This is a genomic window from Ignatzschineria sp. F8392 (assembly GCF_002252045.1).
GTDB lineage: Bacteria > Pseudomonadota > Gammaproteobacteria > Cardiobacteriales > Wohlfahrtiimonadaceae > Ignatzschineria.
Map to the genome: position 1 here is coordinate 346,028 of NZ_NEFF01000001.1, position 461,373 is coordinate 807,400.

General features: G+C 41.6%; 377 protein-coding genes, 7 tRNA genes, 4 pseudogenes and 1 CRISPR repeat array (2 of these 389 only partly in view). Of the genes and pseudogenes, 255 read left to right on the forward strand and 133 right to left on the reverse strand.

Annotation, left to right across the window (positions count from 1 at the left end; genetic code table 11):
* From lpxD to recO, 7 genes are all read left to right on the forward strand, one after another.
* Window positions 1–138 carry the final stretch of a UDP-3-O-(3-hydroxymyristoyl)glucosamine N-acyltransferase gene (gene lpxD, locus B9T19_RS01500; protein ID WP_094566845.1) on the forward strand. 921 nt of this gene lie to the left of the window's left edge, so 138 of the gene's 1,059 nt are visible here — the last part of the coding sequence; its start codon lies beyond the left edge, outside the window; its stop codon occupies window positions 136–138.
* Between the two features lie 166 nt (window positions 139–304).
* Window positions 305–769: a 3-hydroxyacyl-ACP dehydratase FabZ gene (gene fabZ, locus B9T19_RS01505; protein ID WP_369828055.1), complete on the forward strand. Its 465-nt coding sequence runs from the start codon at window positions 305–307 to the stop codon at window positions 767–769.
* The gene (gene lpxA, locus B9T19_RS01510; RefSeq protein WP_094566847.1) at window positions 769–1,557 is read left to right on the forward strand and encodes an acyl-ACP--UDP-N-acetylglucosamine O-acyltransferase; all 789 of its coding nucleotides are present in this window, start codon (window positions 769–771) and stop codon (window positions 1,555–1,557) included. The genes fabZ and lpxA overlap by 1 nt, the downstream gene beginning before the upstream one ends.
* A 471-nt stretch (window positions 1,558–2,028) precedes the next feature.
* The gene (gene lpxB / locus B9T19_RS01515) at window positions 2,029–3,258 is read left to right on the forward strand and encodes a lipid-A-disaccharide synthase (RefSeq protein WP_094566848.1); all 1,230 of its coding nucleotides are present in this window, start codon (window positions 2,029–2,031) and stop codon (window positions 3,256–3,258) included.
* Window positions 3,255–3,887, forward strand: coding sequence for a ribonuclease HII (gene rnhB, locus B9T19_RS01520; RefSeq protein ID WP_094566849.1), 633 nt, complete (start codon window positions 3,255–3,257; stop codon window positions 3,885–3,887). Before lpxB ends, rnhB begins: the two co-directional genes overlap by 4 nt.
* Window positions 3,888–3,949: 62 nt before the next feature.
* On the forward strand, window positions 3,950–4,501 hold the full coding sequence (mlaD, locus tag B9T19_RS01525) for an outer membrane lipid asymmetry maintenance protein MlaD (protein WP_094566850.1): 552 nt from the start codon (window positions 3,950–3,952) through the stop codon (window positions 4,499–4,501).
* A 190-nt stretch (window positions 4,502–4,691) separates the two neighbouring features.
* Window positions 4,692–5,408, forward strand: a complete 717-nt coding sequence (gene recO, locus B9T19_RS01530; RefSeq protein ID WP_158214325.1) for a DNA repair protein RecO — start codon at window positions 4,692–4,694, stop codon at window positions 5,406–5,408.
* Window positions 5,409–5,456: 48 nt separating this feature from the next.
* Here recO and B9T19_RS01535 read toward each other — a convergent pair whose 3' ends face one another.
* From B9T19_RS01535 to B9T19_RS01585, 11 genes are all read right to left on the reverse strand, one after another.
* On the reverse strand, window positions 5,457–6,284 hold the full coding sequence (locus B9T19_RS01535; protein ID WP_094566852.1) for an ABC transporter permease: 828 nt from the start codon (window positions 6,282–6,284) through the stop codon (window positions 5,457–5,459).
* Between the two features lie 8 nt (window positions 6,285–6,292).
* The gene (locus B9T19_RS01540; RefSeq protein ID WP_094566853.1) at window positions 6,293–7,312 is read right to left on the reverse strand and encodes an ABC transporter permease subunit; all 1,020 of its coding nucleotides are present in this window, start codon (window positions 7,310–7,312) and stop codon (window positions 6,293–6,295) included.
* 24 nt (window positions 7,313–7,336) lie between these two features.
* Window positions 7,337–8,476, reverse strand: coding sequence for an ABC transporter ATP-binding protein (locus tag B9T19_RS01545; RefSeq protein WP_094567351.1), 1,140 nt, complete (start codon window positions 8,474–8,476; stop codon window positions 7,337–7,339).
* 449 nt (window positions 8,477–8,925) lie between these two features.
* Window positions 8,926–9,573, reverse strand: a complete 648-nt coding sequence (nfsB, locus tag B9T19_RS01550; protein WP_094566854.1) for an oxygen-insensitive NAD(P)H nitroreductase — start codon at window positions 9,571–9,573, stop codon at window positions 8,926–8,928.
* A gap of 95 nt (window positions 9,574–9,668) precedes the next feature.
* Complete coding sequence (rimO, locus tag B9T19_RS01555) at window positions 9,669–10,991, reverse strand: 30S ribosomal protein S12 methylthiotransferase RimO (protein WP_094566855.1); 1,323 nt, start codon at window positions 10,989–10,991, stop codon at window positions 9,669–9,671.
* 98 nt (window positions 10,992–11,089) lie between these two features.
* Window positions 11,090–11,935, reverse strand: coding sequence for a DNA polymerase III subunit epsilon (gene dnaQ / locus B9T19_RS01560; RefSeq protein WP_198959036.1), 846 nt, complete (start codon window positions 11,933–11,935; stop codon window positions 11,090–11,092).
* Window positions 11,929–12,402 (reverse strand): ribonuclease HI, encoded by a 474-nt coding sequence (gene rnhA, locus B9T19_RS01565; protein ID WP_094566857.1) that lies wholly within the window; start codon window positions 12,400–12,402, stop codon window positions 11,929–11,931. The genes dnaQ and rnhA overlap by 7 nt, the downstream gene beginning before the upstream one ends.
* Window positions 12,403–12,564: 162 nt before the next feature.
* Window positions 12,565–13,359, reverse strand: a complete 795-nt coding sequence (locus B9T19_RS01570; protein WP_094566858.1) for a thymidylate synthase — start codon at window positions 13,357–13,359, stop codon at window positions 12,565–12,567.
* The gene (gene lgt, locus B9T19_RS01575; RefSeq protein ID WP_094566859.1) at window positions 13,360–14,175 is read right to left on the reverse strand and encodes a prolipoprotein diacylglyceryl transferase; all 816 of its coding nucleotides are present in this window, start codon (window positions 14,173–14,175) and stop codon (window positions 13,360–13,362) included.
* Between the two features lie 94 nt (window positions 14,176–14,269).
* Entirely contained in the window at window positions 14,270–14,992 is a 723-nt protein-coding gene (locus B9T19_RS01580) for a thiol:disulfide interchange protein DsbA/DsbL (protein WP_158214326.1), read from the reverse strand.
* 86 nt (window positions 14,993–15,078) lie between these two features.
* The gene (locus B9T19_RS01585; protein WP_094566861.1) at window positions 15,079–15,720 is read right to left on the reverse strand and encodes a cytochrome c; all 642 of its coding nucleotides are present in this window, start codon (window positions 15,718–15,720) and stop codon (window positions 15,079–15,081) included.
* Between the two features lie 339 nt (window positions 15,721–16,059).
* Here B9T19_RS01585 and thrS point away from each other — a divergent pair, with 339 nt between their 5' ends.
* The 8 genes from thrS to murJ all read left to right on the forward strand — a co-directional run bounded on the left by thrS (window position 16,060) and on the right by murJ (window position 25,834).
* Complete coding sequence (thrS, locus tag B9T19_RS01590; RefSeq protein ID WP_094566862.1) at window positions 16,060–17,979, forward strand: threonine--tRNA ligase; 1,920 nt, start codon at window positions 16,060–16,062, stop codon at window positions 17,977–17,979.
* A 737-nt stretch (window positions 17,980–18,716) separates the two neighbouring features.
* A complete protein-coding gene (infC, locus tag B9T19_RS01595; protein WP_094566863.1) occupies window positions 18,717–19,253 on the forward strand; it encodes a translation initiation factor IF-3 in 537 nt (178 codons plus the stop codon).
* A gap of 42 nt (window positions 19,254–19,295) precedes the next feature.
* Window positions 19,296–19,493 (forward strand): 50S ribosomal protein L35, encoded by a 198-nt coding sequence (rpmI, locus tag B9T19_RS01600; protein WP_094566864.1) that lies wholly within the window; start codon window positions 19,296–19,298, stop codon window positions 19,491–19,493.
* A 25-nt stretch (window positions 19,494–19,518) separates the two neighbouring features.
* On the forward strand, window positions 19,519–19,875 hold the full coding sequence (gene rplT / locus B9T19_RS01605; protein ID WP_094566865.1) for a 50S ribosomal protein L20: 357 nt from the start codon (window positions 19,519–19,521) through the stop codon (window positions 19,873–19,875).
* Window positions 19,876–19,977: 102 nt separating this feature from the next.
* A complete protein-coding gene (gene pheS, locus B9T19_RS01610; RefSeq protein ID WP_094566866.1) occupies window positions 19,978–20,991 on the forward strand; it encodes a phenylalanine--tRNA ligase subunit alpha in 1,014 nt (337 codons plus the stop codon).
* 23 nt (window positions 20,992–21,014) lie between these two features.
* Entirely contained in the window at window positions 21,015–23,396 is a 2,382-nt protein-coding gene (gene pheT, locus B9T19_RS01615; RefSeq protein ID WP_094566867.1) for a phenylalanine--tRNA ligase subunit beta, read from the forward strand.
* A gap of 73 nt (window positions 23,397–23,469) precedes the next feature.
* Window positions 23,470–23,775, forward strand: coding sequence for an integration host factor subunit alpha (locus B9T19_RS01620; RefSeq protein ID WP_094566868.1), 306 nt, complete (start codon window positions 23,470–23,472; stop codon window positions 23,773–23,775).
* A 481-nt stretch (window positions 23,776–24,256) separates the two neighbouring features.
* A complete protein-coding gene (gene murJ, locus B9T19_RS01625) occupies window positions 24,257–25,834 on the forward strand; it encodes a murein biosynthesis integral membrane protein MurJ (RefSeq protein WP_094566869.1) in 1,578 nt (525 codons plus the stop codon).
* A 156-nt stretch (window positions 25,835–25,990) separates the two neighbouring features.
* Here murJ and rarD read toward each other — a convergent pair whose 3' ends face one another.
* Window positions 25,991–26,950 carry an EamA family transporter RarD gene (gene rarD, locus B9T19_RS01630; protein WP_094566870.1) on the reverse strand — a complete coding sequence of 320 codons (960 nt, stop codon included), beginning with the start codon at window positions 26,948–26,950 and terminating at the stop codon, window positions 25,991–25,993.
* Between the two features lie 346 nt (window positions 26,951–27,296).
* Between rarD and kdsA the strand changes: the two genes are divergently transcribed.
* Both kdsA and B9T19_RS01640 read left to right on the forward strand, forming a co-directional pair.
* Window positions 27,297–28,136 carry a 3-deoxy-8-phosphooctulonate synthase gene (gene kdsA / locus B9T19_RS01635; RefSeq protein WP_304441064.1) on the forward strand — a complete coding sequence of 280 codons (840 nt, stop codon included), beginning with the start codon at window positions 27,297–27,299 and terminating at the stop codon, window positions 28,134–28,136.
* A gap of 8 nt (window positions 28,137–28,144) precedes the next feature.
* Window positions 28,145–28,582 (forward strand): hypothetical protein, encoded by a 438-nt coding sequence (locus B9T19_RS01640; protein ID WP_094566872.1) that lies wholly within the window; start codon window positions 28,145–28,147, stop codon window positions 28,580–28,582.
* A gap of 190 nt (window positions 28,583–28,772) precedes the next feature.
* Here the strand turns inward: B9T19_RS01640 and B9T19_RS01645 are convergent, their stop codons facing one another.
* The gene (locus B9T19_RS01645; protein WP_094566873.1) at window positions 28,773–30,587 is read right to left on the reverse strand and encodes an aminopeptidase P family protein; all 1,815 of its coding nucleotides are present in this window, start codon (window positions 30,585–30,587) and stop codon (window positions 28,773–28,775) included.
* Between the two features lie 522 nt (window positions 30,588–31,109).
* On the opposite strand from B9T19_RS01645, the gene thrC reads away from it, so the two are divergent.
* The 3 genes from thrC (at window position 31,110) to B9T19_RS01660 (ending at window position 34,593) form a co-directional block, all read left to right on the forward strand.
* Window positions 31,110–32,513, forward strand: coding sequence for a threonine synthase (gene thrC / locus B9T19_RS01650; RefSeq protein ID WP_094566874.1), 1,404 nt, complete (start codon window positions 31,110–31,112; stop codon window positions 32,511–32,513).
* Window positions 32,514–32,529: 16 nt separating this feature from the next.
* On the forward strand, window positions 32,530–33,765 hold the full coding sequence (gene serA / locus B9T19_RS01655; protein WP_094566875.1) for a phosphoglycerate dehydrogenase: 1,236 nt from the start codon (window positions 32,530–32,532) through the stop codon (window positions 33,763–33,765).
* 222 nt (window positions 33,766–33,987) lie between these two features.
* A complete protein-coding gene (locus B9T19_RS01660; RefSeq protein ID WP_094566876.1) occupies window positions 33,988–34,593 on the forward strand; it encodes a DUF2058 family protein in 606 nt (201 codons plus the stop codon).
* 282 nt (window positions 34,594–34,875) lie between these two features.
* Here B9T19_RS01660 and B9T19_RS10460 read toward each other — a convergent pair whose 3' ends face one another.
* From B9T19_RS10460 to B9T19_RS01670, 3 genes are all read right to left on the reverse strand, one after another.
* Entirely contained in the window at window positions 34,876–35,022 is a 147-nt protein-coding gene (locus tag B9T19_RS10460; protein ID WP_109235908.1) for a DUF3149 domain-containing protein, read from the reverse strand.
* Window positions 35,023–35,383: 361 nt separating this feature from the next.
* Window positions 35,384–35,459: transfer RNA gene (locus tag B9T19_RS01665), tRNA-Phe, on the reverse strand.
* Window positions 35,460–35,709: 250 nt separating this feature from the next.
* Window positions 35,710–35,785, reverse strand: a tRNA-Phe gene (locus tag B9T19_RS01670).
* Window positions 35,786–36,075: 290 nt separating this feature from the next.
* Here B9T19_RS01670 and B9T19_RS01675 point away from each other — a divergent pair.
* On the forward strand, window positions 36,076–37,278 hold the full coding sequence (locus B9T19_RS01675) for a serine hydrolase (RefSeq protein WP_094566877.1): 1,203 nt from the start codon (window positions 36,076–36,078) through the stop codon (window positions 37,276–37,278).
* A 185-nt stretch (window positions 37,279–37,463) separates the two neighbouring features.
* Window positions 37,464–39,050 (forward strand): apolipoprotein N-acyltransferase, encoded by a 1,587-nt coding sequence (gene lnt / locus B9T19_RS01680; RefSeq protein WP_158214327.1) that lies wholly within the window; start codon window positions 37,464–37,466, stop codon window positions 39,048–39,050.
* A 143-nt stretch (window positions 39,051–39,193) separates the two neighbouring features.
* Here lnt and B9T19_RS01685 read toward each other — a convergent pair whose 3' ends face one another.
* Complete coding sequence (locus B9T19_RS01685; RefSeq protein ID WP_094566879.1) at window positions 39,194–39,547, reverse strand: DUF2069 domain-containing protein; 354 nt, start codon at window positions 39,545–39,547, stop codon at window positions 39,194–39,196.
* Between the two features lie 147 nt (window positions 39,548–39,694).
* On the opposite strand from B9T19_RS01685, the gene mutM reads away from it, so the two are divergent.
* From mutM to trmD, 14 genes are all read left to right on the forward strand, one after another.
* Window positions 39,695–40,504, forward strand: coding sequence for a bifunctional DNA-formamidopyrimidine glycosylase/DNA-(apurinic or apyrimidinic site) lyase (mutM, locus tag B9T19_RS01690; protein ID WP_094566880.1), 810 nt, complete (start codon window positions 39,695–39,697; stop codon window positions 40,502–40,504).
* Between the two features lie 291 nt (window positions 40,505–40,795).
* Window positions 40,796–41,131, forward strand: a complete 336-nt coding sequence (hpf, locus tag B9T19_RS01695) for a ribosome hibernation-promoting factor, HPF/YfiA family (protein ID WP_094566881.1) — start codon at window positions 40,796–40,798, stop codon at window positions 41,129–41,131.
* A 404-nt stretch (window positions 41,132–41,535) separates the two neighbouring features.
* On the forward strand, window positions 41,536–42,912 hold the full coding sequence (gene murD, locus B9T19_RS01700; protein WP_094566882.1) for a UDP-N-acetylmuramoyl-L-alanine--D-glutamate ligase: 1,377 nt from the start codon (window positions 41,536–41,538) through the stop codon (window positions 42,910–42,912).
* An 83-nt stretch (window positions 42,913–42,995) separates the two neighbouring features.
* Complete coding sequence (gene ftsW, locus B9T19_RS01705) at window positions 42,996–44,198, forward strand: putative lipid II flippase FtsW (protein WP_229821575.1); 1,203 nt, start codon at window positions 42,996–42,998, stop codon at window positions 44,196–44,198.
* On the forward strand, window positions 44,195–45,265 hold the full coding sequence (gene murG, locus B9T19_RS01710; RefSeq protein WP_094566884.1) for an undecaprenyldiphospho-muramoylpentapeptide beta-N-acetylglucosaminyltransferase: 1,071 nt from the start codon (window positions 44,195–44,197) through the stop codon (window positions 45,263–45,265). The genes ftsW and murG overlap by 4 nt, the downstream gene beginning before the upstream one ends.
* Complete coding sequence (gene murC / locus B9T19_RS01715; protein ID WP_094566885.1) at window positions 45,262–46,680, forward strand: UDP-N-acetylmuramate--L-alanine ligase; 1,419 nt, start codon at window positions 45,262–45,264, stop codon at window positions 46,678–46,680. The genes murG and murC overlap by 4 nt, the downstream gene beginning before the upstream one ends.
* Complete coding sequence (locus B9T19_RS01720; RefSeq protein ID WP_094566886.1) at window positions 46,680–47,621, forward strand: D-alanine--D-alanine ligase; 942 nt, start codon at window positions 46,680–46,682, stop codon at window positions 47,619–47,621. Before murC ends, B9T19_RS01720 begins: the two co-directional genes overlap by 1 nt.
* A gap of 76 nt (window positions 47,622–47,697) precedes the next feature.
* A complete protein-coding gene (locus B9T19_RS01725) occupies window positions 47,698–48,513 on the forward strand; it encodes a cell division protein FtsQ/DivIB (RefSeq protein ID WP_143436842.1) in 816 nt (271 codons plus the stop codon).
* Between the two features lie 11 nt (window positions 48,514–48,524).
* Entirely contained in the window at window positions 48,525–49,769 is a 1,245-nt protein-coding gene (gene ftsA, locus B9T19_RS01730; RefSeq protein WP_094566888.1) for a cell division protein FtsA, read from the forward strand.
* A gap of 41 nt (window positions 49,770–49,810) precedes the next feature.
* Complete coding sequence (gene ftsZ, locus B9T19_RS01735) at window positions 49,811–50,944, forward strand: cell division protein FtsZ (protein ID WP_198959038.1); 1,134 nt, start codon at window positions 49,811–49,813, stop codon at window positions 50,942–50,944.
* Between the two features lie 81 nt (window positions 50,945–51,025).
* Window positions 51,026–51,940 carry a UDP-3-O-acyl-N-acetylglucosamine deacetylase gene (lpxC, locus tag B9T19_RS01740; protein WP_094566890.1) on the forward strand — a complete coding sequence of 305 codons (915 nt, stop codon included), beginning with the start codon at window positions 51,026–51,028 and terminating at the stop codon, window positions 51,938–51,940.
* 180 nt (window positions 51,941–52,120) lie between these two features.
* Window positions 52,121–52,381, forward strand: a complete 261-nt coding sequence (gene rpsP / locus B9T19_RS01745; protein ID WP_094566891.1) for a 30S ribosomal protein S16 — start codon at window positions 52,121–52,123, stop codon at window positions 52,379–52,381.
* A 77-nt stretch (window positions 52,382–52,458) separates the two neighbouring features.
* Window positions 52,459–52,959 (forward strand): ribosome maturation factor RimM, encoded by a 501-nt coding sequence (rimM, locus tag B9T19_RS01750; RefSeq protein ID WP_094566892.1) that lies wholly within the window; start codon window positions 52,459–52,461, stop codon window positions 52,957–52,959.
* A gap of 2 nt (window positions 52,960–52,961) precedes the next feature.
* Window positions 52,962–53,663, forward strand: coding sequence for a tRNA (guanosine(37)-N1)-methyltransferase TrmD (gene trmD / locus B9T19_RS01755; protein ID WP_094566893.1), 702 nt, complete (start codon window positions 52,962–52,964; stop codon window positions 53,661–53,663).
* 214 nt (window positions 53,664–53,877) lie between these two features.
* Here the strand turns inward: trmD and glnA are convergent, their stop codons facing one another.
* On the reverse strand, window positions 53,878–55,290 hold the full coding sequence (gene glnA, locus B9T19_RS01760; protein WP_094566894.1) for a type I glutamate--ammonia ligase: 1,413 nt from the start codon (window positions 55,288–55,290) through the stop codon (window positions 53,878–53,880).
* Between the two features lie 423 nt (window positions 55,291–55,713).
* On the opposite strand from glnA, the gene xth reads away from it, so the two are divergent.
* From xth to B9T19_RS01900, 28 genes are all read left to right on the forward strand, one after another.
* Window positions 55,714–56,511, forward strand: coding sequence for an exodeoxyribonuclease III (gene xth / locus B9T19_RS01765; RefSeq protein ID WP_094566895.1), 798 nt, complete (start codon window positions 55,714–55,716; stop codon window positions 56,509–56,511).
* 170 nt (window positions 56,512–56,681) lie between these two features.
* On the forward strand, window positions 56,682–57,554 hold the full coding sequence (gene dapA, locus B9T19_RS01770) for a 4-hydroxy-tetrahydrodipicolinate synthase (RefSeq protein WP_094566896.1): 873 nt from the start codon (window positions 56,682–56,684) through the stop codon (window positions 57,552–57,554).
* A 251-nt stretch (window positions 57,555–57,805) separates the two neighbouring features.
* Window positions 57,806–58,732, forward strand: a complete 927-nt coding sequence (gene bamC / locus B9T19_RS01775; RefSeq protein WP_158214328.1) for an outer membrane protein assembly factor BamC — start codon at window positions 57,806–57,808, stop codon at window positions 58,730–58,732.
* Between the two features lie 113 nt (window positions 58,733–58,845).
* On the forward strand, window positions 58,846–60,801 hold the full coding sequence (gene mutL, locus B9T19_RS01780) for a DNA mismatch repair endonuclease MutL (RefSeq protein ID WP_094566898.1): 1,956 nt from the start codon (window positions 58,846–58,848) through the stop codon (window positions 60,799–60,801).
* A 3-nt stretch (window positions 60,802–60,804) separates the two neighbouring features.
* Complete coding sequence (gene aroE, locus B9T19_RS01785) at window positions 60,805–61,635, forward strand: shikimate dehydrogenase (RefSeq protein WP_094566899.1); 831 nt, start codon at window positions 60,805–60,807, stop codon at window positions 61,633–61,635.
* A 119-nt stretch (window positions 61,636–61,754) separates the two neighbouring features.
* Window positions 61,755–62,501, forward strand: coding sequence for a bifunctional demethylmenaquinone methyltransferase/2-methoxy-6-polyprenyl-1,4-benzoquinol methylase UbiE (ubiE, locus tag B9T19_RS01790; protein WP_094566900.1), 747 nt, complete (start codon window positions 61,755–61,757; stop codon window positions 62,499–62,501).
* A 122-nt stretch (window positions 62,502–62,623) separates the two neighbouring features.
* Entirely contained in the window at window positions 62,624–64,258 is a 1,635-nt protein-coding gene (gene ubiB / locus B9T19_RS01795; protein WP_094566901.1) for a ubiquinone biosynthesis regulatory protein kinase UbiB, read from the forward strand.
* Between the two features lie 326 nt (window positions 64,259–64,584).
* Window positions 64,585–65,019 carry a cytochrome c gene (locus B9T19_RS01800; RefSeq protein WP_094566902.1) on the forward strand — a complete coding sequence of 145 codons (435 nt, stop codon included), beginning with the start codon at window positions 64,585–64,587 and terminating at the stop codon, window positions 65,017–65,019.
* 137 nt (window positions 65,020–65,156) lie between these two features.
* Window positions 65,157–66,245 (forward strand): polyamine ABC transporter substrate-binding protein, encoded by a 1,089-nt coding sequence (locus B9T19_RS01805; RefSeq protein WP_233146761.1) that lies wholly within the window; start codon window positions 65,157–65,159, stop codon window positions 66,243–66,245.
* A 524-nt stretch (window positions 66,246–66,769) separates the two neighbouring features.
* A complete protein-coding gene (gene trxB, locus B9T19_RS01810; RefSeq protein ID WP_094566904.1) occupies window positions 66,770–67,717 on the forward strand; it encodes a thioredoxin-disulfide reductase in 948 nt (315 codons plus the stop codon).
* 207 nt (window positions 67,718–67,924) lie between these two features.
* Complete coding sequence (locus B9T19_RS01815) at window positions 67,925–69,100, forward strand: phosphoglycerate kinase (RefSeq protein ID WP_094566905.1); 1,176 nt, start codon at window positions 67,925–67,927, stop codon at window positions 69,098–69,100.
* A gap of 2 nt (window positions 69,101–69,102) precedes the next feature.
* The gene (rng, locus tag B9T19_RS01820; RefSeq protein WP_094566906.1) at window positions 69,103–70,626 is read left to right on the forward strand and encodes a ribonuclease G; all 1,524 of its coding nucleotides are present in this window, start codon (window positions 69,103–69,105) and stop codon (window positions 70,624–70,626) included.
* A 223-nt stretch (window positions 70,627–70,849) separates the two neighbouring features.
* Entirely contained in the window at window positions 70,850–72,085 is a 1,236-nt protein-coding gene (gene coaBC / locus B9T19_RS01825) for a bifunctional phosphopantothenoylcysteine decarboxylase/phosphopantothenate--cysteine ligase CoaBC (RefSeq protein WP_094566907.1), read from the forward strand.
* Window positions 72,086–72,167: 82 nt separating this feature from the next.
* A complete protein-coding gene (locus B9T19_RS01830) occupies window positions 72,168–72,599 on the forward strand; it encodes a YqaA family protein (protein WP_094566908.1) in 432 nt (143 codons plus the stop codon).
* Between the two features lie 93 nt (window positions 72,600–72,692).
* The gene (locus tag B9T19_RS01835) at window positions 72,693–73,622 is read left to right on the forward strand and encodes an AEC family transporter (RefSeq protein ID WP_094566909.1); all 930 of its coding nucleotides are present in this window, start codon (window positions 72,693–72,695) and stop codon (window positions 73,620–73,622) included.
* 56 nt (window positions 73,623–73,678) lie between these two features.
* Window positions 73,679–74,530, forward strand: coding sequence for a DMT family transporter (locus B9T19_RS01840; protein ID WP_094566910.1), 852 nt, complete (start codon window positions 73,679–73,681; stop codon window positions 74,528–74,530).
* A gap of 536 nt (window positions 74,531–75,066) precedes the next feature.
* Complete coding sequence (locus B9T19_RS01845; RefSeq protein WP_094566911.1) at window positions 75,067–77,352, forward strand: FdhF/YdeP family oxidoreductase; 2,286 nt, start codon at window positions 75,067–75,069, stop codon at window positions 77,350–77,352.
* Between the two features lie 257 nt (window positions 77,353–77,609).
* Complete coding sequence (gene guaA / locus B9T19_RS01850; RefSeq protein ID WP_094566912.1) at window positions 77,610–79,139, forward strand: glutamine-hydrolyzing GMP synthase; 1,530 nt, start codon at window positions 77,610–77,612, stop codon at window positions 79,137–79,139.
* Between the two features lie 304 nt (window positions 79,140–79,443).
* Complete coding sequence (locus tag B9T19_RS01855) at window positions 79,444–80,646, forward strand: site-specific integrase (protein WP_000954590.1); 1,203 nt, start codon at window positions 79,444–79,446, stop codon at window positions 80,644–80,646.
* 147 nt (window positions 80,647–80,793) lie between these two features.
* Window positions 80,794–81,015, forward strand: coding sequence for an AlpA family transcriptional regulator (locus tag B9T19_RS01860; RefSeq protein ID WP_001179606.1), 222 nt, complete (start codon window positions 80,794–80,796; stop codon window positions 81,013–81,015).
* A 4-nt stretch (window positions 81,016–81,019) separates the two neighbouring features.
* The gene (locus B9T19_RS01865) at window positions 81,020–81,847 is read left to right on the forward strand and encodes a helicase RepA family protein (protein WP_001162384.1); all 828 of its coding nucleotides are present in this window, start codon (window positions 81,020–81,022) and stop codon (window positions 81,845–81,847) included.
* Window positions 81,834–82,715: a replication protein C, IncQ-type gene (gene repC / locus B9T19_RS01870; RefSeq protein ID WP_000743064.1), complete on the forward strand. Its 882-nt coding sequence runs from the start codon at window positions 81,834–81,836 to the stop codon at window positions 82,713–82,715. The genes B9T19_RS01865 and repC overlap by 14 nt, the downstream gene beginning before the upstream one ends.
* Window positions 82,716–83,747: 1,032 nt before the next feature.
* Entirely contained in the window at window positions 83,748–83,936 is a 189-nt protein-coding gene (locus tag B9T19_RS01875; RefSeq protein ID WP_000024442.1) for a stabilization protein, read from the forward strand.
* Window positions 83,937–84,076: 140 nt separating this feature from the next.
* Entirely contained in the window at window positions 84,077–84,856 is a 780-nt protein-coding gene (trbJ, locus tag B9T19_RS01880) for a P-type conjugative transfer protein TrbJ (protein WP_000836966.1), read from the forward strand.
* Window positions 84,857–84,868: 12 nt separating this feature from the next.
* Window positions 84,869–85,105 (forward strand): entry exclusion lipoprotein TrbK, encoded by a 237-nt coding sequence (gene trbK, locus B9T19_RS01885; RefSeq protein WP_000718002.1) that lies wholly within the window; start codon window positions 84,869–84,871, stop codon window positions 85,103–85,105.
* A gap of 10 nt (window positions 85,106–85,115) precedes the next feature.
* Window positions 85,116–86,543 (forward strand): P-type conjugative transfer protein TrbL, encoded by a 1,428-nt coding sequence (gene trbL, locus B9T19_RS01890; RefSeq protein WP_001405816.1) that lies wholly within the window; start codon window positions 85,116–85,118, stop codon window positions 86,541–86,543.
* Between the two features lie 4 nt (window positions 86,544–86,547).
* Complete coding sequence (locus tag B9T19_RS01895) at window positions 86,548–86,796, forward strand: hypothetical protein (protein ID WP_000213809.1); 249 nt, start codon at window positions 86,548–86,550, stop codon at window positions 86,794–86,796.
* Window positions 86,797–86,859: 63 nt separating this feature from the next.
* Window positions 86,860–87,084, forward strand: coding sequence for a type I toxin-antitoxin system ptaRNA1 family toxin (locus B9T19_RS01900; protein ID WP_000211355.1), 225 nt, complete (start codon window positions 86,860–86,862; stop codon window positions 87,082–87,084).
* A gap of 36 nt (window positions 87,085–87,120) precedes the next feature.
* Here B9T19_RS01900 and B9T19_RS01905 read toward each other — a convergent pair whose 3' ends face one another.
* The 5 genes from B9T19_RS01905 to B9T19_RS01925 all read right to left on the reverse strand — a co-directional run bounded on the left by B9T19_RS01905 (window position 87,121) and on the right by B9T19_RS01925 (window position 90,102).
* The gene (locus B9T19_RS01905) at window positions 87,121–87,324 is read right to left on the reverse strand and encodes a hypothetical protein (protein ID WP_000131871.1); all 204 of its coding nucleotides are present in this window, start codon (window positions 87,322–87,324) and stop codon (window positions 87,121–87,123) included.
* Between the two features lie 114 nt (window positions 87,325–87,438).
* On the reverse strand, window positions 87,439–88,506 hold the full coding sequence (arsB, locus tag B9T19_RS01910; RefSeq protein ID WP_001272375.1) for an ACR3 family arsenite efflux transporter: 1,068 nt from the start codon (window positions 88,504–88,506) through the stop codon (window positions 87,439–87,441).
* Window positions 88,503–89,009 carry an arsenate reductase ArsC gene (locus B9T19_RS01915; protein WP_000140066.1) on the reverse strand — a complete coding sequence of 169 codons (507 nt, stop codon included), beginning with the start codon at window positions 89,007–89,009 and terminating at the stop codon, window positions 88,503–88,505. Before B9T19_RS01915 ends, arsB begins: the two co-directional genes overlap by 4 nt.
* Window positions 89,006–89,773 (reverse strand): arsenical resistance protein ArsH, encoded by a 768-nt coding sequence (gene arsH / locus B9T19_RS01920; RefSeq protein ID WP_001239389.1) that lies wholly within the window; start codon window positions 89,771–89,773, stop codon window positions 89,006–89,008. The genes B9T19_RS01915 and arsH overlap by 4 nt, the downstream gene beginning before the upstream one ends.
* The gene (locus B9T19_RS01925; RefSeq protein ID WP_000447876.1) at window positions 89,770–90,102 is read right to left on the reverse strand and encodes a helix-turn-helix transcriptional regulator; all 333 of its coding nucleotides are present in this window, start codon (window positions 90,100–90,102) and stop codon (window positions 89,770–89,772) included. Before B9T19_RS01925 ends, arsH begins: the two co-directional genes overlap by 4 nt.
* A 147-nt stretch (window positions 90,103–90,249) precedes the next feature.
* On the opposite strand from B9T19_RS01925, the gene B9T19_RS01930 reads away from it, so the two are divergent.
* From B9T19_RS01930 to B9T19_RS01940, 3 genes and pseudogenes are all read left to right on the forward strand, one after another.
* Entirely contained in the window at window positions 90,250–90,987 is a 738-nt protein-coding gene (locus tag B9T19_RS01930; RefSeq protein WP_001366550.1) for a recombinase family protein, read from the forward strand.
* Window positions 90,984–91,208: a hypothetical protein gene (locus tag B9T19_RS01935; protein WP_000743213.1), complete on the forward strand. Its 225-nt coding sequence runs from the start codon at window positions 90,984–90,986 to the stop codon at window positions 91,206–91,208. Before B9T19_RS01930 ends, B9T19_RS01935 begins: the two co-directional genes overlap by 4 nt.
* A 210-nt stretch (window positions 91,209–91,418) precedes the next feature.
* A pseudogene (locus B9T19_RS01940) lies at window positions 91,419–91,823 on the forward strand (IS91 family transposase); the annotation flags it as partial.
* A gap of 106 nt (window positions 91,824–91,929) precedes the next feature.
* Here B9T19_RS01940 and B9T19_RS01945 read toward each other — a convergent pair.
* From B9T19_RS01945 to hemL, 10 genes are all read right to left on the reverse strand, one after another.
* The gene (locus B9T19_RS01945) at window positions 91,930–92,766 is read right to left on the reverse strand and encodes an aminoglycoside O-phosphotransferase APH(6)-Id (RefSeq protein ID WP_000480968.1); all 837 of its coding nucleotides are present in this window, start codon (window positions 92,764–92,766) and stop codon (window positions 91,930–91,932) included.
* Window positions 92,766–93,569 (reverse strand): aminoglycoside O-phosphotransferase APH(3'')-Ib, encoded by an 804-nt coding sequence (aph(3'')-Ib, locus tag B9T19_RS01950; RefSeq protein ID WP_001082319.1) that lies wholly within the window; start codon window positions 93,567–93,569, stop codon window positions 92,766–92,768. The genes B9T19_RS01945 and aph(3'')-Ib overlap by 1 nt, the downstream gene beginning before the upstream one ends.
* 60 nt (window positions 93,570–93,629) lie before the next feature.
* The gene (gene sul2 / locus B9T19_RS01955; protein WP_001043260.1) at window positions 93,630–94,445 is read right to left on the reverse strand and encodes a sulfonamide-resistant dihydropteroate synthase Sul2; all 816 of its coding nucleotides are present in this window, start codon (window positions 94,443–94,445) and stop codon (window positions 93,630–93,632) included.
* A gap of 504 nt (window positions 94,446–94,949) precedes the next feature.
* On the reverse strand, window positions 94,950–96,359 hold the full coding sequence (locus B9T19_RS01965; RefSeq protein ID WP_094566913.1) for a sodium:alanine symporter family protein: 1,410 nt from the start codon (window positions 96,357–96,359) through the stop codon (window positions 94,950–94,952).
* A gap of 372 nt (window positions 96,360–96,731) precedes the next feature.
* Window positions 96,732–99,491 carry a valine--tRNA ligase gene (locus tag B9T19_RS01970; protein ID WP_094566914.1) on the reverse strand — a complete coding sequence of 920 codons (2,760 nt, stop codon included), beginning with the start codon at window positions 99,489–99,491 and terminating at the stop codon, window positions 96,732–96,734.
* Window positions 99,492–99,668: 177 nt separating this feature from the next.
* Entirely contained in the window at window positions 99,669–99,824 is a 156-nt protein-coding gene (gene rpmG, locus B9T19_RS01975) for a 50S ribosomal protein L33 (protein ID WP_026879695.1), read from the reverse strand.
* A 10-nt stretch (window positions 99,825–99,834) separates the two neighbouring features.
* Complete coding sequence (rpmB, locus tag B9T19_RS01980) at window positions 99,835–100,071, reverse strand: 50S ribosomal protein L28 (RefSeq protein ID WP_094566915.1); 237 nt, start codon at window positions 100,069–100,071, stop codon at window positions 99,835–99,837.
* 144 nt (window positions 100,072–100,215) lie between these two features.
* Window positions 100,216–101,265, reverse strand: coding sequence for a type IV pilus twitching motility protein PilT (locus B9T19_RS01985; protein ID WP_094566916.1), 1,050 nt, complete (start codon window positions 101,263–101,265; stop codon window positions 100,216–100,218).
* A gap of 224 nt (window positions 101,266–101,489) precedes the next feature.
* Complete coding sequence (gene rpe / locus B9T19_RS01990) at window positions 101,490–102,158, reverse strand: ribulose-phosphate 3-epimerase (RefSeq protein WP_094566917.1); 669 nt, start codon at window positions 102,156–102,158, stop codon at window positions 101,490–101,492.
* 242 nt (window positions 102,159–102,400) lie between these two features.
* Window positions 102,401–103,684 (reverse strand): glutamate-1-semialdehyde 2,1-aminomutase, encoded by a 1,284-nt coding sequence (gene hemL / locus B9T19_RS01995; RefSeq protein WP_094566918.1) that lies wholly within the window; start codon window positions 103,682–103,684, stop codon window positions 102,401–102,403.
* Window positions 103,685–103,813: 129 nt separating this feature from the next.
* Between hemL and rsfS the strand changes: the two genes are divergently transcribed.
* From rsfS to B9T19_RS02030, 7 genes are all read left to right on the forward strand, one after another.
* On the forward strand, window positions 103,814–104,143 hold the full coding sequence (gene rsfS / locus B9T19_RS02000) for a ribosome silencing factor (protein WP_094566919.1): 330 nt from the start codon (window positions 103,814–103,816) through the stop codon (window positions 104,141–104,143).
* 29 nt (window positions 104,144–104,172) lie between these two features.
* Window positions 104,173–104,643 (forward strand): 23S rRNA (pseudouridine(1915)-N(3))-methyltransferase RlmH, encoded by a 471-nt coding sequence (gene rlmH, locus B9T19_RS02005; protein ID WP_094566920.1) that lies wholly within the window; start codon window positions 104,173–104,175, stop codon window positions 104,641–104,643.
* A 1,044-nt stretch (window positions 104,644–105,687) separates the two neighbouring features.
* Window positions 105,688–106,332 (forward strand): c-type cytochrome, encoded by a 645-nt coding sequence (locus B9T19_RS02010; protein ID WP_094566921.1) that lies wholly within the window; start codon window positions 105,688–105,690, stop codon window positions 106,330–106,332.
* A 3-nt stretch (window positions 106,333–106,335) separates the two neighbouring features.
* On the forward strand, window positions 106,336–107,262 hold the full coding sequence (locus tag B9T19_RS02015; protein ID WP_094566922.1) for a c-type cytochrome: 927 nt from the start codon (window positions 106,336–106,338) through the stop codon (window positions 107,260–107,262).
* Between the two features lie 494 nt (window positions 107,263–107,756).
* Entirely contained in the window at window positions 107,757–108,605 is an 849-nt protein-coding gene (locus B9T19_RS02020; RefSeq protein WP_094566923.1) for an MIP/aquaporin family protein, read from the forward strand.
* A 228-nt stretch (window positions 108,606–108,833) separates the two neighbouring features.
* Window positions 108,834–110,339 (forward strand): glycerol kinase GlpK, encoded by a 1,506-nt coding sequence (glpK, locus tag B9T19_RS02025; RefSeq protein WP_094566924.1) that lies wholly within the window; start codon window positions 108,834–108,836, stop codon window positions 110,337–110,339.
* A 100-nt stretch (window positions 110,340–110,439) separates the two neighbouring features.
* Complete coding sequence (locus B9T19_RS02030) at window positions 110,440–112,104, forward strand: glycerol-3-phosphate dehydrogenase/oxidase (protein ID WP_094566925.1); 1,665 nt, start codon at window positions 110,440–110,442, stop codon at window positions 112,102–112,104.
* 392 nt (window positions 112,105–112,496) lie between these two features.
* Here B9T19_RS02030 and fabB read toward each other — a convergent pair whose 3' ends face one another.
* The 3 genes from fabB to lpxL all read right to left on the reverse strand — a co-directional run bounded on the left by fabB (window position 112,497) and on the right by lpxL (window position 115,628).
* On the reverse strand, window positions 112,497–113,717 hold the full coding sequence (gene fabB, locus B9T19_RS02035; protein WP_094566926.1) for a beta-ketoacyl-ACP synthase I: 1,221 nt from the start codon (window positions 113,715–113,717) through the stop codon (window positions 112,497–112,499).
* A 21-nt stretch (window positions 113,718–113,738) separates the two neighbouring features.
* On the reverse strand, window positions 113,739–114,254 hold the full coding sequence (fabA, locus tag B9T19_RS02040) for a 3-hydroxyacyl-[acyl-carrier-protein] dehydratase FabA (RefSeq protein WP_094567352.1): 516 nt from the start codon (window positions 114,252–114,254) through the stop codon (window positions 113,739–113,741).
* A 462-nt stretch (window positions 114,255–114,716) separates the two neighbouring features.
* Complete coding sequence (lpxL, locus tag B9T19_RS02045) at window positions 114,717–115,628, reverse strand: LpxL/LpxP family Kdo(2)-lipid IV(A) lauroyl/palmitoleoyl acyltransferase (protein WP_094566927.1); 912 nt, start codon at window positions 115,626–115,628, stop codon at window positions 114,717–114,719.
* A gap of 312 nt (window positions 115,629–115,940) precedes the next feature.
* On the opposite strand from lpxL, the gene lptE reads away from it, so the two are divergent.
* The 5 genes from lptE (at window position 115,941) to nagZ (ending at window position 120,603) form a co-directional block, all read left to right on the forward strand.
* On the forward strand, window positions 115,941–116,456 hold the full coding sequence (lptE, locus tag B9T19_RS02050) for an LPS assembly lipoprotein LptE (protein WP_094566928.1): 516 nt from the start codon (window positions 115,941–115,943) through the stop codon (window positions 116,454–116,456).
* Between the two features lie 9 nt (window positions 116,457–116,465).
* Window positions 116,466–117,281 (forward strand): GTP cyclohydrolase FolE2, encoded by an 816-nt coding sequence (folE2, locus tag B9T19_RS02055; protein WP_094566929.1) that lies wholly within the window; start codon window positions 116,466–116,468, stop codon window positions 117,279–117,281.
* Window positions 117,282–117,534: 253 nt separating this feature from the next.
* Window positions 117,535–118,569: a Holliday junction branch migration DNA helicase RuvB gene (ruvB, locus tag B9T19_RS02060; protein ID WP_094566930.1), complete on the forward strand. Its 1,035-nt coding sequence runs from the start codon at window positions 117,535–117,537 to the stop codon at window positions 118,567–118,569.
* Window positions 118,570–118,725: 156 nt separating this feature from the next.
* The gene (locus B9T19_RS02065) at window positions 118,726–119,532 is read left to right on the forward strand and encodes a ferritin-like domain-containing protein (protein WP_094566931.1); all 807 of its coding nucleotides are present in this window, start codon (window positions 118,726–118,728) and stop codon (window positions 119,530–119,532) included.
* 72 nt (window positions 119,533–119,604) lie between these two features.
* Complete coding sequence (nagZ, locus tag B9T19_RS02070) at window positions 119,605–120,603, forward strand: beta-N-acetylhexosaminidase (RefSeq protein ID WP_233146762.1); 999 nt, start codon at window positions 119,605–119,607, stop codon at window positions 120,601–120,603.
* Between the two features lie 641 nt (window positions 120,604–121,244).
* On the opposite strand, the gene typA is transcribed toward nagZ, so the two are convergent.
* A complete protein-coding gene (typA, locus tag B9T19_RS02075) occupies window positions 121,245–123,068 on the reverse strand; it encodes a translational GTPase TypA (RefSeq protein WP_094566932.1) in 1,824 nt (607 codons plus the stop codon).
* Window positions 123,069–123,494: 426 nt separating this feature from the next.
* Between typA and B9T19_RS02080 the strand changes: the two genes are divergently transcribed.
* Complete coding sequence (locus B9T19_RS02080; RefSeq protein WP_094566933.1) at window positions 123,495–124,703, forward strand: aminotransferase class I/II-fold pyridoxal phosphate-dependent enzyme; 1,209 nt, start codon at window positions 123,495–123,497, stop codon at window positions 124,701–124,703.
* 391 nt (window positions 124,704–125,094) lie between these two features.
* A complete protein-coding gene (gene fbaA, locus B9T19_RS02085; RefSeq protein WP_094566934.1) occupies window positions 125,095–126,180 on the forward strand; it encodes a class II fructose-bisphosphate aldolase in 1,086 nt (361 codons plus the stop codon).
* A gap of 1,120 nt (window positions 126,181–127,300) precedes the next feature.
* Here fbaA and B9T19_RS02090 read toward each other — a convergent pair.
* Entirely contained in the window at window positions 127,301–128,317 is a 1,017-nt protein-coding gene (locus B9T19_RS02090; RefSeq protein WP_094566935.1) for a cytochrome d ubiquinol oxidase subunit II, read from the reverse strand.
* A gap of 2 nt (window positions 128,318–128,319) precedes the next feature.
* Complete coding sequence (locus tag B9T19_RS02095; protein WP_094566936.1) at window positions 128,320–129,648, reverse strand: cytochrome ubiquinol oxidase subunit I; 1,329 nt, start codon at window positions 129,646–129,648, stop codon at window positions 128,320–128,322.
* A 773-nt stretch (window positions 129,649–130,421) separates the two neighbouring features.
* Here B9T19_RS02095 and rlmB point away from each other — a divergent pair.
* Window positions 130,422–131,159 carry a 23S rRNA (guanosine(2251)-2'-O)-methyltransferase RlmB gene (gene rlmB, locus B9T19_RS02100; RefSeq protein ID WP_094566937.1) on the forward strand — a complete coding sequence of 246 codons (738 nt, stop codon included), beginning with the start codon at window positions 130,422–130,424 and terminating at the stop codon, window positions 131,157–131,159.
* Between the two features lie 124 nt (window positions 131,160–131,283).
* Here rlmB and B9T19_RS02105 read toward each other — a convergent pair whose 3' ends face one another.
* From B9T19_RS02105 to mscL, 3 genes are all read right to left on the reverse strand, one after another.
* The gene (locus B9T19_RS02105; protein ID WP_094566938.1) at window positions 131,284–131,541 is read right to left on the reverse strand and encodes a hypothetical protein; all 258 of its coding nucleotides are present in this window, start codon (window positions 131,539–131,541) and stop codon (window positions 131,284–131,286) included.
* 173 nt (window positions 131,542–131,714) lie between these two features.
* Complete coding sequence (locus tag B9T19_RS02110) at window positions 131,715–132,653, reverse strand: glyoxylate/hydroxypyruvate reductase A (RefSeq protein WP_094566939.1); 939 nt, start codon at window positions 132,651–132,653, stop codon at window positions 131,715–131,717.
* Window positions 132,654–132,908: 255 nt separating this feature from the next.
* Window positions 132,909–133,343, reverse strand: coding sequence for a large-conductance mechanosensitive channel protein MscL (gene mscL / locus B9T19_RS02115; protein ID WP_094567354.1), 435 nt, complete (start codon window positions 133,341–133,343; stop codon window positions 132,909–132,911).
* A gap of 375 nt (window positions 133,344–133,718) precedes the next feature.
* On the opposite strand from mscL, the gene arcC reads away from it, so the two are divergent.
* From arcC to B9T19_RS02150, 7 genes are all read left to right on the forward strand, one after another.
* The gene (arcC, locus tag B9T19_RS02120) at window positions 133,719–134,645 is read left to right on the forward strand and encodes a carbamate kinase (RefSeq protein WP_094566940.1); all 927 of its coding nucleotides are present in this window, start codon (window positions 133,719–133,721) and stop codon (window positions 134,643–134,645) included.
* 381 nt (window positions 134,646–135,026) lie between these two features.
* Window positions 135,027–135,635 carry a tellurite resistance methyltransferase TehB gene (gene tehB / locus B9T19_RS02125; RefSeq protein ID WP_094566941.1) on the forward strand — a complete coding sequence of 203 codons (609 nt, stop codon included), beginning with the start codon at window positions 135,027–135,029 and terminating at the stop codon, window positions 135,633–135,635.
* A gap of 24 nt (window positions 135,636–135,659) precedes the next feature.
* Window positions 135,660–136,202, forward strand: coding sequence for a Smr/MutS family protein (locus B9T19_RS02130; protein WP_094566942.1), 543 nt, complete (start codon window positions 135,660–135,662; stop codon window positions 136,200–136,202).
* A 231-nt stretch (window positions 136,203–136,433) separates the two neighbouring features.
* The gene (recB, locus tag B9T19_RS02135) at window positions 136,434–140,264 is read left to right on the forward strand and encodes an exodeoxyribonuclease V subunit beta (RefSeq protein ID WP_094566943.1); all 3,831 of its coding nucleotides are present in this window, start codon (window positions 136,434–136,436) and stop codon (window positions 140,262–140,264) included.
* A 2-nt stretch (window positions 140,265–140,266) separates the two neighbouring features.
* On the forward strand, window positions 140,267–142,501 hold the full coding sequence (gene recD / locus B9T19_RS02140) for an exodeoxyribonuclease V subunit alpha (RefSeq protein ID WP_094566944.1): 2,235 nt from the start codon (window positions 140,267–140,269) through the stop codon (window positions 142,499–142,501).
* Window positions 142,502–142,663: 162 nt separating this feature from the next.
* Entirely contained in the window at window positions 142,664–144,064 is a 1,401-nt protein-coding gene (locus tag B9T19_RS02145) for an MATE family efflux transporter (protein WP_094566945.1), read from the forward strand.
* Window positions 144,051–144,560 carry a hypothetical protein gene (locus tag B9T19_RS02150; protein WP_094566946.1) on the forward strand — a complete coding sequence of 170 codons (510 nt, stop codon included), beginning with the start codon at window positions 144,051–144,053 and terminating at the stop codon, window positions 144,558–144,560. Before B9T19_RS02145 ends, B9T19_RS02150 begins: the two co-directional genes overlap by 14 nt.
* A 153-nt stretch (window positions 144,561–144,713) precedes the next feature.
* On the opposite strand, the gene B9T19_RS02155 is transcribed toward B9T19_RS02150, so the two are convergent.
* From B9T19_RS02155 to modA, 4 genes are all read right to left on the reverse strand, one after another.
* A complete protein-coding gene (locus tag B9T19_RS02155; protein WP_094566947.1) occupies window positions 144,714–145,244 on the reverse strand; it encodes a hypothetical protein in 531 nt (176 codons plus the stop codon).
* A gap of 270 nt (window positions 145,245–145,514) precedes the next feature.
* Window positions 145,515–146,189 carry a molybdenum ABC transporter ATP-binding protein gene (locus B9T19_RS02160; RefSeq protein WP_094566948.1) on the reverse strand — a complete coding sequence of 225 codons (675 nt, stop codon included), beginning with the start codon at window positions 146,187–146,189 and terminating at the stop codon, window positions 145,515–145,517.
* A 48-nt stretch (window positions 146,190–146,237) separates the two neighbouring features.
* Window positions 146,238–146,930, reverse strand: a complete 693-nt coding sequence (gene modB / locus B9T19_RS02165) for a molybdate ABC transporter permease subunit (protein WP_094566949.1) — start codon at window positions 146,928–146,930, stop codon at window positions 146,238–146,240.
* Between the two features lie 376 nt (window positions 146,931–147,306).
* Window positions 147,307–148,083, reverse strand: a complete 777-nt coding sequence (gene modA, locus B9T19_RS02170) for a molybdate ABC transporter substrate-binding protein (protein ID WP_233146763.1) — start codon at window positions 148,081–148,083, stop codon at window positions 147,307–147,309.
* 569 nt (window positions 148,084–148,652) lie between these two features.
* Between modA and B9T19_RS02175 the strand changes: the two genes are divergently transcribed.
* The 8 genes from B9T19_RS02175 (at window position 148,653) to dnaG (ending at window position 160,988) form a co-directional block, all read left to right on the forward strand.
* Entirely contained in the window at window positions 148,653–150,092 is a 1,440-nt protein-coding gene (locus B9T19_RS02175) for an aminoacyl-histidine dipeptidase (protein WP_094566951.1), read from the forward strand.
* A 154-nt stretch (window positions 150,093–150,246) separates the two neighbouring features.
* Entirely contained in the window at window positions 150,247–151,416 is a 1,170-nt protein-coding gene (locus B9T19_RS02180) for a MalY/PatB family protein (protein WP_094566952.1), read from the forward strand.
* Between the two features lie 958 nt (window positions 151,417–152,374).
* A complete protein-coding gene (locus tag B9T19_RS02185; protein ID WP_094566953.1) occupies window positions 152,375–153,370 on the forward strand; it encodes an RNA polymerase sigma factor RpoD/SigA in 996 nt (331 codons plus the stop codon).
* A 318-nt stretch (window positions 153,371–153,688) separates the two neighbouring features.
* Window positions 153,689–155,509: an RNA polymerase sigma factor RpoD gene (gene rpoD / locus B9T19_RS02190; RefSeq protein ID WP_094566954.1), complete on the forward strand. Its 1,821-nt coding sequence runs from the start codon at window positions 153,689–153,691 to the stop codon at window positions 155,507–155,509.
* 309 nt (window positions 155,510–155,818) lie between these two features.
* Window positions 155,819–156,781: a tRNA dihydrouridine(20/20a) synthase DusA gene (gene dusA, locus B9T19_RS02195; RefSeq protein ID WP_094566955.1), complete on the forward strand. Its 963-nt coding sequence runs from the start codon at window positions 155,819–155,821 to the stop codon at window positions 156,779–156,781.
* A gap of 262 nt (window positions 156,782–157,043) precedes the next feature.
* Window positions 157,044–158,537 (forward strand): hypothetical protein, encoded by a 1,494-nt coding sequence (locus tag B9T19_RS02200; RefSeq protein WP_094566956.1) that lies wholly within the window; start codon window positions 157,044–157,046, stop codon window positions 158,535–158,537.
* Window positions 158,538–158,610: 73 nt separating this feature from the next.
* Window positions 158,611–159,051 (forward strand): GatB/YqeY domain-containing protein, encoded by a 441-nt coding sequence (locus B9T19_RS02205; protein WP_094566957.1) that lies wholly within the window; start codon window positions 158,611–158,613, stop codon window positions 159,049–159,051.
* Window positions 159,052–159,245: 194 nt separating this feature from the next.
* Window positions 159,246–160,988 (forward strand): DNA primase, encoded by a 1,743-nt coding sequence (dnaG, locus tag B9T19_RS02210; protein ID WP_094566958.1) that lies wholly within the window; start codon window positions 159,246–159,248, stop codon window positions 160,986–160,988.
* Window positions 160,989–161,104: 116 nt separating this feature from the next.
* On the opposite strand, the gene B9T19_RS02215 is transcribed toward dnaG, so the two are convergent.
* The 5 genes from B9T19_RS02215 to B9T19_RS02235 form a co-directional block, all read right to left on the reverse strand.
* Window positions 161,105–161,455: a helix-turn-helix domain-containing protein gene (locus B9T19_RS02215; RefSeq protein WP_094566959.1), complete on the reverse strand. Its 351-nt coding sequence runs from the start codon at window positions 161,453–161,455 to the stop codon at window positions 161,105–161,107.
* A gap of 717 nt (window positions 161,456–162,172) precedes the next feature.
* Complete coding sequence (locus tag B9T19_RS02220; RefSeq protein WP_275663936.1) at window positions 162,173–162,874, reverse strand: ABC transporter permease; 702 nt, start codon at window positions 162,872–162,874, stop codon at window positions 162,173–162,175.
* Complete coding sequence (locus tag B9T19_RS02225) at window positions 162,871–163,566, reverse strand: ABC transporter permease (protein ID WP_233146764.1); 696 nt, start codon at window positions 163,564–163,566, stop codon at window positions 162,871–162,873. Before B9T19_RS02225 ends, B9T19_RS02220 begins: the two co-directional genes overlap by 4 nt.
* Before the next feature lie 2 nt (window positions 163,567–163,568).
* A complete protein-coding gene (locus B9T19_RS02230) occupies window positions 163,569–165,215 on the reverse strand; it encodes a glutamine--tRNA ligase/YqeY domain fusion protein (protein WP_094566961.1) in 1,647 nt (548 codons plus the stop codon).
* 91 nt (window positions 165,216–165,306) lie between these two features.
* Window positions 165,307–166,302, reverse strand: a complete 996-nt coding sequence (locus B9T19_RS02235; protein ID WP_094566962.1) for a metal ABC transporter substrate-binding protein — start codon at window positions 166,300–166,302, stop codon at window positions 165,307–165,309.
* A 292-nt stretch (window positions 166,303–166,594) separates the two neighbouring features.
* On the opposite strand from B9T19_RS02235, the gene B9T19_RS02240 reads away from it, so the two are divergent.
* The gene (locus B9T19_RS02240; RefSeq protein ID WP_233146765.1) at window positions 166,595–167,476 is read left to right on the forward strand and encodes a MetQ/NlpA family ABC transporter substrate-binding protein; all 882 of its coding nucleotides are present in this window, start codon (window positions 166,595–166,597) and stop codon (window positions 167,474–167,476) included.
* 34 nt (window positions 167,477–167,510) lie between these two features.
* Here the strand turns inward: B9T19_RS02240 and tilS are convergent, their stop codons facing one another.
* The 4 genes from tilS to B9T19_RS02260 all read right to left on the reverse strand — a co-directional run bounded on the left by tilS (window position 167,511) and on the right by B9T19_RS02260 (window position 173,925).
* Window positions 167,511–168,893: a tRNA lysidine(34) synthetase TilS gene (tilS, locus tag B9T19_RS02245; protein ID WP_094566963.1), complete on the reverse strand. Its 1,383-nt coding sequence runs from the start codon at window positions 168,891–168,893 to the stop codon at window positions 167,511–167,513.
* Between the two features lie 15 nt (window positions 168,894–168,908).
* Window positions 168,909–170,690: an autotransporter assembly complex family protein gene (locus B9T19_RS02250; RefSeq protein WP_094566964.1), complete on the reverse strand. Its 1,782-nt coding sequence runs from the start codon at window positions 170,688–170,690 to the stop codon at window positions 168,909–168,911.
* Window positions 170,691–171,128: 438 nt separating this feature from the next.
* Window positions 171,129–172,349, reverse strand: coding sequence for an aspartate kinase (locus tag B9T19_RS02255; protein ID WP_094566965.1), 1,221 nt, complete (start codon window positions 172,347–172,349; stop codon window positions 171,129–171,131).
* A 157-nt stretch (window positions 172,350–172,506) separates the two neighbouring features.
* Complete coding sequence (locus B9T19_RS02260; RefSeq protein ID WP_094566966.1) at window positions 172,507–173,925, reverse strand: sodium:proton antiporter; 1,419 nt, start codon at window positions 173,923–173,925, stop codon at window positions 172,507–172,509.
* Window positions 173,926–174,794: 869 nt separating this feature from the next.
* On the opposite strand from B9T19_RS02260, the gene B9T19_RS02265 reads away from it, so the two are divergent.
* The 3 genes from B9T19_RS02265 (at window position 174,795) to B9T19_RS02270 (ending at window position 177,184) form a co-directional block, all read left to right on the forward strand.
* Complete coding sequence (locus B9T19_RS02265; protein ID WP_094566967.1) at window positions 174,795–175,667, forward strand: NAD(+)/NADH kinase; 873 nt, start codon at window positions 174,795–174,797, stop codon at window positions 175,665–175,667.
* Window positions 175,668–175,790: 123 nt separating this feature from the next.
* Window positions 175,791–175,952, forward strand: a complete 162-nt coding sequence (locus B9T19_RS10535; RefSeq protein WP_157957399.1) for a hypothetical protein — start codon at window positions 175,791–175,793, stop codon at window positions 175,950–175,952.
* Between the two features lie 194 nt (window positions 175,953–176,146).
* On the forward strand, window positions 176,147–177,184 hold the full coding sequence (locus tag B9T19_RS02270) for an amidohydrolase family protein (protein ID WP_094566968.1): 1,038 nt from the start codon (window positions 176,147–176,149) through the stop codon (window positions 177,182–177,184).
* A 209-nt stretch (window positions 177,185–177,393) separates the two neighbouring features.
* On the opposite strand, the gene B9T19_RS10540 is transcribed toward B9T19_RS02270, so the two are convergent.
* The 6 genes from B9T19_RS10540 to recC all read right to left on the reverse strand — a co-directional run bounded on the left by B9T19_RS10540 (window position 177,394) and on the right by recC (window position 184,246).
* Window positions 177,394–177,549 carry a hypothetical protein gene (locus tag B9T19_RS10540; RefSeq protein ID WP_158214329.1) on the reverse strand — a complete coding sequence of 52 codons (156 nt, stop codon included), beginning with the start codon at window positions 177,547–177,549 and terminating at the stop codon, window positions 177,394–177,396.
* 3 nt (window positions 177,550–177,552) lie between these two features.
* Complete coding sequence (locus tag B9T19_RS02275; RefSeq protein ID WP_094566969.1) at window positions 177,553–177,735, reverse strand: hypothetical protein; 183 nt, start codon at window positions 177,733–177,735, stop codon at window positions 177,553–177,555.
* Window positions 177,736–177,856: 121 nt separating this feature from the next.
* Complete coding sequence (gene folD / locus B9T19_RS02280; protein ID WP_094566970.1) at window positions 177,857–178,750, reverse strand: bifunctional methylenetetrahydrofolate dehydrogenase/methenyltetrahydrofolate cyclohydrolase FolD; 894 nt, start codon at window positions 178,748–178,750, stop codon at window positions 177,857–177,859.
* Window positions 178,751–178,850: 100 nt separating this feature from the next.
* A complete protein-coding gene (gene rapZ, locus B9T19_RS02285) occupies window positions 178,851–179,708 on the reverse strand; it encodes an RNase adapter RapZ (protein ID WP_094566971.1) in 858 nt (285 codons plus the stop codon).
* Window positions 179,709–179,853: 145 nt separating this feature from the next.
* On the reverse strand, window positions 179,854–180,399 hold the full coding sequence (locus tag B9T19_RS02290) for a hypothetical protein (protein ID WP_094566972.1): 546 nt from the start codon (window positions 180,397–180,399) through the stop codon (window positions 179,854–179,856).
* Window positions 180,389–184,246 (reverse strand): exodeoxyribonuclease V subunit gamma, encoded by a 3,858-nt coding sequence (gene recC / locus B9T19_RS02295; RefSeq protein WP_094566973.1) that lies wholly within the window; start codon window positions 184,244–184,246, stop codon window positions 180,389–180,391. The genes B9T19_RS02290 and recC overlap by 11 nt, the downstream gene beginning before the upstream one ends.
* Before the next feature lie 488 nt (window positions 184,247–184,734).
* Here recC and B9T19_RS02300 point away from each other — a divergent pair, with 488 nt between their 5' ends.
* A complete protein-coding gene (locus tag B9T19_RS02300; protein ID WP_094566974.1) occupies window positions 184,735–185,952 on the forward strand; it encodes a PLP-dependent aminotransferase family protein in 1,218 nt (405 codons plus the stop codon).
* Window positions 185,953–186,229: 277 nt separating this feature from the next.
* Here B9T19_RS02300 and B9T19_RS10545 read toward each other — a convergent pair whose 3' ends face one another.
* A complete protein-coding gene (locus B9T19_RS10545) occupies window positions 186,230–186,367 on the reverse strand; it encodes a hypothetical protein (RefSeq protein ID WP_158214330.1) in 138 nt (45 codons plus the stop codon).
* Between the two features lie 366 nt (window positions 186,368–186,733).
* On the opposite strand from B9T19_RS10545, the gene B9T19_RS02305 reads away from it, so the two are divergent.
* The gene (locus B9T19_RS02305) at window positions 186,734–187,345 is read left to right on the forward strand and encodes a YigZ family protein (protein ID WP_094567357.1); all 612 of its coding nucleotides are present in this window, start codon (window positions 186,734–186,736) and stop codon (window positions 187,343–187,345) included.
* Between the two features lie 91 nt (window positions 187,346–187,436).
* On the opposite strand, the gene B9T19_RS02310 is transcribed toward B9T19_RS02305, so the two are convergent.
* Window positions 187,437–188,231 (reverse strand): endonuclease/exonuclease/phosphatase family protein, encoded by a 795-nt coding sequence (locus B9T19_RS02310; RefSeq protein WP_094566975.1) that lies wholly within the window; start codon window positions 188,229–188,231, stop codon window positions 187,437–187,439.
* A 746-nt stretch (window positions 188,232–188,977) separates the two neighbouring features.
* Between B9T19_RS02310 and B9T19_RS02315 the strand changes: the two genes are divergently transcribed.
* A complete protein-coding gene (locus B9T19_RS02315; protein WP_094566976.1) occupies window positions 188,978–192,448 on the forward strand; it encodes a pyruvate carboxylase in 3,471 nt (1,156 codons plus the stop codon).
* Between the two features lie 426 nt (window positions 192,449–192,874).
* Window positions 192,875–193,285: a hypothetical protein gene (locus tag B9T19_RS02320; RefSeq protein WP_233146766.1), complete on the forward strand. Its 411-nt coding sequence runs from the start codon at window positions 192,875–192,877 to the stop codon at window positions 193,283–193,285.
* 268 nt (window positions 193,286–193,553) lie between these two features.
* On the opposite strand, the gene B9T19_RS02325 is transcribed toward B9T19_RS02320, so the two are convergent.
* The 5 genes from B9T19_RS02325 to B9T19_RS02345 all read right to left on the reverse strand — a co-directional run bounded on the left by B9T19_RS02325 (window position 193,554) and on the right by B9T19_RS02345 (window position 195,788).
* Window positions 193,554–194,060: a hypothetical protein gene (locus tag B9T19_RS02325; RefSeq protein WP_094566977.1), complete on the reverse strand. Its 507-nt coding sequence runs from the start codon at window positions 194,058–194,060 to the stop codon at window positions 193,554–193,556.
* A 156-nt stretch (window positions 194,061–194,216) separates the two neighbouring features.
* On the reverse strand, window positions 194,217–195,023 hold the full coding sequence (mepA, locus tag B9T19_RS02330; RefSeq protein ID WP_158214332.1) for a penicillin-insensitive murein endopeptidase: 807 nt from the start codon (window positions 195,021–195,023) through the stop codon (window positions 194,217–194,219).
* A 252-nt stretch (window positions 195,024–195,275) separates the two neighbouring features.
* A tRNA-Asp gene (locus B9T19_RS02335) sits at window positions 195,276–195,352 on the reverse strand.
* A gap of 84 nt (window positions 195,353–195,436) precedes the next feature.
* Window positions 195,437–195,513: transfer RNA gene (locus B9T19_RS02340), tRNA-Asp, on the reverse strand.
* Between the two features lie 198 nt (window positions 195,514–195,711).
* Window positions 195,712–195,788, reverse strand: a tRNA-Asp gene (locus B9T19_RS02345).
* Window positions 195,789–196,026: 238 nt separating this feature from the next.
* On the opposite strand from B9T19_RS02345, the gene B9T19_RS02350 reads away from it, so the two are divergent.
* Window positions 196,027–196,767 carry a DUF4377 domain-containing protein gene (locus B9T19_RS02350; RefSeq protein ID WP_094566979.1) on the forward strand — a complete coding sequence of 247 codons (741 nt, stop codon included), beginning with the start codon at window positions 196,027–196,029 and terminating at the stop codon, window positions 196,765–196,767.
* Between the two features lie 154 nt (window positions 196,768–196,921).
* On the opposite strand, the gene corA is transcribed toward B9T19_RS02350, so the two are convergent.
* Entirely contained in the window at window positions 196,922–197,956 is a 1,035-nt protein-coding gene (gene corA / locus B9T19_RS02355; protein ID WP_094566980.1) for a magnesium/cobalt transporter CorA, read from the reverse strand.
* 721 nt (window positions 197,957–198,677) lie between these two features.
* Between corA and B9T19_RS02360 the strand changes: the two genes are divergently transcribed.
* The 12 genes from B9T19_RS02360 to B9T19_RS02415 all read left to right on the forward strand — a co-directional run bounded on the left by B9T19_RS02360 (window position 198,678) and on the right by B9T19_RS02415 (window position 210,523).
* On the forward strand, window positions 198,678–198,893 hold the full coding sequence (locus tag B9T19_RS02360) for a PA3496 family putative envelope integrity protein (RefSeq protein ID WP_094566981.1): 216 nt from the start codon (window positions 198,678–198,680) through the stop codon (window positions 198,891–198,893).
* Between the two features lie 196 nt (window positions 198,894–199,089).
* Window positions 199,090–199,653, forward strand: a complete 564-nt coding sequence (gene grpE, locus B9T19_RS02365) for a nucleotide exchange factor GrpE (protein WP_094566982.1) — start codon at window positions 199,090–199,092, stop codon at window positions 199,651–199,653.
* A gap of 114 nt (window positions 199,654–199,767) precedes the next feature.
* Window positions 199,768–200,412 (forward strand): cytochrome c5 family protein, encoded by a 645-nt coding sequence (locus tag B9T19_RS02370; RefSeq protein WP_158214333.1) that lies wholly within the window; start codon window positions 199,768–199,770, stop codon window positions 200,410–200,412.
* A 123-nt stretch (window positions 200,413–200,535) separates the two neighbouring features.
* A complete protein-coding gene (locus B9T19_RS02375) occupies window positions 200,536–200,955 on the forward strand; it encodes a VOC family protein (RefSeq protein ID WP_094566984.1) in 420 nt (139 codons plus the stop codon).
* 103 nt (window positions 200,956–201,058) lie between these two features.
* Window positions 201,059–201,535 carry a transcription elongation factor GreA gene (gene greA, locus B9T19_RS02380; RefSeq protein ID WP_094566985.1) on the forward strand — a complete coding sequence of 159 codons (477 nt, stop codon included), beginning with the start codon at window positions 201,059–201,061 and terminating at the stop codon, window positions 201,533–201,535.
* 174 nt (window positions 201,536–201,709) lie between these two features.
* Window positions 201,710–202,792, forward strand: coding sequence for an AI-2E family transporter (locus B9T19_RS02385; RefSeq protein ID WP_094566986.1), 1,083 nt, complete (start codon window positions 201,710–201,712; stop codon window positions 202,790–202,792).
* 471 nt (window positions 202,793–203,263) lie between these two features.
* Window positions 203,264–204,421: an efflux RND transporter periplasmic adaptor subunit gene (locus B9T19_RS02390; protein ID WP_094566987.1), complete on the forward strand. Its 1,158-nt coding sequence runs from the start codon at window positions 203,264–203,266 to the stop codon at window positions 204,419–204,421.
* 4 nt (window positions 204,422–204,425) lie between these two features.
* Window positions 204,426–207,530 carry an efflux RND transporter permease subunit gene (locus B9T19_RS02395; RefSeq protein ID WP_094566988.1) on the forward strand — a complete coding sequence of 1,035 codons (3,105 nt, stop codon included), beginning with the start codon at window positions 204,426–204,428 and terminating at the stop codon, window positions 207,528–207,530.
* Window positions 207,531–207,564: 34 nt separating this feature from the next.
* Window positions 207,565–208,203: a lipoyl(octanoyl) transferase LipB gene (gene lipB / locus B9T19_RS02400; RefSeq protein ID WP_094566989.1), complete on the forward strand. Its 639-nt coding sequence runs from the start codon at window positions 207,565–207,567 to the stop codon at window positions 208,201–208,203.
* A 234-nt stretch (window positions 208,204–208,437) separates the two neighbouring features.
* Window positions 208,438–209,136 carry an AzlC family ABC transporter permease gene (locus B9T19_RS02405; protein WP_233146767.1) on the forward strand — a complete coding sequence of 233 codons (699 nt, stop codon included), beginning with the start codon at window positions 208,438–208,440 and terminating at the stop codon, window positions 209,134–209,136.
* The gene (locus B9T19_RS02410) at window positions 209,136–209,477 is read left to right on the forward strand and encodes an AzlD domain-containing protein (protein WP_233146768.1); all 342 of its coding nucleotides are present in this window, start codon (window positions 209,136–209,138) and stop codon (window positions 209,475–209,477) included. Before B9T19_RS02405 ends, B9T19_RS02410 begins: the two co-directional genes overlap by 1 nt.
* Window positions 209,478–209,989: 512 nt before the next feature.
* Window positions 209,990–210,523: a VanZ family protein gene (locus B9T19_RS02415; protein ID WP_143436845.1), complete on the forward strand. Its 534-nt coding sequence runs from the start codon at window positions 209,990–209,992 to the stop codon at window positions 210,521–210,523.
* 49 nt (window positions 210,524–210,572) lie between these two features.
* On the opposite strand, the gene waaC is transcribed toward B9T19_RS02415, so the two are convergent.
* Window positions 210,573–211,562: a lipopolysaccharide heptosyltransferase I gene (waaC, locus tag B9T19_RS02420; RefSeq protein WP_094566991.1), complete on the reverse strand. Its 990-nt coding sequence runs from the start codon at window positions 211,560–211,562 to the stop codon at window positions 210,573–210,575.
* Window positions 211,563–211,985: 423 nt separating this feature from the next.
* Between waaC and argC the strand changes: the two genes are divergently transcribed.
* The 4 genes from argC (at window position 211,986) to B9T19_RS02440 (ending at window position 217,029) form a co-directional block, all read left to right on the forward strand.
* Complete coding sequence (gene argC / locus B9T19_RS02425) at window positions 211,986–213,032, forward strand: N-acetyl-gamma-glutamyl-phosphate reductase (protein ID WP_094566992.1); 1,047 nt, start codon at window positions 211,986–211,988, stop codon at window positions 213,030–213,032.
* Between the two features lie 383 nt (window positions 213,033–213,415).
* Window positions 213,416–214,636, forward strand: coding sequence for a bifunctional glutamate N-acetyltransferase/amino-acid acetyltransferase ArgJ (argJ, locus tag B9T19_RS02430; protein ID WP_304441065.1), 1,221 nt, complete (start codon window positions 213,416–213,418; stop codon window positions 214,634–214,636).
* Window positions 214,637–214,785: 149 nt separating this feature from the next.
* Window positions 214,786–215,661 carry an acetylglutamate kinase gene (gene argB, locus B9T19_RS02435; protein WP_094566993.1) on the forward strand — a complete coding sequence of 292 codons (876 nt, stop codon included), beginning with the start codon at window positions 214,786–214,788 and terminating at the stop codon, window positions 215,659–215,661.
* 201 nt (window positions 215,662–215,862) lie between these two features.
* Window positions 215,863–217,029 (forward strand): aspartate aminotransferase family protein, encoded by a 1,167-nt coding sequence (locus tag B9T19_RS02440; RefSeq protein ID WP_094566994.1) that lies wholly within the window; start codon window positions 215,863–215,865, stop codon window positions 217,027–217,029.
* A gap of 1,404 nt (window positions 217,030–218,433) precedes the next feature.
* On the opposite strand, the gene B9T19_RS02445 is transcribed toward B9T19_RS02440, so the two are convergent.
* A complete protein-coding gene (locus tag B9T19_RS02445) occupies window positions 218,434–218,619 on the reverse strand; it encodes a DUF2892 domain-containing protein (RefSeq protein ID WP_094566995.1) in 186 nt (61 codons plus the stop codon).
* Between the two features lie 446 nt (window positions 218,620–219,065).
* On the opposite strand from B9T19_RS02445, the gene B9T19_RS02450 reads away from it, so the two are divergent.
* The 3 genes from B9T19_RS02450 (at window position 219,066) to B9T19_RS02460 (ending at window position 222,407) form a co-directional block, all read left to right on the forward strand.
* A complete protein-coding gene (locus tag B9T19_RS02450) occupies window positions 219,066–220,022 on the forward strand; it encodes a nucleoside hydrolase (protein ID WP_094566996.1) in 957 nt (318 codons plus the stop codon).
* Window positions 220,009–221,430 (forward strand): MFS transporter, encoded by a 1,422-nt coding sequence (locus B9T19_RS02455; protein ID WP_094566997.1) that lies wholly within the window; start codon window positions 220,009–220,011, stop codon window positions 221,428–221,430. The genes B9T19_RS02450 and B9T19_RS02455 overlap by 14 nt, the downstream gene beginning before the upstream one ends.
* A 185-nt stretch (window positions 221,431–221,615) precedes the next feature.
* On the forward strand, window positions 221,616–222,407 hold the full coding sequence (locus B9T19_RS02460) for a hypothetical protein (RefSeq protein ID WP_094566998.1): 792 nt from the start codon (window positions 221,616–221,618) through the stop codon (window positions 222,405–222,407).
* Window positions 222,408–223,374: 967 nt separating this feature from the next.
* On the opposite strand, the gene B9T19_RS02465 is transcribed toward B9T19_RS02460, so the two are convergent.
* Window positions 223,375–224,277 carry a lysine exporter LysO family protein gene (locus tag B9T19_RS02465; protein WP_233146769.1) on the reverse strand — a complete coding sequence of 301 codons (903 nt, stop codon included), beginning with the start codon at window positions 224,275–224,277 and terminating at the stop codon, window positions 223,375–223,377.
* Window positions 224,278–224,574: 297 nt separating this feature from the next.
* On the opposite strand from B9T19_RS02465, the gene B9T19_RS02470 reads away from it, so the two are divergent.
* Genes B9T19_RS02470 through ruvA form a run of 3 tightly spaced genes read left to right on the forward strand, consistent with a single transcriptional unit; the run spans window position 224,575 to window position 226,444 of the window.
* Entirely contained in the window at window positions 224,575–225,327 is a 753-nt protein-coding gene (locus B9T19_RS02470) for a YebC/PmpR family DNA-binding transcriptional regulator (protein ID WP_094566999.1), read from the forward strand.
* A 29-nt stretch (window positions 225,328–225,356) separates the two neighbouring features.
* A complete protein-coding gene (gene ruvC, locus B9T19_RS02475; protein ID WP_094567000.1) occupies window positions 225,357–225,839 on the forward strand; it encodes a crossover junction endodeoxyribonuclease RuvC in 483 nt (160 codons plus the stop codon).
* Window positions 225,836–226,444, forward strand: a complete 609-nt coding sequence (gene ruvA / locus B9T19_RS02480; protein ID WP_094567001.1) for a Holliday junction branch migration protein RuvA — start codon at window positions 225,836–225,838, stop codon at window positions 226,442–226,444. Before ruvC ends, ruvA begins: the two co-directional genes overlap by 4 nt.
* A gap of 94 nt (window positions 226,445–226,538) precedes the next feature.
* Here ruvA and mutT read toward each other — a convergent pair whose 3' ends face one another.
* The 9 genes from mutT to B9T19_RS02525 form a co-directional block, all read right to left on the reverse strand.
* Window positions 226,539–226,952: an 8-oxo-dGTP diphosphatase MutT gene (gene mutT, locus B9T19_RS02485; protein ID WP_094567002.1), complete on the reverse strand. Its 414-nt coding sequence runs from the start codon at window positions 226,950–226,952 to the stop codon at window positions 226,539–226,541.
* 377 nt (window positions 226,953–227,329) lie between these two features.
* A complete protein-coding gene (locus B9T19_RS02490; protein WP_094567003.1) occupies window positions 227,330–228,529 on the reverse strand; it encodes a CinA family nicotinamide mononucleotide deamidase-related protein in 1,200 nt (399 codons plus the stop codon).
* Window positions 228,530–228,673: 144 nt separating this feature from the next.
* Complete coding sequence (locus B9T19_RS02495) at window positions 228,674–228,949, reverse strand: GIY-YIG nuclease family protein (protein ID WP_094567004.1); 276 nt, start codon at window positions 228,947–228,949, stop codon at window positions 228,674–228,676.
* 50 nt (window positions 228,950–228,999) lie between these two features.
* A complete protein-coding gene (locus B9T19_RS02500; protein ID WP_094567005.1) occupies window positions 229,000–229,545 on the reverse strand; it encodes a DUF2726 domain-containing protein in 546 nt (181 codons plus the stop codon).
* 6 nt (window positions 229,546–229,551) lie between these two features.
* The gene (locus B9T19_RS02505; RefSeq protein ID WP_094567006.1) at window positions 229,552–231,495 is read right to left on the reverse strand and encodes a lytic transglycosylase domain-containing protein; all 1,944 of its coding nucleotides are present in this window, start codon (window positions 231,493–231,495) and stop codon (window positions 229,552–229,554) included.
* A gap of 374 nt (window positions 231,496–231,869) precedes the next feature.
* Window positions 231,870–232,502 (reverse strand): uracil phosphoribosyltransferase, encoded by a 633-nt coding sequence (gene upp, locus B9T19_RS02510; RefSeq protein WP_094567007.1) that lies wholly within the window; start codon window positions 232,500–232,502, stop codon window positions 231,870–231,872.
* Between the two features lie 82 nt (window positions 232,503–232,584).
* Window positions 232,585–232,920, reverse strand: a complete 336-nt coding sequence (gene grxD, locus B9T19_RS02515) for a Grx4 family monothiol glutaredoxin (protein WP_094567008.1) — start codon at window positions 232,918–232,920, stop codon at window positions 232,585–232,587.
* 277 nt (window positions 232,921–233,197) lie between these two features.
* Window positions 233,198–234,460 (reverse strand): glutamate-5-semialdehyde dehydrogenase, encoded by a 1,263-nt coding sequence (locus tag B9T19_RS02520; RefSeq protein WP_094567009.1) that lies wholly within the window; start codon window positions 234,458–234,460, stop codon window positions 233,198–233,200.
* A 243-nt stretch (window positions 234,461–234,703) separates the two neighbouring features.
* Window positions 234,704–235,231, reverse strand: a complete 528-nt coding sequence (locus tag B9T19_RS02525; RefSeq protein WP_094567010.1) for a carboxymuconolactone decarboxylase family protein — start codon at window positions 235,229–235,231, stop codon at window positions 234,704–234,706.
* 627 nt (window positions 235,232–235,858) lie between these two features.
* Between B9T19_RS02525 and B9T19_RS02530 the strand changes: the two genes are divergently transcribed.
* The 8 genes from B9T19_RS02530 (at window position 235,859) to B9T19_RS10825 (ending at window position 255,442) form a co-directional block, all read left to right on the forward strand.
* Window positions 235,859–236,413, forward strand: coding sequence for a YiiD C-terminal domain-containing protein (locus B9T19_RS02530; RefSeq protein ID WP_094567011.1), 555 nt, complete (start codon window positions 235,859–235,861; stop codon window positions 236,411–236,413).
* A gap of 339 nt (window positions 236,414–236,752) precedes the next feature.
* Entirely contained in the window at window positions 236,753–238,507 is a 1,755-nt protein-coding gene (locus tag B9T19_RS02535; protein ID WP_094567012.1) for a glycerol-3-phosphate dehydrogenase/oxidase, read from the forward strand.
* 193 nt (window positions 238,508–238,700) lie between these two features.
* On the forward strand, window positions 238,701–239,033 hold the full coding sequence (locus B9T19_RS02540) for a YerC/YecD family TrpR-related protein (protein ID WP_094567013.1): 333 nt from the start codon (window positions 238,701–238,703) through the stop codon (window positions 239,031–239,033).
* 695 nt (window positions 239,034–239,728) lie between these two features.
* Window positions 239,729–251,557, forward strand: coding sequence for an autotransporter outer membrane beta-barrel domain-containing protein (locus tag B9T19_RS02545; RefSeq protein WP_158214334.1), 11,829 nt, complete (start codon window positions 239,729–239,731; stop codon window positions 251,555–251,557).
* A 560-nt stretch (window positions 251,558–252,117) separates the two neighbouring features.
* On the forward strand, window positions 252,118–253,110 hold the full coding sequence (locus tag B9T19_RS02550; RefSeq protein ID WP_094567015.1) for an ABC transporter substrate-binding protein: 993 nt from the start codon (window positions 252,118–252,120) through the stop codon (window positions 253,108–253,110).
* A gap of 29 nt (window positions 253,111–253,139) precedes the next feature.
* Window positions 253,140–253,964 carry an ABC transporter permease gene (locus B9T19_RS02555; protein WP_233146770.1) on the forward strand — a complete coding sequence of 275 codons (825 nt, stop codon included), beginning with the start codon at window positions 253,140–253,142 and terminating at the stop codon, window positions 253,962–253,964.
* The gene (locus B9T19_RS02560) at window positions 253,958–254,713 is read left to right on the forward strand and encodes an ABC transporter ATP-binding protein (RefSeq protein ID WP_094567017.1); all 756 of its coding nucleotides are present in this window, start codon (window positions 253,958–253,960) and stop codon (window positions 254,711–254,713) included. Before B9T19_RS02555 ends, B9T19_RS02560 begins: the two co-directional genes overlap by 7 nt.
* A gap of 246 nt (window positions 254,714–254,959) precedes the next feature.
* Window positions 254,960–255,442 (forward strand): SprT family zinc-dependent metalloprotease, encoded by a 483-nt coding sequence (locus B9T19_RS10825; RefSeq protein WP_094567363.1) that lies wholly within the window; start codon window positions 254,960–254,962, stop codon window positions 255,440–255,442.
* On the opposite strand, the gene B9T19_RS10550 is transcribed toward B9T19_RS10825, so the two are convergent.
* Window positions 255,439–255,603, reverse strand: coding sequence for a hypothetical protein (locus B9T19_RS10550; RefSeq protein WP_158214335.1), 165 nt, complete (start codon window positions 255,601–255,603; stop codon window positions 255,439–255,441). The two genes, B9T19_RS10825 and B9T19_RS10550, sit on opposite strands and share 4 nt — an antisense overlap.
* Before the next feature lie 199 nt (window positions 255,604–255,802).
* The gene (locus B9T19_RS10555) at window positions 255,803–255,970 is read right to left on the reverse strand and encodes a hypothetical protein (RefSeq protein WP_158214336.1); all 168 of its coding nucleotides are present in this window, start codon (window positions 255,968–255,970) and stop codon (window positions 255,803–255,805) included.
* 351 nt (window positions 255,971–256,321) lie between these two features.
* Here B9T19_RS10555 and ttcA point away from each other — a divergent pair, with 351 nt between their 5' ends.
* The gene (ttcA, locus tag B9T19_RS02570; protein WP_094567018.1) at window positions 256,322–257,179 is read left to right on the forward strand and encodes a tRNA 2-thiocytidine(32) synthetase TtcA; all 858 of its coding nucleotides are present in this window, start codon (window positions 256,322–256,324) and stop codon (window positions 257,177–257,179) included.
* Window positions 257,180–257,363: 184 nt separating this feature from the next.
* Here ttcA and B9T19_RS02575 read toward each other — a convergent pair whose 3' ends face one another.
* A complete protein-coding gene (locus tag B9T19_RS02575) occupies window positions 257,364–258,641 on the reverse strand; it encodes a 5-bromo-4-chloroindolyl phosphate hydrolysis family protein (RefSeq protein WP_094567019.1) in 1,278 nt (425 codons plus the stop codon).
* A 155-nt stretch (window positions 258,642–258,796) separates the two neighbouring features.
* On the reverse strand, window positions 258,797–259,933 hold the full coding sequence (locus B9T19_RS02580; protein WP_233146771.1) for a toxic anion resistance protein: 1,137 nt from the start codon (window positions 259,931–259,933) through the stop codon (window positions 258,797–258,799).
* A gap of 531 nt (window positions 259,934–260,464) precedes the next feature.
* Here B9T19_RS02580 and B9T19_RS02585 point away from each other — a divergent pair.
* The 3 genes from B9T19_RS02585 (at window position 260,465) to B9T19_RS02595 (ending at window position 262,792) form a co-directional block, all read left to right on the forward strand.
* The gene (locus B9T19_RS02585) at window positions 260,465–261,370 is read left to right on the forward strand and encodes a glycerophosphodiester phosphodiesterase family protein (protein WP_094567020.1); all 906 of its coding nucleotides are present in this window, start codon (window positions 260,465–260,467) and stop codon (window positions 261,368–261,370) included.
* 268 nt (window positions 261,371–261,638) lie between these two features.
* Window positions 261,639–262,397 (forward strand): hypothetical protein, encoded by a 759-nt coding sequence (locus B9T19_RS02590; protein ID WP_094567021.1) that lies wholly within the window; start codon window positions 261,639–261,641, stop codon window positions 262,395–262,397.
* 14 nt (window positions 262,398–262,411) lie between these two features.
* On the forward strand, window positions 262,412–262,792 hold the full coding sequence (locus tag B9T19_RS02595) for a hypothetical protein (RefSeq protein ID WP_094567022.1): 381 nt from the start codon (window positions 262,412–262,414) through the stop codon (window positions 262,790–262,792).
* Between the two features lie 1,074 nt (window positions 262,793–263,866).
* Here the strand turns inward: B9T19_RS02595 and B9T19_RS02600 are convergent.
* Window positions 263,867–264,793 carry an Abi family protein gene (locus B9T19_RS02600; protein ID WP_094567023.1) on the reverse strand — a complete coding sequence of 309 codons (927 nt, stop codon included), beginning with the start codon at window positions 264,791–264,793 and terminating at the stop codon, window positions 263,867–263,869.
* A gap of 560 nt (window positions 264,794–265,353) precedes the next feature.
* Between B9T19_RS02600 and B9T19_RS02605 the strand changes: the two genes are divergently transcribed.
* Together B9T19_RS02605 and B9T19_RS02610 are read left to right on the forward strand one after the other, a co-directional pair.
* A complete protein-coding gene (locus B9T19_RS02605) occupies window positions 265,354–266,085 on the forward strand; it encodes a M15 family metallopeptidase (RefSeq protein WP_094567024.1) in 732 nt (243 codons plus the stop codon).
* A 175-nt stretch (window positions 266,086–266,260) separates the two neighbouring features.
* Window positions 266,261–267,478, forward strand: a complete 1,218-nt coding sequence (locus B9T19_RS02610; protein ID WP_094567025.1) for a DUF819 domain-containing protein — start codon at window positions 266,261–266,263, stop codon at window positions 267,476–267,478.
* Between the two features lie 188 nt (window positions 267,479–267,666).
* Here the strand turns inward: B9T19_RS02610 and lipA are convergent, their stop codons facing one another.
* On the reverse strand, window positions 267,667–268,605 hold the full coding sequence (lipA, locus tag B9T19_RS02615) for a lipoyl synthase (protein WP_094567026.1): 939 nt from the start codon (window positions 268,603–268,605) through the stop codon (window positions 267,667–267,669).
* A gap of 229 nt (window positions 268,606–268,834) precedes the next feature.
* Here lipA and B9T19_RS02620 point away from each other — a divergent pair, with 229 nt between their 5' ends.
* A complete protein-coding gene (locus tag B9T19_RS02620; RefSeq protein WP_094567027.1) occupies window positions 268,835–269,068 on the forward strand; it encodes a DUF3079 domain-containing protein in 234 nt (77 codons plus the stop codon).
* Window positions 269,069–269,072: 4 nt separating this feature from the next.
* Here B9T19_RS02620 and B9T19_RS02625 read toward each other — a convergent pair whose 3' ends face one another.
* Window positions 269,073–270,116 carry a PfkB family carbohydrate kinase gene (locus B9T19_RS02625; RefSeq protein WP_158214337.1) on the reverse strand — a complete coding sequence of 348 codons (1,044 nt, stop codon included), beginning with the start codon at window positions 270,114–270,116 and terminating at the stop codon, window positions 269,073–269,075.
* 730 nt (window positions 270,117–270,846) lie between these two features.
* On the opposite strand from B9T19_RS02625, the gene B9T19_RS02630 reads away from it, so the two are divergent.
* A complete protein-coding gene (locus B9T19_RS02630; protein ID WP_094567029.1) occupies window positions 270,847–271,365 on the forward strand; it encodes an adenine phosphoribosyltransferase in 519 nt (172 codons plus the stop codon).
* Window positions 271,366–271,773: 408 nt separating this feature from the next.
* Window positions 271,774–272,076: a DUF2335 domain-containing protein gene (locus tag B9T19_RS02635; RefSeq protein ID WP_094567030.1), complete on the forward strand. Its 303-nt coding sequence runs from the start codon at window positions 271,774–271,776 to the stop codon at window positions 272,074–272,076.
* A 41-nt stretch (window positions 272,077–272,117) separates the two neighbouring features.
* Here the strand turns inward: B9T19_RS02635 and B9T19_RS02640 are convergent, their stop codons facing one another.
* The 3 genes from B9T19_RS02640 to dnaE all read right to left on the reverse strand — a co-directional run bounded on the left by B9T19_RS02640 (window position 272,118) and on the right by dnaE (window position 277,702).
* The gene (locus tag B9T19_RS02640; RefSeq protein WP_094567031.1) at window positions 272,118–273,209 is read right to left on the reverse strand and encodes a Fic family protein; all 1,092 of its coding nucleotides are present in this window, start codon (window positions 273,207–273,209) and stop codon (window positions 272,118–272,120) included.
* Window positions 273,210–273,446: 237 nt separating this feature from the next.
* Complete coding sequence (gene sfsA, locus B9T19_RS02645) at window positions 273,447–274,154, reverse strand: DNA/RNA nuclease SfsA (protein ID WP_094567032.1); 708 nt, start codon at window positions 274,152–274,154, stop codon at window positions 273,447–273,449.
* Between the two features lie 56 nt (window positions 274,155–274,210).
* On the reverse strand, window positions 274,211–277,702 hold the full coding sequence (dnaE, locus tag B9T19_RS02650) for a DNA polymerase III subunit alpha (protein WP_094567033.1): 3,492 nt from the start codon (window positions 277,700–277,702) through the stop codon (window positions 274,211–274,213).
* A 442-nt stretch (window positions 277,703–278,144) separates the two neighbouring features.
* Between dnaE and B9T19_RS02655 the strand changes: the two genes are divergently transcribed.
* The 12 genes and pseudogenes from B9T19_RS02655 (at window position 278,145) to B9T19_RS02710 (ending at window position 296,062) form a co-directional block, all read left to right on the forward strand.
* On the forward strand, window positions 278,145–279,479 hold the full coding sequence (locus tag B9T19_RS02655; RefSeq protein WP_158214338.1) for a capsular biosynthesis protein: 1,335 nt from the start codon (window positions 278,145–278,147) through the stop codon (window positions 279,477–279,479).
* A 153-nt stretch (window positions 279,480–279,632) separates the two neighbouring features.
* Complete coding sequence (locus B9T19_RS02660; protein WP_094567035.1) at window positions 279,633–280,748, forward strand: hypothetical protein; 1,116 nt, start codon at window positions 279,633–279,635, stop codon at window positions 280,746–280,748.
* A gap of 175 nt (window positions 280,749–280,923) precedes the next feature.
* Entirely contained in the window at window positions 280,924–282,078 is a 1,155-nt protein-coding gene (locus B9T19_RS02665; RefSeq protein ID WP_233146772.1) for a polysaccharide biosynthesis/export family protein, read from the forward strand.
* A 513-nt stretch (window positions 282,079–282,591) separates the two neighbouring features.
* Window positions 282,592–283,386 carry an ABC transporter permease gene (locus tag B9T19_RS02670; RefSeq protein WP_233146773.1) on the forward strand — a complete coding sequence of 265 codons (795 nt, stop codon included), beginning with the start codon at window positions 282,592–282,594 and terminating at the stop codon, window positions 283,384–283,386.
* Window positions 283,383–284,042 carry an ABC transporter ATP-binding protein gene (locus B9T19_RS02675; protein ID WP_094567036.1) on the forward strand — a complete coding sequence of 220 codons (660 nt, stop codon included), beginning with the start codon at window positions 283,383–283,385 and terminating at the stop codon, window positions 284,040–284,042. Before B9T19_RS02670 ends, B9T19_RS02675 begins: the two co-directional genes overlap by 4 nt.
* A 57-nt stretch (window positions 284,043–284,099) precedes the next feature.
* Entirely contained in the window at window positions 284,100–285,215 is a 1,116-nt protein-coding gene (gene wecB / locus B9T19_RS02680; protein ID WP_094567037.1) for a non-hydrolyzing UDP-N-acetylglucosamine 2-epimerase, read from the forward strand.
* Window positions 285,216–285,391: 176 nt separating this feature from the next.
* Window positions 285,392–286,651 (forward strand): UDP-N-acetyl-D-mannosamine dehydrogenase, encoded by a 1,260-nt coding sequence (gene wecC, locus B9T19_RS02685; RefSeq protein ID WP_094567038.1) that lies wholly within the window; start codon window positions 285,392–285,394, stop codon window positions 286,649–286,651.
* Window positions 286,652–286,774: 123 nt separating this feature from the next.
* Window positions 286,775–291,154 (forward strand): glycosyltransferase, encoded by a 4,380-nt coding sequence (locus B9T19_RS02690; RefSeq protein WP_094567039.1) that lies wholly within the window; start codon window positions 286,775–286,777, stop codon window positions 291,152–291,154.
* Between the two features lie 14 nt (window positions 291,155–291,168).
* Window positions 291,169–293,160 (forward strand): hypothetical protein, encoded by a 1,992-nt coding sequence (locus B9T19_RS02695; RefSeq protein ID WP_094567040.1) that lies wholly within the window; start codon window positions 291,169–291,171, stop codon window positions 293,158–293,160.
* 10 nt (window positions 293,161–293,170) lie between these two features.
* Window positions 293,171–293,878 carry a DUF6270 domain-containing protein gene (locus B9T19_RS02700; RefSeq protein ID WP_094567041.1) on the forward strand — a complete coding sequence of 236 codons (708 nt, stop codon included), beginning with the start codon at window positions 293,171–293,173 and terminating at the stop codon, window positions 293,876–293,878.
* 127 nt (window positions 293,879–294,005) lie between these two features.
* A pseudogene (locus B9T19_RS02705) lies at window positions 294,006–295,046 on the forward strand (IS3 family transposase).
* A gap of 131 nt (window positions 295,047–295,177) precedes the next feature.
* Window positions 295,178–296,062 carry an ATP-grasp fold amidoligase family protein gene (locus B9T19_RS02710; protein ID WP_094567042.1) on the forward strand — a complete coding sequence of 295 codons (885 nt, stop codon included), beginning with the start codon at window positions 295,178–295,180 and terminating at the stop codon, window positions 296,060–296,062.
* 20 nt (window positions 296,063–296,082) lie between these two features.
* On the opposite strand, the pseudogene B9T19_RS10715 reads toward B9T19_RS02710, so the two are convergent.
* Window positions 296,083–296,325, reverse strand: a pseudogene (locus B9T19_RS10715) (transposase); the annotation flags it as partial.
* 111 nt (window positions 296,326–296,436) lie between these two features.
* Between B9T19_RS10715 and B9T19_RS02720 the strand changes: the two are divergent.
* The 10 genes from B9T19_RS02720 to B9T19_RS02765 all read left to right on the forward strand — a co-directional run bounded on the left by B9T19_RS02720 (window position 296,437) and on the right by B9T19_RS02765 (window position 311,709).
* Window positions 296,437–297,399, forward strand: a complete 963-nt coding sequence (locus B9T19_RS02720) for a glycosyltransferase (protein ID WP_094567367.1) — start codon at window positions 296,437–296,439, stop codon at window positions 297,397–297,399.
* Window positions 297,400–297,402: 3 nt separating this feature from the next.
* On the forward strand, window positions 297,403–299,562 hold the full coding sequence (locus B9T19_RS02725; protein ID WP_198959026.1) for a capsular polysaccharide biosynthesis protein: 2,160 nt from the start codon (window positions 297,403–297,405) through the stop codon (window positions 299,560–299,562).
* Between the two features lie 257 nt (window positions 299,563–299,819).
* Window positions 299,820–302,930 (forward strand): glycosyltransferase, encoded by a 3,111-nt coding sequence (locus B9T19_RS02730; protein WP_094567044.1) that lies wholly within the window; start codon window positions 299,820–299,822, stop codon window positions 302,928–302,930.
* Window positions 302,931–302,936: 6 nt separating this feature from the next.
* Window positions 302,937–304,088, forward strand: a complete 1,152-nt coding sequence (locus B9T19_RS02735) for a hypothetical protein (protein ID WP_094567045.1) — start codon at window positions 302,937–302,939, stop codon at window positions 304,086–304,088.
* Between the two features lie 20 nt (window positions 304,089–304,108).
* On the forward strand, window positions 304,109–306,307 hold the full coding sequence (locus B9T19_RS02740) for a hypothetical protein (protein WP_094567046.1): 2,199 nt from the start codon (window positions 304,109–304,111) through the stop codon (window positions 306,305–306,307).
* Window positions 306,308–306,325: 18 nt separating this feature from the next.
* Complete coding sequence (locus tag B9T19_RS02745; RefSeq protein ID WP_369828043.1) at window positions 306,326–307,237, forward strand: glycosyltransferase; 912 nt, start codon at window positions 306,326–306,328, stop codon at window positions 307,235–307,237.
* A 6-nt stretch (window positions 307,238–307,243) separates the two neighbouring features.
* Window positions 307,244–309,346, forward strand: coding sequence for a capsular polysaccharide biosynthesis protein (locus B9T19_RS02750; protein WP_094567048.1), 2,103 nt, complete (start codon window positions 307,244–307,246; stop codon window positions 309,344–309,346).
* A 289-nt stretch (window positions 309,347–309,635) separates the two neighbouring features.
* Window positions 309,636–309,818: a hypothetical protein gene (locus B9T19_RS02755; RefSeq protein ID WP_094567049.1), complete on the forward strand. Its 183-nt coding sequence runs from the start codon at window positions 309,636–309,638 to the stop codon at window positions 309,816–309,818.
* A gap of 24 nt (window positions 309,819–309,842) precedes the next feature.
* Window positions 309,843–310,256 carry a hypothetical protein gene (locus B9T19_RS02760; RefSeq protein WP_094567050.1) on the forward strand — a complete coding sequence of 138 codons (414 nt, stop codon included), beginning with the start codon at window positions 309,843–309,845 and terminating at the stop codon, window positions 310,254–310,256.
* Between the two features lie 326 nt (window positions 310,257–310,582).
* Window positions 310,583–311,709, forward strand: a protein-coding gene (locus B9T19_RS02765) for an IS3 family transposase (protein WP_369828044.1) whose coding sequence is annotated in 2 segments (ribosomal slippage) — window positions 310,583–310,841 and window positions 310,841–311,709 — 1,128 coding nt in all. Because the reading frame shifts where the segments join, the coding sequence is not laid out codon by codon here.
* Here B9T19_RS02765 and B9T19_RS02770 read toward each other — a convergent pair.
* Entirely contained in the window at window positions 311,671–312,180 is a 510-nt protein-coding gene (locus B9T19_RS02770; RefSeq protein WP_094567051.1) for a DUF3800 domain-containing protein, read from the reverse strand. The genes B9T19_RS02765 and B9T19_RS02770 overlap by 39 nt on opposite strands.
* A 134-nt stretch (window positions 312,181–312,314) precedes the next feature.
* Here B9T19_RS02770 and B9T19_RS02775 point away from each other — a divergent pair, with 134 nt between their 5' ends.
* From B9T19_RS02775 to B9T19_RS02830, 12 genes and pseudogenes are all read left to right on the forward strand, one after another.
* Entirely contained in the window at window positions 312,315–313,682 is a 1,368-nt protein-coding gene (locus tag B9T19_RS02775) for an ATP/GTP-binding protein (RefSeq protein WP_094567052.1), read from the forward strand.
* Window positions 313,683–313,784: 102 nt separating this feature from the next.
* Entirely contained in the window at window positions 313,785–314,447 is a 663-nt protein-coding gene (locus B9T19_RS02780) for an RloB family protein (RefSeq protein WP_094567053.1), read from the forward strand.
* A 300-nt stretch (window positions 314,448–314,747) separates the two neighbouring features.
* A pseudogene (locus B9T19_RS10890) lies at window positions 314,748–315,711 on the forward strand (glycosyltransferase).
* A gap of 3 nt (window positions 315,712–315,714) precedes the next feature.
* On the forward strand, window positions 315,715–317,817 hold the full coding sequence (locus B9T19_RS02790) for a capsular polysaccharide biosynthesis protein (protein ID WP_198959028.1): 2,103 nt from the start codon (window positions 315,715–315,717) through the stop codon (window positions 317,815–317,817).
* Window positions 317,818–318,024: 207 nt separating this feature from the next.
* Window positions 318,025–319,488: an AAA family ATPase gene (locus B9T19_RS02795; protein WP_094567054.1), complete on the forward strand. Its 1,464-nt coding sequence runs from the start codon at window positions 318,025–318,027 to the stop codon at window positions 319,486–319,488.
* A 2-nt stretch (window positions 319,489–319,490) separates the two neighbouring features.
* Window positions 319,491–320,120, forward strand: coding sequence for a hypothetical protein (locus B9T19_RS02800; RefSeq protein ID WP_143436846.1), 630 nt, complete (start codon window positions 319,491–319,493; stop codon window positions 320,118–320,120).
* Between the two features lie 239 nt (window positions 320,121–320,359).
* Window positions 320,360–320,590, forward strand: a complete 231-nt coding sequence (locus B9T19_RS02805; protein WP_094567056.1) for a hypothetical protein — start codon at window positions 320,360–320,362, stop codon at window positions 320,588–320,590.
* Window positions 320,580–321,200, forward strand: coding sequence for a hypothetical protein (locus B9T19_RS02810; RefSeq protein WP_094567057.1), 621 nt, complete (start codon window positions 320,580–320,582; stop codon window positions 321,198–321,200). Before B9T19_RS02805 ends, B9T19_RS02810 begins: the two co-directional genes overlap by 11 nt.
* A gap of 38 nt (window positions 321,201–321,238) precedes the next feature.
* On the forward strand, window positions 321,239–321,745 hold the full coding sequence (locus tag B9T19_RS02815) for a hypothetical protein (protein ID WP_094567058.1): 507 nt from the start codon (window positions 321,239–321,241) through the stop codon (window positions 321,743–321,745).
* A gap of 20 nt (window positions 321,746–321,765) precedes the next feature.
* Window positions 321,766–321,999: a hypothetical protein gene (locus B9T19_RS02820; RefSeq protein WP_094567059.1), complete on the forward strand. Its 234-nt coding sequence runs from the start codon at window positions 321,766–321,768 to the stop codon at window positions 321,997–321,999.
* Between the two features lie 130 nt (window positions 322,000–322,129).
* Window positions 322,130–323,641 carry an AAA family ATPase gene (locus B9T19_RS02825; protein WP_094567060.1) on the forward strand — a complete coding sequence of 504 codons (1,512 nt, stop codon included), beginning with the start codon at window positions 322,130–322,132 and terminating at the stop codon, window positions 323,639–323,641.
* A gap of 77 nt (window positions 323,642–323,718) precedes the next feature.
* Window positions 323,719–324,225, forward strand: coding sequence for a hypothetical protein (locus tag B9T19_RS02830; RefSeq protein WP_094567061.1), 507 nt, complete (start codon window positions 323,719–323,721; stop codon window positions 324,223–324,225).
* A gap of 157 nt (window positions 324,226–324,382) precedes the next feature.
* Here the strand turns inward: B9T19_RS02830 and B9T19_RS02835 are convergent, their stop codons facing one another.
* Both B9T19_RS02835 and B9T19_RS02840 read right to left on the reverse strand, forming a co-directional pair.
* Window positions 324,383–325,411, reverse strand: a complete 1,029-nt coding sequence (locus B9T19_RS02835) for a macro domain-containing protein (RefSeq protein ID WP_094567062.1) — start codon at window positions 325,409–325,411, stop codon at window positions 324,383–324,385.
* A gap of 2 nt (window positions 325,412–325,413) precedes the next feature.
* Window positions 325,414–326,046 (reverse strand): DUF4433 domain-containing protein, encoded by a 633-nt coding sequence (locus tag B9T19_RS02840; RefSeq protein ID WP_094567063.1) that lies wholly within the window; start codon window positions 326,044–326,046, stop codon window positions 325,414–325,416.
* A 362-nt stretch (window positions 326,047–326,408) separates the two neighbouring features.
* Between B9T19_RS02840 and B9T19_RS02845 the strand changes: the two genes are divergently transcribed.
* Window positions 326,409–326,861 carry a hypothetical protein gene (locus B9T19_RS02845; protein WP_094567064.1) on the forward strand — a complete coding sequence of 151 codons (453 nt, stop codon included), beginning with the start codon at window positions 326,409–326,411 and terminating at the stop codon, window positions 326,859–326,861.
* A 77-nt stretch (window positions 326,862–326,938) separates the two neighbouring features.
* Here B9T19_RS02845 and B9T19_RS02850 read toward each other — a convergent pair whose 3' ends face one another.
* The gene (locus B9T19_RS02850) at window positions 326,939–327,634 is read right to left on the reverse strand and encodes a type II CAAX prenyl endopeptidase Rce1 family protein (RefSeq protein ID WP_094567065.1); all 696 of its coding nucleotides are present in this window, start codon (window positions 327,632–327,634) and stop codon (window positions 326,939–326,941) included.
* 321 nt (window positions 327,635–327,955) lie between these two features.
* Between B9T19_RS02850 and B9T19_RS02860 the strand changes: the two genes are divergently transcribed.
* The 10 genes from B9T19_RS02860 (at window position 327,956) to B9T19_RS02905 (ending at window position 337,736) form a co-directional block, all read left to right on the forward strand.
* Window positions 327,956–328,777 carry a hypothetical protein gene (locus B9T19_RS02860; protein ID WP_094567067.1) on the forward strand — a complete coding sequence of 274 codons (822 nt, stop codon included), beginning with the start codon at window positions 327,956–327,958 and terminating at the stop codon, window positions 328,775–328,777.
* A gap of 1,220 nt (window positions 328,778–329,997) precedes the next feature.
* A complete protein-coding gene (locus tag B9T19_RS02870; protein ID WP_094567069.1) occupies window positions 329,998–330,786 on the forward strand; it encodes a hypothetical protein in 789 nt (262 codons plus the stop codon).
* Between the two features lie 14 nt (window positions 330,787–330,800).
* Window positions 330,801–331,241, forward strand: coding sequence for a hypothetical protein (locus B9T19_RS02875; protein WP_094567070.1), 441 nt, complete (start codon window positions 330,801–330,803; stop codon window positions 331,239–331,241).
* 222 nt (window positions 331,242–331,463) lie between these two features.
* Window positions 331,464–332,351, forward strand: coding sequence for a UTP--glucose-1-phosphate uridylyltransferase GalU (galU, locus tag B9T19_RS02880; RefSeq protein ID WP_094567071.1), 888 nt, complete (start codon window positions 331,464–331,466; stop codon window positions 332,349–332,351).
* Window positions 332,348–333,652, forward strand: coding sequence for a nucleotide sugar dehydrogenase (locus B9T19_RS02885; RefSeq protein ID WP_094567072.1), 1,305 nt, complete (start codon window positions 332,348–332,350; stop codon window positions 333,650–333,652). The genes galU and B9T19_RS02885 overlap by 4 nt, the downstream gene beginning before the upstream one ends.
* A gap of 16 nt (window positions 333,653–333,668) precedes the next feature.
* Complete coding sequence (pgi, locus tag B9T19_RS02890; RefSeq protein WP_094567073.1) at window positions 333,669–335,420, forward strand: glucose-6-phosphate isomerase; 1,752 nt, start codon at window positions 333,669–333,671, stop codon at window positions 335,418–335,420.
* Window positions 335,417–336,433, forward strand: coding sequence for a UDP-glucose 4-epimerase GalE (gene galE / locus B9T19_RS02895; protein ID WP_094567074.1), 1,017 nt, complete (start codon window positions 335,417–335,419; stop codon window positions 336,431–336,433). The genes pgi and galE overlap by 4 nt, the downstream gene beginning before the upstream one ends.
* 252 nt (window positions 336,434–336,685) lie before the next feature.
* A complete protein-coding gene (locus tag B9T19_RS10770) occupies window positions 336,686–336,814 on the forward strand; it encodes a hypothetical protein (protein ID WP_255406336.1) in 129 nt (42 codons plus the stop codon).
* A 191-nt stretch (window positions 336,815–337,005) separates the two neighbouring features.
* On the forward strand, window positions 337,006–337,545 hold the full coding sequence (locus B9T19_RS02900; RefSeq protein ID WP_094567075.1) for a hypothetical protein: 540 nt from the start codon (window positions 337,006–337,008) through the stop codon (window positions 337,543–337,545).
* Window positions 337,546–337,547: 2 nt separating this feature from the next.
* A complete protein-coding gene (locus B9T19_RS02905) occupies window positions 337,548–337,736 on the forward strand; it encodes a hypothetical protein (protein WP_094567076.1) in 189 nt (62 codons plus the stop codon).
* A 102-nt stretch (window positions 337,737–337,838) separates the two neighbouring features.
* Here B9T19_RS02905 and B9T19_RS02910 read toward each other — a convergent pair whose 3' ends face one another.
* Window positions 337,839–339,209: a phosphomannomutase CpsG gene (locus B9T19_RS02910; protein ID WP_094567077.1), complete on the reverse strand. Its 1,371-nt coding sequence runs from the start codon at window positions 339,207–339,209 to the stop codon at window positions 337,839–337,841.
* 381 nt (window positions 339,210–339,590) lie between these two features.
* Between B9T19_RS02910 and B9T19_RS02915 the strand changes: the two genes are divergently transcribed.
* The 3 genes from B9T19_RS02915 to B9T19_RS02925 all read left to right on the forward strand — a co-directional run bounded on the left by B9T19_RS02915 (window position 339,591) and on the right by B9T19_RS02925 (window position 342,622).
* The gene (locus tag B9T19_RS02915; RefSeq protein WP_094567078.1) at window positions 339,591–339,908 is read left to right on the forward strand and encodes a DUF3870 domain-containing protein; all 318 of its coding nucleotides are present in this window, start codon (window positions 339,591–339,593) and stop codon (window positions 339,906–339,908) included.
* A 549-nt stretch (window positions 339,909–340,457) separates the two neighbouring features.
* Window positions 340,458–341,375, forward strand: coding sequence for a glutarate dioxygenase GlaH (gene glaH / locus B9T19_RS02920; RefSeq protein ID WP_094567079.1), 918 nt, complete (start codon window positions 340,458–340,460; stop codon window positions 341,373–341,375).
* 518 nt (window positions 341,376–341,893) lie between these two features.
* The gene (locus B9T19_RS02925) at window positions 341,894–342,622 is read left to right on the forward strand and encodes a hypothetical protein (protein WP_094567080.1); all 729 of its coding nucleotides are present in this window, start codon (window positions 341,894–341,896) and stop codon (window positions 342,620–342,622) included.
* A 216-nt stretch (window positions 342,623–342,838) separates the two neighbouring features.
* Here the strand turns inward: B9T19_RS02925 and B9T19_RS02930 are convergent, their stop codons facing one another.
* Both B9T19_RS02930 and B9T19_RS02935 read right to left on the reverse strand, forming a co-directional pair.
* Window positions 342,839–344,305, reverse strand: coding sequence for a YfcC family protein (locus tag B9T19_RS02930; RefSeq protein ID WP_233146775.1), 1,467 nt, complete (start codon window positions 344,303–344,305; stop codon window positions 342,839–342,841).
* 9 nt (window positions 344,306–344,314) lie between these two features.
* A complete protein-coding gene (locus tag B9T19_RS02935) occupies window positions 344,315–345,448 on the reverse strand; it encodes a M20 family metallopeptidase (protein WP_094567371.1) in 1,134 nt (377 codons plus the stop codon).
* A gap of 1,085 nt (window positions 345,449–346,533) precedes the next feature.
* Here B9T19_RS02935 and B9T19_RS02940 point away from each other — a divergent pair.
* Entirely contained in the window at window positions 346,534–347,874 is a 1,341-nt protein-coding gene (locus B9T19_RS02940) for a cytochrome c (RefSeq protein WP_094567081.1), read from the forward strand.
* Window positions 347,875–347,882: 8 nt separating this feature from the next.
* Window positions 347,883–348,953, forward strand: coding sequence for a c-type cytochrome (locus B9T19_RS02945; RefSeq protein ID WP_233146776.1), 1,071 nt, complete (start codon window positions 347,883–347,885; stop codon window positions 348,951–348,953).
* 407 nt (window positions 348,954–349,360) lie between these two features.
* On the opposite strand, the gene B9T19_RS02950 is transcribed toward B9T19_RS02945, so the two are convergent.
* The gene (locus tag B9T19_RS02950) at window positions 349,361–351,046 is read right to left on the reverse strand and encodes a Na+/H+ antiporter (protein WP_094567082.1); all 1,686 of its coding nucleotides are present in this window, start codon (window positions 351,044–351,046) and stop codon (window positions 349,361–349,363) included.
* A 57-nt stretch (window positions 351,047–351,103) separates the two neighbouring features.
* The gene (locus B9T19_RS02955; RefSeq protein ID WP_094567083.1) at window positions 351,104–351,373 is read right to left on the reverse strand and encodes a rhodanese-like domain-containing protein; all 270 of its coding nucleotides are present in this window, start codon (window positions 351,371–351,373) and stop codon (window positions 351,104–351,106) included.
* A gap of 337 nt (window positions 351,374–351,710) precedes the next feature.
* On the opposite strand from B9T19_RS02955, the gene msrB reads away from it, so the two are divergent.
* The 11 genes from msrB to B9T19_RS03010 all read left to right on the forward strand — a co-directional run bounded on the left by msrB (window position 351,711) and on the right by B9T19_RS03010 (window position 362,540).
* Complete coding sequence (gene msrB / locus B9T19_RS02960) at window positions 351,711–352,196, forward strand: peptide-methionine (R)-S-oxide reductase MsrB (protein ID WP_094567084.1); 486 nt, start codon at window positions 351,711–351,713, stop codon at window positions 352,194–352,196.
* A gap of 459 nt (window positions 352,197–352,655) precedes the next feature.
* Window positions 352,656–352,964 (forward strand): helix-turn-helix transcriptional regulator, encoded by a 309-nt coding sequence (locus tag B9T19_RS02965; RefSeq protein WP_094567085.1) that lies wholly within the window; start codon window positions 352,656–352,658, stop codon window positions 352,962–352,964.
* Window positions 352,965–352,972: 8 nt separating this feature from the next.
* Window positions 352,973–353,395 carry a YeeE/YedE family protein gene (locus B9T19_RS02970; RefSeq protein ID WP_094567086.1) on the forward strand — a complete coding sequence of 141 codons (423 nt, stop codon included), beginning with the start codon at window positions 352,973–352,975 and terminating at the stop codon, window positions 353,393–353,395.
* A 1-nt stretch (window position 353,396) separates the two neighbouring features.
* On the forward strand, window positions 353,397–353,804 hold the full coding sequence (locus B9T19_RS02975) for a DUF6691 family protein (protein WP_094567087.1): 408 nt from the start codon (window positions 353,397–353,399) through the stop codon (window positions 353,802–353,804).
* Window positions 353,805–354,746: 942 nt separating this feature from the next.
* The gene (locus tag B9T19_RS02980) at window positions 354,747–355,301 is read left to right on the forward strand and encodes a fimbrial protein (protein WP_094567088.1); all 555 of its coding nucleotides are present in this window, start codon (window positions 354,747–354,749) and stop codon (window positions 355,299–355,301) included.
* A gap of 323 nt (window positions 355,302–355,624) precedes the next feature.
* Window positions 355,625–358,126 (forward strand): fimbria/pilus outer membrane usher protein, encoded by a 2,502-nt coding sequence (locus tag B9T19_RS02985; protein WP_094567089.1) that lies wholly within the window; start codon window positions 355,625–355,627, stop codon window positions 358,124–358,126.
* A gap of 12 nt (window positions 358,127–358,138) precedes the next feature.
* Window positions 358,139–358,837: a molecular chaperone gene (locus B9T19_RS02990; protein ID WP_094567090.1), complete on the forward strand. Its 699-nt coding sequence runs from the start codon at window positions 358,139–358,141 to the stop codon at window positions 358,835–358,837.
* 21 nt (window positions 358,838–358,858) lie between these two features.
* Window positions 358,859–360,019 carry a hypothetical protein gene (locus tag B9T19_RS02995; RefSeq protein ID WP_094567091.1) on the forward strand — a complete coding sequence of 387 codons (1,161 nt, stop codon included), beginning with the start codon at window positions 358,859–358,861 and terminating at the stop codon, window positions 360,017–360,019.
* Window positions 360,020–360,214: 195 nt separating this feature from the next.
* Window positions 360,215–360,709, forward strand: coding sequence for a hypothetical protein (locus B9T19_RS03000; RefSeq protein ID WP_094567092.1), 495 nt, complete (start codon window positions 360,215–360,217; stop codon window positions 360,707–360,709).
* Complete coding sequence (locus B9T19_RS03005) at window positions 360,700–361,269, forward strand: hypothetical protein (protein ID WP_094567093.1); 570 nt, start codon at window positions 360,700–360,702, stop codon at window positions 361,267–361,269. Before B9T19_RS03000 ends, B9T19_RS03005 begins: the two co-directional genes overlap by 10 nt.
* Before the next feature lie 206 nt (window positions 361,270–361,475).
* Window positions 361,476–362,540: a hypothetical protein gene (locus B9T19_RS03010; protein WP_094567094.1), complete on the forward strand. Its 1,065-nt coding sequence runs from the start codon at window positions 361,476–361,478 to the stop codon at window positions 362,538–362,540.
* Window positions 362,541–362,795: 255 nt separating this feature from the next.
* On the opposite strand, the gene ppa is transcribed toward B9T19_RS03010, so the two are convergent.
* Window positions 362,796–363,338 (reverse strand): inorganic diphosphatase, encoded by a 543-nt coding sequence (gene ppa / locus B9T19_RS03015; RefSeq protein WP_094567095.1) that lies wholly within the window; start codon window positions 363,336–363,338, stop codon window positions 362,796–362,798.
* A gap of 228 nt (window positions 363,339–363,566) precedes the next feature.
* Here ppa and B9T19_RS03020 point away from each other — a divergent pair, with 228 nt between their 5' ends.
* The 6 genes from B9T19_RS03020 to B9T19_RS03045 all read left to right on the forward strand — a co-directional run bounded on the left by B9T19_RS03020 (window position 363,567) and on the right by B9T19_RS03045 (window position 369,407).
* On the forward strand, window positions 363,567–365,384 hold the full coding sequence (locus tag B9T19_RS03020; RefSeq protein WP_158214339.1) for a GNAT family N-acetyltransferase: 1,818 nt from the start codon (window positions 363,567–363,569) through the stop codon (window positions 365,382–365,384).
* Complete coding sequence (locus tag B9T19_RS03025) at window positions 365,384–366,073, forward strand: thiamine diphosphokinase (protein ID WP_094567097.1); 690 nt, start codon at window positions 365,384–365,386, stop codon at window positions 366,071–366,073. The genes B9T19_RS03020 and B9T19_RS03025 overlap by 1 nt, the downstream gene beginning before the upstream one ends.
* A 143-nt stretch (window positions 366,074–366,216) precedes the next feature.
* Complete coding sequence (locus B9T19_RS03030) at window positions 366,217–366,579, forward strand: ArsC/Spx/MgsR family protein (protein ID WP_094567098.1); 363 nt, start codon at window positions 366,217–366,219, stop codon at window positions 366,577–366,579.
* A gap of 98 nt (window positions 366,580–366,677) precedes the next feature.
* The gene (locus B9T19_RS03035) at window positions 366,678–367,106 is read left to right on the forward strand and encodes a DUF423 domain-containing protein (protein ID WP_233146777.1); all 429 of its coding nucleotides are present in this window, start codon (window positions 366,678–366,680) and stop codon (window positions 367,104–367,106) included.
* 21 nt (window positions 367,107–367,127) lie between these two features.
* Window positions 367,128–368,498: an adenylosuccinate lyase gene (gene purB / locus B9T19_RS03040; protein ID WP_094567099.1), complete on the forward strand. Its 1,371-nt coding sequence runs from the start codon at window positions 367,128–367,130 to the stop codon at window positions 368,496–368,498.
* A gap of 270 nt (window positions 368,499–368,768) precedes the next feature.
* The gene (locus tag B9T19_RS03045; protein ID WP_158214340.1) at window positions 368,769–369,407 is read left to right on the forward strand and encodes a LysE/ArgO family amino acid transporter; all 639 of its coding nucleotides are present in this window, start codon (window positions 368,769–368,771) and stop codon (window positions 369,405–369,407) included.
* A 225-nt stretch (window positions 369,408–369,632) separates the two neighbouring features.
* On the opposite strand, the gene B9T19_RS03050 is transcribed toward B9T19_RS03045, so the two are convergent.
* The 5 genes from B9T19_RS03050 to B9T19_RS03075 form a co-directional block, all read right to left on the reverse strand.
* A complete protein-coding gene (locus B9T19_RS03050; protein ID WP_286480270.1) occupies window positions 369,633–369,977 on the reverse strand; it encodes a multidrug efflux SMR transporter in 345 nt (114 codons plus the stop codon).
* On the reverse strand, window positions 369,977–370,315 hold the full coding sequence (locus B9T19_RS03055; RefSeq protein WP_198959030.1) for a multidrug efflux SMR transporter: 339 nt from the start codon (window positions 370,313–370,315) through the stop codon (window positions 369,977–369,979). The genes B9T19_RS03050 and B9T19_RS03055 overlap by 1 nt, the downstream gene beginning before the upstream one ends.
* A 385-nt stretch (window positions 370,316–370,700) precedes the next feature.
* Complete coding sequence (locus tag B9T19_RS03065; RefSeq protein WP_094567103.1) at window positions 370,701–370,916, reverse strand: hypothetical protein; 216 nt, start codon at window positions 370,914–370,916, stop codon at window positions 370,701–370,703.
* Between the two features lie 2 nt (window positions 370,917–370,918).
* Complete coding sequence (gene rhtA, locus B9T19_RS03070; RefSeq protein ID WP_094567104.1) at window positions 370,919–371,791, reverse strand: threonine/homoserine exporter RhtA; 873 nt, start codon at window positions 371,789–371,791, stop codon at window positions 370,919–370,921.
* Window positions 371,792–371,921: 130 nt separating this feature from the next.
* Entirely contained in the window at window positions 371,922–372,854 is a 933-nt protein-coding gene (locus B9T19_RS03075) for a DMT family transporter (RefSeq protein ID WP_233146778.1), read from the reverse strand.
* Between the two features lie 513 nt (window positions 372,855–373,367).
* Here B9T19_RS03075 and B9T19_RS03080 point away from each other — a divergent pair.
* The 6 genes from B9T19_RS03080 to bioB all read left to right on the forward strand — a co-directional run bounded on the left by B9T19_RS03080 (window position 373,368) and on the right by bioB (window position 380,581).
* Window positions 373,368–373,916 carry an elongation factor P hydroxylase gene (locus B9T19_RS03080; protein WP_094567105.1) on the forward strand — a complete coding sequence of 183 codons (549 nt, stop codon included), beginning with the start codon at window positions 373,368–373,370 and terminating at the stop codon, window positions 373,914–373,916.
* Window positions 373,917–374,008: 92 nt separating this feature from the next.
* The gene (locus B9T19_RS03085) at window positions 374,009–374,596 is read left to right on the forward strand and encodes a YfcE family phosphodiesterase (protein ID WP_094567106.1); all 588 of its coding nucleotides are present in this window, start codon (window positions 374,009–374,011) and stop codon (window positions 374,594–374,596) included.
* A gap of 342 nt (window positions 374,597–374,938) precedes the next feature.
* Window positions 374,939–377,182 carry a ribonucleoside-diphosphate reductase subunit alpha gene (locus B9T19_RS03090; protein ID WP_094567107.1) on the forward strand — a complete coding sequence of 748 codons (2,244 nt, stop codon included), beginning with the start codon at window positions 374,939–374,941 and terminating at the stop codon, window positions 377,180–377,182.
* A 52-nt stretch (window positions 377,183–377,234) separates the two neighbouring features.
* Window positions 377,235–378,332, forward strand: a complete 1,098-nt coding sequence (locus tag B9T19_RS03095; protein WP_094567108.1) for a ribonucleotide-diphosphate reductase subunit beta — start codon at window positions 377,235–377,237, stop codon at window positions 378,330–378,332.
* A 363-nt stretch (window positions 378,333–378,695) separates the two neighbouring features.
* Window positions 378,696–379,313 (forward strand): hypothetical protein, encoded by a 618-nt coding sequence (locus tag B9T19_RS03100; RefSeq protein ID WP_094567109.1) that lies wholly within the window; start codon window positions 378,696–378,698, stop codon window positions 379,311–379,313.
* A gap of 239 nt (window positions 379,314–379,552) precedes the next feature.
* The gene (gene bioB / locus B9T19_RS03105) at window positions 379,553–380,581 is read left to right on the forward strand and encodes a biotin synthase BioB (RefSeq protein WP_094567110.1); all 1,029 of its coding nucleotides are present in this window, start codon (window positions 379,553–379,555) and stop codon (window positions 380,579–380,581) included.
* Between the two features lie 171 nt (window positions 380,582–380,752).
* Here bioB and B9T19_RS03110 read toward each other — a convergent pair whose 3' ends face one another.
* The 5 genes from B9T19_RS03110 to cysS form a co-directional block, all read right to left on the reverse strand.
* Window positions 380,753–382,156 carry an NAD(P)-binding domain-containing protein gene (locus tag B9T19_RS03110; protein WP_094567111.1) on the reverse strand — a complete coding sequence of 468 codons (1,404 nt, stop codon included), beginning with the start codon at window positions 382,154–382,156 and terminating at the stop codon, window positions 380,753–380,755.
* 664 nt (window positions 382,157–382,820) lie between these two features.
* Complete coding sequence (locus tag B9T19_RS03115) at window positions 382,821–384,497, reverse strand: hypothetical protein (RefSeq protein WP_094567112.1); 1,677 nt, start codon at window positions 384,495–384,497, stop codon at window positions 382,821–382,823.
* 204 nt (window positions 384,498–384,701) lie between these two features.
* A CRISPR array of direct repeats spans window positions 384,702–386,887; the repeat unit is 28 nt; unit sequence TTTCTAAGCTGCCTATACGGCAGTTAAC.
* A 287-nt stretch (window positions 386,888–387,174) separates the two neighbouring features.
* Window positions 387,175–388,242, reverse strand: a complete 1,068-nt coding sequence (gene aroC, locus B9T19_RS03120) for a chorismate synthase (RefSeq protein WP_094567113.1) — start codon at window positions 388,240–388,242, stop codon at window positions 387,175–387,177.
* 368 nt (window positions 388,243–388,610) lie between these two features.
* Window positions 388,611–388,886 carry a DUF493 domain-containing protein gene (locus B9T19_RS03125; RefSeq protein WP_094567114.1) on the reverse strand — a complete coding sequence of 92 codons (276 nt, stop codon included), beginning with the start codon at window positions 388,884–388,886 and terminating at the stop codon, window positions 388,611–388,613.
* A complete protein-coding gene (gene cysS, locus B9T19_RS03130) occupies window positions 388,883–390,247 on the reverse strand; it encodes a cysteine--tRNA ligase (RefSeq protein WP_094567115.1) in 1,365 nt (454 codons plus the stop codon). Before cysS ends, B9T19_RS03125 begins: the two co-directional genes overlap by 4 nt.
* Window positions 390,248–390,630: 383 nt before the next feature.
* On the opposite strand from cysS, the gene B9T19_RS03135 reads away from it, so the two are divergent.
* On the forward strand, window positions 390,631–391,869 hold the full coding sequence (locus tag B9T19_RS03135) for a multidrug effflux MFS transporter (RefSeq protein WP_094567116.1): 1,239 nt from the start codon (window positions 390,631–390,633) through the stop codon (window positions 391,867–391,869).
* Window positions 391,870–392,022: 153 nt separating this feature from the next.
* Here B9T19_RS03135 and dnaJ read toward each other — a convergent pair whose 3' ends face one another.
* The 5 genes from dnaJ to B9T19_RS03160 all read right to left on the reverse strand — a co-directional run bounded on the left by dnaJ (window position 392,023) and on the right by B9T19_RS03160 (window position 401,198).
* On the reverse strand, window positions 392,023–393,165 hold the full coding sequence (dnaJ, locus tag B9T19_RS03140) for a molecular chaperone DnaJ (protein WP_094567117.1): 1,143 nt from the start codon (window positions 393,163–393,165) through the stop codon (window positions 392,023–392,025).
* Window positions 393,166–393,807: 642 nt separating this feature from the next.
* A complete protein-coding gene (gene dnaK, locus B9T19_RS03145; RefSeq protein ID WP_094567118.1) occupies window positions 393,808–395,721 on the reverse strand; it encodes a molecular chaperone DnaK in 1,914 nt (637 codons plus the stop codon).
* Between the two features lie 525 nt (window positions 395,722–396,246).
* Window positions 396,247–396,999, reverse strand: coding sequence for a YggS family pyridoxal phosphate-dependent enzyme (locus B9T19_RS03150; RefSeq protein WP_094567119.1), 753 nt, complete (start codon window positions 396,997–396,999; stop codon window positions 396,247–396,249).
* Window positions 397,000–397,035: 36 nt separating this feature from the next.
* Complete coding sequence (locus tag B9T19_RS03155) at window positions 397,036–398,415, reverse strand: sigma-54 dependent transcriptional regulator (RefSeq protein ID WP_094567120.1); 1,380 nt, start codon at window positions 398,413–398,415, stop codon at window positions 397,036–397,038.
* 251 nt (window positions 398,416–398,666) lie between these two features.
* Window positions 398,667–401,198 (reverse strand): DNA topoisomerase I, encoded by a 2,532-nt coding sequence (locus B9T19_RS03160; RefSeq protein ID WP_094567121.1) that lies wholly within the window; start codon window positions 401,196–401,198, stop codon window positions 398,667–398,669.
* Window positions 401,199–401,689: 491 nt separating this feature from the next.
* Here B9T19_RS03160 and B9T19_RS03165 point away from each other — a divergent pair, with 491 nt between their 5' ends.
* The 15 genes from B9T19_RS03165 to B9T19_RS03235 all read left to right on the forward strand — a co-directional run bounded on the left by B9T19_RS03165 (window position 401,690) and on the right by B9T19_RS03235 (window position 419,340).
* Complete coding sequence (locus B9T19_RS03165; protein WP_094567376.1) at window positions 401,690–402,052, forward strand: diacylglycerol kinase; 363 nt, start codon at window positions 401,690–401,692, stop codon at window positions 402,050–402,052.
* Between the two features lie 66 nt (window positions 402,053–402,118).
* On the forward strand, window positions 402,119–403,138 hold the full coding sequence (gene tsaD, locus B9T19_RS03170) for a tRNA (adenosine(37)-N6)-threonylcarbamoyltransferase complex transferase subunit TsaD (RefSeq protein ID WP_094567122.1): 1,020 nt from the start codon (window positions 402,119–402,121) through the stop codon (window positions 403,136–403,138).
* Window positions 403,139–403,142: 4 nt separating this feature from the next.
* Window positions 403,143–404,501 (forward strand): deoxyguanosinetriphosphate triphosphohydrolase, encoded by a 1,359-nt coding sequence (locus B9T19_RS03175; protein WP_094567123.1) that lies wholly within the window; start codon window positions 403,143–403,145, stop codon window positions 404,499–404,501.
* Window positions 404,502–404,671: 170 nt separating this feature from the next.
* Entirely contained in the window at window positions 404,672–406,129 is a 1,458-nt protein-coding gene (gene ccoN / locus B9T19_RS03180) for a cytochrome-c oxidase, cbb3-type subunit I (RefSeq protein ID WP_094567124.1), read from the forward strand.
* Between the two features lie 19 nt (window positions 406,130–406,148).
* On the forward strand, window positions 406,149–406,973 hold the full coding sequence (gene ccoO, locus B9T19_RS03185; protein WP_369828056.1) for a cytochrome-c oxidase, cbb3-type subunit II: 825 nt from the start codon (window positions 406,149–406,151) through the stop codon (window positions 406,971–406,973).
* Between the two features lie 18 nt (window positions 406,974–406,991).
* A complete protein-coding gene (locus B9T19_RS03190; protein ID WP_094567126.1) occupies window positions 406,992–407,222 on the forward strand; it encodes a CcoQ/FixQ family Cbb3-type cytochrome c oxidase assembly chaperone in 231 nt (76 codons plus the stop codon).
* Window positions 407,223–407,265: 43 nt separating this feature from the next.
* Window positions 407,266–408,303: a cbb3-type cytochrome c oxidase N-terminal domain-containing protein gene (locus B9T19_RS03195; RefSeq protein WP_094567127.1), complete on the forward strand. Its 1,038-nt coding sequence runs from the start codon at window positions 407,266–407,268 to the stop codon at window positions 408,301–408,303.
* A gap of 212 nt (window positions 408,304–408,515) precedes the next feature.
* Window positions 408,516–409,949: a cytochrome c oxidase accessory protein CcoG gene (ccoG, locus tag B9T19_RS03200; protein ID WP_233146779.1), complete on the forward strand. Its 1,434-nt coding sequence runs from the start codon at window positions 408,516–408,518 to the stop codon at window positions 409,947–409,949.
* A 20-nt stretch (window positions 409,950–409,969) separates the two neighbouring features.
* The gene (locus B9T19_RS03205; protein ID WP_094567129.1) at window positions 409,970–410,803 is read left to right on the forward strand and encodes a FixH family protein; all 834 of its coding nucleotides are present in this window, start codon (window positions 409,970–409,972) and stop codon (window positions 410,801–410,803) included.
* Window positions 410,804–411,222: 419 nt separating this feature from the next.
* Window positions 411,223–413,688 (forward strand): heavy metal translocating P-type ATPase, encoded by a 2,466-nt coding sequence (locus B9T19_RS03210; RefSeq protein WP_094567130.1) that lies wholly within the window; start codon window positions 411,223–411,225, stop codon window positions 413,686–413,688.
* Window positions 413,685–413,969 carry a cbb3-type cytochrome oxidase assembly protein CcoS gene (gene ccoS / locus B9T19_RS03215; RefSeq protein WP_094567131.1) on the forward strand — a complete coding sequence of 95 codons (285 nt, stop codon included), beginning with the start codon at window positions 413,685–413,687 and terminating at the stop codon, window positions 413,967–413,969. The genes B9T19_RS03210 and ccoS overlap by 4 nt, the downstream gene beginning before the upstream one ends.
* Window positions 413,956–414,243 carry an Asp-tRNA(Asn)/Glu-tRNA(Gln) amidotransferase subunit GatC gene (gene gatC / locus B9T19_RS03220; RefSeq protein WP_094567132.1) on the forward strand — a complete coding sequence of 96 codons (288 nt, stop codon included), beginning with the start codon at window positions 413,956–413,958 and terminating at the stop codon, window positions 414,241–414,243. The genes ccoS and gatC overlap by 14 nt, the downstream gene beginning before the upstream one ends.
* A gap of 12 nt (window positions 414,244–414,255) precedes the next feature.
* On the forward strand, window positions 414,256–415,707 hold the full coding sequence (gatA, locus tag B9T19_RS03225) for an Asp-tRNA(Asn)/Glu-tRNA(Gln) amidotransferase subunit GatA (RefSeq protein ID WP_094567133.1): 1,452 nt from the start codon (window positions 414,256–414,258) through the stop codon (window positions 415,705–415,707).
* Between the two features lie 184 nt (window positions 415,708–415,891).
* Window positions 415,892–417,316, forward strand: a complete 1,425-nt coding sequence (gene gatB / locus B9T19_RS03230; protein ID WP_094567134.1) for an Asp-tRNA(Asn)/Glu-tRNA(Gln) amidotransferase subunit GatB — start codon at window positions 415,892–415,894, stop codon at window positions 417,314–417,316.
* Between the two features lie 1,244 nt (window positions 417,317–418,560).
* A complete protein-coding gene (locus B9T19_RS03235; RefSeq protein WP_094567135.1) occupies window positions 418,561–419,340 on the forward strand; it encodes a DeoR/GlpR family DNA-binding transcription regulator in 780 nt (259 codons plus the stop codon).
* Window positions 419,341–419,444: 104 nt separating this feature from the next.
* Here B9T19_RS03235 and B9T19_RS03240 read toward each other — a convergent pair whose 3' ends face one another.
* Window positions 419,445–422,099, reverse strand: a complete 2,655-nt coding sequence (locus B9T19_RS03240) for a ComEC/Rec2 family competence protein (RefSeq protein WP_094567136.1) — start codon at window positions 422,097–422,099, stop codon at window positions 419,445–419,447.
* A 224-nt stretch (window positions 422,100–422,323) separates the two neighbouring features.
* On the opposite strand from B9T19_RS03240, the gene B9T19_RS03245 reads away from it, so the two are divergent.
* The 14 genes from B9T19_RS03245 (at window position 422,324) to B9T19_RS03310 (ending at window position 438,566) form a co-directional block, all read left to right on the forward strand.
* Complete coding sequence (locus B9T19_RS03245; protein WP_094567137.1) at window positions 422,324–422,770, forward strand: YchJ family protein; 447 nt, start codon at window positions 422,324–422,326, stop codon at window positions 422,768–422,770.
* A 572-nt stretch (window positions 422,771–423,342) separates the two neighbouring features.
* On the forward strand, window positions 423,343–425,196 hold the full coding sequence (gene ilvD / locus B9T19_RS03250; protein ID WP_094567138.1) for a dihydroxy-acid dehydratase: 1,854 nt from the start codon (window positions 423,343–423,345) through the stop codon (window positions 425,194–425,196).
* A 144-nt stretch (window positions 425,197–425,340) separates the two neighbouring features.
* Window positions 425,341–425,417: transfer RNA gene (locus B9T19_RS03255), tRNA-Asn, on the forward strand.
* A 345-nt stretch (window positions 425,418–425,762) separates the two neighbouring features.
* Window positions 425,763–425,839 (forward strand) — tRNA-Asn (locus B9T19_RS03260).
* Window positions 425,840–426,145: 306 nt separating this feature from the next.
* A complete protein-coding gene (locus B9T19_RS03265) occupies window positions 426,146–427,255 on the forward strand; it encodes a nicotinate phosphoribosyltransferase (protein WP_094567377.1) in 1,110 nt (369 codons plus the stop codon).
* A 169-nt stretch (window positions 427,256–427,424) separates the two neighbouring features.
* Window positions 427,425–428,174 (forward strand): NAD(+) synthase, encoded by a 750-nt coding sequence (gene nadE, locus B9T19_RS03270; protein WP_094567139.1) that lies wholly within the window; start codon window positions 427,425–427,427, stop codon window positions 428,172–428,174.
* A gap of 14 nt (window positions 428,175–428,188) precedes the next feature.
* On the forward strand, window positions 428,189–429,406 hold the full coding sequence (locus B9T19_RS03275; RefSeq protein WP_094567140.1) for a metallophosphoesterase: 1,218 nt from the start codon (window positions 428,189–428,191) through the stop codon (window positions 429,404–429,406).
* 576 nt (window positions 429,407–429,982) lie between these two features.
* Complete coding sequence (gene trpD / locus B9T19_RS03280) at window positions 429,983–431,059, forward strand: anthranilate phosphoribosyltransferase (RefSeq protein ID WP_094567141.1); 1,077 nt, start codon at window positions 429,983–429,985, stop codon at window positions 431,057–431,059.
* Between the two features lie 188 nt (window positions 431,060–431,247).
* Entirely contained in the window at window positions 431,248–432,669 is a 1,422-nt protein-coding gene (gene trpCF / locus B9T19_RS03285; RefSeq protein ID WP_094567142.1) for a bifunctional indole-3-glycerol-phosphate synthase TrpC/phosphoribosylanthranilate isomerase TrpF, read from the forward strand.
* A gap of 244 nt (window positions 432,670–432,913) precedes the next feature.
* Entirely contained in the window at window positions 432,914–434,098 is a 1,185-nt protein-coding gene (gene trpB, locus B9T19_RS03290; RefSeq protein WP_094567143.1) for a tryptophan synthase subunit beta, read from the forward strand.
* A 1-nt stretch (window position 434,099) separates the two neighbouring features.
* Window positions 434,100–434,936 (forward strand): tryptophan synthase subunit alpha, encoded by an 837-nt coding sequence (gene trpA / locus B9T19_RS03295; protein ID WP_094567144.1) that lies wholly within the window; start codon window positions 434,100–434,102, stop codon window positions 434,934–434,936.
* A 154-nt stretch (window positions 434,937–435,090) separates the two neighbouring features.
* Entirely contained in the window at window positions 435,091–435,360 is a 270-nt protein-coding gene (locus B9T19_RS03300; RefSeq protein ID WP_094567145.1) for a hypothetical protein, read from the forward strand.
* 339 nt (window positions 435,361–435,699) lie between these two features.
* The gene (locus tag B9T19_RS03305) at window positions 435,700–436,245 is read left to right on the forward strand and encodes an isochorismatase family protein (RefSeq protein ID WP_094567146.1); all 546 of its coding nucleotides are present in this window, start codon (window positions 435,700–435,702) and stop codon (window positions 436,243–436,245) included.
* Between the two features lie 485 nt (window positions 436,246–436,730).
* Entirely contained in the window at window positions 436,731–438,566 is a 1,836-nt protein-coding gene (locus B9T19_RS03310; protein ID WP_094567147.1) for an SLC13 family permease, read from the forward strand.
* Between the two features lie 52 nt (window positions 438,567–438,618).
* On the opposite strand, the gene B9T19_RS03315 is transcribed toward B9T19_RS03310, so the two are convergent.
* Together B9T19_RS03315 and msrA are read right to left on the reverse strand one after the other, a co-directional pair.
* Window positions 438,619–439,224 carry a hypothetical protein gene (locus tag B9T19_RS03315; protein ID WP_143436848.1) on the reverse strand — a complete coding sequence of 202 codons (606 nt, stop codon included), beginning with the start codon at window positions 439,222–439,224 and terminating at the stop codon, window positions 438,619–438,621.
* Between the two features lie 422 nt (window positions 439,225–439,646).
* Window positions 439,647–440,159 carry a peptide-methionine (S)-S-oxide reductase MsrA gene (gene msrA, locus B9T19_RS03320; RefSeq protein WP_094567149.1) on the reverse strand — a complete coding sequence of 171 codons (513 nt, stop codon included), beginning with the start codon at window positions 440,157–440,159 and terminating at the stop codon, window positions 439,647–439,649.
* A 212-nt stretch (window positions 440,160–440,371) separates the two neighbouring features.
* On the opposite strand from msrA, the gene B9T19_RS10560 reads away from it, so the two are divergent.
* Window positions 440,372–440,515 (forward strand): hypothetical protein, encoded by a 144-nt coding sequence (locus B9T19_RS10560; protein WP_157953459.1) that lies wholly within the window; start codon window positions 440,372–440,374, stop codon window positions 440,513–440,515.
* A gap of 319 nt (window positions 440,516–440,834) precedes the next feature.
* On the forward strand, window positions 440,835–441,719 hold the full coding sequence (locus B9T19_RS03325; RefSeq protein ID WP_094567150.1) for a LysR substrate-binding domain-containing protein: 885 nt from the start codon (window positions 440,835–440,837) through the stop codon (window positions 441,717–441,719).
* A gap of 115 nt (window positions 441,720–441,834) precedes the next feature.
* Here B9T19_RS03325 and dinB read toward each other — a convergent pair whose 3' ends face one another.
* From dinB to B9T19_RS03360, 7 genes are all read right to left on the reverse strand, one after another.
* Window positions 441,835–442,929 carry a DNA polymerase IV gene (gene dinB / locus B9T19_RS03330; protein WP_094567151.1) on the reverse strand — a complete coding sequence of 365 codons (1,095 nt, stop codon included), beginning with the start codon at window positions 442,927–442,929 and terminating at the stop codon, window positions 441,835–441,837.
* Window positions 442,930–443,026: 97 nt separating this feature from the next.
* Window positions 443,027–445,411, reverse strand: coding sequence for a ribonuclease R (gene rnr / locus B9T19_RS03335; RefSeq protein ID WP_094567152.1), 2,385 nt, complete (start codon window positions 445,409–445,411; stop codon window positions 443,027–443,029).
* Window positions 445,412–445,424: 13 nt separating this feature from the next.
* Complete coding sequence (locus B9T19_RS03340; protein ID WP_094567153.1) at window positions 445,425–445,730, reverse strand: DUF2218 domain-containing protein; 306 nt, start codon at window positions 445,728–445,730, stop codon at window positions 445,425–445,427.
* A 448-nt stretch (window positions 445,731–446,178) separates the two neighbouring features.
* On the reverse strand, window positions 446,179–447,282 hold the full coding sequence (gene lpxK / locus B9T19_RS03345) for a tetraacyldisaccharide 4'-kinase (RefSeq protein ID WP_094567154.1): 1,104 nt from the start codon (window positions 447,280–447,282) through the stop codon (window positions 446,179–446,181).
* 15 nt (window positions 447,283–447,297) lie between these two features.
* The gene (locus B9T19_RS03350) at window positions 447,298–448,125 is read right to left on the reverse strand and encodes a type III pantothenate kinase (protein ID WP_158214341.1); all 828 of its coding nucleotides are present in this window, start codon (window positions 448,123–448,125) and stop codon (window positions 447,298–447,300) included.
* Window positions 448,126–448,229: 104 nt separating this feature from the next.
* Window positions 448,230–448,670: a hypothetical protein gene (locus tag B9T19_RS03355; RefSeq protein ID WP_094567156.1), complete on the reverse strand. Its 441-nt coding sequence runs from the start codon at window positions 448,668–448,670 to the stop codon at window positions 448,230–448,232.
* Between the two features lie 200 nt (window positions 448,671–448,870).
* The gene (locus B9T19_RS03360; RefSeq protein ID WP_094567157.1) at window positions 448,871–449,479 is read right to left on the reverse strand and encodes an HAD family hydrolase; all 609 of its coding nucleotides are present in this window, start codon (window positions 449,477–449,479) and stop codon (window positions 448,871–448,873) included.
* Window positions 449,480–449,628: 149 nt separating this feature from the next.
* On the opposite strand from B9T19_RS03360, the gene dtd reads away from it, so the two are divergent.
* On the forward strand, window positions 449,629–450,084 hold the full coding sequence (dtd, locus tag B9T19_RS03365; protein WP_094567158.1) for a D-aminoacyl-tRNA deacylase: 456 nt from the start codon (window positions 449,629–449,631) through the stop codon (window positions 450,082–450,084).
* 45 nt (window positions 450,085–450,129) lie between these two features.
* Here the strand turns inward: dtd and B9T19_RS03370 are convergent, their stop codons facing one another.
* From B9T19_RS03370 to B9T19_RS03385, 4 genes are all read right to left on the reverse strand, one after another.
* Window positions 450,130–451,122, reverse strand: coding sequence for an LLM class flavin-dependent oxidoreductase (locus B9T19_RS03370; protein ID WP_094567159.1), 993 nt, complete (start codon window positions 451,120–451,122; stop codon window positions 450,130–450,132).
* 152 nt (window positions 451,123–451,274) lie between these two features.
* Complete coding sequence (locus B9T19_RS03375) at window positions 451,275–451,610, reverse strand: hypothetical protein (protein ID WP_094567160.1); 336 nt, start codon at window positions 451,608–451,610, stop codon at window positions 451,275–451,277.
* 238 nt (window positions 451,611–451,848) lie between these two features.
* Window positions 451,849–453,255, reverse strand: coding sequence for an APC family permease (locus B9T19_RS03380; RefSeq protein WP_094567161.1), 1,407 nt, complete (start codon window positions 453,253–453,255; stop codon window positions 451,849–451,851).
* Window positions 453,256–453,635: 380 nt separating this feature from the next.
* Window positions 453,636–455,936, reverse strand: a complete 2,301-nt coding sequence (locus B9T19_RS03385; protein ID WP_143436849.1) for an LPS-assembly protein LptD — start codon at window positions 455,934–455,936, stop codon at window positions 453,636–453,638.
* A gap of 445 nt (window positions 455,937–456,381) precedes the next feature.
* Between B9T19_RS03385 and B9T19_RS03390 the strand changes: the two genes are divergently transcribed.
* Both B9T19_RS03390 and B9T19_RS03395 read left to right on the forward strand, forming a co-directional pair.
* Window positions 456,382–457,071 (forward strand): Bax inhibitor-1 family protein, encoded by a 690-nt coding sequence (locus B9T19_RS03390; protein ID WP_094567163.1) that lies wholly within the window; start codon window positions 456,382–456,384, stop codon window positions 457,069–457,071.
* A 262-nt stretch (window positions 457,072–457,333) separates the two neighbouring features.
* A complete protein-coding gene (locus B9T19_RS03395; protein WP_094567164.1) occupies window positions 457,334–458,062 on the forward strand; it encodes a hypothetical protein in 729 nt (242 codons plus the stop codon).
* 26 nt (window positions 458,063–458,088) lie between these two features.
* Here B9T19_RS03395 and dprA read toward each other — a convergent pair whose 3' ends face one another.
* Window positions 458,089–459,264, reverse strand: a complete 1,176-nt coding sequence (gene dprA / locus B9T19_RS03400; protein WP_094567165.1) for a DNA-processing protein DprA — start codon at window positions 459,262–459,264, stop codon at window positions 458,089–458,091.
* A 201-nt stretch (window positions 459,265–459,465) separates the two neighbouring features.
* On the opposite strand from dprA, the gene B9T19_RS03405 reads away from it, so the two are divergent.
* Window positions 459,466–459,936 (forward strand): peroxiredoxin, encoded by a 471-nt coding sequence (locus B9T19_RS03405; RefSeq protein ID WP_094567166.1) that lies wholly within the window; start codon window positions 459,466–459,468, stop codon window positions 459,934–459,936.
* A gap of 102 nt (window positions 459,937–460,038) precedes the next feature.
* Here the strand turns inward: B9T19_RS03405 and hemJ are convergent, their stop codons facing one another.
* A complete protein-coding gene (gene hemJ / locus B9T19_RS03410) occupies window positions 460,039–460,476 on the reverse strand; it encodes a protoporphyrinogen oxidase HemJ (protein WP_094567167.1) in 438 nt (145 codons plus the stop codon).
* Window positions 460,477–460,829: 353 nt separating this feature from the next.
* Here hemJ and ispG point away from each other — a divergent pair, with 353 nt between their 5' ends.
* On the forward strand, window positions 460,830–461,373 hold the start of the coding sequence (ispG, locus tag B9T19_RS03415) for a flavodoxin-dependent (E)-4-hydroxy-3-methylbut-2-enyl-diphosphate synthase (protein WP_094567168.1). The gene runs 680 nt beyond the window's last position; the window shows 544 of its 1,224 coding nt (coding positions 1–544); it begins with the start codon at window positions 460,830–460,832; the stop codon falls past the right edge of the window.

Sequence of the window (461,373 nt, forward strand, 5' to 3'; positions counted from 1 at the left end):
CCTGTTTTGGAAAATCGCGAGTGGCGCTATAATAGTGCCCGCATTAAACGTTTGGGAGATCTCTTTGATCGGGTCAAAAAGCTAGAGGCTCAGTTAGGGCAGTTAGCAGCATTAGATCAGCCAAATAGAGAGAAGTAGAGGGTAAGCGGAGAGTAATAAGGAAGTAAAAAAGCGTTAGATTAAAAGCGTTAAAGTGTCACTAAAAAATTAGTGAAGAATCAGTGAAGAATTAGTGAAAACATTAAGTTAGATATCAGTTTAGATATTAGTTTAGATATTAAATAGAAGAGAATAGAGAATAATAATTATGAGCGATAACAAAGTAATCGATATCAATGAGATCATGACATATTTACCCCATCGATACCCTTTTTTAATGATTGATCGTGTACTTGACTTTACGCCAAATGAGACGTTACACGCTCGTAAAAATGTCACCTATAATGAGCCCTTTTTCCAAGGCCATTTTCCCGTTAAACCGATTATGCCTGGAGTGCTTATTTTAGAAGCATTAGCCCAAGCGACCGGCATATTGAGTTTTAAATCGGTTGAAGATTATGACTCTACTGATCAATCGATCTATTACTTTGTGGGTATTGATAAAGCTCGATTCCGTAGACCTGTTGAGCCGGGTGATGTATTAGATCTTAAAGTACAATTTCTTCGCGCAAAAAGAGGAATTTGGGCTTTTGAAGGGAAGGCATATGTTGATGGCAAATTAGTATGCCAAGCTGAATTGATGTGTACTCGCCGTGAGGCATTTGAATAATGAAAAAAGTATTAATACATCCAACCGCAGTGATCGATCCTTCTGCAAAATTGCATGAGAGTGTGGAAGTTGGACCTTATTGCGTTATTGGACCTGATGTAACGATTGGTAAAGATACCGTTTTGACTTCTCATGTTGTGATTCAAGGGCCCACAACGATTGGTGAGGGGAATACCTTCTATCAGTTCTGCTCGATTGGTGAAGTGCCACAGGACAAGAAGTTTAAAGCGGGAGATAAGGTCTTTCTAGAGATCGGTGATCGCAATACGATACGGGAATATGTCAGTATCAGTCGCGGAACGATCCAAGATAATGCTGTGACAAAGATCGGTGATGATAACTGGATTATGGCAACATGTCATATTGCTCATGATTGCATCGTGGGAAGTCGTACTATCTTTGCAAATGGTGCCTCTTTAGCAGGTCATGCCGTGATAGAAGATGATGTCATTCTCGGTGGCTATTCGATGATCTATCAACGCTGCCGTATTGGTGAAGGTGCAATTACAGGGTTCTCTTCCGGTATTCATCGGAATGTTCCTCCTTTTGTAACTGCCGCAGGATATCGTGCAGTTCCATCAGGAATTAACTCAGAAGGCTTGCGTCGAAGAGGGTTCTCGCCTGAAGCGATTAAGGCAACGAAAGATGCTTATAAAGCGCTCTACCGGCAAGATCTCTCTCTTCAAGATGCGATCTTAAAGATTAAAGAGTTAGCAGTAGATGCCCCTCATCTTGAGAAGATGGTGAAGTTCTTAGAAGAGACGGAAGATCGCGGTATTATCCGTTAGTTGCTGACAAGAGATATCAGTTCAGAGAGTAGATTAAAAGAGGCTTAGTTCTCTTACTTTAATGACCTTTTGGGTACTTAATGAATGATGTTTAATAATTAATAATTAATAATTAATAATTAATAATGACACTTAATAGAGGAGAAGCGAAAGAGAGATCTTGTAGCTATTTCGATATCTATTAGGTGTTTTTCTTTTTCTTGTTTCTCGATTTCTTATTTCTCTATTTTTTTAATAAGATCGATAGCATCAAAATTGATAGTGGTAGATAGAATTTATAGCGATTGTAGATTTTTTAGAGTGCTTGAGGTTTGTAAAATATATCGAGCGTATCGAAGTTGTAGCATAAAATTGTGAAGTAGATAAAGTTGTAAACTATTGCAAGCTATAACGATGAAAACTAGTGATAAGGTAGGCCTAAACTGAGAGAAGTAATGAGAGTCGGTAGAGAGATAAATCGAGGAGATAGAGATGAGTAGAGTAGATGATCGTGAACCAGAAGTACTTGGTCGAACTTCGATAGAAGTTAATTTAGAGGAGCAAACACCTCTGTTTATGCTCGTTGCCGGTGAACTATCAGGAGATCTCTTAGGCGGTGGACTGATAACATCACTCAAAGAGAGCTACCCCAATGCGCATTTTTTCGGTATTGGGGGACCGATGATGATTGAAGCGGGTTTAGAATCGATTGTCCCTATAGAATCACTCTCTATCATGGGACTTGTAGAGGTTCTCAAAGAGTTACCTAAACTCCTTAAGATTAAAGCGGAATTGGTCACTGTGGCAAAAGAGCGCCGACCTCTCTGTTTTATTGGTATCGATGCTCCTGATTTTAATCTTCGTTTGGCAAAGTCTCTCAAAGCGCTTGATATTACTACATTTCAATATGTCTCACCTTCGGTTTGGGTTTGGCGAGAAGGGCGTGTTAAACAGATTCGGAAATATATCGATCGTGTATTAACCCTCTTTCCTTTTGAGGTGGAGTTCTATCAAAAACATCAAGTGGATAGTATCTGTGTTGGTCATCGTCTAGGGGGTGAGATTCCTTTGGAGATCGATCGTGCTTCTGCAAAAGTAGCATTAGATCTTCCTCAAGAAAGGGAGTATTTAGCAATATTGCCGGGAAGCCGTCGAGGAGAGATTAATCGATTATTACCCCTCTTTTTAGAGAGTCTCCCCTTGATTTTAAAGCGTTCCCCTACATTAGAGTTTCTAATACCGGCAGCAACTCCAAAAATTTATCAGATGATTCAGAGTGCCCTATGGGAGCTTCCCTTCGAATTACGGGAGAAGGTGCATCTATTTCAGGGGCGTTCACGTGAGATTATGAGTGCTTCAAAGGGAGTTCTATTAGCTTCGGGAACCGCTGCTTTAGAGGCGATGTTGTTGAAGCGATTGATGGTTGTCTGTTATCGGTTTAATGCTATTACTGCATGGTTAGCACCTAAAATCGTAAAAATTTCCCATTTTTCACTTCCCAATATATTAGCAAAAGAGCCCCTTGTAACGGAGCTTTTCCAACAGGAGGTCACGCCAGAGAGGATTGCTTTAGAAGTTGGGGAAATCTTGAAAGAGAGTCCTGAAAATAGTGAGAAATTAGCACAATTTAACGAGATGCATCTCTCATTACGCCTCGATTCTGATCAAGTGGCAAAAGAGGCTGTTATCTCCCTTTTAAAAGAGCGAGGGCTTCTCTTATGATAAAGTCAGAAGATCAGCAACTAGGACTCTTTCCGGAAGAGGATTTTGTAGGTTTAGTTGCCGGTGTTGATGAGGCGGGCAGAGGGCCACTCTGTGGTGATGTTTATGCTGCTGCAGTGATATTAGACCCTGATTGTCCTATTAAGGGGCTTGATGATTCTAAGAAGTTGAGTGAGAAGCGCCGGGCTATTTTAGCTTCCGAGATCAAAGAGAAAGCATTAGCATGGGCCATTGCCAGTAGCTCCGTTGCAGAAATTGATGAGATCAATATTCTACAAGCAACACTATTAGCGATGCGTCGTGCTGTAACTGCACTCTCTATTCAGCCTCAGTTACTTCGAGTTGATGGGAATCAAGATCCGAAAAGTGATGTGCCGGCAATTACGATCATCAAGGGGGACGCTCTCTTTGCAGAGATTAGTGCGGCCTCTATTTTAGCAAAAGATGCGCGTGATCAATCGATGTATGAAGCGGATCAAGACTATCCGCAATATGGGTTTGGTCAACATAAAGGGTATGGGACAAAGGCGCACTTAGCAGCTTTAGCGCAATATGGGGTAACACCGCTCCATCGCACCTCTTTTGTCCCAATTAAACGCTTGATTGAGAAAGCGGAAGTTAGGGATTGATAAAAGACAACCCTTGGAAAACATAGTAGAATAGTGAAGAGTTATTGAGAGAAAGGTCAAAAATGAAAAACGCTAAATGGATCGATTTTGTTGTAGGACTATTTGTCATAAGTGGCATTGTGGCATTTGCTTGGCTCGCTTTTAATGCCAGTAATGCGACAACAGGTTTAAGAGGAGGGAAACCGATCTATGTTACTGCCTCATTTACCAATATTGGCTCATTAAAGGTGAAAGCACCGGTGATGATCTCAGGTGTTCGTGTTGGGCAGGTGAATGGAATTGCATTGGACCCTCACAATTATGAGGCGGTTGTCACTTTAGCATTAGATAGCTCAGTGCCCATTCCGCAAGATACCATAGCCGCAATTAATACTTCAGGTTTAGTCGGAGAGCAATATATTGCATTAGATCCGGGTGGATCTGAGAAAGATCTCACCAATGGTGATCGTATTCGTATGACCCAAGATGCATTTGTTATGGAGCGGTTGATCGGGCAGTTAATGGCCTCTTTTGGCGGAAGTAAAGGAGATACTTCAGAGGTTACGCCGGAAGAGAGCTCTAATAGTAATAGTGGTAATAGTGGTGGTTTTAAGCCCGGATCACTTTTAGATTAAGATCTTAAATATGATTGAACGATTGAACGATTGGAAAGGGCGGGAAAATTATCCCGCCTTTATGCTGATAGTCCGTTGATTGTCTATTGGTTGTCTATTGGTTATCTACCTAAAAGTGATGATTCGATCTCCCCATTTCAGTAGGCTTAATGGACTCAATGGACTCAATAGAGGAAACTCAAGTGATCAAATGTTAGAGAGAAGAGAAGAGTTAGGTCGAACCTTAGCCGTTGTCCTCAATAAGCGCTCATTTAAAGAGTCTGGTTTTTTGGTGGATCTCTTTACTCTTGAGTATGGACGAATTACATTACTCACACGAGGAAGAGCGAATCCAAAGCGCCCTTTGCACCATTTAGAGCTCTTCTCTTATAGCGATTGGCATCTCAAAGAGGGGCGCGTTTTTCATTTTGCGCATGAGGTGGATCTTCTTTATACCTTCTCGTTGAAGGGGCGTGAAATATGGACTGCTTACTATCTCAATGAGTTACTATTGCGATTGATGCCAAAGCATCAACCTGCGCCGGAGTTATTTCAGGTCTATCAAGAAGTTCTCGCTGCCTTAGCGGAGGATGTTGAGGATATCTCTCCCTATCTGCGCCATTTTGAGCGCTCTCTTTTAGCCTATTTAGGAATCCTCCCCGATCTCTTTTATGACGCTGCCGGCGATCCGATCAATTCTCAGAAAAGCTATTATCTCTCCCATGAGGAGGGGGTATTGCCTATTGAATTTCCTGGAACTTTTAAGATTTCAGGCTCCGTGATTCTGAAGATTGCAGAAGAGGAGACGTTAGTCGGGGAGGAAGCTCTGATCTATCGTAATATGATGCGCTATCTTTTAGCCCCCCTCATTGGCGATAAGCCCCTGCAATCGCGAATTTGGATGCAGAGGCTCTATCGAAAGCGCTAATCGAGTAAGGCTATCTCTCTATATGATTGCATACATCTATAAGCGATGTTAAGAAAGAGCCTCTTTTGCCGCATTTTTCTCATCCTCTTCTCGCCGTTTAGTGAGATAGAGATTGATGAGTGTTACCAAAAATACAATGGTGGCAACGATGCCTATCATAAGAGTCGAGAGAGCATTGATATTAGGGCTTACGCCGAGGCGCGCTTTTGAATAGATCCAGATAGGAAGCGTTGTTCCGCCCGGACCTGTTGTAAAGGTAGCAATCACTAAATCATCGAGTGAGAGGGTAAAAGAGAGTAACCATCCCGATATAATTGCAGGAAAGATCATCGGGAGCGTGATATAGAAAAAGGTTCTAATACCATCTGCACCAAGATCCATAGCGGCCTCTTCAATGTGGCGATCAAATCCTGTTAGGCGAGATTGAACAACAACAACGACATAACACATTGTAAAGGTGATATGGGCAATCATCATTGTGAAAAAGCCAGTACTAAATTTAAGTGCGACAAAGGTTAATCCAAGAGAGCTACCCATAATAATTTCAGGCATCACCATAGGGGCATAGGTAATGCCGGAGAAGAGTGTTTTACCTTTAAAGCGTCTAAACTTAACGAGTGCAAAAGCCGCCATCGTTCCAAGTACCACCGCAAAAGTGGAGGTTGATACTGCTAATAATAGGCTCGTTTTAGTCGCGGACCAGATCCCTTCTTGCTCAAAGAGATCGCTATACCATTTTGTCGAAAATCCGGACCAGACGGTGACTAATTTCGATTCATTAAAGCTATAGACGATCACCAAAATAATGGGGGTATAGAGGAATATGAGTCCCAATATGAGTGCAGTCCAGTTCAGGGCAGTCATCTTTTTTCTCATAACAGCTCCTAATTAAATTGTTTCGCTTGAATGCGATTAAAGATATAGATGGGAATAATCACAATGAGTAGCAAAATAACAGAGATTGCAGAGACTAAGGGGAGATTCATCCCTTGGAGATAGGTATCATAAAGCACCTTTCCTATCATTGTGACATTTGAGCCACCTAAGAGATCGGGAATGACAAACTCGCCGATTGCAGGAATAAAGACTAAGAAACAGCCGGCAAGAACCCCGGGAAGGGAGAGGCGAAAGGTGATCTGCCAAAATGTTTTGAGAGGGGGGGAACCGAGGTCAAGCGCCGCCTCCACTAATGTATTATCAATTTTGATGAGTGTAGCAAAGAGCGGAAGAATCATAAAAGGGAGATAGCCATAGACAATTCCGATATAGACCGCTAAATCTGTGTGAAGAATATGGAGAGTCACTGGGGAAGTAGGATCGATGAGTCCAATCCCCATTCCAACCCAATTGATAAAATTATTGAGCACTCCCGTCGGTGATAAGATTGTGATCCAAGCGTAGATACGAATCAAAAAAGAGGTCCAAAAGGGGAGAATTACCAACATTACCAAGAAGAGCTGCCATTTTTTAGAAGCGCGAGACATCGCAAGCGCAATAGGGTAACCAATGAGCAATGTCAGAAGTGTTGAGAAAAAGGCGATCTTCACGCTATTGAGATAGGCGTGAATATAGATCTTATCTTCCCACAATTCGAGATAATTTTGAAAATTGATAGTAATTTGCAGTAAGCCATCATCGATCCATTCCATTAGATCGGAGAAGGGCGGGGAGGCGATCTCTGCTTCTGTAAAGCTGATTCGTAGAATAATCAGAAAGGGAATTAAGAAGAAGAGAATAAGCCATAAAAATGGCGTACCAATTAAGAATCGATGGCTATGACCTAAACCAACGATAAAGCGATAAGGGGGAAAGCGGAGCAAGCGGCGATGGGTAAAATTGAGCCGGGAGACGATCTCCGCCATGATGCCGGTAAAAGTTCCGACCTCTTGTTGACGATGGGGCATTGTCCAACCTCCATAAGTTAAAGATTAAGAGATGAGTACAATTCCTGAATCTTCAGTAAAACTCACATAGACACGATCTTCATGGGTAATTCTCTGTTCAATAATGCGCGTATCATTCATCTGTGAGACAGTGATCATTTTCTCATTATCGAGTTTGACATGATAGATTGAGACATTTCCCATATAACCAATATCCCATACCTCTCCTTGAAGACAGTTATAATGCGCCTTTTCTGGAGGTGTTAATGAGATATCGAGCTTTTCAGGACGAACAGCAACCCATGCTTGAGATCCTACCGTAGCACCCACCCCTTGCGCACAGATAAGCGGGGTTGGAGCTTCAAAGCTCTCAACAGTTGTTTCAGTCGATGAGATCTCTGAGATAACCCCTTCAAAGATATTGACATCACCAATAAACTCCGCAACATAACGGGAGTTCGGGAATTCATAGATCTCTGCAGGTGTTGCAACTTGTGCTAAGCAGCCTGAATCCATTACCGCAATACGGCTAGAGACAGTCATCGCTTCTTCTTGATCATGTGTGACGATAATAAAGGTGATGCCGAGCTCTTCCTGAATAGTCATCAGCTCAAATTGGGTCTGCTCTCGTAATCGTTTATCGAGTGCGCCTAATGGCTCATCTAGGAGCAGCAACTTTGGTTTTTTAACAATACTTCTTGCAAGCGCTACACGTTGTCTCTGTCCGCCAGAGAGCTGATGCGGTTTCCGTTTAGCAAAGCGTTCCATCTGTACAAGCTCTAACATCTGTTGTACTCGCTTGCGAATCTCGGGTTTTTTAACTTTATCCTGCTTTAAACCAAAAGCGATATTATCTTCCACCGTCATGTGTGGAAAGAGCGCGTAGCTTTGGAACATCATATTAACAGGGCGTTCATAAGGAGGAATTTTAGACATATCCTCGCCTTCTAAGAGAATCTTTCCTGATGTAGGCGTTTCAAAGCCGGCAAGCATCCTCAGAAGCGTTGTCTTCCCACAGCCAGATGGTCCCAATAGGGAGAAAAATTCCCCTTTATAGATATCGAGCGAAATATGATCAACCGCAAGGTGATCATCATAACGTTTAACGATATCGGTAATTTCAACATGGGGAACAGAGTTGGGATCACGCCAAGGTTCATTCTTGTGTAAACGGCTTTGTTGCATAAGCGCCTCCGGCATTTTATTAAAGAGAGATTCCCTTTAAAAATGGTGAATAGGAAAAGGACAATAAAGGCTTCTTATCTCGCGGGGAGCGAAGGCTGAATTCTAGAGCGTTTTATAGAGCGGATCAAGCCTTTTTAAAATTAAAGCAGTCGGAGCATTCCGATTCTCTACTGATCCTGCACTCTAATCTGCTTAAAGAGATCATTTTAACATGCTTAACAGAGGGTTAGGGGATAAATCCTAAGGAGATGATCAAATTGTTTTTCCACCGCTATTTTTCACCTCGATTTTTTCACTTCTATCACTTCTATTGTTCTATCTCTATCTTTTACCTATCTACTATTTGTTTAGTTTATCTTTTCGATCAGATGGTTTGTTGTTTTATAAAAAAATCTCCCCATTTGGGGAGATTAGTCATACGTAATTTAGTATAAGTTGTGATTTGAAATTTAGAGAACAGTGAATAACTCTTTGAAAGGAAGGCGAGATTTAGGAAGCTTGGCATTGAAATCATCCGGGCTGCGATATCCTAAGGAGGCGATCACGACACTTCTAAAACCTTTCTCTTTTAAGTTGAAGATCTCATCGAGCTTTTTCGGATCAAATCCCTCAATAGGCGTTGAATCGATTTCGATTGCCGCCGCGGCAAAGAGTAGATTACCTAAAGCAATATAGACTTGACGATCCTGCCACTGATGGAGCATCTCTGCGCTATCGCTATTGAGATCGACAAAGTATTGGCGTCCCTTATCATTAGCCTCTTTCATCCCCTCTTCAGGAAATCTCTGATCGCTCTCTTCTTGATCGACGATCTTAGTTAAGTAGCTTCGGGGCATCTCGTTGCGCGCAAGAAAGATCACAACATGGGAAGCATCTTTAACGCGAGGTTGGTTGAACTCAAAAATCGCAGGTAATGCACGCTCTTTCGCCTCATCAGATTCTAGGACTAGAAAGTGCCAAGGTTGGGAGTTAACTGATGAGGGGGAGTTACGAAGCACTGAGTAGAGATGCTCCATCGCCTCTTTAGGAATTTTTTTATGAGGATCGTAAGCTTTACAGGTATAGCGATTTTCAGAAATTTCTGCAACAAACTTCATTTTTGACTCCTTTTAAGTGATATCTGTTATTAAGACTGTCCTGGTGAAGAGGGCAACTCAGTCGTAGTGGTAGCAGTGATGGTCACTCTATCTGATTATTGAGTATAGAGGGTACCGAAAAGGTCGTAAGTTGTCGCCTCATCGATTAAGACTTTTACTTTTTGCCCGACTAAATCACTTGAGGCATCATCAATATAGACATGTCCGTCAATCTCGGGAGCATCTGCTTTTGAACGAGCGATTGCGATTCCTTCTTCCGCATCAAAATCATCCACTAATACTTCTAGAACGGTTCCTACTTTCGCTGCCAATTTTTCGGCAGAGATCTCTGCTTGTAAGGCCATAAATCGCTCTAAACGTTCCTCTTGAATCTCAAGGGGGATAGGCTCTGCTATCTCATTCGCCGCGGCACCTTCAACCGGTGAGTAGATAAAGGCACCTACACGATCGAGTCGCGCTTCTCTGATAAAGTCGAGTAGTTCTTGAAATTCCTCTTCTGTTTCGCCGGGGAAGCCGACAATAAAGGTGGAGCGGATCGTAATTTCAGGGCAAATTTCACGCCATTTCTGAATTCGTTTTAACATATTTTCGCTATTTGCCGGACGTTTCATCGCTTTGAGAATGCGAGGAGAGGCATGTTGCATCGGTACATCTAAGTAGGGAAGAATTTTTCCTTCCGCCATCAGGGGAATAAGATGATCAACATGGGGGTAGGGGTAGATATAGTGTAATCTTACCCAGACATCAAGTTTTCCTAGCTCTTCACAGAGATTTTGAATATGGCTACGAACCGGTTTTCCATCCCAGAAACCTGTCTGATATTTGACATCAACGCCATAGGCACTCGTATCTTGTGCAACAACTAAAAGTTCTTTAACCCCTGTTTCAACTAACTTTTTCGCTTGTGATAGCACATCACCGACAGGGTAAGATTGATGTTTTCCTCGCATTGAGGGGATGATGCAGAAGGTGCAACTATGATTACAGCCTTCAGCAATTTTAAGATAGGCGTAGTGACGTGGGGTTAACTTAATGCCGGCAGGAGGTACAAGATCGGTAAAAGGATCGTGAGGACGCGGAAGATGGTGGTGTATTGCGGCCATTACCTCTTGGAAAGCATGGGGACCTGTAACGCTTAAAACATTGGGATATTGCTCTAAGATCTTATCTGCATTCGCGCCTAAGCAACCTGTAACGATCACTTTACCATTCTCATCAAGCGCTTCACCGATCGCATTAAGGCTCTCTTGAATCGCAGAGTCGATAAAGCCACAGGTATTAACTACAACAAGATCTGCTTCATCATATTGGGGGACAATTTCATACCCTTCGGTACGAAGTTGGGTCAAAATATATTCGGAGTCAACTAATGCCTTCGGGCAGCCAAGGGATACAAAACCAATTCTAGGAGTCACAATTTTACCTTCAAATATCTGTTAATAGTGGATCGTTGTGAGGCGATCATCTTCTGTTGTTGTGTCATATTGTAAAAATTTTATGAAGCGCTTGCAGAGATTTATGATTTTAATGCTTGCATAATCTCCTCATGAGCTGCTATATCACGACTATTTGCTCTAATAATGCGGCGGCGATGGGAGGATGTTACAAGGTTTGAGGATGCCGGCATACTCTCTTTATCAGCATCTGTATCTAAATCTTTGCTTGTCTTTAGTTGAGCTGTTTCATCAATACCCCTTTCATCACTCTTATCACGCTTGTCACTCTCTTCATTACTCTTTTGAGCACTCTTTTCTGCTTCAATTCGAACTTGTGGTGCTCGAATAACAGAGTTCACCGGTGGTGGCGGAGCTGTCTCTTCTTCGAGTAGATCGAAGAAGGATTTTTGTCCGCCTGTCATATTGAGATAGACTTGTGCTAAGAGCTCTGAGTCGAGTAATGCGCCATGTAGCTCACGACGGGAGTTATCCACGCCTAAGCGACGACAGAGAGCATCGAGTGTATTTCTTTGGGAGGGATATTTCTCCCGAGCCATTTGAAGGGTATCAATGACGCTAGAGTGTTCCGTGACTTTGGGAAGCCCCATTCGCTCTAGTTCAAAATTGAGGAAGGGAATGTCAAATCCGGCATTGTGGATAATAAGTTCAGCACCATCAACATAGTCGAGAAAACGTTGACCAATCTCTGCAAAAACGGGTTGAGTTTTAAGAAAATCATCCCCTAATCCATGAACATTAAAGGCCTCAATAGGCATTGATCGCTCAGGATTGATATAGACATGGAAATGGTTATCAGTGATCTCCCGGTCAATCAGCTCAATACAGCCGATCTCAACAATACGATCACCTTTTTTAAAGTCAAAACCTGTTGTTTCAGTATCTAATACTATCTGTCTACTCATAATGATTCTGTTGTCTCTTTCGCTTTTTTAATGGCATCGGTTGCTAATTTATCTGCGATCTCATTTTCACGATGGCCGGCATGACCTTTTACCCAACACCAGTCGATAGAGAGGTGGCGATCTCGCTCGATAAGTAGGAGGCGCCAGAGATCTTGGTTGAGAACGGGTTTATTATTGGCGGTTTTCCAATCGCGCCGAATCCAGCCATCGATCCACTGTGTAACACCCTGTTGCACATAACGGGAATCGGTTGTTAACACAACATGGCAGGGGCGCTTTAGAGCTTGTAGTGCTTTAATTGCCGCGGTCAATTCCATACGGTTATTGGTTGTTTCTGCTTCATATCCGGAGAGTGTCTTCTCATGTCCACGGTAGGAGAGAAGAACTCCCCATCCGCCAGGACCCGGGTTACCACTGCAGGCCCCATCGGTATAGGCATAGACAAGTTGCTCTTCTGAAGGCGGTGTCATATATGACCTCTCTCTTTTATGTTAGGTAAGGCTTTTAAATAAGGCTTTTAAATAAAGTTTTTTAGATAAGACTTTTGCCAATATTTTTAACGTCGGTCTTCAATTCATTCGCGATCAATTTTATTGTGCTTGGCTTGATACAACTGATACGGTTTATGCAGTTTATACTGCGACCACTGCTCTAATCGTCGGATGTGATTGATAATCGATAATCTCAAAGTCATCAAAGTCAAAATCAAAGATACTTTCACGTTGATGACGAATCTTGAGCTGTGGCAATGGTAATGGATCACGGCTCAGTTGTAGATCGGTCTGTTCAAGATGATTGGCATAGAGATGACAATCTCCCCCTGTCCAGATAAAGTCCCCCACTTCTAATTGGCAAACATGAGCGATCATATGGGTTAAGAGTGCATAGCTGGCAATATTGAAGGGAACACCTAAAAAGATATCTGCTGATCTTTGATAGAGTTGGCATGAGAGTTTTCCGTCGCAGACATAAAATTGGAAGAGAAGGTGGCAGGGGGGGAGTGCCATTTTATCCAATTCGCCAACATTCCAGGCGCTAACAATCAGGCGACGTGAATCGGGATTCTCTTTGATATCGTTAATAAGTTGGGAGATCTGATCAACCGTTGTGCCATCCTCTTTGGGCCAGCTTCGCCATTGCGCACCATAAACAGGGCCTAAATTGCCATTTTCATCCGCCCATTCATTCCAGATACGAACGCCATTTTCTTGAAGATAGGCAATATTGGTATCCCCTTTTAGGAACCAGAGCAACTCATAGATGATGGAACGCAGATGAAGTTTTTTGGTGGTGACAAGCGGAAATCCCTCTTGAAGGTTAAAACGCATCTGGTGACCGAAGATAGAGTAGGTTCCAGTGCCGGTACGATCTTCCTTAAAATGACCTTCAGTGCGAACCATTTTCATAAGATTGAGGTATTGCTGCATCTATTTGCTCCTACGGTAAGCTGAGATAAGAATAATAACGCCAATGATAATCATCGGGATGCAAAGAAGCATGCCTTGTGTTAGCCAGCCTCCGGCGATATAGCCAAGATGGGCATCAGGCTCTCTAAAGAATTCTACCAAGAAACGGAAAGCGCCATAACCTAGGAGAAAGAGTCCCGAGGCGGCAGCTCTAGGGCGTGGCTTGGCGGTGTAGACCCAAAGGATGATAAAGAGTAGTAATCCCTCGGTGAACGCTTCATAGAGTTGTGATGGATGGCGGTAGATATAGTCGATTGAAGAGGGGGCATGTTGAAAGAGAAATCCCCAAGTCTGATCGGTATATTTACCCCAAAGTTCACCATTGATAAAGTTACCTATTCGTCCAAAAAAGAGACCTAATGGAATTAAGGGGGCAATAAAATCGGTAAATTCCCAAAAGCTCTTCTTATAACGTTTTGCAACAAAATAGCTGGCGACTAAGACGCCGATCAATCCACCATGGAAGCTCATTCCAGCCCATTCTATGCTTGAACCTGTCCAGCCGATAATTGAGGCGGGATTTTGTATAAAATTCCCAAAATCATAAAAGAGTGTGTAACCAATTCTTCCCCCTAAAATCGCACCAATAAAGAGGTAGAAAGCCATGTCGCTCACTTGGGCAGGCGTCCATCCTGAATTGGGCTTTTTGGCGCGATAGCTACCGAGGAGAACGGCTAACCCTAAAGCGATAATATACATCAAAGCATACCATCTTAAGGCAACAGGACCGACTGAGAAGATGATAGGATCGATCTGCGGTGAAAAGTAGAGTGACATTTATAAAGCTCCCAATAAGCGCTCGCTGTAAGAGGATAGAAAAAAGGGCTACAACAAGTGTGCCCTTTTTAGTAATTAAAGGAGAGAAACAATTCTACTGTTCTTCTGGCTCACGTTCAAGATCATTCTCGGCATTCTCGGCGTTTGACGTTTCTGATGCTTTCTTGGCATCTCTCTCATCTCTTACTTTCTGGACAACCTCATCAATTGTGATAACTAATTTTTCGTAAGGATTTTGATTGCCCGGGCGATTAGCTGCTTCATTAGCGCTTAAGAGATAACGACCATCGATCACAACCGCAGGAGTGAAGGGGATCTTATATTGCTCATTGATTAAGTTTGCACCTCTGTTGAGTGCGCTCACAGTCGAAAAGCTATCCCATGTTTTGAGAAATTGATCCTTATCGATACCTTGTGTCGCCATAAAGTCTGCGATCTGCTCTTTATTGATGAAGCGTTTTCTCTCTTTATGAATCGCATTAAAAAATGCTTGATGTCCTTTATCGAGGGCATTCATTGAGTCTAAGGTGTAAAAAGCATGAGCGTAAAGCGTCCAAACGCCTTGTCCCGGTGCCGCAAGAGGGATAACGGCAACATCTTCAACGCCTTCTTGCGCTTTTGCCCACTTGGAGAAGTAGGGTTCAAATGTACTACAAGCCGGACAGGCGTAAGAGAAGATCTCTACAACCTCGATCTCCTCTGGATTGTAGATTGCCGGAACAGCTGGAGTGATCTCAGAATAGTAATTTTCAGCTATGGCAAAGCCAAAAGTTGTTGCGAGTAGAAGTGTACTTGTTGCAATAATTTTATTTAACATAGGATAAATTCTCCTTGTGTGGAATGATTGCCTTGAAATGAAAAAAGTGAGCATGAAGCTCACTTTGATCGAAAATAGTTCACCGATTAAGGCTGAAGACCTTGGATATAAGAGGAGACCTCTTTAATCTCTGCTTCAGTCATGCGTTGTGCAATATCTCGCATGATTCGAGCTGGGTCATTTTTACGCTCTTCAGTCTTAAAGCGGTTCAATTGCTTTTCAGTATAGTAGGCATGTTGACCTGCTAATGCCGGATAGTTTGCAGCAGCATTACCTTGACCTGTTGGGCTATGGCATGCAGCACATGCAGGAATACCGCGTGCGATATCACCACCACGATAAATCTGCTCACCACGGATCGCTAATTTTTCATCAGCAACACCATAGCTTGTCTTCTGCTTTGAGAGATAGAGCGCAACATCTGCAATATCTTGATCAGTTAATTTATCCGCTTCAACACTCATCTCCGAGTCAAAACGCAAACCATTATCTGGATCACTATATGAACGTTTCATTTCATAGAGCTGAGTGCGGATATATTTCTGATGCTGTCCTGCGAGTTTTGGATAGAGATCATTTGTACTGATACCATCCTTACCATGACAAGATACACAGGTTTCAGCGATCGCCTTACCTGCTTCATAATTTGGTGTGATTTCTGCAGCATTAATGTTTGTTAACATCAATGAAACACCAATTCCAATTAGGGCTTTGTAATTAAAACGCACAGCAGTTTACTCTCCTAAATCTGGGTTGTTCTATTATTAGTTGATATGCTCAAGGTCAATAAGCGCTACCGAATGATCTCAGTTTCTGCCAATTTTGATAGTGCTATCGACTAACTCTTTTAAAATCCTTATGTAAATATTGCCTTATTCTATTCTATTTTGAAAAAAATATGTAGTAGAAGAGTGAAAGAAGTTTGCCTAAGTCAAACAACCACCCATTAATTGAACAGAATGAAGGGGACTTATCCTGCAATAATTTATGATATAGGGGGAAAAGTTAGTCTATAATAGCTCATTTAGATCGATTATATGTTGTTTTTTGAAGGAGTGTAAAAGTCAATGCCCGTGATCACTTTGCCTGATGGCAGTAAAAGAGAGTACCAAGGCGATGTTACTGGATTTGATATTGTTAATGATATTGGACCAGGACTTGCTAAGGCAGCAGTCGGAATTGTAGTAGATGGAGAAGAGCGAGACCTTAGCTATACCATCACCAGAGATGTCGACTTTAAGGTGCTAACGATAAAGGATGAAGCTGGGCTTGATATTGCGCGACACACTCTTGCTGCGCAGGTTTTAGCTCGAGCAGTTAAAGATCTCTATCCTGATGCGCTATTAGCTATTGGTCCGACTATTCAAAATGGTTTCTACTATGATGTCGACTTTAAGACGGCAATCGACCCTGAAGCATTACCGGCTATTGATGCTAGAATGCGAGAGATTTTGAAAGAGAATCTCGATGTGACGCGTGAGATGTGGCCTCGTGATAAAGCGATCCAATATTTCTTAGATAAAGGGGAGATCTATAAGGCGGATATTATCAATCGTGCGCCGGAAGATCAGCAGGAGATCTCTCTCTATCGACAGGGTAATAATGGGGAAGATATCTTTATGGATCTCTGTCGAGGTCCTCACACGCCAACGACTAATCGTGGCAAGTTAGCATTTGCATTAACGAATATTGCCGGCGCTTATTGGCGTGGTGACTCCAACAATAAGATGTTAACGCGTATCTATGCTGTTGCCTTCCCAACAGAGAAGGAGTTGCAGGCCCATCTTGAGCGTGTGAAAGAGGCTGAAAAGCGCGATCATCGTCGTATTGGGCGGGCGCAAAATCTCTTCCATCTTCAAGAGGAAGCGCCAGGAATGGTCTTCTGGCACCCTAAGGGTTGGACCATCTGGCAGGCTGTTGAGCAATATATGAGAAAGCGTCAGCAGGAAGAGGGATACCAAGAGATTCGTACTCCAATGGTGGTTGATCGTTCTCTTTGGGAGCGTTCAGGGCATTGGGAGAACTACAAAGAGAATATGTTCACAACTGCTTCTGAAAACCGTGATTATGCGGTCAAGCCGATGAACTGTCCTTGCCATATTGAAGTCTTTAATCATGGCTTACACTCTTATCGCGATCTACCGATGCGTCTTGCAGAATTTGGCTCTTGCCATCGTAATGAGCCATCGGGTGCGCTACATGGCATTATGCGTGTTCGTGGATTTGTTCAAGATGATGCGCATATCTTCTGTCGTCCTGATCAAGTGATCTCAGAGGTAGAGCGATTCCATAAATTTGCAATGAGCGTTTATGATCATTTTGGCTTTAACGATGTCAGTGTAAAACTCTCTTTACGTCCTGATCAACGTGCAGGCGATGATCATGTTTGGGATATGGCTGAGTCAGGTCTTCGTACTGCGCTTAATGCTGCAGGTATTGTTTGGGAAGAGCTCCCAGGCGAGGGTGCGTTCTATGGTCCTAAAGTGGAATATCATATTAAGGATGCTATCGGTAGATCATGGCAGGTCGGAACAATTCAGTTAGACTTCGTTCTTCCTGAACGCTTAGGGGCTGAATATGTTGATGAGGATAATACGCGTAAGACACCTGTGATGTTGCACCGTGCCATTTTAGGTTCTTTTGAGCGCTTTATTGGTATTTTGATAGAGCATCATGCCGGTTCATTCCCACTTTGGTTGGCACCAGAGCAGGTTGCGGTATTGACAATCACTGATCAGCAGAGCGAATATGCCGAAAAAGTAGCGCAGAGGTTAAGAGCTCACGGAATTCGTACAACGGTAGATCAACGCAATGAGAAGATCGGCTATAAGATCCGTGAAGCGACCATTTCCCGTATCCCCTATATTCTTGTTTTAGGAAAACGAGAGATGGAGATGGGGCTAGTCGCAGTCCGAACTCGAGAAGGTGTTGATATGAGTGCAATGACGCTTGAAGATTTTGTTGAGCTTTTAAAGAAAGAGCTCTAATTGCTGGTGCTGTTACAGTTTAATCTTTTAAGTTTTAAGTTTTAAGTTTTAAGTTTTAAGTTTTAAGTTTTTAACCATTTTTCGTTAAATGAATAAGAAACTATTTAAGCTTAGATGAGTAACAGCACTAAAATTGGATGAATATCTGTTGCGCGATCTGTATAATAAGAGAGATAGCGCAACTTAAATTTAATTTTTAAATCTGTTTTTAAATCTGATCTTTAAGGGAAAATAAAGAGGAATTAAAGAAGAATGAAAGTGAAATTGTGACTCAGCACTTATGAGTCAACTCTTTTAAGAGTTGAATTAAGTGGTGATTAGCGGTTGCATTTTAGATAGAAGATTTATATAAAGAGTAATTAAATCATCATTAAACGATCATCAATGTTATTCGTTTATTCGTCAATGTTATTAATTATTAAAACAATTAAAACATTATTGATGGTGTGATTTAGATGAATAACGATTATTCAGTAAAACAACCCATAAGAAGATTGAATAGGTGGCAGTAAAAATAGTGAATATAGAATAGCGAGCTTAAATGATGAACTTTAATGGCAGAATTTAAATAGTGAGTTTAAAGAGATGCTATTTTGGAAATTATTTATATTTTTGCTAAATTATTTTTTGCGAAGTATTTTTGCGAGATATTGTGATAAATCAATATGGCTATAGGTAATAGGCAATAAAGCAATAGTCACCTTTCAATACTATTTGACTAATTAACAGTAGGAGATATAACTATTAGTAATCAATATGAGCACCGAATAAATGAGAAGATCTCGGCGAAAGAAGTGCGATTAATTTTAGCAGATGGGGAGCAAAAAGGTGTTGTCCCTCTTGATGAAGCGTTAGAATTAGCATACAATGACTCGCTTGACTTAGTAGAAGTCTCGCCAACAGCTAAACCGCCAGTATGTCGTATCATGAATTACGGTAAATACCGTTATGAATTGCGTAAAAAAGCGGATGAAGCGAAAAAGAGACAGAAACAGGTTCAAGTAAAAGAGATCAAATTTCGTCCGGCAACGGATGAGGGGGATTATCAGGTAAAACTACGCAACCTGATACGTTTCCTTAAAGATGGAGATAAGGGCAAAGTCACACTTCGTTTTAGAGGTCGTGAAATGGCCCATCAAGATCTCGGTATGGATCTACTTCTTCGTGTAGAGCAGGATTTAAAAGAGTATGGTGTTGTCGAACAGCGTCCAAAGATGGAAGGCCGTCAAATGACGATGGTCGTAGCGCCACTTAAAACTGCAACTAAAGAGTAGATTATTTATTAATAAATCATTTAGAAATGCGAGTGGATTAAAATGCCAAAAATGAAAACCCATAGCGGCGCTAAAAAGCGTTTCCGCAAAAGTGCAAGTGGTAGCTTCAAGCGCCAATGTGCATTCCGTAGTCATATTCTTACTAAGAAATCTACTAAGCGTAAAAGACACTTACGTGGTGAGGCTGTGATCTCGAAAGCAGATCATAAGCAAGTAGCTCAATTGTTACCTTACGCATAAGTATATAGATTAGGAGAATTTAGAAATGGCAAGAGTTAAACGTGGGACGATTACAAAAGCGCGTCACAAAAAAATCTTAAAAAAAGCAAAAGGTTACTACGGTGCGCGTTCACGCTCAATCCGTACAGCAACCCAAGCAGTTTATAAAGCGGGTCAATACGCTTATCGTGACCGCCGTCAACGTAAGAGAGATTTCCGCTCTCTTTGGATCGTTCGTATCAACGCAGCTGCACGTGAGTTTGGTCTTTCTTATAGCCGTTTTATCAACGGTTTGAAAAAAGCTGAGATCCAAATTGACCGTAAAGTGCTAGCAGATATGGCAGTTCATGATATTAGTGCGTTTGGCGCATTAGCAGATCGTGCTAAATCAGCATTAGCATAAATATCTCTTAAATAAAAGAGTTTACACAAAAGGAAAAGCAGCTATCGATGCTCTTTTCCTTTTTTTATTTGATAATCAAAAGATATGTAGGTAGATGAACTAATGAGTCTAGAGACAATTCTTCAAACCGCTTTAGAGGCTATTTCTAAGGCTGATAATTTACAGGCTATCGATGATGTACGAGTTGCCTATTTTGGTAAGAAAGGTCAAATTAGTGGCCTAATGGCATCGCTTGGAAAGTTAGATCCTGAAGAGCGTAAAGCGCGAGGCGCGGAAATTAATCAGGTTCGTAGTGAAGTGATGAAGGCGCTTGAAGCAAAGAGAGAGGCGCTAGAGACAGCAGAACTTCATCGCCAATTGATGACTGAAACCGTTGATGTAACGCAACCAGGACGTAACAGCGATATCGGGACACTTCATCCGATTACGAGAACAATGATGCGTATTCATCAACTCTTTGCATCTTTAGGTTTTGATATTGTTGAAGGTCCTGAGATTGAGAGTGACTTTTATAACTTTGAGGCACTCAATATTCCAGAACATCATCCTGCTAGAGCCATGTTTGATACCTTCTATTTTGATGATCATATGTTATTGCGTACCCATACCTCTAATACACAGATCCATGTGATGCAACAGGAGAAGCCGCCGATTCAGATGATCGGTTATGGGCGTGTTTATCGAAGTGACTCTGATGTGACGCATAGTCCTATGTTCCATCAAGTGGAAGGTTTAGTGGTCAATGAGAGTGTGACTTTTGCAGATCTGAAGGGAATCCTTACAGAGTTTATGCAAAAATTCTTTGAAAAAGATCTCAAGCTTCGTTTCCGCCCCTCATTCTTCCCATTTACAGAGCCTTCCGCGGAGGTTGATATTGAGTGTGTGATCTGTGAAGGTGATGGTTGCCGTGTTTGTAAGAACACTGGTTGGTTAGAGGTTCTAGGCTGTGGAATGGTTCATCCAAATGTATTAAAAGCTGTCAATATTGATCCAGAGAAGTTTCAAGGATATGCGTTTGGAATGGGAGTAGAGCGTTTAGCAATGTTACGTTACAGCGTCAACGATCTCCGCTTATTCTATGAAAATGATATGAATTTCTTAACGCAATTTAGATAAACAAATACTGGGTAAAAGTTATTATGAAAATTTCAGTTTCTTGGTTAAAAGAGTGGATTGAGAAGATCCCAAGCGATTTAGCAGATCGATTAACGATGGCAGGTCTTGAAGTGGAAGGGGTTGAGCTTGCGGCTCCTCACTTTACCAATGTTGTGGTAGGGGAAGTTGTAGAGCTGACTCCCCATCCTGATGCTGACCGTCTTCGTGTTGCACAGGTTAATGTTGGTGATGAAAAATTATTACAGATAGTTTGTGGTGCGCCGAATGTTGCGGTGGGTATCAAAGTTCCTACGGCATTAGTGGGTGCGACATTGCCGGGTAATTTTAAGATTAAAGATGCGAAATTACGCGGTGTTGCTTCTTCGGGTATGCTCTGTTCTGCAAAAGAGTTGGGCGTGAATGAAGATGCATCAGGTTTGATGATTCTTGATCCTCAAACAGAAGTTGGTACTGATTTTAGAACGCTCTTTGATCTCGATGATGAGATTGTTGAGATCGATCTTACGCCTAATCGTGGTGATTGTTTAAGTATTTTAGGCGTTGCGCGTGATCTTGCTGCTATTACCGGTATCGATGCGAAGAGCTTTACTGCAGAGTCGGTTCCTGTTCAGAGCAGTATGGTGAAAGGTGTTGAGATTGAAGAGAGCGCAGATTGCCCGAAATATCTCGGTCGCGTTATCTCTGGTGTTAATCCGAAAGCATCAACGCCACTTTGGATGGAGGAGCGTCTTCGTCGAAGCGGTATTCGTCCTCATGGAATTTTAGTGGATATTACAAACTATATCCTTTTAGAGGTTGGGCAACCACTCCACGCTTTTGATTATGCAAAAGTGGCAGGAGATATTTTAGTCCGTAGAGCAAAAGAGGGAGAGAAGCTCGCCCTTATTAATGGTGATACGGTGACTTTAAAGCCTGATACCTTAGTGATTGCAGATCAAGAGAAGGTCTTGGCAATGGCTGGTATTATGGGAGGAGAAGAGAGTGCTTGTGGGGATGATACAACAGATATCTTCTTAGAATCTGCTTGGTTCAATCCTATTACCATTGCAGGAAAAGCGCGGAACTATGGTCTACATACCGATTCTTCACATCGCTATGAACGTGGTGTTGATTTTGAGTTGGCAGAGAGAGCGCTAGAGTATGCAACGCGTCTCATTTTACAATATGCTGGCGGAGAAGCGGGTGCGATTACAACAAAGGTTGCGCCAGAAAAATTACCTGAAAGAAATGCTGTAAAAGTCAGATTTTGTAAAATAAATCAAATAATTGGACAAGAATTTACAAGTTGTGCTATAAAAGAGCTCATAGGCCGTATCGGTGATATTCAAGAGGTGAATGACGATTATCTAGTTGTGATTCCGCCTTCATACCGTTTTGATCTACAGATTGAAGAAGACTTTATTGAGGAAGTTGTCAGATTAAATGGTTATGACCAAGTGCCTGTCTCCTTTGAAATGCTTTCAAAAGTCTCTATGCCGATAGTGGCAGAGTCTTATGTTTCACTCAATGATTTTAAATCTCTCCTAGTAGGTCGAGGCTATCATGAAGTGATTGAGATGAGCTTTGTTAGCCCCAAATGGCAGGAGATTTTAGATCCCACTAATGTTGCTATTAAGTTGAAGAATCCGTTATCAAGCGATCTTTCAGTAATGCGTACGACATTATTGCCGGGTGTTTTAGGGGCGATGGAGCACAACCTTAAGCGTCAGCAGAGTCGTTTACGATTCTTTGAGTCAGGTCGAACCTACAATGGTACTTTAGAGAATGTGGCACAAGTTCTTTATATTGCAGGTGCTATCTGTGGGACTGCAGAGCCTCTTCAATGGGGTGTTAAAGCACGTAATGTCGATTTTTACGATCTCAAAGGTGATGTTGAAGCCTTACTAAAGAGAACGGGCCGTGATGATTTCCGCTTTGTTCCGACAGAGAGAGAGATCCTTCATCCAGGTCAAAGTGCTGATATCAAACTCTTAAGTGGAGACGTTATCGGTTACTTAGGTAAGTTGCATCCAATGGTATCGAAAGCATTAGATCTCAACCGTGATGTCTTTGTTTTTGAACTCAATTATGATCTTTTAGCGGGATCGATGACACCGAAATTTAAGGAGTTATCTAGATTCCCTTCATCAAAACGAGACTTAGCGCTAGTAGTTCCTGTTGAGGTGACTACTCAGCAGTTATTGGATGTGATGAAAGCTTCGGGTAAACGTCGTTATTTAACGAAAGTGAACCTCTTTGATATCTATGTTCCAGAAAGAGAGCAGAGTGAAACGGCTACAAAGAATATGGCATTTAGTCTAACTTTCCAAAATCCAGAAGAGAGTCTAAAGGATGTGGAAGTTGAGGCCATTGTAGAAGAGATCTTACAGGATTTAGCTGCCATTGATGTATCATTGCGTCAATAGTTAAAACTTTGTAGATCTAACTTTGCAATAATAATAGTTTAAATTGAGACAATACTAGGGAAAGGAGTTATAGATGTCTACTTTAACTAAAGCAGCGATTACGGAGAATCTGTATCACAGTACAAATATCTCACGTGAGGATACAAAACAATTTGTAGAAGACTTTTTTACAGAGATTAGTGATGCGTTAGCTACAGGTCGCGCGGTCAAGCTTTCAGGTTTTGGCAGTTTTGAATTGCGTGATAAAGCAGAGCGACCCGGAAGAAACCCTAAAACAGGGGAAGAGATTCCGATTAGTGCTCGCCGTGTCGTTACCTTCCGTATTGGTCAAAATTTACGCTTAAGTATGAATGAGCTCAGTGAGAAAGCAGAAGGATAAGTAGAGGGTTAAGTAGGGTCAAGATTAAATCTTGCTGTGATACTTAGCGTTGATACTTAAAGTGTCTTAATTAAACGTTTTAATAAACGCGTTTCATAAACATGTTTAATAGATGCTTTACTCGAGAGCTACAGTCAAAATCTATAATTGAAATCTATAATCGAGAACTTTGACTCGAATTAGAAAATAAACCCCATATAACTTGATGGTTGTATGGGGTTTTGTTTTATCTATTATTGGGTCGATTTTAGATGCTGAAAAGATGATATTTCCCCTGAGTGAAGAGATTTCAGTATAATTATCTATTCTTTAGCATCTATTCCTTAATATCTATTCCTTAACAATAGAAGGTGTAGTTGTTGAATGCTATATGCCGATATTTATCGTATCGGTTATTTTGATTCTCTACTCTGTTTCCTATTTTTATTACTCATTATTAATCAACCATTAACCATCAATTATTAATCGATCTTAGGATATTATGAAATCATCGCTTTTCCGTTCACTCTTTACAGTAAGTGGATTTACCTTACTCTCAAGAATTATGGGGCTGTTGCGAGACATCGTCTTTGCAAGTTACTTCGGTGCCGGCGCAGCGATGGATGCATTTAGTGTCGCTTTTAGAATCCCTAATCTATTCCGTCGTTTTTTTGGGGAAGGGGCTTTTAACCAAGCATTTGTTCCTGTCTTTAGTGAGATTCGTTTAGAGCGTAGTCGCGATGAGTTAAAGCGATTTTTAGCAGAAATTAGTGGCACATTAGGTCTTGTTCTGCTCTTAATTACCGTTGTGGGGGTCACTTTTTCATCAGAGATGGTCTTACTCTTTGCCGCTGGGTTTGTAGATGATACCGGCAAGTTTCTTTTAACAGAAGAGTTACTACAACTGATGTTGCCTTACCTCTTTTTTATCTGTATGACAGCGATGTATAGCAGTGTGATGAATGCACTCAATAAGTTTGCGATTCCTGCTGCCGTGCCGATTCTACTCAATCTCTTTCTGATTGCCGGCGCAGTTGTCAGTGTCTATCTTGAAGAGCCAATTAAAGCGTTGGGCTATGCGGTCTTCTTTGCTGGAATTTGTCAAATGATGATCCTATTTTGGGCAGTAAAGCGGGAGGGATTAATCGCGAGTCCAACGGTGCAATTTCGCTCTCCTGAAGTTAAGCGGGTGATGTTTTTAATGGTGCCGGCATTGATCGGCTCATCAAGTAGTCAGATCAATATCTTAATTAATACACAATTGGCATCACGACTGGAGACCGGGAGTATTACCTGGCTCTACTATTCAGATCGTTTGGTTGAGTTTGCGATTGGGACATTTGCTGTCGCATTGGGAACGGTCATATTACCGAAATTATCAGAGCTTAATACGAAAGGGGATCAGGTCAATTTGGGTAAGACGATCGATTGGGGAATTGAGTTGGCGCTTATTATTGGTATCCCTTCGATGTTAGGATTGATCTTTTTGGCAGAACCTCTATTAGCGATTCTCTTTATGCGTGGTGAATTTTATGAGTCGGATGTCATTATGGCGGCGAAGAGTTTGATGACTTATGCGCTCTCGATCCCCGCCTTTTTTATGATCCGTATTTTAGCGCCGGTCTATTTTGCTCGGCAGAATACGAAAACGCCGATGTATTTTAGTCTGATTGCGATTGCTGTAAATATCTTTTTGCAATTTATTTTGGTGAAATATTATCAACATGCAGGACTTGCGCTCTCCTCTTCATTAGCGGCCTGGGTCAATGCGCTGCTTTTAGCTTTTGGGCTTGTCTTCCTCAATATTCATCACTTTAACAATCTCTTTACTCGGCGCATATTGGCGCTTTTGCCGGCAAATCTTCTTTTAGTCGCTATTCTCTATTGGCTACAAGGTTATTCGCTCTTCTGGTTTGAGGGAGCTTTTATTCTTAAGTTTCCGGCAATATTGGCGGTGATTGTGGGTAGTGTGGTGCTCTATTTTATAACGCTGCATCTATCAGGTTTCTCTCTTCGTAGAATGAAGGGCCCTTTAGTCGCTATGGAGCGGCAAGCTAAGAAGGAGAATCTCGATCAATAGAGTAAAGATCCTATTACTGTCAGTTACTTATCATCGGCATCGGATACTTGCACCATCGGGCATTTGCTGATGATGACTCGTGGTGTAGAGGGTGAGAGGGCAGAGAAATGTTTGTGATTAGCCTTCTCTGCTTACCTTTCCCCATTTAGCTTTTTTCTACTTTGCAATCTGATCACTTAATTGCGCTACTCTTTTCACTTCCATCTCTTCACGCTTTTTTTGCCCATTTTTTGCACGATGAACTTCGCTACTGATATAGGTGATAACGGAGATCCAGACAATCACAAAGCCGATCAGTCGAAGAGGGGGGAGAGACTCATGAAAGAGAAAGAGCCCTGTTAATAGCTGTAGTGTTGGCGAGACATATTGCAATATTCCTACTAAAGAGAGGGGAATATATTTAGCGCCCTTAGCAAAGAGGAGAAGGGGAATTGTAGTCGCTGCTCCCGAGAGAATGAGCAAAATAAGCGGTAAATTCTCCAGCTCTAAGAAGATGAGATCACCATTTTGGTAGATAACGATGAGGTAGATAATGGTAAAGGGCATCATAAAGAGTGTTTCGAGAAAGAGCCCCGGCAATGGTGGGAGAGCAACAATCTTTTTCATCGCACTATAAAAACCGAAGGAGAAAGCGAGTAGCAGGGCGATATAAGGGATTGTGCCGGCGAGAAAGGCAAGCCATAAGACCCCAATTGCAGCAAGTGTAATAGCGCTATATTGTACCTTCGTCAAAGCCTCTTTAAAGAAGACACGCCCTAAAAAGATCGATACCAATGGATTGATATAGTAGCCTAAACTCGCCTCTAAAACTTGATGAGATGAGATCGCATAGAGATAGATAGACCAATTCATAAAGAGGAAGAAGGAGGAGGCCATAAAGGTGACTATAATCCGCCGATTAAAGAAGGCGTCTTTGAGAAGCAGGCGATCCTCTCTTTTAAAGCAGAGAAGAATAATAATAAAAGCGAGCGACCAACCGATCCGTTGCGCCATTAGTTGCAAGGGATCAACGCCGGAAAGCGGGAACCAATAGATCGGAAAAAATCCCCAGATAATGTAGCAGGAGAGAGTAAGAAGCACACCTTTTTTATAGTTGTTAGTGGAAGATTGTTCCATATATGCCATCTCGAGTGGTTAGTTATTAATTGATCAGAGGATCACAAAGAGTAAGTGTGTTGAGCGGTTACAAGATATTATTATCGATTATTGCCGGTTGGTAGAGAGTTTAGAAAATCTCTTATTAGAAGAGTAGTGTAGCAGTATTTTATGGGTTGCTAGTCGCTTTATTTTTTAAGGGAGAGAGTTCAATACAAAGTGGTGTTATTCAGGTAAAATGGGCTAAAGATATTGAGTAAGCCTGAGTAATCCTGGGTAAAACTGAGAAAAACTGTATACGATCAAACAGGATCGAACAAAATTGAATATAGATAGCGTAAAAATAGATTAGATGAGGTAGTGTATTGTGATTAAAATTCAAGATATTGAAGTAGCTAATCGAAAGCCTTTTATCCTCTTTGGTGGGATAAATGTTTTGGAGTCTCTCGATTCTACATTAAGAGCGTGTGAAGCTTATGTGAAGGTGACTGATCTTTTAGAGATCCCGCTTGTCTTTAAGGGTTCATTTGATAAGGCGAATCGATCCTCGATCCACTCTTACCGAGGAGTGGGTTTAGAAGAGGGGTTAGAGATCTTTTCTGCTGTTAAAAAAGAGTTTAATGTCCCCGTTATTACCGATATCCATGAACCGTTTCAAGCAGCGCCAGTTGCGGAAGTGGTTGATGTTTTACAACTGCCGGCATTTTTAGCAAGACAGACTGATCTTGTGGTAGCGATGGCAAAGACGGGTCGCCCCATCAATGTGAAGAAGCCTCAATTTTTAAGCCCCACACAGATGCTCAATATTGTTGAGAAATTCCGTGAGGCGGGAAATGATCAGGTTATGCTTTGTGAGCGTGGTAGCTGTTTCGGGTATGACAATCTTGTGGTGGATCTATTAGGATTTGGAGTGATGAAGAAGGTGTGTGATGATGCGCCTATCATCTTTGATGTTACCCACTCTTTACAGCAGAGAAACCCATTGGAAAAAGCTTCCGGAGGACGTCGCGAGCAGGTATTAGAGCTTGCTTTAGCGGGTATGGCAACGGGTATTGCCGGACTCTTTTTGGAATCGCATGAAGATCCCGACCAAGCAAAATGTGATGGACCAAGCGCCTTGCCACTAGTGCTTCTTAAACCCTTCTTAGAGCGTGTGAAAGCAGTGGATGATTTAGTGAAATCTTTTGAACCATTAGAGATTAAATAGGAGTTATCATGAGTGAAGTGATGACCTATACCGTCCCGGGGAAGAGTCGCTCTAAGTTAGGGTTTATTCTTTCAGCGCTTATCGTTTTAGGGAGTGCATTGGAGATCCTATTGACAAAAACAGCGCCTCTTGGGCTCTTTGTTCTCTTTGGTCTCTTCTTCTATTTTACTTCTATTTCGACAGCAACTTTGACAGATGATCAATTATCGGTAAAGCCGATTTTAGGTCGAGTGCGAACTTTTCCGCTTAAAACAGGGATCTTTACACTTAAGAAGAGCGAGAGTTGGGCGACGAAGTTATCGACCTTGAAATCATCAGCTGATACTTTGATCTATACTCCTGCGGGAGGAGATCCTGTAATGGTGATCAATGGTCTCTATGATTCAGCCGATATAGAGAAGCTCTATCAAGAGATTGAGAATCGGCAGTCAGCACTACTCTCTTAAGTTTGCCCTTTTAAGGTTATCTTTTTATTTTTCTTAAATCTTACTCCCTTAAGATCGGAGAGGGCGGGTTAAAGAAGAGAAAAGATAAAAAGGAAAAGAGGAAAAGAGGAAAAGAGGAAAGAGACAAAGGTCTAAGTTGATACTTAGACCTTTTTTATGATGGCGATTTGACTATCGCTGATCGTTTCTCTTAAATCGCGGCGGTGCGCGCTTTTAACCACTCTAAAACAGCGGCATCTTCAATGCGAGGAGAGAGTTTTTCATAGACTGTCTTATGATATTGATTCACCCATTCAATCTCCTCAGTAGTGAGAAGTGTTGGTTCCATTAGGCGCGTATCGATAGGAAATAGCGTCAATGTCTCAAACAGCATAAAGTTGCCAAAATCTCGCTCTTTAGGATCTTTGACCGGTTGAGAGGTGACTAAGTTTTCGATACGAACACCCCATTTACCTTCTCGATAGATCCCTGGCTCAATAGAGGTTACCATCCCTTTTTTAACACGCATTTGAGGATTGGGTGTCGCATGATATGAGAGCACTTGAGGCCCTTCATGAACATTGAGGAAGTAACCAACGCCATGACCTGTTCCATGACCATAGTCGAGTTGATGCTGCCAAAGTGGTTTTCGAGCAATTGCATCAAGTAGTGGCATTGCGATATTTTCAGGATAAATAGTGCTACTCATCGCAATTAATGATTTAAGAACAAAGGTGAAATCCTGCTTTTGTGCAGTAGAGGGCTGACCAATTGGAATAACGCGGGTAATATCGGTTGTTCCATTTTTATATTGCGCTCCTGAATCGATAAGTAGAAGCCCATCGCCTTCAATGACGGCATGATCTTTCTCTGTTGCACGATAGTGGGGAAGTGCACCGTTAGGATTAAACCCGGCAATTGTATCGAAGCTGAGGTCAATAAAGAGAGGGCGTTTAGCTCTTTCTGCAGCTAGACCATCGGCAACATCAAGCTCGGTTAATCTCTCTCCATTGGCGAGTTTTGCTTCAAACTGAGTATAGAAGTGTGCCATCGCAACACCATCTTCAATCATCGCCTCTTGGATATGAGCAAGATCTTCATCACTTTTTTGCGCTTTAAAGAGCGTGCTAGGATTGGGGAGATAGAGAATTTCACACGCTTCATCAATTGCCTCTAATGCGGCATAAGTTGTTCGTTTCTCATCAAGCATGACGATTTTATCTGCCGGAATATTTCCCAACTCATCGTAGAAAGCATCGTAAGGGAAGACTGTCACTTTATGTTCTGTGAGATACTTTTTCACTTCAGGCGTCAGTTTTTCTTCATCAATAAAGAGCGTGACTGAGGAGGGGGTGATCATTATAAATGCTAAAAAGACCGGGTTATAGGTGACATCTTGACCACGGAGATTGGTGAGCCAAGCGATATCATCGAGCGTGGAGATAATATGAACATCAGCCGCTTCATCTTTCATTACTTGACGGATACGGCGTACCTTTTCACTCAATGATTCAGAGAGAAATTGAGCTTCATGAAGATAGAGTTTTTCCGCAGGAAGCGGTGCGCGATTCTTTATTAATCGATCAAAAGGATCATGTTGTGTGGTGAGTGTGATATCAAAATCATCAAGTGCCTCATAGCTTTCAACAAAATTCTCTACTGACATTGTATCGGGGAGTATTGCCACTTCCGCGCCGGGCTTAAGTTGAGATTGAAGATATTGAATATAAGAGGGGGTATTGGGCGCGCCAAGTTTCATCAGTTCAACAGTTGTTCCTTGTAACTCTTTCGCCGCCTGAACCCAGTATCGACTATCGGCCCAGATGTAGGCGCTCTTTTGAAGAACGACTAATGTTCCGGCAGAGCCGGTAAAGCCGGAGAACCACTCTCTCAACTTCCAATGATCAGGAAGATATTCGGAAAGGTGGGGGTCAGCACTTAAAATAATCCAAGCATCGATCTTATCTTTGATCATCTGCTTCTGTAGAGCGGCAATACGTGCATTAATTTCGCTATTTTTACTCATATTTTATCCTTCAGAATGGTTCTATATTGGGAGGTTGATCATTTATCTGATCTCTGTTTCTCTTGTAGCATTCTACCCCTCTTTCATCGCAATCTCTAAAGATTCTACACCTTCTGATGGGAAAGTTAGCAGTTAAAACCTATCAGTAGGAGAGATTTAGCGAAGGGGAGAGATCTGATTTTTGATGAGGGTGTTTAATATCGATTGGCAATAGAAAAAAGCTGTAGAGAAAAGCAGTGGAGAAAAAGATGGAAAAATGAGCGAAAATAGGGGAAATTACCTAATGTTATTCCCAATGCCATCATTTTCTATATATTCTATAGGTCTCTACAGTTTTAGAGTTCTTATTGAGACTCATATAGAGACTCATATAGAGACTCATATAGAGACTCATATAGAGACTTATATAGGGAAGTTTTAGAAAGTGGTTCTGATTCTAAGAGAAAAAGGCTCGGGGATCGGGTATTATTAAGAGAGTATTAACAACCATGTCCATTTCTTTTTTGTAGGCTTGATTAAATAATGAAATATGTGAGTACGCGAGGGGGAGATCTCCCAAAATCTTTTTGTGAGGTTGTATTAGAGGGGTTATGTCGAGATGGGGGGTTATCGATGCCGGAATCGATCCCTAAGGTTTCAAAAGAGACTTTAGATACATGGCGAAAACTACCGCGATATAGTGATTTAGCGCTAGAAGTAATGTCTCTTTATGCAACAGATATTCCAAGGGAAGATCTCAAAAAGTTAGTAGAAGGCGCTTATAATAGCGATAATTTTGCCGTTGAATCAATTATCTCTGAGCGTACGATTAGTAATCAGGTGAAGGTGCTAGGTCTCTCTGAAGGTCCTACTTACGCTTTTAAAGATATGGCGATGCAGTTTCTTGGCGAGCTCTTTCCTTACGTATTAGAGAAGCAGGATAAGAAGCTCAATATCGTCGGAGCAACATCGGGAGATACGGGATCGAGTGCCATTCATGCAATGAAGGGAAAACCTCGAATCGAGGTGGTGATGTTAAGTCCTCATAATCGTATGAGTGCTTTCCAGACGGCGCAGATGTATTCGGTTCAAGATGATAATATTCACAATATCGCTATTGAGGGGGTTTTTGATGATTGCCAAGATCTCGTTAAAGCACTCAATAATGATATTGAATTTAAAGAGAAGCACCATCTTGGTGCTGTCAACTCCATTAACTTTGCGCGTATTTTGGCACAAGTCGTCTACTACTTTAAGGGTTACTTTATGACGACAGAGAGCAATGATGAAAAAATTGATGTCGTGATTCCCTCTGGTAACTTTGGGAATATTTTTGCCGGCATTATCGCCCGTGAGATGGGATTACCCATTCATAAGTTGATCTTAGCAACGAATGAGAACAATGTGCTTGATGAGTTCTTTAAAACAGGGATCTACCGTCCTCGTGCGTCAAAAGATGTTCATCTCACTTCTAGTCCTTCGATGGATATCGCTAAAGCGAGTAATTTTGAGCGCTTTATCTACCTCATTGCCGGCAGTGAGAAGACAAAAGCACTCTGGGAGCAGATTGAAGAGCAAGGATATTTTGATCTGACAGGTGATCCTCTCTGGAAAGAGCGAGCAAGTTGGAATATTGAATCTGGTGAAAGCTCTCATCAGAATCGATTAGAGACGATTGAGAAGGTCTACCGTGAGTCAGGGGCGTTGATCGACCCTCATACTGCTGATGGGGTCTTTGTGGGAAGCCAATATCTTGATGGCGATCTACAGCTCTGTTTAGAAACTGCCAAACCGATCAAATTCTATGAGACAATTAAGCAAGCGGTGAGTGACGCGCCGTTTGATTTAACTGAGGTCAAGGCGATTGAATCCTTACCACAGAAGAGAGAGGTGATGGCGAATGATGTCACCTTATTACGTCAATTTATTGAATCCGCTTTAAACTAAGGAACACTGTAATACCATGAAAAAAACATCATTTCCAAAAGATGAGATGAAAGTTCTCCTCCTAGAGGGTATTCATCAGGATGCGATCGATTACTTTAAACGTGCGGGCTATAACAATCTTGAGATCCATTCGACGGCTCTCGAGGGGGAAGCTCTTATTGAAGCTCTTAAGGATGCTCACATTGTGGGGATCCGCTCCCGTACGCAGTTAACTGAAGAGGTATTGAGTCAAGCCTCGAGATTGATGGCAATTGGATGTTTCTGTATTGGGACAAATCAGGTTGATTTAGAAGCGGCAAAAGCGCGTGCAATCCCAGTCTTTAATGCACCTTATTCTAACACCCGATCGGTGGCAGAGTTGGTCATTGCTGAGATGATTATGCTAAAACGTGGTATCGCTTATAAAAACTATGTTTGTCATCAAGGTGGTTGGGTGAAGTCTGCTGCAGGCTCTTATGAGGTGAGAGGTAAGACTTTAGGAATTATCGGTTATGGTCATATCGGTACTCAAGTAGGTATCTTAGCTGAGAGTTTGGGGATGCGCGTTATCTTCTATGATATTGAAAATAAGCTTGTCTTAGGAAATGCGCAACAAGTTGAGACGATTGATGAGCTTTTAGCAGTATCTGATGTGGTAACACTCCATGTGCCGGAAGATGATTCTACAAAGAATCTTATGAGTCGCGAGCGTATTGAGTCGATGAAGAAAGGATCGGTCTTAATCAATGCTGCGCGTGGCACAATCGTTGATCTTGATGCTTTAGCAGATAATATCAAAAATGAGCATCTTTTAGGTGCCGCAATTGATGTTTTCCCAGTAGAGCCAAAATCGAATAAAGAGGAGTTTAAATCTCCTCTAAGAGAGCTACAAAATGTTATTTTGACGCCACATATTGGGGGCTCCACAATGGAAGCGCAACAAAATATCGGTGTTGAGGTTGCCTCTAAATTAGTGCTCTATTCTGATAATGGTTCAACGATTTCAGCGGTTAACTTCCCAGAAGTGATGTTGCCGAAACAGCCAGGAAGTCATCGTATTCTTCATATCCATGAAAATACACCGGGTATTTTACGTGCGGTGAATGAGATGGTTTCAGATCTTGATCTCAATATCAATGCGCAATATCTGCAAACTCTAGGTGAGATCGGTTATGTTGTGCTTGATGTCTCTGGTAAAGAGGAGAATGCCATCAAATTACAACATGATATGAAAGAGATTAAAGGGACACTTAAGTGCCGAATTCTCTATTAAACTTTTATTAATTGATTTAATTTAAATATAATGGACTTATGGTATGGCTATAAGTCCATTTTTTAACTCTATCAATTTTCTGTCAGTATTTTATAAATTGTCTATAAACTATCTATAAATTATCTGTAAATTTTTTTATAAAATTCCTATTAATTTTTCAATTCTATAAATTCTATACAAAAATCCTATATCGATTTGTTATAAGCACATAAGAGAGAAGAAATGTCATTAAGAGATCAGTTGGTAAAAGCAGGTTTAGTATCGAAAGATCGTGCGCAGAAGGCTCAAAAAGAGAAAGCTAGAAAGCAGCATCAAGCACATCGCGATAAGCAACTTAAGAGTGAGCTTGAAGCAGAAAAGCAGCGTAAAGCTGCGGAGAGACGCGCCTTTGATGAGGCTAAAAAAGCGATGGATCTAGAGAAGAATCAAGAAATTATCGCTGCACAAGAGAAGAATCGTGCCCGAAGTGAGATGCGAGATCTGATTGATCGTGAGCGAGTCAATAAAGAGAAGGGCGAGACCCGGTTTAACTTTAGCCATGATGGAAAGAAGATTCGCTCCGTTTTTGTGACAGATAAACAGCATAAAGATCTAAGTGATGGGAAGTTGATGATCTGCCGGAATGATCGTGATGGTTTTGATTATCCTGTTTTGCCGGTGACTTTTAAGGAACGTATTCATCATTTAGAGGAGAAGTTAGGTGAGAAGATCTTCTACTATCTCTCTGAAGCGATGACAGAGGGGGATGCAGAGGATGAGTGGGCAGCTTGGGATGCCTATGAAGCATCGCTTAAAGCTGAGAAGAAGTCTGGTGGATCTCATAACTAGGAGATAGGTTGAATCTGATGCTGCTGAGTTGTTTATCAATAGAGGAATCGAGAGGTCTCGTTGATCATAGCAAACTCTTATAAAAGAGTTGTAAGAGCAGTATAAAATAGTGAAAGAGCAGCAACAGAGTCGTGGCAGAGTCGCAGTAGAGTAGCAGTAGAATGGTGAATGGTAAAAAAAGAGCCCTTGATAAAGGGCTCTTTTCTATTGATAGGGTGTAATTGATATCGACTCTTTCATAATTATTTTAGAACGAGATGATGAGTCGTGTTGATGAGTAAATTACGCTTGTTTGTCTTTATTTTCTCTCTCTTCTTTCGCTTTCTTCATAAAGAACCATGTTAACCAACCTAACATGACAATCATAAAAACAACACCAAACCCAACGATACCAACAAAATAGGGATCTGCGCCAATTAACTTCATCATAGAACCTTCTCCTTAATAAGGTAGAAATTTAAATCTATTCAATAAGATCTATCTAATATGATCTATCTAATATATATAATGATACTATCCCACAAAAATGGGGAGGAATCCACGAACTGTAAAGAAGTATCAAGTTTGCTTGATAGATATCAATATTTGAGCTTTTAGGGGCTATTTTGGCGCTTTAATGCAGATGAAATATTATGAGAGATAGGGGCGCTATAAGAGGAGGGCAGTAGAAGGTTATAAGAGATGAATATTAGATGAAATGAGGGGGAGGTAAAGGGTACTCGGCATGAATAAGAAGCATAAAATAAGAAGCATAAAAAAACCACTCAATTGATTGAGTGGTCTCTTAATATGGTGGCTCGAGGCAGAATCGAACTGCCGACACGCGGATTTTCAATCCGCTGCTCTACCAACTGAGCTATCAAGCCATGTCGTGCTAACGAAGTGACATTAAACAGGATTTAGATTCTTTCGTCAAGTATTAATTGAGATTAGCCTGAAAATAGAGCAGGTGGTCGATTTTTTGGTTAATTTCGACGCTCTTCCCAGGTGAATTAGGGGTATAAAGGTAAAGGAATGGAGAAGGTTAGCCTACGGGAGAGGTTAGAGAAATTGAGAATTAGAAGAATTAATTAGAAGAATTAAAAAACCCTACTTCGAAAAGTAGGGTTTTAAAGATGGTGGCTCGAGGCAGAATCGAACTGCCGACACGCGGATTTTCAATCCGCTGCTCTACCAACTGAGCTATCAAGCCGTCTTGATAAGGTGGTATTAAACAGCATTCTCTGAGAAGAGTCAAGAAACTTTTCTGCTATATTATTGCTCATAATCTGTTGGGCTATGATATTGGCGGTAATATAACGAATCTTTCATCTATCTTTGGAGAGTACTTTTGGTAAATACTTTGAGTGAGTATGTATTAAGAGTCTATCACTCGAGCTTTACTGTTGGATTATAGAGAGAGTAGTAGGTAATGAGTAGTGGCAGTGGACAGAGGATAAAGGATAATAGGTTTGGAAAGATCGAAATCGATAGGAGGCGGAGATGGAAAGCATTACAGATCTTATTGAACAATCGTTAGAGAGAGGATTTCCCGGTGGACAGCTTCTCGTTGAGTATCAAGGGGAGGTAATATATGACTTTGCCTTCGGATCAACCATATTGCATCAAGTTATCCTCGATTCTGGTGAGATGAAAGTAACGCGTGGCGAAGCTGTGACTAAAAAGACCCTTTTTGATATCGCCTCATTAACAAAGATTTTTGCAACGACCTATCTTTTTCAATACTACTATCAACAGATGCCAGATCTCTTAGAGCGTCGAGTTGCAGATTTTTTTCCTTATTCCCAATCAGCTGCTTCAGAAATAACCTATCCTGCACTTGTTGGTGAAATTCCGTTAAAGGCACTACTCTCACATCATGCCGGTTTTGAGCCTAATCCTCTCTTCTATGATCCACGTTATAGTGAATCGCTCTATTCTCAAGATCGTGCTCAATTTGTGCAAAAGTTATTGCAAGCCCCCCTTGTGAATATTCCGGAGCAGCAGGGGCTCTATTCCGATGTTGATTTTATGTTACTCACCTTTATTTTAGAAAAAATAGGTGGAAAGTCGATCGATAAGCAGTTAGAGACACTTTTTTGGAATCCATTAAATCTTTCTTATATTGGATTTAACCCAAGAGAGAGGGGAGTATCACAAGCAGAGATTGCCGCGACAGAGCGTTATGGGAATAGTCGGGATCATACTATTGATTTTCCTAATATACGTCGCTATATGCTTCAAGGAGAAGTACAAGATGAAAAGGCATTTCATTGTATGGCAGGGGTTTCAGGTCATGCCGGGCTCTTTAGTAATAGTCATGATCTCTACCAACTTTTTCGATTGATGAGAGAAGATAATGAGGTTTTCAGTGCGGAAACACAGCAATATTTTTTAACGCCTCCCTATGAAGACGCTACCTTTGCTTTGGGGTATCGTTTAAATGGAGAGGGGATGGATTATATGTTTAGTGATTATGCTGGGAAAACCTCGAAGCCAGCCTTTGGGCATACTGGCTGGACTGGGGCACTAGCAACTTATGATCCATTACATGAGTTGATGATTATCTATCTGACAAATCGTAAGAATACTCCCGTTGTTGATCCTCTCCACAATCCTCATCTCTTTTATGGAGATCGATTGCCGGCAGGACGGTATCGCGATCTGATTGGTGCGATCTATAGCGATTTAGGGATAAGAGGATAGAAGTATGTATCAAAATAGTCGCGTCGAAAAATAGGAAAACGATAGGATAATGATAGGGACATGATAGGGAAAATAGCGAATAAAACGGATAAGAGAATGAGTGATTCACTAGAGAAGGGCAGTGGTGGAATATGGTAGATAATAGGCTTAAAAAAGAGTGTAGAGCCACAAAGAGTAAGCATTTTATGACTAAGAGAGCACTCTATTTCTGGGGTTCGATCATCATCGCGATTCTTTTAGGGAGCTTAATGCCTTTAAGTTTTTCCCCTTTTGGTTATGGCTTTTTAGCGCCGATTCTACTGGCTTTTTGGCTACTGCTCATATTGCCGGGAAGTTGCAAGCGTGCTTTTTGGTTAAGTCTTCTCTTTGGCGTTTCATTTTTTACTGTAGGCGTCTGGTGGATTCGTATTAGTCTATTGGAGTTTGGCGGGGCGCCTCTGTTACTAGGCGTTTTTTTAACGCTACTTTTAGCCCTCTATTTAGGGCTCTATTATGCGCTATTAGGCTATTTTACATTGAAGACTCAGCTTTCACTGCCATTTCGATTAGGCATTCTCTTTCCTGTTATGGGGGTGCTTTTTGAATATATTCGCGCTCAACTCTTAACTGGTTTTCCTTGGCTCTCGCTGGGTTATACTTTGACTGATTATCCCTTAGCGCTCTGGCTTTTTCCTGAGATGGGCGCATTGATGGCAAGTTTTTGGGTCTATTGGTTGGCGGGGCTTCTTACGTTGTTGCTTCTGCAAATTATGGCTTATAGGGGGAAAGAGCCTGGAAATGCTTCTCAAAAAAAATTGAAAGCCTATCTGCCGGCACTCTTTATGGCAATGATGCTGATATTAATTATTGCGGGAACGAGTACTTTGCTGAGCGATAAGATCTCCCCTAAAGGTGAGCCGCTTAAAGTGGCATTAATCCAGGGAAATATTGCACAGGAGTTAAAGTTTAGTGAGGCACAATATTACGAAATTTTAGCAACCTACTACCAATTGACCGCGCAAGTGGCCTCGAATGTTGATCTTATTATTTGGCCAGAGACGGCAATTCCTGCGCTCTATGAGCAGGAGGTTACACTGGGTGAGGCATTACGTAAGATCTCGCAAGAGGAGAGGGCGACGGTGATGACGGGGATCTTTTCAGGGCAAGGATCAGTGATACGAAATTCAGTCGTGGCTTATAGCGACCAGTTGAGAAGCCGTGATCAGCGTTACGATAAAGTTCATCTTGTTCCTTTTGGCGAGTTTCTACCTTTTCGTTCTCTTTTAGATCTCTTAAGTGGCATGATTGAGATCCCCTTTTCAGATCTTACTGCTGGTAGAGAGGAGCAATCGCCTTTCCTTATCCATTATGAGGTAGATGGCGTACCTGCGATAACGCAACTCTCTACCTTTATCTGTTACGAGGCTGTTTTTGGTGATGAATTACGCTATCTTGGGAAGCAATCAGATTTTTTAGTGAATGTGAGTAATGATGCTTGGTTTGGAGATTCAATTGGACCTTGGCAACACTTTCAAATTACGCGAGCACGCGCGATTGAGCTACAAAGAGAGATGGTTCGTGCTACTAATAATGGGATTACAGCGCTTATTGATAGACGGGGAGAGGTAAAGGCGATCCTACCTCAATTTGAACAAGGTGTTCTAGAAGTTGAGGTAATGCCTTATGAAGGAACGACGACTTATAGCCGCGTAGGAGATCTCTCCTGGCTATTGCTCTTGTGGGTTGTTGCTGGGCTTGGAGCGCTCTTTTTTAGAAGGGAATTAAAGAAGTGAGTAGAAAGAAGTGAGTAGACTCTGCCGGCATTTTGGCCATCTCTACTCACCTCTATTTAATGTTCAATGCTTGCTATTTCTACTCTTTTGTCCTTTTTATCCTGGTTCAGGATGCTCGTTAAGGTTCTTTTCGGAGCGATTTTTTATTCTCTGAAAGGGAGCGGACTATAGCGAGCGTAGAGAATCGTGCTGACAAAAAGAATAATGGTCAAAAGAAAATAGATACTGCCAATGCCGGGATATCCTGATACCCAAATATCGGTTGCAGCGATCAGGTAGAAGAGGGAGAGGAAACTTGTCCAGGCATGTGTAAATCGCTTTGCACGAAGCAATCCGCGCGCAGGGAACACGAGGGGCATTAGAAGTCCGATAATCAGAAATATTCTCGGTTGTTCTGGATAGATTGCATTGGTCACAATACAGAAGATAGTAAAGAAGAAGAGTGCAAGATAGGAAGCAAGTGCACTGATTCTTGAAATTGAGACAATCGGACGCATATTGAGATAGAGCTCCTTTTTTAATTGAGCAGAAGAAGGTGATCAAGCCGAAATAGCGCGATAAACTTATCGAAGTTTAGATAAGCTCAATATTCATGCTATAAAAATGGAGTCTATTTTATCATGAAACAGAAGAGTTAAAAGTATATGCCTGAATTACCAGAAGTTGAGACCGTCCGTGCAGGAATAGCGCCCCATATTGAAGGAGCAACAATTCGTGGTGTTGAGGTCTACCATCGCCAGTTACGTTATCCGATCCCTGAGGCGATTGAGACACTTTACAATGCAACAATTGAGAAGGTGGAGAGGCGAGCGAAGTATCTGATCCTGACCACGACTCGAGGAAGAGTTTTAATCCATTTAGGAATGTCCGGCGCCATTCGAATTTTGCCTGATGATTTTGAGCATAAAAAGCATGATCATTTTGTCTTACGGCTCTCAGGTAATCGGGCGTTGATCTACAATGACCCTCGTCGCTTTGGCTTTATTCTCCTCTATGGTAAGGATGAATCGATCCCTTTTTTAGAGAAATTAGCACCAGAACCACTCACGGATCAATTTACGGCAGCCTATCTCCACCCTAAGTTGAAAGGAAGAACGCGGCCGATTAAATCGATCTTAATGGATCAAGCCTTTGTTGTAGGTGCCGGTAATATCTATGCGAATGAGTCGCTCTTTATGGCGGGAATAGATCCGCAACGCCCGGCAAATAATCTCTCATTGGAAGAGGTTGAACGCCTTGTTCAGGAGGTTAAGAAGGTGTTAGCGCGAGCAATCGAGCAGGGTGGAACGACCCTAAAAGATTTTACGACACCCGATGGTAGTCCCGGCTATTTTGCCCAAGAGCTCTTAGTGTATGGACAAAAAGGTCAACCTTGTCCTCTTTGCGGGCAAGAGATTGAGCGTATTGTCATAGGGAATCGGGCAACTTACTTCTGTTCTCAATGTCAGAAATAGCGATAAAAGTCACTTTTCTCTATTTTTTAGCTCACTTTTCTGCTTTTTGCTATCGCTTCTTGAGGAAAAATGGTAGTGTGAAAGTATGTCAATAAGAATCAATAAAGTTTCAACAAAGCTTCAATAAAAGCTTGGAAATAGCGATAAATAGCGATAAATAACGATGAGTAGCGATGATAGAGATCTAGATCTGTGTCTAAATCTAGTGTTTAAATAGCTCTATAAAATTATTTTTTTAATGACTCACCACTTTAGTATCTACATTTAGTATCGATAAAGAAGGAGATAAGTATGAATCTTAATTTAACAGGTCAAGGCTTAGAATTAACAGATGGGCTTCGTAGTAGAGTAGAAGAGAAATTCTCACGTTTAGATCGTTATAGTGAGCATATTACAAGTGCGCATGTGGTATTAACCATTAAAGATAAGCGCCAAATTGCCGAGATCACTGTGACTGTTGCAAAGGGAAAAGATCTTCATGCAGAAGCCACCACAGAAGATATGTACCTCTCGATTGATGAGTTGTCTGGAAAAATTGAGCGTCAACTTCTCAAGCAGAAAGATAAAGCGATAACCGCAGAGCGAAAACAAGGACATGAGATTCGTCATGAAGAGGGGAAAGAGTAATATTCCCTATAGATACTCGATATTGATGATATTTTTTTAGAGAGGCCCCGTTTAAGCGGGGCTTTTTCTTTGATCAACTGTTTTTTATCTAAGGTAGAAAGCGTATGATAGGGGAGAAATTATCGTGAAATTGTCATGATATTAAAGGATCGCTTTATCACTAGTTTTTAGATCTTTTAGATCATTTTTTTAGATAAATTAAAAGAGCCGATTGCGCTATAATCAATTGTTATTATTTGCTGTCATTTGTCGTTTTTTGTTATGAGAGATGGTTTTGTTGATCTTTTTTGACATAGCTTGCTCTCCACACCTTCAATCTTGACTTCAGGTAGTGGTAAATAGTGCCTTACGGATATTGATGCTTATTTCAGAGCTTATTTTTTGATAGTTAGAAGGTTTTCTCCATGTTTGCAACAGACTCAAAGCACTTAATTGTCGGTTTTGGTATTACAGGGCTCTCCATTGCAAAAGCCCTTACTCATTTAGGGGTGGAGAAGATCTGTGCTATCGACTCGAGGGATAAGCCACCGCATGAAGCGGAGATGGCACAACTTTGTCAAAAGGTGGCAATCGGTAGCTTTAAAGATAGCACTGCAAGTGATCTATTAGAGAGTTGTGATTATCTCTGGATCAGCCCCGGAGTTCCCCTTGCAACGCCAGAGTTGGCCTCTACTATTGCACGGTTGCCGGCAGAACATGTTGGGGGAGATATTGAGCTTTTTGCCCGTCTAGTTAAAGAGAATATTATTGCTATCACCGGCACAAATGGGAAGAGTACTGTCACAACCCTTTTAGGTTCTATCTTTGCGCAACTTCCTTATGATCTCTATGTCGGCGGTAATTTAGGGCAGCCAGCTTTAGAGCTTTGGATGGCTTCAGAGGATCGCAAAGAGAAGGTGCAAGAGCCCCTTTTTATCCTTGAACTCTCCAGTTTTCAGCTAGAGACCACCTACTCATTACAGGCTGATATTGGGGCGTTACTCAATCTTTCGCGAGATCATCTCGATCGATATCGAGATTATGAGCATTATGTTGCTGCGAAATTAGCACTGATTAAACAATCATCTGAGATTATTATTCCCGCAGATGAACCGCTGATAGAGACCTTTTTAGCGGCGGAACTTCCGCATCGTGGCGAGGAGGAGATTGTGCGTTTCTCTCTCTTTGATAATGCGAAGACCGATTATTATGCCTCATTAGAACGTCAAGAAGTTGTGAGCCGTACCGGGGAGCAGGTCAGTTATGCAAAGACACTCTTAAGAGGACAGCATAATCTTCTCAATATTGTTGCAGCTGTAGCAATTGCAGAACGATTTGGTGTTTCATTAAGAGCGATAGAGGCGGGCATTGCCAATTATCAGCCGTTATCACATCGTTCTGTCAAGGTCCGGGAAATTGACGGGGTGACCTACTATAACGACTCAAAGGCGACAAATCTCTCTTCAACAGAAGCGGCTATTTTGGGTTTCCCCGAGCGAAAATGGTTGATTTTAGGGGGCGTTACTAAAGAGCAAGATTTTTCACCGCTTAGAGAACTTCTACAAAAAAATATCGCAGGAGTTGCGCTGATTGGAAAGGATTATTCCGCGATACTGCCTCACATTCCAGAGAGCGTTCCCTATTTTGAGTGTGGGACTCTTGAAACCGCATTGGTTCAATTAAAAGCGTTAGCTTTGCCAGGGGAGATTGTTCTTTTTTCTCCTGCTTGTGCAAGTTTTGATCAATTTAAAGGGTTTGAAGAGCGAGGTCGTATCTTTGAGGCATTAGTTCATGCGCTATAAGCGTGATTGTATGCTCAATATTGAGCCTGTTTGTGGTACAATTTTTTCTCTTTAACGAATAGATTAGGTGTAATTTGAAGAATATGTCTAAACGCATTCCTCGTGGTGTTCATCTTGATCCTTGGTTGCTGATCACTTCTTCGCTCTTTCTACTGATTGGGCTCTTGATGGTGACCACGGCATCGGGATATGTTGCAGAGTATTATGGTCTCTCTCCTTACCACTATGGGATTAGACAAGGACTCTATATTGCTATCGGGCTCACTTTCGCCATATTTGCTTTTAAGATTAAACTTAATATCTGGTATAAGCTGACACCGATATTGATGCTCTTCTCTTTTGTTGCACTTGTCTTGGTGTTGATTCCCGGCATCGGTCGAGAAGTTAATGGTGCTTTGCGCTGGATCCCCATCTCATTTTTTAACTTTCAGCCAGCCGAGATGGCAAAGTTTGCGGCACTAACCTATATCGCCTCCTATCTTCATCGACAGAAAGATCGGATTGGGTCTAAGATTTCAGCACTGATTATTCCGCTCTTTGTGATGGGAGTTTTAGGTGTTCTGCTCCTTTTAGAGCCTGATTTTGGTTCTACGGCTATCATCTTTGTGGTTGGTTTGGGGTTGCTCTTTATTGCCGGCGTCTGTCTTTGGCGCTTTGCGATTGTGTTGGCGCCGACGCTAATTGTAATGGCCGTTATCCTCTATACTTCCCCCTATCGTCGTGCCCGGTTATCAGGCTTTTTACGCCCATGGGAAGATGCTTATAATCAGGGGTATCAGCTAGTTAACTCCCTGATCGCAATTGGCCGAGGGAAGCTCTCTGGGGTTGGAATTGGTGAGAGTATGTCCAAGCTAGGTTATCTGCCTGAGGCGCATACCGACTTTATTTTTGCGATCTATGCGGAAGAGTTTGGCTTTTTTGGTGTGATTTTCCTCGTTCTCATCTATATGATCTTCCTCTATCGTACTTTCAATATTGGAAGAAGAGCAGAGCAGCTCGATCTCAATTTTGCAGCTTATATCTCTTATGGCATCGGTTTATGGCTAGGAACGCAAGCATTGATTCATATGTGTGTTGCTTCAGGGTTATTGCCAACAAAGGGTTTAACATTACCGCTGATGAGTTATGGGGGATCGAGTATTATCACGATGATGGTGGGTTTAGGGTTGCTCTTTCGGGTTGATCGAGTTGTGCAGTTACGAGAGTTGCAAAACTATCAAGATGAGCAAGAGCTAGCGGCTCAGCGGGAGATTGCAGAGAGCAAGATAAGGGTGGCGATGAAATGAATAGCATGCGTGGAACGATTGTTATTATGGCCGGCGGTACGGGAGGGCATATATTCCCCGGGATTGCTGTTGCCGAGGCGCTGCAAGAGCAGGGTTATAAAATTGAGTGGCTCGGTGCAAATGGGTTGGAACTTAAACTTGTACCGCAGCATGGCTTTCCCCTCTATTCATTAGAGATTGCCGGCATTCGAGGTAATGGCTTGAAGGGGTGGTTAAGGCTTCCATGGCGTTTAACAAAAGCGGTCTTAGATGCGCGTCGCTTCTTTAAGAGAGTCTCACCTCTTTGTGTTGTGGGGTTTGGAGGCTTCGCTGCAGGTCCTGGAGGATTAGCTGCCAAATCGTTAGGGATTCCGATTATTATTCATGAGCAAAATGCCGTGCCCGGTTTGGTTAATAGAGTCTTATCGCGACTCAGTCGTGTTAATTTAGCGGCATTTAATGCCGAGTTACCTCATGCGAAAGTGGTGGGGAATCCTGTTAGAGAGGGATTGTTAACGCTAGCCCCTTATGAGCAACGATATGGCGCACGAAGTGGAAGACCATTACAGATTCTTGTTGTGGGAGGTTCGCAAGGAGCTCGAATCTTAAATCAGGTGATGCATGCTTTTGCTCAAACAGAGATGGCTGGCGCTTATCAAATCTGGCATCAAACAGGGGAGGCTTTCTATCAGGCTCATAAAGATGAGCCCTCTTTTCAGGGCGAGCATTATCGCTTAACCCCCTTCATCGATGATATGGTAGAAGCGTATGGATGGGCAGATCTTGTGATCTGTCGTGCCGGCGCTTTGACTGTTTCCGAAATATTAGTAGCAAATGTTGCAAGTTGCTTTATCCCTTTTGCAAAAGCCGTTGATGATCATCAAACCAAAAATGCCGAAGCATTAGCAGAGATTGGAGCTGCGTATCTCTATCCTGAGAGCGACTTTAATCTAGCAACACTTCAAGAGATGTTAACTCATTTTACAAGAGAAAAAGCCATCGAAATGGCGAGTAAAACCAAAATTTTAGCGAAACCTGAAGCGACAGCTGAGATTGTTTCAGTAATTGAAAAGGTCATAGAATCATGAATCAAAAAAGTTATATTTGTCCCTCTGAAATGCGCCGTATTGAGAGAATTCACTTTGTTGGAATTGGGGGTTCGGGGATGTGTGGTATCGCCGAGGTGCTTCTCAATTTGGGGTATGAGGTGACAGGATCAGATATTGCCGCTTCACCCGTTGTTGATCGCTTGATTGATCTGGGCGCTTTAGTGTGGATTGGCCATCAAAAAGAGCATGTGATCGGTGCTGATGTTGTGGTGATCTCTACCGCTGTCAAAGAGGATAATCCGGAGGTGATTAGCGCTAAAGCGGAGCGTATTCCTATTATTCAGCGAGCGCAGATGCTTGGTGAGTTGATGCGTTTTCGTTTTGGGATTGCTGTTGCCGGCACTCACGGGAAGACGACAACAACCAGTCTTTTAGCCTCTATTTTAGATGAGGCAGGGCTTGATCCAACCTATGTTATCGGTGGACGTTTAAATAGCTCTAATGTGAATGCGCGTTTAGGTTTAGGGCAATACCTTGTTGCAGAAGCGGATGAGTCTGATGCATCGTTTCTTCATCTTCATCCTATGTCTGCCATTATTACCAATATCGACCAAGATCATATGAGCACTTATGGGGGGGATATTGAAAATTTACGTCAAACATTTGTCGATTTTCTTCATCTGCTTCCTTTTTACGGCTTGGCGGTTCTCTGTATCGATAATGAAGAGGTTGCATCACTTATACCACGAATTCATCGTCCAATAATCACCTATGGTGAGAGTGAAGGGGCAGATTATCAGCTTCTCAATTATGAGTCGCGTGGTATGCAGACCCGTTTTGAAGTCAAAATGCCACATGGAGTGAGTGAATTTACCGTTGCTCTTCCAGGAAAATATAGCGTTCTTAATAGCTTAGCTGCAATCGCAATTGCCAATGATTTGGGGGTTCCTCATCCCGCTATCCGTCGTGCTTTACGCCGTTTTAAAGGTATTGGCCGTCGCTTCCAATTCCACCCTTCTGTTCCATTACAGAGAGGGGGAAGTGTAGAGGTGATGGAAGATTATGGGCATCATCCGACAGAGATTAAGGCCGTCTATGAGGCTTTAACGACAGCTTATCCTGAAAAGCGAATTGTTGTTGCATTTCAACCTCATCGAAATTCAAGAACAGCTGAACTCTATGATGAGTTTATTGCGGTCTTATCAGAGATCGATACGGTATTGATCACTGATATCTATTCGGTAAGAGAGGCTGAAATTCCCGGGATTTCAGGTGAGAAGCTAGCAGAAGATGTGGCGAAGAAAGGAGGGAGAAATACCCTCTATGTGGGATCGATCGATGAGATTAGAAGTGCTTATGCCAAAATCGCCCAAGATGGTGATCTCATAGTGATGATGGGGGCGGGTAATATCGGTGGCATTGCTGCCAATTTCTATAAGGGAGGGGCGCTCTAATGGTTTCAGCATTAAATCGATTTGAAGACCCGAAGGTTTTCGGTAAAGTTGCCGTTGTCTACGGTGGTCACTCATCGGAGCGAGAAGTCTCGCTCTGGTCGGGAGAGGCGGTTTTAGCGGCGCTTAAAGCACAAGGGATCGATGCTCATGGGATCGATACTGCCGAGGTAGAGCTGCTTTCTCATCTAGTAGCAGAATCTTTCGATCGCGTCTTTATTGTCCTTCATGGTCGTGGTGGGGAAGATGGTGTTTTACAAGGTGCGCTCGAGTATCTCAATATTCCTTACACCGGGAGTGGAGTATTAGCTTCTAGTGTAGGCATGGATAAGTTAAAGAGTAAGCAGATTTGGCAAGCTCTAGGGCTTCCCGTATTGGAGTCTTATCTTCTCAATTCAGAAGAGGATGTTGCTCGGTTAGCGCCGATCTTAAAATACCCGGTAGCAGTTAAGCCAGCAGAAGAGGGATCGAGCATTGGTGTTAGTCGTGTTGAGAGTGCGGATGATCTGCTAGCTGCATGGAAGGCTGCAGGAGGCTATAATTCTCCTATATTTGCAGAGAATTGGATTGTGGGTAATGGTGAATATACCTGTGCGATCTTAAATGGTACGGCGCTCCCCATTATTCGTATGGAGACCGATTTAGCATTTTATGATTATGAGGCAAAATATCTCCGTGAAGATACGCGTTATTTCTGTCCATCGGGATTGAGTCAATCTGATGAGATGCGGTTTAGAAAGCTCTGTGAAGAGGCTTTTCATGCATTAGGAGCAGACGGTTGGGGGCGCGTTGATTTTGTCTTAGATCGTGATAATAATCCCTGGTTATTGGAGATCAATACCGTTCCAGGAATGACAAATCATTCGCTTGTTCCTTTAGCGGCAAATCGTGCCGGCATCTCCTTTGAGCGCCTCTGTTGGTTGATCTTAGAAGGCTCTTTGTGACCTTCTTTAGGGATATTTCAGAACCATTACATTGATGTATAATAGGCTATAGTTAATCTTGAGTAGATCATATATTTTGTTGCAATCGAATTATCGTACCTCTCGACCCAAACGTCGTCAGCGGTCAGGTGTCGTCCAGAAAAAGCCCTTTGATTGGCGACAATTTGGAAGATTTCTCTATCGCTTATTACGCTATCTTCTCTTAATCGCACTTCTTGTTGCGATCTTTGTCGGCCCCTATTGGGGATGGCAATATTTAAAAGAGAATAATCTCTTTTTTAAAATAGAGACGGTTTCTGTCTATGGAGAGATTGAGCATCTTCCAGAAGAGCGAGTCAATGAGTTGGTAAAAGATGCGATTGGGCAAAATCTGATCGGATTAGATATGAAAGGTTATCAAGATGAGATCCTTTCTGAGAGCTGGATTAAGAGTGTCTCTCTTAAACGAAATTGGTTTCATGAGTTAGAGGTGCATATTGAAGAGCAAGCACCGGTGGCGATCTGGAATGGTGTTGAGATGATCGATGCATCAGGAGAGCGATTTACCCCCTCTTTTTATCCTCAAGGAGAGTGGGTCTTTCTTGCAGGACCTGATAGTCGTGCGCTAGATCTCTTAGAGGTTTATAACCGGACTAAAGAGCGCTTAGAGGGAACCGGGTTTCAACTGAGTCATCTCTCATTAGATGAGAGTGATTCCTGGAGTCTTGTTTTAGATGATCAGCTCTTGCTCATTATGGGGTCTGAAAATTTCGATCAACGCTTAGAGCGATTTCTACGGCAATTTTCAGATCGAGAGGTTCTTGATAGAATTCAACATATCGACTTTAGATATAAAAATGGATTCTCTGTAAAGTGGAAAGAGAATTCAGATAGTATAAAGAATAAATTATAAGGTGCAGAAAGATGACGGATACCTCAGTTTCATCAGTAGGAGTTTGCATAGATATAGGAACGAACAGAGTCGTTGGTATGATGGCAGAAATTCGGGATGATGGGTCTATTGAGATTATTCGAATTATCTCAAAACCCTCTCGAGGCATTAAGCAGGGGAGTATTGCCAATATAGCGCCAATCTCCAACATTGTTCGGGATATTATTGCGGAATTTGAGCGTGAAGAGAATGTAAAGGTTCTTTCTGTCTCAACCTCTATTACGGGCACCCATATTCGGAGTCGTCAGAATAATGGTGTTGTGACGATTTCAGGGGATCGTTTTACCGAAAAGGATAATGATCGAATCTTACAGGAAGCGGGTAAGATTAAACTTGATGCCGGAGAGAGCGTTCTCCATGTATTGCCACAAAAATATATTATCGATGGGGGAAGTCCTGTTGAAAATGCCATTGGACTCTCAGGGGTTAAGTTTACTCTTGATGCTCATCTCGTAACAGCATCGACCAATGCGATCAATGATATTACTAACTGTATTACAGAGAGCAATGTAGAGATCGATAATATTATCTACGAAGGTGTTGCTGCTGCGATTAGTGTTTTAACTGAGGATGAGATGCAACGTGGTGTCACCCTAATCAATATTGGTGCGGGAATAACTGATGTTGTTGTCTATAAAGGTGGGGCGGTTGTCTATCACTCTCCTATACCATTAGGTGGCAATGATGTGACAACCGATATCGCTAAAATTAAGCGTTATTCCACCCAAGTTGCTGAGAGTATAAAGCTAGAGCACGGTAGTTGTCTTGGCTATAGTAGCTATGATGATAGTTTTAAATTACCGGTGATTACCAATCAGACTGAAAATAGAACAATGTCTCGTCGAGAACTCTCTTCTATTATTGAAGCGCGCTATCGTGAAATTTTTGAGATTATCCGAATGAATCTTGAAGATGCCAATGTCTATCTACCTCATGATGCCGGCGTGGTATTGACGGGAGGCGGGAGTATGATCCCGGGATGTGCTGATCTAGCGCAAGAAATTATGGAAAAACCGTGCCGTATTGGAACTCCGTTAAATGTCATATATGATAAGGGTGAAGGATTGACGCCGGAACATGCAACAGTTGTTGGGCTTTTAGCCTCTCATAAGTATGACAATATCTGGCAAAAAGAGTTACAAAAAACAATGCCAAGTGGTAACTTTTTTAGTAACATATATAAGAAAATCACTGGAATGTGTCGAAACTACTTCTAGTGTTGTTAAGAATACGAATAAAATGAGGATTTATAATGTCCATATTTGAGTTGCAGCAAGATATTAACGAACATGGCCCTGTTATAAAAGTAATAGGTGTGGGTGGCGCTGGTGGTAATGCGATTACTCATATGGTTGATTCCGGATTAACGGGAGTAACGTTTATTGCCGCAAATACAGATGCTCAAGATCTAAGAGAGGCGAAAGCAGATATTCGCATTCAATTAGGAGAAGCATTAACTCGTGGTTTAGGTGCGGGTGCAAATCCAGAGATTGGACGTCAAGCTGCAGAAGAGACTAAAGATCACATTAAAGCAGAATTAAATGGTGCTGATATGGTCTTTATCGCTGCAGGAATGGGTGGTGGAACAGGAACCGGTGCAGCGCCTATAGTTGCTGAAATTGCAAAAGAATTGGGCATCTTAACGGTTGCGGTTGTTTCAAGACCTTTCTCGATGGAGGGTAAGAAGCGTGATCAAGCCGCAAATCAAGGATTAAAACAGTTAGCACAACAAGTTGACTCGCTTATTACAATTCCTAATGACCGTTTAATGAGCGTTCTTGGGAAAGGGGTGAGTCTCTATGATGCTTTCAGTGCGGCGAATAATGTTCTCTTCAATGCGGTACAAGGGATTACTGATAGCATTATCAAGCCAGGAATGATCAATCTCGATTTCAATGACGTTAAGACAGTTATGAAACAACAGGGATTGGCAATGATGGGGGTAGGGCTCTCATCAGGCGATAATGCGGCAAGAGAGGCGATTCAACAAGCGATCTCTTCACCACTATTAGAAGAGGTGAGCTTGAAAGGCGCGAAAGGTCTGCTTGTCAATATTTCAGGTGGTCCTAAGTTGAGTATCGGTGATCTTCATGAGATTGGTGCAATTATTAGTGATTATGCTAATGAAGAGACAACCGTTGTCTTTGGTGCCGTGATTGATGAAGAGATGGGGGAAGATATTCGGGTAACGTTGGTAGCAACAGGATTAGGTGAATATCAAGCTCCGATCGAGCGCGGTAGTATTGCAGATCAACTATTAGGTAGAACTATAAAGCCTGCGGCAGCAACAATTCCGACGGAACCTGCGGTAAAAGAGCAACCTAAAGCCTCGCCATCATCACAATCTTCAGGATATCTCGATATCCCTGCTTTTTTAAGAAAAAATTCTTAATCGCTTCAGCTGATACTCTTAATTTTAGGAGGTAGCGTTGAAGAGAAGATTAATGAATAGAGGAATCTCTAAGTAAATAATATGCTAAAACAGAGAACAATAAAGAGTTTAGTCCAAACAACAGGTATCGGCCTTCATTCTGGGAAGAAGGTCTATTTAACCTTGCGCCCAGCAGGCATAGATCAGGGAATTATCTTTAGAAGAACAGATGTTGATTCGCCCGATATTAAAATTCAGGCTGATTCTGTTGTTAGTACGCAACTTGCAACCAAGATTGCATCCCCTTTAGCGCCAGATGTTACTATCTCGACGATAGAGCACTTAATGTCTGCGTTGTGTGGTTTGGGGATTGATAATATTATTATTGAAGTAAGCGCGCCAGAGATTCCGATTATGGATGGTAGTTCGGCGCCTTTTGTTTATCTTATTCAATCGGCAGGCATTCAAGAGCAGAATGCGGCGAAGAAATTTATTAAAATTAAAAAGCCGGTCGTTTATAAACATGAAGATAAATTAGCAAAGCTTCTTCCATATGATGGATTTAGACTCGATTTTACAATCAAATTTGATCATGCTGTCTTAGATAAGACCAATCCTCAGCATCGTTGTGAGTTTTCAAGCCAATATTATATTGAAGAGATTGCTCGTGCGAGAACGTTTGGTTTTATGAAAGATCTAGAGCTAATGCGAGAATTAAACTTAGCGCTAGGTGGCAGTATGGATAATGCTATTGTTGTGGATGATTACCGTATTCTCAATAGCGATGGATTGCGTTATGAAGATGAATTTGTTCGCCATAAAGTTTTAGATGCGGTAGGAGATCTTTATGTATTAGGTCATCCTATTATTGGAGAATTTGTTGGCTATAAAGCGGGGCATATGATGAATAATATGTTGATCCGTGAGCTAGTAAAAGATCCATCTGCATATGAGTTTGTGGTCTATGAAGAGGCAGAGACATCACCTGTTACATTTAAGGTGCCGGCCTGGAATTAAATTTAGTAATAAAAGTGAGTAGTAAAAGTTAGTAATAATTTAGTTATTTTCACTAATGGCTCTTTTAATTTCTTTGAAAGTAGCGTATAGTTTGTGGTTTACGATTTTATATTGAATAACGTGTCTCTATATAATATAAAAAAGTTTTGGATTATAGTTGAATATAGGATATAAATTTTTATGGTTACAATTCGTCTAGCTCGTGGAGGCTCTAAAAAGCGTCCTTTCTACCAAATCGTTGTTGCGGATCAAAGAAACTCTGTAACTGGTAAATACATTGAGCGTCTTGGCTTTTTTAATCCCATCGCTAAAGGTGGAGAGAAACGTTTAGAACTTGCCCAAGATCGTGTAGATTACTGGGTAGGAGTGGGAGCACAACCTTCTGAGCGTGTTGCATCTTTAATCAGAGAAGCTAAAAGAGCTGCTGCTAAAGAAGCTTAATAGCTTATAAAGTAGAGTTTTAGAGCCATCTTACAATTTCAGTAAGGTGGCTTTTTTGTGTCAAATAAGGAGAGATCATGAGTGATGAAAAGATCATTGTAGGGAAAATCAATGGTTTTCATGGCGTTAGAGGCTTTATAAAAGTCTTTTCTGAAACAAGACCGAGAGAGGGAATTTTAGAGTATTCTCGCTTTTTTATGAAGCAAGGTAATGAATGGATTACTTTAGAGGTTGATGGTCGGCAGAAGCATAATAAGCACGTTCTCTTAAAGTTTGAAGGATATGATTCCCGGGATGCTGTAGAACCACTATTGGGACAAGAACTCTATATTTCACGTGAAGATATGCCGGAGTTAGAAGATGGTGTTTACTGGCTTGATCTTTATGGTTTAAAGGTGATCAATCATGAAGGGGTGGAGTTAGGAGAGATTGTTGATATCTTTGAAACAGGTGCTAATGATGTGATTACTGTTAAAGGTGCTAAAGGTGAGATGATGATTCCTTTTTCGATGGAGTATATCGTTATGGAGATCAATCTCGAAGAGGGTTATGTTCAGGTTGATTGGGATGAAGAGTAGAGATGAAGGGTAAGTTGATCATCGATGTTATCGCTTTAATTCCCGAGTTAATAGCACCTATTATCGAAGATGGGGTTGTCAGTCGCGCTCATAACAATGAGCTCTTTGAGCTCCGTTTTTGGAACCCTCGCGATTACTCTACAGATAATCATCATACAGTGGATGCCCGTCCTTATGGTGGGGGGCCGGGAATGGTGATGATGTATGAGCCGCTGAAGAAGACTTTTGATGCTATTGAGAGCTTTAGAGGGGGTAGAGGTTTACGTCTCTATATGTCTCCACAGGGAGATCTTCTGAAGCAGCAACGCGTCAGAGAGCTTAGTAAAGAGCAACATCTTATTATTCTTTGTGGTAGATATGAGGGGGTTGATCAACGTATTATCGACACAGAGATTGATGGTGAGATCTCTGTTGGTGACTATGTGCTCTCAGGTGGGGAGTTAGCGGCTGCCATCTTAATTGATGCGATTGTCCGAATTCTTCCCGATGCGATCTCAAATGAGGCGTCTCATCTTCATGATTCTTTTAGTATTGGAGATCAGCTTGATCATCCTCATTATACTCGTCCGCGGGAGATTAATGGCTTAAAGGTGCCGGAAGTACTCTTTTCTGGCGATCATGCAAAAATTGCCCAATGGCGTGACGCAGAGGCAAAAGCAAGAACGGAAGCGAGACGAGTGCGTTTACGGCAAGAAGAGTTGTAGTATCGTTAAGCAGAGAGTAGAAAGTAGGAGAGGAAAAAGGGAAGCTAATTATTAAGCTTCCCTTTTTCTATTTTGTCATCTATTAGTTCTATTATCTCTAACTTGTCTTTAATTTGTCTCTAATTTTAACCCTATATTCTTGGCTAGAATGATTCTGACTCAGAACTGATTCAGAATTGATTTAGAACTCAATTAGTTCTTAATGACTTTTAGATTAGATCGAGTAGTAGAGCTTATATTCCATAGGATTAGGTGTTTCTGCTACTTGATTGATCTCTTTCTGTTTCAGTGCAATGTAAGAATCGATAATACTATTGCTAAAAACCCCACCTTTAAGGAGAAATTCACGATCCTGATCGAGCGCCTCTAATGCCTCATCAAGATTACGGCAAACTTTAGGGATATTGTTGAGTAATTCGCTTGAAAGATCATAGAGATTCTCATCAGCGGCAGGTCCTGGATGGATTTTATTCTCAATACCATCTAAGCCTGCCATAAGAAGCGCCGAAAATGCTAAGTAGGGGTTTGCTGTCGCATCAGGGAAGCGTACTTCAATACGGCGAGCCTTCTCATTAGCCACATAAGGGATGCGGATAGACGCGGTTCTATTTTTGGCTGAATAAGCTAAAAGTACGGGAGCCTCAAAGTGAGGAACAAGGCGCTTATAGCTATTAGTTGAGGCATTTGTAAATGCATTGAGTGCGCGCGCATGTCGGATGATGCCACCAATAAAGTAGAGGGCATCTAATGAGAGATTGCTATATTGATCTCCGCAGAAGATATTGTCGCTCTCTTTAAAGAGAGAGATATGGACATGCATTCCAGATCCGCTCTCACCATGATAGGGTTTAGGAAGGAATGTTGCGCTTTTACCATGAAGATCGGCTGTTGTTTTTGTAACATATTTGAGACGTTGTACCTCGTCTGCTTTTTTAAGAAGCGTATTGTAACGAACGCCAATTTCACATTGTCCTGCAGAGGCGACTTCGCGATGATGAATCTCTACTTCAAGCCCCATCTTTTCTGCATTTAAGACAATCTCATTACGAAGGTTATGTAGCTTATCGACAGGTTGAAGTGGCGAGTAGCCCCCCTGTTTTTCAGCATAATGTCCAGAATAGGAGTTTTCATCATTTGATGACCAGTAGGAGGTATCTGATTGTAACTGATAGCTCATATGATCTGGTGCAATATTGTAACGGACGCTATCGAAGATAAAAAACTCATTTTCGGGGCCAAAAAAAGCTTGATCGGCAATATTGAGGTTTGATAGATGCTCTTCTGCACGACGAGCAAGCGCTCTCGGATCTCTCTCATAATAATCCATTGTATCGGGCTCTAGAACATCACAAATTAAGACTAGGGTCGGATGTTGAGCAAGATGATCGACGAAAGCAGTCTCAGGACGAGGTAAGAGAATCATATCTGAGCACTCTGTCTTCTTCCATCCTTTAAAGCTTGAGCCATCAAAAAACTTACCCTGAGTGAAGAGGTCTTGGTTCGCTTGTCGTGCTGGAATAGTAAAATGATGTTCTTGTCCGATCATATCGGTTAAACGAAGATCGATGAATAAAATCCCATTTTCTTTAATAAACTCTAAAATGGAACGAATACTATCAGCCGGCATGCTCACTCCTTAAATTTTTCCATGTGGTGTAAATCGGTATTCTACACTAATTTTTAGGAAAAATGCTCAATAAAGTAGTAGTAACAATAAAGAAAACGATAAAGAAAACGATAAAGAAAATAATTGCGTAAAGGGTGACAAAGGGATCGAAAAAGAGATTGTTGAAAACCAACTGAGAATTTGTCCAAGAGACTTACGAAGATATTTGCTCCAAATTTGTTAAGAATTTGCTAAAAACTTGCCAAGAATGTGCTCGTGCTATTGACTGAGGCATTTATCCAAATATTTTTTGTAAAACTGTAATAGCTAAGAAGCTTGTTTAAAAAGAGGAACCCTTTTTTATCCCTTTCGCTTTTAGGGAGAGTTACGTAGAATGCTCTACAATATAACTTATGTTTAAAGAGATAGAGAATAAATAATAGAATGAAAATAACTACTTGGAATGTTAACTCAGTCAATGTTCGTTTAGCCCATTTAGAGCAGTTTTTAAAAGAGGTCTCTCCTACCGTGGTGGGGCTACAGGAGCTCAAATCAGTTTCAGAAAAATTCCCCTTAGAAGCTTGTGAAGCATTGGGTTATCACGCTGCAGTTAATGGGCAGCCCACCTATAATGGTGTGGCGCTATTATCTCGCTTTCCGATGAGTGATATTCTCTTTGATCTTCCAGGATTTGAGGATAGTGAGAAGCGTGTCATTAGCGCAACGATCAATGGCGTTCGAGTGATTAATGCCTATGTTCCTAATGGACAGAGCCCCGATTCTGATAAATATCAATATAAGTTAAATTGGTTACAACATTTTAAGGTATTTATTGAGGCGCAGCTTCAGATCTATCCGGAACTTATCGTGATAGGGGATTTCAATATTGCCCCTACCGATGATGATGTTCATGATCCTAAGAGCTGGAAAGGAAAGGTGCTCTGCACCGACGCGGAGCGAGAAGCTTTCTTTCAACTTCTCGATTTAGGGTTAATCGATGCTTTGAGAATGGAAGCGCAACCGGCGGGCCTCTTTACTTGGTGGGATTATCGTCAGAATGGATTTGAGAAAAACAGTGGTATTCGGATTGATCATCTATTATTATCAACAGTAGTGAGTCGACGATTTGTGACCTCTAAAGTTCATTTGGAGTATCGAGCGATGGAACGCCCTTCAGATCATGCGCCGGTCTCTGTTCTGTTGAAGGATCGTGAAAAAGATACGGATAGAGTATCGAAATAGAGTAGAGATAGCCTACTATTACTAGATGTCGATAGAAGTCGATAGATAAAGTAGCAGATCGTAAAAGTAGAAATAGCTGCATAACGCAATCTATGTAATAGTTAAGAGAAGGACGAGATGGAGGGAGCTCATTGAAAAGCCCCTGTATTAAATTTGATAAGGAGAGAATTATGTTTGGTGGTAGTATTGTCGCGATAGTCACCCCGATGTTTCCGGATGGTCGTATTGATTATGATTCATTTGAAAAATTGGTTGAATTTCATATTGAAAATAAGACAGATGCGATTGTTGCGGTAGGTACAACAGGAGAGTCTGCGACAATTAACTTCGATGAGCATCGTGAGGTTGTCAAACGAGTTGTTGGTTATGTTCGTGGGAGGGTTCCTGTGATTGCAGGAACAGGTGGCAATTCTACAGAAGAGGCGATTCGCTTAACCCATTGGGCGGCTGAAGATGGTGCCGATGCTTGTCTCTTAGTTGCGCCTTACTACAATAAGCCACCACAAGAGGGACTCTATCAACACTTTAAGTTGATTGCCGAGACTGTAGATATTCCACAAATTCTCTACAATGTACCGGGGCGTACAGCATCTGATATTTTGCCAGATACTGTTGAAAAATTAGCAAATCTTAAAAATATTGTTGCAATTAAAGAGGCGAGTACTTTCGAGCGTGTAGAGCAATTAGTTCGTCGCGTAGGTGATAAGATCGATATCTTAACAGGAGAGGATGGTATCGCTGCTAAGTGTGTATTAGCCGGGGCAAAAGGGGTAATCTCTGTTACGGCAAATATTGTGCCATTGATGATGCATGAGATGATGGAAGCTGCTTTAGCAGGGGATGAGAAGCGTGCTTATGAGATCAACGATAAGATCAAAGAGCTTCATCATGTCCTCTTTTTGGAGGCAAATCCTATTCCAGTTAAATGGGCGCTTCAGCAGATGAATCGTATTCATGCCGGAATTCGTCTCCCATTAGTTCCGCTCGATAAACAGTATCATTTAACAGTACGTGAAGCGATGAAGGGTGCAGGACTTCTCTAATTTATTGTATGATTAGTGATTTATGAATAGAATTAAGTAGAAGAGAAAAGGGCAGCACACTTTTTTTTCGGTTATAATTCAAGGAATAGGTATAGGCGATCGTTTATAATTACGATACGATGGCAAGAATTTTATTCAGTAAAGGTTGGTTCATGTACACAAAAAAAATAGTGTTCGCAGTAGTGCTATCAGGCTTGGTTATTAGCGGGTGTTCTACGCAGAATGTGCAGTCGAGAGATAATTTGCGTTATTTGAAATCATCGCAAGTTAATCCTTTAGAGTATCCTCCTAGTTTAGTGAAGCAGACAGAAACCAATGTTGAAGCTGCAACGACCCTCAAGGAATATCGTAATTATCAGAAGCAAGCAGCCTCGAAGGTATTGCCTACTGCTGGAGAGAGTATTACATTCATTGAGGCAGAAAATGGTCGCCGCTGGATCAATACAGGTCACACTCCTGATTTTGTTTGGCAGCAGGTACATCAACTCTTAAGACAGTTAGGGTTAGAGATAGAATCTCAAAGTCCTGAAGCGGGTCTTATTGAGACAAAATGGGCTGAAAATCAAGCGGATGTCCCAGAAGGATTTATCCGTGGCTTAATTAAACGTGTTGCAAGTAATCTCTTAGGTTCATCATCGAGAGATAAATTTAAGATTCGTTTAGAGCGTGATGGTGATCGAACGCTAATTTTTGTGACACACTATGCGATGAAGGATGAAGCAACCGGAAATGATGACCAATTCCATCGATGGGTAGATGCTCCTAAAGATCCTGAACTGGAGGCGGAGTTTATTGCACGCCTTGCGGCAAGATTAGGAGGTGATGGCAGTAGTGCCATGGGAAAGCAGGGTCTTCCCGTCACTGATCGGGAAGGGACACGACTCATTATTAAAAATCGTTCACAGGATGCCGTCTGGGAACAGGTTGCTGATATTTTAAATGATGGAGTTAAATATAATGTATTAGAGCAGTATGCTGATATCAATACATTACGTGTTGGACGGACAGTTAAAAAACGTCGCTTCTGGTTCTTTAGTAAAGATGATCCCGAAGGGGAGGTTTACTACATACGGATCAACCCTATCGGTGAAGATAGAACGCAGATTGATGTCTTGCCAGTATTGACGCTTAATCATCTTGAAGAGATGATGGAGAAGGTACAGACAGGATTGAGGTAAGCTCCCTATAATCTGATAAAATAGAGACGCCTGGTTATTATTTAGCCAGGCGTTTCTTCTTATTTGGGAGAAGATGAGAGAGCATGAGTGAATATGAGCGAAGGAGAGATTTTATGAGTCGACGTATTGCTAAATTAGCACCTCACGTCATCAATCAGATCGCCGCCGGAGAGGTGGTTGAGAGACCTGCTTCTATTGTGAAGGAGTTGGTCGAAAATAGTATTGATGCTGGAGCAACCGAGATTACCATCGATATTAAGGGTGGCGGAATCGATCATATTATTGTGCAAGATAATGGTCATGGCATTGCGAAAGATGACCTTAATTTGGCACTGTCGAGTCATTCCACAAGTAAAATTCGCTCGCCGGAAGATCTGGTAGAGGTTTCAACCTTAGGGTTTAGAGGGGAGGCGCTTCCTAGTATTGCGGCAGTCTCACGCTTGACTTTAATCTCTCGAGAGCGGGGGGCAGAGTATGCCTACCGTGTTGATGGGAAGGGGGATGATTTAGGGGAGGAGCCGATGCCGGCCTCTCTCTTAGAGGGGACGAGAATAGAGGTGAGAGATCTCTTTTTTAATGTGCCGGCAAGACGTAAATTTCTTCGAACTGAACGGACAGAATATAGCCATATTGAGACCTTAGTGAAGCGTTTAGCACTCATTCGTTATGATATTGCATTCACCTTAATCCATAATGGTCGTGAGCAATTCTCGCTACCTCGAGCTGAGACTTTGGAAGAGCAGCAGAATCGCATTGCTGCGGTATTTAATCAGGAGTTTTTGGCAGAGAGCTTTCACTTTAGTCATACGAAGAAGATCCCGCTTGATGATTATGATACCACCCGCACCTTAACGATTGAGGGATGGTTAGCAAAACCGACATTTTTTCGCAATAACAATGATTGGCAATATGTTTATGTGAATGGACGTATGGTGAAAGATCGTCTGGTAGCGCATGCTATTCGACAAGCTTATCGTGATGTGATGTATAGCGATAAGCATCCAGTATTTGTCATCTATTTAACGCTCGATGCTGTGGCTGTGGATGTGAACGCTCATCCTCAAAAGCATGAGGTGAGGTTTCGTGAATCAAGAATGGTTCATGACTTTCTCTTTAGTACGCTCAATCATGTTATCTCACAACCTGAAGTTCTAGAGGGGCATGAGAGTCTCCCTGTCGTTGCCACGTTAGAGGATGAGGACTCAAAGGGGCTCTCGTCATCAGCATCATCAGCGTCATCAATAGCTTCTAGCGGTCAGAAAGGTTTCTCTTTTGGCGCACCTCCGGCAAAGAGTTATAAACCGGTCAATCTTTATGAGGCGATCGGCGCATCTACAGAGCGTTTAACGCCCTTATCGGGAGGTGTGGAAGAGCATTATAGTGTCACTGCCGGCAGTCATGGTGAATTGCAATCAGGAGGCTTTAATTTAGCAAAACTGAACTCCTCTCAGGAAGATCAAGCAACTGAGCTCGATCCTGATGAAGCCCCTTTAGGTTACGCTTTAGGGCAACTACATGAAGCCTATATCTTGGCAGAAAATCGACAAGGTCTTGTCCTCGTTGATATGCATGCAGCGCATGAACGAATTATCTATGAGCGATTTAAGAATGCGATTGCTACAGAAGAGGGGATTATTCGTCAAGCACTCTTGATTCCAAAGCCGATCGATGTCTCAAGTCATGAGATTGCGTTAGTTGAAGAGTTTCAAAAAGAGCTACAAGATTTAGGGTTAATCATTGAGGTTTTAAGCCATAATAGTATCGTGGTGCGAGAAGTGCCGGCGAGCCTGATTCGTGCGGATATTGAAAAGTTGGTGATAGAGGTTCTTCACGATTTCGATCAATATGGATCGAGTCAAAAAATTACAGAGCATCTCAATGAGATCCTCTCTACGATGGCTTGTCATAGCGCTATTCGCCATCATCGGCGTTTAACATTGCCGGAGATGAATGCATTGCTACGTGATATGGAGCGTACTGAGCGCGCAGGTCAATGCAATCATGGAAGACCGACATGGCGTACCTTAGCTTTAACAGATCTTGATAAACTCTTTTTTAGAGGGGAGTAACATATGCAAAATAGTCAGAAGAAGTTGGCAGTTATTTTTGGTAATCCCGTTGCACAATCAAAATCACCAGAGATGCAGATGCAGTTTGCGAAAAATGTAGGAGTTGAGCTCAATTATTTAAAAGTATTAACGACACTCCCACAATTTGAGACCAGCCTTAAAGAGTGGATCGAGAAGGGAATTGTGGGTGCCAATATTACTGTTCCCTTTAAAGAGGTTGTCATGCCCTATTGTGATCAATTAACGATTGAGGCGGAAGAAGCAAAGGCAGTTAATACGATTCGCATCGAAAAAGATGGTTCGATTACAGGTCATAATAGTGATGGGATCGGACTGCTAAGAGATATTACAGAGATCAAAGGGATCGATATTACCGGTAAGCGCATCTTGGTATTAGGTGCCGGCGGGGCAGTTAGAGGGATTTTAGGGCCTCTTTTAAGTCACAAGCCCGCATCACTCATCATCACGAATCGCACTTTTTCTAAAGCGAAAATGTTAGCAGAAGAGTTTTCCCGCTTAGGGGAGATTAAGGCCGTAGAGCGAGATGATTTGACGGGAAGTTTTGACCTGATTATTAATGGGACAAGTGCCTCTTTACAAAATGAGTTCCCGCCACTACCTGCCGGCGTGATCAGCTCTCACACTATCGGTTATGATCTTGTTTATGGTGATCAGCCAACCATTTTTATGGAGTATCTTCTCTCGGAAGGGGGAAGAGCGGCTTATGATGGGTTAGGGATGCTCATTGAGCAGGGGGTTTACGCATTTGAGTTTTGGTTTGGTAAGCGTCCAAGCATTGAAGGGGTATTAGAGATTTTTGGGCGCACCTCTTAATGCTCTTTATGAACCTCCCTTATGAACCCCTTTTTATGATCAATAGATCTGCCTTTTATCAGACAGAGAAAGTGAGATTTTGGTATCATTTCAGAATCATTATTTTAGGATAGAGAGATATGTCGGAAGAAAAAACCCATTTTGGTTATCAAACCGTAGATCGTGATGAGAAAGAGGCTAAGGTGGCGGAGGTTTTCCACTCAGTTGCTAGCCGTTACGATGTGATGAATGATGTGATGAGCTTTGGTATTCACCGTTTATGGAAAAATAGTGCGCTCTCATTATCAGGTGCTCGTAGAGGGCAGAAAGTTCTCGACCTTGCCGGAGGAACAGGCGATTTAACAAAACGTTTGAGTAAGCGTGTTGGTTCGGAGGGATTAGTTGTTCTCTCTGATATTAATGAGTCAATGTTGGAAGAGGGACGCAAGCGTCTTATCAATGAAGGGATTGTTGGGAATGTTGAATTTAAACAGATCAACGCCGAAGAGATCCCCTTCGAAGATGCTACCTTTGATCTTGTGACGATCGGTTTTGGTCTTCGCAATGTGACCGATAAGATGAAAGCTTTAAAAGAGATGCGCCGGGTACTAAAGCCGGGCGGGCGCCTCTTAGTCTTAGAGTTTTCTAAACCGGTTGTTCCCGGATTAGCGACAGTTTATGATTTTTACTCATTTCAGATTATTCCTAGAATGGGGCAATTAATCGCTAGTGATGGTGATAGTTACCGCTATCTTTCTGAATCAATTCGTATGCATCCCCCGCAAGAGGAGTTGCGCGATATGATGTTAGAGGCAGGTTTTGATGAGGTTGATTATAAAAACTTAACCGGCGGTATCGTTGCTATTCATCGCGGATTTGTCTATTAGAGCAAAATTGAGAAGAGAGGGCTCCATTGATTATCTTGGGGACCCCATTGATCATTCAATTGGTCGCCTGCCTCTTCGATATCGCGTAATACTTGTTACATTTATAAAATAAGGATGCTTTGATGATTGCTCGTAGTTTGCGAATGATTCAGATTTGGTGGATCTTTTTACGCTTTGGCCTCTATGATCTTGCCTTTATGATGCCGGGATTGCGTCATTTGCGCTTTCTTAAGCCTCTACTCTCCCTCTTTAATGCACATAAGGGAACAGCGTTACCGGTTCGCATTCGTTTAGCATTAGAGCAGTTAGGGCCCACCTTTATTAAGTTAGGTCAAGCTCTCTCAACACGCTACGATCTGCTCGATCGGGAGATTGTTGTCGAGCTTGTAAAGCTACAGGATCAGGTTAAGCCTTTTTCGACAGATATCTTAATCGATATTATTGAGCGCTCTTTTGATAAGCCTTTAATGGAGATCTTTAAAGAGTTTGATGAAGTGCCGATGGCCGCCGCTTCTATTGCACAAGTCCATAGTGCGCGATTGCATAATGGGCAAGAAGTGGTGGTAAAAGTTGTTCGTCCCGATATTCAGAAGGTGATCAAACGTGATATTGCGATCATGGAGGTATTAGCCTTTATGATTGAGCGTTACTATCCTGATGGTAAGCGTCTGCGTCCTGTTGAGATTGTTGAGGAGCATGCAAAAACAATTCTCAATGAGCTCGATCTAACGATTGAAGCGGCTAATGGGGCGCAATTGAGGGAGAACTTTCGGGATTCAAAGATTCTCTATGTGCCGGAGATCTATCTCGACTATGTGCGTAAAAATGTCTTGGTTATGGAGCGCATTTCAGGTGTGCCTGTTGGTGATATTGCAACGTTAAAAGAGCTTGGTGTTAATATTCCACTTCTAGCGCAGCGTAGTGTCGATATCTTCTTCACCCAAGTCTTTGAGCATAGCTTTTTTCATGCGGATATGCATCCTGGCAATATCTTTGTCGATGTGAGTAATCCTGCTGATCCAACCTATATCGCGCTCGATTTTGGTATTATCGGCACTTTAAATGAAGAGGATCAGCACTACTTAGCAAGTAACTTTTTAGCTTTCTTTAATCGAGATTATCTAAAGGTTGCTGAGCTGCATGTTGAATCGGGCTGGGTTCCTCCCGATACCTCTGTGGGAGATTTTGAGGCCGTGATTCGCTCTCTTTGTGAGCCGATCTTCAATAAGCCCTTAAAAGATATCTCATTTGGGGCTTTTCTTCTCTCCCTTTTTCAAACGGCGCGTCGCTTTAAGATGGAGATGCAGCCTCAATTGATGTTATTGCAAAAGACCCTCTTTGCAATCGAGGGATTAGGGCGAGAACTCTATCCTGAGCTCGATTTATGGGCAACAGCCAAACCTTATTTAGTGGAGTTTGTGAAGAAGAAGCGGGGGCCCAAAGCGATTGTATCCCGTTATCGTCGAGATATCCCGATCTGGATAGAGCAATTGCCTGACCTGATGCAAAATGGTCAGCTGACGTTACAGCAAGCGGCAAAAGGGAAGTTGAAGGTCAATTTAGCAGATAATGAGTGGACTCGTTTGGCTAAATTAGAGCATGATTCAACTGTCCGGAGAATCTATGGCGGTATCGGTGCGGTCTTTCTTTTAGCACTTTTATTAAAATTTGAGGAGGGTTCGCTCTGGATGATTCTCTCATTGGGGGGCGCATCATTACTCTTTCTCTATTTAGCATTGAAGAAGAGAAACCATTAGCGTCGTTAAAGATTCTTAAACTACTCGGATTAACTTAGATTGCTTGAATCACTATTACAGAAAGAGCGATGTAGAAATAGATGTAAAGAGTGGTAAAAATTAGAGACGGTTATATCAAGAAAATAATAAACTAGAGATTATTATAAAGAGGTTGTCTTAGCGCTTGTTAATATAATAGAAAATCATATAATGAATACTATATTAAATATTTATTTACGATATAATAGGGATGCCGGATCTTATTGAGATCTATCATTGATAGATGTTTGATTTGGATGATTGATCTGAAAGAGATGCCGGAAAATTATTAATAAGGAGAGAAGTCAATGAAAAAATTAGCACTTGCTGCGATCTTAGCAGTATCAACGATGGGCGTTTCTATGGCAGATGTCGATAGCGAAAAAGTGATCGATTATCGTCAAGCTGCATTTAAAGTTGCAGGTTGGAATATGGGCATTCTCGGTGGAATGTTAAAAGGTGAGATTGAGTATAATCCAGAAGAGGCAGTTGCAGCAGCTAAGCGTATCAATGAGATGGCAAAAGCAGTTGGTGCGACCTTTGTTGATGGAACTTATGAAGGCTCAAATGCTAGCCCAAAAATTGTTGAAGAGCGCGCAGATTTTGATAAAAAATTAGCAGCATTTATTCAAGAGAGTGATGTGATGATTGAAGCAGCTGGAGAGAAGAAGACTTTAGCGGCACAAATGGGTAAATTAGGTGGTACCTGTAAATCATGTCACGATAGTTACAAAGTCGATTAATGATTCAATGGGGGCGGTAGAGTTATCGTGAGCAATAGGTAGCCTTTTCCCTCAAGTATGATATAAGTTAAGAGCGGTTGAGTGATAATCAACCGCTTCTTTTATGTCTACCCACTTTATAGGAGATCAATAAAGTGATGAAAAAACTTAAGCTTGCAACTCTTTTATCCTTAGGGTTCTTATTTGGTAGTCATACCGTTAATGCGCAGGAGGTTCGTGTCTATAACTGGACAGATTATATCGATCCTGAGCTGATTACTGAATTTACAGATAAGACCGGCATCAAGGTGATTTATGACACTTTCGATAGTAATGAAGTGCTTTTGGCAAAAACGTTAACGGGAAACTCAGGTTACGATATTGTGGTACCTTCTGATTACACTTTAATCTATATGGTACAAGCAGATGCAGTTCAGAAGATTGATCGTGATAAACTTAAAAATATCGACAATATCTGGCCCTTTGTGGAAGAGCGATTAGATGAGCTTCCCGGTGCGATAGAGTATTCAGTTCCCTACATGTGGGGAACAACGGGGATAGCCTACAACGTCAATAAAGTTAAAGAGTTAGTGCCAGATGCACCATTAGATTCAATGGAGCTTCTCTTTAACCCAGAATATGCTTCAAAATTGGCAAGTTGCGGCATCTATATTGTTGACTCCCCGAGTGAGTTCTACCCGATGGTGATGCGCTATTTAGGGCTACCGGCAGAGAGTACATCTGATGCAGACTTGGCTAAAGCGAATGAGGTATTACAGGCTATTCGTCCTTATATCACTAAGTTTCACTCCTCTGAATATATCAATGCGATGGCCAATGGCGATGCTTGCTTATCACTCGGTTGGTCAGGAGATCTCTATCTAGCAAAAGCAAGAGCAAAAGAGGCGAATGCCGGTGTTGAGATCGAGTATTTTATTCCTAAAGAGGGTGGGCTTCTTTGGTTTGATCAGCTTGCAATCTTAAAAGATGCTAAAAATGTTGATGAGGCATATGCTTTTATCGACTATCTTTTAGATGCGAAAGTGAATGCACGCGCGGCAGATTATGTGGAGTATGCCACTTCTAATGAGGCGGCCTTTGAGTTTGTTGATCAGGATCTGCTTAACGATCCGACGCTCTATCCTTCAAAGGAGCAATTGGAGCTTCTCAATGTGAAGCAACCTTACACTCAACGGGAACAGAAAAAGTTGATGCGCGATTGGTTAAGAATTAAAGCGCAACGTTAAAAAATAACGCCGGTATGAGTCCGTTATAAGATTTATTATAAGATTCAGATCGATATGAAGATGGAGAAGAGTATCTAGCTGTTTTAGATACTCTTTTTTTATTTTTCTTGCTCCCCGGCTCTTTTATCATCTGTTATCCCTTTCATAAGATTTCATCAAACCTCATCGAACCTCATCGAGCCTCATCGAACTTCATTAACTCCTATTATTTCTCACGATCCCTTGTTGATGAGAGAGATATCAATATTTAATCGGTGTTACCGCCGAACGACAGCTCTTGAGTGGAACTTTTAATGTATAATGCAGTGTTAAGCATTCGATAGGACACCTAGTGAAAACTAGGTGTAAGAGTTCGATAAAGTTAGATAAAAAGTTAGATAAAAATGGGGAGCGGGAGAGTATTAATGTGATCTCGTTACTGCTAAAGTTATCGATAACCTCTATCGATAGAAAATATTGATAAGCACTGTTTTATAAGAATTGTTTTATTAGATAATTGTAACTTGTTACAACAAGGAAATGATATGAGTAGACAACACCATCCTTTAGTGATTTTAGGATCTGGACCGGCAGGCTACACCTCTGCACTCTATGCTGCACGTGCTAACCTTAAACCTGTGGTGATTACTGGTATGCAGATGGGCGGGCAGTTGACGACCACTACCGATATTGATAATTGGCCAGGTGGCGCTGAGGGGTTAACGGGTCCTCAATTGATGGATCAGATGCGGGAACATTGTGAGCGCTTTGGTACAGAGATCCTCTTCGATCATATTCAACAGGTTGATCTTTCTCAACGTCCTTTTCTCTTAGAGGGGGATAATGGTAGCTATAGTTGTGATGCATTGATTATCGCAACGGGAGCATCCGCTAAATATTTAGGACTTCCCTCTGAAGCGCAATATCTTGGGCGCGGCGTTTCTGCTTGTGCAACTTGTGATGGCTTTTTCTATCGAGATCAAGAAGTTGTGGTTGTCGGTGGTGGAAATACCGCTGTTGAAGAGGCGCTCTACTTAAGTCAGATTGCGGCAAAAGTTCATCTTGTTCATCGTCGCGATACCTTCCGTGCTGAAAAGATCTTAATTGATCGCCTTTACCGTAATGTCGAAGCGGGGAAAATAGAGTTACATCTTGATCAGACGCTAGAAGAGGTTAAGGGTGATGATGCTGGCGTGACAGGAGTCGTTCTAAAATCAACGAAAGATGAATCGACCAAAGAGCTTGCGGTACCGGGGGTCTTTATCGCTATTGGACATGCGCCTAACACCGAAATCTTTGCAGGGCAGTTGGAGATGAGAAATGGCTATATCATCGTTAAATCAGGAATTGATGGTGATGCGACAAGCACTTCTGTTGCCGGTGTTTTTGCTGCTGGGGATGTGATGGATTCCAATTATCGTCAAGCGATTACCTCAGCAGGAACGGGCTGTATGGCTGCACTCGATGCTGAACGTTATCTCGATTCACTCTAAGTTGTGTTCATTAAACGAAACGTGAGGGAATTGAGTCACTTGTGAGATTCACATTGTTGAATACTGTTGAATGTTGTTGAAATATTTAGGTTAGCTGATTATTGAGAGACGTGACTTTTTTAGAGATGTCACCCATTGAGATATCACCCATTTAAAAGTGTTAATAAAAAGTGTTAATACAGTAGTGTTAATAAGAAGGATAGAGATATGAAATTTAATACCTTAGAGAGTTTAGATTTAGCGGGTAAGCGTGTGTTAGTTCGTGAAGATCTTAATGTTCCCATCCATAATGGGGAGATTACCTCTGATGCTCGTTTAGTGGCAGCCCTTCCAACGATTGAGGCGATTTTAGAGAAGGGGGGTGCTGTCATGGTGATGTCTCACCTTGGTCGACCCACTGAAGGGGAAGAGAATGAGGAGTTTTCATTAGCGCCGGCTGCCGTTTGGTTATCTGAACGTCTCGGTAAGCCGGTAACGCTTGTTAAAAATTGGATCAATGGCGTAGAGATTCAACCGGGTGAAGTGAAGTTATTGGAAAATGTTCGCTTCCTCAAAGGTGAAAAAGCGAATGATGAGGCGCTCTCTCAGAAGATGGCTAATCTTTGTGATGTCTATGTGATGGATGCTTTTGCAACTGCTCATCGTAAGGCCGCTTCAACCTATGGTGTGGGAATGCTTGCAAAAGAGAGTGCTGCCGGATTGCTCTTAGAGAAAGAGTTAACAGCATTAACGAAAGCGATTAGCCATCCAGAGAGCCCGATGGTAGCGATTGTGGGTGGTGCAAAAGTATCCACCAAATTAACCGTTTTAAATGCACTCTTAGATAAGGTTGATCAATTGATTACCGGTGGGGGTATTACTAATACGCTACTTTTAGCGAAAGGCTATAAAGTTGGAAAAAGCTTAGTAGAGAAGGATCTTGTGCCAGAGGCAAAAAAGCTTCTTAAACGTGCAGAAGAAGAGGGGAAAGAGATCCCATTACCTATCGATGTTGTTGTAGGAACAGAGTTCTCTGCAGAAGCAAAAGCAGAGGTAAAAGGCATTGATGAGGTAGGTCCAGATGATATGATTATGGATATTGGCCCCAAAACAAGTGAGCTCTACCAGCAAATTTTAATGAAAGCGAAGACAATTGTCTGGAATGGTCCTGTAGGTGTATTTGAGTTTGAAAACTTTGCCGATGGAACAAAATCTTTAGGAGAAGCAATTGCGAAGAGCGATGCTTTCTCAATTGCCGGCGGTGGTGATACGGTTGCAGCAATTGAGACGTTTGGATTGACCGATCAGATCTCCTATATCTCCACTGGTGGGGGTGCTTTCCTTGAGTTATTAGAAGGGGAAGTCCTACCTGCGATTGAAATGTTAGAAAAGCGAGCAAAATAACAATGAATAATAACGAAATCTTAATTAATATTACGCCAAATGAGACAAGAGCGGCGGTGATCAGTAACGCGATGGTCCAGGAAGTATTAATTGAGCGAGATGAGAAGCGAGGCCTTGTTGGCAATATTTATAAAGGGGTCGTTATTCGTGTTTTACCAGGTCTTGAAGCAGCTTTTGTCGATATTGGTCTCGATCGCGCTGCCTTTCTTCACGTAAGTGATATTCAGACAAGCTGTAGTGAGTATCAACCAGATGCTTGTGATGATAATAGAGAAGGTGACGGAAATCAGCGCGTTCCAACGAAACGTAATCCTGAAGCGATCGATATCACTAAGTTGCTACATCAAGGTCAAGAGTTGATTGTTCAAGTGATTCGTGATCCCCTTGGGACCAAAGGGGCACGAATTACAACGCAGATCTCAATTCCCTCCTGCTATCTTGTCTATTTAGCAGATTCAGATGTGATCGGTGTTTCGGTGCGTATTGAAGATGAGGAGGAGCGTGACCGTCTAAAGAGTATTCTTTTAGGTTATCAGCCGGAGATCCCGGGCGCGTATATTGCCAGAACCGCAGCTGAAGGCGCTGATCCTTGGGTTCTGCGCGCAGATATGCAGTTTCTGAATCGTCTTTGGAAAGATGTTAAAGAGCGAATTCCTGCGGCAAAAGTGGGGGAGTTAATTTATGGGAACTTTCCACTAGAGCTCCGTATTTTACGGGATTATATCTCAAAAGATATTCAGCGAGTACGCATCGATTGCATGGAAGGTTATAAGAGCATGATGGATTTTACTACGCGCTTTTTACCAGAGATGACCGAGCGAATTGAGTACTATGTCGGACCACGTGCGATTATGGATCTCTTCAATACAGAGCGAGAGATTAATTTAGCCCTTGAGAAACGAGTCGATCTCAAATCAGGTGGCTACTTGATGATTGAGCAGACTGAAGCGATGACAACCATCGATATCAATACAGGTGGATTTGTCGGATATCGCAATTTAGAAGAGACAATCTATAAGACCAATTTGGAAGCGGCACAAGCATTAGCGCGCCAGGTAAGATTGCGAAATCTTGGCGGAATCATTATTATCGATTTTATCGATATGCAGAGCGAAGAGCATCGACAAGGTGTTTTAGAGGAGCTATCGGAGCATCTCTCCCACGATTATGCCCGTACCTCCATTAGTGAAGTGACCTCACTGGGTCTAGTGCAGATGACGCGTAAGCGAACACGTGAGAGCTTAGTGCAATTACTCTGTGAGCCATGCCCTAAATGTCAGGGCAATGGTTATGTGAAGACGAGCGCTACAGTCTGTTTTGAGATCTTTCGAGAGCTGATCCGAGATGGTAAGCGTTTCCCAAGTCTTAAAGAGTTTCTAGTATTAGCAGCACCGGAGGTGATAGAACGCCTTCTCGATGAAGAGGCGCATAGTGTTGCAGATCTTCAAAATCAGATCGATGCCAATATTCGTCTGCAACCAGAAGAGCTCTATCCTGTTGAGCAGTTTGATATTGTGCCGATGTAGTCGGGCGATATAGAATAGAGATTAAATTTGTCAAATATGTCAAATTTGTCAAATATGATCGATTGAAAAGTTGAGGTTGGATCTGGATTAACTTGAAATAAGTTAAAGCTGAACCAACCTCAAATCAGGTTTGAATCTCATTGAGAGAAAATAGAGGCAAGATCATTGAAGTATCTTGCCTCTTTCTTTAAAGATCAGAGATAAGTGAGAGGGAAGGAGAGATATGAATATTGTTTTAGGCGTTAGTGGGAGTATTGCAGCGTATAAATCCCCTGATTTAGTTCGTCGTTTAAGAGAGGCTGGGCATGAGGTTCGTGTCGTTATGAGTCGCGGTGGAATGAGTTTTGTGACGCCGTTAACCTTACAAGCGGTATCGGGCTATCCTGTTGTTTATGATCTTTTAGATCCTGCGCATGAGGCGGGAATGGGACATATTGAGTTAGCACGTTGGGCCGATCTTATTCTGATTGCTCCGGCAAGTGCAAATTTAATCTCACGATTAGCCGCAGGATCGGCTGAAGATCTTCTCTCCGCTATTGTATTGGCGACGGAAAAACCGGTGATGTTAGCGCCGGGAATGAATCGTTTGATGTGGGCGAATCCCTTTGTACAACGAAATATCGCCGCGCTCTCTGCTGAAAATATCGATATTCTAACCCCCGGAAGTGGTGCACAAGCCTGTGGTGAGGTGGGATTAGGTCGAATGCCTGAGCCTTTAGAGATTCGTGATCATATTACCGCTTTTTTCCAAGATTTGGAGAATCATGCCGGAAAAATTGATGAAGATAGAGGTCCACTCTTTGGGAAAAAAGTAGTGATTACAGCGGGACCGACAGTAGAAGAGATCGATCCTGTCCGTTATATCAGTAATTACTCAAGTGGCAAGATGGGATATGCATTAGCAAATGTTGCTAAAAACTTAGGGGCCGAAGTTCAATTGGTCTCCGGTCCTGTTACGCTCCCACCCCCTGCTGATGTGAATCTTATTGCGGTTAAGAGTGCTGAAGAGATGATGCAAGCGGTTGAAAGGGCGTGTCAAGGGGCGGATCTCTTTATTGCCGCCGCCGCTGTGGCCGACTATCGGGTTGCAGATCGCGCTTTAGAGAAGATTAAAAAGAGTGATGATCAGGATGAGTTAATTCTGAAATTGACCAAAAACCCCGATATCTTAGCAACGATAGCTAAAGGGGAGGCACGACCAACACTCTGTGTCGGTTTTGCTGCGGAGACCAATAATATTGAAGAGAATGCAAAGTCGAAGTTACGACGAAAAAATGTCGATATGATCTGCCTTAATGATGTTTCTGGTGGAAAGGTCTTTGGCGCCGCCGAGAATGAGATGCTACTCTTTAAGCGCGATGGTTCCGTAACACCGATTGCAAAAGCGGATAAAGCGATTGTTGCTGAGAAGATCTTTGAGGAGATTATCAATCTATTTCCAGCGCAATTTTGGTGTTAAAGGTTGGTGTTAGAGAGTTATTGTCAAAAATTGGCGTTAAAAAGTCTCTGGAGAGGAGTCTGATGAGCATGGATAGTAGGTAATGGAACCGATCAGTGGTGCGATAGGGGGACTGCTTTTATTGGCACTCTCTGCATTTAGTTCGGCGACCATATTGCCGGGAAGTTCCGAAGTGGCACTACTCGGATATCTTCATCTCTATCCCGAATGGCTCACTGCGGCCTTTGTCGTTGCCACAATTTTTAATACTTTGGGAAGTATCTCAATGTATTGGGCCGGGCGCATTATTCCAGAGCGAAAAGAGTCTTCTGCTAAGGTAGATCGTTTAATCGCACGCTTTGGTCTCTTCTCACTCCTATTTTCTAGTCTTCCGATTATCGGTGATTTTATTCCCATTGCGGCTGGTTGGTTTCGACTCAATTTTTGGTACTCTTCGCTCCTAATTTTGATCGGTAAAGCAGTGCGCTACCTGCTTCTTTTAGGGGCGTTTCATACACTTTTACAGCTCTTTTAGAGATTACTCATAGAGAAATAGGGGGAATCACTTGCACTTCTCTCTAACTCAATTACTCTAAGAGAGTTGCCAAAATTTTGATGGAATTGCGCCGTGTTAACCTTCTTCTGGATTCTCCTTCCGATCTTCTCCATTTTTGTTGTGGGTTTTATCTCGCAGAAGATCCTTCATTTCGATATCCCCAATCTCTCTAAGATGTCGATCTATGTTTTATCCCCTTTTTTAGCCTTTAAAACTTTCTACTCTTATCAGATATCGATCGACTATCTCTACTACTTTGGTTATATCTATCTTCTCTGTTTTGCACTGGTGCTACTGGTCTCTATTGCCGCGAAGATTTTCCACTATGATGAGCAGACACGCTGTGGAATGATATTAGGTTCCTGTTTTATGAATAATGGGAATTATGGAACGCCTGTTGTTTTAGCCTTTTTCGGTGCTGCCGGTTTCGATCTTGCCATTATTATGTTGGTTTTACAGCAGGTAGTCATGAATACGGTAGGGACTTATTACGCTGCAAAAGGTTCTTCACGCAAAATTATTGGGAGTTCCGTCCGGCATGCGCTTTATCAGGTTCTAAAGATGCCAACGGCTCATGGTGCGCTTTTAGGGGTGCTTTTTCAACTACTTCATATCCCTCTAAGTGAATCACTCTACCGTTCTATCTCGATGGTAGGTGATGCCTCCATTGTTGTTATTATGGTGATTTTAGGGATGCAGTTGGCTAATATTCGTATTACAAAAATTGCGTATGGAAAACTATCGATCAATTTAACTATTAAGATGCTTCTTTCACCGCTGATCGCCTTCTTTTTAGTAGAGTGGTTGCCGATCGATCACGCCTCAAAACAGATCTTGATCCTACTTGCAGCAATGCCGGCAGCAGCCAATACAACATTGTTAGCCGTTCACTTCGATACAAAGCCAGAATTAGTTTCAAGTGCAACGCTAATTAGTACTTTAATGAGTCTTATGACACTACCAATTGTTTTGCTCTTTTTAGGGGTTGAGTTACCTGCATAGTAAACCAACACAATAAACCAACACAATAATTAATATAAGCATTAGGGGAGGGAGATATGGGGAGAAGAGGGGCGTTGGGTATGGCGCATATTGCAGCATTACTCTTTGGGCTGACGGGGATTTTTGGGGTACTGATTACCACTAGCGTGGAGATGATCACTTTAGGGCGAGCCGCTTTTGCCGTTTTAGGTTTATGGTTGCTCCTCTTATGGCAAGGGCGATCTATTAAGTGGCAATTTACTCTTAAAGAGTGGGGGGTCCTCCTTCTCTCTGGCATCTTTTTAACGATTCACTGGTTAACTTTTTTTATTGCAGTCAAGATTGGAGGTGTCGCGGTTGCAACCTTAGGATTTGCGACTTTCCCCGCCTTTATTACTCTGATCGATTATCTACTTTTTAAAGAGCAAGTGACTCTTCGGGAGTGGTGGTTGTTACTTTTGACCACAATCGGGCTCATTTTAGTAACTCCTAGTTTCTCTTTTGCAAGTGATGGAACGATCGGTCTCTTATGGGGGATCTTATCAGGCTTTGCTTTTGCGCTATTGGTGGTGACGAATAAGCGAGGCACAGAGGGAATCGATGCTGTTCAGATCGCTCTTTGGCAAAATGGTATTGTTGTTCTGCTTCTTCTCCCTTTTACCCTCATGCAATTTCAGGAGATGACGCTCTTAAATGGATTCTACCTCGCTTTATTAGGTATTTTCTGTACAGGGGTTTCCCACTATCTATTGGTAAAAAGTTTAGCTGTTTTAGAGGCGCGTATTGCCGGTATGATCATAGCGCTTGAACCTGTTTACGCAATCTTAACAGCTTGGTGGCTCTTCGGTTCACAGCCGACTTTAGCGATGTTAGCTGGTGCGACTCTCATTATTGGTGCCATTTTTCTAGTCTCTCAAAAGAAGAATTAGCATCAGGATGAGTGCTGTATGCTTCAAGATTTATATTCATTGATGATTTCGATTATCAATATGTTTCATTAATATATTTTCCTTGTTTCTATTTTTATTTTTGATATTGGGTTATCTTAGTGCATTGTCTTTAATTGTTATTCTCCTCTATTATTGATTTAAATTATTAAATCCTGTTATTTTCATTCATGTCATTAGTTTTATCTCTATTTTATTTAATTTTTTTATAATGATGTTGTAAATAGTTGATTTGAGTTATCTATTTAATTAGATATTTTGTAGAAATTATGAAAAACATTAAAATTTAGTGAGGATTTTTCTCTTTTTTGCTATATTGATCAATAAGGTAGCTACTATCAATACGATATAGAGAATAGTCTTCATATTATATTAAATTTGTTGTGTTCTGTTCTGTTCTGTTGTGTTGATGGAGTGCTTTTGATTCATATTTTGTGTTCTATAGATCACTATTGATCAGTCACCTCCGGGTATTGCTGATGAAAGAGATATAGAGATGGGAGCAATAAGGGAAAAGTATGAAAAAGAAAATCGAAGAGTATAAAGGTCCAGCAGGTGGTTGGGGTGCATTAAAAGCGGTTGCGGAGATTCTTGCAGAGCAAGAGAGAGAAGGCGCAGATGCAAAAGCACTCTTTAAGATGAATAAACATGATGGGTTTGATTGTCCAGGTTGTGCTTGGCCAAATCCAGAGAGAACCCCCATCTTTGATGTTTGTGAAAATGGGGCGAAGGCTGTTGCTTGGGAGGCAACCCGTAAAAAGTTAACGCCAGAGATGCTCTCTAAAATGACGGTAACAGAGCTCTCAAAATTGAGTGCCCATGAATTAGAGGATTTAGGTCGTTTAACCTATCCAATGAAGTATGATGCCGCAACTGATACCTATCAGCCGATTGAATGGGATGTGGCATTTAAAGAGATTGGAGAGATCCTCCAAAGCTATGATGATCCCACAACACTAGAGCTCTATACCTCTGGTAGAACCTCAAATGAGGCAGCATTTCTCTATCAGCTCTTTGGGCGTGAATATGGAACGAATAACTATCCTGATTGCTCTAATATGTGTCATGAGCCAACAAGTGTTGGATTAGGCGCTTCGATCGGTGTTGGGAAATCGACAGTTACATTTGATGATTTCGAGAGTGTCGATCTAGTGATCGATATCGGTCATAACCCAGGTACGAATCACCCAAGAATCTTGAGCACTTATCGCGCACTTTCAAAAAGAGGTGCAACTTTGGTTGCTGTAAACCCGCTTAAAGAGCGAGGACTTGAGCGTTTTATCTACCCACAAAATCCGGTAGAGATGTTAACGGATCATGCTACAAAATTGGCATCGCACTACTATAATGTTCGCGTCGGTGGTGATGTGGCATTGATGAAAGGTTTGATGCGTATCGTGATTGAGCGTCATGAGGATGCTGTCGCTAAAGGTGAGCCGGCGATTTTAGACCTCGACTTTATTGAGAATGAAACGGTGGGTTATGATGCGGTTCGTGAAGATGTGCTCAATACTTCTTGGGAAGATATTACGCGGGTTTCGGGATTAACAAAAGAGGCGATCGAGGAGTTTGCGGAGCTCTATATCAAGGCCGAGCGTACGATTATCTGCTACGGCATGGGGATTACACAGCATGAGCATGGGACTCAAAATATCCAGCAGCTCGTCAATCTTCTGCTCTTAAAAGGAAATATGGGGCGTCCCGGCGCTGGTATTTTACCTTTAAGAGGGCACTCAAATGTGCAAGGAGATCGAACAGTCGGTATTACAGAGAAGCCGAGTCAAGCGATGCTCGATAAGTTAGAGGCACGTTATGGCTTTACACCCCCTTCAAAGTGGGGGCATGCGGTCGTTGCAAGTGTTGAAGCGATGTACTCAGGAGAGTCAAAAGCTTTTATCGGCATGGGCGGAAATTTCGCTGAAGCGATGCCTGATCATGATAAGACCTATCAAGCGATGAAAAATCTTGATCTTGCGGTCCATATCGCAACGAAGATGAATCGTTCCCATCTTTTAACCTCTAAAAATACCTATCTATTGCCTGTTTTAGGGCGTACAGAGATCGATATGCAGGAGACAGGTCGTCAAGTTGTAACGATCGAGGATTCGATGAACTTTGTAACAGCCTCTTGCGGTATCCTTAAGCCGATTAGTCCAGATCTGCTCTCAGAGTGTGCGGTGGTTGCCGGTATTGCGAAAGCGGCTATTCCTAACACTAAAGTGAAGTGGGATGAATTAGTGGCAGATTATAGTAAGATTCGTGATGATATTGAGTTTGTCTATCCTGACTTTAAAGATTACAACGAACGTATTAAAGCGCCGGCGGGCTTCCATCTTCAAAACCCCGCATCCATTCGTAAGTGGGTTACTAAGAGTGGTAAAGCTAACTTCTTTAAGACTTCTGACGGTATTATTGAAGATCCCGATTCACTCTTAAATGCAGAGTTAACTTTAACGACCTTAAGAAGTCATGATCAGTACAATACGACTATTTATGGTCTTAATGATCGCTATCGTGGCGTCTTTGGTCAGCGTGATGTTCTCTTTATTAGTGAGGCAGAGGCGCAGAAGCAGGGTGTGAAAGCGGATGATCGAGTGAATATTATTGCGCTTGATCGAGATAAAAAACCAACGGAGCGCCGTTTAGATAATCTGCGTGTGGTGATCTATGATATTGCCGATCGTTCAGTGGCAACCTATTTCCCTGAGGCGAATAACTTGGTCGCTTTAGAAAGTATGGATCAGCAGTCAGGTATACCGGTTTATAAAAATATTCCGATAGCGATTGAGTTAGCGAGTAGTTAATTAATATTTATAGTTCAATATTTATAACTTAATATTTGCAACTGAGTGAGCAACTGTTGACTAAATCAATAGATCTAGTCATTGATCTAGTCATTGATAGAGGCGATCTTTAGAGATCGTCTCTTATTTTTTGTCTCTATCTTTATCTTTTTTTATCTCAAAATGAAAGGCCTTTAAAAATTTTTATAAACTATGGTGCCTCTCGTTTCGTTATAATATAAACTACTATTTTAACCGGTGCTTTAAGGAGCAATTTGATGGAAAAGATCATCGTATTAGATTATGGCAGTCAATATAATCAACTCATTACTCGACGCATTCGTGATATTGGGGTCTTTTCGGAGTTGATTTCGCATAAGATCTCAGCAAAAGAGCTCAAAGAGATGGCGCCGGCAGGAATTATCCTCTCAGGAGGCCCTAATAGCGTCTATGCAGACAATGCATTTTCAATCGATCCTGAGATCTTTCACCTCGGTATCCCTGTATTGGGGATCTGCTATGGGATGCAGTTGATGACCCATACTTTAGGGGGCAAGGTAGAAAAAGCGGCTAATCGCGAATATGGTTTAGCCTATCTTCATGTCGATCTTAAAGAGACAATGCTCTTTGATGGCTTGCCGGAGACACAATCTGTCTGGATGAGCCATGGCGATCTGGTGACAGAAGTACCAAAAGGATTTACTGTCACCGCTGAGAGTAGCGATTGTCCTATTGCGGCAATGGAGTATCCTGAAAAGCGCCTCTACGGCGTACAATTTCATCCTGAAGTGAAACACTCTGTCTTTGGGACCGATCTTCTAAGAAACTTTGCTTACGATATTTGTGGTTGTTCTGATCGCTGGCATATGGATTACTTTATTGAGCAAGAGATCGAAAAAGTACGCAAACTTGTGGGGGATAAAAAAGTTCTTTTAGCCCTTTCAGGTGGCGTTGATTCAAGTGTTGTCGGTGTTCTTCTACAGCGCGCGATTGGAGATCAATTAACCTGTATCTTTGTTGATCATGGGCTTCTTCGTAAAGGGGAAGGGGATCAGGTGATGGAGAGTCTTGGTGGTAAGTTTGGACTCAATATTATTCGTGTTGATGCTAAAGATCGCTTCCTTGAGAAGTTAAAAGGGGTCTCAGATCCTGAAGAGAAGCGGAAGATTATTGGTAATGAATTTATCTATCTCTTCGATGATGAGGCGAAAAAGCTTCAAGATATCGATTTTCTTGCACAGGGAACACTCTATACCGATATTATTGAGAGTGGTACCGATACAGCAGAAACAATCAAATCGCATCACAATGTCGGCGGATTGCCAGAAGATATGAAGTTCCAATTGATCGAACCTTTAAAGACACTCTTTAAGGATGAGGTGCGAGCCTTAGGATTGGAGTTGGGAATGCCCCATGAGCTTGTTTGGCGCCAACCTTTCCCCGGTCCTGGTTTAGGGATTCGTATCTTAGGTGAGATCACTGAAGAGAAATTAGAGATCGTTCGTGAAAGCGATGCGATTTTACGAGAAGAGATTAAACTTGCCGGCCTTGAAGGGGATATTTGGCAATACTTCACGGTTCTCACAGGATTAAAGAGTGTCGGCGTGATGGGCGATTCTCGAACTTATGATTATACAATTGCTATTCGTGCAATTACCTCAATCGATGGAATGACGGCAGACTTTGCGCGAATTCCGTGGGATGTTTTGCAGAAGATCTCTGTACGTATGATCAATGAGGTGAAGCATATTAATCGGGTTGTTTACGATATTACTAGTAAGCCACCTGCAACTGTCGAGTGGGAATGATTCCGCGTCTGGCACAGCCAGGCACCTGATGGCATGAAATGCCGCTAAGCCCGCGTAATTGCGGGCTTTTTTTTGTTTGTGTTTGGCACGATCTGGCAACGGGAGGAAGCGCCAAGCACCGTTTGAGCATGGCATTAAAGCTGGTATTATGGTTTGGCGATGCCATGATTGATGCCGATACCATGCTGCGTTCTTTTGTGTGTTCATGGTATTAATATTCTATAAGTTACTGTTTCGTAAGAAAAAATACGATAAATTCGAGATTTTTTCAGCATGGTATCGGAGACGAAGAAGGACAAGGTACATGCTGACCGATACCAAGCTGCGCAATCTCAAGCCCAGGGACAAACTCTACAAAGTGAATGACCGGGAAGGTCTCTATGTGGCAGTGACTCCAGCCGGCTCCATCTCGTTCCGTTACAACTACTCAATCAACGGTCGGCAGGAGACCATCACCTTTGGGCGTTATGGTGTCGGTGGCATCACCCTGGCCGAAGCCCGCGAGCTGTTGGGTGACGCCAAGAAGATGGTTGCGGCGGGCAAGTCGCCGGCCAAGGAGAAAGCCCGAGACAAGGCGCGGGTGAAAGATGCAGAGACGTTCGGTGCCTGGGCGGAGAAGTGGCTGCGTGGCTACCAGATGGCCGACTCCACCCGCGATATGCGCCGCTCGGTTTATGAGCGTGAGCTGAAGCCGAAATTCAGCAATCAGAAGCTGGTGGAGATCACCCACGAAGACTTGCGGGCGCTGGCTGATGCCATTGTTGAGCGAGGCGCACCGGCCACCGCCGTTCATGTGCGTGAAATCGTGTTGCAGGTATTTCGCTGGGCCATCGAGCGTGGGCAGAAGGTCGAAAACCCGGCAGAACTGGTGCGCCCAACAAGCATCGCTCGATTCGAGCCACGTGACCGAGCGTTGACGCCAGAAGAAATTGGGCTGATGTACCAGTACATGGAGCGAGTGGGCACAAGCCCAACAAACCGTGCGGCGGCCAAGCTGTTATTGCTGACGATGGTGCGCAAGAGCGAGCTGACCAATGCGACCTGGAGCGAGATCAATTTCAGCGAAGCGTTGTGGACGATTCCAAAGGAGCGGATGAAACGCCGTAACCCGCACCTGGTATTTCTGTCCCAGCAGGCTCTGGATATTTTCATTGCCATGAAAACCTTTGCCGGTGGTTCCGACTTCGTTTTGCCATCACGGTACGACTCGGATGCGCCGATGAGCGCTGCCACACTTAACCAGGTGCTGACGCTGACTTACAAGGCGGCGCAGAAAGATGGGAAGTCACTTACCAAGTTCGGACCGCATGATTTGCGGCGCACAGCCAGCACGCTGTTGCATGAGGCCGGCTACAACACCGACTGGATCGAGAAGTGCCTGGCGCACGAGCAGAAGGGCGTGAGGGCTGTCTACAACAAGGCTGAGTACCGCGAGCAGCGGGCGGCGATGTTGCAGGATTGGGCCGATATGATTGATGAGTGGACTTCGGGAGGCAGTAAGGGTTGATGTTTTTGCTATCTTTGATAGCATTGAAGTTGATGCCGTGAATTTATAAATAAGGCCGCCATTGGCATCGGGCAGGTCAATTACCGATTAGCTGCTTCGCGCAGCTACTCGATGAATAGCAACTATTCATTTGAGAGGTATTGACCCATGCAAAATATAAAGACCCTCATCAACAGGAAGAAGCTCCTGGAGATGATCCCGCTTTCGACACGAACAATTTATAACCTGGAGCAGCGAGGGGATTTTCCACGCCGTATCGCGTTAACCAGTAGAAATGTCGCCTGGGATTTGTCAGAGGTCGAAGAGTGGATTGAGGCACGTAAATCATCGGGTGATCAAGCTGCGCGACCTGGCCCTATAGAGGGCTAGTTATATGGCTCTTGATCTTATGGCGGCTTTCACGGAATTGCCGCCACCCATTGATTATGTTCTGCCTAATATGGTTGCTGGCACTGTTGGTGCTCTTGTGTCGCCTGGTGGGGCTGGTAAATCCATGTTGGCCCTTCAATTGGCTGCACAGATTGCAGGCGGGCCTGATTTACTTGAAATAGGCGAGTTTCCCACCGGGCAAGTGGTCTATCTGCCTGCTGAAGATCCACCGGCCGCTATTCACCATCGTCTGCACGCCCTTGGGGCACACCTCAGCGCAGCGGAACGGCAAGCCGTGGCTGATGGTTTGCTCATTGAACCCTTGATCGGTAAATGCCCAAACATCATGGCTGCTAGCTGGTTCGATGCTCTCAAACGAGCCGCTGAAGGTCGTCGCTTGATGATCTTGGACACTTTGCGGCGCTTCCACATTGAGGAGGAGAACGCTAGCGGGCCGATGGCGCAGGTTGTTGGGCACATGGAGGCCATAGCCGCTGATACAGGCTGCTCCATTGTGTTTCTGCACCACGCGAGTAAAAGCGCAGCCATGATGGGGTCGGGCGATCAACAGCAGGCCAGTCGTGGATCGTCCGTACTGGTTGATAACATCCGTTGGCAATCGTACCTATCCGGCATGACGCAAGGCGAGGCCGAGATACTGGGGGTCGATGATTGTCAGCGTGGGTATTTTGTCCGCTTTGGCGTCAGCAAGGCCAACTATGGCGCACCTTTTCAAGAACTCTGGTTTAGACGGCACGACGGCGGCGTGTTGAAGCCTGCTGTACTGGAGCGGCAGTGCAAGGTGAAAAGGAGACAGCGTGAAGAAGCCTAAGCATGACCTGACCCACGTCCGACATGATCCCGCGCACTGTTTGGCACCTGGCCTGTTCCGCAGCCTCAAGCGTGGCGATCGCAAACGCTGCAAGCTGGACGTGACCTACACCTTTGGCGAGGACGAATCCATGCGTTTCGTCGGATTCGAACCTCTCGGGGCCGATGATATGCGTCTTTTGCAAGGCATCGTGGCCCTTGGCGGCCCGAACGGCATCTTGCTAACCCCGGAACCGACCAGTGAGACGGGGCGACAGCTACGGCTATTCCTTGAACCCCGTTTCGAAGCCATTGAGCAAGACGGCTTGGTGGTTCGTGAGAGCCTGACCAAACTGCTCTCAGAAACGGGCATGACGGATAGCGGCGACAACATCAAGGCGCTCAAAGCCAGCCTGCTGCGCATGTCGAACGTCACCATCCTTGTGACGAAGGGACGGCGGCAAGCCGCGTTCCACCTGATGAGTCATGCTTTTGACGAGACGGACGGCAGGCTATGGGTTGCCCTGAATCCGCGTATTGCCGAAGCGATCCTGGGGCATCGTCCATATGCCCGTATCGACATGGCGGAAGTGCGGGTGCTACAGACTGATCCGGCACGGCTGATGCACCAACGGCTATGCGGCTGGATCGACCCCGGCAAATCCGGGCGCGTGGAACTGGACACGCTTTGCGGCTATGTCTGGCCAGATGAAGCCAATGCCGAAGCTATGAAAAAACGCCGTCAGACTGCCCGGAAGGCACTGGCCGAACTTGCCGCCGTGGGTTGGGTAGTGAACGAATACGCCAAGGGAAAATGGGAGATCAAGAGGCCTGGCCCCACGGCAACTGCACCCGTTTACCGTCGTAACGTTCCCTTGTTACCGTCGTAACGCTCCCCTTCTGCCGTCGTAACGTTCCCCGTCCCAATTTGGAAAACCCAGACGGTGCGCTGCTTTGCGGGCAGTTTGGGAAATCCATCCAAGATTATCTAAAGATAATCCATCATGCGCGGTGCAGCTCGCGCCTTGAGGGCGCGTTCTGACCTTGCCAATAAAGCCCTGGCGGGCTTTATCAATCGGCCATAGGCCGATGGTTTAACGCCAAGAAGAGAAGGCGGCTTCAGTGGCCGCTGAAACGCCTTGTGAGAGGGGAAAACAACCCGGAGTCCCTTATTCCATGAGCTGAAGCAGAATCTGCGTCTAACGGTGCTGGAGGGCCGCTGTGTGCACTTGTAGTTATCTGTACTGAAACCTTGGCTCGAAACGTGAAATGGCTAAGCAGTGCCCATTCGTTCGGTAAGAATAATAAGAAGATTATTATTCTTATTATTACCAAGCAGGAATGAGCCGTGTGTGTTGGACGCCCATAACCAGTAACCTGCGTGAAGGTGTCAACATCAGGAAAGGTTGCCCCTCAAGTATCAATACGTCGCCTTAGTGGTATGACGGGAGGGGAGGCAAATTTCTTGTGTTCATTGACACTTGAGGGGCGGGTTATGCCCTTCTTTTTTGGCGTCCAACTCGCCCCATCGGGGCGAATGGTTTGTGTCGATTGTTGGCATTTTAGGTTCCGATTTAAAGCCGATTGAGCAGCGATTTTGAAGCGACTATGTCGATTGCAGGCCGATTTGGTGACGATTACGGTTATGTTGCCAAGAATCGGTGTTTGTTTGACGATAAAACGCTTTACGTTCGATATGCGCTAGATTTTCAATAGTGGGTGAAATGCGGGCAGGATGGGTGAAGTTAGCTAACCGGCAAGCCGGTTATCTATCTTCACTGTCCCTTATTCGCGCCGGGGGCACTCAACGGGAATCCTGCCCTGCGGGGCTGATCGGCTACCGCCGGTTGCAAGAGTATAGGTCTTGCTATTTTTAATATCTTTGATAGCATGGTTGTCGGGTACACCAAAAGGGTATTGATATGGCAAATGTGCTTATCAGGAATTTACCCGCCGAGGTGCACCGTGCGTTGAAAGTTCGAGCAGCGCTCAACGATAGGAGCACCGACGCGGAAATACGCGAAATACTGACGGCGGCAGTACAGCCGCTAGAGCTTGAAGAGATTGGCCGGGAAGTTGGCTTGTCCGAAAGCGATAAAAAAACAGAGTAGTTTTACGTTTGTAAGTCCGGGCCTCAGCGCCAAGGGCAATACCGATCAGCTAGTGGCGTAGCTCTTCGATGAAACGTTGCCGAGAACAAGCACAACGCTTGGTCAAGGCAATGCCTTCTTTTCATCGACGGAGTACGACCATGAAGTCCAAAATTTTAGCGGCTAAAAAAACCGCTCTAGCCGTTGCACTCGCAACCGGCTTTATCACCACTACCACCGCCCCTGTGCAAGCTGGTATCCCCGTCATCGACGGCGGCAACCTGGCCCAGAACATCATGACGGCCATCGAGTCGGTGGCGCAGACGCTCAAGCAGATTGAGCAGTACCAGACCCAGTTGCAGCAGTACGAAAATCAGCTCCAGAACACGATGGCCCCAGCCGCGTATATCTGGGATCAGGCGCAGACTACGATCAACCGGCTGATTGCCGCGCAAAACACGCTGGCCTATTACGAGAACCAGCTAGGCAGCCTGGATCGTTACCTGGCCAAGTTTCAGGACGTGGCCTATTACCGCAGCTCGCCATGCTTCAACGGCAGCGGCGGATGCACGCCGGCCGAAAAGGCAGCGATGGAAGAGAACCGCCGCCTGGCGTCAGAGTCGCAAAAGAAGGCCAACGATGCCCTGTTCCAGACCGTTGCCGACCAGCAAAAGGCTTTGAAGGATGACGCCCGTACCCTGGAGCGGCTGCAAGGCGCGGCCCAGGGTGCAACTGGCCAGCTACAGGCCATCGGCTACGCCAACCAGCTCGCCAGCCAGCAGGCCAATCAGCTCTTGCAGATTCGCACCATGTTGACCGCCCAACACAACGCGGAGGCAGCCCGGATTGCAGCAGAACTCGATGCCGAGGCGCGAGGTGATGCCAGGGCCGAGCAAATGCGTACCTGGACGTTTCGCCCGAGTCCGGCAGACAACTACTAGGGAGGCGGTGAGATGAAAAAAATCTTTTTTACTACCGCGGCTACGTTGCTGTTGTTGGCTGGATGTGAACAGGAAAGGATGCCCGAACCAAATGCGGCGACGTGTGCCCCCGATGCGTTCCAGGCAGCACTGAATGAAATGCGCAGCGAAGCGAACCGAGAGGCCTTTACCGAGGAATGCAGAGCATTCCAGAAGGCCAAGCAGATGCGTCAGTGGGAGTTCAAGCCCAGCCCTAAAGATGATTATTGAGGTGGTCGCCATGAGAAAGAAAATTGCTCTAGGTGGCTTGATGATGGTCGCCACAATGGTGCTGGCTGAACCTGCAATGGCGCAGGAGCTAAGTAGCAGCGGTGTTATGAATGATGTGCTCAAGCGTTTTCATGATGCTGCCGCAACATGGGGGCCAGCTATTGAGTCCGCTGCATCGCGTTTGTTCTGGACGCTGGTTGTGATTTCGATGGTCTGGACATTCGGCATGATGGCTTTGCGCAAGGCCGACATTGGCGAGTTCTTCGCGGAGTTCGTTCGCTTCACGATCTTCACCGGCTTTTTCTGGTGGTTGCTGACGAATGCGAACCAGGGCATGAATATCGCCGGTACGATTGTTCAGTCATTGCAAACTCTGGGCGCGCAGGCGGGGGGACTTTCCAATAGCAATCTTGGGCCCTCCAGCATCCTTGATCTTGGTTTCGAGTTATACAACCGCACAGTACAGGCCACCTCGGAGCTGGGATGGCGGCAGATGGCAACTGCTCTGGTCATGGAGCTAATGGCCCTGGCTGTTTTGTTTGTCCTGGCGTTGATTGCGGTCAACCTGTTGCTGTTGCTCGCATCAGCCTGGATTCTGTTGTATGCCGGTGTGTTCTTCCTTGGCTTTGGTGGAAGTCGTTGGACTTCCGACATGGCGATCAATTACTACAAGACCGTGCTGGGCCTGGCCGCACAGCTTATGGCAATGGTGCTTCTGGTTGCGATTGGCAAAGAGTTCATCAATCACTACTACACGCAAATCAGCGAGAACATGGCATCCCAGGAACTGGCCGTGATGTTGGTTATATCGGTCATCTTGCTTTTCTTGGTCAACAAAGTTCCGCCGATGATTTCTGGTCTTGTGTCTGGTGGTGGTATTGGCGCAGCCGGTGGAATTGGAAACTTCGGTGCGGGTGCGGCAGTTGGGGCGGCGGTGACGGCGGCCAGTATGGCAACTGGCGGCGCTGCCCTGGCAGGTAAAGCGGTTATGGGTGCCGCAGCCGGTGCAGCCGGAGGTGCAAGTGCACTCCAAGCGGCTTTTCAGAAAGCATCAGCGAGTATGGAAACCGGCGGTGACATGTCCAGCATGGGGTCAGTTGTCAGCAGTGGCGGAAACGGTGGTGGTGAAGCGGGTACTGCTGGCAGTAGCCCATTCGCCCAAGCGGCTGGCTTTGGTGACAGCGGCAGTAGCTCAAGCGGTGGCGGCTTTGCCAAGGCCGCGAAGCTGGCCACAGGCACGGCCTCCGAGTTAGCCAAGGGTGTCGGCTCTCAAGTGAAGCAGGGATTCCAGGAGCGAGTGAGCGAAACCACAGGCGGAAAACTGGCTGCTTCGATACGCGAAAGCATGGAGCCGAAAGAAGCAAGCCAATCTGGCCAGTTCGAGGGCAATAGCTTGGGCGCCGATTCTGGCCCAGATAGTAACGAAGTCAGGAGTTAGCACGATGACGACATCAACATACATGGCCGCATTGGCGGCCCTGGATGAAGCGCCAAGGGAAGAAGTCAGCCAGGTATTTATTTCGCCGCTGGGTGATCAATCGACCGAGGTCGATGCAGAGACAGAAACAGCCGCTTTTGTATCACGGCCAGACCCTATGAGAGAGAGCGAAACTAAGCCGATAAGTATTGAGGTTAATGGCGGCAGGAATGAGCGGTCAGCATTCGCGGAGGCGGCGGGGCTGTACCTGTAGGCGCACCGGGCTGGCCACAACCAGCCCGGCACTTTCAATCAACACCTACTGGAGAGGTGAATTATGACAACACAACATATTATCGAACCAGGGCAAGCAGTGCATCAAGCAGCGGCTATTCTTTCTTCTTTGGAGTACATCAACCAAGCGGAAGCGCGGAGCCTTGGGCCATTGGCCGAAGCCGTCGCTAATGCTTTTATGGTGGTGTACTACCAAGCTGAAACGGGCCGGGCGACACAGGCTGATTTTCAAGAAGCAATGAACGCCTTGCGCCAAGCGTGCAGCTAATGACGAAAGGGCGGCCACTCGAACTGGCCGCCTTTTTCAATCTTCACTGTTTGGCCATTCCCGACCCACAGACGGCGCATCCATCCATTCGCGTTCCTCCGGCGGCAGCGGGTAAGCCCCGGATGCTTCCGCGTCGGCCAGTAGTTCGGCCAGTGTGTAGCGCACCCGACCAGTGGAAACGGCGCGGGCCGGGTCGGCCTTCTCATGCAGCCTGTTCTCTAGGTTCTTTGGGTCTGTCATCGGGCGACCTCAGCAAGCATGGATACTAGGTGTTCCAGGTCAGTGATCGAATGCGCCAGGAAGCGGCCGGCGCGGCAATCTGCAATCATTTCCTCAGTTTTTTCCTACTCATGTTCAACCTCGTTCGTACCAGCTCTTCGAGCGATTCACCACGCGCACGACCAGCAGCATCACCGGCACTTCGACCAGGACGCCGACCACGGTTGCCAATGCAGCGCCGGAGTGCAGACCGAACAAGCTGATGGCGGCCGCCACGGCCAGCTCGAAGAAGTTGCTGGCACCGATCAGGGCCGAAGGACAGGCGACAGAGTGCTTTTCCCCCGCCCGCTTGTTCAGCCAGTAGGCTAACCCGGAATTGAAGAACACTTGAATCAAGATCGGCACGGCTAGCATGGCGATCACTAACGGCTGCCGGATGATGGCCTCGCCCTGGAAGGCGAACAGTAGAACCAACGTCAGCAGCAGCGCGGCCATCGACCACGGCCCGATCTTCTGCATGGCCCGTTCAAAGGCGGCCTGTCCTTGCTTGAGCAGATGCCGCCGCAAGAGCTGCGCCAGGATCACCGGCACGATGATGTAGAGCACGACCGAAATCAGCAGCGTGTCCCAAGGCACCGAGATCGAGGACATGCCCAGCAGCAGGCCGACGATGGGCGCGAAGGCCACGATCATGATGGCGTCGTTCAGAGCCACTTGCGAGAGCGTGAAAAGCGGGTCGCCGTTGGTAAGGCGGCTCCACACGAACACCATTGCCGTGCAGGGCGCGGCGGCCAGCAAGATCAAGCCCGCGATGTAGCTGTCCAGTTGATCGGCCGGCAGGAACGGAGCGAACACTTGTCGGATGAACAGCCACCCCAGCAGGGCCATCGAGAATGGCTTGACGGCCCAATTCACGAACAGCGTGACGCCGATGCCGCGCCAATGCTCTTTGACCTGGTGCAGCGCCCCGAAGTCGATCTTGACCAGCATCGGGACGATCATTACCCAAATCAGCAGGCCCACCGGCAAATTGACCTGGGCCACTTCCATGCGGCCTATGGCCTGGAACACGTCAGGAAGGCCCTGGCCGAGCGCAACACCGGCGACGATGCACAGGGCCACCCACAGCGTCAGGTAACGCTCGAAGCCGCTCATCGGGGCCTGGCGCGGCTTCGCGGCGATGGCCTGTGCGCCGGCGCTCATGCTTCCTGCTCGGTCTTGCCGATGTTCGCCAGCTCGCGCTTGATGGCCGTCTGGTCAAGCATTTTGAGAGGCAGATTCACGAACAGGCGGACGCGGTTCATCATGTGCCGGAAGGTTTGTTCGAAGGCCCGGCGCTTCTCGGCGTCAGTGCCTTCGACGGCGGCCGGGTCTTCAAATCCCCAATGCGCCGAGATCGGCTGACCAGGCCACACCGGACACATTTCGCCGGCGGCGTTGTCGCAGACGGTGATGATGAAGTCCATCTTCGGTGCGTCGGGCGTGGCGTACTCGTCCCAGCTCTTGCTGCGCAGATTCTCGGTCGGGTAATTCACCGACTCCACCTTTTCGACGGCGAAGGGATTGACCTTGCCGGTTGGGTGACTGCCGGCGCTGTAGGCGCGGAAGCGCCCTTGCCCCATCGTGTTGATGAGAGCTTCGGCCATGATGCTGCGCGCCGAATTGCCGGTGCAGAGGATGAGGACGTTATAGATTCTTTCGGTCATGATGTTTCGCTTTCTGGTAGTGGCTGGGGAGCAATGGCGATGGATGAAAGATCGGTGGCCTCGTCGATGACGTGGCCGGCCGCTTTCCGTTCGGAATAGCGGTCTGTCAGTGCTTCACGGTGCGGCCGTACCAGCGCCGTGAAGCGCACCAGTTCTTCCATCACATCGGCTATTCGGTCGTAGTACGGCGAGGGCTTCATGCGGCCCGCCGCGTCGAACTCTTGGAACGCTTTGGCGATACTCGACTGGTTCGGAATGGTGAACATTCGCATCCAGCGGCCGAGCAGACGCAAGGTGTTCACGGCGTTGAAGCTCTGCGAGCCGCCGGATACCTGCATCACGGCCAGGGTGCGGCCTTGGGTCGGCCGGATGCCGGCCATTTCAAGCGGCAGATGGTCAATCTGCGCCTTCATGACACTGGTAATCTGACCGTGGCGTTCCGGGCTGCACCAGACTTGTCCCTCTGACCACTCGGACAGGGCGCGCAGCTCCTTGACGGCCGGGTGATCGTCGCTTTGCACTTGATCGGGCAACGGCAAATCGGACGGGTCGAAGATGCGTGTTTCTGCGCCAAAGAATTGCAGCAGCCGGGCCGCTTCCTCGACGGCCAGCCGTGAGAACGAGCGGGCGCGCAGCGAGCCATACAGCAGCAGGATACGCACCGGCGGGGCGTCGGGTGCCAGCCCGAGCGCCGGGCGCTCGATGGCAAAGGATTTGTCCAAAGCGGGCAAAGAATCGGGGTCGGAAAGATGGCGAAGTCTCATGCCAACACCTTCCCGGCTTCCGTGGTGCAAGACAGGTTGCACACCTGGCCGCCGCAGCAGTTTTCCGTGAGAAAGGCCACCAGGTTAGTGGCCGTCGAAAAGTTCGCCTCGTAGATCACAAATCGGCCTTCTTGCCGCGACGTGACCATGCCGGCGTGTGCCAGCTCTTTCAGGTGGAAGGATAGCGAAGACGGCGGGATGCCGGCCGCTTCGCTGATTTTTCCGGCGGCCATGCCGGCGGGGCCGGCCTGGACGAGAAGCCGGAACACCGCGAGGCGCGATTCTTGAGCGATGGCCGCCAGGGCGGCTACAGCATTTATCGTTTCCATGTTTCAATAATAGTCGAAATATGGAGTGTGCTCAATAGCTCATTTAAGCTGTAAAAATGAGCTAGGCGCATTTAGATCGATATGTGATAAATTGGCCTGCCAGTTTAAGATGGGTGCATTTGAGTATGCCCAAAGGAGCCCGCAAGTATGCGCAGGACGAAGCCAGTAGCCGCGCCGATGGTGGCGCGGGTCTATCTGCGCGTCAGCACCGACGCGCAGGACTTGGAACGCCAAGAGGCGATCACTACGGCCGCGAAGGCCGCCGGCTACTACGTCGCCGGCATCTACCGTGAGAAGGCATCCGGCGCACGCGCCGACCGGCCTGAGCTGCTGCGCATGATCGGCGACCTACAGCCCGGCGAGGTGGTCATTGCCGAGAAGATCGACCGCATCAGCCGCCTACCTTTGCCCGAGGCCGAGCGCCTGGTGGCCTCGATACAGGCCAAAGGCGCACGCCTGGCCGTCCCTGGCGTGGTCGATCTATCCGACCTGGCGGCCGAGGCCCAGGGCGTCGCCAAGATCGTGCTGGAAGCCGTGCAGATCATGCTTTTTCGCCTGGCCTTGCAGATGGCCCGCGACGACTACGAGGACAGGCGCGAACGCCAGCGCCAAGGCATTGAGTTGGCCCGCCAGGCCGGGCGGTACAAGGGCCGCCGTGCTGATCCGAAGCGCCGCGCCCAAGTTGTCGCGCTGCGCAAGTCCGGCTACAGCATCAACAAGACCGCCGAGCTGGCCGGGTACAGTGCGGCCCAGGTGAAACGGATATGGGCCGAGGTCAGCCAGGCCGAAGCGAAGCAGCACGGCGCGTTCGTGGAGGACGCATTGACGGAAGCCGATGCCCTGGCCGCTGTCGGCCAGGATGAGCGCCAGGAGGAAAGGGCATGAAGAAGCCGAACCAAGACGACGAGCCGTTTTTCATCACCGAGGAGATTGCGGCCGAAATGATCGCCGGCGGCTATGAGTTCGAGCTGCCGCCCATTCCTTGCACCATCCGCCTACGCGACGTGCTGGAGCGCATGACCGATGCTGAGCTAGCATTGCAGCCGGGCGAGATCGCCGACCAGGAGCGTGAACGCTGCCGGCGCAAGCCGTGTTCAACCTCATGATCTGGTCATGGTATTTTTCATGGCACTGAGCCTGATAGTTCTTGCAAATTGTTGTCACTAAAGGGTTTTGTGTGCTTGTTTACAATCGAGTGGGAGTGACGGGCACTGGCTGGCAATGTCTAGCAACGGCAGGCATTTCGGCTGAGGGTAAAAGAACTTTCCGCTAAGCGATAGACTGTATGTAAACACAGTATTGCAAGGACGCGGAACATGCCTCATGTGGCGGCCAGGACGGCCAGCCGGGATCGGGATACTGGTCGTTACCAGAGCCACCGACCCGAGCAAACCCTTCTCTATCAGATCGTTGACGAGTATTACCCGGCATTCGCTGCGCTTATGGCAGAGCAGGGAAAGGAATTGCCGGGCTATGTGCAACGGGAATTTGAAGAATTTCTCCAATGCGGGCGGCTGGAGCATGGCTTTCTACGGGTTCGCTGCGAGTCTTGCCACGCCGAGCACCTGGTCGCTTTCAGCTGTAAGCGTCGCGGTTTCTGCCCGAGCTGTGGGGCGCGGCGGATGGCCGAAAGTGCCGCCTTGCTGGTTGATGAAGTACTGCCTGAACAACCCATGCGTCAGTGGGTGTTGAGCTTCCCGTTTCAGCTGCGTTTCCTGTTTGGGGTCGTTTGCGGGAAGGGGCGGAATCCTACGCTAAGGCTTTGGCCAGCGATATTCTCCGGTGAGATTGATGTGTTCCCAGGGGATAGGAGAAGTCGCTTGATATCTAGTATGACGTCTGTCGCACCTGCTTGATCGCGGCCGCGATAGCTAGATCGCGTTGCTCCTCTTCTCCATCCGCGTTCCAAGCTGCGGAAAGGCACCCATAAGCGTACGCCTGGTCGAGCAGGCGACGCGGATCGACGTCCAGCGCACGAGAGAATGCGTCCGCCATCTGTGCAATGCGTCTAGGATCGAGACAAAGGTCGTCTCTGTCAGCCGGATCGTAGAACATATTGGCGGCGCCAAAGCCCACTTCACCGACCAGACCGACGGGATCTATCACCAGCCAGCCGCGACTGGAGAACATGATGTTTTCATGATGCAGATCGCCATGTAGCCCACGCAGTTCCGAGGCATTGCTCATCATTTGATCGGCTATAATCGCCGCGTGGACGTAGTCAGTTTGACAACCTGCGTTTTGATCATCGCGCGCCCGCTGAAACAAAGCTGCAAAGCGATCCCGGATCGGGAGAAGGGCAGAAGGCAGGGGTTCCTCAGATGCGGCATACAGCTTCGCCATTAGTTCCGCTGCAATTTCGGTCGCCTGGTAGTCGCCGTGCTCGGCAACGATGTGAGAGAGCATTCGCTCCCCGGCATATTCGAGCAACATCAGATTGTTCTCACGACCGAGCAACCGGACTGCTCCCCTCCCATTGCGCCATACCAGATAGTCGGCCCCGCGCAGTTCATCAGCAATGTCTTCTATAGGTTTCAATCCCTTGACGATTGCAGGAGTCCCGTCTGGCAATGAAACTTTCCAAACGAGGCTGGAAAAGGTGTCCGCAATGAGAACAGGTTGCGAAACGTGCCAATGAGCAGGAAAAACAGGCGGCATGAACATCAACCCCAAGTCAGAGGGTCCAATCGCAGATAGAAGGCAAGGCGTTCGCGGTCGGGGGCTTCGATCCCCAATACATTGAATAGGACAGCGAAGGCGCGCTCTGCTTCATCTGGCGCTGCCCAGTTCTCTTCGGCGTTAGCAATCATGAGTGCCAAATCGGCATAGCGATCTGCTGTTCCGAGCCGCCCAAGGTCGATCAGACCCGTGCATTGAAGAGTTTTAGGGTCCACCATGAAGTTCGGCATGCAGGGATCACCATGGCAAACAACCATATCGGTGCGCTCTTGGTCGAGCCGCACCGGTAGCTCTCGTTCGACACGAGCCAAAAGATCGAGCTGCGGCGTACTCTTGTCCTCGTCCGGTAAGAAGTCGGGATTGACGGCATTGCGGGACACCACATCAACGGCGCGTCCGAACATTCGCGACAGCCTGCGCTCAAACGGACATTGATCAACCGATAGGCTGTGAACAGCGCCAAGTTGCTGCCCCATTGACGGCCACGCTTTGAGCAAATCCGCTCCAGACAGATCAGCCGCCGGTACTCCCGGAATTGCCGTTATCACCAAGCATGCACCCTCCTGTTCCTCCTGCCAGTTGATGACCTCGGGGCAAGCCACACCTCGACCTTTGAGCCAAATGAGGCGGTCACGCTCTCCAGCGAGCTCACCGCGGCGGGAAGCAGGTGCGATTTTCGCGAAGGCATGCCCGTCACCACGTCGAAAAACAAAATCACCAGATTCTCCGCCTCTGACAGGCAACCAGTCAGAATGCGATTCACCAAAAAAAATATTAGTTCGATTCAATGGAGGTTCCTTCAGTTTTCTGATGAAGCGCGAATATAGAGAAATATCCCGAATGTGCAGTTAACGAATTCTTGCGGTTTCTTTCAGCGCCGCCAATACCGCCAGCCCGTCGCGCAAGGGGCGCGGCTCGTGTGTGCGGATGAAGTCAGCTCCACCTGCGGCGGCGGCAAGCTCTGCAGCGAGTGTCGCGGCCCCGACATCCCCCGGACCACGGCCTGTGAGCGCGCGCAGAAAGGATTTGCGCGAAACAGACAGAAGCACCGGCAAATCGAAGCGCAGCCGCAATTCATCGAACCGCGCCAGCACCGAGAGCGAGGTTTCGGGAGCAGCCCCCAGAAAAAACCCCATGCCGGGATCAAGGACAAGGCGGTTGCGTTTGATACCGGCACCCGTCAGCGCCGCGATGCGCGCGTCAAAGAACGCCGCAATGTGATCCATGATGTCGCCAGCGGGTGCCTCGCGCCGATCTGCCTGCCCGTCTTGCACCGAATGCATAACGACGAGTTTGGCAGATGATTTCGCCAATTGCGGATAGAACGCAGCGTCTGGAAAACCGCGAATATCATTGAGATAGGCCACACCACGCGACAAGGCATAGGCTTGCGTCGCGGGTTGATAACTGTCGAGCGAGACGGGAATGCCATCTGCCTTGAGCGCGTCCAGCACCGGCGCGATACGCGCGATTTCTGTGTCGGACGAAACAGGCGCGGCGTCGGGATTGCTGGATGCCGGACCGAGGTCGATCACATCTGCCCCCTCGGCCATCAGCTTACGCGCCTGCGCAATGGCTGCGTCTGGCGCCAGATACCGGCCTCCATCGGAGAAACTGTCCGAGGTTATGTTGACGATGCCGAAAATGATGAGCGATTTATTCATGGGGGCTTCTATAATAATAATAATCGAGCATGAGTCTCATACGGATGCTCGGGTCGAAAGGGAATCCCCAGGCGAGTAACCTGTTTGCGGTGATCCATTAGCTGCAGGAGCAGAATAGCATACATCTGGAAGCAAAGCCAGGAAAGCGGCCTATGGAGCTGTGCGGCAGCGCTCAGTAGGCAATTTTTCAAAATATTGTTAAGCCTTTTCTGAGCATGGTATTTTTCATGGTATTACCAATTAGCAGGAAAATAAGCCATTGAATATAAAAGATAAAAATGTCTTGTTTACAATAGAGTGGGAGTAGAATGATGGATGATGAAGAGTAGTCAATACTAGATAGAATAAGTGCTAAAATCAGCGCTAAGAGATCTATAAAGAGCAGAAGATCTTATAGATCTCATAAGATAAAAAGAGAGGAAGTGATCATTCACTTCCTCTTTTTGTGTTGCTTGAATATGTACCAATTTAAATATGTACAGATTTAATATTGGGTTTTAATGATTATTTTTGCTCTTCCATAGAGGATTCCCAACACTCAGCACCTTTCAGCCCGGGAATATCTTCTGCTCGGAATGTGGGGTTTTTCTTCTCTTTTAATTGGCGGTAATAATCATTAGCGACCTGGAATGCAACTTTGCCGAGAATGGAGATCACCACAAGGTTAATAATGGTCATGGCACCCATAAAGAGATCCGCTAAGCTCCAGACAACGCCCATGCTCATCACAGCACCAAACATCACCATCACTAATACTAAGAGACGATAGAAGAGTAGAGCGGTGGAACTATTTTTGATAAATTCAATATTGGTCTCTCCGTAGTAGTAGTTACCAATAATAGAGCTAAAGGCAAAGAAGAGGATTGCGAGTGCTACAAAGTATTGCGCCCATTCGCCCACCTGTTGCGCGAGGGAGTTTTGTGTTAATACGACACCATTTCCCCCATTTTCTCCAATATAGAGGCCTGAGAGGAGGATAATAAAGGCGGTGGCAGAACAGACAATAATCGTATCGAAGAAGACACCAAGGCTCTGTACTAATCCCTGTTTTGCAGGGTGGGAGACATTTGCGGTTGCCGCTGCATTAGGGACAGAACCCATACCCGCTTCATTTGAGAAGAGCCCGCGACGAGCGCCCTGCATAATCGCAACGCCTAAACCACCCCCGGCAAACTCTTTGAGTCCAAAGGCGCTATTGATGATTAACATAAACATCTCTGGCACATGCTCAATATTAGTGATAACGACATAGAGGGCAATTCCGACATAAAAGAGTGCCATAATAGGAACACAGATCTGTGTGAAATGGACAACGCGACGGATCCCACCAAAGATAATTGCTCCGGTAGCGATTACTAAGAGTGCGCCAATGGCAATAGTATCGATACCAAAAACGGCACTAAATGATTGTGCAATAGTATTTGATTGAACAGAGTTAAAGATAAAACCAAAAGTAACGGTTAGAAGAATAGCGAAGATAACCCCTAGTTTTTCCCAACCCAGCGCCTTCTTCATGTAATAGGCTGGTCCTCCACGAAAGTTATCACCATCTTTAACTTTATAGACCTGTGCTAAGGTGGATTCGATAAATGCAGTAGACATACCGATAAGCGCAATGATCCACATCCAGAAGACGGCACCCGGTCCACCGATGGCAATAGCTAAAGCAACGCCGGCAATATTGCCTGTTCCAACGCGACTTGCCGCACTGATTGTGAAGGCTTGGAATGCAGAAACGCCATTATTTCCAGGATTCTTTTCCACCGTTAATCGAAACATCTCTTTAAAGAGGCGAATCTGGATAAAGCGGGTTTTGATGGTGAAGTAGATCCCAAGGATCAGAAGAAAGGCGACTAAAACATAGGACCAGATAAAATCATTTAATGGACCGATTAGCCAGTTAATAAAGCTCATGGTTCCTCCTTACGCTTTATATATTGATGGCAAAAAGACTCTCTAGAATATTATTTTTAGGATGATGAGTCTAGAAAAAATTGCGCTTCAAAGGGAGTGGTGAATTGATCTTAACGTTAAGTCAATCCTATTTTAATTCTGTTTAAATTCTATTGAATCCTTATTTAAGCTCTATTTAAGCCCTATTTGAGCAGGGGTTAAATACTCTTTAAATATTCTTTAAAGAGTATTTAAAGAGTGTTTAAAGAGATTTTAGAGTAGATGATCCATAAAAAAAGAGCAACCTTAATCGGTTGCTCTTCTCCTTTATGCTCGGCTAATCACGACTTCAATAGAGCACTCAATATAGAGTGATCGATAGATGAGTGATGATTAGAGTGCTTTAATCTTTTCTAATTGTGCTTTGAGCTCTTGTAATTGATTTTCGGCATCGAGTAATTTAGCACGCTCCCCTTCGACAACAGTAGCGGGAGCTTTCTCTGTAAAGCCAGGGTTGGCTAATTTTTTGCTCAGCGCCGTGATTAAGGGCTCAATTTTGCCAATCTCTCTATTGAGGCGATTGAGCTCTTGCTCTTTATCAATTAATCCAGCAAGTGGAATCAGCAGGCGCATTTTTCCAATGACGGCAATTGCCGATTCTGGTGCATCACCCTCTACCTGTGTCATGCTAGAGAGGCGTCCCATTCGCTCAAAGAAGGGCATATTTTTCTTAATATTGGCAATATCTTGTTCAGAGGCATTCTCATAGAGAACATCTAATGCTTTACTTGGAGAGATATTCATCTCGCCTCGAATTCGGCGAACCGCTAAGAGAACATTTTGTAACCACTCAATTTCTGCTTCAAGCTTAAGATCACGCTCTTTTGCCTCTGGGAATGGCATTACGGAGATGCTCACTTTCTCTTTGAAGCTCGGCTCAATCTCTGTCAATTTCTGCCAGATCTCTTCACTAATATAGGGCATAAAGGGATGAAGCGTCTTGAGAAGTGCATCTAATACAGAGAGTAGGTTATAGCGAGTTGCTGCTTTCTCTTCATTGCTGTAGTGATCACCATTGAGAATCGGTTTTGTCAATTCAAGGTACCAGTCACAGAATTCATGCCATGTAAAATCGTAGATCGCTTGTGTTGCCAAATCGAAACGATATCCTTCAATATGGCGTCTTACCTCACTAATCATCGCGCTTAAACGAGAGTTGATCCAGTGGTCGATATGGGAGAGTTTGCTCTCATCTTTGCGGACCTCTTCTCCTTCTGCATTCATAAAGACGAAGCGAGAAGCATTCCAGATCTTGTTACAGAAGTTTGAATATCCTTCAATACGGCCAACATCAAAGATGATATCGCGACCATTGGTTGCAAGTGAGGTAAAGGTGAAGCGAAGCGCATCGGTCCCAAAGGCTTTAATACCATTGGGGAAGTGGCGACGAGTATCTTCTTCAATTCTTGGCGCCATCTGTGGTTGCATAAGACCCGTTGTGCGTTTAGCAACCAGAGATTCAAGATCAATACCATCAATTAAGTCGATCGGGTCGAGGACATTTCCGCGAGATTTACTCATCTTTTGACCATCTTGGTCACGGACTAAACCATGGAAGTAGACCTCTTTAAAGGGGATCTCTTTCATAAAGTGGAGCCCAAACATGATCATTCGAGCAACCCAGAAGAAGATAATATCAAAACCCGTTACAAGAACAGAGGTGGGGTAGAAAGTTTTGAGCTCTTCAGTCTGATCGGGCCATCCTAATGTAGAGAAGGGCCAGAGTGCAGAGGAGAACCAAGTATCTAACACATCTTCATCTTGGCGTAGTTGAACCGACTGATCGAGTTGATACTCTTCACGGATAGTCGCTTCATCTTTACCGACATAGATATTACCGGCATCATCATACCAAGCAGGGATACGATGCCCCCACCAGAGTTGACGCGAGATACACCAATCTTGAATATTATTCATCCATTCAAAGTAGGTGTTTTCCCAGTTTTGAGGAATAAATTTAATATCCTTATTTTTAACAGCTTCAATGGCAGGTTTTGCTAATGTTTTGGCATCGACAAACCATTGGTCAGTTAGGTAGGGCTCAACAATCTGATTGGTCCGATCACAGCGAGGGATCATCAGCTTATGGGGTTCAATTTTTTCTAAGAGTCCTGCCTCTTCAAAATCAGCAACAATCTTTTTACGAGCATCGAAGCGATCTAGCCCGCGATAAGCTTTCGGCATATCATCATTAATTGCTGCATCATCGGTGAAGATATTGATCATCGGTAATTGATGACGAACCCCCATCTCATAGTCATTAAAGTCGTGTGCCGGGGTAATTTTGACACATCCTGTACCAAATTCAGGATCAACATAATCATCGGCAATAATCGGAATTTGACGATCACAGAAGGGGAGATCGATCATTTTACCGATATATTTTGCATAACGCTCATCTTCAGGATGAACAGCAACAGCGCTATCGCCTAACATTGTCTCAGGGCGAGTGGTTGCAACAACGATATATTCGTCAGTGCCAGCAATAGGGTAGCGAAGATGCCACATTGAGCTCTCTTCCTCTTTCGACTCCACTTCGATATCAGAAACGGCCGTTTTGAGGATAGGATCCCAGTTGACAAGACGCTTACCGCGATAGATCAATCCCTCTTTATAGAGCTCAATAAAGACCTTCTGTACTGCATCAGAGAGCCCTTCATCCATAGTAAAACGCTCACGGCTCCAATCAGGGCTTGCTCCCATGCGGCGAAGTTGTTGGGTGATATTGCCACCTGATTCCTCTTTCCATTGCCAGATCTTCTCAATAAAAGCATCACGACCAAGATCGTGGCGTGTTTGTCCTTGACCATTTAATTGGCGTTCAACCACCATCTGAGTAGCGATCCCGGCATGATCCGTTCCCGGCTGCCAAAGGGTGTTTTTGCCAAGCATTCGGTTATAACGGATCAGAAGATCCATGATCGTATCTTGGAATGCATGCCCCATATGGAGGCTGCCGGTAATATTCGGTGGGGGAATGACAATACAGTAGGGATCTTTCGTCTGATCGCCATTTGCTTTAAAGAGGTTGTTCTCTTCCCAAAATTGGTACCATTTTTTTTCAATCTGTTCTGGTTGATAGCTCTGTTTCATCTACTGTTTCCAAAGTTTTTTAAAGTTTTCTAAAGAGGTTGATAAGCGTATAAAATTACTCAAAATTATAGCATTAACTTCACCTATAGTCGCCTCTAACTGAGGGAATACCTTTTCTTTAAAGCAAAAAAAACTAGCTCGAAAGCTAGTTTTTTGCTGAGACCGGTTAATACTGGATTATTTTAAGCGGGCTTCAGTGTATAGAACGTGTTTACGAACTACTGGATCGTACTTTTTGAACTCTAACTTTTCAGTTGTAGTACGTTTGTTTTTTGTGGTCGTATAGAAATGACCTGTACCTGCTGAAGATACTAATTTAACTTTTTCTCTCATGACCTACTCCTTAGATTTTTTCGCCTTTAGCGCGAAGGTCTGCTAATACTGCGTCAATCCCTTTTTTGTCGATGGTACGAAGACCAGCTGGAGAGATACGAAGAGATACAAAGCGATTCTCGCTCTCAACCCAAAGGCGATGTACCTGAAGGTTAGGGAGGAAACGACGACGTGTTTTATTGTTTGCGTGGGAAACGTTATTACCAGACATTGGCCCTTTCCCAGTTACTTGACATACTTTGCTCATGCTTAATAACCTTGATCTTAATTGTAATATTAACCCCGGCCGCCAGCTAGAAAAACTTTGTGCGGACTGAACCCACGAATTATAGAGGAAAGCGGAGCCAATTGCAATAATTGGAGTGATCTTTCACTCATAGAAATATCGGGATTAAAGTAAATTGTGTGCCTTTTTGGCTAACAAGTCGGAAATTATACCACTTTTTTGTAAGAATTCTAGATGTTGACGGTAAGTTTGCATTCCACTTTCACGCCCCGTCTCGATATTACTAGTGATTTGCGCTAATTTATTTTCTCGAATAAGGTGTGAAATCGCGGAATTGATCACCATCACCTCGTAAAGAGCAAAGATATTTTGTTCAATGTTGATTAATTGTTGCGCAATAACAGCAAGAAGTGTCTCTGAGAGTTGAATACGGACCATCTCCCGTTCCGACTCTTGATAGTAACTTAAGAGGCGATCGATCGCTTTCGGCGCGCTATTGGTGTGAAGCGTAGAGAGGACAAGATGACCCGTTTCTGCTGCCTGTAGCGCTAGATGAACGGAGGCTTTATCCCGTAATTCGCCGATAAGTATAATATCGGGATCTGCTCGCAGTGCATTTTTTAAAGCATTTTCAAAATTGGGGGTATGACGATGTAACTCACGCTGCTCAATGAGTGATTTTTGAGGTCGGTAGAGCTGTTCGATAGGATCTTCGATAGTGATAATATGTCTCTCCATCGATCGATTCACCGCTTCAATCATCGCGGCAAGTGTCGTGGATTTTCCCGAGCCTGTTGCGCCAGTAATAAGAATTAAACCACTCTTTTGTTGCAGTAGTTGCTTACAGATAGGCGGGGCATAGATCTCTTGAAGCGTTCGAATTTTATCGGGAATTAAGCGAAAGATCGCAGTTAATCCACCAAGATTTTGAAAGTAGTGTCCTCTGAGGCGGTAAGGAGAGCTTCTATTCTTATCACTCTTTTTGTCAGGATAAAAGGTATAAGCAAAATCGATAGCCCCGGTGCGTTGTAGTATCTCTTTCTCTCTCTCTGATAGGATTACGAGAAGCGCCGAAGTTAAGGCTTCTTTGGAGATCTTCTTCTCCGTTAAGGGGAGGAGCTTTCCGCCTTTTCGAAGGTAAGCGGGCCGATTAGCAGAGAGATGTAGGTCGGAAGCTTCTTGTTGAAATGCAGTAATAAGCAGTTGTTTAAGCATAATAATACCCCCTCAAAAGATTCAGATAACGCTGATATTGAGGGGGTAAAGATAGCGATTCCTCATACATTTTGGGAATGCTTAATGGCGCGCTTGCTAGTATGCTATTGTTGGGCTATCGATGAACTACTGATAAATAGTAAAGCAGTATTCAGAAGTAATATTCAATAGCAAAAATAAAACAGTCGCTAGACATTTTGAGAGTTCTTAAGTTTTTAAAAGCTCTACTTTAACTGCGCTTTCATTTTACCAATAATATCTTGATAGCTTGTACCGCTATTAAAGATTGCACTGCCGGCAACAAAGGTATCTGCACCTGCTTCTGAGATCTCTTTAATATTATGCAAGTTGACGCCTCCATCAACTTCAAGCCGGATATCGAGGCCTTTGTCATCAATAATTGCGCGTAAAGTCTTTAATTTTTCTAAGCTCGAAGGGATAAATTTCTGTCCCCCAAATCCAGGATTGACACTCATCACTAACACCATATCGAGATACTCCCAAACATGATCGAGAAGTGAGATGGGTGTTGCCGGATTGAGGACTAAACCTGCTTTGCATCCCAATGATTTGATAAGTTGTAGTGAGCGATCGACATGTAGAGATGCTTCAGGGTGAAAAGTGATATAGGTTGCGCCTGCTTTTGCAAATGCCTCAATCATACGATCTACAGGGGAGACCATTAGATGAACATCGATAGGCGCTGTCACTCCATAATCTCGAAGAGCCTGACAGATCATCGGTCCGAAAGTTAAGTTTTCGACATAATGATTATCCATCACATCAAAATGGATGATATCAGCGCCCGCAGCTAAAACCGCATCGACCTCTTCGCCTAATTTAGCAAAGTTGGCGGAGAGGATAGAGGGGGCGATCCAGTTAGGTTGTTTCATAAAGTATGCCTCTGAGCAATAGGGGATAGATATTGGTTGAATAGGTGTTTTTAAATAGATACTTGTTTAAATGCTTGATACTTGTTAGAGAGGTATCGCGATCGAGATAGAATCGATCTTTCATACGTCCCATTTTATGGGAAGAGATAGAAAGAGGAGCGATAGCTAATAGTAGCGTCGCTCCTTTACTCTATCTCTATTTAAGTGCTTGTCACACAATCGATATGATTATTGATGCACGATTATTGATCCATTTTCGTCAGAACGCGATCCATTGCCGCAATTGTCTCATCAAGATCTTCATAGCTATGTGCGCTAGAGAGGAATCCCGCTTCAAATGCGCTAGGTGCTAGATAGATCCCCTCTTCAAGAAGTCCGTGGTAGAACTTCTGGAAAAAGTCGATATCCGATTTTGTGGCATCAGCATAGCTCTTGACTTCATCATTGGTGAAGAAGAGGCCAAACATTCCGCAGACATGATTTGTCGAGAGTGGGCGTTGATGTTTAGCGAAAACGGCTTTGATGCCATCGATGAGATAATCGGTCTTCGCTTTGAGATCTTCATAGAAGCCCTCTTTTGAGATCAACTCTAAGGTTTTAATACCTGCTGCCATCGCAACGGGGTTTCCAGAGAGCGTTCCTGCTTGATAGACAGCTCCATTAGGGGAGAGATGATCCATAATCTCTTTTTTACCACCAAAAGCGCCGACCGGCATGCCACCACCAATCACCTTCCCAAAAGTAGAGAGATCGGGGGTGACACCATAGAGACCTTGCGCCGAATGTTTATCGACACGAAAACCGGTCATCACTTCATCGATAATAAAGAGCGCGCCATGTTGGTCGCAACACTCACGAATGGTCTCTAAAAAACCTGGTTGTGGTGGAATACAGTTCATATTGCCGGCAATGGGCTCTACGATAACGCAAGCAATTTCGTCACCATACTTTGCAAAAGCCTCTTTTACTGCTTCTGGGTTATTATATTCAATGACGATGGTATGTTGTGTTAAGTCAGCAGGAACACCAGGAGAAGAGGGCTCTCCAAATGTAAGAAGGCCAGAACCTGCTTTGACCAATAGAGAGTCAGAATGTCCGTGGTAGCAACCTTCAAATTTTACGATTTTATCGCGGCCGGTATAGCCTCTTGCTAGGCGAATAGCGCTCATGGTCGCTTCAGTTCCTGAGCTGACCATTCGAACCTGATCCATCGAAGGAACAAGCTCTAATACCTTTTTAGCAAGTACTGTCTCTGAAACAGTAGGGGCTCCAAATGAGAGTCCATTTTTTGCCGTCTCCATGACAGCTTCAATCACTTCAGGATGTGCATGACCTACAATCATCGGCCCCCATGAGCCGACATAGTCAATATATTTTTTTCCTACCTCATCATAGACATAAGCACCTTCCCCTTTCTTGAAGAAGACGGGGGCGCCTCCAACCTGTTTAAAAGCGCGAACGGGGGAGTTGACGCCACCAGGAATATATTTCTGTGCGTCGCGATATAATTCGTCAAATTGACTCATAAGTTGATGTCCCTTTAGTAGATTAGATGTGACAAATAAGCGAGTCTTTATTATGGAACTAAATTCCTATTTGTTCAACAGGCGGAAATTCACTACAATAGCGGAAGTTATTAATCAGAAGGAATAAGTATGATCGCTGAAGTGAAAGATAAATTAGTGACAGGATTAGATGAGATTAAAGCAATTAATCCTGTGGCATTTGATGTAGAGGGTCTTGTGAGTTATGCCGATTGGGTTGTGATCGCCTCTGCAAACTCAGGGCCACACCTTAAAGCTTTAGTGCGTAAGGCAGAAGAGGTAATGCTCAAAGAGGGAATTAAACCGATCGGTGTAGAGGGTATCAATGCCGCTTCTGATTGGGTATTAATCGATTTTGGAGATATCGTTCTTCATCTCTTAACAGAAGAGAAACGTGATTTTTATAATCTCGAAAAGATCTTTATGCGTGCTGATGCATAGAGATGGATCTGTAAATAGGAATCGAAAGAATGATTGTCTATCTTATTGCTGTAGGTAGCAATATGCCCAACTGGGTCAAGATGGGATTTGAAGAGTATGCCGGGCGCCTTCGACATGATGTTGAATTGAAACTGATCGAAGTGCCGGCACTCGTGCGTAAAAAGAATGCTGATGTCAAACGTATCCTTAAAGAGGAAGGGGAGAAGCTCTTAAAGGCGATCCCTAAAAATACCTTGATCGTCGGTCTTGATGTTGTCGGTCGTGAGATGACAACAATGGATCTGAGTAAGCGCTTGGAGTCCTGGATGCAATCGGGGCAAGATGTGGCACTTTTAGTGGGAGGACCTGAAGGCTTCTCACCAGAGATTAAGGCGCTTTTTCAACAATCGATCTCACTCTCTAAATTAACGCTACCCCATCCTATGGTGCGGGTTTTAGTGGCAGAGCAACTCTTTAGAGCTTGGAGCATTATTAATAATCATCCTTACCATCGAGAGTAGTTGATGTAAGTTTTAAGACTCAGCCTAACATTTTGAGTGTCGCGAAGGGCGATTACAAAGAACGATTACAAAGAACAATTAAAGAGTAATAGAAGTAGACAAAGATCGATGATACTCGATGAAAAGTGTTGGAAAGCAATTATTTAATTGATGGATCGATTCAATTGTCAATTCTCTTAAATTTTTGACAAAACATTGAGCTGTAAAACAGCTAGTTACATTCTATTTCAAAAGGATAGCCTGTTTGACATTAGATCATTCAGGCTTTTTTATCTTTTTTTGATATGATTGAGATCAGGATTGTGACAAATATATTATATCTTTTCTGATTTACGATCGATCTTCATGATTGATCCTCATATTTTAGTAAAAGAGCATATTTGTAAAAGCATTCCTATCAGTAATATTAGGGAATTCTGTTGTGATATAGAGAGCAACAGAGAGAACTATAATGATAAAAAAGATCGCTGCAATTTTAGATGCAGAAAGTGTTTATTAGGTATTGAGCTAGTATTGGATTGGCATTGAGTTGGTATTGAGTTGGTATTGAGATATCTATTCGTTAAATTGTGGGTTGATATTGTTCACTGATAGATTCAAGTTGCAAGAATTCAATCTTAAAGATATCCGGTTGATATCACTACAGTATCTTCACAACCATATCTATAACAACACTAGATAATAGCACTAGATGACAGCACTCGTTTATATATAGCAACACTATTTATAGCGATATCTCATAGATAGGTAACCTGTAAGTAGGTGGTTTCTAAACAAGTAGTTAATAAACCAGTAGTTAATAAATAAGTAGTTAATAAATAAAAAACTTATCAATCAATTATAAAAACTCATAAAAAAGAGATAAAAAGAGGTGATAACGGATTCTTATACCTTTTAGGGGTTTCTGTTGCTTTTACCTTTTCGCGATCAACTTTAACATCGAGTGTTGAAAGTTAGATGGTCGATAGAGGTAAAAGTGCCGGAAAAATAGAGGTGAAATCTGTTATATCGATCATTTTATAGAGCAAAAATAGAAGAGGGAATATGAAGTTTATAAAGAAGATGACTTATCTCTCTCTCTTAAGTCTGTTGCCGTTTGTCAGCAATGCAGATGAAGGGGAGAAGATCTATATGAAGGGGGGTGAAAACCCAATGGCCATCGCTTGTATGACATGCCATGGCATGAATGGTGAAGGGTTAGCTGCGGCAGGATATCCAAGTGTTGCCGGAAAATCAGCGGTCTATCTTGCAAAGCAGGTCAATGATTTTAAAGAAGGGAACCGCACACATCCTGTTATGGATGGTGTTGCAAAAGCGCTTTCTGAAGATGAGATTACAGAAGTGGCGCTCTATATGCAGAACTTACCGGCACCTAATGTTCCTAATATTCCTCGCTCAACACAACCGACAGATGTTGGGAGCCAATTAGCACTTCGTGGAGATTGGAGCCGCAATATTCCTGAATGTATTGCTTGTCACGGCCCTGCCGGTGTCGGTGTTGGCGATGCTTTCCCTAAATTAGCAGGTCAGAGTCAGCTCTACATTATTAACCAGATGAATGCATGGAAAAATGGAACGCGTAAGAATGATGAGAATGATCTTATGGGGCATATTGCGCGTTCTCTCAATGAAGATGAGATTCAAGCAGTTGCGACCTATTTTTCAAATTTAGGAACGGTGGGGAAATAAGATATGAAAAAGATTTTGATAGCATCGACGCTGGCACTTCTCTTTTCACCAGCGCTCTTAGCACAGACAGCACCTGTCTCAATGGAAGATCAATCACAGCTTCCTCAAGCACCTAAAAAAGCAGAGGGTGAAACATATCATCAGCCGCCTAGTGATAGTGAAATTCCTAACAATGCTTTTGGTGACATGATTCGTAAAGGGCAGGCGATCTTTATCGATACAAAACGTCAAGTTCCTGAATATGTAGGCAATGGTATGAATTGTGTTAACTGCCACATGGATCAGGGAAAGATGCCCAATGCTGCGCCATTATGGGGTGCTTATACGATGTATCCCGCTTATCGTAGTAAGAATGATAAGGTCAACACTTATGCGGAGCGAATTCAAGGATGCTTTGAATTTAGTATGAATGGAACACCGCCGGCAGCCGATAGTGAAGCAATGACTGCATTGATCACCTACTCCTATTGGTTAGCAAAAGGGGCGCCAACAGGGGTATCGCTACCAGGCCGTGGTTACCCAGAAGTACCACAACCTAAAGATGGCTATAGCATTGAGCGAGGCGAAATTGTCTATAAAGAGAATTGCGCAATCTGCCATGGCAATGATGGATTAGGCCAGAAAGTGGATGATCACTATGTCTTCCCACCACTTTGGGGTCCTGACTCTTTCAACTGGGGTGCGGGAATGCATCGTATCAACACAGCTGCGGACTTTATCAAGGCAAATATGCCATTAGGTAAAGGGGGATCATTAACTGATCAAGAAGCATGGGATGTAGCGGCATTTATGAATAGTCATGAACGCCCCCAAGATCCTCGAATCATTGATGGTTCAGTAGAGAAGACTCGTGAGAAGTATCATGCTAATGATGGTGTGAACCTCTACGGTGTTGAGGTGAATGGTAAGATTTTAGGTCAAGGTATCTAATTTCTCTTCTCACCTATACGTTTCATCTTATGTTGATATGACGATGAGAGCAGATCTAAAGAGTAGATCTGAAGAGTGGATCGAAAGCGGTGAGTTAGAAGTGATCTAGATATATCTTAGATAAATTTAATAGATAAAATTTAATAGATAAATATAAAATTGTAGAAAGATCCTAAGGTCAATTGAGGCTTTAGGATCTTTTTTTGTCTTATTTCTCTGGTGGTGCCATTTATTGGAGTTATTTTGCGCACATCAAAGTAACTAGTTGATTGTTTTTACTTGTGGTTGTTATCAATCATTTTTATTGAGGTGTTTTAGTAAGTTTTCTGTTAACAAAAGATAAATAGAATGAATTTTTGGCTCTATTTTTGAAATAGATCATGGTGAAATTGCGCTTTTTTGCTATCGTAAGCAGATCATTAGATAGTAATGTTGAGTGATCTTTAGGGGCGTTGGAAAACGGTAAGATCCTACGACAGATAAAAGGAGAGAATATGCCAAGTTATATAGCAGAGCTGATAGGAACCGCAGTGATGATTCTTTTTGGAGGAGGTGTTGTTGCAAACGTCGTCCTCAATCGGTCAAAAGCGGCTGGTGGTGGTTGGATTGTGATTATTATGGGGTGGGGATTTGCCGTAATGCTCGCAATCTATGCGGTTGGGAAATATAGTGGTGGGCATTTTAATCCTGCAGTAACGGTGGGATTAGCGATTGCCGGAAAGTTTCCTTGGGTTCATGTTATCGGCTATATCATCGGACAGATGTTAGGAGCGATGTTAGGGGCATACCTTGTTTGGCGCCACTTTAAGCCACACTTTGCGGTGACAGAAAATGCGATTGCAAAGCGAGATATCTTCTGTACAACGCCGGCAATTGAGGATTATCCCAATAACGTTATTTCTGAGATTATTGGTACTGCCATTTTAATGTTTGCCATTCTTTTTGTTGGTATTAATGAGTTTACCGGTGGATTGCAACCTGTCGTTGTTGGTTTCCTAATTATGGCGATTGGTCTTAGTTTAGGGGGAACAACAGGATATGCGATTAACCCCGCTCGTGATTTAGGGCCTCGAATTATGCATGCATTACTACCTATTCCCGGGAAGACAGATTCAAACTGGGGGTATGCATTTGTACCTGTATTAGGGCCAATGGTGGGGACAATTTTAGGAGCAGGGCTCTATGGACTCTTCTATCGAGAAGGGGCCGGTAATACGATGGGGATTTTTGAGAGTCTCATTTGGCTTATGATTGGGGTGGGCGCTATGTGGGCGCTTCTTCGTTATGCTCGAAAAAGAGGGGAAAAAGCAGACTCTTTAGAGGTTAGTCCTGATCAATATTAATGGTATTAGGCGATACTTTACCGACACTAGTGAGAGTGAGTGATAGTGATCGGTATCGAGAGAGAATAGAAGTGAAAGTGAAAACAAAAAGAAGCAAAAAAGAAGCAGAAAGAAGTATAAGAGAAGTAAAAGAAGTAATGAGTAGAGTGATGAGGATTGCTCTTTAACGCCGCAATAATATTGGCTTGAGATCTCATCATGATAATAGAATCGATAAAAGGAGCCGCTATGCAAAAGTATGTAATGGCAATTGACCAAGGAACCACAAGTACCCGCGCAATTATCTTCGATAAAATGGGAAATATCAAAGGGACATCTCAGAAAGAGTTTCGGCAAATATTCCCTCAGCCAGGTTGGGTCGAGCATGATCCAACAGAGATTTGGGCCTCTGTCTTATCGGTAATTACTGAAGTTTTAGCGGAAAATAGTATCAGTCCTAAGCAGATTGCAACTATCGGTATTACCAATCAGCGAGAGACCACCGTTATCTGGGATAAAGTAACGGGGCTACCGATCTATAATGCGCTTGTATGGCAATCGAGACAGACAGAAAAGATCTGTGATTCATTGCGAAAATCAGGGCATGAAGAGACCTTTAGAGCAAAGACGGGCTTATTGATTGATCCCTATTTCTCCGGAACAAAAGCTGCTTGGATTTTAGATCGAGTCGAGGGCGCACGTAAGCGTGCTGAACGTGGGGAGTTACTCTTTGGAACGATCGATACTTGGATTATCTGGAAATTGACAGGAGGGGCGGCGCATGTGACCGATTACTCCAATGCAAGTCGTACCTTGATGTATAACATCTATGATCTGAAGTGGGATGAAGAGTTACTTGAGCTTCTCAATGTGCCGGCATCTATTTTGCCAAAAGTCTGCTCCTCCTCAGAAATTTATGGAACAACATCACCGCAACACTTTTTTGGGGAAGAGGTGACAATCTCGGGAGCTGCTGGGGATCAGCAAGCAGCACTTTTTGGGCAAGCCTGTTTTAAAGAGGGAATGGCTAAAAATACCTATGGAACGGGCTGTTTTATGTTGATGAATACAGGAGAGAAGCAGGTTCGTTCCGATAATGGGCTATTGACGACATTAGCATGGGGAATCGATGGTAAAGTCCAATATGCGCTAGAAGGATCGATCTTCGTTGCAGGATCGGCGGTACAATGGCTTAGAGATGGGTTGCGAATGTTTCAACGGGCAGATCTCTCTGAAGGATATGCAAATCGTGTCGATTCCACCAATGGTGTCTATGTTGTGCCGGCATTTGTGGGCTTAGGAACCCCTTATTGGGATCCCGATGCGCGTGGAGCGATCTTTGGTATTACCCGAGGAACAGAGAAGGAGCACTTTATCCGTGCGACATTGGAGTCGATCGCTTATCAAGCGTGTGATGTTCTAAAAGCGATGGAGCAAGATGCTGGGCTTGAGCTTAGCTCATTACGGGTCGATGGTGGCGCTTCCCTCAATAACTTTTTGATGCAGTTCCAGAGTGATATTTTAGGGGTAGAGGTTGATCGACCTAAGATTAGTGAAACAACGGCGCTTGGTGCCGCTTATCTTGCTGGGCTTGCTGTCGGTTATTGGGAATCCATAGATGAGATTGATCAGATCTGGGCTTTAGATCAGAAATATCAACCTGTTATGGATGATGAGACTCGCCAAGGGCTCTATCGCGGCTGGAAGTGTGCAATTAAAGCAACCCAAGCTTTTAAAGTTGATTCGTGCGAGTGATCAGAGTGCGATAAAATAGATCTTTGAGAAGTGGTAGAAGATCTACTGCTTCTCTCATTTTGAATATCGATACATTGTGATGTATCAAAAGGAGTAACTTATGAGGTTTTCAGCTTTAGATCGACAAGAAATTATTGAGAAGCTCGAAGCGGAAACATATGATGTTGTGGTCATTGGTGGCGGAATTACAGGTGCCGGAATTGCGTTAGATGCATCACAGAGAGGGATGAAGGTCGCTCTAGTAGAGATGCAAGATTTTGCTGCCGGGACAAGTAGCCGTTCTACCAAACTGATTCATGGCGGCTTACGTTACTTAAAGCAGTTACAGATCTCTGTAGTCCGTAATTCTGGACGAGAACGAGCGGTTGTCTATGAGAATGGACCCCATGTAACGACGCCGGAGTGGATGTTATTACCGCTCCACAAAGGGGGAACATTCGGTCCATTTTCCACCTCTATCGGTCTGATGATGTATGACTTTTTAGCAGGTGTAAAACGGGATGAGCGCCGAACGATGTTGAGTCGAGAAGAGACCATTAAAAAAGCACCTCTTGTAAAGCAGGAGGGTTTAATTGGTGCTGGTTACTATGTTGAGTATCGTACAGATGATGCGCGCTTAACGATTGAGGTGATGAAGAAAGCGATAGAGTTGGGTGCTACAGTACTCAATTATGCAAAAGCGACAAGCTTTCTCTATGATGAGCAGAATCGAGTTAGTGGTATTGAGGCAACTGATCTTGTGACAGATCACACATTTACAATTAAGGCGAAAAAGGTAATCAATGCGACAGGCCCTTGGGTTGATGAGATGCGGAAGCTCGATCGTGGTAAGGCCAATAATAAGCATCTACGTTTAACAAAAGGGATCCATTTAGTGGTGGATCAAGCACACTTTCCTCTTAAGCAAGCGGTCTATTTTGACACAGAGAATGATAAACGGATGATTTTTGCAGTTCCGCGTGATGGTAAAACCTATATCGGAACAACGGATACAGTCTATGAGGCCGATAAAGCGCATCCTATTGCAACAGAAGCAGATCGGGATTACATCTTGGATGCAGTGAACTATATGTTCCCAACTATCAAACTAGGTAAAGAGCATATTGAATCTTCATGGGCTGGAATTCGCCCGCTTATTTGGGAAGAAGGGAAAAATCCATCGGAGATCTCGCGAAAAGATGAGATTTGGGAATCTGATACCGGTCTTTTAACGATTGCCGGTGGTAAATTAACGGGCTATCGTCATATGGCTGAGGAGATCGTCGATCGTTTAAGTGATGTTTTAAAGCGAGATTACAACTTAAGTTTTGCCGGCTGCCGAACAAAGCATCTGCCTGTGTCAGGGGGTGATGTGGGAGGATCGGCACAATTTCCTGCTTATGTTAAAGCGCAGACTCAATATGGAATCGATGCGGGTTTAAATGAGGTCGAGAGCCACTTTATTGCGCGCTATTATGGGACAAATTCTAAGATTCTTTTTGATCACTTTAAAGAAAATCCCTACCAAGATATGCCTGAATTATCGCGGCTTACGGCACTTCGACTCTGGTATGCGCTCAATTATGAAGGCATTCTCTATCCTGATGATTTCTTGATTCGTCGAACAGGGAATCTCTTTTTCAATATCGATGCTGTTAAGCGAGAAAAGCATGCAGTTATTGCGAAGATGGCAGAAGCTTTCGCTTGGGATGAAGAGCAGAAGCAGGCGATGGAAGAGCGAATGGATCAATATATAGAGGATACAGGGGCTTATCCTATACTCTAGTTGAATTCCTAGGTGTCATTTTTGGTTGAACTTTTAGATGATTTACCGATTATGGACAGTATCGGAATCGGAATCGGAATCGGATTGAGATTGATATAGATATAGAGATATAGAGATATAGAAGATATAGAAGATATTGATGTTGTGATTAAGATCGCTAAAAGTAGAAAAAAGAGAGCCCATCTTTAATAGATGGGCTCTTCTTTTGTAACGTGAGAGAATTTTCAAGAAGTAGAGCATTTTTATCAATCGCTCCTTAAATTTTTCTTATCAATCAATCTCTTCTCATCAAATTTATATATCAACTTTTACATATCAACTTCTATATATCAGTTTTTATATATCAGGTTCGACGCATCAATCGTTACCTATTGATGCCTACCGAATGATCTCTAACCTTTATAGCGGCTCAATACGAGAGAGGAGTTTGTTCCTCCAAAGCCGAAACCATTATTGAGGATATGATCAATTTTCGCATCATCAATACGCTTACGAACAATCGGGAAGTCCACTAGTGCAGGATCAACTTCATCGATATGTGCGCTCTCTGTGATGAAGTTATTCTGCATCATTAAGAGACAGTAGATCGTCTCATTAACGCCGGCAGCACCGAGTGCGTGACCTGTTAATGATTTTGTTGAGCTGATAGAGGGAATCTTATCGCCAAAGACATTTGCAATCGCTTTCATTTCAGGAATGTCGCCTGCGGGTGTAGAGGTTCCGTGTGTATTGATGTAGTCAATTTCACCATCGACCGTTTCTAGCGCCATACGCATACAACGTTCAGCACCTTCACCACTTGGAGCAACCATATCGTAACCATCAGAAGTTGCACCATAGCCTGTAATTTCAGCATAGATCTTAGCACCACGCTTAAGCGCATGTTCTAACTCTTCAACAACAACGATACCGCCACCGCCAGAGATCACAAAGCCATCACGATCTTTATCATAAGCACGCGATGCCACAGAAGGGCGATCATTATATTTTGAAGAGAGTGCGCCCATTGCATCAAACATTGCGCTCATGTAAGGATGGAGCTCTTCACCGCCTCCGGCAAAAACAACATCCTGTTTCCCCATCTGAATCTGCTCATAAGCATTACCGATACAGTGGATGGAAGTTGCACATGCTGAACTGATGGAGTAGTTCAAACCTTTGATCTTAAATGGTGTCGCTAAACAAGCAGAAACGGTTGATCCCATGGTTCTTGTTACCATATAGGGGCCGATACGCTTTGTAGCGCCATTTTTGCGTAAAATATCGATACTATCGATCTGGTTCTTAGTTGATGCTCCGCCAGAGCCAACAATCAAACCTGTACGCGGATTTGAGACCTCTTCCTCAGTTAAGCCTGAGTCTTCGATCGCCTCTTTCATTGCAATATAAGCATAAGCCGCTGCATCTGCCATAAAGCGGAAGTGACGACGATCGATCTGAGATGCTAAATCAATATTGATCGCTCCATGAACATGCGAGCGAAAACCAAGTTCAGCCATCTCTTCTGAGAACTTGATTCCAGATTGTGTATTGAGGAGCGATTGTAAGACCTCATCTTTATTGTTGCCGATGCTCGACACAATACCAAGGCCTGTTATAACAACACGTTTCATGAATAAGATTCCTCCAAAAAATTAAAAGTTGTCTGTCTGCGTGAAAAGGCCAACTTTTAGATCTTCTCCTACGTAGATTTCTTTGCCGTCAACTTCCATCGTTGCATCAGCAATACCCATGGTTAAAGATCTTAAAATAACACGCTTCATATGGATGTTGTAAGTGATTTTCTTCGCAGATGGAAGAACTTGTCCTGTGAATTTCACATTTCCCGCTCCAAGTGCGCGTCCACGACCTTTTCCGCCCATCCAGCCAAGATAAAATCCAACAAGTTGCCACATCGCATCTAATCCTAAGCAACCCGGCATAACGCTATCACCAATAAAATGACAAGGGAAGAACCAGAGGTCAGGACTAAGGTCAAGTTCAGCAGTGATGGAGCCTTTACCATATTTACCACCATCTTCAGTGATGGAGACAATGCGACTGATCATCAGCATCGGTGGCATCGGAAGTTGTGCATTTCCTTCTCCAAAAAGGTTGCCTTTTGCGCATTCGATAAGCTCATCATAAGTGAAGCTTGATTGTGTTGTAATTCTTGTCACGTCTAATTAAATCCTATGAAATTGTACAGAGTTAGAGTTATCGCCCAACATGGGAGTTTCTATTTTGAAGTCCCATTTAGCGATCGTGCTGCAATCGCAAATAGCGTTGAGCTAAAATAATTTCTAAGTTGCGATTATACCTAAAAAAAGGATGAAGAGTTAGCCTGATTCCATATCAGTGATACTTTATCCTCTATTTTTAATAATATTCTTACGACATTTTTGCGATATTCCTACGATCCTTTCATGATCTTTTCACAATATTCCCACGATACTACAGTGATATGGGGATGAGATATTGACCTATCACAGGTTCTACTAATATCGATCTTATTGGTCGATCTTATCGGCTGATTTCAGAGCGTTCTTCTCTGAAGATCAATTGCTGAAGGTCAATTGGGTTGTTCTTATCTCTATATCTCTACTCTAGAGCGCTTCAATAGATCTTATTCTCTAGAGATCTTTATAGAGATCAGGCTCCCCTTTAGGGCGAGTCTTAAAACGGCGATGAGCCCAGAGATATTGTTCCGGCGCTTCTAAAATCCAAGATTCAAACATCTGATTGATTCGAAGCGTATCTGTTTTAAGATCTTTGGTTGGAAAGTTCTCAAGCATGGGTAAAATTTTGATGTGGTATCGATTACCTTTACGGATCACATAGTAAGGAAGGGCCACTGCTTTTCCTAAACGGCAGAGGGTTGAAGTTGCGGTAATAGTGAGCGCTTTAACGCCAAAGAAGGGGATAAAGACATGATCGGTACTACCATAATTTTGATCAGGAGCGTACCAGATCAGATCGCCACTTCGAAGGAGTTTAATCATTCTACGGGTCTCATCTCGGGTGATCGGCTCTAAACCAGATTGATCAAAACGTCCCTTATATTGTACATACTCATAATACTCATTTTCATGCGGACGATACATGCCACGAACTTTTGTTTTAAAGGAGATCGCTCGACCGCCTAGCTCTAAAGGTGTCATATGAAGCGTAAGGAGAAGCGCACCCTTGCCACTCTTTTCAAAAGCTTCTAAATTCTCTAATCCTTCATAAACTAGATGTTTTTCAAGCTGTTTTTTGGGCATATACCATGCAATAATCACCTCAAAAATCGCCATTCCCATAGAGAGAAAGTTCTCTTTGACTAACTTTTTTTGTGCAGCATGATCGAGCTCAGGAAAGCAGAGTTCAACATTTCGTTGAATGATTTTACGTCGACTTTTAGCAATATAGTAGGAGCATCTGCCGGCTATTCTTCCTAGAAAGAGGAGAAAAGGGAGGGGGAGATGCGCAATCATTTTTGCAAGAAAGATACCTGTTGCTAATAACTTGTGGTCAGAAGCTTTCGGTATGGTGTGTTTATCCATAGTTCTAATAATAGCCTATATGAAAGAGGGTAGATTATAACAGTTTTGTCAAAGGCTGTTATAGGAACGACTTAAGAATTGGCTAAATTTATTGAGAGAGATCTCCTTCTCGATCCGCTATAATACGCAGAGCTTCCTTTTTAAAAAGAGGAGGAGATCACCACTTTTTGAGGAGATGATTGCGTCGTTGATGGAGTCTCACTTTTATCTCACTCAATGTCGCGGTAAAGATGGGTAAAAATTGAGCGGTAAAAAACAGGTAAACTTTGATTTTAATCAAGTTGTTTTATACCCTATAGCAGGTAACGGATAATGAGATCAGAGATAGGTAGAAGAGCCCTTCTAATATTGGGGTTTATGATGGTATTAGCAGGATGTGGTTTCCATTTGCGAGGAAATGTCTCATTTCCAGAAGCGTATCGGACTGCATTTGTAGAGAATAATGGTCCTGCATACTCTCGGGATAGTGTGGAGTTTTATCTTAAGCGACAACTCGGTTCTGAGTTACGATTTGTGAATAATCGGGAAGATGCCGATCTCATTATTGATATTGATGAGGGATATGATACACGGGTAACAGCAAGTAGCTTAAATGGTGAGCGACGAAGTTATACAACCGATATCTTCGCACAAATTAAGGTGACAGATTCACAAGGAGGCATCATTCTTCCCGCGAGTCGATTCACCCGTTCACGAGACTTCTCCATCGATGAGAAGGAGCCACTTGCAAAGACAACAGCAGAGGCCGCGATTAGACGCGATCTTGCAGATGACTTAAGTCGAGTATTTATTAGAAGATTAATTGCAGTGATGAAAGCTAAGCAATAGGGAGATTTTGTGACAAACGGAGATGTAACTGCTATTAAAGATGTGCAGGCCTATGAAGATGAGCGCAATGTAGAGATTTCACAAGTGGGAATCAGTGGCTTGCGCCTTCCCATTGAGTTTAGTAATGGGGGGCAATCTCAACATAGTGTAATGGAAGCGGCCTTTACAGTAACATTGCAAAAAGAGCGAAAAGGGACCCATATGTCTCGCTTTATTGAGGTGTGGGATCGTTTAGAGAAGCCTTTTTCACTTGAACGTGTAACGACCTTATTAAATTCTTTAGAAGAGAAATTAGATGCAGAGAAAGCGCAGATAGAGTTGAAATTTCCGCTCTTCTTTACTCGAACTGCACCCGTTTCTCAGGCAAAGAGCCTAATGGATTTCAATTGTGAAATTGTAGCTGAATCGAACCATTCAGATCCCGGAAAATCGCACTATGAATTACGTCTTATGGCGCCGGTAACCAGTCTTTGCCCCTGTTCTAAAGAGATCTCAGAGTTTAGTGCTCACTCTCAGCGTTCACACTTAACGATTGCGCTACAATTTCGTGACCGAGCAGGTTTTGAAGCGATCGATATAGATCAATTATTGATGGAGATGGAGTCAGTTGGCTCATCGAGACTCTATCCACTATTGAAGCGTCCTGATGAGAAGTATGTGACAGAGATGGCTTATAAGACGCCTCGATTTGTAGAAGATCTGGTGCGTGATCTTGTTGTACTCCTAAGAGAGCGTCAGGATCTAATAGCATTTTCTGTACAATCAGAGAACTTTGAATCGATCCATAATCATCAAGCTTACGCAAAGGTGAATTATACCTTTTAGCATTTGTAACTTTCGGTGAGAGATGCTCGAGTGCCGGCTGAGTGATTGTCGGGTAATTATTAAAAGAGATGAGATGTGTGAATATGGTAACGCACTCATCTCTTTTTTATTACCTCTTCAGATGCGCCTTTTTGTTAGAATAGGCGCTTAGTGGAGCATTCTATCTCTTTCGACATGAAGAGCTCAATAGAGTCGAAGAGAGAGTCGAGTAGATGCATGAATAGATATGATGATCGTAGAGAAAGAGGTATAGATGTTAGAGTCAGATCGGTTAATAGTGAGTGATCAACCCTTAGCAGAAGAGAAGGTGATAGATCGTGCGATTCGTCCTAAAAAATTGGCAGACTATACCGGACAAGCACCGATTCGCAAGCAGTTGAGTATCTTTATTCAGGCAGCAGTTAAGCGTGAAGAGGCGCTCGATCACGTCTTGCTCTTTGGTCCTCCAGGTTTAGGAAAGACAACGCTCGCCCATATTATTGCTCATGAGATGGGCGTTGGTTTAAAGCAGACTTCAGGTCCTATTTTAGAAAAAGCGGGTGATCTTGCCGCAATTTTAACGAGTTTAGAGGATAACGATATTCTCTTTATCGATGAGATCCATCGCCTCAATCCTGCGGTAGAAGAGGTGCTCTATCCGGCAATGGAGGATTATCAGCTCGATATCATGATTGGTGAGGGACCGGCGGCGCGTTCGGTTAAGATCGATCTTCCCGCATTTACGCTTATTGGTGCTACAACGCGAGCAGGACTTCTCTCCTCACCACTGCGTGATCGATTTGGGATTGTATCTCGTTTAATGTTCTATACCCATCAAGAGTTAACAGAGATTGTAAAACGATCAGCGCGTTTATTGGGGGCTGCCATTACTGAGGAGGGCGCCTATGAGATTGGACGTCGCTCTCGTGGAACACCGAGAATTGCCAATCGCCTCTTACGTCGCGTACGCGATGTGGCAGAGGTTGAAGCAGATGGTGATATTACCATTGAGATCGCCCGATCAGCATTAGCAATGCTCGATATCGATAATGCCGGGTTAGATGAGCATGACCGTAATTTTCTTCGCCTGATTGTGGAAAAATTTGATGGTGGGCCTGTAGGTATCGATACTTTAGCGGCGGCCTTAGGTGAAGAGAAGGGGACATTAGAAGATATGATTGAACCCTTCTTGATTCAGGAAGGGTTTATTATGCGTACGCCTCGAGGGCGTGTTGCCACACAGCTCTGCCATCAATATTTTGGTCTTGCGGTGGATCTGCCGGAAGAGGATATTGGCGATATCTCATAAGGGATAGGATTGGCATTATGGAAGATTAGATGCAGATATGGAAAAGGTCTCTAGAGAGCATCTAGAAATTATTTGCAATATAGCAATATAGGAATATAGCTATGTTAGTCATGAAGCAATATTGTGAGTTAGCAGGATAAGCGAGTTAAATGAGTGATGGTAAAGAGAGATTTTTATGCGGTTGTAGAGGATGCGCTCTATACAACAGATGCTGAAGAAAAGTGTGAAAAGGTTGATCATCTCTATGATCAGTTATTAAGTGGAGAGATAGAGCCTTATCCCGATCAAGATGTTATGGGAGTGATTCCTGCGGGACGACCGGAGCTTCCTCGTTTAGTTTCGCCTCAAGAGGTGCCACGCCGGCGCTTAGGTTCTAAAGCAGGTGTTTTAGCGCTCGTTCATGCTATCTGTCATATCGAGTTTAATGCGATTAATCTTGGGCTTGATGCCGCTTACCGTTTTCGGCAGATGCCGGCGCAGTTTTATCATGATTGGTTGTTGGTCGCGAAAGATGAAGTGCGCCATTTTCGGATGTTAGCGCAATATTTAGAGTCAGAAGGCTCTTTTTATGGTGCTTATGAGGCACATAATGGACTCTGGGATTCTGCAGAAAGAACGGCGCATGATCCCCTTATTCGGATGGCATTAGTGCCGCGAGTTTTAGAGGCGAGAGGATTAGATGTTACGCCGGGAATTATTGAGCGTCTTACACTCAATGGTCAAGATGAGGTTGTTGCTCTGCTAAAAATTATCCTCCAAGAGGAGGAGTCCCATGTCTTGGTGGGAAATCATTGGTATCGTTATCTCTGTAAAGATCGAGACTTACCGCCCAAAGAGACCTTTTTCTCCTTGATTGAAGAGTATGGACAGACTTTAAAGCCCCCCTTTAATATTGAGGCACGTCTCCGTTCAGGATTTATACAAGAGGAGATCGATTATCTTGTAGAGTCGATCGAACTTTAGATTGCGGTGAGTGCAGGCAGGGTTGTGATTAGACGAGATATCAAAAAAACTTGAAAAAGGGTGGGAGAGAAGATGAGAGAAGAGAGTGTGAAAAAGAGCATGGGAAAGGAGAAGACAGTAGCAGATAGAGAGGATCCGGCGTTGAAAGGAGAGATTGTCTCTTCGATAAGATCAAGGCTGTTAGCATTAAAAAAGAGCCTCTTTATCGGACTCTCAGGTCTTAAATTGACAACAGAGGAGAGGAGATGGCTAGCGCATAAAGATGTTTCCGGCGTAATACTCTTTAGCCGTAATTATCAAGATAAGCCGCAACTGACAGCATTAACAGCTGAGATACGGGAGATTAATCCTGAGCTGTTGATCTCTGTTGATCATGAGGGAGGACGTGTCCAACGTTTTCGTGATGGCTTTACTCAACTGCCCCCTATGCGAGAGTTAGGGAGGCTTTATGATCAATCAAGAGAAGCCGCACTTTCTGAAGCTTATCAACTGGGATCGATCATGGCATCAGAGCTTATCGCGGTAGGTGTTGACTTTAGTTATGCCCCTGTTTGTGATATCGATTATGGCGTTAATCCTGCCATTGGTGATCGTGCTTTTCATGATGATCCTACTGTTGTGACTGAGCTTGTTCTCGCTTTTTATCGAGGAGTGAGAGCGGCAGGATCGGTTGGTGTTGCCAAACACTTTCCAGGGCATGGTTTTGTCAATATCGATACTCATGTAGCCATTGCGCAAGATGATCGACCTTTAACGCTCTTAGAAGAGCGAGATCTTAAACCTTTTCGGGCGCTGATTGATGCTGGCATAGAGGCATTGATGCCGGCACATATTATCTTTACGGCACTCGATGCTGATAATAGCGTTATCTCTTCAGAGAAATGGCTCCGATATCTCCGTGAGGAGCTCGCTTTTCAGGGCGCCATTATTAGTGATGATCTCGATATGGGAGGAGCGAGCCATTTAGGATCTGTAAAAGAGAAGGTTGATCGTTGTTTTTCTGCCGGTATCGATATTGTACTTCTCTGTAATGATTTTCAAGCGATTCGGGAGTTATTAACCGCTGATTGACCAGAGTGGCTCTCTATCTAATAGAGCGGAAAAGAGAGATGAAGAGCAGCAAAAAGGTAAAAAAGATAAAAGAGGTAAAAAAGAGGGCAATAAAACTCTTTTGGGATAAGTTGTGGGATATGCACATTTTCTGTGGATAACTATAAGGACAACTTGATCATAGCTGTGGGATAAAGTCGATAACTCTCAAAAGCATTGGAAATAGAGGGTTTTGAGCCTGTGATTAATTTGCTTATGTTTGCTTAAAAAATAAGCAAAACCTAATTTGGGTTTTTCTGATCTCAACTCTAAACTTTTAAAATATGAATCTCTTGCTAAGATGAGTTATCCCTTTTTTTGGGGAGATATGCACATTTTCTGTGGATAACTATTAGGACAACTTGATTATAGTTGTGGGATAAGCGGGATTAAAAATAAACTCTAACTTAACCCATTGAAAGTATTGATATTTTTAGGTGAGGCTTATCCGCATGATGAAATGGAAAAACCGCTCAATGAATGAGCGGTTTTGATTTGCTTTCTGATCTATTTTTTGATTTTTCAAAGTTGAAATATGGTCATTAGAGATCAGCTTTTAATGAGAGCCCGTTATCTTTTATATCGCTTTTCTAGCCCTCTTCTAGCCTTTTTCTAGATATCCTTTAGATATCTTTTGTTGCGCGTTGATGCTTACGGCGATCCGCTTCTGTAAGGTAACGCTTGCGGATACGGATCGATTTTGGCGTTACTTCTACTAACTCATCATCATCGATAAATTCAATAGCGCGCTCTAAGGTCAATTTAACAGGCGTTGTTAATGTTAAAGCTTCATCTGTTCCTGCTGCACGAATATTGGTCAGTTGCTTTGCTCTTAAAGCATTGACAACGAGGTCATTATCGCGACTATGGATACCGATCACTTGGCCTTCATAGATCTCATCACCATGGCTTGCAAAGAGGCGTCCTCGCTCCTGGAGGTTAAAGAGCGCATAAGCAAGAGCTTTACCTTGACCATTAGAGATTAAGACCCCATTTTTTCTCTGACCGACAGATCCTTTTTTAAGTGGACCATAATGATCGAAGTTATGGAACATAAGACCTGTACCACTTGTTAAGGTCATAAACTCTGTTTGGAAACCAATCAATCCGCGTGAAGGAATCATATATTCAAGACGGATACGACCTTTGCCATCGGGAACCATATTTTGCAATTCAGCAAAACGATTACCCATCTGTTCCATAATGTCACCTTGATGTTTTTCTTCAATATCAAACATCAATGTCTCATAAGGTTCCATCTTGACGCCATCTTCTTCACGAATAATGACTTGAGGACGACCGACCGCCATCTCATAACCTTCGCGACGCATATTTTCAATCAATACTGAGAGATGAAGTTCTCCACGGCCTGATACTTTGAAGACATCGGCGTTATCCGTCGCTTCAACACGAAGTGCAACGTTATGAATAAGCTCCTCTTCAAGGCGCTCTTTGATTTGACGTGAGGTGACAAACTTACCCTCTTTGCCCGCAAAAGGTGAGGTGTTCACTTGAATCATCATCGAAACCGTTGGCTCATCAACAGCGAGCGGTGGTAATGCTTCAACATGTTGAGGATCACAGATAGTATCGGAGATGAAGAGAGGATCAAGACCGGTAAAGCTGATAATGTCACCTGCTTGTGCTGATTCAAACTCAATCTTATTAAGACCATGGAAGCCTAAGATCTGTTGAATCTTACCATTACGTTTTTTGCCTTCACGATCGATGACGGTAACGTTCATATTTTTATGCACTTTACCTCGCTTAATACGGCCAACTCCGATCACCCCAACGTAGGAGTTGTAATCGAGAGAGGAGACCTGTAATTGAAAAGGTGCATCAACCTCAACATCAGGTGCAGGTACATGATCAATAATTGCTTGGAAAAGAGGCTCAAAGTCACCACTACGAACATCATCGGTAAGGCCTGCATAGCCATTAATTCCTGATGCATAGACAACCGGGAAGTCGAGTTGCTCATCTGTAGCACCAAGATTATCGAAGAGTTCAAATGTTTGATCTAATACCCAATCAGGACGTGCGCCAGGTCGGTCAATTTTATTGATGACAACGATCGGTTTAAAACCCATCGCAAACGCTTTTTGTGTTACAAAGCGGGTTTGAGGCATGGGGCCCTCTACTGAGTCAACAAGGAGTAATACCGAGTCAACCATCGAGAGAACACGCTCAACTTCGCCACCAAAATCCGCATGTCCTGGAGTATCTACGATATTGATACGGTATCCATTCCAGTTGATAGCGGTATTTTTAGAGAGGATCGTAATTCCTCGCTCTTTTTCGATTTGGTTCGAATCCATGACGCGATCCGCAACCTCTTCACGCTCACCAAAAGTTCCTGAACTTCTGAGGAGTTGGTCAACCAGGGTTGTTTTACCATGGTCAACGTGGGCGATGATGGCTATGTTTCTTAATTTATCTATCATTTTCACTTTCTTTTATCATTGATGCCCAGCGAAGCCTCAAATATGATCTTGAGGGTAGGGCGATTCTATTGAGATTATCTATCTTTCGAGGGCTGTATTATAACGCACTTTTTGATTATTTTTTGAGTTAATTTATTTTATGAAGCGGGGCGTTTGATTCTTTTGGCAATCGTTAAATATCGTTAAAAATCAACTTTTATTCCACTTTTCTCCCACCCAATTGAGAGCGAATCTATTTACAAAATAAATTGTCTTTGTCAGATGATTGACAACTTCGATAATCACTAGTAATTTGCGATAGAGCGTCGCTTATTTAGCCGGCATCATTTTCTATAAGCTTTTTTCTGTAAGTTTTTATAAAAGCTTTTATGAAAGCTTTTATCACACCATTATAATAATCACCTGTTTTTATTGATGAGGAATATCATGTCAAAGCAACCTTCTACTGAGTTCAAGCGTCTTGAACTACTCCCTCCTTATGTCTTTAGTGTGATTGATGAGCTAAAGGCAGAAGCTGCGGCAGCAGGAAAAGATGTTATTGATTTTGGGATGGGAAATCCCGATCAGCCAACCCCTGCGCATATTGTTGATGCATTAACAGCAGCGGCAAAAGAAGGAGCCAATCATCGATATTCAGCCTCAAAAGGAATTGCTCCCGTTAGAGAAGCGATCTGTGATTGGTATGAGAGAAAGTACCAGGTCAAATTAGATCCTAATAGTGAAGCGATCTATACTATCGGTTCTAAAGAAGGGCTCGCGGATCTGACCTTAGCAGTATTAGATAAAGGGGACGTTGTTTTAGTCCCTGATCCTGCCTATCCTATCCATCCCTATGGTCCGATTATTGCCGGCGCTACTGTGATTCATGTTCCTGCGGGTCCTGAAGATGATTTTGAAACTAATCTTCGAGCTGCAATTGAGAATAGTCCGGTTAAGCCGAAGATGCTCTTTCTCAATTACCCATCAAATCCAACATCTGAGTGTGTCGATCTTGCCTTCTTTGAGCGGATGGTCGCTTTAGCAAAAGAGCATGGTATCTGGATTGTGCATGATTTAGCGTACGCTGATCTCTCTTTTGATGATTATCAAGCCCCCTCTATCTTACAGGTAGAAGGTGCTATCGATATTGCTGTTGAATCTTATACGCTCTCTAAAAGTTACAATATGGCAGGTTGGCGTGTAGGATTTATGGTGGGTAATCCAACCTTGATTGGTGCTTTGACAAAGATTAAATCATATCTCGATTATGGCTCTTTTGCACCGATTCAACATGCAGCTGTTGCAGCGCTCACCGGTCCGCAAGAGTGTGTTGAAGAGGTTCGTCTACGCTATCAGGCACGACGTGACCTGTTGTGTGATGGACTCTCATCGATCGGCTGGGATGTTAAAAAGCCTAAAGCATCGATGTTTCTTTGGGCTAAGATTCCTGATGCTTATCGTGACATGGGATCGATGAAGTTTGCAGAAAAGCTGATTAAAGAGGCATCTGTTGCGGTAGCGCCCGGCATCGGTTTTGGTAAGGGGGGCGAAGGATATGTGCGTTTTGGTCTTATTGTCGATGATGAGAGAACAGCACAAGCGATAGAGAATCTACGGCAGATGTTTATTAAAGATGGCTTGGTAGTGGCACCGTAGTTTGAAGCGCAAAAGTAGTTAGATGATCCCTTCTATCGAAGTGATAAAAGTAAGGTAGATGCGGGATAAAAGCGAGATAAAATAAAGATGAGCTGTAGCGTTATAGTAACTTTCTACAGCTCATTTTTTTATCTATCGATTCAGCACTGATCGATATTCGGTATCGATTTTGAGTCCGACTTTAATGCTTGCTTTCGGCAGGAGATTGAGTGTAGATTCAAGATCTATTTTTTGATCTATCTTTTGATCTATTTTGAGATCTGTTTTCTGAACTCTTTTGGAAAATAGAGGATTCTCTTTAGGGAAAATTAAGCATTAGGATAGGTAGATTTAGAAGCTTAGACGGGGTAGAATAAGGCTGTTTTTAAACTATTTGTAGGAGAATTGTAGTATGGCTAAAGTCCTTGATGTGGTGAAACCAGGCGTACTTTTTGGTGATGATGTCCGAAAGGTATTTGCAATTGCTAAAGAGAATAATTTCGCATTGCCGGCGATTAATGTTGTCAATACAGAATCAATTAATGGGGTTTTAGAGGCGGCGGCTAAAGCTAACTCTCCTGTGATTATCCAGTTCTCCAATGGTGGAGCACAATTTTATGCCGGTCGTGGATTGAAGCTTCCAGGATATGGTGGTCATGAGGCTGCTGTTTTAGGGGCTGTATCAGGTGCGAAACATGTTCACACAATGGCAGAAGCTTATGGTGTACCGGTCATTCTTCATACCGACCACGCGGCAAGAAAATTGCTCCCATGGATTGATGGTCTTCTTGAAGCAGGTGAAAAATTCTTTGAAGAGACAGGTAAGCCACTCTTCTCCTCACATATGATTGATTTATCAGAAGAGTCATTAGAAGATAATATTGCAACTTGTGTGGAGTATCTTAAGCGTCTCGATAAATTAGGAATGACCCTTGAGATCGAGTTAGGTATTACCGGTGGTGAAGAGGATGGCGTTGATAACACTTCAGTGGATAATGCGCTGCTCTATACTCAACCAGAACATGTTGCTTATGCTTATGAAGAGTTGAGCAAAGTGAGTCCACACTTCACAATTGCGGCATCATTCGGTAACGTTCATGGTGTTTATAAGCCAGGAAATGTTGAGTTAAAACCAGAAATCTTAGATAACTCACAAAAATATGTCTCTGAGAAGTTCAATCTTCCGGCAAAACATCTCGATTTTGTTTTCCATGGTGGATCAGGTTCAAGTTTAGAAGACATTCGTGAAGCGATTAGCTATGGTGTCATTAAGATGAATATCGATACGGATACTCAATGGGCAACGTGGGAAGGCGTTCTTGACTACTATAAAGCGAATGAAGGCTATCTCCAAAGTCAGTTAGGAAACCCTGAAGATCCATTTGGTCCTAACAAATCTTACTATGATCCACGTGCTTGGTTACGTAAAGGTCAAGAGAGTCTCGTGAAGCGTGTTTTAGTTGCTTATGAAGATCTTAACGCGATGAATCGTAACTAATCTGTATTTAACTTCTATTTAATCATGGTTTAATCTTAATTTATTAAGAGTGAAATAGAAGGAATCAGCTACAGATTCAGCAATAGATCATTCAGCATGATCAGAAAAATTGTAATCAAAATGATAAAAGAGCGATATGTCTTTGGATATATCGCTTTTTTGATAGCGCGACATTCACCAGTAAAAGAATAAAGTTCAACAGTTTCTGCTTATTTCTTTATTTTATATTTGATTCTATAAGAGGGTTCTTGGAGGGGCGGGAGCTTACCATTTCATTCTTTTCACCGGTGCATGCCCGCAGTTTGGCATTTTTAATGCCGAGAAAATCATTAAACATGATTTAAATAACTTTTAAATAGTTATTAAACAGCTGTTAAACAATAGGTGCCGGCGATAGAAGATCGCCAACTGCCGGCGCGTGGCCTTTGGAATTTCGCGATAGTGAGATCCGGCAGCGTTCAGTCTTGGCTATTTTGATGAATCATTCTTAAGAGGGGTGTTGGAGGGGCGGGAGCTTACCATTTCATTCTTTTCACCGGTGCATGCCCGCTATTCGGCATTTTCAATGCCGAGAAAATAATTAAACATGATTTAAATAACTTTTAAATAGTCATTAAATAGCCGTTAAACAATAGGTGCCGGTGATAGAAGATCGGCAACTGCCGGCGCGTGATCTTTGGAATTGCGTGATAGTGATATCCGGCAGCGTTCAGTCTTGGCTATTTTGAATGAATCATTCTTAAGAGGGGTATTGGAGGGGCGGAGGCCCACCATCTTGTTCTTTTCACTGGTGCATGCCCGCAGTTTGGCATTTTCAATGCCGAGAAAATCATTAAACATGATTTAAATAACTTTTAAATAGTCATTAAATAGCCGTTAAACAATAGGTGCCGGCGATAGAAGATCGCCAACTGCCGGCGCGTGGCCTTTGGAATTGCGTGATAGTGATATCCGGCAGCGTTCAGCCTTTGCTATTTTGACAGATCTTTTAAGAAAATAAGTGGTATTGCATTGTGCGAGGAGAATTTGTTCTGTTTTTTCGATAAAAAAAGAGGAGATCATCTGATCCCCTCTTCTATAGATGTTGATATATCGATCTATTCTTATCTACTTTCGTGAATTAGTAGCCAGTCTGCTCATCGTGAAGGATTTTCCCACCGAAGATCTTATGCACATAGAATGTGTAGAGAAGAATCAGTGGTAGAACAATCGCAACTCCCCAGAGGGTGAACTCTAGTGATTTAGGTGCAGCACTTGCTTCCCAGATATTGAGTTTTCCAATAATAATGTCCGGGAAGATACTGTAACCAAAGCCGATAAAGGTACACAATACAATCAATACCGCAAGGAAATAGGGTACCCAGTCACGCTTATAGGTTGTATCTTGCTCGATAAATTTAAGACTTCTAAAGATAATGAAGGCAAAAATGACACAGAGCAGTGGGATTGGCGCTAAATAGTAGAGGTTTGGAATAGTAAACCACTTCTTAAAGATCACATCGCTGGTATATGGCATCGCTAATGAGACTAAAACGATCGCTAAGAAAGCCAACACGATGGAGTGACGAATCGCTTTTGCGGCAAAGAGGCGAACGTGACCATCTGATTTAAAGATCAGCCATGCTGAACCTAAAAGCGCATAACCAAAGCAGAGTGCGATACCGACACAGACCGCAAAGATCCAGTTAACCATGGTATGCTCAAGCCCTGTTGCATAGAGGCCGATCATAATGCCTTGCGACATAGTTGCAAGATAGGCCCCAAAACAGAAGAGCGCATCCCACATCGGTTGACGATGTTTAGGTGCTGTATTTCTAAAGTCAAAGGCAGCTCCACGGAGGATTAATCCACCTAACATCAAGACAGTAGGGATATAGAGCGATACTAAGATATCACCATACGCTTTCGGGAAGGCGATAAAGATCACTCCAATTCCAAGAACGATCCAGGTCTCATTCGCATCCCAGAAAGGGTCGACTGTTGCCACCATCTTATCGCGATCACTACGCTCTCTCATAAAAGGGAAGAGCAGACCAACGCCGAGATCATAACCATCGAAGATGATATAGAAGAAGACCGCGGCAGCCATTAGGCCCGCAAAGATAACGGGAAGTATTGTTGCAGCATCCATAACCATAATTATGCTCCTTGTGTTTCTGCAGCGATATTGTTTTTAACAGTCTTGTTTGTGAGATAGAAGAGCACTGCAAGATAGCTCACAAGAACGAAGATGTAGATTAAACAATAGATGAGTAAGGATGAGATCATCACAGTAGGACCATGTGGCGCTGCGGCATCTGCTGTCTTAATTAGGTTGTAAACAATCCAAGGCTGACGACCAATCTCGGTAGTATACCAACCAAAGAGAACCGCAACCCAACCGGAGAAGGTCATACCAATAAAGACTTTGAGCATCTTAGGTCCAATTTTTTTGCGACGCATCAACTGTACCGCACCAATCCATGATGTGAGTAACATTAAGAGACCAACGCCGACCATGATTCTAAAGCTCCAGAATACAATCGCAACAGGAGGATGCTCTTTAAACTCATTGAGCCCTAACACTTTTCCATCAAGAGAGTGGGTCAAAATAATACTACCTAAATGGGGGATCTGAAGTGCAAAATCGTTACTACGGGTCTCCTCATTAGGGAAGGCAATAACGTTGAATGCCATCGGAGATTCAGTCTCCCAAACAGCTTCGATCGCTGCAAGTTTGTCAGGTTGATGCTTTAAGACTAAAAGTCCTGATTGGTCACCGACAAAGATCTGAATCGGAATTAAGATCGCCGCAATAATGACACCTGCATTGAGTGAGCGACGGCTCGACTTAGAAGGATCTCCCTTAACAATCTTATAAGCTGAGATTCCCGCAATTAAGAAAGCTGCTGTTAAGCCTGAAGCGAGTAACATATGAGCTAAACGCGTCAGGAATGAGGGGTTAAAGATTGCATCCCACCAGCTTGTCACATGCGCAACACCATCGATCATCTCATAGCCGGCAGGGGTCTGCATCCATGAGTTAAGAGCGATAATCCAGAAGGCGGAGAAGGTCGTCCCCACCGCAACTAAGAAGGTTGCTAAGTTGTGAATAAAGGGAGAGACTCTTTTTTGGCCAAAAAGCATGACACCTAAGAAGGTGGCTTCTAAGAAGAATGCTGTTAATACCTCATAACCTAAGAGTGGACCTGCGATATTCCCGACATGCTCCATAAATCCTGGCCAGTTGGTACCAAATTGGAAACTCATTGTTACACCGGTAACAACACCAATGGCAAAACTTAATGCAAATATCTTCACCCAGAAGTTATATGCATCTAACCAAGATTGATCATTGGTCTTTTCAAATCGCAGTTTAAAGAAGAGGAGTACCCAAGCAAGTGCAATATTGATACTTGGAAAGATAATATGAAAGGAGATATTGATTGCGAACTGTATTCGCGCTAACACTATCGGATCTAGTTCCATAGGGGGCCCTTTTTGTTAGTGAGTGTAGTTATGATGAGATTAACACTTAACGGTTAATATCACGACCTATAGGCAATATTTATTTCTGCGTTAACAATTAATCTTATTTCATAATCTCTTTTAATCATTTTAATAAGATCTTATAGTGACAATTTTCCGATAGTGATTTTTAAAAGATTCCCCTAGTGCTTCTTAACTACTCAGGTATTCGATCAGTTAAGTTTTAAAAATCAATGGGGTGCCGGGAGAAGATCAGTGGAGGCTTTTGAACTAATGCCTCTTTCTCTCTCTGCTAAAAAAGCGGGCGACCGATAAAATTGCTCCTAATAAGGTTAATTAAAATGGTTAATGTCGATTACGGTTGAAATAAGATCTACTGTTAGCGAGTTGTATCATAAGATCTCTGCATTGTAGCGCTTTCTCTTTAGATACTTTAATAATCTATTGCCCGTAAGGTTTTTAAATGTGTAAAAAACAGAAATAGAATTATCAATGAGCCGGCAATCAAACCTTCCTCCGTAGAGAGGAAACAGTGATGCCCTCTACATTTGCTCATCATTTTACAATAATTGATACTTATTATGAAGTGTTGAAGAACTCTTTTCTTAAAGTAAATAGACGATAGAGGAGTGATAGAGAGTAGAGCGCATCGGGACGAATTTTCTCAGGAGATTTTTTACTTGCCTCAATCACTCATTAAAGAGCAATGCAGTGGGATAGAAAACATGCGATAATTGGGAACTATTTTATTCAAACAGGATAAGTGTAAAGAAATGGCTGAAGAGTGGATTTATGGCTTTCATGCAGTGGAAGCCGCAATCAGAGAAGATCGAGTAATTAAGGTGGCGATCGATCCATCGCGTAAAGATAAGAGAATGCAAGGGATGATCGCATTATTGGAGGGGCTTAAAATTAGGCCTGAACATCTAACGAGTATTCAATTAGAAGAGTTAGTGCGCGAGAGTCGTCATCAAGGGGTTATTGCTAAGATTGCCGTACGTCCTCCTGAGAGTGAAAACTTTCTCTATCAGCTTCTAGATCAGCTCGATCATCCTCCATTTCTCTTGATTCTGGATGAGGTTCAAGATCCGCATAATGTGGGAGCTTGTCTACGTAGTGCGGAAGCCTTTGGTGTTGATGCCGTGATTGTTCCTAAAGATAATGCTTGTTCATTAACGCCGGTGGTGCGTAAGGTTTCAAGTGGTAGCTCAGAGCGAGTCCCTTTTATTGAGGTGACCAATCTTGCGCGTGTTTTAGAGAAACTGAAAGCGAGAGGAATTTGGATATCGGGCTTAGCCGGTGGCGGGGAAAGTACTATTTTCTCTGCTGACTTTAGAGGACCACATGCCATTGTAATGGGCTCAGAAGGTTCCGGTATGCGCCGTTTAACCGAGAAGAATTGTGACTTTATTGTCAAAATCCCGATGGAAGGGGAGATTGAGAGTCTCAATGTCTCTGTAGCTGCCGGAGTGACCTTGGCAGAAGCATATCGTCAGCGGCATCAGTTATAAAAAAACGCCGTACTTGGCGTTTTTAGTTTGAACATTGATAAATAATTGAGAGCGAGATAGGTTTATCTCGCTCTTTCTATTTCTAATATCTGTTTCTAATATTTATTTCTAATATTCTATAGATCTAGTCGGGTACTTGGCGCTGATAGCGTTGAGCGGCATCATGCGCGCGATCATCCTTCTCTCTAAGAGAGTTAGGACGTAAAAAGGTATAAGCTACAAAGCCTGCAAACCACATTAAGAAGCCGACAGGGACAAAAATTGTAACTAGATAGATGCCAATTGTTTTTTGCCCAAGGATTAGCATGGGTAAGCCGACAACAGTACCGATAATACTAATAATCATTCCGGCATAGAACATAAATTTGTTGAGTGCAAGCATTGTTAGATAACCTCAATGGACGATACGAAGATAAAATAGGGTGATCCATAATAAGAGATCGATCGCTGATGATCAATGATTGAATAGCCGATAATGGGTGTTAACATTGGCATCCATTATTGGAGGATCATGAGCAACTCTGGTAATAATCATACCATATTTAGGCCTGCTCATTAGTAAGTTCGGTCGAGATCGATCAAGTTGAGTGCCGTTTTGCCAGCCTCTATCCGGCGAATATTCTCCACAACTTGCGCTGCTGCTGTTCGAGGATTGGTCGATGCCGCAACATGGGGCGTAATCTCGATTTCGGGAATTGTCCAAAGGGGATCTGTTTTCGGGAGCGGTTCTTTTGCAAAGACATCAAGCAATGCCCCTGCGATCTGTTGTGATTCAATTGCCTCGATCAGATCTGCGCTATTAAGATGTTCTCCTCGTGCGGCATTGATTAGATAAGCACCAGGATTGAGTTGATCAAAGAGGGTGCGATTGAGGATTGACTCTGTTTCTGATGTGAGCGGTAATAGACAGATGAGAAGATCTAGATTTTTTGCAAAATCGAGAAGCTCTTCAGTGCCGGCATAACTCTTTAATGAAGGAATCTCTTTGGGCGTGCGAGACCAGATACGAATATTCGGAAAGCCATTCTGTTGTAGTCGTGCTACTGTTGTTTTACCGAGTTCACCATAGCCTAAGATGCCAATTGCAAATTCATCATGAAAGTTTCGAGGTACGGGATTCCATTCGCCAATAGTTTTGGAGGCTCGATAGCGATGGAAGTTACGAAAAGCGGTTAACGCTCCATAGAGAGAGTATTCACTCATCTGATTGGCCATATCGGGATCGATAATACGGGCGATCGGCATCTGTGTCGGGCGATCTGCTGTTTTGAAGAGGTGGTCAACCCCCATTCCGAGCGACTGAATTAACTTTAATTGTGTGAGTGTTGGAAAGATGCCAGCAGGCGGTTTCCACGCTAGTACAACTTCGATCGATTCTGGATCATAATGATCATTTAAGCTATGAATTGTAATATTGGGATCGATTTTAGCGATCTCCGTGCGCCAGCGTTCTAGGCCTCGATCATTTTCTGTTAGATAGAGTAGATGTGTCATGATTGCCCCCTTTCTATTATTTTTTATCAGTTATCAGTCATCAGTCATCAATTAATAGAGATAACATATCAAGAGGGAGATCAAAAGAGGGAGAGAAAAAGAGAAGGATAAAAAGAGAGGAATAAAAAAAGAGAGTAGAAGGATGATTTCTACTCTCTATTGTCTACTCACAATCGTCTACTCTCTATAGGCTAACGACTATTTTAGTTATGCAGTGATGCATTTTTGCTGAAAAGGGCAAAATTGATCGACAACTTAAGCCTTTTTCTGACCTTCTTTAAGAAGATCACGAATCTCAGCAAGGAGAATCTCCTCTTGCGTCGGTTTTGGATCTTCTATTGCCTCTTCTACCGCTTCAGCTACTGCCTCATCCTGTTTTGCGCGTAATTTGTTCATAACGCGAATCGCTAAGAAGATCGAGAAGGCGACGATAATAAAGTCGAAGATGTTTTGGATAAACATACCATAATTGAGAATTACAGCCGGTTCATCGCCTACCGCATCTTTAAGTGTTAAGGCGAAGTCTTTAAAGTCGATTCCACCAAGAAGAAGTCCTAAAGGAGGCATAATAATATCGGAAACAAGGGAGGAGACGATCTTATTAAATGCTGCACCAATGATCACCCCAACGGCAAGATCGATCACATTTCCGCGCATTGCGAATTCTTTAAACTCTTGAAGAAACTTAATTTTCATATTTTAGCTCTGTTTTTTTAACTCTATTTAGTTTTATTTGGTATTGCTTATTGCTTATTGCTTATGCCTATTGCCTCATTTATGACTATTTCATTTGCTGCTATTTTTAATTATTAATTGAGTCTAATTGAGTTGTTAATTAAATAGGCGCGTAACTGATGTTGATTTTTAGTGATTTTTTTATTGATTACAATTTAGCAATTATAATCATTTAAATAATCATTTAATCAATATTTTTATCCTATTAATATCCCCATTTGAGAGGCGCACTATTTTAGATCATTTTACAGTTGTAGGCTATCTAATATTTAAATTGGCGTTCAAGAGGCAATAGGATAAATTAGTAGGGTTATCAATAAGGAGGTTTGGATGAAAATCGTAGTAGCTTTAGGGGGCAATGCGCTTGGCAATAGTGTCAGTGAGCAAGAGAGAATCTTAAAATCGACCGTGGTGCCGATTGTGGATCTCATTGCCGAAGGACATGATGTTGTGTTAGCGCATGGCAATGGACCACAGGTAGGGATGATTAAGCTTGCAATGGATGTTGCAGAGCAGAATCTTGGGAAAGAGGGGGTTCCTATTACAGAATGTGGCGCTATGAGTCAGGGCTATATCGGTTATCATCTTCAACGATTTTTGCGCGATGAGTTACAGCGCCGGCAGATCGAGAAAGAGGTTGTCACCATTGTGACAGAAGTATTAGTTGATAGTGATGATCCTGCTTTTGCTAATCCGCGGAAGCCAATCGGCTCCTTCTATAGCAAAGAGGAGGCGGACAAATTAGCAGCAGCGGGTTACCCTGTAATGGAAGATGCCGGAAGAGGTTATCGTATTGTGGTCGCTTCGCCACTGCCCCAAAAAATTGTGCAAATTAAAACTATTGAAAATCTTATCAATGCCGGGGAACTAGTCATTACGGTGGGCGGAGGCGGTATTCCTGTTGCGATTGAGGATGGGGTAACCGTTGGTAAATTAGCTGTGATTGATAAAGATTTTGCTTCTGCAAAGTTAGCAGATCAGATCAATGCCGATCTTTTAGTGATTTTAACGGCAGTTGAGAAGGTCGCAATTAATTTTGGTAAGGAGAATCAAGAAGAGATCTCAGAGATGAATTATGCCGAAGCTGCTGCCTATATAGAATCAGGGGAGTTCGCGCCAGGTTCCATGTTGCCTAAGATTCGTGCGGCGATGAGTTTTGTTGAGCAAAATAGAGATAAACGTGCATTGATTACCTCCTTAGAGCGGGCAAAAGAGGGATTCAACGGGAAGACCGGGACCTGGATCCGATATGAGTAATCTTTTTTAAGTTTCTTTCCGCTCTTTTGTGCTTGTTCAGGTATCATATAGAGTAGATAAGCGTTATGCAACGTGAGAGTTAACGTGAGAATTAACGTTAGAATTAACGCTAAGTTAGCATTAATACATTAATAATTAATGTTAAAGTGAATGTTAAAGAGAATGCTAAAGTTATAGGTGAGGGCAGAGTGATTCTGCCCCATTTTATTATTGATGATTCGATCGATTAATCTCTATTCGCTCTTATCAATTCTACTTAATCTCTCCTATAGGATTGGGGTGAGATTGGAGTGAAGTGGAAATGAGATCGAAATGAGGTTGAAATGGGATTGGAATCAAAGATCAGATCAGAAATGAGATCAACGCATAGAGGGAGAGATTATGAATAACAGCAAACATCCTATCGATTATTACCATCAAAAATATGGCTTAACGTTACCCCATACGGATGTTGTAGCGTTGATCGAAGAGTATCAGTTATCGCCGGGTCGACTTCTCGACTTAGGGTGTGGGCAAGGTCGTAATTCTCTCTACTTAGCAGAAGCGGGATTTGATGTTACCGCTTACGATCTTAATCCTAGAATGTTACAGATGATTCGCGATATCATTGAGCAGGAAGCGATCAAGAATATTAAGGTTGAGGCGCGAGATCTCAATACGATTGAGATTGAAGGAGAGTATGACCTGATGATCTCGACAGTTGTGATGATGTTTTTACAAAAAGAGGCGATTTCGAATCTTATTGCACAGATGCAACAACATACCGCACCTGGCGGTTATAATTTAATTGTTTCAGCGATGTCGACGGAGGCTTATCCCTTTGATGGCTTTCCTTTTACCTTCAAAGAGGGAGAGCTTCGCAATTATTACAAGGGTTGGGAGTTACTCCACTACAACGAAGAGGTTGGCGAGCTTCATCGTCGTGATGCCAATGGCAATCGTCTTCAATTACAATTTGCAACCATGCTGGCAAGAAAGCCGACAAAATAGCTTTATAGAGGAGAGGGGAGAGCTGTGAAAGTGAGTCGAGAAGATAGCGCTCTTTTTCGTGGAACGGTTGGTCATGTTGTCAAGATTAAAAATCAAGAGAATGTCTTGAAATTACCACGACCACAATTGAAGGTGAAGATTCGCAAAGCGTTGCGAGAAGATCCCGATAGAGTCGATCTGATGAGTGATGATCCCACTTGGATCGATAGTGATCCAACAGCGGAGATGCGATTTCGTCGGGAAGGTGTCTCTCCAAAGTTATTGCGACAACTGCTTCAGGGAAAAATTGGGCCTGATGCAGTGATCGATCTTCATGGTTTAACTGCTTCAGAGGCGCGTGATGAATTGCAATATTTTCTCTACGCTGCACTGAAGCAGAATCTCTTCTGTATCAAGATCATTCATGGTCAAGGCTATGGCTCAAAGGGGGATCCGATCATTCGAGGATTGATCGATCGTTGGCTACGATTACAGCTCGATATTCTCGCCTTTGCCAATCCCCCACAAAGAATGGGAGGAAGGGGCGCAACGCTCTGTCTGCTTCGAAGTCAATATCCTTTTGATTAATATTCATCTCCATCCCTAAAGTTGAAGCGCACTCAATTGAAATGCACTTAATTAAATCGGACTCACTTGAATCGGATTCAATTCAAGTGAATCAACTCATTTCGATCTGGGGCGAGATATTAACTTCATGATACTATGGAGAGAATGGGTAATCGCCCTCTTTATAGAGATTTTCTATACTGTATAACCTATATAACCTTCAGTTTAACGTGAGGCAAGAGTCTAATTGCTATGCATGATCCATCTACTTCTCCTTATCCTATTTTAGATCCTCAAACGGTTCCTATTACCGGCAATATGATGATAGAAGCCTCAGCTGGTACAGGAAAGACCTATACCATCACGCTTTTAGTCCTGCGTCTGCTCTTAGGACTCAATGATGATAAAGATGCGAAAAAGCTCCCTGAAATTTTAATCGTCACCTTTACCAATGCGGCAACAGCTGAGCTTAAAGAGCGAATTTATAGCCGTATTATTGAGTTAAAGCATGCTTTTTTACAACATATGGTGGGTGAGGATATCGCTGATTCAGCGCTTTTAGCGTTGGTTGAGGCCTATTTAGAAAAGAGAGATGCCCCATCATACTCATATGCAGATGACACGTATGACGGGTATGAATTGGGTGAGTCACATGACTTGTATGAAGCGGGAAGTGAGGGGCTCTATCGGGAGCAAGGCTCTCTCTTTGATGATGAGGTAGTAGCGGATACTCCTCAGGCAGAACGTTATCAATCCGCCCTTAATCTTCTTATTGAAGCGGAAGGTGCGATCGACCAGGCAGCAATTTATACGATCCATGCGTTTTGCCAACGTCTCTTAAAGGAGAATGCGCTCGATTTAGGGCAGCCTTTCAACTTTGAATTAGAAGAGGATCTCTCCCCTTATTATCGAGAGGCAATCTACCATTTTTGGCGTGAAGAGTGTTACCCGCTCTCTTTCGAAGCGGCTAAAACGGTACAAGCCATCTTTGGTATTCCGCTAGCTCATGAGATACGCGACCATCGTTTTTTTCAGCGGAAAGGACTCAATCTTTTAGATAAAATTTTACCATTATTGCGTGATCCCTCTCTGATACAGACCGATCTTTGGCAAGGAGAGAAGTGGGAAGAGATCGATCATCTTCAGCAACTGCTCGATAGGGTTCGATCAGGGGTTGAGGCGATGAAGGCTGTGATTCGTAGCGATTTCTCTCATGATGATTTTATTGATCTTGTAAATTTAGTCGGCCTTAAGAAACAATCTTATCGTACCGATCTGATTAAGAAGTATCATGATGCTTTAATGCGTTGGGTTGAGAGTGATTCGATTCTCCCCTTCCAAGATCAGGATAAGTTTTCGTTAGCGCATATGGAGAGCCGCTTGATGAAGGGGGGAGATCTCCGACGTATGCCGGAAAAACTCTATCAGCTCTTTGTGGATCTGGAGTCTCTGCATGCGATCTCTACTCTCTGCTATCATTACGCCGGCAGTAAGGTATCAGCAATCTTACAACAGATGAAGCAAGAGGCTCATATCTTAGGCTTTGAGGATCTACTCTCGCAACTTGACCAGAAGAGTTTAACTGCAACAAAAGGTTTCTTAGAAGCTCTACATCTTCGCTATCGAGCCATTTTAATCGATGAGTTCCAAGATACGGATCATCAGCAATTAGCGATCTTTCGTCGCCTCTTTTTTGATTATCCTGAGATTCCTTTTGTGATGATAGGGGATCCAAAGCAATCGATCTACCGTTTCCGTGGGGCAGATATCCACTCCTATTTAGGTATTAAAGCGCATATTGAAAAGATCTATACGCTCAATACCAACTACCGTTCAGGAGAGCTGCAGGTCGCCGCTGTTAATCGACTCTTTGGTCTAAGAGCTGCGATCAATCCACCCTTTATTGAGAAAGATATTCCCTTTATTGAGATTAAGACGCCATCATCGGCAGCATCTTCCAAATTGATCCTACCTCATCGAGCAGATGCAGGAATGACCTTTTTAGAGTATCGACCGGCACCGACTGAGGTTGAGCATGAAGAGAAGAAGGCTGCTAGTCGTGTGAATAATGGTGATTTTAAAGATCAGATGGCAGCGGCAACAGCTGAGGAGATTGCAAGGCTCTTAAAAGAGGGGCAGTTAGCGAGTGAAGAGGGCTCGCGCGCGATATCACCAGAAGATATCACCATTCTAGTTCGCTCTGGCAGTGAAGCGGATATACTCCGTAAAGCGCTGCGCAGAGTAGGGGTGAATGCAGTCTACTTGTCAGAGAAGAGCTCAATTTTTGATGCCGGCAATAGTATCGCCCTTGATCTCTACCTCTTTCTCTATACCTTGCTCTTTATGCATGATCGTAAAAAGGTGATGCAATCGGTCGGTTCCGTGCTCTATGGTTTTTCTGTAGAGGAGTATGAAGCACTGATGAGTGATCCCGATGCTTTTGAGAAGCTTCTGACAGAACGTTACCAATTACGGGAGATTTGGGAGAAGCAGGGGATTTTAGCGATGATCCGAACCTTTATGGTGCGGGAGAATCGTCTGGCGAAACTCTTAATGTTAGAGGATGGCGAGCGGCAAGCGAGCGATCTATTTCATTTGGCAGAGATATTGCAACGGGAATCTTTTAGTAATGGGGAAGCATTGCTACTCTGGTTACATGACAAAATTTTTAATGTCGAAGGTCGGCAGCAGGAGAAGATCCGGCTTGAGAGCGATTTTAAGACCCTACAAATTATGACGATTCATAAATCGAAAGGGTTAGAATTCCCGATTGTCTTTCTTCCTTTTGCACTCTTTAAAGGGCGTGGTGAAAAGGAAGGGATCTATATCGATGCGACAAAAGAGCGCCATTATATCTATCCTGAAGAGTGTACTCCGGAGATTGAGCATTACTTTCTAAAGGAGAATTTAGCGGAAGATATTCGGTTACTCTATGTCGCTTTAACACGAGCAAAGTTTCACACCTATGTCGGCTTTACCCGAGCATTAGATAAAAAAGCGTATCAAGATAATGCACTCTCTTATCTGATGGGGATCGGGACTAAAGATGAGGATTTAGCATCCTTTTTTGAAGCGGGAATTTCACATCAGATCTTTTCTGAAGAGGAGCTGAATGATCCACAAATGATTCATGTTGATTTGATCACTGAAGCGAAATCTGCGCCTGTGCCGGCACAATTTAAGCGTCGATTAGCACCTCTTTGGCGCTTTACGAGTTTCTCCAATCTCTCCTATAATGCAAAGAGTAGCACACCCATTCCACAGCTGTTAGATGATGAGGTTGAGCTTGAGCAGGCAGATATTGAGAGTGATCATAAGGGAGAAGAGTCGCCATTATCGTTAGAGCGATTCTCCCACTTTCCAAAAGGAGCGATCACCGGTAATTTTATTCATGATCTCTTAGAGTGTTATCAACCTACTCAATTAGATGATCGCGAGCTTCTCACCCGACTGATTGAGGAGAATTTTGCACATCTTGTGCCAGTATCTGATCTCCCACATTTAGTTGAAGAGCTACAACTCTGGCTTGATTCTATCTTTCATGCGGATCTAGCGCTCTCTCAAAATTTAAGGGAGATCTTAGAAGGGAATCAACAGGTACGGGAGCTAGAGTTTATCTTTCCTATTACTCAACGGATCGATGCGCAATCGCTTAATCAACTTCTCGATCAGCAGCCGACAAGAGCGTTAAAGAGTGCATTAGACTTTGAGACCTTAAGTGGATTTCTTCGAGGGTTTATCGATCTCTTCTTTGAAGTGGATGGGAAGTTTTATGTCGCCGATTATAAGAGTAACTATCTTGGACCATTGCCGGAGAATTACGATCAATCTACGATGCAGCACTCAATCGATCATGCCTATTATGATCTTCAATATCTTCTCTATACCGTGGCTGCTGTAAAGTTTCTTCAAAATCAGCGTGCAGATTTTGACTATGCCCGTGATTTTGGTGGGATTTACTATCTCTATCTTCGGGGAATGGTGCCGGGAGGCAGAAGTGGAATCTATTATGTTAAGCCGGATTATGCTTTAGTTGAGGCGTTAATAGCTCGGTTAGGGTTAGAAGAGGCAGAGGAGATCTAAAAATGATGAGTGATAGATTGAGTCAAAAAGAGAGAGCGCAAGAAGAGAGAATGCAAGAAGAGCGCGCGCGGGAAGAGGTTGTGGTAGATAGAATGCCGGCATTATCCTATTTTCAACAGCTCTTTCCAGAGAGTGAGGCTTTAGAGAGGTTATTAGAAAAAGAGACTCTGGGAGAAGAAGAGCGACGCGCTTTAGAGAGAGGGTTGAAATCATGGCTGCAACAGTTAGTTGAGCGGCGTTATTTTAATTATATCGATCTCTATTTTGCTGATTTTATAGGGCAAAACTGTCCGATAACTTCTCCTCGACATTGGCTTGGTTACACCTTTTTACTACTGTTACTGAGTCGCGCTTATGGTTATGGTCATACCGCACTTCCCGTTACCCATCTTTACAATCCTAAACAGTGGTTTCAGGAGGTAGAAGATCCTGCGCGAATGGCGATTATCTCTGGATTTGTCTCTCTGTTGTTAGGTGCGAAGACGTTACGAAAAGCGCTGACAATATCGGAAGAACAGATGGCGCTAGCACAATTTTGGCAAACGGTATTAGAGTCGATCGATCTTCCGCTTGTACGGGTGGGAGATATCCTCTATCTCGATCGTAATTATGAGCAGGAGAGCGTTATTATCGACTTCTTTGCTCAGGATCGTTCAATCGCTTTAAGTGACAGAGAGGTCTCTTTTTTAAAGGAGCGCCTTAATCACTATTTTATGGCTGAGAAGAGTCGTCAAGCAAAGAGTGAGAGCGAGACTCGCCTCAATTGGCAAAAATTTTCTGCTGCGAATGTTCTCTTAAATCGACTCTCTGTCATTTCAGGGGGACCCGGAACAGGAAAGACCACCACTGTTTTTAAAATTGCGCAGATCTTGGTGGATCTCCACTTTATGCAGCGTGAGTCTCAAGGGTGTAAGCAGCCTTTTACCATTCTCTTAACGGCACCTACAGGGAAAGCTGCGGCGCGTCTTTCGGAATCGATTTTAGGGCAGATTCGTGCTCTACAAGCAGAAATCTCCACATTGCCAGAGGAAGAGGAGCGCTTGATTCGAGAGCGATTAGCGCTCATTCCTTATAGTGGGCAGACTATTCATCGTCTTCTTCGAATTGACCCGCTCACGCGAAAGCCCCATTTTGATCGTTTTAATCCTTTGAGTTTCGATCTTCTTGTGGTGGATGAAGCATCTATGATTGATCAGCAGATGTTAGTACAATTGATTGAGGCATTGCCGGAGAAGGGGCGAGTAATCTTTTTAGGAGATAAAGATCAACTTGCATCGGTAGAAGCGGGGGCCATTATGCATGAGCTCTGTGCGAAGGAGAATTATTCGCCCGATCATTATGAGCAGCTTCAACATTTAATTGAGGAACCTTTGACTGATGTGCCGGTCTTGCCCCATTGTGCTGCTTTTAATTATCTAAGTTTTCTGAAGAAGAGCTATCGTTTCCGTGATGATTCGGCATTAGGTGCATTAGCACGGGAAATTAATCATGAGGGGGATAGTGGGGCAGAGGCCCGATATCAACGGGTTGACTCTCTCTTTAAAAAGGTATCATCTCCACTTGATCTGCAAGAGGGAGAAGGATCACTTTTTTGGAGCCAACTACCCGCTATTCCTACTGAGTTGGAATTCTATTTTAAAGCGGCTTATAGCGATTATTTAACCCTTTTGCCTAAAGGAAGAGGAATCGAGTTTGCGGAAGAGGCTTTTAAACTCTTTAATCAACTTGGCGTCTTAAGTGCAAGAAGAGCGGGCGAGTATGGGGCGGTCGCTTTGAATGAGTTGATACGAAAGACCCTTTTTCCAAAACTTTATTCTCGAGAGTTTTTTCATGGATTACCGATTATGGTTACCCATAATAGTATCGATCATCAACTTTTTAACGGTGATATAGGATTAATTTTAGAGAATGAGGAAGGAAATCTACGGGCTTATTTTGAAGGGGTCGATTCCGCACGGGTCTTCTCAATTCATGCACTGCCGAAATTTGAATCTGCATTTGCGATGACAATTCATAAATCGCAGGGGAGTGAGTTTCAGAAAGTGATGCTCTTTTTAGGCGATGATCCTTCGCGCTTTTTAACAAAAGAACTCTTCTATACGGGGGTTACAAGGGCGCGATCATCTGTACATCTCTTTGCCAGTAGTGCTGCGCTTAAATCAGCATTAATGGGGAGAGTCGATCGTTATAGCGCAATTCATGATAGACTGTCTCAAGCGATTTTAAGATTGTCGTAGAGAGTTTCTCTATTAAAATAGATGTGATCGCAAGGCAATGAATTGTTAATAGATGCACCAATAATAGATCAGTAGATACATCAGTAGATACAGATATAGAAATAGAAGTAGAAACAGAGATAGAAACAGAGATAGAAACTGCGATAGAAGAATAAGGATTATATGGCGAAAACAGATCAGTTACAGGAGTTAAGAGAAGCTCCCATTAAAAAATTGTTGTGGAAATACTCACTCCCTGCAATTATCGGCAGTAGTGTTGCTGCACTTTACAATATTATCACCCGATACTTTGTTGGAAATGCCGAGTATCTCGATGATCATGCATTGAGTGCGATGGGAATAGCGCTTCCAGTTATGACCATGATTGCCGCCTTTGGGATGTTAGTGGGAGCGGGTGCGGGAAGCCGAATTTCGATCTATCTCGGTAATGAGGATTATGATCGGGCAGAGTCTGTTGTCGGGACCTCTCTTCTTCTCACTTTAACGATTACTTTAACGGTCTCTTACGGCATGTTTCTATTTCTCGACCAGTTAGTCTATCTCTTAGGGGCTGATGAGTTTACCTATCAATATACTCATGATTTTTTACGCTACTTTCTTCCCGGCGCAATCTTCTCTAATCTCTGTTTTAGCTTTAACAATATGATGCGCGCCTCAGGGCATCCGCGAAAAGCGATGTATACCATGTTGCTAACGCTATTGATCAATCTTATTTTAGCGCCACTTTTTATCTATGTTTTAGAGTGGGGGATTAAAGGTGCCGCTATCTCCATTGTGCTCTCGATGGTGGTGGGAACTATTTTTGTGATGGCGCACTTTATGAGTCGCTCAACACTATTACGGTTTCGATTTGCAAAGATTCGTTACAACTGGTCTATTACGAAAGCGGTGCTAAGTATCGGGATGTCTCCCTTTATTATGAATGTGGTCTCAGCAGCTATTATCTTTATCATGATTCGTCAGGTAAAGGTTTATGGGGGATCGATCGGTGTTGCGGCTTATACGATTGCTAATATCACCTTAATGTTGGTGGTGTTAGTACTTTTAGGGTTAACGCAGGGAATGCAGCCTATTGTGGGGTATAGCTATGGTGCGGGTGCATTTGATCGTTTAAGGGAAGCGCTTCTTTATACCATTAAGGTTGGTATCTGTATCGGTTTGATCGCCGCTATTATTGGGGTCTTTTTCCCGGCATTGGTGGTAAAACCCTTTAATCCTTCTGAAGAGTTGGCATTAGTGACAATGAGCTCAATTCGAATTGTGACCATACTCTTTCCGCTAGTCGGCTTTCAGATGGTAGTGACAATCTTCTTTCAGAGTATTGGGATGGTCGGGCACTCGATCTTCTTAAGTTTAAGTCGGCAGATTATCTTTCTGATTCCAGCGCTCTTTATCTTGCCAAGTTTAGTTCCTCATTGGGGCTTTCCTGAAATTGATGGTGTTTGGGCAGCTATTCCAACTGCTGACTTTCTTTCAGCATTCTTGGCTGGATTGCTCTTATGGTTACAATTACGTGAGTTTAAAAAGATGAGATTAAGGGGGGAAATCAATGAGAAGGGATAATCGAACGAGTAGAGATAATAAAAATGTGAGCCGTAATAGCGTCGCAGATGAGAAGCATCTCTCTTCAAAAAAGGGGAGTGGGCGTAAGATTCTCAATCGTGACTTTCAGAAGATGAGCTATTCGAGAATGATCTTCTCCGGTTTAGGTAATTTAGTACTACTGGTGATCTGTTTTTGGATTCATTGGAGCCTTGGGGTTCTCTTTATGATCTTCTGGCTCTTTATCCTTCCCTATCTTGATATGCGACGCCTGCGCCGTTATGAGGCAGAAAATCCCACGCCTCTTCCATCGAAAGACTCTTTTGATGATACCGACTTTGTAGGTGGGCAGGGAGAGAGTGAGGAGGAAGATCGCTGGAGATCATGGGATGATTGGGATGCATGGGTTAAGGAGTCAGATGCTCACTCAAGCGGTGAAGCTGAAGGTAAAGAGGGGAAGCGTGATTCAGAAGGTAAGAGGGAATCGGTTGAACAGATAGAAAAGGGGCGAAAGTAATCAGCCCCTAAGTACTCTTTACTCTTTATTGTAGTCATTTCTCTCTTATGGTCATTTCTCTTATAGTGATTTGTGCTATCGATAATCCTTGGGAGATATTTCACTACTCTCTACTCATAGAACCTCTAATCATAGACCTTCACTCATTGATTCCTACTGATAGATCTCTTCATCATCCATCTCTTCCATCTCGATCGCTTCAATCTCTTCAATGGCGCGAATTTGATCTGCACTCATAGGCGAATCATTTTCGTTGATCTCTTCAACCTCTTCGATAAAGAGCTCTTCGTTATAAGCAGCGCAGTGAGCAAACCCCTCTTCAAATCGAGGATCATCAATTTTTTCCATCAAATTCTCAATAAAAGGGAAATCGGACTCTTCAATATTGGCATAGGAGAGTTTGCCACTGAGTGCCACAATTAAAAACTTCTCTTCTCGTTTATCAAGAGGAATGGTGGGAAGGTTATCGCGATAGACATTAGCGACACATTGGCAATAATCATCGTTGGCGATCTCCTCTTGTTGGCAGTAGAAAAGATATGCATTTGCAATTCGATCGGCAGGAGTCTCCTTCACTTTCCCTTTTGCTTCTGTAATAGAGAAGAGTGATAAGAGCGTGATGAGAGTTAAAAGAGTCGCTTGTAATGTTGATCGAGTTATTAATCGAGCTAACGATGCCATCATAAATAGATCCTTATCTGAATTTTACCCTAGTTAGTTGGTTACTATACTCTATTATTAATAATCTTCAGTAATAATTTCTAGCAATAATCTTTATTGAGCTTATTATTCTCATTAAAATTTTTGAACTTGTCGAGCCTATTGAATCTATTGGGGTTATTAGAGATTTTAGCGAGCATCTCATTGAATCTTATAAAAAAATCTTGTGAGTATATTTGTTCAATGTTTACTTCATGTTCGTGACATTGTGGGGTCACGTTAATCTATTTCTATCTAGGATTTCTCTTTTTCATAGAAGCCTTCAATTTCTGCAATCGGTTTAAGGCGCATAATCCCTTTATCTACAGCGATGAACGAATGGGAGAGAAAGAGTGCTTCTTTCACATTATGGGTGACATAGAGAATCGGAATGTTGAAACGATCGGGGATCTCAATAAGGTAACTTAAAATCTCCTCCTTCCTTGCTTGGTCAAGTGCTGAGAGAGGCTCGTCCATTAATAAGATATTAGGGGAGCTCAGTAGAGCACGACCGATAGAGATTCGTTGTTTTTCTCCCCCTGAGAGATAAGCGATTCGTTTTTTGAGGAGTGGTTTAATTCCAAGAAGTGTCACAATATCTTCAAAGAGTAGATCATCTTGCGCTTTCATCCCATAGTGGAGATTTTTTTCAACAGAGTAGTGGGGAAAGAGTGTTGGATCTTGAAATACATAACCGATACCCCGTTTATGAATCGGGAGGGAGATCTTCTTATTGGTATCTAATATAGTTTTATCGTTGATCTCAATAACGCCTTCTTGAGGTGTCATCTTGCCGGATACAAAGTTAAGAAGGGTGGTTTTTCCAGATCCTGATGGCCCGAAGATGGAGGTGATTCCTTTAGGGGGAAGTGTCAAATCAGCTTGAAAAGTAAAGTCTTGGAATCGATGGGTAATATCTATTTTAATCATAAGATGGTGACTCTTGTTTACAGGTCCAATTGAATTAATGCCAAGAATTTATGCCAAACCTAAGCGCTTTTTATGGGCTCGCTGAAGTGCTTCAGAGAGAATAAGCGCAACAAAGGAGATCGCAATGGCGATAATACAGAGCCGCATTGTCTCAGCTTCTTGGTTCGGTGTTTGGATAAGGGTGTACATCGCTAGTGGTAATGTTCTTGTCTCTCCCGGAATATTAGAAACGAAGGTGATCGTTGCGCCAAATTCTCCGAGTGAACGAGCAAATGCGAGGACAACGCCGGCAATAATTCCCGGCATTGAGAGGGGGAGTGTTACGGTAAAGAACATCTTAAGTCGTGATGCACCAAGGCTACGAGCTGCAAATTCTAAATTGCGGTCAATAGATTCAAAACTGATCCGTATTGCACGAACTAAGAGGGGGAAAGAGACTACGGCAGAAGCAAGTGCCGCACCTTTCCAGTTAAAACTAAAGGAGATACCAAAAACTTGATCGATCCATTTTCCAACATAACCATTTTTACCCATGGTAATCAGAAGAAGATAACCGATCACCACAGGGGGAAGAACGAGTGGGAGATTGATAAAGCTATCGAGGATCGTTTTCCCTTTGAAGTTTTTTCGGGCAAGTATCCAAGCGCATAAAATGCCGATCGGAAGGCTTGCTGCAATAGCGACACCGCCAATTTTAAGACTTAATAGAATGATTGACCATTCATACTCTGATAAAAACATCAATAGAGTCCTCTAGTTGAGTTAACTTAAGATGGAAATGGATGATAGAAATCTTGTTAAATCTCATTGTCGAGATACGATAGGGGTGCAAGAGATTATAGAGAATGGGAGATCATAGATATATAGATAGATATAGAGATATAAAAAAACATATTCACATAGGTTAAGGGGGACCTATGTGAATATGTAGGCTCTACCAGCAATCAGAGATGATTTTAAAGAGAGACCCTAAATGCATGGTATTTTTTACTGTTCATCCCATCTTATTGTTTGATTAACCCTGCTACTATTGTAGAGCAGGGCTTAGGAGAACATTAATATTGATTATCTCTACAAGTGTCTCACCATCTTTTGAGATCACTCTCGTATCGATCCCTTACTTTTTCGTAGGTACGGCAAAGCCATACTTTTTGAAGATTGTTGCCGCATCATCACTTAAAAGATAGTGATAGAAACCTTCTACCGCAGGATTTGCCTTATCTTTTATGATTGCGATAGGGTACTCAATAGGCTCATGAAGATCCTCAGGGAAAGTTGTGACAGTTTTAACCTTTTGGCTAATACTTGCATCAGAGGAGTAGACAACCCCTAAGTCAGCCTCTTTAACCTCAACAAGAAGAAGAGCTGCACGAACGTTTTGTGCTGCTGCAACTCTTGGCTCAACTGTTTTCCAAACACCTAATTTCTCAAAAGACTCTTTTGCATAGAGACCTGCCGGAACATGGTCAGGATCGCCTAGTGCGATACGAGTTTTTGCCAGCGCATCTTTCCAAAACTCATTGGATGAGAAGTCAACTTTATACTCAATAGGATTTTCATTAAATGTAATGAGCGCCAACTCATTTTTTACAATATTGGTGCGTGTTGAATTATCGAGAAGATCTTTCTCCTCAAGATAATTCATCCAGCTCTGATTAGCGGAGATGAAGATATCTGCCGGTGCGCCTTGCTCAATTTGGCGTGCTAAGTTAGAAGAGGAGTCATAGAGTGCTTCAATCTCATCCTTTTTATCCTCTTTTTGGTAGGCGACTTTGATCTCATCGATTGCATTTTGTAATGATGCTGCAGCAAAGAGCGTGATATTCTCTGCGCTAGCGAAGACGCCAGTAGTTGCCAAGATTAGGGTGAGTGCTGTTTTTTTGAATTTTAACATAGTATTCCTTAAGAACATTGAATAGGTGATTAAAGATCGGATTCTCCGACAAACTCTTTTTCTATGAGGTTCTCTCTATGGGTGAATAATCTGTTAAGAAAGAGGCGATAGATGAAATAATTAGATAATAAGACTAATTAAGACTAATTAAGACTTATTAAGACTAATTAGAAATAGACCTATTAGAAATAATACGATTAATTATCACTATTAGTAATTACCCAAAGTAACTAGATGAAGAGATTGAGGATCCTATCTATCAGCTATTTAGGAGATCTACCTTTGGGAATCGGGACTAAAGAATTGCCACTAAGGGTCTCTATTAAAGGTGAACTTAAGATTCAAAGAGAATTTGCCTTCATGGATTGGGGTATAATGTGCTGATAAAAATGAGCATAAGATCAATAAGCGTGTTAAAAACAGTTAATGATCACCATACATGTTTATTTATTAGTAATCGATAGAACATTACTGATGATCGAAGATTATTGATGATAGCTCACATATTACTAATTACAGATTGCAAATTATAGATTACTAACCTATTACGTAAAAGATTGAGGCAGAGAATGTTAAAAGAGCAAGCACCTAAATTATTATGGCAACACTTCATGGAGATGAGTGCAATTCCTCGTCCCTCTAAAAAAGAGGAGAAGATTCGCACTTTTTATAGGGATTATGCGGAGCAGAAGGGGTTTGCTTATCGTGAAGATGAGATCGGTAATATTGTGATTGAAAAGCCGGCAACACCTGGATATGAAGATGCACCGAAAATCATACTGCAGGGGCATATCGATATGGTTTGCCAAAAACGGGAGTCAAGCGATCATAATTTTGATGAAGATCCGTTACAACTACAGGTGAAAGGTGATTGGCTCTATGCAACGGATACAACTTTAGGGGCCGATAATGGTATTGGTGTTGCGGCAGCGATTGCTATTTTAGAAGATGAGAGTGCAGAGCATGGGCCGTTAGAGGTGCTTTTAACGGTAGATGAGGAGCAGGGAATGGGAGGCGTTCGCCATCTTCAGCCCCATTGGCTTCAAGGGGAGTATCTATTAAATCTGGATAGTGAAGAGGAAGGCGTTTGTATTGTTGGTTGTGCCGGTGGCGTTGATATTGTTCTGACAAAGTCGCTCCATTTTGATCAAGAAGCTCGTGGTCTCTTTTATGAAGTGGTTGTCGAAGGGCTGCGTGGTGGTCACTCGGGGATCGATATTGATAAAGAATTAGGGAATGCTAATCAACTTTTAGCAGAACTTCTCGTTGATTATGCTCATCAATCAGCACTTCGTTTAGCGCTTTTTGAAGGTGGGACATTACGCAATGCGATTCCTCGTTCAGCGCGAGCTGTTGTCGCTATTCATGAAGCGCATAAGGCTGACTTTGAGGCGCATCTTAAGGGGAGAGAGGAGATCTTTAAAGAGCGTTTTAAAGGTGTTGGTGAGGGCGTTGCGATTCGTCTAACAGCAGTTGACTCTCAAGCGACACTCGATGCCGAAAACTCACAAATGCTTTTAAATCTACTGTTACTGCTCCCGAGTGGTGTTATTCGACGCTCAACGGAATTGCCCATTGTTGAGACAAGCTGTAATTTAGGAGTTGTCACCATTAATGAAGAGAATGGTTTAATGGCTGAGTTATTAGCACGATCAATCACTCATTATGGTGTCGACCAAGTTCGTTCACGGGTAAAGGCATTAGCGATCATGGTTGATGCATTTATGGAAGAGGGAAATGATTATCCTGCATGGCAGCCAAATTTAGAATCGCTTCCATATCTCAAATTACTAGAGGTCTATCGTGAACAGACAGGTGAGTCGATGGAAGTCTCAGTGATTCATGCTGGATTGGAAACGGGATTATTAGGGGAAAAGTATCCACAATTACAGATGGTGAGCTTTGGTCCTACAATTAAAGGAGCGCACTCACCAGATGAGCGGGTCAATATTCCAAGTGTAGCCCGTTTTTATGAGTTGCTTAAAGCATTACTGAAATCGTTAAAATAGAGACATTATAGAAAGGGCGTTAAAGAAAGGGTATTAAAGTGGAGATTAAAAGGCGCTAACCACGCGGTATTAGGATGTACACTAAATAAGTAATTAATCATTGAATCATTGAGTTATTGAATTATCAATAGATAGTAGAAGGAGAGGACAAGTTATGAGCGAATATAAGAAGGTCTATGATTTTGATCAGATCATCAATCGTCGCAACAACAATTCTGATAAATGGACAGCTTACTCAAAAGAGATCCTACCGATGTGGATTGCTGATATGGATTTTAGAGCCGCGGATGAGATTATTGATGGGCTTGTCGCAATGTCACAAAAAGGGGTCTACGGTTATGGGAAGGTGAGACCTGAGCGCCTATTAGAGGCTATTGTCTATCGTTTGCAGCGCCTTTACGGATGGACCATCTCTAAAGAGAGCATTGTGATGTTACCAAGTTTAGTGACGGGTTTTAATATTGCCGCAAATATGGTTTATCGTCGCAATCCTAATGCGCACTACCTCTACCATACGCCGGCATACCCTCCTTTTATTGCAATTGAGCAGAATGTCGGAACAAAAGGGATCGGCGTTCCTCTAAAAGAGATTGTAGAGGGAAATACTATTCGCTATGAGATCGATTTTGCATTGATGGAAGAGATGGTAACGCCAGAGACTGAGATCTTAATGCTCTGTAACCCACAAAACCCATCAGGGCGTGTCTTTACGAAGGAGGATCTATTAGAGATTGAACAGTTTGTTATTAAGCATGATCTTTTAGTCCTTTCTGATGAGATTCATGCTGAGCTTGTGTGGGAGGGAGAGCATACACCATATGCAACTCTTTCAGAAGATGCCAAAAATCGTACAATTACTCTAATTTCTGCAAGTAAAACCTTCAACCTTCCCGGTCTAAGTGGTGGTTTTGCGATTATTGAAAATGATGCGTTACGTGATGAGTATCATAAAGCGATGATCGGGTTAGTACCGAGAATGAATGTTTATGCAATTAAAGGGGCGGAACTTGCTTTCGATTATGGGGATGAGTGGTTGTCGCAGCTCAAAAAATATCTGATTGCCAATAGAGATCATGCTGTTGCAGAGCTCTCTAAAATAGAAGGATTGCGCTTAGTTGTTCCTGAAGCAACATTCTTGCTCTGGCTCGATTTTAGTGATACTGCTCATAAAGATGAGGCTTATAGACGACTCTTAGAAGCGGGTGTTGCCTTAAATGATGGTAAAACCTTTGGTGCGGCTGGTAATTATGTTCGCTTAAACTTCGGAACGTCGAGAGAACTACTTGATAAGGCAATTGCCATTATTCAAGAGTCATTAAAGTAGTAGATAGGAAGATATGATTCTTAACATTATGATTTTAAAGTGGTTTTAAGTCTTTAAGCCTTAATAATAAAATGGAGAAGAGGTAGGGGTAAAATAAAAAATAGTTTTGCTTCTTTTATCAAAAAACTCTCTCAATAAGCGCTAGACTTTCATAGTAGTTGCTGATGTCGATATATAAGCTCTTTTACATATAGTAAAAGAGTTTTTTTTATGGGGTTTATTTTTTGATATGTAATGCCTCAAATCTTTTGTCTATCGCTCCACAGAGGGTTCACATCGATAGTATTTTTCTAATTGTTATTAGTAATTTTAATCAATTTTCATTTTTTTAATTAAATGTGGCTCTATATATACAAACTATTACATTACTATAAATAATTTTAATATAAAGTTGCTATTGTGTTATTCGTCTTATTTATTTCTATCTTATTTTGTTTTATTGGTCATTTAATATTTTATTTTGTGAGGAAAAGATGAGGGACCTAACTAGTTAGATCTAACTGTATCTATTTATTGACTCAGTCATCATTATATCAGCTGAAAGAAAAACAATAGGTTAAGAGGATGATATGACAGATAAGTAATATTGAATCGTTTATTTATAAAAATATTTTAACGGCTGTTTTATGGTTGTGATCACTCAATCTTTATATTATCTGTTTAATTATTATCTAGTTAATTGTTATCTGTTTAACGATCTATACTCACAATCTATGTAGGGAAAGATTATTTTGTCTTACTACTTTATTGGTTTTTTTTAGATGAATATAAGTGTTTTAGTTATAAAACAGCATATTGATATTTTTATGTAATGAAGAGGAATTATATTGTTTTTTAGTTAAGGGATAATTTAAATTTTAGCGACTAACTTAGCTCATACAGAGATCTGAGCTGGGTTTTTAGTGTGCTGGATTTGGCTTATACCGCAACTATTGGATTAATTAGAGGTAGAGATTTTATGAAAACAAGTCGACAAACTCATCAACATTTATTAGAAGAAGAGACCCCTTTAGAAGATTCTACAGTATTTAATATTGATGAAGTTAATGATGTTGAGTCGGAGGAGATCGATGAGTTTGAACATATTTTACAAAAAAGTGATGATCAATTTCGCGGAACAGATGATCTTCTTTATCGTTACTATGTCGAAGTAGGACGCTATCCTCTATTGACGGCTGAGGAAGAGAAAAAATATGGTCTTTTAGCGCAAAAAGGGGATATAGAAGCTCGCAATATTTTGATGCAGAGTAATCTCCGTCTTGTGGTGATGATTGCTCGCCGGCAGCAACGACAAGGAATTGATCTTCTTGACCTTATATCAGAGGGGAATTTAGGGCTTAATCATGCTATTGAGAAGTATGAGGCAGATCGTAATTACCGCTTTTCCACTTACGCTGTCTGGTGGATAAGACACTATATTAGTAGTGCAATTATGAATCAGAGTCGAACGGTTCGCGTTCCTGTGCATATTAATAAAGGGATAGCAAGATTGGTCAGGATTGCAAAGGAGCTAGCACAGAAACTTAAAAGAGAGCCTACTATTAAAGAACTTGCAAAAGAGAGCGATCTATCGATCTTTGAAGTAATGAATCTTTTAGCTGATAATGAGGCGATTTTCTCGCTTGATGCATTGATTACACAAGAGGGGGATGGGCAGGACTTTCATCATATTATTCCAGATCAAGAGAATGTTAATATCCCTGATCACCTGATGAAATTAGAGAAGTTTTCTGTTTTGGAATCCTTACTAGAATCCTTAGAGGAGAAGGAGAAGGCGGTGATCAGCTATCGTTTTGGTCTTAACGGTCGGCGACAAAAGACACTCGATGAGACAGGAGAAAAACTCTCATTAACGCGAGATCAAGTACGTTATCTTCAGATGAAAACTTTAGAGAAAATGCGATCTATTTTAAAAGAGCGAGAGGTGGAGATGGAGGATCTACTCTTTGAATAATCTTTCTTAAATCTTATTGTAGATATCTCATCGCTTAAACCTATCAATCGTTCTTAGTTATACTCAATTTAAGTTGTATAAGCTGTATCTAAAGAGTCTTGTCTAACGCTGTGGGTAATATTGAGACTTGAAATCGTAAAATGAATCCCCATTAACTCACAGTAAGCTCTCTCTTTGGAGAGTTAAAAATGCGTTTTCGCAAAACATTCTAAGTATCAGAAGCGAAGGAATCATGTTATAATGATCCGCTTAAAAATATAAAGCCAGCGGTAGCGCGTTTGTCCGTGTACTTATTAATTGAGGGTGTCATTCTAAGTTATGAGCAATCAGTCAGATCAAAAAAAGCAGGATCAGCTAAAAAAAGAGCAAATTAAAAAGCTTATCGCTTTTGGTAAAGAGCAAGGATATCTTACCTATGCTGAGGTTAACGACCATCTTCCAAAAGGAATGGTAGACCCTGAGCAGATCGAAAGCATTATAGCGATGATCGAAGATATGGGGATCTCTGTGCATGAAGAGGCGCCAGATGAAGACACTTTAATGTTAAGTGAAAGTGTTGATAGTGACGACGCGGTTGAAGAAGCAGCGGAAGTATTAGCAAATATCGATGATGAAGAGATCGGACGTACAACAGATCCTGTTCGCATGTATATGCGTGAAATGGGAACGGTCGATCTATTAACTCGTGAAGAAGAGAAGCAGATTGCGATCCGTATTGAAGAGGGAATTCAATCTTCTCTTAATTCTTTAGCACTCTATGTGCCGGCAACTTATCACCTTATCGACTCCTATCACGAGGCGATCAAGGAAGAGGGGCGCATCACCGATTTAGTTGTAGGTTTCATCGATCCTAGTTTCTTCCTTGAAGATGAGGAGAAAGAGGATGAAGAGGTTGAAGTTGAAGATACAGCGACGGGGCCTGATCCTGAAGTTTTAGCGACAAAAATTGCAGAACTTCAAGCGATTGTAGATGAGCTGAATGCAATTAAAGAGAAAGAGGGAGCAACGAGTAAATCGGATCGTATTAAAGAGGTAAAAGCATCTTTACGTGAAAAATTCCTCGAATTTCAGTTAGCACCTAAATTTCAAGCAGAGATGTATGACCGCTTACGTGCGACGATCGATCGTATTCGTCCATTAGAGCGTAAGATTATGCAGATCTGTATCAGTAAAGCAAAGATGCCGAGAACTGAGTTTTTAAAGATCTTCCCAAGAAATGAAGCGAATAAAGCGATCTTTAAGGATGATATCTTTAAGCGTAAGGCGAAATATGTGGAAGCACTTGTAGAGTATGATAAATATATCTATGAGTATCAAGATCGATTAGCGAAGATCGAGCAAGAGACAGATCTTACAATTTATGAGATTAAAGAGATCAATCGTCAAATCTCCATTGGAGAAGCGCAAGCTCGTCGTGCGAAGAGAGAGATGATTGAAGCTAACTTACGTCTTGTGATCTCTATTGCTAAAAAATATACCAATCGTGGATTGCAATTCCTTGACTTAATTCAAGAGGGAAATATCGGCTTGATGAAGGCGGTCGATAAGTTTGAATATCGTCGTGGTTATAAATTCTCTACCTATGCAACTTGGTGGATTAGACAGGCTATTACTCGTTCAATTGCAGACCAAGCGAGAACTATTCGTATTCCAGTTCATATGATTGAGACGATCAATAAGCTCAATCGTATCTCTCGTCAGCTACTTCAAGAGTTAGGTCGTGAAGCAACGCCTGAAGAGATCGCAGAAGCGATGGGTGAGACGGAAGAGCGCGTTCGTAGAGTTCTTAAGATCGCACGTGAGCCTGTCTCTATGGAGACGCCTGTTGGTGATGATGAAGATTCAAGCCTTGGAGATTTCATTGAGGATGTCTATGCAGTATCTCCTATTGAGTCCGCAACAGATGAGGGCTTAAATGAAGCAACCCGTGAGGTATTAGATACCTTAACTGCACGTGAGGCAAAAGTTCTTAGAATGCGTTTCGGTATCGATATGAATACCGATCATACACTTGAAGAGGTGGGCAAACAGTTTGATGTAACGCGTGAACGTATTCGTCAGATTGAAGCAAAAGCATTACGTAAATTGCGCCACCCTAATCGTTCAGAAGGACTTAAGAGCTTCTTAGATGCGGATTAGATCTAATCGATCTATCTAGATTATCTGTTAAGAGTATCTGATTGATTCTAGAGCTCTTATACAGGATAAGAGATATAACCCCCGAGCTATTATTTGAGTGATACTCGGGGATTTTTGTTTCTTCTATTAATTTTCTATTAATTTCTTCCGTTAAGGTTGAATATAAATATAAAGAGAAGCATTTTCTGCAGCAGTCATTTGTAACAGTTATTTTCAATAGCTACCTGCAATAGTTATTTGTGAAAGATATTTTTGACAGATATTTATGATAGATATTTGCGAAATATTCTACATTTTAGAGATAAGAGCATGAAGAGTATCAAGTTTTCTGTAGCCCCTATGTTAGATTGGACCGATCGACATTGTCGTTACTTTTATCGAGTGATGAGTAAAGAGGCGCTACTCTATAGTGAGATGGTAACAACGGGAGCAATTCTCTATGGTGACCGCGATCGGCATCTCTATTTTGAAGAGGCGGGACCTGTAGCTCTGCAGTTAGGCGGATCGGATCCAGAAGATTTAGCAAAAGCGGCTAAGATCGGTGAAGCATATGGTTATAGTGAGATCAATCTCAATTGTGGTTGTCCCTCTGATCGTGTTCAAAAAGGGAGCTTTGGCGCTTGTTTGATGGCAGAACCCGATCTTGTTGCCGAATGTTATAGTGCAATGGCTGAATCAACCTCATTGCCGGTAACGATTAAGACTCGTATTGGGATTGATCATGAAGAGAGTTATCAGTTTTTAGCAAACTTTATTGATAAGGTGAGCGACAAGGGTTGTCATCACTTTATTTTACATGCTCGTAAGGCATGGTTATCAGGTCTTTCTCCTAAGGAGAATCGTGAGATTCCTCCCCTTAATTATGAACGAGTCTTTGAAATTAAGAGAAATTATCCGCATCTTGAAATTGCGCTCAATGGTGGAGTACAAGATTTAGCACAAACAGAGCTTCTTTTAGAGAGTGTTGATAGTGTTATGGTTGGGCGCTCAATCTATCATAATCCTTACCAGATGGCGCATGTTGATCAACAAATTTTTGAGATTGATGCGCCGATTAAAAGTCGTTATGAGATTATAGTGGAGATGGAGCCCTATATTACGAAACATATCAATAGTGGCGGGCGGTTGAATCATATTGTTAAACATATGTTGGGATTATTCCATGAAGTTCCAAGAAGCCGGCTTTGGCGTCGCTATTTAAGTGAGAATATGCATCGAGAAGGGGCTGACTTTCAGGTTGTATTGGATGCTTATCGACAGCTAAATGCATAATTTTTTGCTATTTTTCATAGATTCATCACACTTTTTTAGTATATTAAAAAAGATTGAAATAAAATAAGTTAAAATCAACAAAATGAATATAACAGCAGGCTTCAAAAACGATATTGAAATTTGATGTTGATGTTTAATATTGCGATCGATGTTGAAGTCGATGTTTAAATGAATAGTATTAGGTTAATGACGGTATGATCTTGGATATCTGAATCGATATTGTTAATAACCGCTCCCCAATTCCGATAGAAAAGGATTTATTATGAAGAAGCAGATAATTGGCTATACACTCTCATTAGCGCTTGCAGCAGGAAGTGTTGGTTATAGTGCTCCCCTCGATCTCTTTGAAGAGAACTATGAAGCTATCAATAGAGCATTAGTCGGTCCTGGGGTTATCTCTCAGTTATCAGATTATGGTATTGAGATTGAAGCGACAACAAAGAGCGAAAATGTTGCAGATTTTACTGCAGATCTCCTTATGGATTTTGGTGGTACTCCCAATCAAGTTCTTAAAAGTCAGGAGAGAGGGGAAGTTGTCTTTACAAATTATGCTGAAGGGCAGGGAGTTGCAACAATTCTCTCTAAAGCAAATATTGCTCTTTATCAAGAGGAGGAAGATGCAGATTCCATTCTCTTCTTAAAAGCGGAAAATGTAGAGCAACAGGGGCAGATTGATCAAGAGAATGGTCAATATAAGTTTAATTATCGTTATCCTGAGTTGATCCTGTTCAATGATGAGGGCATAGTTGAAGTCGCGACTGTAAATGAGATCAATCTTGAGGGTATTTATGGTTTTAGCCAAAATTTTGAAAAACGCGATAGTGTCAATATTGATTACAAGTCCGGACAAATTGTTATAAAGCCAGAAGGCCGAGATGAAGCTTTAGTTACCATCGATGGAAGTAATGGTTATTGGGTTGAGAATAATGGCGAAAAGGTACAGAAGTTTCTTTTTGAGCTCAATAAAATATTTGTAAAAGAGAGTGATGAAGATCAGCCCTTCAGTGAGATCCTAATGGATCGATTAACCTATGCTGCTGGTGCTGAGTTGATGGATGAAAAGCCCTATATTCATGGTCACTTTGGTATCGATAAAATTGAGGTGAAAGTTCCTGTCTATGAGCCGGCAGCATTACCTTTTGGTGATTTTAATCTCAAGTTTCAGTTAACAGAGTTAAGTGATGATCTTTTTGAGAAGTTGGAAGTATTACGACTAGATGAAGCAGATACTCTTAATGAAATTTTAGTCAATAGCTCATTTAAGATGAGTGACTTTGTCGTTCCAGGAAGTCGACTAAATATCTCTATTGCCGGTGATTTAGATGAAGATCATGCAAAGATGGATCTCTCCATTATGCCAAATGCTGCCTTTATTGAGAAAGTTTCAACGCTCAATTTAGAAGATCCTGATGCATTTTCAGAATCTTTCTCAGGATTGACATTCTTTGAATTTGTTAACCAATATATTGATGATTTAGTGGTAAACGTAATGATTGATAAGAGCTACTTTATCAATCTAGGAAGCAATGTTTTGTTGAGTCAGGGAGAAGCTGACAATCAGAAAGCGGCAAAACGTCAAATGAATGAGTTCTATAAAGAGTTTATGGTGCTTGCAATGGTTATTAATAGTGGCATGCCGGTCATTGAATTTTCACCACAAGGAATTAGTTCCGATATTCGCTATAATGGTGGTGTGTGGAGCGTGAATGGCCAGGAGATCGATCTAGAGCTCATCGCCTCAATGTTTAGTGAATAGTATTTAGCGTTTTAATAGTTGAGATGGAGGGAGGCGCGAGTCTCCCTTCTTACTTTGTAAAAGAGAGGAAAAGATGAAAGCAACAATTCAAAATGATGTTAAAGATGCAATGCGTGCAAAAGATCGGGAGAAAGTAACAACTCTACGAGCCATTTTAGCAGAGATTCAGGAGGCAGAACTGCAAAAACGTGGTGAGGGTCTCTCTGAAGCAGATTATTTAACGATTCTTAATCGAATGGTTAATCAGCGTCGAGAATCGATCGATCAATTTAAAAAAGCAGATCGTACCGATTTAGTAGAGAAAGAGGAAGCGCAGTTAGTACATATTATGCCTTATTTACCAGAGCAGCTCTCTGATGCAGAGATTGTGGCAATTATCGATGCGGCAATGGCAAAATTGGAAGTGAGTGATATGAGCGGTATGGGAAAATTGATGAATGCTGTTCGCCCTGAACTTCTTGGAAAAGCGGATATGGGTGCTGTAAGCGCTTTAGTGAAGAGTCGTTTAAGCTAATCTTTTGATCCTATCTATTTTATTGAGAGCAATCTACTGTATTATTGGAGTAGATTGCTTTTTGTTAATGATCATTTAGATCCGCATTAGATCCGTAAGGATGCAGCGTTTACACAGGGTTTATACAGGATTTATAAGTTTATTGGATCTATTAGAATGTTGGATTTCTAGTTGCTTCAGAGGGAATGATAAGTATGAGTCGTGGTAAAGGGTTTATTCCTCGAGATTTTATCGATCAATTAGTTGCAAGGGCAGATATTGTCAGTGTGATTAATCAACGCGTTCCATTGAAGCGAGCAGGTAGTAATTATAAGGCTTGCTGCCCTTTTCATGATGAAAAGACCCCTTCATTCACAGTGAGTGAGCCCAAGCAGTTCTACTACTGTTTTGGTTGTAATGCGAGTGGTAGTGTTTTAGATTTCTTGATGGAATATGAGCGATTAGAGTTTGTTGAAGCAGTTGAAGTTCTTGCGCAGATTGAGGGTTTAGAAGTTCCTTATGAGAAGCGTAACACAAGACCCAAAGAGGTAATTAAACGAGAGAGGGGGTTGCTTGAGATTATGGAGCTAGCCCAATCCTTCTATCAACAAGCTCTTAAAGAGGGGGATGGTGCAGAAAGAGCGATCCAATACCTTCAAAAAAGAGGTTTGACAGGTGAAGATGCAAAAAAGTTTGCGATAGGATTTGCGCCGGTCGGTTGGAATAATTTAATGACAGCCCTTATGCGAGAGGGGATTTCGGAGTCACTTCTTTTAGAAGCAGGACTCTTGAGTGAGTCAGAAAATCAGCGACGCTATGATCGTTTTCGAGATCGAATCATGTTTCCTATTCGCAATCGGCGTGGTGAGACGATCGGTTTTGGTGGGCGAATTTTAGATCAGGGAGAGCCTAAATATCTCAATTCACCCGAAACTCCTATTTTTCATAAAGGAGAGGAGGTGTATGGTCTTTATGAGTTGCGCAAGTATCACCGTGATTATGAGGAGATTATAGTTGTTGAAGGCTATATGGATGTCATTATGCTCTCTCATTATGGGATTGGGAATGCTGTTGCAACATTAGGAACTGCAATCGCATCACGGCAGATCGAGCTTCTCTTGCGCTATACATCTCGTTTAGTCTTCTGTTTTGATGGCGATCGAGCTGGTATTGCTGCTGCACATAAAGCGATGAATGAAGCCTTGCCGGTGATTGCTGCAGGTAAAGAGATCTCATTTCTCTTTCTACCAGATAATGAAGATCCCGATAGTTATGTCCAAAAAAGTGGGACAGAAGCCTTTTTACAGTTGATTAAAGAAGCTGAACCTCTCTCTAAATTTCTCTTTGATGCTGCAGAACGAGAGGTCAATATGGGCTCTTTTGAAGGGCGCTCACAATTTTTAGAGAATGTTGGTGAAAAAATTAATAGTATGCGCGATATCCCGCTTCGGGATTTTTTGCGAGCAGAACTTGGTCGAAGAGCGAATCTTTCGGCAGGAATATTGAATCGTTACGTTAGAGAGGGGAGAAGTACGCCCCAGCGTCGATATGTTGATTTTAGTGCAGGACTCTCTCTAATTGAGCGAATTGTTATTCTGCTTTTAACTAACCCGGCATTAGGACGAACTCTTCAAGGAATGCATTTTCTACTTGAAAGCGATGATTTAGAGCAGAACCATCTTTATGAAATTATCACGGCCATTCAAGATTACCCGCATCTTGAGAGTGCAGCACAGCTCATTTTACATTTTCAAGATGAGCCATGGAGTGATTGGCTCCGAAATCTGGCTACACAAGAGCTTCTAATCTCAGAAGAGTTGCAAGAGAGTGAGTTAAAAGATCTTCTCAGGCAATTAACAAGAGGTGAGAGCCCACTTAAAAAGGTCTTGGCAAAATTACAAAATAGTGAGCCCTTAACTGAGGATGAGCTAGTACTTTTAAAAAAACCTTTAGGTTAGTTTTAATAGAATGCATTAATTATTTTAATATGATAAAGAGTTTTTATTATTATTTTTAGTTGCAACTAGCTACCTATGTTATCCCATAGAGTAATTTATTATAAGTCTAATTATTTTTAATTTAAAAGAAAGTCTATTAGCTCTATTTTTGTTTCCGTTGAAATATTGGTGTCTAGTCTTTGTTCTAAAAAATCTAAAGCAGTAGCGATTTTTTTATAATGAGAGCGTAAATTAAAGTTTCTATCTTGATTAAGCCCATTTTCCCCAAATATTAGGTACTCAACATTGAAGCCTAAGGCGTATAGGGAGTATAAAAACTTTAAATTGGGGGTAGATTTATTAGCCTCATAAAGACTAATAGACATTTGTGATATATTTAGCTCTTTGGCTAATTCTGATTGAGTCATTGACAGTTTGACGCGCTCAGACTTTAGTCTTTGTCCAAAAGATTCTAATAAGTGATCCAATTTTATTTCCCTTTAGAAGTATGTGTAAAATATTAGGTATAGTGGTTCTTTGATATTTAAAACAATTTTTTACAAGTGGTAATATTATCAATAAGTCTAACAGCATACTAATTTTATATTAACACTCAGCTTGTGTTTTTATGATTTTGTTTTTAGGTGAAATAATTACAAATACTTTTAAAAGAAAACCTCATTTTAAATATAAAAACGATAGTTGAATCTATTCCCCTAAACGAAATTTCTATTATCAATAGGTTAGGATAGTAATATTTAAAATTTTAAATATTTACATACTTTTTCTTTTTTATTCTAATCACTTAGGTGAGGAAAGAGGATTAAATCTTATTTTTTTAAAGTAACTTATAGAAGTTTAAAGTATCAAATTAAAGGGTCGCAACCCCTAAGATAATGAAGCTTGGCATCAAGTGGGAATTTATCGAAAAAACGGCAGATAGGATAAAATATAAAATCCAAATTAAGACCCCGATAAATTTCATTATTTGTGGTTCTATGGGTCCTGTCACAATTAGATAGAATTATGATATTTCATTATAGGTACAGATCGATTTTATTGAGTCTCCTGACAATAAAATATCCCCTAAGTCTCCTGTTAGTTAGATAATAGGTTCTTAGGGGATTTATCGATTCTTATTGGAGTTTATTTGACCTCTATATTTGCAATTATAGCCAATAATTTTTTGCTAATTGTCCAAGCTGCTAGAAGGTTGGTTTTAGATGTGATAACCAACGTTTTTCGCAATATCTAAAGATTGCAACTAAAACAAAGGTAAGCAGTAGGTAGACGATTGCCGCAATAAGAAATGGAATGAAGGGGGAATAGGTAATACTATAAACTCGGCGCGCCCAGCCTAAGATATCGATCAGTGTTAAGACCGATGCTTGTGCCGTTCCATGGAGCATAAAGATCACTTCATTACTATAAGCGGGCAGTGCGCGTCTAAACCCAGAAGGAAAGATAATCCGGCGAAAGAGGGTAAACTTACTCATACCAAATGCAATGCCGGCTTCGATTTCACCTTTAGGGGTATGTTTTAATGCACCTTTAAAGATCTCTATAGTGTAAGCACAGGTATTGAGTGTAAAGGCGATTAATGCACATTTATAAGCATCGGTTAAGACATGATCCCAAAGCCAGCCACTATTGCGAACCGCTTCAAATTGTCCTAATCCAAAGTAGATTAGATAGATCTGAACCAGGAGAGGCGTCCCTCTAAAAAAGTAACTAAAGAGCTCAATCGGTAGGGTGATCAAGCGATTTTTAGAGAGCGCTAAAATAGAGAGAGGTACTGCAAAGAGTAACCCTAAAAGAGAAGCGATGACTGTTAATTTAATGGTTAACCAGACTGCCGGCAATAGATCGGGCAGTTCTGGAATAATGGCATCTAGCGCATCCATCATAGTGAAACCTCGTTATTGAATCCTGTACTATAGTGCCGCTCTAGATATTTGATAATCAGAATGGAAGCTGATGTTAAGAGTAAAAATCCTAAAGCTGTGACGAGATAGAAGTCGAAAGAGAGCCGCGTTGCTTTACCGGCATTATTTGCAATAAATACAAGATCATGGAGTCCAATTAAGGAGACAAGTGCTGTTGTCTTTAACATCACTAACCAGTTATTGCTTAATCCGGGCAATGCAAAGCGCATCGCTTGAGGAAAGATAATTCGGCGATAGAAGTGAGGTTTTGACATTCCAAGTGCGATAGAAGATTCAAATTGACCTTTAGGAACGGACATTAAAGCACCACGAAAGGTCTCTGAAATAAATGCCCCAAAGATCAAGCCAATGGTAATAATTCCCGATACAAAAGGATCGAGGAAGATCGGGCTAAGATTAAGAAGCTCAGTTAATTGGTTCATCAACTCCTGTAATCCAAAAAAGATTAAGAAGATGAGCACAATATCCGGAATACCACGAATCATTGTGGTATAGATCTTTGAAATCGACCGCAATAAGCGATGCTTGCTAAGCGCAAGTAAAGCTGAACCAAATCCCAATATTACGGCGATAATAAAGGAGAGCAGACCGAGGGCAATAGTGATGAAAAACCCCTCAAGGAGTGAGGGGCCATATTTGATTATCTCACTCAAACTTATTCTCCAAAACTATCTTTCAGTTCGACAACCCGATTGAAAACTAATCCTTCTGCTTTAGAATCGCGAGCATAGTAACCAATACGTTCAAATTGATAGGCTTGCTCTATCGGCGCATCTGCTAATGCCGGCTCCCCTTTACCATAGACAACGGTTAGGGAGTCTTTGTTGAGATAGTCAAGCATATCTCCCGGCATTCCTTGAGGATTCTTCTCTGTAAAGAGAACGTCATAGTTATGAATGGTAATATCGATGGCATCCTTAGTAGAGACCCATTGAATAACACCACGCGCTTTAACACCTTCGACATTCTTTCCGAGTGATCCTGGAACAATTTCAGCAATAACTTCTACAATCTCCCCATTCTCATCCTTAATTACTTCGGTTGCTTTGATGATATAGGCGCCACGAAGACGAACATATCCATCAAGTACAAGACGCTTATACTTTTTATTAGCTTCCTCTTTAAAGTCTGCTCGATCGATATAGAGTGTATTGCTGAAGTTGACAGTACGAGTACCACGGCTCTCATCTTGAGGATGATTAGCGATCTCTAACTGCTCATCATCAGAAAGATTTGTAAGAGTTACTTTTAAGGGGTCTAGTACCGCCATACGACGATCTGCCATCTCATTGAGTACATCACGCATCGATTGACTCAATTGTTGCAGCTCAATCATATTTTCTGATTTAGTAACCCCAATACGATCGCAGAAGAGACGGAGCGCTTCTGGTGGGCACCCACGACGACGAAGGCCTGAAATAGTCGGCATACGAGGATCATTCCAACCATCGACAATTCCGGTGGCTACTAGTTGTGTTAAAAGACGTTTTGACATCACGTTATATTCGATATTAAGACGTGAAAACTCATACTGTCTTGGCGTATGAGGCATATCAGCATTTTCAACACACCAATCATAAAGGGGGCGATGATCTTCAAACTCTAATGTACAGATTGAGTGGGTAATACCCTCAATGGCATCACTTAAGGCATGTGCAAAGTCATACATTGGGTAGATACACCATTGATCACCTGTTTGATGATGGGTTTCATGGCGAATACGGTAGAGTGCCGGATCTCGTAGATTCATATTAGGAGATGCCATATCGATCTTCGCGCGTAAGACTTTGGCACCATCTTCAAATTCCCCTGCACGCATGCGCGCAAAGAGATCGAGATTCTCTTCAATAGAGCGTTCTCGATAGGGGGAGTTAATGCCGGGCTCTGTTAAGGTACCGCGCATTTGGCGAATCTCTTCAGCACTACTATCATCAACATAGGCTAACCCTTTTTTGATAAGGTGTATGGCCGCTTCGTAGAATTTTTCAAAGTAGTCCGATGCATAGAAGAGATCATCCCACTTAAATCCTAACCATTCGACATCTTTTTTGATCGCTTCAACATATTCGATCTCCTCTTTTGTCGGGTTAGTATCATCAAAGCGGAGATTACAGCGACCGCCATAATCTCTCGCAATGCCAAAGTTGAGGCAGATAGATTTTGCATGCCCAATATGCAGATAGCCATTTGGTTCCGGTGGGAAACGTGTATGAATATCCGATGGACGCTGGTATTTTCCGCTCTCTAAATCTTTATCGATAATTTGACGAATAAAGTTAGTGCGAACAATATTTTCAGACATAGTTCTAGTTGCCTCTGCTTTGGTAAATAATAGTGGATCAAATGGCTAAGATAGTAGCACATTTATCCCTATATTTCGATTATTTAAACGTCTATTCCTTGCTCGAATCTTTCTCTTTCATAGGGGCAGAATCTTCGAGCACTGCGGTGATTTGATCGATATTGTGTTTAAAGAGACCGATATAATCATTTGCAGGTGGTGTCGTTGTTAAAGCATCAGAGTAGAGAATGCCACCATCTTGTAAGTTAAGATCTTTTGCTAAGGTCTTAATAAAACGGGAAGGGGCGATATTTTCACTAAAAATTGCACTGATATTCTCTTTTTTAACAAGCTGATAGAGTTCAGACATTCTTTTTGCCGAAGGTTCTGCCAGTGGATTGAGATGAGAAACTGCCACAAAGTGTAGATCATAGGCTTTCGCAAGGTATCCAAAGCTATCGTGAAGAATCATCAATTTCCCATTATGATTAACATCTTTGAGGAGATGCTTCGCATAATTATTGAGGGCTTCTAATTCACGTTTATAGGCTTCGAAGTTATTTTCAAAATAAGCTTCCGATTCAGGTTGCGCAAGCGTTAAGCCGTTACGAATATTTTCAGTCATAATGATGACATTTTTAGGATCTTGCCAAATATGGGGATCAAACTCACCATGATGATGGTCGTGGTCGTGGTCGTGGTCGTGGTCGTGGTCGTGGTCGTGGTCGTGGTCGTGGTCATGACCGTGATCATGATGATTCTCATCCTCATGATAAGGTAGGAGAGGGACATTATGACTTGCATTGACAATAATGCCTTCATAGCGATTAGCTTCTAAAATTTTATTGAGCCAGCTATCAAACTCCACACCATTGAGTATCACCACATCAGCATTCTGAATTTTAATAATATCTTTGGGGGTTGGTTCAAAGCTGTGGGCATCTTGATCTGCCTTGATGATGCTTTCAACATCAATCTTCTCTTGGCCGATATTTTGGGCGAAATCTTCCAAAATAGAGAAGCTAGTAACCACTTTTAAGGGTTCTGCCAGTGAGATAGAGAGTGGAAATAGAAGAGCGCCTATAGCACTTATTAAGAGACGTTTCATTGTCGATATCCTCAAATAATAGTTTTTAATGTTTCCTTGAGAGTCGATCGAAAGGATCGAGCACTCTTTGCAGTGACCTTTTGATAGGCCTACTTAATATGATAGCGTGCTTGTCAATAGTTAAATGCAAATTACCCCTTAAATTTTTATCTAAGAATGACATTTTGAATAACACTTGAAGGAAAGCTTTAAGGATCAATTTTATTTTGCAATATAACTAAAGTAAGTTACACTTCTTTTTATAAAGTATATAAAACATATAAATTAAGTTTTCTAGAAGGAGTGTTGTGAGGTGGTACGCAATATAAATCAGAACGGGAAGAGTATTGTTGCTTTAAAAAAGATATTAGTCCTATTACGAAAACCCTTTCTTGCAGGGGCTCTTGTGGGAATTTTGACTCTGGGGTTAGTTGGCTGTAGCGCAGATCATCGGGAGAATGAGATTGTGATGGGTGTATCTCCAGGACCCTATAATGAGCTGTTTGACGAGGCAATTGCTCCGATACTTGAAGCAGAAGGTTATACCATTAAGCGCATCAATTTTTCTGCATTAATAGAGTCTAATATTGCAATGTTAGAAGATGCCGTAGATGTGGTGGTTGCCCAGCATGCCGGATATATGAAGGTCTTTAATGAGCAGCGTGGTACAAACCTTGTGGCTTTAGCGAAGATTCCAACGGTTCCTGCTGGGATCTTTTCAAATCGTCATCAACAATTAGTCGATATAAATGAAGAGATGACAATTTTAATCCCACAAGATGCATCGAATGCTGCAAGAGCTTATGGTTTATTAGCAAAGGCTGGATGGATCACCTTAGCATCAGATATTAATCTGATGGCGGCAACACGGAATGATATTGTCGCAAACCCTTATCATTTAAATATTAAAGAGGTTGATTCCCATCTTATTCCTCGAGTCTTGGATGATGCAGATTTTGCTGTGATTCCGGGGAGCATAGTCTGGCTTGGTCAGATGGATGCTAGCAAAGTATTGCTCCAAGAGGATCTTTTGGAAGATCTCTATCTTCAAGTTGTTGTTTTAGATAAAAATCGTGATAGTGATTGGGCAAAGGCGATTATTGCCGCGTACCAATCGCCTGAATTTAAGCGCTATATGGAGGTGAATAATCAGAGTAACTACTGGATATTACCACCTGAGTTAAATGCAGATTAATAGATCGATCTTACCGCATCTCTATTATCTCTAGTTAGCGTTGGATACTGGATACTGCAGGAATTAATGCCGGCGCTAACCCCTCTTCTTTGATCTCATTCTCTAGCGATTTAGCAAAACCCAGATGGTTGACCCATAAAATCTCCCCACTCTCTCTTATTTTGAGCAACCAACAATGATCCCGCTCCCAAACAGGGATTTTTGCCTCTTGTAGTAATTTTTTTAATTGTTGACTGCGCTCCCGATAGAGCGGGTGAAAGCGTTCACCACCTTGTCGTTTAACGAGTAGAAGATCATCAGCTGAAAATTGTTGCCAAAAATGGCGGCTCGGCGCATTGCTACTAGGAGTGAGTTGAAAGGATTTAAAGGAGGATAAGACCTCTGATTTCTCTTCTAGATAGAGGTAATCTTGGAAATAGAGTATGACGTAAGGATCGAGCTCAAAACGAGTTTGATGGGTTGGGGCTCCCTCAAGAAAGACTCTTATAAATTCAGTAAGCTGGCGTTGTGAGAAGATAAGATTATAGGGACGAATCCAAGCCTGTAGCAGATTTTTTTGCCGTGCAAGGCTCAGTTTTTTTAGAGAGGGGAGGTGTAGCTGAGGAGCAACTCTTTCTAAATCTCCTTCTGCTCTATCTGTCTCTATTTCCTTTTTTTGAGCGATCTTTTCAAGATCAAGCATCGCAAGTTCTAAGAGGAGATCATCCGCCTCTTGCATAAATTGTGTAACTTGATAGAACGCTTCTTCATATTGTGGAAAGGAAGTTTCCATCCGCTTGAAGAGATCATTTCGGATAATATTGCGCTCCATATCATCAGCCTCGTGATTTGTGTAATCTTCTAACCAGGGGAGATTGAGTGCAATTGCCGTTTCATAAAGCGTCTTTTTAGAGATAGAGAGGAAAGGGCGGAAAAGATCGATATCGTAAGCACCAAAGCGAACGGTATTAAAATCTCGCATAGCACCAAGGCCTCTTGTGCCTGAACTTCGAAGAAGTCGTTGCATCAATGTTTCTGCTTGATCCGAGCGATGGTGGGCAACACAGAGAAGGGAATTGGGTTTCATTGTTTCTGCAAATTTAATATAGCGCATCTCTCTGCCGGCTGCTTCGAGCCCCGATTGCGTCTCTAAATTGAAGTAAGCCTCATAGTGGTAGTGGGTAAAACCATAAAATTCTGCACGTTGGCGCGCAAAATTTGCCCAAAGATGGGAGTAATTATCATGCCAGTTATGATTAACATGAATTGTATAGATCGGGGGAAGTTCCGCTCTAAATGTATAGAGCCAATGGAGTAGGGTATTGGAGTCAACACCGGCACTGAGGGCTAAGTAGAGAGCCTCTTTCTGTTGAAGTCTCTCCCGATAGCGGTTGAAGATATCAAAATACCATTTTGGTAGGGGACTCTGCTTTTGCATTTAATCACTCTCCACTTATAGATCCGTGCCAATATTGAGGTGAAGTTTAACGGTTTCGCCAAACTCTTTATTAAAACCATGAGCAATATCGAGTCGAACAGCACCAATCGGGGAATACCAGCGAATACCGGTTCCGGCACCATATTTTAGATTGACCTTGTCATTATAAGCGTCTCCGGCATCTACAAAGCCGACGATTGCAAAGTTTGGCGTGATTTTATGCTCATATTCGACACTCGCTAGGACCATCTTTTTTCCACCATAGATATCGCCGTTATAACCTTTCTCACCAATACCATCATATTTATAGCCTCGAACAGTGTTATCACCGCCGGTGTAGAAGCGGAGGCTCGGAGGTAGTTTACGCAGATCCTTATCGCGAATCTTGGTATAACCGGCACCGGCTCTTAAAACAAAGCGATCGGTATCAGTGATTGGCAGATAGGTGTGCAAAATAGCACTTGTCTGTAAAAAGCTCATATCAGCGGCAACATTTTTGACAGCTCCCCTTACACGGCCTTCAATTTTAAAACCAAATTGATCAAAAGGGAGATTAGGAGAGCTTTTCCACTCACCATAGATTGTGGGGATTAAGAGCTTGCTATTTTGACGTACTCCTTCAATATCTCTAAAACGGTCATATTGATAATGGAGGGAGAAGCCATACATATATTGATCTCGCACTCGCTCTTTAGAGCCTCCCACAAGATAGGTGGTGTAATCTTTTGTGGAGGTATCTTCAAAATTGTAGTTGAAGAAGATGTTATAGCGATCTTGTACGGGGTGACTTCCTGGGATCTGATAGTTGATCATTGCATCACGTCTCTTTTGTGCCCAGAGAAGATTGGTAAAGAGTTTATGGCCATAACGATTGATATAGTGCCAATTGAGTCCTGCCATCGCTTTTAGACCGATATCGGAAGAGTAACCGACACCGAGTGAAAGTGTACGTTGTTTTCGTGGACGAAGATAGATATCGAGCGGAACCTCTTTTGTCTCAAAATTTGTACGTGGCACAATGACTACATCTTCAAAATAATCTGACTCATTAAATGTCGATTGCAATTGGACCAGTTTTTGATCGCTATAATCATTTTGTGAGCGCATATTATGGAGAAAACGATCTAAAAATTCCGTCGCAAAATATTCTTGATGAAATGTGGTATGACCAAAATGGTAGCGAGGACCTAAAGCCATCACAAGATCGATATCTGCTTGATAGGTGATAAGATTCACCAATAATTGATGATGAGGGTAGTAAGCATCAAAATAGCCAAGGGCTGATGCTTTTTCTGAGAGCTTACTCTTGGTCGATTCATACTGCGTATGATTTAGAGGTGCTCCTACCTTCATTTTGGTTCCAGTGATAATCTTTTCAAAAGCTTGATACTCTTTTTCAGCTTCAGGGGTATCTCTCTCTTTGATCTTGTCGAGATCTGTTACTTCGAGTATAAGGGAGCCGATGGGGATTTGTGGGCCTAGGTTGACATGGTAAGTCACAGTGACCTGATCTTTTTGATAAAGCAGATCAGCATCGATCTTTGCTCGATAGTAGCCATAAGGTTGCAGGGCATCTGCAATTTGATTAATTCCTTCCTGATAGAGCCATTCGATACGAAGATCAGGGGGCGCGTCCTTATCATTAAGGGCATAAATAGCCGTGGCATTTTGAGCATTCGTTAATGCCTTTTTATTATCAATTCCCTCTATTTTCACCACCATTTTTCGTTCGGCAAAGGCGAGCGTCGAGAGGGAGAAGAGGCAGAGAAGAAGAGCAAACAGTTTTGTTTTTTTCATAAAATAGCGTCGCTATAACTCTTAAGTGTCATAGTGTGAATCTTAAAATTTAAGATCCATGATAAAAATTAATTGTAAAGATCGACTCTAAGGTCAATGGTAAAGATTTAATGGTAAAGACTAATGGTAAAGATCAATACTTAAACTTGATTGTAAGTTTTCGATTGGTCAATTATCGGTTGTCAATTATCAGTTGTACTGTTAGCTGTAATTAGCTGTAAATTATCTGTATCAGTTGATTATCTCATTAAGGTTTTCTTGTGATAAAAGCAGTATCCCCCAAAGAGACTCTTTAAAGTATAACCGCAAACGGCAACTCTTGAAAGAATCTCATTGAGGGATCGCAATGGTACTACTTACAATAGTACTACTTAATTATCTCCATCAACTCTATTATTAGGGTGATCTGTGAGAGTGATGGGGCTTTCTCTATTTGTATTATTCGTCTAACTTGAATGCCTCATGAAGCGCTCTGACAGCTAACTCATGATATTTACTATCAATCACTACAGAAACCTTAATTTCTGAGGTAGAGATCATTTTGATATTGATCTTTTCATTAGCAAGTGTTTTAAACATGAGACTAGCAACACCGGCATGAGAGCGCATTCCTAAGCCAACAAGAGATACTTTAACGATATCTTTGTCGCCAAGAACTTTACGTGCTCCCATCTCTTCTGCGGATCTCTCTGTAATTTCAAGCGCTTTATCAAAATCCACTTCATTGATAGTGAAGGTGAAATCAGTTGTGCCATCTTGAGAGATATTTTGCACAATCATATCGACCTCAATATTAGCGTCACTAATCTGCTCGAGAATATTAAAAGCAATTCCAGGTTGATCAGGAACCCCTAACACTGTGATTTTTGCTTCATTCTTACTCGTTGCAACACCTGAGATAATGGCTGCTTCCATGTCAATATCCTTTTCTGTAGTAATTAGTGTTCCTTCGCCTCCTTCTACTAAAGAGGAGAGTACGCGGATTGGAACTTTGTTTTTAGCGGCAAGCTCAACAGAGCGAATTTGTAGAACTTTTGAACCTAAGCTTGAGAGCTCTAACATCTCTTCAAAAGCGATTTTATCTAACTTCTTAGCCTTTGGTTCAATACGTGGGTCGGTGGTATAGACCCCATCAACATCGGTAAATATTTGGCATTCTGTTGCATTGAGGCTTGCAGCTAAAGCAACCGCAGTCGTATCTGAGCCACCACGGCCTAAAGTTGTGACAGAACCATCTTCTGTAACGCCTTGGAATCCTGCAACGACAACAACATAACCTGCTGCAAGATCAGCTTCAATAGCAGAGGTATCAATATTCTTAATGCGTGCTTTGGTATGCGCCTGATCTGTTAGAATGCGTGCTTGATCACCATTATATGATTTTGCCTTAATTCCCATCGCTTCAAGGGCAATAGAGAGGAGAGAGATACTCACTTGCTCACCTGTTGAAACAAGGGCATCCATCTCTCTTGGGTTAGGGCGTTTGGTAATTGCATGCGCTAACTCTAAAAGTCGATCGGTCTCTCCGGACATCGCCGAGAGAACAACAACCATTTGGTGGCCTTCGTTATGATGTTTTTGAATACGGCGGGCAACATTCTGAATGCGTTCAATATTTGCCACTGAGCTGCCGCCATATTTTTGTACTAACAGAGTCATTTATTTTATCCTGCCTTATTGTTATAAGTACGGTGATTAGAGGACGATACGATTAAAAGATCGACCTATAAATATTACAAGAAAGCGCTAGAAAATCTAGCGCTTTTTCGATAAATCTCACAACCTCTAATAGAGATTAATTGAGGTTAATCTAAAACTAGAGGAAGATGAAATTGAGCAGAATATAGATCGGTACTAAGACAATGATTGCAATGAAGAAGTATCCGAAGAATGAAGGCATTTTAATTCCTTCCTGCTCTGCCATCGATTTAACCATAAAGTTCGGCGCGTTTCCGATATAGGTTAATGGTCCTGTAAATACGGTACCCATTGAGATCGCAAGTAGGGTTGCTGGGATGCCATTCATTAAGAAATCAGCAGCTGCGACACCTTCAGGCGCTTGAGCCCCCGCCATCTTGAAGAAGACAAGATAAGTTGGCGCATTATCTAAGAAGGCAGATAGAACCGTGGTTACCCAGAAATAGATCACATTAATCGGCTCACCATCACTAGTATGAGTGATATCGACTACTGAACCAAAGGCACCATTTTTACCTGCTTCTAAGATTGTAATGACCGGTACGATGGTTAAGAAGATCCCGGCGAAGATCTTAGCGACCTCAATAATAGGATGCCAGTTGAAGTTATTATCTTGACGAACTTTATCTGAGGTGATTTTCAGAGAGACAATCGTTAAGAAGATAAAGAAGAGATCACGGAGAACATTCTCTAAGTGAACATCGACGCCAAAAACATCCCAAGAGATACCAGGAATCCAGATGCCGGAGATAATAATACCGACTAGAACCCCTAAGATGATCAAAAAGTTCTGCTTTCCAACAATAACGACAGTTGTCTTCTCATCTGAAGGAGCGATCTTCTCTTTTTTGAAGTAGTAACTATCAATAAGATAGAAGAGCCCTAATAAAATAAGTGAGAAGATTAAGACAGGGAAGAACATATGTTGCAATGTCCAGAAGAAATCAACCCCATTTAAGAAACCTAAAAAGAGCGGTGGATCTCCAAGCGGCGTTAAACCGCCTCCGATATTCGCAACAAGAAAGATAAAGAAGATCGGAATATGCATTCGATGTTTACGGTTTCTGTTCGCTGAGAGAATAGGGCGAATAAGTAACATCGCCGCCCCTGTTGTTCCCATCACTGAGGCTAAAACAGTCCCGATAGCTAAGATCGAAACGTTAAATTTCGGGCTAGCCACTAAGTTGCCGGAGATATGAATGCCTCCTGATGCCGCAAAGAGTACAAGGAGCAAGAGGATAAAGGGGATATACTCTTCAATTAATGCGTGAGCAAAAATATTCGCTGTAATACTCATATCATATGTTACTAACAGCGGTATAAAGAAGAGGAGGGTCCATCCAAAGACAATTTTCCCATAATGATGATCCCATAGTTTCGGGGCAAAGAGAGGAAGAACAGCGATGGAGAGAATAATTCCAACAAAAGGAATAGACCAGAGCGGTGAGAGGCTTGGGCCATCAAAAGAGAGCTCGCCTCCCGCTAAAGCGATGCCGGGGAGCATGCTCATAAGTAGAAAGAAAAGGGCTTTACGCATTTTACCTCCGATTATAATTGCGTAGTTGATGAGAACTTCTGCTCATACGTTTATTGATATGATCTTGTAATGATCTCTAATCCCTAAATTATATCCCTAACTTCATTAAAAAAGTGATAATCGAGTCATTTTGCTAACTTTATCAGCACCTCTGCCGAGGGCGCTTTCTTGCTCCTTATTTTTGTTAGATTTGTTTGTGAGATCTCTTCTATTTTTTACATATTGATCGTGTTATTCGATAGCTCTTTTCGGTATTGTCTAAGTAGTCGTTTTGTAGTATCGATGTTTGATCTCTATGTTTTAATGATGATCTCTCAATTTTTAAATCTCTACATATGGATTAGGAGTAATAAGGCAAGCTGTTGAGCATATTGTTGATTGCCGTGATTATCTGATTTAGGGTAAGAATATTTGTGATATTGCAGTAAAAATAGATGTAGACCGCAACACCCTTTAATCCTTTGACTCATATAACTATTTCTTAAGTTAAAAGAGGGGTTGAAAATGGGGTTAAAAATCTGTTTTATAAGATCGGTTATCCAAATACCTCTGAAGTTTAGATAGGTTTTGGTCTTATCGATAAGCGACCATTCTTCACTAACTTACTGAAAATAGAGGACTGATCCACTCTGGTATGAGTAGATCGCAACTGTTTTGAGTGAGGTAGTGAGTTAATTCTGGAATAGAATTAAACTAGTGCCTATCTTTTTTGATAGTGAGGATTTCTAGCCTTAGATAGATATACCTTAGATAGAAATATAAATATCTTTGTAAGATATATTTGTAGCTTAAGAGTGAATAAGCGATCATGCTATGCTATAAACCCTATAATTAATTCAATATCAAATGAAATTACAATAGCACAAAATATGAGAAAATTTCAAAAAATCGCCCTAATCCTCAGTAATCGAGAGTCTGATGAGATCCAAAAAGCGGTTCAACGAACAAAAGCGGTGATTGAGTCGTGTGGTGCGACAACCATCGAGGTCAATAATGTTGAGTATCGTAATAGACTCAGCTATCCGCCGGCATTGATTAAAGAGATTGCCACTTGTGATCTGATTATCGCGTTTGGTGGTGATGGGACTTTTTTAGGAATTGCCCGTAAAGTGCATCAACTCAATATTCCTATCTTAGGTGTCAATTTAGGTCGATTAGGTTTTTTAACGGATATTGATCAACAGATGCTCCACACCCATCTTCGAACGATTCTTGAAGGTGATGTTGTTTATGAGGAGCGTTTTTTATTAAAGGCATCGATCGACCAACAGTTAAGATCTTATGCCATGAATGATGTCGTGATCCATAAAACGGAGCTTTCACGTTTAATTGAGATCGATGTTTATGTTAATCAACGTTATCTCTCAACTTATCGTGCAGATGGATTGATTATCGCCACGCCAACAGGTTCTACTGCCTACTCACTCTCTACCGGCGGACCGATTATGTACCCCACATTGCCGGCGATTATTATATCGCCGATCTGTCCCCATACATTTAGCCATAGACCTTTAGTGATTCCGGCAGATTGTGAAATTGAAGTTGTAACGAGTGATCGAGAGAGGGAGGATGTTCATGTCACTTGTGATGGACAAGAGCTTTTATCTCTCTCTGATGGAGAGCGGCTGACGATTGAACCCTCCTCTCATCCTTTGACGCTCCTTCATTCTAAAAATTATCATTATTTCTCCATTTTAAGGGAAAAGCTCAATTGGGGTGATCATCCTAATATCCGGCGTTAATGCGTTTTTTTGTAAGTAGTTGCTAGGAAGTTGCTGCAGAAGTTTATAAAAAAGATTGCTTTTATTTTTTTACCCCTTAGAATGTACTCGTTTGTTTGAACGAAGATGAATTTGAGGAAGGCAATGAAGCTAATGAAGCGACGAATGGATAACTGGGCAGAGGTCGGAATGGTGCAGATCGCACATATCTCTATTCCATTAAATCCTTTTAATCCACGCAATTCATTCAATTTTATTAATAGCAGCTTCATCGATCTTAAAACCATTCTTCAAAATAATTGTTAAAAACCTCCGTTATTACAATGGAGGTTTTTTTTCGCCTTGAGAAAAGCGTGAAGAAGCTTGAAAGAGTAAGAATCAGCTTCAATCGGGTGATGAAATAGAGCGTCATAACGGCCGAGACCATATTGCCGTGGCTGCTTGCGAAGAGAAGAGTAGCCATTGCTAATTTTATAGAACATTTAGGAAAGGAGATTTTCATGACAACATTAGTGGCAAAAGAGCATCGCATTTATACAGATACAAGAAGCTTAAAGGCGTATCTATTAAATAGTATTCGTGAAAATGGTGGTTGGGTGAATGCTCATATGCATGGAGATCGTGCCTTTACTATCGATTATGAGGGGTTTGAAGTCTATCAGACACAAACTTTAATCGAAAAATGGGATACCTTAGACCGTATTAAGTCCAGCATGACTGAAGAGGATTATTATCGTCAATTCTCCATGGGGATTGAGCGGATGATTGAGCAGGGCGTTACTGCTGTCGGAAGTTTTATTGATGTTGACCCCATCGTGGAAGAACGCGCGATTAATGCAGCACTTCGTGCAAGAAAGAATTATGAAGGTGATCTTACGATCAAGCTGATCAACCAGACTTTAAAAGGCGTTATTGATAAAGAGGCTCGCTACTGGTTCGATAAAGGGGCTGATAAGGTTGATATCATTGGTGGTTTGCCTCGTCGAGATCTACGAGACCATGGTGAAGGGATGGATGCTGTTCATATGGATGTTTTATTACAGACGGCAAAATCTCAAGGAAAGATGGTTCATGTGCATGTGGATCAATTCAACTCAAAAGAGGAGAAAGAGACAGAATTAGTAGCCGATAAGACGATCGAACATGGAATGGAAGGGCGTGTCGTCGCCATTCATAGTATCTCCATTACCGCGCATGATGAAGCGTATCGTCAAATGCTCTACAAAAAGATGTTAGAGGCAAAAATGATGGTGATCGCTTGTCCTTTTGCTTGGATCGATAGCCCACGACGCGAAGATCATGGTCCGACACGAAATGCAATTACGCCGGCAGATGAGTTAGCTAAAGCAGGTATTCCAGTTGCGGTTGGGACAGATAATATTGCTGACTATATGTTGCCATTTAGTGACGGTGATATGTGGGAAGAGTTAAAACTTCTTATCACTGGTTGTCGTTATACAGATCTTGAAGAGGCGATCAATATCGCAACAAAAAATGGTCGCATGGCGCTAGGATTAGAGCCTTATGCTCGCGTTTAATCAATCAGAGTTAATGGATTAAAATTAACGCTTAGAGCATCAACCTGAATATATGGTCCTATGAATATAACTATAACAATAATACCGATTTAAGTCGGATAAGAAGGTTCCCATCACAGGCCTTCTCCATTCAGCTGATGCGATTGAGTGAAATCGCAACACACTTTCCATAACAGTAGCTCATCCTACTGTTATGGATTTTTTTTTGGTTAAATAAAGAGCTGAACGCTGCCGGAGCTCACTATCGCGTTCTTCCAAAGATTACGCGCCGGCAGTTGGCGCTCTTCCGTCATCGGAAAAATGATTGATTTATTGAAGTAAGCGGGGTGGATGAGTTGCCGGATTTCACTATCACGCTTTTCCATCGATCATGCGCCGGCAAGAAGTATTACTTTAATATTATTAAGATCGGTATCGAAGATGCCGACTGGCGGGCATGCAGGGGTTAAAAGAACGAAATAGTCGGTTCCCGCCGCTCCATAGATTCTCTTAAGAATGATCGATTGAAAAGGGGCTGAACGCTGCCGGATCTTACTATCGCGTTCTTCCATCAATCACATGCTGAAAATGGAGATAAAAAGCCTCTCTAGATAGAAAAAGAGAGGCTTTAATTTCTGTTGAGTTGATATCGTATTCGATACCAGATTGAGGTAATGTGTCTGCTTTTAGCGATTAGAGCTTATTAGGATCTTCGATCTTATTTTGTAAACACATCGCCGTTAAGGTATTGCGAAGCAAGCAGGCAATTGTCATTGGGCCGACGCCACCAGGGACGGGAGTGATATATGCGGCGCGTTTTACCGCTTCGTCAAAGTCCACATCGCCCACTAAGCGTGTTTTTCCATCTTCTTCAATACGGTTGATACCGACATCAATCACCGTTGCACCCTCTTTAATCCAATCACCTTTGATTAATTTAGGAACTCCAACCGCAGCGACAACAATATCTGCTTCGCGACAAAGCGCGGCAACATCTTTAGTACGTGAGTGTGCGATAGTAACTGTACAGTTCTGAGATAAAAGCAGCTGCATCATCGGCTTTCCAACAATATTGGAACGTCCTACAATAACGGCATGTTTACCAGAAAGATCTTTACCTAGCTTATCTTGGAGAAGCAGTAATGACCCTAACGGCGTACAGGGAATAAGATAAGGCTGACCAATGGAGAGTTGACCTATATTTACAGGGTGGAATCCATCAACATCTTTGAGGGGATTGATACTGTTAAGCACCTCCTCCTCATTGAGGTGTTTTGGTAGTGGAAGTTGGACAAGAATGCCATGAATACTCTGATCTTCGTTAAGATTTTGAATCAAAGTGAGGAGCTCTTCTTGTGTTGTTTCAGCAGGAAGGCGAAAAGTTTCAGATTTGAAGCCACATTTGAGAGCAAATTTCTCTTTATTACGGACATAGACCTGGCTTGCCGGATCTTCTCCAACAAGAATTACCGCTAAACCTGGGCGAATATTGTGTTGTGCTTCGATTGCTTTTGTCTGCTCGGCGATTGTTTGGCGTAGATGAGCAGCAAATGCTTTTCCATCAATAAGTTGTGCTTGTTGCGACATGTTCAATTCCTTCTTGTAATGGATGATATGAAAAGGTAGTCAAGAGTGTGGTGCTTTTGATAAATTTTCTATTGGATATAGGTCATCTGCAAGTCAGTTGTTAGCCATTGATTTCGCGATGTTTTACAAGGACATGATTATCTTCTTGTAATTTCTCAAAGAGCCTTTGTGCTAGATAGACTGAGCGATGTTTCCCTCCGGTGCAACCAATCGCAATGGTGAGATAGGAACGAGTTCCTTGTTTAAATGCCGGTAACCACTTTAAGATGAAATTCTCAATATCTTGGTAGAAGGCTTGGATATCATCCGTTTTTGCAAAAAAATCGACGATCTCCTGATCGAGCCCGGTATATTCTCGGAGTATCGGTACCCAGTGTGGATTGGTTAACATTCTGGCATCGAAGACAAAATCAGCATCGAGCGGAATACCATTGCGGTAGCCAAATGAGACAATGGAGATAGAGAGCTTTTTTTGTGACTTATCTAAGAGTTGATCTGTAAGAATAGCGCGGAGCTCATGGACATTGAGAAGAGAGGTATCGATGATAATATCAGCTTGCGCGCGAAGCGGAGAGAGTAGCTCCCGCTCATTGGTAATCGCTTCAATTAACGTCATCTGGGAGGTGGTTAAAGGATGTCTTCTGCGCGTATGGCTATAACGTTTAATGAGTACCTCATCACTTGTCTCTAGAAAGAGGATATGAGGTCTGACAGCTGTTTTCTGCTCAATAAGAGCGAGAATAGCTTCTGCCTCGGTGAGATCTTCTGGAAAACTACGAGCATCAACTCCGATAGCGAGTTTACGGATATTATTCTTCTGTTGAATCTCTTCTAAAAAACGAGGGATAAAGGTGATAGGAAGATTATCGATACAGAAAAAACCTTCATCTTCTAAGGTCTGTAGCGCAATCGACTTTCCTGATCCCGATAGTCCGCTAATAATAATCATTTTTTGCATTATAGGGTCGACTCCTATCGTCGTAATCATCGTAATATTATCGTAATATTCGGTAATCAATAGTTAAAGGCATCAGTGATAAGATGGATCAATAGATTCGTGATCAATGGCGATCTTACTCTGCTCTTTCTCTGTTCTTTCTCTTTTAGATGGTTTTTTTAACCTCATCACTACTCTTTTTAAGTGTCACTCTCCGTTTTCTTCCGGCAGCAACATTCTCTTTAGGGGAGGCTTGACTCTTTTGAGAAGGACTCGCTGTTGTTTTTGCCGGCATAGTCCTTCTACTCTTAACGCTTAACGTGGGGTTAGATCGGCTCTTTTCCCCACTTTTAGAGGTACTGTTTCCCTTTTTAGGAGTCACTTTTTTAGGAATGACTTGGGCACCAACATTACTTGTCGGGCGTACTTTTCCACCGACCTGTTTTGCCTTCATAATGCTAAGGAGTGCCGAGGCGATAAAAAAGAGTGAGATTCCCCCAGCTAAATAGTAGCGGTAGTCAGCAAAGATATAACGAAAGTTCCCTTTAAAATTGATATGGGGAAAGACCCATAAAATAAGGGGGAGAAGAACGGCTAAAATAAGTAGATGAAATTTTGGAGGAATAAGAAGCCAAACACCGGTGATCCCATCGTAATCATATTTTGATGTGGGATGTTGTGTCTCTTTTAGTAGCTGCTGATCAGGATTCATAGGTGACTAACTCACGAAGATAGTGGTAATAGAAAAGAAAGAAAGCGAGCATCTCTTTCGCTCCGTTATCGGGAAATAGGCGCTCAAAGGATGATTGAATCGTGAATGATGATTTTACCCTATTTAAGAGGTTTCTGGTAGCGGTGGAGAGCGAGTTGATGTAATGCTCATCTTGAAGAAGCGTTACAAAAGTTTGGGCGAGCTCATTGCTCTCGATCTCTTCGGTCAAGAGATGGGGGAGATCAGCTTGTAATGCTTCCAGTATCTCGGTAAATGATGGATGGGAGAATGCCGGCTTATAGTCTTGAGTATAGTAGTAGGGAATTGGCGCACTAATTCCATAGAGAAAGCCATCAATGAGATGGTTGAGAAGTTGTGCGGCATCCGCTTGAGGATAGTAGGGAAGCGGATGCTCTTCAATCAGATCTCCTTTTCTAGAGAAGTAGAGGAGATTTTCATGGAGACGATCGTTCTCTTTTGTGGCATGGAAAAAGAGATTAGTAATGGCTGCTGCGATTCGGCGTCGTTCATTAAATTCACCGACATCCCACATAATAAGAAGTCCATCGGGGGTTAATTCTGGAAGTTGGCCATAGAGGGTAATTCCTCTTTGATAGCGCTCACTACGCCATTGTCCATAAGGATATTGTACGCTTAGTAATTTGGAAGCAAGCAGTAGGGGAAGTGTCTGTTTCTCCTCCCAAAGTAGATCGCCATAAGCAAATTTGGGAAGTGATCCTTCTAGTCGGTAGCGCTTAAAGAGCTGTTTGGCAAAAGCTGCTAAAGATCGAGTTGAGAGAGATTGAGTTAAGGAGGTCGATGATCTGGTATCGTCAGTGGAGAGATTCTGTTCCATCTGAGAGAGGAAGTCGGTCTCCAAAGCACCACTATTTTGAGGACGATAGAGCGCCTCACGTAGGAGATCATTTGTGACACGACGATTGAATTGATAGAGTTCTAGATGATTTTGGATAGCGAAGATCTCATCATCTTCAATGTTATTCGCTCTACTGTTGTAGGTGGGAATGGTTAAACGATGCTCGGCAAAGTATTGTGTGGGATCTTGATAAAACTTAATAAGCGTGTGGAGTGAGATCTCAGTCAATGGTGTCAATGCTTGCGATTTCTGGTAACTCTCTAATAGCATCGGATATGAGTAGGGAGCATGGTAGAAACTCTTAATATCACGTGATAGAGACCATTCACTCTGAAAGCTTTGAATTGGGGATTGAGGATCGAAGAGTTGCTCATTATAGGGTGCCATAGGATGCTCAAAGGTGATATTTTTTGTCGGCGATATCCCATTCTCTGTGATGGCGATCTGATCGATATAACGCATCAACTCATCAATCAAGAGAGAGGGGAAGCATTCGCTATTATCTTGAATTGAGCGACCGATATAACTGAGGTAGAGAATCTCTTTAGCGGAGAGAATAGCTTCTAAGAAGAGATAGCGGTCATCACTACTTCGTTGGCGATCTCCTCGCATTCTCTGATATTGCATAAGATCAAAGCTATGGTGAATGGCTGTTTTAGGAAAATCAGCTTGATTCATTCCAATCATAGCGACCATTTTAAAGGGGATTGTTCGCATGGGAATAAAGGAGCAGAAGGTGATCTTTCCCTGGATAAAGTTCTGCTCCGGTTTCTCTTCAAGGAGTTTTTGTTCAAGAAGAGGAACGAGTGCATTGAGGGGAAGTGGTGTTGAGTAATCAAGCGCACGCGCGCCTGATAAGATGTTGTGCCAAATTTTTTGGGTAAAGTGTAATTTATCTTGATTAGTGGTTGAGAGTGTAAAGAATCGTTGCCAAATCTCCGGCAAGATAAGAAGCCAATCAGCAATCCCCTTTTCTCCGATTAAAGCATCTCTTGTTTCGATCAGTTGATCGATGAGATGGCAGAGGCGCCCTAATATTTCTGCATTTTTTCCCTCCACATAAGGGTAGGGAAGTAGTGCCTGATTTGCGCTTTGAAAGTGAGGGTCATTGAGCTCACTAGCGCTAATTTCCAATCTCCCCCCTTCTCCTTTTTCCCCTTCTTTAACTTTTTCAAAGAGAAACGCAGTGCGCGTTGATCCATAGCCTAGAAGCATGCGCTGTAAGCCCCAACGCCAAGTATTGATATCCCACTCAAATTGATTATCGTAAGGCAGTGCTAACGCTTCTGTTAGATGAAGGCCATCGATGGCTTGCTTAATATTGACATCGCTAATCCAAAATTGGATGAGTGCAATATCTGACTCTGAGAATTGGAATTTCTCCATAATCTCCGGCAACTGGAGTAGTGTTAAGAGGTCGCTTGCTTTAAATGCACTTTCAGGAAGTGTGAGGATCTGTAAAAGTGCTGAGAAGATAGTATCACTCTCTTTAAGACTGATATCGGAGATGGAGTAGGGTAGATAACGCTCTTTAGGAGCGCTACCAAAAACAGCATCAATAAAGGGCGCATACTCTTCAATATTGGGGGTCATAACTACAATCTCTTCTAACGAAAGATCAGGGTTGTGATCGAGCTCTCGGAGAATCTGGTTATAGAGCGCCTCTACTTCTCGCATGGGGCTATAGTTAAGATGCAGTTGAACAGAACGATCATCTGCGTGAAGTTGGAATTTCTTACTCTCTCTCAGCGGACGTAGATGGTAGATCTCATTTTGTATCTTCGAGAGAAGATGTTTCACCTCCGGTTCAGAAAAAGCCTCTGTCACATTGAGCTCTAAGGTTCCATCATATTGTTGCAGAAGATGGAGATGATCGCGACCTACTCTTCCTAATGAAGCGAGTAACGGATGCCCATAGCTATTTTGCCAATGTTCATCGAGTTGATCGATACTTACTGGCAGATGAGGGGAGAGTGGGTCGATCTGGCTCTGAAGTTGAGTGAAAAAATTGTAGTAGTTAAATTGTGGCGCTTCTCCCTTAATCAGATCTCCCCAGTAATATTGGGAGGGATTATTGAAAAAGAGATGGATATCGATCACTTTAGAGAATTGAGCAATTAACTCTAAGAAGAGGGGCGGTAGAGAGTTGAGCCCAATAATAAAAATTCGCTTAGGGAGGTGAGCTTTGATGGTAGGGTCTGCCAATTTCTGCTCAATCAGCGGGTGCATCATCCCTAAATGACGTGGTCTACCTAAGCTATTGTAGAGCCTCTCAAAGAGGGATGCTTGCCACTTCTCAAGAGCTGGGGGAAGTGACTCATCAAAATAGGGAGGCGCAAGTTCTCCTTGACTCCAAGCATTGATCCATTGACTACGATAGACAATATATTTATCAAAAATAGCAGCAAGTTCAGCAGAGAGGTGGAGTATTGCACGTTTCATGCCATCATTAAGCGGATGGGATTTAGATGTGGTGTCGAATTGGTTTTGTTCGTGAGTTTCACGCTCATTTTCAAAGTTGATATCGATGCTGATATCGGTGCCGATATTGGGGTGGATCTTGTGAGAGGGAGATTGCTGCTGATACTTTTCAAGATATTGCAGTATGGGCTGATATTGTTCATGAATCTCTTCTGCCGGATCTTCAACGATTTCTTGCAAGATCTTCACAAGTGGCCAGAAGAGATCATCTTTTGAGAGGCGCTCTATGGGGTGCGCTTCAAGTTCCTCTTGGGTGAAGATTCGCTCTAAGAGATTGATCAGCATCTTCGAGGGGAGGAGAAATTCAGCTTGAGTTAAAATTCCTAGCTGTTTGGCGAGTTTAATCTGCATCCATCGCGCCATCCCGAAGTTCTGTACAAGAAAATATTCTCGGTCAAAAGGGGAATCTTGTGGATCGACCTTTGTGATATAGCCGGCAATATATTGCAATGTATCGAGATGATTGGAGTAGTAGAGATGAAAACTCATAAGAGGAGGTCTCCCATATGATCGCTGGAGTGAATCGATAAGTGAATCGATGATTTTAATTTTAACTAAGTTTTAATTAAGTTTTAACTAAACTTTACCTATCTATCGATAGCTATCGATACTTAATAAAACGTTAGTAAAACGTGAATAAAGTATCAATGAAACGTTATCTTACGTTCGTTAAAGGATATCATTTTTTTGAAGTTCATTTTCACCCAAAATCTTTTACAAAATCTTTTACAAAATCTTTTAATCAAGAAGAGATAGGAGATAAATATGGAGAAGGGGTATACGCTTCTTTAAAAATCTTCTTTAAAAACCTTCTTTAAAAATAAAAAATCGATTAACGCTATACCTATAGTTATACGTAATAGCTATACGTAATAATAATAGATCTGCTACATTAGTAGTAGAAAGAGGGGGTGGAAGAATCATCCCCATCCGATTAATGATTAGAAAATTAGAAAGTTGAGGAGTAGGAACTGATTATGGCTGGAATCGAAAGTTTATTTGCAAAGCGAATTCAAGGATCGCAGAGCTCAATAGTGAGAGATCTTTTACGATATAGCAAGATGCCGAATATCGTCTCACTTGCAGGGGGGATTCCGGCAGCAGATATGTTCGATATGGAGGGGATTAATGCCGCTCTTAATGAAGTGATCGAATCGAAAGAGGTCAACGCCTATCAATATAGTACAACTGATGGGGAGCTCGTTCTGCAAGAGGAGATTGTTAAGTTGATCGAAGATCGCGGGATCGATGCAGCATGTGATGAGATTGTTGTAACAAGCGGATCGCAACAGGGGCTTGATCTGATCTCTCGAACATTTCTTGATGAGGGCGATGTGATTTTAGTTGAGCGTCCTACCTATCTTGCAGCTATTCAAGGGTTTAAGTTAACCGGTGCAACGGTGGAAGATGTTGAAGGGGGGCCTGAAGGACTCAATGTGGATGCGTTAGAAGCACGCCTTAAAAAAGGGCCGATTAAAGCACTCTATATTGTACCAACCTTTGCTAATCCTACGGGATCTACACTCTCTTTGGAGAAGCGTGAGCGTCTCTTGAAGTTAGCGGTAGAGCATAACTTTGTCATCTTTGAAGATGATCCTTATGGTGAGATCCGTTTTACTGATCAAGTGGCTAAGCCGATCTACTCATTAGCAAAGAGTGAGAAGGAGAAAGAGCATATTGTCTATCTCTCTTCATTTTCTAAAGTTTTAGTACCGGGTCTCCGTCTAGGCTTTATTGTAACGAGCCGCAAAATTAGAGAGAAAATTGTGATCTGTAAGCAATCGGTGGATCTCCATACCCCCGTTTTATCGCAACTGATTGTGGCAAACTATCTTAAGAGTGGTCGTCTTCAGCCGCGAATTAAAGAGATCTCTAAAGCATATCAGAAGCGTTGTCAGCATCTGATCGACTCCTTAAAAAAGCATACTGATGGAAAGATCACCTTTGAAGCGCCAACAGGAGGGATGTTCCTTTGGGCTAAATTGCCGGAAGGAATGAGTGCTACCGAACTTCTAAAGCATGCGATTGATGCAGAGGTTGTCTTTGTGCCGGGAGCTGCTTTCTATGTGGGGACGCCGGAGGATAATACGCTACGTCTCTCCTTTGCAACGGTGACTGAAGAGAGTGCAGAAGAGGCAGGTAAACGTCTTGCTATTGCGCTTAAAAATTATGAAGCGGCAATGGCGAAAGCATAGTAAAAGTTGTGATAGATAACTAAGAGCGATCAGCTTATTGTAAGTTTATTGTCAGCGAGATCAGTGGAAGGGCGAGTGTTAAATCTCGCCTTTTTTCATTCTCTTTATCGATATATCGCTATTTGGCATCGCTATTGGAGTAAAGGTTATCAACTGCCAGCGCGTAGTCTTTAGAAGAGCGCGATAGTGAGATCCGGCAGCGTTCAGCCTATTTCGTTTCGATCAATGATATTTAATGAATTATTCTTAAGAGAAGCTGTGGAGCGGCGGGAACCGACTATTTCGTTCTTTTAACCCCTGCATGCCCGCCAATCGGCATCTTCAATACCGATTTTAATAGCACTAAAGTCATACTTCTTGCCGGCGTGTGATCGATAGAAGAACATTGAATAGTGAAATCCGGCAACTCATCCACCGCTCTTACTTCAATAAATCAATCATTTTTCCGGCGATAGAAGAGCGCCCACTGCCGGCGCGTAATCTTTGGAAGAGCGAGATAGTGAGATCCGGCAACTCAACAGCCTCTCCTATTTTAATGAATCAATTTTTTTGGGGATGATAGAGTATCGCCCACTGCCGGCGCGTAGTCTTTGGAAGTACGCGATAGTGATTTCCGGCAGTGTTCAGCCTATTTTGTTCTTTTTATCCCTGTATACTCGCTTGCTATTTAGGGATAGAGAAGGGTCGCGATATGGTATAATCACTCCCTATTTTATTGATTCTCTTTACAGATAGCGGTGAAGAGGTTGATCGAGTTGTAGGGATTTTGGGAGAGTGCAAGATGAAGAGTGATCAGTATAAGACGATAACTGCCATGAGTGAAGATGAGTTTGTAATCTCACGTAGTCGCTTTATCACTTTCGCTCTGCCGGTCAGCTCTGAAGAGGAGATCGATACATTGCTTGATGAATATCGTAAACGTTATAATGATTCTCGCCATGTCTGCTACGCCTATGTCTTAGGTGAGCGCTATGAACATTACCGTGCTAATGATGATGGAGAGCCCTCTGGATCTGCTGGAAGACCCATTTTGGGGCAAATCCGCTCCTTTGAATTGACCAATGTTTTAGTAATTGTAGTGCGCTATTTTGGCGGGATTAAGTTAGGTACGGGGGGATTAGTCTCTGCCTATCAGGAGGGCGCACGTAATGCACTACAGAGCGCAAATATTGTAACGAAAACGATAGGACTCGATGTTACTTTCACTTTTGACTATCCGGCAACGAACGAGGTCAATCATGTGATCAATGATCTTAATGCAACTAAAGTGGCAGAGAATTATGGTGTCAATTGTGAAATGACGCTAAAAGTTCGTGCAAATGATTATGCAGAACTATTAGCCCGTTTAGAGAAGATCGATACCCTCTTTATCTCTCATAAGCATAAGCTTTAATTTATTACCAATTACCAATTACCAATTACCAATTACCAATTACCAATTACCAATTATCTATTACTCTATTGAACCCATTACCGACTATTTGTTAATAGAGCCTAAAATCGACTAAAAGAGGGTTGTGATCGGAGGCATCGGTCTTAATTACTTCACTTTTTTCTAGACGTAATCCACGATAGAAGACAAAGTCGAGTGGTGAATTGAAAAAAGCCTTGCGATAATCATCACTAAAAATCACCGGTTTTAACCCCATTCTTCGAGTGAAGAGATAGAGAAGATGACGCCGTTTGCGACTCCAAGTATTAAAATCACCGGCGAAGATGACAGGTCCATTATGATTGATAACATGTTCAGCAATCGATTGAATCTGTTCGCGGTAAATCTTTACCCCTAAGCTGAAGTTGACTGAGTGAACATTAACGACCATCAGAAGTCGCTTATCATGGAGCGGATAGACCGTAACTAGCGCTGATTTTGCCAATCGTAAAAAGGGCTCAGTTGTTCGAAAAGGTCGAGTATAGAGTGGGTAACTTGAGGCGAGTGTCATAACGCCGTAAGCATCTTTTGTAATTTCAATTGCCGGCACTTGATCCCCCACCAAAAAGTGGGTTTTAGAGAATTGAATCAGCTCTTCAGAGGCTTTTGCTTCCTGCAGGAGAATGAGATCCCGATCTTTTCCATACTCGGTCAAAATAGGTAGCCAATTCAATTTCTGTTGTTTATAGATATTCCAAACCATCACTGTTAGGCGATTATCTTTTGAGAAGGGGTAGAAACGATCAAGACGCGCCTCGCCATGGAGTGTCTCCTTCCCATTCTGATTAGAGGTAAACCGAAATAGATGATTTTTGTGATTTGCCATAATGTAATCGTTAATCGTCATAAGTATGAGATTGAAATCTCAATAAGAAGCGACATGATGCGCTAAAAATAGATTGTACGCCATCTAAAGTCATAATTGAGCTCTACTTAAGGCTATAACTCAATATTAATGGCTAAGCATAAAATTTTACACGAAGTGGTAAATGATGGGAAATATTTACCTAAATAGTTCTCTGTTTGTAGAATTATTTAAAATTAAATAAACCTTATTTTATTGAATAATTTTTATTAAATCTGTTTATCCCATTTTATTTTTAATTTCAGTTTTTCTTTTGTTTTATTTTTCTTCATTTCATTCAGTTTTTGTTTACAGGTTAGTGATAGATCAATTTTTGGTTGACCATATTGTGGTTAGCGCGATCATAGGTCAACAGCTGGTTGGTGATAGGCTATTGCTCATTGTGATCTTTTGGCGCAATTGGCATCACGAATCATAATTATTATTCATCATAGTACTTAGAAGAAAAAGAGAGTGATTAGGCGAATCCCTTCGATTTATGATATATCCGCCACCTCTTTAATAATATATCCTTATCAATTTATCTAGTTTTAATGAATAATTGTGTCTCTTATTGTCGATTTAATCGTTAATTTTTTTATCAATAAGGAGAAAATATTATGAAAGAGAGGGGGTTTGTTGTATTGTTGTAGTGTTTGTGTAGTTTAAAATGTGAAACAAAATAGGTAGCGCCTAACAGAGGCAATATAAAAATATTAAAGTGACAAACTTAAAATGGAGGAAGACCTATGTCTGTAGAATCATCATCAGATAGAAAGATTAAAAAGATTTTAGTCGCGAACCGTTCCGAGATCGCTATCCGTATTATCCGTGCCGCAGCAGAGCTAGGGATTAAAACCGTAGGGATCTATGCGGAGCAGGATCGGCGTGCTGCACATCGATTTAATGCTGATGAGAGTTACGTGGTAGGCAAAGGGAAGTTACCCTTAGAAGCTTATCTTGATATTGAAGATATTATCCGTATTGCGAAAGAGACCAATACCGATGCGATCCATCCAGGTTATGGCTTCCTAGCGGAGAATCCTGACTTTGCCAAGGCTTGCCGGGAAAATGGCATTATCTTTATAGGTCCTTCCTATGATGTTTTAAATACTTTAGGAAATAAAGTAGCTGCTCGAAATGCGGCGATTGCGGCAGGTGTCCCTGTGATGCCGGCATCTGAGGCGCTTCCTCGTGATGAAGAGTCAATTAAGCGTATTGCGAAAGAGATCGGCTATCCGGTGATGCTAAAAGCGAGCTGGGGCGGTGGTGGTCGCGGAATGCGGGCGATCTATGATGAATCAACCTTGATGGATTCAGTACGTGAAGCACGCGGTGAATCTCTCGCTGCATTTGGAAATGATGAGGTTTACTTTGAGAAACTGATTGAACGCGCGCGCCACGTTGAAGTTCAGCTTCTTGGGGATCAGCATGGCAATATTGTCCATCTTTGGGAGCGAGATTGTTCTGTACAGAGACGTCATCAGAAAGTTGTTGAGCGTGCGCCGGCCCCTTATCTCTCTCAAGAGAAGCGTGAAGAGATCTGCGAAAGTGCATTGAAGTTAGGGAAGGCTGTTAACTACAGTAATGCCGGAACGGTTGAATTCTTAATGGATGCCGATACCGAGCAATTCTACTTTATTGAGGTCAATCCCCGTATTCAGGTAGAACATACTGTTACCGAAGAGGTGACCGGTGTTGATCTTGTGAAGGCACAGATTCAGGTAGCAGAGGGTGCAAAGATTGGCTCATCTGAGATGGTTGTTCCTCCTCAAGCAGAGATTAAGCTAAAAGGCAGTGCGCTTCAATGTCGTGTGACGACAGAAGATCCGGCTAATAACTTCCTTCCTGGAACCGGAACAATTATTGCTTATCGCTCACCGGCAGGATTTGGTATCCGTCTTGATGGGGGAACAGCTTACTCAGGTGCCGTTATTTCACCCTACTATGATTCACTCTTAGTGAAGGTGACCACTTGGGGGAATAATGATCTTGAAGCGATTGAGCGTATGGATCGAGCATTGCGTGAATTCCGCATTAGAGGCGTCTCTACTAACCTCTCCTTTGTTGAAAATGTGATCAATCACCCGAAATTTATTGCGGGTGATTATACAACGAAATTTATTGATCAAAATCCAGAGCTTTTCGATCTGAAAGAGCGTCAAGATCGATCAAACTCTATTCTGAAATTCTTAGGAGATGTGGCAGTTAATGGTCATCCTGAATTGGAAGGAAGAGCAATCCCTAAACATTTTATCAAGCCGATATTACCGCAGTTAGAGCGAGGAGAGCGCGCACCTGTTAAAGGCTCACGTGATCTTCTTTTAGAGTTGGGTCCTAAAGGGTTTTCTGATTGGATGCGTGAGCAGAAAGAGGTTCTAATTACCGACACAACAATGCGTGATGCGCATCAATCGCTCTTTGCCACAAGAATGCGTTCTCAAGATCTTTGGGATATTGCCCCTTACTATGCCGAGTTAATGCCCGAACTCTTCTCTTTAGAGTGTTGGGGTGGCGCAACATTTGATGTGTCGATGCGCTTTTTAAATGAAGATCCTTGGGAGCGATTAGTTCGTCTAAGAGAGATGATTCCAGGAACACTTTTCCAGATGCTCTTAAGGGGTGTCAATGGTGTTGGTTATACCAGTTACCCCGATAATGTCATTCAATATTTTGTGAAGCAAGCTGCGGAGAAAGGGATTGATCTCTTCCGTATCTTCGACTCACTCAATATTGTCGATAATATGCGCGTTTCGATCGATAGCGTCTTAGAGTCAGGAAAGTTAGTTGAGGGGACGATCTGTTACACGGCAGATCTCTTTGATGCAAAACGACCTAAATATCATCTCAACTATTATGTGAAGTTAGCAAAAGCGTTAGAGAAAGCGGGTGCACATATTATCGGTATTAAAGATATGGCGGGTGTTTGTCGTCCTGAAGCGGCGAAAGCATTAGTTAAAGCATTGAAAGAGGAGATCGAACTACCAATTCATTTCCATACGCATGATACATCAGGGATGTCAGCGGCTTCTGTTTTAGCTGCTGTTGAAGCGGGAGTGGATGCTGTTGATACAGCGATGGATAGCCTTTCAGGTTTAACGAGTCAGCCTCCGATGGGATCGATTATCCATGCATTAAAAGGGAGTGAGCGTGAATCAAGAATTGATGTTGATGCGATGCATCAGATCTCTACCTATTGGGAGGGTGTACGTTCAATCTATGCGCCTTTTGAATCGACACTACGATCTGGTACTTCAGATGTTTATAACCATGAGATGCCGGGTGGACAATATACTAACTTAAGAGAGCAGGCGCGATCAATGGGGCTAGAGCCACGTTGGAATGAGGTCTCTAAAGCTTATGCCGAAGTTAATCAGCTTTTAGGGGATATTGTGAAGGTAACACCTAGCTCTAAAGTTGTGGGTGATATGGCACTAATGATGGTCACTCAAGATATTAAAGCTGAAGATGTCTTAGATCCGCAGCGTGAGATTGCATTCCCTCAATCTGTGGTAGGGCTTTTGAAGGGGGAATTAGGAATCCCTGAGGGAGGCTTCCCAGAAGATATTACTAAGAAAGTCTTAAAAGATGAGAAGCCGATTGAGGGGCGTCCGGGGGCGCATCTTCCGCCGGTTGATCTTGTGGCTGAAAAAGAGAACTTAGAAGCTGCTTTAGGTTATGAAATTTCAGAGACTGATTTAGCTTCTTACCTTATGTATCCTGCGGTATTTAAGGAGTTTAAAGCACATCAAGAGAAGTATGGCAATGTCTCTAATATCCCTTCTAAGATCTTCTTCTATGGACCTGAGAAGGATACCTATCACACTGTTTCTCTAGAGCAAGGAAAGGATCTCTTAATCAAGTTATTAGCGATCTCTCTTCCGGATGCTACGGGTCATTGCAATGTCTTCTTCGAACTCAATGGTGAGATTAGAGCATTCTCGATTCCTAAAAATGAGTTAACGTCTGATCTACCTTTAAGAGAGAAGCGTGAGAAGGGAAATCCTTACCATGTTGCAGCGATGATGCCGGGCGTTGTTGGTACGGTTCATGTTAAGGTAGGTGATATTGTTAAGGAGGGAGATGCGATTGTAACGCTAGAAGCGATGAAGATGGAGACAACCATTCGCGCAGAAGCATCAGGGGCGATCGAACGTGTGCTCGTGACAAAAGGTGACGTGGTTGAAGCTGATGATCTTCTCGTTGAGATCGATCAATAGATACTCTTCACGCTACTTTCTGAATTAATGAAGTGACCGGTCATAGCGATCGGTTGATAATTCAAAAGAGAGAGCAGCTCTTTTAAAGAGAGCTGCCTTTTTGTTTGAGAGGTTACTATTTTTTCTCAATCCTATTTCCCCTCTCGTTGTGATGGTAAAATAATGTTAAAGTTAAGGAGAAAGTTAAAGGATTGATCCACTTCTACTTAAACGATAAGTGGTTGAGGTATTGATAGTTAACAATTAACAATTAACAACTAACAACTAATAACTAACAACTAACAACTAACAACTAACAAAGTAACAATTTACAATTAATAGTTAATAACTTAGGTACTTAAGCCTTTACATTTAAGTCACTAAATGAGTGAAGCGAGCTTCTTTTTAAGCTCTTTTATAATAACTGGAAATAGAAGGATATTAGATATGAAATCGATGATGAGAGTCGCTCTGTTATCTTGTGCAGTGATGTTTCTTGCGGCATGTGCCGTAACGCCAGCAGAGAAGGCGGCGGAAGCAAAGGAGCAAGCAGCACAGATGTTAGATACCCAGGTCGCATTAGCTTCCCAATGTAGTCCACAAGCAGCAGAGTTGATGAAAGAGATGCCTAATGCCACTCATTTAACTGCCGCTGAGCGTAAAGTTTTTGAAGCAAAATATATTGCGGCTGTCAATAACCCACTCTTCCAATCGTGTTATAACATGGCATGGAAAGATTATCGTGAAGAGAATCAGATGCAAGCAGAGCAGATGGCCGCTTGGGCAAATGCCGATGCAGCATGGGATAATGGTATGTTCTTTGATGGACCTTTCGCTTGGGGCGCTTGGGGATATTAATGGTTGAGTGATCAGTGCGAATGAGGCTTGTTAGTTATTGCTATTTTTATTGATGGTTCTTGATAGCTTGGTGACTCTTGGTGATTATTAAGCCTCAGATATGGTAAGCAGAAAAGGGGAGCTAATAGAGGCTCCCCCTTATATATTTGAATGATATTTGCATGATATTTGAATGGTGTCATGAATCTCATGGTGTCATGAATCTCTCTATTGAATCTGATGTGAGCATAATTGATATTTGCTATCTAAAGCTCACTCATGATTGAGTTTAATGAGCTCCAAATTGTGCTTCTTTGAGAATCACTAAAGGATCAACCTTGGGATTCTCCTCTTCAGCGGTAACAGCTATAACGGTGAGTTGATCGCCATCTCGTTTTAAACGCTGCCAGGTATAGAGTTTCTCTGGGGCAGTGATGGTGTAATAGATCTCATCTAATTGGGGAATAACTTCAAGTAGCTCGACCGATGTTCCCTCTGGCGCTCCCTTAATCAACTTTTCGCTATAATTCTCTAACGAATCCCTCGCCTCCTCAGCTGTGAGATGGCTTCCTGTTACTATGACGGTGAGATCATGGCGATTAGAGTATTGTGCTAAAAGTGTGCCGGCGGGTGCTTGGGTAGAGTCGATATTTTTATAGCTATTATCAAGATAGAGTATAGCAACACCCTGTTTTGCAATAATCTTCTCTTCTGAAAGAGGTTTGAAGCGATCATAGATCATAAAGATAATTACAACCGCAATAATAGCGATAATAGAAGCTTTTTTATTAGTCACAATCTACCATGTCCTTATTTGATAAACTCATTGAAAGAGCGTTGAGAGGGGTAAAGTTACCGAAAATAAGGCTATAAAGCAACTACTATGAATGCTCTGAAGCAGGATTAAGCTGATTCCTTCTTAAAAGAGGCGAAGTCTTTTGCTACGCTTCTTCTACTTGTTTTTGATCACTTGGCATTCGATCGGCAAAACTTTGGGTGGCTTATCGATAGGTGCTGACTTTTTAGGTGGATTAAGATGCCAGTTGATCTGATCATTGACCCAGTTTTGTAGATCTTGATTACAGCCATCACCTACAGGTATCGGTGCTTGAGGAATACAATGTTCGCTGTCTTTAGGGCATTGTAGGCGGATATGAAAGTGAGAGTCATGGCCAAACCAAGGGCGTAATTTTTGTAGCCAGCTTCGATCTTCTTCACTTTGACAGAGCGCCGCTTTAATAACGGGATTGATAAAGATTCGCTCTGTTTGGGGATTGGTTGCACTGTAGTAGAGTAGATCACGATAGAAGGGGCGCCAATGTTGATTGAGATCCCCTTTTTTAGGGTTGACGACGGAGGGTGTTACCAGCTTTTCAATTAGCGATTCTGGAAGTGGTTCATTACGATCTTCAAACCAGATATCAATATCTAGCCCAGTTTGATGGCTTGCATGACCAAAGTTAGCAGGACCGCCTCTTGGCTGAGAGATATCGCCAAAGATGAGAATCTGATTCTCGCTCAATGCCCAGCGATCGATTTTTGCGATAAAATCTGCCATTTCTGGCGCACCATAGTGCCGATTACGACTAGGTCTTACCTGTTGATAGCTCAATCCTGTGGTGGGAATCGTGATTGCGCCATCGATACATCCATTGGCATAGCTCCCAAAAATGACCGTCTGCTCATTATTGCTAGGAGAGGCGATCGTATGCCATGCATGAGCAATGGAGTGGCTGATGAGTAGAAATGCTGCGACCAAAATAACTTTAGATAAAGCTTTAGATGAAATTTTAGATATTTTAGATATTTTAAGAAATAGAGGCATCTGTTGAGGGTACTGTCGATTTTGTATCGATAGGCATAAGGTCTCTACGGCAAGAGAAGCAGGGAAGGGCTTCATAAAACTTCTCCTCTTGAGCGGGAATAAGATTTAAGAATATCATCAGATCAGTATCAAGTTTATCGCAGATAATAAAAAAGCCTAGATTTTTCGATCTAGGCTCTCTGATAATGGCGGAATGGACGGGATTCGAACCCGCGACCCCCTGCGTGACAGGCAGGTATTCTAACCAGCTGAACTACCACTCCGAGATTAGAACTGCTACTCTTAATAACTTTGTTAAATAGATCAGATTCAAAGAGAATATAGATCACATTTAACAACTTAAAATATGGCGGAATGGACGGGATTCGAACCCGCGACCCCCTGCGTGACAGGCAGGTATTCTAACCAGCTGAACTACCACTCCGTGTTAGATTGTGATATGAAGTTACCTCTTTTTAGTGATACGATTTAATCGTAAGATTTTTATCGCAATTTTTACAACTCTATTTATAACTTCTTTTACAAAGGATTATTCTAATCACTCTTTGAGAAAGATGCAACTCTTTACAATAATTTATTGTAGCTCGAATTGTAAAACTAATAACTTCATATTTTAAATTAGTGGCGGAATGGACGGGATTCGAACCCGCGACCCCCTGCGTGACAGGCAGGTATTCTAACCAGCTGAACTACCACTCCGCTATACTTGTCTTTGAGCTTCCTCTTAAACAAGGATTGCTATTATACGAAATAAAATTCATTTGTCATCTTTATTTTAGCGTTTGTTTAATAATAGCGCAGGATAGAGGGTTTTAATCTTATTTGATCACTTGATTGATGGCCAGACAATCATGATACAATCGAATAATGGTGCTTTTTACATCCCTTCGATGTTGGAGTGATCTTTTAATTCTTTTATTAAATAAGAGGAAAGGTAATGAAATTGAGTAGATGGAGAGAGAGATGGAGTCAAGTCGCCGTTGCTGGATTACTAGGAAGTAGTATTGCAATGGTGGGGATGGCAACAGAGACATTGAATATTACGCCACTATCGAAAGAGCATGATGTAAAGGTGGTGTTAGATCAAGAGGCGCATCACTTCTCAGTACACGGTGGTTGCAATACATTGATGGGGCAGGTTTATCTTAAAGATAATGGTGCCTTTAGAGTGAAAGAGGGGCGAGCAGGGGCCGCTTTAGCTTCAACGATGATGGCGTGTGATCCTGAACTACAAAAGCTTGATGAGCGGATCTCACAATTTATGATCTCTACACCCAAAATGGTCAGAGAGGGAGATGCTCTCTATTTAGTGGGAACGGTGCCGGGTGAAAAGAGCTCTCACTATCTTCCTGTTGAATTAGATCAAGGTGAGTATCTTGATATTAAAGCAAAGCCTTACGAGCGAGTTTTCTACTATATCTCTGCAGAACGTACACCTTGTGAAGAGCAAGAAGCAGGGTGTTTGCAGGTAAGAGAAGATAAAAATAGTGAGTGGGAGATATATACTGGGGAGATTGAAGGATTTACGCCGGTTGAGAATTATGAGTATCGTCTTCGCTTAAAAGAGTATCAATCAGAGGATGGCGCTGCAAAGCATGTCTTAGATATGATTGTAGAGCAAGGAGAAGTGGTTCCCGTTGGTCACCCATCAGCAGATGACTCTAACACTCAGCAATAGTGGTTTTTTAAGTCAATAGAAAGAGAGAGATTTCCAGCAGTGTTTAGATTCTGGTAATTCTCTCTCTTTTTTCTTTTTTGTTCTTCTAATTTTTAAGGTTGTGTATCGAGATCTGAGAGAAGGCGTTATTGGTTTTAGCTTCTCTTTTTTTCCGTTAGAGCCAACCTTTGCGTTTAAAGAGAAGGTAGGGGGCGATCCCAGAGAGAATCATTGCACCGATAGAGAGGGGGTAGCTAATCGCGTAATTGAGTTCCGGCATCGGGAAGTTCATCCCGTAGATACTTGCAATGAGTGTTGGTGGGAGAAAGACAACAGATGCAATTGAGAAGATCTTGATAATTCGACTCTGTTCAAGAGAGATCTTTCCGGTAGCCGCATCAAGCAGGAAGTTCACTTTGTCGAAGAGGAAGGTGGTATGCCCTGTTAATGACTCGAGATCTTGTAAAATCTCCCTGACATCATTTTTTTGCTGTTCGCTAAGAAGTTGGGTTCTCATTAGGAAGGAGAATGAGCGACGCGTATCCATCAGAGAGAGGCGTGCTTTACCATTCATATCTTCTTGAAGGGCAATATTTTGAAGAACCTCCTCCATTGTTGGCTCTTTGTCGCTCTCATCATCTTGAGATTCTAAGCGGCGACGTTTTTCTCCCTTCTTCTCTTTTTTATTATCATCTTTCTCATCAAGCGCTAAAACATAAGGGCTTGTATTTTCAAGTTCGGCATAGATTCGCTCTAAAACATCGGCAACATGCTCAATAGCCGTTTCATGTAGTCCAATTAAGATATTCATCACATCAACTCTGCCATTTGTTAGCTCCAGTTGAACCTGTCTTGCACGAAGGCGATAGAGTCTAAATGCGGAGAGATCCTCTTCATGGATTGTAAAGAGGCGATTGTTCTTAATTGAGAATGCTACCGTGATGTTGCGCGCACTATTATCAAAATCATTCAGAAAGAAGCTGTGAACATGTAGCCCATCTTCATCCTCATAGAAACGAGCGGAAGCCTCGATATCTTTGATTTCAGCTTTCTCTGGAAGCTCAAGTTTAAAATGTTCTTCAACAAGGCTACGCTCCTCCTCTGTGGGATCAACGAGATCGATCCAGATCATCTCATCTCTAAAGTCATCCTGATCTTGAATTGAGATTTGGTGCAAGCGATTCTCTGTGAGAACAAATCCTGAAATCATATCTAAATAGCTCCTTTCTGCTGTTTGATTTGAGTCTAAATTTAATTTAATAATCCCTTTTTTAGTCGCCGATATTATCGGTGAACTATCGGTCAATGCTCGATTATTGTAAAGATCACTACAAAATGGTCGGTGACGATTCGATGAGTGGTCGATAGCTCTTTGATAGGCTCTCTTTGCGTTTTTTAATAGCCCTATCTGATCAGTGGTATTTAATAGAGATATTTAAGTGGCGTTTAAAGCTTATTTAAACCTCACAATAAACCTCACATAAATTGTTTTTTAAAGAGGCTTTTAGTGAGAATCTAACGATAATTAAAAGGGAAAGTGCATGCATTGTATCTGGAATTGACAATTCTTTATAGTTTTATAGCGATACACTGATTTCTGCTATTTGAGTGCGCTATTTTGTTGATAACGTCTCTTCTTTTATGGCAGTGACTCTTTTTTATTCAGATACTTGTCTTTGAGGATAGAATCCTCATATTAGGGGCAGCTTAATGAGTATGAGTTGAGCATCTAATTTTTACATTTTGAAGAGAGGCTCTAAAAAGATCTCTCCTCTCTTGAGTTGTGGTTGATATTGGTCGACTCGATCGGAAAGATGGGAGTCGTTGGGCCGGTAGAGAAGAAAATTATTAGAAAAGTCTTGCATTTATTTTTAAATATTATATAAGCATGCAGAGAAAATAATATTTGCTGTTTAAGAAGGAGTTTAGCGATGTCTAACGATTATGATGATGATTTATTAGATGACGAGGATATCATTGAAGAAGATGTTCCTGATGTCAGTGATGTAAAGGGCAGTAAATCCCAAGCGTGGAGAAGTATTGAGGCGATTCGAGAAGAGCGAGCACTTCAGAAGAAGCTTGCTAAAGAGTTTGATCTCGACAGTTTCGATGATCTACTTCTCGATGATGATCTCGATGAGCTTTAATAAGCTTTAGTGAGCCTTAATGGTTCTAATTAGTTTTTATTAAGATTTTAAAACGTTAGGTTTTTTAGATGTTAGGGTTTGAACTTTAGGTGTTGTAAATCACTTTAGTTGAGATGTTTGGGACGAGAGAGCAATATTCGCAACATTTTCATTGTATAATGTTGTACATTATTCAATAGATAAATGGGAGATAGTCATGACAAAAGAGAAATTAACTGAGACAGAAGCTCAAGAAAATAGAGAAGAGATGATTGTAGAAGATGAGATCCTCGAAGAGGCTCAAGATGAAAATGCGACTGATGTCGCTGATGAGATTGAGACATTAAAAGCGGAAAAAGAAGCGCTATATGATCAATATATCCGTGCGGTAGCCGAAGCACAAAATATTACAAGACGTGCAGAGATTGATGTCGCTAATGCACATAAATATGCACTCGATAAGTTTGTAAAAGACCTTCTTCCTATTATTGATGCGATGGAATTAGAGATGAAGGCGGTTGATGAGAACTCATCTGAAGAGTTAAAACGTTTCAGAGAGGGATCACAATTGATGTATAAGATGCTCCTTGGGGTTTGTGAAAAATATGGTGTCAAACAGATCAGACCAGAAGGGGAAAAACTCAATCCAGAACTTCATCAGGCAATCTCAATGATTCCTCATGATGGATATGAGACTAATCAGATCATTACGGTCGCACAAAATGGTTATCTATTAAATGACCGACTCATTAGAGCCGCGCAAGTAATTGTTGCAAAATAAAAAGCGCGTTTCTTTGATTTAGTACACTAGTAAAAGATAACAAGTTGATTTATCATTGACGGGTATTGAATCATTCAAATTATAAAAATGGCTTGTATTTTCTAGGAGCAGATCGTGCAAAATCAGCAGTCAGATAAGTTTACATTTTCGTTACTAACTATATTAGCATCGCTATCATTGTTGACAATTGTCGTGGTATTAGTGATCTCATTTGTAAAGTTTATTAGTAACAATACTGATATTAACGGTAAACCATTTAATGATAGAGAGCTCGTAGCGGAGCGTTTAACACCCTATGGGCGTGTCAATACAGGGAATTTAGTATCGGATGTCGTAAAGGCTAAAGCTCCTCAAGATGTATATGCCGCACTCTGTGCAAGCTGTCATGATACAGGGCTTAATGATGCACCGTTAACAGGGGATAACTCTGCTTGGGCATCAAGATTTAGTGAAAGAGGTCTTGATGGACTTCACACAAGTGCGATTAAAGGTCGTAACTTGATGCCAGCGAAAGGGGGCGACCCACGCTTAACAGATGAAGAGGTGATCAACACTGTAGACTTCATGTTAGCGAAGAGCGGTATCGAAGTTGCTGCTAATGATCCCGCTGAAGATATCGTCGCTGAAGAGAGCGCAACTGATGCAGAAGTAGGAGAGCCAGAAGTGAAGGCTGTTGAAACAGAAGATGCAGAGCTTGTGGAAAAAGAAGCGATTGAACAAGAAGCTGTAGAGAGTGAAGCTGCAGAGAAAAAAGAGTAAACTTCTATCGCAGAGATATGTGGATAGGAGAAATCCCGTACCACATATGTCATAATAGTATGTTGTAATGGACGGGTATGAGATTATAGATCATACCCGTTATCTTTTTTAGGAGAAAATATTATGCGATTTTTACACACAATGATTCGAGTAACGGATCTAGAGCAGTCGATCAAGTTTTTCACTGAAATTTTAGGGTTGAAAGAGACTCGTCGAAAAGAGTATCCGCAGTGGGAATGCACACTCGTTTACTTAGCTTGTGAAGGGCAGGATGTTGAGATTGAATTGACCTACAACTGGGATTCTAAAGAGGAGTATGGCATTGGTCGTGCTTTTGGACACTTAGCCTTTGAGGTTGATGATATCTATGAAGTGTGTCAGCGTGCTATGGATGCCGGCATCGAAATCAATGTTCCTCCAAGAGATGGTTGGATGGCTTTCTTTAGAACGCCAGATGATATCTCGATCGAGTTACTTCAAAAAGGTGAGCCAAAAGCACCGGCGGCTCCTTGGAAAGATATGGAGAATGTAGGCTGGTGGTAAGTTAATCCCAAAATAGTTCATAGTTCAATTGATAGCTGAACATGAGCTATCAATTGGATTTGGAATTATTTAGATAAGAATAAAAAATAAAGGATGTTACTGAATGAATAAATACCCCATGACTAAAGCGGGCGCAGAAGCGCTTCGTCGTGAATTAGATGAACTTAAACAAGTGCAAAGACCTCGAGTTATTGAAGCGATTGCAACAGCAAGAGAGCATGGTGACCTCAAAGAGAATGCGGAATACCATGCAGCAAGAGAAGAGCAGAGTTTTATCGAAGGGCGTATTGCCGATTTTGAAGCAAGATTGGCAAATGCACAGGTAATTGATATTACAGAGATCCCTAATAGTGGTAAAATAATCTTCGGTGTGACGGTAACGCTTTTTGATCTTTCAGAAGATAAAGAGGTGACTTACCAGATCGTAGGTGAACATGAAGCAGATGTGAAGAAGAATAAGCTCTCGATCGCCTCCCCTATTGCAAGAGCATTGATCGGAAAAGAGGTTGATGATCTGATTGTGATTAAAACACCTGGCGGTGATCGCGAATATGAAGTGATCAGCGTTGAGCATATTTAATTAAGAGAGTTTTAAGAGAGTTTTAAGAGAGTTCATATATTTTTATATGAGTTATATGAGTTATATGAGCTTCATCGAAGAGCTTAATAGAGCGCTTAAATCGTTGTGCCGATAAGGCGTAGTGTCTAGGCGAATTCTATCAATACTCATCAATAGATAGCAGGAAGAAGAATTATGCAAGCATTGACAGCAAACCCAGTGGCGAAGTGGATTATTATCTTAATTTTAGTGCTGGGTGTTGTCTTCTTCCATGGCTTTTTAGTTCCAGCATTGGGCGCGATGATTATCACTTTTGTGACATGGCGTCCTTACTCAGATTTAGTGCGGTTTTGCAGGGGAAATACGATGATCTCGGCCTCCCTTGCGACCGCTTTTATTGTTTTAGTGATCATCATTCCCTTCTTTTGGCTGGTTCATTATCTCTACGGTGAGGTGATCCTTCTGCGCGCTTGGTTAATTGAAGCGAATACTTTTGGCATTCCAACCCCCAATTGGGTCTTAAATCTCCCTTATGGTGATCAGATCAATATCTACTGGATGACCTACCTCGGAACGCCTAATGGAATTCATGATTTCTTTGCCGAGATCGGTTTGGCCAAATTAGGGTATCTCGCGACCGTTACCCGGTCTGTCACTAAGAGTTTTAGCGCTTTAGGTTTTACGGTTCTCTTTATGATGATTATTCTCTTCTTCTGTTATAAAGATGGACGACGTTTTAGTCGGCAGCTTGATAAAGTAGGAGAGCGTGTTTTTCCCGGTAGATGGAAAAGAATTTCTCGAATTGTCCCCACTTTAGTGAGTTCAACTGTTTCTGGAATGGTGATTATTGCTATCGGAGAGGGGATTGTTTTTGGTATTGTCTACTACTTTGTTGGCGCACCGATGCCGGTCACATTGGGGATTATTACTGGTATTTTCGCTCTCATTCCAGGAGGTGCTCCTCTCTCGATGACGATGGTCTCCCTCTATTTAGCCGGAACCGGAGAGTATACACATGGAATTATCCTCTTCTGCTGGGGGGGGATGCAGCTCTTTATTGTCGATAAGACGATTCGTCCTCGATTAGTGGGTGGATCCGTTAAGCTTCCTTTCTTACCAACGATTTTAGGGTTAGTAGGGGGTGTCAAGACAATGGGGATTATCGGACTCTTTATTGGGCCCGTTGTGATGGCATTACTTGTTGCGCTGTGGCGCGAATGGGTGCATGAAGAGACCTTAATAAGCCAAAATATTCAAGATCATCAATCATCAGACTAGCCATTATAAGATTAATAATCGTGAGATCAGCAATCGCAGAATAAGTAATCGCAAGATCAGTAATCGCGAGGGCAGTAATCGTAAGAGCAGTAATCGTAAGGGAAACATTGTAAGAGGCGCAATCGCAAGTCAATCATTATCCTGTTTATCTTATTGGTTAAGATGGTTGGTTAAGGTTTTTTTGGGTAAAATTATTAGGTCAGGTTATTGATCAATATCTTTCTCCCTTCCTCAACCTTTTTTATTGGATAAAGAATGCTCTTAAAGAGAGGAGTTTAAGATTCTCTTAAGGTTCATTGTGTCTACTTCTGGTTTAGATGAGTTTATACTAAGTTAGAAATCATCATTATCAAATCTTATAAATTTTATAAATCTTAAAAATCTTATTGATCTAGATGAATCCTGGATTCTTATAGGATCAATTTTAAGATGAACTAATTCAATACCACTCAATTAGATGGGAACTTGTAGATGTTAAGCGCATATAGATCGGTTGTCGTTGCATTATTATGGAGTACTCTCTTACTCATATTACCTACTTCTGCATGGGCAAAAGTGACTCATGTCGAGTTAACTGAGGTCTTATTAGAAGATAAGTATGAAGAGATCTATGCAGTGGGTGTTCTCTACCCTTATCAAGAAGCAATGATTCGCCCTGAAGCCGCAGGGCGTATTGTTAAAATCGCTTTTAAAGAGGGAGAGAATGTTGAAGAGGGTGATCTTCTTATTGAGCTTGATTCAGCAATTGAAGCTGCTGAATTGAAGGAGCGAGAAGCGAAACGTCAATTGGCTAAACAGAATTTAGATCGATTACTGGCCGCTCGCGGTGGGTCGACTGCTCAAGCTCGAGATATTGCGCAAGCAGAGTATGAGCAAGCGGTCGCTAATGAGGAGATCTCACGAGCTAAATATGAACGCCGTTTTATCTATGCCCCCTTTAGTGGTACGGTGGGCTTAAAAAGTGTTGAGGTAGGGGATTATGTCCAAGCGGGGGCCGATCTTGTCCGACTTTTAAATATTGATCTACTCCGTCTAGAGTTTAATATTCCTGAACGTGTCGCCCATGTGGTAGAGAAGGGGCAAAATGTTCATTTTACGGTGGATAATTATCCCAACCGACTCTTTACAGGGGAAGTCTATGCCGTAAGCCCAGAAATTGAGCAGAAAGGCCGTTCTTTAACGGTATTAGCGAGCTTTCATAATGAAGATCAAACCTTGATTGCCGGCTCCTTTGCGAGACTCAATCTTCTCGTTCCTCTCAATTACAAAGTGATTATTATTCCGGAAGAGTCGATCTTTGCCTCTGAAGGCTCTCAATTTGTCTATCGTGCGAAAGCAAGCGATGAGGCGGGAGTCTATATCGCTGAATTGGTACCAGTAGAGATTGGTGAACGTTCCGCTTTTAATGTAGAGATTCTTTCAGGATTGCAGCATGATGATGTTGTTGTTAAAGCGGGGCAGATTCGTCTAAAAGAGGGCGCAAAGATGAAAGATGCCTCGGGAGCGACTTTTCAGCAGTTAGGTGATGCAGAGCTTAAGGTCTCAGAAGTCGACGAGTTTGGGGTGGAAAAATCATCCGAAACAGCATCCGAAACAAGATCCGTTCAGCCGGCAACAGCAGGAGAGTAAGAGAATGAAGTTATCTGATACCTCCATTAAACGTCCTGTCTTTGCGATTGTTATCAACATCCTCTTAATTCTATTAGGTTTGATCGGTTTAGATCGCATCTCGATTCGAGAGTATCCCGATATTGATGTGCCGGTAACTAGTATTCGAACGAGTTATCAGGGAGCAAGTCCTGAGATTGTTGAAACTCAGGTTACAAAAGTGATTGAGGATGCGGTCACAAGTATTGATGGTATCGACTTTATTCAATCTGATTCCCGCCGAGGATTCTCCTCGATCAATATTACCTTCAATCCCACTAAAAATATTGAGGAAGCGGCCAATGATGTGCGAGATCGTGTTGCTCGTGCAAAGCGAGGGCTACCTGATGAGGTGGATGACCCTATTATTCAAAAGAGTGATTCTGATGCCGATCCGGTAGTGATTTTAGCGCTCTCAAGTGATCAATATAATGCGATTGAATTGACAAAGATGATCGAAACGATTGTCCAACCGCAGATTGAGTTATTGGAAGGGGTTGCCAATGTGACACTTTGGGGTGGGCGAGAACCGGTGATGCGTGTCTGGATCGATCCACAAAAATTAGCGATTCTCGATGTGACTGTTAGTGATGTGGAAGCTGCACTTCGCGCACAGAATGTGGAGATTCCAGCAGGAACCATTAAGAGTTCGACCCAAGAGTTCTCAATTGTTGCCCGAACCGATCTTAACCAAGTAGAAGAGTTTCGTAATATCATTATAAAAGTTGCCGATAATGCCGCAGAGGAGAATCGTCCGATTGTCCGGTTAAGTGATGTGGCATTAGTGGAGTTAGGTGGTGTTGATGAAACTTCTCGTCCGCGCCTTAATGGAAAGCCGGGGGTAGGGGTTGCGGTTATTAAGCAGTCAGTTGCGAATCCTTTAACATTATCAGCTGATATTCGTGCGCTTCTACCACAGCTTCAAGAATCACTTCCTGGAGATGTGGAGATCGCTGTAACCTCAGATTCATCGGTCTTTATCAATAAGTCATTAAGCTCCGTTTACAATACGATTGTAGAAGCACTTCTATTCGTTGGGGTGATTATCTTCCTCTTTTTGCGAGATTGGCGTGCAACATTGATACCGATGGTGACGGTACCGATCTCTCTGATCGGAACGCTCTTTGCGATGTATCTTCTTAACTATTCGATCAACACCTTAACGCTCCTAGCCTTTGTTCTAGCGATCGGGCTGGTCGTCGATGATGCTATTGTGATGTTAGAAAATATTCATCGCCATATTGCCGAAGGATTATCACCCATCGAGGCTGCTTTTAAAGGATCAAATGAGATCGGTTTTGCCATTATTGCAATGACGATTACACTCGCGGCGGTCTTCTTGCCACTGACCTTTACTCAAGGACGTATCGGGCAACTTTTTGTGGAGTTTGCCGTAACGCTCTCCATTACCGTCTTAATTTCAGGGTTTACGGCGTTAACCCTCTCCCCGATGATGTGTTCCCGTCTTCTCAAACCAGAAAATAGTAGTCAGAAGAAGGGGGTTATTGGGCGCTTTTTTGCATCCATCTCACAATGGATCGAGTCTCTATTAGAGGGGATGACCCAATTTTATGGGCGTATTCTCCGTCTCTGCCTGCAATTTCGCTATCTTGTTTTAGTGGGAATGGTGGCCTGCTTAGGGGGCGCTTATCTCTTCTATCAAATGTTACCGCAGGAACTTTCGCCGACAGAAGATCGAGGGATGATTCGTGTGGCAGCGATTACGCCGGAAGGCGCAACGGTCGATTTTACTGATCGTTACTTCTCTGAAGTAGAGGAGTATCTTCTCGATAACTTAGATGATGGGACTGTGGTCTATGCGATCTCTGGAATCTCAATGGGGGCTTTAGGCTTTGTCACTCTACCGGATTGGGATGATCGAGAGGAATCACAGATGGAGATCACCTCGCGACTCAATCGAGGTTTTCAAGATATTGCTCTCGGTTTGCGCGTTTTTGCCAGTAATCCACAATCTTTAGGACAGCGGGGAGATTCCAAAGATGTACAGATTGTCATTCGCTCAAATGAGAGTTTTAAAAAGCTCGATCAGCAGGTCACAGAGATTATGGAGCGCATGCGCGAAAATGATCTCTTGATCTCTCCTGATAATGATCTTCGAATGAATACGCCACAATTAGAGGTAGCAGTTGATCGTGAGAAGCTAGCGCTTCTAGGGATTGATGTCTCTGTTGTAGGAAGAACGTTAGAATCTGCTTTAGGGGGGCGCAATGTGACGCGTTTTAAAGAGGGCGCTGAGCAGTACGATGTGATGGTGCAGGTTGATCCCCAAAAACGGAGTCAGCCTAAAGATTTAGAAGGGATCTATGTCCGTTCAAAATATGGGGAGATGGTGCCATTGTCCAATATAGTGACAGTAACAGAGACCATTGCCCCCCAAAATTTACGTCACTTTAATAAGCTCCGTTCTGTGACGATCTCTGCCAACTTGCAATCAGGAGTATCGCAAGGAGAGGGCATTGCGCTCGTAGAAGAGATTATCCGTGAGGTGATCCCTGATGCTATGCTCGATTATCAAGGTTCATCAAGAGAATTTTTAGAGTCAGGTTCTTCGATGATCTTTATCTTCGTTATGGCACTACTCTTTATCTATCTTGTGCTAGCGGCACAATTTGAGTCATGGATCGACCCTTTTATTATTCTTCTCTCTGTTCCTTTAGCGGGATTTGGTGCTTTAGGTGCGCTCTATCTCTCTGGTGGATCGATCAATATCTATAGTCAGATCGGTCTTGTCACACTGGTCGGCTTGATTACAAAGCATGGAATTTTAATTGTTGAGTTTGCCAATCAGATTCGAGCAACCGGTATCTCAAAGAGAGAAGCGATTGTTGAAGCGGCAACATTACGACTTCGTCCGATCTTAATGACAACTGGCGCAATGGTTTTAGGTTCAGTGCCGCTTGCGCTCTCTGTAGGGGCAGGCGCTGAATCGAGATCAGCGATCGGTTGGGTTATCGTTGGGGGGATGAGTATTGGAACACTCCTAACTTTAATCGTCGTACCGGTGATCTATCTCTTTATTGGTGGGAGAAAAAGAGAATCTGCGCAGATGCCCCAATTTCAGGTACAATAAATTCATTTGTCATCAATGAGAAGATGGTTATTTAATGATTGTGCGCTATTTAGGGCTTGCTCCTTATCAAAATGTCTATGAGGAGATGAAGCAATTTACAGAGAATAGAGTGGAGGAGACCCCCGATGAATTATGGGTTGTGGAGCATCCTCCTGTCTATACACAAGGGCAAAACGGGAAGCCGGAACATATTTTAAATCCGGCGATGATTCCTATTGTTCAGGTCGATCGTGGTGGGCAGGTCACCTATCATGGTCCCGGGCAGCTTGTAGTCTATACTTTGATCGACTTTAAGAAGCGAGGTTGTGGTGTTCGCTCATTGATCCGCGCGCTAGAGAATGCCGTGATCGCAACTTTAGCTGATTATGGGATTGAAGGGAGCGGAGATGTCTCAGCGCCAGGCGTCTATGTGGATGGAAAAAAGATTGCCGCATTAGGATTACGTATTCGAAAGGGTTCGGTCTATCATGGATTGAGCCTTAATGTCGCGATGGATTTGACACCATTTTCCGGGATCAATCCGTGTGGATATCAGGGGCTTGAGGTGATTCAGATGATCGATTTTGTTCCTACAATTTCGTTGTCAGAGGTCACAGAGCATCTGGTAGGCCATCTAGAGTACTATCTCGATCCGTTGCAGTTGCAGCAGAGCGCTCATCAGCAGAGATCGTAGAGAGTCATTGAAGGGGAAAATCTTAAAAAACAATTTAAAAACAATTTAAAAATAATTTAGAAATATAGTTAGAAAAAATAATATAGAAACGATCTAGAAACGATCTAGAAACAATCTAGCAATGATCTAGAAAAGTAATTTAGAAAAAACTATAAAAAAGGGAAGCGATCCCTCTCTGTGAGTTTCATGGTCTCTAGAGCTATTTTTCAGGATAAGGAAGGAGTTTAAAAATTGGTGGTTGAAGAGAGAGACTCGCAAGCTTTTAGCTGGAAGCGAGCATTAAAGGTGACCTCACCTGTTGCGATGGGATATGCGCCGGCAGGGATGGCATTTGGTGTTTTAGCGAGTGTTGCCGGGATTCCTTGGTGGATGTCGATCCTGATCTCTATTGTCGTCTTCTCTGGGGCTGCACAATATGCGGCAATTCCTTTGATCTCCACGGGTGCCGGGCTTCTCAATATTAGCGCCAATACTTTGGTGATCAATTTACGCCATGTTTTCTATGCACTCCCCTTAGTGGATATTCTCCCTAAAAATCCTCTAAAACGCGCATACTGCCTCTTCTGTTTAACAGATGAGTGTTTTTCGGTTATGACGAGTCTCACAAAAGAGGAGCAACGAGGGCTCTTTCCAAAAATTTCTCTTTTAGTTCACGGCTATTGGGTTGCCGCGACCATCGTGGGAATTATTGCAGGTGAAGAGTTAGCGCAATGGGTTCCTAATTTAGAATTTGCATTGCCGGCACTCTTTGTCATTTTATGGTTTGAACAGATGCGCAGTAAACGGATCTGGTGGCCCTCATTGATTGCTGTGGGTCTCTACCTTGTGATGTTGGTGGTTGCTCCTAAATATGTCTTGATCTTAACACTACTCTTTGCGGTTCTCTTCATTCTTCTACGTGCAGCACTTCAATCAAAAAGGGAGGCTCTCTAATGGGAAATATGACGATAAGCGCCCTGATAGTCGCGATTATTGCGATGGGGGTGATCACCTTCATTTTACGCGCATTTCCAACATTTGTTCCTAAGCGTATTCTCGATTCCCATCTATTGCGTTATCTCAATTACGCTCTTCCGTTGAGTGTTATGGCGGTCTTAATTATCCATAGTATGGAGATCGATTTTTCTGCTCCTGATTGGTTCGCTATTATTGCGAAGATATTAGCACTTTTACTCGTCTTGGCGAGCTATGGGCGTTGGCGTAATGTCTTTTTAAGTGTCATTGTGGGGGTTGCCGCCCTTAATGGATTTCTCTATCTATTTTCATTGATTTAATGCGGTGATTTAGTGCGGTGATTTAATGTGCTTAAATCTGCTTTGATGTCTCTAGATGAGCCCTTCATGAGGGAATCGGTAGTTAGCTACTAATATCAAGCTGCGAATATGCTATAGAGTTGTCAATATGTTATAGCGAAAGTTGAATCTGTAAGTTTTATGTAAACATATCGTAAAAAATCATTTTAATACTCATCTATATTTCAATTAGTTGTGATTTAGGTCAATAGGTTGATCTAGGATTCTTCTCTTTTAGGGGTACAATACTTCGTAGTTTCTTTTGTATACCTTGTCATATTCGGTTTATGATAGAGGGAATGAAGAGGCTGAGATCATGATAAGAGCGCTGTTTGCTCGGCAGATCTTTAGGAGAATATCCTGTTACTAGAGAAGACTCTGAGAGAGCACTCTGATAGCACTTCAACAGAATAATAAAATAAGATGGGAAATAATGAGAAGATATCATGAAAGGTAGATTCTATAAGGTTGTAACAATCATTTGGTTTTTGATCATGAATATCATCTTTTTCTATCCAGGTGAGAATGTCCCATTTTTAACGCTGGGAGATGAGTGGCTCGATAAGTGGCTCCATTTTGGTGCTTTTGCAACGCTAACAGGTTTGGTATTGCGTGGAATTCATATTGAAAATCGTCGACGTGAGAGAGTCACACAGGAGTATTATTGCCATTTCTGCTTTTTCTACTCCGCGCGATGTATGTTGCTTTTGATTGCCTACTTTGCACTATTGAGTGAATTGATACAGGGATACTTTATTCCAGGAAAGACTCGAGAGTTTAGTGACCTCTTTGTTGATCTTGCCGGCATTTTAACAGCATGGGGAATCTCCTCTCTTTTGACCTATTGGGAGCGTTCAATTGAGAGTCTTGCTAGAGAGAGAGAAGAGAATAGAGAGGATAATATTCAAAGAGAGAGAATCAGAGATATTCATATTGAGAGTGATATGAATGTAGATTTTCGTGCTGATCTTCGTTCTGATCTCCAAGGGGATTCCACATCAGAGATTGCCTCTAAAGAGCTCCGTTAGAGCGCAAGAGTAAATCTTATAACTACCTCAATTTATTACTCTGTAATTATTATTCCGGCAATATCTTAAATGACTCAATAGCACGGATAACTTCTAAAACCTCAGGGTTTTTTCCCTTTCCCCCTAAATTGATGGCATGGGGATTATTTGCGGTGGGGATAACGCCGGCATAGTGAGCGTCACTTCCTAAAAAGAGTCCAATCAGTGGGCGATCTTGCGTATTGGCAAGATGTGCAAAACCGGTATCTACGGCGATAATGAGCGTTGCCTGTGAGAGAATCAATCCCGCCTCAGCAATAGAGACTTTAGGCATTAAGATGGCCCCCGGAATCTCCTCTGCTAATCGTTCTGCGCGTACTTTTTCACGCTCATTTCCCCAAAAGAGAATAGAGGCGATCCCCTGTTCATCGAGCCAATTCCCAATAGAGATCCAGCGCTCTTCTGGCCACTCTTTATTTTCGGCGCTCGTGCCATGAATGAGTGCGGCAAAAGGACGATCAGGCGTTAATGGTGATCGCGTCTGCCAATGTTGGATTCCAAAATCAACTGGTGTATCGATTGTGTAATGGAAGATCCCCGCAAAGAGTTGACGATTCCGTTCAATCGCTGTTAATCCCTTCTCAACGGTAATCCCATGTTGATAAAAACGGGCAGCAAAAGGATCGCGGATCGATTCTTTTGCGTAGCTGTAAGTGGGGATACTCCCTTTTTGAGCGGCGATTTTGGTGATAATAGCGCTCTTAATCAGACCTTGGCAATCGACGATTAGATCCCACTGATACTGGCGTAAAGCGCTTTTGAATGCGGTGAACTCTTGCCATGTTTCTCGTTTTAAAGGATGCTTTTTCCAACGGCGACTGCCAAAAACAATCACCTCTTTTGTCATAGGATGCATTTTGGCAATATCGACAAAGGACTCCTCTACCACCCAAGTGATCTCATATTGATGGGGGCATGCTCTTGAAAGATCGGTTAATGCCGGAAAAGTATGGATAAGATCTCCCATGGAGGAGGTTTTCACTAAGAGTAGCTTCTTCATACGATTGCTTTTTAATTCCTTTGTGCAATTGAGCGATAACGGGATCGATAATTGACCTAAAGAGAGTAATTCCCCCAAGCGCGATCCCTAATTCAACAGTGGGAGTGATTTTACCATGAAGTGGCGCATTATTTGGGAGATTATATCAAGTTATCGTCAAAAGAGATGATGGCTAAAATTAAAAGAGATCGCCTCTTTTCAAAGAGAATAACACCTGCTACATTGAAGGATAAGAAGAATAATGCTCAGGCTCAGTGAAGCTGTCTAATGGCGCTACGAAAAGGGTCTATGAAAAAGGGGCTATGAAAAATGAGCACCTATGAAAATAATTATAGAGCTATCATCGTATAAATTATAGGCATCAAGTTATATGCCTTAAGTTAAAGCAGATCGAAGGATCAACAACATCAATTAGGAGAGGAAATGATCAGGGTTGGAATTATCGGGGTGACGGGTTATGCCGGCCAGCAGCTATTGTGGTTATTAGAGCAGCATCCCGAGGTAGAGATAAGGCTTCTCTCTTCAAAATCTTACGCTGATATGAATATTGCTGAAGTCTATCCTAACTATGAAGGGCGCTTAGATCATACGCTTCTGAAAGATCGTGATTTTATGGCGCGACTAGATGAGATCGATCTTCTCTTTATGGCTTTGCCTCATGGTTTATCGCAAGGATTAACAAAAGAGGCCTATGCCGCTGGTGTTAAGGTGATCGATCTTGGTGCAGATTTCCGCTTTGAAGATATCAAGCAGTATGAGTCTTGGTATAAGGTGACGCATCAGGCAACAGATATTAGCCATCTTGCCGTTTATGGAATGCCGGAGTTACACCGAAAAAGAATTGTTGATGCGCCGATTGTCGCTTCTCCTGGCTGTTTTCCAACATCAGCTATTTTAGGTGCTGCCCCCCTTATTGCCAATCAGTGGGTGAAGCCTGATCTTATTGTCGATTCTAAAACAGGAACAACAGGTGCCGGCAGAGATGCCAAAACAACCTCTCTTTTTTGTGAAGTGAATGAGAACTTCAAGCCTTATGGGCTTCTTAACCATCGCCATACACCAGAGATGGAGAAAGAGTTAGCAAAGTTGCAGGATGATCCTCAGGGCGTTGCCGTTCTCTTTACTCCCCATCTTTTACCACTTAATCGAGGGATTCTTTCAACGATCTATCTCGATTTTGCTGATGATAAAAGCTTTAGCGAAGCGGATGCTTACAAACTCTATGAAGCGTTCTATCGCGATGAACCTTTTATCCGTGTGCGCAAAGGGTTGCCAGAATTGAGCCATGTACGCGGTACCAACTTTTGTGATATTGCTCTGCGAGTAGATGAAAAGCGACGCAAAGTGATCGTGATCTCTGCCATTGATAACCTTATCAAAGGGGCTGCAGGGCAGGCGGTTCAGAGTATGAATATTATGTTTAAACGCCCAGAAGATGAGGGGTTAAAGATACTCTCTATGTATATTTAACGCCACTTTAGAGAGAGAAAGTCAGTGGATGTTAGTGTGAAAGCATCATTCAATATTTGAAGCTATATTTGAAGCTATATTTAAAACACTCTATTTAAAATACTGTATTTAAAACGATATTTGTTATAGTTGTTGCTATTTTATATCGAACTTAAGATCGATAGTCAGATCAATCTAATCTATTGAGCTGTTTGTAACTTAATGTTTTAGGATAGGGTTCTAATATTTATGGAATGAGTATTGAATAAATATTGAATAAATATTGAATAAATATTGAGTGAACATTCGATGCTTATAGATTGAATAATTATCTTTTAGACCTTGTTTTAGATTGGGTCGAAGTTTTAGGGAAGTAAGATTCTCAATATTAGGAGTGAAGAATCATGATTACAATTTTGAAAGACGGGACGATTACCTCAACCCCGGGATTTCAAGCCGCCGGTATTACGGCAGGAATTAAGGAGAGTGGGAAGAAAGATCTCGCTTTTATCTGGAGTGAAACGCCGGCAGTTGCAGCCGCAACATTGACCCAAAATAAGTTTCGTGCAGCGCCGGTCGATCTTTGTGCCGGCTTTTTAGCAAATGAGACGCATCGCGGTCTGATTATCAATAGTGGAAATGCCAATGCTTGTACCGGTGAAGAGGGTGCGGCAAATGCATTGGAGATGTGTGAAATAGTCGCTAAAGAGATGGATGTCGATACCGAGTCGATCTTTGTAGCTTCTACCGGTGTGATCGGTCAACAGTTGCCGATGGAGATTATTCGTAAAGGATTAGTCGAAGTTCCTAAGGCACTTAGTCGTGAAGGAGGGAATGAAGCCGCAGAAGCGATCATGACAACCGATCTTGTCTCTAAAGAGGTGGCAGTCTACTTTGAGTTAGAAGGTGAGATCGTCACTATCTCCGGTATGGCGAAAGGTTCGGGCATGATTCATCCCAATATGGCGACGATGATTGCCGTCTTAACAACAGATGCTAATATCTCAAAAGAGATGTTACAAAAGGCTTTCTCCGCGAGTGTGAATACCTCTTACAATATGGTCTCTGTTGATGGCGATACTAGTACGAATGACTCTGCATTTATCTTTGCCAATGGCCTTGCTAATCACACCAAAATTGAAGCGAGCGGAGATGCCTACCTCAAATTTAAGCGGGGATTAGATACCGTTAATCAGTTATTAGCGAAAAAGATTGCACGAGATGGGGAAGGGGCGACTAAACTTCTAGAAGTTCGTGTTGAGCATGCTCGCTCTTTGGCTGATGCACAGAGCGTTGCCAAATCAGTTGTGACCTCAAGTCTTGTGAAGACAGCGATCTTTGGTGAAGATGGCAACTGGGGAAGAATTATCTGTGCGGTAGGAAATGCAACGGCAGAATATGATATCTCAAAGGTGCAGATCTTTATGGAAGCTGCTGGCAAATCGGTGCAGATTGTTGCAGATGGTTTTGGTGCAAAATTTGATGAGTCTGAGCTTGATACCCTCTTAAAAGAGGAGACGATCACTATCTTTGTTGATCTGATGAATGGGGGGAGTACGGCAACTGCTTGGGGATGCGATCTCTCCTACGATTACATCAAGATCAATGCCGATTACCGCACTTAACTCTGTTGTAGGATGAGTGGAGTACGAGCCTGTTTATAGATTGATCACTTTTTTATTTGTAAACATGCTCGTAGTCATTAGGACCTAGGCTCGTAAGAAAGCAAGAAGAAAACAAGAAGAAAACAAGAAGAAAGTAATAAGGATAGAGGATGATTACCAATCACGATAAGGCCCATATCTTGGTGGAGGCATTACCATTTATTCGTAAATATGCGGATAAAACGGTAGTGATCAAGTATGGGGGTGCCGCCATGGTGGATGAAAAGGTGCGCGATGAGTTTATGAAGGATATCGTTCTGATGAAGTATGTCGGATTACGTCCCATCATTATTCATGGTGGTGGCCCTGAGATTAATGCTATGTTAAAACGGGTCAATAAGGAGAGCCGATTTGTAGAGGGCAATCGCGTTAGTGATGCTGAAACGGTTGAGATAGCGGAGATGGTGCTATCGGCGAAGATCAATAAGGGCATTGTGGCAGATCTTAATCGCTTAGGTGCAAAAGCTGTAGGCTTAAGTGGTAAAGATGGCGGGATGTTAACGGCGCGTAAGAAATATATTGAAAAAGAGGGTGAAAAGATCGATATCGGCTATGTTGGTGAGATCGAATCTGTTGATCGTGCCTTAATCGATATTCTGGTAGAGCAAGGTTATATTCCTGTGATCTCATCGATCGGGATTGGCCCTGCCGGCGAGACCTTCAATATCAATGCCGATTATGTTGCCGGAGAAGTTGCCGCCGCTGTCGAAGCGTATCGCTTAATCTTCTTAACCGATGTCAATGGTGTCTATCGTGACTTTGAAGATAAGAGTTCTCTTATTGCCGATATGTCGGTCACAACGGCAAAATCTTATATTGATCAGGGGATTATCAGCGGTGGAATGATTCCGAAGGTCAATACCTGTCTTGAGGCGATTGAGCGTGGTGTTCATCATGTCATTATCTTAAATGGGCAGATTCGTCATTCGATCTTATTAGAACTCTTTACAGAAGAGGGGTGCGGAACGATGATCTATAAAGATTAACGCTCCTTAGGTCATATGACGAGTCATAAGCAGAGTCATAAATAGAGTTTAAAATCAATAATCGTCAATAATAGTGAACAATAGAATATATCGATAGGATATATGTCGATAGGATCTCTCTCAATCTATGAGCGATAGTAAGAGATGATGAGAGGTCGATCAACTGTAAAATATAATAGCGTAAAACCAAAAGGATAAGAGATGCTACTCAATGTATATAATCGGTTTCCGGTCAATTTTGTAAAGGGTGAAGGGTTAACATTGATTGATGATAAGGGGGATCGATATCTCGATTTTGTCTCCGGTATTGCGGTCAATGCATTAGGTCATGCACACCCTAAAATGGTTGAAACAATTCAAAAGCAGGCGGAGACGCTACTTCATGTCTCTAACCTCTACTACAATGAGGCGCAAAATCGCGCGGCAGAAAAGTTACTTGCCGCAACCGGTTATGATCGTGTCTTCTTCTGCAATAGTGGTGCAGAAGCAAATGAGCTAGCGCTTAAAATTGCGCGGAAGTATGGAAAACAAATCTCTCCTTCTAAAAATGTGATTCTCTATATGAAGAACTCCTTTCATGGGCGTACGACAGGGACTTTAGCCGTAACTGGGCAAGAGAAGTATCAAGCAGATTATCGCCCTTTGATTCCCAATACGGTAGAGATTGAGTTTAATGATCTTGACATGTTAAAAGCACATTTTAATAGTGATGTCTGCGCCATTATTTTGGAGCCGATCCAAGGGGAAGGGGGATTAACCTCAGCAACGGAATCTTTTATTGCAGAGATTGCGCATTTAGCAGAGGAGCATCAAGCGTTAGTGATCTTCGATGAGATTCAATGTGGAATGTCTCGTACCGGGACAGTTCTCTATTCTGATCAGCTCCCCTTAAAGGCAGATGTTGTGACATTAGCAAAAGCATTAGGGGGCGGAGTGCCGATCGGTGCTTGTATTACAAAGGGGATAGCAAATGAGATCTTAGTACCGGGCGATCATGGTTCGACTTATGGTGGTAATCCTTTTGTCTGTAGTGTTGCCGCAACAGTATTAGATGAGATCACTTCAGAAGAGATGCTCTCTCATGTGAAAAAGATGGGAGAATATGCCCATAGTGCTTTAGAAGCATTACAGAAGAAGCATCCAGAGATTGTTGAGATTCGTGGAAAAGGATTACTTTTAGGGTTTAAGCTCGATGATTCTCTACAAGCGGGAGATCTAGTTAAAGAGGCTTTAGCACGCAAGTTGCTGTTAGTCTCCGCAGGGGGGAATGTTGTTCGTTATTTCCCAGCGCTCATTGTGACAGAGAAGGAGATCGATGCAACGATCCCTATTTTAGATGCAGCCTTAAGCGCACTTAAAGAGGCGTAATGCTCCAGAGATTATTGAAAGCATAAAGTATTTTAAAATCGCACATTAGGTGCGATTTTTTATTATCGGTACGCCGGATCTCACTATCGCGTTCTTTCAAAAATCACGCGCCGGCAGTCGGTGATCTTTTATCGCCGGAAAAATAATTGATTTATTGAAATAAATAGGGCTGATGAGGTGCCGGATCTCACTATCGCGTTTTTCCAGAAATCTTGCGCCGGCAAGCGGCAATCTCTCGATTACCGATAATCATCTCAATCATGGTTTGCTGTAGATCTGATTTCTCTTGGCATCAGAGATGCCTAACTGCGGGCATGCAGTAGTGATAAGAGCAAAATGGTCGTTTCCCGCGGCTCCATGAACTTTCTTAAGAATGATTCATTAAGATAACAAAAGCTGAACGCTGCCGGATCTTACTACCGCATTTTTTTAAAAATCACGCGCCGGCAATAGGCGTCAGAGATGCCTAACTGCGGGCATGCAGTAGTGATAAGAGCGAAATGGTCGGTTCCCGCGGCTCCAGAAATCGTCTTAGAGGGTATGCATGAAAACAGAAGCTGTTGAATTGCCGGAGATCACTACTGCATACTTCCATCAATTGCATGCCGGGCAATAAGCGATCTACAAGTAATAATTAACATTCATTTAATTGATGCAAAATAGGCTGATGAGGTGCCGGATTTCACTATCGCGTTTTTCCAGAAATTTTGCGCCGGCAAGCGGCAATCTCTCGATTACCGATAATCATCTTAATCATGGTTTGCTGTAGATCTAATTTCTCTTGGCATCATTGATGCCATTCTGCGGGCATGCAGGGGTAAAAAGAACGAAATAGTCGGTTCCCGCGGCTCCACGAACTTTCTTAAGAATGATTCATTAAGACAACAAAAGCTGAACACTGCCGGATATTACTACCGCATTTTTTTAAAAATCACGCGCCGGCAGTCGGTGATCTTTTATCGCCGGAAAAATAATTGATTTATTGAAATAAAAGAGGTTGATGAGGTGCCGGATCTCACTATCGCGTTTTTCCAGAAATCTTGCGCCGGCAAAGCGGCAATCTCTCGATTACCGATAATCATCTCAATCATGGTTTGCTGTAGATCTGATTTCTCTTAGCATCATTGATGCCTAACTGCGGGCATGCAGGGGTAAAAAGAGCGAAATGGTCGTTTCCCGCGGCTCCATGAACTTTCTTATTAGTTGAAATAATAAAATAGAAATAAAAAAAGAGCCTTATGAGAGGGATCGGTTAGAGCGTTGCAAAGTAGTATAGGGATTGGCAATGCATAGCTTAAGGGAACGTAGATCTAACTCTCAAAGGCTTTTAAAGAGGTGTGATACTTTATATAAAAATAGTCGCTCTGATGGGGGGTTAGAGCGACTATTCCTTTTTTACAGCTGTTACTTCTTACAAGTATTGATACCTAGAACAGGGTAGAGTGGGCAGTAGCGGATAATTCCTGTTAAAAGTGGAACTAAACCGATCAAGCCCCAAAGTGATTTAGGACCAATAAAGACTAAACTTAAGATGATGATGCCAACGATGATACGAATAGTTGCATCGAGTGTTCCAATATTCTTTTTCATATGAAGCTCCTCTATTTATCAGATTTTTCTGATGAGTTATTTGGATTCTTATTTGGGTTTATAGACTAATAGTTTATAGGCTAATGGGTAAATAATATATGAATTTATATATTATATGGTATTCCTCTGAAGTACAACTTTTAATACCACTTCTCTTCTAACTTATCTTTAGCGTATCTCGACGATGAGTAGCATTTGCAGCAACATTGAGTGCTAAAATCTAGGAAGTGGAGGGAGAAAGTGTTGTGTTATTCTTTGCGAAAGGTCAAAATGTAGTCAATATCTTTAGGTAAAGAGAGCGCTAACCACTGTATAATGCACTCTTTTCACAGTCGGGCTGGCAATTGAATGAGAAGCTTTAATGACAATGTCATCACAGCACTCTAAAATTGTAGTGTAGTCAGTAGTGTAGTCACTTTTGAATAGGACAATATGAGGTAATGAATATGGTCAAGAAAATCATTTTAGATTGTGATCCTGGGCATGATGATGCCATTGCACTTCTTTTAGCGCATGGGAATCCCAATATCGAACTCTTAGCGGTCACGACCGTTGTGGGAAATCAGACATTAGAGAAGGTGACCCGTAATGCTTTAGGGTTGGCAAAAGTTGCCAATATTGTCGGCGTTCCATTTGCCGCAGGTTGTTCAAGACCATTAGTGCGTGACGTGGAGATTGCCCCCGATGTTCATGGGGAATCGGGTTTAGATGGCCCAACATTGCCAGAACCTGATCTTGAACTCGATTCGCGTCATGCGGTCGACCTCATTATTGAGACTATTCTCAGCCATCCACCAAAGACAGTAACATTAGTTCCAACTGGTGGCTTGACCAATATTGCGATGGCAGTTCGTAAAGAGCCCAAGATCGCCTCGCTTGTGAAAGAGGTTGTTTTAATGGGCGGTGGCTATCATGTTGGGAACTGGAGTGCCGTTGCTGAATTTAATATTAAAATTGATCCAGAAGCAGCCCATATTGTCTTTAATGAAAAATGGCCTTTAACAATGGTAGGCCTCGATTTAACGCATCAAGCTTTAGCAACTCCCGATGTGATTGAGAAAATTGCACAGATTGGCACAAAGCCGGCAAAATTTGTGGTGGAACTATTGGAACACTTTGGTGTGCTTTATGAAAAAGCGCAAGGATTTATCTATCCACCGGTTCATGATCCCTGTGCGGTTGCCTATGTGATCGATCCCGCAGTGATGACAACTCAGAAAGTACCCGTGGATATTGAATTGACAGGAACATTAACCTTAGGCATGACCGTCGCTGATTTCCGTATGCCACCGAGTGAAGATTGCCATACGCAGGTTGCAGTGAAATTAAATCACGCTTACTTTTGGGATCTCATAGTCGAAGCATTAGAGCATATCGGCGAGGTGGATTATGACGCAGAATGATATTACAAAATCTGCCGAGGTGACGGAACCACGGAGTGTGGTTCCTCTTATGGTTGCGCTCTTGATGGCCTGTATGGCTTTTCAGCTCAATGCAACCATGCTCAACCCGGTATTAGTGACGATTGCTGGCGCGCTTGATACATCAGAGGCAACGATAGGCCTTTCACAAACAGCCTTCTTTATGTCAGCGGCGCTCTTTTCTATCTTTATTCCTCGCTTAAGTGATATTGTCGGGCGTCGTAAGATCCTCTTTCTTCTGATCTTTGTGACAACGATTGGGGGTGTGCTTTCAGCCATTACGCCTAATATCGAGCTCTACTTTGTATCACGCATTATTCAAGGCTTTTCAGGACCTGTTGTTCCGCTCTGTCTGTTGATGCTCCATGCTGAAGTGAATGATCCAAAACGTTACGGGATGTTGATGGGGATTATTACTGCTGTCAATGGTGGAATCGCCGGGATTGATGCTTTCTTAGGTGGATTTATTGCCACTCACTTTGGTTTCCGCCCGGTATTCTGGTTTATCGCTGCTGTTGGTCTTATTACACTTCCCTTTATTCTCAAAGGTGTGAGAGAGACAAAACCTTCCGCAGGGCAGAAGATGGATTGGTTTGGCGTTCTCTTTTTGGTCATTACCTTGGCTGGATTCTTAGTGGCCTTTAATGAAGCAGGGAAGATCACACATGCCAACTGGTGGATTGTCGCAATTTCTATTGTTATCGCTATTCTCTCTTTTCTCTTCTTTATTCAGATTGAGAAGCGAATCAATGAGCCACTCGTTACGGTGGAGCATCTTAAAGAGCGTTCGACGTGGGCTCTGCTTTTAACCACGGTTCTGACGATGACCGGTATCTTTGCCGTTGTGAATGGTTTAGTGGTCTCTTTTGCGCAAAATGGAGAGATCGGTTTTGACTTTACTGCGAATAAGACAGCGATCTATCTTCTTGCACCTTACGCCTTAATCGGTTGGTTAGTTGGACCTTTCATGGGGAAACTAGCACCTATTTGGGGTTATAATCGCATTCTTCGTTTCGGTTTGATCGGGAGTATCATAGGAATTTTGATCTTGATGCTCTTTGGCTTAGGCTCTCTGACCATTCTGATTTTAGGAACGCTACTGATCGGGGTGATGTATGCCGGAACAGCGAACATTATGCTCAATGGTTTAGGCGTTGTTCTTTCACCGCAAGATAATCCGGGCTTTTTGCCGGGGATGAATGCGGCAGCCTTCCATATCGGCGCCGGCTTAAGTTTTGCACTTTTACCTGCGATGTTGGTATTGAGTAGTGATCTTCTACAGGGATATGGTAATGGGATGTTATTAGGTCTTATCATTACGGTTGTGGCCCTTTTAGTCTCCTTCTTAATTCCGAAGCCCCTTAGTGCAGAGGTTGCCGGCGCAGAGTAAGGTTTAAGAGAAGATTAGAATCAGGATCACAAAATAAGTTAATGCATTTTTGATCATGGCATAATAGAGCAGTATCGGTATCGTGAGATGTTGATACTGCTTTTTTTTGATTGTTAGGTCAGAGATCGGGCTTTGACTTGTGGAGTTAAAAGTGCGGTTAAGGGGGAAGTAAATGGAGAGAAAAGATGGTTAGTTTAGGCACTACTCAAAGATGGATCGAGCAGATGTCAGCCCCTCTTTATGAGGGGACACTGGCGACGATTGAGATCGTATTAGGATCTACCTTTATTGCTGCGATTGCCGGCGCGTTCTTATCGCTCCTTCTCTTTGGTGCCTCGCGACATCGAAAGCTTGCAGCGTTCTTTCTACCGCTTCGTCTGATTGTTTCACTCGTTGGGAGTTATCCTCTTATTCTCTTTGCACTTCTCCTACTTCCTTGGTCATCATCGCTCTATGGAAGTACAAAAGGGGCAAGTAATGGACAATTAATTTTAACGATTTGGGGCATCTTTTTCTTTGCCTATCAGATTCTTAGTCGAATCTCCGCTATTGAAGAGGAGGAGGCGTTACCAATAGTTGTTTTAAGGAGTATTGAAGCGCTACTGATTGCACTTCTTGCCGGTAGTGCAACGTTAGGATTATTAAAGATGGGGGGATTGATCGCTTTTGTTCTCGATCTATCGATGCCTATTGTGCCGGAAGCGGTGATGGTTGTTGCGGTGATCTATCTGTTCTTCTTAATCATGATTAAAGTATTCTTTGGATCAATGTTCGTTATTTTACGGCAGCAGTTAATCAAGAAAAAGGAGGAGGCAATCAAGAAGAGCGAAGAGAATTCTTTTAAATCTAAAGAGTTCTCAGCGCCGGATAAAGAGGAGATTGATCATCTATTTAAGGAGCAGGATTCATCGAAGGATCAACGCCGAGAGAATCTCCCGAATGATCTTGATTATTTGATTCGTAATCGCCGTTCTTAAGGTCATTGGTTGATACAAAAAGGGTTGTAGAGGTGCCGGATCTTACTATCGCGTTCTTGCAGAAATCACGCGCCGGCAAAAGGCATCATTGAAGCCGATCTGCGGGCATGCAGGAGTGATAAGAGCGAAATAGTTGGTTCCCGCGGCTCACGAACTTTCTTAAGAATGATTCATTAAGACAATAAAAGCTGAACGCTGCCGGATCTCACCATCGCATTCTTTCAAAAAACACGTGCCGGCAGTTGATGATCTCCTATCACCAACAAATATCATCATTTTAACGCTATTTTTCCTGACATTAGAGATGCTGACCAAGCGGGCATGCAGGAGTGATAAGAGCGAAATAGTTGGCTCCCGCAGTTCCACGAATTCTCTTAAGAATCATAAAAATGATTAGTTGAAACAATAGAGGCTGTTGCGTTGCCGGGTCTTACTATCTCATTCTTCCCCAAATTGCGTGCCGGCAAAGGGCATCAGAGATGCCGACCTGCGGGCATGCAGTGGTTAAAAGAATGAAATAGTTGGTTCCCGCGGCTCCACGAACTTTCTTAAGAATGATTTATTAAGACAACAAAGGCTGAACGCTGCCGGATTTTACCATCGCATTCTTTCAAAAAACACGTGCCGGCAGTTGATGATCTCCTATCACCAACAAATATCATCATTTTAACGCTATTTTTCCTGACATTAGAGATGCTGACCAAGCGGGCATGCAGGAGTGATAAGAGCGAAATAGTTGGCTCCCGCAGTTCCACGAATTCTCTTAAGAATCATAAAAATGATTAGTTGAAACAATAGAGGCTGTTGCGTTGCCGGGTCTTACTATCTCATTCTTCCCCAAATTGCGTGCCGGCAAAGGGCATCAGAGATGCCGATCTGCGGGCATGCGGTGGTTAAAAGAATGAAATAGTTGGTTCCCGCGACTCCAGACATTGTCTTAGAGTCTGTTAAAACCTTTTACAAGCGATTAGAGATTTGCAAAAAAGACTAAAAAGATCGGCGCTAGGATATTGGTGATAAAGCCGAAACTAATCGCGATAGGGACAACTTGAGCGCCTCCCGTTCTTTGAATGACCGGCAAGACAAAATCGAGTGAGGTTGCGCCGCCTGAACCGACGGCGGTTAATGGATAGCGTGCCATCAGAAGCGGAATGACCATAAAAGCAAAAAACTCGCGGAAAAGATCATTAAAGAAGGCGATTGAACCTAAGATCGGACCATGAGCATCTTGAAGAATAATGGTAGAGAGCGAGTACCAACCAAATCCCGAACTGATCGCTAATCCATGTGTTATCGGCATCTGTAAAATCAGTGCAGCGATGATCCCTCCGGCAAAGGAGGAGAGAATAAAGAAGAAGCTAAGAATCAGCCCATAGCGATTTAAGAGAACCGCTTTTAGATGCACGCCACTTGCTCGAAGCTGTAAACCGACACAAGCTAAGAGTATCATTAAGGCGATCTCTGCAAGATGTTCCGGGAGATAGATATATTGATTTGCAAGCAATCCTACAATTAAACCTAAAATAATGGAACCAATCAGCTTTGAGGAGCCTAATAGCGCCCTCCATGTGGATTCCTTCTTTACAGAACCCGGCTTGAGCGGGAAGGGGAGCTGCTTATCAAGGAAGATCAATGCTACCATATTGAGCCCTAAAATAAGCACAATGAAGAGCAACGTCTTTCCAAAGATCGATTGTAGTTGTTGCCAAAGATCGGGAATGGCCGCTAAATTTAGTCCCATAATAAAGAGAATGATATAGATTAAGGCGATCAGGATATGATCGACAAGCTTAATCAGAGCGCGCTTTTTCAGGGGGATGGCAAAGCCAATTAGCAGCGGAAGGAGTACCCAAGTAAGTGTTTGGAGCATAATTCTATAGACGCTATTGGTAACAGATAAGGGGGAATAGGAGAGAACCTCGCCCATCTTCGGCAATTTTGCCAGACAATTGCTAGCTAACTGTTGCGCGTATAGCTTAACAGATAATGGACTCGGAAGAGAGCGTTTTTCTTTACCGATCGGCGTATTCTTTCGCTTCTCACTCCGCTATCGGCGAATACATCTTTAATCGTTCATTCGTTTACCATCTTTTATGGTAAAATAGCTTCTTTATTAATTCGTTATTACTCTTTTCTTTTATCAATCTTGTCACAATAAGGTAGATATATGGCAGGTCACAGTAAATGGGCAAATATACAGCATCGTAAAGGTGCTCAAGATAAAAAACGCGGTAAAATTTTTACCAAATTGATCCGTGAGATCACAATTGCAGTCAGAACATCAGGAAATGGCGATCCAGAGACTAATCCACGTCTCCGCCTTGCGATTGATCGCGCTTATGCTGCAAATATGCCAAAGGATACGATTGAGCGGGCCGTGAATCGTGGTCTTGGTATTACCGATGGTCCTCCTGATGAAGAGATCCGTTATGAGGGTTATGGTGCCGGCGGCGTTGCCGTGATGGTCGATTGCCTCTCTAATAATCGTAATCGTACCGCTGGGGAAGTGCGTCATGCTTTCACGAAATATGGCGGCAATTTAGGAACGGATGGTTCTGTTGCTTTCCAATTTAGAGAGTTGGGTGTTCTCTCCTATCCTGAAAATTCAGATGAAGATGCGATTATGGAAGCGGCGATTAATGCCGGTGCAGAAGATGTGATTGTTGATGAAGATGGTTCTATTGAGGTCTTAACCACACCGCAAAGCTATGTCGATGTACATAATGCGATGGTTGAAGCAGGTCTAGAGCCGGAAGATTCAGAAGTCACACAATATGCGGATAATAACGTCTCGATCGATCTTGAAGCTGCGAAAAAAGTGATGGCGATGGTGGAAGCGTTAGAAAATCTCGATGATGTTCAGAAGGTCTACTCTAATGCGGATATCTCTGATGAGATTTTAGAGCAACTCTTCCAATGATTGCTCACTCATAATTCTTACAGGATTATATGATTATATTAGGAATCGATCCAGGTTCTAGAATTACCGGTTATGGGGTGATTGATGCTAGCGGTAGAAGGCCACAATATGTGGATTCTGGCTGTATTCGAATGAAGACAGATGAACCGATGGCCAATCGCCTCTTAACGATTTTTCAAGGTGTCGATCAATTGATTGCGCTCTATCGTCCTGAAGTCCTCTCGATTGAAGAGGTCTTTTTACACAAAAATCCACAATCGGCCCTTAAATTAGGGCAGGCTCGTGGGGTTGTGATGTGTGCGGCGGCGATGGCGGAATTAACGGTTGCGGAATATGCCGCGACTCGTATTAAGCAGACTGTCGTTGGGCGTGGACATGCAGCGAAAGAGCAGGTACAACATATGGTGCAGAGTCTCTTGAAATTAAATCGTAAGCCACAAGTCGATGCGGCCGATGCATTAGCAGCAGCATTAACGCATGCATTTCATTCAAAATTAGGGGGATTAGTATGATTGGTCGTTTAACCGGTATTTTGGCAGAGAAGCGTCTGCCCAATCAGGCTTTGATCGATGTAGGTGGTGTGGGTTATGAAGTGGAGCTACCGATGAGTAGCTTTGCACAATTACCGAGCGAAGGGGAGAAGGTACAATTAACGATTCATCATGTGGTGCGAGAAGATGCCTCGCTTCTCTATGGCTTTAGCTCATCTAAAGAGCGAGAAGCCTTTCGTCTATTGATTCGTGTCTCGGGTATTGGTCCTAAGAGTGCGATTCTTATTCTCTCTGGACTCTCTGCAGAGGAACTCTATCGTGTGATTCAGACGGAGGATCTCAATAGTTTAACAAAAGTTCCCGGTGTAGGTAAAAAAACGGCAGAGCGCTTGATTGTAGAGCTTCGCGATAAGATTAAAGCCTTGGCACCGCTTGATATTACCGATGATCTTATTGCGGCTAGCAGTGGAACGTTAATTTCTGATGGTGATGCGATTATCACAGATGCCATTGAAGCGTTAGTGAGTCTTGGTTATAGTCAAACTGAAGCGAAAAAACGCGTCAATAAGATTGCAAAACCAGGTTTAACATTAGAGGCGATTATTCCATTAGCTCTCAAATTGTGATCATGACCGCTTAAGGTTGTCATCTCAATCATCAAGAGAAAAGCATGAAACAAGAATGCCGAGGTTTATAATACTCGGCATTTTTTACGCCATTTTATTCGAGCTTATGGTCTGATTTTTCTTGCAGATAGTCGATGATCATTTTATTAGCGGCCGGAAATTGTCGTTCGCTCAATTGATCTTGTTCAACCCAAGCGATCTCTTGTGATTCAGCCCCTTGAGGCATCCCTGTAAAGCTAAAGACTTCAAAGATAACAAAGTCGATTGTTTTATCGGGATAGTGGTATTGAAAGGAGAGCGCCTCCTCAAAAAGTGTTGCTTCAATTGCGATCTCCTCTTTGAGTTCTCGCACTAAAGCGGCTTGATCCGGTTCACCCTCTTCGACTTTTCCGCCGGGAAATTCCCAGAGACCGGCAAAATCTTGTTCTGCTTTTCGGCGACTTAAGAGAATCTCTTCTCGCTTATGATCCCAGATAATAGCGGCAACAACTCTAATTTTTTTCTTCATCTATCACTCTTTTTAATGAGGCTTTTATTAGGAATCTCTATTATAGCGAATTCTCAAGAGTTGAGGGGATTGATCGCTATTTGTCTGTGATCGGAGATCACCCACTGCCGGCGCGTGGTTTTTGGAAGAACGCAGTGGTGAGATCCGGCAACTCAACAGCCTCTTTTGTTTTGATATATCATTCTTAAGAGAATTGACGGAGCTGCGGGAACCGACTACTTCATTCTTATCACTACTGCATGCCCGCAGGTTGCATCTCTGATGCCCTTTACCGGCGCGTGATTTTTGGAAGAATGCGATGGTGATCTCCGGCAACTCAACAGCCTCTTTTGTTTTGATCTATGCATGCCCGCAGGTTGGCACCTTTGATGCCGTGGTTATTGCTGTTGATCTAGAGCATCTAGAAGATAGAGACGAATCATATTAAGAAGGTTGATCACGGAGAAACTTACGGTAGCTTGATGATTGAAGTTGGGGATAACCATCTCTTTTTCATAAAGTCTGTCGTGATGCTGAAGTAGTAGTGTTAACTTCATATTTTGCCCCACCTTTTCTCCATGCACTGTGGCAACGAGGTCAGCATGACTGAGAGATTGAATATAGTAGAGCTTTGTCTTGTAAGCTTCGACAGAAAGATCTTGAAAACGGCTCTCAATCCAAGCGCCCTTGAAGTAGTGCTCTTGCTCGCTCTTCTCATTGAGACGGCTTGAAACCATTCCTTCACTAAATGATTCATAGAGTCCTAAGGTGAGCTGTTTCTGATTGAGAAGTTGAGCGACAACCGCCTCCATACTCATTTGATCTTCACCAAAACAGAGGTGACCTAAGATCTCTTTCGCACGGATCGCAAAGGGCTCAATAAGTGCCATTGCTTCAGCTTCAGTATCGGTTTTAGCGGAGAATCGTACCTGGATTCCTTCAATTCCTGAGGCTAAAAAGGAGAGCTTTGGATTAGGGAGATCGTCGAGTTCATCATTGATTTCAGAGAGAAGGGCGGAGATATCTGATTCTCCTTTTCCCCAACAACGAAGAGTTTTGGTATAGATACGTTCCACTTTTGGTAAAAGTGTCAAAAGATAGGGGAGAACATCTTGCTCCATCATTACTTTCATCTCAGCAGGAACCCCTGGCATCAGAAAGAGGTGCTTTCCTTCATATTGTAGATGAATGCCGGGCGCTGTACCGGGGAATGCCTCTAAGATATCAGCACCTTCCGGATAGTAAGCTTGGCGTAAATTGTTGTCGGACATTGTTCTATTGCGTTGGCGAAATTTCTCGCGAATCACCTCAGCAAGGGTCTCATCATAGATAAGAGGAAGGTCGAGCGCACTTGCTACCGCATCGCGGGTAATATCATCTTGCGTTGGCCCTAAACCTCCTGTGCAGAGAATAATATCGGCACGACTAAAAGCGCGAGCAATCGTGGTTGCCATATTATTGAGGTTATCCCCGACAGTGGATTTAAAATGGCAATCAATCCCTATTTCACTCAACTTTCGAGCAATCCAAGGTCCATTGGTATCGATCGATTGGCCTAAAAGAAGTTCTGAACCACTGACTATAATCTCTGCTTTCATCAATAAAATCCTCTATTGCTCTATCTTGTGAGATGCTACGGTTTATCTATCGCATTTACCTATCAGTTATTTTACAGTAAGGATTGAAGAAATACAGAGATTAGTGGGGAGACTACTGCAGCTATGTCGATCGGTAATGGGCTATTAGGGGAGAGATAATGTTAGCGGCTGGGTTTGAAGATAGTGCTCTTTCTCTTTGCGAGAGAGCTGTTTAAAGGCATACTCCTGCTTCATCGCAGAGCTTCGGCAAGGGTAGGCGGCAGCGAAGATCATCTCTGCAGGGCGGCGAGAGCTGAGGCGGGTATATTTTGCTCCTCGACCAAGATTATGCTCTTTTAATCTTCGTTCAAGATCGGTCGTATAGCCGGCATAGAGTGTATTATCACGGCAATGGAGTACGTAGAAGTAATGTTTTTGCATAAGAAGAGTTGCGTTTAATGCCCTCTATTTGATCTTCTCTCTCTTGAATTTTACATCTCTTGAAAACGATAATCGTGATGTTGTCTTAAGATCTCAATAATTTGTGCTCGCAAATTATGCTCGATATAACGTTTACGAAGGGGGACATGCAGAATGGGAATCTGTGCTTGATAGAGCGCTTCATCGACAAAAGCATCACGCACTTTGCGCTCATATTGATCATGGGTGCTATCATCGAGCTCAATCACGAGAAGAGGCGCTGTTGTTAAAGGATGCACTAAGACAAAATCGACATGCTTTGAGCGAATTTTACTAAATGCGCCGGCATAATCGCTCCGTTCAAGCCCGGGTCTCACCTTGATAATATCGGCAATCCGCACCTTACCAAAGATCTTTACCGGGACGCCGGCAAGGGCCACTTCTAAAGAGGAGAGAAAGAGCTGCTCTGCCGGTGTGAAGAGGTTAGGAATCGCTTGATACCATGAAGCGGGGACAGGGCGATCGACCTCCACAACCTTTTTGGGCATCATCTTCCAACGAAGAAAGAGAAAGAAACCTAAAATGATCAAAACGATCAAGAGCAGTTTATAGAGCATCTGTTTTTAACTCCCTTTCTCTACAACAGTTGTCGTTTGCGGCTCACGAGTGCTTGTACAGCTAAGATATTCTGAAAGACGCTTCGGATCACGATTGAGCGCATGGTAGATTACAGCATTACTCAAGACATTTTTCACATATCCCCGTGTCTCATAGAAGGGGATTGTTTCGATCCAGAGCGCCATATCGAGTTGCTCATCCTCGTTAGGAAGCCACTTTTTTACATTGTGAGGACCGGCATTATAGCTTGCTAACATATAGGGGATACAGCTACCGACATTCTCTTTCAATTGATGGAGATAGGTGATACCGTAACGAATATTAGCTTCAGGATCATAGAGAGATTCTCGCTCTTTCTCATTGAGGGAGAGGGAGACACGCTCAGCTGTCGGAATCAGTAGTTGCATCAAGCCATAAGCACTCGCCGGTGATTTTGCTCGCTCATGAAAGAGACTCTCTTGACGAATGAGTCCTAAGACAATCGGCTCTGTCACCAGTTTATCGCTATATTTCTCAATAATTGGGAGATAAGCAGTTGGATAACGGTAGTAGATGCCACCTTCAGCACGAGCTCTAGTTGCCGCTTGGAGACTTAAGTTATAAAAACCAGAATCAAAGGCGGCGATACTTCCTGCCTCTTGTTCTGCTTGTGTGCTATTGCGTAGTGCCTCTTGCCATTTAGCGCGGCTAAAGTACTCTTCATTGGCTTTAGCAAGCAGTAATCCCACTATAAAGCGTTGTGGAAGCGGTGTGTCACTCTTTATCTTCTTATTTTTAGCAATAGCGTTGATGCCATCATAATTGTGTTCTAGAGCATCAGCTGCTAAAAAGCCGTAGAAAGAGGGCTGATTCTGAATCAGTTTATAATAATATTTAGCTTGTTCATGATCGCCAATCTCCATATAGGTTCTGCCTAACCAGTAGCGCCAGACATCCTCTTTTTGCGCTTCAGGAGAGAGATGGGAGAGAAGGGCAAGTGCAATGGGGTAATTTCCCTCTTTAGCCGCTAAACGAAAACCCCATTGAATCAATTGATCATCTCGCTCATCGACAGGGATGGCAAGGATCTTATCAAGAGGTGCTATAGCATCAGCGCGCCCTGCTTGGAAGACGGCGATACGGTTGCGTAATTTGATATAGTCAGCATCAGTCAGGAGCGATTTCTCTTTCGCTAACTGTAAACCTGCTTCTGCTTTTAAGGAGTCTTGACTCGACCACTTCTGTAATACTCTGTTATAGAGTTTCTGACTGTCGGGATAGTAGCTCTTTTGTACCATAATAGAGCTAGGGTCTTTGAGCAGATCGGCAAAGTATTGAAAATAGTTCTGCTTCTCTTCAGGAAGCGTTGTAATAAGACTCTCTGCTTTAGAGACTCTTCCCGCTAGGAGTAGTGCCTCGATCTTATTTTCAACAAGCTCGGCATTTTGGTTATTTTGCAACCAATAGCGCTCTGCTGGCAAGCAACTATTAGGAAGCTGTAGCTGCTTCTCCCAATCTTTCTGAAATTCAGCGAAATTAAATTGAGCACTCTTCTGCTGCGCATTGTAGAGGTAGCATCGTAAGCTCAATGTATCTGCCAATTGTGCATGATCGAGAATAAATTGGTAATTCTCCTTCTTCTCTCGATTTTGGAAAAGATTGATCTTTAAGGTATTGGCAAAGGGTTCTTTTGCATAACGATCGGTAAAATCGAGAACCTCTTGAGGATCGCTCTCATCGATCCGCTCTTGATAGTAATAAAACTCTAAGTAGGGGAGAAGAGAGGAGTCTTGGAGTTGATCACGATATTGTTGATAGGCTTGCCAATCTTTCTTAACAATTGCCTGTTTTCCATTGATGAATGCTTGCTCTTCTGTAATCTCCATTCCATTTCCCCAAAGAGGGAGGACAAGCAGAGAGGTGAAGAGTAGCGTACAGATTGATCGCTTATTTCGTAACAATAGGGTCATATCAATTCCATTTTATGATGCTTAGATCATTCATTATCGCAATATCGTAACACGGTGATATCGTAATGTAATATGCTGATATCGCAATACCGCAACATGATAAGATCGCAACCTTGCAACCTTGCAACCTTGAAATATTACAACATTGCAACATTACAACACGACAATATTACAAGAGTAGAAGATCGCCGTGATTGATCTGCTCAGATGTAGAAAGTAGGTGATCTATCACAATTTAACACCCAAGGAAGCAACTTCTTCTAGGCGCTAAATTGAGATAGATCTCTCATCTTAAACTCTCATCTTAAACCTTGATCTTATCATCGTGATGACTAAATTGTGGAGAGATGAAAAGAGGGCTTTCTTAGAGAAGCTTAACCTTCAACCGTCCCAAAGATTTTATCGCCGGCATCCCCTAAACCAGGGAGAATGTAGGCATCTTCATTTAAGCCTTGATCGATCGATGCTGTGTAGATATCAACATCAGGATGCTTTGCATGTAATTTTTCAATACCTTCAGGAGCTGCAACTAAAAAGAGTGCTTTAATCTTCTTACAGCCGGCATTTTTGAGAAGATCGATAGTTGCAATTGCCGTGCCGCCTGTTGCTAACATCGGGTCGATAATAAGTGCAGTACGATCTTCAAGATGAGTGGTGAGCTTTTGATAGTAAGCAACCGCTTCTAATGTCTCAGGATCTCGCTCAAAACCGACAACAGAGACGCGTGCGCCGGGGATCAACTCTAAAACACCTTGTTGCATACCGATACCGGCTCTTAGAATTGGAACGATGGTAACTTTTTTCCCTTTAATCTGCTCAACCTCAACATCACCCGCCCAACCTTCAACGGCGCGGGGTTCAGTTTCAAGATCTTTAGTTGCTTCATAGGCGAGAAGCTGCGCGATTTCAGAGGCTAATTCTCTAAAATCTTTTGTTGAGATCTCTTTTTTGCGCATCTTTCCAATTTTATGGGCAACAAGAGGGTGTTTGATCTCAAATACATTCATGGGTTATCTCCTTAAATTAGCAAAAAACCCATTTTAGGCATGGGTTTTTTGTAATTAATGAATCGTGCTAATAATCTACTAATTATGCCTTTTGGTTTTCGATCGCTTCATTCATCATCTGCTTGAGATCATTACGCTCTGCAAGCTCTAAAATGATGTCACATCCGCCGATCAACTCTCCACCGATATAGATTTGTGGGAAGGTTGGCCAATCTGCATATTTTGGAAGATGTTCAAAAATTTGTGGATCATCCATCACATTAACAAATGAGAAGGGAAGACCTGTATCTGCAAGTGCCTGTGCTGCACGACTAGAGAAACCACACATTGGGAATTGTGGGCTTCCTTTCATGTAGATTACTACAGGGTTTTCAGTTACTTGGCTCTTGATCTTCTCGAGCGTTGCTTGTTCAGTCATCTTTTTATACTCCTAGTAAAAATACCACTCTATTTTATCAGTTATTCCCTGAAGGTGGCATATTATAGCTACAAAAGGGGCAAAGATATTATTTTTAAGCGATATCTTTGCGTTGATGTCGGTTTCTTTACAATCTTTACGATCTTTACACTTTTTATACTTCTCTATTTTCTACCATCTGATAATGGGGATCAATTGTTTAATTCCAAAGTGATATCTAAAATCGATATCAAAAGTGATATTTCTAGAACCGATGGGTGAAACGGGCGATCTTAATCTATTGACGCCCCTCACCATGGCCGAGCACGATATATTTTTGTGAGGTTAAGCCCTCAAGCCCTACTGGACCGCGAACATGAAGCTTATCGGTAGAGATGCCAATCTCTGCACCTAGACCAAATTCAAAGCCATCACAGAATCGGGATGAAGCATTGATCATGACACAAGCGGAATCAACCGCGCGGAGGAAATGCATCGCTTTAGAGTAGTTCTCCGTCAAGATCACATCGGTATGGTGGGAACCATAATGATTAATATGTGTAATGGCTTCTTCCATACTCTTAACCACTTTTACCGCCAAGATTGGGGCGAGATATTCAGCATGCCAATCCTCTTCTGCAGCAATAATTGCCGGAATATTTTCCGCTTTAAGAAGTGCTAAAGCTTTTTCACAAGTTCTGAGCTCCACGCCTTTCTCAACCAAGATTGTTGCCATCTCGGGTAAAAACTTCTTTAAGATTCCCTCATGAATTAAGAGCGTCTCCATCGTGTTACAAGGGGCAAAGCGCTGCGTCTTTGCATTATCGACAACATGGTAAGCTTTGTTAATATCCGCTTCACTATCGACATAGGTATGGCAAACACCATCGAGATGTTTAATAACAGGAACCGTTGCTTGGTGATTGATCCGTTCCACCAGTGCTTTACCGCCACGAGGAATTACTACATCGATATATTGTGGTGAGGTGACCATCAGATCAACAATCGCGCGATCGGTGGTATTGATAATTTGAATCGAATCTTTCGGCAGTCCCGCCTTTTCGAGCGCAATCGTGAGTAGTGTTGCTAAGTATTGATTGGTATGAAAGGCTTCACTCCCGCCGCGAAGGACTGCGGCATTTCCAGATTTTAGGCAGAGTGCTGCAGCATCAATCGTAACATTAGGGCGTGATTCATAGATAATGGCGATAACGCCGAGTGGCATTCGCATCTTGCCGACCTGAATTCCTGAGGGGCGAACTTTAATATCGCTGATTTCACCAATAGGATCAGGGAGTAGAATCATCTCTTTGACGCCATTTGCCATCGCTTCAATACGTGTATCATCAAGTGCTAAACGATCGATAAAGGCAACATCAAAATTTTGCTCTTTTGCATTGGTAAGATCTTTACTATTTTCAAGCTTGATCTCCTCTCGATGCGCTAAAATTGCTTCATAGAGTCTCTCTAAAAATTGATTCTTCTTTCCAGAGTCCGCCATACGGAGCTTTTCGGAGGCGCTACGAGCATTCTCTCCCACATTTTGCCAGTAATTTAACATATATTGATATCCTCATTGAGTTCTCTATTTTTTTAGTCTAGATGATTCTGTAGTCGTTGATCTACAAAGTGGATCTAGCTCTCATTATTCACAGATTAGTATACAGGATTTGTTAGAAAAAATGGGGAAGCTGTTGGAATTGAGTGATAAAAAAAGAGCTCTTTGGAGGGGAACCAAAGAGCTCAGTAGATATTGGATCTCGACTTAGGAAATCAGATCCAAGGATTCAGAGAGAATCGATATCTACTTATCAGCCAAAGAAACGCTTACAGAGAAGAGAACCGCTGCAATACGTACCGCTGACTGAATTCCTTGAGAAGAGACACCTAAATCACGGAGGTTCTTCTCGTGTGAATCAACACACATTCCACAACCGTTGACAGCTGATACAGCGATAGAAGCAAGCTCAAATGTTGCTTTATCAAGACCTGGGTTTGCCATTTGGTTCATGCGAAGACGTGCTGGTAATTTTGTATACTCATCGTTTGATACAAGATGGGTAAAGCGATAGTAGATGTTATTCATGCTCATGATGCTTGTTGCGATCTGCGCACCTTGGAACTCCTCTTCTGTTAAGAAGTCTTGTGCAAATTTTTCCATTGCATCGATTAACACTTTACATTTGGTGCTTAGCGCTACAGAAACAGCAACAGCAGCGATCTGTTTCTCAGTCAGACCTGGCGCACCAGCTTCTGTTAAAACAGTTGAAAAGTTAAGACGCATATCTTTTGCATACGCTGGTAACATCTCTTTAATGGTTTCGATAGCCATAATCAATCTCCTTACTATTTAAAATATTGCTTAATTATTTAATCAGTTTAATCAGTTGTTTGTTTATCTGAAAGCTTATCTCTAATAAACAATCTTCAACTTTTGTATCTTTAATTTAATCTTTAATTTATTTAATCTTTAATTTTGGTGAGATTTAAAGATTGCTCCGTTTGAAGTCCTTTATCTATGAGCCTTCTGGAGCGACTGAAGATATTAAAACATATATAACGGGCAAAATCTTATGGTATTTATTAATAGCTACGATAAAGAATCTTAAAAAGGGTCTGATAAGAGGAAGTTATCACGTCCGATAGATCAACTTCTAAGTAGCGCCTCTGAGAGGATTTCTGGAGCCGCGGGAACCAACTATTTCGTTCTTTTCGCCGGTGCATGCCCGCAGGTTGGCATCTTTGATGCCAAGGAATCTAAAATAGAGAAATTCCATCAGGAAGTGACGGTGATAGAGATCGCCACTTGCCGGCGCGTGATTAATGAAAGAACGCGATAGTGAGATCCGGCAACGCATCGGCTTCTGTTTGTTATAATTCAATTCACAGATTCAAATAGGAAGAACGATAAGGTCACTATTGTGTTTCATAAGAGAAGCGTTGAGATTGAGGATTAACTATGGAAAAAGAGCAAGTTACATCATTGGTAGAGTTAGAGTCTAATGATTATAGAGATTCTAGTGGTTCTGCTAATTTACAAGAGAAGGGCGAAAGCGGTGATGAGGATATTTGCCACTATCTCTCTACATGGCTAGCAAAAGAGATCCCGATTAGTCAATCATTAGCATTAACACCGCTCTCATGGGAGCAGAGGAAGTTGATCTTTAAGGTACCATTACAACCGAATCGAAACCATATGGGAACAGGTTTTGGAGGAAGCCTCTATACGGCATCACTCCTAGTCGCTTGGAGCTGGCTCCATCTTAAGTTGAGAGAGTTAGGTGTTACGGAGGGGATCCATATAGTGATTCAAGATGCCCATATCCATTATCCGGCACCGATGAAAGCAGATGCATTAGCGATCTGTGAAGCCTCAAGCGTAGCAGCATGGAATCGTTTTGCGAAGATGTTTTCCCGTTATGGGAGAGGACGAATCTCCTTAGAGAGCCATCTTGAAAGTGAAGGGATTACAACAACTCAATTTAAGGGAGATTTTGTGGTCTATCGCGCCTAAATGGTCAGTAAATAATAAGGATATGATAAGTGAGTGATAAGAGGATTAGTTGTTTAGGTCATATTATGGTGGCTATTTTCTTAAAGTATCCTCTAGAAAGTGTAAAATAGTGAGTCTATTTTAGTCTTTATGAAAAAATGAAGCGGATAGCATCAACCCCTATAACCGGTATGATTTATGAATTACATATTCATACCACCATATAACTTAATATCGTTTGATATCGTTTGATATCGCTTGATATCACTTAATATAACGGAGGTCGATTGAGGGTAGAGGGCACTAGTCGTGTTTTCATACCTTTCAATAGATCTCTATGACGAGAGAGAAGGAACCCTCATGACGCTTAATGCACGTGATCGACGACAAAATATTCAACTTTTAAAGCAGGAACATTATGATCTTATCATTATGGGAGGTGGTATCACCGGTGCCGGCATTGCGCTCGATGCTGCTTCAAGAGGCATGAAAGTGGCGTTGTTAGAGAGAGAGGATTTTGCCTCAGGTGCAAGTGGTCGCTCAACAAAGATGATTCATGGGGGCTTACGCTATCTGAAGAAGTTCCAAATTAAGAATGTGATGCAGACGGGGAAAGAGCGCGCGACACTCTATGAGAATGGACCTCATGTGATTCGACGAGAGAAGATGCTCATTCCATTTTATCGAGGCGGAAGCTTTGGGCGATTAACAACATCGATCGGTCTGAAAGTGTATGACTATCTTGCTGGCGTGCAGAAAGATGAGCGCCGACAGATCTATCGTCGTGAAGAGGTCTTAAAGAAGATTCCCCAACTGAAAGCGGAAGGGTTACGCGGTGCTGCTGAATATGTTGAGTATCGTACCGATGATGCGCGCTTAACGTTGGAGATTATCAAAAGAGCTGTAGAGATGGGGGCTCATTGCTTCAATTACCTTGAAGCACAATCCTTTAATTATGATCCTCATGGCTATGTTGAAGCCGTTGTTGCCAAAGATCGAATGACCCAAAATACCTACCTTGTTGAAGGGGATATCGTTCTCAATGCCACTGGCGCATGGGCTTACGATTTCTCTCCAGAGGCGATTGTTGATGGGATGGAAGTGCGTTATATCAAAGGAGCCCATCTTGTCTTTGATCAGAAAGATTTCCCCCTTGAAGATGCTCTCTTTTTTGATACCGAAGATAATAAGCAGATGGTATGTGCTATCCCGCGCGGTGATAAGACCTATGTTGGGGTCAGTAGCTCCCTTTATGAAGGTAAGCTAGAAACGCCAGCAGTTTCGACGACGGATCAAGCACGCCTTTTAACGCTGATTAATCAATTTTTACCGGCACTCAATCTTACAACGGAATCGATCGAGTCTTCCTGGGCAGGCGTCACTTCGATTGTGATCGATAAGCATAATACTGGGAAGAAAGGGCAGAAGAGTCTTCTGAAGATTACGGGAGATGGATTAGTGACAGTCACAACTGGTAAATTGACAGGATATCGGGAATTAGCGGAATCAGTTGTTGATGAGATTGTGGCAAAATTGGGAAGCGAAAAGGGAAAAACATTTGGTGCATGCCAAACGATGACGCTACCGATCTCCGGCGGTGATGTGGGAGGGAGTGAAGGGTTTGCGCAATTTATTGAAAAAGCGGTTGAAGCAGGCATCGCTGCCAATTTAACAGAAGAGGAGGCGCGTCAATTAGCATTGATCTATGGAAGTAATATCGATCTACTCTTCAATATAGCTAAAACAGCTTCGCCTGAAGAGATGCAAGGGTTACCGCTACCACTCTATCTACAACTTCGTTATGCTTTAGAGTCTGAATCCCTTTTAAGACCGAGTGATTTCTTTATTCGTCGAACCGGAATGCTCTATTTTGATATCGCACAAATGATGCAATATCAAGTGGAGGTGGTGCGTTTTATGGCGCGTTATTTCTCCTGGAGTATTGAGCAGATTAAGCATTACAATAGTGAGCTTGAGATGGCACTCTATCAAGCGACACATCCCGTAGAGGATGATCGGGTTGTGAAATTGACGCAAAAAGAGCAAGATCTTGCCGCGGCTCCTGTGATTGAGGAGGTTGTAGAAGATCCCGTTAATCAAGACAGGGAAAAATAGAGGCGCTTTTTTTGTCGATTTATGTTTTGATATTAGCAAGAATTATCAGTCATGAACGATCTTATTACACCTCTTCTATTTATGATTTGTCAGAGATATCATGGGTTGATAAGGTGTGTGAAGACGATAGGTTATTGCGCGTTGTACTGAAGAATAAAAATAATTTAGGTATCTATAGAGGTGAGGAAGCGTTATGAGTAAAGAACATCTATCAGTGTTAGAAGAACGTTTAGATGAGATCGATTTTGATAAATCGTTATGTGATGCCTTTTTAAAATTAAAAGATAGTGATGAGATATTGCTCTTTTTAAAAGATCTCTTAACGCCGAAAGAACTCAGTTCAGCCGTTGAACGTTGGAAAGTATGCCAACTTCTTGAGCGGGGAGATCTCTCTTATCGGGAGATTCATGCCTTAACTTCTGCGAGTTTAACGACGATTGGGCGAGTGGCGCGTTTTATCAATGAAGAGAAAAATGATGGTTATCGGTTGGTATTAGGTCGTATGAAAGAAGAAGAGAAGGTCTAATTGACCATTTCAATCCTATAAAGTGATTATTTCATTTTCTAAAATATTAGAAAATATTAGTTGATGATGTTTATAAGAGCTTCTTATAAGCTTATATCTTTGAGATAAGGTGTCATTCGCCATAGTAGATAAAACAAATATATCAATGAATAAATGAATGAATAAATGAATGAATAAATAGATAAACAAACATTGAAAAAATATCGAGCTTCGTCTCGGTATTTTTTTTTGAAGAGCAAAAAGAAAAATAGATAGGAATAGATAGGAATAGATAGGAATAGATAAAATAACATTTATGATCAGTGGGATACCTTTCTTATAAATAAAAGTTATCAGTTTGTAAATATCTATATAGTTAATGTTAATTTAATTTAACTTGTTGATTAAATTTTCTTATTTAATGTTTATCTTTTTATAGGTTATTTTAGTTGTTATTTATGTTTCTAAATTAAATTATAAAATAAAAATCTTTTCATATTTTCATATTTTCATATTTTCATATGTTTGTGTTTTGGCGGTATTGTTTTAAATTTATCTTTAATAATATTCTTATCCCCTAATAAATACTTACATATTAACAAATGATTGTTATCGTAATCGTATTCTCAATAGTTTCTATTCTTTAGAGGCTGTTTTTAACTAACTTAAGGCACTTTGATCCACTAAGCGATCTAAGATTGATGAGGTCTAATGGTATGAATCGTAATATTTATAAAGTTGTTTGGAATAAAGCATTAAGAATATGGGTTGTTGCTTCTGAGTTGGCGAAAAACAAATTTTCACGGACTACTTCGGTGAACACTACAAGTTCTTCATTTACTTTTAAAAAGACCCCGATAGCGACCCTACTTACCTCATTAATGGTGCTAGGATTTCCGACGTTCAGTTTAGGAATAGAGTTGAAGGATATTCTTGCATCGGGGGTCACTGAAATGGATATTGGTAGTAACACTGTCACTTACACTACTAAAGATCAATTAGTGATGGATAATCAAAAATTGAAGTTGAATTTTGATGTAGGTAAACCTTATGCATATCTTACGTGGAAATATGAGGCGGGAAGTTCAGATAATACTGTTAATTTAAGCTTAAAAAATAAGAGTGAATTAGTTTTAAATGGTGAGTTTCAATCACTCATCGGTGAAGGCTCCGGGAATTTTTATACTAAAGTTGATGATAGTATTCTAACCGTCAATAACTTTATGTATCTTGGCAGAATTAGTAGTTATAACCCAGATAAGAAGTACAATAATTATATCGTTGAGATGACTAATGGTGGGGAGCTCAATGCAAGTGCTGTAGTAATCGATCTCTACGGTGCGATTACGCTAGAAAATTCGATACTTAATACTAAAAAAACGCGAAGAAACACGGTCTATTATACCTATGATTATCGTGATGAAGTAAAAGGTACGATTCATCTAAGAGGTAATTCTGCAATTAACATTAATGATCTTGAACATGTTAAAGAATTAACGAACTGGGACAGTTATTCTGATATTTCAAATGATAATCTACATCTGAAAACGACAGGCATAAATAATAAATATAATTTTTTAGCAGGTCGATTAACTGCATTCACCGCAAATCCAGACTTTAATGCCAAATTTGTGCTTGGAAGTGATGTTGATGTTGCAGTTGGGAGCAATGGGGTAAAACCTTATTCTGCAATTTTACGACTCTATCGAAATGATGCTTATGGATCCGTTGACATCACAATGCATGATTCTGCATTGATTGAGTTAATGGGCGATGGTAGTGGGGGTAAGGAGAATCCTGTCCAATCAACACTGTTGAATAAATTGATCGGTAATGGCACTGTCACCGTTCGGGAAGATTATCTCTTTAATAAGGCTCAAGATCAGTTCAAAGGTCTTCTCCATATTATGGAGGCAACAGACCCTGTGGTAGTTGAAAATGCTTCTGGGAAAAAGGTGACATTTGATTTTGCCCATTCTGCCGGTACAGCAAAAGTGGCAGTAAATGATGCTTTAGGTACCGTTGGAAGTACGGTGATTAATGATCACAAATTGATTTTTGTAGATGGTAAGATTTCTCATTTTGTCAGTAATCTTGAAGGAAAAGGAGCAACAGAAGTTGGTGAAAATAACATTGTCGCATCAGGAGATCATGATCAATTTACAGGGGTATTAGATCTTAATAATGTTGACGGTAGTTGGAATGTAAGTCGTTCAGCAGGAGATTATAATATTAATTATGCGCTTGCTGGTAAGGGGGCGATGAATATTGGTGTAGAGAACAATATTTATTTTAATAATACGACTGAAAAACAGGATTTTACTGGTATTTTTAATGTTACAAAAGGGAATGCTGTTTTAAATAAAAAGGCAGGATATGCCCTTAACCAAGCAACGCTGAATATTAATCAAGGTACTCAAGGAACCGTAGAGGATGATGTTACGGTGGGTACATTGGGATTAAGTGATGGAAAACTTGTTGTTACCCATGATCAAAATAGTGAATTTAATCTTATTACAGCCACCGAAGGTATCACTCTGACGGGTAACAATAAGGTGGAGATTGCCAATAAAGATCTTTTAGGAAAAAGTTCGGCGATCAATAATATCAAACCGACAGGAACACTCCTCGATCAGCAGAATCAAGTGGTGACTGGTGAGACCTTTGCACTAGGTAAAACTGAAGGAGGTCGAGAGTCGCTCACATTAGTCGATAGTGCCGGTAATGCGATAACTAATGTGGTTAAAACTTCTAAGCCTATTGTTGGGCAAGAGAATAAAGGAACCGCCTTTTATGATTATAGTCGCCTTGTTGCCGATGATGCGGGAATTCATGCCGGGTATGGTTTAACAGCGCTCTCGGCTATTAAAGCGCAATCAGTAACGATTGATAGTGGGAATACAACAGAGCAGAATCTCTTTGTACAACTCACCGGCGATGGTGGTTTTACCTATACTGGCAATCAATTAATAACAGTGACCAATAGTGAGAATGATTATCTTGGTGATTCCATATTAGATAATGGCTCAGTGGCATTAGGCGCGAATAATGCCCTTGGATTACAAGGAGCCCTCCTATTAATAGGAAAAAGCAACCTCGATTTAGCCTCTTTTGCACAGAGTGCAAGTTTCACAACAGTGGCGCAAGATTCAATCCTTAATCTCAATAGCGGTACGCTCAATCTGACAGATCATCAAGCGAGCCTGATTGATGGACAGTTACAGGGTGGAAAAGATTCGAGTTTAAACCTCAATCAAGGCGCTTTAACCGTTAATTCCAGTAACGGTGCATTAGAAGCCAATATTAACCTTGGGTCCAATGTAACCGCAATGATTGCAAAAACGGATGGTTTAGGAAAAGGAAACCTCAATCTTGCAGGTAGTAATAAGATCGCAATCAATGGTGCCGGCGATTTTGCTAATCGTGTGCAGGGTGACAGCTCTAACCAACTCAATATTAATGCGACAGATGGGGCAGTCACGTTGACCGCGGATAATAGCGATTATGCCGGTGAGCTCAATATTGCCGAGAAAGCACAAGCGAACGTCACAGTACTTAATAATATAGGAACGGGGATTCTCGGCGTTGCAGGTATTTTACAATTCAATAGTGGTGTCAATGGTGATCTTAATAATGCCTTTAAAGGTGCTGGAACCGTCACATTAACCGATAATCAACTAGCGATTAAAGGGGATCATACAGGCTTTACCGGTACGGCAAGAATAGGTGAAAAAGCCACTTGGAGCGTTACCCAAGCGGGTGATTATGATATCAATTATGCGCTCTCGGGCAATGGAACGGCGACGGTGAATGCCGGTGGGATGATTGCGCTTAAAAATGCCGGAGATCAATCTTTTACCGGAACTTTTGATGTGACTAAAGGGCAATTACAGCTTGATCAAACGGGTTTTGATGTTTTAACCAATGCCTCTTTAGGCTTAAAAGGGGGACAGGCGAATGTGATGCTTGATGGGCAGAAAGTGAAGCAGTTAACCTTTAATAACGGCTCTCTCTATCTTGCTCCCTTTAATAATGGAGAACGATCCAATCATCTCTATGTAACGGATGGGGTAAAACTTGTCGGGCAAGATAACTTGATTAAAGTCGACTCTGCGAAATCAGTGGAGAAGCACGATATTGATTGGGGCTCGAGTTTTGTTGGAAAACCCTCTTTTATTGATCAGCAATTTGGGGTGATTGGGGAAACGCTTGTTTTTGGTAAGGTGGATAAAACTGCCGGCACGATCTTCTTGGCAGATAAAGATGGGAATTATATCCGTGCAGAAGATGTGGAAATGAGTGACCGGGTGCTTCAAAGTGGGAATGGGAAAGCCTACTATGGTTTTAATGGGCTCTTATCTAATGATGAAGGAATCCATCTCAACTATGGGTTAGCCGTATTAGAAGCTTATCAAGCTAAAAATATCGAGGTCTTATCTACCACAGAAAATGTGACAGGAATCTCGAATATTCTCCGCGCTAAACTGACCGGCGATGGGGGCTTTATCTTCAAAGGGGACAAAGCGATCGTCATTGATGGTTTTGCCAATGATTACAAAGGCGATACCAATATTATTGGTGCCGATATTACTGCAAAAAGCCACAATATTTTTGGTCAGCAAGGAGCATTAACGCTGACAACTGAAGCCGGGAAAGGCGCGAAACTCGATCTTGATCAATATACCCAAAAGGTGAGCAAGCTCGATCTTAACGAAGGCTCGGTGCTTAATTTTAACAAAGGAACTTTAACGCTTTTAGATGCCAAAACATCGACAATTGCAGGATCTCTATTAGGCTCTCAAAGTTCTAAACTCAATATCAACCAAGGGATTGCGAATGTTAATTCAAGTAATAGTGAGCTTCAAAGTAGTGTGAATCTTGGCACGAAAGTGACGCTCAATCTTGCAAAAGCAGATGCTTTAGGTACAAGTGCCATTACATTGAATCAGGGCAGTAATACGATTAATCTCAATGCCGGCGGTGAATTTAAGAATCAATTAACGGGCGATGCTACTAATACACTCAATATCAATGCTAATGATGGAAAAGTGGCAGTTGATCTTGTGGCTGACAATAGCGGCTATGCCGGCGCGATCAATATTGCTAAAGACGCTACAGCGAAGGTGAATGCGCTTAATAACTTAGGGACAGGTTTGCTCGGTGTTGCCGGGAAATTAGCCTTCAATAGTGAGGCTTCAGGTGATCTTAACAATGCTTTTGCTGGCGCAGGTACCATTGCACTCGATAGTAATATGCTCAATGTGACAGGTAAACATGATGGGTTTACAGGTCTTCTCGATCTTGTTGAAGGCTCGACCTGGTCAGTGACGGATCAACAAGGTGATTATAATATCAATTATGCGCTTGCGGGCAGTGGCACCATGAATGTGGGTGCCGAGCAAAATATTTTACTTAATAACAAGAATGAGAATCAGAGCTACACCGGTAATTTCAATGTTCATCAAGGCAATTTAGTGCTCAATACCACAGCAGGTTATGCGCTGAAAACGGGTAATGTCCATCTATTAGCCGGCACAAAAGGAACGGTTGAGAATGACTTAATCGTGGGTTCTTTAGAACTTGATAAGAGTACTTTGAAAGTCACCGCAACAGATGGCAAGTTTAATCTTCTCACCGCAACGAATGGTATTGTTCTCGAAGGAGACACGAAAGTTGAGATCGATAATAAAGATCTCTTAGGTAATGCAGAGATTGATACTGATAAAGGATTATTAGATCAACAAAATATCGCCAATCTCGGTGAGCTCTTTGCCAAAGGAAAAACCTCAGGGGATAAAAAATTGATTACCCTGATCGATGCGGATGGTAATGAGATTACCGAAGTCAAGGATATTCATATTCAGCTCAAAGGGCAGGAAATTGCCGGCGATGGCATCTATGATTATACCGGATTAGTCGCTGATGATATCGGCATTCACGCAGGTTATGGGCTCAAAGCGCTCTCGGCAAATAAGGATCACTCGATCAAAATCGATAGTACCGGTGCTGAAGAGCAGAAACTTTTTGTGAAGCTTACCGGCGAAGGGGGCTTTACCTATACCGGCGATAAAGCGATCACAGTTACTGGCGAAAATAATGATTACCTAGGAGATTCCACTTTTGCCGAGGGTCAAGTCGCGCTCGGTGCAGATAATGCGCTCGGTCAGCAAGGTGCATTAATCTTTACCGGTATTAGCAGTCTTGATTTAAGCAAGTTTTCCCAAGTAGCTGATAGTGTAACGCAAAATGAAGAGTCGACAATCAATCTCAATAGTGGTCACTTAACCTTGACTGATCAGCAAGATTCTACTTTTGAAGGCGCTTTAAGCGGAACAGATCAATCTTCCCTCACCGTTGAGAAGGGCGCGTTAAATGTTACATCGAGTAATGCAGAGCTAGCCTCAAAGGTTCATTTAGGTTCTCACGTGATTGCCAATTTAGCGAAAGCAGATGCGCTTGGAAAAGGGAAGATCCATTTAGCTGAAAATAGCGTTATTAATGTCAATGGCAGTGGTAACTTTGCGAATGAGTTAATGGGCGATAGCAGTGCTGCGCTCAATATTCAAGGAACAGATAGTGATGTGACCTTATTAGGTGATAATAGTGCCTATTCTGGAACGCTCGATATTGCCGAAAATGCTAAAGCGAATGTAACGAATCTCAATAACTTAGGTGAAGCGCTATTAGGGATTGATGGCACCTTACACTTCAATGAGGGTGTCAATGGTGATCTCGATAATATGCTAAAAGGTGCAGGAACTGTCACATTAACCGATAATAAGCTTAATATTAAAGGTAATCATGCAGGTTTTACCGGTGTTGCGAATCTTGGTGAAACAGCAATATGGAGTGTGACCCAAAAAGATCCTTACGATATCAACTATGCACTTACCGGTAATGGGACAGCAGTCATGAATGCCGGCGGGATCATTGCGCTTAAAAATGCCGGCGAAAAATCGTTTACAGGGAACTTTGATGTTACTAAAGGACAGCTATTACTGGATCAAACAGGTTTTGATGTTCTCACTAATGCCTCTTTAGGCTTAAAAGGTGGGCAGGCGAATCTCATGCTTGATGGGCAAAAGGTAGAAAATCTAACGTTTAATAACGGATCGCTCTATCTTGCACTGTTTAATAATGGGGATCGGTTAAATCACCTCTCTGTTTCTGAAAAAGTGACACTTATTGGGCAAGATAACTATATAAAAGTTGACTCGGCAGATTCCATTGTGCGTAAAGAATTCGACGAAGATGCACTTGAGAAATTAGAATCGCTCTCCTTTATTGAGCAACAATATGGTATTTCGGGTGAAACAGTTGTTAAAGGTCAAGTAGATAAGAAAAATGGTGCGATTTTCCTTGCCGATAAAGATGGAAACTTGATTGAAGCGAAAGATGTTCCAATGAGCTCCCAAGACTTAAAAGATGGGAGTGGAACTGCATTGTTTGGCTTTAATGGACTTCGTCCCGATGATGATGGCATTCATTTCAATTACGGTTTAGCGGTGCTGAATGCTTTTGAAGATAAGAATATTGAAGTGAATTCAACGAATGAGAATACCACTACATCCAATATCCTTCGAGCGAAATTAACTGGTATAGGCGGATTTATCTTTAAAGGGGATAAAGCGATTGTAATCGATGGTTTTGATAATGATTATCAAGGTGATACCCAGATAATGGGCGCGAATATTACCGCAAAAAGTGACAATATCTTTGGCCATGTGGGTGCATTAACTCTTGGAACCAATGATGGTACCGCGGCAAAACTCGATCTTGATCAATATGCCCAAAAGGTCAACAAGCTCGATCTTAACGAAGGCTCGACGCTTAACCTTAACAAAGGAACTTTAACGCTTTTAGATGCCAAAACATCGATAATTGCAGGATCATTATTAGGCACTCAAGATTCTAAGCTTAATATCAATCAAGGGATTGTGAATGTTAATTCAAGTAATAGTGAACTTAAAAGCAGTGTGAATCTTGGCACGAAAGTGACATTAAATCTTGCGAAAGCGGATGGTTTAGGGGCAAGCACTATTGCATTGAATAAGGGCGGTAACATCATTAACCTCAATGGTGGTGGTGAATTTAAGAATCAATTAACGGGCGATACTTCAAATACGCTCAATATCAATGCGAATAGTAACAAAGTAGCTGTCGATCTCGGTGCAGATAATAGCAGTTACGAAGGCGCGATCAATATTGCTGAAAAAGCGACAGCAAATGTCAATGCACTGAATAACTTAGGAACTGGGGTAATCGGCGTTGCCGGTAATCTTGTCTTTAATTCTGAAGCATCAGGCGATTTAGCAAATAAGTTTAAAGGTGATGGTGAGATTTTACTTAAAGGTAATTCTCTCAATGTGACTGGTGAACACGATGGATTTACAGGCTTACTCAATCTCGCCGATAATGCCACTTGGTCCGTGACTGATCAACAAGGGAGTTACAACATCAATTATGCGCTTACCGGTGATGGTACGATCAATGTTGCTTCTGCAGAAAATATCACTCTTAAAAATGAAACTGAAAACCAAAATTACACAGGGCATTTCAAAGTACATAATGGGAATTTAGTGCTCAATACCACTGCAGAGAAAGCACTGAAGGAAGCTGGTCTTCATCTGTTAGAAGATACCAAAGGAACTGTTGAGAATGCGTTAACTGTCGGTTCTCTCACCCTCGATAACAGTACCCTAAAAGTGACAGACCAAGATGGGAAGTTCAATATCCTCACTGCAAGCGGTGGTATTGTGCTCCAAGGAGATACCGAGATAGAGATCGATAATAAAGATCTCTTAGGAAAAGGGCAGGCAGTTGAGGGGATTCAGCCAGAAGGTACGCTCCTTGATCAACAGAATCAGCTCTCATTAGGGGAAACCTTTGCCAAAGGTAAAACCACCGGCGATCGTGATTCAATCACTTTAGTGGATAGCGAGGGGAATATCGTGAGCGGTATCTTCGATGTCCAAAAAGCGATTGTTGGGCAGGAAGAAAATGGGGTTGCGATCTACGATTACAGTAAGCTTGTTGCCGATGATACCGGTATTCACGCCGGCTATGGTTTAGCTGCACTCTCTGCGAATGTCGATAAAGGGGTCACCATTGATAGTCAAAACTCAACGGAAACAACACTCTCGGTGAAGCTCACAGGTGAGGGAGGCTTTACCTATACTGGCAATCAAGCGATTACCATTACAGGTCAGCAGAATGATTACCAAGGTGCTTCAACGATTAAGGAGGGATCTGTTAATCTCGGTGCCGACAATGCTCTCGGTGAAAAAGGGGCATTGGTTCTCACTGGCGGTGCACTCAATCTTGCGGGCTTTGCGCAACGTGCTGATCAGTTAACGGCTGATGAAAAATCGAAGCTTGATCTTGCAGGTGGTACGCTATCATTGACAAATGGGGCGAATACCATTGCCGGGGATATTACCGGAGATGGTAGCTCAACACTCAATGTGGAAAAAGGATCTCTTAATGTGGATTCAAGGAATGCTAATCTCTCAGCAACTATCAATCTAGGTAGTAAAGTTGCGGCAACCTTAGCAAATGCTGATGGACTAGGTAAAGGTGATATTCATCTCGCCGAAGCAAATAAAATTGATATCAATGGTAGTGGCGATTTTGCCAATAATCTTACCGGAGAAGATGCTAATAATAGACTGAATCTCAACAAAGGAGAGATCAATCTCTTAGGCAATAATAGCGAATATGCTGGAACTATTAACATTGGGAAAGAGGCTCAAGCAAATGTTAATCGTCTGCGGAATCTCGGAACTGGTGTGGTGAATGTAGATGGAATCCTCAAGTTTGACAATAGCACTGTCAGTGGTGATTTTAAGAATGTTTTTGCGGGTGCTGGTACGATCCAACTCAATGGCAATACGCTCAATGTAACCGGCGAGCATGATGGCTTCGACGGGCTTCTCAATCTTGCTGAAGGATCTACATGGTCAGTGACGGATCGGCAAGGAGATTACAATATCAACTATGGTCTTACCGGCAATGGAATGATCAATGTTGGCACCGAAGACACGATCGCTCTGAAGAAAGATCCTGCCGATAATTTTGTAGGCGATTTTAATGTCAAACAAGGAGACTTAGCCTTAGATAATAATGGGTTATCGACCCTTGAAAAAGCATCACTTGGCTTGATTGGCGGTTCTGCGACTTTGATGGAAGATGGGAAATCGCTGAAAAATCTCACCTTTGATCAAGGGGTGATGACGCTTAATACTGTTACAGGGGAGGAGCGTTTCAATCATCTAACAGTCACAGATATTATTTCATTGAGAGGAGATCAGAATAAGATCCAAGTCGATCCCGCGATCATTCCGGTTCACGATAAGGATTTAGGTAATGTCGATCAGAAGATCTCTTTCCTCGATCAGCAGTTTGGAGAAAAAGGAGAGACCTTAATTTCTGGTCAAGTGATCGTCCAAGATAATAATGGTGTGGTCAATCCCGATTTTGAAGCGATCTTCTTAGCAGATAAAGATGGGAAGTTGATCGAATCGAAAAATGTGGGTCAAAGTACCGCGCTTATTCAGAACAATGCCGGTAAAGCCTATTATGGTTTTAATGGCTTGAAGACCGATGAGCATGGAATTCATCTCAATTATGGGCTTGATGAGCTTGAAGCATTTAAGGATAAGAATATTGTTGTTTTATCGGACACCTCAAATGTGAATACTGATGCTCGAGATCTGCGGGTAGAACTTGTTGGTAAAGGTGGATTTATCTTTAAGGGCAGTGAAGCAATCACGCTATCAGGGAATGAGAATAGCTATACCGGCAATACATTGATTGATGGAACATCGATCACTGCAGGGATGAATCATGTCTTTGGACAAGCGGGGAATCTCACAATCTCGAATAAAGGGGCCTTTGATCTCAGTGAGAAGAAGCAGATTGTTGATACACTTGCGATTGAAGAGGGATCAACACTCGATATTCGTCGTGGGGAACTCACTGTCCGTGAAAGTAGTACTCTGAAGGGAGGAACCCTTTTAGGCGCTGCAGGTACCTTTATCTTTGCAGGTAAAAGCGGGGATGAAGAGTTGACGATTGAAGGCATTCATAATGTCGGTGTCGATACGACTCTCCAAAATGGTCGGATCAATATCACTAAAGATGCTCTCTATGGCAATGGTGATGGCAAAGTAACCGTTATGGATAGGGGCGTTCTAGGTGGCTACGGCGCTCTAAAAGGGGATCTCCTTCTACAAGGGCAATTAAATGTTGGCAGTACGATGTCGAGGTCTGTTGGTGAAGCCCTTGGGCATTTTACGGTTGATGGCAACTTCACAGCAGAAAAGGGCAGTCTCATCCTGATCGCAAGTGATGGCAAAGAGGCAGGACGCCTTATTATTACCGGCAATGCTGAAGGGGATAGCTCCTTGCAAGTCAATGATATGCAAGGGCAGGATCTGATCCAACTTGCAGATGGAACGAAGAAGGTAGAAGTGGTGACGATCGGAGGGGATCTCAATACCTTAGAACTCACCCAGAAAGGTCGCGCCGTTCGTGGAGCCTTTGATTACATCTTAAAGAAGGAGGCCGATGGTAACTGGTGGTTAGTTACTCTCAATGAAGGGGGTGAAAATCCTGGCGGTGGAGGAAATGGCGGTAAGCCCCTCTATCGACCAGAAACAGCGGCTTATACGGGAGGATTGGATGTGGCAAACCGACTCTTCACCCATCAGTTGGCAGATCGAAACTATCTTGACCCCTCAAGTCGTCTCTGGACCATTATGGGCGGTGATTTTGGGAAGTTTTATGATGATGGAAAACATAATCGAACCACAATCGACAGCTTCCGCATGATGCTCGGGGGTGATATTGTGCAGACTCAGATCGAAGAGATGCCGGTCAAAGTTGGACTCTTTGCTGCATATGGTCATAGCTCGATTAAGAGCCGTCAAGCAGCAACAGGACTTTCGGCAAAAGGGCGCAGTCATGGGTTTGGCCTCGGTCTTTACGCCACATTAGGGGATAAGGTGACAGAAGGTCTCTATCTTGATGGCTCGATACAATATGTTCACTTTAGAAATAAGATTTCTGGAGATGAGCTTGTTGAAGAGACCATGAAGACTAAAGGCTTGATCACTTCTCTTGAAGGGGGTTATACCTGGCAATTGGCGGAATCTCTCTATCTGCAACCTCAGGCACAAATTACCTGGATGGGCGCGAAGATGGATAGCCTGACAGATCACTACGGCACTCATATCTCAGGTAGTAAAAATAATATTGAGACCCGCCTAGGTGCGCGACTCTTTATGGAGAAGACGTTAGAGAGCGGTCATCTTGTGACCCCTTATCTTGAGCTTAACTACTACCATAATTCTAAACCTTTCTACACTTACTTTGATGAGACGAAGATTGAGCAGAAAGGGACACGGAATGTGGGGGAGATGAAGCTTGGATTTGAGGGTAAAGTGGAAAAAGATCTCAATATCTGGGGTGAAGTGGGCTACCGTAAGGGTTCAAATAGCTACCACAACACAACGATCTCCGTTGGGCTTCGTTACGATTTCTAATGAGATCGGAAAGAGATCGGAAGACTTGTGATTGATCGTTACTTGATTGTTACTTGATCGTCACTAAGGGTCGATCACCAGAAGTTGCCTAAAGGCGTAATGATCCTTCGTAAGAGAGAAGAGCCGGTAGTGATGCTATCGGCTCTTTTTTATGAACGAATGTGATCGATTGCCATTCGATCACATTCGATTGCCATTAATTTCCATTAATGCAATTGTTGCAATTGTTGCAATTGTTGCGCTTGTTAGGATTGTTACGATTGATTCTATGATTGGCAAGGATCGATAGCGATTGAAAATAGAGGAAAAAGATTGACACTATTTGGGAATTGTAATACTGTATCACCACGGTAGTACAGAGAGGTGAGGGTTAAGCTTAGAACACTCAAAAGAACCCTTAAAAGAAGATTTGAAAGAAGATTCTAGAGAAGATTCAAAAAATTTAAGCTTAAGCAGAAGATCTTTAAGCTACTCAATAATATAAAAGCAGTACTAAAGCCGTTTTAAAAGAAGCATTAAAGTTTCAAAAAACGGAGGCAAAATAATCATTAGGAGCGATCATGAAAAAGTTACTTGCAGTGCTATTAAGTGCCACATTGGCAACCGGAATCTCATTGGCAGATGAGATGAAGAAGGTCTATGTTAATCAAATTGTAGAGCATCCGGCACTCGATGCCACTGCAAAGGGCATTCGTGATGGTCTTAAGGAGCGAGGATATATTGAAGGGGAGAATCTCGATTTTATCGTTGAATCTGCTCAAGCAAACGTGGCGTTAGCGGCACAAATTTCAACGAAGTTTGTCGCACAAAATGCAGATGTGACGGTCGGGATTGGTACCCCTTCAGCGCAGAGTTTAGTAAAACCTGCAATGGAAGGAAAAACAAAGATGGTCTTTAGCTCGATTACCGATCCTGTCGGTGCGAGCTTAGTGCCGGCGCTTGAAAATGGCAATAATAATGTGACAGGAATGTCTAATTATGTTGATGTTGCGCCGCAACTGGCCATGTTTAAAGAAGTTCTCCCCGAGATGAAGAAGATCGGTTTTATCTATAATCCCGGTGAAGCAAACTCCATTACTCAATTGAAAGATCTTGAAAAAGCAGCACCCGATTTTGGTTTAGAGGTGGTAACCCAATCGGTCAACCGTACAGCAGATGTTCCTCAAGCGGCAACACGCCTTGCAAATCAGACAGATGCGATCTTTATCTATGGCGATAACACCGCACTTGCAGCATTAGAGAGTATTGTTATTGCCGGTATTAAGGCGGGTAAACCGGTCTTTGTTGCAGATACGGATGCGGTTCTTTCAGGTCCTTTAGCGGCACTCGGTCCTAATCAATATCAGTTAGGGATCGATACTGCCGAGATGATTGCAGATGTTTTAGATGGTCAAGATATTAATACGATCCCGGTAGGATTTCCTGATAAGATGGAGCTCGTTATTAATATGGATACCGCGAATAAGCTAGGTTTAACACTTCCTTCTGAAGTTGTTGAAGCGGCTGCTGTCATCATTAAAGATGGAAAAGCGGAAGCCGTTCAACAAAACTAGGAAATAGGATGAGTTTAAGTGAATTGATTATGAGCCTGGAACTCGGGCTCATTTATGGAATTGTCGGAATGGGGATCTACCTCACTTTTAGAATTATCGACTTTCCAGATCTAACCTGTGATGGTAGCTTCGTGTTAGGAGCTGCCATCTCTTCCGTTTTAATCAAAGCGGGTGTTGATCCCTTTCTATCCTTGGTCTTTGCGCTTATCGGTGGGGCGCTTGCGGGGGCATTAACGGGGATCTTAAATAGCTTCTTTAAGGTAACCGACCTTCTCGCCGGTATCCTTGTGGCATTTATGCTCTATTCCATCAATCTTCATGTGATGAATGGGACGCCCAATATCTCTCTATTGATGTCACCGACCATCTTTATTACCAATAATTTAGTGGTCCTCGGAGGCATTGCGATTATTCTGATCGCGCTCTTTAGTTACCTTCTCAATACCGATTTAGGGCTCTCCATCCGTGCAGTAGGTCAAAATAAACGACTCTGTCTTAATGGGGGCGTTAATGTCAAGTGGATGGTGATTTTAGGCGTTGCGATGGGAAATGCGCTGATTGCAATGGGTGGCGCACTCTTTAGTCAGCAACAAGGATTTACCGATATCTCTGCCGGTATCGGCACCATTATTGCCGGTTTTGCCGCGGTGATTATTGGGGAGAGAATCCTTCCTTTTCGCTCGATGTGGATTAAGTTATTGAGCTGTATCGTCGGTTCGATTGTCTACCGTATTGTCACCGGTCTTGCGCTCCATGCTGAATTCCTCAACCTGAAGAGCTACGACTTCAACCTGATCGCCGGTCTTTTGATTATTATCATTATGGCGATGCCGGGAGGGAAGCGTCGATGCTAAAGTTAGAAGGGATTAAACTTGTCGTCGGCAAAGGCACGCAACTTGAGCGGACAATCTTAGAAGATCTCTCTCTTGAGGTTAAAAAGGGGGAATTTGTTGTCATTATCGGTGGAAATGGTGCCGGTAAATCGACGGTTTTCAATACCATTTCTGGTTTTATGAAGCCGGAGAAGGGCAAAATTTTAATCGATGGTGTTGATGTCACTAAGAGTTCTCAACAGGAGCGGGCAAAATGGGTCTCTATTGTGATGCAAGATCCCCGTGTCGGGACGATGGAGAATATGACCATTTTAGAGAATATGGCTTTCTCCTATAAGCGTGGTGGACGCCGAGGCTTCTCTCTCTTTAATAATCGTGAGCGACGCCATTTCTTTCAAGAGAAGTTAGCGCTTCTTGATATGAATTTAGAAAATCGACTCAACGAGACCGTAACAAATCTCTCAGGCGGTCAACGCCAAGCATTAAGTCTTGTGATGTCGATTGTGGCAGAATCTAAGATTTTATTACTTGATGAGATTACAGCCGCGCTCGATCCTAAAATTGCAGAAAATGTGATGGCATTAGCGGATAAGTTAGTACGGGATCAATCGCTCACCTGTGTTATGATTACTCACAATATGGAGCATGCGATCCGTTATGGTGATCGCACTATTCTTCTAAAAGATGGCAAGTTCCGTAAAGAGTATAGCCGTGCAGAGAAGGAGAATCTGACGGTCTTCGATTTAACACGAGAGTTTACCGATCCTTAATTGCGACGATATCGAAGGATCGATAGATAGCATAATATCATGAGAGAGAAGATAGAAGTTATTGGTCAATCCCTACTATTAGACGCCTCTTCAGATGGAGAGGCGCTCTTGCTTTCTCTATTAGAGAAGGTGAAGTCAGTTGAAGCGACTGCAATGGCGACGCTTGCGGAGCGATTGACCTCCAAAGAGTTTAAGCAGTTACAAAAACGGATTGGCAAATTACATAGCGCTTCTCAATCGCGCTGTATGGCAAGCTCCTTTCGTGCGCGGATTGCGCCTCGTTTGGCAATCGCTACTAAAGATCTCTATCCTAAAATCTCGTTTCATCTTCGTGGTAAGAGTGCCGGAACTGCGCATCTTCAGCGTTGGGAGCTCCGTTTTAATCCAATACTTTTAGCTGAAAATGGTCAAGCCTTTATCGATGAGGTGGTTCCCCATGAATATGCTCATCTCTTAGTCTATGCTTTAGCCGGCGATGTTGCTCCACATGGTGCTGAATGGCGCTGGATGATGGAGGAGGTCCTAGCGGTGCCGGCAAATAGAACGCATCAATTCTCCACAGAGAATAGTCGTACGCGGCGATATCAAAAGTTCTCTTATCATTGTAGTTGCCAAACGCATCAGTTAAGTACAATTCGGCATAATCGACTCTTACGAGGCGAAGCACAATACCATTGTAAAAAATGTGGTGTAGCTCTAGTAAGAGCAGATGACTCCTCCACTTGTTAAGACTTTGTAACAAAAGAAGCTGAACGCTGCCGGATCTCACTATTGCGCTCTTCCATAAACTGCGCGCCGGCAGTTGGCGATCTCTTATCACCGATGATTTTATGGTTGATTGAAGCAAAAAGGCTGTTGAGTTGCCGGATCTCACTATCGCGCTCTTCCATAAACTGCGTGCCGGCAAGGGGTGATTTCTCTATCGCCGGCAGATATTGTTTAACTGCTGTTTAAGAACTGTTTAAGGACCGTTTAAATCATATTTAATTATTTTCTCGGCATCAAGGATGCCAACCTGCGGGCATACGGTCGTGATAAGAATGAAATCGTTCTCTCCCGCGGTTCCAAAAATCGTCTTAGAGGATATTCTTAGAAGATATCAATTAAAACAGAAGCTGAACGCTGCCGGATCTCACTATCGCGCTCTTCCATAAACTGTGCGCCGGCAGTTGGCGATCTCTTATCACCGATGATTTTATGGTTGATTGAAGCAAAAAGGCTGTTGAGTTGCCGGATCTCACTATCGCGCTCTTCCATAAACTGCGTGCCGGCAAGGGGTGATTTCTCTATCGCCGGCAGATATTGTTTAACTGCTGTTTAAGAACTGTTTAAGGACCGTTTAAATCATATTTAATTATTTTCTCGGCATCAAGGATGCCAACCTGCGGGCATGCAGGAGTGAAAAGAACGAAATCGTTCTTTCCCGCGGTTCCAAAAACTATCTTAGAGAATATACATTAACAAACAAAAGTTGTTGAATTGCCGGAGAGCACCTCTGCATGCTTTTATTAATCTCATGCCGGCAAGGGGCGATCTCTCTATTATCAGTAATGGAAATTATCGAGGATAGGCTATACAATAACGAACAAAAATTATAGCAAGGGGTCAATACCGGTGAGTCTATCCGTTTCTGAGAAAAAGTTAGAAAAGCGTCTCCGTCGTAATGTGGGGCGCGCCATTATGGATTATCAGATGATTGAAGAGGGGGATCGCGTCATGGTCTGCCTTTCAGGAGGCAAGGATTCTTATGCGCTCTTAGATCTTCTCTTAAAATTGCAGAAGCATGCGCCGGTCAAATTTGAGCTCTTTGCCGTCAATCTTGATCAGAAACAACCGGGATTTCCAGAGGAGATTTTGCCCAATTATCTCCGTTCTATTAATGTCCCTTTTGAGATTTTAGAGCAGGATACCTATTCGGTGGTACAACGCCTTATTCCTGAAGGGAAGACTACCTGTAGCCTCTGCTCTCGTCTACGTCGGGGTGTGCTCTATCAATATGCGAAAGAGAAGGGCTTTAATAAGATCGCGCTTGGTCATCATCGTGATGATATTGTGGAAACACTCTTTATGAATCTCTTTTTTGGTGGCGTTTTAAAAGCGATGCCCCCTAAATTAGAGAGTGATGATGGAGAGAATATTGTCATCCGTCCGCTGACTTACTGTAGTGAGAGCGATCTGATTAAGTATGCACAGTTGCGCCAATTCCCTATTATTCCATGTAACCTCTGCGGTTCACAAGATGGATTGCAACGGCAGAGTACAAAGCAGATGTTAGCTGCATGGGAAGCGGAATATCCGGGCAGAATTGATTCGATCTTTCGTGCGATCACTAATATTAAGCCCTCACAACTGGCCGATCCCCATCTCTTCGACTTTAAAAACTTCCTTGTGAGAGGTGGAGTAGAGCCTACGGCTCTTGAACGAAAAGAGCTCGGAATTGACCCCGAGAATAATTGGTTACGTTAATTTTAATTCTCTTTAGACGCTCTCTCTTTAGATCGATGTGATTGAGTTCTTTGTCGCTTATTTCTTTATCGCTTATCCATAGTTACGCCCCTTAGAAAGGGGCGTTTACATATCAGATTATAGCGATATTTGCGAGCATTCTGCTGCTTCAAGAGAGATATCGATAGATATCGATAGGATCTGATTAATGGCGATCAACCTCAAAACCTTGGCTTCGTAATAACTTATCAATCACCGTGGTATCAACTTTAAGATCATGGAGATCATTCTCGACCAACTCATCTGAAAGGGTGTCAAATGCCTGTTGTAAGGTCTGCATAGAGCGGAGAATCTCCTGGTGAAGTTCGATCTGCTTATCGCGTGAGGCATACTCCATGACGGTAAGATATTTCTGCAGATTCTCTTGAATCAGCGGAAGATAACGATTTAAGAAGCGGCCTCCCACTAAGACATCACGGGGATCTCGCTCCATCGCTTTAATGATTTTTGAGGCAGAATAGCCGATCTCGACCACTTGATCGGCAATATCGTGAGGAAGGCGGTCCACTAGCAACTCAATCTTTTCAAGAAGCTCAATATGTCGCCCAAAAAGTGCATATTTTGCTGCCTTTTCTGCCTCTAGCTTCTCCGCACGACGAAGGGCGGCAAGCTCTGCTTCGATCTCTCGCTCTGTTTCGATATAGGCTTGTTTTTCTCGCTCACTCATAAAGAGATAACTAAATTTACGGCGAATTTTTTTTGGTGCTAATAACCCAAAGAGTAGGGTTACCGCAAGTGCCGAAGAGGTTATTCCAGGAAAGATCGAGAATGCAGCAGCAGGATGATCTGCTAAACTCCCCGCTAAAAAGAGAAGCGCTAAAGGAATAGTGAACCAGAAAGCACGATTATTGATATCTCGATCACGAATGCCGGTAATTGCGGCAACAATACCCCCGATCAGAAGGGAGATCGGCCAGTAGCCACTTAAGATCATAATGATTGCGGCAATGATTCCCACACCTAATGCAAAACGATTTGGGCGGGAAGGGAAGAGCATAATTAGTCCAAGATAGCTACCGAGCAGACCAAATCCCGGGGTGATTCCATCACTTGAAGGGATAAAGATACGCGCAATCTCCACACCGATGCCGGCAATAAATGCTTTTGCATGATCAACTAGGCGATTAAAGGTCGCTTTAGCGCCTTCAATACCGCGGCTAAAAGCACTATTGAGGCTATTGAAGATCTCCTGATCATATGGAGCATTTTGATTTGTAGCGTGACGCTTCTCCTCCCTTCTGCTCTCTCGATAAGAGGGGGAGAGATCCATCGCTCGTTCTTGGGCGTAGCGAAATCGCTCTTTAAGAGAAGCCCCTTTGAGGGAGCTTCGTTCAGTTGCTGCTTTTTGTGCGGCACGACGTTCAAAGGGAAGCTCATTGGTACGCTCAGAACGAGAGTTATGTGACTGACGATATTGGCTCATAGAGGACTCATAGATACAAAATGGATCAGCTAAAAGTGATCACTCAAAAGAGATAGCTTTTAAGTGATCGCCTTTAAGTAATTGCTTTTTAAGTAATAAGTTGATGTGATGATCATCATCGATGATTGATGATTTATTGTCATCAGCTCTAGTGATTAGCTATTGTACTTATCGACAACAGAGCTAATACGCTCACGGAGATTCTCTTCCATCTGACCCAATTCCACCTCAACTTCTGCACGACGACGTCTCGCTTCTGTTGCGATCTTCATCGTCTCTTCAATCGTATCGACTAAGCGAGTTTGGACTTCACGGATTGTCTCAATATCAACAATTGAGCGCTCCACCTCTTTTGCTGTTGCAATGGAGTTTTGCTGTAATGCTGCCGCATTTTTACGAAGTAACTCATTAGTGGTATCGGAGACATCTTTCTGCAACTGTGCGGCACGACCTTGCTCATCGAGTGAGAGGGAGAGAACGATTTGACTCTTCCAGATCGGCAGCGTTGAAAGAATACTTCCTTGAATCTTCTCTGCAAGCTGTTGATTATTATTTTGAATAATCCGAATTTGGGGTGCTGTCTGCATGGAGATCGTTTTTGAGATCTCAAGATCGTGTAAACGGCGTTCAAAGCGGTTAAGGTTCTCCATAAGATCCTTCACTTTTTGCGCGTCTAAAAGATCTTTCGATTCATCCGCAACTTTTTGAAGTGCCGGTAGTTGAGTCTCCTTAATCTCTTTAACCTTCGCTTTTCCTGCTTCAACAAAGAGACTCACCTCTTTGTAGTAATCGAAGTTTTTAAGATAGAGCTGTTCGAGGCGTTCATTATCTCTTAAAAGCCCCACCATTGAGTTATCGAGATGACTTGCAATTGAATCGACTTGTGAGGTTAACGACATATGATCGATCTTCGCTTCCACCCCTTTTTTAAAGAGGGAGCCAATAATGGGTAATTTTGCAAGAAAGTTACCACTCTTCTCTTCAGCAGAGAGCGGATCATATTCACGAATCTTCATAATAAGGGAAGAGAGCTGATCACCAATAACGCCTGAATCTTTACCTTTTACCCGATCTAAAAGTGTATCGGCAAATTTAGCGATCTCTTCCATCGGCTTAACTCCGTAAGCCATCACTTCAGCGGGATTATCGATATTGATTGTCTCGGAAATAGCATTGATTCGAACAAGATCTTCCTTCTTCACCGGGAGTTCTTTCCCTTCATCAAATTCTGCCATCTCTGTTGGGGTAACGGTTTGTAATGCTTTCTCTTCCAATAATTTCTCTTCGCTCATGCTTGATCTCTCTTCTTAACGTTATCGTAATATTCCACCATTATAATGTTTTTTGACGGGATAATCCTCAATAATCTAGGTAATTTCCGATTTATGCTCGTTATATACTAATAGGAAAGTTCAGCGATCATAGCAGGGGATGTTTCAAGCTAACTCTTTAATGATAGTAACCTGCTTGATATGTGATTATATTGATGCAACTATATTAACTTAATCATATTAATCTAATCATATTAATCTAATCATATTCAGCTAATCATGTTTGGCTAATAATGTTTATACAACCATATTTATATAATGATAAATATTTAATTGTGTTCATTTAGGAGTGCTTACTTAATTATGATTTTCAATAGTAATTAATTGATTTTGTTGGTGTTAAGTGTCTTTTGTTATTGATAATCGATATTATTTAAATTAATTTAAAGAGAATCATAAAAAGTATTAAATAGTATTTTTCGATAGAAAGCGATCTAATAGAGATGGAGGCGAGAAATCACCTCTACTACCTACATTAAAGAGGACAATATTATGTCTTTATATCAAAAAGGACTTTCAACTGAACCTAAAGTGATCGCTCATCGGGGCGCCGGAAAGAGTGCGCCGGAGAATACATTAGTGGCATTTCGTCACGCCTTTCAAGAAGGATATCGCTACTTTACCTGTGATATTCGTTGCTCTGAGGATCGCGAACTCTTTCTCCTTCATGATGCTGATCTTGAGAGAACGACCAATGGTTATGGTAGAGCAGATGAGATGAGTTGGGATCTACTCTCAAAGTTAGAGGCAGGTTCTTACTATTCACCGCTCTATATGGGAGAATCGATCCCCCGTTTTGAGGCAGTTGTAAACTTTATTATTAGTAATTATTGCCGGCTCAATATTGAGGTGAAAAGTGGTGCGATAGATGATAAGGAATTAGGTCGAATAGTGGCTGAAAGACTCTATCGTAAGATTATTGATCGTCTTGATGCTTGTGTCGATATTCTCTTTGATGAGGATCTCGATCGACTCTTTGAGCGCCTCTTCAATGAGATGCTCGATGGACCGACCGATTACTGTATTAAAAATCAATTTCTCATCACCTCGAGCTCTCCCTTGATTTTAGAGGGTGCATTTGCCGCCCAACCTTGGATTCCACGAGGTTATATTGTCGATCCTGACGATGATCATTTTTTAGATAGAAAAGTGAATAGCGAAGTTGATAGAGACGTTGATAGAGAAGCGCTCTTATCATTACTCAAAAACTTAAAATGCAGTGCGCTTATTATCCCTAAGGAGTTTGTCACTCCCCAACTTGTCGAACGCTGCCGGCAGGAGAATTATCTTCTATTTGTGACAGTGGTTGATGAGATTATCGAGATTGATCAACTCCTCAAGATGGGAGTCGATAGCGTCATTACCGATAATATCGATGCAGCTGCTTGTTTTTCTTAATGGACGCTTTTTACAGAAGATGATAGTGGAAATACATTAAAGTGTAGCAATTGACTATAATAGTTAATGATTCAATCATGTTATATCTAATGTAGATATCTTATATTAGATATCTATATTAGGCGATAACTATTGGGTGCTTGCATTGCACAGCCTTATTAAATTTAGTTTAAATTAACGTTAATTCATTGTGGTTAAAGTCGGTTGATGCAATGTTAGTGCGCCTCATAAAATCTATTGATAGGGTTAAAAAGGAAGATTAGTTTTAATGTTATTACCCCAAAAGAACTCGGCAGAGTTAGCAAAGCTCTTTGCTCAAATGCTCGAAGAGGAGAACTATATAGAAGCGGAGACGCCTGAGGAGTTCGCTTATTATCTTGAAATTAATAAAATCCCGAAGAGAAGTATGGATGATCTGCAAGCTTGGGCATTTTATTATGCAGTAAAACGAGATTCTGAGCGGGCAATCGATTATTTTAAACGCTCTTTTTATTTTGAAGATCCTGAGTTTTGTAGTAATTATCTCTACTATTTGATTCTATTAAAAAAGTTTGATGCTTGTGAGGAAGCCTTAATGCGTGCTGTAGATAAATATCCCGTAAGTATAGCTTCAATCACTAAACTTCAGCTCTTTTTTGCAATTTTAAAAGGGGATGAGGAGGGTATCTTAGACGCTTTTGACAACCTCATAAAATTAAAAAATGAGGAGAGTGATTATTATCGCTTCTTAAAAGCACAATACCTTGCCTTTATGCAGAATATGCGCTTTTCAGGAGAGATGCTTCAATTAATTGGGAAGATCTATCAAGCCATTTGCCATCAATATTCTTTTATAACCTATCCTAAAATTACTTTTGAGGTTGATGAGGAACATGGTCTCAATGCTATTGTTTTTGCTCTGAAGTCAGAAAAAGATGTGATGCTTATCCCAGAGTTAAATGGAGAATTGGCAGATCGATTATCTCAGTTAGAACAACTTGATGGAAAGGTATTTACTGCAACATTTGATATGATTAGGAATCTTTAAATATCAGAGGAAATATGGCGGTTAAAAGTATTGATTTTTTGAATTTTGCTGAAGACCTGTTTAAGAGCGCAAGTCGAGAGATCGAATATCGAAATGTAGTATCTCGTTCATATTATTCTTCTTTACATTTGATCAATTCTTTTGTTCTCAATGCACCTAAAAAGCAACAGAATTTAATCAATTATCTTTGCGATACAAAAGAGCATCTCAATGAAAAAGTTGACTCAAAAACTTTGAGATCATTTGGATTGAGATTAGAGCAACAACGGAGAAATAGGGTTAAGGCAGATTATTATCTACATAGACATCTCTCCTCTTATGAGGCAAAAAATGCGCTTAAAGAGGCCAAGATATGTCGAGCTTTACTAGAAAAAGAGGAAGATAAGAATATTTAGTATTGAGATCTATTAATAATCTCGGTAATGCGCTTATTACTCTTATTTTTAAAAGTAATTTGTAAGATATTGTAAATCTCGTACTAATGTGTGTGGTACGGGATTTTTTATTTGATTTTTCAATAGGTAAGAGAATCAGCGGAAGGGCGGGAACCTACCATCTCGCTCTTATCACAACCTCATGCCCGCAGGTCGGCATCGATGATGCCAACTGCCGGCGCGTGTTTTTTGGAAGAGCGCTGTGGTGAGATCCGGCAGCGTTCAGCTCCTGTTTGTTAATATAGATTTTCTATATTCTCTAAGATGATTTTTGGAAGGGCGGGAACCAACCATTTTGTTCTTATCACAACTGCATGCCCGCAGATCGGCATCGATGATTCCGGGAAAATAATTAAAGATGATTTAAACGGCTCTTAAACAGTTCTTAAACAGCCGTTAAACAATATCTGCTGGTGATAGAGAGATCGCCCCTTGCCGGCGTGAAATTTATGGAAAAACGCGATAGTGAGAACCGGCAACTCAACAGCTTCTGTTTGTTAATATAGATTTCCTATATCCTTTAAGATGATTTTTGGAAGGGCGGGAACCAACCATTTTGTTCTTATAATAATCGCATGCTCGCAGATCGGCATCGATGATGCCCTCTGCCGGCGCGCAATTTCTGGAGGAGCGCGATAGTGAGGACCGGCAACTCAACAGCTTCTGTTTGTTAATATAGATTCTCTATATCCTCTAAGATGATTTTTGGAAGGGCGGGAGAGAATGATTTCGTTCTTTTCACTCCGGCATGCCCGCCAGATGGCATCTTTGATGCCGGGAAAATTTTTTCTTTAATAGCTATTTACCAGCTATTTATCGGTAATTGAGATTACCTTCTGACGGCGCAGAATTTATGGCAATATGCGATAGTAATAAGCGACAGCATTCAGCCTTTAAATTAAAATTAATCTTTCCATTCAATTTGACAAAAAAATCTTATCATCATAATATTATTGACAACAATCCCCTCAATCTCTGCCTAGTTACTAACTCTTTGAAGTTATTTAATCTAGGGTACACAGAGTTGAGGGCTTTTTATTTTTTACTCCATAATTCCCATGATTTTAAATCAATATCTTTGATTAGACCAAATTGGTTGAGAGAAATAGCTTTATTGGCTGGATGTGGGAATTCCTCAATAAGATCTATAAATCTTTTCCCCCATGTCGATCTGGGACAAATAGTATTGAGCATGCGTTTTATCAAACAAAAGTATAGAAACATATGATTAGGCGATAATTTTTGTAAGTTAGAATCGTTTAGTCCTTTTAAACTTACCCGGCTAATCGCATTTCTATTCCATAATCTTCCATGATGAGCAGAAATATTGCGAATAATATTAAAAGCATGCAATTGAGTTTCTAAATTTTTTCCTGATGGAAGTCGATATTTTCTAGCAATTTTATCTTTATCTTTCAGCTTCATTCCTGCATATAATTTTGAAAGTGATCCAAAATCCATTATCTCAGTAGCGACCCAAATAGGTAATCTACCGCCATAATATTGATTATGATGAGCTATAAACTCAAGTTTTTTTGATTGATTTAATAACTCTTCATATCTTGATAACCACTTTTCGTGTTGAAAAGATTTATCAAATTTTGCACTGTTAGTATGGGCTAGTGATTCCTTTTCACCTAATAAATAGGAAATGTCTACTCTTATTGCTATTTCAATTCTTTCTAATGCATCTAATGCCAATAATCTTAGACGCTTATCAAAAATATAAAGATCTAGAACATCTTGAAAATAACTATTGCTTATAAATTTATTCAAGAGTTTGCCCGTGGCTATTTTTTCTTTAAATGGATACCAATATCCACTCAGCCGATAGTATCCAATGCTCTCTAAATAGGGCAAAGCGAACTTTTTATTTTTGATTATAAGGCCTCTCTCTACTAGTAAATCTAGTTGATCCTCGAAACTTAACCATTTTTTAGGTGATCTATTAAAGGAATTCATTTGAAATATACTCTATTAACATCTTATTAAAGCCGCTTGAATATCTATAATTTCAAGAGCAATTGGGTATAGGACATAAATATAAAGAGCTAAATTGACTTCAATGATTATATTCTGCCATTTCCTTTTTTCAATTGATTTTCCCTTAATAAATGAATTGTTAATTCAACTAGTTATGTTTTTTTAGCTGTTTAAAAATAAAAAATCAGCGGGAGAAAATGATTTCGTTCTTTTCACTCCGGCATGCCCGCAGATCGGCATCGATGATGCCAACTGCCGGCGCGTGTTTTTTGGAAGAGCGCTGTGGTGAGATCCGGCAGCGTTCAGCTTATTTTGTTATAACCAATAAGAAAATTTTGTGAGCGGCGGGAATCTACTATTTCATTCTTATCACAACTGCATACCTGTAGGCCGGCATCCCATTTACTCTTAAGATCTATTACTCTTGGAGGATGGTCAATGTGATACAAATATAGATAGGGCGAGTGAAATAGGGTCAGTTGTTGCAATGACTATCATCGGTCCTATTGTTTAAAAAATAAAATCATGAAGGAGGGAATATGTTGGTGGATGATTGGCTCAAAACGCCGATTGTGAAAAATAGACTTGCATGGGAAAAGGTGGGGAAGGTGGATATTGATCTATCTCATCATCTCCATCAGGAGCCTCTTGCTCGAGTCGTTCCCACAGCGAGAATGAGGGTCTATAGCGCCTATTATCATGATGGAATCTCAGGCGCGTTGGAATCGATCTATCTTCGAGAATCCGTTTTAGAGCGGTTAGAGCAACTGGTCGATCGATTACCGGAGAATTTAGGGCTACTGCTTCTCGATGGTTGGCGTCCGGTAGCGGTACAAGAATCATTGCGTCACGATTTTCGTGAAGATCTCGAGCGATCTTATCCCGATTTTAATAAAGATCAGATCGAAGATCTATTGGATCAATTTGTTGCAAAGCCGAGTGCAGATCCTCTTGCACCAAGTCCGCATCTGACGGGAGGATCGATCGATTTAACCCTCTTTGATCTAACGACAGAGAGTGAGATCGATATGGGAACCTCTTTTGATGCGATGGAGGAAGCTTCCTGGAGTCACTATTTTGAGGAGAATACGACTGATGTGGAAGATAGAGATATTCGAGATTATCGAAGACTTTTAATCAATGGGATGACGGCGATGGGCTTTACAAATCTCCCCTCTGAATGGTGGCATTTCGATTTTGGCAATCAGCTCTGGGGATATTATCGAGGAAAGCAGGCTTTTTATGGTATTGCTTCTCTCTCGGCACAATGATAAATAATAGAGAAGATCTAGTAGAAAAGAGCTGTTAAAAGATTATTAAAAGACTATTAAAAGAGTAAGTAAAAAATTACTAGAAACCGCCCAAAAGCACTAATAACACTAAAAACAGATTTATCTAAAATATATTAAAAAAGATATTAAAAGAGATATTAAAAGAGGAGAGAGTATGGAGACCTTAATATCAGCCGATCAGACATGGCTACTATTGGCTTTTCTATTTGTTGTTGCTTCGGCATCTATTGTGATTGAGCAACGTTATAAGTGGTCTGCAAAAGTTCCCGGCGCGGTTATTGCGCTGATTATTGCAATCACATTTTCAAGTTTTAAAATTATTCCAACAGATGCGCCGGTCTATGACATGGTGTGGGGCTATGTTGTGCCGATTGCGATTCCGTTACTGCTCTTTCAGGTCAATGTGAAGAGTATCTTTACAGAGAGCCGTCGGCTACTCTTTATCTTTCTTTTAAGCGCTCTTGGGACAATGGTGGGCGCCTTTATCGCCTTCTTTATCTTTAAAGAGTGGATTCCTGAATTAGATAAAATTAGCGGTATGATGAGTGCCTCCTATATCGGCGGTGGTGTTAACTTTGCGGCAATGACGGCGAAATTAGATCCCTCTAAAGATATGGTGGCTTCTACCATTGTGGCGGATAATCTGATTATGGCGCTCTATTTTATCCTTCTTTTGAGCATTACCGCGATGAGTTGGTTCCGTAAGCGCTTTAAAACACCCTATATCGATGAAGTTGAGAAGAATTTAGATCAGCATCAAGATGAAAATCTCGCGGCGAGCTATTGGCAACCGCGTCATATCTCTTTAAAAGATATTGCGATTAATATGGGCGCATCTCTCTTGATTGTCGCGATCTCATTTACCCTTGCTGATTGGTTAAAGCCACTAAGAGGTATGGTAGATCATCTACTTTTAGAGATTTTAGTCAGCTTTATTACCGATCCTTACTTGATTCTCACAACTTTAACTTTTGTTGTGATCTTCCTCTTTCAAAAGCCTTTCCAGAAGTTAAATGGTAGCCAAGAGCTTGGGACCTATATGGTCTATCTCTTCTTTGTCGTGATCGGGATACCAGCATCCATTCCGATGATTATTCAAAATGCGCCGCTCTTACTTCTCTTTGTTGTACTCATTATGCTCGTCAATTTAGTTGTGAGCCTTGTTTTAGGGCGTCTCTTTAAATTTAGTTTAGAGGAGATTCTATTAGTCTGTAATGCCAATGTCGGCGGCCCAACAACCGCGGCGGCGATGGCGATTAGTAAGGGGTGGCGCACATTGGTGGGTCCCATTTTAGTAATCGGCACCGTCGGCTATGTGGTGGGAAATTATGCTGGGACGATTATCTATCTGATCACCACACGATTATTGTAGAGCGGTTTGCAGTCGAGTCGTAAAACTCTACTACTAGAGCCCAAATAGCTGAAAAGTGCGATAAAAAAGGCGTCTCCTCTGAGGCGCCTTTCTTGGTTTTAATATTTATTGTTATTGACCATTGGTTTATTGATGATCGTTTATCGCTGACCATTACTGTGATGATCATCGATCTGTTACGATCTTTTTTATGCCAATGTATTATCACCAGCATGGTAGCTTGAACGAACCATGGGGCCGATATGGGCAAGCTTAAAGCCTAAGCGATACGCTTCTTCTTCATATGCCTTAAAGGTTTGGGGCGTTACATAACGCTCTACGGCAAGATGCCCGCCGGAGGGTTGAAGATATTGGCCGATAGTGATCATCTCAATATCATGTTCACGCATATAGCGCATCACATCCATCATCTCTTCATCGGTCTCGCCGACCCCCACCATTAAGCCCGATTTAGTGGGAACATCAGGATTACGTGCTTTAAACTTCTTTAAGAGCATTAAGGAGTGATCATAATCGGCGCCGGGGCGAACCTGTTTATAGAGGCGAGGAACGGTCTCCATATTGTGATTGAGTACATCAGGTGGAGTTTCGCTTAAGATATTGATCGCCACATCCATTCTGCCACGAAAATCGGGAACTAAGATCTCGATTTTTGTATGGGGAGAGAGCGCACGAATCTCACGGATACAATCGGCAAAGTGGCCGGCACCGCCATCACGAAGATCATCGCGATCGACTGAGGTAATCACCACATAATCGAGTCCTAACATCTTCACTGTCTCCGCTAAGCGTTTGGGCTCTTCAGCATCGAGCGGATTAGGGCGACCATGGGCAACATCACAAAAGGGACAACGACGCGTACAGATATCCCCCATAATCATAAAGGTGGCAGTTCCTTGATTAAAGCACTCGCCAATATTGGGGCATGCCGCCTCTTCACAGACGGAGTGAAGCTTGTTATCGCGTAAGATCTTGGTAATTTCACTAAAGCGTTTACCACTAGGGATCTTTGCCCGAATCCAGTCGGGTTTAGGAATGCGCTCCTCTTTAGGAACGGCAACAACCTTAATCGGGATACGTGCGGTTTTGGCAGCTCCGCGTAGCTTTTCACCTTGTTCTAATTTCATTGTTATGGTCACTATTTCGCAGATTAAAAAAATCGATAAGAGACAGTATAACAGGGAAAAGGGTGAAGTTAAGAATTGATCTGGAGAATGATCGAGCAACTCTTTATCACTATTGGCTGGAGAGAAAAAGGGGTGTTGAGAGTAGGCGCTAAGTGGCTTTTATGGCATGATGAAAGAGAATCTTCCACGCTTAGCGAATAGATCAAATGCTATCAGAAGGAGTCTGAAGATGATAAAAGCGCACCGGAATGGGATCGGGAATGGGATCAAGAAAAAGCAACGTATCCCTAAAAACCCTAAACATCCAGAAAGAATCTGTTGGGGTTGTGAGCGTCTTTGTGCCGCAAATAAGATGTTTTGTGGTAATGGTAGTGAGCGTTCGCAACATCCCTGTGAGCTCTTTGGGGAGGATTGGTATCTCTCCTTAACAGAAGAAGAGCTCGCTGATATCGAATTGGTGTAAATGATCACCAAGCTTGGAAGGTTGTCAGTTTTTCTGAAAATTTATCCGGCAATGTGATAAACGCGCCTGATTGAGTACAGACATAGTGGCTTAAATGGTGTGCAAATTGATGTGCTTCCTGAAATGGTGCACCCTGATGAAGGGCGGTAATAAAGGCGGCAGAGAAGCTATCGCCGGCACCGATGGTATCTACGAGGGCGATCGATTTTCCTGAAAGGGCGGAGTAATCATGCGGGCTCATCACGATACTTCCTTCGGCGCCTAGTGTTAAGAGAATCGCATTGAGTTCAAATCGCTCGATCAGGTGGTAGAGCGTATCTCGAAGTGAGAGCGATTCTAGCTGATAGATCTTCTGTAGATAACGTAGCTCCATCTCATTCAGCTTAAGAAGATCTGCATAACGGAGGAGTTGATCGACGAGTGAAGCGGTATAGTAGGGCGTTCGGAGATTCAGGTCACAAAATCGCATTGTTTGTGGATGATGCTGCAAAATTGAGCGAAAGGTTTCAAAAGAGTCAGATTCAGCGGTGGGTTCCTTCTCACCCCTATTCTCACTTCCCCTCACACTTCCAGTTTTATCTCTATTATCACAATATTGCTGTGCTTCAAATCGTGCTTCAAATCGTGGGATGGCAGAGCGCATAGCGAGTGAGCCATAGGCGATGAGGGTTGCAGATTGCGCTTTTTCGAGGATCTCGTCACTCAGCGGAATCTGATCCCAGGCGGAGGGTGTGGCAAATTGGTAGTGGGGTTCATCCTCAATCAGGGTGATATCGACGCGACCGGTGGGAAGCTCATTTCTTGCGGCAATGACCGGAATCTTATTAGCGTTGAGCTGAGCTAATGCTGCATCTCCGAGAGAATCCTTACCGACGGCGGTGACCAGTGTTGCCGGGAATCCCAACTGATTGAGAAAGAAGCAGAGATTACTCGGCGCACCGCCTAAGATTCTCTTTTCTTCTGTTTGATTGCTCTCTTTTTGCGCCTCATCCTGAAAGCAATCCCAGAGTAATTCTCCGAAACAGAGCGCAGTGGCTTGATGATTCATATATCGTTCCCCTCTAAAGTATGCTTTTAAATGATGGCATTCCCAATAATGGGTCATCTTACCAATGAAGCGATAATTTTACGAGATCTGCTAAGAGAAGATTCCACAATGACGAAGTGCCACCTTGCCGGCGCGTAATTTGTGGAAGAACGCAATAGTGAGATCCGGCAACGCATCAGCTTCTGTTTGTTAATCTATATTTTCTATATCCTCTAAGATGATTTCTGGAAGGGCGGGAGAGAACGATTTCGTTCTTTTCACTCCTGCATGCCCGCAGGTCGGCATCCTTGATGCCAACTGCCGGCACGTAGTTTTTGGAAGAGCGTGATAGTAAGGACCGGCAACTCATCGACCTCTCTTATTACAGTGAATCAATTATTTTGCTGGTGATTGGGAATCGCCAACTGCCGGCGCGTAATTTGTGGAAGAACGCAATAGTAAGATCCGGCAACTCATCAGCTTCTGTTTGTTAATCTATATTCCCCAGATTATCCATATCTTCTAAGATGATTTTTGGAGGAGTTCTTTTTAGGGGAAAGAGGTCATTTTTATCGATCAGTGGTATAATTTCTCTCTATTATTTCACTCTCTCAGTAGTGGATTAAATTATCGAAGAGGTGATTTAATCGCTATTTAACAACGGCTTAAACTTTCATGAAATAGAGTTTAACCGATTGTTGATAGATACTTTGTAGATAGTTTATGATCATTTAGCGCATGAAGGACCGACATGGATTTAAAAAAGTATATTGCTCGTATCAAAGATTTCCCTGCAGAAGGTGTTGATTTTAAAGATGTGACGCCGCTACTCAATGATGTTGAAGCATATCGCTATACCGTTGAGGAGATGAGTCAGTTTGTCAAAGCCTGTGGAGCGACAGTGATTGTAGCGCCGGAAGCGCGAGGCTTTATCTTTGCAGCGCCAGTTGCCGTGATGACAGGAACACGCCTCGTTCTTGTGCGTAAGCCGGGGAAATTACCCCGTAAATGCCATAAGGTCGCCTACTCATTAGAGTATGGCAATAATACGCAAGAGATGCATGTCGGTGATGTTAAAGAGAATGATCGCGTTGTGATTATTGATGATGTACTCGCAACAGGCGGTACCATTAAGGCGATTATCGAGATGGTTACGCGGGAGAAAGCAACAGTAGAAGGGATCTGCTTCCTTGCTGATCTCACTTATCTCCATGAACCTGAAGTATTAGAAGGCTACAACGTGAAGAGCCTTCTTAGCTATGAGGATTAGTTCTCACTATATTGACTCAGAAAATTTTAATAATTTAATAATTACTAATAGACTATTTTATTCATGCACATATTCTAAAACTTAAAATGCGGTTTTAGGGGGGGGGATGTTTTACTTTAATATCTATTATCGATAATATGTCAGTGTGTTATGAGATATTTCTAAGTTAATATCTAAAATTTCAAAAGGAGGGAATTATGGCATATGTAAAAAGAGGATTTTCAGAATCCTTATTGCATTTATTCAATTTTTTCCCACTATCGTTGTATCAAGTCCAAAAAGTTATAAAGAAGCTTTAAGATCTGATGTAGAAAAATGTGGTGAGGATTTAAATAATTCTATCATTTGGTATACATCACAATTATCAGATGTTAAGAAGAAAGATTCAGTATAAGATTCGAATAAATAATGGAAGAGATTAAAGACAGTATTAGTTTGACTTCTGATGAGATTCTTGAAATGTCAGATCAAGATATAGAAGAGGCCATTCAAAAGAATCCTGAATTATTGAAGGATGCTGCTTTGGTTCAGCGGATGATGAAAAAATTTTCAGGTCCAATTCCGCATCCGGAGATACTTGAGGGTTATAATCAGATTTGTCCCGGCAGTGCCGAAAAAATTATCAATCACTTTGTGAAAGAACAAGATCACCGCAATCCCCTGAGATTTACCACTAAGCCCAGCTTAACTAGCTGGGCTTATTTTTTGTAATAAAAAACCGCAAACCGTGGGCTAATATTAGTGCTGAAACGCTATTTTCTGTTCAATATATCAATAAGATCATAATTGCGATAGATAATATTTCTTTTCTGATCATTGGGATAAACTATTTTTTGAGAGATGAAATATTTTAGCCATCTATTCGCTGTGGCATTAGTAATTCCTAATGCTTCTTCAATATTTTTAGCAGTAAATACAGGGTGAGAAAATGAGAAAATAAGTATTTTTTGCGCCGTAGAATTCGTACTAATTTTTTCATCTTTCCATAGGCTTGATAACAACTCTTGAACTTCTTCTGCCGTCTTAATATATTTTCGAGCTTGTGTATCAACACTGGTTAAAAAGAACTTTAACCATTCATACCACTCGGGTTCATCTTTTCTTAAATTATTCAAAAGCGTATAGTATTTAAATTTATTTCTTTCTAACTCTTCGCTCACAAAAATAATACTATTCCCACAAACTCTCTTCTTTAGAAGAAATAGAGTGATTAATAATCTCCCTACACGACCGTTTCCATCTAAAAATGGGTGAATACTTTCAAATTGAGCATGCATTATCCCAGCCATTATTAAGGGGTCAAATTCATCATTAGTTTCATTTAAAAAAACTTCTAAGTTACCCATTAAATCCATCACATTAGATGCGATTGGTGGAATATAAGATGCTCTACTCATATCTCCACCACCGATCCAGTTTTGAACCCTTCTAAACTCTCCTGGAGCACGACTTGCGCCCCTAGAGTTATTTAATATGATTTTATGCAGTTCCTTAATAAAGGAGATTGTAATAGGATGATCTTGATCTGTTATCTTTTGCACACCAAAATTTAAAGCATCTCGATAATTACGAACTTCCTGAACATCAACATTACCATCTTGATGCGTTGCCTCAACTTCCATAACTTCATCAAGAGTTGCCTGAGTCCCTTCAATTCTTGTCGATTGAACTGATTCTGCTAATGAAAAAACAGAAAACAAGTCGGTTGGAACAACTTGCTTTAATGCTTGTAGGGTATTTAAGCTGTTATGTGCTTTAACCACAATCTTCATCAGATCTAAATGCTCTTCGGCACTTAATGAGATTGGTAATTTTGGCAAATTAAAGGGGATCGCTTTTTTCATTTCATTCCATGCAGTTTATTATCTTAAGATGGTAATATATACCACATTACGTTAATTTAAACAAAAAATTAACGTAACGATTGGCATGATATTAAATTTGAAAATGTATTTTATTTAGTTTCAATGAAAAATTGTCATCTTGTAATGATTCTTAAAAATAGTGCTGATTGTCAGAATCGTTTTTTCGTAAGTACTTAATCTTATTTCCTATTAAAACTGAAATATAACTAGTAACCCCTAAAGAATCACCGGTAATGGATGGGTGATTCTGATCTCTTCTGGCGTGATCGTCGTCCCGTAGGCGATCACCTCAACGCCTGCGGCGACTGCTTCTCGCAGTAATTTGCCATAAGTGGGATCGATCTCATCAGCCGGACGAACCCCTTTGGCACCGGTGAGATTAACGCAGTAGAGTAAAATCGCTCGTGTACCACTTTTAGCGAGCGCTGTGAGCTCCCGAAGATGCTTCTGTCCACGTATTGTTACAGCATCGGGGAAGGCAGCAATATCACTCTCCTCAAAGCCGAGCGTTACGCTTTTCACCTCAATGTAGAGCTCTTCTCCATCGGTTTTGGTTAGACAGAAATCGATGCGGGAGTTTTCCGTACCATAACGCACCTCTCTTTTAAGCGTAGTGAAGGGGCCGATATCGATTAAGCCTTCAAGGAGCGCCTCTTCTACTAAACGATTTGCATAATGGGTATTGATATTGGCAAGTGCGCCAAAAGGGGTTGTGGTAATCACCCAACTTCCGGCAGTACTCCGCTTTGGATCAGTGGCAGGAAGATACCAAAGATCACTTCCCGGCAGTAAGCAATTTTTCATCGAACCTGTATTGGGGCAATGAAGGGTGATAATCTCGCCTGAATCGAGTTCAACTTCTGCCAAAAAACGCTTATAGCGCCGAATCAGACGCCCTTTTGCTAAAGGTGGGGTAAATTTCATTGTTCACTCTCAATTTTTTTAATAGATGTTTGCAACCTCTTTGAACGCTCCGTAGTTTAACGCTTCCGATAACCCACAGAGAGATCGATCTCATCATGATATTGCTGCTTTAAGCTCACAAGCAACTCATCATCGGCGATCACTTTCTCCTGCTGCATCTGTAACACACCGGCACTGCGGGGATTGTGGTATTTAAAGATCAGCTGTAAGCCCTTCTCATCATCACGATGTGGCATGAGCTTTTGGAAGATCTCCTGAACGGTTGTAAGGGAGAGGGGCCGGCGATTCTCGATAAGGATAAAGTGCCCGTGGCGCTCTCGAACCTGTTTTAAGGTCTGTAATTCACTTACCCGAAGTGTCATGCAGTTATTGAATGAATCCCAGCTATGGCTGCCGCGGATAAAGAGAATAGTGTCGGGTTCGATCTCTTCTCCCGCTTCATTGAGCGTTTCGATTGGCTCTTCAAAGAGTCTAAATTCAGCGCGTGCATGCCCATCATCGAGCACCACGAAAAACATCTTCTTGCCTGCTTTGCTGATGCGCGTGTAGAAGGCGGTGACAAGGCCGGCGACGATCACATTATCTTCATTGCGAGAGTGATATTGTGGCTCCGGCATCGCTTGTAGCGCCGTGAGCGTGGTATTGGCCACCTCTTTAATCTCCGCACGATATTGATCGATGGGATGCCCACTAAAGAAGAAGCCTAAGACCGATTTTTCCGCATGGAGGAGCGCTGTCTCTGTTAAGGGCATTGCGCTTTGGAGCTGATATTGGGGCTCATCGCTCGGCTCATCACTAAAGAGACCAAAGATATCGCCCTGGCCACTATTCTCATTTTTACGATTTTGATCAGCAAGGCGAATCGCCTCTTCCATCGTGGCAAGAAGTTGTGCACGATAGGCCGCTCGCTCTTGAATACTCTCTATCTCAGGATTGAGGCAGTCGAGTGCGCCGGCACGAATTAAAATATCGATCGCCCGTTTAGTGGTCTTTGAGAGATCGATTCTACGACAAAAATCGAAGAGATCGAGATAAGGACCATTCTCCTCCCGCTCCTCAATCAGCTGAAGTGCTGCCGCTTTCCCATACCCTTTGAGCGCGCCAAGACCATAGATAATCGCGCCTTCTCTATTGACGGTAAATTGATGATAGGAGTGATTGATGCTTGGGCGGATGATCGGAATCTTCATCGCCAAGACCTCTTCGATAATGATAATGATCTTATCGGTATGATCGAGGTCGGCAGAGAGTACTGCCGCCATAAATTCCGGTGGATAGTGCTGCTTAAGGTAGGCGGTCTGATAGGAGAGAAGGGCATAAGCGGCGGAGTGAGATTTGTTAAATCCGTAGCCGGCAAATTTCTCCATCAAATCGAAGAGACGACCTGCTTTTTCACTATCAAAACCGAGGGTTTCCGCCCCTTGCATAAAGAGAGCGCGTTGCTTCTCCATCTCTTCGGGAAGCTTTTTCCCCATCGCTCGGCGAAGAAGGTCCGCCCCCCCTAAGCTATAATTCCCGATAATCTGGGAGATCTGCATTACCTGCTCTTGGTAGACGATGACGCCGTAGGTGGGCTTTAAGACCGGTTCGAGCTCAGGGAAGGGGTAGATCACCTCTTCACGCCCATGTTTACGGTTGATAAAGTCCTCTACCATCCCCGATTCTAGCGGCCCAGGGCGAAAGAGCGCCACAAGTGCGACAATATCTTCAAAGTTATCGGGCTGTAATCGGCGGAGAAGATCCTTCATCCCGCGTGATTCAAGTTGGAAGACAGAGGTGGTTTGGCACGCCTTTAAGAGCTCAAAGGTGGGTTTATCATCGAGCGGTAAATCGTGCAGATCGATCGTCTCACCGCGATTATACGCAATATTCTTAATGGCCCAATCGATAATTGTCAGCGTGCGAAGCCCAAGAAAGTCAAATTTCACCAATCCTGCGGCTTCAATATCATCCTTATCATATTGGGTGACAAGCGCCGTGGAGCCCTCCTCACAGTAGAGCGGGGAGAAGTCGGTCAGTTTAGTCGGCGCAATGACAACACCGCCGGCATGGCGCCCCACCGATTTCGCTAAACCTTCGAGCTGTTTTGCCAGATCGATCAGAATCTTCACCTCTTCATCTTGATGGTAGAGATCATGAAGCTCCGGCTCCTGCATCATCGCTTTTTCGAGGGTAATACCAATATCCATCGGAATCAGTTTCGCAATCCGATCGACAAAACCGTAAGGATGCCCCAATGCGCGGCCAACATCACGAATCACCGCTTTTGCCGCCATCGTTCCATGGGTGGCGATCTGTGAGACCGCCTCCCGGCCATAGCGATTCGCAACATACTCAATCACGCGGTCACGCCCTTCCATACAGAAGTCGATATCGAAGTCCGGCATCGAGACCCGTTCGGGGTTTAAGAAGCGTTCAAAGAGGAGGTCATAGGGAAGGGGGTCAAGATCGGTAATCTTCAATGCCCAGGCAACCAGAGAGCCGGCTCCTGATCCGCGCCCGGGTCCCACGGGAATTTGATGATCTTTCGCCCATTGAATAAAGTCAGCAACGATGAGGAAGTAGCCGGGGAACCCCATATTGTTGATCACATTGAGCTCAATATCGAGCCGCTCCCAGTAGTGTTGATTTGCTTCGCTCTGTTTGCCAATTCGCTCCTCTAAACCGCGATAGGACTCCGCCTTAAAATACTCCTCAATCGTCATCCCTTCCGGAATCGGGAAGGCCGGCAATTGTGGTTTATGGAGTGTTAAGGTGACATTACAGCGTTTGACAAGCTCGATACTATTTTCGATCGCATCGGGGAAGTCGGCAAAGAGCGCCTCCATCTCCTCAATGGAGCGAAGATACTGTTTAGGGGAGTAGTTCCGCGGACGATTGGGATCGAGCATTGAATAGCCCGATTGAATCGCGACACGAACCTCATGCGCTTCAAACTCATCTTCTTGCATAAAGCGGACATCATTGAGCGCAATAAGTGGGAGATGATGCGCCTCAGCAAAGGGCGCTGCCATCTGGATAAAGCGCTCATCATCTTGCTGCTCAAGGCGTTTGATACCGATATAGAGACGATCTTCTAAAAAAGCGGGATAGACACTCTGCAAAAAGCGTTCAGCCGCGGGAGCACCTTGATTGAGCAACTTCTGCCCAAAATGGCTCTCTTTGGCCATAATCACAATCAGACCTGCTTGATACTCCATCAGTTTCTCATGGGTAATATAGGGGACCCCCCGAATCTGATGGTAGCGATAGCCGTAGCTTAAAAGCTCTGCTAAATTGAGGTATCCTTGATAATCTTGGGCAATCAAGGTGATACGACCGACACTACTTTCTTCATCAATCACTAAGCAATCTGCCCCAAAGATCGGTTTAATCCCCGACTTGAGCGCTGTTTCATAAAACTTAATGGCGGCAAATTCATTTCCAAGATCGGTCAGTGCTGCGGCACGCATCCCCATCTCCTTGAGCTTGGCAAAGAACGGCTTAATCCGAATTAAGCCATCAACCATCGAGAATTCTGTATGAAGATTAAAGTGGGTAAAGGTCATAAATATCTGCTTCACTAATTTGCAAAAAGAGTAGGGAAAAATGATACCACATTCATACACTTTGAGCGGGATCGATGCTGCTCATTCGATCAAATCAAACGGTCGCTCTCAATAACCTGCGGAAACAACTTCAAAGATAATCGCGTTAAAGATATCTGATGATTATTCAATAATTATCATATAATAAGGAATTTATTTTGGTGTTCGTTTTCGATTGATGTATGATACGGGCGCCTATTGTTAGAGCAACTAATAGAGCAACTAATAGCTCAATGATAGAGCCTCGATCGCCCAGTGATAGCGTCATTGATAGCGTCATTGATAACGCCATTGATAGCACTATTGGGTAGGCAGAATGAGCAGATAAAATCTATCGGTGATAGAGCGAATATAAAATATGAAATATCTCCACGGTAGATGGAGGGGCAGAGAAGGATTGTTTGTGGTCGCAGAGAGAGAACAGCAGGGCAGTCAGCCGATTGAGATCAGACACTACTGGGATGAGTTCCTAGCGGGGAGTGAGCGTATTCTCTTTCTCCAGGGACCGATCGGGCCCTATTTCTTCCATCTTGCGACACATCTAGAGCAGGCGGGCGGAAAGCGCTGCTATAAGATCAATTTTAATGGTGGCGATCTCTACTACTATCCGCTCAAAAATAGGAGAAAGGGTGCAACTTGGAACTATAGCGGTAGCGTCTCCCAATTTAAAGAATCACTTAAAGCGCACTTGATAGACGAGAAGATCGATACCGTTGTCTGTTTTGGCGATGAGCGCATCTATCACCAAATTGCGCGAGATCTTGTGCATGAGCTCAATCAAGAAGGAATTACACCTGCGCTCACTTTTTGGGCGTTTGAAGAGGGTTATCTGCGGCCGCACTATATCACCTTTGAAAAGTGGGGCGTCAATTACAATAGCCGTATTAATCGTAATACCGAGAGCTACCGACAATTTACCGACTTTACCGAAGTAGATGATCTTGAAAAGGATCTTAATAAAGGGGTCGTCCCCGTTGCCGCCGGCTTTTGGCGCCGAGCAAAGATCGCAATGCGCTACTATAAAGCGATGCGTGATCAGCGGCGACAATTTCCCCACTATCGCCACCATCGAGAGACGCGATTGCATGTCTACGCCTATGCCTGGCTCCTTGCCGGCTGGCGAAACTTGCGTTATCGGCGACGTGATCATCAGATAGCTAAAGCGATGGAAGAGGGGCGCTATGGCGATTTCTTTCTCTTCCCCTTGCAGGTGCATAATGATAGCCAGATTATCCAACATGGGCGGGGAAAGCGGGTGCCTGAATATATTCGGCAAGTGATCGCCTCCTTTGGGCAATATGCAAAGCCAGAGGATCGCTTAGTGATTAAACATCATCCGATGGATCGGGGGTTTAATCATTATGGTGCGCTGATTGAGCGCCTTGCAAAGCGCTATAAGGTGGAAGATCGGGTCGATTATCTCTTTGAGATCCCGATGCCTATTCTCCTTCGAGCGACAAAAGGGGTTGTGGTGGTCAATAGTACCAGTGGGCTTTCTGCATTGATCCATAATCTTCCCGTCAAGGTGATTGGTGATGCGCATTACGATAATCCTTATTTAACGAATCAATGTTCATTAGGTGCTTTTTGGCAACAGTGTCGGGCACCGAATAGCCAATATGTGAAACGTTATCTCTACGCTTTAAAGTTTAAGAGTCAGATGAATGGGAGTTTCTATTATGAGGAGCAATTAATGATGCCGGCGGTAAAATTTTCCGACTCCGACTCTAAATTTTGATACTATCTATGAACGATTTTGTCAGAAGCATCGTCTGCTTTTTTGGCAAAAAAGCGGTAGAGGTCAAGAGATCATCAAGAGATCATGTTAAAAACCAAGATCGAATCGCTATCTCCTTAACCGGAAGAGCCTCTTTATAAAGTATGTCAAAGTATGTCTAAAAAAATAAAATCGATTTTAAGTAACAAACTTTTTGTCGCGATTGTGATCGCGCCCTTTCTTATCTCGCTACTCTACTTAACGATTTTAGCGGCGAATCGCTATGTCAGCTCGGCGCAGATTGTTGTACGCCAACAAGAGAGTGGGCAACAGGCGGGGCTTCCCGGGCTTGCGATGTTGATGGGGGCGGTAGATCCCGTCTCGCGGGAAGATACGCTCTATCTGAAAGAGTATATTGTCTCGCATGATATGTTGCGGATACTCGATGAGAAGCTCAATTGGAGTGAGCATTATGCCGGCAGATGGTACGATCCGCTCTACGATATCGCGATCGATGCCCCCTTAGAGGATAAGCTAAAATTTTATCAGCGGATGGTAAGCACCCATTATGATGAGACAACGGGGCTTTTGCAGGTGGAAGTGGCCGCTTTTGCCCCCGATTATGCGAAACGCGTTTTAGAAGAGATCATGGTGCAAAGTGAGATCTTTGTGAACAATATCACCCGCTCCATGGCGGACGAACAGCTCGCCTTTGCCCAAAGGGAGCTCGGCGCTGCGACCGATCGTTATGAGAATAAGCAGGCAGAATTGGTCGCCTTCCAGAATCAATACAATATCTTTAATGCCGAAGTGACGGCAGAATCGCTGACACAAATTGTGGCGAGCTTAGAATCTGCCATCGTCACAGAAAAGGCGCGTCTTAATGGTTTAAAATCGCGCCTCTCTCACAATGCGCCGCAGATTAAAGCGCAAGAGAATAAGATCAATGCGCTTATCAAGCAGCTTGAAGCAGAGCAGCGCAAAATTACCACAAGTGAGATTACCGAAGATGATCTTCTCAATACCATCGCCTTTGAGTATCGCCGGCTACAGGTCGATCTCTTAGTGGCAGAGGAGTTCTATAAAACGAGCTTAGCGGTGGTCGAGAATGCGAAACTAGAGACGATTAAAAATATCCGCAGCCTGATCGCTGTGGTAAAACCCAATTTACCGGAAGAGGCGAGTTATCCGCGCCGAATCTATAATTTAATGACCATTTTAATTGTGTTACTCCTACTCTATGGCGTTAGCCGTTTTGTAATCGCTTCGATCAATGATCATCGTGAATAGCGATCGCGCTTAAAATCAAGATCCAACGGGAAGATCTCATTGGAAGAGGCGATGGGAAGATGTGATCACCGTAGTGAAAAGCGCGCTAGCAATTGCACATGGGACTAGAACGGATGAGCCGAAGTTGAGAGTAACCCTAATCAATAAGATCCTAACGACACACTGAGGTTGTTTAATGATGAATATGATAAAAGATCAACCGATACGCCAACTATTGCGTATCTCCACCATTGTGATGCCGCTCCTGCTTGCCGGCTGTTCCGGCGTGATCTCTGCATCAGGGCCGGGCGCCTCCTCCATTATCAATCAACAAGATCAGATGACGGAAGAGGGGCCAAAAATTGTGGGCGGTTATGAGTTTATTGAGCTCAAGCCGGCCACCATCGCCCAATATATGCGCCCAAAGAGCACAAAGCTCAATACCGCCATTAGTAAACCCACCGTTCCCGATCTTCGTTTAACACCGGGGGATGTGATCAGTGTCATGATCTCCGATAGTGCCGAAGATGGCGCGCTCTTTGCGCCACTCTCTGCCGGCGGCACCACCTTCAATAAGGTGCGCTTAAGCCGAAATGGCACTATCTCCCTCCCTTATGTCGGTATTGTGAATCTCAATGGTTTAACAACAACTCAGGCAGAAGCAAAAATTCAAGAGCAATTGAAGAAGTTTGTCACCGACCCACAAGTCTTCCTCAATATTACTGGGGATCTTGGCGGTTCTGTTCTGGTGGCGGGGGATGTTAATAAACCTGGGCGCTTCTCGACATTAGAAGGGCCTTTGACGATTCTTGATGCCGTCAATCTTGCCGGCGGACCCAAATCAGAACCCTATCTTGTGGATGTGGTGATTCGTAATGGCCGTAATGTGACCCGTTATAACTATGCCGATCTCTTAAATGGGCTCAATCATCCGATTGCCGCTAATAGTGAAGTGGTGGTCGAACGTGCTAAGCAACGCTTTGTGGCGATGGGTGCGGTGAATAAGCCAGGGCTTCATGATTTCCCCTCACGCAATCCGAGCCTGCTCGATGTCTTAGGGACAATCGGCGGCTTGAGCGATCAAAAGGCCAATGCCACCGGCGTCTTTATCTTTAGGCTATCGGACGGCACCACCTTTGATGCCGCAACCAATACCATCACGGCTAAAGAGAAACCGCGCGTCTTCCAACTCAATATGAAAGACCCCACCTCGCTCTTTGTTGCGCAACAATTTTTAGTACAACCAGAAGATGCGATCTATGTCACTAACGCAGGAACCTATGAATTCCAGAAGTTAATCGCCCCGATCTTTCAGGTCTTGCTCTTAGGGAATAGTGTCAATAATCTCTAATCATATCTCTGATCATCGCGAGTGAGCGCTAGTAGCACTTTCTCTGTTGAGGTTTTTTAAAGTCACCCGCAAGCCAACACGCATAAAGAAGAACGATTGAGCGATAGCATTAACTAACCCTATCGCTCTTTTTATTGGGCTTTAATAAAAATACGATTTTTGAATACGGTTTTGAATACGGTTTTGAATGCGATTTTGAATATAGATTTATAAAGTTTTACTTTATATAGGTTTTTATAGAGGTCTTTAATATTATTTAATAGGCGCATAAGATCATGTTGGTATCAGAAGCCATCATTCGTTATAAGTGACTATAAAGATCAAGCTTCTTGATAATTATCGATTAATAAGTTGATTCATTTGTAGTACAATGTTGCGATTATATTCCCCGCGTTATAGATGCGGGATAAATTAAGGCGCCTATATCACAAGCGGCGGTTTAATTTGGATCGGTATATTTTTATAATTATAAAATCCAATGTAATGGATTGAGAGATCAGATAAGAGGAGAAGATGAGTTCCATATCCCGAAGAAGTCCTTGGCAAATCATGCAAGATGTCCTCTTTGCTCTCGTGCTGCGCGAATATCTCACCCGCTTTGGGAGTCGCCGAATGGGCGCTTTCTGGATGCTCTTTGAGCCGATGGCTCATATGGGAGTGATGATCTTCATCTTCACCGTCATTCGTGCACGCTCCGTCCCTGGGATGGATTACCCCATGTTCTTCTTAACCGGGATGCTCCCCTTCTTCCTGATGCGCAATATCATCTTTAAATTGATGGATGCCATTGGTGCTAACCGAGCGCTCTTTGCTTACCCTAATATCAAAATTTTTGATACCTATGTTGCTCGGGTTCTTGTAGAGCTTTCACTTTCAAGTATGATTTACGGGATTTTTATTTTTATTTTTGGTTTTTGGGTTGGTTACGATGTTGCTGTCGCTTATCCGCTAGAATGGCTCTACTCCCTCTTGATCGGCATTCTCTTTGCTTTTGGCTTGGGGATTATATTTTCTGTTGTAACTATCGTTCTTCCAAATGCAAAGAGCTTTATTCGTATCATGTTTTTGCCGATCTATTTGATTTCTGGTGTTATATTCCCATTGTGGATTATTCCTCAGCAGTATCTCCCTTGGATATTATGGAATCCATTTGCGCATATAATCAGTAATATTCGTGAATCTGTATTTGTAACTTACCCAGTGATCCCAGGTGTTAGCCAAAGCTATCCCTTCATCTGTACAGTTATTGTTCTTTTTGTGGGGTTAGGGCTCTATCGTATTCGCCGGCAGAGGTTGTTAGTGAAATGATCAAGATCGAGAATCTCACCAAATCCTACCTGCATCATAAAGCGGGGCGCAAATATGTCTTTAAGGATCTCTCCTTTACCATCCCCAGTGATAAAAATGTCGCCATTATTGGGCGTAATGGGGCGGGGAAATCCACATTGATGAATTTGCTTGCCAAAGTAGACTCCCCCGATAGCGGGCGGATTATTACCGATAAAACAATTTCCTGGCCTGTGGGCTTATCCGGTGGCTTCCAGGGTTCTCTTTCCGCGCGGGAAAACGTTAAATTTATCGCTCGCACCCAAGGCTTTCGTGGGAAGGATCTCTATGAAAAGGTCGCCTTTGTAGAAGAGTTCGCCGAAATTGGCGATTACTTCGATCTCCCCACCAAAACCTACTCATCCGGGATGAAGGGGCGTGTCGCCTTTGGCCTCAGCCTCGCCTTCGATTTTGATTACTACATCGTCGATGAGGCGATGTCAGTGGGCGATGCTCATTTTAAAAAGAAGGCAAGCCAAGCTTTTAAAGATAAAGTGGGGAAAGCCAATATTATTCTGGTGACCCATGGAATGAGCCAGATTAGAAAAATGTGTGATATTGTCATAGTCCTGAATAATGGGGAAGCTAAAATTTATGATGATATTGAAGAGGGTATTAAAATTTATCAAAATCTATAATCCTATTGGGAGTATAGGTTTTTTATTATGTATTATCGATAATATAGGAAGATAGATGTGAGAGTATTAACAATATTTGGAACGCGCCCCGAGGCGATTAAGATGGCGCCGGTTGTGAAGGCATTAGAAGCGCATGCGGGGATTGAATCTCGCGTCTGTGTAACGGCGCAACATCGGGAGATGCTTGACCAGGTCTTAGCACTCTTTGAGATTACGCCGGAATATGACCTTAATATTATGAAACCAGGGCAGACGCTTGAGGATATCACCTCGGCAATATTGCTCAATCTCTCTCCCATTTTGCGGGAGTTTCAGCCAGACTATATCTTAGTCCATGGCGATACTTCCACAACCTTTGCTGCAAGCCTTGCCGCCTTTTATCAGCGGATACCGATTGGGCATGTGGAGGCAGGGCTTAGAACCTATGATCTCTACTCTCCATGGCCAGAAGAAGGGAATCGTTGTTTAACAGGTGTTTTAAGTGCATTACATTTTGCCCCAACAGAGGACTCTAAACAGAATCTTTTACGGGAATCGATCGCTGAAGAGCGTATTGCCGTTACAGGAAATACCGTGATTGATGCATTGTTGACGGTGGTTGATCGCCTAGAGACATCTGATCTTAAAGCTGAGATGCAAGCGCAGTTTCCTTTCTTAAAAGAGGAAGGCTCCTCCATCCTTATTACAGCACATCGCCGAGAGAATCACGGTGAGGGAATTATCAACATCTGTGAAGCTGTAAAGCATCTTGCTGAGCGTTACCCCCAATATACTTTTGTATTGCCGATGCACCTTAACCCTAATGTGCGTAAACCGATCGAACAAATTTTAGGTGGTATTGAGAATGTGAGCCTTATTGAACCACAAGATTATCTCCCCTTTATTTATCTGATGAAGCATGCAAAATTGATCTTAAGTGACTCCGGTGGTGTCCAAGAAGAAGCCCCTTCACTGCAAAAACCGGTGTTAGTGATGCGCGATACGACAGAGCGCCCAGAAGCAGTAAAAGCGGGGACGGTAAAACTCGTTGGCTCAGATCGAGAAAATATCATTGCTGAGTGTATTCAATTATTAGAGGATGAAGCTTACTACCAAAAAATGGCAGAAGCAGAAAACCCTTATGGAGATGGTCAAGCAGCATTGCGAATTGTTGAACGTCTATTAGAAGCATAAATAAGACCTCTATCAATTTCCGGAGTGCTGTACACAATCATAATAAGAGCATTGGGCAGTACTCCGTTGTAGAGTTAAGGCAAATAGATATCATATTAACGTAGATAGTTATTACATTTAGTAGATTACAGTTAACAATATTTAAAATACTTTAAAAGAAGAGAAAAGGATTCAGGATGAAAAAAGTATCAGTCATCGGCTTAGGTTATATTGGTCTTCCCGCAGCAGCGATGTTTGCAACACATGGGGCAAATGTGGTGGGGGTTGATGTGAGTCAACATGCGGTTGATACCATCAACCAAGGGAAGATTCATATTGTAGAGCCTTTTTTAGAAGAATTAGTGAAAGCCTCCGTTGACAAGGGTACTTTAAGAGCGACAACCACACCAGAGAAGGCAGATGCATTTGTGATTGCGGTGCCAACACCTTTTAAAGGGGATCATGAGCCAGATGTTAGCTATATTGAATCTGTTGCAAAGGCGATTGCTCCTGTTTTAGAAAAAGGCAACACCATTATTTTAGAATCCACCTCTCCTGTGGGTACCACAGAGCAGATGATTGAGTGGTTAGAAGTTGCAAGACCCGACCTTAAATTCCCCCATGAAGGAAGAGAAGATCATGATATCTATGTTGCCTACTGCCCAGAGCGTGTCTTACCCGGGCAAGTAGTGAAAGAGCTTGTGGAGAATGACCGCATCATTGGTGGCATCACGGAAGACTGCTCTGATAAAGCGATCGAGGTTTACCGCATTTTTGTGAAGGGGGATTTAGTTAAAACAAATGCTCGCACGGCAGAGATGAGTAAATTGACGGAAAATGCTTTCCGCGATGTTAATATCGCTTTTGCCAATGAGCTCTCCTTAATTGCAGATCAGCTCGATATTAATGTCTGGGAGTTGATTGCGCTTGCGAATCGACATCCCCGTGTCAACATCTTGCAACCTGGTCCTGGCGTTGGTGGGCACTGTATCGCCGTGGACCCTTGGTTTATTGTGGATAAAACCCCAGAACTTGCAAAAATCACTCGCCTAGCCCGTGAAGTGAATGAAGGGAAGCCAGAATGGGTGATTAATAAGGTGCATGAAGCCGTCGCAGAGTGTGCAGAAAAGCTCGGTAAAACGAAAGAAGAGATTAAAATCGCATGTTATGGACTTGCTTTTAAACCAAATATTGATGATTTACGAGAGAGTCCGGCGCTCTTAATCACTAGCCGTTTAGCTCAAGCTTATCCTGGGCAAATTACGGCAATTGAGCCCAATATCGATGCGGATCATCCTGTTTTAGAAAAGTATAATCTTGATTTGAAATCGTATGATCCAGAAGCAGTAGATGCTGATGTCTTAGTTATTTTGGTTGACCATAAAGAATTTATTGAAACACCATTAAAAGTTCGAGAGACACAGCAGATCATTGATACAAAGGGTATTATTCAGTAGTTAAATAAAAGAAATTGCTTTTATTTAGGATTATATGCGTTAAATAGCATATAATCCTATTTTTCTATTTTATTTTTTGTCTGTATTTAAATAGGTTAATACGGTAGGTCGAGGTAGGTTGCTATGCAAAATCAAAATAAGAACGAGAAACATCAGACTCCACTTCAAGCATCTGGGGAAGAGCGTCAGGTGGTGATAGATATGAGTGCTGAAAGTAGCATTGATCGTGATCTACAGTTTTTAACTCTTAAAAAAGAACTATTAATAAAAAATGAGAAGATTGCAAATTATCAAGCTGATTTAGCTCAACAACATATTTTATTAAAAGAGCTAGAAAAAAGGCAGAGTCTTTTAATACAACAAGATGTTGAGCAGAAAGATAAAATTAATCAATATCAAATAGATATTGATCATATTGAGTCTCAGCTTAAAGAGTTAGAGCGTGAACAAGATGCTCTATTAGCTAAAGAGGCAACGTATATTAATGAGATTGCTCAGTTACGTCGGAAAATAGATCAGGAGTCTGAACAGTATCAGGAGGTAACCGGGAGTTTGCAGAAATTACAGGTTAATTATGAGGGAATGCTTGCAAGAGAAGAGCGCTATCTCCGTGAAATTCGTCAATTGAAAGATCAAGTTGCACAGCAGAAAAATGCACTTTATCGCACCTACTCTTATCGATTAGGTTATCTTTTGATTCACTCTACAAAATCTCTTCGTAATTTTATCCGCCTACCTAAAGATCTTTTTACGCTCTATCTTGATAATAAGCAGAGAAAACGCAAAAAAAAAATCTTAAAAAATAGTGCGAAAAAGAGTTATTCCCGCAGTAGTGTTGCGCCTCTATTTCATAAATCATTGCAACCAACGATTATTGAATCAGGGCGTGATCAGGTAAGGGTCGCTACGATTATGGATGAGTTTACTGCTTTCTGCTTTGCACCAGAAGCAGAGACACTGCAGTTAACCCCAACTCATTTTAAAGAGGAACTCGCACGTTTTAAGCCCGATTTCCTCTTTATTGAATCAGCATGGCAGGGAAAAGATGGGCTTTGGAAATTAAAAATCAGTCAGCAGGGGCAAGAACTGTTAGATTTGATTCAATACTGTCGTGATAATAGTATTAAAACACTCTTTTGGAATAAAGAAGATCCCGTCCATTTTGGCACATTTATTGAGACGGCTAAATTGGTTGATGTTGTGTTTACAACTGATATCGATTGTATTCAGAAATATAAAGAGATATTACAACATGATGATGTTTATCTAATGCCATTTGCCGCACAACCTAAGACGCATAATCCGATCGAACTTTTCGAGCGGCTCGATAAGTTTAATTTTGCCGGTTCTTACTATCTCAAATACCCTGTAAGACAGCGTGATTTTGCGACACTTTCGGAAGTTGCGATTGATAGTAAAGGGCTCGATATTTATGATCGGAATTTTGATAATGATCATCCCCACTATCAATTTCCAGAACGCTACCAATCTTTAATCCTTGGTTCACTCCCTCCAGAAGAGATTGATAAAGCGTATAAAGGATATGAGTTTGGTATTAATATGAATACCATTAAGCAATCACAAACGATGTTTGCGCGCCGTGTCTTTGAGATGCTTGCTTCTAATACCATTGTTTTAAGTAATTACTCAAGAGGAGTTCGCTTACTTTTTGGCGACCTTGTCGTTTGCTCTGATAATGCTATTGAGTTACAGAGGCAATTAGATCAAATCTTAGAAAATGAGCTTGCTCGCAAAAAATTTAAACTTCAAGGGCTTCGCTCCATCTTTAGGGAGCATACTTATGCGCAACGTTTGCAATATATTTTACAAAAATTAAAGATTAAGCGAGAAGACGCTGCTGTAAAAGATCAGATTGCCGTGATTGCTCATTGTGATAGTGAAAGTGAAGTTGATCGAGTTATTGCACAATTTGTAGCACAAACGATTTCAAATAAAACGCTCTTTATTTTAACGCCTGTAGAGAGAGAGAATAGCGAAAACATTCAATTCTTTACAAATAGTGAGGCACTCCATAATGCTCTACAAATGGCAACAGAGACTCAATTTAGCCATTTCGCAATTTTTAATAGCAAAGATTATTATGGTCCTTACTATTTAGAGGATTTACTGCATAGTTACTGTTATCTGCAATATCATAATAATCCAGTTGCTACAAAGGCAAGCTACTACTGCTTTAATGGTCAAGAGATTCAAGCAAAGGAGGGGGGGGAATATCAGTTTGTTTCTGAGGCTCATACGACAAGATCACTCTATCCTGTAAGCATATTTACAACACTCCTTAAAGATGAACCTTTAGAAGATCTTTTAGCCGGTAAAACTATTCAGCAACCAGCTTTTTCTACAGATGCTTTAAGTTATCTGGAAAACGGTGCTCAGGCGGATGCAGAGTTCCATGAAAAGGTAGCAGAAAATCAAGTGGTTGATGGTGGTGTTAGTTTAATAAATCATCTATTACCGAATGCTGAAGCGATTCGTTTTAAGCATTATGAAGCTCCGGTAGAAAGAGAGGTTGAAGTCGATATCTCTTCAATTAAGGAAACTCTCCGTAAAGAGATTAAATTGACGCATAATCGCAAGAAAGTGACGCTTCGCTCTAGCCTCCCTGTATCACAACATCGCTTAATTAGATTAAGCCAATTAGTGAGGGTAGAAGACTGGAATCGCATGAAGATCGAGTGTGATATTCAAAGTAAAGGGGATGTGCTCTTTGTGATTGAATTTTTGGATAAGCATGAAAAACAACTGACTCATGTGACATTAGCACCTCATAATCAAGTAACTTTAGAGATACCTGAAAAAGCGATCTATAGCCGCTTTAATATCCGTATTAAAGGTGTTGCAACCGTAGAATTTGAGAAAAATATGACGCTTCAGCTCCAAAATATTGTGGGAGTATTAGAAAGTCAAACCTATGATAGTGATGATATTGTGCTTTTTACACCAGAGGAAATTGATGCACAACTCGTTCGACCTAAGAGCAAACAGATTTCAATACAGAAGCAGAAAGAGGGTGTTTTAATTCGTTCAACCTTAGCAGCAGAGAAGCATGCCTATCTTTATTTCAAAAATACTTTTACGCGTGCCGAAGCCAATTTGATCTCTAATAGCCTTTTTGAGACAGAAGGATTGATAGAAGATGTTGACTTTAGAACCGTCTTTATCTTCCTAGATAAAGATAAAGAGAAGTTATCACACACTATTTTAAAGGTCGATAATTGTAGCCATGCCATGGCAATTCCGGAGGAGTGTGAATTTGTCCGGATCGGTTTTAAGATCACCGGTAGTGGCTCAGCACTCATCTACTCTTTAAAAATAGGGGAACTAAAGGAGCGGGTTAATAATTTAATAGGGAAGAGTGATACTTTAGTCCTTGCTAAACAATATCCAGCCTATGATGATCTTTATAAATATGGCTTCCTTCATAGTCGCTTAAGAGCTTATAAAAAAGCAGGTGTGATTGTGGATATGTATCGATTTTTAAATAAAGATATAGGTAACTTTAGAGAATTTGAATCGATTGATCTTTTTGAAGGAGGAAAGAGAGAGTTAGAAGATGCGCTCTCATCTGGTCAATATAAATATTTATTGATACATCTTATTGATAAAAATATGTGGGATATTGTTAAAAAATATCAGGATCAGATTAAAATATTTATTTGGATTCATGGGGCAGAAATACAGACATGGCAGAGACGCGCTTTTGAATTTGATCTTATGAGTTCAGGTCAAATAGATAGACAAAAGAAGTTGAGTGATGCACGGGTCAAGTTTTGGCAAAATCTATTAGATCATGAAGCCGGGAAAAATGTTCATTTTATTTTTGTCTCCAAATATTTAAGAGAAGAATCAGAAGAAGGGCTAGAAAGAGTTTTCCCCGATGATCAGACATCGATCATTCATAACTATATTGATGAAGAGATCTTCCCTTATGAAGCTAAGAGTATTGATCAGCGGTATAACCTCTTAACGATAAGACCTTTTTCCGGGAAGAAATATGGTAATGATATTACTGTTAATGCTATTTTAGAGCTTGCTAAATCCCCACAATTCCCTAAGTTTAATATTGAAATTTGTGGCGATGGGCCTCTCTTTGATGAAACTGTTGAACCTCTAAAGAAATTTGAAAACGTTATTATTAATAAAGGTTTTTTATCACACGAAGAGATGGCAGAAAAATATAAGCAATATGGTGTTTTTATGAATCCTACTCGCTGGGATAGCCAAGGTGTCTCCCGAGATGAAGCGAGAATTGCTGGACTTGTATCGATCTCTTCTAATATAACAGCGGTGCCAGAATTTGTTTCCAATGAAGATGGCCTCTTAGTTGAGGCAGAAGATTATAAGGCCTTAGCAGAAAAAGTGTTGTTGCTTGATGAAAACCCAGCTCAGTTTTTACAACTTTCAATAAGAGGAAGAGAAAGAGTATTGGATCAGTGTAGTCGGAAAAAAACAATTGGTAAAGAACTTGAACTTATCAAATAGAAGAGAGGAATAATATGCATGACGAAAGGGGGTTTTTTGTAGTATCTTCATGGGACAGTAATCAAAAAGATATATTTTCAGGTTACTGCTTTCTAAAGAATGACCTTATTTTTGCACAGGAGGGATATGACTTATATTGTCGGCATTATGGTAGGCCGGATCTTTTAGATCTGAATGATGGACGATTTAGTACCGTAAGATTTGAAGAAGAAAAAGTAAGTGCAAGAGTTGATGATTTTGGACAAGACTTAATTTTTTATTATTGTAATCAAGAACATTGGGCTATTAGTAACTCATTTAGAGATCTTTTTCATTTTTTAAATGAGAAAGGACAAGTACTAACGCCTGATTTAGAATTAATGGCTTTAGGAAAAATAAAGCATACTCTTTTCCAGTCTTTGATTAGTAATGATACCTACTTTAAAGAAATTAAAATATTAGCGATTGATAAAGTGTTAGTTATTTTTAAAGAGGGCGAAAAGTACAGCATAAATTTAATGACTTGCAATGAGCTCAATGAGTCTTTTGACGCTAACTTATCTATCCAAGATGTTAAAAATATTTTATTAAAGTTTAGAGATAGAAATATAAAAAAGCTTAATGCTATAAATAAATATTTTGATAAGATTATTTGTGATATTTCAGGAGGAAATGATTCTAGAATAGTTTTATCACTGCTGCTGAACTTAACAAACTTAAAAAATATTAGGTTTGCAACTAATAGAAATTGGCAAAAAGATTATGAAGTAGCTCAAGTTTTAGCAAAAAAGTATAACTTGAAAATTAATAATTCGGGTTATTATAAAAAAACTATAGATTGTGTTGAGTCATATGATCTCTGGAAAAGGGGAAATTTGGGTGTTTACTTTCCTATTTATTTCCCTAAGCATAGTCAGCCAACGCCTGTAATACACTTTCATGGTGCTGGTGGAGGGAATATTAGGAATGCATATAAGCATGATTATGAAGGTTTTTTTGAGTTCTTATCAGCCAAGTTGAATAAAGATGATGATTTATTAATAATTAAAGATAAATTATTAAAGCAATTTAATCAGCTAGGACTGGATGTCCATGATAAACAGGTGATGATGTATCATTATAGAAACTTTAGGTCAAGATTTCATTTTGGGCGGTCTACGTTTAGAAATTTAAATGATTATATATTTTCACCACTTTATTCTATAGAGTTATTAAAGCTTACCAAGTATTATGAAAATAAACCATTTAATCAGATTTATTTTGATTTATTAACGGTTATTCAGCCGGATTTAAGGAAAATAAAATTTGATACGGATATCAAAAACTTTACAGTAGAAAACTATAATCTAGGTGCCCCATTCGAGGACTTGCCCTCCCCATCAAAAATTGAGAGTATGAATTTTTGGGGCAATGTCACTCCTCCGTTACTAGATAAAAATATTACATTTAGTGATTCAGATATGCATAAATTGATGTTGTTAGATCTCAATACATATTCTAAGCATATTCTTAGGTCTGGTATATATACTCAAAAAGATATCGATATTGCGAGTAATCAAATAAAAGAGGGCGGATTATCTAGTAGTCGTGATTATATCAAAGTATCACACATGATTTCTGTTGGAGAGTGTATGTTTATCTCTTCCTATAAAAATACATCACGATTACAAAAAGATAGTGATTTACTCTTAACATTAAAAGAAGTTAAACCGGTTTATGCTTTTAGTATTGATTTGAGTAATGATAGAAAATACCTAATAAAAGGCACATTCATATCTGAAAATAATAATAGAAAATCTTTATTGATCTGTGTAGAAGAAGATATCTTTGAAGGGTTCCATTATTCTAAACAGTTGAGAATGTATTTTAAGTATATTGATGTTACTTCAGAAGACTTTGTCTTTTCTTTAGTCATAAGAGAAGATTTTATGTTATATGAAAAAAGTGAAAATTTAAATATATATTTTTCATTATGGAATAAGCCAACTTCTTCTAAATTATACATCAACTTAAGAACTGATAATTGATGGGAGCAATATGAAAAATATTTTTGTCTATGGGGGATGCGTTTCAAGGGATATATTCAATAAACCATATAATAAAGGTGATATCCGCCTTAGTGGATATATAGCCCGATATTCAATTGCGAAATTACAAAGCAAGCCAATCAAATTAAACGTGGATGTTAATCAAGTACCATCAGCATTTCAGCGACGAGTGATTGAAATAGACGCGAAAAATAACTTATTATCTTATGTGTCTAAAAGAGAGTATGATTATTTTCTAATAGATTTTTTATTTTCAAGATTTTCTTTGGTGGAATATAACTCAGGATTATTGACTTATTCAGCAGAGTTGCAAAAATCAAAAATATTGACATCTAAAAATAAGATAATTAGTCCGGATACAGAGGTATATTGGGAGTACTTTAAACAAGGGTTAAAAATATTTGTTTCTCACTTGGAACTTACTGGAAACTTAGAAAAGTTACTGATAAATAAAGTATATCTTGCTACCAAAGATGAGCTTGGAGAGGACTTTTCTAATTTGGATAAAATAAATAAACAAAATGATTTTTTATCTAGAGTTTATGATTTGCTTGATAACTATATTAGTTCGAATCAATATTTAGAATATAGTTCTAAATTATTTACTGGTGCAGTTAATCATCCATGGGGTAAAAATCCAATGCACTTTATACCTGAATTTTATGAAGAAAGTTATAACAAAATTTCTTCACTTTGAATTTATTTAACGAGGTTAATATGAGATTTTCACCATATATTTACACTGAAGAAGTGTAATCCCCCCTAAAAATAATACCGACTATAAGTAGAATTTTCTCGTATTATTTACTTAGGAGAAATTAACTATGAAAAAATCAAAATTCACAGACACACAAATCATGTCAATCTTAAAACAGAATGAATCAGGCGTGAAAGTGACCGATTTATGTCGAGAGCATGGGATTAGTTCGGCGACATTTTATAAGTGGCGTTCAAAATATGGTGGTATGGATGCCTCGATGATTACTCGCTTAAAAGAGCTAGAAGCTGAGAATGCAAGGCTCAAAAAAATGTATGCTGAAGAATGTTTAAAGTCCCGTATCCGCCAAGAAGCTTTAGAGCGAAAGTGGTAAAGCCATCTCAACGAAAAGAGATGGCTAAAGCTGTTTTAAAGACTCAAGATATCTCCATTCGTTTGGTTTGTGAGATATTTGGAATTAGCAAAACGGCTTTTCGCTATCAGGCCAAAGCCTCTTCCGAAAACAGACTCATTGAAACTTGGTTACTGAAGTTAACTAAAGCTCATAAGCGTTGGGGATTTGGCTTATGTTTTGATTATTTGAGAAATATTCAAAAGTAAACCTAAAAAACGAATCATCAGAAATTGCCCCGAAGCATTGGGATTAGCGACAGATATTAATCAAATATGGTCGATGGATTTTATGTCTGACAGCTTGCAAAATGGACGTTATTTCCGAACTTTTAATGTGATTGATGATTATAATCGAGAAGGTCTTTGCGTGGATATTGATTTTAGTTTACCGACAGAAAAAGTGATTCGCTCCTTAGAGAGAATTATTGAATGGAGAGGAAAGCCTGCAGCGATTCGATGTGATAATGGCCCTGAATATATTAGTCAGAAATTAATTGATTGGGCTAATCCAAAGAAGATCACTCTGATCTATACTCAACCGGGGAAACCCACACAAAATGCTTATATTGAGCGATTTAACCGCACCGTAAGAGAGGAGTTACTATCGAATTATTTGTTTGAAACAATCAATGAAACACAAATTTACTCCACTAAATGGTTATGGGGTTATAATAATGAAAGACCTCATTCAGCCATTGGATCTGTGTGCCACCGTGTCAACTTTAATAAACCAAGAGAAACCTTCTACTTTTAAATAGCCCTAAAAAGGGGAGGACTACACAATGAAATCAGTAATAAATACAGGGATTATTTTAATATAAGAATTTTGTATTTAATTTAAGTTTAAATTTTTTTATACTTGTCAATTTGAGAAGGTTTTAAGTAGTGAATATAGAAATTGTTATAAATGGAGAGGTTGTTATACCCAATCAAGAAAATAAAGGGGCTTCTTTTACTCGTTGTTTAGATTTATTTAGAAAAGAATCAGATGAAATTTGGGATAAATATAAATTAAGATTACCCACAGCTATATTAGATAGAAAATTAGTAGGGTACGAGTTTGCCCATAAGTGTGATGTAGCAACAGCTCAAATATTACAAATGGATGTAGCATTAGATGATCTAAGTTTTTCAACAAATACAGTAATTAAACCTGTTGCTGAGAATGCTAGTAAGGGTGTTTTTATTGTTCACTCATCAAGAAATATCGTTTATCTTGATAGAGCAATAAAACATGAATCAATTGCTTTAGCAAAAAGATATGCTAGACGTTTATTGAAGGCAGGTACCGTTAGGCGAGATAGATGGATGTCTGAGGAGCTCTTAAAAGATAAAGAGGGGAATTTGGCAAGAGATGTTAAATTTTACTGTTTTTATGGAAAGGTAGGTTTAATTTTAGATACGTCTAGGCATGGAGAAATTAAACGTTGTTGGTTTGATGTAGACCTCAATTACATTAATAATGGGAAATATGAGAATAATTTATTTAAAGGTAAAAGAGACAATATCTTAGAAGTGTTGGTTAAAAAAGCAGAGCAACTTAGTCTAGAAATCCCATCTCCTTTTGTAAGGATTGATTTTTTAGTTTGCGATGAAAATATATATTTAGGAGAATTTACTCCTATCCCAGCAGGATATGATTTATTTGATAAACATTGGGATAAAAAATTAGGTGATATGTATATAGATGCCTCTGTAAGATTGGGATGTGATATAGGTGTAGGGAAGAAGTTTGAAAGATATTTAGCTATTTCTCAAAAATATAAATAACTTATAGCGTAAGCTTACCGTCAAGCGCACAGTTCATAACTAGAGACTTTTTCGGTTAATTGTTTTTTAAATTCACTGGGAGGTAAATTTCCCAGTGACTCATGAGGTCTTTCTTCGTTATAACTTAACATCCAAGCCCAACTAAGTTCTCGCACCTGCGCTAGTGTGGCGAATAAATGGGGGGTTTAATACTTCCGTTCGATAACTGCGATTAAAACGCTCTAAGCATTTGGATTTGGCTTTCCTGGCTCAATATAACAGATCCTAACGTGATTACGTAAACTTAGTGGGGTTATCACTTTGCTTGATAAATGTTAAAGAGGTAGAATATACCTCTTTTTTGTTTTAGGACTTATTCAGTAATACTTTAAATGATGACATTAGACAAAATTTATCTAGTATCGGATGAGTTGACCCGATCTTCTATTGACCGGGCACTCCGGACGATACACCTCTCTTCGGCAAAAGTATTACTGGTTGAATCGGCATGGAAAGGGCATTGGAATCGTTGGAAGTTTAAAATTGCGGCTTATCCGGACTATCCAGAGCGGAATAATGATAAGTTGAAAGAGCTTGTTGCAAGGGCGAAAGACTATGGTATCCCGACGGTTTTTTGGAATAAAGAAGATGGTGTTCATTTTGATCGCTTTATTGATAGTGCAAAATTATTTGATCATGTTTTTACAGTCGATGAAACCTGTATCCCTCGTTATAAAGCAGTGATGGGGGAGGATGCCTCAGTCCATACTTTAATGTTTGCCGTGCAGCCCAAGTTCCATTTCTTTGATGGTTTTAATTTTAAGTATCATCGTGCTAATTTTGTCGGGAGTTATAGTCACCATATTCATGATGAGCGTAGAATATGGCAAAATGGATTGTTTGAAACAGCAACTGAAACAGGCTTAGGGCTAACGGTGTTTGATCGCAATTCCAATAGAAAATCGAAAAACTATCGTTATCCGATACTTCCTAATATGGAGATTAAAAAAGCGGTCAAATATCCTAAAACAGGGCAGATCTATAAAGACTACTTGGTCTCTTTAAATGTGAATACGATTACCGATTCGCCAACAATGTTCTCCCGGCGGTTGGTGGAGATTTTAGCGTGTGCCGGAATAGCGATAACAACGCCGGCGCTCTCTGTTGAAAAACTCTTTAAAGATTATTGCCATGTGGTTCATAATGAAGAAGAGATGCGAGAGCTATTTAATCGTTTAAAATATGGCCCAAGTCAAGAAGATTTAGAGCGAGCTCGTGCCGGGGCTGAATATGTGGCAAAATATCATACTTGGGAGCATCGTTTAGCAGAGATCGCAAAAGTGATAGGATTCAAGTAACAAATGGATAAGATTAAAATTCCTGTAATGAGTTTTGGATTATGGCGTCGTCTTAAGAGATGGCGCCCCTTTTTTTCTGCCTCTCATTTAACTGTTGGATCTTCTTATCAGGCTGAGGATTACATCTTAGGATGGGGCAATAAAAAGAGTGGCTTACGGGCAATTAATCTTGCTAAAAAGAAGGGTTTACAAGGCGCTATTCTGATTGAAGATGGCTTCCTTCGCTCGATGGATCTGGGGGTGAATGGGGAAGTGCCCTTATCCTTGGTGGTGGATAATCTTGGGATCTATTATGATGCCTCGAAACCTTCTCGTTTAGAGCAGTTGATTTTAAATGGGGAGATGCCGGAATCGCTCTTAGCTGATGGTGCGCGGGCGCTTGATTTGATCTTGATCCATCAACTAACGAAATATAATGCGATCCCAGAAGATCTGCCGGCAGGTTTAACCTTTGAGGCAGAGAAAGAGCATCTCTTAATTATCGACCAAACCTTTGGCGATCTATCTTTGCAATATGGTGGTGTTGAGGCGGAGACCTTTCTCACCATGTTAGAGAGTGCAAAGCGGGAGCATCCGGAGGCGGTGATCTGGATTAAGGTTCATCCCGATGTCTTAGCCGGGAAGAAGCAGGGGCATTTTACCGAGGTGATGCCGGCATTAGCACGTGATCCGCAAATTCGGCTCTTAGCGGAGAATATTCATCCCCATACCTTATTGAAGAAGATGGACTCTATCTATGTCGCCACCTCGCAGATGGGGTTTGAGGCTCTGATGCTCGGCAAAAAAGTGGTCACCTTTGGTCTGCCCTGGTATGCCGGTTGGGGATTGACGGAAGATCGCCATCCACAAGTTTTAGCGCCGGAGTTCCAATCCCGCCGCCGACACGCAACACTTTTTGAGCTCTTTACCGCAAGTTATTTGCAATATTGCCGTTATCTCAATCCTTATACCGGCACAAGAGGCGTGATCTTTGATGTGATCGATTATCTCATCATGATGAAACGACGGGAGAAGTTACTCGCAGGGGAGATCTGGGTGATGGGCTTATCCTTCTGGAAGCGGAAAATCATCACCCCTTTTTTACGCGCGGTGAATAATCGCCTCCGTTTCTTTAAGGATCAAGCCGCAGTTGAGCGTGCTTATGCGGAAGTGCATAAGCGGATCGATCGAAATTCAGAGGATTCAGCGACTTCAGAAAACCTAGATAACGCAGATAACGCAGAAAATAAGATTCGGCTCCTTATCTGGGGGAAGAAGTTTCCGCAATTGGTAGAGTGGGCGAATCAGCAGCAATTGCCGATCTTAAGGATGGAAGATGGCTTTATCCGCTCCGTGGGCTTGGGCTCTAACCTTGTACCACCACGCTCTTTGGTGCTCGATGATTTAGGCATCTATTTTGATGCTAGTACCCCTTCACGCTTAGAGAAGCTCTTAAGCGAAATCACTTTTGATGCCGAGCTTTTAGCAGAAGCGGCAACATTGCAGAAGGATCTTATCAATTTTAAGATCGGTAAATATAATGTGGGTCGGCAAGATTGTACCTTACCGAAAGCGGGCGAGAGACCGATCCTCCTCGTGCCGGGGCAGGTGGAAGATGATGCCTCGATTCAGACCGGCACGCGCGATATCAATACCAATTTAGGGTTGCTCCAAGCCGTTCGCCGGCAAAATCCCGAAAGCTATATTGTCTATAAACCGCATCCCGATGTAGTGAGCGGAAATCGCCTTGGTCATGTGGATGAATCACTTGCCCGGCAATATGCTGATCTTGTAATGGCAGAGGGGGATATCATTGCCATGATCGAGCAGTGTGATGAGCTCCATACCATGACCTCGCTCTCCGGCTTTGAAGCGCTCCTTCGCGGGAAGAAGGTGGTCTGCTACGGCATCCCTTTCTATGCCAATTGGGGCCTTACGGAAGATCACTACACCTTAACCGGCAGAAGAGGGCGGAAGCTCACCCTTTCGGAACTGATCGCCGGCACCTTGATTCTCTACCCCACATATCTCGATATCGAGACCGGTAAAATCACCAATGCCACCACTACATTGCAAGCACTCGTTAAAGAGCGCGAAGCGCAAGGGCAGACAAAACTGAAAACCACCTACCTTGAGCGAAAGTGGCAACAATTGAAAGGATTATTGCAGGTAATTGGGCGATAATAAGGTTATTTCGTAGATCTTTTCGCTATAGGTATAAAATTTTGTTTATGGGGAAAATACTTTCCAGAGAGATTTTAGGAATTAATATTATCCAAATAATTTTTTATTCTTGCCAGATATGAGAATTTACTGTTAAATAAAGGGGTTTAAATCTCCCAACACCACATGAATTGTACTCTATTGGTGGTGCTTAGAGTATTTAGTAATCATTTTTATGAGATGTTTTGATCTGTTGTGCAAATAAAGTTGGCGTGGCAATGTTAAAAAAAGAAATTAATAATATAGAGCTTTCTGTAGATAAACCTTATGAAATTAAGTTAGTCAATTTACTTCCAGGAAGCTACCGTATAAGAATCATTCACCAATGTAGAGAAGTCTTTAAAAAACCAAGAAGCCTCTTTCTAACATTCGACATTCCCCAGCGAGCGCCGCAAGAGATTAAAGATCTATTAGGATTACAAAATATCTCCGAGCAAAATGGGGTTTTTGCTTATATCGGGGGTGGTGAAGAGAAGGCTGGGTTTTATGTGCAAGAGATTGATTTTTTTATTTGCGGTAAAATCAATAAATTATATATTAACGTTAAATCGTTTTTGAGCATGGCTGTTACAATTGACTCACTCAATATGCTTTTGATGCAAAAAAGTATTGGTGGTGATTTAATAAGTTTATCCGAAGAATATAGTGTGGACTTTAATGTAGTAGCTAGCTTAGTATCGAATTCTTTCATTTTATCTCCTAATGATAACAGAGGCTTTATTTTAAAAAATATTAGGTCCGGAGTTGATTACAGTATTAGACTTTTTTATAAAGATAAAAAATTGTTCGATATACGAAAAGCAGCTTTAATGTCATTCGGAAGTACTGAGCCTGTTGATCTTCATTTAGCTTTAGGACTAAGTAAATCCTCGGAGCAATATGGCGTTTTTGAGTATATAGGTGGTGGACGACAGATCAGTAATAGTTGTTATATGCAAGATATTGTTTTGCATGCAAGAAAAAATATTAATGAGTTGCAAGTTAAATTGCACCTACTGGCTACGAATGTACAGCTAAATGTTATAGGAGTTCATTTTTTAAATAATTCTTATTTAAAATACATACCTTATCAACTAGAAAATGGAGTTAGGGAGGTTGGTGAGACTAAGTTTTCAAATATCGACTTTAGTTTGTCGTTTATTGAGTCAGTTGTAGAAGAAAAAGAATTAGAAGATGTAGATATATTAATCTATGGCGATATTTCTCCTAATGTTATTGATGGATCTTCTATTTGGCTTACCTCTATTATAAATTTATTATCTATTAAGCATAATGTTCTTGTGATTTTTAAGGATAATATAAATAAAGAAAAAAACATATTAAGCAATATTATTGCTAGTGGTTGGAAGGGGATTGAGCCGAGAGAGCTAGGCATAAATCAACCTTTGAATAATGTGTTAGCTGTAGAGGTTTTAAAAAAACTTGATAAGGTTATACCTAGTATTAGAGGCGTGGTAACAAGAGGTTTTGAGTTAGCTAAAACTATCCAGCAGGACGATACCTTTATAAATAGACGCTGTGTATATCTAACTGATTTTTATCAAGTTAATGAAAAGGGCTTTTTTATTCCTGAGGATAAAGCTAAATATTTATCTTCTGTAGTTTTAAATTCAGATTACTTACTAGTACAGACAAAAAGAATAAAAGAGAGACTAAAAGAAATAACAAATATTGATTTTAGATCAGTCTTATTGCCTCCTTCTTTACCGGATAATTTAGATTCACTTGTTAGTACGAGTTTAATCAATAAAGAGATAGATACTGTCTATATTGGTTATGCAGGTAAGGTTCAACCCAATTGGGGAGTAGAGGAATTAATAACTTGGTGTCGTGAGCTTATAAGTCAAGGAATTAATATTCAGTTACATATAGCAACTGGAAAGATTTACTCTTCAGATAGAAAAGATGGTTTTGTTAATAGAATAAATGACCTTTTGTCCTTACCTTTTATTGAAGTTCATACTGACTTAGATAGATTTGGAGCAATGTCTCTGATGAAAGCTATGGATTATGTTTGGTGCTATCGAAGTCCTGTTTTAGAGGATTCAACGCTTGAAGTCTCAACGAAACTTATAGAGATGGCTGTATTACAAAAGCCTGCTCTTTGTTACCCTTCAGAAATTAATAAAAACTTATTAAGTAACAACTATCCATTTTATGTGAAATGCAAGGAAGATTTTTTAACAATTTTAAAAAATAAGTCTTTACCTAAAGATTTTGATTATGGCTTGCTAGCACAGAGAATTAAATATAAGCATTCTTTTGAAAAAATATCTAATGATATAGAGTCTGAAATATTTGTTGATAGTTTTGACTCCTTAAAAAAGGATAAAAAAATACTCGTTGCTGGGCATGATTTAAAGTTTATTAATCCATGGATTTCTTATTTGAAGAAAGCTGGGTATCAGGTAAAAGTGGATATTTGGGAGTGGGGAAAAGCAACGGATCTCAATAGAAGTAAAAAACTTCTAGATTGGGCTGATATTATTTTCTGTGAGTGGGGGTTAGCTAATGCCGTTTGGTATAGTCAGAATAACTTATCGAAAAAGCCTTTATATATTAGAGCTCATGCTCAAGAAGTAAGAGAAAGAGCTAGGAAGTTTGGCAGTAGTTTAGATATAAATAATGTTACAAAAGTTATTTTTGTTGCTGATCATATTAAAGAAAAGGCTTTAACTTTATGGAATTGGCCTAAAGAGAAATGTCTCGTCATACCTAATTATTTATTGTCTGATAAGTTTTTTTTAAGAAAAGCTCCGCTAACTTATAATTTGGGAATGGTTGGCATAATTCCTCAAACAAAAAGATTTGATAGAGCTATCGATTTATTAGAAAGGTTAATTGAAGATGGGAAGGATGCGCATTTATATATAAAAGGACATAGACCTGAAAATTTACCTTTTATGCAAGCACCAGGAAGAAAAAAAGAGCTTGACTATTATAATCAATTATATGAGCATATTGCTCAAAGCCCTAAATTAAAAGATAGAGTACACTTTGATGGATGGGGGAATGATGTAGCTCTTTGGTATCAGAAAATTGATTTTATTTTATCTCCCAGTGATGCTGAATCATTTCATTATGCCTTGGCTGATGGAGTTTTATCTGGTTGCATTCCAATTGTATGGAGTTGGGAAAATGCGGATGTCATTTATCCTAAAGAATGGGTTGTTTATGATCAAGATCAGGCCGTAACTTTAATTAATGAATATGAGATGTTTAACAATCAAGCTTTGAAAAAGCATAGAAATTGCTGTAGACAAAAGCTTTTAAATATGTATTCAGATGATATAGTTTTTGATAAATTAGATGGTCTGTTAGGAATATAAAACAACATGAATTTATTAACTTGTTATTTAAAATTTGATAAAGAAAAAGGTTTTTCTTTTGGTTTTACGGGATTAGATGTAAATGTGCCATGTTCATTTTACTTGTTAAGAGATGGGAAAAAGTATTTTATTACTGGTTATAGTGAGTTGAAGACAGGGTTATATAGTAAAAATATATCTCCAGGAACTTATCAGGTAATTGCTTTTGCTAGAGTGCATGAAGAAAGCCTCCCTATAATAATAAAGTCTAATATTATTACTTTAGACTCTTCTTTAAAAATAAAAAACTCATCTGAGAATGGTAATAAGAGAACGATACGACTAAAAGAATGGGGTGTAAACATTAATAGGTTATTAATACCTAATGATGCTTATTTGAAAAATAGACCCAGCTTGATTAAAAAAAGTTATCAGTTAACTACAACTAAAAATGGTTTTATTACAAATACAAAATTAAATGATAGTCTAGATGATGACTGTGAATCTATTTTATTTTTAGGAGCCTCTCAAATAGAGTGTTTGTATGTTGATGAAGGGAAAAGAATCACTGATCAATTTCAAATAGCAATTAATTCTAATAATGGAGAAAATTATAAAGTATTAAATGGGGGATATTCAGGTACTACAAGCTTACAGATATTAAATATTATTTTAAATAAAGCTGTAGAGGAGAAACCTAAGAGAATATATTGTTGTTTGCCTACAAATGATTTATATGCTTTTAATAATGGGGGTTATTGGAATAATACACCTAGATTTTCAGCAATTATTCCCTCGGATAAGGTCTCTAGTAAAAAGCCTTTAGAAAAACACCAGTGGTATTCTGAATTAAGGAAAATATACTCATTAATAATTAACTTTGTTGATTTAATTGATGCAGAAATATGCTTTATGACTTTTGCACATATTGATGATTATGATTATTCTTATAATAAGAATACTTATAATAAAGATGTTTTTTCCAATTTATCGAATGATAGAAAAGTTTTAAATAGTATCTTTAGGGAAGTAATCTTAGATCTAGGAGGGGAATTGATAGATATAGAGCAATATATCGATTTTGATCATAGGTATTTTTATGATGATGTTCATTTTAATGAGGATGGATGTAATTTTGTTGCCAATATTTTAATTACTAAAACAATTTTGGGAAGCTAGTTTAGACAAGTTAGTTTTATATGAAAATAGAAAAAATAGAAAAAATAGAGGGTATAGAAAGGGAGATAAATAAAAAAATTTCTTATTTGTTAACCCCATCTATTGAAACAATAGATCACGCATTTATGCCTTTGTCTGATCATCCTAGTATATATGGGATAAGTATTCCAAAATCATTTAAAGAATATTTTTACTCTGATATAACTTCTTTAAAGTTGGATATGTATTTAAGTAATATAGAAAAAACATCTTTTGTTGTATCATTTGCAGAATATATATTTGAAATTAATTACAATTCTGATAAAAACAAATTAAATTTTTATTACAATGGAATTAAAATTGCTCATTTACCATTGTCTAATAGATTTATGATTGTGTTAAGAGTTATTGATAATAAACTCTACTTGACAATAAATGGGAGAAGACTTAAAGAGTTAAAAGAAGATATTAGCGTAATAAAGCAGAGCGGATTAGTTATTAATAATCTAGAAACTGACATATATCTTGTTGAAATTCAAGCTATGTATGCTGATAAAGGATATCATTATAAGTATTTTGGTTTCCACAATGAAAGAGCAACCAAAGAACTCTATAAAACAGCACCTAAATATGTTTTGGAATGGGAGAGAAGGACAAAGGAGTTTTACACTACATTATTATCATGCTACCAGTTGCTAAAATTTCATGATCATTTATCTGATGAAACTATACAACTAGTTTATAAGTACTCTGAATTTGTATTTGAAACTCTTTTTGCTTGGCCTAAATGGAGACCTTCTTCAAACACTGATGTAGGTAATGCAATTTGGGAAACAAATAACTGGTCTAATGGCTATGCCGCAGGAGCTTTTTCTTTAAGTTGCTCAATTCTTAATATCAATAATGCTCGGGTTAATAGAAAATTTTTTGATCATGGGACTTCTTGGTTATTGGACAAAAGGGGACTGGGTACAGTAGGAATTACGCAAGCTTTTCCAAATACTATTCATTGGAATAATAGATCGACTAATCATGGGATTGTAATATTAACAACTTTCTTATTAGGCGCCTTGCTGTTACATAAAAGATGGACTACATCTACGAAGGTATTGTATAAGGATTTACAAGAAATTGTTAATAGTTCATTACAGGACGGAAGTTATCTTGAAAGTATTTCTTATTTCCAGTTTATAGTTCTAGAGCTTTCACCATTTCTTTTTCTTTTAGCAGAGATGGAAAATATGGATATAAATGCCTTAATAGATAGGGATTTTCCTGCATTTAAAAAATGTTGTAATTTTATAAAATATTCTTCAAATCCTGTTACAAAAAAATATTTTGCCAATTACGGTGACTGTGAAAGTACAGAAGAGTGGTTATTTCCTGTTTCCTGTTTTTTTCAGAATATCTCTCCCAATTTACTTTTTAGAGATTTAGAATATAAGCAAGAACTATATTCTATTTTTACTTTGAATTATGATGATAATGTAAATAATAAAAACTATGATTGTAATTCTGTAGATTTTTGTTTTTTTAAAGATAATAGCTTCTTTTCATTGCATAATAATGAGGATGGATTTTATCTGTGGGTAAATGGATCTAAATTACATAAAACACATAACAAAGATAATGATATAGGGGCATTTTATTTATCCGATACACTTGGGAAGATATTTGTAAAAAAACAGGGACGCTTGGTAACAAATCATAATGTATTTGTAGTGGACTCAATATATTTAAATGAAGATCCAGTCAGTGTTATTAAAAAAATACCTGAATATACAAGTGCTCGTAAAATAAATGGTGTATTATCAATAGTTTATGAGGGTTCGGAGTCTATTTGTTTGAGAGTTAATATTAAAAATCATTTAACTTATGATAATAGGAAAATATTATCAGAATATTCTAGGTATTTCTATATTAGTAAGACTAAAGACTTTTATATGCTTATTTCAGATTATTTTGAATCTGAGTATAATATTGGTGTTAAAAGTTTAATCCATTTATATGATGGAATAGTTCCTAATAGTATAAATAATCATAAAATTGCTCATGAAAGGTTTGTGGTCGAATGTGATAAAAATTCAATAATTAATTATTGTCATGAGCAACAATTATTAGAGATAAAAGCAGCTGGTTTTTGTAAGAAAGGTTGGATTCATACTTGTATCAATAATACACAAGATATTGATTTTAAACATGTGATAGAGGAATTTTATAATAAGGTTTTGGAAAAATAGAATGAAACATCTTTTAGCTTGAGCTATTATAAAAGAAGCAAGGATAGCACTCTAAATCAGATGCTTTTTGTAGAATCAGCCTGGCAAGGACGCTGGAATCGTTGGAAGTATAAGATTGCTTCTTATCCGGATCATCCTGAGCGGAATAATGACAAGCTCAAAAGATTAGTGCAAAAAGCCAAAGATCGTGGAATTCCTACGGTCTTTTGGAATAAGGAAGATTCGGTTCATTTTGATCGCTTTATCGATAGTGCAAAGCTTTTTGATCATGTTTTTACGGTGGATGAAACCTGTATTCCTCGTTATAAAGCGGTAATGGGGGAGGATGCTTCGGTTCATACTTTAATGTTTGCCGTGCAGCCCAAGTTCCATTTCTTTGATGGCTTTAACTTTAAGTATCATCGTGCGAATTTTGTTGGGAGTTATAGTCATCATATTCATAATGCGCGCCGGCAATGGCAGGATCAGCTTTTTCATTCGGTAACTGATTCGGGCCTAGGATTAACAGTATTTGATCGTAATTCTGGGCGTAAATCGGATAATTATCGTTATCCTATTCTTCCTAAGATGGAGATTAAGCGTGCTGTTAAATACCCTAAAACGGGGCAAATCTATAAGGATTATTTGGTCTCATTGAATGTGAATACCATAACAGATTCGCCGACGATGTTTTCTCGTCGTTTAGTAGAGATCTTAGCGTGTGGTGGTATAGCTGTAACGACTCCAGCGCTTTCTGTTGAGGAACGCTTTAAAGATTATTGTCATGTAGTTCATAATGAGGAAGAGATGCGGGAGCTATTTAAGCGTTTAAAATATGGACCAAGTCAAGAAGATTTAGAGCGAGCTCGTGCCGGGGCAGAATATGTGGCAAAATATCACACTTGGGCACATCGTTTAGAAGAGATTGCAAAAGTAATAGGGCTAAAATAATCGGTTATGGGTGAGATTAAAATACCGCTTTTAAGTTATGGATTGTGGCGTCATCTGCAAAGATGGCGTTCTTTTTTTTCTGGGCAAAATTTGGAAGTGGTACTCACTTATCAGCCTCAAGATACCGCATTAGGTTGGGGCTATAAAAAGAGTGGCTTGCGAGCGCTTGGTCTTGCCGAAAAGAAACAGTTAAACGGCGCTATTTTGATCGAAGATGGCTTCCTTCGCTCTATGGGGTTAGGGGTGAGTGGTGATGCGCCGTTATCAATTGTGGTGGATGATTTGGGGATCTATTATGATGCTGCAAAACCCTCTCGGCTAGAGACACTTATTTTAGCGCAGGAGGATCTGCTCCCACGATTGTCGGAAGGGGCGCGGGCGCTTCGGCTGGTGATTGAGCATCAATTGACGAAATATAACCATCTTCCTGCCACTTGGCCGGCGCATCTTCCTTTTGATGCCGGGAAAAAGCAGGTGTTGGTGATTGATCAAACCTTTGGGGATCTCTCGTTGCAATATGGTGGCGTCACGCCGGAGACTTTTCAGAAGATGTTAAGCGCGGCTAAGGCGGAGAATCCCGATGCGGTGATCTGGGTGAAGATTCATCCCGATGTCTTAGCGGGGAAGAAGCAGGGGCATTTTACGGCGATGATGCCGGAATTACAGGCGGATATTCAGGTGCGATTATTGGCGGAGGATCTTCATCCTCACGCTCTGCTGGCGCGGATGGATCGTGTCTATGTAGCGACTTCGCAGATGGGGTTTGAGGCTTTGATGCTCGGTAAAGAGGTGATCACTTTTGGGCTACCTTGGTATGCCGGTTGGGGCTTAACGGAAGATCGGCATCCGCAGGTTCAAATGCCGGCGTTCAAATCCCGCTGCCGGCACGCAACACTTCTTGAGCTCTTTACCGCGAGTTACTTGCAATATTGCCGTTATCTTAACCCGTATACCGGCAAGCGTGGGACGATCTTTGATGTGATCGATTATCTCATCATGATGAAACGAAGGGAAGCGCTTCTCGCCGGGGAAATTTGGGTCGTTGGGCTCTCTTTCTGGAAGCGGCAGATTATTCGCCCCTTTATTCAGAGCTATCGTAATCAGCTTCGTTATTTCCGAACGGAGAAGGCATTACGGGAGGCGTATGCAGCGTTGCCGGAATCGGCACGGAGCAATATTCGCCTCTTAATTTGGGGAAAGCAATTTCCCGATTTAGTCAACTGGGCAGAGCAGGAGGAGATCGCCATTTTACGGATGGAAGATGGCTTTATCCGCTCGGTGGGATTAGGCTCCAATCTGGTGCCACCGCGCTCTTTAGTGCTCGATGACCGGGGGATCTATTTTGATGCATCGCAACCTTCACGTTTAGAAGCGCTTTTAACGCATACAACATTTTCCGCAGAACTTTTAGCAGAAGCCGAGGCGCTACAACGGGATCTTGTCGCCTTTAAGGTGGGGAAATATAATGTGGGTGACCGCACAGCGCAGATTCCAAGGATCAAGAATCGCCCCATTCTCCTCGTGCCGGGGCAGGTGGAAGATGATGCCTCCATTCAAACCGGTACGCGCGATATCAATACCAATTTAGGGCTGCTCCAAGCCGTTCGTCGGCAAAATCCCGAAAGCTATATTGTCTATAAACCGCATCCCGATGTGGTGAGCGGAAATCGCCTTGGCCATGTGGATGAAGCGCTTGCTCGGCAATATGCCGATCTTGTGATGGCAGAGGGGGATATCATTGCCATGATCGAGCAGTGTGATGAGCTCCATACCATGACCTCGCTCTCCGGCTTTGAAGCGCTCCTCCGCGGGAAGAAGGTAGTCTGCTACGGCATCCCTTTCTATGCCAATTGGGGCCTTACGGAAGATCACTACACCTTAACCGGCAGAAGAGGGCGGAAGCTCACCCTTTCGGAACTGATCGCCGGTACCTTGATTCTCTATCCCACATATCTCGATATCGAGACCGGTAAAATCACCAATGCCACCACTACATTGCAAGCACTCGTTAAAGAGCGCGAAGCGCAAGGGCAGACAAAACTGAAAACCACCTACCTTGAGCGAAAGTGGCAGCAGCTAAAAGGCTTGTGGAGAGTGATGGGGTGGTAGGTTAAAGCGTAAATTTATCCTAAAAAGAGACAAGCTAAAATGAGAGATTTCGTCATCCTTATTGAGATGGCGGAAATCATGAAGCGATAAAAACTTACAGAAACATCAATTGCTAACATTTTAAAGCTTCTTATCATAGTTATATGCAACATCGTTGAAACTTTTTTGACTGGTGCACAAGCATACTATATCATTTGTTAAACGATGCTTAGGATCCTAATATATTACTTTTAACTGTGTAGGGTATATTTCCTAAGTATTTTCTTTTTAAGAAAAGGTGAGGTTATATATGAGTAATAAGAAGGTGCTAAGACCAATCAATAAGGAAGTCGTAAGCTCTAAAGAATTCCTTATTATTCTGGAAAAGGATAGAAATAATATTAAAAAAAGCCGATTCATTCCTCCTAAATTAGGTTCTAATGGTGGCTTTGGTTTTTTTGAAGTTGAATATAAACTTTCTCAATTAAGATAAGTAGGTTGAGGGGCTTTAATAACGATGAGTAGTATGCAGACTCAAGAAAATTTTCAAAATGATACGTCCTCACAAGAAGCTAATTCTTCTGAACAGGAAGCAATGATGAGTCGTTTACTAGATCTACAAGAACGAAATCTTATCCTCCAAGGTAAAGAGCTTGATCTTAAAGAAAAGGATCTGGATAACCAAAAACATCTAGCTGAAAAGAATTTGGATCTATATGCTAATGATCTTCAATGTCAACGAGCTTACAAATCCAAGTTAGTTATTTTAGGGATTGTTTTTAGTGTGTTTTTTATGATTTTCTTAGCTATCCTAGCTTACTGGGGGAAAGACGATATTATAAAAACGATTTTAACTTTCATTTTAGGGGCTCTTTCGGGAGCTGGATTTATAAAAGGGAAGATAGCTTTAAGCAATACCGATAAACAGTAACTCAACAAACCTCTCAACAATCTTTATAAAGTATCAAAACGCATTTTAAGCGCATTTAAAGTTCTTTCACTATGAAAAGATCTATCATCTCACGTAAGAATTGGCGCTTAAGTGAAGTGCGATTTTTTGATATCTACTCAAAAGCCGTTTTGTAATATGCTTGGATTACATTTAAAATCTCTTCTTCAGCAATCTCATCAATCCCCAAGAATCGCTGTGCAGGAATCCCTCTTTCTTCATACCGTAAACTTACCCGTAAACTTACCCTAAAAAGACACAAGCCAAAACTAGAGATTTCTGTCATCATTATTTAGATGGAGGAAATCATGAAACGATCAAAATTCACAGAAACACAAATTGTAAACATTTTAAAACTGGCAGAAAAGGGCGTTAAAGTTACCGATATCTGCCGAGAGCACGGCATTAGTAGTGCTACGTACTATCAATGGAAAAGTAAATATGGAGGCTTAGAAGCCTCTGATTTGAAGCGATTACGGGAAATTGAAGCTGAAAATGCCAAGCTCAAAAAAATGTATGCTGAGTTAGCTTTAGAAAATGCAGCAATTAAGGATTTATTGGGAAAGCTGTAACGCCGGAACGACGCAGAGAAGCGACTCAACACTTGGTATATCAAGGATTACTTTCGATAGCTAAGGCTTGTCGATTGACAGGACTTTCTCGTCGCAGTTGGTACCGGCCTGATCCGAAACAAAACCGTCTAAAGCGTGATCAGCCTATAGTGGATGCGCTTAATACAATTATTCAAGACTCCACACGGTCTCGTTGGGGGTTTTGGAAGTGCTTTCACCGATTAAGACTCGATGGTAATTTATGGAACTTTAAACGCGTGTGGCGTATTTACTGTGCAATGAATTTAAATCAAAAGAGACGTACCAAAAAACGGTTACCAGAGCGTAACCCTGTACCTTTAGCTGTACCTACAGAGGCTAATTATAGTTGGTCGTTCGATTTTATGAGTGATGCACTCTATAGCGGTACCCGCTTTAGAGTTTTGAATATTATTGATGAAGGTACACGAGAAGCTTTAGATATTGTCGTTGATACCTCACTACCGGCCACTAGAGTTGTGAGAGTTTTAGAACAACTTAAAGAAGAAAGAGGCGTTCCTAGAATGATTCGTGTCGATAATGGCAGTGAAATGACTTCTTCAGCTTTTACAAAATGGTGTGAAAATAATCACGTTAGGATCTGTTATATTGAGCCAGGAAAGCCAAATCAAAATGCTTATATCGAACGTTTTAATCGCAGTTATCGAACGGAAGTATTAACCCCCCATTTATTCTCCTCACTAGCGCAGGTGCGGGAACTTAGTTGGGCTTGGATGTTAAGTTATAATGAAGAAAGACCTCATGAGTCACTGGGAAATTTACCTCCCAGTGAATTTAAAAAACAATTAACCAAAAAAGTCTCTAGTTATGAACTGTGCGCTTGACGGTAAGCTTACGTTTCTATGATGTCTTGCGGTTAATATATCTGCTAATTGAGTATCATCCATAGACTCTTTTAAAAGATACAATAACACGGCCCTAGTCTCAGGATTCTGTAATTGATTGCATAAATCACATTTTGGAAATTCATGATTGAAGGGGTTTAATCCAAATAACTGATCAAAAAATTGTATTATAATATAATCTTTCTTTACACATAAATATGAATAAAACTTTAACTCATTTTCATCCATAAAGCTAGAAACAATCCCGATAAGTTCTGTTAATATTTCTCCTGATAAATCTTTCGCATGAATTGTATCTTTATTTGTACATTTTTTTATTTCTTCAACAAAGTGTGTCCTATGTTTTTCTAAATCTACAGAAGACACAACCATTCCATAATAAAATATGGGCTGATTTTTATTCATCAGATCCTTTCCTGTGTTTCCGCTCTCATCTATATAAAAATGCATATGGTTTCCTTTTTTTCATTAAACATATTTTAATATCATAGTCACAAATTTAGACAATAAGTGAGAAAGCTATAAAAACATATTTTTCAGTGCTAATATAGCCATATTATACGGTAAAACATTAGGGGTAAGTTGTGATATTAGATTTTTCTATTCAAAACTTTGGTCCGATTAAGGATGAGCAGATACTCTCATTTGAAGCACTCACCTCAACACGGTATGAGGATCATTATGTCATTCATCCAAAGTTGGAGAATGGGGATCCGATTTTACGTCAAGAGAAGCCTGTGAGGCTCTTGAAGTTAGCAATGATTTTTGGTGCAAATGCTTCAGGTAAAACGACTGTTTTAGAGGCATTAAATTTTTTACGACAATTAGTGCTGGATAGAAAAGAAGATAAGGCTGAAACACTTGATTTTCGTCCTTTTGCTTTTGATTCGGAGAGTGAGGATGCTCCGACACTTTTAAAAATCCGCTTTTATCATAAAGGGATTTTATTTGAACATCATTTTGAGTTTAATCAGTTTTGTATTATTAAGGAGATCGTTCATTATTGGGATTATAATACAACGGGTAGAAAGCGATTACTGTTTGAGAGAAATACTCAGCAGCATAGTCAAGTTACCGAATTGACCAAGATTAGTGATCAAGTGATTGCTGAGAATAATTTAAGTCAACGGGCTATCGAATCGTTACAACTTGCGACACTTTGGAATGAATCTATTCTTGTCGGCTTTAATAAAGTCAACTTTCTCTTTAAAGAGTTACATTTAATGCAAGAGTGGTATAGCAATGTTCTAGAAGGGATGATAGACAATCAAAGAAATAGAATTGATCAACGTATCTTTAAGATTGTAGAAGAGGATCCTGAGGGTGAAGCGTTTATTACTGAGTTTTTACATCAATCTGATTTTGGTATTCAAGGATTTCGGATTGAAAATTTGTCATCCCCTGAATTATTAAGTGGTCTTGCTTCTATTATCTCTACTTTTAGTCCTCTTTTGAAAAACGAACGAGATGAAGAGGTCTCTGAGAAGGAGATATTAGAGAAACTACAAAATAGACCTATAAAGCGGATTCAGGTACGTTATGGGGTAATGGACGATCAATATTTTCTTCCTTTAAAATGTACTTCTTTAGGTACTAGAAGAGCGTTGATATTAGCAGGGTTGCTTTATCTTTTGGTAAAAGAGCATAAAGTATTGATGATTGATGAGTTTGAAAGTTCGTTGCATCCTGATTTAGCAGAGTTTTTCTTAAGTCAATTTTTAAAGAGCGTTAAGCACTCTCAACTTATACTAACGACCCATTCACGGGAGTTGATGCAGATAAAAGAGTTTGTTGAGCGGCGTGATGTTATTTGGTTTACCGATAAGAATCAACAATTAGAGACAGAGCTCTATTCGCTTGGTGATTTTTCTTCAAAAGAGTTAAGAAGAGAATCTTCAATCTATAATTTCTATAAAATAGGAAAGTTAGGTGCAAAACCTAATATTATTTAATGTATTGTTTTTATAGTGAGAATAGATGAGATTCAAATCTATCATTTCACGAGTGATTGTTTGGTTCGGTTTAAGTGAGTAATTGAGCGATGAGATGCGGTTATGAGTAGACGGGCAAGAAGGGGACACCATTCTCGAACATTAAGAAAGTCGATCTATCTATTAGTTGACGGGGAGAGTGAGCAAGCATATTTACAAGGATATAATCAAGAGTACCTTAGGCGCAAAAATCCACAAGTAAATTTAAGTATTCAGCCAAAATTTTTTAATAATAATCTCAATGGTAAAGAGGCTGAACTTAAAAAGGCAATGGATGATGGACATGATTATGTGTTTTGGCTTGTAGATTATGACGTAATTCTTAAAGAGGAAAGGGAAGGCGCTAATACTAAAGAAAAGTTACAAGCAATTAATCGAAAATTACAGGAACAGGCGCGTAAAAAAGGCTGTCAATATGAGATGTTGTATATGGTGCCTTGCTTAGAGTTTTGGTTTTTACTTCATTTTGAGAATACTACAAAGCATTTTTCTAATTGTAGTGAGGTTGAAAAAGCATTAAAGTGTCATTTACCCGAATATAGTAAAAAACCGGAATGGATTAAACAGCATCTCATAAATAAGTTGTCTTCTAATTTTAAGGAGGCGATTGATCGAGCAATGAAGTTATATCATCGGCCATTAGCGGATAATGAAGCTCGCGCAGATATCGGATATTTCTTTAACAAGTTAGAAAAAGATTTTAAAATCAATTATGCCAAGAGATGATTGTTAATTGTCATTGGTCAAAAGAGCATAGAGTCTCTTTTTTGTAATATTTCTATCATAAAGCTAGTTGTTTATAATGGGCGGGTATTAGAAGGGATAGAGAGGAATCTTGCCCCGTTTGTGTAAGATAAATAAGCCCTTAAAATCGCATCGTTAATTTTGTCATTACATTGCCATATTGTTGTATAATATCCAAATTGTAAAAATAATAGGGCTATCTTATTTGCTCGGTAAAAACTAAAGAGGATAATCGCCCTCTTTTTTTATTTTATAACTTATTGAGCAGTAATATTTTAAATTATGGCATTAAATAACATCTATTTAGTTTCGGATGAGTTGACCCGATCTTCTATTGACCGGGCACTCCGGACGATACGTCTCTCTTCGGCAAAAATATTACTAGTAGAGTCGGCATGGAAAGGGCATTGGAATCGTTGGAAGTTTAAAATTGCGGCTTATCCGGACTATCCTGAGCGGAATAATGATAAGTTGAAAGAGCTTGTTGCGCGAGCGAAAGATCTAGGAATTCCGACTGTTTTTTGGAATAAGGAAGACTCGGTTCATTTTGACCGTTTTATCGATAGTGCAAAGTTTTTTGATCATGTTTTTACGGTAGATGAGACTTGTATTCCCCGTTATAAGGCCGTGATGGGGCAGGATGCTTCTGTTCACTCTTTAATGTTTGCAGTTCAACCGAAATTCCATTTTTTTTGATGGTTTTAATTTTAAGCATCATCGTGCTAATTTTGTTGGTAGTTACAGTCACCATATTCATGAAGAGCGTAGAATATGGCAAAACGGGTTGTTTGAAACGGCAACTGAAACGGGCTTAGGGCTAACGGTGTTTGATCGCAATTCTAATCGAAAATCGAAAAATTATCGTTATCCGATACTTCCTAATATGGAGATTAAAAAAGCTGTAAAGTACCCTAAAACAGGACAAATCTATAAAGACTACTTAGTCTCTTTAAATGTGAATACGATTACCGATTCACCAACAATGTTCTCTCGGAGATTGGTGGAAATTTTAGCGTGTGGCGGTATAGCGGTAACAACGCCGGCGCTCTCTGTGGAAAAGCTCTTTAAAGATTATTGTCATGTTGTTCATAATGAAGAAGAGATGCGAGATCTATTTAATCGCTTAAAGCATGGACCAAGTCAAGAGGATCTGGAGCGTGCTCGTGCCGGAGCAGAATATGTGGCAAAATATCACACTTGGGAGCATCGTTTAGCAGAGATCGCAAAAGTGATAGGGTTCAAGTAACAGATGGATAAGATTAAAATTCCTGTAATGAGTTTTGGATTGTGGCGTCGTCTTAAGAGATGGCGCCCCTTTTTTTCTGCATCTCATTTAACTGTTGGATCTTCTTATCAGGCTGAAGATTACATCTTAGGATGGGGCTATAAGAAGAGTGGCTTACGCGCAATTAATCTTGCTAAAAAGAAGGGGTTGCAAGGCGCGATTCTGATTGAAGATGGCTTCCTTCGCTCTATGGGGTTAGGGGTGAGTGGTGATGCGCCGTTATCAATTGTGGTGGATGATTTGGGGGTCTATTATGATGCCTCGAAACCTTCATGCTTAGAGCAGTTGATTTTAAGTGGGGAGATGCCGGAATCGCTCTTAGCGGATAGTGCGCGGGCGCTTCGGCTGGTGATTGAGCATCAATTGACAAAATATAACCATCTTCCTGCCACTTGGCCGGCGCATCTTCCTTTTGATGCCGGGAAAAAGCAGGTGTTGGTGATTGATCAAACCTTTGGGGATCTCTCGTTGCAATATGGTGGCGTCACGCCGGAGACTTTTCAGGAGATGTTAAGCGCGGCTAAGGCGGAGAATCCCGATGCGGTGATCTGGGTGAAGATTCATCCCGATGTCTTAGCGGGGAAGAAGCAGGGGCATTTTACGGCGATGATGCCGGAATTACAGGCGGATATTCAGGTACGATTATTGGCGGAGGATCTTCATCCTCATGCTCTGCTGGCGCGGATGGATCGCGTCTATGTAGCGACTTCGCAGATGGGGTTTGAGGCTTTGATGCTCGGCAAAGAGGTGATCACCTTTGGGCTACCTTGGTATGCCGGTTGGGGCTTAACGGAAGATCGGCATCCGCAGGTTCAAATGCCGGCGTTCAAATCCCGCCGCCGGCACGCAACACTTCTTGAGCTCTTTACCGCGAGTTACTTGCAATATTGCCGTTATCTTAACCCGTATACCGGCAAGCGTGGGACGATCTTTGATGTGATCGATTATCTGATCATGATGAAACGAAGGGAAGCGCTTCTTGCCGGGGAGATCTGGGTCGTTGGGCTCTCTTTTTGGAAGCGGCAGATTATTCGCCCCTTTATTCAGAGCTATCGTAATCAGCTTCGTTATTTCCGAACGGAGAAGGCATTACGGGAGGCGTATGCAGCGTTGCCGGAATCGGCACGGAGCAATATTCGCCTCTTAATTTGGGGAAAGCAATTTCCCGATTTAGTCAGCTGGGCAGAGCAGGAGGAGATCGCCATTTTACGGATGGAAGATGGCTTTATCCGCTCGGTGGGATTAGGCTCCAATCTGGTGCCACCGCGCTCTTTAGTGCTCGATGACCGGGGGATCTATTTTGATGCATCGCAACCTTCACGCTTAGAAGCGCTCTTAACGCATACAACATTTTCCGCAGAACTTTTAGCAGAAGCCGAGGCGCTACAACGGGATCTTATCGCCTTTAAGGTGGGGAAATATAATGTGGGGGATCGCACAGCGCAGATTCCAAGGGTTAAGAATCGCCCCATTCTTCTCGTACCGGGGCAGGTGGAAGATGATGCCTCCATTCAAACCGGTACGCGCGATATCAATACCAATTTAGGGCTGCTCCAAGCCGTTCGCCGGCAAAATCCCGAAAGCTATATTGTCTATAAACCGCATCCCGATGTGGTGAGCGGAAATCGCCTTGGCCATGTGGATGAAGCGCTTGCTCGGCAATATGCTGATCTTGTGATGGCAGAGGGGGATATCATTGCCATGATCGAGCAGTGTGATGAGCTCCATACCATGACCTCGCTCTCCGGCTTTGAAGCGCTCCTTCGCGGGAAGAAGGTGGTCTGCTACGGCATCCCTTTCTATGCCAATTGGGGCCTTACGGAAGATCACTACACCTTAACCGGCAGAAGAGGGCGGAAGCTCACCCTTTCGGAACTGATCGCCGGCACCTTGATTCTCTACCCCACATACCTCAACATCAATACCGGTAAAATCACCAATGCCACCACTACATTGCAAGCACTCGTTAAAGAGCGCGAAGCGCAAGGGCAGACAAAACTGAAAACCACCTATCTTGAACGAAAGTGGCAGCAGCTGAAAGGGTTGTGGAGAGTGATGGGGGGGTAGGTTTGATTGTGGAATAAAACTGAGAGGTGTTAGAGTAATAATTGATGACATCAATTTACTAATGAAGTGTGCAGAAAGTTTATTATTTAAACTTAAAAAGTAATTTATATTACAATGGCACAGAGAAGTGTCACGTTTAATATGTATTCTATTTATCAGAAACAATAATAGAAAATAGAATTTAATCAGTAGGTTGTGGGATTGAAAATGATTAATGAGATAGATGTTACTATTTCTGGACTAGGCCCTATTGAACATGCCAGTATAGAAATGAGACCATTTACAGTAATAGCTGGTCCAAATGGCTCAGGGAAAAGTTTTGTAACTAAATTAGCATATTGCTTTTTAAAAGCTATTTCTGTTGAGCATTTACAATTGAAAATGACTCAAGTATACAATATGGGGAATTTGTTTCTTGGTTTTGTTAAGAATAGTTTTGAAGAGAGTGATGATTTTAAAAGTTTTGTAAACTCTATTCATGAGATTCATCATATATTACAGCTTATTGATAAATATTCAGATTACTTACTAAAGAACTCTTACTATAGTGTTCAAATGGCTGTGATAAAAGAGCTACGAATTAATATTTATGAGTCTATAAATTCTTTACAGCAACTTTATTTAATGCTTACTGAAGAATTAGAAAATAAAAATCATATCACTGACGATCTATTTATTCTCGATCAGATAAGAAATAAAGAATTTTTAAGTTTAGCAATTAAAGAAATTTTAGAGTTGTATAAAGTTCTTGAAAATCCAGAAAAAGAAATCGAAAAACTTACTGAAAAATATTTACTTAATGAATTGCTAGAAAATTTTCAAATAGCGAGTGTTAAGCAGTTAATTACGACTAATAACAATGATGCTTCATTTATTGATTTTAGGGGTTATGGCCGTGTTGAGTTTAATGTCAATCGACCTAATACCATAAAATTAACCTTAAATAATTTGGGAATTGACCAATTAAAAAAGATAAATCCTGTTGTTTTTATAGAGTCACCGATTTATTGGAAGCTTAGAAGAGCCCTTTCTGAACAAGGGGCCAAAAATAATAAAAAGACAAACTTCGGCAGAGAGTCTTTGACTGGTGTTCCCAAACATTTTCTTGATTTGAATGAGATGGTTGAAGTTCAAGTTAAAAAAGATAGGAGTTCTCTTATTAATATCGGTGACATGATTACTTCTTTTATAAAAGGGAAGTTATCGGTTACAGATCGTGGTGAAATTAACTATTATGCAGATAAATATAACGATCTTCATAATTCTGAAGGGGTTTCATTAACTCTAACCGCATCAGGTGTTATTAATTTAGGGGTTATTCAGTTATTGCTTGAAAAAGGTATTATTTGTAAGGGGAGTTGTCTATTTATTGATGAGCCTGAAGTTAATCTTCATCCTGGTTGGCAAAAAATTCTAATAATGGTTTTATTTGAGTTGAGTTTAAGGGGGGTTAGAATTGTTATAACAACTCATAGTATTGATATTATGAAAAATATTGAGTTTCTTTTAGAGCGTGAAAAAATAAGCGAGAGCCATTTTGGGATCAATCAATTGTCAACTGAGGGGCGTTCTATTAATGAGTTAGACTCAAATATTGTAAAGGTTTCAGAGATTCAGTTAGACTTGGGAAAACCCTTTCATGATACTTTTGTTGATATTAGTTTATTGTAGGAATGATGACTAAAAGATGTAAGGAAATTTCTATTCTTCTATTTTTAGAGCCTATGGATCATGACAATCTTAGTGTGTTGATCTCTTTAAAAAAAGAGGGATATAGATTAGATCCTAAGGGAAGAGGGAAGGGTACCAAAAAAGGTATTAAGTGCACGATAGGATATGGCAAGTTTAAGTCTGTGGATTATTTATATGAAACAAATAACCGAGCTTATTTAGTAGAATTTAGTGATTTATGGGATCAACATCTGGATGTTTTAAGGCGAGTAAGAAATATTCAAGGGAGTAATCTCCCAGTAGAAGATAAGAGAAATTTGGTCGAAAAAGAAGAGTCAATTATTCGAAAAGAGCTAATCGAGAAATTTAAAGATTCAGTAAGTATTTTAAAGGTTGCCCATATTAAACTTGTAGATTGGACAGAGGCACTAAAAAAAGGCTCATATCGTTATAGGGTAATTGTCGCAAAAACTCCTGGAGTGATAGGTTCAAAAAAAAATGTAGAAGTTGATTTCACTATGTTTTTATCCCGATTACAAGCGCAGTTAAGATCTGCAATGAAGTACGATAACTTATGTGTAGATGTTAAGTTAAGCCCAATTGATATATGGGCTAATTCAAAAAACTATTAAAACACCATAAGTCTGCTCATCGCGCTCCTTATATTTTTCACTCCACTTCTCAAGTGAAAGATCCTTGTGGTTACTCTCTTGGTGATAAGTTTATGATAGAAGGTTTTTTTTGGATTATGCCTAGTTTTTACGATAAAATTAGAGTTGCTTGGAGTGTGGGGGTTTCAACATATATTAGATCATTAAATTTACTGAAATAGTGACAGTAGCAACTTTTTTCGGAGGTTGAAAACATTAGAATGGGAAAGAAAGCAGAAAACAAAGTTGTTTATTCTTCACCTTTATCACAGCCAGAAGCCATCACTATTCAAACGATGGAAAACAAAAATCAGATTGTGATGAGAATGGGCTATTACAGTGGAGATAAGGAGATAACATTTGATGTTAATAAAACTTTAACTCATCAGATGGTCAATGATTTAATTGAAAATTTACAGAAAGCTATTTCTGAGCAAGAAAATGAAAAATAAATATATTTTAAAGCCTCAAAATCATCAGTGTAAAGTTACGATAAACTTGCAACAGTTTATAACTCAGATTATGCAACTTGATGGTAAAGAAGTCTCTAAGATTGTTAAAAAGGAATTAAGCAAAGTTTTTAATGACGTTGACTTTGCGGGTGATTTTTTAAAAAGAAGTATCGAACCTAAATCGGCAGTAAGTTTTTCTAGATATATTGAGTTTTTTATCCCTTACTCTTGTAATCAACAATTATTTATTGATATTGATGATAGTAATAATTTAACCTTAAGAGTGAATGCTCAAAAAAATTATTTCTTAAGTCTTATTTTTAAAAAAAATGGTGTGGTTGATTTTTTATCATTAGAGAGATCGCAAGCTATTATTACAGATGGGAGTAGCCCTTTTTATCTCAAGGGATCGATCGATACTTCTGGTAATTTTGATGATGCTTATAAAATAAAAAGATTGTTAGCTATCTTAGACAGTGATGATGTAAAAGAGAGCAATAATATCAGAAAGCCTCCTATTGTGACTTATAAAGAACGTCTTGATGTTGTTTCAAATATCTCTGAAAATCGTGATGTGATATCACCTTTACAAAAAGTGTTAACTTATTAGTGTTAACTTATTAATTATTGAGGAGTTATATAATTAATATGTCAGAGAGTATTATTTTTAATTTTTCAGATGATACTGTTGAATATGATCATGAAAAATTTAAAGATTTAGATGAGGTCGAAAAATTATGGCGTTTTGGTGGAAATGATAAAAATAATTGGTTTGTGCTTAAGCGCCAAGAAATAGAAAATGGTTCTAATGCTATTAGTTTATTCTCATCTGATAATCACTTTTCATATCGTCATGCTGAAGAATCGGAAAATTTTTTATCTTTTGTACGGGATCATATCATCAATCATACTGACAAAAAGTATCGGAAATCTAGAAAAGCGATCTGTTTATTAACAAAGTCTTTAAAAAATTATTTAAAAGCAAGTGATCCTAGTTTGAGAGCAGCCGTAGAGAGTATTTCTATCAGTCCCAAAGCACAACAACATTATATTGGTAGGGCATTGCATTGGGATTTTGCTTATAAAAAGCCAGAAGATTGCCATAATGAGCTAATAAAAAGTCTACTGTACGCTTGCTCCTTAAGCGATTTTTAAGTTGAATAGAAGAGAAAAAATTGGCTAAAGAAGCGATGACATTAAGTCATTATCAGCAGTTTTTAAAACCTTGTTGCATATGTGATAGCGAGCATACAGTCATTGGGATTAAAGAGCGCGAGGCGCTTGGCGATACTCAATTTACATATCAACAGTTGCTGATTAGGTGTCTAGATTGTGGATTTGAGTTTGTTAACAAAGCGCTACCGGCACAAACACTTAAGAATCGAGTTAGAGCAGAGAGAAGGGGCTGATCGCCGGCATGTAGATCTCTATTACATCTATTCCCCGTATATTCTCGGTATATTCCCAGTAAAAGTGCGCCATAAATTGTTTTATAGTACATTAACAATCATCATAGATTTTAATCATTAAGGTAGAAACATGCAGTTTATCGTTGAAAATGTTGGAAAAATAGATCGCGCAACTTTTGATCTTAAACCACTGACAATATTTATAGGGCAAAATAATAGTGGTAAAACATATACCGCAAGTGCTCTGTGGGCTGCTATTAATAGTATTAAAAAGAGAGCGACTCTTGCTGATATTGTAAAAACTGAACTTATTGATTTAATCCATCAATTAACGGCTCAAGCTTTAGAAGAAAAAAGCGCTCAACAGAAAGATGTTCCTGAATCACTTCTAAATAAGATTAAGGCAGAAGTTCCTTATTATCTTAAGCAGAATTCTAAAACTATTTTGAAAAAATGCTTTAAATTTGATGGGTTTAATGAGGAGTCAAAACTTCTTTTTAATAGTGGGCCTGATCTGATATTGACGATCGATGTTCAGGTACGCCCCATATTGGTATCAGAAGAGACAATAGATAAAGAAGGGCGAAAGTTTACAGCTTGCTTCACCTTTAAATGGAGAGATCGTAAAGAGAGAGAGTATGATGATCTCTTGGAATATAAAATAAGGGCAGAACCACTCTCAGAAGAGTTACTAACAGAGAGCGAGAGTGAGCTCTATATTGCCTTGCTTAAGCGAACTGAAAAGGAGATTATTGGGCATACTTATTTTGGGGAAATGTGGGATAAGTTCGAGAATCTACTCTACATCCCGGCAGCAAGGACCGGTATTCTATTAACATCAGACTTCTTTGTGCAAGGAACGATCGCACGATGGCGAGAAGCAACAGAGGTATTAGAAAAGGAGAATGATCCCTTTTTGTTAACCGAAAGCTCCGAAGATAGAAGTTTTTTTGTAGAGAGATTTAAGGGCAATTTAACAGAGCCCTTAATTGCTTTTACGGAAGAGATCAATCGAAGAAGCTATGGAGAAAAGAAAAAAGCACAGAAGAATGCAACCTCTTTGAGTGATAATATTAAACGATTATTATCAGGGGATATTCGCTCAAACTCTCCCAATGTCGATCGCCCCACCTTTGAATATCAGCCCGATGGCTCTGATCATACAATTCCACTCTCTGCTAGTTCATCACTTGTTACTGAAGTTGCTGCATTGTCAATATTAAATCCTGTTTTGAAAAACTCTTTTATTATTTTTGAAGAACCAGAAGCGCATCTTCATCTTGCTGCACAAAGAGAGATGGCAAAGATTATTATCCAATTAATCAACAGTGGTTGCTATCTACTTAGCACAACACATAGTGATACATTTTTACAGCAATTAAATAATTTATTGTTGCTCAGTGAGCATCCACAAAAAGATCGGTTATTAGAAAAATTTAATTTAACAGCTCACGATATAGTAACTCCCGATCAGGTATCGGCTTATGATTTTGATTGTGATAATGATCATAAAACAACAGTTCGTTCAATAGAGTTTGGTGAATATGGTTTCATTGCAGAATCATTGAATAAAGTGTTGATAAGCCTTGCCGAACAATCTCATGAAATAATTACCACATTAGAAAAAGAAGGAGAGGATTAAGGTAATGGTGAATAACCCTTTTTTAAATCTCTTAAAAAATGATTTATGTTATATCATCGAAAAAAGAACCTATCATCATGCAAGAGAAGAAACAAAAAGGGGCGGGTGCCTGCACTTTTAGATCTCCTCATGATGTGCTTATGATTAAGGCTAAAGATCAAGGAACTGCTTTATGGGCATTAGTGAATCAGCGATGCTCAGAAGGTGCATTTTTGGAGATTAAGGATGATGGAGAAAAGGTATTACATCTTTTAGAGATGAAGAGTCGATGTACGCAATCTGAATTTATTAAAGCTTGTGAACAGTTAGAAGGAATGTATTATGCATCATTGGCGGTGATGGCTGTTTTGAGGTTGGGATTTCCAGATCAAGTCATCTCATATATCGCTTATAAATCCACTAATTTAGAGAATCAAACTCAATTACCTCTTTATCAAAATAAACAGCTTGTCGGTGTCGATACAGAAGGGGTTCGTGCATTAAATTTTTGGAGAAATCATAAGATACAATTTAAACATTGCTTTTCTTCGCTGATTAAAGGTAAGCGTGATCAAGATGGAAATTATGATTTTGGAACTATTTAAAGTGACGAGCTTGGAAGAAGGGCGGGAATCGTCAAAATAGAACTATCGTGAATCGATATATCTAATATATCAATATCAATATCAATATCAATGATGACCTCTTTGTAAATGATGGGATAGTCATCACGTTAAGATCTGATTTTCTGAAGTTTTAATTTCAGATCCAGCCTTTTTCAGTTAGGATTTTTTCAGCGATATCGATCTGCCTTTTTGAAAATTGTTGTTTATGTTGATTCCAGCTATAAAATCCTTGGTGAAGATCTGAAATTTTTTCCTGCTTTTTTAACCAGTGAGTTGTTGCCAATAATTCTAATCCCGCTGAGGATTCAAATCCGTCAATGAGTGCATTCACTTTATTAAAATTAGAGGATATATCACCATTTTGCTTTAAAACATGATGCGCTTCAGCAACAGCATTAGGCATTATTTTAATAATTTTTCGAGGATCATCGCCGCCATCTAGATAGCCAGAAATATAGTGACCTTCAATATGTTGTAAAACATGCCTTAAGTTCTCAGCATAAGGACCATAGCTTCCTTTGGTAAATCGTAATCTAAGGTTGTAGCCAGACTCTTGAACAAAGTACATTAACTTATGAAGTTCAAGAAGCGTAATGTACGGATCTATGAGTTTTTTTAAATATTCATCCATTAAACTAATAAGGATGGCGCGACCTTCTGTCATTTTTGGTTTTTTTTCAGACCGAATGGTCACATTGTATGTCGATTTTTCTATTGGTTCATACACAAAGATAGAGACATCTTCTGAGATGGGAGATAGCTTCTCAATGATTCTGTTTTTTACTATAGACCACTCTAATCCACCTAATCCTGCTCCTAATGGGGGGATTGCGATTGATCTGATTTTTCTTGTTCTAATTTCAGTGATTAATGCGTCTAAACCTGCGTTAATATCTTCTATTTTACTTGCACTACGCCAGTGTCTTTTAGTAGGGAAATTGATAATTAGTTTAGGGTTAATGGGGCTACCAGTTTCAAAGATAAACATTTTTCCAGGTACAACTTGTTGTAAATCACAGGCCTTTTTATAAGCCTGAAAGTTTTCCGGAAATGCTTTTTTAAATTGTAGAGCAATCCCTCGTCCCATTACTCCAACACAATTGACAGTATTGACTAATGCCTCTACATCTGCGTGAAAAAGATTTCCTTGTACGAAGTTAATCATGATTAATAATACCACTCTCTTTTTATAGTGACTTTAGGAGGATGGGTGATGTTTTCTGTTTCTAATATATTGTTAACTTGATGATATATCTGCTCATCAAAAACAGCAATTTCATCTATTAAAGCCCAAGGCATACAATTTTCAATAAGAAATTCTGCCTGTTTCCATTCTTGATTTCCAGCCCAATTGTCAGAGTTAATAATATCCCAATGGACCTCATCTAGATAGTTTAAATCAGCATAATCACTAAACCAACTTGATGCGGCATTACTGGTTGTAAAAGCCCACCGTAATTTTTGTGAGTTTGCGTAAGCAATGGTTTTTTGAAGGTCTCCGACTAAGTGTATAATTTTCTCTTGCCCATCTTGATATGTTAGTTCAGCATTTCTTTTATGTATCATATACAGCATAACAGGCCTAGGACAAAAATAAAAAGGAACACATTGGCCAACGAATAATCCTGGATGGCTTCTTAATTGACATTTATGTAGACGGCGATCTTTAATTGTATCCATACCAATTGTTGTACCTTCTAAGTGCTTTTCTCTTACCAAAGCATCTGAAAGTAGACTTTGAGATCTAATGAGAGAGCGTAACCGATCGAGATGAAGAATATGGTAAATTTTAGGCATCATTAATCTCCATGAAAGTGGGGTTATAACAGGGAGGGTGGATATTTTATTGCATAAGTTAAGAAAATTTTCAGGAAGTAAAGATCACCATTATAGAGGATATTGGCAATATCTCAGAGACAGATTTGATAGTGATATATGTTAAGAGTAGGGTTGATAAAGAATCTTAGGAAAAGGGTTATAGAGTTCTAAGAGATTCATGAAATAAAAGAGAGCCGGGACGTACATTAAGTATAATGCAGAGGTACCCGGGCGTATTATTGAATATATTAGCTACAGGTAATTGTTTTATCAATAGCTAAAAGGTTTGATCCGAACGATGGGGTAGTAGGTCTGATTGTGTAAAAAAAGGAATTCAAAAGAAGATGAAGACGGGAAAAAATAAGAATATATTGATAGCACTATTGCTCACAGTGTTTGTTATCGGGCTGATAGTTTTCATTTCTATTTTAGGCGGATTTCATGATACAAAAACCATAAAATTTCCGACGCAATATCAGGCTACTGAATATATTGAGAAGGGGTGGATTCCTCCCGATATACCTGAGAATGCAACAAATATACTGCTTTCTTACGATCTAGATACAAATGTAATCAATGGTAGCTTTCAATCAACTCAAGAAGATATCCGTAAATTTAAGGAGAACCTGGTTGAATCTGAGAAGGAGGAGTTTATTCATAAAACAAGAATATTAAACCCTGATTTTCAAAGCATTGTAGGGTCTTTTTTGCATAGAGATATCTCCTTTTACAAGAATGAGCGTTACTTTTTTGTGATTGAGGATCATACAATATACTTCTTTAGCTTACATCCATAACACATTTTAAAGCTTTTCTAGTAAAAGGATGTTTCCATAAAATCGATTTTTTCTTTTAGGATTAGTGTATATAGGCGCTAAACAACAGAGAAGAGAAAAGAGAGCCCGATGATATCTGCAAGAGAATGTGCGAGGAAGAAGGGGAGCAGATTCTTCGGTCTCAGCCACTTTGTGTAGAGAAGAAATAGGAGCGCGCCTAAGAGAAAACCTAAGCCGATCGCGGTTTCTAACCCTTGATAGGTATGAAAACTAAAACGAATCAAGAGGGAGTAGAGGAATGCCCATTTGAGGTTTTGTGAGCGAAGGGTAAGACAGAGCCCTAAAAAGAAGATCTCCTCATAAAAACCATTGAAAAGGGCATAAAGAATCAGAGAAGGTTCTTTAAAGGCGGAAAAGGGGAATGGAACGGGAGTGCTCCCAACGGTATCGGGATAGAGTAGAAGATAGAAGAGATCCATGCCGAGTGCAGCAAGAAGAAAGATCATCACGGCTTGAGGAATCACCCAACGATTAATGCGAATATGTTGCCCTAATGTGGCAAAATCAAAACCTCTGATCCAAAGATAGATAATGGCTATAAATAGGTAGATGGATTGTGAGAAGAGCGCGCCATAGTTATCGCTACTTGAAAAGGTGGTTAAGGTCTCAATATCGGTATGATTCTGACTTAATTGCAGATAGAGAATGGAGGATTGGTAGATTGCCGAGCCAAAAAGAATTCCTGTGAGGATCAAAAGGTCGAGCCAAGTAAGGTTGATACATCTTTTTTTCATGCTACAAAATATCTCGATCTCAAAATGGTGATTTTATAATTTTATGGTAGAGGCGTCGACCTCTGCAAGCATCTAAAGCATGAATATGGCCTTATTTTATTTTTCTTTGGAGGAGGTTGTACTCTCTGCTTACGATCTATTTTTATATAAAATAGATCTACCTAAAATTGTGTTTATAAAACTTATAAAACTTATAAAACTTATAAAACTTATAAAACTTATAAAACTTATAAAGATCAATACCCAAATACCGATTAATTATAATAAGTGATATTATATTAAAACGAAAAATTTGAAGCGAAAATCACAAAAGGATCAATCATGAAAAAAATAGTTCTTTTAGGCTTTATCTCGGCGTTACTGGTAGCTTGTACCCCGAAGGATGAAGATTACTACTTTAAGCACCTAGATAAAGCAGAAGAGAAGGCAAAGAGCTGTAATAGCCAATTAGAGAAAATATTGATGGCGGGAAAGGATGAAAAGGCGCTCGCTAAATTGAAGGAAGATACAGAGTGTCAGGCGGCTTTTGACGCGCTTAATAAACAGAAAGAGATTGAGCGAGAGAAAGAGAGAGCGGAGAGGGAGCTTAAGAGACAGCAAGAGTTAGAAGCGAAGCAGAAGGCGATTGAAGAGGCTAAAAATCGTATTTCTCAATCGCTGATCGATAAAAATTGGGATGAGATCATTGCAGAATACTTAAAACAGAAAGAGTGTAACAGCCTCTCCCAAAGAAATACCCCCGAGTGCATGGCTTGGAAAGAGATCCATGAAGAGGCCTTTAAGAATGGGGAAGAGCAACTCTCAAAAGAGAACTTTGAAGCCTTAACGGAGCAGCAAGAGACTTATTGTAATTTAGATAAGCGATCGGGTTCTGCCTGTGATGTTTGGAAAAAGAGCTGGAATACTCAAAATGCCGCAATCGTTAATCAATTTATCAACGATGATCAGCGCTTTGTCGAAACCTATAACCAATGTTATGACACGATGGAAAAAATACGGCAATCAGATGAGGGCCGTAGAGTAAAAACTCAGCTAGAGCGTGAAGTGACCGGGAGCTATCCTTGTTATCAGATAAAGGAAGCTTACTCTAAGAGAGGATTAGGATCTGGGTGGAATATCTTCACGAAGCGTATTAGCTTATAACATTCTTATATTTATTCTTATACTCATTCTTATAGTATGCTTATAGAGTTCTTATATGTATTACTCTATAAGTAATACTATAAGTTAGATAGGATCGGGGTGGTGATAGGTAAGTGGAAAATTGATTATGACTTTAGAATCATCTTACGAACCCTATAATTGTTGAGGGGATTTTCATTAGCGATATTTTTAAGAGCTTGGTCGATAAGAGTCCTCGAATTTTATTCGAAATGTGGCAGCTCATTATAGTCGTCTGTGGAATGTGAATATGGTAGATCGATCTAGCAATATTAAGAAAGATCACTACTGGAAGGAACTAGATAATTCAAGAGAGTTCTATTATTTTTGTATTATGCAACAGATGCTTAAGGTAATATCACCTAACTCATCTTGGAGGAAACGCTTCTTAAATCTATTAGATAGCTTCCCACTGCCTGAAAATAGAGCAATTGACCTCTGTGATATGGGTATTCGAGATATTGAGATATTAGAAGAGTGGGAGTTGTGGAAGTAAATTTGAAGCAAAAGAAAGCCGGGACGTACATTAAATATAATGCAGAGGTACCCGGGCGTATTACTTAGTAATCTTAGTAACAACTTATTATTTTATCAATTGTTTTTTAATATAAATATTGGCTTTACGCTTTTAAGATCTTCTTATGAATATCTTCCGTAAGCTTACGTCATCAGCTCGGTGATAAAGGAGGAGCGAATCCAAGCATTAGAGATTAAGCAGGATCGTTTTTTGCTCGTGTTAGGCCGATAGTCTTTGTGATATAGGTATATTTAGAGTAGTTCGATTTTGAGGGGGCTATATGGCAAGTTATTACTTGATAATCAATTGATGGTGAAATGCTAAACCTTTCAATTAATTTTTAGTGTTATGCTAAACTTTATAATTCCAGTAGGCTTACACTGATCGATATAATTTTGATCTGCATCTTTTACTCATATTTTATTCATGTTCTATCTAAGAGAGATTGTCATGAAACTGGATATTAGATTATTACTATTTAAGATCTTGGAAAAGTTGAAGATGCACATATAGAGCTTCTACTTTTACTGCGGTTCTTGAAACTTATTCTTGAAACTTAATTTGCAGCTATAAGAGATCTTATGAAATAGATGTTGCAAAGTTTTGTTGTAAGGAAGAAGGTAAGAGAATAGAGAAAGTAAAAGAAGCAAAAGAAGTAAAATGATATAGGGTTATAGGATAACTGATGATCGCTCCAGAAAAAAAAGTAACGGGAATTTTAGCTGAACTTTATGAAAAAATGGTAAACGAGATCTACTTTACAGAATTTGAGAGTCAGCTATATGCCCGAAAAATGGAAGGAATAGGAAAGGCAACAAGTGAAGAAAATCTTGCTTGGGCATACTATTACGCCTGTAATAAAGAGTCAGAGAAAGCCTTACACTTTTTTAAGAAGTCTTTGCACTATAATAATCCTATATTTTTGGGAAATTATCTTACCTATCTTGTTAGAAATGGGCTAATAGATGAATTTTTACTAGCGACCGAGAGTGCTAGCTTAAAACCTTGTTTTAGAGGAGTTGGGCAAGTGCTTTGGAGCGAGCTCTTTATCTCTATTTTACGAGGGAATTTAATGGTGGCTCGAGAGCAACTTGAGGGTTTAATAAAACTAGATAATGAGTATTCGTTATGGGCGAAGAAAATAGAATTAGATCTCGATCGATTTATAAAAGAAGCTAAACTGGATTCTCAACAACTCCAAATATTAGGAGATATTTTTATTACATTGATTCGGGAGTATCGGCTTTTTGCTTTAGGCTGGTTTACATTTAAGAGTTACCCAGAGTTTGGTGTAAATCATCTATCATTGGTAATCGATTATCGACATAAAGATATTATTGGTGCAATTAATTATGAGCTGGCTATGGCGATTGCTAGTGAAGAAAAATTAGATAGGAAAAAGTTTTCTGTATCGGTGGATATGTTTGAGAGAAGTAATGATGACAAGGCATTTAGTCATCAAATGATGCAGTAATTGGAGATGAGTTAATGTCAGTAGTTGGAGAGGATTTTTTAAAGTTTTCTGAAAACTTACTCAATCATTCAAGTACAGAAATAGAATATCGTAATGTGATTTCTCGATTATATTATAGTCTAATCCATGTCACAGGGCGGTGTTTAGCGCCTTCAGCTCCTAAAAAATACCATACAGAGATGGAAAGATATTTAAAAATGCCAGATCGTCACGATCCTAATGAGCTGATACCATCTCTAGAATTAAAAGCATTAGGAGAGTTATTAGCTGCAAGGCGAGCAAAAAGAGTAGTTGCTGATTATAAGTTAGAAGAAGATGTCATGAGAGCAGATGCAGATGGAGAAATGGAAATTTCTAAACTTATCCATCAAAAATTACACGCTTATCAACTTCAAGAGAAGGGAATCTCTTCATCTCAAGAAATTCAAAATGGTAAATTGTCGAAAGAAAGTTAATAGCTCTATTTTTAAGCAGAGCTTAAAGTACAATAAAGAATTTTAAATTTTTCCATACATCCTTTTAATCACTTTTGATCGTTTTTAAATAAATGGCTCTTAAGAGTTACTTATTGCTAATAGTCATTCTCTCTTATCCCGATTATTGGTATCCTTATACCCATTATAGATATTATAGATACTTATAGTTGTTATCGATATTGACCAATAGTAGGGATTTTCATGATTAAGAAAGCAATTTTACCTGTTGCGGGCTTAGGGACCCGTTTTCTGCCGGCGAGTAAGGCGATTCCCAAAGAGATGGTGACGGTGGTCGATCGTCCCGTGATCGATTATGTGGTGCAAGAGGCGGTGAAGGCGGGCATTGAGGAGATTATCCTTGTAACCCACAGCTCGAAAGGGAGTATCGAGAACTACTTTGATAAGAACTTTGAGCTAGAGACGATCCTTAAAGAGAAGCAGAAATTCGATATCTTAGCGGAGATCGAATCTATTCTTCCCAAAGGGGTGAGTGTGGTGAGTGTGCGTCAAGGCGAGCCACTTGGCTTGGGGCATGCGGTGTTATGTGCGAAATCATTGATCGGTAATGAGCCTTTTGCCGTCCTTCTTCCCGATGTATTGGTCTATAACGAAGAGGAAGAGAACGATCTTCAGAGAATGATCACTTATTATAATGCGCATCAAGCAGCTCAAATTATGGTGGAAGAGGTGCCGGCAGCATTGGTGGATCAATATGGGATTGTAGATGTTGCATCGACGCCGGATGAAGGCGCGTCAGTTGCGATGCAAGGGATTGTTGAAAAGCCCGCGGTGGGGAGCGCACCTTCAAATCTTTCTGTGATTGGGCGTTATATTCTTCCGCCGGAGATTATGTCGCTTCTTGAGAAGACGCCGAAAGGTGCCGGCAATGAGATTCAGCTCACGGATGCGATAGCACTACTACAGAGAGAAGCGCCGATTGAAGCGTATCGCATGAAGGGGCAGACCTTCGATTGTGGTAGCAAAATAGGGTATCTAGAAGCGGTTCTCCATTATGGTGCGATTCACCCGACATTGGGCGCGCCTTTTAGAGCCTTAATCGAAAGATCTGCACGTGAGATAAAGTTATGAAGATCGCCATTATCGGATCAACCCTGCAAGCCGGCGTCTTAACGGCACTACTCTCTAAATATGGCAATGAGGTCTATGTCTTAACGGGAGTTGATCGAGGAGAGAATAAGGGTGGACAGTCTTTCTTTCCCCATCTTCAAGACCCACAACTCTTAGCAGAGTTAAAGCGCTTAGAGGAGGCGAAAAGCTTCAAACAGCTCGATTCTATGGCAGAGTTGCTGGACCTTTCAACGGAGATCGATTGTTACTTTCTCAGTTTTAATGCATTAGAGAAAAGAAGAGCTAGCGATTTTTTAGAAGCGATGGCAAGTAGAATTGCCGAGAATCATATTGCGCAGAAGCAACATAATATCCCGCTTTTGATCAATGGTTCGACGTTTGGACTCTATGGTACGGAGGCATTGCGCCAATCCTTTCCAGAAGCGGATTGGGCCTATCTGCCCGATATTGTGCAAGAGGGAAATGCGGTCAAGAGCTTTGTCGATCTTGCACAGCTGATTGTGGGTGTGGAGTCGGATCAGACACTGATTCGCCTTAAAGAGCTCTTTCGTCCCTTCTTCCCACTTCCTTCCCAATGGTTGGTGATGCCGATTCTCGATGCGGAGCTCACGAAGTTGAGTATCTCCGGGATGCTCGCAACACGTATTAGCTATATGAATGATCTTGCGAATGTTGCGGAGACGATTGGGGTGGATATCCTTAATGTAAAACAGGGTTTAGCGGCAGATCGCCGAATTGGCGGTGCTTATCTTTCGCCGGGGGCAGGATTTGGGGGTGAAAACTTCTCTAGCGATATCTTGATGCTCTCTGAAGAGGTGGGGCGCCGTGGGGTCAAAAGCCGTTTGATGGATCAAGTTTGGGAGGTGAATGAGGATCAGAAAGAGGTACTCTTCCGCCATCTCTGGCGTTATTATGAGAGCGATCTTGCCGGTAAAAAAGTGGCTATTTGGGGTGCCTCCTTTAAAGAGGAGACGGCGAGTATCTATAATTCGCCCATTCATAAGATGATCCGCGCACTGGTTGCGCAAGGTGTCACGATCTCGCTCTATGATCCTGCTGCGATGCCGGCAGTGAAGAGTGCCTATCCTTTTGAGCCGATCGATTATTGTGAGGATAAGTATCAGACGCTCGAAGATGCCGATGCTCTGATTATCTTAACGGCATGGAAGGAGTTCTTTAGCCCCGATTACAGATTGATCAAAGAGAAGATGGCGCACCCCTTTATTCTCGATGGGCGCAATATCTTTGATCCACACTATATGCAAAATTTAGGCTTTATCTATAAGGGAATCGGCCGTTAGTGCCGGGAGACGATCGATGCAGAATCAATCATTCAATCAATCATTCAATCAATCATTCAATCAATCATTAACGATATTAGAGACATTACCACCATTATCGGTAGATCCCCACTTTATAGCGCTAGAAGCGATGGCAGAATCGATGCAGAAGAAGCCGCTAGCACACCTATTTGCGGAGGAGCCTGATCGCTTTAGCAAGTTTCACTTTCAGTTAGAGGGGCTTTTGATCGATTTTAGTAAGCAACGGATTGATCAAGCGGTCTTGGAGAAACTTGCTGATCTGACGAAATCACGCAAACTTACAGAGAGCATTGCGCTTCTCTTTTCGGAGAGTAAGATCAATCAGAGTGAGAATCGAGCGGCAATGCATTGGGCGCTTCGTACTCCTAAAAAGGGGCTTCAGGCGTTAGGGATCGATCCACAAATTAGCAGTGCGATTCACCATGAGCTTGAGAAGATGTATGCATTGGTGGAGCAGATTCATCAGGGGCAATATCGGGGGGCGACAGGGGAAGTGGTGACCGATGTGGTCAATATTGGGGTGGGCGGTTCCGATCTTGGCCCGCTCATGGCCTCTTATGCTTTAGCTGATTTTACCGTTAGAACAGAAAAAGAACTCAATATCCACTTTGTCTCTACGATGGATGGGAGTCAACTCTCTGAGTTATTGCATCAATTGCGCCCGGAGACGACGCTCTTTATTATCTCATCGAAATCATTTGGCACGATCGATACCCTTAAGAATGCGGCAACGGTGCGAAGCTGGATGGAGAAGGCATTAGGCGATGAGCCACAACTGCTGAAAAATCACTTTATTGGCGTTTCCAGTAATAGTGAAGCGATGAGCCGATGGGGGATTGCCAAAGAGCGACAACTCTATCTCTGGGAGTGGGTCGGCGGGCGTTACTCGCTCTGGTCGGCGATCGGTCTTCCTATTGCGCTCACCATTGGCGTCGAGGGCTTTAAATCCTTCCTAGAAGGGGGATATACCATGGATTGCCATTTTAGAGAGGCGCCTCTTACTGAAAATCTCCCTATCTTGATGGCGATGATTGAGATCTGGAATAGTAATTGCCTCGATATTCAGACTCATGCCGTTCTCCCTTATGATGGCCGCCTTAAATATTTTGCCAGTTATTTGCAGCAGCTTGAGATGGAGTCAAACGGCAAGAATATCACCCGCGGAGAAGAGCGCGTTGACTATACCACTTGCCCCATTATTTGGGGTGAGGTAGGGCCAAATGCACAACATGCTTTCTATCAATTACTCCATCAAGGGACAGAGGCGGTGAGTGCTGACTTTATCGCCCCTAAACGGCGCTATACCGATGATCAATTTACCTATAGTGAGAATGCGACAGAGTTGATTGAACAACATGATTTGGCATTGGCCAATTGTCTTGCGCAATCGCGCCTTCTCGCCTTTGGAAATGCGGCACTGGTAGAAGAGCATGAGGGGAACATTGAAGAGATGGAGAGAATCCCTGCCTATAAAGGGTATGAGGGGAATCAACCAAGCTCAATGATTCTTATCGAGAGCTTAACACCGAAGACATTAGGGATGTTGATCGCGCTCTATGAGCACAAAGTTTTTGTGCAATCGGTTATTTGGAATATCAATCCTTTCGATCAATGGGGCGTTGAGAAAGGGAAAGAGATCGCCAGTCAATTAATTCCCTTATTAAAGGGGGATCGACCTACAGGCAGTGTGGTAGACTCATCCACAGCAGGGTTGATTCAATATCTACAAGGAGCAGACACGAAATGAAGATCTTAGTTACCGGCGGAGCGGGCTATATCGGCTCTCATACCGTTATTGAATTATTAGAAGTAGGCTTTGAGGTAGTGGTATTTGATAATCTCTCCAATAGCTCTGTTGAATCTTTAAAGCGGGTAGAGGAGATTACGGGAAAATCCCTAATCTTTATCGAAGGGGATATTCGAGATGGCGCAGCACTTGATGCGCTCTTTAATGAGTATGAGATCGAAGCGGTGATTCACTTTGCTGGCCTTAAAGCGGTCGGAGAGAGTCAGGAGATCCCGCTCGTCTATTTTGATAATAATATTGCCGGCTCCATCTCCCTGATGAAAGCGATGGAGAAAGCGGAGTGTTTCAATCTGATCTTTAGCTCATCAGCTACGGTCTATGATGAGGCCAATATCTCCCCCTTAACAGAAGAGATGCCCACCGGAATGCCTTCTAATAACTATGGTTATACCAAGTTGATTGTAGAGCAGTTATTACAAAAAGCAGCAATTGCTGATGATCGTTGGTCGATCGCGCTATTGCGTTACTTCAATCCTGTAGGTGCGCATCAGAGCGGTAAAATTGGGGAGGACCCACAAGGAACGCCCAATAACCTGATGCCATTTATGACACAAGTGGCAGTCGGGATGCGTGATAAGCTCTATATCTTCGGCAATGATTATCCCACAACAGATGGCACCGGCATTCGCGATTATATCCATGTGGTGGATCTGGCAAAAGCGCATCTATCGGCCCTTAAAAATCGTCTTGAAGCACACGGCTGCCGAGCATGGAATATTGGGACCGGCAATGGCACCTCCGTTCTAGAGATGAAAGAGACCTTCGAGAGCGTCAATGGTGTTGAGATTCCGTATCAGATCACAGAGCGCCGTAGTGGCGATGTTGCGATCTCCTATGCCGATAATGGGCGTGCCGTTAAAGAGCTCAACTGGAAACCACAATATGGTCTTAAAGAGATGCTAGAAGATAGCTGGCGTTGGCAGAGAGAGAATCCGAGAGGGTATCGAGAGTAAGTAGAAGCATTTTATTGTGATCTAAGATCTGCTAAGATGTTTCCATCCTTTAGCGTTACTGGTCATTTTCAGTCGGGTGTTAAGCCAGACTCTAACTTATTGAACAGATTGAGAGTTGCGAAAGCTAATTTCCCAGCTCTCAGGAGAGCCGGAAAATTATCTTTCGCTCCCTTCAGTAAAGGATCGAGATAGAGCCTCAAAGGGTTTGGTCATTTGATCAACACTCTCGAGGCTCTATTGGTATTTGGGTGATTGAAAGATAGAGACAATGTTGGTGATCTCACTTTTTTTGGAGGACCTTACGGGATTAACTCATTTAAAAAGATGCAGGATTTAACCACTTTAGTGCATCAAGTAAGAGGAACAGAAGCGATCGACTAGTCTTGATCAGCAATATCTGATCACCATTTATTGGCAATTATTACTACATTATTAGCTTAATATCAGTAAATAGCATTGGTCTTATTAGTCTTCATCTGAGTTTCTTTAACGTTAGGATGTCAATAAAAGTTAATTTAATAGGATTTCATACTTGTCGTTACATTGAAGGAGAAAATTGTAAAGAAGAGGTGATGAAATCTATCCCTTTTTTGTGTGATGAGAGTAGAGAGCAGTGGTTAGGCGTTGGTTATTATTTTTGGACAGATAGTGATTATTATGCGCATGAGTGGGGTAAGCATGGATATAACAATCAATACTGTATCAATAAGTTTTCCATTGAAATTGCAGAGGATCGGCTATTAGATTTAGTAGGTAATACTCGAGATCAAATATTGTTTCAGCAATTTATAGAAGGATTGTTGGCAAAAATAGAAATTATTATTGGTAATTGTCATTCATCTAGTGAGCAAAAATCTTTAAATAAAAAATTACAGAAAGTGAGAGATGGTATTTTATCGACAATATTTTATATTGCCCGAAAATATAGGTTAATTGATTATTGGGTTATAAAAGCTTCTGATAATGCTAGTTATCATTCCTCTAAATATCTCTTTAGAAAGAAGAGGCGAGAACATCTCATTTTGCCGACGAGACAGCAGATGGTAGTCTATGAGGAAGTACGGAGTTGTATACTTCATGAAAAGTGGGTATTCCCAAAAGGAGAAGAGTAGGCATGGGATTTCATTTGGATAGATTAGATCTAAACCTTGATAATATTGAGGAATTTTTAGATGATTTTATTGAAATAGATGAGTTATATAAGTCCCAGTTAGATGTGGCGCTTCAGCTTAAGATACGGGATTTTTTAAATAGAGAAGAGGCTTTTTTTCGTGTTCCCCATAACAAAATCCCTCGACTTTGATCTAAAGTGAGGGATTTTTTATGATCTCTGTGATTAACCTATGCAATTGAGTTATTCAATCTTTTGCAGCAGCTTTTCTAGAGGCTTTGTAGAGGTTATCAATTACTGCTCAATCAATGTCGTTAACTCTGCAACATACTCCGCCATAGGGCGTGGATTTTTGGCGCGATCTGATTCGATATTGAGACGAAGGAGCGGCTCGGTATTGGAGGCGCGTACATTAAAGCGCCACTCGCCAAAATTTAGGCTGATGCCATCGGTGGTATCGATCTCAGGGTTGAGCGCTTCATAATGCGCTAAAATTCGCGCGATGGTCTCTTTTGAATCATTCACCTTAAAGTTAATTTCGCCACTACAAGGGAATTGGGTGATCATCTCTCCGACAAGTGTTGAGAGTGGCTTTTTCATCTCCGAGAGAAGCATGACGACTAAGAGCCACGGGATCATACCGCTATCACAATAGGCGAAATCTTTAAAGTAGTGATGTGCGCTCATCTCGCCCCCATAGATCGCATTCTCTTCCCGCATCGCCTCTTTGATAAAGGCATGCCCCGATTTTGATTGAATCGCTTCACCATTGAGCGATTCTACCACCGCTAAGGTATTCCAGATTAAGCGCGGATCATGAACAATTTTGGCCCCCGGTTTTTGTGTTAAGAAAGCTTGTGCAAGGAGGCCAACGATATAGTATCCCTCAATAAATCCTCCCTTTTCATCAAAGAGAAAGCAACGATCAAAATCGCCATCCCAAGCAATGCCCATATCAGCTTGATGCGCTAATACCGCACTTCGGGTACTTTCACGATTTTCAATTAAGAGTGGGTTAGGAATTCCATTGGGAAATGTGCCATCTGCTTCATGATGAATTTTAATAAATTCGATCGGGATATTGAGATCTTTAAAACGTGCTTCTAAAGCATCAATCACATGTCCTGCAGCGCCATTGCCGGCATTAACCACCAGTTTTAGCGGGCGAATTTTCGCAGGATCGATATAGGTTAAGAGATGCTCGATATATTCCGGCACGATATTGTAAGAGGTGACACGCCCTTTTTTTGCTGGCTCATTAAATTGATCAGCAATGATTCTGTCATGAATCTCTTTTAGGCCACTCTCCATGCCGATGGGGCGTGCATTTTCACGGACGAGCTTCATGCCGTTATAATCGATCGGATTGTGACTTGCTGTCACTTCAATTCCCCCTTCAACATCGAGATGAAAGGCGGCAAAGTAGACCTCTTCAGTACCAGTCATGCCGAGATCATATACATCTACGCCGGCATCGGTCAGACCATCGATCACCGCTTTTTTAAGCGATTCACTAGTAAGGCGAATATCCGCTCCTACCGCCACTTTTTGAGGTTGGTAGATATCGCCATAGGCGCGACCGATCTTGTAGGCAAGGGCTTCATCGAGCTCTTCACCAAGTTTTCCGCGAATGTCGTAAGCCTTAAAGCAGGGAAGTTTTATCATAAATTATCCTTATTTTTATCCTTATATTGATCTTTATTTTCTCTTAATGTGCCATGATTCTTTTTTTCGTTCTAATCTTTCCACTTATTTTCTACTTATTATAATCGTTCACCATTTTTTTGTTGATCACTTTGACTTGTCAAGTGAAAAGGGATGGTAAGCGCCATATTGAGAGTTAGAGAAGGGCGTTAGTGAGGGAGTTAGTGAGTGGAGTTAGAGAATACCTTTTTGAAAGTCGTTAATTGTCATAGTTGGTTGCAATAGTTAGTTGCGATAGTTAGCTGTAGCAGTTGAGTAGTACAGCTCAATACTGTTACGATAAGTAGCAATCGTTATGAGAAATTGAAGAGATGGAGAATCAGAGAAAGATGGGAATAATCAATGAATAGTAAAACACTCTTTTTAGCAGGATATGCGCGTTTACCTCAGGGGATGGCGGCAAAGAATCTCTTTGAATCGATGACAATCACGGTAGAAATTGAGCCCAAATATGGGGTTATTTTAGCTGCCGATTGCACCTTAATTACCGAGCTTGGGCGTAACTTTATTGGTCAGCTATTGCGAGGTTATAGTCTTAATGATGGTGTAGAGACCATTATTGAAGCGATTCACGATGCTTATCGAGGTAAAGCAACAAGCGCTCTGATTGCGGCACTAAAAGATCTTGAGCATCAATATCAGCAGTTAAAGCGGCGTTAAGCCGTTAAGTGAGGCGGTGAAGAGAGGGTAGGAGATAGCTAAGCGGTAGAAAGAGAAAAAAATTTATAAAAAGGGGTAGCATTATTTTTTGTTGCATGCTACATTCAAGGTCAAGGTTCAACAGATAGCAGTGCTCATTAATGAGATACCTTTATCGGATCGATTCATTAATAGAACCACTCCTTTAACTTGAACTTACCCAATATATTTTGCCGTTAATTGTCAACTGCAGAGCCGTTTTGGATCACTTATCCTGCGAAGCCACTTAGAGATTTAGAAGTGAGTGCATCGTCGCATAGCTGACCAACAAGAATGGATAAACCAGTAGACAGGTTGATTGAAGATTTTGTGAAATTTTCAGTCGGTCTGTTTGCTGGTTTTTTTGTGGCTAAAAAACGGTGAAAGCGCACTCTTATTCAGACTTGTACGCCTTTGAAGATGAGTAAGATGAGTGAGATGTGTGTTTGCTAAAAAGATTTTTTCATATAGACAACTAGAAAGTTAGAAAGTTAGAAAACTAGAGAGTTATAGAGATATAGGGAGAAGAGAATGTCTAAGTTTATTCAGAAAAATGATCAGTTCGAAGTGAGTTTTAATCCACAATCGAAGCGTCTACTCAATGTGAACCTCTCTAAGAGTGTTGTTGAGAGCTTTTTAAAGCGAATTCGTGAAGAGGGAATCGGTGTTCAGCGCCTAGAATATACCCCTTATGAGCGTCAGGTGATTGCAAGTTACTTAGATGAAGCGGCGGGGCATGATTTTGGTAATATGTTGCGCGAAATTGTCAATGATCGTGAAACCGGAGGTTTTACCATCGGTCTTGAGGGTGTTACTGAAGATACAGATGAATATGTGATCTTCTCAACTGCAATTGCCCATCTTGTGGGAATCTCTAACTTTGACTCGATGACAGGCAAATATTATGCGCGCTTTACGGTAAAAGATACCGATAATAGTGACTCCTATCTGCGTCAAGCTTATCGTCTCTTTACGCTCCATACCGATGGAACCTTTGTTAATGAACCTACTGATTGGCTCTTAATGATGAAGATGGTTGAAGAGAATGCGGTAGGGGGCGAGAGTCGTCTTCTTCATCTCGATGATTGGAGCGAGCTCGATAAATTCCACAAAAGCTCATTAGGTGAGCATAAGTTCCAATATATTGCACCGCCGAGTAAAAATGTACAGGAAATTGTTTTCCGTAAGCTCTTCTTCTTAAAGAACAATCGTCCTTGTATCTGCTTTATCGATCAGTTTGCTTATCCTGAGACGATAGAAGAGGCAAAATTCCTCAAAGCACTTTCACAATCACTTGAAGCAGATAAGAGTGTGATTGAGCTTGAATTACCGGTAGGTAATCTTGTTGTACTCAATAATGAATTTTGGATGCATGGGCGCGCAGCATTTGAAAAGAATCCTAACCTCAATCGTGAACTACTTCGTCAGAGAGGGCGTTTCTACGAGTAGATGAAAAGTCGCTGGCAAGTAGATAAATAGTAGAGGATCAAGGGAGAAATGCCGCTTAGTCGGTGAGCGGTAATGGGGGGGGTAGCCGAGTTATTAGTGAAAGAGAAAAGAAAGAAGTTTTATTGAGGCCCCATCTGTTTTCAGTGAGTTTTTTCAGTTAGTTTTTAACTTAATGGGATCACAATAAATGGCTCCTGTCGTAATAACTCGCTATCAAAAGAAGAGGCTCTAAAGTCATGTTGTATGGCTTTAGAGCCTTTTTTATTACTATTATTTGTATTTGCTATCTGTGTCTGTGTTTTATATTTTTATTCTACATTTTTGCATTACATTTTTATATTAATCTTTAGAAATTTGATTTATATCTACTAAGAACTGTAGATAATCGCTTTTTTAATTGATTCTTTTATAGGATATTATAGATATCTATTTGATGGGGATAAGCGCATACTTATTGAATAATATATTGACCTTTAAGCATGAGGTACAAGTAGAAACCGATAAGGAACCATAAGTATATGAAAAAAATAATGATTGTAGGAGGGTTAACAATATTATTGACGGCATGTAATCCTAAGGATGAGGAATATTACTTTAAAAATTTAGATATCGCGGCAGATAAAGCGAGTAGTTGTGATCAAGCGCTCATTAAAGCAGCGACCATTAATGATGAGAAGACGCTCTTAAAATTAAAGGAGGATCAAGAGTGCCAAGCGGCTTTTAACGCTTTGAGAAAGCAGAGTCAACTTGAAAGAGATCGGGAACGGGCAGAGGAAGAGCGACAAAGAGCCATTGAGCAAGCAGCACGAGAGCAGGAAATTTCTGATCTTAAAAAGAGTATTTCCCAATCACTTTCAGGAAAAAATTGGCAAGAGGTGATTGCAGAATACTTTAAGGAAGATGAGTGTCAGAAGTTCTTTTTAGATCGAGATAATTATCATTGTGTTGCCTGGAAATCGCTCTATGAGCATGCTTTGATTGAAGGGAAAGAGCAACTATCTCAAGAGAGTTTTGCCGACCTTAATCGTAAAGAGTCGATCTATTGTGGTTTAGATAAGCGACGTGGATCAGCTTGTGATGTATGGATTCAGGCGATAGAGGAGCGAACTTATCAAGATCTGAGTGGACTCAATATTATTGAGTTAGATGCTCTAAAAGAACGCTATTGTAGCTTTAAGGCAGACCCTCGAATCTGTGATGTGTGGAAGAAGCGTTGGAGTGAGCAGGAGTCGATCGTGATCGATTAATTGATGACAAGTAGATGATAGATGGCAAATAATGGAAGTAGTGAAGATGATCAGATTCTTTGTAGGATATTATTATCAATATTTTATTTTAATTGATTGCGGTAAAAAAAGGTCCCAATAGAATTTTAGCAATTGATATTGCGCAATTTTATGGGGACCTATCATTATTTAATTATTTAATAATACAGTGACTATATCACTATTATTATAATTAATTTAAATCGGTCCATAATTGATTGCAGTAGCGACCCAGATCGCTGCCATACCGATAATGACCCAGATTAAGAGGATTGGGAAGACAAACTTCACCCAGCGAGTCCAAGGAACTTTCCCCACCGCGAGAACCGCCATCAATACGCCGGAAGTAGGCGTAATAATATTGGTAAAGCCATCTCCTAACTTAAGGATTAAGACGCCGGTTTGACGCGTGAGATCCAAAACATCAAGAATCGGCACCATAATGGGCATAACGATTGAAGCTTGCCCTGTACCTGATGTGACAAGGAAGTTAAAGAGGAGATTGAAGAAGTAGAGCATCTGCGCGCCCCAGTAGTGGGAGGTCTGCTGTAGTGGGACTAATGTCGCTTGAACAATCGAATCGAGGACATTTCCCTGATCTAAGATCACAATCACTGCACGAGCAAGGCCGACAACGAGCGCTCCATAAACAAGGGATTGTGCCCCTTTAATAAAGGTCTTCACATAGGTATTGGGGTTGATTCTAAAGATCGCGGCAACAACGATACTCATCATGATAAAGATCGCAGAAAGGTGATCGACTCCCCACTTATATTGGAATGCACCGTAGAGAAATAGCCCGATAAACGCCACAAAGATAAAGAGGCTCAACTTCTGTTTCCAGGTGAAAGGCTCTTTAAGTGCCTCCTCTTCATTTTTCGCTTCTGCCTCAAGATCTTCATAATCGGGATTATCTTCTGTTAATGAGGCCATATAGCTCTTCTCAGGTGTCTTTGCAATACGATTGGCATACCAGACAATATAGAGAATCGTGACACTAATTAAGATCACAAAGAGTACAATACGGAAGATAATGCCGGAGAAGAGTGGGACTTCTGCTAATGTCTGCGCCGTTCCCAAAATTGTAGGATCGAGAATTCCTACCGCATTACCAGCATAGTAACCTAAGTAGACAACGGCAACACCGGTAATAGCATCAAGTTTCATCGAGCGAGAGAGGGCAATACCGATCGGGATAAAGGCGATCACAGCATTTGCCGCTAATCCTAATGAGGAGAGTAGGCCAAAGATGAGTCCTACAGCGACAATCAAAATACGGTAATTGCCTTTTGTCTTAATAATCAGCGCATTGATACCGGAATCGATCGCACGCGTCTTATCATAGATCGCAATCGCACCCCCAATCATAAAGATTAAGAAGATAATACTTGCCGACTGCTTTAAACCTACCGGGATAGCGTAGAAAATATCCATGAGTGAAGCGGGTTTTGAGGCGACTTCATGGAAACTGCCGGGAACCACGCGATTGATACCGCCGACAACTTCCCGCTCATAACTCCCTGCCGGAATCAGATAGGTAGCGATTGCCGCGAGAACCACAATCCCAAAGATGATGATAAAGGCATCTGGCATCGCCCATTGAAATTTCTTCTTCATCTTCTGCTCCCCATTTTTAAGGGATTCTCTGTTTACAGATTGAGTCATAGAATCTCCTTATGATCCAAGTTTCGCTAAGATATGGGCAAATAGAGCGGTTCTCTCTGTGAGTGTCGGGAGTTCGAGATACTCTTTATCACTATGCTGATGTCCACCGACAGGGCCTAAACCATCAACCGTCGGAACACCCACACCTGCGGTGAAAGAGGCATCGGAACCACCTCCGGTCGAGATATCTTCAATCTCTAAACCAAGCATTTTGGCTTCTGAGAGAATCAGATCCACAAGCTGAGCACTCTGTTCGGTTTTAGCCATCGGCGGGCGATTGATGCCACCGGTAAGCGTGAGTTTAATACCCTCTAGCATCGGTTGCTGACATAGCTCTTTGACTGCATGATCGATCTCAATTCCTTGCTCTTCAGTGGAGATACGAACATCGATCTCTGCATAGGCATTTGGTGCAACAGTATTAACAGAAGTTCCGCCAGAGATAATTCCCACATTCACAGAGAGACCTTCTTGATGGCGTGAAAGCGCGTGGAGTGCTTGAATCTTATAAGAGAGTTCCTGAATGGCGCTAATTCCTGCTTCTGGTGCGATACCTGAGTGGGAGGCTTTCCCTTCAATCTTTAATTGATAAGTTCCGACACCGCGGCGTGCACTGACGATTGCACCATTGGCTCTAGCAGGTTCCATCACAAGGGCAGCTTTCTTCCCTTTTGCGGAAGATTCGATCAAAGCTCTTGAGCTGTGGGAGCCGATCTCCTCATCACAGTTTAGAAGAATCTCTACATCTTTATAGGCCTCATTATCGTTCTCATAAAGTGCTTTAATTGCATAGTAGACGAGAACATGGCTCGCTTTCATATCGATAACGCCAGGGCCGTAAGCGCGATCTCCTTCAATGGAGAAGGGGCGTTCAGCAACCGTCCCTTGAGGAAAGACCGTATCGAGATGGGCTAAAATAAGGATATTCGGCTCTTTCGCTTCCTTATGACGGAGGCGATAGTTATTGCCAAATATTTCATTGGTAAAGATCTCAATCTCAAAATCTAACTCACGATAATGCTCAATAATTTTAGCGGCGACGGCATCAACCCCCGCTTTATCGTATGATCCGCTATCGATATTGACTAAAGTTTTTAAGAAATCAATCATCGCGCTCTCTTGCGCATTGATCCACTCATTGATCATTTTTATCTCTCCTCTTTAATAGATCACGATAGAATCCTGTTGTTCGCTAGAGTGCCCTATGATTTCTCATAACGGACTCTAGAGCGCCCCATAGGGTTCTATCTCTTTTATAAAGCATTATTATTGCTATATCGTTATTATTGGTATCTGTATCTGTATCTGTATCGATCGGGATATCTCTTTTATTCTTATTTTGATCTCCCCTCGAATCGAAAGATCTATGCTATGTGAGCATCTATCGAAAGGCAATCATTTTCAAGGGTGATAAAAAAATTTTATAGGTAAACCTTCTGAAGTTTCTAAAGTTAGAAGAATCTTCATTGATTGCTGTAATTTTTTTTGAAAAGTATCAAGTTATGGTTAATTTTTTGGCAGTGAAATTTCTATCCATAAAATTTTATAGATGCCATTTTTCATACATTCCACTCTCATAGCACCATCGTCATTCATCATGACCATGTTTTACCACGATCTCTTCGTTACGATCTCTTCGAGATCCTGATTCTGACAATTCCCCGTTTTATCTCAACTTCACCTCAACTTCACCTCAACTTTATCTCAATCCTATTCCCATTCTCTTTCCTGATCTTTATTTGATGAATGTCATATCTGTTGCAAATTGTTATTTTTTTAAAAAGTGCCTAATTGAGTAGAAATGCAGGTTTTTCTAGAGAAAGAGAGTGCTTTAACCCCTTGGTAATATTGAGAAAGTCAAAAAGAGATTTTTTTGAATCAGATAAAGCGATATAAGTCAATCGCTCTAATGGATAGCTTTCTCTCCAATTGAGTGCGCAGTAGACTGAGAAGCTAATAAGTCAGCGAGTTTCGGGCAATTGAAGCTTACGATAAAGCGTAGTATTTAGCAGTTCTATCTAGTAGTTCTATCTCAGATCGTTCCATCTCAAATAGCTCCATCAAATAGCTTTATCAGATCGCTTCATCAAATCGCTCTAGAAAACGAATAAGAGAGATAGCAAGTAGAAAAAAGAGTAGAGCACGCAATCGGAAGTATCGTTGATTAAAGGGATTGAGTATTTAAATAAAAGTGCATTAAACGCATTAAAAGTAGAAGGGGTGCAAGTATGAAGAAGCTGATAAGTAGTCTAGTGATCATCGGCGTAGTGGGGTTTTTAGGCGCCTACGCTGGGTCCACATTTTTAACCCATTCCCGAAAGGTGGAGATGCCGGCAGATAGCGCTAAGATCGCTTATGATGAGGCATTGATTAATCGGGGAGAGTATGTGGCAAGGCTCTCTGACTGTGCGGCATGTCATACGGTTCCGGGTGAGCCTGAGTATGCTGGCGGATTGGCAATGCAGACCCCTTTTGGTGCGATCTACTCCACCAATATTACCCCTGATCTTGAGACCGGTATCGGTGGCTATAGCTTAGAAGAGTTTACTAATGCGGTAAAACATGGTGTTCGTCAAGATAATGCACCACTCTATCCGGCGATGCCCTATACCTCATATGCGATAATGCCAGATGAGGATATGGAGGCGATGTACGCTTACTTTATGATGGGCGTTGAGCCAGTAATGAAGCCCAATGCGCCGACGACATTCCCTTGGTTTATGAGTATGCGCTGGCCGGTAGCTTATTGGCAGCTCTTCTTCTCACCATCACGTGAGTTTCAGCCTGATCCGGCATTGAATGAGCTTGAGAATCATGGTGCATATCTTGTTGAAGGGCCAGGGCATTGTGGTGCGTGTCATACCCCGCGTGGTATCGCTTATCAAGAGGTGACGCTCTCTAATGATTCCGATCTTTTCCTCTCGGGTGCTGTGATCGATGGTTGGCGCGCAAAGAGTCTTCGTGGAGAAGCACAAGGGCTGAAGATGTGGAGTCAGGAAGATTTAGTGGAGTTCTTAAAGACAGGGCGAACTGACAGAATTATCGCTTTTGGCGCGATGGCTGATGTGATTGAACATAGTTCTCAATATTGGAGTGATCAAGATCTTGCGGCAACAGCAGCTTACTTAAAGAGTTTATCGCCGGCACCGAATAAGATTTTAACGCTTCCTGAAAAAGAGGATACAACGACAGATCTGCTTCTATCGGGTCAATATAGTGATCCTGGTGCGATCCTCTATGTTGAACATTGCTATACCTGCCATAGAGCAGATGGTGATGGTGTCCCTCGAATCTTCCCGGCATTAAACTTAAATAGCGCAGTGATTGCTAATAATGCTCAATCTGTGATTCAGGTGACGCTAGAAGGGGGCAAGATGGCGGCCACTCCGGCAGATCGGATGGCATTTACGATGCCAGCCTTTAATCACTTAAGCGATGAAGAGGTCGCCATTATCGTCAACTTCATTCGCAATAGCTGGAATAATAGCGCACCGAAAGTAGAAGCGAAAGATGTTGCAGAGATTAGAGAATTCTTACGGCATAAAGCCCCTAACATTACCCAAAACTAAAGGAGAAGATGATGAAAATGGATCTATTAAAGAAATCCTCAGCAACACCGATGATCGCTCCTTTAGAGGGTCAGCGGGAAAATGGAGCGGTGGAGCAATCGTTATTGTCAAATAAGAATCGTGAGATGGAAGCAAGGGAAGGTATGCCGATGAAGAGTCAGAAAGAGAGCGATCGTCAAGGTTGGAAAAAGTCGATTTTAGCCCTTATTTTAGGGGGATCAATTGCCGGGATCGGTGCAGTCGCGATTGCCGCGAATTTAACAGAAGCAGATCCGGAACGTTTTCCAATGACCGATCAAAATGGAGAAGATTTAGGTTGGTATACGGTTCCTTCCGATCTTGAGATCTTAAAAGAGCCTAATGCCAAAGAGATTCTCTACGGAAAAGTATTACTCAATGAGACAAAGCGACTGCTTCCCGATAATGTGGGAGCAACTATGAATTGTAATAGTTGCCATATCGCCGAGGGGAAAGCGCAATATGGCGCACCTTACTTAACAACAGCGCATCAATATCCTAAAGTGATGCCACGTGCCGGCAAAATGGTCTCTTTAGAGGGGCGAATTAATGGGTGTTTTCAACGTTCGATGAATGGAAAACCGCTCGATCCTGAATCAAAAGAGATGAAAGCGATGATCGCTTATATGTCCTGGTTAAGTGCAAGTCAACCTGCCGATGCGAAAGTGGCGGTTGTTAACTCAGGGCCTGTCGATGAGAGTTTAGTGCCCGATCCTGTTCGTGGGCAGGCGATCTATGAAGCGCAATGTGCAAGTTGTCATGGGGATCAGGGCGAAGGCTTAAAAGATAAGCGTGGTAATGTGATCTTCCCACCACTTTGGGGACCAGAATCTTTCAATATTGGGGCAGGGATGGCGAGAACCTATAAGGCGGCACAATTTGTTAAATATAATATGCCGATGGCCGTCAATTTTGAAGGTGCATGGGGACAGGGTGGCGTCTTAACAGATCAAGAGGCTGTAGATGTTTCTGAGTACTTTACCCATCTTCCACGTCCTGATTTTGAAGGAAAAGTGAATGATTGGCCCAATGGTAAAAAGCCGAAAGATGCGCGTTATTAGGAGTAGGAGATGCATCTCTCTGAATTTGTCTTAGGTCAATATTGATTCGCTTAATTGATTATTTAAGCCGAATGATGAGTTTAATTCCTTGAAATAGTGGTACTCATCTCCATATTGCATAGGCATCCCTTAAAGAGGCCCCGACAATGACTTTGTCCCAAGGGGCCTTTTTCTTGCCTATTTTTTATGGATTCTAGAGTGGATTCTATGATCTCTCATGATTTTCTATGCACTTTTATAGAGCTTAGGATAGGGCTTAGGGCAGAATAAAAAAAGAGCGAGATGATTTTAATTTCATCTCGCTCTTTCTGTTATGACGCTCTTTTGTTATGACCTGTTAACGCTTTTGTGACGCTTTTATCAATGCTTTTATCAATAATTAGAAGCGATCAGCAGGTCATAAGAGATTAGTTAGGGTGAATCGGAGAACGACCTAAAATAAGGGTCTCTGCTAAGTCAATCTCATAGAGTAGCTTAGCATAGAGCTCTGGAGTGAGCCGCTTTTTCGAGTTGAGTTCATAGAGTTTGCGTCGCTCTGCACGGACGGCGGCAAGACGAATATGAACCTCAATGGCATCACTCTCCTCCGTTTTTTGAATCATATGATTGACCTGCTCAATTTCACTAATCACGTGATTACTGATCTGACGAATAAAGAGTTGTCGTTCATCCTCCTCTTCAGAAGGTTTCTCGGCATTGAGTGATTCAGCGGTCTTTTCAACGGCTTCAATCGCCGCTGTTGCAATCTCAGAGCGAACTTCATGCTCCTCTTTAATATTCTCTATCGCGATCGGTTCCGCTTCCTGTTTCTTTCTTAAGAGGAAGGGAAGCACAATGGCGGCTGTCACAAGGGACATAATAATAATCCCCGCCGCTAAGAAGATCACCTGATAGCGTGCCGGGAAGGGGATATCAGGATTCGTTGAGATAAAGAGCGGAATAGAGAGGGCTGCCGCGAGCGTGACCGTTCCACGAACACCAGAAAAGGTTAAAATGAGAAGCTCTTTAAAACTCATTTTGGCAAAGACCATCGGCTTTTTGAAAGGCGTGATCGGGCTGGTATAGCGCAATAGTAGCAACCAGAGAAAGCGTAAGAGCATCAATGCAAAGTAGATGAGGACGATATCCCCGATCAATGTCGTAAAAGTTGTAGAAGGATCGACTAAGGCATCAAGATAGGTCTCTTGGAAGATACTTGGTATCTGTAATCCTAACATTAGGAAGACGGCACCATTGAGGAGGTACTCCAATAATCCCCAGATACTATTAGCACGCAGACGCATCTGGACCGGCGTGGTCTGGAAGAATTTAGAGAAGCTGACGGTCATCCCCGCGGTGACGGCTGATAAAATCCCTGAAAGATCGAGCAGCTCGGCAATGGCATAGGCACCAAAAGGGAGGAGCATTAACATAATCATCTGCGATCCGACCTCATCCCCTTGTAATTTTCCGATATAGAAAATGAGCTTAATATAGACCCATGAGAAGGCGATCCCGACAATAACACCCCCAACAGCCATCTTGAGGAAAGTTAAGCTTAATAGCGCATAATCTTCTGTTGTTGTCAGTGCGGCAACGCCAAGTGCAACCGCAATTGCAAACTTTAATGAGACCAGTGCCGAAGCATCATTCATCAATGCCTCCCCTTCAAGGACTTGCATCAATTTATGGGAGAGACGTCCTTTACCAACAATGCTTGAGAGCGCGACCGCATCGGTTGGGGAGAGAACTGCCGCAAGCGCAAATGCAACCGGAAGAGACATCTCCGGCATAAAGTAGTAGATCAAGTATCCTAAACCACCGACGGTGACAAAGACCAGGACAAGGGCAAGGCTTGCAATCTCCCGCCCCGAATTCAGAAAGTCTTTGAGCGGCATTTTCCGGCCATCTTCAAAGAGGAGCGGCGGAATAAAGAGGAGCATAAAGAGCTCAGGATCAAAGGTGACATGAAAGCCATCATGAGGCCATGAGACAATCGCCCCCATTAAGATCTGAATAAAGGGGAGTGGGAACTTAAAAGGGATCAACTTATGAACTGTGCTCGCAAGCGCAATAAGTAGAATGATGACAAAGATGGTAATAAATATACTCATACGATTTAACGCTCTCCTATTTTAGAAGGGAAATCTTGATGGATAAAGGGCATTCTTTTATTGTGACTCATCTCGTAATTGAGGATATTGTTGCCAAAGATCTGTGAAGCTTCCTAAGTTTACCGCTTGATGGTAGCCATGATGGAGTAATGCTTGGGTTGCAAATTCAGAACGAATGCCGGCTGCGCAATAGAGACCGATAGGCGCATCTTTAGAGTCGATATAGTTTTCAATCTCCTCTAATATATTTTGATACTCAATAAGAATCGCCCCTTTTAGGTGTCCGGCACTGAACTCTTCAGGAGTTCTTACATCGATGATTAGCATGGTGATAGGTTCACTTTATTCAATGAAAAGAAGCGATTATTCTACCATTGTGTGTAAGATGCATAAATAGAGAAATAGTTAAGCGACAAATAATTTATCATTGAAGGGGTTTACTTTTTTGTGGTTAAGGCGTAATTTTAATCCTTAAGTCATTCAAAGTATATCTACTTTGTATGTTATCGAAGTTACTATTTTATGATAGAGAACGATAAAGCGTTCATAATTTTAGCAATGGGGCTCACATTTTTTTATTAAAAAGTGTTAAATTAGAAAAACAGCGGAGAGAGTGCGATTTTATCTCTCTCTAAAGATACCGAAAAGAGTAGAGGGGAATGCCATGGATGGGATAAAAAAAGAGACGAAAATCGATCATCAATTATCGAAAGAGGAGAAAGCCTCTTTAAAGAGTCGGTTAACTTCTATGCAATATTTTGTCACTCAAGAGAATGGCACTGAGCCCCCCTTTCAAAATGAGTATGATCAACATTTTGAGGAGGGGATCTATGTCGATATCGTCTCTGGCGAACCGCTATTTGCATCTTGTGATAAATTTGATGCAGGTTGTGGGTGGCCGGCATTCTCTCGTCCTATTGAGGCAGAAGAGATTACAGAGCATGATGATCTCTCATATGGCTATCATCGAACAGAGGTACGGAGCCGTAACGCAGATTCCCATTTAGGGCATCTTTTTAATGATGGTCCAAAAGAGCTTGGGGGAATGCGTTATTGCATCAACTCTGCAGCCCTTCGTTTTATTCCAAAAGCGGAGATGGAAAAAGAGGGATATGGGCGTTATCTTTCACTGTTAGATAAAAAGTCATAAACCATAAGCCACAAATCTGAAATCTGAAATCGGAGATTAGAGATTAGAGATTGGAGATCGAGGTATAAAAAAGAGATAGTGAGAAACAGATTAATAAGAACGTTTAATAAGAGCGGCTAAAAAGAATTAGAGAGAAAGAATAGATAGAAAGAATTAGATAATAAGAAGATTGAGTGAGAAAGATAACCATTACTGCCTAGATCAACTGAGGTTATGCCGTTATCTATATCGCTCCATTGAAGTTTGACTATAGTCACAGAAGTAAGGACAAAAGGGGAGTATAGGAGTGCTGTACCTAAAAAGAGAGGGGAATAGTGCTCTTTTATGTTGTCTAAAAGTAGAGATATAATTTTTAAATATATTGTTAGTAGGTATAATGATTATTGTAATCGATTTGGGATGCAGATATCGGTGCAATGATTCGATTTTGTTAACGTTAGTAAGTTTTTAGGGGGAAAGATGAATATTCAAGAGATGCGTGAAGGCGCAACGGAAGCGACTGCTTTTTTAAAAAAATTTGGGAATGAAGACCGATTACTGCTGCTATGTCACTTAAGTAAGGGGGAGTTTTCTGTCTCTGCTCTCGAAGAGCTGACCGGCATTCAACAACCAACACTTTCACAGCAACTGGGCGTCTTGCGAGAAGATAATTTGGTCAATACCCGACGTGATGGGAAGTGGATCTACTACTCTGTTGATGATCCAAAAGTGATTACACTCTTACATTGTATTTATGGTCTATTCTGTTCTAAAGAATTTAAGGAGTAATCAACATTATGTCATTCTTTTCACTTCCGGCACTCCTCGGGGGATTGCTCATTGGGTGTGCCGCTGTTCTCTTCCTTATTGGGTTAGGGCGGATTATGGGGGTGAGTGGTATTGTAAGTAATCTCTTAACACGTCAAGGTATTACTGCCTGGCGTCTTCTCTTTGTGATTGGCTTACTCATCTCTCCCGGAGTCTATTATCTTATTACCGGTTCATTACCTTCTGTTTCTGTAACTTCATCACTCCCTCTCTTAATCGCGGCAGGTCTTCTTGTCGGGGTTGGCTCTGCGATGGGATCAGGTTGTACAAGCGGGCATAGTATCTGTGGGATCTCCCGATTTGCACCAGGATCACTGATTATTACAGTGCTCTTTATGGTTGCCGGCGGTGTGACAGTCTTTGTCTTAAAACATTTGATGATGGGAGGCTAATATGAAATTAATGATCGCATTTGCCTCAGGACTTCTTTTTGGTTTGGGACTTCTCTACTCAGGTATGGCAGACCCGGCAGTTGTTCAAGGATTTTTAGATCCATTTGGTGACTGGAATCCCTCTCTTTTATGGGTGATGGTGGGCGCACTCTTCATCTCCTTTATCGGTGTATTTATTGCACGTAGACGAGATAAGACCTTAACGGGCGATCCGCTCAACTTTCCTAAAAATAGTAAGATCAATAAAGACCTTATATTAGGTGGCCTTATTTTTGGTGTTGGCTGGGGGTTAGTAGGAATTTGCCCAGCGCCGGCATTAGTGCTTTTAGGGCGTGGAATGTGGGAAGGAATTGTCTTTGTGATTGCTATGTTAGTGGGAATGCGTTTAGTTACCTTCTTTAAAAAGTAGTTATCAGCCATATCGAGCGTTGATTCAATCCTTTTGCTTGATCTGCACTGTGCATCATAAGCAATCGCAGTTGAGAGAACATTGAGAATTGATGGCTCAGCTAAAAATTTAAACCTAGCGGAAATCCGCTAGGTTTTTTTATGTGCGAGATCATGTTAAGAAAACCTTATTATAAGGTATATCTTAGATATATAAGTATTAAGTATTGAGTATTAAATTTCATTATATGACTTATTATGATTTTATTTTTATTTCTGCAATCCAAATATTTTATATTGAGTTATTAGCTCTTTATTTAAAGAGAGATGTTACCAGTTTTTGTTTTTGTATAAATTATTGATTCATTGTCATAATTAATTGATTTTTTCTGTATATTCCGTATTGTTATTTTTTTGATCTAGGTCGAGATAGAGATTCTATTTTTCCTGTATGGCGTTATTTTTTGATGAGAAGGCTGGAGGGGATAGGAGAGAGCCATGTAAATGCGACCTTAATAGCTTTACAATAAAAAACAAAAACAGCCTCAGTGAATGCTAATTTCGTACAAAAATATACATCAATTTACATTAAATAATGATTATTTATGTCAGTTATTCTTGAATATTTGAATAAATATTGATCATTTATTGAGGTTTAAAAGAATATTTTTCTTATTTTCCCACTTTTGGATGATTTTTCCTCCCTCGCTTATTTAGAGACTTCATCAGGGGTTATCTTCTATTTACTCTCTCGATTATGTTTGAAATTATTAATTTTCATGATTTATTAAAGAGGCAAAACACTTTACTTTAAAATATTTTCTGTGTTAGGTTTCTCCCTGCCTTCAGTCACACTTGTAGATTGAGGGTACTGATGGGAGGATTCCTATAGGATTTCACCTCCCTCTTTTTAATATTGAACAAGTTGTTAAATAGAAATTGAATTAAAAAGGTTGTGAAAACTATGAAAAAATTATCATTAGCGTTAGTGGCGGCATTATCTTTATCGACAGCAGCATTTGCACAAACTGCAGGTACTGCAGGCTCTGATGGCCAAATTAAGTTCACTGGAACAGTGACAGAAAAAGGTTGTGAAATTGTTGCGGGTAACTCTGCAAACATTAACCTTGGATCTATGCCTATAGCATCTCTTAAAAATGCCTTCAGTGGTTGGACTCCAGGAGAAATTAAATTTATAAATTGTAATTTAGAAGCTAAGGAAGGTGAAGAGCTTCAGTCAGTCTCTATTACTATAAACCCAGGGGCAAAAGCCTCTTTTGGTGACAATCTTTGGGCTAATAGTGGTAAAGCAACAGGTGTTGGTATCGAAGTAGAAATTGGTGGTAAAGATGGTATTGTACCAATCCCTCCTGCTGGTGTTACAACTCCGATAATTGCTAATATCGATAAAGTAAATGGTACTGCCACATATCAGGTGCGTGGTCGTATGGCAGGTGATGGTACAGTAACTGCTGGCTCTGTTGAGACAACTATTTCATTTGTTGCAAGCTATAAATAAGTCGCTCTAGCAAAAACCTAGAAATTAAGGACAACTACTTTAGTGGTTTATTAGTACTTTAATTTCTATGCAATAAAGGATAGGTATCCCTCTAAACTTATTGAGGGATACCTACTTTTGAATCAATTGAGCGGTGGTGACGATGCACTTTGTAAGTTAACTATTTTGTTTAAAGTGTATTTAAAACTTAAATCAAAAAGTGCTGTTAATGAATTTATAAATAGATTCAAGATAATTATTTTGATGGGAAAGTTTCTCCTATCGACCATCTCTTTATCATCATCCTAATCCTAGATAATCATCCTAGAAAGAGTTACTGAGTAATGAAACCTTTAATGAAAGCTGCTGTGAAAAGAGGGGGAGCCCTAATTCTTATCGGTGCTCTACTATCACCTATCAGTTATGCATTTGAATTTGACAATAAGATCTTAGAATCTTTAGGGTTTGAGAATGTTGATCTTTCTGCCTTTGCGGGGAGTAATGATCAATTTACTGGTAAATATCTTGCCGATATTGTAATCAATGAGCAAAATATTTTCTATAACTATCCTGTCTATCTCTATAGTGAGGAAGGGCAGAGTTATATCTGTTATACCGATGAGCTGTTAACATCTCTTCCTATTAGCAAAGAGCTCCGTTTAGGTGCTAAAAAAACGTTAGTCAATAGTACTGATGCGGGTGAGTGCTATGGATTAGAGCAGTATGATTCTGCAATTGCGGCAGAGTTTGATGATAGAGAACAAAAGATTAAGATTCGTATGCCTCATGCTTATTTGGTGGACTTCGATCCCTATTGGGTTCCACCAAATCAGCGTGATTATGGTATTAGTGGTTTGTTTTTAGATTACAATTTACTCAAAACCTATAATCGCTATAAGGGAAGTGAAGGTGGACACTATAGTAGTAATCACTTCTCAAGTTATGGTGTAATCGGTTTTAATCTCGGGAGATTTCGTTTTAGAACCAATTATCAATATAGCCCTAATAATGTGAAGAAGTTTGAGCGAACACAAACCTATGGATTTACCGATATAGGTGCTCTTAATGCACATCTTTATGCCGGAGAGCTCTACTCTCGCTCAAATCTCTTTAGTTCTGTGCGTTTTAAGGGGGTTTCTCTCTATACTGAAGAGAGCATGATGCCTAACTATTTACAAGGTTATGCACCTCAAGTGACCGGGACAGCAACCTCAAATGCCGTTGTAACGGTAAGACAATATGGCAATATCATTAAGCAGGTGCAAGTTCCCCCAGGGCCTTTTGCGATTGCCAATCTCCCCTCCTATTTGAGTGGAACTGTTGATGTTACGGTAGAAGAGAGTGATGGCTCGATCAATGAGTTTCAGGTCGAGATAGCACATGTACCTTACTTAACGCGAAAAGGGGCATTACGCTACAATCTTAACGCCGGTAAATTAGCGCCACAAAATAATTCGCATAAGATTGATGTGAAATTTGCATCAGCGGATGGATCCTACGGTTTGACCGATATGATCTCTCTGATTGGTGGGTTAACCTATACCACAAATAATGAGTACGTTGCTTACAATGCAGGCTTAGGACTTAATCTTGGAATCGTGGGGGCGCTCTCCTTTGATATCACTAAATCAGAGAATAAAGCGAATCCAGGTCGCCGTTTAACGGGGCAGAGCTATCGCTTTAATTATGCAAAACGTTTTGGTGAGAATACCTCACTCAATATTGTCGGTTATCGCTTCTCAAGTCGAGATTATACAACCTTGAGTAACTATGTGGATATGAAAACGGGAAGAGATAGCCGGATCTATTTAGAAAAAAATCGTTTCTCTCTAAGTGTGTCACAATATGTCCCGCAGTGGAATATTAGTGTAGCTGCAACCGCTTCAAAATCAACCTATTGGAATCAGGAGAGTAATTCTTACTACAATCTTTCGCTCTATAAGACGATTGAAAGTGGCTGGTTCCGAAGCTCATCGGTTTCCCTTAACTTTACCCATAATAAGAGTAATTATGGGGCGAAGGATGATCTAGTTGGATTTTATGTCTCTATTCCTTTGGAAGATAGAAAATCTCGCCTCTCATATAATGCTCGTTATGAGAGAAATCGTAAAAATGTCTCACAACAAGCAGTATTTTATAGTGAAGGACTGGGAGGCAACTATTCTCTAGGTGCCGCAATGAACCACAAACATGATCTGAGTGGTTCAGTCGATTATGCTTTAAGTGCTTCTTATAACACAACATTAAGTTTTGGTAACTTTAATGGCTCTGTAAGTTATGCCTCAGATCAGCAAAATGTTACTGCTGGATTCAGTGGTTCTTTAACATTAACAGAGCATGGCTTAGCAACCCATCCTTATGTATTTGAAGAGGGGTCACGTTTGATTATCGATGCCGGTGTTCCTGGGGTAGGAATGCAGGGGGATAGTAGTAAATCCAATATTTTTGGTTTAGCAGGTATTAGTAATATTCCAAACTACTATCGCTCTACCTATCTCATCGATAATGATAATCTGCCCAATAATGTTGAGATTCAAGATGGGGTGATGGAAGTTGCGCCGACTAAAGGGGCGATTGCATATCGATCGGCAAATGCGATTAGTGGGGAAAAAGCATTAGTAACGATTACACTTCCTGATGGATCTCACCCACCATTTGGGGCCATCGTCTATCGAGAAAATGGGAAAGGCTCTGAGGTAGGAATGGTTGCCGATCAAGGACGGACTTATCTCACCGGCCTTAATAAAAAAGCGGAGTTTGTTGTGAAGTGGGGAAGAGATCAATCCTGTACACTACCGATTCGATCAACAGATTCTAACGATTTAACAAATATTATTTGTCACTAGGAGTAAGCAAATATGAAACGACTCTTTATTTTAACGGTAGCACTGCTTAACATCTCTTACGCTCAATTGACCTTAGATCGAACTCGAGTCATTTTTGATCGCGCACAATCGAGTTCTCAATCAATTGTAGTTTCGAATACTAATAAGAATGAGCCTTATTTGGCGCAGTCATGGATAGAGGATGAGGCAGGAAATAAAATTGAAACGCCTTTAGTAGCACTCCCTATTTTGCAAAGAATTAATCCTGGACAAGAGAAGCAGGTAAAAATCTCTTTAGCGGGTCAAAATAATCTTCCTGAAGATCGCGAATCGATGCTTTTCTTTAATGTTTTGGGAGTTCCTCCTAAAGCGGATGCTGAGAATCAGGTCAATATTGTGATCCAATCAAAGGTGAAGCTCTTCTATCGCCCTAAAGGATTACCGCAATATAAAGATAATGGTTGGTTAAAAGAGTTGCAAGTTGCGAAGTCGGGTAATAGTTACACACTGCAAAATCCATCTCCTTACCATATCGTGATATTTGGTGTCAGCAATGGTCCAAAGGGGAAAATTATTGAAAAAGATCTTGTTGTGAAACCTTTTGGGAGCGTAACAGTTACTCAATCTTTGGGTAATACACCAACAATCTACTTTATCAATGATTATGGTGGTACGGAATCACAAAGTTATCAGTGTGGTAATAGTTGCCAGTTAATAGATAACAGTAAGTAACTTGAAATAAGGTACTCAATAATGAAAGTAGTTCCAAATATTTTTAGAAAAATAATTATTCAAATAACTTTTTCTCTTTTTTTTGTGTTATCTACTATTACTGTTGTTACTGCAAATTCGGCATCATCTGAACACTATGGTGAGACTTGTAATATTACTAATATCTCTGCAGATATGCCTAACTCATTAGAATACGCTGGTAGCTCGGTATCGCGTATTTTTTATCCGACTACCCCGGCAAATGTACGGCCTAAAAACTATAGTATTGCAGCTACTATAGTATGTGAGTCTGGTCGATATACTAGCCAGGGGTTAGATATTATTTTAATGCTGTATGGTAGTATAAATTCAACTAGAAGAAGTGTTTATCAATTTAATACTCAACCAATAATAGCGGTAAGAGGTATAACTAGAACTAGTATAAGTACTTATTTTATTGATCCAGATGGTAGTATGATTCCATATGGTAATGGCTCTGTAAACTACTCTGTAGAGACGCTTGATCCATATAAATCGTTTCCTACTTCACAAAGATACTATATTCCTTGGAATGATAAGCGGCAAAAGATTCAATTCAATGTAACTATAGAGATGAGTAATGTTGCATTTAGTGCCCCAAATGTTTTAGCTAGCACTCCTGAGCACACTATATTTTCTATTCCATTCGCTATTTCCCAGGTTGGAGTAACAGGCTTCACTCTCGCAAATATAGTTTTGGAACAGAAGATAACCTCAGGAAAAATGAGTGACCGCTGTCCAAGCAACATCTTTATGCCATCAGCGCCAGCGATAGTGGACTTTGGATCCATTTTTTCTGCACCTATAATAAGTAAAGTCAAAGAATTTACAATATCGATCACAAAGAAAAGTTCTACCGCTGAAGTGTGTTCTCGCAGTGTCTACCCTCGTATTTATTTTAAATCGAATGCCCCATTGTTAGCAGATAGTACAGCGATAGAACTAGATAATGGTCTTACGCTTAGGATTAAAAAAAGTGGACAAGGTGAATATGTGAAATTAGATGGTTCTTCTTACATACAGGGTACAGAGATTAGGGGGGATACGCAAAGTACGACGGTTCAGAATAAATTCATTGCTGAACTAACAAAAGAATTTACTGATAAAGAAGTAAAAATGGGGCCTTTTGAAACAACGATTCGATATATCATTGAATACCCTTAGCGTCATATGAAGATGTAATTAGAGGGATTTAATTTTAATAGATAGTAGTGAGTAATTTCAATTCTATTAATAGCTTCTAATCTGTCTTAATCTGTTGAAGAGGGGTAAGATCGTATCTTAATTTTATCTATTTTCCTACCACAAAACACATTATAAAAATGATTATAAAATATCATTTTAAAAAAAGAATATGTAATGAAAGTATTTATAAAAACTTGTAGTGTTATTCTATTTTTTATATCGATTATTTCTGTAGTCTTTGGACAAGGTTCATCTGGTGAGAGAGCGGGATGCCAGATTACTAACTATTCAACCCCGTGGGGATTTCCGAAGATTAGCCCATCAACAGGAATGATTCTTCCTGAGTTGACTCAAAATAAGATTTTGAATTTTGCCAATCCTATCATGACTTATACGGTCTCATGTCCAGGGAATATCACCGTAATGATGTTATCTGCTTATACTCCGAGGCAAATGGAGAGAGTTGATCAGTTTTGGCGGGAAGTTCGACCGTCCAGAGTATCATCCATGGTCCATATCACGGTGACTCCAATAGGAAGTACTGGTGGGGCAGTAATGAGAGGGAGCTACGATATTATGAATAAAAAGATTATTGGGGGTGTGGGGGTAATTACACCTATACAGGTACAGCTTATACTCCGGCAAAAGTCGTTGTTCGTATGCAAATAGAGCCTCTCTATTTTTATTCTAATTTTTATAAAGATAATTATGGTTGGGAAATTATGGACCATACCTATTTTACATCACTCAAAAATGGTAGGGGAGAGCATATAGCAGCGGCATCACTATATCCTAATTTTTTTATGAGGGATGAGCCCTGTTTAATAGATGCCTATAAAACCATCATTTCTACAGATGCCATTGATTTTGGCAACCTGAGTAAAAATGAGGTTGAAGCAGGGAAAGTCGTTTCTCGTTCTTTTGACATCAGCTTAATGCGTAATAGTGGGAGTTGTAGTGGTATCTCATCATCTCCTCGGGTGACATTTATTCCCCAGGATTATTATGAGAATAATAATATTTATTTGGAAAATGGTTTGATGATGACCTTTAAAGATACTAGTAGCAATCGGACAATACCGATGGCAAAAGCATATGATCTAGGGCGTGTTAGTAATAATAAATTAAAGAAGACTATTAGTGTTGAATTAAAAAAAGGAAATAAGGGAAAAAACATTAAATCCGGCCCTTTTTCTTCAACAGTTATCTATTTAATGGAATATTATTGATATTTTTAATTGAAATTGATTATTAAACAGGATTTAAAGTACAGCATAGAGAGTTAGTAATGAGTTAGCGATTGCAGGTTACTATTCTCTATTTTTTTGTGTGGGGGACCCCATATTCCTCCCTTATTATTTTACTCTCTACTAAAATTACATCAATAATAATTGATTAATTTATGTTTTTATAAAATAATGGAGAGAATCATATAATGAGAGTTAGAATTAGGCTACAGGCTATATTAATCTTTTTTTTAGGGATAGTGATCATTACTCCTAACTATGCTCAAAAGGGGTATGATTGGAATAATCCATTATGTATTGCCAGTGATACAGGTTTGGGCGGACCAAGATATATTGAGACAAATTTACCATTGAATGAGGTTGCTCCTGCGCAAACTATTGAGTTTAGGTTGCGCTGTAAGGGAGATGTTCCAATTTTTGTTCAAACACAAACAGGAAGTGGGGGAGTATCTATTTTTGCTAGTAAGATTGTTAATCAATACCAACCTACTTTTAAGGTTTTTGATGTTGAAACAACAGTTGTTGCGCTCAATAGTGGGGAAACACAAAAAAGTTCTCTATATGTCTTTGATATTGCGGCTAGTCATCTTGGTGAGCAGCTATTTTTACCGGCATTAGGTGAAGGGCAATTTCATGAATTTTCGGTTAAGATAAATATTAGTGAAAGAGTTGTAAAACCTCGTGTCATTCCTGAAAATCCAAAGCCTATCAATCCATTTTACATACCACTTTTTTCTGTAATCGATAACTCTTCTGATGTGCAATTAGAGAAGAGATATGCCCCTTATCCGCTCTATTTAGTATCGACCTTTGATACTTTCCCAGATCCATGTGTAACGCCAGGACCGATGGTTGTTGTACCTCCTCAAGTTGATTTTGGAACACTTAATCGGGAAGATCTTGTGAAGAGTGTTAAAAAAAGCTTTTTTTTTAGGATCGGTAGATCCGTTGATGATACGTGCAACTATAATTTATACCCGATCATAACATTTAAAGCGACGGATCCTGTTGTTAATGATGAGATAGAAATTTCAAATGGTACTAATCTCTCTTTTGTAGTCGAAGACCTCTCCTCAGGGAGTACGATAGGAACTAAAAAGTTACAATTTAATACGCCTTTACGGTTTGGAGAGCTAAAGCCTCAAGGTTTGCTCAATCTATATATCACGGCAAATCTTCGTAAAAATCCAGAGAAGCCTTTAAGGGGAGGATATTTTTCAACTGTGATGATCTATCATATTGAGTTCCGTTAATTGCATTAGCCTGATAGGACAGGGCGTTAGCGTTATGATTTTAATTAAGTTGGGTTAAACTATATTCGAATTCAACTAAAAGAAGTTTTGTTGAGTTGGTAGTAGTGATAAAAAAGGAGCAATCTGTACTATGAGATTGCTCCTTTTTTAATTGCTTTAAATTTTTATCGCTTTTTTATCACTCATTAGATCTTATAAATCTTTATTGGCATTGATTATCCTTGATCATTATTGAGCTTAACGATTCTCGATTGGCTATTGCTTCTCATTAAAGAGTTTAAGGGAGTTTTCAATCTCTTTTTGTGCTGCAGCTTTATCGCTGTAGCCATCTAGTTTAACCCATTTACCACTCTCCAGACCTTTGTAGTTTTGGAAGAAAAACTCAATTTGATCAATGAGGAGTTTAGGAAGATCTTTAATATCTTCAATATGATCATACATCGGGCAGAGTTTGCTGATAGGAACAGCGATCAATTTTGCATCGCCGCCAGATTCATCAGTCATATTGAGGACGCCCAATGGACGACAACGAACGACAGAGCCATGAATCAGTGGGAATGGGGTGATTACTAATACATCAAGTGGATCGCCATCATCGCAGAGAGTGTTAGGGATAAAACCGTAGTTTGCAGGATAACGCATATTGGTGCCGACAAAGCGGTCTACCCAGATGAGATCGGTATCGTGATCAACTTCATATTTAACAGGATCAGATTCTGCAGGGATCTCAATGATACAGTTAAAATCTTCAGTAATCTTTGCAATATCATTGGCTGCGGGAACTTTTGCAAAACTCATAATCTTCTTTGCCTCTTTTTAGTAGTGATGAATCCACTTTAGACTTGCGCTATCTATTTTTATCAATGGTCAAGATCAATTGATAATTGCCGTCATAAAGTGATCTTAAAAAATGATCTTAAAAATCTTTGTAGTCAATTATAGCAACTTTATGATCTATTCCTATTTTAACTGCAAAAAATGACCATATTTGATAGGATTAACAGATCGTTATTGAGAGGTTTTGCTATGAAATTTATCTGGATTAAAGGGGAGAAAGCATCTGCATTTCAAGATGCATTAGCGGTTAGGGATACGGTATTTACACAAGAGCAGGGATTCCCCGCTGAGATCGATCATGATGCAATGGATCAAAATTCATGGCATCTCCTACTCTATCGTGATGATAAAGATGACTTAGATCGATTAGATCGATCAGGGCATCGTGTAGAGAAGTTTGAAGATTTAACGATTGAGCATGATCTTGCACTAGAAGCTGCGGAGATGGGCCTCTCTTCGAGTAAGAGTAAGAAGAGCCCCGATAGCTCCCATTTAGAAGCGATTGGTACGCTCCGATTTTTTCTCAATAGCGATGGCGTATACCAAGTAGGACGGGTGGCAATTCTTAAAGCATATCGCGGATATCGATTAGGGCAATTTCTCTTAAAAGAAGCATTAAAGAAGATGGCGGTCTTAGCAGAGAGTGATGAAGTGATTCTGCATGCGCAATTAGCGGCAAAGGGATTTTATGAGCGCTATCAATTTAAGGCAGAAGGTGAGACCTTTTTAGAAGAGGGGGAGCCCCATATTACTATGCGAAGAAGGTTAGCGCTTGGGAAGATCCCGGCAGAACGACTTGCTCAGGCGGAACGAATTCTCTTTATCGCGCATCTGGCAATTGGTGATTTTACCTATCTCCAAAATGGATTTAAAGCTTTCAAGGAAGCTTATCCTCACTTAAAGATCGATCTCTTTATTGAAGAGGTTCGTTGCACCAATGATCCCAAAAAATGGCCTTTCTTAAAGAAATATTCGCTCTATGATTGGGTCGGTAAGTGCGGTATTTTTGATAAGATCTACAATAAAAACTATTCACCGGCACTTCGCCTTGAATCGATTGTGGAAGCAAAATTACAAAAATATCCCATCGTTGTCTCAATTGAGACCTTAGCATCGCTCAATGGGGCAGGATTAGCACGAGATATAGCGGGTCCCGATGGATTTGCGATGGGAATGGATATTCGCTATCGCTGGTATCAGATTCGTGAGAAATTGGATCTTAAAAAACTGAATGCAACTATTGAAGTTGTTAAGCCTCATAATGGAAGTGATCGGCATATTAGTGATGATTATGCTTACTGGTTTTCCCAGATCGGTGGGGTGATGCTCTTTCCTGAAGATCGCTATCCTTTTGTTAAAATCCCTAAAAAATGGCGCAAAGATGCAGAAAAGCAACTTGGAAAATGGGGTGTTCAGGCTGATCAACCGATTATTTTTATCAATCATATTGCGAAAAATCCTCGCCGTTCATGGAAATTGTCACAGGTTCGTGAGTTGATTGAATTGATGCAGCAGCAGTCAAAATGGAAAAATAGCTTCTTTATTATTAATGGGATCCCTGAGATTCTCCCAGAAATTAGAGCATTGATTGAGAAACATCAGCTGACCAATACAGTGGCATTTAGTGCTGTTGATAATTTCTTCCAATTGCCGGCAATGTTGGCAAATTCAGATCTTATTATCTCTGTTGAGACGGCGGTGATGCATCTTGCTAATGCGGTTCATGTTCCGGTGATTGCTTTGATGCGAATTAAGACCTTAGAGTGGGTGCCCCTCAATGAGGCATTGACAACCTTGATCTTTACTCCTAAACGAGCAGATGTTATCGCCGATATTCCACCACAGCGTGTGATTGATGCACTTCCAGAAAATCCTTTTGCCGGCAGGGCAGAAAGGATTTTAGATAAGCACTTAGATGATCTCAGCGATGATGTAGATGATGATTTCGATATTGAAGAGACTACAGCGGAAGGTGAATCGAGTGTCGCATCTGAGGAGGGTGAATAGTGAGTCAGAAGCCTACTCGAGCCGTGATCTTATTACCTGGGACTGTTAACTTTGAGGCTGTCATGGCCTCCTTTGGAGATTGGTTTCAAGATGCGATGGTGATCGCCGTCGATAAAGGAATTGATAAAGCAGAGGCGTTAGTAACGTTGAGTAAAACGCGCGAAGTGGCGGTAGATTTTTGGGTGGGAGATTTCGATTCGAGTAGAAAGCTAGAGATTTCGCCGGCACTCTATCGAGAGAAGGTGAGTTATCCTGTTGAGAAGGATGAGATCGATACAGAACTTGCGTTCTCCCTTGCAAGAAGAGAAGGGGTTGATCAGTTCTTATTGTTAGGAGGAATAGGCGGACGCCTTGATCATCAAGCGGCACTGCTCTTTTTGCCGGCACAATATCCCGAAGCAAGAGTGATTCATACCGATGGTGTTGAGACGCTCTATTTTTTAGAAGCGGGAAAAGAGTACCTTTTTACGCCACCAGTAGGAGCGACGGTAAGTCTTATCGCCTTGAGCGATCTTTGTGGCATCAATCTCTCCGGGGTCAAGTGGCCGTTGGTGCAACATGATCTTGAGATAGGTTCAGGATTGACCTATTCCAATGAAGTGATAGCAGAGAGAGGGATTTCGGTATCAATGAAGGCGGGAAGGGCTTGGCTCTATCTTTTGCCGGTAAATTGTGAGCGCTCCCTTTAGCCACTTTGTATCTAAATAGTGGGATAGATGGTAGAATAAGCGCAAATTTTAAATGGTATTGTGTGTCAGTTTGCAATATTTGAATATGCGGTATTTGCATTTGCAATGTTGGCTGACAATATGAAAACCGAAGGGAGTTAAATATGTGGCAAATTATCTATAATGGCGATTGCTCAAAATCGAGAGCTGCGCGTGAATATCTTGATGAGAAAAAGATTGAATATCAGGTAATCAACTATCTTGACGAGTCGCTCTCAGCGGAGATGATTCGTTCTCTTCTTGCAAAATTAGGGTTAGGGATTGATGGCATTATTCGAATGAAAGAAGCACCGTTTCAAGAGATCTCGCAAGAGTGGTTTACTTGGAATGATGATCAAAAAATTGCCTTTGTTGTAGAGAATCCTATTGTGATTGAAAGACCGATTGTTGTCTACCGAGAGGATGCCGTAATTGCAAGACCTGATCCATCGCCGATCGATCATCTTCTAGCGAAAGCTTGGAAGTAGATTCAGATTGGGATTTAGATTGAGATTAAGGTGTAGAGTTTAGAGAATTCATGACAGATTGATGTAGAGCATTGCGCTTACAAAAATCGGGAGAGAGAATGGAACAGACGAGAGAGGAATTGATGAATGCGCCAGTAGTATTAAGCCGATCTTTTATTGTTATCGGCGCTATTTTAGCCGGCTTAGCCGTTATGGTCGGTGCCTTTGGTGCCCATGCCTTAAGTGATCAACTTGTAGGGCGCGGTAAAGAGATCTGGGAGACTGCTGTTCAATACCAATTTATTCATAGTATTGCTCTCATTATTATTGGCATACTTCTCCTTCTATTGACAACCCCTAAACTTCTCCGTTTAGCGGGTTTTTCATTTTTGATAGGGACTATTCTCTTTTCAGGGAGCCTCTATCTCATCGCGCTCTTATCTGTTAAAAATTTGGGATTGGTGACGCCGATAGGCGGTCTCTTTTTTATTGTCGGTTGGATATTGCTGATCTGTGCAGCGCTATTATCTACTCGAATTCGTGCTTAAGTACTTAATAAAGGAAATATTATGAGTATTCATTCTGTATTATCTGTCTCTCCACTCGATGGTCGTTATGCTAGTCGTGTTGAGCCATTAGTGGCTGAGGTGAGTGAGTATGGTTTAATTCGTTATCGTGTGATGGTTGAGATCAAGTGGTTAATTAAGCTTGCCTCTGAAAAGCATTTTGAAGAGATTCCTTCATTTGGGGAAGAGGCGAAAGCATTTTTAATTTCGCTCTATGAGAACTTCTCTCCTGAAGATGCCATGGCGGTCAAAGAGATTGAAAAGTCAACGAACCATGATGTGAAAGCGGTTGAGTATTGGATCAAAAATCAGGTTAAGGATCACCCAGAACTTGCAGCATCATCAGAGTTCACTCACTTTACCTGTACCTCGGAAGATATCAATAACCTCTCATATGGTTTGATGTTTAAGAGCACAATTAATGATGTTGTATTGCCACAGCTTCAAGAGGTGATCGCCTCGATGCGTGATATGGCACATCAATTTGCTGCGATTCCGATGCTCTCAAGAACCCATGGGCAGCCAGCAACACCGACAACTTTAGGGAAAGAGATCGCTAATGTGATCTATCGTCTTGAAAGACAGGTTAAGCAGTTACAAAACACAGAGTTTTTAGGCAAAATCAATGGTGCTGTTGGTAACTATAATGCGCACGTTGTAGTCTATCCTGAGTTCGATTGGCCAGCATTTGCAGAAGATTTTATTACGCAAGATCTTGGTTTAACTTTTACCCCTTACTCAACACAGATTGAGTGCCATGATTATATCGCTGAGTTTTCACACACAATGACCCGTATCAATACCATTTTGATCGATTGGGCGCGCGATGTCTGGAACTACATTAGCCACAACTTCTTCAAACAGCGCACGATTGCCGGCGAAGTGGGCTCTTCAACGATGCCACATAAAGTGAACCCGATCGACTTTGAAAATGCAGAAGGGAACTTTGGGATTGCTAACGCACTCTTTATCCACTTTGCAGAGAAGTTACCGATCTCAAGAATGCAGCGTGACTTGAGTGATTCTACGGTACTTCGTAGTGTAGGATCTGCTTTCGGTTACACCTTGATCGGTTTTAGTAGTCTCTTAAAAGGTCATGGCAAATTAGAAGTGAGCGCCGAGACCTTAATGGCAGATCTTAATGCAAACGTGGAAGTATTAGGGGAAGCGGTACAGACGGTGATGCGCCGTGATGGTATTGAAAATCCTTATGAAAAATTGAAAGATTTCACACGTGGTAAGCGTATTAATATTGAGCAGATGCGTGAGTTTATCGATACTTTAGAGCTTGCACCAGAAGTGAAAGAGCAACTTAAAGCACTCGAGCCGGCAACGTATGTTGGACTTGCTGAAAAATTAGCTCTCGAGATCTAACTCGTGAGATCTAACGTTTAACATTTCTGTTATAAAGAATCATCTCTTCAATATTGAGTAGCAATATTCAGATTGAAGAGCGTGTGACAAGAATATTTACAGTGGCTTCGGTTGCTGTAAATATTTTTTTATCATTTTTAAAAAACTTAAAAACTTAAAAACTTAAAAAATCATCAAAGATCATCAAAGATCATCAAAGATCATCAAAGATCATGAGATCTTATTAGAGATCATAAGAAAGCCGATAAAGGGATAAAAGAGGGGGGAGTTGTGGTTTGGGAGATCTATCTGCAGGGAGTAGCGCTATCATTTGGACTCATTGTTGCCATTGGGGCGCAAAATGCTTATGTCCTAAAGCAAGGGATAGAGAATAACCATATCTTTTGGGTCGCAACAGTCTGTTTTCTGTGTGATTTTATCTTAATGTCGGTTGGTGTTTTAGGGATCGGCACAATGGTGGCGCAAAATGCTATTTTGCAGCTTATTTTAGCACTGCTCGGGACGCTCTATTTAGCGATCTTTGCTTATAACTCATTACGTGCGATCTTCCAAGAGCAGGTAATGAGTACAGGATATTATGAGGGGCGATCCTCACTGAGATCCGTTATTTTAGCAACACTCGCTATTACGTTACTCAACCCCCATGTCTATCTTGACACGATAGTGATTATTGGCGGAGTTGCCGGGACGCTTGAGGATGAGCATAAGATCGCTTTTCTGCTAGGGAGTTTGACGGCATCGAGTATCTGGTTCTATAGTTTGGGGTATGCCGCAACAAAATTAGCACCGATCTTCCGAAAGCCGTTAACTTGGCGGATTCTCAATCTCTTGATTGCTCTGATGATGCTATTTATTATCTATCGACTTCTGCTCTTTAGTTATGAGCAGATCATGATGCTATTGACCTAAAGTAAGTTAACCCATATTCAGTTAGCTCATGCTCAGTTAATCCATACTCAGTTATCAATTGTGGCCCATCAATAGTACTCTTCTATCGTGAAGATATTTTATCGATGAGATAAAAAAAGTGTGGAGATTGATCCACACTTCTTTCGATTGATACGTTATCTCAATGCTGCTGAGATTCTTTCTATCTTTCTATTTTTCTATTTTTCTATTTTTCTATTTTTCGATTTATTGTGTTGCCGTGACGAGCTGTAGACCGACTACGCCAATAATAATTGCCGCTAAGCTCAAAATTCTCTTAATATTTTTCGATTCATTGAAAAATATAATGTTGAGCGTCACCGCACCAGCTGTCCCCACTCCTGTAAAGACGGTATAAGCGATACTGAGCGGTAAAAAGCGGAATGAGAAGTAGAGAAGGGCAAAGGATGCAAAGATCCCACCATAATAGAGTACCCGATTGATCAAGGTTCTATTTTGGCTATAGAGGCTCAATCCAAAGACGCCGATCAGTTCGGCTACAGAGGCAAGTGCTACAAAGATCCAACCGATTGTAATATATGAGATTCCCATTATGCATTCTCCTCTTCTCGAATATTGACATCAAAGAGATTGAGTCCTAAAACTCCCACTAAAATAATTCCCATAAAGAAGAGCATCTCTCCTGTGATGGTTTCATCAAAGAGGAAGTAATCCATTAAGACTGTACCGACCGTACCACTTGCGGCAAAGATCGCATAAACAGTTCCGGTGGGAAGCCCTTCACAAGCTTTCGCAAGAAAGTTAAGGTCGAGGAGGACAAAGATACCAACGATAGCCCAGTGCCACCAAGTTGATGCTACATTAAATCCATAAAGCCATATCAGCTCAAAAATAGAGGTGAGCGCAACGTAAATCCACGCTTTGTTCATAATAGTTTCCGTATATAAATAACGATAATTGATAAGTTGAGATAGGCAATTGTGATTGTGCCTAGTAGATTCTCACTTAGACTTGATATTTTCTGATAGTTTTTGATTGTGCTTGAGAGCGATGATCCAAGATCAAGGATCATCGATGAATCGAGGAGGATTCATCAAGGGGTGAGTTCACCCGCGCCGATAGCAGAGAAGACAGAATCGGGCAATAAAATGGGAAGAGTGGTTGTACTGCTGTTTGTCGCAAGAGCGCATAAAAGTAGGAAAGTTGTTAATCGTGGATATATTTTATTCTCTCTTAAGCGAATGTCAATATGGCAGAAGAGAGATTTTTTTGAATGTCGATCAGCTTCGAAAGCTTTGACTCAAACGAGAGAATTTAAATAGAAGGATCTGCTAGAGGCTTCTCTTCTTTTGCGTTATTTTGAGGCTGCTCAATCTGACGCTCAATAAGTTGGGCAACATTCTCTTTTACAAGATAATTCATAATAAAAAGGAGTAGGAAGACAAGTAGAATCGCACCGACCCACTTTCCTAGCTGATGTTTGATCCCTTTTGGGGCTTGATATTGAGGGAGGTTTCGATCAAATGGCATCTTTAATCCACCTTTTTAACAGTTTCAATCGGCTTTGAGGAGAGGGAGGCACCAAGAGAGGCGATAATAATCGCTAAAATCCCCCCAATTTGTACCGTAGAGAGAACCTCACTCAAGATAATAAATCCAAAGATAGCGGCAATGGCGGGCTCTAAACTGGTTAATGTCCCAAATGTTTTTGCCGGCATTCGCGTCAGCGCCATCATCTCAAGTGCGTATGGGAGTGCCGATGTTAAGACGGCAACGGCGATCGCCATCGGCAGATATTGAGGCGCAAAGATGGAGAATCCTCCGCTCGCAATACCGATAGGAACATAGATAATGGCAGCAATTGCCGCTCCGATACCAACAGTTGCCGTTCCGTAGTAGTTCCCCGCTTTTTGACCAAAAACAATATAGAGTGCCCAACAGACACCTGCTGTTAATGCATAGAAGACTCCTAGCAGATCGATTGAGCTACTATCTTGAAAAGGGATGAGCGCTAATAATCCGAGGACGACTAAGCCGATCCAGAGAAAATCAATTTTTCTGCGTGAAGCAAAGAGAGCAACAGCTAAAGGGCCGGTAAATTCTAGACCCACAGCGATGCCAAGCGGAATAGTTTTAATTGATTGATAGAAGAGAAAATTCATCGTTCCCAGAGTGATTCCATAGTAGAGCAGATAGCGACGATATCCCACCTGCAATTTCCGCTTCCAGGGCTTGAAGATGATCAGCAAAATGATTGCGCTAAATCCTAGGCGATAAGCAGTAACCGCTTCTACGCCCACTAAAGGAAAGAGCTGTTTTGCTAATGTTGCGCCCCCTTGGATCGAGATCATTGCCGCAAAGAGGCAGAGGAGCGGAAGAAGAAAACCACGGTTTGAATGAATCATAATAATATCAGATCGTTATAGGGGTTAAAGAGAGATCATCAACAGATGTTAATGGGGGCTAATTGTATCATGATGGGACTATTTTTGGCGCAACAAAGTCATTTGAATCTGATCTGAGGATTATTTATTTTTAACCCATATTTTTTAATGTAGATTTTGAATGTCTATTTTTAACTTTTTTCCGTGGTAGGAGTGTTAACGCCATTCCACCAAAGATCGCAATAATGCCGATCCACTGCTCGGGAGAAGGGAAGAATCCTGTGATAAAGATATCCATCAAAATTGCAACGAGGGGATCGAGAAAGACAAGAAGTGCGATCGTTTCAGTCTTCAGTGAGCGGATAGAATCGAAGAAGAGATAGAAGACAATACCGGTATGGACAAAGCCTGTAATAAGGATATAGAACCAGTTAAGAGAGGTTAAATTTTCAAAGAGAGAGAAATCGATAAAGGGGGCTAATAGCAGGGCGCCAAAGAGTACCTGAATAGTTGTGATGGCGTAGGAGCTAGCATATTTAAAGCCTTTGCCGGTTAAGGTTAAGAGAGCATAGAAAAGTGCTGAGAGAAGTCCATAGATTAAACCTTTACTGAAAAAGTCGGCAACTGATTCTGTACGATTGATCTCTGCAATCGCTAGGGTGCCGATAAAGCAGATAATAATGGCCGATAGCGGAATGAGGGTGAGCCGCTCTTTATAGATAAATGCCCCGAGAATCATCACAATGACAGGGGCTAGATGATAGATGGAGATCGCTACTGTTACACCGCTCTCTTCGATCGCTTTAAAAAAATAGACCCAATTGAGAATGAGGAAAACGCCACAGACTAAGATCTTCATAATCTCTTTAGGAATCCAACGCTCACGACGTAGTTGCCCCGATAGCCACCAAAAGAGCCCTAAAAAGAGGCTCGCACAGATGCAGCGGATAAAGACAAGTTCCAGGGCGGGTATGCCGCTTCTTTCTGAAAAGAAACCGACAGATCCAAATAGGATCATAGCGATCGACATCTTCGTCAATGCCGAGCGATTATTAAGTGCCGGCGTTAGGGTGTTCTCCATCATAATTAAACTCTTTGAGGTATGTATAATAGCTAAAAGCTGTTGTAACTTAGTCATCTAATAGTCATCTAATGGATGTTCAATAGACGTGTAATAGAAACATCATAGAGGCGCTATAGCGATAATTCTGCATTGCAGTCATATTATAAAAACTATTATAAAAACTATAAAAGCGCTCTATGCTATCGAAATATTGTCGAAATATTGATAGCTCTGATTGTAGCGAAGCTTGATTTTGTCAAAAGTCTTTAGCTACCCTCTAAAAGTTATGGTTAAGAGCTCATTGTGGGAGCTATACCATAATCTGCTGACACCGGGTAAGTGTCGATCGATTAAAAGTGGGTGGAAATATCGATATCGCTCCCTACTTTACCAAAGTTAAACGATCATGTGCTATTTTCTGCATCATGGGGCTGAATCTTAGTCAAGAGGAGAGCGAGTCGCTTATGTTAAAATAGCGCTCCATTGGTATAAATCTCCGCTTAAATGAATCGGATGAAGGAGTAGGAGTACATCATGAATCATCGCTATGAGGATCTGATCGAGATCTTCAATAATACCTTTTTAGAGAGTGAGAATACGATTTTAGTTAAAGGGGATGACGAGCCGATCTATCTGCCGGCAGATGATCAATCTCCCCATCATCGAATTATCTTTGCCCATGGTTTTTTTCAGAGCGCTCTTCATGAGATTGCCCACTGGTGTATTGCCGGTCGGGAGCGACGTCAGTTGGTCGATTTTGGTTATTGGTATTGCCCCGATGGCCGGGATGAAGCGACCCAAGCTCAATTTGAAGCGCATGAGATTCGACCTCAAGCCTTAGAGTGGCTCTTTTCGCAAGCATGTGGCCGCAAATTTTCTGTAAGCTGCGATAATCTTGCCGGTGATTTTGAACCCGATCGTCTTCAATTTCAGCAGCGAGTACAGCAGGAAGTGATCAAAATGCTCAATGAAGGAATTCCCCCGCGTGGAGAGCAATTGATAGCAGCGCTACAACATTTTTATCAAACACCTCCATTAAGAGAAACTGATTTCCCTTATCCCGAGACGATTTGGGATCTTTAGAGGAAGTTTCAGTAAGGGGTAGAGATATCTGTCTGCGGAATAGAGATTTAAAGAAGATCTAAAGAAGATTTAAAGAGGCGATAGGAGAAACAATGAAAGAGATTGGACAGCCGATTAAGCAATGGGATGAGATAGAGGATCGATTGCGTGAAAAGATCGAAGCAACTTTGAAGACTGAAGATAAGTTATTGCTCGTTCTTTCAGATTCTCATGGTGATCTTGCAAGCGTGATCGATATTATCACTCGATGGGAGAATCGAATCTCAGCAGTGCTCTTTTTAGGCGATGGTGCCGAGGAACTTTTAGAGGCGGCATATATCTTTCCTGATCTGCCATTTTATGGCGTTACCGGTAATAACGATCCTCATATCGCGCCTAATAATCGCCTTAATTTTCCTTTAGAGAATGTAGTAGAGATTGCCGGGAGACGAATCTATCTGACTCATGGTCATATCGCTAGCTATCGCGAAGTTGAAGCTACGGTCATTAAGAGAGCTAAAATCAATCATGCTGATATTGCGCTTCATGGACATCTTCATATACCGGCGGCAAAAGAGATTGAGGGCATCCAACTCTTTAGTCCCGGTGCGATTCGCTATCCTCGCGGGGGTTCTCAGAGAGGATACCTTTTACTCAAAATTAGCGAAAAGTCTGTAAACAGTATTCATTGTCATCTATAAAAAGAACCATTCGTAGGCAGTTTGATACTCAAGATGAATATGTATTGTCAGTTTAGTTGATTGTTACGTATATGTTTTTTGCTTTTTATTTCTCATTGGGATTATAGGGGATATAGAGATTAGATTTCTCTAAAATGGGGAAGGAGTGATATAGTGTGTCCGCAACAAGCATATTTTGATAAAAATACTCTTGATATATCTCATTTTTATCTGTATAATACTCGATTTTTTATGATTTTTCTATGATTTGGGTTGGTTATATTCTTAAATTTAAATATTGGGTGGAATTTAAGAATATATCTAATTTTTTATACTGTTTTTTAAATTTTTATGGGGTGCTCGATGATTAATTATGTAGTTAAAAGCAATGGCGATCGAGAGAAGTTCGATGCCGATAAACTCAATAAATGGGCTGAATTTGCCGCTCATTATGAGGTTGATTGGAGTGCGATCGCTTTAGAGGCTTACCGTAAGTGTTATGACGGTTGCACAACGCTAGAACTACATAAAGCGATGATTGATGCTTGTGTTGAACGTGAGGATCATCAGCACCTAAAGATGGCAGGTCGTCTCTTAATTGGAACGATCTATAAAGAGGCTTTTGGCGGTTTTAAAAAGATTCCAACGCTTCCTGAGTTTTATGATCATATGGTGGCGCTTAACCATTGGGAAGCGATGGATTACACCCGTGAAGAGTTAGAGGCATTGGAAGAGATTATCGATCACAATATCGATATCAACTATAACTACACAACGCTTCGTCAGATGAAAGATCGTTACTTGATCAGCAATCGTGTAACAGGACTCTGCCTAGAGTCGCCTCAATTTATGTTTATGGGGATGGCGATGCAAAATATGCAGAACCAACCTCGTGAACGCCGTATGGAAGATATCAAGAAGCTCTATCGTTATCTGAATGAGTTAAAGATCAATACGCCTACGCCGATGTTGATTAATATGCGTACACCCCATAAAGGTTATGCTTCATGCTGTGTCTATACCACGGCAGATAATGTGAAGAGCTTAGCGGTGGGTGACCATATCGCTTATATGATGACCTGTGCTTCAGCGGGAATCGGCTCCCATCTTTTAACCCGTTCTAAAGGGGACCCAGTTAAAGAGGGGCGCGTTGTGCATCAGGGGAAATTACCCTATTATCGGATGATTCAATCGGCCGTACATGCCAATATGCAAGCATCTCGTGGTGGTTCAGCAACGGTCTACTTCAATGTGTTAGATCCTGAAATTTTTGACCTTTTGGTCTTGAAAAACCCAACAACCATCACTCAAAAGCGTATTCGTGATATCGATTATGCCATGTTGGTGAATCGTTACTTTGTAGAGAAGGTAGCACGCAATGAAGATTGGATGCTTGTTAGTCTGCTTCATGCGCCTAAGCTCTATGAGCTCTTCTATAGTGAAGATTACGAAGCCTTTAAAAATGAGTATGAGCGTGTCTTAGCAGATGATTCTATCGAAAAGACATTAGTCAAAGCACGTGATATTGCGATTAAATCATTAACAGAAGCGGCAGAAACGGGGCGAATCTATCTCACCTATATCGATGAGATGAATCGTCATACCCCATTTAAAGATACAATCTACTCTTCAAATCTCTGTCTTGAGATCGCACTGCCGACAAAACCTTATACCGGTATGCCTGATCTCTACTCAAGCGACCCTGAAGGGGAGATCGGTCTCTGTTCTCTCGCCTCAATAGTGGTAGGGCGCGTCTCGGAAGAGGAGTATGAAGATGTCGCTTACTACTGCGCCTTGATGATTGATAATGTTATTGAGATTATGGAGTATCCATTTGCATCACTTGAGACAACGGCAAAAGCACGTCGTTCAATTGGTGTGGGGATCACAAACCTTGCGCATGAGATGGCACTTCAAAAATTAAGCTATGCTTCAAAAGAGGGTAAAAACTACATTCACTTTATTGCTGAGCGTCACTCCTATTTCCTCCATAAAGCAAGCTTACGCTTAGCAGAAGAGAAGGGGAATGCCGCATGGATTGATCGCACGAAGTATCCGGAAGGCTGGTTGCCGATCGATACCTACAATCGTAATGTCGACAGTGTGCATACGCAACCATTGGTGTATGATTGGGAGAGTCTCCGTCAAGGAATTATTGCGCAAGGTGGTATTCGTCACTCGGTATTAGAGGCAATGATGCCGGTGGAATCTAGCTCACAATTGACAAATACTACAAATGGTCTCTATCCCATTCGTAACTTGAAAGTGATGAAGACCTCAGGAACAGGAAAGAATCTTCTACTCGCTCCCGATATGGATGAGTTAGCGCCTTACTACGATATCGCTTGGAATCTTGATTCTAAAGATCTCATCGAAATGTATGCCATCATTCAGAAATTTACAGGGCAAGCGATTAGTGCTGACCTCTACCTCAATTTACAAAATCAGCAGACGATTTCGAGCAGACAGCTCCTCTCTGACTTTATCTATATGATGAAGTTAGGTTGTAAGACCCGCTACTATCTCAATAGTGCTTCAGGCATTGTCCATGAAGGATATGAGAAGGTAGAGGATCAGAGTTGCGCCGGCGGAGCATGCACACTTTAATTGAATAATCGGCGAAGTCCTGCAAATTTCGTCGTTTTACTGGAGAAAGTTTATGCAAGATATATCAATATTTAATCAGAAGAATGATAACTGGCAAACAGGTCAGTACCCACTCTTTTTAGGTGAACCTTTAGCACTTTATGATTCGATCAATACGCCATATCCGCGTCTATTTGATCTCTATAAGTTGCAAAAATCGATGGATTGGACTGAAGATGAGGTCAATCTTGAACAATCTCGCATGGACCTCCTAAACTGTTCTAAGAACAACTACGATATCATGGTCAAGACGCTCGCATTCCAATGGGAGCTTGACTCTGTCGCATCAAGAACGATTGCGCCACTCTTTGCGCCCTTTGTGACCAACTCTGAGCTTTGGGTGATGCTTTCAAAACAGTCGGAGATGGAGAATCTTCATGCACTGACTTACTCTGAGATTATTCGTCAATGTATCTCCGATCCGCAAGAGGTCTTTAAAGAGGTCATGCGCAATGATGAGGTGCTTAACCGTTCTACAACGGTGATCGATTGTTTTGATACGTTAGATCGTTATGGTGCGCTCTATAAATTGGGGAAAATTGATCGTGACTCAAGAGAGTTAAAATCTGTCATTCTTCGTGCTTTTATTGCGCTCTACTGCTTAGAAAAAATTGAGTTTATGAGCTCATTTGCTTGTACTTTTGCGCTCGCTGAGCAAAATATCTTCCAAGGTATTGCGAAACTCGTTCAGAAGATTGCCCAAGATGAGCAGGTTCACGTGATGATGGATGAGGCAGTTTTAGAGATCCTCTTTAAAGATCCTGAGTGGGTTGAACTTCTTCATGAGAATAAGGATGCTGTCTATGAGATCATTAAATCAGTGATCGATCAGGAGTTTGATTGGAACCGTTATCTCTTTAGTGAAGGGCGTTCGATCGTAGGGCTCAATGAGATGCTTCTAAATGAATGGGTTCTATGGAATGCTCAAGATCTCTATCAATTCTTAGGTTTAGAGAATCCCTACAAGCGTATTGAGAAGAATCCGCTCTCCTGGATGGATAACTGGTTTGATCTCAATAAGACGCAAAATGCGAATCAAGAGATGGATAATACTAACTATCGTCTCAATAGCGTAATGGATGATGCGGAAGATGAGATTTTTGATATCTAAATATAAATAGATATCTCTAAATAGATATCTCTAAATAGATCTAAATTTTGATATCTATTTTTATCTATCACTAGTTGGAAGATCCTAATTTAATGATTAGGATCTTTTTTATTGCTGTTTCTTATTGTTGCCTTTGTTGTTGCTTTTATTGTTGTTTTTATTGTTACGTTTGTTGTTATTACTTTTTTATTATCATTTTCAGATGCTCTATGGAGCATCTCTATTATTGATGTGGCCTGAAATATCTATTGCGTAGGAGTGTATATTCTTCTATCCTATGAAGGTGATCTCTTGAGATCACTTCTTTTATTTGGGGCGATTTCCTAATTGCGGCCCTTACATTTCAGCTAAAAAGGATAGAAAATGACAAATCATCATATTCATTTTGATATGCAAAATATCGATTCTGAACAAAACAATCAATCAGTTGAGCATCAACGCGGTCAGAAGCAAACTTATAATAACAATATTGTCAATAATAAGAACAATAATAAGAATAACGATGGATATGGCAGAAAAGATGCTTTAGAGCGAGGGAATGCTCACCATTTTGCCTCTGATCCCCATTTTAGAGAGACCGATTCTAAGCAGATCGATTTTAATCAAATAGCGGTACATCAATATCAGTTACAAGCCTCTCCTTATCAGCTCTTTCTACAATGCGTTCCAGCATCAGGACGCATCGGTATCTGGTTGAGAGATAATCCAGCAACAGACTTAAATAGTGCTACTGATCAGGGCTATAAAGTAGATAGAGAAAATCAAGAAAATCAAGAAAATCAGCGATCGAAATTACTCGGCTACTACTCTTGGGAGGAGCAATGTTGGTATCATCAAAACAGAGATATCAGACTCTCAAGTGCCGCATTAATAGAGATTGAGGCATATGCTTCAGGTTATGCATTACGAAGAAGTGCTGACTTTTCTACAAAAAGAACATTAGCCCATTACTTAAGCCATTATGCGGGTTATACCCTCTAGATTAGAGAAAAAGAGAGATATTTATAGAGTGTGCCGGCGACTCTTTGAGGAGAGTCGCTTTTTTACGAGGATTGATTAGAAGAATCTATGTTAAGAATCTATCCTCTTGTAATCGTGACGAAATGAGTAAAGAGTCACCAACAATCTTAAATAAAATCACATTTCTTCTCTATTTCCCCTATGATAGTACGGTACGTTTATATCTAAGAATGCTCTTAAGGGCTGGAGGAATAACAACAATGGAATATTACACAAATGAGTGGTCAATAGAGAAGGCATTAGCGCTCTTTGAAAAACCACTTTTTGAGTTACTTTTTGAAGCACAGAGAGTTCATCGTCAAAATTTTGATCCTACAAAGGTTCAAGTGAGTACATTGCTCTCAATTAAGACGGGAAACTGTTCAGAAGATTGTAAATATTGCGCACAGAGCGTTCGTTACGATACAGGGTTAGAGCCAGAGAAGTTACTAGAGGTTGAGAAGGTTATTAATGAAGCGAAAGCGGCAAAAGAGACGGGCGCAAGCCGTTTCTGTATGGGGGCTGCTTGGCGCAATCCTAAAGCGCGCGATATGCCGATGATTAAGATGATGATCGAAGGGGTTAAATCTCTTGGATTAGAGACCTGTATGACGCTTGGGCATCTCAATGCTGAGCAGGCTGAAGAATTAGCGGATGCTGGCTTAGATTACTACAATCATAATCTCGATACCTCTCCTGAATATTATGCGAGTGTTGTCACAACACATAGCTATCAACATCGTCTTGATACGCTCGATTATGTGCGTGATGCCGGCATTAAGGTCTGTTCAGGGGGAATTATCGGATTAGGTGAGTCTGTCCGTGATAGAGCCTCTCTTTTGGTGCAATTAGCCAATATGGGAACGCCGCCAGAGAGTGTTCCGATCAATCGCCTTATTCCAATTGCCGGAACGCCTTTTGAAGAGAATAAGCGAGTCGATGACTTTGATTTCTTAAGAACGATTGCTGTTGCGCGTATTATGATGCCAAAATCGATGGTGCGTCTCTCTGCTGGTCGCGAAACGATGAGCGAAGAGCTGCAAGCGCTCTGCTTCATGGCGGGTGCTAACTCCATTTTTTATGGTGATAAGCTCTTAACAACGCCAAATGCGGATCAGATTACCGATAAGGAGCTCTTTGAGAAGCTCGATATTACGGCAACGCACGATCCTTATAAACCAGGGCATAATCCCCATACGGCAAAAAATGATCTTGAAGAGTCGGTAGAAAAAACTGCTGTAACTGCCTAATACCTGAGTTATTAAGCATTACTATATTGTCTACTGATACTAAAACCCCCTTTAAGGTATTCCACTTAAAGGGGGTTCTTTATAAAGTACCTCTTATTTTGATGAGAACTCTATTAAATTTTATTTTGATATTGCTGTGAATAGTGCTGTAGCCTGTGGCTGAGCCCTATATTACTTTTCACACTCAACAGGTTCGCCTGTTAAGGCGTCTTCTTCCGCTTCTACGAATTCTTGCGCCATAAAGCCACGATAGGAGTCATCCATAATCTCCATCCAAGGTTTTGGTAGGGCAGAGGCTAATGTTCCCGTAATGGTTGAACTATAGCTCTTATTACGGAAGCCCATAATATCTTCCTTTTTATCTTCTTGCCATGATTTAAGGATTAATCCCTGCTCATGAACATGGAAATCTGGATAATCTGTTCCTTGAAGAAGTTCTTGGATATAGGAAGCTTGGTAATCAATAAATTCGTGATCTGTAGAGAGCTTCTCTAAACGATCGATCCACTTCTGGCTATCTTTACGCATCTCCTCTTTTGAGGGGAGTTTTTGCGTACCCATAATCATATCGCGGACTGTCCATGCTTGAGTGTCAAACATATTAAAGGTGTAGTATTGGTTCTGCATTCCGACATAGAACATCTTTGGATTATCGATAAAGCAGACACCTTTGTAGAGGTTTTCAGGATAGATACTCTCTTTCGCTACTAAACGGACATTGTCATGTAAAAATGGGAAATTAAATTTAAAGCCCGTACAGAGGATTACAGAGTCGATCTTCTTTTGAGTCCCATCTTTAAAATGGGCAATATCATCATCCATTCTCTCAAGAAGAGGAACTTCAGTAAAACCTTCCGGCCAGTCGTGACCAATAGGATTGGTCCGATAGCTAAACGTAATCGATTTAGCACCATACTTAAAGCACTGTGTACCGATATCTTCCGCTGAGTAACTACTACCAATAATTAAGACATCCTGATCTTTAAATTCTCGAGCATCTCTAAACTCATGGGAGTGAAGCACTCGACCAGAGCTCATTGAGAGTCCATCAAATCTTGGAATATTGGGGGTAGAGAAGTGACCTGTTGCACAGACAACATAATCAAACTCTTCTGTAATTAATTTATTTTTATTATGATCCATAACGGAGACAGTAAACTTTTCACTCTCTTCGTTATACTCCACCCAGCGTACGGCATGATTGAAGCGGATATATTGACGAATATTATTTTTCTCAACACGTGAGATGACATACTCTTTTAGAACCGCTCTTGGAACATATGAAGGAATCGGCTCTTTAAAATGCTCATCAAATGTGTAGTCACCAAACTCGAGTGCTTCTTTAGGTGCGTTAATCCACAAGAATCGATACATACTGCCATGTACGGGCTCTCCATTACGATCTGTACAGGTTTCCCAATTGTAGCGCCACATACCGCCCCAATCTTCCTGTTTTTCATAGCAGACAATTTCAGGAATCTCTTTTCCTTGGTCACGTAATGTTTGGAAAGCTCTTAATTGTGCAAGTCCGCTTGGGCCTGCGCCTAATACTGCAATTCTAGTTTGTTGATTCATAAATACCTTTCTACGTTTGCCAATAACGCTTATAACAGTATCGAAAAATAAAACTTGATACAATATTGACACTTTTTTGAAAATGGTGTATGAGAATCCGCTCTTGAGCACCCACCTTAAAAGTAACCATTTTTATTAACTTCTGTTCGCTCAGCGCCTATTTAAAATACTTTTTGACCATTTTAAGAGGAAGAGCCATAGGGGTTTTAAGGCGATAGCTATGGGGAGTGAGCCTCTATTGAGAAAAGAGAAGAGATCTTTGTGTAGTTATATTGTAGTTTTTAGCTATAAAAAATAAAAGAGAGGCTTCAATCAGGGGAAAAACGACAATTGATCAAATATTGATCACTAGTGATTTTTTTATCATTTAGTGAAGATTAAGAAGATCTTAAATGGCGATTTATCAGCCTTTTGCCAAAATTATTTGCAATCAGTTGAGTGCTAAAAGGGAAAAAAGAGGCAGGAGAGAGGAAGAAAAATGGTTGAAATGTATCTAGGCGATAAAAAATAGTGAGCCATTTTCTCTCAATAGTGGGAGGTTAACCTTCTATGAATATTGCTATGTGTTGAAATTGTAGGAAAATTTTAGGAGGGCATTGCAGGTATGATAACCGCTCTATCGCTATAAAATGCTATAGAGCGGTATTGATTGCTTCAGCGCTTATTAGATATTCTCTGTTAAGAGGATTGGCCAGCCATTTTTACGGGCATTAGTAATAATCGCACGATTGAGGGCAGTTCTTGCAAGAAGATAATATTTAGCAGCATTTGGGGCCATCTCTACAACAATTTGATAGCTTGTTGTTGTGCCGGAGAGCAGCTGTCGTAGATAGAAGGTGATATTTTTAACGCCATTGGGTAATCCTTCTTCATAATGTTTAAATTCAGATTTGATGGCATTGACCATACTCTCTTCAATTTCAACGAATGTGAGAGGGGATTCAGGATTAGGCTCCTCCATCGTAAAGTTGAGCGTTAAGCTATAACCTCGGGAGAGATTGCTAAATTTGAGCTTATAGAACTCTGCTGTTGGCATCACAATGGTAGAGCCATCATGATCGAGATAGATCGATTCTGGAGTCTGTCTTAATACTTTGATGATACGTTTATCGGGAAGGAGCAAGATGTCATTTTTCCGACTCGGGAACCAGAGTTCATCGGTGATTGTTTCGCGAGAATAGAATTTATCGAGGAGATCGATGGTGACACGTACCGTACCATTATCGAGAAGAGGATTGGTGAGATAGACATAATTGAGGCTGATCTTTTTAATCTCCCATGGAATATCGCCATAGATAATTCTTTCCCCTTCTCGCGCCTGACCGAGGTTGAGGAAGATCCGTAACTTTTGTAGATAGAGTGGGAATTTCGCTCTAAAGCTGACAACAAGCATCAAGAGAGCGAAGACCACAATCCCAAAGAGCATGAGATTGCCACTTGTATGGAGAATAACAAGAAAGATCGTTAAGGTAAGGAGGAAGTTTGCCGCTTGCAGTAAAAGCATCACAAAGCGCCATTTGAAATCGAGGGTTCGTTTTCGATCGCGCTGTTGATAGTTTGAGTAGAGAAGGATGATCTGTCTAAAGAGATAGTAGAAGATAAGTGATGCCGCCGAAGCAATAACAATGGTGATTCCCTCTTCTGTAATAAAGTGCCAGAGGTTGTCCCAAAGTTTGACCAGAAATGGACGATTATCGGTGAGGTCTTGCAGCTTTAGATCTACAATATTCTTCTGATGTTCTAAAGATTTAATCTTATCGGTCCATTGCTCTTCGATCTTAGTAATTGCAGCGAGTGATTTAGGATTGAGATCTTCCCGATCGATACTTTGTAGGGTATTGAGCCCAAATTGAGCAAGTTCAATCTTTTTTGCCAGCTCACGTGTATCTTCAATGAGGAGATCTTTAGTTCGCGCTTTTTCAGTTGCCCGTTGCATCTGTGCAAAGAAGGGTTGCAAAATCTGTAATACTTCCTGTTGCCAATCATAATTGATCTGTGTTTCTGTTTCCGGCGCTATCTCAGGCTCATTAAAGAGGGAGAGGTCAATTCCTCCAAGAGCTGTCTGTTCAAAGAGAGCATTAAATTCTTTCTGTTGATGTAAAAGAGTCTGTAGTCGTTGGTTAAGATCTGCGACCTCCTCTTCCGAGAGCGCTTTATCTTTGAGCTGACTTTGAAGGGATTTCTTTCTTGCAAGAATATCCTCAAGCTTTAATTCAATATCATTGAGTTTTTCGGTACGCTCTTCGATCGGTATATCTTCCGCCATTAAAGGGGAAAGTCCCATCGAAAAGAGTAGAAGAAGCATTAAAAAGAGGCTGCGAATCTTGAAGTTTCTGGTCATTTCTCTCTATCCCTATAATATTATCTCTTTCACCTTAGAGTAATGAACTCATGAGGTCAATATCCCGATACTATCAGTCTTATGATTATGAGAGCATTAATACTATATTAGAGATCTATTAGAGATTGATTTTAGGATCTTTTTTATTTTTATAGAAAATTTTATATGTTTGAAATTAATTAATCCTACATGATTACCTAATATCTTTAAGCCACTTATGTGGCAGTGAACCACAATTGAAAGATGTGCCGGCACCAGCAATTTTTCTAAGCGCCTATACGGCAGTGAACCTTTACGCTCATTACGCCATTCTCTCATTATCTTTCTAAGCTGCCTATACGGCAGTTAACGGAATAATGCATTAGTAACGAAGCAATCTAGCTTTCTAAGCTGCCTATACGGCAGTTAACGCTGGGGGGATGTATTAACGAGCGATCCCATTTTTCTAAGCTGCCTATACGGCAGTTAACTCAATAGAAGCTGTTGTTGAAGATAGAGACAATTTCTAAGCTGCCTATACGGCAGTTAACAACCACGAATAATCTCAGGATCGTGATAAACATTTCTAAGCTGCCTATACGGCAGTTAACAAAATATCGACCTTTTGATTGTCGATGAAGTCTTTCTAAGCTGCCTATACGGCAGTTAACTCAATGCAACGCTTAGGTGTAGATAGATCAGATTTCTAAGCTGCCTATACGGCAGTTAACATCAGCAAAACAAGACAGGCAGGCTAGATACATTTCTAAGCTGCCTATACGGCAGTTAACTTCATCAAGACAGAACAGGTCGAGAAATTAGATTTCTAAGCTGCCTATACGGCAGTTAACTCGAGCAGATGATGCGCACTCAAAAAGAGGCATTTCTAAGCTGCCTATACGGCAGTTAACGAGTAGAGGTCAATATGATTAGCAGAAACACATTTCTAAGCTGCCTATACGGCAGTTAACTAATAATTGAATTTCGATTAATTTGTTTAAAATTTCTAAGCTGCCTATACGGCAGTTAACGCATCACAATACAGCGCTTTGAAGAAATAGAATTTCTAAGCTGCCTATACGGCAGTTAACAGCTTTAAGGCAGTAAAAGAGCCTGTGAAGCATTTCTAAGCTGCCTATACGGCAGTTAACGAATGAGAGTTGAAGCGATTGCCGAATCTAAATTTCTAAGCTGCCTATACGGCAGTTAACCTCTTCTGTATCTGTAATTATGCGCACCTCTTTTTCTAAGCTGCCTATACGGCAGTTAACTGATTACCCAAAGCGAACAGAAGCGAAGCAGATTTCTAAGCTGCCTATACGGCAGTTAACATCGTAAAAAGATGGGCAAACGGCGAATCAGATTTCTAAGCTGCCTATACGGCAGTTAACTTGCTGAGTTCCAGCGTTGATTTTTCAGTAAGTTTCTAAGCTGCCTATACGGCAGTTAACAATTCAAAAGAAAGTAAGATCTTATTTGAAGATTTCTAAGCTGCCTATACGGCAGTTAACTTTCCTGCGCTGTGCGCCCCCGTATTCTAATATTTCTAAGCTGCCTATACGGCAGTTAACAATGGCTTTGAGTGGACGGTGTTTTGTTCGTATTTCTAAGCTGCCTATACGGCAGTTAACAAAAGCATAGAGCCTCAGTCCCAAGACTTGCTTTTCTAAGCTGCCTATACGGCAGTTAACATGAGTATCTCTCGCTCTTAATGAGAACAAAGTTTCTAAGCTGCCTATACGGCAGTTAACGTTGTATGTTTTCATTACATAACTATAGTTACTTTCTAAGCTGCCTATACGGCAGTTAACCTTAAAGATGCTCGAATTAAGTTTTTATCTAGTTTCTAAGCTGCCTATACGGCAGTTAACCATCTCAGCCATTCTACCGCCTTGCCCAAAACTTTCTAAGCTGCCTATACGGCAGTTAACAAAGATTTCATCATCTTCTATTGATTCAAACGTTTCTAAGCTGCCTATACGGCAGTTAACGCAAAGGGGCAGATTACTGAGATTTTTAAAGATTTCTAAGCTGCCTATACGGCAGTTAACTCCTCCTATAAATATCAACAGTTTATTTTTATTTTCTAAGCTGCCTATACGGCAGTTAACGAGCTAATGCATAAGCGCCTATTTTATCACCATTTCTAAGCTGCCTATACGGCAGTTAACTAAATATTTGAACGATAACGGCGTTAGAATCTTTTCTAAGCTGCCTATACGGCAGTTAACGGGCATTTACACACTTGTCAATAAATAATATCTTTCTAAGCTGCCTATACGGCAGTTAACATCTCTTCTCTCTCTACTGATATGAAAATCAATTTCTAAGCTGCCTATACGGCAGTTAACCTTTTCAATAGCATTTAATCTAGCGTTAGTTTTTTCTAAGCTGCCTATACGGCAGTTAACAATAGATTTAAGTCTTAAAAGGGCTGAGTAGTCTAAGTTTAAGGTGGTTTTGCCTTTAAAAACCTATTATCTCCTCATATTTCAGAACTTATTGATTTATTGCTAAGTTTTTAAAGAGCATAAAATAAAGGTCAAAAAAGAATTAACGCGTTAAAATCATATTAATCCCTCTCTGTAAAGAGGTTCTTACTACTTTTGTGAAGAGCAGTGGTGATAAGAACCTCACCCTTTATTGGGGCTCAATTCACAATGAGTCGTGGGTTAGGCGACTCATCGATTGATGATATTTATTGGCCGGTCTGTCCGCGATGACGTAGGGCATGATCGAGTAGGGTAATCGCTAACATCGCTTCTGCAATAGGGGTTGCGCGAATACCGACGCATGGATCGTGTCGCCCTTTGGTAATGACTGATGTCTCATTGCCATTAATATCTACAGTTCTTCCTTCTAAACGAAGGCTTGAGGTGGGTTTTAAGGCGATATGGGTAATGATAGGTTGCCCTGATGAGATTCCACCGAGGATTCCACCGGCATGATTAGAGAGGAATCCATCAGCTGTGATCTCATCTCTAAATTCGGTACCAAGCGCTTCTACAGCGGCAAACCCATCACCAATTTCAACCCCTTTTACGGCATTAATCCCCATCATGGCATGTGCAATATCGGCATCTAAGCGATCAAATACGGGCTCTCCTAAACCGACAGGAGGGTTCTCGGCAATAACGGTGACTTTCGCGCCAATAGAATTTCCAGATTTGCGGAGTTGATCCATATAGTTTTCTAGCTCACTCATATCCTCTAAGCAAGGCCAGAAGAAGGGATTTCCTTCCGCTTCAATGGCCGTCTTTTGGAACTGACTTGGTTTGATCGGTCCCAATTGTGAGAGATAACCATAAATTTCCGTTCCATAAAGTTTTTTTAGCACAGCTTTTGCAATTGCACCGGCAGCGACACGAATGGCTGTTTCCCGCGCACTAGAGCGCCCACCACCGCGATAATCACGTACTCCATATTTATGGTGATAAGTATAATCGGCATGACCAGGTCTAAAGAGATCTTTAATATCGTTATAATCTTTCGAGCGTTGATCCTCATTCTCAATGAGTAGGGCGATAGAGGTTCCCGTACTTTTACCATCAAAAACACCAGAGAGAATAGAGACTCGATCTGCCTCTCTGCGTTGAGTTGTATGGCGTGATTGTCCTGGTTTACGGCGATCAAGATCGATCTGTAACATCTCTTCATTAATTTCGATTCCCGGAGGGCAACCATCAACAATCGCAACTAATGCTTTTCCATGACTTTCTCCTGCGGTTGTGACACAAAATAATTTTCCGATGCTATTGCCCGACATATACTTTCTCTCCCTTGTCGATATGAGATTAACTGCTTATTTCTTTATTGTTGCATTTCATTTATTTGTTGGATTTATTTTGAATCGCTCTCGATTCAGTCCATTGAGCAGAATAGCACCTTTTTAGAGTTGTCGCACCCTTCTGTTTTTCTTCTTGAGAGCACTCTTAATTGCCGAAAAAGGTTTGTCGCTTTTTTATCTACTTTCTATAAAGAATTGCTAGAAAGAATTTTAAAGAATCTTAAAGGATCTTAAAGGATCTACAAAGGAGAGTATCTATAGAAGCGAGTGGGGTGCATAAAAAAGAGGTCCATATGAGTGGACCTCTGTGGTGTGGCTATTTGCTAATTTTCGTTATGAATTATGATCTAGATTGCGAAAAGTACGCGTTTCTCATCTTTTAATAACTCATAGACTTTATCGATATGTCCCTGTTCAGTGACAAAGACTTCTATAGTTAAAGAGATATATTTACCAGACTTACTCATATTACGCTTAATACGATCGTGATCTAGTTTAGGGTCAACCTCTTTCATTAAGCCGATAATCAGCTCTTCAAAGTCGTCACTATTTTCCCCCGTTACTTTAAATGCAAAGTGGGTTGGGAAATCGACAAGTGATTCGCCAGTTTCTGGATTAATCATGATATTTTTCTCCAAGTTGTTTGACCATCTTTATCTTCAAGCGCGATGCCTAATGTGGCAAGTTCATCTCGTATACGATCTGATTCAGCCCAATTCTTCTCGGCTCTCGCTTGATTACGGGCAGCGATCATTGCATCAATATCGATCGCTAAGTGCTCTGTATCCCCCTGTAAAAAGTGGGTTGGATCTTGTTGCAAAATTCCTAGTACAGCACCTAACTCTTTTAAAAGCGTATAGTAAACAGGCTCTTTAGTTCGATTATAGTTGTTCGCTACTTCATGTAATATGGAGATTGCTAAGGGAGAATTAAAGTCATCATCCATAGCTGCGTAGAAATTATCCAGCATTGGGTGACTCTCCGGCATCGGAACAATCTCTTTAGGCGCTGTAGCGAGTGCGGTATAGAGCCGTTTTAATCCATTTCCTGCTTGAGTGATGGTATCAGTTGAGTAGTTAATATGGCTACGATAATGGGTGCTTAAGATAAAAAAGCGTAAGACTTCAGCAGGGTAGAGCTCAAGAATCTCACGAATAGTGAAGAAGTTGCCGAGCGATTTACTCATCTTCTCATTATCGATATTGATAAAGCCATTATGCATCCAATAGTTTGCCATCGGCTTATCGTGGCAGCCCTCAGATTGGGCAATCTCACACTCATGATGGGGGAATTTAAGATCCATTCCACCGCCATGAATATCAAAATGCTCCCCAAGATGTTCTGCGCTCATAACTGAGCATTCAATATGCCAACCGGGGCGACCAGGTCCAAAGGGGGAATCCCATGCGGGCTCTCCCGCTTTTGCATGTTTCCAAAGAACAAAGTCGAGGGGATCTTCCTTATATTGGTCGATTGCGATGCGTTCTCCTGCTCTTAACTCATCGATCGATTGATTGGAGAGCTTACCATAATCTTTAAATTGGCGAACGCGATAGTAGACATCGCCATTATCAGCATGATAAGCGAGTCCTTTTTCGATTAATTGCTCAATCATTGTAAGCATGCCGGCAACATGATCTGTAGCACGGGGCTCTTCATCTGGCTTTAAGATATTGAGTGCATCACAATCCTCATTCATCTTTTCGATAAATTCAGCTGTAAGTTCATCAATCGTAATTCCCCGCTCATTAGCGCGGGCAATAATTTTGTCATCAATATCGGTAATATTGCGGACAAATTTGAGATTATAACCGCGATGCCGGAAGTAGCGATTGATCATGTCGAAAGCGACAAGAGAGCGAGCATGGCCGATATGACAATAATCGTAGACCGTCATTCCACAGACATACATCTTAATCTGCTCGGGATTAATCGGTATAAACGGTTCTTTTTTGCGTGTTAGGCTATTGTAGATTTGAATCATGCTCTTTGATCTCCAGCTTTAAAAAAGACTCAATCGGTCAGTCGTTATTTTATGAGTATCTTTGCCACTTTACGATTCTCTTAAAGAGTATTGTTAAAGAGTATTGATAAACGGCCATTACCCAATGAAATAATAAGCCCACTATTTTACAGCATCTTGCACTATATTGATAATGAATTGCTGATAGCCTAACTCATTAATCTTAAGTAGATTGCTTCTTAACTCTAAATGATAGTAGGTATGATATAATTTTCATTCTCAATAACTTGTTGTAGAGGTTGGTAAGTGATGGGGAATTCTTGCATTCTTGGATACTTGAGTCTTCATTTAAATTCTCACTCTACGATTTTAAATTTTAATGATAGATAGGTCGATCAATATATATGGTTCTCTATACTCCTAAAAAACTTCCTGGTGTTCCACTGCTGGTCATTATCATTACTCTGATGGGGGCTTTTGCTCCGATGTCGATTGATCTCTATCTGCCGGCATTTTTACAAATACAGGAGGGATTCGGAACCACCGATGCCGAAGTTAAAAAGACCTTAACGCTCTTTCTGTTAGGCCTCTGTATTGGGATGATGTTTTATGGGCCTCTCTCTGATAAATATGGTCGACGTAATATTATCTTAATCGGGGCGATTATCTACTCCATCACCAGTATCTTGAGTACCTTAGTTTCCCAAATTGAAGGTTTGCAAGCGTTACGATTGATTCAGGCGATTGGTGCCGGCGCATGTATGGTGGTCGGGCGCGCGGTAATTCGAGATGTCTTTAAGGGGAAGGAGGTTGCGGTGATGATGTCGGTGGTGCAGGTGATTATGATGATCGCGCCACTCTTGGCACCTCTTATCGGTGTTGCGGTACTCTATCTCTTTAAGAGTTGGCAGGCACTCTTTTGGGTATTAACCTTTTTCGGTAGTGCGGCTTTCTTTCTCACCTTCTTTTTTCTGCCGGAGACTTACCAAAAAGAGGAGAGAGGTGAGATCAGTATTGCCCAGACCTTTAAAAATTATGGTTTAATTTTGAAAGATCGGCGCTCTTTAGGTGCGATGCTCGGCTGTGCTTTGCCGGCAGGTGTTGTTTTTGCCTATGTCACGGGCTCTTCCTATCTCTATCAGGCACAATATGGTTTAAGTGAATTCCATTTTAGTATTCTATTTGGGCTCAATATTGTTGGTGTTATTATTAGTGCGCTCCTTAATATTCTCTGTCTCAAACGTTTTAGTGTGATTACCTTAATTCTTTTTGGGCTTGTTTGGATCAGTCTTGCCGGCATAATTATGTTGTTTTGGGGAGATCAATCTCTCATTGGCTTTTTCCTCTCAACCTTCCTTTTGATGTGTGTCTCTGGTTTTATTGGTAATAATATTGTCTCTCAAATTATTGAGCTCAATTATCATCGAGCGGGAGCAGCAATGGCACTAAACTCAGCAACCCAATTTTTTGTGGGTGCGATTGCAAGTTATATTGTGACTCATCATCAGGCACTTTTAACAGTCGTGATGGGGGTTTCGGGAATCTCAGGAGCGATTGCTTATTTTCTTCTCTATCAGCCATGGCGTGAGGTAAGAGTGGATCAAAGTATAGATCAAAGCGTGGATCAAAGCGTAGATCAATAGGAGATTGAATGATTAAAGAGCCCAGAAGTTTAAACTCCTGGGCTCTTTTTTTGGTTGCTATTTTGGGATCTGATGTGAAGATGCTAGCTCAAAATTGGCTAGTAGGTTCATTATCCCATCGCCTCCTATTTTTCGTGAGGCGAGCTAATGATTTTACTTACCTAAATCTTCGAAAAAACGTTTTGCTTTATCTAGCCAGCTATTCTGTTTAGGTGCGTGATTTTCCCCTAATGTTTCACCAAATTTACGCAACATCTCTTGCTGTTCGCTGCTCAATTTAACCGGGGTCTCTACTTTGATTGTGCAGTAGAGGTCACCTTGCACGCCACCTCGAACGGGCTTAACTCCTTTTCCGCGCAATCTAAAGACGCGATCCGTCTGTGTTTCTGCCGGGATCTTTAAGTTAACGCGTCCATCGAGGGTAGGGACTTCTATCTCGCCCCCTAATGCTGCGGTTGTAAAGCTGACTGGCACCTCACAGTAGAGGTTTTCATCTTCGCGAGTGAAGATGGCATGTTTCTTCACGCGGATCTGTACGTAGAGATCACCATTCGGTCCGCCATTTTCACCAGCTTCACCTTCACCAGAAAGGCGAATTCGGTCACCAGTATCAACGCCTGCCGGTACTTTCACTTCAAGCGTTTTGTTTTTACGAATGCTACCGCTACCATGGCAATGTTTACACGGATTGGTAATCTTTTTGCCACGACCATGACAGTCAGGGCAGGTCTGCTGTACAGAGAAGAAGCCTTGCGATACACGAACTTGTCCTAAACCGTGACAGGTTGGACAGGTAACCGGCTCAGATCCTTCAGCAGCACCGCTACCATTACAGTAGTGACAATGAACTTTTGTCGGTACAGTGATTCGGGTTGTTGTCCCAAAGACAGCCTCTTCTAAGGTGATATCGAGTTGGTAACCAATATCTTCTCCACGATATGCACGGGGACCACCTTGTGCGCCACCGCCACGATTACCGAAGATATCACCAAACATATCACCAAAGATATCGCCGAAATCAGCGCCACCGAAGCCGCTAAATCCACCTTGTCCAGCACCCGCTTGACCATTGACACCTGCATGACCAAATTGATCATACATTTTTCGCTTCTCTTCATCGTAGAGAACTTCGTAGGCTTTCTGAACCTCTTTAAATTTCGCTTCAGCTTCCTCTTTGTTCTCCGAATTACGGTCTGGATGATATTTTCCAGCAAGTCTTCTGTAAGCTTTACGGATCTCATCTTGTGTCGCTGTTTTCGCTACGCCTAAGACCTCATAATAATCGCGTTCCGCCATATATGCTTATTCCTTAATTTCTCTATCGTTTGACTCTATCACTATCTTCTATAAATGATTTCTGTAATAACTATTTTACTATTTTAACTATCGGTATTGGTTAAATATCACTCTCTTTAACATTTTTTAATATCTTTAATATCTTTAATACCTTTAGTGCTTTGAGTATCTATATCAATATTTCTACTATTAATGCCTATTTAATAGGACTGAATAGGATTGAATAGATCTGAATACAAATAGATCTTCATATATTTATCTTTGTTTTTCTGGTTGTTGCCGTTAAACAGATTATCAATCTAGATTTATAGAAGGTGGGTAAATGGATAACTTTCAGATTAACCTCTAACCTCTTAGCGAGAGATCGGTGTTAGATTAATCATTATCACCATTCCTATTACTTTGGGCACTTATTCAATCATGATTGATAAGATGTTTAATCGATATTAAATCTATGGTTCATCTTTATCGATGTTCTTATGAGAACTCTATTTGAGAGTCTTGTCTATCGAGTCTTTACTGAGTCTCTACTGAGTTCTTCTTGACTATTTTTACAACAAATATCAATTCTGTTTGTTTAGACTTTAAAAGAGGATACCCCTTTCGAGGTATCCTTCATAGAGTACTTATGATGAAAGAGAATTACTTCTTCTCACCTTTGTCATCTTTAACTTCTTCAAACTCAGCATCAACAACATTGTCATCTTTAGCTTCTTGACCTTCAGCTGTTTCGCCTTGTTCTGCATAAGCTTTCTGTGCAAGCGCACCAGCAAGTTCTGTTAATTTTTCAGTTTTTGCATTGATATCAGCAAGATCACTACCTTTTACGGCTTCTTTAAGCTCTTCGATCGCTGCTTCAATCGCTGTTTTTTCAGACTCTTCTACTTTATCTGCTAAATCTTTAAGTGATTTTTCAGAAGCATGGATCATCTGTTCAGCCATATTGCGTGCAGAAACGAGCTCTTGGAACTTCTTATCATCTTCAGCATGCTTTTCAGCATCTTTGATCATCTTCTCGATATCATCTTCAGAGAGACCAGAGTTTGAACGAATCTGGATAGATTGCTCTTTACCTGTCGCTTTATCTTTTGCTGAAACATTCATAATACCATCAGAGTCGATATCAAATGTTACTTCGATTTGTGGTACACCGCGTGGTGCTGGTGGAATGTCTGAAAGATCAAACTGACCTAAAGAGTGGTTCTCAGAAGCTTGTGGACGCTCACCTTGTAATACATGGATGGTTACTGCAGGTTGATTGTCCTGTGCTGTTGAGAATACTTGGCTTGCTTTTGTTGGGATCGTTGTATTCTTCTCGATCAACTTAGTCATCACGCCACCCATTGTCTCGATACCGAGAGAGAGTGGAGTTACATCAAGAAGAAGAACATCTTTAACATCACCACCTAATACACCGCCTTGTACCGCAGCACCTGATGCAACAGCTTCATCTGGGTTCACATCGTGGCGAGGCTCTTTACCAAAGAACTCTTTAACTTTCTCTTGTACTTTAGGCATACGAGTCTGACCACCGACAAGGATGACATCATCGATTTGGCTTGCTGAAAGACCCGCATCTTTAAGTGCCACGCGGCATGGCTCAAGCGTACGATCGATAAGATCTTCTACTAACGCTTCAAGTTTTGCGCGAGTCATCTTGATATTAAGATGTTTTGGTCCTGTATTATCTGCCGTGATGTAAGGAAGGTTGATCTCTGTCTGCTGTGCAGAGGAGAGTTCGATTTTCGCTTTTTCACCAGCATCTTTAAGACGTTGTAATGCTAAAGGATCATTTTGGAGATCGATACCGGTCTCTTTTTTGAACTCTTCAACAAGGTAGTTGATGATAGCATTGTCAAAATCTTCACCACCTAGGAAAGTATCACCATTAGTTGAGAGAACTTCAAACTGTTTGTCGCCATCAAAGTCAGCAATTTCGATGATGGAGATATCAAATGTACCGCCTCCTAAGTCGAATACTGCAACTTTCTTCTCACCTTTCGAGTCTTTATCAAGACCATAGGCAAGAGCAGCTGCTGTTGGTTCGTTGATAATACGTTTTACATCAAGACCTGCGATCTTACCTGCATCTTTTGTTGCTTGACGTTGAGCATCATTAAAGTACGCAGGAACAGTGATTACTGCTTCAGTTACTTTCTCACCAAGATATTTCTCGGCAGTCTCTTTCATCTTCATTAAGACACGTGCAGAAACTTCTGGTGGTGCCATCTTCTGATTATCTAATACTTCAACCCATGCATCGCCATTATCAGCTTTGATAATAGAGAAGGGAACAATCTCACGATCTTTCTGTACTTCTGCATCATCAAAGCGACGGCCAATAAGACGTTTGATCGCATAGAGTGTATTTTTAGGGTTGGTAATTGCCTGACGTTTCGCCGGCTCACCTGTTAAAACTTCATCGGGAGTATATGCCACGATAGAAGGGGTTGTGCGATCACCTTCTGCGTTCTCAATAACGCGCACTTTATCGCCTTCCATTACGGCAACACATGAGTTAGTTGTACCTAAGTCAATACCAATAATTTTAGCCATTATTTTATTTCCTTTATTGTCACTTATTATTGAATCAATGATTGTTAATAATTGTTGTTGAGTAATGCGTTAAAGTCAGAATTAATCAGATTTAAATCAGATTTATAAGGTTTTAGAGTTCTATAAGATCAGTCATACAAATACCGATTCAATATCGATGAGAAAAGGTTGATCTAACACAATTCATAAAAGATCTTAGATCTCTGCTCTAAACTTCTCTTTACAACTTAAAATCTTTCAATTTATCTTTCATTTTCTTTAGCCTACTTCATTCTCTGAGTACAATATGGGAACGAATTTTTAGACTTCAAGTGTTTTTATCTATTTATCTTAAATTTTTTTTGAATTTTTCTTAAACATTCTTCTAAATCTTACTCTTAAAGCTCTAAGGTTTGTTATATGGTTTGCCTCATTCCTTACGATATATCGGCCTTAGGGGAGATTGTTCTAGCTGAAGGAGTTCGTGGAAAATTGATCAAAATAGGATCTATTTCCACTCTATCTCTTAGTGTTTATCTCTGAGATTTATGCCTCTTTTGAGGATCTTCTTGCGCCGAAGATATCGCTACCGATACGGATAATGGTGGCACCTTCTTCAATTGCAAGTTCTAGATCTCCACTCATGCCCATAGAGAGTTCTTTAGCATCTTCTGGAAGTAAGCCTTTTTGCCTCATCTCTTCACTCAACTCTCTTAATGTGGAGAATCCTGCACGAATAAGGTCTGGATTATCAGATTGAAGGCCAATTGTCATCAAGCCTCGAATCTCAAGGTGAGTAAAGGGGGCAAGTTCCTCTAGAAATGGAGTGAGCTGATCGGGAAGTAATCCCTGTTTATTGGGATCTAATGAGCTGTTGACCTGAATAAAAATGGCTGTTTTTTTATTTAAAGCTTGAGAGGCTCGATCGATACGGCGAGCGATTCTGATGCGATCAACACTTTGGATACAATCTGCATACGCTGTAACCTCATTTACCTTATTTCCTTGTAATGGACCAATAAAGTGAGTCTCTCTGGGTGTTTTAAAAGAGGTGTTGATCTTTTGGAGGAGCTTAGGTGCTTTTTCCATCAGTTCTTGGGCTCTATTTTCACCGATAAGCCCATACCCGAGAGCAATTGCTCGATTAATTGTATCGATCGACTGCTCTTTTGTTGCTAGGAGGAGGGAGATCTCATTGGGATCTCTTTGAGCACTCTTTGCGGCGCTTTTGATTCGTTGATAGACCTTTTCGATATTGGAGAGAAGTTGTTGGTCGCTGATCTGTACTTCTGTCGTCATGTCCTATTTACCTCTATTTTTAACTTCTATTAGCCACTAGTAACCTTTTTTAGGATCGATATCGAGCGATTTTAACTTGCGATAGAGGTTTGTCCGCTCCATCCCTACCAATTCAGCAAGATTTGCGATATTACCTTCAGAACGCTCATATTGTGCGATCAAATAGGCTCGTTCAAACTGTTCTCGAGCTTCCCTTAAGGGGAGATGGAGCGGCAGATGATCTGTTAAGTTGGTTAAATTGCTACTATTTTTAAGATCTTGTTCTAATGCTTGATTGACTTCTTCTAGTGTAACTTCATCGCTTTTACCTAAGACTAATAAGCGTTGAATGATATTTTTAAGTGCGAGATGATTGCCACTCCACTGATGGTTTCGAAGACGATTTTGCGCTGCAATAGAGAAGTGGCGATAGGTTAAGCCTTTATCATCAACAAAGTAGTGGATGTAGGCATTGACTAATTCCGGCACATCTTCAGGGTGTTCTGCAAGAGAGGGGATCTCGATAAGAACGACATTAATTTGATGCCAGAGAGGTTCAAGAAAATCTCCGCTCTCAACAAGCGAGAGGAGTCCAGGTTGTGCTGAGAAGATATAGCGAATATTTGTGGGGGTAATGGTGCCTGTTTGTGGATGGATATATGATTTTGTTTGGATAAGATCATAAATCAGCTTTTGTGCGCGATCATCCGCTTGCTCTAAGTTGCTAAGATAGAGAGTGCCGCCATCAAGCGACTGGAGGAGTTGTGAACGTTTCTCCGCATTTTCAATAAGCTCTTTTACTTCATTTAAGCTGAGTGAGTTGAAACTCAATTCCAAGAAGGGGGCTTTTTTTCTATTTGACGAAGTATGGATATAACTTGCAATGCCGGCTACTTCAGAGCCAAATGTATGGAGAAGAAGAACATTGGTATCTGATTTAGCCGCTTCGATTAACCTCTCTCTTAAGGTTACCATCAATTGACTTCGACCAATCGGTTCAAAGGGAGGAATTGCCGGCGGAGCACTCTGTAAGGACTCTTCTGCCTGAGGAGTTTTTGATTTTGATTCTTCCAATGTCTTCTCAACGACGAGGAGTAACTTTGCTAATGTTAATGGCTTTTCAAGAAAGTCGACAGCGCCTAATTTAGTCGCTTCAATCGCATGCTCTAAAGTTCCATGTCCACTCATCATAATAACAGGGCAGTGTAGCTCGCTATTATTACGCCACTCTCCTAAAAGAGAGATGCCATCAATATCGGGCATCCAGATATCGAGAAGAATTAGATCAGGCTCTCGCTCCGCTTTTAGCGCTTTAGCTTCTGAGCCATTATAAGCCATTGCGACCTCGTAACCTTCATCTTGTAAAATGTCACTAACAAGGTTACAGATATCTTTTTCATCATCAATAATTAGGATATAAGGTTTTTCTTGTGACATAGTGAATTGACTCTCTCTTATCAAATTAGGGTAGGGGTAAATAGGGCTAGGCAGATCAATAGGCTCTTTTTAAAGGGGCTATTGATTCTGTGTTATAGCATTCATTTTATCAATAAAGAGGAAAAAGGGGTGTCTTTAACCACCCCTTTTGTAAAATTAGCCTCTCTGTTCTCTCTGTTCTCTCTGTTCTCTCTATTGCGATAGAGGTAGAGATAGAGATAGAGATAGAGCTCAGAATTATTTGAGGATGATTACTCCTCACTACTCTCCTTGGCACTACTCTTTTTACTACTGCTCTTCTTAGTCGCAGTGCTCTTGGTCGTACTCTTCTTGGCTGTAGTACTCTTTGTCGTACTACTCTTCGTTGCCGTACTCTTTTTGGGAGAGGCTTTTTTGGCCGTGCTCTTTTTGGCGGTCGTTTTTTTAGTTTCAGCCTTATCATCTGCACTTTTTTTAGTGCTACTCTTCTTTGTTGCAGCTTTGCGGCGACCTTTTGCCGGTGCTTTTGCCAATAGCTCTTTACACTCTTCTAAGGTTAATAGTGCCGGATCACTCTCTTTCGGGACCTTCGCATTTTTGGTGCCATCTGTAATATAGGGTCCGTAGCGACCATTAATTACTTCGATCAATACATCACCATCTTGGAATGAATTGATGAACTTAGCGGCTTCCGCTGCTTTATGCGCTTCTACAATCTCCATCGCACGCTCAAATGTGACGCTATAAGGATCATCTTCTTTTAGAGAGACAAATTTGCGTGGACCATATTGAATGTAAGGACCAAAACGGCCAATATTTGCACGAATGTCGTAGCCATCTTCTCCTTGACCTAAAACGCGAGGAAGGCGGAAGAGTGCCATCGCTTCTTCAAAAGTAATGGTGTCAATACTCTGTCCTGGAAGAAGTGAGGCAAAACGGGGTTTCTCCTCATCATCCTTATCTCCAATTTGAGCAAAAGGTCCATAGCGACCAATTCTTACAGAGACTGGCTTTCCTGTTTTAGGATCTTCTCCCAATACTTTAGCCTGAGCCACTTCCGCGCGGGTGACATTCTCTTCAACATGATTACATTGTGCGATAAAGGGGGTCCAAAATTCTTCTAAAAGAGGAATCCACTCTTTTTCTCCATTTGCAATCTCATCGAGATTATCCTCCATGAGTGCCGTAAATTCATAATCGACGATGCGGGTAAACTCTGAAGAGAGGAAGCGTGCGACAATTTTCCCCATGTCGGTAGGGATAAAACGACGACTATCTAAAATAACATATTCTCGATTTTGGAGCGTTGAGATAATGGAGGCGTAAGTTGAGGGGCGTCCAATACCAAACTCTTCGAGAGACTTGACAAGAGAAGCCTCCGTATAGCGTGGGGGTGGTTCAGTGAAGTGTTGATTTGGTTTGATCTCGGTAAGATCGATTATTTCCCCAATTGCCATTTCTGGAAGAATCTTATCTTCATCTTTCTGCTCCTCTTTTTCATCATCAACATCCTCGAGATAGAGGCTCATAAAACCCGGAAAAGCAATGGTAGATCCTGTTACACGGAAGGTATGAAGACCTTTTTCTCCCAAATCGATCGAGGTGGTATTCATGATTGCAGACTCCATCTGAGAGGCAATGGCGCGTTTCCAGATCAGCTCATAGAGGCGATATTGATCAGAAGTCAGATGCTCTTTTACCGATTCCGGAGTTCTAAAGACAGATGTTGGGCGAATTGCTTCATGCGCTTCTTGGGCGTTTTTTGCCTTTGTCTTATATTCTCTAGGTGCTTTAGGAAGGTACTCATCGCCATGTTGACTCTTAATATAGCGACGAATATCTTCAAGCGCTTCGTTAGAGAGAGTGACAGAGTCTGTACGCATATAAGTAATGAGACCGATCGTTTCAGCCCCTAGGTTGATCCCTTCATAGAGATCTTGCGCTGTTCGCATTGTGCGAGTTGTACTAAATCGCAGTTTACGTGAAGCTTCCTGTTGTAAGGTTGAGGTGGTAAAAGGCGCTGCCGGATTACGACGACGCTGCTTCTTTTCAACATTGTAGACAGGGATTTTATTATTAAACCGCTTCTCGAGTGTTGCTTTAGTGGCATTTGCGCTCTTTTCATCGGTAATGGTAAATTGCTCTACCTTTTCACCGTTATACTCGATTAATTTACCGGAGAAGGTCGAACTCTCTTTTGCAAGGTTGGCAAAGATTGACCAGTACTCTTGAGAGACGAAGGCATTGATCTCATCTTCTCGCTCTACAATTAATCTTAATGCCGGTGATTGAACGCGACCTGCAGAGAGGCCAGGGTTAATCTTTTTCCAAAGAAGTGGAGAGAGATTGAAACCGACAAGATAATCGAGAGCAGTTCGAGCTTGTTGTGCCTCTACAAGATCCATATCAATCTGCCTAGGGTGGGCGACAGCATATTGAACAGCACTTTTTGTAATTTCATTGAAGACAACACGTGTGATCTTTTTCCCTGTCAGTGCTCTTTTACTCTTAAGATACTCTAAAATATGCCAAGAGATCGCTTCACCTTCTCTATCCGGGTCCGTCGCAAGCATAAGGTTGTCCGCATCTTTTAATGCTTTCTCTATAGCAGCAAGATGTTTTCGGTTTTGGGGGATCACCTCATATTTCATCGCAAAATTATTATCTGGATCAACAGAACCAGTTTTGCGAACTAATTGTCTTACGTGACCAAAAGAGGCAAGAACGGTAAAGTCCTTGCCCAGATATTTTTCAATTGTTTTTGCCTTTGCAGGGGATTCAACAATAACTAAAGATTTACTCATCTAATTTCTCAATTATCCTACGATTGTAACGTATCTATTAACGTGTCTATATTTTATGGTTCAAAGTGGCACATATTTGCTACAATAACAAATTCAGATTTCTAAATTCAGATTTAAAACGAAGTAGTAGTTTGAGTAATTTATCTTAAGAATTCAAGCTATCGCTATAAATTAACCTAAAAAGTAGAATTGATATCAATATGTATTACGACCAGAAAAAACCAAAAAGATCTTTCAAGTGGCTCTATTTGATTCTTATAGTCGCCTTTGTTGTATGGGTGATGCTCGATGATACCGATAAAGAGAATGAAACAACGCAGATTATTGAGGTTGAGTTGCCTCAATAGTTCATATCATTACTCGGAGCAGAATCCGAACAGAAATCCGAATAGAATCGGAATAGATCGAGAGAAATCAACAGTGAGATCAGTAGTGAGATCAGTAGTGAGATCGGTAGATCAACCGAGAAGGGTGTAATAGTGATGCAAAAGATGAACAAGCCTAATCGTAAGGGATTGGCTAGAATTGTTGCAGCAACCCAATATTCTCTAAGAGGATTACAAGCAGCTTACCGGAATGAGGAGGCGATTCGTCAAGAGTTGTGGGCGGGAATTGTTATTATTCCGCTTGCTTTTTTGATTGCAGATAGTGGTGTTGAGTTAGCTCTTCTCCTTGGAAGTGCGATTTTGATCTTTCTGATGGAGCTTGTTAATTCGGCGATTGAGTCTGTAGTCGATCGCATAAGTTTGGAGCATCATCCCTTATCGGGACAAGCGAAAGATATTGGCTCAGCACTTGTAATGGTGGCATTGATCATTTTTGCCACTGTTTGGTTGGCGATTCTCTTTTATTAGTTCTTTTATTGAGTTCTATATGTTGGAATATGGGTTTGAGGAATATTAGTGTGAGCAGAGGCAAAAGTGATCGTATTAGGAATTGAAAGTTCATGTGATGAGACAGGTGTCGCCATTTACGATGGTGCAGAGAGGAAGTTGTTAGCACATCAGCTCTACTCCCAAATTGCTTTGCATGCTCAATATGGTGGTGTGGTACCAGAGTTAGCATCGAGAGATCATATTCGTAAGCTTCCCCTTTTAGTCAATGCTGCGATTGAAGAGGCGGGAATTAATCTTCATGATTTAGAAGGAATCGCTTTTACGCGAGGACCTGGTTTAATCGGCGCGTTAATGGTTGCGGCAACTTATGCTCAAGGTTTAGGGTTAGCGCTTAATATTCCTATTTTGGGTGTTAATCATATGGAAGCTCATCTAATGGCGGTCATGTTAGAGGAAGAGCGGCCAGAATATCCCTTTGTAACGCTATTGGTTTCCGGAGGTCATACGCAACTTGTCTTAGTGCGTGATTTTGGTGATTATGAACTTTTAGGTGAGAGTCTTGATGATGCAGTTGGGGAAGCCTTTGATAAAACAGCAAAGATAATGGGTCTTCCTTATCCAGGAGGCCCAGAATTAGCAAAGCTAGCTGAAGAGGGTGATCCTACTCGTTACCACTTTCCACGACCGATGGTGAATCGCCCGGGGTTAGAGTTTAGTTTTAGCGGTATTAAAACAAAGGCCCTATTGACGATTGAAGAGGCAACTGAAGCTGACTACCCTGATATTGCTGCTGCATTTCAGGAGGCATTAATCGATACTTTGATTCAAAAATCTTTAAGAGCACTAAAAGTGACCGGTGCTAAAAATTTAGTGGTATCGGGAGGTGTAGGAGCTAACCAGCATCTTCGCGCAGAGCTGAGACGTTTAAGTGGCATTAAAGATTTTAAGGTCTATTTTCCTCGGTCAGAGTTTTGTACGGATAATGGTGCAATGGTTGCTTATCTAGGATGTGAACGCTTGAGTCGAGGTGAAGAGAGCGAATCTGTAAAGCTTTTAGCTCGTTGGCCGATCGACCAGTTAACAGAGCGGGATGCCAAGGAGTAAAGGGATGGATCGATATTGTAGACGTTGGCAGGAGTTATTACCTCAAGAGCGATTAGGTGTTGAGGTCAAGCAGGGGGTGCAGAGTTATCGTACCGATTTCCAGAAAGATTTCGATCGTCTTATCTTCTCTGCTGCTTTTAGACGTCTTCAAGATAAAACACAGGTTTTTCCTTTAGCGCAGACCGATTATGTTCGAACTCGCTTAACACACAGTTTAGAGGTTAGTAGTGTCTGTCGCAGTTTAGGTTCTCTACTTGGAGAGCATCTAGCACGTAAGGATGCGCTCTTTGAGATGACGCCTGCTGATTTAGGGGCAATTATGGCAGCGGGTGCTTTAGCACATGATATTGGTAATCCGCCATTTGGTCATGCCGGTGAGGAGGCTATTAGCCGTTTTTTTAAACGTAACAGTATTGGGTGTGATGTTTTAGCGCAGATGAAGCCTGAAGAACAAGCTGATTTTCTAGCTTTTGAGGGAAACGCTCAAGCCTTTCGGGTTTTGACAAAGTTGCAAAACTCTACTAATAGAGGTGGATTACAGCTTTCAATCCCAGTTTTAGCATCAATCTTAAAATATCCCTGTGCAAGTCTACATAAGCCCCGTGATGAAAATGTAGCATTTAAGAAATTTAATTACTTTCAATCAGAAAAAAAGCTCTTTTCGGAGGTAGCGCGTGCATCTTCAATGACGCCTCACCCGACAGTTGAGGGTGCTTGGTTTCGCCATCCTTTAGCATATCTATTAGAGGCGGCAGACGATATTTGTTACCATCTAGTAGATTTAGAGGATGCTTATCGTTTAAGATTATTAGAAAGTGAGCAAGTAGCCCATTTTTTAGAGTCTGTGATTACTAGTACGACAAGATTACCTGAAGAGAAGTTGGGTCGTTTTACTCGATCGAAGGATCGGGTGGAGTATCTTAGAGCATTTGCGATAGGTCTACTTGTAGATCAGACAATAAAGGCTTTCATTGAGAACGAAGTAGCAATTTTAGAAGGGCGTTTTAGTAAGAGTCTGCTGGATCTTATTCCGGCATCAACGTCACTTCGAGAGATTAAAGCTTATTCGCAAGCAAACGTCTATCACTCTGATACAGTTTTAGAGGTGGGAATTGCAGGATTTAAAGTTTTAGAGACTCTGCTAGAAGCTTTTACTGAGGCGGTTGAATTTGGAGAGAAGGGTGGGGCAAGAACTAAGATGTTGTTAAAGTTTCTGCCTGATCAGTTTTTCTGTGAAGGGAGAGCTATTAGTTCTGATCCATATAGGCGAGTGCAACAGGTTACAGACTTCGTTTCCGGAATGACTGATCGCTATGCGGTAAAAGTATTCAAAATGATTACGGGGGTTGATTTGCCTGTATAACTCTTGTTTAATATGCGCTGAACTGCGGAGGTTGGCGCTTCTTGCTTTGATACTATTTATTATTGATAGATATCAAGACACAACTGCTTGATTCTAGTAAGATGATGGCTCGAGTAACATTAGTATGGGATGCATTTTTAAAATGATGTTTGTTAAATTTTGGGGGAACTATGGGACAAAGTAAAAGTCTTCATGATCATTATGAGTACGGAGTAATCCGTGGGCTCGTAGTTAGTACTCTGTTTTTTGGAGCACTAGGATTATCTGCTGGACTTTGGGCGGCGTTAGAGCTGACCTGGCCAGTATTAAACTTTGATTTGCCAGGACTAACGTTCGGGCGCCTTAGACCTGTTCATACCACTTTAGTTATCTTTGGTATGGGGGGATCTGCATTAATCGGTACATCTTTCTATGTTGTGCAGAGAACATGTCAGGTAAGATTAGCCTATCCGGTCTTGGCATATATTGTATGGATTGGCTGGACAGTTGTATTTACATTGGTTCCGATCAGCTACATGATGGGTTACACTCAAGGTAAAGAGTATGCTGAATTTGAGTGGATCTTTGACTGGGCGGTAGCCGTTATCTGGTTGATGTATTTCTTTGTCTATGTCATGACAATTTTACGTCGTAAGCAGAAGCATATCTATGTTGCTAACTGGTTCTATCTTGCGTTTATCCTCGCGACGACACTTCTCCATGTGTTTAACAACATCTCGATTCCTGTATTTGGCGCAGAGGGTTTAAAATCTTATAACGTATTTAGCGGTATGCAGGATGCAATGGTGCAATGGTGGTATGGACATAACGCTGTTGGCTTCATCTTAACAGTTGCGTTCCTTGGTATGATGTATTATTTCGTACCGAAAGAGGCGGGTCGTCCGATCTACTCATATCGCCTTTCAATTGTTCACTTCTGGGCATTAACCTTCCTATATATGTGGGCTGGTGCGCATCACTTGCATTGGACTTCACTTCCAGACTGGGTGAGCTCACTCTCTGCAACATTCTCAATTATTCTTCTTCTTCCTTCATGGGGTGGGATGATTAACGGTATCATGACCTTATCAGGTGCATGGGATTCAATCCGTACTAATCCAATTATCCGCTTCATGGTTGTATCTCTCTCCTTCTATGGTATGAGTACGTTTGAAGGTCCATTGATGAGTCTTCGTTCTGTTAACGCACTCTCTCACTATACCGACTGGACAGTAGGTCACGTTCATGCGGGTGCATTAGGATGGGTTGCGATGATTACATTCGCGTCACTCTACCACATGGTTCCACGTGTGTTTGGTGGTAAGATCTGGAGCGAGCGCATGATCTTTGCTCACTTCTGGTTAGCGACGATCGGAATTGTAATCTACATTGTTTCTTTATGGGTTGCGGGTATCGGTCAAGGTATGATGTTACGTGCATTTAACCCTGAGTATGGAACACTTGCATACGAATTTATTGAAACAGTTAAGTTTATGCATACTCCGTATATCTTCAGAGCAATTGGTGGTGGCATGTTCTTATTGGGTGCTGTTCTTATGATCATTAACTTTGTAATGACAATGATTGTAGGTACTCGTGCTCAAGCGGATAACAATGCGTTAATCCCTGATGCAAAAGCTCATGCGTAATTAGGAGAAAATTTTAATGATTAAACATGAACGTTTAGAAAAAAATACAGGGCTTTTACTTCTCTTCACACTTGCGGTGATTAGTATCGGTGGGTTGATCGAGATTGTTCCACTCTTCTATATTGATGGAACGATCGAAGAGGTGAAGAAGAACGTTACAGAAGTAAAGCTTGATGAGAACTTCCAACCCGTTCTTGATGAAAATGGTAATGCGGTGATGGTAACGCGTGAAGTAGATGCGATCCGTCCTTATACACCACTAGAGTTTTTAGGTCGTAATATCTATGTAGCGGAAGGTTGCTATAACTGTCACTCACAACAGATTCGTCCTATGCAAGATGAGTATGAGCGTTATGGTCACTACTCATTAGCAGCTGAGTCTCAATTTGACAAACCATTCCAATGGGGATCACGTCGTATTGGACCAGACCTTGCTCGTGTGGGCGGTAAAATGGATAACCAATGGCACGTAGATCACTTAGTAGATCCAAAAAGTCGTGTTCCAGCATCGATTATGCCTAAATATCCTTGGTTGCTTGAAGATGATCTCTACTATGCCGATGTTAAGGAGCACTTAAGTGCAGCACGTATTGCAGGTGTGCCTTACTCGAAGACAGAAGAGGAATATCAGGCAAATATAGAGCGCTTTGGTGTTGATGTAGCCAATATGCTTGTTATTGACCTTGCGGCACAAAACTTGGAAGCACAGGCAGCTGCAGGAAATTACGATATGAATCCTGATCGTCTCACTAAAATGGATGCAATTGTTGCTTACCTTCAGGTATTAGGAACAATGGTTGAGTTTAAAGAAGACCAGGGTATCGAGTTTAGTGAGTTCCGTTAATTTAGAGGAGAATGTGTGATGATGGATTTCTTTATGTGGTTTACAGACTTAGGTAATAGTAAAACCTTAGCAGCTGTTATCTTCTTTGCTGTCTTTATCGGAATTATCATCTACACATTCACCGGTAAAGCTCGGAAAAAACGATTTGATGAGTATCGATATATTCCATTTATGGATGATGAAGAGTTCCTCTTTGATCAAAAAGAGCAGAAAGATAGAGCGAAAGATCAAAGTAGTGAGCACAAATAGGTGAACGATCTCTTCATGGTCAAAGTGACTGAGGAATAAAATAATGAGTGAAAACACAAATAAGAAAGATTTAAACAACGCAGAGGTAGAAACAACCGGTCACGTATGGGACGGTGACCTCCAGGAGTATAATAATCCTCTCCCTAGATGGTGGCTATATGCTTTCTATGGAACGATTATCTTCTCTATTGGCTACTGGATTCTCTTTCCAACTTGGCCGATGGCGAATGGTTATACCAAAGGGGTTTATAAAGTTGAGATTGAGAGACCTGTTGAGCAACAGTCAGGTGATCTACTCGTGGATGTAGAAGATGCAGATAATGCGCAGATGGAGCGTGTAAAAGTTCACTGGACAACACGTACAAGACTTGTCAATGAGCTACAATCATCTCCTGAAGCATTAAAGCGTCATGAGCATTTCTCTGAGTTAATGGCTAAAACAGAGGAAGAGATTATCAATGATCCCAATATGATTAAGTTTGCGGAAAATGCAGGTAAAACATTGTTTGTTGATAACTGTGCAACATGTCATGGTCCACAAGCGCAAGGAATCGTTGGTCTCTATCCTAACCTGAATGATGATAACTGGCTTTGGGGTGGTAGTTTAGCGCAGATCGAGGAGACAATTACTAAAGGTCGTCGTGGTAACATGCCCGCTGGTAAATTAACGATGACTCCTCAAGAGATTGAAGATGTTGCTAAATATACATTAACACTCTCTAATAACTATACTCCCGATGAAGCAACGTCACGTGGTGAAGAGCTCTTCTTTGGTAAAGGTGCATGTTTTACATGTCACGTAGACTTTACAAAAGATCCGCGTAAGGCGCAGGGTAATCCGCTTCTTGGAGCACCTAACTTGACTGACCAGATCTGGGAGATTGTAGATATTAATTCAAAAGAGACTCCAGAAGAGAAGGTTGCGGCAATTATCCCACAAATTCGTGACGGGGTTGATCCTAATACTACGAACCGTGTGATGCCGGCTTGGGAATCTCGTTTAAGCCCAGAGCAGATTCGTGCATTAGCTGTCTATGTTCACCAATTAGGTGGAAATAGTGCGGAAGAGTCTAATCAATAAGCTCTCTTAATGGAGTGACGAGATGGTTGTAGTATAGATACTTTCAGAGCTCCATTAAAAAGATCTTCAAAGGCCCTTTATGTTAGTAAAGGGCCTTTTTATTGATTTAGAACGTAAAAAATGATTTCCTTTCTGGGAACACTTAAGATTTTTATCAAATTTGGTTATAATGGATCCCTTATAAAATCATTAGCTCATAAAGGATGAAGAGAGTGGCAAATAATCTATCAGAGCAGAACAATACAACTCCAAGCAGTGATTCACTTTATGCAAAACGTATTCCTATCTACCCCCGTAGTGTCAAGGGGAAGTTTAGAACCTTTAAAAGTTCCGTTTTAGCATTAGCGTTTCTTGTCTTCTACTTACTACCTTGGGTGCCGTGGGATAGGGGGCCGGGGCTGCCAGGGCAGGCAGTCGTATTTGATTTAACGGCAAAGACCTTCTATATCTTTAGCTTACCTGTCGATATTCAAAATATATTCTGGCTAGCGGGTGTCTTAGCTATTTTTGCTTTCTCACTCTTCTTTGTAACCGCTGTTTTAGGCCGGGTATTCTGTGGATACTTCTGTTTCCAGACACTTTGGACTGATGCATTCATTATGATTGAGAGCGTTATCCAAGGAAATCGTAATGCACGTAAACGTTTGCATGAAGGTCCATGGAGTGGAGAGAAAATTAGCAAAATCGGTTTAACCTGGTTGGTATGGTTGATTTTTGCGGCTTGGACAGGGTTTACATTTACCTCTTATTGGATGCCGGCACCAGAGCTCATTAAGGTTGTATTTGTTGGCAAAGCCCCTTTTGCGGCCTATGGTACGATCGCCTTTATTACAGCAGCAACTTTTATTATGGCAGGTTTCTCTCGTGAGCAAGTCTGTACCTATATGTGTCCTTATGCTCGTTTCCAAGGGGTGATGTTCGATAAAGATACGCTCGTTGTTACTTATGATGAAGCAAGAGGGGAGAGAACGAAAGGCAGAGCGAAGCCAACAAAAGCTTTAAGAGATCGTGATACACGTATTGAAGAAGGTTATGGTGATTGTATTGACTGTGATCTATGTGTACAGGTCTGTCCTGCAGGAATCGATATCCGTGATGGAATCAACTATCGCTGTATTACGTGTGGTCTCTGTATTGATGCTTGTCACAATATGATGACTAGCCTTAAATATCCAACGGGATTAATACGTTATGCTTCTGAAAATAGTTTAGAGGGCAAAAAGACTAATTACTTTACACCAAGAAATATTGGTTATGGTATTGTAATCATCATTGTTGCAGCGATATTAGCGTGGAGCGTTTCACATCGAGATGTTGCACACTATATTGTTGAATCAACCCGTAAACCGCCAACACTTTTAAGTGATGGTCGACTTCAGAATACTTACGAATTGAAGTTCAATAACTTAACGCTTGAACCACAAAAAATCCATGTCGCAGTAGAGGATGAGGGTTACGAGTTAGCAATGCGTTTTAATGATATTGTCTTAAAGCCAGGTCAGCGTGTTGCCCTCAATGGTGCAGTTCGTAAGGATAAGAATGTTGCATTTATTCCGAAGGTTACCTTTAATGTTACCGTTTCTGATCCAGAAACAGGGGATATTATTGATAAACAGCAGATGAAAGCGATATTTCTTGAAAGATAAAAGAGGATTAATTTAAGTCTATGAATGAAACTGTAGCAATAATGCTGCTCGGTATCGCCTCCGTATTAGTAGCCTGTATTATTTTACACAGGCTACTAAGATTTACACCGTTACAGGCAGCGAGTATTACAGCATTGATGGGAATAGCAGTAGTTGTTCCTTTCTCTATTTTACATTGGCGTGGTGGTGATGTCTTTACACTCTATATCACCTGTAATCTGCTAACTTCATTTGCATACTATCTTATTGCTTCTGGCGGTATGAAGAGCCTTCGCGATAAAGATGGTAAACGTATGCATTGGGCGCCCATTACTATATTGGGCTTCTTCTTAGTCTTAACGATTCAAAATGGTGCTTTTGTTGTGATGGCAGAGAAAGGTCTCATCTTTAAGACGAATGCGGAAGATGCATTTGTGAGTACAAGATTCCCAGGGGAAGTTCCTAATGCTTACCACAAAAAAGAGGCTTATTATAATGCTTATCAGAAGCGTCTTTTAGAGCAAGAGAAGCGTGGTTGGCAGGTGAAGTTTGGTTTTGCAGAAACGCCTTTTGTAGATCAAGATAACTTCTTTGTCGTTCAGCTTTTAGATAAAGCGGGAAATCCATTAGAGAATGCCGAAGTTGTGGCGAAGTTCACCCGTTCTGCTGAGCAAGAATTAAATAGAGATTTTAATCTTGAAATGTCAGAACCTGGTTTGTATTCCGTGCCGATTAGTTTGCCGAGAATAGGACCTTGGGGTTTAGAACTTGATATTCTTAAGGGTGAGGATCGACATGAGTTGGTAGGGCGAACCCTAGTCAACTGTCCACCCGATATGGAGTGTGAGTTAGAAGAGCGTCTTAGAGTACATTGATAGCTTAAGATCTCTAGTTAGCCATTGAAGGTTAAGTTATGATGTAACAAGAACAAGATATTGATAGGGGAAAGAGCAGGAATGCTCTTTTTCTTTATCTCCCTTTTTAAGTTTTAATTAAATTTCAAAAAAGTATTCGGAGAGATTTTTTCAGAAGCGTTTTTTTAATAATTTTTCTTAGGGATCTATTTTTATCAATACTTTTGGTAGGTATCTTTAAGCGTTATGGTCGCTCTTTGGTGCTTTGGCTATTTTACTCTCTCTGCTCAGGATGCATCATTAGTCGAGTTGGGGAATGCGGCAAAAGATGGTTGTATAAAGGCCAATGAATAGGATTAAATCATTGTGATGATGCCGGATGCTTTATACTACGCTATAGGCTTTAGGATAGGTGTGTTTTTAATGGAGTTGATATTTTAATGAGTGAGAAGGGTACCCAATTACAATGTTACCATTGTGAGCTACCGATTAAGGGTAAAGCTCCCTTTATGGCAGTGATTCAATCAGAAGAGCAACCGATGTGTTGCGCTGGCTGTAAAGCAGTTGCTGAGATGATCGATCAGACGGGATTAACGCGTTACTATGATTTTCGGTCTGAGGCAGCAGAACGTCCCGATACAGCACCTAACTTAATTCCCGATGAATTACGACAACAGATGCACTTTTATGATCATCCCGATGTTGCCGTACAATTTATTACTAAATCAAAGAATAAACAGGATAAAGAGATCTTTGAAGCCTATCTTATTATCGATAAGATTACTTGTGCCGCTTGTGTTTGGTTGCTAGAAAATAGTATCAAACGTATTAAGGGTGTCGAACGATTTGATATCAACTTGACAACTCATCGCGCTCACTTAAGCTTTGACCCTTCAGTTGTGAAAATCTCAGAGATTTTGATCGAGATTCTCAATTTAGGTTATCAAGGAACTCCCTATGATGAACAGATTGAGCAGAAGAATCTAAAGAGAGAGTGGCGTTCACTATTGATGGAGTTTGGGATTGCCGCACTCTTTTCAATGCAGGTAATGACTATTTCCGTTGCACTCTATTTTGGTCATTATTCAGAAGATATGAGCGATAGCTCTTACCATCTATTACGCTGGTTTAGTCTCTTTGCCACCATTCCTTGTGCCACCTATTCGAGTCGTAGCTTCTATAAAGCGATGTACCATGATTTGCGCAGTGGCCGGTTAACAATGAATGTAAATATTTCGATTGCAGTCATTGCCGGAACTTTATGGAGTGGTTATAACACCTACATGGGGATTGGTGAAACCTATTATGAAGGGGTGACGATGTTTGTCTTTCTTCTTCTAGGAGCAAGAGTATTGGAGACAAGCGCACGCCATAAGTCGTTATTGATCTCTGATGATATCTTAAAGCTCAAGCCAAACTTTGCTGAAAGAATCGCAGAAGATGGCTCTTTGGAGCTTGTCTCTACCAATCGCTTAAATGTGGGGGATGTTCTTCTGATAAAGCCGGGTGATAGTATCCCGGTTGATGGGGTCTTGCTCGATAAGATCGCAATGGTCGATGAATCTCTCTTATCAGGAGAGAGCCTTCCGCTAGAGAAGCATCAAGGCGATCGTCTTATTGGAGGATCAGTCAACTATGAGCAGCCGTTACGGATGGAAGTTTTGACGGTAGGTGCCGAGACAGTCCTCTCTAAAATGTCACGCTTAATAGATCGTTCTATGAGCGAGAAGCCGAAGATCGCTAAATTAGCAGATATTATCTCTACCTATTTTGTTATTGGATTATTAATTTGTTGTGTAGGGACATTTACTGTTTGGTATTTCTTAGCAGATGCTCCGACAGCATTTGGGGTTACGCTTGCTGTTTTAGTTGTCTCTTGCCCCTGCGCGCTCGCTTTAGCGACTCCTTCTGCATTAAGTGCCGGCAATCAGGCGATTATTGAGAAGGGGTTAATCGCAACACGAGCCGGAGCATTAGAGACTTTAGGGAAAGTGACCGATATTGTTTTTGATAAAACAGGGACCCTGACAGAAGGTCGCTTAACGATTAATGAAATATTGCTCTACACCGATCAATATAGCGAGTTTGAATTAACGAAAGTTGCCGCAAGCTTAGAGGCGACTTCGAACCATCCTATCGCCTACGGTTTTAATGAGTGGGCATATGAAAATCAAGCTGAGCTCTACACGGTAGATATTATTGAGAATGTTGTAGGTCGAGGTATTAAGGGAGAAATCAACGGTATCAACTATAAAATTGGTCGTCTTGATTGGTTTGATCTTAGCGAATATGAAGGAAAATTTGATTCTGGCTTATGGGTCGGCTTAGGAATCGGCGATCAACTCTTAGTAGCTTACTCTCTACTAGATCAACTTAAAGATGATACTCAAGAGGTGGTTGAAGCTTTAAGAGCGCAAGGTTACCGTCTGCATATCTTAAGTGGAGATCGACAAACGACGGTTGATCTCTTTAATGAGACATTGAAGATTGAAGATGCGCGTGGGGATCTTCTTCCCGAGGGGAAATTGGCTCGGGTTGAAGAGTTGCAAGCATCGGGTGCGATTGTGGCGATGCTTGGGGATGGGATTAATGATGGTCCAGTTTTAGCTAAGGCAGATGTCTCCATTGCAATTGGTCAAGGAGCACTGTTAGCTCAATCGACAGCAGATATGATTTTGATGAGTGATCAACATTTAATGCCACTAGTAGAAGGGGTTAAATTAGCGAAAAGAACCGATAAAATTATTACGCAAAATCTCTTTTGGGCGTTATTATATAATATCGTTGCTATTCCATGCGCAATGACAGGCTTTGTCTTGCCTTGGATGGCAGCACTCGGAATGAGTTTAAGCTCATTAATAGTAGTAGGCAATACACTCAGAATTAGGGAGGGCCGAAACCGATGAGTCCGCTATTTATATTACTACCATTAACATTAGTGGGAATGGTAGTAGCAGGTTACGCATTTATTTGGGCTGTTCGCTCAGATCAATTCGATGATATGGAAGGTCCTGCTTATCAGATCCTTTTTGATGAGGATGAGAGACCTCTTGATCAAGAGGAGAAGAGGGCAGAAGAGACTTCCAGCGAGCCTTTAAAGAGAGAAGAAGACTCTCTAGTAAAGAAAGACTCGAAAGATGAGGGTTCACTTACGGCAGAAGAAAGGTTAAAAGATGAAGATAGATGATAAGACAGTAGAATGGTTAGCATTTTTGGCCCATCTACAGATTAGTGAGGATAAAATTGAAACGCAGAAATTGCGTCTTGAGAATATGGCGGAAGTCATTCGAGCGATACGCGATGTAGAGACTGAAGGCATCGCGCCAATGACCAATCCCTTTGATGCGACTTTAACATTACGTGCCGATGTAGTGACTGTCAAAAATGAGCGTGATGAGTTACAAAAACTAGCGCAGAATGTTGAAGATGGTCTATATCTTGTTCCTCAAGTCATTGAATAGAAGAGTGTTATCATGCATACAAAAACAATTTCAGAACTTCGCCTTCAGTTAGAGAAGGGGGAAGTTTCAGCGGCGGAAGTTACGCAATACTTCCAAGATAGAATTAAAAAATATGATTCGCAGATCAATAGTTTTATTACAACCACTTTTGATCAGGCAGAAGCAGATGCCCAAAAAGCAGATCAGATCTTAAAAAATGGAGAAGGGAAGCTATTGACAGGAGTTCCTATCGCGCATAAGGATCTGGTCTCGACTAAAGGTGTCTTAACGACAGCAGCATCGAAGATGTTAAGTAATTATGTTCCTCCTTTTGATGCGACAATTGCAGAGCGATTAGAGAATCATGGTGCAATTTCATTAGGTAAGGTCAATATGGATGAGTTCGCGATGGGCTCAACCGGTGGCACTAGTTACTACGGTATTACCAATAACCCATGGAATCTTGATCATGTTGCGGGAGGCTCTTCGAGTGGTTCTGCAGCGGCTGTTGCTGCCGGTTTAGTTCTTGCTGCAACGGGTTCAGATACGGGGGGATCTATTCGTCAACCTGCAAGCTTTTGTGGTGTAACGGGAATTAAACCGACCTATGGCCGTGTTTCTCGTTATGGACTTGTTCCTTTTGCTTCCTCTTTAGATCAAGCCGGTGTATTAGCAAAGAGTGCAGAAGATTGTGCTTTAGTTTTAGAGGGAATGGCGGGATTTGATCAGAAAGATCCAACTTCTATGGAGATCGAGTTACCTCACTTCTCCCAATCGCTCGATATGCCGCTAAAAGGTTTAAAAATGGCACTTCCACGCAACTTCTTTGAAGGTGAGATGGATGCAGCAACAGCAAAAGCAATCGATGAGACGCTCGATATCTATCGTAAGTTAGGATTAGAGTTTGTTGAGGTGGAATTAAAATATCATGATCTTGTAACGCCGGTTTATTATGTTGTTGCACCGGCAGAAGCGGCAAGTAATCTTGCACGTTACGATGGAATTCGTTTTGGTTACCGTGCTGAAGATGTTCAAAACTTGGAAGAGCTCTATTGCCGTACTCGCTCTGAAGGTTTTGGTAATGAAGTAAAAAGCCGCATCTTAATGGGAACTTATGCAAAAACCGAGAAGCTCTATCAAGATTTCTACATTAAAGGGCAACAGATTCGTCGCTTGATTAGTGAAGAGTATCAATCAGTTCTTAAAGAGGTCGATTTTATTGCAGGTCCAACAGTTGCAGGTCCGGCATATAGTAAAAATCATAAAGCTTCGAGCATTCAAAACTCCCTCTTTGATACCAATCTCATTGGTGCAAATCTCGCAGGTTTACCGGCACTCAGTCATCCTATGGGTTTTAGTGATGGTATGCCGTTAGGCTTCCAAGTCATCGGTCGCGCATTTGACGAAGCGCGTTTGTTGGCAGTTGCTCATCAATATCAACAAAATAGTGATTGGCATAAAAAGATCCCAACAAATTTTGCATAAAACTCTCTTAATCTTTGATGGGCCTTCTTTGATAAGTATTATTAAAGTCTCATAAAAAAGACATAAAAGAGTCATAAAAGACTTATAAAAGTGTCACAAATAGGCGGTCAAAGAGTGAAGAAATTAAAGAGTTAATGGTGCAGGTAGATGAATTCAGTTTTACAAGTATGATGAGAGGTATTCAATGAGTTGGGAAGTTGTAATTGGACTAGAGGTCCATACTCAGTTAACAACAAAGACAAAATTATTTTCCGGTAGTAGTACGCTATATGGTCAGCCACCTAATACGCAGGCGGGAATCTTTGATATTGCACTACCGGGTGTATTACCACTATTAAATGATGCGGTAATTGATAAAGCGATTCGTTTAGCGATCGCAACTAACTCTAAGGTTCAGCAACGGACAATCTTTGAGCGTAAACACTACTTCTATCCAGATCTACCAAAGGGTTACCAGACAAGTCAGCTAGATGCGCCGATTGTTTATGATGGTTATCTGATGATTGAGACAGAAGCAGGTGAGAAGAAGATTCGTATTAATCGTGCTCACTTAGAAGAAGATGCCGGAAGTTCACGTCATGGGGAAGTCCCTGGAATGACAGGTATCGATCTGAATCGTGCGGGAACACCACTATTAGAGATTGTTTCGGAACCTGATCTTAATTCGGCAGAAGAGGCAATTAGCTACCTTAAGCAGCTTCATCAGATCGTAACATGGCTCGATATTAGTGATGGAAATATGCAGGAAGGTTCATTTAGATGTGATGCAAACGTCTCGGTAAGAAGAGCTGGTGAACCTTTAGGAACGCGAACAGAGTTGAAAAATATCAACTCGTTCCGCTTTATTGAGCAAGCGATCAATTATGAAGTTGCCCGTCAAATAAAGATTTTAGAGGCAGGTGGAACAATTACGCAAGAGACTCGTCTTTATGATTCAGACAAGAATGAGACTCGCTCTATGCGTGCAAAAGAGGAAGCGAATGATTATCGTTATTTCCATGATCCAGATCTTTTGCCGATTATTATCTCGGATGAGCGTATCGAAGCAGTTAAGGCTGCTTTCCCATTGATGCCAGAAGCTCTAAAATCGAAGTTAATGAGCGAATATGATCTTTCTGAATATGATGCTTCAGTTATTATTCAATCGCGCGCGATGGCAGATTATTTTATGACATTGCTAAGTCAGAAAGTCGATGCAAAAATGGCAGCGAACTGGTTATTAGGAGATGTTTCTGCCTACTTAAATGAGAAAGGCTTAGATATTACTCAATTGCCCATTACAGCTGAAGCCTTTGCCGGTCTTTTAGCAAGAATTGAGGATAAGACAATCTCTAACAATATTGCGAAAAAAGTCTTTGCCTTGATGATTGAGCGGGGTGATAGTGCTGATGCAGTCATTGAAGCAGAAGGTTTAAAACAAGTGACTGATAGCAGTGCAATTGAGGCTTGGGTTGATGAAGTTATTAGCAAAAACCCGAAACAGGTTGAACAATATCGCTCAGGACAGACAAAAATTTTAGGATTCTTTGTCGGTCAAGTGATGAAGTTAAGCCAAGGTAAGGCTGATCCTGCAATGATCAATGAATTGATTAAACAAAAATTGATCTAAATTTTTCAGTTATAACAGTATATTAACAATCTTATTTACGATCTTTTTAACGATCTTTTTTAAGTAGTGAGATTACCGAAGATCTGGTGACGAAAGTCATCAGGTCTTTTTATTTCATCATTATTTTTATTTTTGCTATATTTTTTATATTGATTTCTGATATTGTATGTAATGCTAAAGATAAATGATTAATGTCGATTAATGTTTATTAATGTTAATCGATGGTTAATTAATGTTGTCTTTTGTGAAGAGAGTTGCTTACTATCTATTTACTACTATTTATTAGTTTCTGTTAGTTTCTATTTTTAATAATACTCTATTATTAATCTCTGTTTTTCTCTTTTTAGGATAGGAGTTATAACAGCGTGCCTTGTGGTAGGGGTGTAATAATCGGTTTTTACACCTTTAAGCTTTGAGGAAGCGTGAATACATTACATCAAATAGATCTTATTGGTTTTAATTAAATTTGATTAAATTCGATTAAATTCCTTTAGGTTTTATTAGATCTGAAATGTGTAATATAGAGTAGCGATAAGATGGTGGGAAGGGAAGATTATATGAGTGCCATTTGCTTATCAGTTTTTAGATTGAATCAAGATTGTACTGGAATATCAATTTTGATTGGGTCAACCGAGAGCGAATAAGAGTAAATGGCAAGATTAAATGGTGTCTATCGGTGTCTATCGATATTTAGTGTCGATAATAAAAATATTGACGTAATAATGTCGACATAATATAGAGATTTCAATTATAGCTTAATTGAAATTTTATTGTTAAGTTTGCTAATAAGCTTAAGTATAACTATCAAGGCACTAAATATTTAATCTAAGGAATATTATCACCCTGTCCTAATTGTTGTCAGTTGCGCCCCTTTTGGGGTATGAAAGTCGCGACGCCTATAAAGATCGCTAACATCATTAGAAATATTAAAAAAGTTTTTGAAGTTTTTGAAGTTTTTGAAGTTTTTTGAAAACTGAAAATCTTAAAATAAATCAATAATAGATGAATAAGAAATTAATAAGAAACCAATAAAAAATTAATAAAGTTAATAAGAGATAGTAACGATTTAATGAGCTTATATTTGTAGTTTATCTCTCTAATGCAGATGAGATTTATAGCTTTAATAAAACACTTCGTCATGTTGCAAGAGTTATGCGGCATAAAGATGGAGTGAGCTTAAGATATGAATATGAAAAATGCATGAGATAAAGAGAGAAAGTGATGTTTAAATAAGGGGGTAAGTAATGATTCCTGTCGAAAGACATGAGGCAATTTTGGCACTTGTTGCTGAAAAAGGAATAGCGACGATTAATGAATTGATAGAGCTTTTAGGCGTATCACATATGACGATACGCCGAGATCTTCAAAAATTAGAGCGTCAAGGGAAGGTAGTAACAGTCTCTGGTGGCGTAAAAGCTGCTGAGAAGCTATCGACACAGCTATCTTATAAAGTAAAAGAATCTTTGAATGAGGAGGGGCAACGGAAGATCGCACTTCTTGCAGCTGCAAGAATTCCAGATCAGAGTTGTATCTTTTTAGATTCAGGTTTAACAACTTTAGCGATTGCAAGAGAGATTAAGGGGCGTGATGATTTAACCATTATTACGAATGATTTTATAATCATGTTTTATCTGATTGAAAATGGAAAAGGCAAACTAATTCATACGGGAGGTACGGTCTGTCCTGTATCTAGTTGTAGTGTTGGGGAAGGGGCGGCACAAGGTATTCGAAATTATCTAATTGATATCGCCTTTGTGACAACCTCCTCTTGGAATGAGCGTGGGTTATCGGCAACCTCTGAAGATAAAGTTCCGATCAAAAAAGCGCTTCCCGATGTTGCTAAAAAATTGGTTCTAGTGGCGGATAGCACGCAGTATGGCAAAGTTAATACCTATTTCTCCTTGCCATTAAAACATTTTGATGAGGTGATTACAGATAAGCCTCTACCTGATGATATTACGGAGATTTTGCAAAATCATAAAATTAATCTGATTACAGATAATGCCGGGGCGGCTGCTTATTAAGTGGTAAAGCCCGCAGTTATAAAAGAGAAGATGATCAAGCCCATATTCTTCGTTAGAAAGCAATGAGTTAATGGGCTGTCAGTTGAGATCTTTTAGTTGCGCTATTAGTGGGAGGGATGATATTTCACCCACCAATATCGATTGGAATCTGCATAGTTCTTGATTTGAATATCTAATCGGGGAGTATGTTGTGAAGCGCTATCGGGAGTGATGATCATCTCTATAGCACCAAAATAGCCATTGTAATACTCAATATTGTCGATAGAGCGCAATGCTTTTTGAGGAAACTTTGTAGAGAGGAGAACAGTCGATTGTAGATTATTCTCCTCTCTCTCTTTCGGGATCTCTTTGACGATTCGATTTAAGGTCTTATTAAGGTCGATATTAAAACGGCTCCGCCCTTGGTTTGGATAGAGGAGAATTAATTGACTGATATTGGTAGATTGTAGATCTTGAGGAAGCGCTACATGGGTAATGTGGCGCCATTCAGATTGGCTAATATCGGAGAGAAGATAGAGCAGTAGTTGATCTTGATAGAGAATGCGATAAGCACAGCTAGAGCGGACTCTCTTAATGGGTTCAATAGAGATTGTTTTTGAGCGATAGGAGAGTCTTTGGCACTCTTGAGCCTGATCGATCATTGGCGCTATCGAGCGATGAGCAAAGATCTGTTTGATAGGAATGGCTTCTCGAAGTGAGCGAGTCCCTCCGATATGTTGTTGATTATTTTGCGTTAAAATTAAGTGAGTGAGATGATTGATCCCTCTTCTTTTTAAGAAGGGAACAATCACATCTCTGCCGGCATCAAAAGCACCAAAGCGATTTCCACTATCATAGAGAAGCTGATAATCTCCTAGTTGAAGATAGAAGGAGAGCCCTTCACCGACGGGAAGTTGGTAGAGGTAGAGTCGCTCTTTTCCCCAGCTTTTCTCTACGTCTTGATGACTTGTGATAGATATCTCGTTAAGGGGTTTATCTGTAATAGGAGGATCAAATAGTATCATGCTGAAACATAGCATAGAAAGTACTCCCCCTAAGAGATAAGCGATCAATAAATAACGCGTTCTATTTCTGATCTGCCTGCCGGTCTGATTTTTTCTTCCCTCTCTTTTATCTTTTAAGAGCCATGGAAATGTGTTCTCCCTATTTCGTTGGAGTTGCATTTTGGGGATATGGGCGATCCAATAAAGAGCGAGTATTGTTGCGATAAGGGCCATTTCGAGTGTTATTGAAGTTGTCTCTACTGCGGCAAAAGGAAGACTTGCTGTTGCTTCAATGGCATAGCGTAATATTGTAAGGTTCTGATTGGTGAAAAAAAGTGGCACTTTTGCGATTAATTGAGAAAAGGGCAGTAGCAGTGTTCCTAATAAGAGCGAGGGCATAATCATTAGCGAGGTCCATGGGATCGCAAATAGATTAATAAGAGGGCTGATCAGCGAGATCTCTTGGAAAAATGCAGCCGTTAGTGGAATTAAGAGAAGAGAGATAATCAGTTGAGAGAGGATAACGCCCTTAACGGTTGTTTTAACAATGCGAGCAGTTAATGTCAAAATGGTAACGGCAGTAAAGGAGAGCCAAAATCCCGGTGTAAGTAGTGATAGTGGCCAGATGGAGAGAATAATCAGCAGGGCAAGAGCAACGCTATTGAGGGTAAAGATCGGCTTTTCAATAAGCAGTGAGAGCATCGCAACAGAAAACATAATGGCCGCCCGAATAGTCGGAAGACTCATGCCGGCAAGGAGCGCATAACCCCAAGCACTACCAATCGCGATAACTGCCGCAATTTTATAGGGTGCCGGGCGTCGCCAGCCGATTAAGGCAAAGAGGATACGAAAGAGAATAAAGGCATAGAATGCCGTTAATGTCAGGTGTAATCCAGAGATTGAAACAAGATGGATTGTGCCGGTCTCACGTAAGATTTGCCAATCATGCTGCGTTAATGCTTCACTCTTTCCTACCGAGAGCGCACTCATATAAGCACCATTACTATAATTTTTTAACATTGTGTCAGCCACTTTTTGGCGAAGAAGATCAATTTTAGGCGGCGCTTCTATCTTTTCAGGTGAAGATATCAGCTTTCCATAACCGATCTCTTTTCGCGCTAATACACGTAATATCCGTTGTTGATCTCCCGGCATTGAGCGAAAAAATCGGGCGCGTAATCCTAAATCTCCTCGATAGAGTGCGCCGACTTCTAGTCGATTTTTAATATCAGGAGGCAGTGAGTAGATACGCAGTTGTGCGCCCTTGAGAGCTGTTAGTAATCTTGATTGCTTCTTTTGATTCTTTTGCAGATTTTTCTCACTATTATGAGCTTTTACGATCTCAATTGTGGTGCTGTAGGGGGAGTTATTGTAGATAACACGGTAGGTTGCCTCTATTTCGATAGGCAGTGATTCGAGAATGGTTCGATAATCGGTTAATGCTGAGAGATAGAGCGGTGTAGCGAAGAGAAGTCCGATTATAAAAAAGAGCAGTTGATTGCTTTTCTCCTTTTGCAAAAAGAGGGTATTTCCATTGAGAGCTGCCTGTTTGATTTGTGCTTGCAAATAGATGACAGGGATTGAGAGTTTGAAGGGAAGATCCGTTTTTAATGCCAAAATTCGATTATAGAGTTGAGGAAGATATCGTAGTGCCCGACGAATGATCAGAATGAAGAGCAGGGCGATGAGAGATATGATAATGGTTATAGTAAGAGAGTAGGGTGAGAGTATCAGCCAGAGCGCTTGAAGAACAAAAGCAAATGTAAGGGTGACCATAATCGTTGATTACTGAAAAGGCATTTTCAGATTTTCTCTTTAATATTTTTCGAAGTGGTAACAATGCTTGTTAAGCGTAGGAGAGTTTTCTGCGAAGTGAAAAAGGCGTAAAATGAGAGATCTTAAATTTTGGAAAAGATCACCTCTTTTTGAGCACTTTAAGCGGCTTCAATCGATTTATACCCGTATTGATAGCCACAATTTAATATTAAATGGAGAGATAGATGACCACGACAAATGGAAGCGGACAATGGCATAAAAAGGGGAAGAAGGGGAAGAAGGGAGAGAGGAATACTCTGATCTGTCCTTGTCAAAGTGGTTGTGAATACCATGATTGCTGTGAACCGCTTCATCTTGGGAAGGCTCCTTTAAATGGGGAGCAACTGATGCGGTCGCGCTATAGTGCTTTTGTTATGGGATTAGAGCGCTATCTTTTAAGTAGCTGGCATGAGGAGACTCGTCCTGAAACATTGACATTATCGCCGGAGCAACAGTGGTTCTATCTCAGCGTGATCAAAAGTTGTGCTGAAAATGATCAAGGTGAGCAATATGTCACTTTTGAGGCGCGTTATCGTGAGAATCATCAGGTCTATAAGATGTGTGAGCAGAGTCGCTTTATTAAGGATAGTAGTGGATTGTTGAAGTATATTGATGGGGAGTTTATAGCGTAAAAGGTAAGTAGTAGCGCGGATAGCATTTTGAGCATTGAGTAGGCGAGAGAGCACCTTCCTTCATTGTAGTAGATCAAGGAGTGTGCTTGCTTCTTAGTGATTGCCGATGATTTCTATCTTAGCTATTTATTTTCCTCTAAGTTAGTGATAGCTTTACTCTATAGTTATTGAAAAAGTTATTAAAAAGTATTTTTTTGGAAAAGTACTTGGAAAGAGATCTAGGAGAGGTCTAAGAGAGAGCTCTCGCAAAATCGCTATTAAGATCGAACAATGTACCCCTGTTGTCTCGAGAGATGAATGATGTACCCCATCACAGTAGAGTGAAAAGATCAGCTTCAACGAGCATTTTTACTTATCAAAAAATGACTTATCAAAAAAGATTAAAACTATACTGACCCCATACGCTATCAGTTTCGCTGATAGTCCGTTTTATATGGTATTTTCAAGAGATATCGATCATTGCTCTAAAGATCATTTTAAAGATTACTCTAAAAGAGTATCGATGAGTAGGTCGGTCAGAGAAAAGTTAGAAACAGTTAGAAAAGAAAATTACGGAGAATAGAGGAATAGAGATGGTTCAAGATCCAAAGTATCGTTCACACACATCAACTCAGGGACGAAATATGGCAGGTGCGCGCTCATTATGGCGCGCAACAGGAATGACAGATGAAGATTTTAAAAAGCCGATTATTGCCGTGGCAAACTCATTTACCCAATTTGTGCCGGGACATGTCCATCTAAAAGATCTCGGGCAGATGGTTGCAAGAGAGATTGAGGCTGCAGGAGGCGTTGCAAAAGAGTTCAATACGATTGCCGTGGATGATGGTATAGCGATGGGTCATGATGGCATGCTCTACTCTTTACCAAGCCGTGATCTTATTGCAGACTCAGTAGAGTATATGGTTAATGCGCATTGTGCAGATGCTTTGATCTGTATCTCTAACTGCGACAAGATTACGCCGGGAATGTTAATGGCAGCGTTACGCCTCAATATCCCTACTATTTTTGTCTCGGGAGGCCCGATGGAAGCGGGTAAAATCTCTTGGGATGGTGAATCGATGAAACTCGATCTCGTTGATGCGATGGTGATGGCAGCAAGTGATGATGCAGCAGATGAGAAGGTCTCTGCTATTGAGAGTGCAGCTTGCCCCACATGTGGTTCTTGTTCTGGGATGTTTACGGCAAACTCCATGAACTGCTTAACAGAGGCTTTAGGATTAGCACTTCCGGGAAATGGCTCATTGTTGGCAACTCACGCTCGCCGAAAAGAGCTCTTTTTAGAGGCCGCACGAACCATTGTAAAAATTACGAAGGATCACTATATCAATGGAAATGAAGCGGTATTACCGCGGAATATTGTCAATTTTGATGCCTTTGAAAATGCGATGATGCTCGATATTGCCATGGGAGGATCGACCAATACAGTTCTTCATCTCTTAGCGGCAGCTCATGAGGCGAAGGTCGATTTTACGATGAAGGATATCGATCGTCTCTCCAGAAAAGTTCCCCATCTCTCGAAAGTCTCGCCTTCAACAAATCTCTATCATATGGAAGATGTTCATCGTGCCGGGGGAATTTACGGCATATTAGGGGAGCTTGATCGGGCAGGTCTAATTCATAATCAACAGCCAACAGTTGCTCATAAAACGTTGAAAGAGGGGCTTGATGAGTGGGATATCTGCCGGTCGGAGAAACATCATGATTTCTATAAAGCAGCACCCGGCGGGGTGAGAACAACTGAGGCATTCTCCCAAGATCGCCATTTTGAGACACTCGATCTCGATCGTGAGTCAGGTTGTATCCGTGATATTAAACATGCTTATAGTCAAGATGGTGGGATTGCAATTCTCTATGGAAATTTAGCGACCGATGGCTGTATTGTAAAGACAGCAGGTGTTGATGCATCTATCCTTAAGTTTACTGGTAAGGCGCGTGTCTATGAGAGTCAAGATGCGGCTGTTGCCGGCATTTTAGGTGATGAAGTCTCTCCTTGGGAAGTGGTTATTATCCGCTATGAAGGGCCAAAAGGGGGGCCGGGAATGCAGGAGATGCTCTATCCGACCTCTTATCTGAAGAGTAAAAAGATCGATGCGGAGTGTGCGCTTTTAACCGATGGGCGCTTCTCTGGGGGAACCTCAGGACTCTCTATCGGTCATGTTTCTCCAGAGGCGGCTGATGGTGGTTTAATTGCCGTTGTAGAAAATGGTGATGAGATCATTATCGATATCCCCAATCGTTCTATTCACCTCAATGTTGCTGAAGAGGTATTAGAAGAGCGGATGGCAGCGCAACGAGAAAAGGGCTTTGTGCCGGCAAAAGAGCGTCCTCGTAAAGTCTCTAATGCGCTAAAAGTTTATGGTGCTTTAGCTACTTCAGCTGCGTTTGGTGCTGTAAGAGATGTTTCTCGCTTAGAGAAATTACGTTAATTGATTTCATTAATTGATCACGGTAATTGATCTCTTTTAGAGATTGAATGAGATGTGAGGCAATATCGTGATGTATTAAAAATAGACGAATCGATTTTTGCACTTGCTATCTAGAGAAAGATCTCTATAATACATCAAAGTTAATCCTCGATAGCTCAGTTGGTAGTAGCACTTGACTGTTAATCAAGGGGTCCCTGGTTCGAGCCCAGGTCGAGGAGCCAAATAAGAAGCCGAAGTTATCATAACTTCGGCTTTTTCTATCCCTTTTTTCCTCTTATTTTTTATCTCTTACATCTCCTCGGTTTTGTTCTTTCAACTCTCTTAGCAAGAGTAGAGTAATATTATTGGGTTTATCTTTATTGAGACTATCTTTATTGAGTATCTCCCTATTGAATATCTTCTCTTCTTAGAATGGTGTGGCAGCAAGAGAAGGGTATTTGCTAAAATTGAATGCAAATTGAGAGCAAGTTGAGAGCAAGTTGAGAGCAAGTTGAGAGCAAATTGAGTCTGAAGCTAAAAAAGAAGTTGCAATATCAAAAATTATGATTATAATACCTAATCTCTAATCCTCGATAGCTCAGTTGGTAGTAGCACTTGACTGTTAATCAAGGGGTCCCTGGTTCGAGCCCAGGTCGAGGAGCCAGATAAGAAACCGAAGTTATTATAACTTCGGTTTTTTGTTATCTCCATTTTTAACCGCGACTCTATAGAGACTTAACGCTTTTTCCACTCTTTGTAAATCTCCTCTCTTTTCTGCCATCTTCATCGATCCTTATCGTTTGTCGTTCGATGCTTATGAAGATCAAAGGATTGGATGAAATAGGGAAGAATCATTGAAAATATTGATCGATCCTTGCTATAGTACTTCTTTCTACGATATTAACTATCTTCTCCCACTTGAGAAGGGTATGAGACGCAAAAGATGACAGCAACAACAATAGCAAACGATATTAAAGAGTATGAGTTAAAACATCGCGGTAAGATCAAGCGATTGACCAATAAGACATTTAAGTTTGATAAGCGTGTCGGCGAGGGCTGGTTTTCCGCAGTCTATTTCTTAAAAACGGCAGAGATCGCACGTCAATGTGCGCCTGACAAGATTGTAACGATGCAATTTTTTCAGCGTAAAAATGGTGCTGTATTATGTGGGATTGATGAAGCGATCTCACTTCTTCATGCTTTTGCGAATCATCCTGAAGATCTTGAAATTTGGGCACTCAATGATGGTGACCGTATTGATGCATATGAGACAGTATTAACCATTACAGGGCGATATCAAGATTTTGGTTTTCTCGAAGGAATTATTGATGGCATTTTAGCGCGTAGAACATCGGTAGCAACCCATGTTTTAGAGGTGGTAGAAGCTGCCGGAGATAAAGAGATTATCTTTATGGGGGATCGGGATGATCACTTCAGCCAGCAGGCCGGTGATGGTTATGCGGCCTTTATTGGAGGATCAACGGCGCAAGCGACGCATGCAATGAATGAGTGGTGGGGAATTGAAGGGCTAGGAACAATGCCACATGCCTTAATTCAACTCTTCAATGGTGATACTTTGGCCGCGGCAAAAGCGTATCATGAGATCTTTCCAGAAGATAAGTTGATGGTTTTAGTTGATTATAATAATGATGCGGTCGAGGAATCTTTGAAAGTTGCGCGCCATTTTGGAGATAAACTGTCAGCCGTTCGTGTTGATACCTCGAATACTATGGTAGATCAATACTTTATGCGCCATCAAGATCAGTTAGGGACGTTTGATCCGCGCGGAACAAACCCAACTTTAATCTTCGCTTTAAGAGATGCGCTTGATCGAGAGGGCTTTAATAATGTGAAGATCGTCGTAAGTGGTGGTTTTAATGCAGAAAAGATAGCTGAGTTTGAGAAGCAAAATACTCCTGTTGATATCTACGGTGTTGGTTCGAGCCTATTGAAGGTTAATATTAGTTTTACGGGCGATAATGTTCTATTAGATGGTCAAGAGCAAGCAAAAGCAGGGCGTCGTTATCGACCTAATCCTCGCCTTGAACGTGTTCTTTACGGTGATAATGAGATTCGTTAGGATTCAGTCGTCGACATCATCGATCATCGATAGTATCGATATTCAATAGAGCGTAAAAGAGTAGAGTATAAAAGATAAATATTAGGATCAAAATTAAGATAAAAATTGAGAGCGTGATAGAGATATCGCGCTCTTTTGCAATGGGTAGCGAAATAGGAAGGAAGCGGTTATGCAATATTTAGAAAATTATATTATTGAGTTAGAGCATTGGTTAGAAGCAGAACTACAGTATCGTCAGGCAGATAATTTCATTTTTGGTGTCAGTGGCGGTGTTGATTCAGCTGTGATCGCTTTTCTATTAAAGAGACGATTTTCAGAGCGGGCATTGGGGGTTATGATGCCTTCCCATAGTCATCCAGATGATCTTAATGATGCTAAATTGGTGATGGAGAGTGCCGGCTTGCCTTACCATATCGTTGATTTAACAGAGACCCATCAACAATTGATGCAAGCAGTAGGTACGGCTTATAACCATACGGGAGATATCGCTAAAGATCGTGTTATTTCCGGAAATAGTAGTGCAAGATTGCGGATGACGACGCTCTACCTCATTGCGCAGACACAAAATGGTGTTGTTGTTGGCACCGATAATGCAGTTGAGTGGTATACCGGTTATTTCACAAAGTTTGGGGATGGTGGCGTTGATATCGCACCTCTGATTCATCTCGATAAAGAGGAGGTTTTTCAACTTGCGGAGATATTAGGCGTTCCTCAAAAGATTATCGATAAGAAACCTTCGGCAGGCCTTTGGGAAGCACAAACAGATGAAGATGAGATGGGTGTTACCTATCATGCGCTGAATCGTCATTTAAGAGGTGAAGCGGTGACAGAAGCAGAATTAGAGCGAATCAATTATTGGCATGAACGCTCCCATCATAAACGTGCAATGCCCCGAATTCCGCAAAAACCTCAACGTTAAAAGGTTAAAGAGTGATGTTATTTGTTGTCGTTATGGCGCTCTACCTCTCGATTCAGAGCTATATTTTGTGGCGCTACTATCAGATGCTCCCCCAATATCGAACTGTAAGGATATTGGGGGCTATTGGAGCATTACTGCTTACCATCAGTATGCCGTTAGTGATGCTTTTAGGGCGGATGCTTCCGGGAGAGATTGTGCGGCCACTCTATCTGATGGGGGCAACATGGATGGTGGGGTTAATCTACTTTCTTATCCCCGTTCTTAGTTTAGATCTCTTTCGACTTCTCAACCGTTTTGGTCGCTGGATCGCACCGGAGAAAATAGAGGCTTTTCGTCTTGGCAATGGTAAGTTGTTTCTCACGCTCGCACTCTTTTATCTTATCTTTTTTACGATAGGTAACAGGGTGTATGAAGAGAAAGCACGCCGAGAATATTTCTTCAATTTAGAGAATCTACAAGTGATCGATGAAACAGCGTGTCGCTTGCCGGAAAAGGGCGGAGAGATCGATTCTATTCATCCTATTAAGATCATTATGATAAGTGATCTCCATCTAGGACATACCATTCAAGGGGCAGAGCTCAAACGTTGGGTTGAGATGCTCAATGCAGAAGAAGCTGATTACCTTCTGATTGCCGGGGATCTTATCGATAATGATCTTAGACCTCTCTATGCCGGCAAGATGGAGCAGATTTTGGCAAAACTCTCCGTCTCTAAAGGTATCTATGCGGTTTTAGGGAATCATGAGTATATTGCCGGTGTGGAGCAGAGTATCCCTTTCTTTGCTAAAAGTGGCGTTACACTATTGCGCGATGAGGTGGTTTTATTACCCGAAGGGCTGATCTTGATGGGGCGAGATGACAAAATGAATCGTGAGCGGGCAACACTCTCATCACTTTTAGAAGTTGTCGATGAGATCGATCCTGCAGCTCCACTTATTATCTTAGATCATCAGCCGGGAGATATTACCGGCACATTAGCCTCGCGAAGAGAGAAGGGACCATTTTTGCAGCTCTCTGGACATACACATGATGGTCAAGTGTGGCCCTATATGTATGCGACCGATTATCTCCATCAAATCTCTTCAGGCTTAACAAGCTTCGGAGAAGATCATTTTTTAATCAGCTCTGGTTTAGGTGTATGGGGTGGGAAGTTTAGAATTGGCACTCGCTCTGAATATGTGGTGATCAATTTTTGCTTCGAAGATGAATCGTTGGAAGAGACAGCGAAGTAGCACTCTTCGTGATATTACGAAAACAATTAGCAGTCTCCGTTTCGTTAACAATTGACGACTCTACATTGCGCTATCATTTAAGTTGTTGAGAGGACTTTTAAGCCTCTTTTTTGGGGCTGCAAGAAAAGATTCATTCGATCTTAAATTGGTAGAGAATCACAAAAGGGTTTGACAATTGTTAAAAATCGTCCTATAACTTTATAGGAATCAGAACAAAAGAAATCTGCAGTGAGATGTTTGAGATAGAGAGATTGATAAGATCTCTTATAAAAGATCCCAATCATGAGCAGAGATAATAATAGAGGAATTTATTGAGATGTTTGGACAAAGCTTTTTCTATAACTATTGGTGGCACAGCTCGCAATTGCGGGAAGTATCTGTGTGCCTAAGAGAAAGATAGAAGCTTTTAGCCAGAGATCAGAATAACCCGCACACGCTGCGGGTTTTTTTATGCCTAGAGAAATCGCAATAAGATCCGCAGCTGAAATATTAGTAATCAGTGCAGTTGATAAAACAGTAGATGCAAGCAGAAGTTTAAGAGATCAGATTTTAACGCGATAACGATAGGATAGAACCATGACAGATAGAACGAATACTTCATTAAAACCGATTTTTCAAAGACTCTATAGTGGTGAGAGATTATCTCAAGAGGAGAGCCATCAACTCTTTAGTACCATTGCAAGAGGTGAAGTGAGCGAGGCACTTTTGGGAGCCGCATTAATCTCGATGAAGTTACGAGGTGAAACTCCTGCTGAAGTTGCCGGAGCTGCTAGCGCCTTCTTAAGTGAAGCAAAATATTTTGATACTCCCGATTATCCCTTTGCCGATATTGTCGGAACCGGCGGTGATGGCCTTAATACCGTCAATATCTCAACAGCAAGTGCTCTAGTGGGTGCAAGTTGTGGTGCAATCGTTGCAAAACATGGAAATCGTAGTGTCTCTAGCTTAACCGGTTCCTCTGATCTATTACAGGCGTTAGGAGTAGATCTCTATAAGAGTCCTGAAGAGGCACGCACTGAATTAGATCAAGCGCGCATCACTTTCCTCTTTGCTCCCCACTATCATGGTGGCTTTAAGTATGCGGCGAAGACAAGAGGCGAATTAAAAACACGTACAATATTCAATCTTTTAGGGCCATTAACAAATCCCGCACGTCCTAAGCGAGCCGTAATGGGGGTATATCATGCTGACTTAACGGAGCTGATGGCAGAGACGGCAAAACTTTTGGGGTATGAGCATGTTTTAGTTGTTCACGGTGGTGGTATGGATGAAGCAGCACTTCATGCGCCGACCAAGGTAACAGAGCTTCGTGATGGATTGATTGAGACCTACTCGCTCACTCCCGCAGATTTTGGTTTAAATGAGCATCCTCTCTCTGCCATTCGTGGGGGAGATGCCTTAGAGAATCGTAAGACTCTTTTAACAATGTTGCATGGAGCAGCTCCTGAAGCGCATCGTCATGCTGTTGCTATCAATGTGGCGCTTCTTCTCAAGCTCTTTGGTTATGAGAATTTAAAAGAGAATGCTGAAAATGCCTTAACTGCAATCGATGAGCGAAGAGCGCTAGCGCTTTTAGAGAAGATGACCGGTAATCAGTTCACACAAACCGGTGAGATCATCACCTCAACGCAAGGCATTCAACGCTTGGCATAAATAGCGCTGTAAGTCATTGCTATCAGATTCTAGATGTAGCACTAAATAACACTAAACAAGATTAAACAATAATAAACAACATTAAACTGAAAAAGTTGATCTAACAAATTGATCTAACAAATTGATTTAAAAACTGACTTAAGATGATCGCTTGAAAGAGTGAATTGAGAATAATAGAGAGGAACAAGATGAGTGATACGGTATTAGGGAAGATTGTAAAAACAAGACGTGAGGCGATTGCGCAATTATCACAAGAGATGCCATTAGCGCAATTTGAGGCAGATTTAACCCCTAGTGATCGAGATTTTTATCAAGCGATAGAAGCCCGCAGAGCAGAAGATCTTCCCGCCTATATTTTGGAGTGTAAGCGCTCTTCTCCCTCAAAAGGATTGATCTGTGAAACGTTTGATCTCCCTGCGATTGTTCAATCTTATAATGCTTATGCAACAGCGATCTCCGTCTTAACAGAGCCTCAATACTTTGGGGGTGATTTTGCGAACTTAGCGCTAGCAAAGGCCGCATCTGATCTACCGATTCTCTGTAAGGATTTTATCGTTGATGCCTATCAGATCTATTTAGCACGCCATTATGGAGCAGATGCTGTTCTCTTAATGCTCTCGGTGCTTCGAGATGATGAGTATCGTTATCTTGCCAATATTGCGCATACTTTAGGAATGGGCGTTTTAACAGAGGTCAATGATGAGGAGGAGGTCCGCCGAGCGCTAAAATTACGAGCTAGAGTGATTGGTATCAATAATCGTGATCTGCGTGATCTTTCGATCGATCTTGGTAAAAGTGAGCGATTACGTGCATTGATGCCGGCAGAGCAGATTGTGATTAGTGAGTCAGGTATTCGTCACTATCACGATATTCGCAAGCTTTCCCAATTGGTAGATGGTTTCTTAATTGGAAGTCATCTTATGGGAAGTAGTGATCTTGATCGTGCATTGCATCAGCTATTAGTGGGGGGAGATAAAGTTTGTGGCTTAACCTCTATTGAGGATGCGCAAGCGGCTTATGATGCCGGGGCTCAATATGGTGGATTGATCTTTATTCTTACAAGTCCTCGTGGGGTGACTTATCGTCAAGCAAAGGAGATTACTCGTGCAGTCCCTTTAGAGTATATCGGTGTTTTTCAGAATGATGATATTGAGGCAATTCTCTTTATTGCAGAAGAGGTTGGACTTTCAGCAATTCAGCTCCACGGTAATGAACCTCAACACTATATTGATGAGCTGCGTGCAAAATTGCCGAGTCATATCAAGATTATTAAAGCAATCAATATTCAAAAGGAGGAAAAACAGCTACCTTTTCTTGCTTATCAAGGGGTAGATCACTATCTCTTAGATGGTAAAAAAGGAGGAAGTGGAGAACCTTTCGATTGGACTATTCTGGAAGGAGCTGATCTCTCTAATCTCTTCTTAGCCGGCGGTCTCGATCATCATAATATTGTCGATGCGCTCTCTTTTCATCCATTAGGGGTCGATCTTAACTCGGGTGTTGAAGCGCAGCCGGGAAAGAAAGATGTTAAAAAGTTGCAGGAGATCTTCCAACTCATCGCCCAACATAAGCAGCCAATTAAAGTTGTACGTCAATCGCGGATAGAGTGATGAGTGTGAGGATCTATAGGTGAGTGGCCCATTAAATGTGGGGTGGATCAGAGTAGATAGATCAGATAGGTCGGGCAGGTCAGATAAATGGGTCAGAACAGAATTGATAGATCTAAAGAGATAGATGCAGAGATATCAATCTCGAGATAGATCTAGACAGATACAGATATAGAAAACATATAGAAAACATATAGAAAACATATAGACAATAGATAGAAAACATAGAATAAATTAGGAGCGTAGCATGAGAAAGTTAGATCCCTATTTTGGGGAGTTTGGTGGGCAATATGTACCGGAATTACTGATTCCCGCCCTCGATCAATTGGAAGCGGAGTTTATCAAAGCGCAGGATGATCCGGAATTTCAGCGGGAATTTATGGATCTTCTTAAAAATTATGCCGGTCGACCAACCGCATTAACGCTTTGTCGTAACTTAACGGCAGGTACAAAAAGCAAACTCTATCTCAAAAGAGAGGATCTACTCCACGGTGGAGCGCATAAGACAAATCAGGTCTTAGGGCAGGCGCTATTGGCAAAACGGATGGGAAAGAGTGAAATTATCGCTGAGACAGGTGCCGGGCAACATGGTGTTGCAACTGCATTAGCCTGTGCGCTCTTAAATATGAAGTGCCGAATCTATATGGGCGCTAAAGATATCGAGCGACAATCGCCAAATGTGTTTCGAATGGAGTTGATGGGAGCAGAGATTATTCCTGTTTCAAGTGGTTCGGGCACACTAAAAGATGCTTGTAATGAGGCATTGAGAGATTGGTCTGCTAGTTATAAAACAACTCACTATCTTTTGGGAACAGCCGCGGGCCCCCATCCTTTTCCAACTATCGTCAGAGAGTTTCAGAAGATGATTGGCGAAGAGACTAAAGCGGAGATTTTAGCAAGAGAAGGGCGTCTACCTGATGCTGTTTTAGCTTGTATCGGTGGTGGTTCTAATGCGATCGGCATGTTTACCGAGTTTATTCCCGATGCTTCAGTACGTCTAATCGGTGTTGAACCTGCCGGAAAAGGGATTGAGAGTGGTCAGCATGGCGCCTCATTAAAGCATGGAACGCCGGGAATCTACTTTGGAATGAAGTCTCATCTTATGCAGAGTGAAGAGGGGCAGATCAAAGGCTCATATTCGATCTCTGCAGGACTCGATTTTCCTTCTGTCGGGCCTCAGCATGTTCACCTTCATGCTATTGGTCGGGCAGAATATCACTCAGTAACGGATGAAGAGGCGCTCGATGCATTTCAACAATTAGCAAAACGAGAGGGGATTATTCCCGCCTTAGAATCTTCCCATGCACTCGCCTATGCCTTAAAGATGATCGCTGCAGAGCCGGAGAAGGAGCAGTTATTAGTGGTGAATCTTTCAGGCCGCGGGGATAAGGATATCTTTACAGTTCATAAAATTTTAGAAGGGAGAGCATAAAATGGCGCGATATCAGCAACTATTTACCCAATTGAGTGCAAAAAAAGAGGGGGCTTTTATCCCATTTGTTGTATTAGGGGACCCCAATAGAGCGCTCTCGGCGAAAATATTATCTACATTGGTGGCATCAGGGGCAGATGCATTAGAGGTGAGTATTCCTTTTTCCGATCCCCTAGCCGATGGGCCTGAGATCCAAGGTGCCGTTTTACGAGCATTAGAGAATGGAGCAACGATTGAGAGCGCTTTCTCTCTTCTCTCTGAGGTGCGGGAAGCATCCCCTCAATTGCCGATCGGTTTATTGATGTATACCAATCTTATCTATGCATATGGTGTTGAAGCCTTCTATCGTCGCTGCAAGGAGATTGGGATCGATTCTGTTCTTGTGGCCGATCTGCCGCTAAGAGAGTCAGCCCCCTTTAATGTTATTGCAAAAGCGCAAGGTATAGCGCCAATCTTTATCTGTCCGCCCGATGCTACTGATGAGGCGATTGCCGGCATCTCCGAAGAGGGAAGAGGCTATACCTACCTTGTTTCTCGTGCGGGTGTTACCGGCATTGATCAAGCTTCAACATCGGTAGATAGCGATGATCTTCAACATAATATTGCTCGCTTAAAAGCTGCGAAAGCAGCACCTATTGTGCAAGGATTTGGGATCTCTACGCCAGCGCAGGCGCGTTACTATTTAGAGCAAGGCGTCGCCGGAGTGATTAGTGGTTCAGCAGTTACCCAAATTATTCGTGAAAATCTCGATAATGAGACACTGATGTTGGAGAAACTTGCCGATTTTATTCGACAAATGAAGCAAGCAACAAAAGAGATTTCTTCAGGCGACTCTTAGAGAGACCACTCCTTGGATCGAGGTAGGACTAAATAGATGGCAGAGATAGGGGAGATGGAATAGAAGCTGACAGATATTCTTCTTTTAGCGTATAATTGATCCCTTAAAATTAAGCCGGTATTTATTAGCAAAAGTGAATAGAAAGGTTAAAAAAATGCATAAGTGGATCTATTTTGTCATTGCAGCGCTTGTCGCGGTCTTTATCTATATGGTCAGTATGCCTTTTATTATGCTCTATCAGGATCACCAAGAGCCGATCGAAGAGGTTAATTACTATATTGCGGAAGAGGGACTTGAGGCGCATTACCATAAAGAGGTGGAGATGGCGAAAGGTCGAAAAGCTAGAAGAGCAGAGGCTCAGCAGGAAAAATCTGCAGAAGCAGAGATGCAAAACGCTATCGAGAGCGGAGTAACTTCTGATTAAGGATTAAGTGGAGAAGCGCATTGAGCTCATGATTAGAGATCAATATTAAGCCTGCAGCAAAATTGTTATACGGACTGTTATACGAATTGTTATAAAGACTATTATAAATATTATTGTAAAGATCACTATTTAATTGTAGTGATCTTTTTTTTGTTGATTTCGATATTGCTCTGCAGACAGATCAGACGCTCGATCTTATCAATCGATAAGCGTTTAGTCATTGTTCTAGAGCCATTTTCTATGAAATATTTTTAATAGACATTTAGAGAGAAGTGGTTATTCTAAAAGTAGTTATTATTGAGAAGGGATAGAAGTAGAGATCCCCAAAGGAGAGTGTTTATGTTAATGCGAGATCAGACCATTTTAGTGCTTGTCGATGTGCAAGAGAAATTATTGCCGGTGATGTATCAAGAGGAGAAGCTTCTTAAGAACTTAGAAATTTTAGTTGAAGGGGCAATTACACTCGATATTCCTATTATCTGGTTAGAACAGTACCCAAAAGGTCTAGGACCGACAGTTCCCACTTTAAAGAATCTTTTAGTCGACGCGGCATTATCCCCTTTAGAGAAGATGACCTTTAGTGGTGTTCCTCATCCACAATTTCAGGCAATGTTAGATCAATATCCAGAGGCCCACTTTGTTGTTGCCGGCATTGAGACGCATGTCTGTGTCTATCAGACAGTAAGAGATCTTTTAATGCTTGATCGTGAGGTTGAGGTTGTTTCTGATGCGGTCTCTTCCCGAGTTGAGCCTAATATTGAGTTGGGCTTGAATAAGATGATTCAATTAGGCGCTAACTTAACAAGTGTGGAGATGGTGCTCTTTGAACTTCTAGAGAGTGCAGAGGATGCTCAATTTAAGGCAATTAGCCGTTTGATTCGTTAATTGGCATCAATTGATATCAATTGTCGTTAACGCTCTCTATTTCATAAATAGAAGATTGAGTACTATCATTGATTGTACTTATCGAATCAGCGATCAGATCGATCGTTGGGGATATCGACGAGTAATATTATTGGAGATGGACGTCATAACGCGTCCATTTTTATTGTAAGATCTACTGATGCTCGGTACGACGCTTATGCGATCTTTATGGGGTCTTCATTGGATCTTCATGGGATCTCTATGTGACCTTCAGGCAACCTTCAGATGAGTTTTATCTGATCGCTATTGAAGAGTGGTCAAATAATAGGATAATTGATATTGAGTTATTTTTTATTACCCCTATTATGCTCTCATCGATTTTGGGAGATGCTGTTGATCTCTATGATCCATTACTGTTATAGGGCATTGTTGGGCATTGCTATTTTTTATCTCAATTTGCGCTTTCGATTTTACGATCCTCATTTGTTAGGAATTATAGATGTAATATGAACCAAGAACTTCTCATTGTCCTCGCACTTCTCTTTATCGCTATTGTCGCTTTTATGGCTAATAAGCCGAGAATGGATGTTGTTGCGGTCTGTGCGCTATTAGCACTTCCTCTAACGGGAAGTGTCACCTTAGATCAAGCATTAGCAGGTTTTAGTGATAGTAGCGTCATTATTGTTGCCGTCTTCTTTATTATTGGTGATGGCTTGGTTCGAACCGGCGTTGCTTTTAGAGTTGGTGATTGGCTGATGAAGCAGTCAAAAAATAGCGAAACGCGATTGATTGTTCTATTGATGCTCTCTGTTGCGCTTTTGGGATCAGTGATGAGCTCGACCGGAATTGTGGCCATTTTTATTCCGATAGTCTTAAGTGTTGCGGCTAAGATGAAGGCAGATACCCGCAGATTGATGATGCCCCTCAGTTTTGCCGGCTTAATTAGTGGCATGTTAACCTTAGTTGCAACTGCTCCGAATCTAGTTGTCTCTGCGCAGCTTGAGCTTGCCGGGAATAAGGCATTTGAGTTTTTCTCCTTTACACCGATTGGCCTTATTATCCTCTTTGTGGGTATCTTCTATATGCTCTTTGCGCGACGATTTTTAGGGAAGAAGCAGGAGGAGACCTCACAAAATAGAGGTAAGAATCGGATCAATTTTGATGATTTAGCGAGTGAATATAAGCTAAAAGGGCGTAATTATCGGGCGCAGGTAGGGAAAGGCTCTCCGATGATTGGTAAACGCTTAACAGAGTTAAACCTGCGAGAAGCTCATGGCGCTAATATTATTGCGGTTGAGCGACGCCTTAATCGTCTTCGGAATGTGGTGCTCGATGGGGTACCTGACCGGGTTATTCAAGAAAATGATGTTCTTCTCTTTGACTTTTTCTATCCTGAAAAGGTCGATCTATTTTTACAACGTTTCAATCTTGTCTCGCTTCCCTTAATGAGTAGCTACTTTAATGAACATTCTCGTGAAATTGGAATGGTTGAGGTTGCGATTCATCCGGACTCGAAATTGATCGATAAAACGGTATTGGAGAATGCGTTTAGATCGAAGTTCGGGCTTAATGTGATGGGGATTAAGCGCCAAGGAGAGGTGTTAGAAAATGAACTTCTCAATGAGAAGTTAAAACGGGGGGATATTCTTTTAGTATTTGGTATGTGGCGTGCCATTCGTCAACTACAGACGATGAAGAATGACTTTGTTGTTCTGACAATTCCGGCAGAGGTTGATGAGGTCGCACCGGCAATGGATCGGGCTCCTTATGCCATTATTGCTCTTTTAGTCACAATTGGATTGATGATCTCGGGGATTTTCCCGAATGTTTTAATTGCTATTTTTGGGGCATTATTGATGGGGGCATTTGGTTGTATCACAATGGATAGTGCCTATAAGTCGATTCATTGGCAGAGTATTATCTTAATTGTAGGGATGTTTCCTTTTGCCGTCGCGCTACAAAATACGGGAGGCGTTGATCTTGCGGTTAAATATCTTTTAGAGGCAAGTGGAGATGCAAGCCCTAGAGTGATTTTAGCGATGCTCTTCGGCTTTACCGCAATTATTGGGCTCTTTATCTCTAATACGGCAACAGCGGTTCTCTTAGCGCCGATTGCGATTCAGACCGCTGCAGTGTTAGAAGTTTCTCCCTATCCCTTTGCGATGGCAGTAGCCATTGCCGCTTCTGCAGCATTTATGACGCCGGTCTCATCTCCGGTCAATACTCTAGTGGTTGCCCCTGGGAAATATAGTTTTGCTGACTTTATTAAAATTGGCGTTCCCTTCGTCATTATTGTGATGTTAATTGCCGTAACCTTTATTCCGATACTCTTCCCGCTTTAGAGCGGGAGAATATCTCGGGGGTTATTTTAGGACTTTATCTCAGGATCTTATTTTATGAGCGCTTTTTAAGCTCTTTGATTGCAAGGTCAGTGATAAGATGAAGTTCATCGTAGTAACGGCGCATCATCTTCTCATCCTCGATCAGTTTCAGCTGTAACTCATCCTCTTTTGAGCTCTTTTGAGCAGGCGCTCTTAATGAAATTGTATGTTCGATCTGTAAGCAGTAATCTTCAATAGTAAAGAGTGTCTCTCTTAAGATATTGAAAGTAGCATGGGAAGGATCATCAAGAATCATCTGATAGAGATTAAAGTCGATAAGATGTTGTAATGCCCGGCTGATGATCTCACTTTTTTGTGATTCTTCACTATCGTTTTCCAGATCATATTCGACATCGACAATTTTTAAGAAGGGTTTAGCTTCGCCATACTCCTTACGATAGAGATAGAGGCGATAATTGAGTAATGCCTCAACTCCTAAGTTCTGCAATTTTTTGCAGAGATCATCGATCTCTTTAGCAGGTAAAAAAGCCGCTATCTTATCGTTATTGAGTTTAATTTTTCCGGCCTCTTTAAAGAGCGCTACTTCAGAGAAGGCACTACTTTTGCCAATCTCTTGATATAAGTGAAAAACCGTTTGGTCATCTACCTTAAGTTCCATAAACCCTCTCACCATTTTTTATTATTGACTCTTCTCTCTTATGGAGATCTTACTTTCGATTACGACTATTTTTCAGCGATACTTTACACTGATATTTAGATTGTAATCGCCCTTTGGTAAGGATTGTGATCTCACGATAAACCCACAACAAGTTGCTTGATTTTACCGTAAATAGGGAGGGGGAGAGGCTCTAAGTGAGCATTATCTGATTAAGGTCAGATAATGCTTTCTCTTCAAAATAGGGTAAGTTTTGAAGTCAAGATGACAGCCCTTTTTATAATAGTTAAACTTTTATTTTATATATTTAACATATAAATCATGCAAGTTATCTATAGGAGTCGCATGAGTTATATGAGCCGTCTGAGTTATATGGATTATCTGATTATAAATTTAAAAAATTGTCTAAATTCCATCAGGATTGATTATTTCAATTCATTAGGCTTAATGAGCGCAAAATTGATGTGGCAATAACCTCGAGGATTCTTTTCTAAATAATCTTGATGCATCGTTTCAGCCGGCCAAAAAGATTTTAGAGGTTCTACCTCGACGGCGATTGGTGCGCTATAAGCTTGCTGCTCTTTGGCAATAAAAGCCTTAATAGTGGGAAGATCAGTGCGATCACTATAGTAGATGCCGGTGCGATATTGCGTTCCAACATCGCCCCCTTGTTGATTAAGGGAGAGTGGGTCGATCATGCGAAAGAGATGCTCTAAGATCTTCTCTAACGAAATGATATCGGCATCATACTCTATTTTAACGACCTCAGCGTGATCGGTCTCCATTGTGCAAACTTCTTCATAGCTTGGATTTTCAGTGATCCCTTGAGCATAACCTACTTCGGTGGAGATTACCCCTTTAAGACGTTTATAATACTCTTCAACGCCCCAAAAACAGCCGCCGGCAACTACAATTTCTCTAATATCTCTATTATCCATTATTTCCTCGCTTAAATTGTCTCTTCCTATTTCTCAATCTGTTCTCGAAGGCTTTTCGATAACTTTAGATTGCACTTTTAAAGCCTTTTGAAATATTTCTACAGATGGGGCAGTTTAACATATTTCTATGCGTCTACATTTAGAGCTGTGAAGTGCAGCATAATTTTATACAATAGACTCTCTTTCTGAAATAGGATCAAGGAGTCTAAAAAATGAGTGAAGAATTAGATGATTTAACATTTGATCTTGATAATCTCTACGAAGGAGTTACGGCAAACTCCGATAATCCCATCGATACAACGGCACCGGAAGTGGTAGAAGATACAGGTTGTACCGGCGGAGGCTGTACACTTTAAGTATCAATAGTCGTTTAAGAGTCGATCTCAGCTTTAAGAGATTGATTTAAATGATTGATCTTACAAATCCTTTTATGGATCATTTGAGATTATCGAACGATAGAAAACGTATTGTTCTAGTAGATCTTCAAGAGTAGAAGAGACGATCTATCGAGTAGATAGGTCGTTTTTTTGACTCTTTTGATTCGGTGGCTTTGATGACGTTGATGGCTGTGATGGTAGTGATGAAAGATTCTGTTGAGGATCTTTCCTGATCCATCGTGATCCATCTTGATCGATTTGAGAGATGATGAATTTGAATAGATAAAGGAGGTCGTTGATGCAGTTGACATTAGAGGCGATTAGAATGATTGATACAATCGCTAAGGTGAACTCTTATGAGCAAGCTTCTGAGATATTACAATCGCCAACTACAACGCTGATCGAAGAGATTGGCGAGATTGAGAAGAAGTTGGGACTCGTTTTCTTTGAAAAAAGAGAGGATCAGATGATTCTAACGCCTACAGGACAGCTTCTTTTAGAGGAGGGGCGTATTCTTTTAGGTGCTGTGACAGACCTTGAAGCGCGTCTGCAAAAGATGGCGGGCGGTGTCGAGTTAGAACTCAATATTGTCTTTGATGAGCTCTTTCCACTCGAAGAGATTATGCCACTCTTTACACGCTTTAAAAATTCACTTGTCGCAACAGAACTCAATATTAGCCGAGAGGTGATGATGGGCGCGTGGGAAGCTCTTTTAAAGTTTCGAGCAGATATTATTGTGGCATTAGGCGAAGGACCATCAGGAGGGGGTTATAGTACCTATCCGATCGGTGTGGTCCCCTTTATCTTTACTGTTGCACCGACCCATCCTTTAGCGGCAAAAGAGGGTGCCTTAACAAAGCACGATCTTTTAAAATATCCGGCAATTATGTTATCTGATAGTGCTCGTTCACTCCCTAGACGTCAACGGACGCCTCATGAGTGGGAGAAGGTTATTACAGTGAATACACTACAAGATAAGATTGCCCTACAAATTGCCGGCGTGGGACATGGCTTCCTTCCGAAAAAACAGGCGCAAGCCTATCTTGATGCCGGAACATTGGTGACAAAAGAGGTGGTTGAGGGTTATCGCGAAGAGACGCTCTATTTAGCGTGGCGTACGCATGATGAAGGGCTTGCGTTAAATTGGTGGAAAGAGGCGTTAGCAGAGAAGTGGCTCAGTTAAGTGGGATTTGATTATTATGACGCTGATCACTGTTACTGATTAGATATTCAGGAGATCTGATATGCAGCAGGTCTGATATTAAACAGATCTGATATTAAATATTTAAGGATAGACTCTAGAATAAGAGTGGTAGAGATCGTTGATTAAGCTCACAATTGAGCGTCTCTTTATCAAGATCGATATTGGTAATAGAGAGTCCCATCAAGCGAATGCCTTTATTGGGGTTGAGTTCTATTCTTTCTAAAAGATAGAGCGCAACAGACCAGAGTGCGGTTAAATCCTCCCCTAGAGGGAAATGAGTTGTGATACTGCGTGATGTTTGGGTAAAGTCTTTATAGCGCAATTTAAGTGTGCAATTACGCCCAACAAATTGGCTCTTTAGAGCACGGCGAATGAGCTCTTGAGCAATGATCTCAAGCTCTTCAATCACAGACTCCTTAAGAAGGAGATCATTGAAGAAGGTCTCCTCAACGCCGAGAGATTTTTGAGGTTGATCAGGATCTACCGTGCGATCATCGAGGCCTTGCGCATAGTAGAAGTAGCTCTTTCCCGTTTTTCCAAATTTGTCGATCAGGTAAGATTTTTCTAATTTTTGTAGATCCGCCCCTGTCTTGATGCCCATCTGGTGCATCTTTTGAGCAGTGACTCGGCCGACACCAAAAAACTTTTCAATCGGTAGCTCTGCTAAGAAGAGGATAGCATCTTCCGGTTTAATCTCAAAGAGACCATTAGGCTTTTTGATATCAGAGGCGATTTTGGCAAGAAATTTATTGTAAGAGATACCCGCAGAGGCAGTGAGTCCTAACGTCTTCTCAATCTCTTCTTTTATCTTTAGGGCGATCTCTCTACTAGAGGTGAGATTTTGAAGATTTTCCGTTACATCAAGATAAGCTTCATCGAGCGCAAGCGGCTCAACTAAAGTTGTGTAACGATAGAAGATCTGCCGAATCTGCTGAGAGATCTCTCGATAGCGGGTAAATCTCGGAGCTGCGAAGATCAGATGAGGGCAGAGCTCTAAGGCTCGTTTGGTTGGCATTGCCGAATGAACACCAAATGCTCTCGCCTCATAGCTTGCTGCAGCAATGACCCCCCGACCCTCAGAAAAACCGACAACGAGAGGCTTTTCTCGATATTCCGGGTGATCATGCTGCTCAATAGAGGCATAAAAGGCATCCATATCGATATGGATAATTTTGCGAAGTTCTGCCATAGGAAGAAATAACTATCGGAAGAAATAAAATTACTAGATAAGTCATCAATAGCAAGCGATTAGGATTTCAGATATTCCTTCAAGCTATCGTTGATCTCTATTTCGCTTTTTTACGGCGACGATTCCTACTTTTTCCTGCTTTAAGGTGCTTTTTCTCTTTTCCTTTGCGAGCTTCATCGATTCGATGCTTTCTGCTTTTATTGGGAACAGGACGATCTCCATGATTACCCTTATTGCCATTGCCATTGCCATTGCCATTCTCTCTTCTCTCTTTCTGACCATTGGCCATCGAGGCAGAGATCAGCTCAAAGTCGATATGCTTTGTTTCAGGATTTGATTCGAGTACTTTTACGCGAACTTTATCGCTTAGGCGATATTGCTGGCGAGTTCTTTCGCCAATAAGGCGATGTTTTGTCTCATCATAGATATAGTAATCATCGCTCATTTGAGAGATATGAACTAATCCTTCAATAAAGATATTATCGAGCTCTACAAAGATTCCAAAGCTGGTAATACTGGTAATTGTGCCATCAAACTCATCACCGATAAAACGTTGGAGATATTTTGCTTTTAACCAATCCATCACATCGCGTGTGGCGTCATCGGCACGGCGTTCACACATTGAGGTATGTTCGCCCATATGAACCATATGCGCTTCCGGATAAAATTGATTAAAATCCCCTTTCTGAAGAATTAATTTAATTGCTCGATGCACAATCAGGTCAGGATAACGACGAATCGGTGAGGTAAAATGTGCATAGTGGGTGAGTGCTAAACCAAAATGCCCCTCATTTTCAGGCTGATAGATCGCTTGACTCAAAGAGCGTAACATAACGGTCTGAATCATATTGAATGCCGGTAGTTCTTTCGCAGCATTGAGGGTGTCGGCAAAGTCCATGGGCGTCGGTTCACTTGCACCTGCAAGGCCGAGACCAAACTCTTTGAGGAAATCCCTCAATGCCAATAATTTTTTACTATCAGGCTTCGGATGGACACGATAGAGAGCAGAAAGTGGAGAGGCCTCAATGGTTTTAGCCGCTGCGATATTGGCAGTAATCATACACTCTTCAATGATTTTATGAGCATCAAAGCGCGCATCAGGGACGATCTTTTCAATCTCCCCATCATTATCATATAAGATCAATGTTTCTACTGTCTCAAAATCGATTGTTCCACGCTCTTCACGGGCTCTGCGTAAGATTTTGTAGAGTGCATAGAGATGATCGAGATGTGGTACTAATGTCTGATAGCTTTCACGAAGGATCTCGTCACCATCAATAATTTTTTGTACCAACTCGTAGGTTAAACGCGCATGTGAACGCATCACTCCTTCAAAGAATTGATACTCAACAAGATCTCCCTCTTGATTAATAGTGAGCTCTGCAACCATGGTTAAACGATCAACATCAGGGTTGAGCGAGCAGATTCCATTTGAAAGCTTAGGGTGTAACATCGGAACAACATAGTTAGGGAAGTAGACAGATGTTGAGCGGAGATAGGCATCTTGATCGATTGCTGAATCACGGGTGACATAGTGAGCAACGTCTGCAATGGCGACATAGAGTTTGTAGTGACCATTTTTAAGAGGTTCACAATAGACTGCGTCATCAAAGTCTCGTGCGGTGATGCCATCGATTGTGACAAGAGGCAGATCTCGATAATCCTTGCGCCCCTTCATCTCTTCAGCGCTCACCTCAGAAGGGATTGTCTCCACCTCTGTTTCACACGCTTTTGTAAATTGATGCGGGATATTATGCTCTAAAATGGCTTGCATAATCTCAATATCGACCGTCATCTCCTCTCCAAACACCTCCAAAACTTCAGCTTTAGGAGTTGTATTATCAGAGGGATAGCTCTCAATTTTAACGCGAACAAGATCGAAGTTTTTTGCTTTCATGCTCTTGACATCATCGACAAAAAACTCTGTAGTAATTTTGCGGTTTTCAGAGATCACGCTATTGACCCCTTTTTCACGATAGAACCGGCCGATAAACTCATGGAGTTTATGTTCGAGAACCTGCTCAACTTTGGCAATTCGACGTCCGCGATTGTCGATGCCGGCAATTGAGACCTCAATTCGATCGCCGTGGAGTACTTTTTTCATCTCATGGGGCGGGATATAGAAGGAACCGCCACCTTCAAGATCGAGATATCCATAACCTTCCGCATGACCGGAGACTATACCGATAAAGCGTTGGCTATTATCGATAATCTGTAACTTATCTGCTTTATCGATATAGAGTGTACCTTGGCGGATCATGGCATTGATTCGGCTCTCTAAGGCATCAATCTCCCAATTTTTACGGAGCTTGAAGGTACGAGCAATCTCATCAAAATCGAGATTCGGATGATTTTGTAATAATTCTAAAATAAAAGAGCGACTTGGAATTGCTCGGCCATACTGCTCTTTTTGTGCTGCATACTCTGCATCGTTCTCATAATATTGTGCAAAGTATTCTAAATTTTTCTTGATGTCATTCACTGATGTCTTTTCCTTATAGGGATGACTGCCACTGAATATCGATCTTCTCATCTTCTGGAATCATTCGCTCAATATGGCGATCGATCACAGATTGAATGGTTTCTAACTCTGATTCAGTTGGCGTTGTAAGTTTAATGGTAAGGGATTTCTCTTGTGGATAGAAGAGGGCAACTTTGCCATCTCCGAAATCGACCTTACCTTCTGTTTCATTATATTCGGTTATTAATTTGTGTGCCCAATGTTTGCAAAGGCGACGAACTAAACGTGTCGGGTCATTGAGGGCAAATGTCGTTGTTGAGTGAAAGTTTGAGTGGCTCATATGAACTCCTATTGTTGTGATTGTTATTTATTTTTATGATTGATGGATTTATGGGCTTATTGATGTTAGCTCTTCATAAGAATAGGCTATCAGCGATATATTATCAGTATCAGCGATACGTTATCATCAGTAATACGTTACCCGCAATGCTTGATAAAAGAGTAAGGCATCACTCATAGATGATGGGGTTAATCATTCTCATTACAAGAGTCTCATTACAAGAGATTATTGCCTGCATCGTAAGCAATATAAAATATCAATATGCATCGAAAAGCAGATAGGGCGCTTGATGCTCGACTTAGATATCACTCTCTTCAGTCAGATAGCGATAATCGATTGCAACATGCTCAGAAAGGGAATAGGGGCTAAATAGAGTAGATGGGGGAGTGAGATGATGTAGCTATCGAGCAACTATTAATTATTTATGATTATTTATCATTATTTGTTGTTATTTGTCGTTATTTGTCGTTATTTTTTCCAGTAGTGTATCAATAAAATGATCGGGTAGCTCATTTTTTAGTGGAACTGCCCAGAGATTATCCATTGTAAGATGGTTAAAATGGCGACATTTTGTGGCATCTTTCTCTGTCATAAGGATAGGGGGCGCCAGTGAGGCAAGCTCATGCTCCTTAATTTGATGATGGTCAGGAAAACTCTTTGTTGTAAATTGGAGGCCTTTAGCACGGAGCATTTGATAGAAATTCTCAGGATGAGCGATGCCGGCAATAGCGGTAAAATGGGTCGATGCAAAAGATGATAATCTTCTTTTGATTGTCGAATTATTGAGTGAAATAGCATCATCTAATTGTGATGATAGCGGAATAACTTCTATATTGTTATCTATGTTGTTGTCTATCTTGTTGCGTTTACCTTCAAGATCAGTTGCTCTCTTTGCCGGCTGTCTTTGATCAGTAAATTGGTCAGAGAGTTGATTGATCTCTGCTTTGACAGCTTGTGGAGAGATCTGATTACAGATAATAAAATCCGCTTTATCGATGCGGGAGATAGGCTCTCTTAAAGGGCCTGCGGGTAAGATTCGACCATTTCCAAATCCTTGCGCACCCACCACAATAATCTCAATATCTCGCTCTAACTGCCGATGTTGCAATGCATCATCACAGAGAAAGCAATCAATGTCTGGAAAAGCTTTTAAGAGCTCAATGCCGGCACTATAGCGATCATGATAGATAGCCATAGGGGCTTTAGTTTTTTGGTAGATGAGTGCCGGCTCATCACCGATCTCTTTAACGGTAGAGTGAGGAGAGACAATCTGTAGCTTCTGATCTTCTCGTCCAAAACCTCTTGAGAGTATGCCAACCGTGAGGCCTCGAGCTTGTAAGCTTTCTGTCAAGGCAATGGTTGTGGGGGTTTTTCCTGTTCCTCCCACATTGATGTTGCCGATAACAATGGTTGGACGTGGTAGCTTTTGAGCCCGTTTCTCCCGTTTTTGAAGATCATATTGAGAGAGAAGATGATAGAGCGATGAAAGAGGCAGTAGAAGTGTTGAGATTATGCCCTTTTTTTGCCAAAAGAGGGGAGCTTTTAATATCATCTGTGGGTGACCTCTTCAAATCGCTTGCTTCGAGGGATCTGATGCTTCTAAAGGCAGATTCAGATTATGTGATTCACTCTCTTCTTTTTGCAACTGCTGGTAGAGATAGATCAATCCTTTAAAGATTAAGGTTTCATCAAAGATAATCTCCTCTCTGAAAGCGGCATCTTCATAGTAACGGAGATTACCCCCGGTAAAGATCAGATGCTCAATGGGGTACTCTTTCTTTATCTCAGCGATTAACCCCATAATCATATGGTAGTGACCATTAATAGTGCCGATACTAATCGATTCAAAGGTATTAAACCCAAGCGTTCCCTCTTGTAGGGCATAATCCATCTCAGAGAGAAGGGCGGCTTGCGCAAAAAGTCCTTGAAGGCTCGACTGAATTCCAGGAGAGATCGTTGTTCCGACAAATTGCCCCTCATTGATCACAAAGATAGTAGTGGCAGTGCCAAGTGCGACAACGGCACAATTTTGATATTGATAAGCGGCTTCAACTCCATAAAAGTTTGCAACAAAATCGGCCCCTAAAAGGTGAATGTTTTTAAGGGAGAAGCGAGACCAATCTACCGGGAGATCATGGCGTAGACTGTAGACAGGGATCTGGTAGAGATCGGCAATTGCGCGAATAAGATTATTCAGATCAGGGACGACAGAGACATAGATCACGGCATCAAAAGAGATCTGAAATTGATCGAGCTTATCCTTTATCGCTACTCTATCGCTAAGAACGCTATCTTGACTAAGAGGGCGAATTAAGGGCGTTAAAGTGCCATCTTTAGCGTCATAGAGTCGAAAGTCTGCTGTGGTATTGCCAATATCTACTAAAAGTAGCTTCATGATTTTACGCCTATTTACAGAGATAAAGCTTGTCATTATAGCCGCTTTTTTACTGAAATCATCCTAAAGATCATCTTCAGCAGCAAGGAAGCGCATAAAGTTTTTTAATGTTTCTGCTCAATAATAACCTCTCTATTGGTAAAAATCGTCTCAATAGAGGCGGGATTAATGGCGATATCCATCGTTCGTGAGATCGCTTCAAAAGCCAATTCCATTCGATAGCTCTCTAAGATCTTTTTCGTGATCGGATATCGCTCTCGTCTTGTGTGAAAGGGGTTATCTTTCTCTTTTAAGGTGATCGGAAAATTCATCTCTGCCTTTGCTTTTAAAAGTGGAGTAATTGCCGCAATGATCAATTTTGAGGGGATATCTTCCGGTAATAGTAGAACTAATGAATTGGCGGCAGGTGCATTGAGGATCTTTTCAAGCGCTAAGGAGAGAATATCGAGCCAGTTTTGGGGTAGATTAGTGGGCAGAGTCGCCTCATCCCCTTTTGAAAGTATCTCCTTTTGAAATTGCTCTAATAGAATCTTATCAACCAACATTTCGCTGACTCCTCCCTAAATGGTGAATTGAGAGTATAGCCGAGGAGATGATCATTTTAGATTCTCTAGGATCTCTCCGGACGGCATATCGTTAAAATCTTTGAATAGATTGTATAACTATCAAGCGTAGTGAAGAGTGCGTTATTCTGGGAGTTACGATTGTAAGTTGAAATCTCGGGTTGGGGTTGTGAAGGGATCGCTTAAGCGCGTAGGGCATTGAGGAGCGTTAAGCAGTCTGGAAAGTAGTAGTCTGCAAGTTTTGGGTAGATATTCTCTCTCTGGTTGATCAAGACAGTTATGATTCCGGCACTTTTCCCGGCAGCGAGATCATACTCATGATCACCAATAATCAGCGCTTCTTCTGGTGCGATCTGCCATTGAGTCAGAAGCGTTATAATACCATCAGGTGATGGCTTGGGAGTTGCGGTATCGCGTCCAATAATGAGCTCTGCTGGGAAGTGATGCGCAATATTGGCAGCTGTGAGCGTTATCTCTGTAAGGGCATGTAAATTGCGCGTTAAGATTGCAAAATGGGTCGATCTTTCTGCTAGGTAATCGAGAAGATCAGCGGCACCATGAGCCGCCTTTGTTGCTTTTGCTACTTTAAGTTCATACTCTGCAAGCCAGCGCTCTCTGGCTAAGCGATCTGCTTCGGGGAGTTTCGCAAGATTATCTAAGATATCCTCATCATCAGCGACCTCAAGAACTTTTCGTATCATGGCAAAATCATGTTTTGCGACAGTGAGGGTGCCATCCATATCAAAAATCCAGTAGCGGATATCTTGTAAACGAGAAATATTGTGTATCATAAGAGTCCTTTGAGTAGTCCAGTGAATAGGGCTTAGCGTATTGAAGATGGTGTATTGAGGGGAGTGTCATTATGGCACTATAGTGATTAGGATCAAGGTCAGATTGAAGTGCAGAGAGGATTAATCATGGAGATAATAAAGGAGATAAGATGAAGTTATTACTACAGCGAGTCAAAGAGGCATCTGTAACCGTGGATGGAGAGGTCGTTGGTGCTATCAATCAAGGGTTGTTGCTCTTTGTCGGCATTGAACCTTTTGATAGCGAGGAGAGTGTCAAGAAGGGGATTGAGCGAGCTATGAAGTATCGCATCTTTAGTGATGATGCCGGAAAGATGAATCTTTCATTGATCGATCGTGGAGGAGATCTCCTTTTAGTCTCTCAATTTACTTTAGCGGCCGATACAGATCGGGGCTTGCGACCAAGTTTTACCTCAGCCGCAGCACCTACGCTCGGAGAAGCGCTTTTTGATTATGCTGTTTCTGTTGCAAGATCGCTGATGGAGAAGAGCGGTGCCGGTCAAGTAGCAACTGGCCGCTTTGGTGCGGATATGCAGGTTGCGTTGATCAATGATGGACCTGTTACCTTTCTCTTAGAGACGCGATAATAGATCCGTAGATTAGAATCCGATTAAAAGAGAGTTTAGTATCGATTAGCGCTTGATAGATTGCATCACTTCACTTAAGCGACGAAAAGAGTCGAGCCGCTTTTCTTGATCATAGATAACGCCGGCAAACATGAGTTCTTCAACTTCAATCTCAGTGAGCAATGATTCGATCATCTCTTTAACACGATTGTGGTCGCCAACAGCAGAGATCCGTAACATCGAGGAGACATGGCGTTTCTCCATTGGATTCCAATAGCGCTCCATCTCCTCTCGGGTAATAGGAGGTGGGGTTAACTTGCGATCATCGCGAATCAATTGGGTAAAACTCTGCTCCATTGTGGTAAAGAGATAATCCGCCTCGTCATTACTCTCGGCAATAACAGCATTCATACAGAGCATAGCGTAAGGTTTATCAAGATATGCTGATGGGCGGAAGCGTTCTCGGTAGAGTGCAAGCGCTTCTTTCATATGGGTCGGTGCAAAATGGGCGGCAAAAGCATAAGGGAGCCCTAAATGTGCCGCTAATTGTGCACCAAAGAGGCTCGAGCCTAAGATCCAAACAGGAATGGAGAGATTCATGCCGGGAATGGCATGAATTCGCTGATTATCTTGAGGATGGAAGTAGTTGAGTAGTTCTACAACCTCTTGGGGGAAATGATCTGCGCGCGCAGGATCGCGACGAAGTGCATAAGCGGTTTGTGGATCAGTGCCGGGAGCTCGTCCAACTCCAAGGTCGATTCTATTAGGGTAGAGGCTCTCTAAGGTGCCAAAAGCCTCTGCTACCATTAAGGGCGCATGATTGGGGAGCATAATACCGCCTGATCCGAGACGAATTTTCTCTGTTTTACTCGCAAGGTAGCCGATTAATACTGCTGTAGCAGAGCTTGCGATATTAACCATATTGTGATGCTCGGCAACCCAAAAACGGGTATATCCCGCTTCTTCGCCAAGCTGTGCAAGTGCGGCAGCTCGATGAAAAGCATCTCGAGGAGTCTCTTTTTGATTAATATTGGCTAAATCTAAAATGGAATATTTCATACTGATTCTCCTATTTTTCTCCTCGTTAATTTCTATTCATTCAATCATTCAATCATTCAATCATTCAATTATTCAATTATTTAGGCACTCATTTTTCCCGATATCTTGCTTTTTTCCTCATAGCTTCTTCTATCCTTCATCGCTCTAGCTCTCTAATACCATGCTTCACGCATCTCCTCGATTAAGAGGGAGAGGTCATTATCACTAAAGTAGAGTGGACGGAAATTGAGGATAAAAGCTTTAATGTTTTCAAAAGAGCCCTGTAATTCACAACTCTCTTCATTGGGTTCGTAGCGGAAAGCGCCTTGGAGCTCTATCAATTCATGTTCGAGATAAAACTCTATAATATCGATCCAAGTGTAGCCGGTCACCTCTATCTCAAGGTCATCAAAAACCTCAAAGCGATCTTGGGCAGGGAAGTAGATGCCCCAAAGATGATCATCATATTGAACAAGTTCAAAGGGGTGAATTCGTTGTAAGTCTTGCATAATATATTATCTATTACTCTCTGTGACGTTATTAGTGTATCGAAAAGGGAAGGATAGAGAAAGCCCTCTATAACGTGCTGGTTTATAGAGGGCTCTTTAAGTGGAAGCGTTAACGCTTCTCCCACCGTTAACTATTTTGCCACTGTTTCTTATTTTTTATTTCTTATTTCTTATTTTTTTCACTTGTCATTTTCCATCAACCTAATTTTTAATTGATCATTTTTTAGCTGATCTATTTTTAAGCATCAGGTGTCCGTGAACGACTTAAGAATTCTTTCGGGAATTGGGTAAAGCCTTTCGTGACAAATGAGAGATAGACTAAACCGATCATGCCCCAAACAATTCCGATTACAAGCGCCGTATACTCAAGGTTAAACCAGAGATAGATAATAAACGCCATTCCTGCCATTGGGAAGAGAAGGTAGTTCAAATTATGCATCACAGAGTAACGTTGATTGTCGCGAATATAGTATTGAACGACAACGCAGAGATTAACAAAGAAGAATGCTGTCAACGCCCCGAAGTTAACAAGGTGAAGCGCAAAGCTAAGATCGAAGAATCCTGCAAAAAGACAGATAAAACCAACAATAATGATATTAATCGATGGGGTTTTATATTTAGGATTGATATAGCCAAAGATCTTAGGTGGTAAGATACCATCACGTCCCATAACATACATCATTCTCGATACCCCTGTATGCGCTGCAATCCCTGATGCACAGACAGCAAGAACCGCTAACCAAAGACCGATCGATTGGAAGAGCTTCTTACCAACATAGAGTAACACCTCCGGTTGGCTCTCTTCAGGATCGATAAAGGTATAGTTTTTAAAGTAGAGTTGCATGAAGTAGGTGACGAAGATAAAGATAATTCCCCCCACGAGAGTGGTTAGAAGAATCGCTCTTGGTACTGTTTTGGCGGCATCTTTAGTCTCTTCTGAAAGAGAGCTTAAGCCATCAAATCCTAAGAATGAGAAGCAAAGAATTGCCGAGCCTGCTGCAACTGCGCCGATCTGCATATCTTCAGACCAGAAAGGTTCTGTACTCATGAGAGTGCCGGCACCAATGTCATCAAATGCTAAGCCCTTAACAATCAATCCAATAAAGATCCCGATCAGAAGCAATTGGCAGAAGACAATTAAGGTATTAACGTTTGCGACCAGTTCAACACCGCGGTAGTTGATATAAGTCATTGCAATCGCTAATGGAATAACATAAAACCAGACGCTAATATCAGCACTAATGAGGGTCTTTAGGTAGATGGTTGCAAGTAAAATATTGATCATCGGATTAAAGAGATAATCGAGCATCGTACACCAACCGATCAAAAATCCTAGATTAGGATTGAGAGATCTCTGAGCATAGGTATATGCTGATCCTGCAGATGGGTAATATTTTACCATTTGGCCATAGCTCATCGCCGTAAACATCATTGCCACAAGGGTGATGATATACGCTGTTGGAACATGTCCGCCTGATTGATCACTGACAATCCCGAAAGTATCGAAGACAGTCATCGGTTGCATATAAGCAAGACCGATCATGACAAGTTGCCATAATACTAAGGTTTTTTGCAGTTTTGATGGAGAAGAGATGGATGAAGCAGTAGTAGCGTTAGGAGATAACGCCTTCGTTTTTAATAACATAAGTTTATTTCCCCCAGCCGTCTTAATGGCATGTTAAGAGAGATAAATTAGCCGCGTTAATTCAGATGAATTATTGCCCCCTTGTATCGAAATGAGAAAGAATCTTCTCATAAAATCCCCACTTTATATTTGAGGTTCGGGGAATTTTACACGTTTTATCCCATATGGCTACCCTTTTTTAAATATTAAATAGCGATTATTGACTATGGATTTAGGATTATTAGGAGGGAAAGACTTTAAAAGAGCCTTCTTTGAGGTAATTATTTGTTAATGAATAGCAAGATTGAGCGGAGAAAAAGAAGAAAAAAGAAGCGCTTGATAAAATTTAATTATCAAGTTACCATTTTCTGTAGAGGTCAGGTGAAGCGGGAGTCTCTTCTTTAGAAATATTTCCCTTGTCGTGAAGAGTAGCCTGAGATGCTATCCTTCCATAAACCATCGGTATTTTGGCCGATACTGCCGATGCCATTGAGATCAAACTCAATATAGACGCGCCACTGTTTCTGTTCATCATAGACATTATTGCGATAGTAGCGAGCGGCAACGCGTGTTGTGACACAACAATCGCGAAATTCAACCCCTAACTGGCTATCGATCATCTTCGATTCGCTTAAGATATAATTGTAGCGACCGGCGATAGCCCATTTATTATTGAGGCTCCAGTAGAAAGAGGTATCGATCTGGTCTGTTTTTGTTGCTTCAACATAATCTGCGCGGTTATAGCGATAACTAATTGAGAATATTTTGTCGGAAGCCGGACGATAGTTGAGATCAAATGTTCCGTAGATCACCTGTTTATTGTTAGTTGACCAGTCGAGATTTGCTTTTGCATAGAGATCACGGGTAATGGCAACCCCTGTCTCTGCAGTGAGTGCAGAGCGGCGAATTTTATTCTCCCCTTTTTTAATATCCTCGCCGAGCGTAATACGTGGTGAAGTGAAGTACTGCGTCTGTCCTAGGGAGAGGAAGAAGCGTTCATAACCACTATTATCTTCAATGAGTCGTGTTGTAACAGCTGTTGTGAGTCGATTGGCGTTACTCTGTCGATCAGCACCATAGAAATCATTAAAGTTAAAGAGATTATCAAAGTTTGAATCCATCCTTGAAGTATCAAAGATAGGAATATGGCTCTGCTTGCGATAGGGGGCATAGAGATAGAAGAGGCGAGGCTCAAAGGTTTGTGTAAAATCACCACCACCAAATAGATTAGTTAGTTGCATCTCTTTATCTAAAAAGAAGCCGGCATCAAGGCTTAAGATCGGCATTGAACGAGAGAAGCTGGTTTTATTTCCGCCTTGATACTTTTTATTATGATAATTGAGATGATATTGGGTATAGCGAAATCTTGCCGCAGGCTCAATAAACCCCCATGCATTTTCCAATCGATAGCTAATAGTGGGCATTAGGTCGAGACGAGTTGCCGCGCGGGGATGCCTTGCATCTTCTCCTAAGAAGCGATCATTTTTAGCAGCAAAGTGAACGAGCTCTCCATGGAGATCGATATTGAGATTGCCCAGATTCCATCCTCCTTGGAAGAGTAGCTGCGGTAATCGACCATATGGATTCCGTTTAACAATCTCTCGATCAGTGACAACGAAATCTTGGAAGCGAAGAAGTGTTGTCCAGTGATCAGTTCGGTAATTTAAGACGGCATGACGCTCTAATGTTACCTCTTCATAAAGGCCATTTTGCTTTCCAAGATCACTCATATAATCTTTATCAGAGACATTTTGAAAGAGAATATTTCCGGAAAGGTTTTTATTAAATTGAGAGCGCTGTTCCGCTTTGAGATACCATCGCTTCTTATTATCGTAGAGCTTATCTCGAAAAAGATAACTTCCTTCGAGGGTGAGATATTGCCACTCATTAAGGTAACGAAAATTACCTTTTATCGCCGCACCTCTTTTAGTGATGATTCCCGGCGCTAATATCGCATCCATATTAGGAGCGATATTGAAATAGTAGGGCAGAAAGAGAGAGATTCCACTGCTTCGACTAATTTCAAACTCAGGGAAGAGGATTCCACTATGCCTTTTTCCATCGATCGGATATGAGATGTAAGGAGTGTAGAGTACCGGAATATCGAAAACATCGAAAGTGGCATCATAAGCTTTTGCGCGTCCTGCCGCATGATCGATATCGATATCTTTTGCATCAATTTTCCAGATCTCATTATCGACTGAGCAGGCAGAGTAGGTGGCATCTTTCAAGAGGGTTTTCTGTTGATTATCAAAGTGATCTATCTTTGTCGCACGCCCTTGTATATTGGTACCAGCTTTCAAGTAGTAAGTTGCTGCGGTAACCGAGGTCTCTTTTTTATCGATATTATGTATAAGGCGATCGCCAAAAAGTACTGTATCTGGGGTTGCATAACGGACATCTTTCCCTTCTGATGTGATCACTTGATGGACACGATCCATATCAAATTGATCACTTCTTAACCATTCATTGCCCAGTTGTATCTCAACATCCCCATAGAGATGGGCATTTGTTGGGGTGAGATTCCCTTCATTTGCCGTTACAAAAATCTGCTCTTGGGTCGCTTCTTTATTGAGCGGCATAATATGTTGAGCAAGTGGAGAGATCTGACAAGCTACAGGGGTAGAGGCCAGAGACAAGGCCGGTAGCGAGAGCATTAATGCAATCGCAAGTTTGGAAGGTAGATATCTAGTCTTGGGCACGACAATTTATGCTCGAAAGTTGGGATCAGAAAGATCAGGCTAATAAACTTTAATGGAGTGTAGAATCTCATTTTTTACGCTTAATTTCAACGGAAAGGCTCGCTAAATTTCTATCAAAGATGATACAATCGATATAAAGAGAAGCTAACTCTTTCCACAGATTTAGTATCTATTTGCATAGATCTATACAGATCTGCACAGATATAGATAGATATACACAGGTTTTCTGTAAAGATATCGCTATAGTATATCGATGATTGTCAAAAAGGGGATGGATTTCTCTAGACATGAGCGGTATGAGCGGTATAAGTAGATAGACTGTAGGAAGAGAGGCTTTAAGTTTTACTATTTTATTGACTTTCGTTTTTATTAACATTCGTTCATTCATGATAAATATCGATCGTTGAAAAGGTCGATCTACAACTAACCCTTAGGAGTTAATTAGATGAATAACTATTATCAAGCAGATGCCTATGCAGGCGTACAGCGTGAAGGGATGCACAAGGTATTGCGTCAAGCTTATACTTTAGTTGCGCTCTCCCTTATTCCGACAATTATTGGTGCTTTTATCTCTGTACAAACCAATGTTGTTTTAAACTTAATGGTTTCAAGCCCCATTATCTTCTTTATCGGTTTTATGGTGGCTTTCTACGGACTCTCTTTTGCGATTGAGGCGAATAAAACATCGGTCACCGGTTTGGTATTGATGTTTGTCTTTACCTTTTTGATGGGAATGATGTTAGGTCCTCTCTTAACATTAGCGCTTAAATCCACAAATGGCTGGCAATATATCGGGATTGCAGCAGGAGGAACAGCTGGTCTCTTCTTAGTATTAGCTATTTTAGGGGGAGACAAAACAAAAGATTTCTCTCCAATTGGTAAGTATGTTGGAGCATTAGGGATTGTGATGATTATCACTATCGCGCTTAACTTCCTCTTCTTAAAGATGCCGATGATTAACTTGATTTTATCGATGTTGATCATTCCATTCTCAGGGGCAATCATCTTATGGCGCGTGAATAGCGTTGTCAGAGGTGGGGAAGATAACTATATCAGCGTAGCATTAGATATCTATATTGCGCTCTATAATATCTTCTCAAGCTTACTTCGTTTAATCCTTGCAAGTAATGATTAATCAGTAGGCGTATCGCCGAGATCATTGTAAAGAGTATAAGAGGGTGCTTATTTGATAAGCACCTTTTTTATTGCCGGTATTTATCTTCCTGCTTGTATAATTCGTATGAATTGATTGATATCGACCATTGCTGACCATTGCTGACCATTGCTGACCATTGCTGACCATGACCGATCATTACCGATTATTTTCATTAAGCCTCTGCTAGAGTTTATTACATAAGATCGATATGATAGAACACTAAATATGTAGTGAGGATATGATGATTCAAAATCGAAAAGATCAAGTATTGAGTACTTTAGAGAATTTCTATATCGCACCTCTAACGGAGATGAGTGCGGAGATAGAGCTCTTAAAGCGAATGGTTGCAAAGCGTCCATTTCGGGTACAGATATCGATGCCTTCAAGTTGGAGGATGGAGCGTTATCTCCCTACTTTAAAGAATCTTACGAGCGACGAGGCGTTGGCGCGTCTGCAAATTTTTGCGAATTATTTAGCCGGTAGCACACAATCGGTATTTGATCATCAATATGCTCTCAGTGCCGGCGCTTCGCTTCCTTACTTTGAGTGGCGGGAAGGGGAGCGATTAAGAGGTATCAATAGCCTTTTAGGGGAGTTACGTCTCTTCTATATCTATCGAGGAAATGAAGAGGCAACACTTGAGTTTTTCACCTTTTTGCAAGAGATCAATCTCTTTTCACAACTTGTTGTGGTGGGAAATTCGTTAACAGAATCGCTCGAAGCGCTATTGTTAGAGAAGCAGATTCCTATGATTAAAGAGAGTAGAGATATTGAAGACTCTTTTTGGGATGCATTTATTAAGAATCGATCTCTACCTCAATTGAGTCTGACAACCTTTTTTCATCCGACTATCGATATTTTATTGATGAGTGCTGAAGGGCGTTATCTTAAGGGATACTCTCGTACGGAGTTTATAAAGCAATATGAGCAGATTAAACGGGAATACTTTATCGATCTGCCGAGTCGTTAATCCCTCATCATACTTTGATCATCGATTTAACCTCTTTTTTGTTGATAGATTCCTTGATCAGAGGTGATGACGCCTTCGATCTCAAGTAACATTAGATCAGTGGTGATATCTGCAGCACTCTTATTAAGTTGTTCAACTAATTGGTTGATCGACTTTGGTGTCATTAAGAGTTGATAGAGCTCATATTGAGGGTGATCTGCCGGTATTAGTGGTACTGCTGTTCTAGCGATCCTCTTTTCGCTCTTTGGGCGGAAGCGACTATTTTTTGCTTTCTCATTAGGAGTCTCCTCTTCAATGATAAGATTGAGAGACGTTTGTGGTGAGCCTGGTGCAGGGTCAATCCAGCCCTTAAGGAGAGAGCGGATATCGTGAGTCGATTCTACCAAGGTTGCACCTTCACGAATCAATTGATGACAGCCTCGAGATTGTGGTGAATGGATGGAGCCGGGAATAGTAAAGAGATCACGATTCTCCTCCATACTCATTCTTGCAGTGATGAGAGAACCTGATTTTTTCGCAGCTTCTACGACTAAAGTGCCCAGCGATAATCCAGCAATAATGCGATTTCTTCGAGGAAAATTTTGAGGTTTTGCCGGCATATGGAGCGGATACTCACTAATAATAGTGCCGCCATACTCAATAATCGCCTCACTTAATGGGAGATGGTTTTTAGGGTAGATCTCATTTAAACCTGTTCCTAACACCGCAATTGTCGGAGCTTGCTGTTCTACGGCAGCTTTATGAGCAATATAATCGATGCCGAGGGCTAAACCGCTTGTAACAGTCAGTCCTGCGGCAGTTAGCTCTGTTGCAAAGAGTTTGGCATTGTAACTTCCTTCTTGCGTCGGTTTTCGCGTTCCAACAATTGCTATTTGTGGGGCTGAAAGTAGCGGAATCGATCCCTTTACAAAGAGGATTGCCGGAGGGTCGAAGATCTCTTTTAAAAGTGGCGGATAAGATTCACTTTCAAGATGTAAAATTGCGTGATTAGGCGCTTCGGCCCAATTGAGCGCGGCTTCTATTTTTGCGGAGAGATCATAATTGTTAGGGTGCCTGACAGAGCTCGGAACACCTGCTTCCTGCCAAGCGAGTTGATCTGCTTCTAAAATCTTCTCGATGGAGCCAAAATAGTTGAGAAGTTGCTGAAAGCGTCTTGCGCCAATTTTGGGGGTATAGTAGAGCGTCAGCCAATCCTGTAGCATCAATTTAATCCTTACTCTTTATGCTATCTATTGATGTGATCCATTCATACGATTCATTCACATGATTCATTCACATGATCTATTTATGTGATCTATTCATATGGTCTATTCATGTTATATTGAGAAGAGATGGAAAGATCGATTGTCAAAGTGATCGACAACTGATCGATAACCTATAACTATAAGTAACGGAGTTTTAGAATGGGAAATATGATTGAGAAAGTCACAACAGAAATTTTATCAACCCCCTATGAGACACAGGGAGAGCCATTGGAGCTCGATTCTTTAAAGGAGAAGTATATTGTGCTCTTCTTCTATCCAAAGGATAATACACCGGGGTGCAGTAATGAAGTACAAGATTTTAATAAATTATTATCTCAATTTGCTGAGCTAGATTGTGCTGTTGTGGGAGCTTCTCGAGATAGTAAAAATTCTCATATTAAGTTTTCAAATAAATTTGAACTCAATTTCCCCCTCTTATCAGATCCTGAAGAGACACTCTGCCGCGCTTTTGATGTGATTAAAGAGAAGAAGATGTTTGGTAAGGTAGGGATGGGAATTGAACGTAGTACCTTCATCTTCGATAAGAGTGGAACCATTCTTCATGAGTGGCGTAAAGTGAAGGTACCGGGTCACGCAGAAGAGGTTTTAGAGACGTTAAAATCGCTATAGATGGTGCTTAGATAATAACAGACAACAGATAACAGATGGATGATAGAAGAGGCTAGCTAGGACTAGCCTCTTTTTATGGGAGATTATGGAAAAGAGCTCAAATTAGAAGTGAATAAAGGGGATCGCTTTTAGAATTACAAGGAAGACAACTAGCACTAAGATAACGCTTGGAATCTCATTGAAGTAACGATAAAACTTGTGGGAGTGATGATTTTTATCGTGACGGAAGATTAAGACATAGCGATAGCAGTAGAAGTGGTAGATCAGAAGAAGAAAGACGAGTGTCAATTTAAAATGAAACCATCCCATCTTGAGAAGTGCCGGATTCTTCATCATTAAAATCAATCCAAAGATGACGGTGAGAGCCCCCCCAATATTGGTCATGATCATCAATTTTTTCTCCATCACCTTAAATGTCTCACTAGTTGCGGGATTACTATTAGAGGCGTGATAGACAAAAATTCGGGGAAGGTAGAAGAGGCCAGCGAACCATGTGACCATAAAGATAATATGTAGCGCTTTGTAGACAAGATATGACATAAAATTTTATAACCTTATTTATAACCTTATATTAATGTGCCTGATGATTATATCTGATGATATTTTTCATATTCACGATTATAACAGAGATTCCTAACTGTCACCGATAAAGCAAAGGGATGAGGGAAAGAGGATGAAGTCTCGGGGGCAATCTTTTTCTCGATTATCAATCCCCATCGATCATCAATCTCCATTGGCCATCAATTCTCAATAAAAATTCAATAAAAATTATCGATAACCAATGATAGAGGGTTGATAGATAAGAATCACCCACTCCCGATCTTGTGCTAAGGGCTTATTTTAGCGATAATGACCGGCATTGATAACTTTAGATCTTCAACAAAGGACTTTATATGGTTTTTACCATCAAAAGACGCCCCACAAGTCAGGTGATGGTGGGAAATATTGGTATCGGCTCAGATTATCCCATCAGAGTTCAATCGATGACCAATACAAATACAGAAGATGTTGCGGCAACGGTGGCGCAGATTATTGAGCTAGCAGATGCTGGCTCTGAGCTTGTTCGTGTTACGGTTAATACCGAGTTAGCGGCAAAGGCAGTTCCCCATATTGTTGAGCAGTTAAGAGTTGCAGGATACGATACTCCCGTCGTGGGCGATTTTCATTTCAATGGGCATCGTCTTTTACAGGCTGAGCCAGAATGTGCTAAAGCGTTGGCTAAATTGCGAATTAATCCGGGCAATGTCGGGCGTGGAGCACGAAAAGATGAGCAATTTAGTGCAATTGTTGAAGAGGCACTTAAACACCAAAAGCCGGTTAGGATCGGAGTTAATTGGGGAAGTTTAGATCCCGAGGTACTAAAGCGCCTATGGGATGAGAATCTTAAAAAGGCGACTCCTTTAACAAATGATGAGTTGATGTGCGAAGCGATGATTG

What these genes read in the sequence shown, in the direction of transcription:
- lpxA (WP_094566847.1), top strand. Translation starts at nt 769, where the DNA reads ATGAAAAAAGTATTAATACATCCAACCGCAGTGATCGATCCTTCTGCA.
- lpxB (WP_094566848.1), top strand. Translation starts at nt 2,029, where the DNA reads ATGAGTAGAGTAGATGATCGTGAACCAGAAGTACTTGGTCGAACTTCG.
- rnhB (WP_094566849.1), top strand. Translation starts at nt 3,255, where the DNA reads ATGATAAAGTCAGAAGATCAGCAACTAGGACTCTTTCCGGAAGAGGAT.
- mlaD (WP_094566850.1), top strand. Translation starts at nt 3,950, where the DNA reads ATGAAAAACGCTAAATGGATCGATTTTGTTGTAGGACTATTTGTCATA.
- recO (WP_158214325.1), top strand. Translation starts at nt 4,692, where the DNA reads ATGTTAGAGAGAAGAGAAGAGTTAGGTCGAACCTTAGCCGTTGTCCTC.
- B9T19_RS01535 (WP_094566852.1), bottom strand. Translation starts at nt 6,284, where the DNA reads ATGAGAAAAAAGATGACTGCCCTGAACTGGACTGCACTCATATTGGGA.
- B9T19_RS01540 (WP_094566853.1), bottom strand. Translation starts at nt 7,312, where the DNA reads ATGCCCCATCGTCAACAAGAGGTCGGAACTTTTACCGGCATCATGGCG.
- B9T19_RS01545 (WP_094567351.1), bottom strand. Translation starts at nt 8,476, where the DNA reads ATGCAACAAAGCCGTTTACACAAGAATGAACCTTGGCGTGATCCCAAC.
- nfsB (WP_094566854.1), bottom strand. Translation starts at nt 9,573, where the DNA reads ATGAAGTTTGTTGCAGAAATTTCTGAAAATCGCTATACCTGTAAAGCT.
- rnhA (WP_094566857.1), bottom strand. Translation starts at nt 12,402, where the DNA reads ATGACACCGCCTTCAGAAGAGCAACTTGTCTATGCCTATACCGATGGG.
- B9T19_RS01570 (WP_094566858.1), bottom strand. Translation starts at nt 13,359, where the DNA reads ATGCAGCAATACCTCAATCTTATGAAAATGGTTCGCACTGAAGGTCAT.
- lgt (WP_094566859.1), bottom strand. Translation starts at nt 14,175, where the DNA reads ATGTCACTCTACTTTTCACCGCAGATCGATCCTATCATCTTCTCAGTC.
- B9T19_RS01580 (WP_158214326.1), bottom strand. Translation starts at nt 14,992, where the DNA reads ATGTTAAATAAAATTATTGCAACAAGTACACTTCTACTCGCAACAACT.
- thrS (WP_094566862.1), top strand. Translation starts at nt 16,060, where the DNA reads ATGCCCGTGATCACTTTGCCTGATGGCAGTAAAAGAGAGTACCAAGGC.
- rpmI (WP_094566864.1), top strand. Translation starts at nt 19,296, where the DNA reads ATGCCAAAAATGAAAACCCATAGCGGCGCTAAAAAGCGTTTCCGCAAA.
- rplT (WP_094566865.1), top strand. Translation starts at nt 19,519, where the DNA reads ATGGCAAGAGTTAAACGTGGGACGATTACAAAAGCGCGTCACAAAAAA.
- pheS (WP_094566866.1), top strand. Translation starts at nt 19,978, where the DNA reads ATGAGTCTAGAGACAATTCTTCAAACCGCTTTAGAGGCTATTTCTAAG.
- pheT (WP_094566867.1), top strand. Translation starts at nt 21,015, where the DNA reads ATGAAAATTTCAGTTTCTTGGTTAAAAGAGTGGATTGAGAAGATCCCA.
- B9T19_RS01620 (WP_094566868.1), top strand. Translation starts at nt 23,470, where the DNA reads ATGTCTACTTTAACTAAAGCAGCGATTACGGAGAATCTGTATCACAGT.
- murJ (WP_094566869.1), top strand. Translation starts at nt 24,257, where the DNA reads ATGAAATCATCGCTTTTCCGTTCACTCTTTACAGTAAGTGGATTTACC.
- rarD (WP_094566870.1), bottom strand. Translation starts at nt 26,950, where the DNA reads ATGGAACAATCTTCCACTAACAACTATAAAAAAGGTGTGCTTCTTACT.
- B9T19_RS01640 (WP_094566872.1), top strand. Translation starts at nt 28,145, where the DNA reads ATGAGTGAAGTGATGACCTATACCGTCCCGGGGAAGAGTCGCTCTAAG.
- B9T19_RS01645 (WP_094566873.1), bottom strand. Translation starts at nt 30,587, where the DNA reads ATGAGTAAAAATAGCGAAATTAATGCACGTATTGCCGCTCTACAGAAG.
- thrC (WP_094566874.1), top strand. Translation starts at nt 31,110, where the DNA reads ATGAAATATGTGAGTACGCGAGGGGGAGATCTCCCAAAATCTTTTTGT.
- serA (WP_094566875.1), top strand. Translation starts at nt 32,530, where the DNA reads ATGAAAAAAACATCATTTCCAAAAGATGAGATGAAAGTTCTCCTCCTA.
- B9T19_RS01660 (WP_094566876.1), top strand. Translation starts at nt 33,988, where the DNA reads ATGTCATTAAGAGATCAGTTGGTAAAAGCAGGTTTAGTATCGAAAGAT.
- B9T19_RS10460 (WP_109235908.1), bottom strand. Translation starts at nt 35,022, where the DNA reads ATGATGAAGTTAATTGGCGCAGATCCCTATTTTGTTGGTATCGTTGGG.
- B9T19_RS01675 (WP_094566877.1), top strand. Translation starts at nt 36,076, where the DNA reads ATGGAAAGCATTACAGATCTTATTGAACAATCGTTAGAGAGAGGATTT.
- lnt (WP_158214327.1), top strand. Translation starts at nt 37,464, where the DNA reads ATGACTAAGAGAGCACTCTATTTCTGGGGTTCGATCATCATCGCGATT.
- B9T19_RS01685 (WP_094566879.1), bottom strand. Translation starts at nt 39,547, where the DNA reads ATGCGTCCGATTGTCTCAATTTCAAGAATCAGTGCACTTGCTTCCTAT.
- mutM (WP_094566880.1), top strand. Translation starts at nt 39,695, where the DNA reads ATGCCTGAATTACCAGAAGTTGAGACCGTCCGTGCAGGAATAGCGCCC.
- hpf (WP_094566881.1), top strand. Translation starts at nt 40,796, where the DNA reads ATGAATCTTAATTTAACAGGTCAAGGCTTAGAATTAACAGATGGGCTT.
- murD (WP_094566882.1), top strand. Translation starts at nt 41,536, where the DNA reads ATGTTTGCAACAGACTCAAAGCACTTAATTGTCGGTTTTGGTATTACA.
- ftsW (WP_229821575.1), top strand. Translation starts at nt 42,996, where the DNA reads ATGTCTAAACGCATTCCTCGTGGTGTTCATCTTGATCCTTGGTTGCTG.
- murG (WP_094566884.1), top strand. Translation starts at nt 44,195, where the DNA reads ATGAATAGCATGCGTGGAACGATTGTTATTATGGCCGGCGGTACGGGA.
- murC (WP_094566885.1), top strand. Translation starts at nt 45,262, where the DNA reads ATGAATCAAAAAAGTTATATTTGTCCCTCTGAAATGCGCCGTATTGAG.
- B9T19_RS01720 (WP_094566886.1), top strand. Translation starts at nt 46,680, where the DNA reads ATGGTTTCAGCATTAAATCGATTTGAAGACCCGAAGGTTTTCGGTAAA.
- ftsA (WP_094566888.1), top strand. Translation starts at nt 48,525, where the DNA reads ATGACGGATACCTCAGTTTCATCAGTAGGAGTTTGCATAGATATAGGA.
- lpxC (WP_094566890.1), top strand. Translation starts at nt 51,026, where the DNA reads ATGCTAAAACAGAGAACAATAAAGAGTTTAGTCCAAACAACAGGTATC.
- rpsP (WP_094566891.1), top strand. Translation starts at nt 52,121, where the DNA reads ATGGTTACAATTCGTCTAGCTCGTGGAGGCTCTAAAAAGCGTCCTTTC.
- rimM (WP_094566892.1), top strand. Translation starts at nt 52,459, where the DNA reads ATGAGTGATGAAAAGATCATTGTAGGGAAAATCAATGGTTTTCATGGC.
- trmD (WP_094566893.1), top strand. Translation starts at nt 52,962, where the DNA reads ATGAAGGGTAAGTTGATCATCGATGTTATCGCTTTAATTCCCGAGTTA.
- glnA (WP_094566894.1), bottom strand. Translation starts at nt 55,290, where the DNA reads ATGCCGGCTGATAGTATTCGTTCCATTTTAGAGTTTATTAAAGAAAAT.
- xth (WP_094566895.1), top strand. Translation starts at nt 55,714, where the DNA reads ATGAAAATAACTACTTGGAATGTTAACTCAGTCAATGTTCGTTTAGCC.
- dapA (WP_094566896.1), top strand. Translation starts at nt 56,682, where the DNA reads ATGTTTGGTGGTAGTATTGTCGCGATAGTCACCCCGATGTTTCCGGAT.
- mutL (WP_094566898.1), top strand. Translation starts at nt 58,846, where the DNA reads ATGAGTCGACGTATTGCTAAATTAGCACCTCACGTCATCAATCAGATC.
- aroE (WP_094566899.1), top strand. Translation starts at nt 60,805, where the DNA reads ATGCAAAATAGTCAGAAGAAGTTGGCAGTTATTTTTGGTAATCCCGTT.
- ubiE (WP_094566900.1), top strand. Translation starts at nt 61,755, where the DNA reads ATGTCGGAAGAAAAAACCCATTTTGGTTATCAAACCGTAGATCGTGAT.
- ubiB (WP_094566901.1), top strand. Translation starts at nt 62,624, where the DNA reads ATGATTGCTCGTAGTTTGCGAATGATTCAGATTTGGTGGATCTTTTTA.
- B9T19_RS01800 (WP_094566902.1), top strand. Translation starts at nt 64,585, where the DNA reads ATGAAAAAATTAGCACTTGCTGCGATCTTAGCAGTATCAACGATGGGC.
- B9T19_RS01805 (WP_233146761.1), top strand. Translation starts at nt 65,157, where the DNA reads ATGAAAAAACTTAAGCTTGCAACTCTTTTATCCTTAGGGTTCTTATTT.
- trxB (WP_094566904.1), top strand. Translation starts at nt 66,770, where the DNA reads ATGAGTAGACAACACCATCCTTTAGTGATTTTAGGATCTGGACCGGCA.
- B9T19_RS01815 (WP_094566905.1), top strand. Translation starts at nt 67,925, where the DNA reads ATGAAATTTAATACCTTAGAGAGTTTAGATTTAGCGGGTAAGCGTGTG.
- rng (WP_094566906.1), top strand. Translation starts at nt 69,103, where the DNA reads ATGAATAATAACGAAATCTTAATTAATATTACGCCAAATGAGACAAGA.
- coaBC (WP_094566907.1), top strand. Translation starts at nt 70,850, where the DNA reads ATGAATATTGTTTTAGGCGTTAGTGGGAGTATTGCAGCGTATAAATCC.
- B9T19_RS01830 (WP_094566908.1), top strand. Translation starts at nt 72,168, where the DNA reads ATGGAACCGATCAGTGGTGCGATAGGGGGACTGCTTTTATTGGCACTC.
- B9T19_RS01840 (WP_094566910.1), top strand. Translation starts at nt 73,679, where the DNA reads ATGGGGAGAAGAGGGGCGTTGGGTATGGCGCATATTGCAGCATTACTC.
- B9T19_RS01845 (WP_094566911.1), top strand. Translation starts at nt 75,067, where the DNA reads ATGAAAAAGAAAATCGAAGAGTATAAAGGTCCAGCAGGTGGTTGGGGT.
- guaA (WP_094566912.1), top strand. Translation starts at nt 77,610, where the DNA reads ATGGAAAAGATCATCGTATTAGATTATGGCAGTCAATATAATCAACTC.
- B9T19_RS01855 (WP_000954590.1), top strand. Translation starts at nt 79,444, where the DNA reads ATGCTGACCGATACCAAGCTGCGCAATCTCAAGCCCAGGGACAAACTC.
- B9T19_RS01860 (WP_001179606.1), top strand. Translation starts at nt 80,794, where the DNA reads ATGCAAAATATAAAGACCCTCATCAACAGGAAGAAGCTCCTGGAGATG.
- B9T19_RS01865 (WP_001162384.1), top strand. Translation starts at nt 81,020, where the DNA reads ATGGCTCTTGATCTTATGGCGGCTTTCACGGAATTGCCGCCACCCATT.
- B9T19_RS01875 (WP_000024442.1), top strand. Translation starts at nt 83,748, where the DNA reads ATGGCAAATGTGCTTATCAGGAATTTACCCGCCGAGGTGCACCGTGCG.
- trbJ (WP_000836966.1), top strand. Translation starts at nt 84,077, where the DNA reads ATGAAGTCCAAAATTTTAGCGGCTAAAAAAACCGCTCTAGCCGTTGCA.
- trbK (WP_000718002.1), top strand. Translation starts at nt 84,869, where the DNA reads ATGAAAAAAATCTTTTTTACTACCGCGGCTACGTTGCTGTTGTTGGCT.
- trbL (WP_001405816.1), top strand. Translation starts at nt 85,116, where the DNA reads ATGAGAAAGAAAATTGCTCTAGGTGGCTTGATGATGGTCGCCACAATG.
- B9T19_RS01895 (WP_000213809.1), top strand. Translation starts at nt 86,548, where the DNA reads ATGACGACATCAACATACATGGCCGCATTGGCGGCCCTGGATGAAGCG.
- B9T19_RS01900 (WP_000211355.1), top strand. Translation starts at nt 86,860, where the DNA reads ATGACAACACAACATATTATCGAACCAGGGCAAGCAGTGCATCAAGCA.
- B9T19_RS01905 (WP_000131871.1), bottom strand. Translation starts at nt 87,324, where the DNA reads ATGACAGACCCAAAGAACCTAGAGAACAGGCTGCATGAGAAGGCCGAC.
- arsB (WP_001272375.1), bottom strand. Translation starts at nt 88,506, where the DNA reads ATGAGCGCCGGCGCACAGGCCATCGCCGCGAAGCCGCGCCAGGCCCCG.
- B9T19_RS01915 (WP_000140066.1), bottom strand. Translation starts at nt 89,009, where the DNA reads ATGACCGAAAGAATCTATAACGTCCTCATCCTCTGCACCGGCAATTCG.
- arsH (WP_001239389.1), bottom strand. Translation starts at nt 89,773, where the DNA reads ATGAGACTTCGCCATCTTTCCGACCCCGATTCTTTGCCCGCTTTGGAC.
- B9T19_RS01925 (WP_000447876.1), bottom strand. Translation starts at nt 90,102, where the DNA reads ATGGAAACGATAAATGCTGTAGCCGCCCTGGCGGCCATCGCTCAAGAA.
- B9T19_RS01930 (WP_001366550.1), top strand. Translation starts at nt 90,250, where the DNA reads ATGCGCAGGACGAAGCCAGTAGCCGCGCCGATGGTGGCGCGGGTCTAT.
- B9T19_RS01935 (WP_000743213.1), top strand. Translation starts at nt 90,984, where the DNA reads ATGAAGAAGCCGAACCAAGACGACGAGCCGTTTTTCATCACCGAGGAG.
- B9T19_RS01945 (WP_000480968.1), bottom strand. Translation starts at nt 92,766, where the DNA reads ATGTTCATGCCGCCTGTTTTTCCTGCTCATTGGCACGTTTCGCAACCT.
- sul2 (WP_001043260.1), bottom strand. Translation starts at nt 94,445, where the DNA reads ATGAATAAATCGCTCATCATTTTCGGCATCGTCAACATAACCTCGGAC.
- B9T19_RS01965 (WP_094566913.1), bottom strand. Translation starts at nt 96,359, where the DNA reads ATGAGCTTTATTAACTGGCTAATCGGTCCATTAAATGATTTTATCTGG.
- B9T19_RS01970 (WP_094566914.1), bottom strand. Translation starts at nt 99,491, where the DNA reads ATGAAACAGAGCTATCAACCAGAACAGATTGAAAAAAAATGGTACCAA.
- rpmG (WP_026879695.1), bottom strand. Translation starts at nt 99,824, where the DNA reads ATGAGAGAAAAAGTTAAATTAGTATCTTCAGCAGGTACAGGTCATTTC.
- rpmB (WP_094566915.1), bottom strand. Translation starts at nt 100,071, where the DNA reads ATGAGCAAAGTATGTCAAGTAACTGGGAAAGGGCCAATGTCTGGTAAT.
- B9T19_RS01985 (WP_094566916.1), bottom strand. Translation starts at nt 101,265, where the DNA reads ATGCTTAAACAACTGCTTATTACTGCATTTCAACAAGAAGCTTCCGAC.
- rpe (WP_094566917.1), bottom strand. Translation starts at nt 102,158, where the DNA reads ATGAAACAACCTAACTGGATCGCCCCCTCTATCCTCTCCGCCAACTTT.
- hemL (WP_094566918.1), bottom strand. Translation starts at nt 103,684, where the DNA reads ATGAGTCAATTTGACGAATTATATCGCGACGCACAGAAATATATTCCT.
- rsfS (WP_094566919.1), top strand. Translation starts at nt 103,814, where the DNA reads ATGATCGCTGAAGTGAAAGATAAATTAGTGACAGGATTAGATGAGATT.
- rlmH (WP_094566920.1), top strand. Translation starts at nt 104,173, where the DNA reads ATGATTGTCTATCTTATTGCTGTAGGTAGCAATATGCCCAACTGGGTC.
- B9T19_RS02010 (WP_094566921.1), top strand. Translation starts at nt 105,688, where the DNA reads ATGAAGTTTATAAAGAAGATGACTTATCTCTCTCTCTTAAGTCTGTTG.
- B9T19_RS02015 (WP_094566922.1), top strand. Translation starts at nt 106,336, where the DNA reads ATGAAAAAGATTTTGATAGCATCGACGCTGGCACTTCTCTTTTCACCA.
- B9T19_RS02020 (WP_094566923.1), top strand. Translation starts at nt 107,757, where the DNA reads ATGCCAAGTTATATAGCAGAGCTGATAGGAACCGCAGTGATGATTCTT.
- glpK (WP_094566924.1), top strand. Translation starts at nt 108,834, where the DNA reads ATGCAAAAGTATGTAATGGCAATTGACCAAGGAACCACAAGTACCCGC.
- B9T19_RS02030 (WP_094566925.1), top strand. Translation starts at nt 110,440, where the DNA reads ATGAGGTTTTCAGCTTTAGATCGACAAGAAATTATTGAGAAGCTCGAA.
- fabB (WP_094566926.1), bottom strand. Translation starts at nt 113,717, where the DNA reads ATGAAACGTGTTGTTATAACAGGCCTTGGTATTGTGTCGAGCATCGGC.
- lpxL (WP_094566927.1), bottom strand. Translation starts at nt 115,628, where the DNA reads ATGGATAAACACACCATACCGAAAGCTTCTGACCACAAGTTATTAGCA.
- lptE (WP_094566928.1), top strand. Translation starts at nt 115,941, where the DNA reads ATGAGATCAGAGATAGGTAGAAGAGCCCTTCTAATATTGGGGTTTATG.
- ruvB (WP_094566930.1), top strand. Translation starts at nt 117,535, where the DNA reads ATGTTAGAGTCAGATCGGTTAATAGTGAGTGATCAACCCTTAGCAGAA.
- B9T19_RS02065 (WP_094566931.1), top strand. Translation starts at nt 118,726, where the DNA reads ATGGTAAAGAGAGATTTTTATGCGGTTGTAGAGGATGCGCTCTATACA.
- nagZ (WP_233146762.1), top strand. Translation starts at nt 119,605, where the DNA reads ATGAGAGAAGAGAGTGTGAAAAAGAGCATGGGAAAGGAGAAGACAGTA.
- typA (WP_094566932.1), bottom strand. Translation starts at nt 123,068, where the DNA reads ATGATAGATAAATTAAGAAACATAGCCATCATCGCCCACGTTGACCAT.
- B9T19_RS02080 (WP_094566933.1), top strand. Translation starts at nt 123,495, where the DNA reads ATGTCAAAGCAACCTTCTACTGAGTTCAAGCGTCTTGAACTACTCCCT.
- fbaA (WP_094566934.1), top strand. Translation starts at nt 125,095, where the DNA reads ATGGCTAAAGTCCTTGATGTGGTGAAACCAGGCGTACTTTTTGGTGAT.
- B9T19_RS02090 (WP_094566935.1), bottom strand. Translation starts at nt 128,317, where the DNA reads ATGGTTATGGATGCTGCAACAATACTTCCCGTTATCTTTGCGGGCCTA.
- B9T19_RS02095 (WP_094566936.1), bottom strand. Translation starts at nt 129,648, where the DNA reads ATGGAACTAGATCCGATAGTGTTAGCGCGAATACAGTTCGCAATCAAT.
- rlmB (WP_094566937.1), top strand. Translation starts at nt 130,422, where the DNA reads ATGGCTGAAGAGTGGATTTATGGCTTTCATGCAGTGGAAGCCGCAATC.
- B9T19_RS02105 (WP_094566938.1), bottom strand. Translation starts at nt 131,541, where the DNA reads ATGCTTGCACTCAACAAATTTATGTTCTATGCCGGAATGATTATTAGT.
- B9T19_RS02110 (WP_094566939.1), bottom strand. Translation starts at nt 132,653, where the DNA reads ATGACACATCTACTCTATCTAACAGAAAATGATCGAGGCCTAGAACGC.
- arcC (WP_094566940.1), top strand. Translation starts at nt 133,719, where the DNA reads ATGAAAATCGTAGTAGCTTTAGGGGGCAATGCGCTTGGCAATAGTGTC.
- tehB (WP_094566941.1), top strand. Translation starts at nt 135,027, where the DNA reads ATGAATAACAGCAAACATCCTATCGATTATTACCATCAAAAATATGGC.
- recB (WP_094566943.1), top strand. Translation starts at nt 136,434, where the DNA reads ATGCATGATCCATCTACTTCTCCTTATCCTATTTTAGATCCTCAAACG.
- recD (WP_094566944.1), top strand. Translation starts at nt 140,267, where the DNA reads ATGATGAGTGATAGATTGAGTCAAAAAGAGAGAGCGCAAGAAGAGAGA.
- B9T19_RS02145 (WP_094566945.1), top strand. Translation starts at nt 142,664, where the DNA reads ATGGCGAAAACAGATCAGTTACAGGAGTTAAGAGAAGCTCCCATTAAA.
- B9T19_RS02150 (WP_094566946.1), top strand. Translation starts at nt 144,051, where the DNA reads ATGAGAAGGGATAATCGAACGAGTAGAGATAATAAAAATGTGAGCCGT.
- B9T19_RS02155 (WP_094566947.1), bottom strand. Translation starts at nt 145,244, where the DNA reads ATGATGGCATCGTTAGCTCGATTAATAACTCGATCAACATTACAAGCG.
- B9T19_RS02160 (WP_094566948.1), bottom strand. Translation starts at nt 146,189, where the DNA reads ATGATTAAAATAGATATTACCCATCGATTCCAAGACTTTACTTTTCAA.
- modB (WP_094566949.1), bottom strand. Translation starts at nt 146,930, where the DNA reads ATGTTTTTATCAGAGTATGAATGGTCAATCATTCTATTAAGTCTTAAA.
- modA (WP_233146763.1), bottom strand. Translation starts at nt 148,083, where the DNA reads ATGTTAAAATTCAAAAAAACAGCACTCACCCTAATCTTGGCAACTACT.
- B9T19_RS02175 (WP_094566951.1), top strand. Translation starts at nt 148,653, where the DNA reads ATGTTAAAAGAGCAAGCACCTAAATTATTATGGCAACACTTCATGGAG.
- B9T19_RS02180 (WP_094566952.1), top strand. Translation starts at nt 150,247, where the DNA reads ATGAGCGAATATAAGAAGGTCTATGATTTTGATCAGATCATCAATCGT.
- B9T19_RS02185 (WP_094566953.1), top strand. Translation starts at nt 152,375, where the DNA reads ATGAAAACAAGTCGACAAACTCATCAACATTTATTAGAAGAAGAGACC.
- rpoD (WP_094566954.1), top strand. Translation starts at nt 153,689, where the DNA reads ATGAGCAATCAGTCAGATCAAAAAAAGCAGGATCAGCTAAAAAAAGAG.
- dusA (WP_094566955.1), top strand. Translation starts at nt 155,819, where the DNA reads ATGAAGAGTATCAAGTTTTCTGTAGCCCCTATGTTAGATTGGACCGAT.
- B9T19_RS02200 (WP_094566956.1), top strand. Translation starts at nt 157,044, where the DNA reads ATGAAGAAGCAGATAATTGGCTATACACTCTCATTAGCGCTTGCAGCA.
- B9T19_RS02205 (WP_094566957.1), top strand. Translation starts at nt 158,611, where the DNA reads ATGAAAGCAACAATTCAAAATGATGTTAAAGATGCAATGCGTGCAAAA.
- dnaG (WP_094566958.1), top strand. Translation starts at nt 159,246, where the DNA reads ATGAGTCGTGGTAAAGGGTTTATTCCTCGAGATTTTATCGATCAATTA.
- B9T19_RS02220 (WP_275663936.1), bottom strand. Translation starts at nt 162,874, where the DNA reads ATGATGGATGCGCTAGATGCCATTATTCCAGAACTGCCCGATCTATTG.
- B9T19_RS02230 (WP_094566961.1), bottom strand. Translation starts at nt 165,215, where the DNA reads ATGTCTGAAAATATTGTTCGCACTAACTTTATTCGTCAAATTATCGAT.
- B9T19_RS02235 (WP_094566962.1), bottom strand. Translation starts at nt 166,302, where the DNA reads ATGAAACGTCTCTTAATAAGTGCTATAGGCGCTCTTCTATTTCCACTC.
- tilS (WP_094566963.1), bottom strand. Translation starts at nt 168,893, where the DNA reads ATGCAAAAGCAGAGTCCCCTACCAAAATGGTATTTTGATATCTTCAAC.
- B9T19_RS02250 (WP_094566964.1), bottom strand. Translation starts at nt 170,690, where the DNA reads ATGAAAAAAACAAAACTGTTTGCTCTTCTTCTCTGCCTCTTCTCCCTC.
- B9T19_RS02255 (WP_094566965.1), bottom strand. Translation starts at nt 172,349, where the DNA reads ATGACTCTGTTAGTACAAAAATATGGCGGCAGCTCAGTGGCAAATATT.
- B9T19_RS02260 (WP_094566966.1), bottom strand. Translation starts at nt 173,925, where the DNA reads ATGCGTAAAGCCCTTTTCTTTCTACTTATGAGCATGCTCCCCGGCATC.
- B9T19_RS02265 (WP_094566967.1), top strand. Translation starts at nt 174,795, where the DNA reads ATGAGAAAATTTCAAAAAATCGCCCTAATCCTCAGTAATCGAGAGTCT.
- B9T19_RS10535 (WP_157957399.1), top strand. Translation starts at nt 175,791, where the DNA reads ATGAAGCTAATGAAGCGACGAATGGATAACTGGGCAGAGGTCGGAATG.
- B9T19_RS02270 (WP_094566968.1), top strand. Translation starts at nt 176,147, where the DNA reads ATGACAACATTAGTGGCAAAAGAGCATCGCATTTATACAGATACAAGA.
- B9T19_RS10540 (WP_158214329.1), bottom strand. Translation starts at nt 177,549, where the DNA reads ATGGAAAAGCGTGATAGTGAAATCCGGCAACTCATCCACCCCGCTTAC.
- B9T19_RS02275 (WP_094566969.1), bottom strand. Translation starts at nt 177,735, where the DNA reads ATGGAAGAACGCGATAGTAAGATCCGGCAGCGTTCAGCCCCTTTTCAA.
- folD (WP_094566970.1), bottom strand. Translation starts at nt 178,750, where the DNA reads ATGTCGCAACAAGCACAACTTATTGATGGAAAAGCATTTGCTGCTCAT.
- rapZ (WP_094566971.1), bottom strand. Translation starts at nt 179,708, where the DNA reads ATGCAAAAAATGATTATTATTAGCGGACTATCGGGATCAGGAAAGTCG.
- B9T19_RS02290 (WP_094566972.1), bottom strand. Translation starts at nt 180,399, where the DNA reads ATGAATCCTGATCAGCAGCTACTAAAAGAGACACAACATCCCACATCA.
- recC (WP_094566973.1), bottom strand. Translation starts at nt 184,246, where the DNA reads ATGAGTTTTCATCTCTACTACTCCAATCATCTCGATACATTGCAATAT.
- B9T19_RS02300 (WP_094566974.1), top strand. Translation starts at nt 184,735, where the DNA reads ATGGCTGGAATCGAAAGTTTATTTGCAAAGCGAATTCAAGGATCGCAG.
- B9T19_RS02305 (WP_094567357.1), top strand. Translation starts at nt 186,734, where the DNA reads ATGAAGAGTGATCAGTATAAGACGATAACTGCCATGAGTGAAGATGAG.
- B9T19_RS02310 (WP_094566975.1), bottom strand. Translation starts at nt 188,231, where the DNA reads ATGACGATTAACGATTACATTATGGCAAATCACAAAAATCATCTATTT.
- B9T19_RS02315 (WP_094566976.1), top strand. Translation starts at nt 188,978, where the DNA reads ATGTCTGTAGAATCATCATCAGATAGAAAGATTAAAAAGATTTTAGTC.
- B9T19_RS02320 (WP_233146766.1), top strand. Translation starts at nt 192,875, where the DNA reads ATGAAATCGATGATGAGAGTCGCTCTGTTATCTTGTGCAGTGATGTTT.
- B9T19_RS02350 (WP_094566979.1), top strand. Translation starts at nt 196,027, where the DNA reads ATGAAATTGAGTAGATGGAGAGAGAGATGGAGTCAAGTCGCCGTTGCT.
- corA (WP_094566980.1), bottom strand. Translation starts at nt 197,956, where the DNA reads ATGATTTCAGGATTTGTTCTCACAGAGAATCGCTTGCACCAAATCTCA.
- B9T19_RS02360 (WP_094566981.1), top strand. Translation starts at nt 198,678, where the DNA reads ATGTCTAACGATTATGATGATGATTTATTAGATGACGAGGATATCATT.
- grpE (WP_094566982.1), top strand. Translation starts at nt 199,090, where the DNA reads ATGACAAAAGAGAAATTAACTGAGACAGAAGCTCAAGAAAATAGAGAA.
- B9T19_RS02375 (WP_094566984.1), top strand. Translation starts at nt 200,536, where the DNA reads ATGCGATTTTTACACACAATGATTCGAGTAACGGATCTAGAGCAGTCG.
- greA (WP_094566985.1), top strand. Translation starts at nt 201,059, where the DNA reads ATGAATAAATACCCCATGACTAAAGCGGGCGCAGAAGCGCTTCGTCGT.
- B9T19_RS02385 (WP_094566986.1), top strand. Translation starts at nt 201,710, where the DNA reads ATGCAAGCATTGACAGCAAACCCAGTGGCGAAGTGGATTATTATCTTA.
- B9T19_RS02390 (WP_094566987.1), top strand. Translation starts at nt 203,264, where the DNA reads ATGTTAAGCGCATATAGATCGGTTGTCGTTGCATTATTATGGAGTACT.
- B9T19_RS02395 (WP_094566988.1), top strand. Translation starts at nt 204,426, where the DNA reads ATGAAGTTATCTGATACCTCCATTAAACGTCCTGTCTTTGCGATTGTT.
- lipB (WP_094566989.1), top strand. Translation starts at nt 207,565, where the DNA reads ATGATTGTGCGCTATTTAGGGCTTGCTCCTTATCAAAATGTCTATGAG.
- B9T19_RS02410 (WP_233146768.1), top strand. Translation starts at nt 209,136, where the DNA reads ATGGGAAATATGACGATAAGCGCCCTGATAGTCGCGATTATTGCGATG.
- B9T19_RS02415 (WP_143436845.1), top strand. Translation starts at nt 209,990, where the DNA reads ATGAATATCATCTTTTTCTATCCAGGTGAGAATGTCCCATTTTTAACG.
- waaC (WP_094566991.1), bottom strand. Translation starts at nt 211,562, where the DNA reads ATGAAGAAGCTACTCTTAGTGAAAACCTCCTCCATGGGAGATCTTATC.
- argC (WP_094566992.1), top strand. Translation starts at nt 211,986, where the DNA reads ATGATCAGGGTTGGAATTATCGGGGTGACGGGTTATGCCGGCCAGCAG.
- argJ (WP_304441065.1), top strand. Translation starts at nt 213,416, where the DNA reads ATGATTACAATTTTGAAAGACGGGACGATTACCTCAACCCCGGGATTT.
- argB (WP_094566993.1), top strand. Translation starts at nt 214,786, where the DNA reads ATGATTACCAATCACGATAAGGCCCATATCTTGGTGGAGGCATTACCA.
- B9T19_RS02440 (WP_094566994.1), top strand. Translation starts at nt 215,863, where the DNA reads ATGCTACTCAATGTATATAATCGGTTTCCGGTCAATTTTGTAAAGGGT.
- B9T19_RS02445 (WP_094566995.1), bottom strand. Translation starts at nt 218,619, where the DNA reads ATGAAAAAGAATATTGGAACACTCGATGCAACTATTCGTATCATCGTT.
- B9T19_RS02450 (WP_094566996.1), top strand. Translation starts at nt 219,066, where the DNA reads ATGGTCAAGAAAATCATTTTAGATTGTGATCCTGGGCATGATGATGCC.
- B9T19_RS02455 (WP_094566997.1), top strand. Translation starts at nt 220,009, where the DNA reads ATGACGCAGAATGATATTACAAAATCTGCCGAGGTGACGGAACCACGG.
- B9T19_RS02460 (WP_094566998.1), top strand. Translation starts at nt 221,616, where the DNA reads ATGGTTAGTTTAGGCACTACTCAAAGATGGATCGAGCAGATGTCAGCC.
- B9T19_RS02465 (WP_233146769.1), bottom strand. Translation starts at nt 224,277, where the DNA reads ATGCTCCAAACACTTACTTGGGTACTCCTTCCGCTGCTAATTGGCTTT.
- B9T19_RS02470 (WP_094566999.1), top strand. Translation starts at nt 224,575, where the DNA reads ATGGCAGGTCACAGTAAATGGGCAAATATACAGCATCGTAAAGGTGCT.
- ruvC (WP_094567000.1), top strand. Translation starts at nt 225,357, where the DNA reads ATGATTATATTAGGAATCGATCCAGGTTCTAGAATTACCGGTTATGGG.
- ruvA (WP_094567001.1), top strand. Translation starts at nt 225,836, where the DNA reads ATGATTGGTCGTTTAACCGGTATTTTGGCAGAGAAGCGTCTGCCCAAT.
- mutT (WP_094567002.1), bottom strand. Translation starts at nt 226,952, where the DNA reads ATGAAGAAAAAAATTAGAGTTGTTGCCGCTATTATCTGGGATCATAAG.
- B9T19_RS02490 (WP_094567003.1), bottom strand. Translation starts at nt 228,529, where the DNA reads ATGAAAGCAGAGATTATAGTCAGTGGTTCAGAACTTCTTTTAGGCCAA.
- B9T19_RS02495 (WP_094567004.1), bottom strand. Translation starts at nt 228,949, where the DNA reads ATGCAAAAACATTACTTCTACGTACTCCATTGCCGTGATAATACACTC.
- B9T19_RS02500 (WP_094567005.1), bottom strand. Translation starts at nt 229,545, where the DNA reads ATGCTCTATAAACTGCTCTTGATCGTTTTGATCATTTTAGGTTTCTTT.
- B9T19_RS02505 (WP_094567006.1), bottom strand. Translation starts at nt 231,495, where the DNA reads ATGACCCTATTGTTACGAAATAAGCGATCAATCTGTACGCTACTCTTC.
- upp (WP_094567007.1), bottom strand. Translation starts at nt 232,502, where the DNA reads ATGAATGTATTTGAGATCAAACACCCTCTTGTTGCCCATAAAATTGGA.
- grxD (WP_094567008.1), bottom strand. Translation starts at nt 232,920, where the DNA reads ATGACTGAACAAGCAACGCTCGAGAAGATCAAGAGCCAAGTAACTGAA.
- B9T19_RS02520 (WP_094567009.1), bottom strand. Translation starts at nt 234,460, where the DNA reads ATGTTAAATTACTGGCAAAATGTGGGAGAGAATGCTCGTAGCGCCTCC.
- B9T19_RS02525 (WP_094567010.1), bottom strand. Translation starts at nt 235,231, where the DNA reads ATGGCTATCGAAACCATTAAAGAGATGTTACCAGCGTATGCAAAAGAT.
- B9T19_RS02530 (WP_094567011.1), top strand. Translation starts at nt 235,859, where the DNA reads ATGGAAAAAGAGCAAGTTACATCATTGGTAGAGTTAGAGTCTAATGAT.
- B9T19_RS02535 (WP_094567012.1), top strand. Translation starts at nt 236,753, where the DNA reads ATGACGCTTAATGCACGTGATCGACGACAAAATATTCAACTTTTAAAG.
- B9T19_RS02540 (WP_094567013.1), top strand. Translation starts at nt 238,701, where the DNA reads ATGAGTAAAGAACATCTATCAGTGTTAGAAGAACGTTTAGATGAGATC.
- B9T19_RS02545 (WP_158214334.1), top strand. Translation starts at nt 239,729, where the DNA reads ATGAATCGTAATATTTATAAAGTTGTTTGGAATAAAGCATTAAGAATA.
- B9T19_RS02550 (WP_094567015.1), top strand. Translation starts at nt 252,118, where the DNA reads ATGAAAAAGTTACTTGCAGTGCTATTAAGTGCCACATTGGCAACCGGA.
- B9T19_RS02555 (WP_233146770.1), top strand. Translation starts at nt 253,140, where the DNA reads ATGAGCCTGGAACTCGGGCTCATTTATGGAATTGTCGGAATGGGGATC.
- B9T19_RS02560 (WP_094567017.1), top strand. Translation starts at nt 253,958, where the DNA reads ATGCTAAAGTTAGAAGGGATTAAACTTGTCGTCGGCAAAGGCACGCAA.
- B9T19_RS10825 (WP_094567363.1), top strand. Translation starts at nt 254,960, where the DNA reads ATGGCAAGCTCCTTTCGTGCGCGGATTGCGCCTCGTTTGGCAATCGCT.
- B9T19_RS10550 (WP_158214335.1), bottom strand. Translation starts at nt 255,603, where the DNA reads ATGGAAGAGCGCGATAGTGAGATCCGGCAACTCAACAGCCTTTTTGCT.
- B9T19_RS10555 (WP_158214336.1), bottom strand. Translation starts at nt 255,970, where the DNA reads ATGGAAGAGCGCGATAGTGAGATCCGGCAACTCAACAGCCTTTTTGCT.
- B9T19_RS02575 (WP_094567019.1), bottom strand. Translation starts at nt 258,641, where the DNA reads ATGAGCCAATATCGTCAGTCACATAACTCTCGTTCTGAGCGTACCAAT.
- B9T19_RS02580 (WP_233146771.1), bottom strand. Translation starts at nt 259,933, where the DNA reads ATGAGCGAAGAGAAATTATTGGAAGAGAAAGCATTACAAACCGTTACC.
- B9T19_RS02585 (WP_094567020.1), top strand. Translation starts at nt 260,465, where the DNA reads ATGTCTTTATATCAAAAAGGACTTTCAACTGAACCTAAAGTGATCGCT.
- B9T19_RS02590 (WP_094567021.1), top strand. Translation starts at nt 261,639, where the DNA reads ATGTTATTACCCCAAAAGAACTCGGCAGAGTTAGCAAAGCTCTTTGCT.
- B9T19_RS02595 (WP_094567022.1), top strand. Translation starts at nt 262,412, where the DNA reads ATGGCGGTTAAAAGTATTGATTTTTTGAATTTTGCTGAAGACCTGTTT.
- B9T19_RS02600 (WP_094567023.1), bottom strand. Translation starts at nt 264,793, where the DNA reads ATGAATTCCTTTAATAGATCACCTAAAAAATGGTTAAGTTTCGAGGAT.
- B9T19_RS02605 (WP_094567024.1), top strand. Translation starts at nt 265,354, where the DNA reads ATGTTGGTGGATGATTGGCTCAAAACGCCGATTGTGAAAAATAGACTT.
- B9T19_RS02610 (WP_094567025.1), top strand. Translation starts at nt 266,261, where the DNA reads ATGGAGACCTTAATATCAGCCGATCAGACATGGCTACTATTGGCTTTT.
- lipA (WP_094567026.1), bottom strand. Translation starts at nt 268,605, where the DNA reads ATGAAATTAGAACAAGGTGAAAAGCTACGCGGAGCTGCCAAAACCGCA.
- B9T19_RS02620 (WP_094567027.1), top strand. Translation starts at nt 268,835, where the DNA reads ATGATAAAAGCGCACCGGAATGGGATCGGGAATGGGATCAAGAAAAAG.
- B9T19_RS02625 (WP_158214337.1), bottom strand. Translation starts at nt 270,116, where the DNA reads ATGAATCATCAAGCCACTGCGCTCTGTTTCGGAGAATTACTCTGGGAT.
- B9T19_RS02630 (WP_094567029.1), top strand. Translation starts at nt 270,847, where the DNA reads ATGGATTTAAAAAAGTATATTGCTCGTATCAAAGATTTCCCTGCAGAA.
- B9T19_RS02635 (WP_094567030.1), top strand. Translation starts at nt 271,774, where the DNA reads ATGGAAGAGATTAAAGACAGTATTAGTTTGACTTCTGATGAGATTCTT.
- B9T19_RS02640 (WP_094567031.1), bottom strand. Translation starts at nt 273,209, where the DNA reads ATGAAAAAAGCGATCCCCTTTAATTTGCCAAAATTACCAATCTCATTA.
- sfsA (WP_094567032.1), bottom strand. Translation starts at nt 274,154, where the DNA reads ATGAAATTTACCCCACCTTTAGCAAAAGGGCGTCTGATTCGGCGCTAT.
- dnaE (WP_094567033.1), bottom strand. Translation starts at nt 277,702, where the DNA reads ATGACCTTTACCCACTTTAATCTTCATACAGAATTCTCGATGGTTGAT.
- B9T19_RS02660 (WP_094567035.1), top strand. Translation starts at nt 279,633, where the DNA reads ATGTCTAAAAAAATAAAATCGATTTTAAGTAACAAACTTTTTGTCGCG.
- B9T19_RS02665 (WP_233146772.1), top strand. Translation starts at nt 280,924, where the DNA reads ATGATGAATATGATAAAAGATCAACCGATACGCCAACTATTGCGTATC.
- B9T19_RS02670 (WP_233146773.1), top strand. Translation starts at nt 282,592, where the DNA reads ATGAGTTCCATATCCCGAAGAAGTCCTTGGCAAATCATGCAAGATGTC.
- B9T19_RS02675 (WP_094567036.1), top strand. Translation starts at nt 283,383, where the DNA reads ATGATCAAGATCGAGAATCTCACCAAATCCTACCTGCATCATAAAGCG.
- wecC (WP_094567038.1), top strand. Translation starts at nt 285,392, where the DNA reads ATGAAAAAAGTATCAGTCATCGGCTTAGGTTATATTGGTCTTCCCGCA.
- B9T19_RS02690 (WP_094567039.1), top strand. Translation starts at nt 286,775, where the DNA reads ATGCAAAATCAAAATAAGAACGAGAAACATCAGACTCCACTTCAAGCA.
- B9T19_RS02695 (WP_094567040.1), top strand. Translation starts at nt 291,169, where the DNA reads ATGCATGACGAAAGGGGGTTTTTTGTAGTATCTTCATGGGACAGTAAT.
- B9T19_RS02700 (WP_094567041.1), top strand. Translation starts at nt 293,171, where the DNA reads ATGAAAAATATTTTTGTCTATGGGGGATGCGTTTCAAGGGATATATTC.
- B9T19_RS02720 (WP_094567367.1), top strand. Translation starts at nt 296,437, where the DNA reads ATGACATTAGACAAAATTTATCTAGTATCGGATGAGTTGACCCGATCT.
- B9T19_RS02725 (WP_198959026.1), top strand. Translation starts at nt 297,403, where the DNA reads ATGGATAAGATTAAAATTCCTGTAATGAGTTTTGGATTATGGCGTCGT.
- B9T19_RS02730 (WP_094567044.1), top strand. Translation starts at nt 299,820, where the DNA reads ATGTTAAAAAAAGAAATTAATAATATAGAGCTTTCTGTAGATAAACCT.
- B9T19_RS02735 (WP_094567045.1), top strand. Translation starts at nt 302,937, where the DNA reads ATGAATTTATTAACTTGTTATTTAAAATTTGATAAAGAAAAAGGTTTT.
- B9T19_RS02740 (WP_094567046.1), top strand. Translation starts at nt 304,109, where the DNA reads ATGAAAATAGAAAAAATAGAAAAAATAGAGGGTATAGAAAGGGAGATA.
- B9T19_RS02750 (WP_094567048.1), top strand. Translation starts at nt 307,244, where the DNA reads ATGGGTGAGATTAAAATACCGCTTTTAAGTTATGGATTGTGGCGTCAT.
- B9T19_RS02755 (WP_094567049.1), top strand. Translation starts at nt 309,636, where the DNA reads ATGAGTAATAAGAAGGTGCTAAGACCAATCAATAAGGAAGTCGTAAGC.
- B9T19_RS02760 (WP_094567050.1), top strand. Translation starts at nt 309,843, where the DNA reads ATGAGTAGTATGCAGACTCAAGAAAATTTTCAAAATGATACGTCCTCA.
- B9T19_RS02770 (WP_094567051.1), bottom strand. Translation starts at nt 312,180, where the DNA reads ATGCATTTTTATATAGATGAGAGCGGAAACACAGGAAAGGATCTGATG.
- B9T19_RS02780 (WP_094567053.1), top strand. Translation starts at nt 313,785, where the DNA reads ATGAGTAGACGGGCAAGAAGGGGACACCATTCTCGAACATTAAGAAAG.
- B9T19_RS02790 (WP_198959028.1), top strand. Translation starts at nt 315,715, where the DNA reads ATGGATAAGATTAAAATTCCTGTAATGAGTTTTGGATTGTGGCGTCGT.
- B9T19_RS02795 (WP_094567054.1), top strand. Translation starts at nt 318,025, where the DNA reads ATGATTAATGAGATAGATGTTACTATTTCTGGACTAGGCCCTATTGAA.
- B9T19_RS02800 (WP_143436846.1), top strand. Translation starts at nt 319,491, where the DNA reads ATGATGACTAAAAGATGTAAGGAAATTTCTATTCTTCTATTTTTAGAG.
- B9T19_RS02805 (WP_094567056.1), top strand. Translation starts at nt 320,360, where the DNA reads ATGGGAAAGAAAGCAGAAAACAAAGTTGTTTATTCTTCACCTTTATCA.
- B9T19_RS02810 (WP_094567057.1), top strand. Translation starts at nt 320,580, where the DNA reads ATGAAAAATAAATATATTTTAAAGCCTCAAAATCATCAGTGTAAAGTT.
- B9T19_RS02815 (WP_094567058.1), top strand. Translation starts at nt 321,239, where the DNA reads ATGTCAGAGAGTATTATTTTTAATTTTTCAGATGATACTGTTGAATAT.
- B9T19_RS02825 (WP_094567060.1), top strand. Translation starts at nt 322,130, where the DNA reads ATGCAGTTTATCGTTGAAAATGTTGGAAAAATAGATCGCGCAACTTTT.
- B9T19_RS02830 (WP_094567061.1), top strand. Translation starts at nt 323,719, where the DNA reads ATGCAAGAGAAGAAACAAAAAGGGGCGGGTGCCTGCACTTTTAGATCT.
- B9T19_RS02835 (WP_094567062.1), bottom strand. Translation starts at nt 325,411, where the DNA reads ATGATTAACTTCGTACAAGGAAATCTTTTTCACGCAGATGTAGAGGCA.
- B9T19_RS02840 (WP_094567063.1), bottom strand. Translation starts at nt 326,046, where the DNA reads ATGATGCCTAAAATTTACCATATTCTTCATCTCGATCGGTTACGCTCT.
- B9T19_RS02845 (WP_094567064.1), top strand. Translation starts at nt 326,409, where the DNA reads ATGAAGACGGGAAAAAATAAGAATATATTGATAGCACTATTGCTCACA.
- B9T19_RS02850 (WP_094567065.1), bottom strand. Translation starts at nt 327,634, where the DNA reads ATGAAAAAAAGATGTATCAACCTTACTTGGCTCGACCTTTTGATCCTC.
- B9T19_RS02860 (WP_094567067.1), top strand. Translation starts at nt 327,956, where the DNA reads ATGAAAAAAATAGTTCTTTTAGGCTTTATCTCGGCGTTACTGGTAGCT.
- B9T19_RS02870 (WP_094567069.1), top strand. Translation starts at nt 329,998, where the DNA reads ATGATCGCTCCAGAAAAAAAAGTAACGGGAATTTTAGCTGAACTTTAT.
- B9T19_RS02875 (WP_094567070.1), top strand. Translation starts at nt 330,801, where the DNA reads ATGTCAGTAGTTGGAGAGGATTTTTTAAAGTTTTCTGAAAACTTACTC.
- galU (WP_094567071.1), top strand. Translation starts at nt 331,464, where the DNA reads ATGATTAAGAAAGCAATTTTACCTGTTGCGGGCTTAGGGACCCGTTTT.
- B9T19_RS02885 (WP_094567072.1), top strand. Translation starts at nt 332,348, where the DNA reads ATGAAGATCGCCATTATCGGATCAACCCTGCAAGCCGGCGTCTTAACG.
- pgi (WP_094567073.1), top strand. Translation starts at nt 333,669, where the DNA reads ATGCAGAATCAATCATTCAATCAATCATTCAATCAATCATTCAATCAA.
- galE (WP_094567074.1), top strand. Translation starts at nt 335,417, where the DNA reads ATGAAGATCTTAGTTACCGGCGGAGCGGGCTATATCGGCTCTCATACC.
- B9T19_RS02900 (WP_094567075.1), top strand. Translation starts at nt 337,006, where the DNA reads ATGAAATCTATCCCTTTTTTGTGTGATGAGAGTAGAGAGCAGTGGTTA.
- B9T19_RS02905 (WP_094567076.1), top strand. Translation starts at nt 337,548, where the DNA reads ATGGGATTTCATTTGGATAGATTAGATCTAAACCTTGATAATATTGAG.
- B9T19_RS02910 (WP_094567077.1), bottom strand. Translation starts at nt 339,209, where the DNA reads ATGATAAAACTTCCCTGCTTTAAGGCTTACGACATTCGCGGAAAACTT.
- B9T19_RS02915 (WP_094567078.1), top strand. Translation starts at nt 339,591, where the DNA reads ATGAATAGTAAAACACTCTTTTTAGCAGGATATGCGCGTTTACCTCAG.
- glaH (WP_094567079.1), top strand. Translation starts at nt 340,458, where the DNA reads ATGTCTAAGTTTATTCAGAAAAATGATCAGTTCGAAGTGAGTTTTAAT.
- B9T19_RS02925 (WP_094567080.1), top strand. Translation starts at nt 341,894, where the DNA reads ATGAAAAAAATAATGATTGTAGGAGGGTTAACAATATTATTGACGGCA.
- B9T19_RS02930 (WP_233146775.1), bottom strand. Translation starts at nt 344,305, where the DNA reads ATGACTCAATCTGTAAACAGAGAATCCCTTAAAAATGGGGAGCAGAAG.
- B9T19_RS02940 (WP_094567081.1), top strand. Translation starts at nt 346,534, where the DNA reads ATGAAGAAGCTGATAAGTAGTCTAGTGATCATCGGCGTAGTGGGGTTT.
- B9T19_RS02945 (WP_233146776.1), top strand. Translation starts at nt 347,883, where the DNA reads ATGATGAAAATGGATCTATTAAAGAAATCCTCAGCAACACCGATGATC.
- B9T19_RS02950 (WP_094567082.1), bottom strand. Translation starts at nt 351,046, where the DNA reads ATGAGTATATTTATTACCATCTTTGTCATCATTCTACTTATTGCGCTT.
- B9T19_RS02955 (WP_094567083.1), bottom strand. Translation starts at nt 351,373, where the DNA reads ATGCTAATCATCGATGTAAGAACTCCTGAAGAGTTCAGTGCCGGACAC.
- msrB (WP_094567084.1), top strand. Translation starts at nt 351,711, where the DNA reads ATGGATGGGATAAAAAAAGAGACGAAAATCGATCATCAATTATCGAAA.
- B9T19_RS02965 (WP_094567085.1), top strand. Translation starts at nt 352,656, where the DNA reads ATGAATATTCAAGAGATGCGTGAAGGCGCAACGGAAGCGACTGCTTTT.
- B9T19_RS02970 (WP_094567086.1), top strand. Translation starts at nt 352,973, where the DNA reads ATGTCATTCTTTTCACTTCCGGCACTCCTCGGGGGATTGCTCATTGGG.
- B9T19_RS02975 (WP_094567087.1), top strand. Translation starts at nt 353,397, where the DNA reads ATGAAATTAATGATCGCATTTGCCTCAGGACTTCTTTTTGGTTTGGGA.
- B9T19_RS02980 (WP_094567088.1), top strand. Translation starts at nt 354,747, where the DNA reads ATGAAAAAATTATCATTAGCGTTAGTGGCGGCATTATCTTTATCGACA.
- B9T19_RS02985 (WP_094567089.1), top strand. Translation starts at nt 355,625, where the DNA reads ATGAAACCTTTAATGAAAGCTGCTGTGAAAAGAGGGGGAGCCCTAATT.
- B9T19_RS02990 (WP_094567090.1), top strand. Translation starts at nt 358,139, where the DNA reads ATGAAACGACTCTTTATTTTAACGGTAGCACTGCTTAACATCTCTTAC.
- B9T19_RS02995 (WP_094567091.1), top strand. Translation starts at nt 358,859, where the DNA reads ATGAAAGTAGTTCCAAATATTTTTAGAAAAATAATTATTCAAATAACT.
- B9T19_RS03000 (WP_094567092.1), top strand. Translation starts at nt 360,215, where the DNA reads ATGAAAGTATTTATAAAAACTTGTAGTGTTATTCTATTTTTTATATCG.
- B9T19_RS03005 (WP_094567093.1), top strand. Translation starts at nt 360,700, where the DNA reads ATGCAAATAGAGCCTCTCTATTTTTATTCTAATTTTTATAAAGATAAT.
- B9T19_RS03010 (WP_094567094.1), top strand. Translation starts at nt 361,476, where the DNA reads ATGAGAGTTAGAATTAGGCTACAGGCTATATTAATCTTTTTTTTAGGG.
- ppa (WP_094567095.1), bottom strand. Translation starts at nt 363,338, where the DNA reads ATGAGTTTTGCAAAAGTTCCCGCAGCCAATGATATTGCAAAGATTACT.
- B9T19_RS03020 (WP_158214339.1), top strand. Translation starts at nt 363,567, where the DNA reads ATGAAATTTATCTGGATTAAAGGGGAGAAAGCATCTGCATTTCAAGAT.
- B9T19_RS03030 (WP_094567098.1), top strand. Translation starts at nt 366,217, where the DNA reads ATGTGGCAAATTATCTATAATGGCGATTGCTCAAAATCGAGAGCTGCG.
- B9T19_RS03035 (WP_233146777.1), top strand. Translation starts at nt 366,678, where the DNA reads ATGGAACAGACGAGAGAGGAATTGATGAATGCGCCAGTAGTATTAAGC.
- purB (WP_094567099.1), top strand. Translation starts at nt 367,128, where the DNA reads ATGAGTATTCATTCTGTATTATCTGTCTCTCCACTCGATGGTCGTTAT.
- B9T19_RS03050 (WP_286480270.1), bottom strand. Translation starts at nt 369,977, where the DNA reads ATGGGAATCTCATATATTACAATCGGTTGGATCTTTGTAGCACTTGCC.
- B9T19_RS03055 (WP_198959030.1), bottom strand. Translation starts at nt 370,315, where the DNA reads ATGAACAAAGCGTGGATTTACGTTGCGCTCACCTCTATTTTTGAGCTG.
- B9T19_RS03065 (WP_094567103.1), bottom strand. Translation starts at nt 370,916, where the DNA reads ATGCCATTTGATCGAAACCTCCCTCAATATCAAGCCCCAAAAGGGATC.
- rhtA (WP_094567104.1), bottom strand. Translation starts at nt 371,791, where the DNA reads ATGATTCATTCAAACCGTGGTTTTCTTCTTCCGCTCCTCTGCCTCTTT.
- B9T19_RS03075 (WP_233146778.1), bottom strand. Translation starts at nt 372,854, where the DNA reads ATGATGGAGAACACCCTAACGCCGGCACTTAATAATCGCTCGGCATTG.
- B9T19_RS03080 (WP_094567105.1), top strand. Translation starts at nt 373,368, where the DNA reads ATGAATCATCGCTATGAGGATCTGATCGAGATCTTCAATAATACCTTT.
- B9T19_RS03085 (WP_094567106.1), top strand. Translation starts at nt 374,009, where the DNA reads ATGAAAGAGATTGGACAGCCGATTAAGCAATGGGATGAGATAGAGGAT.
- B9T19_RS03090 (WP_094567107.1), top strand. Translation starts at nt 374,939, where the DNA reads ATGATTAATTATGTAGTTAAAAGCAATGGCGATCGAGAGAAGTTCGAT.
- B9T19_RS03095 (WP_094567108.1), top strand. Translation starts at nt 377,235, where the DNA reads ATGCAAGATATATCAATATTTAATCAGAAGAATGATAACTGGCAAACA.
- B9T19_RS03100 (WP_094567109.1), top strand. Translation starts at nt 378,696, where the DNA reads ATGACAAATCATCATATTCATTTTGATATGCAAAATATCGATTCTGAA.
- bioB (WP_094567110.1), top strand. Translation starts at nt 379,553, where the DNA reads ATGGAATATTACACAAATGAGTGGTCAATAGAGAAGGCATTAGCGCTC.
- B9T19_RS03110 (WP_094567111.1), bottom strand. Translation starts at nt 382,156, where the DNA reads ATGAATCAACAAACTAGAATTGCAGTATTAGGCGCAGGCCCAAGCGGA.
- B9T19_RS03115 (WP_094567112.1), bottom strand. Translation starts at nt 384,497, where the DNA reads ATGACCAGAAACTTCAAGATTCGCAGCCTCTTTTTAATGCTTCTTCTA.
- aroC (WP_094567113.1), bottom strand. Translation starts at nt 388,242, where the DNA reads ATGTCGGGCAATAGCATCGGAAAATTATTTTGTGTCACAACCGCAGGA.
- B9T19_RS03125 (WP_094567114.1), bottom strand. Translation starts at nt 388,886, where the DNA reads ATGATTAATCCAGAAACTGGCGAATCACTTGTCGATTTCCCAACCCAC.
- cysS (WP_094567115.1), bottom strand. Translation starts at nt 390,247, where the DNA reads ATGATTCAAATCTACAATAGCCTAACACGCAAAAAAGAACCGTTTATA.
- B9T19_RS03135 (WP_094567116.1), top strand. Translation starts at nt 390,631, where the DNA reads ATGGTTCTCTATACTCCTAAAAAACTTCCTGGTGTTCCACTGCTGGTC.
- dnaJ (WP_094567117.1), bottom strand. Translation starts at nt 393,165, where the DNA reads ATGGCGGAACGCGATTATTATGAGGTCTTAGGCGTAGCGAAAACAGCG.
- dnaK (WP_094567118.1), bottom strand. Translation starts at nt 395,721, where the DNA reads ATGGCTAAAATTATTGGTATTGACTTAGGTACAACTAACTCATGTGTT.
- B9T19_RS03150 (WP_094567119.1), bottom strand. Translation starts at nt 396,999, where the DNA reads ATGACGACAGAAGTACAGATCAGCGACCAACAACTTCTCTCCAATATC.
- B9T19_RS03155 (WP_094567120.1), bottom strand. Translation starts at nt 398,415, where the DNA reads ATGTCACAAGAAAAACCTTATATCCTAATTATTGATGATGAAAAAGAT.
- B9T19_RS03160 (WP_094567121.1), bottom strand. Translation starts at nt 401,198, where the DNA reads ATGAGTAAATCTTTAGTTATTGTTGAATCCCCTGCAAAGGCAAAAACA.
- B9T19_RS03165 (WP_094567376.1), top strand. Translation starts at nt 401,690, where the DNA reads ATGAACAAGCCTAATCGTAAGGGATTGGCTAGAATTGTTGCAGCAACC.
- B9T19_RS03175 (WP_094567123.1), top strand. Translation starts at nt 403,143, where the DNA reads ATGGATCGATATTGTAGACGTTGGCAGGAGTTATTACCTCAAGAGCGA.
- ccoN (WP_094567124.1), top strand. Translation starts at nt 404,672, where the DNA reads ATGGGACAAAGTAAAAGTCTTCATGATCATTATGAGTACGGAGTAATC.
- B9T19_RS03190 (WP_094567126.1), top strand. Translation starts at nt 406,992, where the DNA reads ATGATGGATTTCTTTATGTGGTTTACAGACTTAGGTAATAGTAAAACC.
- B9T19_RS03195 (WP_094567127.1), top strand. Translation starts at nt 407,266, where the DNA reads ATGAGTGAAAACACAAATAAGAAAGATTTAAACAACGCAGAGGTAGAA.
- B9T19_RS03205 (WP_094567129.1), top strand. Translation starts at nt 409,970, where the DNA reads ATGAATGAAACTGTAGCAATAATGCTGCTCGGTATCGCCTCCGTATTA.
- B9T19_RS03210 (WP_094567130.1), top strand. Translation starts at nt 411,223, where the DNA reads ATGAGTGAGAAGGGTACCCAATTACAATGTTACCATTGTGAGCTACCG.
- ccoS (WP_094567131.1), top strand. Translation starts at nt 413,685, where the DNA reads ATGAGTCCGCTATTTATATTACTACCATTAACATTAGTGGGAATGGTA.
- gatC (WP_094567132.1), top strand. Translation starts at nt 413,956, where the DNA reads ATGAAGATAGATGATAAGACAGTAGAATGGTTAGCATTTTTGGCCCAT.
- gatA (WP_094567133.1), top strand. Translation starts at nt 414,256, where the DNA reads ATGCATACAAAAACAATTTCAGAACTTCGCCTTCAGTTAGAGAAGGGG.
- gatB (WP_094567134.1), top strand. Translation starts at nt 415,892, where the DNA reads ATGAGTTGGGAAGTTGTAATTGGACTAGAGGTCCATACTCAGTTAACA.
- B9T19_RS03235 (WP_094567135.1), top strand. Translation starts at nt 418,561, where the DNA reads ATGATTCCTGTCGAAAGACATGAGGCAATTTTGGCACTTGTTGCTGAA.
- B9T19_RS03240 (WP_094567136.1), bottom strand. Translation starts at nt 422,099, where the DNA reads ATGGTCACCCTTACATTTGCTTTTGTTCTTCAAGCGCTCTGGCTGATA.
- B9T19_RS03245 (WP_094567137.1), top strand. Translation starts at nt 422,324, where the DNA reads ATGACCACGACAAATGGAAGCGGACAATGGCATAAAAAGGGGAAGAAG.
- ilvD (WP_094567138.1), top strand. Translation starts at nt 423,343, where the DNA reads ATGGTTCAAGATCCAAAGTATCGTTCACACACATCAACTCAGGGACGA.
- nadE (WP_094567139.1), top strand. Translation starts at nt 427,425, where the DNA reads ATGCAATATTTAGAAAATTATATTATTGAGTTAGAGCATTGGTTAGAA.
- B9T19_RS03275 (WP_094567140.1), top strand. Translation starts at nt 428,189, where the DNA reads ATGTTATTTGTTGTCGTTATGGCGCTCTACCTCTCGATTCAGAGCTAT.
- trpD (WP_094567141.1), top strand. Translation starts at nt 429,983, where the DNA reads ATGACAGATAGAACGAATACTTCATTAAAACCGATTTTTCAAAGACTC.
- trpCF (WP_094567142.1), top strand. Translation starts at nt 431,248, where the DNA reads ATGAGTGATACGGTATTAGGGAAGATTGTAAAAACAAGACGTGAGGCG.
- trpB (WP_094567143.1), top strand. Translation starts at nt 432,914, where the DNA reads ATGAGAAAGTTAGATCCCTATTTTGGGGAGTTTGGTGGGCAATATGTA.
- trpA (WP_094567144.1), top strand. Translation starts at nt 434,100, where the DNA reads ATGGCGCGATATCAGCAACTATTTACCCAATTGAGTGCAAAAAAAGAG.
- B9T19_RS03300 (WP_094567145.1), top strand. Translation starts at nt 435,091, where the DNA reads ATGCATAAGTGGATCTATTTTGTCATTGCAGCGCTTGTCGCGGTCTTT.
- B9T19_RS03305 (WP_094567146.1), top strand. Translation starts at nt 435,700, where the DNA reads ATGTTAATGCGAGATCAGACCATTTTAGTGCTTGTCGATGTGCAAGAG.
- B9T19_RS03310 (WP_094567147.1), top strand. Translation starts at nt 436,731, where the DNA reads ATGAACCAAGAACTTCTCATTGTCCTCGCACTTCTCTTTATCGCTATT.
- B9T19_RS03315 (WP_143436848.1), bottom strand. Translation starts at nt 439,224, where the DNA reads ATGGAACTTAAGGTAGATGACCAAACGGTTTTTCACTTATATCAAGAG.
- msrA (WP_094567149.1), bottom strand. Translation starts at nt 440,159, where the DNA reads ATGGATAATAGAGATATTAGAGAAATTGTAGTTGCCGGCGGCTGTTTT.
- B9T19_RS10560 (WP_157953459.1), top strand. Translation starts at nt 440,372, where the DNA reads ATGAGTGAAGAATTAGATGATTTAACATTTGATCTTGATAATCTCTAC.
- B9T19_RS03325 (WP_094567150.1), top strand. Translation starts at nt 440,835, where the DNA reads ATGCAGTTGACATTAGAGGCGATTAGAATGATTGATACAATCGCTAAG.
- dinB (WP_094567151.1), bottom strand. Translation starts at nt 442,929, where the DNA reads ATGGCAGAACTTCGCAAAATTATCCATATCGATATGGATGCCTTTTAT.
- B9T19_RS03340 (WP_094567153.1), bottom strand. Translation starts at nt 445,730, where the DNA reads ATGAGCCACTCAAACTTTCACTCAACAACGACATTTGCCCTCAATGAC.
- lpxK (WP_094567154.1), bottom strand. Translation starts at nt 447,282, where the DNA reads ATGATATTAAAAGCTCCCCTCTTTTGGCAAAAAAAGGGCATAATCTCA.
- B9T19_RS03350 (WP_158214341.1), bottom strand. Translation starts at nt 448,125, where the DNA reads ATGAAGCTACTTTTAGTAGATATTGGCAATACCACAGCAGACTTTCGA.
- B9T19_RS03355 (WP_094567156.1), bottom strand. Translation starts at nt 448,670, where the DNA reads ATGTTGGTTGATAAGATTCTATTAGAGCAATTTCAAAAGGAGATACTT.
- B9T19_RS03360 (WP_094567157.1), bottom strand. Translation starts at nt 449,479, where the DNA reads ATGATACACAATATTTCTCGTTTACAAGATATCCGCTACTGGATTTTT.
- dtd (WP_094567158.1), top strand. Translation starts at nt 449,629, where the DNA reads ATGAAGTTATTACTACAGCGAGTCAAAGAGGCATCTGTAACCGTGGAT.
- B9T19_RS03370 (WP_094567159.1), bottom strand. Translation starts at nt 451,122, where the DNA reads ATGAAATATTCCATTTTAGATTTAGCCAATATTAATCAAAAAGAGACT.
- B9T19_RS03375 (WP_094567160.1), bottom strand. Translation starts at nt 451,610, where the DNA reads ATGCAAGACTTACAACGAATTCACCCCTTTGAACTTGTTCAATATGAT.
- B9T19_RS03380 (WP_094567161.1), bottom strand. Translation starts at nt 453,255, where the DNA reads ATGTTATTAAAAACGAAGGCGTTATCTCCTAACGCTACTACTGCTTCA.
- B9T19_RS03390 (WP_094567163.1), top strand. Translation starts at nt 456,382, where the DNA reads ATGAATAACTATTATCAAGCAGATGCCTATGCAGGCGTACAGCGTGAA.
- B9T19_RS03395 (WP_094567164.1), top strand. Translation starts at nt 457,334, where the DNA reads ATGATTCAAAATCGAAAAGATCAAGTATTGAGTACTTTAGAGAATTTC.
- dprA (WP_094567165.1), bottom strand. Translation starts at nt 459,264, where the DNA reads ATGCTACAGGATTGGCTGACGCTCTACTATACCCCCAAAATTGGCGCA.
- B9T19_RS03405 (WP_094567166.1), top strand. Translation starts at nt 459,466, where the DNA reads ATGGGAAATATGATTGAGAAAGTCACAACAGAAATTTTATCAACCCCC.
- hemJ (WP_094567167.1), bottom strand. Translation starts at nt 460,476, where the DNA reads ATGTCATATCTTGTCTACAAAGCGCTACATATTATCTTTATGGTCACA.